General features: G+C 42.6%; 426 protein-coding genes, 22 tRNA genes, 1 other RNA gene and 15 pseudogenes (1 of these 464 only partly in view). 274 read left to right on the forward strand and 190 right to left on the reverse strand.

Annotated elements, in window-relative coordinates; all coding sequences use genetic code 11:
- The 4 genes from VXQ11_RS00240 to VXQ11_RS00255 form a co-directional block, all read left to right on the forward strand.
- Positions 1-136, forward strand: the end of a protein-coding gene (locus VXQ11_RS00240; RefSeq protein ID WP_416705335.1) for an efflux transporter outer membrane subunit. It extends 1214 nt beyond the left edge of the window; 136 of the gene's 1350 nt are visible here — the last part of the coding sequence; the start codon falls outside the window, past its left edge; its stop codon occupies positions 134-136.
- Positions 137-259: 123 nt separating this feature from the next.
- Positions 260-1321 (forward strand): HlyD family secretion protein, encoded by a 1062-nt coding sequence (locus tag VXQ11_RS00245; RefSeq protein ID WP_416705149.1) that lies wholly within the window; start codon positions 260-262, stop codon positions 1319-1321.
- Entirely contained in the window at positions 1318-4074 is a 2757-nt protein-coding gene (gene rbbA, locus VXQ11_RS00250; protein WP_416705150.1) for a ribosome-associated ATPase/putative transporter RbbA, read from the forward strand. Before VXQ11_RS00245 ends, rbbA begins: the two co-directional genes overlap by 4 nt.
- A gap of 1 nt (position 4075) precedes the next feature.
- A complete protein-coding gene (locus VXQ11_RS00255; RefSeq protein ID WP_064095703.1) occupies positions 4076-5203 on the forward strand; it encodes an ABC transporter permease in 1128 nt (375 codons plus the stop codon).
- A gap of 206 nt (positions 5204-5409) precedes the next feature.
- Here VXQ11_RS00255 and VXQ11_RS00260 read toward each other — a convergent pair.
- Both VXQ11_RS00260 and VXQ11_RS00265 read right to left on the reverse strand, forming a co-directional pair.
- Positions 5410-5485 (reverse strand) — tRNA-Arg (locus tag VXQ11_RS00260).
- A gap of 91 nt (positions 5486-5576) precedes the next feature.
- The gene (locus VXQ11_RS00265) at positions 5577-6929 is read right to left on the reverse strand and encodes an amino acid permease (protein ID WP_416705151.1); all 1353 of its coding nucleotides are present in this window, start codon (positions 6927-6929) and stop codon (positions 5577-5579) included.
- Between the two features lie 332 nt (positions 6930-7261).
- Here VXQ11_RS00265 and prpF point away from each other — a divergent pair, with 332 nt between their 5' ends.
- Entirely contained in the window at positions 7262-8452 is a 1191-nt protein-coding gene (gene prpF, locus VXQ11_RS00270; RefSeq protein WP_416705152.1) for a 2-methylaconitate cis-trans isomerase PrpF, read from the forward strand.
- 224 nt (positions 8453-8676) lie between these two features.
- Positions 8677-9585 carry a polyprenyl synthetase family protein gene (locus VXQ11_RS00275; RefSeq protein ID WP_416705153.1) on the forward strand — a complete coding sequence of 303 codons (909 nt, stop codon included), beginning with the start codon at positions 8677-8679 and terminating at the stop codon, positions 9583-9585.
- Between the two features lie 82 nt (positions 9586-9667).
- Here the strand turns inward: VXQ11_RS00275 and putP are convergent, their stop codons facing one another.
- From putP to VXQ11_RS00290, 3 genes are all read right to left on the reverse strand, one after another.
- Positions 9668-11158, reverse strand: a complete 1491-nt coding sequence (gene putP, locus VXQ11_RS00280; protein WP_416705154.1) for a sodium/proline symporter PutP — start codon at positions 11156-11158, stop codon at positions 9668-9670.
- Between the two features lie 213 nt (positions 11159-11371).
- Complete coding sequence (locus tag VXQ11_RS00285) at positions 11372-12226, reverse strand: SPFH domain-containing protein (RefSeq protein WP_416705155.1); 855 nt, start codon at positions 12224-12226, stop codon at positions 11372-11374.
- 12 nt (positions 12227-12238) lie between these two features.
- Positions 12239-12712, reverse strand: coding sequence for an NfeD family protein (locus VXQ11_RS00290; protein ID WP_064095698.1), 474 nt, complete (start codon positions 12710-12712; stop codon positions 12239-12241).
- Positions 12713-13086: 374 nt separating this feature from the next.
- On the opposite strand from VXQ11_RS00290, the gene VXQ11_RS00295 reads away from it, so the two are divergent.
- Entirely contained in the window at positions 13087-13149 is a 63-nt protein-coding gene (locus VXQ11_RS00295) for a hypothetical protein (protein WP_404793942.1), read from the forward strand.
- A gap of 1 nt (position 13150) precedes the next feature.
- Here the strand turns inward: VXQ11_RS00295 and VXQ11_RS00300 are convergent.
- Positions 13151-13732: pseudogene (locus VXQ11_RS00300) on the reverse strand (patatin-like phospholipase family protein); the annotation flags it as partial.
- A 63-nt stretch (positions 13733-13795) separates the two neighbouring features.
- Positions 13796-14425 (reverse strand): 1-acyl-sn-glycerol-3-phosphate acyltransferase, encoded by a 630-nt coding sequence (locus VXQ11_RS00305; RefSeq protein WP_416705156.1) that lies wholly within the window; start codon positions 14423-14425, stop codon positions 13796-13798.
- A 137-nt stretch (positions 14426-14562) separates the two neighbouring features.
- Here VXQ11_RS00305 and VXQ11_RS00310 point away from each other — a divergent pair, with 137 nt between their 5' ends.
- The 3 genes from VXQ11_RS00310 (at position 14563) to VXQ11_RS00320 (ending at position 18401) form a co-directional block, all read left to right on the forward strand.
- Positions 14563-15801, forward strand: coding sequence for an MFS transporter (locus VXQ11_RS00310; RefSeq protein WP_416705157.1), 1239 nt, complete (start codon positions 14563-14565; stop codon positions 15799-15801).
- 359 nt (positions 15802-16160) lie between these two features.
- Positions 16161-17423, forward strand: a complete 1263-nt coding sequence (locus VXQ11_RS00315; protein ID WP_416705158.1) for a DcaP family trimeric outer membrane transporter — start codon at positions 16161-16163, stop codon at positions 17421-17423.
- Between the two features lie 276 nt (positions 17424-17699).
- Positions 17700-18401 carry an HAD family hydrolase gene (locus tag VXQ11_RS00320; RefSeq protein WP_064101581.1) on the forward strand — a complete coding sequence of 234 codons (702 nt, stop codon included), beginning with the start codon at positions 17700-17702 and terminating at the stop codon, positions 18399-18401.
- Here the strand turns inward: VXQ11_RS00320 and VXQ11_RS00325 are convergent.
- Complete coding sequence (locus VXQ11_RS00325; protein ID WP_416705159.1) at positions 18398-19075, reverse strand: DUF421 domain-containing protein; 678 nt, start codon at positions 19073-19075, stop codon at positions 18398-18400. The two genes, VXQ11_RS00320 and VXQ11_RS00325, sit on opposite strands and share 4 nt — an antisense overlap.
- A gap of 482 nt (positions 19076-19557) precedes the next feature.
- Between VXQ11_RS00325 and VXQ11_RS00330 the strand changes: the two genes are divergently transcribed.
- From VXQ11_RS00330 to VXQ11_RS00355, 6 genes are all read left to right on the forward strand, one after another.
- Complete coding sequence (locus VXQ11_RS00330) at positions 19558-20244, forward strand: carbonic anhydrase (protein ID WP_416705336.1); 687 nt, start codon at positions 19558-19560, stop codon at positions 20242-20244.
- Positions 20245-20387: 143 nt separating this feature from the next.
- The gene (locus VXQ11_RS00335) at positions 20388-21431 is read left to right on the forward strand and encodes a molecular chaperone DnaJ (RefSeq protein WP_416705160.1); all 1044 of its coding nucleotides are present in this window, start codon (positions 20388-20390) and stop codon (positions 21429-21431) included.
- Between the two features lie 229 nt (positions 21432-21660).
- A complete protein-coding gene (locus VXQ11_RS00340) occupies positions 21661-22035 on the forward strand; it encodes an endonuclease domain-containing protein (RefSeq protein ID WP_064095689.1) in 375 nt (124 codons plus the stop codon).
- Between the two features lie 131 nt (positions 22036-22166).
- On the forward strand, positions 22167-22577 hold the full coding sequence (locus tag VXQ11_RS00345) for a DUF4062 domain-containing protein (RefSeq protein WP_416679840.1): 411 nt from the start codon (positions 22167-22169) through the stop codon (positions 22575-22577).
- Between the two features lie 5 nt (positions 22578-22582).
- Complete coding sequence (locus VXQ11_RS00350) at positions 22583-22891, forward strand: hypothetical protein (RefSeq protein WP_416705161.1); 309 nt, start codon at positions 22583-22585, stop codon at positions 22889-22891.
- 180 nt (positions 22892-23071) lie between these two features.
- The gene (locus VXQ11_RS00355) at positions 23072-23587 is read left to right on the forward strand and encodes a hypothetical protein (protein WP_416679841.1); all 516 of its coding nucleotides are present in this window, start codon (positions 23072-23074) and stop codon (positions 23585-23587) included.
- Between the two features lie 49 nt (positions 23588-23636).
- On the opposite strand, the gene VXQ11_RS00360 is transcribed toward VXQ11_RS00355, so the two are convergent.
- On the reverse strand, positions 23637-26531 hold the full coding sequence (locus VXQ11_RS00360) for a valine--tRNA ligase (RefSeq protein WP_416705162.1): 2895 nt from the start codon (positions 26529-26531) through the stop codon (positions 23637-23639).
- A gap of 176 nt (positions 26532-26707) precedes the next feature.
- Between VXQ11_RS00360 and VXQ11_RS00365 the strand changes: the two genes are divergently transcribed.
- The 3 genes from VXQ11_RS00365 to VXQ11_RS00375 all read left to right on the forward strand — a co-directional run bounded on the left by VXQ11_RS00365 (position 26708) and on the right by VXQ11_RS00375 (position 29705).
- Positions 26708-27379, forward strand: coding sequence for a hypothetical protein (locus VXQ11_RS00365; protein ID WP_064101576.1), 672 nt, complete (start codon positions 26708-26710; stop codon positions 27377-27379).
- 20 nt (positions 27380-27399) lie between these two features.
- Positions 27400-28206 carry an SDR family oxidoreductase gene (locus VXQ11_RS00370; RefSeq protein WP_064095686.1) on the forward strand — a complete coding sequence of 269 codons (807 nt, stop codon included), beginning with the start codon at positions 27400-27402 and terminating at the stop codon, positions 28204-28206.
- Positions 28207-28430: 224 nt separating this feature from the next.
- Positions 28431-29705, forward strand: a complete 1275-nt coding sequence (locus VXQ11_RS00375) for a glutaminase (RefSeq protein ID WP_191113038.1) — start codon at positions 28431-28433, stop codon at positions 29703-29705.
- 95 nt (positions 29706-29800) lie between these two features.
- On the opposite strand, the gene dhaK is transcribed toward VXQ11_RS00375, so the two are convergent.
- On the reverse strand, positions 29801-31531 hold the full coding sequence (gene dhaK / locus VXQ11_RS00380) for a dihydroxyacetone kinase subunit DhaK (protein ID WP_416705163.1): 1731 nt from the start codon (positions 31529-31531) through the stop codon (positions 29801-29803).
- Positions 31532-31815: 284 nt separating this feature from the next.
- Between dhaK and VXQ11_RS00385 the strand changes: the two genes are divergently transcribed.
- Complete coding sequence (locus tag VXQ11_RS00385) at positions 31816-32190, forward strand: endonuclease domain-containing protein (protein ID WP_416705164.1); 375 nt, start codon at positions 31816-31818, stop codon at positions 32188-32190.
- Positions 32191-32322: 132 nt separating this feature from the next.
- Here the strand turns inward: VXQ11_RS00385 and VXQ11_RS00390 are convergent, their stop codons facing one another.
- On the reverse strand, positions 32323-33327 hold the full coding sequence (locus tag VXQ11_RS00390) for a DUF2971 domain-containing protein (protein WP_416705165.1): 1005 nt from the start codon (positions 33325-33327) through the stop codon (positions 32323-32325).
- 239 nt (positions 33328-33566) lie between these two features.
- Positions 33567-37253: a methionine synthase gene (gene metH / locus VXQ11_RS00395; protein WP_416705166.1), complete on the reverse strand. Its 3687-nt coding sequence runs from the start codon at positions 37251-37253 to the stop codon at positions 33567-33569.
- A gap of 529 nt (positions 37254-37782) precedes the next feature.
- Here metH and VXQ11_RS00400 point away from each other — a divergent pair.
- Entirely contained in the window at positions 37783-39402 is a 1620-nt protein-coding gene (locus tag VXQ11_RS00400; RefSeq protein ID WP_416705167.1) for an inorganic phosphate transporter, read from the forward strand.
- A 323-nt stretch (positions 39403-39725) separates the two neighbouring features.
- Here VXQ11_RS00400 and VXQ11_RS00405 read toward each other — a convergent pair whose 3' ends face one another.
- Both VXQ11_RS00405 and VXQ11_RS00410 read right to left on the reverse strand, forming a co-directional pair.
- A complete protein-coding gene (locus VXQ11_RS00405) occupies positions 39726-41267 on the reverse strand; it encodes a hypothetical protein (protein ID WP_416705168.1) in 1542 nt (513 codons plus the stop codon).
- Between the two features lie 219 nt (positions 41268-41486).
- Positions 41487-42104, reverse strand: a complete 618-nt coding sequence (locus tag VXQ11_RS00410; protein ID WP_064095679.1) for a rhomboid family intramembrane serine protease — start codon at positions 42102-42104, stop codon at positions 41487-41489.
- Positions 42105-42262: 158 nt separating this feature from the next.
- Between VXQ11_RS00410 and nfuA the strand changes: the two genes are divergently transcribed.
- Positions 42263-42901, forward strand: a complete 639-nt coding sequence (nfuA, locus tag VXQ11_RS00415) for a Fe-S biogenesis protein NfuA (protein ID WP_044111637.1) — start codon at positions 42263-42265, stop codon at positions 42899-42901.
- A gap of 194 nt (positions 42902-43095) precedes the next feature.
- Positions 43096-45159 (forward strand): TonB-dependent receptor domain-containing protein, encoded by a 2064-nt coding sequence (locus VXQ11_RS00420; protein ID WP_416705169.1) that lies wholly within the window; start codon positions 43096-43098, stop codon positions 45157-45159.
- Between the two features lie 44 nt (positions 45160-45203).
- On the opposite strand, the gene VXQ11_RS00425 is transcribed toward VXQ11_RS00420, so the two are convergent.
- Together VXQ11_RS00425 and VXQ11_RS00430 are read right to left on the reverse strand one after the other, a co-directional pair.
- Positions 45204-46205 carry a hypothetical protein gene (locus tag VXQ11_RS00425; protein WP_416705170.1) on the reverse strand — a complete coding sequence of 334 codons (1002 nt, stop codon included), beginning with the start codon at positions 46203-46205 and terminating at the stop codon, positions 45204-45206.
- Between the two features lie 14 nt (positions 46206-46219).
- Positions 46220-47257 (reverse strand): alpha/beta fold hydrolase, encoded by a 1038-nt coding sequence (locus VXQ11_RS00430; RefSeq protein WP_416705171.1) that lies wholly within the window; start codon positions 47255-47257, stop codon positions 46220-46222.
- A 312-nt stretch (positions 47258-47569) separates the two neighbouring features.
- Here VXQ11_RS00430 and VXQ11_RS00435 point away from each other — a divergent pair, with 312 nt between their 5' ends.
- Positions 47570-48184: a carbonic anhydrase gene (locus tag VXQ11_RS00435; protein WP_064095675.1), complete on the forward strand. Its 615-nt coding sequence runs from the start codon at positions 47570-47572 to the stop codon at positions 48182-48184.
- A 35-nt stretch (positions 48185-48219) separates the two neighbouring features.
- On the opposite strand, the gene VXQ11_RS00440 is transcribed toward VXQ11_RS00435, so the two are convergent.
- Positions 48220-48849 carry an arylesterase gene (locus VXQ11_RS00440; RefSeq protein WP_191730436.1) on the reverse strand — a complete coding sequence of 210 codons (630 nt, stop codon included), beginning with the start codon at positions 48847-48849 and terminating at the stop codon, positions 48220-48222.
- Between the two features lie 11 nt (positions 48850-48860).
- Here VXQ11_RS00440 and VXQ11_RS00445 point away from each other — a divergent pair, with 11 nt between their 5' ends.
- Both VXQ11_RS00445 and VXQ11_RS00450 read left to right on the forward strand, forming a co-directional pair.
- Positions 48861-49586 (forward strand): ABC transporter ATP-binding protein, encoded by a 726-nt coding sequence (locus VXQ11_RS00445; RefSeq protein ID WP_416705172.1) that lies wholly within the window; start codon positions 48861-48863, stop codon positions 49584-49586.
- A gap of 1 nt (position 49587) precedes the next feature.
- Positions 49588-52077 (forward strand): ABC transporter permease, encoded by a 2490-nt coding sequence (locus VXQ11_RS00450; RefSeq protein WP_416705173.1) that lies wholly within the window; start codon positions 49588-49590, stop codon positions 52075-52077.
- Between the two features lie 34 nt (positions 52078-52111).
- Here the strand turns inward: VXQ11_RS00450 and VXQ11_RS00455 are convergent, their stop codons facing one another.
- Positions 52112-52930, reverse strand: a complete 819-nt coding sequence (locus tag VXQ11_RS00455) for a rhomboid family intramembrane serine protease (RefSeq protein ID WP_416705174.1) — start codon at positions 52928-52930, stop codon at positions 52112-52114.
- Between the two features lie 77 nt (positions 52931-53007).
- Between VXQ11_RS00455 and mtgA the strand changes: the two genes are divergently transcribed.
- The gene (gene mtgA, locus VXQ11_RS00460) at positions 53008-53682 is read left to right on the forward strand and encodes a monofunctional biosynthetic peptidoglycan transglycosylase (RefSeq protein WP_064095671.1); all 675 of its coding nucleotides are present in this window, start codon (positions 53008-53010) and stop codon (positions 53680-53682) included.
- Between the two features lie 111 nt (positions 53683-53793).
- Complete coding sequence (gene ppk1, locus VXQ11_RS00465) at positions 53794-55875, forward strand: polyphosphate kinase 1 (RefSeq protein WP_144725197.1); 2082 nt, start codon at positions 53794-53796, stop codon at positions 55873-55875.
- A 248-nt stretch (positions 55876-56123) separates the two neighbouring features.
- Here the strand turns inward: ppk1 and oxyR are convergent, their stop codons facing one another.
- The 4 genes from oxyR to rubA all read right to left on the reverse strand — a co-directional run bounded on the left by oxyR (position 56124) and on the right by rubA (position 59476).
- Positions 56124-57032, reverse strand: a complete 909-nt coding sequence (gene oxyR, locus VXQ11_RS00470) for a LysR family transcriptional regulator OxyR (RefSeq protein WP_064095669.1) — start codon at positions 57030-57032, stop codon at positions 56124-56126.
- 13 nt (positions 57033-57045) lie between these two features.
- Positions 57046-57984 carry an esterase EstB gene (gene estB / locus VXQ11_RS00475; RefSeq protein ID WP_064101494.1) on the reverse strand — a complete coding sequence of 313 codons (939 nt, stop codon included), beginning with the start codon at positions 57982-57984 and terminating at the stop codon, positions 57046-57048.
- 57 nt (positions 57985-58041) lie between these two features.
- Positions 58042-59220 (reverse strand): rubredoxin reductase RubB, encoded by a 1179-nt coding sequence (gene rubB / locus VXQ11_RS00480; protein WP_064095667.1) that lies wholly within the window; start codon positions 59218-59220, stop codon positions 58042-58044.
- A gap of 91 nt (positions 59221-59311) precedes the next feature.
- Complete coding sequence (gene rubA / locus VXQ11_RS00485; RefSeq protein WP_004279415.1) at positions 59312-59476, reverse strand: rubredoxin RubA; 165 nt, start codon at positions 59474-59476, stop codon at positions 59312-59314.
- Between the two features lie 487 nt (positions 59477-59963).
- On the opposite strand from rubA, the gene VXQ11_RS00490 reads away from it, so the two are divergent.
- On the forward strand, positions 59964-60506 hold the full coding sequence (locus VXQ11_RS00490; protein ID WP_064095666.1) for an adenine phosphoribosyltransferase: 543 nt from the start codon (positions 59964-59966) through the stop codon (positions 60504-60506).
- 40 nt (positions 60507-60546) lie between these two features.
- Here VXQ11_RS00490 and VXQ11_RS00495 read toward each other — a convergent pair whose 3' ends face one another.
- Positions 60547-61041, reverse strand: a complete 495-nt coding sequence (locus tag VXQ11_RS00495; RefSeq protein WP_064095665.1) for a YqiA/YcfP family alpha/beta fold hydrolase — start codon at positions 61039-61041, stop codon at positions 60547-60549.
- Between the two features lie 388 nt (positions 61042-61429).
- Between VXQ11_RS00495 and lysS the strand changes: the two genes are divergently transcribed.
- Together lysS and VXQ11_RS00505 are read left to right on the forward strand one after the other, a co-directional pair.
- Complete coding sequence (gene lysS / locus VXQ11_RS00500; protein ID WP_144725202.1) at positions 61430-62959, forward strand: lysine--tRNA ligase; 1530 nt, start codon at positions 61430-61432, stop codon at positions 62957-62959.
- A gap of 173 nt (positions 62960-63132) precedes the next feature.
- A pseudogene (locus tag VXQ11_RS00505) lies at positions 63133-64556 on the forward strand (capsule assembly Wzi family protein).
- Between the two features lie 345 nt (positions 64557-64901).
- On the opposite strand, the gene trpS reads toward VXQ11_RS00505, so the two are convergent.
- Complete coding sequence (trpS, locus tag VXQ11_RS00510) at positions 64902-65915, reverse strand: tryptophan--tRNA ligase (protein ID WP_064095663.1); 1014 nt, start codon at positions 65913-65915, stop codon at positions 64902-64904.
- A 189-nt stretch (positions 65916-66104) separates the two neighbouring features.
- Here trpS and VXQ11_RS00515 point away from each other — a divergent pair, with 189 nt between their 5' ends.
- On the forward strand, positions 66105-67031 hold the full coding sequence (locus VXQ11_RS00515) for a DUF808 domain-containing protein (RefSeq protein WP_064101493.1): 927 nt from the start codon (positions 66105-66107) through the stop codon (positions 67029-67031).
- Between the two features lie 48 nt (positions 67032-67079).
- Positions 67080-67985, forward strand: a complete 906-nt coding sequence (locus VXQ11_RS00520) for a neutral zinc metallopeptidase (protein ID WP_064101492.1) — start codon at positions 67080-67082, stop codon at positions 67983-67985.
- A gap of 38 nt (positions 67986-68023) precedes the next feature.
- On the opposite strand, the gene VXQ11_RS00525 is transcribed toward VXQ11_RS00520, so the two are convergent.
- On the reverse strand, positions 68024-68578 hold the full coding sequence (locus VXQ11_RS00525; RefSeq protein ID WP_416679857.1) for a hypothetical protein: 555 nt from the start codon (positions 68576-68578) through the stop codon (positions 68024-68026).
- Positions 68579-68794: 216 nt separating this feature from the next.
- On the opposite strand from VXQ11_RS00525, the gene VXQ11_RS00530 reads away from it, so the two are divergent.
- Both VXQ11_RS00530 and VXQ11_RS00535 read left to right on the forward strand, forming a co-directional pair.
- A complete protein-coding gene (locus VXQ11_RS00530; protein ID WP_064101490.1) occupies positions 68795-70294 on the forward strand; it encodes a cation:proton antiporter in 1500 nt (499 codons plus the stop codon).
- 148 nt (positions 70295-70442) lie between these two features.
- Positions 70443-70790, forward strand: a complete 348-nt coding sequence (locus VXQ11_RS00535) for an MGMT family protein (protein WP_416679858.1) — start codon at positions 70443-70445, stop codon at positions 70788-70790.
- A 55-nt stretch (positions 70791-70845) separates the two neighbouring features.
- On the opposite strand, the gene VXQ11_RS00540 is transcribed toward VXQ11_RS00535, so the two are convergent.
- Together VXQ11_RS00540 and VXQ11_RS00545 are read right to left on the reverse strand one after the other, a co-directional pair.
- Positions 70846-71286, reverse strand: a complete 441-nt coding sequence (locus tag VXQ11_RS00540) for a universal stress protein (RefSeq protein ID WP_064101489.1) — start codon at positions 71284-71286, stop codon at positions 70846-70848.
- Positions 71287-71528: 242 nt separating this feature from the next.
- Positions 71529-71933, reverse strand: a complete 405-nt coding sequence (locus VXQ11_RS00545) for a hypothetical protein (protein ID WP_416679859.1) — start codon at positions 71931-71933, stop codon at positions 71529-71531.
- A 174-nt stretch (positions 71934-72107) separates the two neighbouring features.
- Between VXQ11_RS00545 and VXQ11_RS00550 the strand changes: the two genes are divergently transcribed.
- Positions 72108-72184 (forward strand) — tRNA-Met (locus VXQ11_RS00550).
- Positions 72185-72406: 222 nt separating this feature from the next.
- Here VXQ11_RS00550 and VXQ11_RS00555 read toward each other — a convergent pair.
- The 3 genes from VXQ11_RS00555 to gltA form a co-directional block, all read right to left on the reverse strand.
- A complete protein-coding gene (locus VXQ11_RS00555; protein ID WP_416679860.1) occupies positions 72407-74032 on the reverse strand; it encodes an NAD+ synthase in 1626 nt (541 codons plus the stop codon).
- 370 nt (positions 74033-74402) lie between these two features.
- Positions 74403-74909 carry a hypothetical protein gene (locus VXQ11_RS00560; RefSeq protein WP_416705337.1) on the reverse strand — a complete coding sequence of 169 codons (507 nt, stop codon included), beginning with the start codon at positions 74907-74909 and terminating at the stop codon, positions 74403-74405.
- Between the two features lie 149 nt (positions 74910-75058).
- A complete protein-coding gene (gene gltA / locus VXQ11_RS00565) occupies positions 75059-76333 on the reverse strand; it encodes a citrate synthase (protein WP_064095640.1) in 1275 nt (424 codons plus the stop codon).
- A gap of 1006 nt (positions 76334-77339) precedes the next feature.
- On the opposite strand from gltA, the gene sdhC reads away from it, so the two are divergent.
- The 9 genes from sdhC (at position 77340) to sucD (ending at position 89377) form a co-directional block, all read left to right on the forward strand.
- Positions 77340-77738, forward strand: a complete 399-nt coding sequence (gene sdhC / locus VXQ11_RS00570) for a succinate dehydrogenase, cytochrome b556 subunit (protein WP_081406340.1) — start codon at positions 77340-77342, stop codon at positions 77736-77738.
- Entirely contained in the window at positions 77738-78103 is a 366-nt protein-coding gene (sdhD, locus tag VXQ11_RS00575; protein ID WP_064095638.1) for a succinate dehydrogenase, hydrophobic membrane anchor protein, read from the forward strand. The genes sdhC and sdhD overlap by 1 nt, the downstream gene beginning before the upstream one ends.
- Positions 78104-78115: 12 nt before the next feature.
- Complete coding sequence (locus tag VXQ11_RS00580; RefSeq protein WP_064095637.1) at positions 78116-80014, forward strand: FAD-binding protein; 1899 nt, start codon at positions 78116-78118, stop codon at positions 80012-80014.
- Between the two features lie 14 nt (positions 80015-80028).
- Positions 80029-80739: a succinate dehydrogenase iron-sulfur subunit gene (locus VXQ11_RS00585; RefSeq protein ID WP_064095636.1), complete on the forward strand. Its 711-nt coding sequence runs from the start codon at positions 80029-80031 to the stop codon at positions 80737-80739.
- An 852-nt stretch (positions 80740-81591) separates the two neighbouring features.
- Positions 81592-84414, forward strand: coding sequence for a 2-oxoglutarate dehydrogenase E1 component (locus tag VXQ11_RS00590; RefSeq protein WP_144724962.1), 2823 nt, complete (start codon positions 81592-81594; stop codon positions 84412-84414).
- An 18-nt stretch (positions 84415-84432) separates the two neighbouring features.
- Complete coding sequence (gene odhB / locus VXQ11_RS00595) at positions 84433-85647, forward strand: 2-oxoglutarate dehydrogenase complex dihydrolipoyllysine-residue succinyltransferase (RefSeq protein ID WP_416705175.1); 1215 nt, start codon at positions 84433-84435, stop codon at positions 85645-85647.
- A gap of 60 nt (positions 85648-85707) precedes the next feature.
- Positions 85708-87138 (forward strand): dihydrolipoyl dehydrogenase, encoded by a 1431-nt coding sequence (gene lpdA, locus VXQ11_RS00600; RefSeq protein WP_064095633.1) that lies wholly within the window; start codon positions 85708-85710, stop codon positions 87136-87138.
- A gap of 169 nt (positions 87139-87307) precedes the next feature.
- The gene (gene sucC / locus VXQ11_RS00605; protein WP_064095632.1) at positions 87308-88474 is read left to right on the forward strand and encodes an ADP-forming succinate--CoA ligase subunit beta; all 1167 of its coding nucleotides are present in this window, start codon (positions 87308-87310) and stop codon (positions 88472-88474) included.
- 12 nt (positions 88475-88486) lie between these two features.
- A complete protein-coding gene (gene sucD / locus VXQ11_RS00610; RefSeq protein ID WP_064095631.1) occupies positions 88487-89377 on the forward strand; it encodes a succinate--CoA ligase subunit alpha in 891 nt (296 codons plus the stop codon).
- A gap of 65 nt (positions 89378-89442) precedes the next feature.
- Here the strand turns inward: sucD and VXQ11_RS00615 are convergent, their stop codons facing one another.
- From VXQ11_RS00615 to VXQ11_RS00625, 3 genes are all read right to left on the reverse strand, one after another.
- A complete protein-coding gene (locus VXQ11_RS00615) occupies positions 89443-91149 on the reverse strand; it encodes a flotillin family protein (RefSeq protein WP_416705176.1) in 1707 nt (568 codons plus the stop codon).
- A gap of 37 nt (positions 91150-91186) precedes the next feature.
- Positions 91187-91822: a YqiJ family protein gene (locus VXQ11_RS00620; RefSeq protein WP_416705177.1), complete on the reverse strand. Its 636-nt coding sequence runs from the start codon at positions 91820-91822 to the stop codon at positions 91187-91189.
- Between the two features lie 313 nt (positions 91823-92135).
- Positions 92136-92678, reverse strand: a complete 543-nt coding sequence (locus tag VXQ11_RS00625; protein WP_416705178.1) for a hypothetical protein — start codon at positions 92676-92678, stop codon at positions 92136-92138.
- A gap of 323 nt (positions 92679-93001) precedes the next feature.
- Between VXQ11_RS00625 and cysD the strand changes: the two genes are divergently transcribed.
- The 5 genes from cysD to VXQ11_RS00650 all read left to right on the forward strand — a co-directional run bounded on the left by cysD (position 93002) and on the right by VXQ11_RS00650 (position 97319).
- Complete coding sequence (cysD, locus tag VXQ11_RS00630) at positions 93002-93916, forward strand: sulfate adenylyltransferase subunit CysD (RefSeq protein ID WP_064095628.1); 915 nt, start codon at positions 93002-93004, stop codon at positions 93914-93916.
- Between the two features lie 125 nt (positions 93917-94041).
- A complete protein-coding gene (gene cysN / locus VXQ11_RS00635) occupies positions 94042-95655 on the forward strand; it encodes a sulfate adenylyltransferase subunit CysN (protein ID WP_416705179.1) in 1614 nt (537 codons plus the stop codon).
- Between the two features lie 145 nt (positions 95656-95800).
- Positions 95801-96073, forward strand: a complete 273-nt coding sequence (locus tag VXQ11_RS00640) for a hypothetical protein (protein ID WP_416679868.1) — start codon at positions 95801-95803, stop codon at positions 96071-96073.
- A gap of 434 nt (positions 96074-96507) precedes the next feature.
- Complete coding sequence (locus tag VXQ11_RS00645) at positions 96508-97026, forward strand: PadR family transcriptional regulator (RefSeq protein ID WP_416679869.1); 519 nt, start codon at positions 96508-96510, stop codon at positions 97024-97026.
- A 32-nt stretch (positions 97027-97058) separates the two neighbouring features.
- Entirely contained in the window at positions 97059-97319 is a 261-nt protein-coding gene (locus VXQ11_RS00650; protein WP_416679870.1) for a DUF2798 domain-containing protein, read from the forward strand.
- An 18-nt stretch (positions 97320-97337) separates the two neighbouring features.
- On the opposite strand, the gene VXQ11_RS00655 is transcribed toward VXQ11_RS00650, so the two are convergent.
- Both VXQ11_RS00655 and VXQ11_RS00660 read right to left on the reverse strand, forming a co-directional pair.
- A complete protein-coding gene (locus VXQ11_RS00655) occupies positions 97338-97682 on the reverse strand; it encodes a thioredoxin family protein (protein ID WP_416705180.1) in 345 nt (114 codons plus the stop codon).
- A 23-nt stretch (positions 97683-97705) separates the two neighbouring features.
- Positions 97706-98149, reverse strand: a complete 444-nt coding sequence (locus tag VXQ11_RS00660; RefSeq protein WP_416705181.1) for an N-acetyltransferase — start codon at positions 98147-98149, stop codon at positions 97706-97708.
- 129 nt (positions 98150-98278) lie between these two features.
- Between VXQ11_RS00660 and VXQ11_RS00665 the strand changes: the two genes are divergently transcribed.
- The 3 genes from VXQ11_RS00665 to VXQ11_RS00675 all read left to right on the forward strand — a co-directional run bounded on the left by VXQ11_RS00665 (position 98279) and on the right by VXQ11_RS00675 (position 100758).
- On the forward strand, positions 98279-99271 hold the full coding sequence (locus VXQ11_RS00665) for an NAD(P)H-quinone oxidoreductase (RefSeq protein WP_416679873.1): 993 nt from the start codon (positions 98279-98281) through the stop codon (positions 99269-99271).
- A gap of 245 nt (positions 99272-99516) precedes the next feature.
- Positions 99517-99717, forward strand: a complete 201-nt coding sequence (locus VXQ11_RS00670) for a hypothetical protein (protein WP_064095620.1) — start codon at positions 99517-99519, stop codon at positions 99715-99717.
- A gap of 135 nt (positions 99718-99852) precedes the next feature.
- On the forward strand, positions 99853-100758 hold the full coding sequence (locus VXQ11_RS00675) for a helix-turn-helix transcriptional regulator (RefSeq protein ID WP_416705182.1): 906 nt from the start codon (positions 99853-99855) through the stop codon (positions 100756-100758).
- A 154-nt stretch (positions 100759-100912) separates the two neighbouring features.
- Here VXQ11_RS00675 and VXQ11_RS00680 read toward each other — a convergent pair.
- Positions 100913-100998, reverse strand: a tRNA-Leu gene (locus tag VXQ11_RS00680).
- 10 nt (positions 100999-101008) lie between these two features.
- Positions 101009-101082 (reverse strand) — tRNA-Cys (locus VXQ11_RS00685).
- 153 nt (positions 101083-101235) lie between these two features.
- Between VXQ11_RS00685 and folD the strand changes: the two genes are divergently transcribed.
- Together folD and VXQ11_RS00695 are read left to right on the forward strand one after the other, a co-directional pair.
- On the forward strand, positions 101236-102084 hold the full coding sequence (gene folD / locus VXQ11_RS00690) for a bifunctional methylenetetrahydrofolate dehydrogenase/methenyltetrahydrofolate cyclohydrolase FolD (protein WP_064095618.1): 849 nt from the start codon (positions 101236-101238) through the stop codon (positions 102082-102084).
- 137 nt (positions 102085-102221) lie between these two features.
- Positions 102222-102890 carry a class I SAM-dependent methyltransferase gene (locus VXQ11_RS00695; protein ID WP_416705183.1) on the forward strand — a complete coding sequence of 223 codons (669 nt, stop codon included), beginning with the start codon at positions 102222-102224 and terminating at the stop codon, positions 102888-102890.
- 61 nt (positions 102891-102951) lie between these two features.
- Here VXQ11_RS00695 and VXQ11_RS00700 read toward each other — a convergent pair whose 3' ends face one another.
- Together VXQ11_RS00700 and VXQ11_RS00705 are read right to left on the reverse strand one after the other, a co-directional pair.
- On the reverse strand, positions 102952-103374 hold the full coding sequence (locus VXQ11_RS00700; protein ID WP_064095616.1) for a hypothetical protein: 423 nt from the start codon (positions 103372-103374) through the stop codon (positions 102952-102954).
- 134 nt (positions 103375-103508) lie between these two features.
- Positions 103509-105338, reverse strand: coding sequence for a phosphoenolpyruvate carboxykinase (GTP) (locus VXQ11_RS00705; RefSeq protein WP_064095615.1), 1830 nt, complete (start codon positions 105336-105338; stop codon positions 103509-103511).
- A 414-nt stretch (positions 105339-105752) separates the two neighbouring features.
- Here VXQ11_RS00705 and VXQ11_RS00710 point away from each other — a divergent pair, with 414 nt between their 5' ends.
- The 4 genes from VXQ11_RS00710 (at position 105753) to groL (ending at position 109612) form a co-directional block, all read left to right on the forward strand.
- Entirely contained in the window at positions 105753-106691 is a 939-nt protein-coding gene (locus VXQ11_RS00710) for a diacylglycerol/lipid kinase family protein (protein WP_416705184.1), read from the forward strand.
- On the forward strand, positions 106672-107448 hold the full coding sequence (locus VXQ11_RS00715) for a metallophosphoesterase family protein (RefSeq protein ID WP_064101477.1): 777 nt from the start codon (positions 106672-106674) through the stop codon (positions 107446-107448). The genes VXQ11_RS00710 and VXQ11_RS00715 overlap by 20 nt, the downstream gene beginning before the upstream one ends.
- A 169-nt stretch (positions 107449-107617) precedes the next feature.
- A complete protein-coding gene (locus VXQ11_RS00720; RefSeq protein WP_064095612.1) occupies positions 107618-107908 on the forward strand; it encodes a co-chaperone GroES in 291 nt (96 codons plus the stop codon).
- 69 nt (positions 107909-107977) lie between these two features.
- Positions 107978-109612 carry a chaperonin GroEL gene (groL, locus tag VXQ11_RS00725; protein WP_064095611.1) on the forward strand — a complete coding sequence of 545 codons (1635 nt, stop codon included), beginning with the start codon at positions 107978-107980 and terminating at the stop codon, positions 109610-109612.
- A 399-nt stretch (positions 109613-110011) separates the two neighbouring features.
- On the opposite strand, the gene VXQ11_RS00730 is transcribed toward groL, so the two are convergent.
- Positions 110012-110386 carry a hypothetical protein gene (locus VXQ11_RS00730; protein ID WP_064095609.1) on the reverse strand — a complete coding sequence of 125 codons (375 nt, stop codon included), beginning with the start codon at positions 110384-110386 and terminating at the stop codon, positions 110012-110014.
- Positions 110387-110926: 540 nt separating this feature from the next.
- Between VXQ11_RS00730 and VXQ11_RS00735 the strand changes: the two genes are divergently transcribed.
- Positions 110927-112852, forward strand: coding sequence for a YadA C-terminal domain-containing protein (locus VXQ11_RS00735; protein ID WP_416705185.1), 1926 nt, complete (start codon positions 110927-110929; stop codon positions 112850-112852).
- A gap of 69 nt (positions 112853-112921) precedes the next feature.
- On the opposite strand, the gene VXQ11_RS00740 is transcribed toward VXQ11_RS00735, so the two are convergent.
- Positions 112922-113398 carry a copper resistance protein NlpE gene (locus VXQ11_RS00740; RefSeq protein WP_416705186.1) on the reverse strand — a complete coding sequence of 159 codons (477 nt, stop codon included), beginning with the start codon at positions 113396-113398 and terminating at the stop codon, positions 112922-112924.
- 234 nt (positions 113399-113632) lie between these two features.
- Here VXQ11_RS00740 and VXQ11_RS00745 point away from each other — a divergent pair, with 234 nt between their 5' ends.
- The gene (locus VXQ11_RS00745) at positions 113633-114787 is read left to right on the forward strand and encodes a helix-turn-helix transcriptional regulator (protein WP_416705187.1); all 1155 of its coding nucleotides are present in this window, start codon (positions 113633-113635) and stop codon (positions 114785-114787) included.
- Positions 114788-115175: 388 nt separating this feature from the next.
- The gene (locus tag VXQ11_RS00750) at positions 115176-115760 is read left to right on the forward strand and encodes a 1-acyl-sn-glycerol-3-phosphate acyltransferase (RefSeq protein WP_416679882.1); all 585 of its coding nucleotides are present in this window, start codon (positions 115176-115178) and stop codon (positions 115758-115760) included.
- Positions 115761-115827: 67 nt separating this feature from the next.
- Here the strand turns inward: VXQ11_RS00750 and VXQ11_RS00755 are convergent, their stop codons facing one another.
- The 3 genes from VXQ11_RS00755 to VXQ11_RS00765 form a co-directional block, all read right to left on the reverse strand.
- On the reverse strand, positions 115828-116154 hold the full coding sequence (locus tag VXQ11_RS00755; protein ID WP_416705188.1) for a hypothetical protein: 327 nt from the start codon (positions 116152-116154) through the stop codon (positions 115828-115830).
- Positions 116155-116286: 132 nt separating this feature from the next.
- The gene (locus VXQ11_RS00760) at positions 116287-117048 is read right to left on the reverse strand and encodes a 3-oxoacyl-ACP reductase (RefSeq protein ID WP_416705189.1); all 762 of its coding nucleotides are present in this window, start codon (positions 117046-117048) and stop codon (positions 116287-116289) included.
- A gap of 98 nt (positions 117049-117146) precedes the next feature.
- Positions 117147-117881 (reverse strand): sulfite exporter TauE/SafE family protein, encoded by a 735-nt coding sequence (locus tag VXQ11_RS00765; RefSeq protein ID WP_416705190.1) that lies wholly within the window; start codon positions 117879-117881, stop codon positions 117147-117149.
- A 237-nt stretch (positions 117882-118118) separates the two neighbouring features.
- Between VXQ11_RS00765 and VXQ11_RS00770 the strand changes: the two genes are divergently transcribed.
- Positions 118119-118337, forward strand: a complete 219-nt coding sequence (locus tag VXQ11_RS00770) for a hypothetical protein (protein WP_416705191.1) — start codon at positions 118119-118121, stop codon at positions 118335-118337.
- A gap of 75 nt (positions 118338-118412) precedes the next feature.
- On the opposite strand, the gene rsmD is transcribed toward VXQ11_RS00770, so the two are convergent.
- Entirely contained in the window at positions 118413-118982 is a 570-nt protein-coding gene (rsmD, locus tag VXQ11_RS00775; protein ID WP_416705192.1) for a 16S rRNA (guanine(966)-N(2))-methyltransferase RsmD, read from the reverse strand.
- A 2-nt stretch (positions 118983-118984) separates the two neighbouring features.
- Positions 118985-121036: a penicillin-binding protein 2 gene (mrdA, locus tag VXQ11_RS00780; protein WP_416679887.1), complete on the reverse strand. Its 2052-nt coding sequence runs from the start codon at positions 121034-121036 to the stop codon at positions 118985-118987.
- A gap of 236 nt (positions 121037-121272) precedes the next feature.
- On the opposite strand from mrdA, the gene VXQ11_RS00785 reads away from it, so the two are divergent.
- The 4 genes from VXQ11_RS00785 (at position 121273) to VXQ11_RS00800 (ending at position 124206) form a co-directional block, all read left to right on the forward strand.
- Positions 121273-121791, forward strand: a complete 519-nt coding sequence (locus VXQ11_RS00785; protein WP_416705193.1) for a hypothetical protein — start codon at positions 121273-121275, stop codon at positions 121789-121791.
- Positions 121792-121856: 65 nt separating this feature from the next.
- Positions 121857-123173 carry a hypothetical protein gene (locus tag VXQ11_RS00790; protein ID WP_416705194.1) on the forward strand — a complete coding sequence of 439 codons (1317 nt, stop codon included), beginning with the start codon at positions 121857-121859 and terminating at the stop codon, positions 123171-123173.
- A gap of 75 nt (positions 123174-123248) precedes the next feature.
- A complete protein-coding gene (gene adk / locus VXQ11_RS00795; RefSeq protein WP_064095597.1) occupies positions 123249-123908 on the forward strand; it encodes an adenylate kinase in 660 nt (219 codons plus the stop codon).
- A gap of 88 nt (positions 123909-123996) precedes the next feature.
- Positions 123997-124206, forward strand: a complete 210-nt coding sequence (locus tag VXQ11_RS00800; RefSeq protein ID WP_416679889.1) for a hypothetical protein — start codon at positions 123997-123999, stop codon at positions 124204-124206.
- Positions 124207-124241: 35 nt separating this feature from the next.
- Here the strand turns inward: VXQ11_RS00800 and nth are convergent, their stop codons facing one another.
- Positions 124242-124955 carry an endonuclease III gene (gene nth / locus VXQ11_RS00805; protein WP_416679890.1) on the reverse strand — a complete coding sequence of 238 codons (714 nt, stop codon included), beginning with the start codon at positions 124953-124955 and terminating at the stop codon, positions 124242-124244.
- A gap of 1 nt (position 124956) precedes the next feature.
- Positions 124957-125748, reverse strand: a complete 792-nt coding sequence (locus tag VXQ11_RS00810) for an RnfABCDGE type electron transport complex subunit B (RefSeq protein ID WP_416705195.1) — start codon at positions 125746-125748, stop codon at positions 124957-124959.
- Between the two features lie 349 nt (positions 125749-126097).
- Between VXQ11_RS00810 and gdhA the strand changes: the two genes are divergently transcribed.
- Positions 126098-127441: an NADP-specific glutamate dehydrogenase gene (gene gdhA / locus VXQ11_RS00815; protein ID WP_064101466.1), complete on the forward strand. Its 1344-nt coding sequence runs from the start codon at positions 126098-126100 to the stop codon at positions 127439-127441.
- Positions 127442-127509: 68 nt separating this feature from the next.
- On the opposite strand, the gene VXQ11_RS00820 is transcribed toward gdhA, so the two are convergent.
- From VXQ11_RS00820 to rlmH, 3 genes are all read right to left on the reverse strand, one after another.
- Entirely contained in the window at positions 127510-128292 is a 783-nt protein-coding gene (locus tag VXQ11_RS00820) for a DUF4377 domain-containing protein (RefSeq protein ID WP_416679892.1), read from the reverse strand.
- 135 nt (positions 128293-128427) lie between these two features.
- The gene (locus VXQ11_RS00825; RefSeq protein ID WP_416705196.1) at positions 128428-129204 is read right to left on the reverse strand and encodes a dioxygenase; all 777 of its coding nucleotides are present in this window, start codon (positions 129202-129204) and stop codon (positions 128428-128430) included.
- A 106-nt stretch (positions 129205-129310) separates the two neighbouring features.
- Positions 129311-129793 carry a 23S rRNA (pseudouridine(1915)-N(3))-methyltransferase RlmH gene (gene rlmH / locus VXQ11_RS00830; protein WP_416705197.1) on the reverse strand — a complete coding sequence of 161 codons (483 nt, stop codon included), beginning with the start codon at positions 129791-129793 and terminating at the stop codon, positions 129311-129313.
- Positions 129794-129960: 167 nt separating this feature from the next.
- Here rlmH and VXQ11_RS00835 point away from each other — a divergent pair, with 167 nt between their 5' ends.
- A complete protein-coding gene (locus tag VXQ11_RS00835; RefSeq protein WP_081406347.1) occupies positions 129961-130893 on the forward strand; it encodes a M28 family peptidase in 933 nt (310 codons plus the stop codon).
- A gap of 69 nt (positions 130894-130962) precedes the next feature.
- Here VXQ11_RS00835 and lon read toward each other — a convergent pair whose 3' ends face one another.
- Together lon and VXQ11_RS00845 are read right to left on the reverse strand one after the other, a co-directional pair.
- Complete coding sequence (lon, locus tag VXQ11_RS00840; protein WP_064095588.1) at positions 130963-133389, reverse strand: endopeptidase La; 2427 nt, start codon at positions 133387-133389, stop codon at positions 130963-130965.
- 147 nt (positions 133390-133536) lie between these two features.
- Positions 133537-134118 (reverse strand): 5-formyltetrahydrofolate cyclo-ligase, encoded by a 582-nt coding sequence (locus VXQ11_RS00845; protein ID WP_416679895.1) that lies wholly within the window; start codon positions 134116-134118, stop codon positions 133537-133539.
- A gap of 430 nt (positions 134119-134548) precedes the next feature.
- Between VXQ11_RS00845 and VXQ11_RS00850 the strand changes: the two are divergent.
- The 5 genes and pseudogenes from VXQ11_RS00850 (at position 134549) to VXQ11_RS00870 (ending at position 142114) form a co-directional block, all read left to right on the forward strand.
- Positions 134549-135031 (forward strand): annotated as a pseudogene (locus tag VXQ11_RS00850) (VOC family protein).
- Positions 135032-135815: 784 nt separating this feature from the next.
- A complete protein-coding gene (uca, locus tag VXQ11_RS00855; RefSeq protein WP_416705198.1) occupies positions 135816-139415 on the forward strand; it encodes an urea carboxylase in 3600 nt (1199 codons plus the stop codon).
- An 11-nt stretch (positions 139416-139426) separates the two neighbouring features.
- Positions 139427-140137, forward strand: a complete 711-nt coding sequence (locus VXQ11_RS00860) for a GntR family transcriptional regulator (protein WP_064095583.1) — start codon at positions 139427-139429, stop codon at positions 140135-140137.
- 217 nt (positions 140138-140354) lie between these two features.
- Complete coding sequence (locus VXQ11_RS00865; protein WP_416705338.1) at positions 140355-141635, forward strand: PQQ-dependent sugar dehydrogenase; 1281 nt, start codon at positions 140355-140357, stop codon at positions 141633-141635.
- A 317-nt stretch (positions 141636-141952) separates the two neighbouring features.
- Complete coding sequence (locus VXQ11_RS00870; protein ID WP_081406339.1) at positions 141953-142114, forward strand: YqaE/Pmp3 family membrane protein; 162 nt, start codon at positions 141953-141955, stop codon at positions 142112-142114.
- Positions 142115-142282: 168 nt separating this feature from the next.
- On the opposite strand, the gene ssrS is transcribed toward VXQ11_RS00870, so the two are convergent.
- From ssrS to VXQ11_RS00885, 3 genes are all read right to left on the reverse strand, one after another.
- A non-coding RNA gene (ssrS, locus tag VXQ11_RS00875) (6S RNA) lies at positions 142283-142466 on the reverse strand.
- A gap of 97 nt (positions 142467-142563) precedes the next feature.
- Positions 142564-142851, reverse strand: coding sequence for a cell division protein ZapA (locus tag VXQ11_RS00880; RefSeq protein WP_064101456.1), 288 nt, complete (start codon positions 142849-142851; stop codon positions 142564-142566).
- Complete coding sequence (locus VXQ11_RS00885) at positions 142848-143405, reverse strand: hypothetical protein (protein WP_064095580.1); 558 nt, start codon at positions 143403-143405, stop codon at positions 142848-142850. Before VXQ11_RS00885 ends, VXQ11_RS00880 begins: the two co-directional genes overlap by 4 nt.
- Before the next feature lie 64 nt (positions 143406-143469).
- Here VXQ11_RS00885 and VXQ11_RS00890 point away from each other — a divergent pair, with 64 nt between their 5' ends.
- From VXQ11_RS00890 to VXQ11_RS00935, 10 genes are all read left to right on the forward strand, one after another.
- The gene (locus VXQ11_RS00890) at positions 143470-144105 is read left to right on the forward strand and encodes a UPF0149 family protein (RefSeq protein WP_064095579.1); all 636 of its coding nucleotides are present in this window, start codon (positions 143470-143472) and stop codon (positions 144103-144105) included.
- 129 nt (positions 144106-144234) lie between these two features.
- Positions 144235-145569 (forward strand): Xaa-Pro aminopeptidase, encoded by a 1335-nt coding sequence (pepP, locus tag VXQ11_RS00895; RefSeq protein ID WP_416705199.1) that lies wholly within the window; start codon positions 144235-144237, stop codon positions 145567-145569.
- A gap of 291 nt (positions 145570-145860) precedes the next feature.
- Positions 145861-146100, forward strand: a complete 240-nt coding sequence (locus tag VXQ11_RS00900; protein ID WP_064095577.1) for a DUF378 domain-containing protein — start codon at positions 145861-145863, stop codon at positions 146098-146100.
- A gap of 258 nt (positions 146101-146358) precedes the next feature.
- Complete coding sequence (locus tag VXQ11_RS00905; protein ID WP_416705200.1) at positions 146359-146475, forward strand: hypothetical protein; 117 nt, start codon at positions 146359-146361, stop codon at positions 146473-146475.
- Positions 146476-146688: 213 nt separating this feature from the next.
- Complete coding sequence (locus tag VXQ11_RS00910) at positions 146689-146820, forward strand: hypothetical protein (protein ID WP_416705201.1); 132 nt, start codon at positions 146689-146691, stop codon at positions 146818-146820.
- A gap of 679 nt (positions 146821-147499) precedes the next feature.
- On the forward strand, positions 147500-147718 hold the full coding sequence (locus tag VXQ11_RS00915; protein ID WP_416679903.1) for a hypothetical protein: 219 nt from the start codon (positions 147500-147502) through the stop codon (positions 147716-147718).
- Between the two features lie 21 nt (positions 147719-147739).
- Positions 147740-148303: a hypothetical protein gene (locus VXQ11_RS00920; RefSeq protein ID WP_416679904.1), complete on the forward strand. Its 564-nt coding sequence runs from the start codon at positions 147740-147742 to the stop codon at positions 148301-148303.
- A gap of 293 nt (positions 148304-148596) precedes the next feature.
- A complete protein-coding gene (gene ubiH / locus VXQ11_RS00925; protein ID WP_416679905.1) occupies positions 148597-149805 on the forward strand; it encodes a 2-octaprenyl-6-methoxyphenyl hydroxylase in 1209 nt (402 codons plus the stop codon).
- On the forward strand, positions 149802-151049 hold the full coding sequence (locus VXQ11_RS00930; RefSeq protein ID WP_416705202.1) for an FAD-dependent monooxygenase: 1248 nt from the start codon (positions 149802-149804) through the stop codon (positions 151047-151049). The genes ubiH and VXQ11_RS00930 overlap by 4 nt, the downstream gene beginning before the upstream one ends.
- Before the next feature lie 174 nt (positions 151050-151223).
- Positions 151224-151478 (forward strand): hypothetical protein, encoded by a 255-nt coding sequence (locus tag VXQ11_RS00935; protein ID WP_004646359.1) that lies wholly within the window; start codon positions 151224-151226, stop codon positions 151476-151478.
- Between the two features lie 90 nt (positions 151479-151568).
- Here VXQ11_RS00935 and rsmI read toward each other — a convergent pair whose 3' ends face one another.
- Positions 151569-152411, reverse strand: a complete 843-nt coding sequence (gene rsmI, locus VXQ11_RS00940; RefSeq protein WP_064101450.1) for a 16S rRNA (cytidine(1402)-2'-O)-methyltransferase — start codon at positions 152409-152411, stop codon at positions 151569-151571.
- 10 nt (positions 152412-152421) lie between these two features.
- Here rsmI and VXQ11_RS00945 point away from each other — a divergent pair, with 10 nt between their 5' ends.
- From VXQ11_RS00945 to VXQ11_RS00960, 4 genes are all read left to right on the forward strand, one after another.
- On the forward strand, positions 152422-153381 hold the full coding sequence (locus tag VXQ11_RS00945) for a penicillin-binding protein activator (protein WP_416679909.1): 960 nt from the start codon (positions 152422-152424) through the stop codon (positions 153379-153381).
- An 11-nt stretch (positions 153382-153392) separates the two neighbouring features.
- On the forward strand, positions 153393-153809 hold the full coding sequence (locus tag VXQ11_RS00950; protein WP_416680035.1) for a YraN family protein: 417 nt from the start codon (positions 153393-153395) through the stop codon (positions 153807-153809).
- 131 nt (positions 153810-153940) lie between these two features.
- Entirely contained in the window at positions 153941-154627 is a 687-nt protein-coding gene (locus tag VXQ11_RS00955; protein WP_064095568.1) for a BON domain-containing protein, read from the forward strand.
- Positions 154617-155498, forward strand: coding sequence for an alpha/beta hydrolase (locus tag VXQ11_RS00960; protein ID WP_416705203.1), 882 nt, complete (start codon positions 154617-154619; stop codon positions 155496-155498). Before VXQ11_RS00955 ends, VXQ11_RS00960 begins: the two co-directional genes overlap by 11 nt.
- Before the next feature lie 107 nt (positions 155499-155605).
- Here VXQ11_RS00960 and nudC read toward each other — a convergent pair whose 3' ends face one another.
- The 3 genes from nudC to dnaQ form a co-directional block, all read right to left on the reverse strand.
- On the reverse strand, positions 155606-156382 hold the full coding sequence (nudC, locus tag VXQ11_RS00965) for an NAD(+) diphosphatase (RefSeq protein ID WP_416679911.1): 777 nt from the start codon (positions 156380-156382) through the stop codon (positions 155606-155608).
- A complete protein-coding gene (locus VXQ11_RS00970; RefSeq protein ID WP_416705204.1) occupies positions 156382-158028 on the reverse strand; it encodes a chemotaxis protein in 1647 nt (548 codons plus the stop codon). Before VXQ11_RS00970 ends, nudC begins: the two co-directional genes overlap by 1 nt.
- A gap of 125 nt (positions 158029-158153) precedes the next feature.
- Positions 158154-159539: a DNA polymerase III subunit epsilon gene (gene dnaQ, locus VXQ11_RS00975; protein WP_064095564.1), complete on the reverse strand. Its 1386-nt coding sequence runs from the start codon at positions 159537-159539 to the stop codon at positions 158154-158156.
- Positions 159540-159746: 207 nt separating this feature from the next.
- Between dnaQ and VXQ11_RS00980 the strand changes: the two genes are divergently transcribed.
- The 5 genes from VXQ11_RS00980 (at position 159747) to VXQ11_RS01000 (ending at position 168348) form a co-directional block, all read left to right on the forward strand.
- On the forward strand, positions 159747-163040 hold the full coding sequence (locus tag VXQ11_RS00980; RefSeq protein WP_416705205.1) for a LysM peptidoglycan-binding domain-containing protein: 3294 nt from the start codon (positions 159747-159749) through the stop codon (positions 163038-163040).
- Between the two features lie 10 nt (positions 163041-163050).
- Positions 163051-164892 carry an extracellular solute-binding protein gene (locus VXQ11_RS00985; RefSeq protein WP_416705206.1) on the forward strand — a complete coding sequence of 614 codons (1842 nt, stop codon included), beginning with the start codon at positions 163051-163053 and terminating at the stop codon, positions 164890-164892.
- 24 nt (positions 164893-164916) lie between these two features.
- Positions 164917-165963 carry a microcin C ABC transporter permease YejB gene (gene yejB, locus VXQ11_RS00990; RefSeq protein ID WP_416705207.1) on the forward strand — a complete coding sequence of 349 codons (1047 nt, stop codon included), beginning with the start codon at positions 164917-164919 and terminating at the stop codon, positions 165961-165963.
- Positions 165963-166973: an ABC transporter permease gene (locus tag VXQ11_RS00995; protein ID WP_416679918.1), complete on the forward strand. Its 1011-nt coding sequence runs from the start codon at positions 165963-165965 to the stop codon at positions 166971-166973. The genes yejB and VXQ11_RS00995 overlap by 1 nt, the downstream gene beginning before the upstream one ends.
- Positions 166974-167103: 130 nt before the next feature.
- Positions 167104-168348 carry an NADH:flavin oxidoreductase/NADH oxidase family protein gene (locus VXQ11_RS01000; protein ID WP_416705208.1) on the forward strand — a complete coding sequence of 415 codons (1245 nt, stop codon included), beginning with the start codon at positions 167104-167106 and terminating at the stop codon, positions 168346-168348.
- Between the two features lie 65 nt (positions 168349-168413).
- Here the strand turns inward: VXQ11_RS01000 and VXQ11_RS01005 are convergent, their stop codons facing one another.
- From VXQ11_RS01005 to pyrC, 13 genes are all read right to left on the reverse strand, one after another.
- On the reverse strand, positions 168414-169835 hold the full coding sequence (locus VXQ11_RS01005) for an iron-containing redox enzyme family protein (protein WP_416705209.1): 1422 nt from the start codon (positions 169833-169835) through the stop codon (positions 168414-168416).
- A gap of 307 nt (positions 169836-170142) precedes the next feature.
- Positions 170143-170218, reverse strand: a tRNA-Glu gene (locus tag VXQ11_RS01010).
- 46 nt (positions 170219-170264) lie between these two features.
- A tRNA-Glu gene (locus tag VXQ11_RS01015) sits at positions 170265-170340 on the reverse strand.
- Between the two features lie 24 nt (positions 170341-170364).
- Positions 170365-170440 (reverse strand) — tRNA-Glu (locus VXQ11_RS01020).
- A gap of 131 nt (positions 170441-170571) precedes the next feature.
- Positions 170572-171477 carry an alpha/beta hydrolase gene (locus VXQ11_RS01025; protein WP_416705210.1) on the reverse strand — a complete coding sequence of 302 codons (906 nt, stop codon included), beginning with the start codon at positions 171475-171477 and terminating at the stop codon, positions 170572-170574.
- Between the two features lie 231 nt (positions 171478-171708).
- Positions 171709-173121: an amino acid permease gene (locus tag VXQ11_RS01030; RefSeq protein ID WP_416705211.1), complete on the reverse strand. Its 1413-nt coding sequence runs from the start codon at positions 173119-173121 to the stop codon at positions 171709-171711.
- A gap of 114 nt (positions 173122-173235) precedes the next feature.
- Positions 173236-173311: transfer RNA gene (locus tag VXQ11_RS01035), tRNA-Glu, on the reverse strand.
- 212 nt (positions 173312-173523) lie between these two features.
- Positions 173524-174954, reverse strand: coding sequence for an amino acid permease (locus tag VXQ11_RS01040; protein ID WP_064095555.1), 1431 nt, complete (start codon positions 174952-174954; stop codon positions 173524-173526).
- 131 nt (positions 174955-175085) lie between these two features.
- Complete coding sequence (locus tag VXQ11_RS01045) at positions 175086-175244, reverse strand: hypothetical protein (RefSeq protein ID WP_416705212.1); 159 nt, start codon at positions 175242-175244, stop codon at positions 175086-175088.
- A gap of 81 nt (positions 175245-175325) precedes the next feature.
- A complete protein-coding gene (locus tag VXQ11_RS01050) occupies positions 175326-177821 on the reverse strand; it encodes a TonB-dependent receptor plug domain-containing protein (protein WP_416705213.1) in 2496 nt (831 codons plus the stop codon).
- A gap of 165 nt (positions 177822-177986) precedes the next feature.
- Positions 177987-178062: transfer RNA gene (locus tag VXQ11_RS01055), tRNA-Glu, on the reverse strand.
- Positions 178063-178082: 20 nt separating this feature from the next.
- Complete coding sequence (rnt, locus tag VXQ11_RS01060) at positions 178083-178742, reverse strand: ribonuclease T (protein WP_034438210.1); 660 nt, start codon at positions 178740-178742, stop codon at positions 178083-178085.
- Entirely contained in the window at positions 178727-179761 is a 1035-nt protein-coding gene (gene pyrC, locus VXQ11_RS01065; RefSeq protein WP_416705214.1) for a dihydroorotase, read from the reverse strand. The genes rnt and pyrC overlap by 16 nt, the downstream gene beginning before the upstream one ends.
- A 152-nt stretch (positions 179762-179913) precedes the next feature.
- Here pyrC and VXQ11_RS01070 point away from each other — a divergent pair, with 152 nt between their 5' ends.
- On the forward strand, positions 179914-181185 hold the full coding sequence (locus VXQ11_RS01070) for a GGDEF domain-containing protein (protein WP_416705215.1): 1272 nt from the start codon (positions 179914-179916) through the stop codon (positions 181183-181185).
- A 74-nt stretch (positions 181186-181259) separates the two neighbouring features.
- On the opposite strand, the gene argG is transcribed toward VXQ11_RS01070, so the two are convergent.
- Positions 181260-182600: an argininosuccinate synthase gene (argG, locus tag VXQ11_RS01075; RefSeq protein ID WP_064095551.1), complete on the reverse strand. Its 1341-nt coding sequence runs from the start codon at positions 182598-182600 to the stop codon at positions 181260-181262.
- A 247-nt stretch (positions 182601-182847) separates the two neighbouring features.
- Between argG and VXQ11_RS01080 the strand changes: the two genes are divergently transcribed.
- The 3 genes from VXQ11_RS01080 (at position 182848) to VXQ11_RS01090 (ending at position 185565) form a co-directional block, all read left to right on the forward strand.
- Positions 182848-183201: a hypothetical protein gene (locus tag VXQ11_RS01080; RefSeq protein ID WP_244782517.1), complete on the forward strand. Its 354-nt coding sequence runs from the start codon at positions 182848-182850 to the stop codon at positions 183199-183201.
- Between the two features lie 150 nt (positions 183202-183351).
- The gene (locus tag VXQ11_RS01085) at positions 183352-185388 is read left to right on the forward strand and encodes an FAD-dependent oxidoreductase (protein ID WP_416705216.1); all 2037 of its coding nucleotides are present in this window, start codon (positions 183352-183354) and stop codon (positions 185386-185388) included.
- A gap of 87 nt (positions 185389-185475) precedes the next feature.
- A tRNA-Ser gene (locus VXQ11_RS01090) sits at positions 185476-185565 on the forward strand.
- Between the two features lie 129 nt (positions 185566-185694).
- On the opposite strand, the gene VXQ11_RS01095 is transcribed toward VXQ11_RS01090, so the two are convergent.
- From VXQ11_RS01095 to VXQ11_RS01105, 3 genes are all read right to left on the reverse strand, one after another.
- Positions 185695-186666: a methyltransferase gene (locus VXQ11_RS01095; protein WP_416705217.1), complete on the reverse strand. Its 972-nt coding sequence runs from the start codon at positions 186664-186666 to the stop codon at positions 185695-185697.
- Between the two features lie 336 nt (positions 186667-187002).
- A complete protein-coding gene (locus tag VXQ11_RS01100; RefSeq protein ID WP_416705218.1) occupies positions 187003-187701 on the reverse strand; it encodes a pirin family protein in 699 nt (232 codons plus the stop codon).
- A gap of 180 nt (positions 187702-187881) precedes the next feature.
- Positions 187882-189096, reverse strand: coding sequence for a L,D-transpeptidase family protein (locus VXQ11_RS01105; protein ID WP_064095546.1), 1215 nt, complete (start codon positions 189094-189096; stop codon positions 187882-187884).
- A 204-nt stretch (positions 189097-189300) separates the two neighbouring features.
- Here VXQ11_RS01105 and hemE point away from each other — a divergent pair, with 204 nt between their 5' ends.
- The 5 genes from hemE (at position 189301) to VXQ11_RS01130 (ending at position 195361) form a co-directional block, all read left to right on the forward strand.
- Complete coding sequence (gene hemE / locus VXQ11_RS01110; protein ID WP_064095545.1) at positions 189301-190371, forward strand: uroporphyrinogen decarboxylase; 1071 nt, start codon at positions 189301-189303, stop codon at positions 190369-190371.
- Positions 190372-190381: 10 nt separating this feature from the next.
- Entirely contained in the window at positions 190382-191185 is an 804-nt protein-coding gene (locus VXQ11_RS01115; RefSeq protein WP_416679933.1) for a DUF817 family protein, read from the forward strand.
- Positions 191186-191328: 143 nt separating this feature from the next.
- Entirely contained in the window at positions 191329-191799 is a 471-nt protein-coding gene (locus VXQ11_RS01120) for a DUF3015 family protein (protein WP_064095543.1), read from the forward strand.
- A gap of 77 nt (positions 191800-191876) precedes the next feature.
- Complete coding sequence (locus VXQ11_RS01125; protein ID WP_064101425.1) at positions 191877-193763, forward strand: DUF4105 domain-containing protein; 1887 nt, start codon at positions 191877-191879, stop codon at positions 193761-193763.
- A 200-nt stretch (positions 193764-193963) separates the two neighbouring features.
- Complete coding sequence (locus tag VXQ11_RS01130; protein WP_416705219.1) at positions 193964-195361, forward strand: diguanylate cyclase; 1398 nt, start codon at positions 193964-193966, stop codon at positions 195359-195361.
- 11 nt (positions 195362-195372) lie between these two features.
- On the opposite strand, the gene VXQ11_RS01135 is transcribed toward VXQ11_RS01130, so the two are convergent.
- Positions 195373-195930: a DUF4385 domain-containing protein gene (locus tag VXQ11_RS01135; protein ID WP_416705220.1), complete on the reverse strand. Its 558-nt coding sequence runs from the start codon at positions 195928-195930 to the stop codon at positions 195373-195375.
- 183 nt (positions 195931-196113) lie between these two features.
- Here VXQ11_RS01135 and VXQ11_RS01140 point away from each other — a divergent pair, with 183 nt between their 5' ends.
- Entirely contained in the window at positions 196114-197142 is a 1029-nt protein-coding gene (locus VXQ11_RS01140; RefSeq protein WP_080591875.1) for a transposase, read from the forward strand.
- Positions 197143-197309: 167 nt separating this feature from the next.
- Here the strand turns inward: VXQ11_RS01140 and VXQ11_RS01145 are convergent, their stop codons facing one another.
- The 3 genes from VXQ11_RS01145 to VXQ11_RS01155 form a co-directional block, all read right to left on the reverse strand.
- Positions 197310-197669, reverse strand: a complete 360-nt coding sequence (locus tag VXQ11_RS01145) for a cupin domain-containing protein (RefSeq protein ID WP_064101422.1) — start codon at positions 197667-197669, stop codon at positions 197310-197312.
- 61 nt (positions 197670-197730) lie between these two features.
- Complete coding sequence (folE, locus tag VXQ11_RS01150; protein WP_171254931.1) at positions 197731-198279, reverse strand: GTP cyclohydrolase I FolE; 549 nt, start codon at positions 198277-198279, stop codon at positions 197731-197733.
- 93 nt (positions 198280-198372) lie between these two features.
- Positions 198373-199050, reverse strand: a complete 678-nt coding sequence (locus tag VXQ11_RS01155) for a Smr/MutS family protein (RefSeq protein WP_064095537.1) — start codon at positions 199048-199050, stop codon at positions 198373-198375.
- A 256-nt stretch (positions 199051-199306) separates the two neighbouring features.
- Between VXQ11_RS01155 and VXQ11_RS01160 the strand changes: the two genes are divergently transcribed.
- On the forward strand, positions 199307-199735 hold the full coding sequence (locus VXQ11_RS01160) for a GFA family protein (protein WP_064101421.1): 429 nt from the start codon (positions 199307-199309) through the stop codon (positions 199733-199735).
- Positions 199736-199802: 67 nt separating this feature from the next.
- The gene (locus tag VXQ11_RS01165; protein ID WP_064101420.1) at positions 199803-200051 is read left to right on the forward strand and encodes a hypothetical protein; all 249 of its coding nucleotides are present in this window, start codon (positions 199803-199805) and stop codon (positions 200049-200051) included.
- A 94-nt stretch (positions 200052-200145) separates the two neighbouring features.
- Here the strand turns inward: VXQ11_RS01165 and trpC are convergent, their stop codons facing one another.
- The 3 genes from trpC to VXQ11_RS01180 are packed head-to-tail and all read right to left on the reverse strand — an operon-like array spanning position 200146 to position 202613.
- Positions 200146-200952 carry an indole-3-glycerol phosphate synthase TrpC gene (trpC, locus tag VXQ11_RS01170; RefSeq protein ID WP_064101419.1) on the reverse strand — a complete coding sequence of 269 codons (807 nt, stop codon included), beginning with the start codon at positions 200950-200952 and terminating at the stop codon, positions 200146-200148.
- A gap of 20 nt (positions 200953-200972) precedes the next feature.
- The gene (gene trpD, locus VXQ11_RS01175) at positions 200973-202019 is read right to left on the reverse strand and encodes an anthranilate phosphoribosyltransferase (RefSeq protein ID WP_064095533.1); all 1047 of its coding nucleotides are present in this window, start codon (positions 202017-202019) and stop codon (positions 200973-200975) included.
- A gap of 9 nt (positions 202020-202028) precedes the next feature.
- A complete protein-coding gene (locus VXQ11_RS01180) occupies positions 202029-202613 on the reverse strand; it encodes an anthranilate synthase component II (RefSeq protein WP_064095532.1) in 585 nt (194 codons plus the stop codon).
- An 813-nt stretch (positions 202614-203426) separates the two neighbouring features.
- On the opposite strand from VXQ11_RS01180, the gene glnA reads away from it, so the two are divergent.
- From glnA to VXQ11_RS01210, 6 genes are all read left to right on the forward strand, one after another.
- Positions 203427-204842 (forward strand): type I glutamate--ammonia ligase, encoded by a 1416-nt coding sequence (glnA, locus tag VXQ11_RS01185; protein ID WP_171254921.1) that lies wholly within the window; start codon positions 203427-203429, stop codon positions 204840-204842.
- Between the two features lie 90 nt (positions 204843-204932).
- Positions 204933-205208: a hypothetical protein gene (locus VXQ11_RS01190; protein ID WP_416679937.1), complete on the forward strand. Its 276-nt coding sequence runs from the start codon at positions 204933-204935 to the stop codon at positions 205206-205208.
- Between the two features lie 2 nt (positions 205209-205210).
- Positions 205211-205717, forward strand: coding sequence for a chorismate--pyruvate lyase family protein (locus tag VXQ11_RS01195; protein ID WP_416679938.1), 507 nt, complete (start codon positions 205211-205213; stop codon positions 205715-205717).
- A gap of 5 nt (positions 205718-205722) precedes the next feature.
- Positions 205723-206604: a 4-hydroxybenzoate octaprenyltransferase gene (gene ubiA, locus VXQ11_RS01200; RefSeq protein WP_416705221.1), complete on the forward strand. Its 882-nt coding sequence runs from the start codon at positions 205723-205725 to the stop codon at positions 206602-206604.
- Positions 206605-206714: 110 nt separating this feature from the next.
- Positions 206715-207956 carry an alpha/beta hydrolase family protein gene (locus VXQ11_RS01205; RefSeq protein WP_416705222.1) on the forward strand — a complete coding sequence of 414 codons (1242 nt, stop codon included), beginning with the start codon at positions 206715-206717 and terminating at the stop codon, positions 207954-207956.
- A gap of 128 nt (positions 207957-208084) precedes the next feature.
- The gene (locus VXQ11_RS01210) at positions 208085-208348 is read left to right on the forward strand and encodes a hypothetical protein (protein WP_064095526.1); all 264 of its coding nucleotides are present in this window, start codon (positions 208085-208087) and stop codon (positions 208346-208348) included.
- 1 nt (position 208349) lies between these two features.
- Here VXQ11_RS01210 and VXQ11_RS01215 read toward each other — a convergent pair whose 3' ends face one another.
- The 7 genes from VXQ11_RS01215 to VXQ11_RS01245 form a co-directional block, all read right to left on the reverse strand.
- A complete protein-coding gene (locus tag VXQ11_RS01215; protein ID WP_064095525.1) occupies positions 208350-208793 on the reverse strand; it encodes a DUF2726 domain-containing protein in 444 nt (147 codons plus the stop codon).
- Between the two features lie 59 nt (positions 208794-208852).
- Positions 208853-208928: transfer RNA gene (locus VXQ11_RS01220), tRNA-Asn, on the reverse strand.
- A 6-nt stretch (positions 208929-208934) separates the two neighbouring features.
- Positions 208935-209010, reverse strand: a tRNA-Asn gene (locus VXQ11_RS01225).
- Positions 209011-209299: 289 nt separating this feature from the next.
- A tRNA-Asn gene (locus VXQ11_RS01230) sits at positions 209300-209375 on the reverse strand.
- A 6-nt stretch (positions 209376-209381) separates the two neighbouring features.
- Positions 209382-209457: transfer RNA gene (locus tag VXQ11_RS01235), tRNA-Asn, on the reverse strand.
- A 148-nt stretch (positions 209458-209605) separates the two neighbouring features.
- Positions 209606-210232, reverse strand: a complete 627-nt coding sequence (locus tag VXQ11_RS01240; protein ID WP_416705223.1) for a superoxide dismutase — start codon at positions 210230-210232, stop codon at positions 209606-209608.
- Positions 210233-210385: 153 nt separating this feature from the next.
- On the reverse strand, positions 210386-211144 hold the full coding sequence (locus tag VXQ11_RS01245) for a Nif3-like dinuclear metal center hexameric protein (RefSeq protein ID WP_416705224.1): 759 nt from the start codon (positions 211142-211144) through the stop codon (positions 210386-210388).
- A 170-nt stretch (positions 211145-211314) separates the two neighbouring features.
- On the opposite strand from VXQ11_RS01245, the gene VXQ11_RS01250 reads away from it, so the two are divergent.
- The 9 genes from VXQ11_RS01250 (at position 211315) to VXQ11_RS01290 (ending at position 219330) form a co-directional block, all read left to right on the forward strand.
- Complete coding sequence (locus VXQ11_RS01250) at positions 211315-212496, forward strand: S1C family serine protease (RefSeq protein ID WP_064095522.1); 1182 nt, start codon at positions 211315-211317, stop codon at positions 212494-212496.
- 135 nt (positions 212497-212631) lie between these two features.
- Positions 212632-212889: a hypothetical protein gene (locus tag VXQ11_RS01255; RefSeq protein ID WP_064095521.1), complete on the forward strand. Its 258-nt coding sequence runs from the start codon at positions 212632-212634 to the stop codon at positions 212887-212889.
- Between the two features lie 80 nt (positions 212890-212969).
- Positions 212970-213761: a pyrimidine utilization protein D gene (rutD, locus tag VXQ11_RS01260; protein ID WP_416679946.1), complete on the forward strand. Its 792-nt coding sequence runs from the start codon at positions 212970-212972 to the stop codon at positions 213759-213761.
- 349 nt (positions 213762-214110) lie between these two features.
- Positions 214111-215217 carry a pyrimidine utilization protein A gene (gene rutA, locus VXQ11_RS01265; RefSeq protein WP_144724757.1) on the forward strand — a complete coding sequence of 369 codons (1107 nt, stop codon included), beginning with the start codon at positions 214111-214113 and terminating at the stop codon, positions 215215-215217.
- Positions 215214-215975 (forward strand): pyrimidine utilization protein B, encoded by a 762-nt coding sequence (rutB, locus tag VXQ11_RS01270; protein WP_416705225.1) that lies wholly within the window; start codon positions 215214-215216, stop codon positions 215973-215975. Before rutA ends, rutB begins: the two co-directional genes overlap by 4 nt.
- A 31-nt stretch (positions 215976-216006) precedes the next feature.
- Positions 216007-216387 carry a pyrimidine utilization protein C gene (gene rutC / locus VXQ11_RS01275; RefSeq protein ID WP_064095517.1) on the forward strand — a complete coding sequence of 127 codons (381 nt, stop codon included), beginning with the start codon at positions 216007-216009 and terminating at the stop codon, positions 216385-216387.
- Positions 216388-216557: 170 nt separating this feature from the next.
- Positions 216558-217049 carry an NADH-dependent FMN reductase RutF gene (rutF, locus tag VXQ11_RS01280; protein ID WP_416680037.1) on the forward strand — a complete coding sequence of 164 codons (492 nt, stop codon included), beginning with the start codon at positions 216558-216560 and terminating at the stop codon, positions 217047-217049.
- A 33-nt stretch (positions 217050-217082) separates the two neighbouring features.
- Entirely contained in the window at positions 217083-218438 is a 1356-nt protein-coding gene (gene rutG / locus VXQ11_RS01285) for a pyrimidine utilization transport protein G (protein WP_416679948.1), read from the forward strand.
- Between the two features lie 16 nt (positions 218439-218454).
- Entirely contained in the window at positions 218455-219330 is an 876-nt protein-coding gene (locus tag VXQ11_RS01290) for an NAD(P)-dependent oxidoreductase (RefSeq protein WP_416705226.1), read from the forward strand.
- Positions 219331-219710: 380 nt separating this feature from the next.
- Here VXQ11_RS01290 and VXQ11_RS01295 read toward each other — a convergent pair whose 3' ends face one another.
- The 3 genes from VXQ11_RS01295 to lipA form a co-directional block, all read right to left on the reverse strand.
- A complete protein-coding gene (locus VXQ11_RS01295; protein ID WP_416705227.1) occupies positions 219711-220103 on the reverse strand; it encodes a carboxymuconolactone decarboxylase family protein in 393 nt (130 codons plus the stop codon).
- A 167-nt stretch (positions 220104-220270) separates the two neighbouring features.
- Positions 220271-222775: an acyl-CoA dehydrogenase gene (locus VXQ11_RS01300; RefSeq protein ID WP_416705228.1), complete on the reverse strand. Its 2505-nt coding sequence runs from the start codon at positions 222773-222775 to the stop codon at positions 220271-220273.
- Between the two features lie 356 nt (positions 222776-223131).
- Positions 223132-224145, reverse strand: a complete 1014-nt coding sequence (gene lipA / locus VXQ11_RS01305; RefSeq protein WP_416679953.1) for a lipoyl synthase — start codon at positions 224143-224145, stop codon at positions 223132-223134.
- Positions 224146-224358: 213 nt separating this feature from the next.
- On the opposite strand from lipA, the gene sthA reads away from it, so the two are divergent.
- Positions 224359-225774: a Si-specific NAD(P)(+) transhydrogenase gene (gene sthA, locus VXQ11_RS01310; RefSeq protein ID WP_064095510.1), complete on the forward strand. Its 1416-nt coding sequence runs from the start codon at positions 224359-224361 to the stop codon at positions 225772-225774.
- A 97-nt stretch (positions 225775-225871) separates the two neighbouring features.
- Here the strand turns inward: sthA and VXQ11_RS01315 are convergent, their stop codons facing one another.
- From VXQ11_RS01315 to VXQ11_RS01335, 5 genes are all read right to left on the reverse strand, one after another.
- Positions 225872-226201: a four-helix bundle copper-binding protein gene (locus VXQ11_RS01315; protein WP_064095509.1), complete on the reverse strand. Its 330-nt coding sequence runs from the start codon at positions 226199-226201 to the stop codon at positions 225872-225874.
- 278 nt (positions 226202-226479) lie between these two features.
- Complete coding sequence (locus tag VXQ11_RS01320) at positions 226480-227445, reverse strand: TauD/TfdA dioxygenase family protein (protein ID WP_064095508.1); 966 nt, start codon at positions 227443-227445, stop codon at positions 226480-226482.
- 177 nt (positions 227446-227622) lie between these two features.
- On the reverse strand, positions 227623-227757 hold the full coding sequence (locus VXQ11_RS01325; protein WP_289812007.1) for a hypothetical protein: 135 nt from the start codon (positions 227755-227757) through the stop codon (positions 227623-227625).
- Positions 227750-228964 carry an MFS transporter gene (locus tag VXQ11_RS01330; RefSeq protein ID WP_416705229.1) on the reverse strand — a complete coding sequence of 405 codons (1215 nt, stop codon included), beginning with the start codon at positions 228962-228964 and terminating at the stop codon, positions 227750-227752. Before VXQ11_RS01330 ends, VXQ11_RS01325 begins: the two co-directional genes overlap by 8 nt.
- A 155-nt stretch (positions 228965-229119) precedes the next feature.
- Positions 229120-230190, reverse strand: coding sequence for an OmpW/AlkL family protein (locus tag VXQ11_RS01335; RefSeq protein WP_416705230.1), 1071 nt, complete (start codon positions 230188-230190; stop codon positions 229120-229122).
- Between the two features lie 441 nt (positions 230191-230631).
- Between VXQ11_RS01335 and VXQ11_RS01340 the strand changes: the two genes are divergently transcribed.
- On the forward strand, positions 230632-230811 hold the full coding sequence (locus tag VXQ11_RS01340) for a hypothetical protein (RefSeq protein WP_064095505.1): 180 nt from the start codon (positions 230632-230634) through the stop codon (positions 230809-230811).
- Positions 230812-231102: 291 nt separating this feature from the next.
- On the opposite strand, the gene VXQ11_RS01345 is transcribed toward VXQ11_RS01340, so the two are convergent.
- Positions 231103-231891, reverse strand: coding sequence for a hypothetical protein (locus tag VXQ11_RS01345; protein ID WP_416679960.1), 789 nt, complete (start codon positions 231889-231891; stop codon positions 231103-231105).
- A gap of 364 nt (positions 231892-232255) precedes the next feature.
- On the opposite strand from VXQ11_RS01345, the gene uvrB reads away from it, so the two are divergent.
- From uvrB to VXQ11_RS01365, 4 genes are all read left to right on the forward strand, one after another.
- Positions 232256-234277, forward strand: coding sequence for an excinuclease ABC subunit UvrB (gene uvrB, locus VXQ11_RS01350; protein ID WP_416705231.1), 2022 nt, complete (start codon positions 232256-232258; stop codon positions 234275-234277).
- Between the two features lie 144 nt (positions 234278-234421).
- Positions 234422-235009: a lipocalin family protein gene (locus VXQ11_RS01355; protein ID WP_416705232.1), complete on the forward strand. Its 588-nt coding sequence runs from the start codon at positions 234422-234424 to the stop codon at positions 235007-235009.
- A 160-nt stretch (positions 235010-235169) separates the two neighbouring features.
- Complete coding sequence (rarD, locus tag VXQ11_RS01360; RefSeq protein ID WP_144724508.1) at positions 235170-236102, forward strand: EamA family transporter RarD; 933 nt, start codon at positions 235170-235172, stop codon at positions 236100-236102.
- 251 nt (positions 236103-236353) lie between these two features.
- Complete coding sequence (locus tag VXQ11_RS01365; protein ID WP_416705234.1) at positions 236354-237811, forward strand: glyceraldehyde-3-phosphate dehydrogenase; 1458 nt, start codon at positions 236354-236356, stop codon at positions 237809-237811.
- A gap of 52 nt (positions 237812-237863) precedes the next feature.
- Here the strand turns inward: VXQ11_RS01365 and VXQ11_RS01370 are convergent, their stop codons facing one another.
- A complete protein-coding gene (locus VXQ11_RS01370; protein ID WP_416705235.1) occupies positions 237864-238724 on the reverse strand; it encodes an SDR family oxidoreductase in 861 nt (286 codons plus the stop codon).
- A gap of 102 nt (positions 238725-238826) precedes the next feature.
- On the opposite strand from VXQ11_RS01370, the gene VXQ11_RS01375 reads away from it, so the two are divergent.
- From VXQ11_RS01375 to proB, 4 genes are all read left to right on the forward strand, one after another.
- Positions 238827-239201: a winged helix-turn-helix transcriptional regulator gene (locus tag VXQ11_RS01375; RefSeq protein WP_064095498.1), complete on the forward strand. Its 375-nt coding sequence runs from the start codon at positions 238827-238829 to the stop codon at positions 239199-239201.
- Positions 239202-239260: 59 nt separating this feature from the next.
- On the forward strand, positions 239261-239791 hold the full coding sequence (locus VXQ11_RS01380; protein WP_416705236.1) for a hypothetical protein: 531 nt from the start codon (positions 239261-239263) through the stop codon (positions 239789-239791).
- A 162-nt stretch (positions 239792-239953) separates the two neighbouring features.
- On the forward strand, positions 239954-241171 hold the full coding sequence (gene cgtA, locus VXQ11_RS01385; protein WP_064095497.1) for an Obg family GTPase CgtA: 1218 nt from the start codon (positions 239954-239956) through the stop codon (positions 241169-241171).
- Between the two features lie 27 nt (positions 241172-241198).
- The gene (gene proB / locus VXQ11_RS01390) at positions 241199-242332 is read left to right on the forward strand and encodes a glutamate 5-kinase (RefSeq protein ID WP_416705237.1); all 1134 of its coding nucleotides are present in this window, start codon (positions 241199-241201) and stop codon (positions 242330-242332) included.
- Positions 242333-242400: 68 nt separating this feature from the next.
- Here proB and VXQ11_RS01395 read toward each other — a convergent pair whose 3' ends face one another.
- Together VXQ11_RS01395 and VXQ11_RS01400 are read right to left on the reverse strand one after the other, a co-directional pair.
- Entirely contained in the window at positions 242401-242997 is a 597-nt protein-coding gene (locus tag VXQ11_RS01395) for a phosphatase PAP2 family protein (protein ID WP_416705238.1), read from the reverse strand.
- 164 nt (positions 242998-243161) lie between these two features.
- Positions 243162-243863 carry an SIMPL domain-containing protein gene (locus VXQ11_RS01400; protein ID WP_416705239.1) on the reverse strand — a complete coding sequence of 234 codons (702 nt, stop codon included), beginning with the start codon at positions 243861-243863 and terminating at the stop codon, positions 243162-243164.
- Positions 243864-244337: 474 nt separating this feature from the next.
- Between VXQ11_RS01400 and VXQ11_RS01405 the strand changes: the two genes are divergently transcribed.
- The 8 genes from VXQ11_RS01405 (at position 244338) to sohB (ending at position 255559) form a co-directional block, all read left to right on the forward strand.
- Positions 244338-245711, forward strand: a complete 1374-nt coding sequence (locus VXQ11_RS01405; protein WP_416705240.1) for a diaminobutyrate--2-oxoglutarate transaminase — start codon at positions 244338-244340, stop codon at positions 245709-245711.
- A gap of 3 nt (positions 245712-245714) precedes the next feature.
- Positions 245715-247247 carry a pyridoxal phosphate-dependent decarboxylase family protein gene (locus tag VXQ11_RS01410; RefSeq protein ID WP_416705241.1) on the forward strand — a complete coding sequence of 511 codons (1533 nt, stop codon included), beginning with the start codon at positions 245715-245717 and terminating at the stop codon, positions 247245-247247.
- A gap of 245 nt (positions 247248-247492) precedes the next feature.
- Positions 247493-248770 carry an MFS transporter gene (locus VXQ11_RS01415; RefSeq protein WP_416705242.1) on the forward strand — a complete coding sequence of 426 codons (1278 nt, stop codon included), beginning with the start codon at positions 247493-247495 and terminating at the stop codon, positions 248768-248770.
- A 461-nt stretch (positions 248771-249231) separates the two neighbouring features.
- Positions 249232-250263, forward strand: coding sequence for a substrate-binding domain-containing protein (locus VXQ11_RS01420; RefSeq protein ID WP_416705243.1), 1032 nt, complete (start codon positions 249232-249234; stop codon positions 250261-250263).
- A gap of 104 nt (positions 250264-250367) precedes the next feature.
- Positions 250368-251747 carry a phosphate ABC transporter permease subunit PstC gene (gene pstC, locus VXQ11_RS01425; protein WP_064095489.1) on the forward strand — a complete coding sequence of 460 codons (1380 nt, stop codon included), beginning with the start codon at positions 250368-250370 and terminating at the stop codon, positions 251745-251747.
- The gene (gene pstA / locus VXQ11_RS01430; protein WP_144724500.1) at positions 251747-253138 is read left to right on the forward strand and encodes a phosphate ABC transporter permease PstA; all 1392 of its coding nucleotides are present in this window, start codon (positions 251747-251749) and stop codon (positions 253136-253138) included. The genes pstC and pstA overlap by 1 nt, the downstream gene beginning before the upstream one ends.
- Before the next feature lie 14 nt (positions 253139-253152).
- Positions 253153-254064, forward strand: coding sequence for a phosphate ABC transporter ATP-binding protein PstB (pstB, locus tag VXQ11_RS01435; protein WP_064095487.1), 912 nt, complete (start codon positions 253153-253155; stop codon positions 254062-254064).
- 532 nt (positions 254065-254596) lie between these two features.
- On the forward strand, positions 254597-255559 hold the full coding sequence (gene sohB, locus VXQ11_RS01440; RefSeq protein ID WP_064095486.1) for a protease SohB: 963 nt from the start codon (positions 254597-254599) through the stop codon (positions 255557-255559).
- A 133-nt stretch (positions 255560-255692) separates the two neighbouring features.
- Here the strand turns inward: sohB and VXQ11_RS01445 are convergent, their stop codons facing one another.
- The 13 genes from VXQ11_RS01445 to VXQ11_RS01505 form a co-directional block, all read right to left on the reverse strand.
- Entirely contained in the window at positions 255693-256289 is a 597-nt protein-coding gene (locus VXQ11_RS01445) for a hypothetical protein (protein WP_416679979.1), read from the reverse strand.
- Positions 256290-256646: 357 nt separating this feature from the next.
- Positions 256647-257273, reverse strand: a complete 627-nt coding sequence (locus VXQ11_RS01450) for a DUF2238 domain-containing protein (protein ID WP_416679980.1) — start codon at positions 257271-257273, stop codon at positions 256647-256649.
- A gap of 88 nt (positions 257274-257361) precedes the next feature.
- Positions 257362-258750, reverse strand: a complete 1389-nt coding sequence (gene purB, locus VXQ11_RS01455) for an adenylosuccinate lyase (RefSeq protein ID WP_191730481.1) — start codon at positions 258748-258750, stop codon at positions 257362-257364.
- A 54-nt stretch (positions 258751-258804) separates the two neighbouring features.
- The gene (gene hflD, locus VXQ11_RS01460; protein WP_416705244.1) at positions 258805-259536 is read right to left on the reverse strand and encodes a high frequency lysogenization protein HflD; all 732 of its coding nucleotides are present in this window, start codon (positions 259534-259536) and stop codon (positions 258805-258807) included.
- A 7-nt stretch (positions 259537-259543) separates the two neighbouring features.
- Positions 259544-260683 (reverse strand): tRNA 2-thiouridine(34) synthase MnmA, encoded by a 1140-nt coding sequence (gene mnmA / locus VXQ11_RS01465; RefSeq protein WP_064095481.1) that lies wholly within the window; start codon positions 260681-260683, stop codon positions 259544-259546.
- A gap of 4 nt (positions 260684-260687) precedes the next feature.
- Positions 260688-261173 carry an NUDIX hydrolase gene (locus VXQ11_RS01470; protein WP_416705245.1) on the reverse strand — a complete coding sequence of 162 codons (486 nt, stop codon included), beginning with the start codon at positions 261171-261173 and terminating at the stop codon, positions 260688-260690.
- Between the two features lie 293 nt (positions 261174-261466).
- The gene (locus VXQ11_RS01475; protein WP_064095479.1) at positions 261467-262672 is read right to left on the reverse strand and encodes an alpha/beta hydrolase family protein; all 1206 of its coding nucleotides are present in this window, start codon (positions 262670-262672) and stop codon (positions 261467-261469) included.
- A 449-nt stretch (positions 262673-263121) separates the two neighbouring features.
- A complete protein-coding gene (gene hdeA / locus VXQ11_RS01480) occupies positions 263122-263430 on the reverse strand; it encodes an acid-activated periplasmic chaperone HdeA (RefSeq protein ID WP_064095478.1) in 309 nt (102 codons plus the stop codon).
- Positions 263431-263735: 305 nt separating this feature from the next.
- Positions 263736-264017, reverse strand: coding sequence for an antibiotic biosynthesis monooxygenase (locus VXQ11_RS01485; RefSeq protein ID WP_081406337.1), 282 nt, complete (start codon positions 264015-264017; stop codon positions 263736-263738).
- 51 nt (positions 264018-264068) lie between these two features.
- Positions 264069-264602, reverse strand: a complete 534-nt coding sequence (locus VXQ11_RS01490) for a gamma carbonic anhydrase family protein (RefSeq protein WP_064095477.1) — start codon at positions 264600-264602, stop codon at positions 264069-264071.
- Positions 264603-264707: 105 nt separating this feature from the next.
- Positions 264708-265856 (reverse strand): D-alanyl-D-alanine carboxypeptidase PBP5/6, encoded by a 1149-nt coding sequence (gene dacC / locus VXQ11_RS01495; protein ID WP_191730484.1) that lies wholly within the window; start codon positions 265854-265856, stop codon positions 264708-264710.
- A gap of 134 nt (positions 265857-265990) precedes the next feature.
- Entirely contained in the window at positions 265991-266365 is a 375-nt protein-coding gene (locus VXQ11_RS01500) for an MCR_0457 family protein (protein WP_064095475.1), read from the reverse strand.
- Between the two features lie 162 nt (positions 266366-266527).
- Complete coding sequence (locus VXQ11_RS01505; protein ID WP_064095474.1) at positions 266528-266899, reverse strand: MCR_0457 family protein; 372 nt, start codon at positions 266897-266899, stop codon at positions 266528-266530.
- Positions 266900-267011: 112 nt separating this feature from the next.
- Here VXQ11_RS01505 and surE point away from each other — a divergent pair, with 112 nt between their 5' ends.
- From surE to VXQ11_RS01520, 3 genes are all read left to right on the forward strand, one after another.
- Positions 267012-267800: a 5'/3'-nucleotidase SurE gene (gene surE, locus VXQ11_RS01510; RefSeq protein WP_064095473.1), complete on the forward strand. Its 789-nt coding sequence runs from the start codon at positions 267012-267014 to the stop codon at positions 267798-267800.
- Between the two features lie 94 nt (positions 267801-267894).
- Positions 267895-268725: a peptidoglycan DD-metalloendopeptidase family protein gene (locus VXQ11_RS01515; protein ID WP_416705246.1), complete on the forward strand. Its 831-nt coding sequence runs from the start codon at positions 267895-267897 to the stop codon at positions 268723-268725.
- A 91-nt stretch (positions 268726-268816) separates the two neighbouring features.
- Positions 268817-269746: a LysR family transcriptional regulator gene (locus VXQ11_RS01520; protein WP_416705247.1), complete on the forward strand. Its 930-nt coding sequence runs from the start codon at positions 268817-268819 to the stop codon at positions 269744-269746.
- 58 nt (positions 269747-269804) lie between these two features.
- Here the strand turns inward: VXQ11_RS01520 and VXQ11_RS01525 are convergent, their stop codons facing one another.
- A complete protein-coding gene (locus tag VXQ11_RS01525) occupies positions 269805-271016 on the reverse strand; it encodes an aspartate aminotransferase family protein (protein ID WP_064095470.1) in 1212 nt (403 codons plus the stop codon).
- A 160-nt stretch (positions 271017-271176) separates the two neighbouring features.
- Here VXQ11_RS01525 and grxD point away from each other — a divergent pair, with 160 nt between their 5' ends.
- On the forward strand, positions 271177-271518 hold the full coding sequence (grxD, locus tag VXQ11_RS01530; protein WP_064095469.1) for a Grx4 family monothiol glutaredoxin: 342 nt from the start codon (positions 271177-271179) through the stop codon (positions 271516-271518).
- An 89-nt stretch (positions 271519-271607) separates the two neighbouring features.
- On the opposite strand, the gene VXQ11_RS01535 is transcribed toward grxD, so the two are convergent.
- Complete coding sequence (locus VXQ11_RS01535; RefSeq protein WP_064095468.1) at positions 271608-274262, reverse strand: Lon protease family protein; 2655 nt, start codon at positions 274260-274262, stop codon at positions 271608-271610.
- A 197-nt stretch (positions 274263-274459) separates the two neighbouring features.
- Between VXQ11_RS01535 and VXQ11_RS01540 the strand changes: the two genes are divergently transcribed.
- The 4 genes from VXQ11_RS01540 (at position 274460) to rpmE (ending at position 278586) form a co-directional block, all read left to right on the forward strand.
- Positions 274460-276628, forward strand: coding sequence for an AmpG family muropeptide MFS transporter (locus VXQ11_RS01540; protein ID WP_416705248.1), 2169 nt, complete (start codon positions 274460-274462; stop codon positions 276626-276628).
- A gap of 1 nt (position 276629) precedes the next feature.
- Positions 276630-277031: a lactoylglutathione lyase gene (gloA, locus tag VXQ11_RS01545; protein ID WP_064095466.1), complete on the forward strand. Its 402-nt coding sequence runs from the start codon at positions 276630-276632 to the stop codon at positions 277029-277031.
- 142 nt (positions 277032-277173) lie between these two features.
- Positions 277174-278166, forward strand: coding sequence for a bile acid:sodium symporter family protein (locus VXQ11_RS01550; RefSeq protein ID WP_416705249.1), 993 nt, complete (start codon positions 277174-277176; stop codon positions 278164-278166).
- A 195-nt stretch (positions 278167-278361) separates the two neighbouring features.
- On the forward strand, positions 278362-278586 hold the full coding sequence (rpmE, locus tag VXQ11_RS01555) for a 50S ribosomal protein L31 (protein WP_081406336.1): 225 nt from the start codon (positions 278362-278364) through the stop codon (positions 278584-278586).
- Positions 278587-278685: 99 nt separating this feature from the next.
- Here rpmE and VXQ11_RS01560 read toward each other — a convergent pair whose 3' ends face one another.
- From VXQ11_RS01560 to epmB, 3 genes are read right to left on the reverse strand one after another with little or no spacing between them, the layout of a single operon-like run.
- Entirely contained in the window at positions 278686-280851 is a 2166-nt protein-coding gene (locus VXQ11_RS01560) for an EAL domain-containing protein (protein ID WP_416705250.1), read from the reverse strand.
- Positions 280833-282578, reverse strand: a complete 1746-nt coding sequence (locus VXQ11_RS01565) for a GTPase (protein WP_416705251.1) — start codon at positions 282576-282578, stop codon at positions 280833-280835. Before VXQ11_RS01565 ends, VXQ11_RS01560 begins: the two co-directional genes overlap by 19 nt.
- A 9-nt stretch (positions 282579-282587) precedes the next feature.
- Positions 282588-283610, reverse strand: a complete 1023-nt coding sequence (gene epmB, locus VXQ11_RS01570; RefSeq protein WP_416680001.1) for an EF-P beta-lysylation protein EpmB — start codon at positions 283608-283610, stop codon at positions 282588-282590.
- Positions 283611-283991: 381 nt separating this feature from the next.
- Here epmB and efp point away from each other — a divergent pair, with 381 nt between their 5' ends.
- The 7 genes from efp to VXQ11_RS01605 all read left to right on the forward strand — a co-directional run bounded on the left by efp (position 283992) and on the right by VXQ11_RS01605 (position 291556).
- Positions 283992-284561, forward strand: a complete 570-nt coding sequence (gene efp, locus VXQ11_RS01575) for an elongation factor P (RefSeq protein WP_064095461.1) — start codon at positions 283992-283994, stop codon at positions 284559-284561.
- A gap of 171 nt (positions 284562-284732) precedes the next feature.
- Positions 284733-286832 carry a carbon starvation CstA family protein gene (locus VXQ11_RS01580; RefSeq protein ID WP_064095460.1) on the forward strand — a complete coding sequence of 700 codons (2100 nt, stop codon included), beginning with the start codon at positions 284733-284735 and terminating at the stop codon, positions 286830-286832.
- A gap of 7 nt (positions 286833-286839) precedes the next feature.
- Positions 286840-287145, forward strand: coding sequence for a YbdD/YjiX family protein (locus VXQ11_RS01585; RefSeq protein ID WP_171254926.1), 306 nt, complete (start codon positions 286840-286842; stop codon positions 287143-287145).
- A 398-nt stretch (positions 287146-287543) separates the two neighbouring features.
- Positions 287544-288506, forward strand: coding sequence for an AAA family ATPase (locus VXQ11_RS01590; protein ID WP_171255250.1), 963 nt, complete (start codon positions 287544-287546; stop codon positions 288504-288506).
- Positions 288507-288518: 12 nt separating this feature from the next.
- Complete coding sequence (locus tag VXQ11_RS01595; protein WP_064095458.1) at positions 288519-289424, forward strand: DUF58 domain-containing protein; 906 nt, start codon at positions 288519-288521, stop codon at positions 289422-289424.
- 16 nt (positions 289425-289440) lie between these two features.
- The gene (locus tag VXQ11_RS01600; RefSeq protein ID WP_416705252.1) at positions 289441-291432 is read left to right on the forward strand and encodes a transglutaminaseTgpA domain-containing protein; all 1992 of its coding nucleotides are present in this window, start codon (positions 289441-289443) and stop codon (positions 291430-291432) included.
- A gap of 47 nt (positions 291433-291479) precedes the next feature.
- Positions 291480-291556: transfer RNA gene (locus VXQ11_RS01605), tRNA-Val, on the forward strand.
- 75 nt (positions 291557-291631) lie between these two features.
- Here the strand turns inward: VXQ11_RS01605 and VXQ11_RS01610 are convergent.
- The 3 genes from VXQ11_RS01610 to VXQ11_RS01620 form a co-directional block, all read right to left on the reverse strand.
- Positions 291632-291913: a hypothetical protein gene (locus VXQ11_RS01610; protein WP_416705253.1), complete on the reverse strand. Its 282-nt coding sequence runs from the start codon at positions 291911-291913 to the stop codon at positions 291632-291634.
- A gap of 939 nt (positions 291914-292852) precedes the next feature.
- The gene (locus tag VXQ11_RS01615) at positions 292853-293797 is read right to left on the reverse strand and encodes a sensor domain-containing diguanylate cyclase (protein WP_064095456.1); all 945 of its coding nucleotides are present in this window, start codon (positions 293795-293797) and stop codon (positions 292853-292855) included.
- A gap of 866 nt (positions 293798-294663) precedes the next feature.
- Positions 294664-294954: a hypothetical protein gene (locus tag VXQ11_RS01620; RefSeq protein WP_416705254.1), complete on the reverse strand. Its 291-nt coding sequence runs from the start codon at positions 294952-294954 to the stop codon at positions 294664-294666.
- 218 nt (positions 294955-295172) lie between these two features.
- Between VXQ11_RS01620 and VXQ11_RS01625 the strand changes: the two are divergent.
- The 9 genes and pseudogenes from VXQ11_RS01625 to VXQ11_RS01665 all read left to right on the forward strand — a co-directional run.
- A pseudogene (locus tag VXQ11_RS01625) lies at positions 295173-295310 on the forward strand (hypothetical protein); the annotation flags it as partial.
- A 146-nt stretch (positions 295311-295456) separates the two neighbouring features.
- Positions 295457-295837: a hypothetical protein gene (locus tag VXQ11_RS01630; RefSeq protein ID WP_416705255.1), complete on the forward strand. Its 381-nt coding sequence runs from the start codon at positions 295457-295459 to the stop codon at positions 295835-295837.
- Between the two features lie 886 nt (positions 295838-296723).
- Complete coding sequence (locus tag VXQ11_RS01635; protein WP_064095453.1) at positions 296724-296942, forward strand: hypothetical protein; 219 nt, start codon at positions 296724-296726, stop codon at positions 296940-296942.
- Positions 296943-298003: 1061 nt separating this feature from the next.
- The gene (locus tag VXQ11_RS01640) at positions 298004-298306 is read left to right on the forward strand and encodes an I78 family peptidase inhibitor (protein ID WP_064101747.1); all 303 of its coding nucleotides are present in this window, start codon (positions 298004-298006) and stop codon (positions 298304-298306) included.
- Between the two features lie 62 nt (positions 298307-298368).
- Complete coding sequence (locus VXQ11_RS01645; RefSeq protein ID WP_416705256.1) at positions 298369-298590, forward strand: hypothetical protein; 222 nt, start codon at positions 298369-298371, stop codon at positions 298588-298590.
- A 174-nt stretch (positions 298591-298764) separates the two neighbouring features.
- Positions 298765-298996: pseudogene (locus VXQ11_RS01650) on the forward strand (hypothetical protein); the annotation flags it as partial.
- Positions 298997-299814: 818 nt separating this feature from the next.
- Positions 299815-300156, forward strand: coding sequence for a hypothetical protein (locus VXQ11_RS01655; protein WP_416705257.1), 342 nt, complete (start codon positions 299815-299817; stop codon positions 300154-300156).
- Between the two features lie 123 nt (positions 300157-300279).
- Positions 300280-300630 carry a hypothetical protein gene (locus VXQ11_RS01660; RefSeq protein WP_416705258.1) on the forward strand — a complete coding sequence of 117 codons (351 nt, stop codon included), beginning with the start codon at positions 300280-300282 and terminating at the stop codon, positions 300628-300630.
- A gap of 164 nt (positions 300631-300794) precedes the next feature.
- A pseudogene (locus VXQ11_RS01665) lies at positions 300795-300860 on the forward strand (YHYH domain-containing protein); the annotation flags it as partial.
- 36 nt (positions 300861-300896) lie between these two features.
- On the opposite strand, the gene VXQ11_RS01670 reads toward VXQ11_RS01665, so the two are convergent.
- Positions 300897-301031, reverse strand: a complete 135-nt coding sequence (locus VXQ11_RS01670) for a hypothetical protein (RefSeq protein ID WP_263600655.1) — start codon at positions 301029-301031, stop codon at positions 300897-300899.
- 106 nt (positions 301032-301137) lie between these two features.
- Entirely contained in the window at positions 301138-301308 is a 171-nt protein-coding gene (locus VXQ11_RS01675) for a hypothetical protein (RefSeq protein ID WP_416705259.1), read from the reverse strand.
- A gap of 245 nt (positions 301309-301553) precedes the next feature.
- Between VXQ11_RS01675 and VXQ11_RS01680 the strand changes: the two genes are divergently transcribed.
- Complete coding sequence (locus VXQ11_RS01680) at positions 301554-301769, forward strand: hypothetical protein (protein WP_191731401.1); 216 nt, start codon at positions 301554-301556, stop codon at positions 301767-301769.
- Positions 301770-301844: 75 nt separating this feature from the next.
- A pseudogene (locus VXQ11_RS01685) lies at positions 301845-302262 on the forward strand (hypothetical protein); the annotation flags it as partial.
- Positions 302263-302740: 478 nt separating this feature from the next.
- Here VXQ11_RS01685 and ddlA read toward each other — a convergent pair.
- Positions 302741-303832: a D-alanine--D-alanine ligase gene (ddlA, locus tag VXQ11_RS01690; RefSeq protein ID WP_416705260.1), complete on the reverse strand. Its 1092-nt coding sequence runs from the start codon at positions 303830-303832 to the stop codon at positions 302741-302743.
- A 269-nt stretch (positions 303833-304101) separates the two neighbouring features.
- Between ddlA and VXQ11_RS01695 the strand changes: the two are divergent.
- The 4 genes and pseudogenes from VXQ11_RS01695 to VXQ11_RS01710 all read left to right on the forward strand — a co-directional run.
- Positions 304102-304686 (forward strand): annotated as a pseudogene (locus VXQ11_RS01695) (alpha/beta fold hydrolase); the annotation flags it as partial.
- A gap of 550 nt (positions 304687-305236) precedes the next feature.
- Complete coding sequence (locus tag VXQ11_RS01700; protein WP_005237341.1) at positions 305237-305452, forward strand: cold-shock protein; 216 nt, start codon at positions 305237-305239, stop codon at positions 305450-305452.
- 111 nt (positions 305453-305563) lie between these two features.
- Positions 305564-305791, forward strand: coding sequence for a hypothetical protein (locus VXQ11_RS01705; protein WP_005168316.1), 228 nt, complete (start codon positions 305564-305566; stop codon positions 305789-305791).
- A gap of 67 nt (positions 305792-305858) precedes the next feature.
- Positions 305859-306056, forward strand: coding sequence for a hypothetical protein (locus VXQ11_RS01710; RefSeq protein ID WP_064095820.1), 198 nt, complete (start codon positions 305859-305861; stop codon positions 306054-306056).
- 429 nt (positions 306057-306485) lie between these two features.
- On the opposite strand, the pseudogene VXQ11_RS01715 reads toward VXQ11_RS01710, so the two are convergent.
- Positions 306486-306629 (reverse strand): annotated as a pseudogene (locus VXQ11_RS01715) (IS982 family transposase); the annotation flags it as partial.
- 103 nt (positions 306630-306732) lie between these two features.
- Positions 306733-307056, reverse strand: a complete 324-nt coding sequence (locus tag VXQ11_RS01720) for a heme oxygenase (protein ID WP_416681807.1) — start codon at positions 307054-307056, stop codon at positions 306733-306735.
- 853 nt (positions 307057-307909) lie between these two features.
- Between VXQ11_RS01720 and VXQ11_RS01725 the strand changes: the two are divergent.
- From VXQ11_RS01725 to VXQ11_RS01735, 3 genes and pseudogenes are all read left to right on the forward strand, one after another.
- Positions 307910-308960: pseudogene (locus VXQ11_RS01725) on the forward strand (linear amide C-N hydrolase).
- 152 nt (positions 308961-309112) lie between these two features.
- Positions 309113-309361 (forward strand): annotated as a pseudogene (locus tag VXQ11_RS01730) (transposase); the annotation flags it as partial.
- A gap of 358 nt (positions 309362-309719) precedes the next feature.
- The gene (locus tag VXQ11_RS01735; protein ID WP_416705261.1) at positions 309720-311099 is read left to right on the forward strand and encodes a carboxylesterase/lipase family protein; all 1380 of its coding nucleotides are present in this window, start codon (positions 309720-309722) and stop codon (positions 311097-311099) included.
- A gap of 408 nt (positions 311100-311507) precedes the next feature.
- Here the strand turns inward: VXQ11_RS01735 and VXQ11_RS01740 are convergent, their stop codons facing one another.
- From VXQ11_RS01740 to VXQ11_RS01765, 6 genes are all read right to left on the reverse strand, one after another.
- Positions 311508-311789 carry a hypothetical protein gene (locus VXQ11_RS01740; protein WP_416705262.1) on the reverse strand — a complete coding sequence of 94 codons (282 nt, stop codon included), beginning with the start codon at positions 311787-311789 and terminating at the stop codon, positions 311508-311510.
- Entirely contained in the window at positions 311786-313345 is a 1560-nt protein-coding gene (locus tag VXQ11_RS01745) for a PepSY-associated TM helix domain-containing protein (RefSeq protein ID WP_416705263.1), read from the reverse strand. The genes VXQ11_RS01740 and VXQ11_RS01745 overlap by 4 nt, the downstream gene beginning before the upstream one ends.
- Before the next feature lie 3 nt (positions 313346-313348).
- Positions 313349-313627 (reverse strand): hypothetical protein, encoded by a 279-nt coding sequence (locus VXQ11_RS01750; RefSeq protein WP_416705264.1) that lies wholly within the window; start codon positions 313625-313627, stop codon positions 313349-313351.
- 43 nt (positions 313628-313670) lie between these two features.
- Positions 313671-314282 carry a hypothetical protein gene (locus tag VXQ11_RS01755; RefSeq protein WP_416705265.1) on the reverse strand — a complete coding sequence of 204 codons (612 nt, stop codon included), beginning with the start codon at positions 314280-314282 and terminating at the stop codon, positions 313671-313673.
- 71 nt (positions 314283-314353) lie between these two features.
- Positions 314354-316510: a TonB-dependent siderophore receptor gene (locus tag VXQ11_RS01760; protein ID WP_416705266.1), complete on the reverse strand. Its 2157-nt coding sequence runs from the start codon at positions 316508-316510 to the stop codon at positions 314354-314356.
- A gap of 507 nt (positions 316511-317017) precedes the next feature.
- Positions 317018-317440 (reverse strand): OsmC family protein, encoded by a 423-nt coding sequence (locus tag VXQ11_RS01765; RefSeq protein WP_064101759.1) that lies wholly within the window; start codon positions 317438-317440, stop codon positions 317018-317020.
- A 147-nt stretch (positions 317441-317587) separates the two neighbouring features.
- Here VXQ11_RS01765 and crp point away from each other — a divergent pair, with 147 nt between their 5' ends.
- From crp to clpB, 3 genes are all read left to right on the forward strand, one after another.
- Positions 317588-318295: a cAMP-activated global transcriptional regulator CRP gene (crp, locus tag VXQ11_RS01770; protein ID WP_064095825.1), complete on the forward strand. Its 708-nt coding sequence runs from the start codon at positions 317588-317590 to the stop codon at positions 318293-318295.
- Positions 318296-318471: 176 nt separating this feature from the next.
- Positions 318472-319521 (forward strand): NADP(H)-dependent aldo-keto reductase, encoded by a 1050-nt coding sequence (locus VXQ11_RS01775; protein ID WP_191730705.1) that lies wholly within the window; start codon positions 318472-318474, stop codon positions 319519-319521.
- Between the two features lie 234 nt (positions 319522-319755).
- Positions 319756-322335, forward strand: coding sequence for an ATP-dependent chaperone ClpB (gene clpB, locus VXQ11_RS01780; RefSeq protein WP_191730704.1), 2580 nt, complete (start codon positions 319756-319758; stop codon positions 322333-322335).
- A 99-nt stretch (positions 322336-322434) separates the two neighbouring features.
- On the opposite strand, the gene rlmKL is transcribed toward clpB, so the two are convergent.
- A complete protein-coding gene (gene rlmKL, locus VXQ11_RS01785; protein ID WP_416705267.1) occupies positions 322435-324639 on the reverse strand; it encodes a bifunctional 23S rRNA (guanine(2069)-N(7))-methyltransferase RlmK/23S rRNA (guanine(2445)-N(2))-methyltransferase RlmL in 2205 nt (734 codons plus the stop codon).
- Between the two features lie 231 nt (positions 324640-324870).
- On the opposite strand from rlmKL, the gene VXQ11_RS01790 reads away from it, so the two are divergent.
- From VXQ11_RS01790 to VXQ11_RS01805, 4 genes are all read left to right on the forward strand, one after another.
- Positions 324871-325215 carry a hypothetical protein gene (locus VXQ11_RS01790; protein WP_224216333.1) on the forward strand — a complete coding sequence of 115 codons (345 nt, stop codon included), beginning with the start codon at positions 324871-324873 and terminating at the stop codon, positions 325213-325215.
- A 222-nt stretch (positions 325216-325437) separates the two neighbouring features.
- Entirely contained in the window at positions 325438-326454 is a 1017-nt protein-coding gene (locus VXQ11_RS01795; protein WP_064101764.1) for an aspartate carbamoyltransferase catalytic subunit, read from the forward strand.
- 10 nt (positions 326455-326464) lie between these two features.
- A complete protein-coding gene (locus VXQ11_RS01800; protein ID WP_416705269.1) occupies positions 326465-327700 on the forward strand; it encodes an aspartate carbamoyltransferase in 1236 nt (411 codons plus the stop codon).
- Positions 327701-327881: 181 nt separating this feature from the next.
- Positions 327882-329381, forward strand: a complete 1500-nt coding sequence (locus VXQ11_RS01805; RefSeq protein WP_144724393.1) for an OmpA family protein — start codon at positions 327882-327884, stop codon at positions 329379-329381.
- 54 nt (positions 329382-329435) lie between these two features.
- Here VXQ11_RS01805 and VXQ11_RS01810 read toward each other — a convergent pair whose 3' ends face one another.
- The 8 genes from VXQ11_RS01810 to VXQ11_RS01845 all read right to left on the reverse strand — a co-directional run bounded on the left by VXQ11_RS01810 (position 329436) and on the right by VXQ11_RS01845 (position 338913).
- The gene (locus VXQ11_RS01810; RefSeq protein WP_064101767.1) at positions 329436-330848 is read right to left on the reverse strand and encodes a short-chain fatty acid transporter; all 1413 of its coding nucleotides are present in this window, start codon (positions 330846-330848) and stop codon (positions 329436-329438) included.
- A gap of 96 nt (positions 330849-330944) precedes the next feature.
- Positions 330945-331583, reverse strand: coding sequence for a CoA transferase subunit B (locus VXQ11_RS01815; protein WP_416705270.1), 639 nt, complete (start codon positions 331581-331583; stop codon positions 330945-330947).
- A 2-nt stretch (positions 331584-331585) separates the two neighbouring features.
- On the reverse strand, positions 331586-332290 hold the full coding sequence (locus tag VXQ11_RS01820; protein ID WP_064095834.1) for a CoA transferase subunit A: 705 nt from the start codon (positions 332288-332290) through the stop codon (positions 331586-331588).
- A gap of 93 nt (positions 332291-332383) precedes the next feature.
- Positions 332384-333286, reverse strand: coding sequence for a hydroxymethylglutaryl-CoA lyase (locus tag VXQ11_RS01825; protein WP_416705271.1), 903 nt, complete (start codon positions 333284-333286; stop codon positions 332384-332386).
- Positions 333283-335277: an acetyl/propionyl/methylcrotonyl-CoA carboxylase subunit alpha gene (locus VXQ11_RS01830; RefSeq protein ID WP_416705272.1), complete on the reverse strand. Its 1995-nt coding sequence runs from the start codon at positions 335275-335277 to the stop codon at positions 333283-333285. Before VXQ11_RS01830 ends, VXQ11_RS01825 begins: the two co-directional genes overlap by 4 nt.
- 19 nt (positions 335278-335296) lie before the next feature.
- Positions 335297-336091, reverse strand: coding sequence for an enoyl-CoA hydratase/isomerase family protein (locus VXQ11_RS01835; RefSeq protein ID WP_191730698.1), 795 nt, complete (start codon positions 336089-336091; stop codon positions 335297-335299).
- A gap of 12 nt (positions 336092-336103) precedes the next feature.
- Positions 336104-337705, reverse strand: coding sequence for a carboxyl transferase domain-containing protein (locus tag VXQ11_RS01840; protein ID WP_278356979.1), 1602 nt, complete (start codon positions 337703-337705; stop codon positions 336104-336106).
- 35 nt (positions 337706-337740) lie between these two features.
- On the reverse strand, positions 337741-338913 hold the full coding sequence (locus VXQ11_RS01845) for an isovaleryl-CoA dehydrogenase (RefSeq protein ID WP_064101772.1): 1173 nt from the start codon (positions 338911-338913) through the stop codon (positions 337741-337743).
- 147 nt (positions 338914-339060) lie between these two features.
- On the opposite strand from VXQ11_RS01845, the gene VXQ11_RS01850 reads away from it, so the two are divergent.
- The 5 genes from VXQ11_RS01850 (at position 339061) to VXQ11_RS01870 (ending at position 344106) form a co-directional block, all read left to right on the forward strand.
- Entirely contained in the window at positions 339061-339696 is a 636-nt protein-coding gene (locus VXQ11_RS01850; protein ID WP_064095839.1) for a TetR/AcrR family transcriptional regulator, read from the forward strand.
- Positions 339697-339793: 97 nt separating this feature from the next.
- On the forward strand, positions 339794-341482 hold the full coding sequence (locus VXQ11_RS01855; RefSeq protein ID WP_416705273.1) for an AMP-binding protein: 1689 nt from the start codon (positions 339794-339796) through the stop codon (positions 341480-341482).
- A gap of 242 nt (positions 341483-341724) precedes the next feature.
- Complete coding sequence (locus tag VXQ11_RS01860; RefSeq protein WP_416681834.1) at positions 341725-342393, forward strand: class I SAM-dependent methyltransferase; 669 nt, start codon at positions 341725-341727, stop codon at positions 342391-342393.
- A gap of 62 nt (positions 342394-342455) precedes the next feature.
- On the forward strand, positions 342456-343253 hold the full coding sequence (locus VXQ11_RS01865) for a thioesterase family protein (RefSeq protein WP_416681835.1): 798 nt from the start codon (positions 342456-342458) through the stop codon (positions 343251-343253).
- 82 nt (positions 343254-343335) lie between these two features.
- Complete coding sequence (locus tag VXQ11_RS01870) at positions 343336-344106, forward strand: Rossmann-like and DUF2520 domain-containing protein (RefSeq protein ID WP_416705274.1); 771 nt, start codon at positions 343336-343338, stop codon at positions 344104-344106.
- A gap of 98 nt (positions 344107-344204) precedes the next feature.
- Here the strand turns inward: VXQ11_RS01870 and trmB are convergent, their stop codons facing one another.
- Both trmB and VXQ11_RS01880 read right to left on the reverse strand, forming a co-directional pair.
- Positions 344205-344921, reverse strand: a complete 717-nt coding sequence (trmB, locus tag VXQ11_RS01875; protein WP_064095843.1) for a tRNA (guanosine(46)-N7)-methyltransferase TrmB — start codon at positions 344919-344921, stop codon at positions 344205-344207.
- A gap of 151 nt (positions 344922-345072) precedes the next feature.
- Positions 345073-346518, reverse strand: a complete 1446-nt coding sequence (locus tag VXQ11_RS01880) for a SulP family inorganic anion transporter (RefSeq protein WP_416681837.1) — start codon at positions 346516-346518, stop codon at positions 345073-345075.
- A gap of 217 nt (positions 346519-346735) precedes the next feature.
- Here VXQ11_RS01880 and VXQ11_RS01885 point away from each other — a divergent pair, with 217 nt between their 5' ends.
- Positions 346736-347347, forward strand: a complete 612-nt coding sequence (locus tag VXQ11_RS01885) for a glutathione binding-like protein (RefSeq protein ID WP_416705275.1) — start codon at positions 346736-346738, stop codon at positions 347345-347347.
- 55 nt (positions 347348-347402) lie between these two features.
- Here the strand turns inward: VXQ11_RS01885 and VXQ11_RS01890 are convergent, their stop codons facing one another.
- The 5 genes from VXQ11_RS01890 to VXQ11_RS01910 form a co-directional block, all read right to left on the reverse strand.
- Positions 347403-348185 carry a thiazole synthase gene (locus tag VXQ11_RS01890; RefSeq protein WP_064095846.1) on the reverse strand — a complete coding sequence of 261 codons (783 nt, stop codon included), beginning with the start codon at positions 348183-348185 and terminating at the stop codon, positions 347403-347405.
- A gap of 14 nt (positions 348186-348199) precedes the next feature.
- Positions 348200-348397, reverse strand: a complete 198-nt coding sequence (gene thiS / locus VXQ11_RS01895) for a sulfur carrier protein ThiS (RefSeq protein WP_064095847.1) — start codon at positions 348395-348397, stop codon at positions 348200-348202.
- A 35-nt stretch (positions 348398-348432) separates the two neighbouring features.
- Positions 348433-348798 carry a DUF423 domain-containing protein gene (locus VXQ11_RS01900; protein WP_064095848.1) on the reverse strand — a complete coding sequence of 122 codons (366 nt, stop codon included), beginning with the start codon at positions 348796-348798 and terminating at the stop codon, positions 348433-348435.
- Positions 348799-348917: 119 nt separating this feature from the next.
- Positions 348918-349787: an RNA polymerase sigma factor RpoH gene (gene rpoH, locus VXQ11_RS01905; RefSeq protein ID WP_064095849.1), complete on the reverse strand. Its 870-nt coding sequence runs from the start codon at positions 349785-349787 to the stop codon at positions 348918-348920.
- Positions 349788-349924: 137 nt separating this feature from the next.
- On the reverse strand, positions 349925-350158 hold the full coding sequence (locus tag VXQ11_RS01910; protein WP_064095850.1) for a sulfurtransferase TusA family protein: 234 nt from the start codon (positions 350156-350158) through the stop codon (positions 349925-349927).
- 383 nt (positions 350159-350541) lie between these two features.
- On the opposite strand from VXQ11_RS01910, the gene VXQ11_RS01915 reads away from it, so the two are divergent.
- Together VXQ11_RS01915 and rhlB are read left to right on the forward strand one after the other, a co-directional pair.
- Entirely contained in the window at positions 350542-350757 is a 216-nt protein-coding gene (locus tag VXQ11_RS01915; protein ID WP_004280099.1) for a cold-shock protein, read from the forward strand.
- Between the two features lie 101 nt (positions 350758-350858).
- Positions 350859-352010, forward strand: coding sequence for an ATP-dependent RNA helicase RhlB (gene rhlB / locus VXQ11_RS01920; RefSeq protein WP_064095851.1), 1152 nt, complete (start codon positions 350859-350861; stop codon positions 352008-352010).
- Between the two features lie 64 nt (positions 352011-352074).
- On the opposite strand, the gene VXQ11_RS01925 is transcribed toward rhlB, so the two are convergent.
- Entirely contained in the window at positions 352075-352455 is a 381-nt protein-coding gene (locus VXQ11_RS01925) for a hypothetical protein (protein WP_081406353.1), read from the reverse strand.
- 260 nt (positions 352456-352715) lie between these two features.
- On the opposite strand from VXQ11_RS01925, the gene VXQ11_RS01930 reads away from it, so the two are divergent.
- The 13 genes from VXQ11_RS01930 (at position 352716) to VXQ11_RS01990 (ending at position 365655) form a co-directional block, all read left to right on the forward strand.
- The gene (locus tag VXQ11_RS01930; protein ID WP_416705276.1) at positions 352716-353297 is read left to right on the forward strand and encodes a nitroreductase family protein; all 582 of its coding nucleotides are present in this window, start codon (positions 352716-352718) and stop codon (positions 353295-353297) included.
- A 33-nt stretch (positions 353298-353330) separates the two neighbouring features.
- The gene (locus VXQ11_RS01935) at positions 353331-354404 is read left to right on the forward strand and encodes an NAD(P)H-dependent glycerol-3-phosphate dehydrogenase (protein WP_416681846.1); all 1074 of its coding nucleotides are present in this window, start codon (positions 353331-353333) and stop codon (positions 354402-354404) included.
- A 76-nt stretch (positions 354405-354480) separates the two neighbouring features.
- Positions 354481-354936, forward strand: coding sequence for a phosphohistidine phosphatase SixA (gene sixA / locus VXQ11_RS01940; protein ID WP_416705277.1), 456 nt, complete (start codon positions 354481-354483; stop codon positions 354934-354936).
- A 29-nt stretch (positions 354937-354965) separates the two neighbouring features.
- The gene (gspL, locus tag VXQ11_RS01945) at positions 354966-356105 is read left to right on the forward strand and encodes a type II secretion system protein GspL (RefSeq protein ID WP_416705278.1); all 1140 of its coding nucleotides are present in this window, start codon (positions 354966-354968) and stop codon (positions 356103-356105) included.
- A complete protein-coding gene (gene gspM, locus VXQ11_RS01950) occupies positions 356105-356584 on the forward strand; it encodes a type II secretion system protein GspM (protein ID WP_416705279.1) in 480 nt (159 codons plus the stop codon). Before gspL ends, gspM begins: the two co-directional genes overlap by 1 nt.
- Before the next feature lie 90 nt (positions 356585-356674).
- Entirely contained in the window at positions 356675-357676 is a 1002-nt protein-coding gene (locus tag VXQ11_RS01955; RefSeq protein ID WP_064101777.1) for a quinone-dependent dihydroorotate dehydrogenase, read from the forward strand.
- 5 nt (positions 357677-357681) lie between these two features.
- The gene (locus VXQ11_RS01960; RefSeq protein ID WP_416705280.1) at positions 357682-358263 is read left to right on the forward strand and encodes a CvpA family protein; all 582 of its coding nucleotides are present in this window, start codon (positions 357682-357684) and stop codon (positions 358261-358263) included.
- A 24-nt stretch (positions 358264-358287) separates the two neighbouring features.
- On the forward strand, positions 358288-359823 hold the full coding sequence (gene purF, locus VXQ11_RS01965) for an amidophosphoribosyltransferase (protein ID WP_064095859.1): 1536 nt from the start codon (positions 358288-358290) through the stop codon (positions 359821-359823).
- A gap of 89 nt (positions 359824-359912) precedes the next feature.
- Positions 359913-361802 (forward strand): M48 family metalloprotease, encoded by a 1890-nt coding sequence (locus VXQ11_RS01970; protein ID WP_064095860.1) that lies wholly within the window; start codon positions 359913-359915, stop codon positions 361800-361802.
- Positions 361803-362001: 199 nt separating this feature from the next.
- Positions 362002-362643, forward strand: coding sequence for a hypothetical protein (locus tag VXQ11_RS01975; RefSeq protein WP_416705281.1), 642 nt, complete (start codon positions 362002-362004; stop codon positions 362641-362643).
- A gap of 22 nt (positions 362644-362665) precedes the next feature.
- The gene (locus VXQ11_RS01980; protein WP_064095862.1) at positions 362666-363631 is read left to right on the forward strand and encodes a 2-hydroxyacid dehydrogenase; all 966 of its coding nucleotides are present in this window, start codon (positions 362666-362668) and stop codon (positions 363629-363631) included.
- A gap of 115 nt (positions 363632-363746) precedes the next feature.
- Positions 363747-365189, forward strand: coding sequence for a M48 family metalloprotease (locus VXQ11_RS01985; RefSeq protein WP_416705282.1), 1443 nt, complete (start codon positions 363747-363749; stop codon positions 365187-365189).
- Positions 365190-365295: 106 nt separating this feature from the next.
- Positions 365296-365655 carry a hypothetical protein gene (locus VXQ11_RS01990; protein WP_064095863.1) on the forward strand — a complete coding sequence of 120 codons (360 nt, stop codon included), beginning with the start codon at positions 365296-365298 and terminating at the stop codon, positions 365653-365655.
- Between the two features lie 78 nt (positions 365656-365733).
- On the opposite strand, the gene VXQ11_RS01995 is transcribed toward VXQ11_RS01990, so the two are convergent.
- Positions 365734-366180, reverse strand: coding sequence for a GatB/YqeY domain-containing protein (locus tag VXQ11_RS01995; protein ID WP_064095864.1), 447 nt, complete (start codon positions 366178-366180; stop codon positions 365734-365736).
- A 33-nt stretch (positions 366181-366213) separates the two neighbouring features.
- Positions 366214-366429, reverse strand: coding sequence for a 30S ribosomal protein S21 (rpsU, locus tag VXQ11_RS02000; RefSeq protein ID WP_001136722.1), 216 nt, complete (start codon positions 366427-366429; stop codon positions 366214-366216).
- Positions 366430-366575: 146 nt separating this feature from the next.
- Between rpsU and tsaD the strand changes: the two genes are divergently transcribed.
- The 3 genes from tsaD (at position 366576) to VXQ11_RS02015 (ending at position 370308) form a co-directional block, all read left to right on the forward strand.
- Entirely contained in the window at positions 366576-367592 is a 1017-nt protein-coding gene (tsaD, locus tag VXQ11_RS02005; protein WP_064095865.1) for a tRNA (adenosine(37)-N6)-threonylcarbamoyltransferase complex transferase subunit TsaD, read from the forward strand.
- 211 nt (positions 367593-367803) lie between these two features.
- Positions 367804-368763: a diguanylate cyclase gene (locus VXQ11_RS02010; protein ID WP_416705283.1), complete on the forward strand. Its 960-nt coding sequence runs from the start codon at positions 367804-367806 to the stop codon at positions 368761-368763.
- Between the two features lie 498 nt (positions 368764-369261).
- The gene (locus tag VXQ11_RS02015; RefSeq protein ID WP_416705284.1) at positions 369262-370308 is read left to right on the forward strand and encodes a hypothetical protein; all 1047 of its coding nucleotides are present in this window, start codon (positions 369262-369264) and stop codon (positions 370306-370308) included.
- 96 nt (positions 370309-370404) lie between these two features.
- Here VXQ11_RS02015 and VXQ11_RS02020 read toward each other — a convergent pair whose 3' ends face one another.
- Complete coding sequence (locus VXQ11_RS02020) at positions 370405-370818, reverse strand: DUF6176 family protein (protein ID WP_416705285.1); 414 nt, start codon at positions 370816-370818, stop codon at positions 370405-370407.
- Positions 370808-371680: an ATP-binding protein gene (locus VXQ11_RS02025; protein WP_416681861.1), complete on the reverse strand. Its 873-nt coding sequence runs from the start codon at positions 371678-371680 to the stop codon at positions 370808-370810. Before VXQ11_RS02025 ends, VXQ11_RS02020 begins: the two co-directional genes overlap by 11 nt.
- Positions 371681-371869: 189 nt before the next feature.
- Here VXQ11_RS02025 and VXQ11_RS02030 point away from each other — a divergent pair, with 189 nt between their 5' ends.
- From VXQ11_RS02030 to VXQ11_RS02070, 9 genes are all read left to right on the forward strand, one after another.
- Positions 371870-373381, forward strand: a complete 1512-nt coding sequence (locus VXQ11_RS02030; protein WP_064101782.1) for a DUF3336 domain-containing protein — start codon at positions 371870-371872, stop codon at positions 373379-373381.
- Positions 373368-374189 (forward strand): protein kinase domain-containing protein, encoded by an 822-nt coding sequence (locus VXQ11_RS02035; protein WP_416681865.1) that lies wholly within the window; start codon positions 373368-373370, stop codon positions 374187-374189. The genes VXQ11_RS02030 and VXQ11_RS02035 overlap by 14 nt, the downstream gene beginning before the upstream one ends.
- 107 nt (positions 374190-374296) lie before the next feature.
- Positions 374297-374381 (forward strand) — tRNA-Leu (locus VXQ11_RS02040).
- A gap of 35 nt (positions 374382-374416) precedes the next feature.
- Positions 374417-374490: transfer RNA gene (locus VXQ11_RS02045), tRNA-Trp, on the forward strand.
- A gap of 39 nt (positions 374491-374529) precedes the next feature.
- Positions 374530-374614: transfer RNA gene (locus tag VXQ11_RS02050), tRNA-Leu, on the forward strand.
- 395 nt (positions 374615-375009) lie between these two features.
- A tRNA-Leu gene (locus VXQ11_RS02055) sits at positions 375010-375095 on the forward strand.
- Between the two features lie 386 nt (positions 375096-375481).
- Positions 375482-375566: transfer RNA gene (locus VXQ11_RS02060), tRNA-Leu, on the forward strand.
- Between the two features lie 35 nt (positions 375567-375601).
- Positions 375602-375675, forward strand: a tRNA-Trp gene (locus VXQ11_RS02065).
- A gap of 39 nt (positions 375676-375714) precedes the next feature.
- Positions 375715-375799, forward strand: a tRNA-Leu gene (locus tag VXQ11_RS02070).
- A 151-nt stretch (positions 375800-375950) separates the two neighbouring features.
- Here VXQ11_RS02070 and VXQ11_RS02075 read toward each other — a convergent pair.
- Positions 375951-376154 (reverse strand): hypothetical protein, encoded by a 204-nt coding sequence (locus VXQ11_RS02075; protein WP_004280022.1) that lies wholly within the window; start codon positions 376152-376154, stop codon positions 375951-375953.
- Between the two features lie 433 nt (positions 376155-376587).
- Between VXQ11_RS02075 and VXQ11_RS02080 the strand changes: the two genes are divergently transcribed.
- Both VXQ11_RS02080 and VXQ11_RS02085 read left to right on the forward strand, forming a co-directional pair.
- Complete coding sequence (locus VXQ11_RS02080; RefSeq protein ID WP_416682235.1) at positions 376588-376860, forward strand: hypothetical protein; 273 nt, start codon at positions 376588-376590, stop codon at positions 376858-376860.
- Positions 376861-377203: 343 nt separating this feature from the next.
- Positions 377204-377587: a VOC family protein gene (locus VXQ11_RS02085; protein WP_416682236.1), complete on the forward strand. Its 384-nt coding sequence runs from the start codon at positions 377204-377206 to the stop codon at positions 377585-377587.
- Between the two features lie 67 nt (positions 377588-377654).
- On the opposite strand, the pseudogene VXQ11_RS02090 reads toward VXQ11_RS02085, so the two are convergent.
- The 3 genes and pseudogenes from VXQ11_RS02090 to VXQ11_RS02100 form a co-directional block, all read right to left on the reverse strand.
- Positions 377655-378595: pseudogene (locus tag VXQ11_RS02090) on the reverse strand (IS5 family transposase).
- A 93-nt stretch (positions 378596-378688) separates the two neighbouring features.
- Complete coding sequence (gene gloB / locus VXQ11_RS02095) at positions 378689-379423, reverse strand: hydroxyacylglutathione hydrolase (protein WP_416682240.1); 735 nt, start codon at positions 379421-379423, stop codon at positions 378689-378691.
- A 125-nt stretch (positions 379424-379548) separates the two neighbouring features.
- Positions 379549-380136 (reverse strand): flavin reductase family protein, encoded by a 588-nt coding sequence (locus VXQ11_RS02100; RefSeq protein ID WP_416682242.1) that lies wholly within the window; start codon positions 380134-380136, stop codon positions 379549-379551.
- Between the two features lie 118 nt (positions 380137-380254).
- Here VXQ11_RS02100 and VXQ11_RS02105 point away from each other — a divergent pair, with 118 nt between their 5' ends.
- Complete coding sequence (locus tag VXQ11_RS02105) at positions 380255-381076, forward strand: PhzF family phenazine biosynthesis protein (protein ID WP_416682243.1); 822 nt, start codon at positions 380255-380257, stop codon at positions 381074-381076.
- A 135-nt stretch (positions 381077-381211) separates the two neighbouring features.
- Positions 381212-383983: a M16 family metallopeptidase gene (locus VXQ11_RS02110; protein WP_416705286.1), complete on the forward strand. Its 2772-nt coding sequence runs from the start codon at positions 381212-381214 to the stop codon at positions 383981-383983.
- 58 nt (positions 383984-384041) lie between these two features.
- Here VXQ11_RS02110 and VXQ11_RS02115 read toward each other — a convergent pair whose 3' ends face one another.
- The 3 genes and pseudogenes from VXQ11_RS02115 to VXQ11_RS02125 all read right to left on the reverse strand — a co-directional run bounded on the left by VXQ11_RS02115 (position 384042) and on the right by VXQ11_RS02125 (position 385893).
- Complete coding sequence (locus tag VXQ11_RS02115) at positions 384042-384308, reverse strand: hypothetical protein (protein WP_416682247.1); 267 nt, start codon at positions 384306-384308, stop codon at positions 384042-384044.
- A gap of 12 nt (positions 384309-384320) precedes the next feature.
- A pseudogene (locus tag VXQ11_RS02120) lies at positions 384321-385385 on the reverse strand (amidohydrolase family protein).
- A 118-nt stretch (positions 385386-385503) separates the two neighbouring features.
- On the reverse strand, positions 385504-385893 hold the full coding sequence (locus VXQ11_RS02125; RefSeq protein WP_064101958.1) for a DUF3144 domain-containing protein: 390 nt from the start codon (positions 385891-385893) through the stop codon (positions 385504-385506).
- A 110-nt stretch (positions 385894-386003) separates the two neighbouring features.
- Here VXQ11_RS02125 and VXQ11_RS02130 point away from each other — a divergent pair, with 110 nt between their 5' ends.
- A complete protein-coding gene (locus VXQ11_RS02130) occupies positions 386004-386636 on the forward strand; it encodes a hypothetical protein (RefSeq protein WP_064102159.1) in 633 nt (210 codons plus the stop codon).
- Between the two features lie 19 nt (positions 386637-386655).
- Here the strand turns inward: VXQ11_RS02130 and VXQ11_RS02135 are convergent, their stop codons facing one another.
- Positions 386656-388110 carry a CHAD domain-containing protein gene (locus tag VXQ11_RS02135; protein ID WP_416682250.1) on the reverse strand — a complete coding sequence of 485 codons (1455 nt, stop codon included), beginning with the start codon at positions 388108-388110 and terminating at the stop codon, positions 386656-386658.
- Between the two features lie 141 nt (positions 388111-388251).
- On the reverse strand, positions 388252-389709 hold the full coding sequence (locus VXQ11_RS02140; protein WP_416705287.1) for a CYTH domain-containing protein: 1458 nt from the start codon (positions 389707-389709) through the stop codon (positions 388252-388254).
- Between the two features lie 327 nt (positions 389710-390036).
- Between VXQ11_RS02140 and VXQ11_RS02145 the strand changes: the two genes are divergently transcribed.
- From VXQ11_RS02145 to VXQ11_RS02160, 4 genes are all read left to right on the forward strand, one after another.
- Entirely contained in the window at positions 390037-390420 is a 384-nt protein-coding gene (locus VXQ11_RS02145) for an Mpo1-like protein (protein ID WP_416705288.1), read from the forward strand.
- A gap of 563 nt (positions 390421-390983) precedes the next feature.
- A complete protein-coding gene (thiE, locus tag VXQ11_RS02150) occupies positions 390984-391604 on the forward strand; it encodes a thiamine phosphate synthase (RefSeq protein WP_064095883.1) in 621 nt (206 codons plus the stop codon).
- Between the two features lie 38 nt (positions 391605-391642).
- Positions 391643-392944: a glutamate-1-semialdehyde 2,1-aminomutase gene (hemL, locus tag VXQ11_RS02155; protein ID WP_064095884.1), complete on the forward strand. Its 1302-nt coding sequence runs from the start codon at positions 391643-391645 to the stop codon at positions 392942-392944.
- Between the two features lie 130 nt (positions 392945-393074).
- Entirely contained in the window at positions 393075-393491 is a 417-nt protein-coding gene (locus VXQ11_RS02160; protein WP_416705289.1) for a GlcG/HbpS family heme-binding protein, read from the forward strand.
- A 268-nt stretch (positions 393492-393759) separates the two neighbouring features.
- On the opposite strand, the gene VXQ11_RS02165 is transcribed toward VXQ11_RS02160, so the two are convergent.
- Positions 393760-394488, reverse strand: coding sequence for an N-acetyltransferase (locus VXQ11_RS02165; RefSeq protein ID WP_416682256.1), 729 nt, complete (start codon positions 394486-394488; stop codon positions 393760-393762).
- Positions 394489-394927: 439 nt separating this feature from the next.
- Positions 394928-395545 (reverse strand): trimeric intracellular cation channel family protein, encoded by a 618-nt coding sequence (locus tag VXQ11_RS02170; RefSeq protein ID WP_416682258.1) that lies wholly within the window; start codon positions 395543-395545, stop codon positions 394928-394930.
- Positions 395546-395706: 161 nt separating this feature from the next.
- On the opposite strand from VXQ11_RS02170, the gene VXQ11_RS02175 reads away from it, so the two are divergent.
- From VXQ11_RS02175 to VXQ11_RS02195, 5 genes are all read left to right on the forward strand, one after another.
- Positions 395707-396414, forward strand: coding sequence for a phosphopantetheine-binding protein (locus VXQ11_RS02175; RefSeq protein ID WP_416682260.1), 708 nt, complete (start codon positions 395707-395709; stop codon positions 396412-396414).
- A 134-nt stretch (positions 396415-396548) separates the two neighbouring features.
- Entirely contained in the window at positions 396549-397193 is a 645-nt protein-coding gene (locus VXQ11_RS02180) for an RluA family pseudouridine synthase (protein WP_416682261.1), read from the forward strand.
- 143 nt (positions 397194-397336) lie between these two features.
- Entirely contained in the window at positions 397337-400174 is a 2838-nt protein-coding gene (rapA, locus tag VXQ11_RS02185; protein ID WP_416705290.1) for an RNA polymerase-associated protein RapA, read from the forward strand.
- 141 nt (positions 400175-400315) lie between these two features.
- Positions 400316-400582 carry a PAAR domain-containing protein gene (locus VXQ11_RS02190; protein ID WP_416705291.1) on the forward strand — a complete coding sequence of 89 codons (267 nt, stop codon included), beginning with the start codon at positions 400316-400318 and terminating at the stop codon, positions 400580-400582.
- Between the two features lie 137 nt (positions 400583-400719).
- Positions 400720-401520 carry an alpha/beta fold hydrolase gene (locus VXQ11_RS02195; RefSeq protein WP_416682265.1) on the forward strand — a complete coding sequence of 267 codons (801 nt, stop codon included), beginning with the start codon at positions 400720-400722 and terminating at the stop codon, positions 401518-401520.
- A 60-nt stretch (positions 401521-401580) separates the two neighbouring features.
- Here VXQ11_RS02195 and fabR read toward each other — a convergent pair whose 3' ends face one another.
- A complete protein-coding gene (gene fabR / locus VXQ11_RS02200) occupies positions 401581-402261 on the reverse strand; it encodes an HTH-type transcriptional repressor FabR (RefSeq protein ID WP_144723920.1) in 681 nt (226 codons plus the stop codon).
- A gap of 150 nt (positions 402262-402411) precedes the next feature.
- Here fabR and VXQ11_RS02205 point away from each other — a divergent pair, with 150 nt between their 5' ends.
- Together VXQ11_RS02205 and VXQ11_RS02210 are read left to right on the forward strand one after the other, a co-directional pair.
- Positions 402412-403476, forward strand: coding sequence for a flavin reductase family protein (locus VXQ11_RS02205; RefSeq protein ID WP_416705339.1), 1065 nt, complete (start codon positions 402412-402414; stop codon positions 403474-403476).
- A gap of 14 nt (positions 403477-403490) precedes the next feature.
- Positions 403491-404585, forward strand: coding sequence for a fatty acid desaturase family protein (locus tag VXQ11_RS02210; protein ID WP_004279989.1), 1095 nt, complete (start codon positions 403491-403493; stop codon positions 404583-404585).
- Positions 404586-404778: 193 nt separating this feature from the next.
- On the opposite strand, the gene VXQ11_RS02215 is transcribed toward VXQ11_RS02210, so the two are convergent.
- Together VXQ11_RS02215 and VXQ11_RS02220 are read right to left on the reverse strand one after the other, a co-directional pair.
- Positions 404779-405432, reverse strand: coding sequence for an HAD-IB family hydrolase (locus tag VXQ11_RS02215; RefSeq protein ID WP_416705292.1), 654 nt, complete (start codon positions 405430-405432; stop codon positions 404779-404781).
- Positions 405399-406607, reverse strand: a complete 1209-nt coding sequence (locus VXQ11_RS02220) for a DUF1615 family protein (RefSeq protein ID WP_416705293.1) — start codon at positions 406605-406607, stop codon at positions 405399-405401. Before VXQ11_RS02220 ends, VXQ11_RS02215 begins: the two co-directional genes overlap by 34 nt.
- A gap of 80 nt (positions 406608-406687) precedes the next feature.
- Between VXQ11_RS02220 and VXQ11_RS02225 the strand changes: the two are divergent.
- Positions 406688-406753 (forward strand): annotated as a pseudogene (locus VXQ11_RS02225) (hypothetical protein); the annotation flags it as partial.
- 113 nt (positions 406754-406866) lie between these two features.
- Here VXQ11_RS02225 and VXQ11_RS02230 read toward each other — a convergent pair.
- The 14 genes from VXQ11_RS02230 to VXQ11_RS02295 form a co-directional block, all read right to left on the reverse strand.
- Positions 406867-407139 carry a pyocin activator PrtN family protein gene (locus tag VXQ11_RS02230; RefSeq protein ID WP_228145466.1) on the reverse strand — a complete coding sequence of 91 codons (273 nt, stop codon included), beginning with the start codon at positions 407137-407139 and terminating at the stop codon, positions 406867-406869.
- Positions 407140-407150: 11 nt separating this feature from the next.
- Entirely contained in the window at positions 407151-407516 is a 366-nt protein-coding gene (locus VXQ11_RS02235) for a hypothetical protein (protein ID WP_180086226.1), read from the reverse strand.
- Positions 407509-408015 (reverse strand): hypothetical protein, encoded by a 507-nt coding sequence (locus VXQ11_RS02240; protein WP_416705294.1) that lies wholly within the window; start codon positions 408013-408015, stop codon positions 407509-407511. The genes VXQ11_RS02235 and VXQ11_RS02240 overlap by 8 nt, the downstream gene beginning before the upstream one ends.
- Complete coding sequence (locus VXQ11_RS02245; RefSeq protein WP_416705295.1) at positions 408012-408344, reverse strand: hypothetical protein; 333 nt, start codon at positions 408342-408344, stop codon at positions 408012-408014. The genes VXQ11_RS02240 and VXQ11_RS02245 overlap by 4 nt, the downstream gene beginning before the upstream one ends.
- Positions 408344-408586 (reverse strand): hypothetical protein, encoded by a 243-nt coding sequence (locus VXQ11_RS02250; RefSeq protein ID WP_077670427.1) that lies wholly within the window; start codon positions 408584-408586, stop codon positions 408344-408346. The genes VXQ11_RS02245 and VXQ11_RS02250 overlap by 1 nt, the downstream gene beginning before the upstream one ends.
- Before the next feature lie 130 nt (positions 408587-408716).
- The gene (locus VXQ11_RS02255) at positions 408717-409841 is read right to left on the reverse strand and encodes a hypothetical protein (RefSeq protein ID WP_416705296.1); all 1125 of its coding nucleotides are present in this window, start codon (positions 409839-409841) and stop codon (positions 408717-408719) included.
- Positions 409838-410959, reverse strand: a complete 1122-nt coding sequence (locus VXQ11_RS02260) for an ATP-binding protein (RefSeq protein ID WP_416705297.1) — start codon at positions 410957-410959, stop codon at positions 409838-409840. The genes VXQ11_RS02255 and VXQ11_RS02260 overlap by 4 nt, the downstream gene beginning before the upstream one ends.
- Before the next feature lies 1 nt (position 410960).
- Positions 410961-411497 carry a hypothetical protein gene (locus VXQ11_RS02265; protein WP_416705298.1) on the reverse strand — a complete coding sequence of 179 codons (537 nt, stop codon included), beginning with the start codon at positions 411495-411497 and terminating at the stop codon, positions 410961-410963.
- Positions 411494-411928, reverse strand: coding sequence for a hypothetical protein (locus VXQ11_RS02270; RefSeq protein ID WP_416705299.1), 435 nt, complete (start codon positions 411926-411928; stop codon positions 411494-411496). The genes VXQ11_RS02265 and VXQ11_RS02270 overlap by 4 nt, the downstream gene beginning before the upstream one ends.
- Positions 411929-412136: 208 nt before the next feature.
- Positions 412137-412490: a hypothetical protein gene (locus VXQ11_RS02275; RefSeq protein ID WP_416705300.1), complete on the reverse strand. Its 354-nt coding sequence runs from the start codon at positions 412488-412490 to the stop codon at positions 412137-412139.
- A gap of 206 nt (positions 412491-412696) precedes the next feature.
- Complete coding sequence (locus VXQ11_RS02280) at positions 412697-413032, reverse strand: hypothetical protein (protein WP_416705340.1); 336 nt, start codon at positions 413030-413032, stop codon at positions 412697-412699.
- A gap of 283 nt (positions 413033-413315) precedes the next feature.
- Entirely contained in the window at positions 413316-414569 is a 1254-nt protein-coding gene (locus VXQ11_RS02285) for a hypothetical protein (protein WP_310076560.1), read from the reverse strand.
- Entirely contained in the window at positions 414562-415623 is a 1062-nt protein-coding gene (locus VXQ11_RS02290) for a nucleoid-associated protein (protein WP_416705301.1), read from the reverse strand. Before VXQ11_RS02290 ends, VXQ11_RS02285 begins: the two co-directional genes overlap by 8 nt.
- A gap of 71 nt (positions 415624-415694) precedes the next feature.
- Positions 415695-416393: a LexA family protein gene (locus tag VXQ11_RS02295; RefSeq protein WP_180072587.1), complete on the reverse strand. Its 699-nt coding sequence runs from the start codon at positions 416391-416393 to the stop codon at positions 415695-415697.
- Between the two features lie 116 nt (positions 416394-416509).
- On the opposite strand from VXQ11_RS02295, the gene VXQ11_RS02300 reads away from it, so the two are divergent.
- From VXQ11_RS02300 to VXQ11_RS02495, 40 genes are all read left to right on the forward strand, one after another.
- Entirely contained in the window at positions 416510-416764 is a 255-nt protein-coding gene (locus tag VXQ11_RS02300; RefSeq protein WP_416705302.1) for a hypothetical protein, read from the forward strand.
- A 56-nt stretch (positions 416765-416820) separates the two neighbouring features.
- The gene (locus tag VXQ11_RS02305; RefSeq protein ID WP_005171431.1) at positions 416821-417300 is read left to right on the forward strand and encodes a phage regulatory CII family protein; all 480 of its coding nucleotides are present in this window, start codon (positions 416821-416823) and stop codon (positions 417298-417300) included.
- Between the two features lie 48 nt (positions 417301-417348).
- On the forward strand, positions 417349-418323 hold the full coding sequence (locus VXQ11_RS02310) for a replication protein (protein ID WP_416705303.1): 975 nt from the start codon (positions 417349-417351) through the stop codon (positions 418321-418323).
- The gene (locus VXQ11_RS02315) at positions 418320-419063 is read left to right on the forward strand and encodes an ATP-binding protein (RefSeq protein ID WP_416705304.1); all 744 of its coding nucleotides are present in this window, start codon (positions 418320-418322) and stop codon (positions 419061-419063) included. The genes VXQ11_RS02310 and VXQ11_RS02315 overlap by 4 nt, the downstream gene beginning before the upstream one ends.
- Positions 419060-419311, forward strand: coding sequence for a hypothetical protein (locus VXQ11_RS02320; protein WP_370982027.1), 252 nt, complete (start codon positions 419060-419062; stop codon positions 419309-419311). Before VXQ11_RS02315 ends, VXQ11_RS02320 begins: the two co-directional genes overlap by 4 nt.
- 70 nt (positions 419312-419381) lie before the next feature.
- Positions 419382-419792: a DUF559 domain-containing protein gene (locus VXQ11_RS02325; RefSeq protein ID WP_416705305.1), complete on the forward strand. Its 411-nt coding sequence runs from the start codon at positions 419382-419384 to the stop codon at positions 419790-419792.
- A complete protein-coding gene (locus VXQ11_RS02330) occupies positions 419789-420229 on the forward strand; it encodes a hypothetical protein (RefSeq protein ID WP_159137893.1) in 441 nt (146 codons plus the stop codon). The genes VXQ11_RS02325 and VXQ11_RS02330 overlap by 4 nt, the downstream gene beginning before the upstream one ends.
- 165 nt (positions 420230-420394) lie before the next feature.
- Positions 420395-420631: a hypothetical protein gene (locus VXQ11_RS02335; RefSeq protein WP_004646432.1), complete on the forward strand. Its 237-nt coding sequence runs from the start codon at positions 420395-420397 to the stop codon at positions 420629-420631.
- A 1099-nt stretch (positions 420632-421730) separates the two neighbouring features.
- Positions 421731-421871 (forward strand): hypothetical protein, encoded by a 141-nt coding sequence (locus VXQ11_RS02340; protein WP_416705306.1) that lies wholly within the window; start codon positions 421731-421733, stop codon positions 421869-421871.
- Positions 421872-421876: 5 nt separating this feature from the next.
- The gene (locus tag VXQ11_RS02345; RefSeq protein WP_416705307.1) at positions 421877-422050 is read left to right on the forward strand and encodes a hypothetical protein; all 174 of its coding nucleotides are present in this window, start codon (positions 421877-421879) and stop codon (positions 422048-422050) included.
- On the forward strand, positions 422043-422480 hold the full coding sequence (locus VXQ11_RS02350) for a hypothetical protein (protein ID WP_416705308.1): 438 nt from the start codon (positions 422043-422045) through the stop codon (positions 422478-422480). The genes VXQ11_RS02345 and VXQ11_RS02350 overlap by 8 nt, the downstream gene beginning before the upstream one ends.
- Complete coding sequence (locus VXQ11_RS02355) at positions 422440-423081, forward strand: putative metallopeptidase (RefSeq protein ID WP_416705309.1); 642 nt, start codon at positions 422440-422442, stop codon at positions 423079-423081. Before VXQ11_RS02350 ends, VXQ11_RS02355 begins: the two co-directional genes overlap by 41 nt.
- 59 nt (positions 423082-423140) lie before the next feature.
- On the forward strand, positions 423141-423614 hold the full coding sequence (locus tag VXQ11_RS02360) for a DUF2280 domain-containing protein (RefSeq protein WP_005266700.1): 474 nt from the start codon (positions 423141-423143) through the stop codon (positions 423612-423614).
- A complete protein-coding gene (terL, locus tag VXQ11_RS02365; RefSeq protein ID WP_416705310.1) occupies positions 423592-425118 on the forward strand; it encodes a phage terminase large subunit in 1527 nt (508 codons plus the stop codon). Before VXQ11_RS02360 ends, terL begins: the two co-directional genes overlap by 23 nt.
- 80 nt (positions 425119-425198) lie before the next feature.
- The gene (locus tag VXQ11_RS02370) at positions 425199-426485 is read left to right on the forward strand and encodes a DUF1073 domain-containing protein (RefSeq protein WP_416705341.1); all 1287 of its coding nucleotides are present in this window, start codon (positions 425199-425201) and stop codon (positions 426483-426485) included.
- Positions 426460-427269, forward strand: coding sequence for a phage minor head protein (locus tag VXQ11_RS02375; protein ID WP_416705311.1), 810 nt, complete (start codon positions 426460-426462; stop codon positions 427267-427269). Before VXQ11_RS02370 ends, VXQ11_RS02375 begins: the two co-directional genes overlap by 26 nt.
- 50 nt (positions 427270-427319) lie before the next feature.
- Entirely contained in the window at positions 427320-428051 is a 732-nt protein-coding gene (locus VXQ11_RS02380; RefSeq protein ID WP_416705312.1) for an SLATT domain-containing protein, read from the forward strand.
- A 67-nt stretch (positions 428052-428118) separates the two neighbouring features.
- Positions 428119-428823, forward strand: coding sequence for a hypothetical protein (locus VXQ11_RS02385; RefSeq protein ID WP_416705313.1), 705 nt, complete (start codon positions 428119-428121; stop codon positions 428821-428823).
- Between the two features lie 3 nt (positions 428824-428826).
- Positions 428827-430017, forward strand: a complete 1191-nt coding sequence (locus VXQ11_RS02390; protein ID WP_416705314.1) for a DUF2213 domain-containing protein — start codon at positions 428827-428829, stop codon at positions 430015-430017.
- Positions 430018-430031: 14 nt separating this feature from the next.
- Entirely contained in the window at positions 430032-430502 is a 471-nt protein-coding gene (locus VXQ11_RS02395) for a hypothetical protein (RefSeq protein ID WP_416705315.1), read from the forward strand.
- A 6-nt stretch (positions 430503-430508) separates the two neighbouring features.
- Positions 430509-431504, forward strand: coding sequence for a DUF2184 domain-containing protein (locus VXQ11_RS02400; protein WP_100357077.1), 996 nt, complete (start codon positions 430509-430511; stop codon positions 431502-431504).
- Between the two features lie 13 nt (positions 431505-431517).
- Positions 431518-431904: a hypothetical protein gene (locus VXQ11_RS02405; RefSeq protein ID WP_416705316.1), complete on the forward strand. Its 387-nt coding sequence runs from the start codon at positions 431518-431520 to the stop codon at positions 431902-431904.
- Between the two features lie 8 nt (positions 431905-431912).
- Positions 431913-432296, forward strand: a complete 384-nt coding sequence (locus VXQ11_RS02410) for a DUF4054 domain-containing protein (RefSeq protein WP_416705317.1) — start codon at positions 431913-431915, stop codon at positions 432294-432296.
- A 9-nt stretch (positions 432297-432305) separates the two neighbouring features.
- The gene (locus VXQ11_RS02415) at positions 432306-432497 is read left to right on the forward strand and encodes a hypothetical protein (protein WP_416705318.1); all 192 of its coding nucleotides are present in this window, start codon (positions 432306-432308) and stop codon (positions 432495-432497) included.
- Between the two features lie 7 nt (positions 432498-432504).
- Entirely contained in the window at positions 432505-432987 is a 483-nt protein-coding gene (locus VXQ11_RS02420) for a hypothetical protein (protein ID WP_138742964.1), read from the forward strand.
- Positions 432980-433420 (forward strand): hypothetical protein, encoded by a 441-nt coding sequence (locus VXQ11_RS02425; RefSeq protein WP_416705319.1) that lies wholly within the window; start codon positions 432980-432982, stop codon positions 433418-433420. The genes VXQ11_RS02420 and VXQ11_RS02425 overlap by 8 nt, the downstream gene beginning before the upstream one ends.
- Positions 433421-433480: 60 nt before the next feature.
- Positions 433481-434239 (forward strand): hypothetical protein, encoded by a 759-nt coding sequence (locus VXQ11_RS02430; protein WP_034581961.1) that lies wholly within the window; start codon positions 433481-433483, stop codon positions 434237-434239.
- A gap of 6 nt (positions 434240-434245) precedes the next feature.
- The gene (locus VXQ11_RS02435) at positions 434246-434566 is read left to right on the forward strand and encodes a hypothetical protein (RefSeq protein WP_104498830.1); all 321 of its coding nucleotides are present in this window, start codon (positions 434246-434248) and stop codon (positions 434564-434566) included.
- A gap of 26 nt (positions 434567-434592) precedes the next feature.
- On the forward strand, positions 434593-434829 hold the full coding sequence (locus VXQ11_RS02440) for a hypothetical protein (protein WP_168387090.1): 237 nt from the start codon (positions 434593-434595) through the stop codon (positions 434827-434829).
- Positions 434830-434903: 74 nt separating this feature from the next.
- The gene (locus tag VXQ11_RS02445; protein WP_077670459.1) at positions 434904-435620 is read left to right on the forward strand and encodes a hypothetical protein; all 717 of its coding nucleotides are present in this window, start codon (positions 434904-434906) and stop codon (positions 435618-435620) included.
- A gap of 42 nt (positions 435621-435662) precedes the next feature.
- Entirely contained in the window at positions 435663-436433 is a 771-nt protein-coding gene (locus VXQ11_RS02450) for a hypothetical protein (protein WP_416705320.1), read from the forward strand.
- Between the two features lie 61 nt (positions 436434-436494).
- Complete coding sequence (locus tag VXQ11_RS02455; RefSeq protein WP_416705321.1) at positions 436495-439476, forward strand: phage tail protein; 2982 nt, start codon at positions 436495-436497, stop codon at positions 439474-439476.
- Between the two features lie 11 nt (positions 439477-439487).
- On the forward strand, positions 439488-440141 hold the full coding sequence (locus tag VXQ11_RS02460) for a DUF2460 domain-containing protein (RefSeq protein WP_416705322.1): 654 nt from the start codon (positions 439488-439490) through the stop codon (positions 440139-440141).
- Positions 440138-440995 (forward strand): DUF2163 domain-containing protein, encoded by an 858-nt coding sequence (locus VXQ11_RS02465; protein WP_416705323.1) that lies wholly within the window; start codon positions 440138-440140, stop codon positions 440993-440995. Before VXQ11_RS02460 ends, VXQ11_RS02465 begins: the two co-directional genes overlap by 4 nt.
- Before the next feature lie 60 nt (positions 440996-441055).
- A complete protein-coding gene (locus tag VXQ11_RS02470; RefSeq protein WP_416705324.1) occupies positions 441056-443335 on the forward strand; it encodes an SGNH/GDSL hydrolase family protein in 2280 nt (759 codons plus the stop codon).
- Positions 443336-443337: 2 nt separating this feature from the next.
- Positions 443338-443754, forward strand: coding sequence for an NlpC/P60 family protein (locus tag VXQ11_RS02475; RefSeq protein ID WP_416705325.1), 417 nt, complete (start codon positions 443338-443340; stop codon positions 443752-443754).
- 1 nt (position 443755) lies between these two features.
- Positions 443756-446245, forward strand: a complete 2490-nt coding sequence (locus tag VXQ11_RS02480; RefSeq protein WP_416705326.1) for a phage tail protein — start codon at positions 443756-443758, stop codon at positions 446243-446245.
- 59 nt (positions 446246-446304) lie between these two features.
- Entirely contained in the window at positions 446305-446568 is a 264-nt protein-coding gene (locus VXQ11_RS02485; protein ID WP_416705327.1) for a hypothetical protein, read from the forward strand.
- A complete protein-coding gene (locus VXQ11_RS02490; protein WP_416705328.1) occupies positions 446552-447106 on the forward strand; it encodes a glycoside hydrolase family protein in 555 nt (184 codons plus the stop codon). Before VXQ11_RS02485 ends, VXQ11_RS02490 begins: the two co-directional genes overlap by 17 nt.
- Positions 447107-447478, forward strand: a complete 372-nt coding sequence (locus VXQ11_RS02495; RefSeq protein ID WP_416705329.1) for a hypothetical protein — start codon at positions 447107-447109, stop codon at positions 447476-447478.
- A gap of 205 nt (positions 447479-447683) precedes the next feature.
- On the opposite strand, the gene VXQ11_RS02500 is transcribed toward VXQ11_RS02495, so the two are convergent.
- Entirely contained in the window at positions 447684-448262 is a 579-nt protein-coding gene (locus VXQ11_RS02500; RefSeq protein WP_035342380.1) for a hypothetical protein, read from the reverse strand.
- A gap of 46 nt (positions 448263-448308) precedes the next feature.
- A complete protein-coding gene (locus tag VXQ11_RS02505; protein ID WP_396470072.1) occupies positions 448309-449904 on the reverse strand; it encodes a tyrosine-type recombinase/integrase in 1596 nt (531 codons plus the stop codon).
- Between the two features lie 129 nt (positions 449905-450033).
- Here VXQ11_RS02505 and dusB point away from each other — a divergent pair, with 129 nt between their 5' ends.
- Both dusB and VXQ11_RS02515 read left to right on the forward strand, forming a co-directional pair.
- A complete protein-coding gene (dusB, locus tag VXQ11_RS02510) occupies positions 450034-451053 on the forward strand; it encodes a tRNA dihydrouridine synthase DusB (protein WP_416705342.1) in 1020 nt (339 codons plus the stop codon).
- A gap of 247 nt (positions 451054-451300) precedes the next feature.
- Positions 451301-451978: a hypothetical protein gene (locus tag VXQ11_RS02515; RefSeq protein WP_416705330.1), complete on the forward strand. Its 678-nt coding sequence runs from the start codon at positions 451301-451303 to the stop codon at positions 451976-451978.
- A 59-nt stretch (positions 451979-452037) separates the two neighbouring features.
- On the opposite strand, the gene VXQ11_RS02520 is transcribed toward VXQ11_RS02515, so the two are convergent.
- Complete coding sequence (locus VXQ11_RS02520) at positions 452038-453081, reverse strand: NAD(P)H-dependent flavin oxidoreductase (protein ID WP_064095949.1); 1044 nt, start codon at positions 453079-453081, stop codon at positions 452038-452040.
- A 207-nt stretch (positions 453082-453288) separates the two neighbouring features.
- Between VXQ11_RS02520 and VXQ11_RS02525 the strand changes: the two are divergent.
- The 3 genes and pseudogenes from VXQ11_RS02525 (at position 453289) to VXQ11_RS02535 (ending at position 455900) form a co-directional block, all read left to right on the forward strand.
- Positions 453289-454548: pseudogene (locus tag VXQ11_RS02525) on the forward strand (putative DNA modification/repair radical SAM protein).
- Positions 454548-455327, forward strand: coding sequence for a TIGR03915 family putative DNA repair protein (locus VXQ11_RS02530; protein WP_191730628.1), 780 nt, complete (start codon positions 454548-454550; stop codon positions 455325-455327). The pseudogene VXQ11_RS02525 and the gene VXQ11_RS02530 overlap by 1 nt, the downstream one beginning before the upstream one ends.
- A gap of 63 nt (positions 455328-455390) precedes the next feature.
- The gene (locus VXQ11_RS02535) at positions 455391-455900 is read left to right on the forward strand and encodes a hypothetical protein (RefSeq protein WP_416705331.1); all 510 of its coding nucleotides are present in this window, start codon (positions 455391-455393) and stop codon (positions 455898-455900) included.
- 52 nt (positions 455901-455952) lie between these two features.
- On the opposite strand, the gene VXQ11_RS02540 is transcribed toward VXQ11_RS02535, so the two are convergent.
- From VXQ11_RS02540 to metK, 3 genes are all read right to left on the reverse strand, one after another.
- Positions 455953-457164, reverse strand: a complete 1212-nt coding sequence (locus VXQ11_RS02540; RefSeq protein ID WP_416705332.1) for a YeeE/YedE family protein — start codon at positions 457162-457164, stop codon at positions 455953-455955.
- Between the two features lie 275 nt (positions 457165-457439).
- A complete protein-coding gene (locus tag VXQ11_RS02545; protein ID WP_144723927.1) occupies positions 457440-457784 on the reverse strand; it encodes a hypothetical protein in 345 nt (114 codons plus the stop codon).
- A 228-nt stretch (positions 457785-458012) separates the two neighbouring features.
- Positions 458013-459179: a methionine adenosyltransferase gene (gene metK / locus VXQ11_RS02550; RefSeq protein WP_005246700.1), complete on the reverse strand. Its 1167-nt coding sequence runs from the start codon at positions 459177-459179 to the stop codon at positions 458013-458015.
- Positions 459180-459648: 469 nt separating this feature from the next.
- Between metK and VXQ11_RS02555 the strand changes: the two genes are divergently transcribed.
- Positions 459649-460032: a prepilin-type N-terminal cleavage/methylation domain-containing protein gene (locus tag VXQ11_RS02555; RefSeq protein ID WP_416682280.1), complete on the forward strand. Its 384-nt coding sequence runs from the start codon at positions 459649-459651 to the stop codon at positions 460030-460032.
- Positions 460033-460178: the final 146 nt, after the last annotated feature.

Genomic DNA, 460178 nt, shown 5'->3' on the forward strand with positions numbered 1-460178 from the left:
CGATGTGCTAGATGCACAGCGAAGTTTGCTGACGGCAGAACAGCAGTGGATTGAAACCCAAAGTGCCTTAATGCAGTCTTATATTTCCCTGTATTTTGCACTGGGCGGTGATAGCAGACTGGTACAGCCAGGCTAAATTTATTTGTTGAATACACTTATTATAAATTGAACAAAATAAAAGAATTAATGTTTTGATTTTACTAAAAATTATAAAAAGGGTGAGTAACAGCCCGATTGAATATGTTGAGTAAGCAGATCTATGAATATAAAAAAAATATCCATTGTGGGAGCAGTCGTTGTCGCCATCTTGGTGGGCTACCTGATCTGGAAAAACATGAATCAGCCTGATACCGATGGGTTGGTCAGTGGGAATGGACGGATTGAGGCGACTGAAGTCAATATTTCCAGTAAGTTCGCTGGCCAGTTAGAAGAAATTCTGGTGCGGGAAGGAGATTTTGTCGAGCCAGGGCAGATTCTGGCGCGAATAAAAGTTTCTACCCTCGAAGCTCAACTGCGCGAAATCCAGGCCCAACAACGTCAGGCTGAAGATGGTATTGCGACCGCTGAAGCGCAACTGGCAATGCGTAAAAGTGAAAAATCAGCCGCCGAAGCGATGGTGCTGCAACGTGAAACAGAACTTATTGCAGCAAAAAACCGTCTGGCACGGACGGAAATTCTAGCCAAGGAAGGTGCATCTTCCAGGCAGCAGCTGGATGATGAGAGGGCAGATGCCAAGCGTGTAGCGGCAGTACTCAGCGCAGCCCAGGCGCAAGTGGACAGCGCTGAAGGAGCTATCGTGGCCGCACGCAGCCAGGTTTCGAGTGCACAATCTCAGGTCGATGCTATCAAAGCAACCATTGAACGGATCAATTTCGATATTGAGGATGCCCAGCTTAAGGCACCCTTGAAGGCGCGGGTGCAGTTCCTGGTCGCACAACCAGGCGAAATGATTGCTGCGGGAGGACGGGTCATGAACCTGATTGATCTGTCCGATGTCTATATGACGTTTTTCCTGCCGGAAACCGTGGCTGGCCGTATCGCAATCGGTACTGAAGTCCGGATTGTGCTGGATGTGGCCAAAAATCTGGTAATTCCTGCTCGGGTGTCTTTTGTTGCCGACACGGCCCAGTTCACTCCAAAAACCGTGGAGACTGAAAGTGAACGCCAGAAATTAATGTTCCGTGTCAAGGCAAAAATTGATCCTGAATTGCTGAGAAAACATATCCAGCAAGTCAAAACCGGTCTTCCAGGCGTGGCCTATATCAAACTTGATTCCAATCTGCCTTGGCCCGCGTTCTTAAGAAATCAGGTTAAATCATGATGCCGCAATTTGTTGCCGGAGCGGCAGTTGCCGAAATCCAGCAGATCAGTCTGAAATATGGCAAGACCCAAGCTTTACAGGACATTTCCCTGTCGCTTCCTGCGGGCTGCATGATTGGACTGATCGGACCGGATGGTGTGGGGAAATCCAGTTTGCTGGCCTTACTGGCCGGTGCCAAGGTCGTTCAGGCGGGCCGCCTGATCGTGCTTGGTGGAGATATTGCTGACCCGAAGCATCGCAGAAAAGTTTGTCCGCATATTGCCTACATGCCTCAAGGTCTGGGCAGCAATCTGTCCAAAAACCTATCTGTCGAGGAAAACCTGCAGTTCGTTGCGCGATTGTTTGGGCATAGTCGTACAGAAAGCCGTAAACGCATTGATGATCTGACTAAAAGTACAGGACTATATGAATTTCTTGATCGGCCGGCAGGAAAATTGTCCGGAGGCATGAAACAGAAACTTGGATTATGCTGCTCCCTGATTCATGATCCGGATTTTCTGATTCTGGATGAGCCCACCACGGGAGTCGATCCCTTGGCACGGGCACAGTTCTGGGAGCTGATTAACCGTATCCGTCAGGTTCGTCCCCAGATGAGTGTAATTGTCGCCACTGCCTACATGGATGAAGCCCAAGGCTTCGACTGGCTGGCGATGATGGATGAAGGCAAAATCCTGAAAACCGGAACTCCGCAAGAACTATTAACGCAGACAGAAAGTAACAGTCTGGAAGATGCTTATATCAAGCTATTACCGGAAGAAAAGAAACAGGGCTATACCCCTGTAGTGATTCCGCCTTTACCAGATTACGATTCAGATGGCTATGCGCTGGAAGCGAAGGATCTGACGGTCAGGTTTGGTGATTTTACCGCCGTAGATCATGTCAATTTCCAGATTCGGCAGGGTGAAATCTTCGGTTTTCTGGGATCGAATGGCTGTGGTAAAACCACCACCATGAAAGTACTGACCGGATTGCTCGAAGCTTCGGAAGGGCAAGCATGGCTATTTGGCCAGCCAGTGGAAGGCAGTAATATTGAGACCCGCCGCCGTGTTGGTTATATGTCACAGTCATTCTCTCTTTATAGTGAACTTACCATTACCCAGAACCTGGTACTTCACGCAAAATTGTTTCATGTGCCGGCTGAACAGATTGACACACGTGTACAGCAGATGCTGCAGCGTTTTGACTTGGCTGAAGTGAAAAACAAGCTACCTGATGACTTGCCGCTGGGTATTCGTCAGCGTCTGTCTCTTGCAGTGGCACTGGTACATAACCCGGAAATCCTGATTCTGGATGAACCGACTTCGGGGGTAGATCCGATTGCTCGTGACAATTTCTGGCGTTTTTTAATCTCCTTGTCTCGTAAGGACGGGGTCACCATCTTTATTTCAACGCATTTCATGAATGAGGCACAGCGCTGTGACCGGATTTCCCTGATGCATGCCGGCCGGGTTCTGGACAGCGCTGCACCCGCACAGTTGATCAAAAATAGGCAGGCTGCCACTCTGGAAGAAGCATTTATTGGCTACTTAATGGATGCTGGAGCAGCCAGCCAGACGCCGCCTGAACAGGAGCTAGAAGGCAGTATTTCCAATGACCAGACAGTGAAAGAAGAAACCAGGATATCCAGCCGATTTAGCCTGCAACGTATGCTCAGCTATGCTTGGCGTGAATCGCTGGAGCTGGCACGTGATCCGATACGTGCCACCATGGCGCTGGTCGGGTCGATTATCCTGCTGTTTGTGATGGGGTATGGAATCACCATGGACGTAGATAATCTGACCTTTGCTGTACTGGATCGTGACCAGAGTGGTCTTAGCCAGAATTACAGCATGAGCATTGCAGGTTCACGTTATTTTGTTGAAAAGCCACCGCTGCAAAATTATGAGGATCTGGATCAACGCATGCGAAGTGGCGATATCTCTTTGGCCATCGAGATTCCACCTGATTTTGCCCGGGATGTTAATCGCGGAAAAGAGGTTAAGATTGGCGCCTGGATTGATGGTGCCATGCCACAGCGTGCTGAAACAGTGAAGGGCTATGTACAGGGAATTCATACTCACTGGTTGATGCAGCAGGAACTAGAGCGAAGTGGATATAAAACCTCGAGTACCGTAAATATAGAAACCCGATTCCGCTACAATCCCGACATCAAGAGCCTGCCTGCAATCGCGCCGGCTGTATTTCCCATATTAATTTTATTGATCCCTGCCATGCTGACAGCACTGTCTGTGGTGCGGGAAAAAGAGCTCGGTTCAATTGTGAATCTGTATGTGACTCCGGTGACCCGCAGTGAATTTTTGATTGGCAAGCAAATTCCTTATGTAGTTCTGGCCATGCTGAACTATTTCCTGATGTGCCTGATCATTGTGGCGATATTCGATGTGCCGATCAAGGGCAGTTTCATGACGCTGACCCTGGCATCCTTCCTGTTTATTATTTTTTCTACCGGCTTGGGACTGCTGGCATCTTCATTGACCAAAAGCCAGATTGCCTCGATGTTTCTGGTGTTGATCGGTACGCTTATACCTGCGGTACAGTTCGCCGGTATTATCAATCCTGTTTCCTCTCTGGAAGGTTTTGGTCGCTGGTTTGGTGAAATCTATCCTACTACGCATATGGTGAATATCAGCCGCGGGGTATTTAACAAGGCATTGAGCTTCAATGCACTGCATCAGGATTTTTGGGTGATTCTGCTGTCAGTCCCTGTGATTATGGGTGCAGCAATTCTTGCCCTGAAGAAACAGGAGTCCTAGCATGGTCAGCCAGAAAATAAAGAATATCTATCTGCTCGGTTGCAAGGAACTGTGGAGTCTATGGCGTGATCCGGTCATGCTGATTCTGATTGTCTATACTTTTACCGTCGCCGTCTATACGGCTGCAACCGCTATGCCTGACAGTCTGAATATGGCACCCATCGCGATTGTGGATGAAGATCATTCAACCTTGTCGGAGCGAATAAGCTCGGCTTTTTATCCTCCCTACTTTCTGCCCCAGACGACTGAACTGAATCATATGGATGCCGGAATGGATGCCGGAGAATTTACCTTCGCCCTGAATATTCCGGTCAATTTTCAGGAAGATATACTGGCAGGAAGAGAGGCAACGATTCAGGTCAATGTTGATGCCACGCGGATGACTCAGGCCATGGTCGGGGCGGGTTATATTCAGCAGATTATACTGTCCGAAGTCAATGAATACGTTTTGCGTCACCGTGAAATAAGCACCCTGCCAGTAGAACTGGAAATGCGGGCACGTTTTAACCCTGTACTTGACCAGAAATGGTTTGGGAGTGTGATGCAAATCATCAATAACGTGGCAATGCTGTCCATTATTTTAACTGGTGCGGCTTTAATCCGTGAACGTGAACACGGTACGATAGAACATCTGATGGTCATGCCGGTCACCGTATTTGAAATTATGATGTCCAAAGTCTGGTCGATGAGCCTGGTGGTTTTGCTTGCAGCATTTTTAGGTTTGAAACTGGTGGTACAGATCATCTTGAAGGTACCGATAGAGGGGAATCTGTGGCTGTTCTTTTTCGGAGCATTATTAACCTTATTCGCGACTACTTCGATGGGTATTTATTTGGCGACCATGTCCAAGTCAATGCCGCAATTTGGCCTTTTGATGATGTTGACTCTGATCCCGATGCAAATGCTGTCTGGTGGAATGACGCCACGTGAAAGTATGCCTGAAGTACTGCAAAATGTGATGCTGATTGCTCCGACCACACACTTTGTCGAACTTGCTCAGGCCATTTTGTATAGAAATGCCGGGCTAAGTGTGGTCTGGCCTGCATTTCTCTGGCTCATTGGCATTGGCACGGTATTTTTCTATGTAGCATGGAAACGCTTTAAGGACACTATTCATACCATGGCTTAGCCATACATCGAATATGTCATATGTTGAAAAAGTATCTGTAGGGGGGTGGGCAAGCGGATATTGTATAGGGAGGGCAGACCAGTGGACTTGTCTTGCTAAATTATACTCTAAAGCAATAGCATTGGCTCTGAGCGTATTTGATAGAGCAGTGTCGGGGGAAGGCCATTCTATAAAAAAACGGGCCAATCTAAAAAAATGAAAATAAATGGTACGCCCTGCGGGACTCGAACCCACGTCGGTCGCTTAGGAGGCAACTGCTCTATCCAGTTAAGCTAAGGGCGCAAAAGAAGGCTAATGTACTGCAAAAAACACAAAAAAAAAAGTTATTGCCGAAGCAATAACTTTAAAAATCAGGAATAAGAAGATTTTTCCGTTATTTTTTTGAATGTAGCAGTTTAAATACGATATACATCACTACGATCCAGACAGGAATCATATAGACAGATTCCTGAAAACCTTGTGTCCACATGATGTACAGGATGGTGGCGATAAAGGCCAATACCAGTATATTGCTTGCAGGGGACCAGAGCGCCGGGAATTTGGTTACGATGCCCTGTTTGTTCATAGTCTGGATAAACTTGAGATGGGTCAGACTGATCATGGCCCAGTTGAGTACAAGTGCACCGACTACAATATAAATCAGGTGGCTTAAGGCATCTTCAGGTACGAAGTAATTAAGCACTACACAGCCAAAAATCAGTACAGCAGAGAATAATACGGCAGGAATCGGCGTACCTTGTTTATTCACTTTCATGAATACTTTAGGTGCGTTTCCTTGCTGAGCCAGACCATACAACATACGGCTGTTGGCATACATACCACTGTTATACACAGACAGCGCTGCAGTCAGGATAATAAAGTTAAGCAGATGTGCCGCCCAGTCGATACCCAGCTGGCTGAAAATCATCACGAACGGGCTTTTGTCCAGACCACCGAGCTCCAGCTGGTTCCAAGGCACCAAAGACAACAGAATGGTCAGGGCACCGACATAGAAAATAAGAATACGGAACACGACCTGATTAATGGCTTTCGGAATGGTTTTTTCCGGATTTTCAGCTTCTGCTGCAGCCATACCGATCAGTTCGATACCACCAAAGGCAAACATCAGGAAGGCCAGCATATAGAACAGACCTTCAAAACCATTCGGGAAGAAACCACCCGCGGTCCAGAGGTTGCTAAAAGAGGCACCTGAAGAAGCATCAGCTGTCAGGATCAGATACAAGCCAAAGACAATCATCGAGATAACCGCAGTTACTTTAATGATAGATAGCCAGAATTCCGATTCACCGTAGAATTTCACATTGCCGAGGTTGACCAGTGTAATCACGATAAAGAAAAACAGTACCGATGCCCAGGCTGGAATATGAGGCCACCAGTAGTTGATATATTTCGCAACAGCGGTGAGTTCGGTCATGGCCACCAGGATATACAAAATCCAGTAGTTCCAGCCCGCAAGGAAACCGGGGAATTTGCCCCAGTATTTATAAGCAAAATGGCTGAATGAACCTGCGACAGGTTCATGAACAATCATCTCACCCAATTGACGCATGATTAAAAATGCAATCAAGCCACCAATGGCATAGCCCAAAATAATGGAAGGACCCGCAGATTGGATCACCTGTGCGGAACCTAAGAATAAGCCTGTGCCAATTGCACCGCCCATGGCGATCAACTGAATATGACGGTTCTTTAAGCCACGCTGAAGTTGTGAAGACTCGTTATTCAAAGTGTTCAGCCCGACAATGGAAAATAAGTATGAAGATTGTAAAGGATGGAAGTTAAGAAACCTAGTACAAGCATTTGAATGAAATATTATTATGGTGTTTATAATAAAAAATTATAAAAAACGAATTCGAGAAACCATATATGAATCAATATATTAATTTTATTTTAATTATAACTGATGAGTTTTCTGTTTTTTTGCCCCGATACAAATGCCGGTTTTTTATACTTAGGTCGGAACACTGCACTCACTTGGCCTGAAACTGATTATACTCTTGGTACAAATATTCAATAAGCACTACCACAACAAAGACAATTCAAAGGATGAAATAAGTCATGAGTTCTGCAGTCCAAATCAAGATTCCTGCGACCTATATGCGTGGAGGAACCAGCAAAGGTATTTTCTTTAAGCTGGATGATCTGCCTGCACAAGCACAACAGGCTGGCCGGATTCGTGATCAGCTTTTGCTACGTGTGATTGGTAGCCCAGACCCTTATGGGAAGCAGATCGATGGCATGGGGGGCGCCAGTTCCAGTACCAGTAAAACGGTCATCCTGTCGAAAAGCCAGCATGCTGATCATGATGTCGATTATTTATTTGGTCAGGTGTCAATTGAGCGTCCTTATATCGACTGGAGCGGTAACTGTGGCAATCTGACTGCGGCAGTCGGGGCATTCGCCATTTCTAACGGGTTGGTCGATGCCGAACGTATTCCTGAAAACGGGTTGTGTAAGGTACGCATCTGGCAGGCCAATATTCAGAAAACCATTATTGCGCATGTGCCGATACAAAGTGGACAGGTACAGGAATTGGGTGATTTTGAACTAGATGGCGTCACCTTTCCTGCAGCCGAAGTGCAGATCGAGTTTCTGGACCCTGCCGATGATGAAGCAGAAGGCGGTTCCATGTTTCCGACAGGCAATCTGGTCGATACATTGGAAGTCCCCAATATTGGCAGTTTCGAAGTAACGATGATTAATGCCGGCATTCCAACCGTATTTTTGAATGCTGGAGATCTCGGCTATAAGGGCACCGAGCTTCAGGATCATATTAATAATGATGTAGCAGCCTTGACAAAATTTGAAACGATTCGTGCCTATGCTGCGAAGAAAATGGGGCTGATTCAGGATATTGCAGAAGCAGTTACCCGACAACACACCCCAAAAATTGCATTTATTGCCCCATCTAAAACTTATACTTCGTCCAGTGGCAAGACGGTCACCGAATCGGATACCGATATTCTGGTTCGTGCCTTGTCTATGGGTAAACTCCATCATGCCATGATGGGCACGGCTGCTGTGGCCATTGGTACGGCAGCTGCCATTCCCGGTACATTGGTAAACCGGGTCGCAGGCGGAGTAGAGCGTGAAGCGGTGCATTTCGGTCATCCTTCCGGGACGTTGAGAGTGGGTGCACAAGCAAGTTTTGAAAATGGTGAGTGGAAAGTGAAGAAAGCGATTATGAGCCGCAGTGCCCGTGTATTGATGGAAGGCTGGGTGCGCGTACCAGAAGATGTGCTCGTTTAAAAGCCGTGCATACTTTTAGACTGAATAAAACCACCGGTTCTACGGTGGTTTTTTATGGTTTAAAATCTCTGACTTGCTTATTTGATGTTGAATGGCAAATTTCAGCAGAACAATTCGATTTATGGCTGAAAATTCAAGGCATTTCTAGGTACAATGCCTGATCAGCGTACAGGCATTTATTCGCTTGTCATTTTATTCTTCTGGACTACGTATTCGAGGCGAATGTGTCATCTATCACTGACGTATCAACCCATGCACTCACACAAGCACAACACCGCATTCAACAGGATTTATTGACCGCTCTGGAAGCCTTTGCCATTCCGGAACCTTTAAGGTCGGCAGTCCATCATGCTGTGATGCTAGGTGGCAAGCGGGTACGTCCAGCGCTATGCTATGCCACCGCTGCATTAAAATCCAACCAGAATAGTGCTGCAGTGCGCCGTGCAGCGGTTGCGATCGAGTTTATTCACTGCTATTCACTGGCCCATGATGATCTGCCGTGTATGGACAATGATTTGTTGCGCCGTGGCCAGCCAACCTGTCATGTGGCTTATGGAGAAGATACCGCGCTTTTGGCAGGTGATATCCTGCAGTCTATGGCTTTCGAAATCTTGGGTAGCCGTCTGTTTGATCAGGGGCCAGCGGTAGAGCCTTCCATTGTATTGAAACAGATGCAGATTCTGGCGACAGCCTCTTCGAAAATGGTGAATGGTCAGGTTTTAGATTTACAGTCTGAAGGCAAAAAAATCGATCAGCAGGCACTGGAAACCATCCATCGCAATAAAACCGGTGCTTTGATTAGTGCTGCGATCATGATGGCGGCGGTGACAATCTTTGAAGGTACCGATCTGGCCATTCCTAAATTACGTGAGTTTGGACAGGCGATTGGTCTGGCCTTCCAGGTACAGGATGATATTCTGGATATTATTTCCGATACCGAAGTCTTGGGGAAAACTGCAGGTAAAGATGAACAGGTTGAAAAATCAACCTATCCGGCATTGATGGGTCTGGAGCAGGCCAAAGCCTATGCCCAGCAATTACACGATCAAGCCCTAACGGCGCTTGCCCATTTTGAAGGTCAGGCGGAAGAGTTGATGCAAATTACCCGGTTCCTGCTCATGCGAAAAAGCTGATTGGAACATATTTTTCTTCTCAGGTATAAGAACATTCCATAAAAAAGAGGACTTCAAGTCCTCTTTTTTAGTTGCTACAGAATTATTTGCTTTCGTTGTAAAGGCGTTCCGCTTCTTCAAAACGGTCAGTCACTTCTGCTGTTGGCGCTTTACCCATCAGGCTCACCACCACAATCGCCAGCATTGAACAGATAAAGCCAGGAACGATTTCATACAGTCCAGTGTCAGCAAACAGGTTCTTCCAGAAAATAACCACGACTGCACCCACGATCATTCCCACCAAGGCACCATTCAAGGTCATACGTTTCCAGAACAGTGACAGGATAATCAGCGGACCAAAGGCGGCACCAAAACCTGCCCATGCATAAGCCACCAGCCCCAGTACTTTGGATTCAGGATTACCCGCCATCCAGATCGCCAGCAAGGCAATCAGCAGTACCATCAAACGGCCAACCCAGACCAGTTCTTTTTGCGAGGCATTTTTTCGCAGGAAAGACTTATAGAAATCTTCAGTCAGGGTACTTGAGCAGACCAGTAGCTGACAGCTTAAAGTACTCATTACTGCGGCAAGAATGGCAGCAAGCACCACACCTGCAATCCATGGGTTAAACAGGATTTTGGTCAGTTCCATAAATACTGTTTCAGGATTGGCATTCACTGCAGCTGCCAGTTCTGGATGCTGCTGGAAATAGGCGATCCCGAAGAAGCCGGCTGCCACCGCACCAGCCAGACACAGTATCATCCAGGTCATACCAATGCGGCGTGCATTTGGAATCGACTTGACTGAATCTGCTGCCATGAAGCGCACCAGAATATGCGGCTGGCCGAAGTAACCCAGACCCCAAGCCAGTAAGGAAATAATTGCAACAAAGCTCAGATCACCCAGAATATTCATTGCTTGAGGACGAGCAGCTTCCAGTGCCAAAGTCACCTGGGACATATCTGAAAATGCCATCAAGGTCACGATTGGCGTCAGCAACAGGGCGAAAATCATCAGACCTGCCTGAATGGTATCGGTCCAGCTCACCGCCAGGAAGCCACCAATAAACACATAGCTGATGGTGGCAATGGCACTGATCCAAAGCGCGGTGCTGTAAGACAGGCCAAACATGCTTTCGAACAGGCGTGCACCTGCAACCATGCCGGAAGCACAGTAAATCGCAAAGAAAATCAGAATGACGAATGCAGAAACCACACGCAGGATTTTTTTCTGGTCATTGAAGCGATTCGAGAAATAATCCGGCAGGGTCAGGGCATTGTGCTGGACTTCGGTATGTACGCGTAAACGGCCAGCGACCAGCAGCCAGTTGAGCCAGGCACCAATAATCAGACCGATGGCAATCCACATTTCAGACAGGCCGGAAAGATAAATTGCACCGGGCAGACCCATCAGTAGCCAGCCACTCATGTCGGAAGCCCCTGCAGAAAGTGCAGTTACGAAACTCCCTAAACGTCGGCCCCCTAAGATGTAATCGGAAAAGTTGCTTGTTGCACGATAAGCGATCAGGCCAATCACCACCATGGCGACAATATAAAAAAGAAAGGTAATTAAGGTTGGATTTAGGGAGCTCATACGGTATCCATTTTTAAGTTGGACAGTAGATCGAAATAAGGACTGTGACAGATGCGAGAAACTTTAATCCGAAAGTCAGGCAACATCGAATCCAGGAGATTTCAAAAATAAACGCGAAATTTAACCATAAATTCACAATCTTTGCTGAGATTTTCTTATTTTCAAGAGAAATAGGCAACCAATTGGCTGCCTATTATGAAGCATTTATTAAATCTAGTTATGACGTCCCATCACACCACGAATGGTATTCAGCACATCAGCAGGCAGTACCACAGTCTTGGCATTTGGCGATTTGGCCATATCTTGCATGGCTTTAATATACTGTTCACCCAGTAAATAGGCGACCGGAATTTCATTATCACCAATGGCGGAAGTCACCATGTCAATTGCACGTTGTGAAGATTCAGCCAGTACCACTTGCGCTTCGGCATCACGACGAGAGGCTTCCAGACGGCCGTCCGCTTCCAGAATTGCGGCCTGTTTTTCACCGTCAGCTTTAGTCACTGTTGCACGACGCTGACGTTCAGCAGCGGCCTGTTCTTCCATCGCGGTCTGCATGGTGATAGAAGGTTTAATATCCTGAATTTCTACAGTTTTTAAGGTAATACCCCAGTCCGAGATGTCATCGGAAATACTGGATTTTAAGCGTGCCTTGATATGGTCACGTGAAGACAAGGCATCATCCAGATCCATTTCACCGACAATCGAACGCAGTGAGGTCTGTACCAGGTTCTGAATCGCCCAAGAATAGTTTTCAATCCCGTACACGGCTTTTTCCGGTGTGGTCAGGTTGATATAGGCCACGGCATTCATCAGCAGAACCGCGTTATCACGGGTAATCACTTCCTGTGAAGGAATATCCAGAACGATATCTTTGGTTGTGACTTTATAGGCAACTTCATCTACATAGGGAATGACAAAATTCAGGCCAGGATTTAGCGTGGTATGGTATTTGCCCAGACGCTGTACGATCCATTTGTAGCCTTGCGGCACAATCCGCACCCCTTTAAAAATGGTAATTGCCACAAAGGCCAGAAACGCGATAACAATGATAGAACCACCAGACATAGCTTATTCACCTTATTGATTTTGATAATGTGTGCTGTGAGGTTGTACGACCAGGTCGTTTCCAAGAATATCCACGACGCGAACACGGTCACCGACCTGAACTGGGTCCAGAGTTCGGCATTCCCATTCATCAGAGCCTAAAACTGGCATTGGAAAGCGTACCCGGATTTGCCCATGATCCAGATTGATCTGAATCACCATACCAATCTGGCCAATCGTCGCCTCACGCGACAGACCCGCTTTAGTCTTGTCGGTGGAAAGCGGTTTGATAAACTTGAACCAGAGCAGCGTACACAGTACAGAAAGTATGATCCAGGTCAGGATCTGGGTGGTCAGTCCCATCATCGGGAACATCCAGTACAGGACACCAACCATGACGGCACCAATCCCGAACCAAAGGGCAGCAAATGCGGGCAGCAGTAATTCTGACAGGATCAGAAGGATGCCTAATACAAACCAGTGCCAAGGTTCAAGAACTAATTCCATATCGTGACCTATATCGCTAAGTATTTAATTAATCATCATCTTTATATGATTGATCTTCAATGTAGCAGATGCGGCCGCAGATGAATATAAAAAAATCGTGCATCAAAATTTAGCCTGACGCGGCGGTTTAAGTGCTGCAGGAGACTGCTTGAAATCAGTAATTGCTTTTTCAATGGCACGAATTTTCAGCTGGGCTGCTTTTTCACCTTCCAGAATGGTCGCATTGCTGGCTTTCAGGTCTAAAGTACCGATATGGCCGACTTTGGGCTGGATCACCACATTGGCCTGACTCAGTTCCTCATGAATGCTTTGCTGTCCCATAATATTCAGGGTCTGATCCAGTACACCCCACATGTTCAGGGCTTTATTGCCATCTGGACGGGCAGAAATATCCACAGCAATCACAATATCAGCTCCCATATCTTTGGCGGTCTTGACCGGAATCGGACTGACCAGGCCGCCGTCGACATATTTGGTGCCGCCAATCACGGCAGGCACAAACACATTCGGAATACTGCAGGACGCGCGAACTGCCTGGCCGGCATTGCCTTTAATAAAATCTGCCTTGCGGCCATTGTCCAGACGAGTGGCAACAGCAGCAAAGCGAATCGGGAACTGCTCAATCGGTTTGTTCGCTACATTCTTGTTGACGAAATCCTGCAATTTTTGTCCGGCAATAATCCCTTGCCGATTCAAGGTTAAATCGCGGATATCCGACTCTTTAAAATTCAGGGCAATCTGCTGTAACTGATAAGGGGATTTGCCGCTGGCATACAGACTGCCGACAAAACTGCCGGCACTGGTACCGGTGACGATTTTCGGTTTAATGCCATGTGATTCGAGTACTTTAATCACACCAATATGGGCAAAACCTTTGGCACCGCCACCACCGAGAGCAAGTGCGACGACGGGTTCGCGGGCTTTGATAGGCGTGGTAGTGGTGGGTGTTTTAGTGGCTTTGTCACAGGCGGCAAGACTTAAACCAAGACAGCCAATCAAGGCATAATGGGCTAACTTCATTATAAAAACTGGTGATTAAATCAACAAAATTCAGGCTATCACATCAAAAAAAGCCGTATTTGCCTAGTCTTTTTTCAAAAGCTTTTGTAACGGCTTGGCTACCCACTGCGGATTTTTGGCCGAGAATTTTCCTTCATAATACTGATAAATCTTTTCCAGATCATATTCATAGTCACCGGTCAGATGGTATATACCCAAGATGTGAATGGTCTTGATGTCATAGTCAAAGGAAAACATCACAATCGGCAAATGCGCCGCTTTGGCAATATGATAAAAACCACTGCGGATTTTTTCAGGACCCTTGCGTGAGCCTTCTGGTGCCATACCGACCCAGATTTGAGGTGATTTTTCAATAATCTCGACAATCTGTCGGGTATGACCTTGTGGACTATCCCGCACGACTGGAACGACCCCAATCCATTCCAGAACCGGCTTGAGGGGAGTGCGAAATAGGCTATCTTTACCAAAAATCGTAATCTGAATACCGAGACCGAGCAGGGCGTTAAAACCGAGCCAGGCATCAATATTTGAAGTATGCGGAGAAATAATGGCCACAGCTTTGGGCAAATCGGGAAATTCTCCTTCCAGACGCCAGCCCTGAGCCAAGAAAAGTTGCCTGAAAAAAGTCCGGCTCAGTTTGCTGCCACGAGCCGGGACATGTGGCGGTAACCGGGGGAAACGTGTCTGGGTCATTACTTCTGTCTCTTCCTGAAACTAATTTTTCTTTATTTTTGATTATATTAGACTGTTGTAAAATCCGGATCATTGGCAAAATGTATGGCATCTTAAATGCCGTTAATGCATTTTCACCCTAAGGACTTGGCCTGCATATGCGGAATATCTATATCTTACTGTTTTCGCTGTATTGGGCACAGGGGCTTCCGGTCGGATTTATGACGCATGCCTTGCCGGTCATTCTGCGGGCTGAAGGGGTATCACTGGCGCATATCGGGGGCTTTGGCCTGCTGATGATACCGTGGTCGATCAAAATATTCTGGGCGCCTTTAGTTGATCGGCATGGATCGAGTGCCAAAGGTCATTACCGTAGCTGGATTATTCCCTTGCAATGGCTGTCAGTTACTGTCTTGATTGGACTTTCTTTTCTACCCATTCAGGCTTTGAACCAGCCGCTATATTTACTGCTGTTTTTTATCACGCTTTTGCTGATGAATGGTATTGGTGCGACGCAGGATATTGCCACCGATGCACTGGCGGTCAATATCCTGAAAAATGAACAGCAACATTGGGGAAATACCTTTCAGGTGATTGGTTCTCGTCTGGGATTCATTGTCGGAGGCGGGGCCATATTATGGCTGCTCGATCTGCTGCAATGGCAAAGTACCTTTCTGTTACTGGCTGCGCTGGTTTTTCTTAATACTTTACCCATTTTACTTTTTAGAGAACCTCAGCATTCAAAAATTATCACGCCAGCTGATAAAGGACCTGCACTCAGCAATATAAAAACCTATTTTCAATACTTCTGGTCAGATTTAACCTTGGCGAGGTGGCTTCTGGTTTTACTGACCTTTAAAATCGCCGATGGTTTATCCGGGCCTTTATTAAAACCGTTAATGGTAGATCTCGGACTGAGCTTTAGCCAGATTGGCCTTTATGTCACCATGCTTGGTGCATTTGCGGCACTGATTGGAGCAGGATTGGCTGGCTGGTGTCTGAAATACTGGTCGCGCAGCCGGAGTTTACTGATTTTCTCTGTCCTGAAAATCATGACTTTAATGGCTTATGCCTGGCTGGCTGGCCAGTATGAAATCCAAAATAAAGTAGAAAACTGGATCATTTATCTGATTAATGCTGCAGAAGATATGATCTCTGCCATGCTTTTGGTAGTCATGCTGACCTTGGTCATGCAATACAGTCGCAAGCATCTGGCGGGTACTGATTTTACCTTTCAGGTGGCGCTGATGGCCACAGTGAGTGGTGGGTTATATAGTCTGAGTGGGATATTCGGGGATTATTGGGGGTATGCACAGTATTTAACATATATTGTATGGATCAGTGTGTTTTTATTATGGCCTATCGTATTTTGGGGTAGAACACAGCAAGACTCCTGATCATTGCAACGCATCAATTAAAGCCGTATTAAAAACAATCAAATTATTTTAAAAGTGTCGTTAATACATATTTTAGCTAAAAGTATGAGATAAAAATGATTTCAAACTGAGTCTAAAATTGTTAAATTTCTGATGTTTTTATACGGCTTATTGTGTAGGTATAGTAAAAAATCATAAATCCAGTAAAATCATGTAACATGATAAGGATGGTTTTTAACTATGCATATTGTTCGTGAGTGATCTCGCGAGATAATAAAATAAGTCAATTTATAATTATAGATATTCCACACGCTTTAGATTTTAGTGGGAATCAGTGAGCTTTCAAAGCCAATGAACGTTTGTTCAATATGGAGAATTTAATGAATCAAGTTTTAACACGAAAGTTTTTAGCTAAGGGATTAGCAGTTGCCGTAACAACCTTGATGATGGGGACGGTTGCACATGCTGAAACACAAGAGCAAAAAGAAATTAAGCAGCTGCGTCAAGAAATTGAAGCACTAAAAGCATTAGTAACACAGCAGCAACAAGTTCAGCAAAATCAAGCCGTGCAGATTGAACAAGTTAAAGCAGCACCACAACCATCAGCAGCTGCACCGAAAGCACTAAGTACAAAATCAGATACTGAAGTGAAGCTATATGGTTTCGTTCGTGGTGATGCAAACTATATCATTGAAGGTTCAGCAGGAGACTTCTCTGACGTTGCTAAAACCAATGGTCAAACCAGAGACAAGTTAGTCGCAACCGCAAAAACAACACGATTGGGTTTAGATTTTAAAACCAGTGTTAACGGTGCAGAGGTTGGCGGTAAACTTGAAAGTGATTTTGCAGGTACTAACGATTCATTCCGTATACGTCAAGCATATTTAACCTATGAAAATTGGTTGATTGGTCAAACCCAATCTAACTTCTTGTCAAATCATGCACCGTTTATGATTGACTTCAGCACCAACGTCGGTGGTGGTACTACCCGTCTGCCAATGGTTCGTTATGGTTTTGATTTGACACCAGCAACGCAATTGTTCTTGGCGGCAGAAAAACCAAACTCAAGTGCTGAAGACATCAAATCAAGCGTACCAACATTGACCGCTAAATTGGCACACAACTTTGATGACAAAAAAGGTAATGCGTCTGCGCGTGCTTTAGTTGAAGTTTATAAAGATGAAGACGTCAATAAGCGTAAAGCAGGTTGGGGTCTAGCAGCAGGTACAACGTATCAAGTACTTGATCCTTTAAAAGCGACGCTGGATGTCAGCTATACCAAAGGTGTAAACGGTATTTTGTATGGTACCAATGCCAATGCTGCATTCGTAGATGATGAAGGTAACCGTAATATTGAGCAAAATGAAATTTGGGCGGTACAAACGGGCTTAACGTACAGTATTTTACCTAACTTAAAAACCTCACTTGGTTATGGTGCATTGTTTGCTGATAAAGACTCAGACTATGCAGACCTCAATGAGGCTGCAAACAAAGAGGTACAACAAGCATGGTTAAACCTGGTGTATTCACCAGTTAAACCGCTTGAGTTTGGTGTTGAGTATGTCAACGGTGAGCGTAAAACCTTTAATAATGAAAAATTCAAAGATAACCGTATTGGTTTAATGAGTAAATATAGCTTCTAATTGATGATGTGAAGCTAAATATAAAAAATCCCACCACTTGGTGGGATTTTTTATATCAATACCTTGGGAGAAGGTTATTTTGAATAAAGCATAGGGATTTTTGTACAGGCTTAGAATACAAATTCTAATCGAGAGTTTTATTTTCCTATCAAAAAGCGGTGCTTCAGCATCAATTTTTTATGCTTAAAACAACAAAACTTAGCAATTTTAGGTCTAATCTACCCAGTTTCGGGCTGTTACCATGACTGAAAGTTTCAACATTTTAATTTGAAAATTATGACGATCCAAGCCGTTTTATTTGACCTTGACAATACCTTGACCCACCGTGATCTGACTACACAGGCCTATAGCCGTTATCTGGCAGAATATTATGCTCCAGCATTGGCACAGGTCGATTCAGATAAAATTATCGAGATTGTAAGACGTATTGATAATGGCGGTTATCCTAAAAAGGAACTGCTGACGCATGGCAGTATTGGCGCTTCGGCTGCTTATGCCTTATTGCAGGAATTGTCTTGGTTAAATCCTCCGAGCATAGAGGAACTGGCCCAGTTCTGGTTTCGCCAGTTTGGTCGTTTCGCTGTAGAAATGCCACAAGCAATACAAGTATTAAAACAGCTGAAAGATCAGGGTTATCAGCTAGCCATTGTTTCCAATGGCGGACATGATACCCGTTTGAATACGATTCGGGGTTTGGGTATTGAAACTTATTTTGATGAAATTATCAGTTCAGGACTGGTAGGCTTTAACAAACCACAGCCGGAAATATTCCAGATCACCGCAGAACGTCTAGACGTGCAACCAGAACGATGCCTGTATATTGGAGATCATCCGGTCAATGATGTACAGGGAGCAAAAAATGCCGGCATGAATGCCTTATGGATGCAGGGCTTTCATGCCGATGCCGAACATATTCAGCATAAAATTCAGCATCTGCCGGAAATTTTTGCCCATTTGCAGTTATTAAATCGCGCTTAAGTTACTCTCAAACAGTCAAGTGTTTCGGACCATTGCGTAGAGTCGCAGCGCGGGCATTGCTGGTCGGCACTCGAAAGAGTTTGTACCTGTCCACAGTAAATACAGGCATATAACTGTTTGGCCTTGGCCTGTTTGACAATAGAACAGCTCTTAGGAAAAAGAGGAAGACCGGGCCTTACTTCATCATCGCTAAATAATAACACACTGAATTTACCGTCAGTTTCCAGTAAACCTGTACGGACCTGACCGAGATGCTCAACACCTTGCTGGCGCATTTCGGCAAAGAATTCATCATGCGACATTTTACCTTTTTTAATCTCTTCAACGACCAACAGTCCATCTTCTACAATATAAATGGGTTTACCTTCCAGTAAGTCTTCAAACCACTGATATTTCATCATGAGCCAGGTGGTCAGACGATACATGATAATAATGACCGACATCACCAGAACCGCCTGAATCAGGGGAATATCTTCGGTAAACATCGGGTCACCGGCAATCGAACCCAAGCTCAAAATGATAGCGACTTCGAAGATGGAAAGTTGCCGTACCCCGCGTTTTCCGGTCAGGCGCAGAAACAGGATAATCATCGTGTACATCAGGGCACAACGCAGCAAAATTTCTGCGGTAAACGCCCAGGTGGTGTCATGTATAAATATCGTGGCCCAGTCCATTTAGATTCTTGATCCTCATTTTGCTCTTTGGCTCGAGTCTAGCAATATCAGTATTTTATTTGCTGCTGTGATTGTGTAAGTTTATGAATAAAAATAGATTCTATTTAAAAAAGAAGCTTGAGCTTAATAATCCAGCTATTGAATATAATAAAAATAAGATAGATATTTCATGTAAAAAATGAATAAAAAATCAGCAGATTAAATTTGAAGAAGATCACATTCTTTTTTGGCTATTTTTAAATCTATAAAAGTATTATCCATTTGAAATTTATCAATATAAATTCAGAATAACTTATTTTGAATATCTAAGAGTGTTTAGAAATTTGTAAGCAAATCACTTCATTTCTATAAAAATCTGTAGTTTGTGGCCTGAAAAATAGAGTGATTACACTACTTTAATAAACTGTTTTTAAATTAGAAATTTGATTTTGATTTCCACCAAGGGATGTATTGTGAAAAAAATATTCACGCTTTTAACGGTTATGGGTTTAAGTACAGCAGTCTGGGCAGATGCGGAGTGGGATTATACTCAGCCTGAACAATGGTCAACTTTGAGCCAGAAATATTTGGCCTGTAACGGTCTGAACCAGTCACCAATCAATATTGAACGAACAGTGAAAGCAGAACTGGAACCGCTCAAATTCAGCTATAACACCATGATTCATGCGATCGAAAATAAAGGTCATACTGTTCAGGTGGATTTTGCGCAAGGTGGCGAATTGCAACTGGATGGCGATACCTTTGTACTGAAGCAGTTTCATTTACATAGTCCGAGTGAAAACCTGATTAAAGGCAAAAGCTATCCCCTGGAAATCCACTTTGTCCATGCCAATGCCAAAGGTGAGCTGGCTGTCGTGGGGATGATGTTTGAACAGGGACAGGAAAGCCAGATGCTCAAACATATGTGGAACCGCTTACCGAAAAAGCAGGGCGAGAAAGTGATTTTGAAAACCCCACAAGCGGTGAATCAGATGTTGCCTAAGAATCTGGATTATTATCGCTTTAGCGGCTCGCTGACCACACCGCCGTGTTCGGAAGGCGTACGCTGGCTAATTCTGAAAGATATTCAGCAGGCTTCTGCCAAGCAGATTTCGGAATTTGCCAAACTGATGGGACATCCCAATAACCGTCCGGTGCAGTCATTGAATGGTCGTGTAGTGCTGGAATAATCAATATGAGAGCGAAAAAGCAGACTTTGGTCTGCTTTTTTTAATTCTGATACAAATTTTGAAAGGGCACACTGAAAAGGACTTTGTGACGAAAGCTGAAAGATTTAAGATAGATATTATTTCTTCTTTGACCTTCTCCTGCCATGCTCTTTGACTTGAAAACCATGATTCAGCCGTTCACAGCGCTTTCGCCACAGCAGAAGAAGTTGGATCATCTGATTGATAAAATCGAGCAACAGAAACAGGAATTACACCAATGGCAACAGGCTGAAGAAGATCTGCAGCAATATACCCATAAAACCTTCATGCCGGTCTACCATGAATTGCATGGTGTACTGTTCAAGCAGCTGGAACAGCTCTGGAAGCACCTGCAGGAAACCACATTTTCCAAGGCAGAACTGGTGGTGCTGGATGAAAAGATTCAGTACCTTGCAAATTATCTAAAAGACTCTCAGGCCATGTCGGTGCAACAAGCCCATAAAGTGAATGAAATTTTCACTTATTATCAGCAACGTGCCGAACATGCCCAATTCAGAAAAAGCCAAAAGAAAATTAATGAACTGGAAACATTCTTTAAGAGTGAGAATGCCTCAGATCTTACAGATGCAGAAGTATTTGAAGAATGGGAATCCGATCATTTTCAGCAGGCACGTGAGCAAGCCAGATTAAAACGCCAGCAGGAAAAACAGGAGCAGGCTACAGCGATGGCAGAGCAGTCATTGAAAACCGTATATTTAAAAATTGCTGCCATCATTCACCCTGACCGTGAAGTGAATGATGTCAAAAAAATCAAGAAAACTGAATTATTGCAACGTGCTAATGAGGCTTATGCAGAGCAGGATCTGTTTACGTTACTGAAAATGCAACTGCAGATCGAACAAGATCAGGATATTTCACAAAAAGGTTTAAGTGCAGAGCAAATCAAGTTTTATCAACTGGCTTTGGATGCACAAAGCCGGAAATTACAAGATCAGATCGATGCATTGATCCATAGATTGGTCTGGTCATCGAAAACCAGAATTGCAGTAAAAAAGGCGAAAGGGAAAGTTCAAATTGCTGACCTGTATAAGCAGATTGACGAAGATACTTCAGCCATCAAACAGCAGATTAAAGTAGAAAAAGAACGCCTGATGTATATCAAAAAGGTGAGTGGCTTGGAGATGTTTTTAAGGCATGGGATGCTTTAACTTAATTAGAATTGCCTCTCCCTTGCGCAGCAGTGCTGCTCATCACTTGCGCTTCGTTTTAAAGCAGTGCTTTAAAACTTGCTCAGGAGAGGGGAAATCCATTACAGAATAACTTTAAGCTAGAATTTCAATATTGGAATTAAATAACAATAATTAAAGTCACAATGAAAGTTTCTTCTCCCTTTGGGATGAGAAGCACTGCTTCGCAAGGGGGAGAGGGAAAATAACAATGAAAATAGATCCTCAATTATTAGAATTCGCCAAATCAATGCGCCACACCGCCACCGATGCAGAACACTTCATGTGGCAACTGCTACGTGCCAAGCGTTTTATGAATCTTAAATTCCGTCGTCAGCATGTGATCAAACCCTATATCGTAGATTTCTACTGTCATGAAATTGGTTTAGTGATTGAGCTGGATGGTAGTCAGCATGGAACAGATGAGACAAAAGAATATGATGCTGAACGCACCAAGTTTTTAGAGGCTTTGGGTTTAACCGTTGTGCGGTATTGGAATCATGATGTGTTGAGAAGGATGGATGTCGTGTTGGAGGATTTGTGGCAGAGATGTTTTGAATTAAAAAGCAAAATCACCTCTCCCTAACCCTCTCCTGAGAGGAGAGGGAACTCCATTCTGGATTTCACATAGGCATGAAATCAGGTGACGGCTCCCTCTCCCTATGGGAGAGGGTTGGGGTGAGGGTTTATTAAAAAATGATTATGATTCAATCTTAGATGATTGAAGATAAAAGAAATATTAAGATGAGTTCAGCAAAAAAATATCAAGTTTTTATTAGTTCTATATATACAGATTTGCTTGATGAGCGTCAGGCAGCAGTTGAAGCCATCTTACAAGCTGGACATATACCCGCAGGGATGGAGCTATTTACGAGTTCTAATCAGAGTCAGTGGGACATAATCAAAAGATGGATTGATGAATCTGATATTTATATGCTGATTTTGGGTGGTAGATATGGATTTATTGAGACAAAAAGTGGAAAAAGTTACACACATTTAGAATATGAATATGCACTTTCGATAAAAAAGCCTTTGTTCGTTATTGTTATAAAAGATCAAGCATTAAACCAAAAAACTGTTGCACAAGTTGAAAATCAAAACCCTGAAAATTTAAGAAAAAAGTACTAAGTTCAATGTGTGAATTCTTTGTTGATACAAAGGACATTCAGTTAGCTGTTCATAAGTGTCTTGGTAAAATTATTTATGATAATGAATTAATAGGTTGGGTTCGGGGAAATCAGCAAAATGAAGGTTTAGCTGTGGAATTAGTTCATCTTAATGAAGAAAATCGAAAGCTTAGAGAAGAGAATGAAAATTTTAAGCGTAATCTGCAAGTACGCCTACCAAAATTAACTTTAGAATTGAATGATGGTAAGCCTTTAATTTTAAAATATCAAGAATATAAAGAGCTATATTATATAAACAGAGAGCCTATTGATTAGTCTGCTATTGATGATGATTTAAAAGAGTTTTTATCTACTGAAAGCATTGAAAAATATAATCATGATTTATCCGAAATAACGGATGAAAAGATACTTGAATTTAATAGATTGATAAATTTAAAGACCATACTAGAAAACGGTTTAAAAGAGATTAACTTTAGAGTTTCAAATGATGGTACGTTGAAAGCTAACCAAGTGTATATTTCAATAAAGTTTCCTGATTTTATTTACGTTGAAGAAAAAGGTGAAGAAAAAGAAAGACTGAAAATAATTGAAGATCTGAATAAAAAGAGCTTAGAAATTATACCAACGCCTTTATGGAACCCGCTTAGTCAAGCGAAAGCTGACCTTAAAAAGAAAAAATTAGATGCTGTTAATCCATATAAAGGTATTTATGGTTTATCAAATTCATTATTAGGTCATAACTCAGAAAATCTTGCTTCAATAATGAGAGTAGATCCTATGAGGGGAATAACTGTTCCTAAAATTCCTAATGCTCAAGGTGATTATGATTATTTAGATAATCAAGGAAGAATAATCATTAAGATGGGCAATTTATTACATACCTTAGGTCGTTCTTATAATGATTATTATTTATTTCCTTTAGAGAAAGGGAAAGGAAATATAATTATAAATTTACATTGTGAAGAATACGCAAATGAAGAGCTTATAGAAATTCCAATTATTGTCGAATAAAAAATAAATCCCCTCAATTGAGGGGATTTTTTTGAATCAAACTTCAGTATTAAAGCGCCGCAATCTGCTCCATATTTGCTTTAATCTTCACTAATTGGTCAGCAAATTCAGCAAGTTTCACTTTCTCGCCTTCAACCACAGCAGCAGGTGCTTTTGCCACAAAACCTTCGTTAGAAAGTTTGTTTGCAATTTGGTCATGCTGTTTTTGAACCTTGTCTAAGTCTTTTTGTAGACGACCCAATTCCGCTTTCGGGTCAATTAAACCCTTCATTGGAACAAATACAGACACATGACCCACTACAGATGAAGAAGACAATGGCGGTTGTTCAGCATCTGCAAGGAAAGTAATGCTTTCAACTTTTGCCAATGCTTTAAACAACGGTTCAATACGTGCAATTTGCGCTTTTTCTGCATCAGTGGTATTTTGAAGCAGAACAGGCAACAAGCGCGCATTCCCTAGACCCATCTCACCACGGATGTTACGTACCGCACCAATCAAACCTTGCAGCCATTGCATATCTGCTTCAGCTTGTTCGTTGATTAATGCTTGGTCAGCAACAGGGTACGGCGCCAACATAATGGTTTCGCCCATAATACCGAGTTTCGGCGCAAGTGTTTGCCAGATTTCTTCAGTCAAGTATGGCATTAACGGATGAGCCAAACGTAAAGATGCTTCCATCACCGAAAGAAGAACACGACGTACTTCAGCTTTACGCTCTTCAGATACATTTTCATCGTTCAGAACTGGTTTGGTTAATTCAACATACCAGTCACAGTATTCATTCCAAATGAACTCGTAAATCGCTTGTGCAGCCAGATCTAAACGGTAGGTTGCAAATGCTGTTTGCACCGCTTGTTCCGCTTTTTGCAAACGGCTTACAATCCATTGTTCAGGCAATTCCCAAAGGTCTTGACGTGCTTCTGAACCAATAGTTTGACCTTCGACATTCATCATCACGAAACGCGTTGCGTTCCAGATCTTGTTGGCAAAGTTACGGTAACCTTCAACACGTTTCATATCGAACTTAATGTCACGACCGGTGTTGGCAAGCGCACAGAAGGTGAAACGAACTGCGTCAGTACCGTAAGACTGAATCCCTTCAGGGAATTCTTTACGGGTTGATTTTTCAATCTTCGCTGCCTGTTTCGGGTTCATCAAACCGTAAGTACGTTTTTGTACTAAAGTTTCAAGATCCACACCGTCAATCAGGTCTAATGGGTCAAGTACGTTACCCTTCGATTTAGACATTTTCTGACCTTCGCCATCACGTACCAGACCATGAACGTACACAGTCTTGAACGGCACTTGTGGCGTACCATCTTCATTCTTCATGAAGTGCATGGTCAGCATGATCATGCGGGCAACCCAGAAGAAGATGATGTCAAAACCTGTCACCAGTACATCTGTCGGGTGGAAGGTATTCAAGAAGTAGTTGGCTTTGTCTTTTGCTTCGTCGCCAGTCCAGCCTAAAGTCGAGAATGTCCAGAGACCTGAAGAGAACCATGTGTCCAGTACATCTTCATCCTGATTCAACTCAATATCGGCAGGAATATTGTTTTTCGCACGAACTTCTGCCTCGTTACGACCTACGTAAACATTGCCTTCTGCATCATACCAGGCTGGAATACGGTGACCCCACCATAATTGACGCGAGATACACCAGTCCTGGATATTGTTCATCCATGCCATGTACATGTTGCTGTACTGCTCAGGCACGAACTTGATACGGCCATCCTGAACCGCTTCAATGGCAGGCTTCGCAAGCGGTGCAATTTTTACATACCATTGGTCAGTCAGTAATGGTTCAACAATCACACCTGAACGGTCACCGCGAGGTGGTTTTAATGTATAAGGTTGAATCTGGTCTAACCAGCCTTCAGCTTCAGCCTGTTCAACGATCTTCTTACGTGCTTCAAAGCGTTCTAAACCAATGTAATCTGCAGGCGCAGGAATGGTTTTAGAAATCTGTTCACCCGCTTTCGCGATGTATTCAAACTCAGCCAGTACTTCAGCATTTTTGTTGAAGATATTGATCAGTGGCAGGCCACAGCGTTTACCCACTTCATAGTCATTAAAGTCATGCGCAGGCGTGATTTTTACACAACCGGTACCGAATTCTTTATCGACGTATTCATCTTTAACGATTGGAACCGCACGACCAGTAATTGGCAGGATGATGTTTTTACCCACCAGATCCGTATAACGCTCATCATCAAGGGCAACCGCAACTGCAGTATCGCCTAACAATGTTTCAGGACGTGTTGTCGCCACAACGATATAATCTTTACCATCGTGTGTACGCACTGACTTGTCTTCAAAGAAATATTTGAAGTGCCATAACGAACTTTGTTCTTCTTTATCTGACTCTACTTCCAGATCAGAAAGCGCAGTTTGCAGTTTAGGATCCCAGTTCACCAGACGCTTGCCGCGGTAGATCAGGCCTTCTTCATGCAGTTTGACAAATACTTCTTTTACCGCATTTGACAAGCCGTCATCCATCGTGAAGCGTTCACGTGACCAGTCTACAGAAGAACCTAGGCGACGGATTTGACGGGTAATGTTACCGCCAGACTGTTCCTTCCATTCCCAGACTTTTTCGATGAATTTTTCACGACCCAAGTCATGACGGCTGATACCTTCAGCACCCAACTGACGCTCAACCACCATTTGCGTTGCGATACCGGCATGGTCCGTACCTGGCTGCCAAAGCGTATTTTTACCAGACATACGGTTATAACGGGTCAACGCATCCATGATGGCATTGTTGAAACCATGACCCATGTGCAGGCTGCCAGTGACGTTTGGCGGCGGAATCATGATACAGAATGATTCGCCTTTTTGAGACGGCTTGAAGTAACCGCGCTCTTCCCAGGTTTGGTACCATTTTTTCTCGATCTCGGTCGGATCGTAGGTTGTCGCGATATTTTGCGCTGAGTCAGTCATAGTCTAAACAGATCAAAAGTGAATGAAAAATTGCATCTATTGTAGCAAAAAAAATAGTACATGCGGCAGCTTAACCAAACGCAAACTTTAGCCAATTGGCATGTATAACAACTCAACGTATGATAGAACCATAAAAAACGCGACTCATCGCAGCATATCAAAAAAAGGATAATAAGATGAGCTATAACATTTCCCTCAAGCTTCGGCCCGAAACCCATCAGCGCTTTAAAGAGATCCATTCCAGATTAAATGCCGGCGAGCAAAACAGTCTCGCCAGACCCTTAGGTGAAAATCTGGCCGATATGGCCTGTGAAATTATTGACCAGATTTTTGGTGAGATTGTGCAACTTGCCAATTCGCCGAACAGTGAGTCTGAAAAAGTGATTCAGCAGATCATTCATACTACCCGTAAATATATGCCCTGGTCGGTCTCCTTATTTGACAATGAACGGCTCATGCCGATGGTGAATTACCTGCATCAAATGACGTATGAGCAGGCCGGTGATGCTTTTGTCCGTTTTCCGGTGGAAAAGATGCTGGTGATGGAGCTGCTCGGCTGTATGGACCAGATGAAAAATGGTAATCACCAGTATGTAACACCGGCCTTAAAAGCCTTTACCCAGGTCATTGATCAGGGCGTGACACATTTGATCCGTCAACCGAAAAAAATGTTGAAATTTAATGTGGTCGTCGATAAAACCTTGAATGGGGTGATTCATTTAACCACCCAGTTAGGCTATAAACGTTTTGATAAACTCAGTCACATCTATGATGCTGATACCATGAGTTATTATTTTGAACATTTACTGGCATTTCTGGAAGACGAAATGCCTCAGCGCATCCATTAAAACAAGGGAAACAGGATTTCATGGCGAAAGTTGAAGACTTAAAGGGAAAAGTGGTCTGGATTACCGGAGCATCTTCAGGAATTGGCAAGGCGATTGCCCAGCAATGTGCTGCACTGGGCGCACAGGTGGTATTGACTGCACGCCGGCATGAAGAGCTGGAAAAGGTACGTCAGCTTTTAAACAATCCTGAACAGCATATTTCTATCACGGCTGATATCACGGATGAAAGCCAGGTTCGTCATGCCTATGATCAGGTTTTGCAGCAAAAAGGCCGGATTGACTGGCTGATTAACAATGCCGGACTCAGCCAGCGTGCCCTGATTCAGGACACCACCATGCAGACTGAACGTGCCATTATGGAAGTGGATTATTTCTCACAGGTATTTTTGACTAAAACCGTACTGCCCACTTTTCTGGAACAAAAATCCGGACGTATTATCTTTATTTCCAGTGTGGCAGGTTTGCTTGGTACCCAGTATCGTGCATCCTATTCGGCGGCAAAAGCTGCAATTCACATGTGGGCCAACAGCTTGCGTGCGGAAGTCGCTGCGCAGGGCGTGCAGGTTTCGGTGGTTTTCCCGGGCTTTGTCAAAACCAATGTATCCCTGAACGCCTTAAACGGTGAAGGAAAACCGCAAGGACATCCAGATGAAGCGATTGAAAATGGTCTATCCGCAGAAGATTTTGCGGCTCAGACTGTACAGGCTTTGCAGAACGGCGAAGAATATATCGTGATTGGCGGCAAGAAAGAAAAACTGGGCGTACTGGTTTCACGTATTTCACCAAAAGTTCTGTACAAGATGATCCGTAAAACCAAAGTAAAATAAATCATCCAGAGTAAAAAAGGGCAGGAGCGCCCTTTTTTATGTCTCTTAAAACCTCAATAAAAATAACAATACTTAAAAATGCAATTCATTTCTGGAGGGATTGCACGTACAGGGAAAGCAGCCGATAACATGGATATGCAGAAAATTACCTTTTCACGCTGGTACTTAAGTCAAAAGCCGGTATGTTAATTAAAAATAACAGCCAACTGGAATAAGCTCAGTCGATGAAAACACCGGTGCCAGACTACCTCAAGCATGTTTTAACTTCCTGCCGTGACAATGATAAAGGTGCCCTGGCAGATTATATTCCTGAGCTGGCAGCAGTAGACCCGGATAAGTTTGCTTTGGCACTCTCGACCGTAGATGGCACGATCTATTCAACCGGTGATGACGAGGTTGAGTTTACCATGCAGTCCATGTCCAAGCCCTTTGCCTATGCTCTGGCTTTGCAGAAAGTCGGCTTGACCAAGGTCATGGAAAAAGTAGGCGTGGAGCCTTCAGGCGAGGCCTTTAACCAGATTTCACTGGAGAAGGATTCCAATATTCCGAAAAATCCGATGATCAATTCGGGTGCAATTACTACCCATTCCCTGATTCCCTATAAACGAACAGTATCCCGTGCGGAACAGTTACGCCGTTTTTTAAGTGGTCTGGCGGGGCGTGAGCTGAGTTTTGATACCGAAGTATATACCTCTGAACTGAAAACAGCATTTCGTAACAGATCTTTGGGTTATATGCTACGTACAGTGGGGGTACTGGAAGAAGATCCAGAAGCGATTGTAAATGGTTATATCAAACAGTGTTCAATTAAGGTGACGGTCAAAGACCTGGCGATGATCACCGCGGTACTTGCCAATGGCGGGATTCAGCCACAAACCGGTAAAAAATTGCTGGACCGTTCTGTGGTGCGGCAAGTCCTGAGTGTGATGCTCACTTGCGGGATGTATGATGCTGCCGGTGACTGGTTGACCACGGTGGGTATTCCGGCTAAAAGTGGGGTCGCAGGCGGTATTATCGGCGTGTTGCCGGGACAGGTGGGTATAGCTGTATTTTCTCCGCGCATTGATGAGCATGGACATAGTGCGCGCGGCGTCGAAATTTTTGAACGTATGTCCCGGGAAATGGGACTGCATTTGATGGAAGGAACGCCCTCGGCACAAACCATTTTGCAAAGCCGTTATCTCACTGGTAAGAGGGACCATGTGGTGGTGTACGAACTGCGTGGCGTATTACAGTTTACCGAATCGGAAATGCTGCTACGTATATTGCAAGATGAACCGGAAGGCAAAAAACGGATTGTACTAGATCTGACCAATTTGACCTTAATTCATAATGTCGGTGCCCGGATGTTATTTGAAGGCGTGGCCCGTTTGAAGCAGGATGGCCATCCAGTCGTGGTGGTTGACTCGGAAGGCATATTGAGTGAAGCACAGATGAAGGGCAATAAAAGGGTAGTGGTCAAAGAAAAACTGGACAAGTATCTAGAAAAGTTTCAATAAATATTTTTTTATCATCTTGATTGAAAGCAAGGTTTATCATCCTCGCCAGGAAATTTAAAAGCCCCGAGAATTCGAGGCTTTTTATTGGGTGTTATTTACTTAATATGCTCTGCAATATCGCTAAAGATAACACCTAAACCATATGCCCCGGCATCCGGATAGCCCAAGCTACGGTCACCCACAGTTCCGGCACGTCCCATACGTGCCACGATATCTTTGGTCGATTCCGCACCTTTTACCGCAGCCGCTGCACCCAACACAAAGTTTTCCTTAAATGTTTTATCGGTATTCGCAGCCCATGAATCTGCACAAGGAACCAAAGCATCAATCAGGGTTTTGTCACCCACTACCGCGCCACGACCAAATGAGCGTTCACCTGTGATTTGAATACCTCTTACCGCAGCTTGAAGCATCTCGGCAAAATCTGCCACAGTTAATGTGGTTTTGCCTTGAATGGCTTTACTCGCTGCACGAAACGCTGAACCCCAGATTGGACCCGACGCACCGCCACAATGCTCCATGATAATCATTGAACTGTTCAGCAAAAATTCATCCATGTACTGCGCTTGAATCAGGCCTTGCCATTCGCGTTTCAGCTGTTTAAAACCTTTAGCCACACTCATGCCAAAGTCACCATCACCTGCATGGGCATCCAGTTCGCAGAATGGCACTTCGTTTTTGATAATACAGGCAGCCATTACGTCAACGACATAACGCATATTTTCTATCGTGAACTGTTCATTTTGAATTTCAGCATGTTCAGGCTGAGTTTCGACTTCCGTATTTATTACATCTTCTGCTGCGGCATTTTTTGTTGCGAAGATTAAAGGCTGTGCTGCTGAACCATCCATTTTAAGAGCGGGCGTGTTGGCTTCCGCATCTAAGTAGCTTTTTAGCTCATCATCGACTGCCAGAAGAGACACCGATGCACCATTCATGTCGATACTGGTCATGTAGTTGCCGACAAAAGTGCGATAAATCTTGATGCCTTTGCGCGCCAGATGTTCGCAAACATCATTGTTAAACACATACAGTTCTTGCATTGGCGTTGAACCAAAGCCGTTAACTAGAACAGCAACTTCAGTCAGATCAGGACGATCGAGGAACAGGTCATCGATAATACGTTGTGCCAGTTCTTTAGATGGCAGGATTTTTTCACGGCGGATACCCGGTTCACCGTGGATGCCGACGCCGTATTCCATTTCATCATTCGCTAGGGTAAAGGTGGGTGTACCTTTGGCAGGAACAGTACATGAGCTATAGGCGAAACCAAGACTAATCACGTTATCCGCTGCTTTTTGAGCCACAGCTTTGACTTCCGCAAGCTCTAAACCTTTTGACGCTGCTGCACCTGCAATTTTATGCACGAAGATGGTACCAGCAACACCACGACGACCAACCGTATAGAGGCTGTCTTTAACGGCAATATCATCTGCCACTTTGACGTAATCTACTTTAATGCCATCTTCCGCAGCCAATGCAGCACCATTCTGGAAATTCATCATATCGCCAGAATAGTTTTTGATGATCATCAAAACGCCTTTGTCTGTTGCCACATGTTGCAGGGCTTTGTAGACCTGAATTTGAGAAGGTGATGCAAATACGTCACCGCATACGGCCGCGTCTAACATGCCTGTACCGACAAAGCCTGCATGTGCAGGCTCATGACCAGAACCACCGCCACTGATCAGTGCCACGTTATTGTGTTTTTGTTTACGTGAAATGATTTTGTGCGATTCGGTAAATTGCAGTTCTGGATGGGCAAGTACAAAGCCTTTGCACATTTCGACAACCAGGTTTTCAGGGTTGTTGATGAGTTTTTTCATTGTTGCACCAATGGGTTAAATGGGAGAGGTAAATTTTTGTTAAGTATGCGGAATTGTGGCTGGTTTGTCTGACTAAAATATGTAAAAACGGGTGGGGGTGGGGAAGAATGGACAGTAGACTAACTTTGATCTATAAAATCTATATAAATGAATCTCCCTAAATGCCTCTTTGAGAAAGAGGGACTTCACGCGAATTTGATGATGGTTTTTGGATTCGTGTTGTTCCTCCCTTTGCAAAAGGGAGGTTAGGGGGGATTTATAAAAACAAATTAGTAGAATAAAAAATGAAACCCTACAATAAAAATCTAAAACAAGCCTCGCGTGATTTACGCAATCATATGACCGAGGCAGAAAAACTATTATGGTCGCGAATTCGCAATAAGCAAATTTTAGATTTGCAGTTCTATCGACAAAAGCCGATTTTGAATTACATCGTGGATTTTTACTGTCCTGCTGCCAATTTGGTGATTGAGTGTGATGGCAGCCAGCACTTTACAAATGAAGGCTTAGAAGCGGATCGAGTTCGAGATGAGGCTTTGGTGCAGTTGGGTTTAAAGGTGTTTAGATTTGATAATGGGCAGGTGATGACGCGGTTGGATGATGTGGTGGAAGTGGTTTATCAATCTTGTTTGAATGAGCTTTCTAAAGAACTTCCCTAACTAAAGAATCCCCCTCCTTGCGAAGCGATGCTTCTCACCTTTGATAAAGGGAGACTTGCCATGAATTAAATCGCGGTTTTGGATTCGTGATGTTCCTCCCTTTTTTAAAGGGAGGTTAGGAGGGATTAATAATTATAAATCATCAATTTTTAAATATTCCTCATCTATCTGTTTTTTGGAGTAATGGACTGTATGTGTTAATAAATCATTTTTAGCAGTTTTATATTGTGCAAAGAAGATTGGATTAGCTAAAGTGCTTTTAGAGTGGCTTAAATCGATGTAACTTACTTCATAACAATCAGGTTCTCTACGAATAATCTCGGCTAATTTCTGCAAGTAAGGAGCAAAATGTTGATATTCTAATTTAAGTGTAGATGGATCAACTGCTAAATGTGCAATGTTAGATATTGAATATTTGTATCTTACATTTGTAAGAGATTTATCTTCAATTGGTTTAGCCTCAAACTTAAAAGAATTAGGCTTCAAGTACATCTGGAAATATTTGATTTTACGTCCTTGCAATGTTTCCATTACTTGTTCAATTTCTTCATTTGGAGTTTTCAATCCAAAATAAATTGCTTTGACTGCTCTATAATCATAAGAATTAATGCCTTGATTTTCTGTGATGATTCTTAATTCTTGTTCATATTCCCATCTCTTTGATTTATACCCCAGCATTTTTTTAACTAGATGGCCAGGATCGGCTTGGTTAAAAGCTTGAGAAAAATCTAAATTTTGAATTTTATCTGAATATTGAATATCAAAGAATCGATGTTGAGGATTTTGTTTTGCCAAGAGTTGATCTAAATCATATTCGATACAAAAGCCGTTATGACTATTGGAATAGTGAGCCCATAACAGTTCATCGTCATAACGTTTGCTCAAAGAAAAAATACCTAATTTGGTATCTTTCATATTAATGATGTTTTGAAAACTTTGTTCAATTAAGGCTAAATTATCTGAATGTTGATAAAAGATCTTTTTTAGATTTCCTATTTGTTGTTGATAATTATCAATTGAAATCAATCCTTCACAAGGATCGTTGAGTTGACTTGTGCTAGAAGCCCAAAAGGTATCATTTTTTAAAGACTTTAAATCTCTTTCAAAAGAACCACCACGATATTTATAAACTAGCATATTATTTATATTTTGAATGACTTACCTAAATATATCTTATGGTTATATAAATTAAAATCCCTCCCAACCTCCCTTTAAAAAAGGGAGGAGCTGTCACGTAATCAATTTGATCCGTGAAATCCCCCTCTTTGAAAAAGAGGGGTTAGGGGATATTAAAAGATTCAAACTAAAAATCCCCTCAACCGAGGGGATTTTTAGTTCCCCCTTTATCAAAGGGGGTTAGGGGGATTCAGTGATTTTTAAACCACAGAATCATCCAAATTCGGTGCTAACCAACGTTTCGCTTCATCCAAAGTCCAACCTTTACGCTTCGCATAATCTTCTAACTGATCGCCAGAGATTTTACCTACGTTAAAGTATTCGGTTTCAGGGTTTGCATAATAGAAACCGCTCACTGATGAAGGTGGCCACATTGCAAAGCTTGAAGTCAGGTAAGTACCCATCTTCTCTGTCGTACCTAACCAGTTGAACAATGGTGCTTTTTCAGAATGTTCAGGACAAGCAGGGTAGCCCGGTGCAGGACGAATACCCACATACTTCTCTTTGATCAACTCATCATTGGTTAATTGTTCATCTGCCTGGTAGCCCCAGAACTCTTTACGAATACGTTGATGCAAGTGCTCAGCAAAAGCTTCAGCAAAACGGTCACCCAAAGCTTGAACCATAATCGCGTTATAGTCATCGCCTTTGGCTTTGTATTCTTGCGAAAGTTCTTCCGCACCAAAAATTGAAACTGTAAAGCCACCCAGGTAATCCTGCGCCACATCTTTCGGTGCAATAAAGTCAGCCAGAGAGTAGTTCGCTTTACCGGTCACTTTGTCAGACTGCTGACGAAGGTGCTCGAAGCTATGCGTCACATTGCCATTTTCATCAGCAACAGCAACCGTATCTGCCGCCACACGATTCGCAGGATAAATGCTAAACGTCGCACGCGCATCGAAACGTTTATTCTCGATGATGTCTTTCAACATTGCTTGTGCTTGTTCATACAAATCACGTGCAGCTTCACCCACCACTTCATCTTCAAGGATTTTCGGGAATTTGCCCGCCAGGCTCCAAGAAATAAAGAATGGCGTCCAGTCAAAATATTCCACCAAGGTTTCTAAAGGATAGTTGGTGAATGTTTGTGAGCCAATGAAATTTGGTTTAACTGGTGCATTCTTGGCAAAGTCGATTTTGAAACCGTTTTCAACTGACTCAGCATAAGAAAGCTTCGCAGCTTTCGGCTGCTTATTGGCAAGACGGATACGGATTTTTTCATAATCCGCAGCATAGTCTGCTGCCAGTTTTGGTTTCATCTCGGCAGAAAGCAATTGCGTTGCCACACCCACCGCACGAGAAGCATCAGCCGTGTAGTACACGCCATCATTATGATACTGCGGTGAGATTTTCACAGCGGTGTGCGCTTTAGAGGTCGTCGCACCCCCAATCATCAGTGGAATGTTAAAGCCTTTACGCTGCATTTCTTTAGCAACAAAGACCATTTCATCCAATGACGGTGTGATCAGACCAGACAAACCGATGATATCGACTTTTTCATCAATTGCAGTTTGTAGAATTTTCTCACATGGCACCATCACGCCAAGGTCAACGATGTCATAGCCATTACAGCCTAATACCACGCCCACGATGTTTTTACCGATATCGTGTACATCGCCTTTCACCGTAGCCAAGAGGATTTTACCTTTGGCTTCAGCCTGGGTTTTTTCAGCTTCAATGAACGGGTTTAACCACGCGACGGCCTGTTTCATGACACGTGCCGATTTCACCACTTGTGGCAGGAACATTTTGCCGGCACCAAACAGGTCGCCGACCACGTTCATACCCGCCATGAGCGGACCTTCGATCACATCCAGCGGACGCGTCGATTTTAAACGGGCTTCTTCCGTATCCTGATCGATATAAGTGGTGATGCCTTTTACCAGTGCATACTCAAGACGTTTTTCAACGGACTCGGCTCGCCATTCAAGGTTTTCTTCCGCTTTTTGCTGACCGCCTTGACCCCGGTATTTTTCTGCAATGGTCAATAATTTTTCAGTTGCTTCCTGACCGCTTTCGCCCTGGTTGCGGTTCAAGACTACATCTTCAACGGCATCTTTAAGCTCTTTGTCGATGTCATCATAAATCGCCAGCTGGCCGGCGTTCACGATCCCCATGGTCAAGCCTTTCTGGATCGCGTGATACAGGAACACTGCATGGATCGCTTCACGTACAGGCTCGTTACCACGGAATGAGAATGATACGTTTGAAATACCGCCTGAAATCATCGCATTTGGCAGATTTTCTTTAATCCAGCCGGTTGCTTCAATGAAGTCCACGCCATAGTTGTTGTGTTCTTCAATACCCGTTGCCACCGCAAATACGTTCGGGTCAAAGATAATATCTTCAGAAGGAAAGCCCACTTCGTTCACAAGTACATCGTATGAACGCTTACAGATTGCTTTTTTACGTTCTGCTGTGTCGGCCTGACCATTTTCATCAAATGCCATCACGATCACCGCAGCACCGTACTGACGGCAAAGGCGTGCACGCTCTACAAACTCGTCATAACCTTCTTTTAAGGAAATCGAGTTCACAACGGCTTTACCTTGAACGCATTTCAAACCTGCTTCAATAATCTCCCATTTAGAAGAATCGAGCATGATTGGCACACGTGAAATATCAGGTTCAGATGCGATCAGGTTCAGAAAGTGCACCATCGCACCTTGTGAATCCAGCATGCCTTCATCCATGTTGATGTCGATGATCTGCGCACCGGCTTCCACCTGTTGACGTGCCACGTCCAACGCTTCTGTGAAGTTTTCTTCTTTAATTAAACGAAGGAATTTTTTAGAACCCGTGACGTTGGTACGTTCACCGACGTTCACGAATAATGAATCTTTGGTGATGTTAAATGGTTCTAAACCACTTAAACGACATGCAGGCTCAATTTCAGGGATCTGGCGAGGGGCAATACCTTCAACCGCCTGCGCAATCGCGCGGATATGATCTGGCGTAGTACCACAGCAACCACCGGTGATATTGATCAAGCCGCTTTCAGCAAATTCTTTAATGAATGCTGCCGTTTCTTCAGGGGTTTCATCATAACCACCAAACGCATTTGGCAAGCCTGCGTTAGGATGCGCAGAAACGAAGGTGTCGGCAACGTCAGACACGGTTTTTACGTGTGGACGCATCGCATCTGCACCAAGTGCACAGTTAAAGCCGATTGAAATCGGTTCTGCATGACGCATTGAGTTCCAGAATGCTTCTGCGGTTTGACCTGTCAATGTGCGACCTGAGGCATCGGTAATCGTACCTGAGATCATGATTGGCAATTCATAACCCAGTTCCTTGAACACTTCTTTTACTGCAAAGATGGCAGCTTTAGCATTGAGCGTATCGAATACAGTTTCAATCAGGATGATATCAACACCGCCTTCAATTAAGGCTTTGGTCGATTCGATATAATCAACTTTCAGGGCATCAAAGGTGATGTTACGGAACGCAGGATCATTCACATTCGGTGAAATAGATGTTGTACGTGATGTTGGCCCGATGACTCCGGCTACAAAACGCGGTTTTTCCGGCGTTGAATATTTGGCACAGGCTTCTTTTGCTAAACGTGCAGCTTCACGGTTAATTTCTGGAACCAGATCTTGCATATGATAGTCAGACATTGAAACGCGGGTGCCGTTAAAGGTATTGGTTTCAATAATGTCTGCGCCGGCTTCAAGGTATGCTTCGTGAATGCCTTGGATAATCTGCGGTTGGGTCAGGACTAAAAGGTCATTGTTGCCTTTGAGGTCATAGGCCCAATCGGCAAAACGTTCACCACGATAATCGGCTTCTTCCAGTTTATGGCGTTGGATCATGGTACCCATCGCACCATCGATAATTAAAATTCTTTTGGCAAGAAGTTCTTTTAAGGTGGTTAATGTCGACATTCAAACGCTCTCAGCAGTCTTTTAAAACGGCTGTAATCTTAGCAGATTAGTGAACCGATTTCTGCTGACATTGCTCAGAATGATGGATAAGTATGATATGAAAATTTGATAAGTCAGTAGATAAACATAAAATTCTGAAATCCGGACCAGAAAATATAGTTAACCTGGCTCTGATTTGACCGGTTTAGGGCAGGGGCAGAAACACAAAATTGAACTGAGGCATCTATTCATAAAAATGTCATATTCATTCCTTATGCTATGCAACTGAAACTTTATTCAGCCTGCTGACAGAAAGGGCTTCGATGGTTTTGGTAGCAAAATGTGTGTACTTTTTGCGCAGAAACAAGCTGGAATGCTATCTCAAGTGAATGATTTATAAAATCAAAATTTAGTTTTTAGTCGGAATTAAACAGGACGAATGACAGCAAGAAAATCCAAATAATTGCATCATATGACAACAGTTTGTCATATAATTGTCACAATTTAACTGAACAATATGAGGATCATTGAATCCTCTATTCCTGCTTGCATGAATCCTAATCCAACTCCCGTAGATTCAGCACACAAGTCGGCTTCGAAAAAGTCGACCAATGTTCATGTGCCAACACCGAAATTTTTTATGCCGGTGTTCTTGACTCTTATTATCACTACGCTGATTTATATCGGCTTCCAATTGTCTTCAGATTTAGCACATGTACCGGCCTTAAGCCTGTATTCAGTTATTTTGTTAGCAACTGCACTTTTTATCGCATTGAGCTTTGAATTCGTCAATGGCTTCCACGATACAGCCAATGCGGTTGCTACCGTTATTTATACCAATGCACTCTCAGCTCCCGTCGCAGTGATGTGGGCCGGCTTCTGTAATTTCCTTGGGGTTATGGTGGCCAGTGGCGCGGTTGCTTACGGTATTATTGCGTTATTGCCGGTTGAGCTGATTATGAATGTCGGCTCTGGTGCAGGCTTTGCCATGGTCTTTGCCATGCTGATTGCGGCCATTCTCTGGAACCTTGGAACCTGGTTCCTTGGTATTCCTGCATCCAGTTCGCATACCCTGATCGGTTCGATTCTGGGTGTTGGCATCATGAATTACATTCTGAATGCCGGCAGTGGCGCTTCAGGTATAGACCTGGAGCAGGTGATTAAAGTTGGTAAGGCGCTATTATTTTCGCCTCTCATCGGTTTTGCATTTGCAGCGGTGCTGTTCCTGCTGGTGAAAAAAATCTTCAAGCGTCAAATGGAACTGTTTCAGCCACCTGAAGGCAACAAGCCACCACCTCCATTGATTCGTGCCATGCTGATTTTTACCTGTACAGGTGTGAGTTTTGCACACGGTTCAAATGACGGTCAAAAAGGCATGGGTTTGATCATGCTGATTCTGATTGGGTGCGTACCTCTGGCGTACTCATTGAACAAGAATCTGGATGCCCAGCATATTCAATCTTTTGGCCAGTTGTCGGCACAAACAGCCGATGTGATCTATCCAAATCATCAGGATATTCCGGATGAGCAAGCCCGTGCTGTTATCACCAAGTATATCCAGACCAAGGAAATTACCCCTGAAGTCATTCCGGCACTGGCAAGTTTGACCGATCATCTGGGTGAGAAAGTAGCTAGCTATAGCAACATTAAAGATGTGCCTGAAGCTCAAGTTTCTGAATTCCGTAACGACATGTACCTGAGCACAACCGCTTTTAAACGTCTGGATAAAGCAGAAGCTTTACCTGCGATGTCTGCTGCGCAAGAAAAAACGGTGGATAAATACCGTGATAATCTTGACTCATTCCTGCAATATATTCCAACCTGGGTGAAAGTTGCAGTTGCGCTTGCACTGGGTCTAGGTACCATGGTGGGCTGGAAGCGTATTGTTGTGACCGTGGGTGAGCGTATTGGTAAAGAACATATGACCTATGGACAGGGCATGTCTGCCGAGCTTGTTGCGATGTCGACCATTGCTGCGGCAGATGGCTTCGGTATGCCAGTATCCACTACCCATGTACTGAACTCTGCAGTAGCCGGTACCATGGTGGCAAACAAGTCAGGACTGAATTTCCAGATGGTGAAAACCATTCTGTCTGCCTGGGTATTTACCTTGCCAGCAACGATCTGTCTGTCAGGTGGTTTGTATTGGATATTGTTAAAAGTGTTCTAAACATCGTTGATAAAAAAACGCTGCCTCGGCAGCGTTTTTTTATGGGTGATTTTTACCTCTCCCTTGCGCACTCAGAATATATTCTGAGGATGCTCATCTCCTAAGAGGAGAGGGGATTTTACATAATATATTCAAATATGGGTATTGACGCTAAATCTTGCTCTTTTACCTCATGGAAAAGTAGCTTGGAGGCAGATATCTAACAGTTACTAAAATTTATGATGGATACTCCCTCTCCCTTGGGGAGAGGGTTGGGGTGAGGGGCAGAATTTTAAATAAAAAGAATATCGACTCTAGGAAAAGGGTAAAGTGAAGGAAATAAATTACTTCTTCAACTTGCTCAATAATCCTTTTGGCAATTTCTCCGTCGCAAAACCAAACAGCGCAGCAAAAGGCAGTGCGGTACGCGCCAGATAAGCGACTCGCCACAAACCACCATGATTCGCACCATGCATCATTAACTCAAGCGGATGGTTCAGTTCCACTTCAGGATTGGCCACTGATTCCGGATTGCGAAGGTCATGAATCCATAATGCTGCCATCAATGCATTGGTAGTTTCAGGTGCGAAAGCTTCCACATCAAACAGGCTGGCGCCATTGAATGCGGCTTTTAATAGCGGATTTTTGGTAACAGAATGAGTGGTCGTAGAAGGTGCAATATTAATGCTGACCCGTTGACCTTGAGCACGCGCCAAGGTTGCACGCCATTGCTGAATACGTTTTGCCAGCGCATAGTTTGGACCTTGTTCAACCACCAGACAGTCACAAATGCCATATGCCTGATCGCCAGACTGAATCAGCTCATGACTATTTTTCTGGAAAAAGTGTTTACGGCTTAATGTCGCAACACTTTTAGAAATCAGGGTCTGTGCCTTGGAACGTTCTGCATATTTTTCTTTTGAGGCTTCGATCACTTCAGCTGGAACGGCATACACATCAGTCGGCGTACACATATACATCAGGCTGGTATTGGCTTTTTGCTGGCTAACATAGTGCATGATGGCATCCATCGCCATGGAAACGCGGACATGCTTTTCACCATCCAGATAGGCAATCGCAGCCAGATCCAGATCCGTCTCAAACTGTAATAGCCATGTGGCAATTTCAGGAATCTGGGTGAGCAAATTCGCGCCCAGTTTTTCTTTTAATATGTTCGGTGAAGTATCGGCAGGCAGCTCTTCAGTACAAGGTGCATACAAGGTGGCATTGCCTTGGCTGACGGTGTCAATAATCTTGCCCCAGACCCGGGTATTCGGTAAATCAATCGCCACAATATTGGCTTTCCATTTTGCCAGCCAGGTCAAGGGCCCCGCTTCAGATGCAGCACCAAACAGCACTGTGGTCCGATCTGACAGGTCAAACCATTCAGGATGCACGGCACATTCACGTAGGGCATTGGCATGGCTGATTTCCATGATGCCTTGAGTTTCCCAGCGTTCAATCTGCTCCAGTAAGGCATCACCTTGCAGCTTTTGCCCTTGGTAGGGCACATACCATTCTGGTGCTGATTTACTATGACCTGTCAGCTTGAAGGTATGTAACTGACCCGTGGGCAGGGAGAAGACCTCCTGCAGTAAATGCTTTTGACCGTCACGATAAAACTCAAACGTCTGATGGGCCTGTGCCAATCCATCCTCTGCAATTTTCAGGCTGGCTTCAGGAGAGCTCAGACCCTGCTCGACCAGCTGCTTAAAATGTACGGTGTAGAGTTTGCGCCAGTTTTTTTCTGATTGTGCCTGTGCAGAACTGTGAGGGGCGACATTGGCTAGCGCTGCCGCGATAATTGCGCGCCCTGCTTTCGAGCTACTGGGTTTTTGTTGTGGAGACTGAAGAGGAAATTGGAGACCGTCTGGTGTAGTGGACATGCAAAATATCTCGATAATGACAGTGATTAATATACAGATGTATACATTATCGCTGCAAAATTCACTTCAAGATTGGCATTAAGTGACATCCTGTCTTTCTAATATATTACGAGATGTTTCAACTGACCAAGAGAGCCGCAGCTCTCTTGTCGATTTTTAGTGAAAAACTCAGGCCCAACTTACAGGTAGTCCAGTTGTCTCAGGATTTAAAAATCCGCGTTAAAACGGAATCTGCATCAGTTTATTCAGGAAGTGCGGAATCAGGCGTGGCTCCAGAATAATCGTCATGATCACACCGTAGGCTGCTCCCCATAAATGCGCGCTGTGATTAATATTGCTATTGCCTTTTTTGCCTGACCAGATGCTATAGGCCACATACAGCACAGCAAAAATAATTGCAGGAACTGGAATGAAGAATACAAAAATCAGTTTCCATGGTTCAAACAGAATATAGGCAAACAGCACAGCCGACACTGCACCGGAAGCGCCTAGACTGGCCCAGCGCGCATCATTTTTATGCTTCAGGTAACTTGGCAGAATCGCAGCAACCAGAGCACCCAGATAGAACAGGATAAAACCCAGGTCGTACAGATATTGACGATAAAAGCTTTCAATTACACTGCCAAAAAAGAACAGGGTAATCATATTGAACAGCAGATGGGTTCCATCCGCATGAATAAACCCATGCGTAATAAAACGGTCATATTGTCCACGTTGCAGTGCCGGAGGCCAGAAAATCAGCCGGTTCATTACCGTCTCTTTGGAGAAAGCAATAAATGACACAATACAGGTGATCAGAATAATGGTAACAGTATGATTAAAAGGTAAATCAAGCATATAAATGATTCTAATGGTGCCTATTTGCTAATTATCATGCCATTAAAATTGAGCTAAAGTTGTACTTTTATAATAAATCCGACAATTTTAGTTGATTTTTAAAAATTACCCCGCATCTTCAGTTAAAATGGTCACTTGAGCTTGAGGAAATTATTGTTATGTCGACTGAGAACAGCAGCACTCCAGTTGTTGGTGAAATTCCCAACTTATTGATTACACCAACAGCACAAGAGTATTTAAAGGATTTACTGGATAAACAGAACACCCCGGGTATTGGTGTGCGTGTTTTTGTAGAGCATCCGGGTACTCCTCGCGCTGAATGTTGCATGGCCTATAGTGCACCTGATGAGGTTGTACCGACAGATTATAAGCAGGAATATCCTGATTTCCCTGCTTTTATCGACTCGCCATCTATTCCGTATTTACTTGATGCCGTAATTGACTACAACAAAGACCGTTTTGGTGGTCAGTTGACCTTCCGTGCGCCGAACTCTAAAGTGCCACGCGTGGGGCCAGATGCATCAGTAGAAGAGCGCATTACCTATGTCTTGCAGTCTGAAATTAACCCGGGTCTGGCGGGCCATGGTGGTAACTGTGCACTGGTTGAAGTCAAAGAAGACCCTGAAAAAGGTTTAACCGCTGTACTTAAATTTGGTGGTGGTTGCCAGGGTTGTTCAGCGATTGATATCACCTTGAAACAGGGCGTAGAAACCACACTAAAACAGCATATTCCTGAATTGATGAATGTCGTTGATGAAACGGATCATAGTCAATCTGAAGGTGCGTATATGAAATAAGCTGTTCTATATAACAGTTCATTTATAGCATTTAAAAAAAACCTCGAACTTTCGAGGTTTTTTTATATCTGGCTTAAAATTTAGTGAATATTAATGATAATAATTATCAATAGCAATTGCATTTAAGTGGAAAGCTGTTACACTTCGCAACCGAATAAACATGATCTCTTCATAAATATTGGGGCGCGCAAGGTATGAATAAGCCATTCTTAAAAACCACTTTGGCATTTGCTGTAACTTCAGTCATGACGGGTAATGCATTTGCAGTCGAAGCTGTTGTTCCACAAGCGGAAGCGACTAAACTGCAAACGATTGTGGTGACCGCAACAGGTTATGAGCAAGATTTGGCTAAAGCACCTGCTTCCATTACCGTGATTGATCGTGAAGAATTGGATAAACGTGAATATAATGACATTACTGATGTGCTGCGTAATACGCCTGGGGTCGTGGTTTCGGGTGCAGGTTCTGCACAGACCATCAGTATTCGAGGCATGAGTTCAAACTACACCTTGTTTCTGGTCGATGGTAAGCGTCAATATGGCAAGGATGTGAACCCGAACGGGGATGATGGCGGTTTTGAGAAAAATATTCTGCCACCGCTTGCCGCCATCGAACGTATTGAAATTATTCGTGGTCCAGCTTCTACACTGTATGGTACGGATGCCATGGGCGGGGTAGTCAATATCATTACCAAAAAAGTGTCTGATGAATGGTCTGGTCATGTCGAATTAGGAACCACAATTCAGGACAGTAGCCGTTCAGGTGATATTAAAAATGCTTCTGTATATCTTGCCGGTCCTTTAATTGCAGACAAGCTGGGCGTGCAGCTGTCAGTCAATAAGCAGGAACGTAATGAAGACCGTTATGTGGGCGGTTTTCGTGGCACAGAACGTGAAAGCTTAAATTCACGTCTGAGCTATGCCATTAATGATGATCATGATGTGCAGGTTGAAGCCAATTTTGTGCAGCAGGAATCCACGACTTCAGTCGGTAAAACGGTAGCAGCCATTCAAGGCGCTGCAGATTCGTTCTCGCGTAATTACCGTAATGTTTATTCAGTAACCCATAATGGGCGTTATAGCGATAACTTGGACAGTTCATCTTATATCCAGTATGAAAACTCAAAAAATCCGGATCGTGGCAATACGGAACTCGGCACCAAAGGGATTACCCTAGATACCTGGACAGCGAACAGTCAATGGAACTGGGCCTTAGGTGATCACATGCTGTCATTCGGTGGATATCTTAAAGATGAAAAACTGGTCGATAAAGCCACTAACCGGAATCCTAATGCACCTGAATTTAGTGAGTTAACACGATGGTCTGCTGCTGCATTCCTTGAAGATACCTGGAGCATGACAGATCGTTTCGATTTAACCGCCGGCCTGCGTTATGACCATGATGAAAACTATGGTGGCCATTTATCGCCACGACTGTATGGGGTGTACGCGGTAAATGATAACTTTGTAGTAAAAGGTGGTGTGGCCACAGGTTATAAACAGCCTGATATTCGTGCAGCCACAGAAGGGTTCTATAGCGTCACGGGTGGTGGCGGTTCACCCTTGCCAACAGGCCGTGGCATTATTCGTGCCAATCCGGACTTGAAACCTGAATCAAGTGTATCGACTGAATTAGGTTTTAACTGGAAAAATGATTATATCAATACATCGCTGACTGGCTTTATCACTAAATATAAAGACCGGATTACGGAAGTTCGTGCCTGCGAAACCGATACTGATGGCACCACAACAAACCGTAATAACTGGCAGAATTGGAAATGTTTCGAAGGGGATATTCCATTTTATTTTATTAGTGAACGGATTAATGTAGATGAAGCAGAAATTCGTGGTGTAGAAGCAACGGTAGAAGCCAGTCTGAATGATTACACGACATTGACTGCAAACTATACCTATACCGATTCAGAGTTTAAATCGGGTGCTTTTAAAGGCCAGCCACTGAACCAGATGCCAGAACACATGTTTAATATTGGTGTCGATTATGAGCTAAACGATGCATTAAATGTATGGAGCCGCTTGCACCACCGTTCTGAAACCTCTGCATACCTGAGCCGTACTTCTATGGCTCAGCCAAATTCAGGCTACCAATTTGTAGATGTCGGCTTTAACTATAAATTCAGTCCGAATTTGACCGGTAAATTTGGCGTCTATAACCTACTGGATGAAAAAGCTGAAGATATTGATGGGGATCAATTATTGGATGGCCGCCGTTACGGTATCAGCCTGAATGCAAAATTCTAAGCACACGAGAAAATAAAAAAGCCGCTATAAAGCGGCTTTTTTATTTAAATTTTAAGGATTTTTAAAGTATCTTCATGATAATAAAATTGTTCCAGATATTTTCGTGCGCGTTCACGTAAATGGCCTTGAGAAACCATCTGCCGGATTACCGGGCTGAGCAGTTGCTGCAATTCATTCTGAATGAGAGCTTCATCAATATTCAGATCACGTAATAACTGATCAAAAGTATGTTCCTGATTGCGGACATACCAGGTATGAATTCCGTCATGTAACTGCTGCTGCAGATAGTCGGTCTGGCGTATGTGATCCCAGATGTCATGACCTAAGCCGACCGTCTGATTCAGATCCTGTAGCTCAATATACTTCTTCAAGACAGATACAGGCATGACCTTGATTTTATGCCAGAGATTAGCCTGAAAATGATAGAGTTTTTCATCGTCAAAATGCTGGTTCAGCACATGCTCACTCATCTGGCTGAGCTTCAGAATGTTCTTTTGCAGATAACGCGCAATGGTGCTATCGAGGTTGGTATCGGTGACATTTTCCAGTACAGATTTACCCATTTTCATAAAGCGGGAAACCCCGGGCACGCTTTTGGCAATCATGGAGTTATCTAGATAATCCTGAATGGAGTGCTGGATCAATTGGGTAATCATGGCTGAAAATGCCGGATTATTGACTACGGTTTTAATCAGACGCTGACGATGACCACTTTTGCTGGCCACATACTGGGCGATTTTATCGACGGTCAGTACTGGAATCAGATCGGCAATCGTGGTGGTGTCATTGGCCGGATGCACCAGTGCAAAACGGATATGCTCGGCAATCTGTTCAATCAGAAAGCTACTGGTAGCTGTATCCAGAATCTGTTTCTGTAAAAGCTGATTGATTGCTTCACAGCTCCACAGCTCTTTTAGTGTCTGTTTACGCAACCACAAATAAAATGCATGAAACTCGCTTTGAATCGTTTCAGATTGAGAAAATGCCTGATCGAGAAAATCAAGTTGAGCATCGATCAACTGCTCAATCATCGGGTGTTTCTGCATAGCATCTCTGAAACTTAATATAAAGGAATGAGTTTATCAGCAAGCGGGTTTTTTAGGGTCTGTGTCTTGGCCAGAAAAGGCAAATAATGTTGTGCGACCTGTTTTTCTGCTTCCAGAATTGGCATATGCCCGACATTATTCAAAATCACCGGTTTTTCGGCACGTTTCAGCAGGGCATGCAGTTCTTTGACCACCTCAACATTAATGATCCGATCCTGTTTGCCCCATAAAATCAAGGTGGGTGCTTCAACTGTACGGGTCAGACGGGCAAAGGTTTCCGGCGTATAAATCCGGTTTAGCATCACCACCTGATCAATCGATTTGCTGGTTTGTTCAGCGCGTGAAATCAGCAGTTTTTCCTGTGCATGCCGCAACTGATAAGGAATTACTGGCGGGTTCTGCATCAGCTCTTTGGATACATCCTGCAGATCGCCGGGTTTGCTGACGATCAGATCTTTTAAGGCTTGTGGGTCTTTGGTGTAGGGAGTATTCCCCATTTTGTAAAGACCAGCACTATTAATAAGAAATAGACTCTGAGTATCGAAAGGATATTGTGAAGCATACACCGTAGCAATCGATCCACCCAGAGAGTGGCCGGCAATGTGTAAATTTTCGTCCACATTTAAGGTTTCAAGGAGCAAACGCAGTTGAGAGGTAACATTGGGCACAGAAACATCAAAATCGTCTGGTACTTTGGTATCGCCATTGCTCGGCAAGTCAGGAATGATGACATGATAATAAGGTGTCAGAAACTGGGCCACCCGATTCCAGTTGTCACGGGTGCCGGCCAGGCCATGAATCAGTAGAATTGACGGTTTGTTCTTGGACCCGCCCTCGCTATAGCTCCAGGTCACCTCTCCAATTTTGAGGGTCTTGGACTTGAGTCCGGCAAGGCTACGTTCCTGCAACAGATGTTGCTGCAATACTTGGGCAGACTTTTCACTTTTCTGGCCAAACAGATTTTGACCATGGGTCAGGCCTGGTAATGCCATGCTTAAGGCAACCAGGGTTGAACAGATCATTTTCGAGCGCAATCTTATTATTTTCTTCATTGGCTATTCCCCAAAATAAACCCACCAAGCAAAATGCTCAAAATACTTCCGTGTTATCGATTTGCAATTTATAGATGAATCAAATCGTAATCTTTCAACTTATTTTAAAACATTCCTTAATATTGTACATCTGTTAATGAATAGTCCGGGCAGAAAAATACCGAATGAAATGTGATGAATTTCACAGAAAAATACACAGAACAAGAAATCATCAAAAAGCTAAAAAATTTAAACGGGTAATTTTTTTGCAAGTGACATTCAAAAAATCTAGCAGTAAGATATTCCCACTAAAAACATCGATGGTAAAAAAGAATGCTCACAGCTCAGGAAGCTATAGATCGTCTTAAAAAGGGTAACCAGCGCTTTGTCAATGGTGAAACGCAGCATTTAAAATTATTATCGCATCAGCAACGCGCTGAAATGGCAGAAAGTCAGGAACCATTTGCTATTGTTTTAGGATGTTCGGATTCGCGTGTCCCGGCAGAAATGGTATTTGATCAGGGGCTGGGTGATCTGTTTGTGATTCGGGTAGCAGGCAATATTGTGGCACCCTCTCAAGTCGGCAGTGTTGAGTTCGCTGCAGACAGCTTTGGCTGTCCAGTGGTTATTGTATTAGGTCATACGCATTGTGGCGCAATTCATTCTACAATTGAAGCCTTGACCAATCCGGCAACACCGCCATCTGCAAATTTGATGTCGATTGTGAACCGGGTACGTCCATCAGTTGAAATTCTGATGCAAACTGAATTAAAAGATGATTTGGACAAACTGTCCATACATGCTATTCGATCGAATGTATTTGCTTCAGTGAACCAGCTTCGTCATGGTTCCGCCGTACTGGAAAACCTGATTGCCAAAGGTAAATTACTGGTCGTGGGAGCAGAATATTCACTTGAAACAGGTGAAGTTACATTCTTTGATTTCTAATTCAGATTTTAAGATTTGAATCCATTAAAGGCGCTTTATAAAGCGCCTTTAATGTATGGATAAGCATTGTTTAACAGGATGGTTTGTGCTTTAGCATTCGGATGAACCAAATCTTTTTGCATCAGGGTTTTGTTGCCGGCCACACCCTCCAGGAAGAAAGGCAATAATTTCACCTTATATTGCTGACTGACCACTTTATAATTATTTTCAAAAGCCTTGCTATATGCCTGACCGTAGTTAGGCGGCATTTTCATACCAAATACAATAACCTTGGCTTTGGCTTTCTGGCTCTGCTGAATCAGGCTGGCTAAATTTTTTTGAATCATTTGTGGCGGTTGTCCACGCAAGCCATCATTGCCACCTAACTCAATCACCACAAGGTCTGGACGATGCGTTTGTAGCAATTTTGGTAGTCTGGCCAGCGCTCCGCTGGTGGTTTCGCCACTGACACTTGCATTGACCACTTTATGCTGTTTCGGATACTGTTGCTCTAAACGCTTTTGTAACAAATTTACCCAGCCTTGCTGAGGCTGGATACCATATCCTGCACTTAAACTGTCACCTAAAATCATAATCGTCTTTGCTGAAACCCCAAGAGGTAACAGGCACAGACTGAGCAAAAACAAGTAAGGCAATAGCCGGGTTTTCTGATTAAGATTTTTCATATAGGACACGTATGATTCAAAGCAGCAACGATTCGACCATCATGCCACAGGCTATTATTTCTGCCCAGAAATTGACACAAAAGATACAACTTTCACAAAAACAGCTCACCATTTTTGAGGATCTTGACCTGGAAATTCGGGCTGGGGAACAGGTTGCGATTACGGGTCGTTCCGGTTCCGGAAAATCCACATTACTGGGTATTCTGGCAACACTGGATCAGGCCAGTTCAGGTCAGCTTATGGTCTGTGATGAATTGGTGTCAAGTCTGGATGAAGAACAGCGTGCACTGGTGCGTTTGAAAAATATCGGCTTTGTATTTCAGTCTTTTCAGCTGTTGCCACATCTGACTGCACTTGAAAATGTGATGCTGCCCCTGCGCCTGCAACCCGATTTTAAATATGCAGAAGCCGAGCAAAAAGCCTTGGCACTACTGCATAAAGTCGGGCTGGATCGACAGGCGCAGCAAACCCCGAAAGTGCTGTCGGGGGGAGAGCAGCAGCGTGTGGCGATCGCCCGGGCACTGGTCAGTGAACCAAAAATCATTTTTGCCGATGAACCCACGGGTAACCTCGACGGCGAAACTGCCAAAGAAATTGAACAACTGCTATTTCAACTAAATCGGGAACTGGGAACGACCTTGGTGCTGGTGACGCATGACCGAAAACTGGCACAGCAGTGCCAGCGGCATTTTGAGCTGTTGAATGGCGAGCTGATTGAACATCCGAGTGGGGGATGAAATGAATCCATTATTTCGTCCTTTACTGACACAAAGCTTTAAAACGACCGGGATTTATCTGCTGATTATTGCCTTAACACTGGCGATCAGTGCGACCACTGCGCTTAAATTTAGCAATGAGCAGATTCAAAATGCAGTCGCCTTGCAGGCAGCAGAAATGCTGGCTGCTGATCTGGTGCTTTCAGACAATGAACCTTTGCCTGAGCAGTGGCGTGATCAGGCCAGACAGCTGGACCTAAAGCAGTCAGAAGTTATTGTGTTTAGCAGCATGGCCTATACTGATGCAGAGTTTGTCATGGTCAATGTCAAAGCGATTGATCAGGCTTTTCCTTTGCGTGGTGAGCTGCGGGTGCAACCGGCCAAACGTTCAATTCAATCTGGTGAAATCTGGCTCAGTCAACGGGCCATGGATCTACTCAAGGTCAAACTGGGCGATCAGCTCCATATTGCTGATGCTGCGTTTAAAGTTACTGCAAAGATTGAACAGGACTCCAATCAGGAACTTGGATTTTCCGGCTTTTCGCCAACGGTGATTATTTCCCAAGCAGATGTAGCAAGAACCAATGCTATTCAGATGGGGAGCCGAATCGAATATCGCCTTCTCATGGCGGGCCGTCCGGACGATACCCAACAATTTGAAGCCTTATTCAAGCAGTACAAGTCAGCAAACGTCACGTCTGAAACGCCAGCGGAAGTACAGGGGCAGGAGTTTGAGGAGCAAAGCAGTCTCAAGTTGCGCAATGCCAGTGAGGGTAATACCCGTTTGATGAAGCCAATCGCCAATCTGGATACATTCCTGCAACTGGCGAATATTCTGACCATTTTATTATGCGGGATTGCCATAGCCTTAACCGCACAGCGTTATGTGCAGCAGAATCAGGATCATATTGCCCTGATGCGTTGTATCGGTGCCACAAAGCAGCAGATTCTGTCAGCTTATCTGGCTTTACTCGGGATGGTGCTGCTGATTGCCATGCTGATCGGTACTGTGCTCGGGATCGGTCTGGGTTATGGATTGTTACAGTTAATGTTGCAGCTGATTCCAAATTTGCAGATTGAATTTTCTGCCATTGCAATGTTGCTTGGACCATTGCCGGTCGCGATGCTGACCAGTGCGGTGGTGCTGCTCGGTTTTGTGATGCCTAGCTTATTACAACTGCTGAATACGCCGCCGATTCGGGTGATTCGCCAGCAGGAAAAATCAGTCCAGTCCATGCTGTGGATGCTGCTGACCGGAACGCTCAGCCTGATTATTTTTAGTGTGATTTTGACTGAAAACTTGCTGCTGACCGCCTGGGTGATTGGCGCGATTATTGTGTTATGTGCGGTGCTGTATGTGACGGTCTGGATGGTGTTAAAGCTGCTGCGGAATATGAAGCTAAATCTATCATCGTATGTCAGAACACCTTCACAGACCGCCTTGCAGATTACGGCTTTAGCTTTGGGTCTGAGCCTGATTACGGTGCTGGCAGTATTACGTACCGATCTGCTGGATCGTTGGCAGCAACAGTTGCCGGAAGGTACACCGAACCAGTTCGTTTACGGTTTACCGCCTTTTGAGATGCCAGCCCTGAAAGCCCAACTTGAGCAGAATGGCTGGAAAAGCACGCCACTCTATCCGAATATTCGCGGGCGTCTGGTCGCCAAAAATGATCAGCCTTTTGCCGATGAACTGCTTAAAAGCAGCAATACCTTAAAGCGTGAGCTGAATCTGACCCAGTCAAACCGCTATCCTCAGGATAATGTCATTGTTCAAGGTAAGGCAGAATTAAAACAGCCGGGTGAGGTTTCAGTCGAGGCCAATACGGCCGAAGAATTAGGTATTAAGATAGGAGATAAACTCAGTTTCAGTCTGCCCGAAGGCATACTGGAAGCTAAAGTCGTTAATCTACGAACCGTCGAGTGGGAAAGTTTTAGTCCGAACTTTTTCTTTATTTTTGCCCCCAATAGCATGGATGCCAATGCAGGCAGTTATCTGGGCAGTTTTTATGTGCCGGAGGCAGATAAAGGCAAACTGGTGTCGGTAATCCAACAATTTTCCAATACGGTTTTTATTGATGTCAGCCTGATTCTGGAAGAGATCAAACGCCTGGTGAATGTACTGGTGCAAATCGTGACGATTCTGGCGGTACTGGTCAGTATTTCCGGTTTTCTGGTGCTGATGGCCTGTTTGAACCTGTTAATGGATGAACGCAAACGTGAAGTGGCTTTGCTACGTTCATTTGGTAGTTCCAAGCAGAAACTGAAGACCATGATGAGTCTGGAAATTGGTTTTATCGGGCTGTTTGCCGGAATTGTTTCCTGCCTGTTTGCCGAAGTCATCAGTGCAATTGCCAGCTATAAAATGGATTTGATGATTCAGCCGCATTGGGAAATCTGGATTATCCTGCCGATCTTTATGACCGTTTTATGTATGTTAATTGGCCGTTATCGTCTGAGTTATCTGTCGGATATTCCGCCTTTACAAAGCTTGCGCGAGATGAATCAGTAAGATTCATCTCTTGGGCTTTTAAACCGGTTCTGATTTAAAGTTGTAACTGCTGCTGCATGAGTTCCAGCATTTCTTGCCAGAGTGGACGAATGGGTTCAAGCAAGACTAGGTTATATTGATAAAGCAGGACACACAGCCCAAAACCGATACACAAGGCTATCAGATTGAACAGGCGGCTACGCTGCATTTTTTGACCCATATACCATAACAGGGTAAGCAAAACACCCATCAGCATGCCGCCTATATGGGCGGCATTGTTGATTCCGCTGATCATAAAGCCCAATGCCAGGTTTAGACCCAGAACCATTACCAGGGTTTTTTTATCCAGAATAAAGCGTTGCTGGGGTAGCATCGGCAATAAGGCCAGCACTGTCAGTGAAGCCCCGAGTCCCATCACAGCACCAGATGCCCCGGCACTGACTGCAGGTAATAGATCTGGATTGGCGACACCACCTTCAATCAGGTTATAGCTGTTTTGAATATTTATATAACCACTGAGCAGACTACCCATCAGACCGGCGCAGAGATATAAGCCGATAAAATACATCCGGCCAAAAAGTTGTTCGGCCACACTACCAAAAATATACAAGGCCCACATATTCAACATCAGATGAATCAGGCCAAAATGAAAAAACATGCTGCTAAACAAGCGCATGGGTTCCGCTATATAAGTTAAAGGTGCATAATCTGCACCCCAGAGAATAGCATCTCGGGTACTCGGTTGGGTCACGTCCATGCCATGCATGACTTGCCAAACAAATAATCCCACATTGATCCCGATTAAAATGGCGGTAATCCACCAGAGATGCATTTCAAGTTTGCGATGTGCGACAGGGGGAGAGTATTCAGACATGCTATTTTTTTGCTGTGATTGTATATTTCGAATAAGCTTAACACGAAAAATTAAATTTTCAGGAGTAACGCACTGACATGAAAGCCTTTCTAATCCGCACGATGCTCGTCATCGTCAGTGTGATCCTGCTGGTTCAATTGTGGATCTTTGCCAGTCTGGCCTGGTGGCGCACCCATCCGGTAAACACCACCATGATGATGCGGATCGATTACTGGTCAGAACCTTCCAAACCGATTCAGCATCAGTGGCGGCCCTACGACGAGATCAGCCTGAATCTGAAACGTGCCATTGTCACTGCGGAAGATGGAAAATTTATTCATCACCATGGTTTTGACTGGGAGGGCATTCAACAGGCGCTGAATAAAAACCGAGATCAAGGCCGAGTCGTTGCAGGAGGTTCCACCATTTCCCAGCAACTGGCGAAAAACCTGTTCCTCGTCAATAAGCGTTCTTTTGTACGTAAAGGACAAGAAGCTGTCGCCACCTGGATGATGGAACGCATGTGGTCCAAACAGAGGATTCTGGAAGTATATATGAACTCGATCGAGTTCGGGGACAACATCTATGGAGTGGAAGCCGCGGCCAAACATTATTTTGGTAAAACCGCGCAAAGCCTGACCCAGGATCAGGCCATCTTTCTGGCTGCCATTCTCACCAATCCGAAATATTTTCAGGATCATCGTAACTCGTCTGCTTTAAATGCACGTAAGCGGATGATTAAGCGTTATATGCGTTATGCAGAATTACCTTAAGATATTATTTAGAGAGAAAGCCCAATTATTTGGGCTTTTTTTATGAAATTGTCATAAAATTGAAGCATACTTGGAACGATAAGCACAATTTTAAATCCACGTAGGTTTGATATGAATACGGCAGCCAGCAGCACTTCAGTACAGCCCGAATATACGTATAATGATCGTTATATCAATCGTGAACTGTCTATCCTGGACTTTCATTTACGCGTTCTGGAACAGGCTGTCGATCCTTTACATCCATTGCTCGAACGCATGAATTTCCTGTTGATTTTCTCGCGTAATCTGGACGAGTTTTTTGAAATTCGCGTTGCGGGTGTTTTAGAGCAGCTTGATCTGGGAAATGAAAGCCGCAGCCCGGATGGTCTCACACCCAAGCAGGTCATGGAGCAGATTTCTAAAACTGCGCATGCCGCGATTGAGCGTCAGTACCGTATTTTGAATGAAGAAATTTTGCCAAAACTGCGTGAGGAAGATATTTGTTTCCTGCGCCGTGGTGAGCTGACTCCAGCACAATCTGCCTGGGTTAAAAAATATTTTCAGGAGCAGGTGGCGCCGGTTCTCACGCCGATCAGTCTGGACCCTGCGCATCCATTCCCGCGGCTGGTGAATAAATCACTGAACTTTATTGTGACGCTGGAAGGCAAAGATGCCTTTGGTCGTCAGATTGATCTGGCCGTAGTGCCTGCACCGCGGTCATTGCCACGCGTGGTACGTTTGCCCGATGAACTGACCGATGGCAAAGAACATCATGTGATGCTGTCTGCCATTATTCATGAGCATGTCTCCGATCTGTTTCCGGGTATGACAGCGACAGGCTGTTATCAGTTCCGTGTTACCCGTAATGCTGACCTGGCCTTGAATGAAGATGTGGAAGATCTGGCCAAGGCACTTAAAGGTGAACTCAGTTCACGCCGGTTTGGTCGTGCGGTGCGTCTGGAAGTAACGGAAAACTGTCCACAGCATATTTATGAATATCTGCTGAATGAATTTGATCTGGATGAGGATCAGCTTTATAAAGTTGCTGGCCCGGTCAATCTGGCACGTTTGCTGTCTAATTTTAAGCGCCCACATTTACGCTATGACTCGCATACGCCGGTTATTCCCAAAGTACTGAAAAAATCTGAAAATATTTTTAGTGCAATGCAGAAACAGGATATCTTGCTGCATCATCCGTTTGAATCTTTTGCACCGGTCATTTCATTATTACGTGAAGCGGCACGTGATCCACAAGTGTTGGCGATCAAACAGACCTTATATCGTAGCGGACCGGATTCTGAAATTGTGCAGGTACTGGCTGAAGCTGCCCGTAATGGCAAAGAAGTCACGGCAGTGATTGAATTGCGCGCGCGTTTCGATGAGGAATCCAATATTGAAGTCGCCAATGTACTGCAGGAAGCGGGTGCGGTGGTGGTGTATGGCATTGTGGGCTACAAGACCCATGCCAAGATGATTCTGGTGGTACGCCGGGAAAATAATAAACTGGTGCGCTATGTGCATCTGGGTACCGGTAACTATCATGCCGGCAATGCGCGAATCTATACCGACTATGGGCTGTTAACTACGGACAAAGACCTGTGTGAAGATGTGCATCGGATTTTCCAGGAACTGACCGGTATGGGGAAAATGGCCAAGCTGAAAAAGCTGCTACATGCGCCGTTTACCTTGCATGCCCAGTTACTGAACTATATCGATAATGAAATTGCCTTTGCCCAGGCAGGTAAGCCGGCGCAGATCATCGTCAAAGTCAATGCCCTGACCGAAATGCAATTGATTAATAAACTTTATGAGGCCTCTCAGGCCGGGGTGCAGATTGACCTGATTATCCGTTCGATTTGCAGTTTGCGTCCGGGATTACCGGGCCTGTCTGAAAATATTCGGGTACGTTCAATTGTCGGGCGTTTCCTGGAGCATACCCGTGTGTATTATTTCAGCAATAATGGCAATGCACGGATTTACTGTTCAAGTGCCGACTGGATGGATCGTAACCTGTTTAACCGGGTCGAAGCCTGTTTCCCGATAGAAGATGAAGGCTTGAAAAAACGTATCTATCAGCAGGGTCTTTTTAATTACCTGAAAGATAACCAGCAAGCCTGGTTATTGCAAGGTGATGGAACCTGGGTGCGAGCACAGCCGCAAGAAGGTGAAAAGCCGCATAATGCACAACGTGTTTTACTAGAGCTGTTTAAATAGGTTTAAGTATTTCCAGAGGCTGAATCTTCAGCCTCTTTTTTATTCTGAAAAGAGGATTTAACTGTGCCGCAGAATAGGTGCAGTAAATGAAATGATCTGATATTTATTTTAGACTGCTGATCTTCTATCTCGGAATATTTTTACTCATGTTCAATCTGAGGCCTTGCTGGCTTTATTTGAGTTGGAGTATGAGTTTTAGGATATAAAAAAAAGGAGCACACTTGTTGCTCCTTTTTATCATACTGGGATTAAGCGCCGTCGTGACGGGTAATCTTCTGGAAAATCTGTAACAACACATCAAACTCGCTTTGTAGCGGAGTGCTTTTACGGGTTACCAATGCCAGGGTACGACTTGGGGCTGACTCGATGGCTTTTACCTGAATCTCAGGATTAGCTTTTACCATATTGGTATGGATCGCAATTTCAGGCAACAGGGTAAAACCAAGATTGGCTGAAACCATTTCGATTAAAGTCGGCAGTGAGCTGGCTTTTAGCCGATGATCATTTTTACGCTCACCAATCGGGCAGGCACTTAAAGCATGATCACGCAGGCAATGACCTTCTTCAAGTAACATCAGGCGAGACAGGTCCAGATCTGCCAGAGAATTGGCTTGTGCCGCATGCTGATCAGATTTTTGATAAACCAGATACAGATTCTCTTTGGCAATTTCAGCGACTTTCAGACCACGGGTGTCGAAAGGCAATGCCAGGGCGACCATATCCAGATTACCGTGTTCTAGCTTTTCTACAATCTTTTCACTTTGTGCTTCATGTAGATGTAACTGAATTTTTGGTAACTGTTTATGCACTTCGTCTAGCAGCTGGGACAACAGGAAAGGAGCGATCGTTGGAATGATTCCGAGATGTAAATCACCAGTTAAGGGTTCACTCATCTCACGACTTAAACGCATTAGATCCTGAGCATCGGCCAGTAGAACACGTGCGCGAGCAACCACTTGTTCACCAAGAGGCGTTAAACGAACATTCTGACGGTCGCGTTCAACAAGTACGCCACCGAGTAAACGCTCCAGCTCCATGATGCCGCCAGACAAGGTAGACTGGGTGACAAACGAGCGGCGAGCAGCTTCTGTAAAATGCAGCGTCTCTGACAGTGTTACGAGGTATGACAGCTGTCTTAGGGATGGTAATGCAGCCATAGTGTCCTAATGTTTATGATTTAAAATGATCAGCAAATAATTCGCTAAGATATGGAATAAAATGCGGTGGGATATCATGCCCCATTCCATCAATTAATTCAAATTTAGCCCCTGAAATTGCTTTCGCAACGGCCTTGCCATGGCTAGGAGGTAGCAATCGATCTCGAGAACCATGGATCACCAGGGTATCTTGTTTGATTTGCTTGTCCAGTTGCAGCAATGAGCCTGTACATAATATTGCTAAAAACTGCTGAAGTATACCGGCAGGATAGTAACTTCGCTTATATAATTTGCGTGCGGTCTGTACTGCCTCCAGATGATTGACATAACCTGGTGAGCCAATGATCTTAAACAGTTTCAAGCTATGGTCGACAATACCATCTTCATCTGTTGAAGATGGTTTGTCAATTAAACTAAAGAGCTGCTTGGGAAAGGGTGGTGGTAACAGCGGCTGGTTATTGCTGGTAAATAATAACCCCAGTTTTTTAACTTTGTCCGGATAGCGGGCTGCCAGAATCTGCGCAATCATACCGCCCATTGAGGCACCCAGCACATAGACCTGCCCCAACTGCATTTTTTCAATCAACAGACTGACATCTTCCGCCATATCATACAGATCATAAGGTGCACCCTGATTGCCCAGACCGAGAACAAAACGGCTCATCATTTTCAGGGTGTTCAGACGTGGGCCTTTATGATGGATTTTTGAAGACAGTCCAATATCACGATTATCAAAACGAACAATATGATAACCTTTATCAATCAGGGATTTACAAAAAAAATCCGGCCAGTATAGCATTTGCCCACCCAGCCCCATAATCAGCAAAATAGTAGGATGTTCCGGATTGCCGCCAACCTCGACATGTAGCTGGATCCCATTACCAAGATCGACCTTAGTTTCATGCATGAACGGGGTATAAGGGGAAAGATTAAGCTGTTCTAAGCTGTACATGGTCGCTGTCCTGATAAAAGGATATTTTGTTTAAAAAATATCCTTGCTATTAAACCTCTAAACTGCTGCAGGAATCAAGTCAGGAACCTGCTTGGTCAAGGCCAGACGCTGTTTGGCTGCAGTGGCACCCAAAAGTACGAAACCACGTAAGGTTCCATGGGTATCAATTGCTTTAGCCAGCATGCCATCGTCAAACTCTTCAGTTTCCCAGATGACATCAACATCGACGGGTGCAGGCAATACCGTTAAAGGTGCAGCAGGCGTTTTAACTGCCACAGGCATGGCAGGATAATGTACGGCAGTGTGTTCACCGTTCAAGGTTTTTGCCAGAGCGCGAGCTTGTTGCATGATTGGCATGACATAAGGCAGTAAGATCCCATTCACTTCGGCACAGTCACCTACAGCATAAATATCGGCCTGACTGGTTTCCAGTTGTGCTGTGGTTAAAACTCCGCGACTGGTATGGATGTCTGCCTGTTTCGCCAAAGAAATATTTGGCTGTAGACCTACGGCAGACAACACCACATCTGCGACCAGAGACTGGCCATTGGCCAGCGTGACCAGATAATCACCGTTATTGGCTCGAGAAACTTTTTCGACCGTGGTGCCCAAGACAAAGTGGATGCCGGTTTCTTCAAGATTTTTCTGGAATGCTGTGGCAACATATTCCGGCAATAAACGGCCAAGCGGCTGCGGTGCTAAATCAATGACGGTAACCTGATGATCGGTATTTTGCAGGTCGTTGGCAAATTCACAGCCAATCAGACCGGCACCTAAAATCACTACACGCTTATCTTCACGTGCTGCCAGATTATTACGGAAAGCTTTATAGTCATTTAAATTGTTGACGACATGAATATCATCGCTAGCGTCCCCGGCAATGGCCAGACGTACCGGATTTGCACCGACTGCCAAGACCAGTTTGCTATAAGGTTGCGTGCTTTCCTGACCATCTTTTTCAAGAATCAGCTGATGATCTTCCGGATGAATCGCTTTGACCCAGGTGTGCTGTTCAATGTGCATATTCAGCTGTGCTGACATTTTAGCTGCATCGCCCAGTGGAATCTGTTCAGGTGCTTTATTGCCGGCCAGAGCATTGGAAAGCGTCGGTTTGGCATAATTGACCGCATCATCGGCACAAATCATTAGCAGTTCATGCTCGGGATTCAGCTTGCGAAATTCACGTGCTACGGCATAACCCGCCATACCTGAACCAATAATGACGATAGGATGCATAGTTGTTTCCATATGGTAGAGCTCCATGCTGTATAAATGATAGAAAGGCATAAAAAAAGACCATATAGATATGGCCTTTAACTGGGCGTCATTAGACTTCGATCATCTCGAAATCGACTTTAGACACGCCACAATCTGGACAGGTCCAGTCATCCGGAATATCTTCCCACTTGGTTCCCGCTACGATTCCGTCTTGAGGCCAGCCTTCTGCCTCATCATAAATCCATCCGCATACGATGCATTGAAACTTTCTCATGTAACTCTCCAAAACTAAGCAATTCTAGGCGTCAGCTTAAAATCCATAAAATAGCAAGACTCTAAAAGAATATAACTTTTTAACAGTGAACATATTTGGCTAAATTTTTACGCAGTTCTGTTCAGAAAGTAAAGTGAATAAAAGCTTAATCAGCGAAATTAGCAGCAGAATAGAGCTCGCATTCCTTATTTATCAGAAAACTACTTTCATCTGCTTTACTGCTGTAGGCGGTTGAAGACACCAATCTGATTATGAATAAAAATTACAGTTTTCTGGTGTGACCGACCAAAGTCTTGCAGTAAAAATTCTCCTTTTCAGGTAATTTAAAATAGCTAAAGTCTGGATTAAATATTTTTTAAAATAAATGAATTAAATAAAATCAAATAGTTGTTATTAAGTAACGGGTTTTTATTATACAGCTTGGCTTGTCCACGTACCTCAAATAAGTTTAAAATTCTTATATTCCTTTTCTTTTTTAAGATCTCCCATGAGCAATTTGTCTACTTCTTTGTGGTCTCACATTCGTACGGTCCAAGATTTTCCAAAACCTGGAATTTGCTTCTATGATTTGACACCACTTTTCATGAGCAATATTGGTCCATTGACTGATGCCTTGATTGCTAGCATTCCTGCTGACAAATTGGCAGAAGTAGAAAGCTTTATTGCGGTTGAAGCACGTGGTTTTGTCTTGGCAAGTTTGTTAGCGCAACGTACAGGTAAAGGCTTATTGCTGGTTCGTAAAGCAGGGAAATTACCACCTCCAGTGGTCGGTGTTGGTTATAGCCTGGAATATGGGCTGGATCGGTTAGAAATGTCTGCGGAAGTTCAATCCCAAAAAGTAATTATTGTGGATGACGTTCTAGCAACTGGTGGAACTCTAAAAGCGGTTCATGAACTGGCTCAAAAATGCCAGCATGAAGTTCTAGGTGCAAGTATCTTCCTTGATCTTCCTGACCTGCATATGGAGTTGGGCATGGAGATCTGGTCAGTACTGGATGATAAATCCCAGCCTGAAGCTGCAGTAGCCTAAGCTTAAAGCATATAAAGAAGCCCCGGATATTGGGGCTTTTTTATTGTCGGATAAAATGATATTCGATTTCCTGAATCAGCTCGTTCACCTGTTCTGGGTGTTCCAGACGATGATGTCCGCCATCAATAGCATGAATCTGCATATAATCTTCCAGCTGAGCTTGTACAGCATGCATATCCAGAATTTCATCGCCTAATTCCAGATAAGCCATTTGCGGAATATCGTGCTGCAAATCACTGTCGCAAATTGCAGGATAGTCATCACGAAAATTGGGTTGCAGGCTGGGATTTGCAATGACGCATGGAATCTGATGGGCATGGGACATTTTCAATGCCCAATAGCCGCCCAGACTGTGTCCGACCAGAATATCCGGTTTGATGGTTTCAATCGTCTCGTGATAAAACTCGGCAACCGAACTATAGCTCAGATTTCGGTAATCGACATCGATACAGTATTTAGGGGCTATATCGATGGCATGGAACTTGGTGGATTCTTTCGAGGAATCTAAGCCATGTAAAAACAAAATCTTAGACATAGTTTATTACTCATTTTTATAAGACATGCCATATTGCTTATTTGTGGATGGGCATGCCTTCTTCAATCTGAACATCATTGTAGAACGTCTAGCTGTACAAGACAGTTAGCTATTGGTCTAAGCCGCCGTTTCACATTCCAATAATTTTATGTAAAACCTCTTTGCTTTGGACTTTAATCGTAGTTGAGAGCAGCCGAATGCTGCAAAAAATTGGGCAAAAGAAATTTAACAGGGTGGCAGATGGACGCAACTGAATTGCAAAAAGAAGGGGATAGTAGATATTTCCAAAGAAAAGCCGGTTCGTGGAAGGGTTTGCGCTACGATTTGGGAACGATTTCTGCTATTCTATGCAACTTCTATTTTTTAACTAATCTTATTCGAGGCAGAGATGACGCAAACTAACGCTCAATCGACTTCTGAACAAATCATTTCCGAAAACGATTTAATTGCACAGCGTCATGCCAAGTTAAAGCAAATCGAAGCTCAGGCACAAGAAACAGGTAAGAGCCCATGGCCGAATACCTTTAAGCGTGAGCATTATGCCCAGGATTTACAAGACCAGTTCGCTGATAAATCTAAAGAAGAAATTGAAGCAGGCGAAAAGGTCTACGTTAAAGTTGCCGGTCGTGTGATGTTGAACCGTGGTTCATTTATCGTGATCCAGGACATGACAGGTCGTATCCAGCTTTATGTTGCGCGTAAAGAACTCCCAGAAGATGTACTTGCTACCATTAAAGGTCTGGACCTAGGCGATATCATCGCAGTGGAAGGTTATATCGGTCGTTCCGGTAAAGGCGATCTGTATGTACATATCGAGCATTTTGAATTATTGACTAAATCATTGCGTCCGCTTCCAGACAAGTTCCATGGCCTGAACGATACTGAAGTGAAATATCGTAAACGCTACCTTGATCTAATCGTCAATGAAGAAACGCGTAAGACTTTTGAAATTCGTGCCAAAGTTGTGGCAGGTATCCGTGCCTTCCTGACTGAAAAACGCTATATGGAAGTTGAAACGCCAATGATGCATGTGATTCCAGGCGGTGCATCTGCACGTCCTTTCGAAACACATCATAATGCATTAGATATGCCATTGTTCTTGCGTATTGCGCCAGAGCTTTATTTAAAACGTTTGGTAGTTGGTGGTTTTGAACGTGTGTTTGAAATTAACCGTAACTTCCGTAACGAAGGTGTTTCTACCCGTCATAACCCTGAATTCACCATGATTGAATTCTATCAGGCTTATGCAGATTACAAAGACTTGATGGAATTGACCGAGCAAATGCTGGAGCGTCTGGCGATTGATATCTTGGGCACCACTGACGTGCCTTATGGTGATGAAGTGTATAGCTTCAAAGGTCCATTCAAGAAAATTTCAATGTTCGATGCGATTCTTGAAAATAACCCCCAATTTACTCCTGAAAATGTCAGTGACCGTGAGTTCCTGGCAAAATTCCTTCAGGAAGAATTGAAAGAGCAGGTGAAGCCAGGTTTTGGTCTGGGCAAACTGCAAACGATGGTATTTGAAGAAACCGTAGAAACCAAATTGCGTCAGCCGACGTTCATTACAGAATATCCAGCGGAAACCTCTCCATTGGCGCGCCGTAATGATCATAATCCGCACATTACTGACCGTTTTGAATTCTTCATCGGTGGCCGTGAACTGGCAAATGGCTTCTCGGAGTTAAATGATCCAATCGATCAGGCTGAACGTTTCCAGGCACAGGTTGCTGAAAAAGATGCTGGTGATGATGAAGCCATGCATTACGATGCAGACTTTGTCGAAGCACTGGAATACGGTCTTCCTCCAACAGCAGGTGAGGGCATCGGTATTGACCGTCTGGTGATGATTTTTGCCAATGCAGCAAGTATCCGTGATGTAATCCTGTTCCCGCATATGCGTCATAAAAATGCTTAAGTGCTGAATACAAAATAACCCACCATCGTGTGGGTTATTTTTTTATAGAAATTTTTGAAAAATGATTAAAAAATAAACAATTTAGTTATTGAAAATTAATATGAACATGACTAGGGTAGAATAAAAATAATAATGAAAAATTAGTTTATGTTATTTAAAAAAAATTATTAAAAATATTGCTGAGTACATTTACTTTTCCTGCTTTTGCTCAGGGCTTGGTTCTAAATGATGCAAATTTGCGTACTGACCTGAATTGGTTAAATCAGCAAGGGATTATTCAAATCAGTACCTCAACTTGGCCGCTGAGTGGGGATGAAATTCAACGAGCCTTATCAAATGCGCAGATCAGTAATACTGTACAGCAGCGTGTGATCGATTCGGTTCTCTCTAAACTAAAGGCAGATAATCAACAGCTAAAATTAGGTTTGTTTGCAGAAACGGATAAAAAAAATATTCTACAGGCTTTTGGGGATCAGCAAAAAGCACAATATCAGGCAGCTTTAGAGTTTAATGCTGGCAATGCGAATTGGGATGCCAAAATCAGGGTGAATGCTGAAAAAGATCCACAAATTGATAATGATCAGAATGTAAATCTTGAAGGCTCTTATCTAGCAGGGAAACTTTGGAATCAATGGCTGATTGGTGGTCAGATTCCAACTTACTGGGGCCCAGGCCATGATGGCAGCTTGATTCGTGGTGATGCTAGTCGTCCGGTCTATGGCTTTACAGTTCAACGTGCAGAACAAACAGCATTTGAAAATAAATGGTTTTCTTGGATTGGGGCGTGGCAGTATCAGGCTTTTGCAGGTCAACTCGATGACTATAACGCAGTTCCAGACGCCAAATTGATTGGTTTGCGTGTTACAGCACAGCCTTTACCTTATTTAGAGCTCGGTGCCTCGCGTGCGATTCAGTGGGGGGTGAGGGTCGACCTGAAAGTTTAAGTTCGCTATGGGATGCTTTTGTAGGCAGTAAAGATAATGGGGGTACAGGTGAACCTGACCCGTCTAACCAGATTGCCGGCTTCGATGTGCGGTTAAATTTATTTTCTCTTACCCAAATTCCGGTAGGTCTATATGCTCAATATGTGGGAGAGGACGAGGCTGGCGGCTTACCTGCAAAAAAAATGTATTTGGCTGGAATCGACTATTCTGCTAGTTTGAAAAATATGCCATACCAAGTTTATGCAGAATGGGCAGATACGCGGACTAATGGCAAGGTTCAAGGGATTTCTTATAATCATACGAATTATACAGATGGTTTTTATCAGCATGGTTATCCTCTGGCACATGCTCTGGGGGGAGATGCGCAGATGATTTCCGTGGGTGGGGATATTCGTATTGATTTTATGAACCGCTTATCAGGTCGTATACTTTTGGCTGAGGTGAATCAATCAGAACGTGCTGCTGTTAATAATGCTGCTTTTGCTTTTAATGATGAGATTAAAGCATTGGATTTGAACTGGTCGCATTATATCCGTCCCGACATGCCACTCAAATTCAATGTCTGGGTGAGTAATTCCGAGGTGAATGGCCAAGATGGGGGAGCCTCACTTGGAATCGAAATTCCTTTAGAGAAAGGGCTGTTTAAATACTAATTTTAGATACTGAAAAGTCCTGCGACTGAGTAGGCTTTTTTATTTTTATAGGTTTACTAAATTCAAGACAAAAAAAACGCAATGATTGGGGTTGTCATTGCGTAGAAAAAGGAACGTCTTTCAAACTACTTCATTAACTGTGGAGAGAGTTAAATCTGATTCCTTACTGAATATGATCATAATAGGATGCATTCTCATATGACTCATCAGTATTCATGTTAATACATGTTAAATAAGGTTAAAACTATGGAGATTATGTGGGGATATTTGCATTATTACTGCGCATTTTCAGCTTAAATAAAAAAGCTCTTCATCAGAAGAGCTTTTAAAAGCAATTTTTTATATTTAAAAATGGAATACGCCGAGACCAGATTTAACTTCATCCAGTGTTGCTTGGGTAATATCGCGACATTTATCAGTTCCGGTTTTCAGAATGTCCATGATGTAGTCTGGATCTTTAGCCAGTTCAATACGACGCTCACGAATTGGACCAATCAATTCTTTAAGAATGCCTTCCAGACGTTTTTTTACCGTACCATCACCTAAACCGCCACGACGATAATGGGCTTTGAGTTCTTCCAGCTCTTCTTTATTTGGATCAAAAGCATCTAGATAAGTAAATACTACATTGCCTTCTACCTGCCCCGGATCTTCAATGCGCAGATGATTCGGATCGGTATACATGGCGTTTACCGCTTTCTTGATATCTTTATCTGTCGCATCCAGCACAATGGTATTACCCAAAGATTTCGACATTTTTGCTTTACCATCGAAACCAGGTAGGCGCCCAACATTGGAAAGAAGTGCCTTACATTCTGGTAACAGGTCATGACCAATTTGACGGTTTAAACGACGTACAATTTCGTTGGTCTGTTCGATCATTGGAATCTGATCTTCACCCACAGGAACCACAGTGGCCTTGAAGGCTGTGATGTCAGCAGCCTGAGCCACTGGATAGCACAAGAAGCCAGCTGGAATATCACGTTCGAAACCACGCATCTGGATTTCAGACTTGATGGTCGGGTTACGCTCAAGACGTGAAACTGTCACGAAGTTGAGGTAAAGCATGGTCAATTCATTCAGTGCAGGAAGGCAAGACTGAACACAAATTGTGGTTTTAGTCGGGTCAATACCCACAGCCAGATAATCCGTTGCCACTTCAATAATGTTACGGCGTACCTTTTCAAAATTGTCCGCGTTATCGGTTAAGGCTTGAGCATCCGCAAGTAACAGGTGTTGATGATGGGAATCCTGCAGACCTACACGAGAGCGTAATGAACCTACAAAGTGGCCGAGGTGGAGTTGTCCGGTAGGACGGTCGCCCGTCAAGATCACTGGACGATTATCTTGATTACTCATTATCTATTCCAAAGGGTAGTCAGTACTACAGCTGTATTTTAACGAATGGCAACATTGTACGGCATTCTGTTTTTGATTGTCAGCCAGAAAAAAAGCTGTAGTAAAAAAATCTTATAAATTAAACAAGTGAATACAATATTTTTAAGAATTTTGATTAAAATAAGCTGAAATACGATAAGGATAATAAGTATGGCGAGCAGTTTATTACTATTATTAGATGATATTGCTACTGTTCTGGATGATGTCGCTGTCATGAGCAAAATGGCAGCAAAAAAAACAGCAGGCGTCCTCGGTGATGATCTGGCATTGAATGCCCAGCAAGTCAGTGGTGTACGCTCCGAGCGTGAACTGCCTGTCGTGTGGGGAGTCGCCAAAGGATCTTTTGTTAACAAGCTGATTCTTGTTCCTCTAGCCTTACTGATTAGTGTCGTCGCTCCATGGCTTATCAATCCTCTGCTGATGATTGGTGGCTTGTTTCTGTGTTATGAAGGTGTGGAAAAAGTACTGCATAGCCTGAAGCATAAAAAAGTTAAAACTGAAGAAGCAGCTGAAATCGAATTCAATACAATTGAAACCGATTTAGCCCAATTTGAAAAAGAAAAAATTAAAGGTGCAATCCGGACCGATTTTATTCTGTCGGCTGAAATTGTGGTGATTTCATTAGGCACAGTAGCAACAGCAGCTTTTGGTACTAAAGTCATGGTACTTTCACTGATTGCTATTGTAATGACCGTTGGTGTGTATGGATTTGTAGCCATGATTGTCAAAATTGATGATCTGGGACTGTATCTTACTGAGCAGGCATCGAGTTTCAAGCAGAGCATTGGACGTGGCTTGCTGGCTTTCGCTCCAAAATTAATGAAAACACTGACCATTGTGGGAACACTTGCCATGTTTTTGGTGGGCGGCGGGATTATTGCCCATACTATTCCGTGGTTTCATCATTTAACTGAAGATTCTGTTGATCATATACAGCATATTCCAAATGTTGGAAATATTATTGGTGCGGTTACTCCCACTTTAATTAATCTGGTCATTGGTTTTGTTGCGGGCCTCGTGGTATTGCTTGTAGTCGCAATGATCCAAAAGATCTGGCCTAAATCATCAAAAGCTTAAGATGCAGAAATATCTGGAAATTGAGCAGATTAAAAGAAGGAAAAGGCTATGCGTTGGAAAGGTCGTCGTGTCAGTAGCAATGTAGAAGACCGTCGCGGTGGCGGTGCCAAAGCTGGCGGAATCAGTATTATCGGGTTAATTGTCGCCTTTGTGGCCTGGAAGTTTTTTGGCGTTGATCCACAACAAACCTATCAAACTACCAAACAGGTAACTCAGGGTATCTCGGGTGCAACAGAAACCCGTGGCTTGGAAAATCCCACCCCGGAACAGCAGGAATCGATTGAGTTTGTCGGAACCGTATTGGCGGATACTGAAGATACCTGGAATCAGGTGTTCCAGCAGCAGTTAAACCAGCAGTATGTTCCTCCGAAACTGGTGCTGTTTAATGGCATCGTGAATTCGGGTTGTGGTACGGCTCAGGCGGCGATGGGACCTTTCTATTGTCCGGCAGACCAGAAAGTCTATATTGATACTGCATTCTTTAAAGATATGCGTACCCAGATGGGCATTAGCGGAGAACAGAATGCCACCGAACTCTCGCGCAATGATCAGGCTGGAGACTTTGCCTTGGCCTATGTTGTGGCCCATGAAGTGGGCCATCATATCCAGACGATTTTAGGTATTTCTTCCCAGGTACAACAGGCACGCCAGCAGGCAAGTGAAGTACAGAGTAACCAGCTTTCAGTACGTCAGGAATTACAGGCAGACTGTCTGGCCGGCGTCTGGGCCTACCATAATCATCAGCGGACCCAGTTTCTGGAACAGGGTGATGTGCAGGAAGCCATGGATGCTGCACATAAAATTGGTGATGACTATTTACAGAAACGTGCTCGCGGACAGGTGGTACCGGACAGCTTTACTCATGGCAGCAGCGCACAGCGAGTACATTGGTTTAATACAGGCTTGCAATCCGGTCAGATTGCGAATTGCGATACCTTTAATCAAAATATTTAGCTCATTTGCTTATAAAAAAGGAGCTTTAGGCTCCTTTTTTATTTGTATAGAAAACGTCGGAAATTTCTTAATATTTTGATACTGACAAATAACGCAGCCAAAGCAAACAGGGTAATTGCAAAGACCGTATATTTCAGGTTGCTGATGTCATTCTGATAAAACTGCTGAATATCCTGTTTGGAATATTTAAGAGTAGTTTCTTTGCCGCTCCCGCTGTCTCTAAACTGGATTTTTTCAATATAAAACAGGTTTCCTGCTTTAATGAGGTCAATGCTCTGAATTTGGCGGGTATGTGATTGATTATAATCATCGCTGCATAAAGTGCTGTAATGCTCGCAGTTGATTTTAGCCACATACCCATTTCCTGCTATCAGAATGAAAATAGCATTGTCCGGTCGCTGGTTATTAGATACCAGAACATACTGTTCGCTAGCGGTACTTTTCAGGGGAATGCTGGTTGCCTGCTGATAATGCTGTTCAGCTTGCAGAATTTCCTGAATTTTAGCGAAGCTGGTAAAACATAAGGACAAGGTGACCAGAAAAATCACACTTGCAAAACAGAGGCGGAAAATGGTTTTGACAGTTTGATGCATGGGAGAAAAATTCAAAATAGAAAGGTGAGGAAAGCAAAAGCCAAGTGCTGATCTGTATGTTAAATCATCATTCGGAAATACTGAAAAGAAACTTAACTCAATTCGATAAAAAGAGGATTAAACTTGTTTTGTCAGAATACGCTGCTATTCAAACCTCTATTTTAACAACGCCGCTCTGCGCATAGTGCTCCATCTCGCCCGATTTTAGGAAACCGAATGGGAAATTTCTTTTTTCTTCAGCTACTCACAGTCGTCTTTGCCTTGTCCATTGCCACAACCATGTTTAATAAGCGTGTGTTGGGCTTTCCACAAGCGATCGGTGTTCCGATTGTCTCGGCAATTTTTGTTTTTATTTTGCAGTGGGGTGCCAGTTTACTGCATGGCAATCCATTCTTTAGCATCAATATTGACAATATCGAGCAGGCTGTTCGTCATGTGGATTTTTATGATTTTCTGATCAATGGCGTAATCTGTTTTATTCTGACCTCATCTGCACTGAAGTTTAAGGTCTCGGATTTGCGTAACCACTGGCGGCCCATCAGTATTCTGGCGGGCCTGGCTTTGGTGTTTTGTGCGGTATTCTTTGGTGTGGCCTTATATGGTTATCAATTCCTGATTGGTAAGCATGTCGACCTGCTGGTTTTACTGTTGCTCGGTGCGGCTTTGGGTGCCACAGACCCGATCGGTATTAAGGGGGTATTGAGTTCGGTTCGCGCACCGCATCATCTGATTGTCAAGCTGGAAGGCGAATCACTATTTAATGATGCGATGTGTATTGCCCTATTTATGACCTTGCTCAATGTTCTGCAAGGTGAAAACTTTACAGTCTTAGGGGTGTTGCAAACCCTGCTTTATGAGATTGTGGTGGCAGTGCTGATCGGTCTGGGATTTGGTTTTGGGATCTTGCGGATTTTGCGCGGCAAACATGAAATGGAATCGCTTATTCTGACCACAGCCTTGCTGGCCTGCGGTTCATATCTGGTGGCATTACTGGCCCATGCTTCAGCGCCAATTGCTTGTGTAATTGGTGGCTTGATTGTTGGTAATAAATGGAAAGAAATCCTGGCTGATGCTGAAATCGGTGATGTTAATCATTTCTGGCATACCGTTGAAGGAATTATCAATTCATTCCTGTTTACACTGATTGGTCTGGAATTGTTTATTCTGGACTTGAGTACCAGCCTGGTTCTGGGCGGAATGGTGGCCTTTGTCATTCTGCATTTGGCCCGGTTTGCAGCCAACTATCTGGCCTTTGCCATGTTTCCAAAAGTCAGCAAGAAAAGCTATAACGGTAGCTTAACCATCCTGTCTTGGGGTGGGGTACGGGGCGGGATTTCCCTGGCACTCATTTTAGCTGTAGCCAATGTTCCACAACTAGAAGCCTATAGCAGTATTCTGGTGGGCTATACCTTTATTGTGGTGCTATTGTCCGGTGTGGTATGTGGCTTGGGCTTACCTGCGGTGATGAATGCCTTTTACTATAATCCCAATGAAGAAACTGAGGGCTTCAAAGGCTGGTATCAACGCATGTGCCACAAGCTGAACCGTAAGGGCTTTCGCTATATTGTCGGGGAAGATACCAAAGGAAATGAAACCATCACCGTCTTTCAGCCTGATATCATGATTGATCAAAAAGATGAAGATGGCGTCGCTACGGTGCATCATCCAGATAAGGTTCAGGAAGTCAAACGGTTAGAAAACCCGGACAACTTCTAAATATAAGATCAATGATATCAAAATACTATGGGGTTTTTTGTTTAGGCAAAGAATCGAACAAGCCTAAATCAGTATAAGCAGGCTTGATCATTCTCAGAGAGTTTTGTAAGGAGACAGGTATATTTTCATTTAAACGGGTTATTAAAACATGCCAGTGACCAAAACAACTTCAGCCAGTCAGGAAATGGCAGAAATGATTTTGGCTGTGGTGAATCAGATTCCGTATGCCAAAGTCGCTACTTATGGACAGATTGCCAGACTGGCAGGTTTGCCTAAACATGCACGCTTGGTCGGACGAGTATTAAGCCATTTAGAACCTGATAGCGATATTCCCTGGTATCGGGTGATCAATGCTCAGGCGAAAATCAGTCTGAAGCAACTGGATCAACATGGCCAAAATATCCAGCAGCAAAAACTCATGCAGGAAGGAGTTGTTCTAAGAGGTGAGCGTGTGGATTTAAAATGCTATCAGTGGAATGGTCAGGTTGAAGTATAAAACCTCCACTTTTTGAGAAGTGGAGGTTTGTATAAATGGGAATTTTAAAAATTATTTACTTGCGAATCACCATGACTGGAATGTCCGCCTGTCCAAGAATACTTTGCGCTACGCTACCAAGGAACAGTTTTTTGAAGCCAGTACGGCCATGGGAACCGATTACAATCAGATCAGCATTTAAATCTTTTGCGGCTGCCAGAATCTCACTGTGAATCACTTGACCTTCAAGCAGCTGTGTATCCACTTCAATACCTGACGCAGAGAATTTTGCTTTGGCTTCATCCAGGGTTTTTAAGATTGAAGTGCGGGCACGTTCAATCAGGTCGTTGGTCTGTGCCGCAGAGATATATTCTGCAGCGATATAAGGATCCAGTGCCAGCACCTGAACGACTGTTACTTTACTGTTGAATGCTTTGGCAATTTCTACTGCTTTATCTACTGCAGCATAAGATGTTTCTGAACCGTCGATGGGTACTAAAATATGTTCAAAAGGCATTAGAATTCTCCTGAGAGGAAGTAAGAGTTATAAAATTGTGACGCGTTGAACTGAAATACGAATAATTGTTTATACTTTGATCATAGCCTGTATTTTATAAAAATAAAACCAAGTAAATACATAGGTATAAGATCTAATAGATTGAAGAGTAAAGCATCTGCTAACAGTGCTTTAATCTGATTGTTGATGAAATCTAAGTGAATCATTTATATGTAAAAAAATAAGCTTGCCCAAAATTGCGGTCAGTCACATTGAATAGAGGCGGGGTCTAGTTTTATTTGCGGTGACAGCTGTTCATAGCGATTTAAAATGGTTTGGGTTTCATCTGCATAAATTTGCTGTTGCAGCTGCCGGATTTTATGTTCTGTCACATGCAAACGTGCACAATGTAAGGCGATCTGATTTTCTCGAGTCACTTCCAGTCGTTGATTTTGCTCATATTCCGGATAGCGTTTGATTTTTTGCTGTGCTCTGCTGAGTTGTGCCAAAGAGCGTTTCTGCTGCATGCTCATCAGTTGCTGCTGGTTAATCCACTGTGCGACATCACGTCTGACGCCATTGTAATCTACAAAAATTGGGGAAATGATCTGGCAGGCACTGAGACATGAAAGTCCGGTTGCTGAAATAAGTATTTTGATTTTATGCATTTGATGAATCCTATAAGCAATAGATAGTATTATGAATACGTGAATTACCTACTAAAAAAGCTTTATTGTTTATATTTTAAAAGTTTATTGGGTATTTGCATAAAGTCTGAACATTTGTGTTCTAAAATGCTTGACGATACACGCTTAAATTACGATAATGCGCACACAGTTTACGGCTATGTAGCTCAGTTGGTTAGAGCACCGCACTCATAATGCGGGGGTCACAAGTTCAAGTCTCGTCATAGCCACCATTTTTAAAGACCAAGCTCTCAGCTTGGTCTCTTTTTTTGTCGATAGAAAAGCCTGCAGAGAAAATCATAAATAATACTTGAAGTATCTACTAATTTTGCACAGGTTCTCAACCTATCAGTTTTATTTGATGTGAGATATGATCTTTAAACTTTAGTACAGCATAAAAAAATCGTCCCGGCACTCGCTGGAACGATTCTAATTTATATCATTGAAAACTGGATTTAGTTTCCTGCTTTCCAGCCATTGACGAGTGGGTAACGGCGTTCACGACCAAAAGACCGTGAGCTGATACGAGGACCTATTGCTCCTTGGCGGCGCTTGTATTCATTGGTATCAACCAGACGAATCACTTTCTTCACCACTTCAGCATCAAAGCCTTTGGCAATAATGTCATCCTGACTCATATCTTCTTCAATATAAGAATACAAGATCGCATCCAGAATGTCATAGGCAGGTAAAGAGTCTTGGTCGACCTGATCTGGGCGCAATTCTGCTGAAGGCGGACGTGTAATAACACGTTCTGGAATTACTGGCGTTTCTGAAATGCTGTTACGGTATTTCGCCAATTCGAACACAATAGTTTTATACACGTCCTTCAGAACAGCATAACCACCCACCATGTCGCCATACAGGGTGCAATAACCTACAGAAATTTCGGATTTATTGCCAGTTGCCAGCACCAGGTTACCAAATTTGTTGGACAGAGCCATCAATAAAGTACCACGCGAGCGTGCTTGCAGGTTTTCCTCGGTCGCATCGACTGGAGCATTACCAAAGAATGGGAACAGCACCTGCATAAAGCCGTTTACCACTGGATTGATTTCGGCAATACCGAAAGTCACGCCCATATTTTTGGCCTGAGCAGCTGCATCTTCCACACTGATTTGTGCGGTATAAGTATAAGGCATCATCACAGCCTGAACTTTATCTGCACCAAGTGCATCTACGGCAATTGCCAGAGTCAGGGCAGAGTCAATACCGCCAGACAGCCCTAGAATTACACCAGGAAAGCCGGAGCGCTGTACATAATCACGTGTTGCCATGACCAGGCTTTGATAAATCTCAGCCATGGTGTCTAAGGCAGGAGTGATGCTACCTGTCTTGAATTGAAGCTTTTCAGCATCATACTCGGCAATCGCCAGTTTTTCCTGAAAGCTTGGGGCCTGTACAGCTACCTCACCAGATTTGTTCAGCACAAAGCTGGTACCATCAAAGATCAAATCATCCTGTCCACAAACTTGGTTACAGTACACCAGATTGATATTCAGCTGCTTGACTAAGGCTGCCATAGTTTCAATACGATGCTGGGGCTTACCTACTTCATATGGAGAGGCATTGAGTACCAAAGCGGTGTCAACATTCAATTTAGCCAGTTGCTGAACGGTCGCTAAAGACCAGACATCTTCACAGATCAGTATGCCAAATTTGTGTCCGAGATACTCAAAAACCAGGTGCTGATGACCTTCGCCAAAATAGCGCTTTTCATCGAATACCCCATAATTTGGCAACACTTGCTTGTTATAGATCCCCAGCACTTCGCCATCTTTCATGACAGCAGCTGAGTTATAACGCTGACCATCTTCGGTTTGATTGACGAAACCAAAGACCATGACAATATCTTTTACTTCAGTCAGTTTTTCAAAAGCCGCCTTGGTACGTTTCACCAGACTTGGGCGAATTAATAAATCTTCTGCAGGGTAGCCCAGTGTTGAAAGCTCAGGAAAGATGATCAGATCCGCTTTATCTTCTTTGGCCTGACTAGCCAACTCAATCATTCTTTGCGCATTTGCATCCAGATTGCCGACATGTGGAGAGAATTGAGCAATTGCAATTTTAAAACTTTTCATCCAATTAAATCCTATTCCTATAGGTTAATACACTAAATTACTGATTTTTATTATTCTAATTATCCAGTTAAGTGCACTTCGATATTCATAAAATGCCAAATGGCTAAACTAAAAACTTTTTATCGCATGATTACTGAATCTTAATGTGCGAAGTAAAATAATCATACTGGCTTATTTTATCGAAATTTTATCGATAAGCTAGACTTGACTTAGCAAGAAGAGACTTCGAACGGGAAAGTAATGATATAAAATTACAAAATATGCTGATGTTTTATACATCTATACCTATGCAGAAGTAAAGACTTAAGCGGGAATAAGGGATTTTAAAATATGTGCTTTTGATTTTTCTTAAAATTAAAGTAATTAAATATCATCTGTTTATTTGGGGGTTCAAAATTATATTCGGAATTCTTTTTAAGAAAATATCTCTTGCAATATCACCTTGTTGTTCAATATTGTAGTGGGAAAATGATTTGTTGGGATTAAATTGATATTTGTAAGGATTATATTTCCTAAAGCTTAAAAAATAAGCACTTTGCAGGATTGCACCTTTTAAAACCACATTAATCTTCTGTTGGTATTGATAAATATGCGTCATCTCATGAATGAATAGTGCCTGATATGCCAAGCTTTCCTGTGAATAGTCTTCTCGATAATTTAAATTGCGTGCATGAATATAGCCGCTGGGTGCCATAATGACATGTCTGGATTGCCAGGGAAGGTAGGGGTGGTTCATGACTTTGACTGTTGAATAGTCAATCAGGTTGCCAAATACCTGCTGGCAGATGCTGATTTCACCAGGGGTTAGGCTGCGACATTTGAACTGTTCAAAACGGACAAGTTTCAGAATGAAAGGCAGAGCAGCATAAAACAACATCAAGTACAAATCCTGTTCGAATTTTAATCTATGAATTTGGTTTAGATTTATTCATTTTAAAAGATATTAAATAACCTAAGTGTAGGATTTTGTCAGTAATAAAAAACCACCCTAAAGGGTGGTTTTTCTGTCTTTCAACGTCGTTCGAATTAACGAGCGATATCGCGTTGAACTTCGCCAGTATAAAGCTGACGAGGACGACCGATCTTGTAAGGACCGCTGTGCATTTCTAGCCAGTGGCTGATCCAGCCAACAGTACGTGCAAGCGCAAAGATCACAGTAAACATTTCTGTCGGGATACCAATCGCTTTAAGAATGATACCTGAGTAGAAGTCTACGTTCGGGTAAAGGTTACGTTTGATGAAGTATTCGTCAGAAAGTGCGATACGTTCAAGTTCCATAGCCAAGGCAAGCTGTGGATCATTGATGCCAAGTGCACCAAGAACTTCGTCACAAGTTTCTTTCATTACTTTCGCACGTGGATCGAAGTTTTTGTAAACACGGTGACCGAAGCCCATCAGTTTAACTTCTTTGGTCTTCACTTTTTCCATGAAGCCAGCAACGTTTTCTACAGTGCCGATTTCGTCCAGCATCTTAAGAACAGCTTCGTTCGCACCGCCGTGAGCAGGGCCCCAAAGTGCAGAGATACCAGCAGCGATACATGCATACGGGTTCGCACCGGTAGAACCAGCTAAACGTACTGTAGATGTAGACGCATTTTGTTCATGGTCAGCATGCAGTGTGAAGATACGGTCCATTGCTTTTGCAAGAATTGGATCAACTTTGTAATCACGGTCTGCAGGAGTTGCGAACATCATGTGAAGGAAGTTTTCAGCATAGTTCAAGTCGTTACGTGGGTAAACGAAAGGTTGACCGATCGTGTACTTGTAGCTCCAAGCCGCCAGTGTTGGAATCTTCGCGATTAAACGAATCGCGGTGATTTCACGGTGGTTTACATCTTCAATGTCAAGGTTGTTGTGATAGAACGCAGATAACGCACCAACCACACCCACCATGATCGCCATAGGATGCGCATCACGACGGAAACCATTGTAGAAACGGCTAACTTGATCGTGAACCATCGTATGGTTACGTACTTTAGCGTCAAATTCTTCTTTTTGTTCAGCAGTTGGAAGTTCACCATTTAATAGTAAATAGCAAGTTTCCAGGTAATCTGCTTTAGTTGCTAACTGGTCGATTGGGTAGCCACGGTGTAAAAGTACACCTTTGTTACCGTCGATGAACGTGATTTTAGATTCGCACGCCGCTGTCGCCATAAAACCAGGATCAAAAGTAAAGTGACCTGCAGCCAACACATCTTTAACGTCGATTACATCTGGGCCCAATGTGCCGCTGTAAATTGGTAGTTCAATTTCTTTGCCATCAAGCTGTAAAACGGCTTTCTTGCCAGTTGCTTCAGACATTCAATAGATCTCCTGTCCTGGTGAATGTATATCCGGTTTGCCTATCAATTTTTTAATGCACAAAACGGACGGATCAAAAATTTGCTATAAGATTAGTGAGTACTGAAATTTTGTCAATTATACTTATGGATGAAAAATGACAGTCGCACAGCAATTTAGTCAGATCTGTTCAGTATAAAAAGTTCAGTAAAATCACAGCATCAAACCTCTATAATAAGTCAAATTAATGCCTAGGTGCAGAAAAAAATAGATTGTCTGGGGTATTTGTAAGCGTTTTTTTCTTATAAGAAATCGAGATAAAAGCTGTCAGAAGTTAAAGCCAATATGCTTAAAACTATATAAATCTCATAACTTACATGGTTTTTGTCATCCAAAACGTCACATTCGGAATTATAAATAAAAGCAATTAATTGGATTTTTAGTTCTGTTTAATTGATTAAAAAATAGCTTAATAAATGGCCAGTTTTATAGCAGAAGGGCGTGGTATAAAAATAAATAAATGATTTTTTGAATCCAAATAGCCTAAATCGATTGAAAAAACCATCGTAATGAATATTAAGTGGCTATTTAACAACGAGATATCTTCATGATTGATCTGCTTTTTATGGAGGGCAATTGGTCTGTAGAATATAGGCAATTGATTTTAATCTGATTTAAAAAGAGATTTAAATAATATTTGTGTTTGAACTGTGCGTCTTTAGTCTAAAACGAGCACATGAGTCTTTAGGTTGAAAGTAGATTAAATTAATCAAATTAATTTTTTAAAAACAACCATATAGATAAGATTAAGGAGGACTGGGAGGGTAGAGAGATTTAAATTGTTGGTGTTAATGATTCTTATTTAATGGCTTTTTCTCCAAAAAGCCAAATTCCGCCGTTTGTATTTTGATAGTTGACGTTTTATAATTCAGTGTCGTTTTGATTTTAGGTAATGAATTTGCCTAAAAATGCCAGCTTTCCTTCGAATTAATTCCAACAAACTCCGGATGGAGTTTTTACTTACAGGATGCCCGCTGTGAAAAGCAACAGACCTGTCAATTTGTCCATGGGTCAAGTTTTAGAAGTAAACTTAAAATCACCCGTGGCTATTGCATCAATTCTACACCGTCTTTCAGGTGTTATCGTATTTTTACTCGTACCGGTCCTTCTATGGCTCTTAGATAAGTCATTGTCTTCGCCTGAAGGTTTTGCGCAAGTTCAAGAAATCATGAGTGGTTTCATTGTTCGTTTCATTGTATGGGTATTTGTCGCCGGCTTGATTTTTCACTTCATCGCTGGTGTTAAGCATTTACTTGCTGACATGGGTGTTGCTGAAGAACTAGAAAGTGGCCGTGTTGCATCTACTATCGCATTAATCTTGTCTGCAATTGGTATTGTTGCAGCATTTGTATGGATCGTACTCTAATGAAAAGCGCTACTGGTTTAACAGGTTCAGGTTCTCGCGATTGGTTTCTCCAACGTATCAGTGCTGTAGTTCTAGCTGTTTATACCGTTGTTGTACTGGGTTGGATTCTCCTAAATGGCGGTTTCAACTTTGAACAATGGTACGGCTTTATGATGACAGTTCCAATGAAGATCATGTCTTTATTGGCGGTCTTATCTCTTGTTGCACACGCATGGATCGGCATGTGGCAGGTATTCACTGATTATGTGACTACTCGTCAAATGGGTCCTTCAGCTTCAGGTTTACGCCTTGTACTGACTTCAGCAGTGATCATTGCTGTACTTGCATATGCAATCTGGGCCATCCAGATTTTTTGGGCGAATTGATAGGAAACAATCATGGGCGCTATAAACCCTAAAGAAGATTACACAAATATTCCACACGAAACTTTCGATGCTGTCATCGTTGGTGGTGGTGGTTCAGGTATGCGTGCGTCTTACCAACTTGCTCAAGCTGGTTTGAAAGTTGCCGTTCTGACTAAAGTATTTCCAACCCGTTCACACACTGTTGCTGCGCAGGGTGGTATCGGTGCATCTCTTGGTAATATGCAAGAAGATAACTGGCACTACCACTTCTATGACACAGTTAAAGGTTCGGACTGGTTAGGTGACCAAGACGCGATCGAGTTCATGACTCGCGAAGCGCCACAAGTTGTATATGAACTTGAACACCTGGGTATGCCATTCGACCGTAATGCTGATGGCACAATTTACCAACGTCCGTTTGGTGGTCACTCAGCAAACTACGGTGAAAAAGCGGTTCCGCGTGCATGTGCTGCTGCCGACCGTACAGGTCACGCACTTCTTCACACGCTTTATCAAAGCAACGTGAAAATGGGTACTCAATTCTTCGTAGAATGGATCGCGCTTGATTTGATCCGTAATGAAGAAGGCGACGTACTTGGTGTGACTGCAATTGACCAGGAAACAGGTAAAATTGCAGTATTCCAGGCGAAAGCAACATTATTCGCTACAGGTGGTGCGGGTCGTGTGTACCGTGCTTCCACAAACGCTTATATCAACACTGGTGACGGTCTTGGTATGGCAGCTCGTGCAGGTATTCCATTACAAGATATGGAATTCTGGCAGTTCCACCCAACGGGTGTTGCGGGCGCAGGCGTATTGTTAACTGAAGGTTGTCGTGGTGAAGGTGCAATCCTTCGTAACAAAGACGGCGAACCGTTCATGGAACGTTATGCGCCTACTTTGAAAGATTTGGCACCGCGTGACTTCGTATCACGTTCTATGGACCAGGAAATCAAAGAAGGTCGTGGTTGTGGTCCTAAAGGCGATTACATCCTGCTTGATATGACGCATCTGGGTGCGGATACGATCATGAAACGTCTTCCATCTGTATTCGAGATTGGCAAGAAATTCGCGAACGTTGATATCACCAAAGAGCCAATTCCGGTAGTACCAACAATCCATTACCAAATGGGTGGTATTCCGACGAATATTCATGGCCAGGTTGTTGTTCCTGAAACTCGCGAAACTGAAGCGCTTGTTACTCATTACGACAAAGAAAATGACGTTTATTCAACCAATCAAGAAGGCCGTGACTTCACTAAACCAGTGAAAGGTTTTTATGCAATCGGTGAATGTTCATGTGTATCTGTACACGGTGCAAACCGTCTAGGTACAAACTCATTACTTGACCTGGTTGTATTTGGCAAGGCTGCTGGCCAGCACATCATTGATTACGTGACTAAACATCACGGTGATGAATACGAACCACTGCCTACCACTGTACTTCAACAAACTGTTGAGCGCGTTCGTAAACTTGACGAATCGACCTCAGGTGAGAATGCACAAGAAGTTGCTGATGCAATTCGTGACATCGTTCAAGATCACGCTGGTGTATTCCGTACATCTGCACTGCTTGAAGAAGGTGTAAAACAGATTCTTGCAATTGAACCGCGTGTACGCAACATTCACTTGAAAGACAAATCTAAAGTATTCAATACAGCACGTATTGAAGCACTTGAAGTTGAAAACCTGTATGAAGTTGCTAAAGCAACGCTTATTTCAGCTGCAGCGCGTAAAGAATGCCGTGGTGCGCATACGGTGGTAGACTTTGAAGAGTCTCCAGACCATCCTGCTTACCCATACGGTCGTCGTGATGATGAGTGGATGAAACATACTCTTTGGTTCTCTGCAGACAACCGTCTTGAGTACAAGCCAGTTCGTTACCGTCCATTGTCGGTTGATGCGATTCCACCTAAACCACGTACATTCTAATCAGGAGAATTCAGATGAGTAGAGGTACTCGTACATTTCATATCTACCGCTATGATCCTGATAAGGATAAAGCACCGTACATGCAAACTTTTAAGCTGGAACTGACTGATAAGCACCGTATGTTGCTTGATGCGCTTCTTGCATTGAAAGTACAGGACGAAACTTTAACGTTCCGTCGTTCATGTCGTGAAGGGATCTGTGGTTCTGATGGTGTGAACATCAATGGTAAAAACGGTTTGGCGTGTCTTTGGAACCTGAACGATTTACCAAATGAAATTACTGTTCGTCCATTGCCTGGTCTTCCAGTAATCAAAGATCTGGTAGTTGACATGAACCAGTTCTACGATCAGTACAACAAGATCCATCCGTTCTTGATCAACAATCAGCCTGCACCTCCTAAAGAGCGTTTACAGTCTCCGGAAGAGCGTGAGCATCTTGATGGTCTTTACGAATGTATTCTATGTGCATGCTGTTCAACTTCATGCCCATCATTCTGGTGGAACCCGGACAAGTTCTTGGGTCCTTCAGCATTGTTGAATGCTTACCGCTTCATCATTGACTCGCGTGATACTGGAACACAAGAGCGTTTGGCTCGTCTTGACGACCCGTTCTCATTGTTCCGTTGTAAAGGCATCATGAACTGTGTATCTGTATGTCCTAAAGGTTTGAACCCTACTAAAGCAATCGGTCACATCCGTAATATGCTTTTAGATATGGCTGGCTAATAGGCTGTTCCTCTAGTTTGAAAAAGGCACACCTCAGGGTGTGCTTTTTTATGCAAATTATTCAAGAAAAAATAATCAATCATAAGATAAAAATAAGAAGACCATACTTAATATGTATAGAGTTGATTCAGGCAATTCGGGAATAAGGAAGATGTTGAACATCATTAACGGCGGACACTGGATTATTTGGGGGTATTTATGACTTTTAGAGCTAAAAATGAGCTGAAAAATAACAAGATCGGTGTAAAACTGACCTGAAAAATAACAAGAACGATGTTATTATATAACGGAAATTTGAAAAGGGAGTGGATTGAGAAGTTTGCTCTCTTTTTATTTATCGGAAATGCTTAGAACTTAAGTCTACATTGAATCTATTTTTAGGATAAAGCACCATATATTAGAGTAAAATATCTGAACTGTATTTAGCCAATTTATAGAAGGTATGTGTCAAAAAAATCAATTGAAAAGTGGAGAACATGGTAGCATTCAGCCCATGTATATCTTTAAAAAAAGCACTTTTAGGTACATTTTTTAAACACTGTAGAATCTGGGACTGGTATATAAAGATAGAACTGAGTCGCTTTAGAAAAAACTTTTGTTCATGCTTATTTTTTTCTAAGTCGATTTGCAAAAAATTGCCCGGTTTCGATCGGGTATTCGATGAGTGATGATACCGCTGAGGGGTGTTATTGTTCATTATACATATCAAGATTTTCTTGGTGTGGTGATAACGCCTCATGGCTTATGCCTTATGGGGGACTAGTATCATATTACCAATTTGATGCTAATAATCCTGGGTTTTGCTTAAAAAGCATCCTGAAAATGTTTTTGCAATAGGAAATGGGTCCACAAATGCAAGAAGTTGCTGACGCTCTGCGTCTTGACACTGAACTTTCCGCTGATAGTGCAGCGTACATTGAAGAACTTTATGAGCAGTATCTGACTGCTCCAGATTCAGTGGGTGCTGACTGGAGAGCGTACTTCGATAAATTCCCAAAAGGTGATCAACCACACAGTAATGTACGTGAGCAATTCCTGCTGCTAGGTCGCAATTCAAGCCGGATTCAGCCTGTTGTTCAGTCAACAGTCAGCTCAGAACATGAACGTCGTCAAATTGGCGTGTTACAGTTGATTGCTGCGTACCGTAATCGTGGCCACCAGAAGGCAAAACTGGATCCATTAGGTTTGGCAAAGCGTGAAGTTGTACCTGACCTTGATCTGGCTGCGCACGGTTTGACTCAGTCTGACCTAGATACTGTATTCAATACTGGCAATCTAGCGATTGGTAAAGAAGAAGCGACCCTGGCAGAAATTGTCGAAGCCTTAGAATCTACCTACTGTCATACAGTAGGTTCTGAATACATGCACATCGTAGACACTAAAGAGAAACGTTGGATTCAACAACGTCTTGAAGGTGCGCGTGGTAAATTTAACTTCTCTGCAGATCAAAAGAAACATATCCTTGAGCGTTTGACTGCTGCGGAAGGTCTAGAAAAATATCTTGGTAATAAATTCGTTGGTGCTAAACGTTTCGGCGTTGAAGGCGGTGAAGCCTTCATCCCGATGGTCAACGAAATCATTCAGCGTGCAGGTTCTGTAAGTTGTAAAGAAGTTGTGATCGGTATGCCTCACCGCGGCCGTTTAAACCTTCTTGTTAACATCATGGGTAAAAACCCGGCTGACCTGTTTGGTGAGTTCGAAGGTAAGTCTATTCACAAGAAAGGTTCTGGTGACGTTAAGTATCACCAAGGCTTCTCTTCAAACGTCATGACTCCGGGTGGCGAAGTTCACCTGGCATTGGCGTTTAACCCTTCACATCTGGAAATCGTTGGACCTGTAGTCGAGGGTTCTGTACGCGCACGTCAAGTACGTCGTAAAGACATTGGTGGCGATGACGTATTGCCATTAATCGTACACGGTGATGCTGCATTTGCAGGTCAGGGCGTCAACCAGGAAACTTTCCAGATGTCACAAACTCGCGGTTATACCGTGGGTGGTACAGTTCACATCGTGATCAATAACCAGGTGGGTTTCACCACTTCTGATCCACGTGATGCGCGTTCTACAGAATACTGTACTGACATCGCAAAAATGATTCAGGCACCAATCTTCCATGTTAATGGTGATGATCCTGAAGCGGTGGTGTTCATTTCACAACTGGCACATGACTTCCGTCATACGTTCCGTAAAGATGTTGTGATTGACATGTTCTGCTACCGTCGCCGCGGTCATAACGAAGCAGATGAACCAGCTGCAACTCAGCCAATGATGTATCAGGTGATTAACAAGAAAGCGACTACACGTACGCTTTATGCGGATCAATTGGTACAGCAGGGTATTCTTGATCGTGCAAGTGCAGATCAGATGGTAGAAAACTACCGTTCAGATCTTGAAGCGGGTAATCACGTTGCCAATGCACTGGTCCTTGAGCCAAACAAAAAAATGTTTGTGGACTGGACGCCTTATCTGGGTCATGAATATACTGACGAATGGGATACAACCTTCCCAATTGAACGTCTGAAAGAGCTGGGCGTGAAAATGCGTGAGCTTCCTGAAGGCTTCGTGATGCAGCGTCAAGTTGCAAAAGTAATTGATGACCGTCTGAAAATGCAAACAGGCGAAATGCCATTGAACTGGGGTGCTGCTGAAACTCTGGCGTATGCATCTGTACTAGATGAAGGTTACTTGCTTCGTTTAACAGGTGAAGATGTAGGTCGTGGTACCTTCTCGCACCGTCATGCGAAACTGCATAATCAGGTAGATGGCTCAACTTATATTCCACTTTGTCACATCAAAGAAAACCAGCCGCGTACTGCAATCTATGATTCTTTATTGTCAGAAATGGCGGTATTGGCATTTGAATATGGGTATGCGACCACTCTTCCAAAGAGTTTGATCATCTGGGAAGCACAATTTGGTGACTTCGCAAACTGTGCACAGGTTGTAATCGATCAGTTCATCTCATCTGGTGAAACCAAATGGGAACGTGTGTGTGGTCTGACCATGCTTCTTCCTCATGGTTTCGAAGGTCAAGGTCCAGAGCATTCATCTGCACGTTTGGAACGTTTCTTGCAGTTATGTGCTGAAGACAACATGCAAGTGATCACACCGACTACACCTGCACAGATTTTCCATGCATTACGTCGTCAAGCGATTCGTCCAATTCGTAAACCGCTGATCGTTACTTCGCCGAAATCCTTACTTCGTCACAAGCTGGCTGTATCGAGCCTGGAAGAGCTGGCAAACGGCACATTCCAAACTGTGATCGATGAAGTAGATAACATCAACAAGTCAGAGGTAACCCGTCTGATTCTGTGTGGTGGTAAAGTGTATTACGATCTGATTGAAAAACGTCGTGAAAAAGAATTGAACAATACTGCTATTGTACGTATTGAACAATTATATCCATACCCAGAAAAACGCCTGGCAGAAGTTCTGGCTCAGTATCCAAACGTGAAAGATCTTGTTTGGGCACAAGAAGAACCGAAAAACCAAGGTGCTTGGTTGTTCATTGCACCGCGTCTTTATGATGATGTGATGAAAGCGGGTAAACAAGTACGTATTAGCTATGCCGGCCGTGAAGCTTCTGCTGCACCGGCATGTGGTTCACCATATTTGCATGCAAAACAACAAGCTCAGCTCATCAACGACGCGCTTGCGATCGATGCTGAATAATCCAGGAGATTCTAAGTAATGGCAACCGAAATTAAAGCACCGGTATTTCCAGAGTCAGTTGCGGACGGTACGATCGCAACGTGGCACAAACAACCAGGTGAAGCAGTATCACGTGATGAAGTGATCTGTGATATTGAGACTGATAAAGTTGTTTTAGAAGTTGTTGCTCCTGCAGATGGTACACTTTCATCTATCATTAAAGGTGAAGGTGATACTGTTCTTTCAGCTGAAGTGATTGCACAGTTTGAAGAAGGTGCTGTTTCCGGCGCTACACAAACTCAAGCAGTTCAATCTGAAGAAAAAGTTGAACAAGCTGCTGCACAAACTGAAGCGGGTAATGCACCGATCGTTGAACGTCAACAGGTACAGGATCAGGCTCCAGCCGTGCGTAAAGCATTGACTGAATCTGGTGTGGCTGCTGCTGATGTCGAAGGTACGGGCCGTGGTGGTCGCATCACTAAAGAAGATGTGGCAAATCATCAGGCGAAGCCGGCAGCACCTGCAGCGCAGCCATTAAGCGTTGCGGTGGGTGAGCGTATTGAGAAACGTGTGCCAATGACACGTCTTCGTAAGCGTGTAGCTGAACGTTTACTTGCAGCAACTCAAGAAACTGCAATGTTGACCACGTTCAACGAAGTGAACATGAAACCAATCATGGAAATGCGTGCTCAATACAAAGATGCATTCGAGAAGCGTCATGGTGCGCGTCTTGGCTTTATGTCATTCTTCGTTAAAGCAGCAACTGAAGCACTAAAACGCTATCCAGCGGTAAATGCTTCAATTGATGGCGATGATATTGTTTATCATGGTTACTATGACATCGGTGTTGCAGTTTCATCTGAACGTGGTCTTGTGGTTCCTGTACTTCGTGATACAGACCGCATGAACTATGCTGAAGTTGAAAACGGCATCCGTGCATATGCTGCGAAGGCACGTGACGGTAAGCTGGGCATCGAAGACATGACTGGTGGTACATTCACGATCACCAATGGTGGTACTTTTGGCTCATTGCTTTCTACACCAATTCTAAATACGCCACAAACTGCGATTCTGGGTATGCATAAAATCCAGGAACGTCCGATGGCTGTAAATGGTCAAGTAGAAATCTTGCCGATGATGTATCTTGCATTGTCTTATGACCACCGTTTAATCGATGGTAAAGAAGCAGTTGGTTTCCTTGTAACAATCAAAGAATTGTTAGAAGAGCCAGCACGTCTTATCCTTGATCTTTAATTTTTAAGAATATATTTATGGGCTTAGGGCAAAACTCTAGGCCCATTTTTGGAGATGAACATGTCTCAATTCGATTTAGTCGTAATTGGTGGTGGCCCGGGCGGCTACGAAGCAGCAATTCGTGCAGCTCAACTTGGTTACAAAGTTGCGTGTATCGAAAAACGTATTCATAAAGGCAAGCCAGCTTTGGGTGGTACTTGCTTAAACGTGGGTTGTATCCCGTCTAAAGCATTGCTTGATTCTTCACATCGTTATGAAGATACCGTTCAGCATTTAGATGACCATGGTATTACGACCGGTGAAGTTAAATTTGATCTTTCTAAAATGATGAGTCGTAAAGACAAAGTTGTAGATCAGTTGACTGGCGGTGTTGCCCAGTTGCTTAAAGGCAACGGGATTGAATGGTTGCAAGGTACAGGTAAATTGCTTGCGGGCAAAAAAGTTGAATTCACACCATTTGAAGGTGAAGTTCAAGTTTTAGAGCCTAAATACGTGATTCTTGCGACAGGTTCTGTACCAATTAACATTCCTTCAGCTCCTGTAGATCAAGACTTAATCGTTGATTCTACTGGCGCACTTGAATTCACTGAAGTGCCTAAGCGTTTAGGTGTGATTGGTGCGGGTGTAATCGGTCTTGAGCTAGGTTCAGTATGGCGTCGTCTTGGTGCAGAAGTTGTTGTATTTGAAGCAATGGACGCATTCTTGCCAATGGCTGATAAAGCATTGTCTAAAGAATACCAAAAAATCCTGACTAAACAGGGTATGGATATCCGTATCGGTGCGAAAGTTTCTGGCACTGAAATTAACGGTCGTGAAGTGACAGTTAAATATACCCAAGCTGGTGAAGATAAAACTGAAACTTTCGATAAATTGATCGTTTGTGTAGGTCGTCGTGCCTATGCTGAAGGTCTACTGGCTGAAGATTCAGGTATCAAGCTGACTGAACGTGGTCTGGTTGAAGTAAATGACTGGTGTGCAACTTCAGTTGAAGGTGTATACGCAATTGGTGATTTGGTACGTGGTCCAATGCTTGCGCATAAAGCCATGGAAGAAGGTGTGATGGCTGTTGAGCGTATTCACGGACATGCTGCGCAAGTAAACTATGACACCATTATTTCTGTGATCTACACACACCCAGAAGCGGCGTGGGTTGGTTTAACAGAGCAGCAGGCTGTAGAAAAAGGTCACGAAGTAAAAACTGGCCAATTCGGTTTTGCTGTCAATGGTCGTGCTTTGGCTGCGGGTGAAGGTGCTGGTTTCGTGAAGTTTGTTGCTGACGCGAAAACGGATCGTCTATTGGGTATGCATGTGATTGGACCTGCTGCGTCTGATATCATCCACCAAGGCATGATCGCACTTGAGTTTGTATCGTCAGTTGAAGACCTGCAGTTAATGACATTTGCTCATCCAACCTTCTCTGAAGTGGTGCATGAAGCAGCTCTTGCTGTTGATGGCCGTGCAATTCACGCGATTCAGCGTAAACGTAAGTAATGCAAAAAAAGAGCGACTTAGGTCGCTCTTTTGTATTTCATGGTTGTTTTTATTGGAACAATCATCTAAAAATAAAGATAACGATTTGAAGAAATGCTGGTGCTGCTTTGACGGACGTCTGGGTGCTGGTGAGTTATAACAAGCTAAAGAAGTAATAAAAGGTTATTCCATGAATTTACATGAGTATCAAGCAAAAGCGCTATTAAAAAAATATGGTATGCCTGTACAGGAGGGCATACTGGCCACTAATGCCGATGAAACGGTGCAAGCTTTTGAGCAGTTGGGTGGAAAGTTCGCAGTATTGAAAGCACAGGTACATGCCGGCGGTCGAGGTAAAGCAGGCGGTGTAAAAGTAGTAAAATCGGCTGCCGAGGCTGCTGAATATGCCAACCAGATAATTGGTTCACGCTTGGTCACTTATCAGACAGATGCCAATGGTCAGCCAGTCAATAGCATTTTAGTCTCGGAAGATGTTTATCCGGTTGAGCGCGAGCTGTACTTGGGTGCTGTAGTCGATCGCTCGACTCGCCGGATCACTTTTATGGCATCAACTGAAGGCGGTGTTGAGATTGAGAAGGTAGCTGAAGAAACCCCGGAAAAAATCATTAAAGTTGAAGTTGAACCTTTAGTCGGTTTGATGCCATTTCAGGCACGTGAAGTTGCTTTTGCACTGAAACTGAAAGATGGACAAATCAATCAATTTGTAAAAATCATGACAGCTGCCTATCAGGCATTTGTAGAGAATGATTTTGCACTTTTTGAAATCAATCCGCTATCTGTGCGTGAGAATGGTGACATTCTGTGTGTTGATGCCAAAATCGGAATTGATTCAAATGCGCTATACCGTTTGCCAGAAATCGCCGCTATGCGAGATAAGTCTCAGGAAAATGAGCGCGAACTAAAAGCCTCTGAATTTGATCTGAACTATGTGGCACTTGAGGGTAACATTGGCTGTATGGTTAATGGCGCGGGTCTTGCCATGGCAACCATGGATATTATCAAGCTCTATGGCGGTCAACCAGCCAACTTCCTGGATGTGGGTGGTGGTGCTACGAAAGAGCGTGTGATTGAAGCCTTCAAAATTATTCTTGCAGATAGCTCTGTACAGGGCGTATTAATCAATATTTTTGGTGGAATTGTACGTTGTGACATGATTGCTGAAGCAATTATTGCAGCGGTTCAGGAAGTAAATGTGACTGTTCCTGTGGTTGTTCGCCTTGAAGGCAACAATGCGGAATTGGGTGCAAAATTACTGGATGAATCAGGTTTGAAGTTGATTTCTGCACATGGTCTTGCTGATGCTGCAGAAAAAATTGTTGCTGCTGTAAAAGCTTAAGGAGTATCCATCATGAGCGTATTAGTTAATAAAGACACCAAAGTGTTGGTACAAGGTTTTACAGGTAAAAACGGCACATTCCATTCTGAACAGGCTTTGGCTTATGGCACTAAAGTTGTGGGCGGTGTCACTCCAGGAAAAGGCGGTCAAACCCATCTGGATTTACCCGTTTTTAATACCATGCGTGAAGCGGTGAAGGAAACTGGCGCAGATGCTTCGGTGATTTATGTTCCGGCACCTTTTGTACTGGATTCCATTATTGAAGCGGTTGATTCCGGCATTGAATTAATTGTGGTAATTACTGAAGGTGTACCAACCCTCGACATGCTGAAAGCCAAGCGTTATCTGGAAACCAATGGCAACGGTACACGTCTGATTGGACCAAACTGTCCGGGTATTATTACGCCGGGTGAATGTAAGATCGGGATTATGCCGGGACATATTCATCAACCAGGTAAAATCGGAATTATCTCGCGTTCAGGTACACTGACTTATGAGGCCGTGGCACAGACCACTAACCTAGGTTTAGGTCAGTCGACCTGTATCGGTATTGGTGGTGACCCGATTCCGGGCATGAACCAGATTGACTGCTTAAAACTGTTCCAGGAAGATCCGCAAACTGAAGCCATCATTATGATTGGTGAAATTGGTGGTACGGCAGAAGAAGAAGCAGCTGAATATATTCAATCGAATGTGACTAAGCCGGTTGTTGGTTATATTGCGGGCGTAACTGCGCCTAAAGGCAAACGTATGGGTCACGCAGGTGCGATTATTTCAGGTGGTAAGGGTACAGCTGAAGAAAAATTTGCAGCCTTTGAGCGTGCGGGTATGGCCTATACGCGTAGTCCTGCCGAACTTGGTTCAACCATGCTACAAGTGTTAAAAGATAAAGGTTTGGCTTGATATCTAAAGTAAACCTGTAATAAAAAAGCTCCCAAATGGGAGCTTTTTTATGTCTCAGTCTATTTTCAGGTTTTAGCTTTGAGGCTCTGGGTCATGCCGTTGATATCACCACCCTGAATACCCAGCTCACTCATCAAGCTATCAATTAAAGGTGCCTGACTGCGATAACGCAGGGCGCTATTGACCACCTGATCTGAAAGGGCAACATTGCCCCCTTCATGATGTGCATCTGCCTGACAAGAACCGGCATGACTGCCATGTAGTCCATTGACCTGAAGAATCTTGATGTCGTCAATGTTTTCCATTGGCTTGACACTTTCCCGGATAATTTCAGGCAAGTATTTCAACATGGCCAGACGAATCTGCATTTCAACCTGTTCAGGTGACAGAACATTATTGGCTTCATTGACCGCACGGGTACCTTCAGCATCGACCTGATACTGTTTCTCCATCGCTTGAGCTAGTAGGATTTTCGCATCTGCTTCACCCTTGGCTTTGAGACGAACCTTTTCGGCTTCAGCTTCAGCAGCAATGCGTACGGCTTCTGCATCGTCTGCTGCCGCCTGTTTGCCTGCCTCAGCCGCTACGGTAATCGCAATCGCATCCTTTTCAGCCTGTTCTTTGGCTGCGACCAGCTCAACCGCCTTTTGACGCTCTGCCTGCTGGATTTGCCGTACTGTGATGACTTCTTCTTCAGCTTTTACTGCTTGAGCACGGGCAAGGTCGGCTTGTGCTTTGGCTTCAGATTCGGCACGGGATTTTTCAGCAATGGCAATGGCACGATCCTGTTCAGCCAGTTCAATGGTTTTCTTTTGCTCGACCTGTGCTTTTTGAATCAGCTGGGCCTTTTGAATGTTTTCATTTTCAACATCACGGGCGGCCAAGATCCGTTTTAGTTCGACCTCGCGTTCAGCCGCAATTTGGGCTTCCTCTGCTTCGCGTTTTTTGCCAGCTTCCTGAGCAGCAATTTCAGCCAGCTGTTCAGCACGTCGAATGGCAATTTCACGTTCCTGTTGCAACTTGGCATATTCTTCTTCACGAATAATTTGCAGACGAGCCTGTTCAGCTTCCAGATTCTTGGTCTTAATTGCCAGATCTGTATCCTGTTCAATATGGTTACGCTTGCGACGACGATCCTCAATAGTTTCAGTAAGCTTGGTCAGGCCTTCTGCATCGAAAGCATTTTGTGGATTGAAATATTTAAATCCGGTCTGATCCAGACCAGTCAGTGAAACAGTTTCAAGCTCCAGACCATTTTTATGTAAATCTTCAGACACCACCTGCTGAACTTTCTGTACAAAATCCACCCGCTTTTCGTGCAATTCTTCCATGGCCATTTCTGCGGCTACTGCGCGCAGTGAATCGACAAACTTGCCTTCCACCAGATTTTTTAGTTCATTGGGTGACATGGTTTTTTGACCGAGTGTTTGTGCTGCGGTGGCAATTGAATCAGCGGTAGGTTTGACCCGTACATAGAATTCGGCCATGACATCGACACGCATCCGGTCACGGGTAATTAGTGCCTGATCATCTGCACGACGCACCTCAAGGCGCAAGGTATTCATGTTTACCGGAATAATTTCATGCAAGACTGGAAGCACAATGGCACCTCCGCCTAAAATCACTTTTTCTCCACCCCAGCCGGTACGTACAAAGGAAATTTCTTTGCTTGAACGACGGTATAAGCGTGCAATGATGAAACCGAAGGTCACCAGTGCTACAAAAATAATTCCCGCAATAATTAAAATATTATATAAATCAAATTTTAACATTGTTATAAAGTCTCAATTGAGTTTTGGCTAAATAAAATTAAAGTTCAATGGCTTGAAAGCCGTTTTTAGTTTTTTGGGTCAGAACCACATCTTGGCCTTGATTTAAGGTTTGATTACTTTCAGGTTCAACCAGCACATAATGGGTCTGCCCATACTGATCCTGAACTCTGGCCTGTGCCGGAGAATTCACTCTAGCGTTTCCCAAGATAATGGTCGCGGTACGTCCGATCAGTTCATCGCTATGAATGGCAGAAGTTTCATCTTGAGGCAGAAGCTTGCTGGCCGCCTTGGCAAGCAAGCGTACTACAGGCATACACAGAAACAGGCAGGCTGGAGAAATTAGCCAGACACTGAAAAGTTGGCTGGTCAGGCGTTCAAATATGCCCTGAATCAATAAACCACTCAAACCATAACTGGTCAGAAAAATAATCAGCCAGATAAATAAAGGCAGACGTCCCAAATATAACCAGTCAAATACTTTGCTGAAAACACCGGGAGGGTGATCCGGACTTATTTCCGGATGCAGGGGGTCGTCAGGTAAAAACTGTTCAAACATATGCTGTGATCCGCCACCGAGCAACAGCAGAATGCACTCAAGTGCAGCAAACATCAGCATTAGGCTTAAACTGATGCTAAATACGATATTGGATGGATGTGTAAACAGTTCCCACATTTTTTATCTCTATAATTATGTTTTTAGGAAAAGTATCTGAAATTTTTTATCAGGCTTACGATAGCAGTAATTGTAGTTTTTGTATGCAAAAAAATAACAAAAAACCTGATAAACAGGGATTGAATATATAGATTATTTAATAATCAGTGAACTATTAAAATTAATAATAAACTATAAGCGAATCAGATTCTTGATAGAGAAATGGAATAATTCCATAGAAATTATGGCAAGTAACGCCTGTTGTCTGTATGTTTCTGGGAAAAATATAAAGATACTTCAACCAGAGTATCTTTATATTTTCTGTTTAAATCTGCTAGAGCAGGGCGGTCTGAATTCGCACTTTCATATCGAGGGTCTGTTGCAGAATATACTGCTGCATCCATTTAACCTGTTCACCCATAGGATTGACCTTGACTGCGGTATTCAGGAAGTTCAGATCAGGCTGACTGAAAAGCTGTTGTTGCAGGGTTTGCTCCAGCATTTGACTACTACTCGTCAAAGGTAATGCCACCAGATAGAAGGCTTTAGGATAATTATAAAAGGCATATAGCAAGTTAAAGGCTTTTTGATCTCCTTTGAGATGGCTGACACCAATTTCGTAAGCTGCATTCTGGTTGCTATAGGTGATGCCCACTAGAAATTCCCAATGACCTTCATGTAAACGTAAAGCAAACTGCAATCCGATTTGGTCTGCGGTCAGTTCATGTTGCAGATAGATATTCAAGGGCTTGCCATCATCACTAAAAGGTTCTTGCAGAACTAAAATATGCTGCTGGTGCTGATAAATGTAGCCGGCAAGCTGAGCCTGTTCCAGGCGGTGTTTTACTGTGCTGAGATCAAAAGTGCTATAGGGCATAAATAACATATATGAAAGGGCAGAGTTGAGCTTACTCTAGTAATTTTTCAACTGTTTGAGAACCACTACTTTAGATTATTTTTCTATGATTTTATTGGTTTGTTGACAGAGTGCCCCTGGATAAATACTACAAAATATCCAAGCCTGCGTTATGCAAAACCTTGATTCATAAAAACTGATATTCATTATTGATGAATTTTTATATGAGCTTTTGATATATCAATATCATAAAACAAGCAATGGATAGGATAGGTAAATCACTATAATGAATATAAATTTTCAAAAGTGTCATAAGTACACGTTTTTCTAAGCTGGTGTTGTCCATGTCGTTAAATGAGGAAAGACTTACTCATCTCAAACAGCTCGAAGCTGAGAGTATTCATATCATCCGCGAAGTTGCTGCCGAGTTTGAAAATCCGGTCATGCTGTATTCAATCGGTAAAGATTCAGCAGTAATGCTGCATTTGGCACTGAAAGCGTTTTATCCTGCAAAACTTCCATTTCCATTGCTGCATGTAGATACAGGCTGGAAATTCAAAGACATGATCACGTTCCGTGACAACATGGCAAAAGAACATGGCTTTGATCTGATCGTGCATCAGAACAAGGAAGGCCGTGATGCGGGCGTAAATCCATTTGACTATGGTAGCTCAAAATATACCGACATCATGAAAACCCAAGGTCTGAAACAGGCGCTGGACAAATATCAGTTTGATGCAGCTTTCGGTGGGGCACGTCGTGATGAAGAAAAGTCACGCGCGAAGGAACGCGTGTATTCATTCCGTGATTCTAAACACCGTTGGGACCCGAAAAACCAGCGTCCAGAACTATGGAACCTTTACAACGGTAAAGTGAATAAAGGTGAAAGTATCCGTGTATTCCCCCTGTCTAACTGGACTGAACTCGACATCTGGCAATATATCTATCTTGAAAATATCAAACTTGTGCCATTGTATCTGGCGGCTGAACGCCCAGTGGTCGAGCGTAATGGCACGCTGATCATGGTGGATGATGAGCGTATGCGCCTGAATCCAGGCGAAGTACCACAAATGAAATCGGTTCGTTTCCGTACTCTAGGCTGTTACCCGCTTACGGGTGCTGTGGAATCTACAGCCAACACCTTGCCGGAAATTATCCAGGAAATGCTTTTAGCGACCACATCTGAACGTCAGGGCCGTATGATCGACCATGATGAAGCAGGTTCGATGGAAAAGAAAAAGCAGGAAGGTTATTTCTAGAGTCTCGTAATCTCCCCCTAACCCCTTCTTTAGAAAAGAGGGGGGAACTCCAGAAATTGATTGGAGGACTTAGGTGGATTTAAAGATTAGTAACCGATTTCAACGTATTTGTGGAGCTTTGAGCAATGTCTCATCAATCTGATTTAATCAGCCAAGATATCTTGGGTTATTTGAAACAACATGAAAATAAAGACTTATTGCGTTTCCTGACGTGCGGTAACGTAGATGATGGTAAATCAACTTTAATTGGTCGTTTGCTTTACGATTCAAAACTGATTTATGAAGATCAGCTGCAGGCAGTTACCCGTGACTCGAAAAAAGTCGGTACCACTGGCGATGCACCTGATCTGGCGCTTCTTGTAGATGGTTTACAGGCCGAACGTGAGCAGGGCATTACTATTGATGTGGCTTACCGTTATTTCTCGACTGAAAAACGTAAGTTCATTATTGCTGATACACCGGGACATGAGCAGTATACCCGCAATATGGCGACAGGTGCGTCGACTGCAGATCTTGCGATCATCCTGATTGATGCGCGTTATGGCGTGCAGACCCAAACCCGCCGTCACTCATTTATTGCGAGTCTTTTAGGAATTCATAATATCGTAGTGGCCGTGAACAAGATGGACCTGGTTGAATTTTCTGAAGCACGCTTCAATGAAATTCAGGCGGAGTACAACAAGTTCATTGAACAGTTGGGTGAACGTAAGCCTGAAAATATTATTTTCACGCCAATTTCTGCACTCAACGGTGATAACGTCGTTAACAAATCACCAAATACGCCGTGGTACCAAGGTCAAACCTTAATGGAGACTTTGGAGACTGTTGAAATTACGCGTAATACCAGCAAAGATGAATTCCGTTTTCCGGTTCAGTACGTGAACCGTCCGAACCTCGACTTCCGTGGTTTCTGCGGTACCATCGCACTGGGCGAAATAAAAGTTGGTGATGAGATTGTTGCGCTGCCATCTGGCAAGAAATCAACAGTCAAAGAAATCGTCACTTTTGATGGTAATCTGGATCACGCTGTTGCGGGGCAAGCCATTACTTTAACTTTGAATGATGAAATTGATATTTCACGTGGTAACGTTCTCGTTAAAGCGGGTGAGCAACCTTTAATTTCACGTTCTGCGCGAGCCTCAGTGGTTTGGATGAATGACCAGCCGCTAGTCATTGGCAAACTTTATAACGTGAAGTTTGGTACTCAGACCATTCCAGCAAAAGTTGCGAAAATTCACTACCGTACCAATGTCAACACATTGGAAAAAATGGAAGTTGAGCAACTGGAGTTGAATGCAATTGCTGATGTCACCATCGAATTTGATGCGCCAGTGGTTTTCGACCGTTATCAGGATAGCCGTTACACTGGCTCATTTATCTTTATTGACCGTCTAAGCAACGTGACTGTTGGTGCGGGGATGGTTGAGGCGGCAGTGGAATGGACTGCGCACAACGAGCCTGTAACGGCTGAAACGCGTGCTGCGCGTTTAGGTCAGAAACCTGCTGCGGTAACTGTGTCTGCTAAAGCGCTTGAAAATGCTCAAGCTCTTGAAAGCCTGCTGATCCAGCAAGGTGTGGTTGCGATTGCGAAAGCGGGTCTTTCAGCTGATCAAGTTACGCTGGTTCGTGAAACTGGTGTGGTTGTAGTAACTGATGCAACTGAGGGTACAGACGTTACTTTTGCTCAGGAATCTGCTGAAGAACTTGCTGAGAAAATTGTGGAACTGGTTCGTCTATAAGACTGGATTGGTTTTAGAGAAACCCGCTGTAAAGCGGGTTTTTTATTGCCTAAATTTTGTTTGCATGAAAATCATTCGATTAGTCAAAATGTGATCTTTTAATTTACTAGTCAATTAATACAATGCTCCCTAGATGGGGGTATTTATGAAAAAATTATTATTACTGGTTGGTTTGTGTGTAGCTTTTGGAGCTGAAGCCAAACAGAGTAGTCAAAGTGTTGAAGCAATCAAGCAGAAGATTATTAAACAGTCGATTGAGAGTTATCCGGGCAATTGTCCATGCCCTTACAATACTGCACGTAATGGCAGCCGTTGTGGGAAACGCAGTGCTTATAACCGCGCTGGTGGATATGCACCACTTTGTTATCCGGAAGATGTAAGTGAAAAGATGATAAAAGAATTTTTGAGTCGGAAATAATTAAGAATTAATCTGTTAAAAAAGAGAAATTGAAATGTTGTACTTTAATTTAAATGAGGTAAAGGGTGAACAAAATAATAATCAATCTTTTTACAAGAATGGGGTGGAAGAATATCACTCTCTATTGATGGATTATGCATATCAATTTGAAAGAAAATTAATTTATAACACTTTCTTCTTATCAAAAGCTTGAATGTTATAAATATGATATTAAACATGGTAAAAGAAAACTATTGAGGTTGAATGAATTAAGTGGAAGTTTATTTGAGTCCGAATCATCAAGTTTGACTTTTCTAAAAGAAATGAGAAATAAAATTATTCATGATGGTTTTCTAGATGCTTAAGTTGATCAAATAAAAGTTGAATTAGAACTAGAATTTTAATTAAATTCTCAATAAGATATATCTTAATTAAATTTAAGATATATCTTAACCATGCCTGTAAGTCCTCACTCTGTTATTTCAGAAGAACAAGAAAACTCTCCAAAACTTCGCAAACGTCTGTTTGAAGCAGGTGAAATGAAATTGCTGGTGCTGCATTTTATTGCCCAGGCACCCAGGTTTAGCTATGACATTATTAAAGAAGTGGCTGCTCTGGTCGGCGGAAACTACAAGCCGAGCACCGGCACGATCTGTCCAACCATTAGTTATTTGGAAGAGCAGCAATATACACAAGTGACTATGAGTGCTGATGAGCGCAAGCAATATCACATTACTGACGAAGGTCTTAAGCATCTGGAAAGCTATCAGGAAACCCTGCAAAAAGTTCTTCGCCGGTTTGAAACCCGTCGCCGGATTAAAGATGATGAGCGTTATATCGACATTAATACTGCGATGGAAAGTCTGAAAGCTGCATTGCGATACAAACTGTTTGATGATGAATTAAGCACTGAAGATATTCAAAAGATTGCAAAACAGATCGACCAAGCAGCAATAAACATCACACGTCTGTAATTCGATTCACGATTTAAAAATTAGGTAAAATGATGAAAAATATAGTTCCCAAATTTCATGCCAAACATCTGAACTGGCTCATGCCGCTGATCCTTTCCGGTATTATGAGTGGTGCAATTTCCTGCTTTAATCTGCTACTGAATAAAGGCTGGAGTGATCAGTTTATCTCAGTGTGGCTGCATGCCTGGAGCATGTCATGGCTGATGGCATTTCCACTGATTCTGGTGGTACTCCCACTGGTGCGTAAATTCCTGATGCAGTTTGTGCAGATGCCGAATCAATCTGCCAAATAGGGCATTGGTCTGCTTGCATCAGTTGGATGATTCGTCCATTACTTGAGACAGAATGGCTTTCATTTCAGTCAGATTTTTTACACCGGCAATACGGTGAATAATCTGGCCATTTTTAAAAATCAGGGTGGAAGGTAGGCCATAGACGTTATAGCGTAAAGTCAGAATTGGCGATTGATCGACATTGATCTTGCCGAACTTGATGGTTGGTTTGTACTCAGTATAATACCCTGCCAGTTGTTCAAATACAGGAAAGTTTTGAACACATGGCTTGCACCAGTCTGCATAGAAGCGGATCACCGCAAGGCCTTCATACCATTCAAAATCGCTATAATTATCTTCATTATAAAGGATGACTGCTGACATAAATTGCCCTTATATGTTCCGGATCAAGGCCTGCACCAACTCATAGCCAGTTCTGCATGGCCGGTATTCTGGTCAATCCCTTGACTGGTCATTTTAAAACCTTGTTTCTGGTAGAACTGAACTGCTGAGGTATTTTCAGCATACACATTTAAATGCAGTTGCTCACATTGCTGTTTCAGGAAATCCAGCAGACGTACACCATAACCTTTGCCCTGCTGGGCGGGATCAATGAAAAGTGCGGCCAATACCTGCTCTGATCTTAGCAGTGAGGCAAAACCCAGAACTGTATGATTTTCTTTGATTACATAATTTTCAGAAAGAGGCAGATATAGATCACGCATGGCAATCAGCTGTTGTTGCCAATATGTTGCGGGAATAAAGGCATGCGCCTGTAAGGAGGCATGTAGCCAGATGTCTAGAACTGGATTTATATCTTCTGTTTCAACTTTTTGAATAATAATAGTCATGGTCTGCTTGATATCAATTTATAAAATACCCCAAAGATTATACATAAGTCCATTAGCCTTCAATCCATAAGCGTTCTATGTTCAAATAAGTTTAAGAGAGATAAAACATCAATGTTAGGGAAACAATCCATGTCGCAACAAAACATGCAACACGTCATTATTACAGAACCGGGTGGGGTGGATAAACTCGCTTATGAAACAGTTGCTATTCCTGAACCCAAAGCTGACGAGGTGCTGGTCAAGGTTCATGCCTTTGGGATTAACCGTCCGGATATCTTGCAGCGTCAGGGTCTATACCCGATGCCAAAAGGCGTGACTCCTGTTCCAGGTCTGGAGGTGGCAGGTGAAGTGGTTGCGGTCGGAACTGGTGTAAGTCAGTTTAAAGTCGGTGACAAGGTTTGTGGCCTGACCAATGGTGGTGGCTATGCAGAATATTGCGTCGTACCTGAAAGCCAGACTTTAAATATTCTTGAAGGCGTGAGCTTTGTGCAGGCCGCCGCGATTCCTGAAACCTTCTTTACGGTGTGGGCAAATGTGTTCCAGATGGGTAAAGCCAAGGCAGGAGAAACGGTACTGGTGCATGGCGGAACCAGTGGGATTGGAACCACGGCACTCATGCTATGTAAATCCTTGGGGATTAAAACCTTTGCCACAGCAGGTAGTGACGAAAAAATCCAGGCGATTTCACATCTAACCACAGGAATCAATTACAAGACTCAGGACTTTGAGCAGGTCATTAATGAAGCAACGGATAAGGCAGGTGTAGATGTGATTCTGGATATGGTCGGTGCGCCATATTTAGAGCGTAATTTGAATTTGCTCCGCCGTGATGGCCGTCTGGTATATATCGCATTTTTAGGTGGTGCCAAGGCTAAGGAAGTGAAACTGGGTCAGATCATGATGAAACGTCTGACTATTACCGGTTCAACAATGCGTGCACGTAGCACGGCTGAAAAAGCTGAAATTGCACAAGGTTTGAAAACGCATGTGGCACCCTTATGGGCACAAGGCGAATGTCTGCCAATGATTTATCAGACCTTTAAGTTTGACCAGATTCAGGAGGCGCATGCAGCCATGGATACGGGTGAACATATTGGAAAAATTGTGGTGGAAATCATCTAATTATTCTTGTGATTAGAATACTAAAAACAATAAAAGCCAACTTGTGTTGGCTTTTATTTTGCATAAAAAATGACGACCAATTTAAATTAATTGATTGATATAGGGGTTTAAATTTTAAAAAATGGTAAAAATGTTAATTGTTCGACACAACCTGTCGAAACTGGGGAGTAAATTAACAATTAAAATTAACCTGACTAAATTGTTTGGTATTGAATGAAACTTCATATAACAAGAGGAAGTATATGATGAAAATAGTGTCAGCTCCCTATACGCGTGAACACGGCTTTCGGGCATTAAAGCGGTTGCATAAAGTCATTATTCTTAATCAGTTCATCCGTTCGGATTTACACAAGCTGTATCAGGCCATGCTGCATCTGGAACGCTATATGGAACGGCTTAACCGGAAAAGTTCTAAATCTGCTTTTAAGCGCCGTAAAAAAGCTTAAAAAGACTGTGCCTATTAGCCTTAAGTTGAAGTAATTAACTCTAATCTCATTTTTATTAAGCTGTATAATTTTCCTATAATTTAAAAATTCTAAGCAGAGTATGCATTGCGCTAAAAATAGCGAAAGAGGGGATTTATGAAGGGCAATGCGTCAACGCATGAGCGCCTTGCAGAACGTTTGGCCAGTATTTTAACCAAACTTAATATAGGGCATCAGTTAAATGTGCAGGAGTTGGCACGAGAATTTCAGGTGAGCACCCGAACGATTGAGCGTGATTTTGATCGCCTTAATTCTTATTTGCCGCTGATACAGGATGAAAATACAAAACGCTATTATCTTGAACCTTCCTATTTAGGACGTTTCAAATTACAGGATATCCAGAATTTTGCCCAATTGTCTGGGATCAGTGATCTGTACCCGACGCTGGACATGTCTTTTATACGTGAACTGCTGGATGAGCGGGCAAATCAGGTATTTTCGGCAAAAGGCTACTATTTTGAAGATGCCAAACAGTTCGCCGAACATTTCAAGCTGCTTGCAGGTGCGATCTATAAACGTCAGCAGATTGAGCTACTTTATTCAGATCAAGTGCGAATTATCCAGCCTTATCGCTTGATTCATCATCATGGTATCTGGTACTTGGCTGGTGTGATTCAGGGCGAGTTGAAAACCTATCGCCTAAGCCAGTTGCAGCAGGTAAAACTGGTCTTCGAGGCTGAAAGTTTTGAGCATGATTCTGAAGTACTGAAAATGCTGACAGATGAAGATAGCATCTGGTTTGGACGGCAAAAACAGCAGGTTTTGGTCAAGGTACAGCCTGCAGTCACAGTATTTTTTAAAGAGCGCCGTTTATTTCCGGAACAGCAGATTGAGCAGGAGCTGGAGTCTGGAGAATTATTGATTAGTTGCCAGATTCGTCATGAAATGCAGTTACTGCCTTTGGTGCGTTACTGGTTACCTTATGTGAAAATCATTGAACCAATTCATTTTCAGCAAAAACTGGAACAGGATCTGCAAGGATATTTACGCTCTGCTGGATGATATTTTAAATGAAAGCAGGGTGCTGCATAATAGGTAATGAAACTTAAACAGGAAATTTAGACTTACTCATTTTTTGGAATAACTAAATTAAAGGCATAAAAAAACCAGCTTTCGCTGGGTTCTTTTATTTGCACCATTTTCTATAGTAGAAGAATGGTGCCCGAGGCCAGACTCGAACTGGCACGCTTTGTGGGCGGGGGATTTTAAATCCCCTGTGTCTACCGATTTCACCACTCGGGCTTTAACAAGATGGAGGCGGAGGTCGGAATCGAACCGGCGTCCACGGAGTTGCAGTCCGCTGCATGACCACTCTGCCACCCCGCCGCGTCTTGTTGATGCGTATATTATCAAGCTCAGAAAAAAAAACAATAGTGTATTCATTCGTATGCGCATAAAAACAGCATCTGGCGGAAAATATTTAGCATTATCATGTAGAATGTGCAAAATTGATTCATATCAACACTTGGGAGAAATGCTGTGGCATTAGTTCTAGACGGTCGTGCATTGGCGAAGCAAATAGAAGCTGACTTGTTTACTCGCGTAGAAGCGCTGAAAGCAAAATCAGGTCGTACTCCAATTCTTGCGACGATTTTGGTAGGTGACGATGGTGCATCTGCTACTTATGTTCGCATGAAAGGCAATGCTTGCCGCCGTGTTGGTATGGATTCACTTAAAGTGGAACTTCCTAAGGAGACCACTACTGAAGAATTACTTGCTGAAATTGAAAAACTAAATGCAAACCCAGATGTACATGGTATTTTGCTCCAACACCCGGTTCCTGCGCAAATTGATGAGCGTGCATGTTTTGATGCAATTTCGCTTGAAAAAGACGTAGATGGTGTCACTTGTCTGGGCTACGGCCGTATGGCAATGGGTGAAGCAGCTTATGGTTCTGCAACGCCTGCAGGCATCATGACCATCCTGAAAGAAAACAACATTGAAATTGCTGGTAAACATGCGGTAGTGGTTGGTCGCTCTGCAATTTTGGGTAAACCAATGGCAGCAATGCTGCTTGAAGCCAATGCAACTGTGACCATTTGCCACTCACGTACTCAAGATCTTGCAAGCTTCGTGAAGCAAGCAGATATCATTGTTGGTGCGGTAGGTAAGGCTGAGCTGATTCAGAAAGACTGGATCAAACCCGGTGCAGTAGTTGTAGATGCCGGTTTCCATCCACGTGATGGCGGTGGTGTGGGGGATATCCAGTTACAAGGTATTGAAGAAATAGCTTCTGCTTACACGCCAGTTCCAGGTGGTGTAGGTCCTATGACCATTACCACCTTGATTCGTCAAACGGTTGAAGCTGCTGAAAAAGCGCTAGGTTAATTTTAAATCCTCCCTAACCCTCCTTTTTCAAAGGAGGGAACTCTGATCATTATTTTTGGATGGAGTTTCCCCTCTTTTTTAAAGAGGGGTTAGGGGAGATTATTTAAAGATATAAATACCAATTAAAAAGAAATCCAATGAGCTGTACTTTCCAATTCCCCAAAGCCCCCGAGCATTTACTTCAAGTCTTACATGAGGTAATCCCTGGTTGTGAGTTGCTGGCACAGCAATTGCCTGAAACGCCAATTTCACTTTGGCTGATTCCACCAGTATTTCCGGCAGATAAGCTGGATGATGAAGTGATTCGTCGCATCTGGAATGATACGCCGTACTGGATCTTCTGCTGGGCATCAGGCTTGGCAATGGCACAGTGGCTACTGGCAGAACCGCATCATGTCAAAGACAAAGTAGTTTTGGATTTTGGGGCTGGATCGGGTGTAGTTGCGATTGCAGCGAAAATGGCGGGCGCGAAACGTGTGATTTGTTGTGACATCGATCAGGTCAGTCTGGAGGCATGTCGCGCCAATGCTGAGCTGAATGATGTCGAGCTTGAATATCTGGATGATCTGTATAAGGCAGAGCAGGTAGACATTTTGCTGGCCGCTGATGTCCTGTATGACCAGTGCAACCGTTTCTTCTTGGACGAGTTTTTAAAATTTGCACCTGAGGTATGGGTTGCAGATAGTCGGGTCAAAAACTTTAGCCATCCCCAATACGAAAAACTGGAGGAACGCAGCGCAACGACCTGGCCAGATTTAGATGAGTCACCCGAGTTTCGTAATGTCAGTTTTTATAAAACACTTTAAAGTTAAAAAATAAAAGGGTTGTTAGCCCTTTTATTGCCTCATTTTAAATAAGTATCAGTGATTAAGAGCAAGTATAACGAATCACACGCATGATCGTCGGGCGGGCATCTAAGGCTTCGCGTGCACCGGGGTTATCGCTATTATATAAATCAGGTGTATTGCTTAAGCTGATTTGCGTACGGCTGTTCCCTAATTGTCGGCCATATTGTTCTTGTTCCGCAGTGGGATTGGGAATTTCATTTATGCTTAGAATCTGGATATTGTAAGTTTTAGAGTTGCCTAAAACCTGTCTGCAAGCGGCTTGCAGGCGGTTTCCATCTTGGCTTGGTCGCCCTGCGAGTGTATAGCTCAGGGTCGCAGCATTTTCTGAACGCTCCAGGACTTCATAACCTGTCTGGCCATTAAATTGTTGTGGTGCTGTCTGGCATGCGCTGATGAGTAGACTGCTGAGACCTAATCCTAAAAAAATTGTGGTTTTATTCATAGTTATATTCCCTGATGTATTGTCCCGAGTATGCCATAGTTTGCCAGATCTGTTGATCTGGCGAATTGTGATCAATTGTTTAGACACCTAATAAAAAAGGCCGCTTACGCGACCTTCTTAAATTAAATCAGCACTTAAGCAGATTTAACAGCTTCAAGTAATTCAGCTTGACGTTTTTTCAACGCTTCAGGTAAACGATCACCTAATTTGTTAAATAATTCAGTGTGGCTTTCAAGCTCTTTGATCCATTGATCTTTGTCTTGAGAAGTTACCAGGTCAAACTGTTCTTTAGAGAAATCAGTACCGTTCCAGTTCAACTGTTCGTAAGTTGGAACACGGCCAATTGGAGTCTCAACAGCAGTTGCACGACCTTCACAACGGTCAATGATCCACTCAAGAACACGCATGTTTTGACCGAAACCAGGCCATACGAAGTTGCCTTCAGCATCACGACGGAACCAGTTCACGTTGTAGATACCTGGAAGCTTGTTGCCTGCAGCAGCAGCTTTCTCGCCCACTTTCTCACCCATTTCTAACCAATGCGTGAAGTAGTCAGCCATGTTGTAGCCAGCAAATGGCAGCATCGCGAATGGGTCACGACGAACAACACCTTGTTGACCAACAGCAGCGGCAGTGGTTTCAGAACCCATGGTTGCAGCTTTATACACGCCATCAACCCAATCAATAGCTTCTGAAATTAGCGGCACTGTGTCTGCACGGCGACCACCGAAGATGAACGCAGAAATTGGAACACCCGCTGGATTTTCCCAATCAGCATCGATAGAAGGGCATTGACCAGCAGCAACGGTGAAACGAGCGTTTGGATGCGCTGCTTTTTCTTCGCCAGTGTGTGGTTGACCTTTCCAGTTCGTCAGGTTAGCAGGTGCTTCTTTAGTCAGACCTTCCCACCATACTTCGCCGTTGTCTGTTACAGCAACGTTGGTATAGATCACGTCTTTATGAAGAGTTGCCATGCAGTTCGGGTTGGTCTTGGTATTTGTGCCAGGCGCTACACCGAAGAAACCAGCTTCAGGGTTGATTGCGTATAGACGACCGTCTTCACCTGGTTTGATCCAGGCAATATCGTCACCTACAGTTTCAATCTTCCAGCCTTCGTAGCCTGCTGGTGGAATCAGCATTGCGAAGTTTGTTTTACCACAAGCAGATGGGAATGCAGCTGCGATGTAGTGTTTCTCGCCTTGTGGATTCGTCACGCCAAGGATCAGCATGTGTTCAGCTAACCAGCCTTGTTGACGACCCATATAAGATGCAATACGTAAAGCTAGGCATTTTTTACCAAGCAATGCATTACCGCCGTAACCAGAACCGTAAGACCAGATTTCACGCGTTTCTGGATAATGCACGATCCATTTTTCGGGGTTGCAAGGCCAGGCAACGTCTTTTTGACCTTCTTCTAAAGGTGCACCAACTGTGTGTACACATGGAACAAATTCGCCATCAGTACCCAAAACGTCATAAACAGCTTTACCCATACGAGCCATTTTAGACATGCTGACTGCTACATAAGGAGAGTCAGTCAGTTCGATACCGATATGTGCAATATGAGAACCTAAAGGACCCATAGAGAAAGGTACAACGTACAAAGTACGGCCTTTCATAGAACCGTCGAACAAACCGTTCAGGCGAGCACGCATTTCAGCAGGTGCTTCCCAGTTATTGGTCGCACCAGCGTCTTCTTTGTTTTCTGAACAGATATAAGTACGACCTTCAACACGAGCAACGTCAGAAGGATCAGAATTTGCAAGATAAGAACCCGGATGTTTTTCCTGGTTAAGTGCTTGCATTGTGCCGTTAGCGATCATCAAGTCGATATAACGTTGATATTCTTCTGCGCTACCGTCACACCATTCAATTTTTGCTGGTTTTGTCAATTTAGCAATTTCTTCCACCCACGCAATAAGCTTAGGGTGACGAACGAATTCTGGTGCGTTCACTTGGGTCATGGTGAGGCCTATCTCAAATGTGTACAAAATGTTGTACAAAGTACAATCTGGTCAATAAAATACTGGCCAGATGAAATATGAAAAAAAGTGGCTGTATTAAAGCATAAAATCGTAAAAAAAATAAGACCAAAGAAGCGTTGGATCTTATTTGGAATATTATGTTATTTTCAATTTAAATATAGAAAAAACAGTTAGATGCAAATAAATTCAAAGACTTAATATAATATTTATTAATTTTATGTATGGTATTTATTTTAATTATTTTATTTAAAATCAATAATATAAATAAAATGATTTAATCTTGTTTGTTATTGATTAAATAAATGGTCACTATTTGAATTTTACATAAAGCCACTATTAATTGTGTATGAATTGGACAAAATGCCAATAGGTCTACATTAATCTGAACAAAAAATGTCTAATCAATCTAAACCCTTATCGATTATTTATAACCATAATTCTGGTTTTCGTTTACTCGATCAGCAAGAAAATTATAAGCAATTGATGGAAATTTTTTCAACGCATGGTTATCAGATTAAAAGCTATGAAATCAATGATTCACAGCAATTTATAACAATTATGGCCGAAGTTTTGCTGCGCCATCAGCAGTCTGTCGAACCTGGGGTAGTGGTCGCAGCTGGTGGAGATGGAACATTGAACTCTGTCGCAAAACATTTGCTTGAAACGCAGATTCCGGTAGGTATTTTGCCCTTAGGTACTTTTAATTATGTAGCAAGGTTGCTGGGTATTCCTTTGGACTTGGTTGAAGCCGCACAAGTCATTGCCACAGGTCAGATTAAATCTATTCATGTCGCTCGTATTAATCAGGAAATTTATCTGAATAATGCCAGTTTGGGACTCTATCCTTTATTTATAAAAAAGCGTGAAGATTACAACCGGATCTTTGGGCGGCTACCTATACATGCCTATACCTCTGCGCTAGATGTGCTGATTCGCGATCGCAAAGAATTAAAACTCAAAATCTGGGTAGATCAAAAAAAATACCCGGTTAAAACTCCACTGATTTTTTTTGGTAATAATCCACTACAACTGGCCGAAATGAAAATGCGGATTGCTCAGGCTGCGGAACAGGGGAAGGTTGCCGGTGTCGTGGTCGCTAAAAGTGACAAAATGACGTTGTTTAAGCTGGTATATCAGCTCATCCGGGGCAAGATTGATGAAGCATCGGATGTGTATAGTTTTGCTGCGGATCAGGTACGGATTGAATCTAGACGTAACAAGCTGATGATTGCTATAGATGGAGAGACTGTAGAAATGACACCTCCTCTAAATATTTCAGTTTTAAAAAATGCTTTAAATGTAATGGTGCCGCATGATTCTACATCTTTCTGATCTGCATTTTGGTACAGAAAGACCGGAGTGTTTAAAAGCGATTCAACAATTTTGCCAGTCTCACCCATTGGAGGCGGTAGTGGTGAGTGGTGATCTGACGCAACGTGCGCGTTTTGGTCAGTTCTTTGACTGTAAGAAATTTCTGGATCAGCTCAATACACCTTATATGGTAATTCCAGGTAATCATGATATTCCGCTTTATCATTTGTGGAACCGGTTTTTCAATCCATTCACCCGCTACCAGATTTTTTTTGGCGAACTGGAGCCGGTGTTTGAAACAGAAAACTTTTACCTGATTGGCGTGAATTCAATCCGGCGCCGGTATCATACCAAAGGACATTTATCGCTTGAGCAGATTCAACGTATTGATATGAAGCTGGCCCAAGCACCGGTTTCCAAACTAAAAATCATTGTCAGCCATCAACCTTTTTATGTGCCTTCTCAAAACAAGCGCGGTTTCAAGGACAGCCCACTGATGGCTAAAATTGCGTTACAAGCCTGGGCGGAGCATGGCCTGTTTGGTGTGTTGCATGGACATCTGCATCAACCGGCGACTTATGATCTGAACCAGATATTTAAGCTAGGATTAGATCATCCGGTTTACGATGTACATGCGGGGACTTCTGCCTCAAATCGTCTGCATCAAAATGAACCTAATAGCTTTAACCTGATTGATGCCACAGGAAACATTTCTCAATATCTGTTCGATGAAATGGCACAATCTTTTGTGTTTAAAGCTGATCTGTCCAAGAAATAGACGAAAATTAAGAATTCTTTAAAAAAAACCAATTTTTTTTCATTTTTGCCCTTGAAGCGTTTTATTCCATCTCCATAAAAGTGACATCAAAAATTTTTGATGATGACCCATGGAATAATTAAGTCGTCATCAGTGACCTTAAAAAAGACTTAGTCTGATGGAGTTATTTATGAGCAACATTCGTCCATTACATGATCGCGTTGTTATTCGTCGTGTTGAAGAAGAAACTAAAACAGCGGGAGGGATTTTACTTCCTGGTTCGGCTGCTGAAAAACCTGCTCAAGGGGAAGTTATTGCAGTTGGTAATGGTCAAATCACCGACAATGGTGTACGTGCACTAGATGTAAAAGTTGGCGACAAAGTATTGTTCGGTACGTATGCAGGTACTACTGTAAAAGTAGACGGTGAAGAGCTTTTAATCATGAAAGAATCTGACATTTTAGCAGTATTAGAAGCTTAATCTACGCTAAAAAGTTTTATTCGTTCCAAATCAGATTTTGTAAAGATACAATAATATTCGGAGTCAAATATGTCAGCTAAAGACGTAAAATTTGGTGATTCAGCTCGTTCAAAAATGATTGCTGGTGTAAACACCCTTGCAGATGCAGTAAAAGTTACGCTTGGTCCTAAAGGCCGTAATGTTGTCATCGACCGTTCTTTTGGTTCGCCGCACATCACTAAAGATGGTGTTACTGTAGCCAAAGAAATTACTTTAAAAGACAAGTTCGAGAACATGGGTGCTCAACTTGTTCGCGAAGTATCTTCTAAGACCAATGACATCGCAGGTGACGGTACAACGACTGCGACTGTTCTTGCTCAAGCAATCTTGAACGAAGGTATCAAGTCAGTAACTGCGGGTATGAACCCAATGGACTTGAAACGCGGTATCGATATTGCAGTACGTTCTGTTGTTGAAAACATCAAGGCAACTGCAAAACCAGCATCAGACTCTAAAGCTATTGAACAAGTAGGTTCGATCTCTGCTAACTCTGATACGACTGTAGGCCAGCTGATTGCGCAAGCGATGGAAAAAGTAGGTAAAGAAGGCGTGATCACGGTTGAAGAAGGTTCAGGCTTCGAGGATTCGCTGGATGTAGTTGAAGGGATGCAGTTCGATCGCGGTTATATCTCTCCGTACTTTGCAAACAAACAAGATACTTTGACAGCAGAACTTGAAAATCCGTTCATTCTTCTTGTTGATAAGAAAATCGGTAATATCCGTGAACTGATCACTGTACTTGAAGCTGTTGCAAAAACTGGCAAACCGCTGCTGATCATTGCTGAAGATGTTGAAGGTGAGGCACTGGCTACACTTGTGGTAAACAACATGCGCGGCATCATCAAAGTATGTGCAGTGAAAGCGCCTGGTTTTGGGGATCGCCGTAAAGCGATGCTTCAAGATATCGCGATCTTGACTGGCGGTACTGTAATTTCTGAAGAAATCGGCATGCAGCTTGATCAAACAACACTTGATCACTTGGGTACTGCACATAAAGTAACTGTATCTAAAGAAAATACTGTAATTGTTGATGGCGCTGGTGATGCAACTCAGATTTCTGAGCGTGTACAGCAAATCCGTGCACAGATTGAAGAGTCGACTTCAGAATATGACAAAGAAAAACTTCAAGAGCGTGTAGCGAAACTTGCTGGCGGGGTTGCTGTCATCAAAATCGGTGCTGCAACTGAAGTTGCAATGAAAGAGAAGAAAGATCGCGTAGATGATGCGCTTCACGCGACTCGTGCTGCAGTTGAAGAAGGTGTTGTTGCTGGTGGTGGTGTTGCTCTGGTACGTGCAGCTAAAGCACTTGAAGGTGTAACAGGCGCGAACGATGACCAGAATGTAGGTATCAACATTCTTCGCCGCGCGATCGAAGCACCGCTTCGTCAAATTGTATCTAACGCGGGTGATGAGCCTTCTGTAGTGATCAACGCTGTTAAAAATGGCGAAGGTAACTTTGGTTACAACGCTGCAACTGGCGAATACGGTGACATGCTAGAGATGGGTATTCTTGACCCAGCGAAAGTAACTCGTTCTGCACTTGAGCACGCTGCATCTGTAGCTGGCCTCATGTTAACAACTGAATGCATGATCACTGATATTCCAGAAGACAAACCTGCGATGCCTGATATGGGTGGTATGGGTGGTATGGGCGGTATGATGTAATTCATCAGCTGATCATTTCATAAAAAAATCCCCGCAATTGCGGGGATTTTTTGATTAAAAAATATGGTTTCCTTTAATAAGTAAAATTAAGTGATTGATTGAAATTGTTTTTTGCTTATGAACCAGGTCACAGTTTTATAGACAAAAGTATATTTTTGTGGCTTTTTTATTGGTTTTTTATTGTAGATGGTTTATGATTTAATCAAATATTGATTTATTATTTTAAGTATGGAACAGAAAAAAAAGGCATGTTTAGGAACTTGTTATGATCCTATAGATTCAGTGGTCATTAAAAAAAATGAGCTGAAAAGATTATATGCAAAAATAAGAGAATATGAAGATTTGCTTGAGATCTACAGGAAGGAGAAGCAACATTATATGAAGCTTCTACATAATAAATTATCTTAGAATTTCATCTATCAATGAAGTAACCAGTTTCTTTTGAGAATTACTTAATCTTCTGAATTTCAATAGAAAATCTAAATCCATTGACTCTAATGAATTACTATTAGGTGTATTTATTTGATCAATGTCTCCAAAACGTAACCATTGATTAGATACATTTAACCATAAGGCTAATATGGCTAACTTATCCTGATTAGGAATTGCTTTACCTAATAACCAGTTATTGGCTGACTGTACACTGATAGGTTGACCATTGTAACGGTTGTTAAATTCATTCGCCAAGTAAGTGGGACTAATAGGATGCTTTGCTTCCAGCAAAGCTTTATTCAGTCGTTCAGCAAACAGCTTTTTTTCTTGTTGATTACTCATAATCCAAAATAAATCTTATACCTTTTTATATTTTATACTTTTTGTACAATTATTTGTTTATTAAATTGTAGCTTTAAAGTTAAATTAATCAAAAAACAAGAAATATGTTAAATAAAAAACAAATTTTCGATCTCTATCAAAGGCATCACCTCCTTTTTGTAGCGGCCTCCTAAGATGAAAAGAACTATTTAGATACGAAGGTAATTTATTAGTTTAACTTAATTATTGAAATTCCCACAAATCTATATCAACTTTCACTTTATATATATTTTTTTATGTATCATTTTTATTAATTAAGCAATTGAAATTATTAAATATTTATTTTTTATTAATATATCCGGTTAATTATTACTTTAAAATTAAATCAAATATTGATTGATATTATTGTTTCTTTTTGTTTATTATTGCTGCAGAACCGCTATGACAGCGGTTTGTAGTGGATGGCAGTCTCCAGAACAACCACACATTCAAATCAGTTTTGCTGGTTTACATCAATCCTAGGGTAGACCAGTCTTTTTATAAAAATTGAAGGAAATTTATATGAAATTTCAAAAAACATTATTAGCAGCAGCTTTAGCAGTTGCTTGTTTTGGTGCTCAAGCAGCTGTAGTTGAAAAAAAAGGGTTGGTTGATGCATTTAAATATCAAAATGCTGATAAACAAGGACTCATTAAAGTTAATGTGATTAGTGGTGAGCAATCCCTAATTAAATCGGGTTGGTATACGGAAGTTGTTAACCCCGATACTGGTCTTAAAGAGCTCAAAGCTTATGAAGGTGAAACTTCTGGGTTCACAACTTTAGTATCTGGTGGGCAGCTAGCAATTACCACTAAAGAATCAACAAAAACTCAAACAGAAACTACTATAGGTTTAATACCTGGTCAAACTGCAACTAACGTTGATCAAAATAATTATTGGGTATTTGATGACGCGAAAACAGAAACTACAACTACTATAACTACTGATGAGAGCAGCTACGAAGTTTCAGGTCAGCTTGTAAACTATGATGAGAATGGTCGCATTACAACTGAAGAATCTACAGTAGATTACTTCCAAGTATTGGCACCTCAAGAAACTAAAGTTACCGATACTAAAGCTTCTACGGTTAAGAAAGATGTTCAAATTGGTAATTTGACCGAGGAAGAAACAACAGCATTTGCAAAAAATGCCTTTGTATTGGATCGTTCTGCGACTCATGCAAATACCCAAGGTTTAGTCGCTACTATTAAAACTTCAGAACAGGTTAATACTGCTGTTGCTGGCGTAACAGGTAATGGTTTGGCAGTTCTTGATGTTCCAGTTGGCGCATTGGTTAATTTAGAAAAAGGCACAGTGTCCTCTACGCAAACAACTGGTCCTCTAACAAAATCTCCACGTACTGAGTTGTATGCTTATGACACAGTGGATGGTCAGCGCGTTGTTTCTTATGGTAGTGATTACTACACATTAGATGCTAAAAAGGAAATATTGACTACGTTTACTGGTGATTTAAGCACACTTAAGCAAGTTGGTGCGGGTACTGCAGAAGAGACTTCTGGCGGCACTGTGATTAAATCTGTAAATACAGGCTTGGTGTCTAACAAAAATGTAACTTATGGTGAATCTGTTACAACGACTACACAAGAGGGTAGTGTACTTGTTGCTAGTACAGATCCAATTTTAGCTAACAGCACAAGTGGTACTCGTTACGCAATTAACCCATCTGCAGAGACAGTTACAAGTAAAGATGTAGTGACTGGTATTATTGCTACTGATGCTGAAGGTAACAAAACTTATGGTTTACAAGCAACTAACGTTGTAGATAATGTAATAACTGCTCAAACCACGGTAACTGCTGAAAAAGTTGAAATTACTGGACTTGAAGGCTCTAAGACTACTATAAATGCTGAAGGTATTAGCACTACTGGCGTAATCAATGCTTCTGACTTCCAGATCGGTGGTGTAAGCATCGTTCAAAATATTCAGACTTCTGTAGGTGAAGCAACTCAGGAAGTTGTGGCACAAGTTGAAACTCAATTAGCTGCAAATCAAACATTTGTAACCGAAGCTGTAGCTGCAGTAGAGACCGGTTTGACAGCAGCGGCAACAGATCGTCAGGCGATTCGTGCTGCAGCTGTAGAAGGTGATGCAGCAACTTTAGCATCTGCAAATGCTTATACGGATAATGCAGTTGCAGGACTTAATAGCCGTGTTGGTCAATTGAACAGCCGTATTGATGATGTAGAGAAAACTTCTTATCGTGGTATCGCTATCGCATTAGCGACTCAACAACAAATTCCTAACATCGGTGCTGGTCAGTACGCAGTGTTTGGTGGTGTAGGTCACTATGAAGGTGAATCTGCTGCTGCTCTAGGTGTTGCAAGTGTTCTTGCTGATGGCCGTACTTCTCTAAGTGCTGCACTTGGTTTCGGTGGTAGCGAAGTTGGTGGTCGTGTAGGTGTTTCATATGTGTTTGGCGGTAAATAATTTAAGCTTAGCCTGATTGAAACTAAAAAATCCCCGCAATTGCGGGGATTTTTTTATATGTTTACAAAATTAAGATGCAGATTTTTTAACTAATTTATAATTTAAATTACTGTCAATTTTTTTACCTGATTCTACATCACGTGCTTCAATAAAATTTTCACCCACAAAAAACTTACGATTGTCAGCATGGTTATCTAGAGTAATGATTGACGGATCTTGAGGGTCAAAACTGAAACTTCCTTTAGTCTCAAACTCATTCTTTCCAGTTTTACCCAAATATTCTTCATTGAGCTCATAAGTTTTATCCGGATGCAGGTCTAATTCAACTTTAATTCCTTCACAGTCCGCACAAGGGAACACACCTTCGTATTCACCCGCCCAGTCTAGTGAGGTTTCTGCGCTATCAGCACGAGTCATGTTGGTATCTGCGGTGTTTTGTTCCATGGTTGCCGGGCTTGATTCAGCATTATTATTTGGCTTTGAACATGCGCTTAAGGCTACTGCAAGAGTGGCTGCTGTCGCTGCAATAAGTGGTAGTTTTTTCATTGTTCAGACCTTATTGATTTAGTTGCTACCACTTAGCTTAAAAGTAGTCTGTACAGATAACTAGGGCAATCCTGTTAATGTTTGATTCATTAGGTGAATGAGGCTGAAGTTACTCCTAGTTGAATAGAATTAAATAATTTTTATCAAAGTTCAAAGTAACTTTATGCTGTTTCGTTCTGGGATTCTGAACGCTATTATTAAGAAAATAATGATAATGATAAAGAGCAGAGGATAATGAAGTTAGAACGAGAAAATAATCTGATCGCAAAAATTTATGATGCTGCTTTATTGCCGAATCTATGGCTGGATGTAATCAAAGATATTGTGAACCATACTAAAAGCAAGAGCGCAATTTTTACCGGTCTGGATCAGCTTAATCCAGGTTATGATTTTGTGTATACGCATAATATCCCAAATGAAACTCTGGCCGCTTATCAAGATGACCGGATCAGAGTAGTTGATATGAAACTGCATATGCCATTATGGAATGGAAGCGAGATAGGAGAGGCATTAAGTCAAAGCTGTCAGCATTATGCCCAGCATCCGGGAACCGATCACTATGTATTCTATGAAAAATGTTTAAAACCGAGTGGTATTTGTCATCTGGCAGGAGTACTGCTGGATCGGGGGAATTATCGTTGGGCAGTATTGGGTATTCATCGTACACGTGAAGTGCAGCCTTTTGCACAGGTTGAGCTGGATTTTTTAAGGCGTATCAGTCTCCATTTACGTCGGGCTTTACAAATTCATCGGCAAATCAATATTATCCAGCAAGATAATTTAAGCTTGTATACAGTATTGGATAATTTCAAGACAGGAATTTTACTGCTGGACCAGAATTTGTGTTTAAGCTATTCCAATCCGGTTGCACAAAAGATGCTAGATCAAAGTTCATGTCTTGATTTAGATATGCATAATCGTCTGAAAGCCGCTCTTGGGCAGCAGACACGTCTCGATCACTTGCTGGAAAGTGCTTTACTCGAAGATGCGGCTATTCACACAGAAGCAGGCGGGGTTCTGGCGCTAAGTGATACTACGGACGCGCAACTCATGCTTACAGTGGTGCCCTTTAAGAAATTAAGGAATATGCAACATCTACAGTCTGCCCAACATCAGGTTGCATTATTTATGACCCATAAAAACCAGCATTATTCACTTTCAAAAGCTTATCTACAACAGTGCTATCAACTTTCTAAACGGGAATTTGATTTATGTGAGTTGTTGATTAATGGATATAAAATAGAAGACATTGCAGAGCAGTGTGGCATTACCCTTAGTTCGGTTCGAACTTATTTTAAAAATATCTATGAAAAAACCCACTGTTGTTCGCAAATCGAGCTGATGCATTTATTGATGGGCTGTACGAGTCATTTTGAACATGTTGATTAAAATAGTTAAATTTAACTTTAAAATTTAATCGAGTTTAGCCAAATTATTTGGCCTACTCTGAGTAGAATGAGTGCTTATTATCAACAGTGGAAAATAAGATTATTGTCATAATATTTGAGATACATTCTTGATTTTGCCAGCCTGTTGCAGGGCTTTCAAGGTCTGAATATTCCTTTATTTCGCTCCATTTTAGAGCTAAGAGCATAAAGCCGTTTTATGATTTATTGATCAGTAGGGATCAAATATTAGAACTATAAATTAATCTTTCATTTGAAAAATCTAATTATACAAATATAGATTAATTGGTTATTTATTGATCTTTTTACACTATCTATATTTGCTTAGGTTGTTAAAATTCGCGCAATTTTGAATAGAATTGGTGCGTGACGTGTTTGAGAAGTTAGCAGAACAAAGCCTGAATATGCTGGGTTGGGAAATTGACAATCACTGGCCATTAGATTTAGATCAATGTGTCATGATTGCTGCGCCACATACCAGTAATTGGGATGCACTTTATGCGCGTCTGGCTTTGAAAGCATTAGGGGTGAATGTTCGCTTAACCATTAAAGACAGTTATATGAAGTTTCCATTGGGGCCTTTTGTTCGGGCTATGGGTGGAATCGGCATTGATCGCCGACCTAAACAGCCGGGGGAGCCTCGTCCGAGTATGGTTCAGGTGATGTCGGAATTATTCAAGACCCATCCGAAACTGGTCATGCTGGTCACGCCAGAAGCGACCCGAGCCAAGCAGGAACAGTGGAAGACAGGTTTTTATCATGTCGCCATCAATGCCGGTGTGCCAATTGCATTGGCCTATATGGACTATGCCAAGAAAAAAACTGGTGTAGGAAAAATTGTTTATCCGACAGGGGATTATGAAAAGGATATGGCAGAAATCATGGCATTTTATGCAGATATTGAACCAAAATTCCCTGAATGCTTCAGTGTAGATCAGCGCTATTATCAGAGTTAAAATTAGGTTGGAAAAAAGCAGGAAAATATTTCCTGCTTTTTTTCGTCTAATCTTAAAATTGACAGGCTTAAGGTGCATTTTCAGAAGCGGGTAAAATTCCTCCCAGGTTTTGGCAGGCATCTTTATACAAAGCATATTGTTGTTCAATCACTTCATGTAGCGGCAGATCAAACAGCTTTTCACCCTGATGATACTGTTTGATATACGACTCGACTTTGGATTTGCTGCTGTACAACATCTGCTGATAATAATCAGTCATACTGCTATGTGGCATTTGTGCGGTATCTACCTTGGCACAGTGGAAATTTTGCAGTAATTGTTCGGATTTTTTCAAATCACTGGACATACAACCTGCCAGCAGCAAGGTACTGAGCAATGTCGTGATAAATTTCATGAAAGTAGGCAAAAGGTTTTATGAGAACGCACTATTGTAGAAGTAAAAACTGTTCCAAGAACCTTTTTAATCTACCAAATGGTTAAAAAATAGAATAATAAAATTTTAAAATCAATTGCATGCACTAACCGCCTAACCTTTGACCAGACCGCCATCTACAATCAGGTTCTGTCCTGTGACTGCACGTGAATAAGGTGACAGAAACATCAAGATTGCAGCGGCAAATTCTTCGGGAGTAATCACACGGCGTAAAGGGGTCGATTGAGCAATCAGGTCAAAGACAAAGTCAGGTGTGGCTTTACTGGCATCTGTGGTTTGTAACAGGCCACCAGAGAGCATATTTACATTAATGCCATATTGCCCCAAGTCTTGTGCCGTAGTTCGGGTGAAGGCCAACAATGCAGCTTTGGCAGCAGTATAGTCATGATAAGGAACCACCGGATTTTGCACGAGGTTTGTACCAATATTCACAATCCGGCCAAAGCCTGCCTGTTTCATATCATCCAGTGCAGCTTGGGTGGTATTTAAAGCTGCCTGTACTGCACCGCTGAACTGCTGTTGCAACATTTCCCAAGTGAGTGTTTCAACTTTAGGCCGTGCATCGCCATTAAATTCAAATTGAATCAACGCATTATTGACTATCGCATGAAGTGCTTCACCGAAATGATTTTTTGCCGCGGCAAATAAAGCGCATACCTGATCAGCTTGGGTAACATCTGCCTGATAAATAAATACCTGTGCAGGATATTGTTGGGCCAGCTGTTCAGCTTGCTGCCGACTGCTATGATAGTTGACGACCACGCGCGCTCCCTCAGCGAGTAAAGCTCGGGTAATGGCTAAACCCAAACCACGTGCGCCGCCAGTAACAAGAACGATCTGATCACGAATCTGCATAATGATGATCTGTATTGCAAAAGAATGGCCTTAACATAGCATTTATCTTGCTGGATTCAAGCTTTAGAGGGAAAACAGGGCGTGGCTTTTTCTTATACTTAAGTGAATTGAGATGCTAATAGAAAACAGCCAGTACTAAAAAGTAAACTTAAGATAATACGTTTAAATAGTAATTCTGAAATTTTATAAAATAATTTTGCGCCTAGAATCGCCGGAAGGCTCACAAAAACAATCAGCAAGGCCATATAGGGTAAATGGCTTTGATTAATCAGGCCTTGCCATAAATACGTACCCAGCGTGAAAAGCTGAATGGCAAAATTGAAATGCCGCAAAATATAGCGCTGCTGCGCTTTGGGTAATTGCTTTAGCATGACCCAGGCTGAAGGAATAGCGCCGCAAAAACCACCCAGTCCGCCTAAGATGCCACCCATGAAGCCTATACCACTATCCGCTAATTTTCCTGAATGCTGAATCATTTTGAGTTGAGGGTTAAGCAGCATCACCGGGCACCACAGCACCAGAAAAAATCCTAGAACCATTTTGAAGGTATCTGCTTGAATGATCTGCAACAGATAAGTACCAAGCGGTACACCGATCAGGCCGGCCATCAGATAAGGCAGTACCAACTGTCTGGATAAAAAGGGCTGCGTCTGTTCCTGACTCAGTGAAATCACATGACTCCAGACCGAGGCAAATACCAGCAGGGGCGCGGCCAGCTGCGGAGCTAATACCCAAACCCAGAAAGACATGGCAATCAGGGCAAAGGCAAAACCAGTCAGTCCCTGAACAAAACCTGCGACCATCGCACCAAAAATAAATAACAACCAGGTCATAAGGATCGGTACGAAATTAAAGTCAGTAGTATTAAAAAGATAACTGGAAAAACCAAGTGCTTGCTTAGTGGTATTTATGCAAATCTCAGTGCAAATTGATATAAACGCCAGGGAATTTAGCTCTTGTCTGCATCGGAAATCAAGGAATCCAAGCATAAAATAAAACAAGAATCCAACACGGAGTTTCTGAATTATCAATCAAATTTCCGGATACTGAAACCTGTACCGCAAGAGGTAATGAACATGAAAATAGTAATATTACTTTCTGTATTGGCAGTCTCATTAACCGGTTGTGTTGTAGATCCTCACGATGATTATCGCGGTCATAAAGATCGGGATAAACATCATGATCGACAATATGGTGATCGGGACTGGAATAACAACAAAGACCGTCCTAACTGGAATAATCCTAACAATAACGATCGGAATCCGCCTCCTCCACCTCCGGCTCGTTAACGGGTTTATTGCCCGAGTATTAATGTCTCACCACTTTTATTTGATCTAAAGGATTTCTTGTTCAAGGAATCCTTTTTAATTGTGCTCTTGCGAAGGTATTTTTTGATAAAGTCCCGCGCGAACCATGCCGGCTTTGGTATTTTTAATTAAACGCCATGAGGCGGGTAATTTAAGTGATTGCAGATCGCGGTCCGCTTCTACATAAATATAAGCATTATCCTTGATCAGATGATTTGCTTGTGCAGCCAAGGTTTCCCATAAATTCAGGCTATACGGCGGATCTAGAAAAACCAGATCAAATTGTGTTTGCAGCGTGGGCAAGACTTGTTGCGCCGTAGCCACTTTTAATTGGGCACGTGTCTTGGTGACTTTCAATAGTTCCAGATTCTGGGTTAAAAATTGTGCCTGAGTCCGATCAGGTTCAATCATCACCACTGAGGCAGCGCCACGAGATAATGCCTCAAAAGCCAATGCTCCTGAACCGGCACACATATCCAGAACCTGGGCATTTTGCACCTCCCACATCAGCCAGTTAAATAGAGTTTCCCGAACACGGTCAGGCGTCGGGCGCAAACCCTCAATACTGGCAAAAGGTAGTTGACGACGTTTCCAGTCACCACCAATAATTCGAAGCTGGTTTTTCATCTTTAATCTCGTTCTACTGGTGTCGGAGCATGAGGCGCTGCGGGAGATGCAGCAGTATTTGTAGAAGCCGGAGCAGCAGGAGCGGAATCGCTACTGGCTGGAGTTGCACTAGAGGCTGCATCCTGACTTAGCATACCTGCACCACTTGGTAATTCAGCTGGCTTGATTCCGGCTGTCATCAGGCCGCCACTTAATTGGTGTCCCTGTGGGCGTATTGGATTTTTATCTTTATGCAGTAACCAGTAATCGAAAATTGGTCGGGCCAGGGCGGTTGCCGCACTACCACCACGACCATTTTCTAGAATGACTGCGATCGCAATTTCGGGCTGTTCAGCAGGGGCAAAACCGACAAAAAGACCGTGATCCAGCTGACGGTCGGTCAACAGGGATTCATTATAGCGTTTGCCCTGAGCAATACTTTTAACCTGTGCTGTCCCAGTTTTACCTGCAATAGAGTATTGCAGGCCACTTTTGATGCCTCGACCTGTACCCGACTGAATGACATCTACCATCGCCTCACGCATCTTGATCCAGTCTTCTTCCTGACCGTTAAAATCGATCTTGCCATGAGTACCATTATGTACCTTGAATGGTTTGGCACCGCGACTTTCACGCAGCACATGAGGAATAACTTTATTACCATGGTTGGCGGTAATCGCGGTGGCCATAGCCAGCTGTAACGGTGTGGAGGTAAAAGCGCCCTGACCAATACTGACAGAAATGGTTTCACCACGTGACCATTTGGCATTACGGGTACGCATCTTCCATTCCGGGCTAGGATAAAGTCCGGAACTTTCACTTGGTAAGTCGACCCCAGTTTTTTCGCCAAAGCCAAACTGACGCATCCAGGTGTTCATTTTTTCAATGCCCATGCGGTAGGACATGACATAGAAATAGGTATCACAGGACACAATTTGTGCTTTATGCATATTTACTGAGCCATGCCCGGTTTTTTTATGGTCACGGAAGCGGTGACTGTCACCAGGCAAGGTGAAATAGCCTGGATCCGAAATAGCAGTATTCCAGTCCACCAGGCCATAATGTAGTCCGCCCAGACCAAACATCGGCTTGATGGTAGAGCCGGGTGGATAGGTACCCTGTACAGCCCGATTATAGAGAGGCTGATCGAGGTTATCACGTAGACCGCTGTAGTCCTTGGTACTGATTCCGGTTACAAACAGATTCGGATTAAAACTTGGGCTGGATACTAGCGCCAGAATTTCTCCGGTCTTGGGATTCATCGCTACAATTGCGCCACGACGCCCAGCCAGCTGTTCTGAAGCTACTACCTGTAAGCCGTAATCGAGTGACAGGAACAGGTCGTTACCGCGCACCGGATCCTTGCGGCCCAGATGACGTAGTACATTACCAAAGGCATCGGCCTCTACCGATTCATTTCCTGGTACACCATGCAGAAGCTCTTCATAGGATTTTTCCACCCCGATCTTTCCGATCAGGTTGGTTCCGGCGTACAGGTCCTTATCAATAGCCTTAAGTTCTTTGTCATTAATTCGACCTACATAACCAATCACATGCGCGAACAGATCACCATGCGGGTAGTAGCGGGTCATCTGGGTTTCAATATTCACGCCCGGAAACTGATATTTCACTTCACTAAAACGGGCAATATCATTTTCATTCAGATTGAGCTTGATCGAAACCCGTTCGGTCTTACGTGCTGTTTTAATACGGGTTTGAAAGCGTTCCAGGTCTTCTTCGGTCAGTTCCAGAATTGGTTTCAGGCGTTCGAGTGTCTGGTCAATGTCTTGTACATCGGCACGACTTAAAGTGGCAGTAAAGACTGGATAGTTGTCGGCCAACAATACGCCGTTACGGTCATAAATATAACCGCGTGCTGGGGGTAGGGGCTGCAAGCGAATCCGGTTCTCGTCCGAAGCCGTACTAAAGCTCTCAAAGTTGAACAGTTGCAAATAGGCATAGCGGCTGACCAGCAGCAGCATAAAGAAAATCACAATCCCCATGGAAATCAAGACTCGACTGCGATAGATGCGCTTTTCTTGTTGTGCATTTTTTAAAGGAAAGTGCTGCTTCATACGCGATCGACTTAAGACCTGAGAGTGATTGAAAAGAATCAAAGTGTAATATTCTAACGCAAGTACACTTGATTTGATAATGAAAAACTGACCTTGTCATCAGTTCTATAAGCTTTGACTTTGCAGACATTAAAATTGTAAAGTGCTGTATACAAGAGTTGTGATAATTCTGCTAGAGTAAAATCCAATAAAAATAGGACTATACCAAAACTATAATTAAGGAAGATGGTGAAGGAATGAACAAGGTTTACCCTTTTTTAGCGTTTGCATTTTGGGCGAATGGGGCATATGCACATGATCAAATCAATACTACTGCTGCTAAAATAGAACCTGAGCCGGCAAAAGCCTTTAATGTTGGCGTTGGTATTACCCAGGAATTGATACACTTAAATACTGAATGGGTTAATCCTTACGGGATTGCTTATGTGAAAGGTGGAGTTTTTCTGAATGATGACCATAAGATAGGAGCACAGGCAGGCTTTCGTTATCCGGCCTATCTCACTGGTAAAGACCATAATGGTTATTATGTCGGGGTTTATGCAGGACATATCGATAGCAGGCGGATTGACAATGAGTACAAGACCCGCTTAGGTGCCGGTATTGACTTGGCTTATGTTTTGCTTAGTTCTGAACGGATCAGCAGTTTTAGTGTAGGGATCGGTGTGGGGGAGAAACTCGAAGACCGAACTGGTTTTGTTGTGGCTGAAACAGAACCCCGGCTACAATTTTCCTATACTTTAAGTATCGGTTTATAGACAAAATATTCGACCTTATTAATATGTGTATTCTGTGAACAAAAAATTAAATATGGAAATTATGCATGCTTGAGTACGTCAACGAGTTGTGGCAAACCTTTGTAAATCGCCCAGATTTTTGGGCCGTGCTCAGCATTATTCCGGTGACTGCATTTGTAACCTGGGCTCACGTCTGGATGGCACTGAAAATGGTCTTTTATCCGATCAATTTTTGGGGTTTTCATTTAGGGCCCATTCCTATTGGCTGGCAGGGAATTGTGCCACGCAAAGCTGGACGTATTTCAGGCATTATTACCGATAATACACTGTCAAAACTAGGTTCCATCCGTGAGTTCTTACAGGCGATGGATCCTGATGACATGGCACGGATCATTGGGGAGCAGGTTGGCTTTGAGCTGGAACACCTGATTGATGAAGTCATGATGGATCGCAATGCGGTCCTTTGGGAAAACCTGCCTTTTGCCATCAAGCGCAGAATTTATGCACAAGCACAGAAACAAATGCCGGCAGTTTTGCGTGAATTAGTGACTGAGCTGACCATGAACGTCGAGTCACTTGTAGATATGCGTGAAATGGTGGTTAGCCAGATGGAGGGTGACCGCCGACTTATGGTGCGCATGTTCCTGAAAGTGGGTCAAAAAGAGATCAATTTCATCTGGCATATCAGTGCGCTCATCGGGATGTTCTTTGGTATTTTCCAGATGATTGTCTGGTTTGTGGTGCCTTGGCACTGGACCGTACCGTTCTGGGCGGCCATCTGGGGCTTTTTGACCAACTGGATCGCCATCTGGATGGTCTTCAACCCACTAGAACCACATCCGGTAAAATACCCGCAATTCTTTAGCCGTACCGCGGATCGCAAGTTTCCATGGATCAAACCGGTGATTCCTCGTATCGGCACCTATAACATACAAGGCGCATTTATGAAACGTCAGGATGAAGTCTCTGACGTCTTCGCAAGTGTAGTCACAGAAGACCTGATTACGTTAAAATCGATCATGACCGAGATGATGTATGGCGGCAGAAAAGACAAAACCCGCCGCATTATCAAACGTCATATTAATGAAATTATGGAAACACCCCTGGTCAGGACCTCTTTGCAGCTGTCTTTAGGACCAAAAGAGTATGCAAAACTCAAGACGGACTTGATCGATCGCTCGATTGAAATTACGATGGTACCTGTATGCGACCCAGCATTTAATGCGAGCCGTGCACAGAAAATCTATCAAATGTTTAGAGACCGCATACGTGAGTTGACTCCGAAGGAGTTTCAGAATCTTTTACGTCCTGCATTTCAGGAAGATGAATGGATTCTGATTTTATTGGGTGGGGTAACCGGTTTTGTCGCGGGTTTAATCCATTTGTTTGTGGCTTTCTTATAATGAGATGCCGGGGGACACAATCGGGTGATTGTGGTCGTGGCGTCATACATATTGTTTAAATGAGGATGTTTATATATGCGCATTATCTTACTCGGACCACCTGGAGCAGGTAAAGGTACACAAGCTCAGTTGATCTGTAAGCGCTACAATATCCCACAAATTTCAACCGGTGATATGCTCCGTGCTGCAATTCGTGAAGGAACTGAATTAGGTCTACAAGCTAAAAGTGTCATGGACAATGGCGGTTTGGTTTCTGATGAGTTGATCATTGGTCTGGTCAAGGAGCGTATTGCGCAACCTGACTGTGTAAACGGCTGCATCTTTGATGGTTTCCCGCGTACCATTCCTCAAGCAGAAGCCTTGGAAAAAGAAGGCATTGCAATTGATCACGTGATTGAAATTGATGTGCCAGATGAAGAAATCGTTCAACGTCTGTCAGGCCGTCGTCAGCATCCGGCGTCTGGTCGTGTTTATCACACCGTTTACAATCCGCCAAAAGTGGAAGGTAAAGATGATGAAACAGGTGAAGATCTGGTTCAGCGTCCTGATGACCAGGAAGAAACAATTCGTAAGCGTCTAGGTTCTTACCACACTGAAACTGAACAGCTGGTGGGTTTCTACCAAGGCCGTGCAGCATCTGGTGAAAATGCACCGACTTATGACAAGCTAAATGGCTTGCGTCCAATCGACGAAGTTCAAAAAGATCTTTTCGCGATTTTAGATCAATCAAAATAGTCCTTAACCGATTATTTTGACAATCGAAGAGCCCTAAGCCATATTAGGGCTCTTTTTTGTTGTGTATTTAAACAGGGTGCTTGCTGCTATGAAATTTGGCATATTGGTATTAATGGTTATATTTCTGGCAGTAGTGGTGGGTCTGTTCTATATCAGTTTTAAAATACTGAACAAAGTACGCCAGGAAGAACGGGCAGAAAATGCCGGAAAAGTACCGGCACGTCAGTTGCACCCCAAATTACAGGCAGAACTTCAACAGAAGCGCGAACAAGAGCAGGCTGAGCAAAATAATAAATAAATACTTTGAGGTGCTATAAGCGAAAAAAGCTGAACTTAAGTTTCAGCTTCAATATTTTTCACCGGAATTGCACGATCTGCACCAAACTCAAACCGGTCCGGCCAGTTACATACATCTGCAACTACACATTCATGGCATTTCGGTTTACGTGCAACACAGCAATAACGGCCGTGTAAAATCAGCCAGTGATGTGAATCAATAATAAATTCTTTTGGAATGACCTTCACTAAACGATGCTCGACCTCAAGCACATTTTTACCAACTGCCAGTCCAGTACGGTTACCGACCCGGAAAATATGTGTATCGACCGCCATGGTCGGCTGACCAAAGGCCGTATTCAGTACCACATTCGCCGTTTTACGGCCTACACCCGGCAGGGCTTCTAGGTCTGCACGATTGTCCGGTACGATGCTGTTGTGCTTCTGAATCAGCATCTCACAGGCTTTAATCACATTGACTGCTTTGGAGTTATATAAACCAATAGTCTTGATATATTCCTTCAAGCCGTCCACACCTAGTGCATAAATTGCTTCCGGTGTATTGGCGACTGGAAAGAGTTTGTCTGTGGCTTTGTTGACGCTGACATCGGTAGCTTGAGCAGAGAGCGTGACTGCGACCAGCAATTCAAAGGGATTAGCATAATTCAGCTCGGTTTTTGGATTGGGTCGCTGTTCACGCAGGCGTTCAAAAAAGGTCTGAATCTGCTTTTTGGTCATGTTTTTAACAGGCTTGGCCTTGGCAATTGTCATGTTATCCCTGTAAAGCCTGTAATTGCTGTGTCAGTTCTTTGAGCTGGGTACGTTTTCGGGCATCTTCACGAACTGAGAGTTGTTTTTCCAGTTTTTTAATTTGGGTACGTAGTTTTGCCAGTTCAATCATGGTCTTGGAATCAAGTGATACAGGTGCATTCTCTGGCTTGCTCGCGACTTCAATCACGGGAAGTTGCTCATTTAGAGCTGAGAAACGGGCAAACAGGGCAGTATCGATTTCTGCACGGAATACCGGTCCTTTACGGTCACTGCGGCGTTTTTCTTCACGCTGGATGTGCGCATAGTAACGTTTACGCAGATCATCCTGTTCTGCAATGCGCTGTGCTTCAGTCGGTAAGGGTTGTTGATCTTCAACCAGGTCGATGCAGTCTACTGGACAAGGCGGGATACAAAGCTCACAACCGGTACACAGGTCAGTAAGCACTGTATGCATCAGTTTACCTGAGCCAATAATTGCATCGACCGGGCAGGCACTAATACATTTGGTACAGCCAATACATTCATCTTCACGAATAACCGCTTTCATGCGCTGGGGACGACCATCGGCTTGAACTGGCCAGACGCTTTCTTCAGCCGGTAGTTTAGAGCGATTTAATAATACGGCCAGAGCATCGGCAACAGGCTGCCCGCCAGGTACACATTTGTTGGCATCTTCACCCTCAGCAATCGACTGGGCATAAGGTAAACATCCGTCACGGTGACCGCATAGACCACATTGGGTTTGAGGGAGTAAAGCATCAATCGATTGGACCAGAGAAATAGGCGAATTCATGTATAACCAGCATTACTCATGGCAAGCATGAGAGAGTAAGTGAAACAAAATATGTCGATTTATCAATTTTAACATGTTTTTTGGATGCTGAGTGGTGCACGAATTAAGGTCATTTTATGCCTTATTTTTAGGCATAAAATGACAATTAAGTATTGATTCAATTGGTATTTAATAACCCAGAAAAAATATTCATAATCAATATAAATATTTGTTATCAAATTAATTTTAAAGTATTTTCAAAAAAAGTATTGTAGATTGGTTACAAAAGATATTTAATATTTTGCGCCAAAATTTAACATTGATTGTAAATTTGACCAATTTTGATCCATTTTCTGCTGAGGATTAAGCGTTGAAATACAACACACTTAATGAGTTCCTAGATTACGTAAAATCACGTGATGCACATCAACCAGAATTTCTTCAAGCTGTAGAAGAAGTGATGACCAGTTTGTGGCCGTTCATTGAAAAGAATCCACAATACGCAGCACATGGTTTGCTAGAGCGTCTAGTAGAGCCAGAACGTGCGATCCAGTTCCGAGTTTCTTGGGTAGATGACCAAGGTCAAACTCAGGTAAACCGTGCGTTCCGCGTACAGTACAACTCAGCGATCGGTCCATTCAAAGGTGGTATGCGTTTCCACCCTTCAGTGAATCTTTCAATCCTAAAATTCTTAGGCTTTGAGCAAACATTTAAAAATGCTTTAACCACACTTCCTATGGGCGGTGGTAAAGGCGGTTCTGATTTTGACCCTAAAGGCAAATCAGAAGGCGAAATCATGCGTTTCTGCCAGGCTTTAATGATCGAGCTGTATCGTCACCTTGGTGCGAACACAGATATCCCTGCAGGTGATATTGGTGTAGGCGGTCGTGAAGTGGGCTACATGGCCGGCATGATGAAAAAATTAAGTAACGACACTGCATGTGTATTCACTGGTAAAGGCTTAACTTTCGGTGGTTCATTGGCACGTCCGGAAGCAACGGGTTACGGTACTGTGTATTTCGCTGAGGAAATGCTCAAGTCTCGTGGCGAAAGCTTCAAGGACAAAGTTGTTGCGATTTCAGGTTCTGGTAACGTTGCGCAATATGCTGCTGAAAAAGCAATGTACCTTGGTGCGAAAGTAGTTTCACTTTCGGATTCTGCGGGTACAGTTTACGTTAAAGACGGTTTCACTGAGGCGCTTCTTGCTGAAGTTATGGAACTTAAGAATGTAAAACGTGGCCGTATTTCAGAGTTTGCCTCTAAACATGGTTTCGAATATCTTGAAGGCCAACGTCCTTGGGGTATTAAGTGTGATATCGCACTGCCATGTGCAACGCAAAACGAACTGGATGCAGACGATGCTGCTGCGCTTCTTGCCAATGGCGTAATCTGTGTTGCTGAAGGTGCAAACATGCCTTCTACGCTTGAAGCGGTTGAGAAATTCGTTGAAGCGAAAATTCTTTATGCGCCAGGTAAAGCATCAAATGCAGGTGGTGTGGCAACTTCTGGTCTGGAAATGTCTCAAAATGCATTACGTTTGGGCTGGACTTTCGAAGAAGTTGACGAGCGTTTACACGCAATCATGAAAGAAATTCACCGCAACTGCGTAAAATTCGGTACTAAGGAAGACGGTACTGTGAACTATGTTGACGGTGCAAACATTGCGGGCTTCGTAAAAGTTGCTGATGCAATGCTTGCTCAAGGCGTATTCTAAGTCTGACTTAGTCTAAGCTGAAAAAAACCGAGGTATTTACCTCGGTTTTTTTATTTTCCTTTTTTGCTTTAGAGTGTGGCTTTTACCACTTCACGCTCTACTGCCATATCAAATACATAGGCGTATTTAGACTGGTCTGCAGCCGGATTCTTAATTTCATAACGCTTTACCCGGATAATCTGGCGCTCATCTGGTGAGTGCTGAAAGCCTTCAATCTGGTCATAGAATAAAGTCCAGTCTTTATCGACCTGAGTCTTTAAACCTTTATCATCATATTTAATTTCTTTCACCTGTAAACAGGTTTGTGGAGCTACCCCGGTACAGGTTTTGGTTTGTGGCGAAATTTCCAGGAAAATAGTTTCTGCCTGCCCTTGGTATTTGGTTTCTGGGGTCATTTTTCCAGTAAAAATATATTTTTTCCCATCGGCTGCAGTAATGCTTAATTTTGGCTGATTAGAATCATTGAGATCTAAGCTGTAAGGAATATCACGCTTTTGCAAAAGCTGGCTGACAAACCCTTCCTGCTCCATCAGTGCTGCATCACAGGCCATTTCGGTGCCTACGACTTCGCTGGTCGTGATGATATTGTTTTTGACTGACCAGGTCGTTGCGAGTCCATTACAGCCCGTGACGGCGCTCAGCCGGCCTTGAGCATCAAAATGGAGTACGATGGGTTGTTTTAGTCCATGATCCAGTTCCCAAGTATAAGCAGACAGGATTTGCGCTGGTGTTTTTAATGTAGTCGATGGAGTGGAAATAGCCGTATCTCCTGAAGTCGCAGGAAGATGAGAGGATTGACACGCAATTAAAGCTAAAGGGAGCAGAGCAAGTGCAAAAATTCTTGATTTCATCAGTGTAATTCTATGTGCTAAATTTCAACGTGATTATAATCAGGAGATTAGTAAAAAATATGGATACAAATCGTAGCTTTTGCTAACAAAATGTATCCAAATCAGGGGCTAAATTTAGAAGCTTGGTATTATCGGCTAGTCGAAGCGGTAAATATCCATTCCTAATGCACCCATGGTAAAGCTGCTATGCACGACACTGAAGCGGTTTCCCGTACCCATAGCAAAGAATAAGGGTGCAAAGTGCTCCAGGGTTGGATGATTACGTTTGATATGGGGTAATGTTTGCCAGTCCAGTACGGCATCAAAATCACTATGAACCAGTTTATTCACTACATAATTACGGAAAGTTGAGGCCCATTCCGGAACCTCATCGGTATTTCCCTGCCAAGACAGTTCCCGCAAATTATGAGTAATACTGCCTGATCCAATCAGAAATACCTGCTGATCACGTAAAGATGCCAGGGTTTGACCAATTCTGTAAATATCTTCAGCACTCATCGTGATTGGCAAAGAAATTTCAACGACTGGAATATCTGCTTCTGGATACATATGCAATAGAGGCATCCAGACACCATGATCTCGCGGGCGGGTACTATTGGCATGTGCAGAAAAACCGGCATTGGCCAATAAGCCTAGCACTTGCTCAGCCAGTTCGGGATTTCCAGGAGCCGGGTAGCGTAATTCATACAACTCAGGTGGAAAACCGCGGAAGTCATGCCAGGTTTCAGGACGGATGCTGGTATTCACCTCTAGCACTTCGCTTTCCCAGTGTGCCGACATGACAATAATCGCAGTTGGACGTGGCAGATTCAGGCTTAAGCGATGCAATGCTGGGCCTACCTGCTCGGGATTGAGTGCTAGCATGGGCGAGCCATGAGAAATAAATAAGCCCGGCAAGGTCTGTAAGTTCATAAGTCAAACCACATTAGTTGAATGTTTTAATCATGCAATAAAAACAGGGATAAAGGCAGGGGTAATAATTCAACAAAACGTTGCATATACAGAACGCATTATTAAATTATCCCGCTCGATGATAGGGATGGTTATGGTTGATGCTCATGGCACGATAGAGCTGTTCAATCAGCATGACACGTACCAGAGGATGCGGCAGGGTTAACTTCGACAAGGACCAGTGCCATGCCGCAGCTTTACGCACGGCTTCCGAGTGACCATCCGGCCCGCCGATCGCAAGTGCCACATCATTGCCTTCCAGCATCCAGCTTTTCATGGTTTCCGCCAGTTTTTCAGTACTAAATTCACGTCCACCCACTTCTAGCGCAATCAGGGTTTCATTCTGCTTCAGTGCATTTAAAATGCTATCACCCTCAATATTGCGGTATTTCAGAATATCTGCTTCAGAATCGTTTTTTCCGCGCTTGGCCATTGGCAGTTCAATAATCTGGGTCTGTACAAAAGGCTGAATACGTTTGAAATAATCTTCAAAACCAGTCAGTACCCAAGCTGGCATTTTTTGACCAATGGTCAGAATACGGATTTTCATACAGGCAGATCAATAATTGGATACCTCATTATAACGATCAAACAACATGAATTTGAACCAGGAAACAAATTGAAATTGAAAGGGGGGATTTAGTGTTGCTTTAATGTCCGTAGTTCAAGTATCCGCTTGATAAAGGAATGGAATAATAATAAATGCGGAACAGTGTCATGATAAAAGGATGTTGTACTGTGCTCCTGTTACTGCTTGGTCTCATGGGTTCAAGCCTATGTATGGCCAGCTCAAGCAAAAGTGCTCAAGTCCCCCATCTGGAATTGTTTTTTAGCCAGATTATGAATGTGGATGAATACCGGAATTATAAAAATATTAAGGAGCTGAATCGGGTGTCTGCCTGGATCAAAGGGCAGATGCAGCGTCTGGGTGTCCCATGTCAGTATCAGGTTTATGTGGTCAATAACTTGAGTTACCGGAATGTCGTCTGTCAAATCAATACTCAAGCCAAAACCAAGATGGTAATGGGAGCACATTATGATGTTTTCAGTGCCCGATATGGGGCTGACAATAATGCATCAGGTGTAGCGGGTCTGCTGGAAACGGCAAGACTACTTGCTTTGCAAAAATCCAGACTCAAGCATGATATTGAATTTGCTTTCTATACCTTGGAAGAGCCACCCTTTTTTAAGACAGAACACATGGGCAGTTATATACATGCCAAATCATTAAAAGTGCAAAAACAGAAAATTAAAGGCGTGGTGATTCTGGATTCGATTGGCTATTTTGATGAACATCAGGTACAGAGTTATCCAGTCGGATTAAAATGGATTTATCCACGACATGGCAACTTTATTGCATCAATTGGACATTTGGCCTCAACCGGCCTGACCGGCGATTATTGTGATGCTATGCAACGGCTTAACAGGTTGGATTGTCAGCGTTTTGTCAGTCCAAGTTTTGCTCAGGATATGAGTTTCTCGGGCTATCTGAATTATACCAAATTCAATTATTCAACTATGCTGATCACCGATACTGCGAATTATCGCAATCCTTATTACAACACCGAACTGGACACCTTAGACAAGCTGGACTTGAACAAGATGACGTATGTGATTGATGGGCTGGTTGCTATGGCGCTACAGCCATAATTGAGTTAAGTGGCTTTTTACCCAATAAAAAAACCCTGCCGGAGCAGGGTTTTTAGGAATCAGCAGGTCTTAATGACGTGCTGCTTTCGCTTCTTCTTTGGTTTTCACAATTGGCGGTTTAACCAATGCTTTTGGCAAGGAGGTCAATGCCAGCGGTAAAATCTCATCAATTGATTTTACTGCTTTGATCTCTAAACCTTCTTTGACATTTTCTGGGATTTCCGCCAGGTCACGTACGTTTTCCTGTGGAATGAATACCAGCTTGATGCCACCACGATGGGCTGCCAGAAGTTTCTCTTTCAAGCCACCGATACGTAGTGCACGACCGCCCAGACTGGTTTCACCTGTCATCGCGATATCCGGACGAATCGGAATACCGGTGAAGGCAGATACCAGTGCAGTGGTGAGTGCCAAACCTGCCGATGGACCATCTTTTGGTGTCGCACCTTCAGGTAAATGCACATGCACATCAGTTTCTTCAAAGCGAGAGGCTTCGATGCCGAGTTCATCTGCACGGGTACGCACAACAGTCATGGCAGTGGTAATCGATTCTTTCATGACATCGCCAAGAGAACCGGTAGTAATAAACTTACCTTTACCCGGAACTGCAGCAACCTCAATAGTCAGTAACTCACCACCGACAGAAGTCCAAGCCAGACCGTTCACACGACCGATTTGTGCTTCTTCTTCCGCCATACCATAGTCAAATTTGTGTGGACCCAGGTATTCTGGAAGATTAACTGCTGTTACATCTACCTCAAGATTTTTAGCTTTCTTGCTGACTGCTTCTTTTACCACTTTACGTGCAATTTTTGACACTTCACGTTCAAGATTACGAACCCCGGCTTCACGGGTGTAATGGCGCACGATATCACGAATGGCTTCTTCGTGAACTGTAAGCTCTTTAGAACGTAAGCCATTGTTCTTGATTGCTTTAGGAACCAGATAGCGCTCAGCAATATTCACTTTTTCTTCTTCGGTATAACCCGGAAGACGAATCACTTCCATACGGTCCAGCAGCGCCTCAGGAATGTTCATGCTGTTCGCAGTACAGATAAACATCACTTCTGACAGGTCAAGATCGAGATCAAGGTAATGATCACTGAACTTGCTGTTTTGCGATGGATCTAGTACTTCAAGCATCGCAGAAGCAGGATCACCACGGTAGTCTTGAGCCATCTTGTCGATTTCATCAAGCAGGAACAACGGGTTCTTCACACCTACTTTAATTAAAGACTGCACGATTTTACCTGGCATCGCACCAATATAGGTACGACGGTGACCACGAATCTCGGCTTCATCACGTACACCACCCAGTGCCATACGGACAAACTCACGACCGGTCGCCTTGGCAATGGATTCGCCCAGTGAAGTTTTACCGACACCTGGAGGACCAACCAGACATAGAATCGGACCGCGCAATTTTTTCACACGTGACTGGACAGCAAGATATTCCACAATACGATCTTTGACATCGTCCAGACCATAATGGTCTGCATCCAGAATTTCCTGCGCCTTGTTCAGGTTAATGCTGACTTTACTGGCCTTATTCCATGGCGTATCCAGAATGACTTCAAGATAGTTGCGTACTACAGCAGCTTCACTTGAAGCAGGCTGCATTGCTTTCAGCTTGCGGAACTCGTTTTCTGCTTTCTTGCGTACATGCTCAGGCAAATCTGCTTCAGCAAGACGTTTTTCAATTTCGGCGACATCATCTTCTGCACCGCCGTTCATATCAGAAAGCTCGCGCTGAATGACTTTCATTTTTTCATTCAGGAAGTATTCGCGCTGGTTCTTTTCCATCTGACGTTTAACAGAGTCATGCAAGGTTTGCTCGATCTGCTGTTCTTCAGACTGTTGCAATAGATAAGTCATTAACTCAGTTAAATGCGCTTCGAACTCGTCCTGTTCGAGGAACTTTTGTTTCACTTCAATATTCAATGGAACACGGGTTGCAACGAAGAACAATAACTGTAATAAGTCTTCAATTTTGTTGGCTGCAGTGATCAGTTCACGGGCATTACGTAACTTCGCTTCTGCATATTGAGCGAAAAGCGCACGTAATTCTTGCAAGCGCACAGCTTGCGTGTCTTTATCCATCGTAACTGTCATTGGGCTGAGTTCATGCTCTGCTGTCAGATACTCGTTTTCGTCAATGATCGTTTTCAGCTTGGCACGATGCAGTCCTTCAATCAGGACTTTAATACAGTTTTCATCATTTTCGTGATTCACAACTTGCACAATCTTCGCGACAGTACCGTATTGATATAAATTGTCGTGATCAATTTCTTCTGTAAGCGAATCTTTTTGTGCAACCACAAATACTAGATTGTCACTGTTACGAGCCACATCAACTGCATTGATCGATTTTTCACGACCGACAAACAGCGCAATTTGCATGTGCGGGTAAACCACCACATCACGCAGCGCCAAAAGGGGTAGTACACTTGGAACCTGCGGCTCTAAGGTTTCTGGATTCATGATAATTTCAGACATGGGCACTCCTAATGAGTGACAACGGTGTTGCCATGCTTTTAATAGTGATGGGTAATTTTAAAAATACAAGGGCAGTTGAGATTAAATTGTATGAAAAATGACTAATTATGTGATTTTGAAGTAGTTATCAAGAGCAAAATTGAAAAATTAACGTTTGAACTTGATAGAAACTGTCGGAGTGATTAAAGCATCTAGGGGCTGATCCCATTTTTCCCGTTTTAAAGGTTGGCTAACCAGTTGAAAATCATACGCAAGTCCCAGACGGAAAGGGCATCTAGGTGCAGAAGCTAGGGTGCGATCATAAAAACCGCCGCCCATACCAATCCGGGTGCCTGAAGTATCACAGGCCAATAATGGCATGAGCAACAGATCCAGTTTGGAAACATGGACACCACGCGTACTCATTGGCTCTCGCATACCCAGCCGATGGTGGGCAAAGCGCCTGTTATGGTATTGATGCGGGCTGATCCGGATCCAGACCAGATGCTGATTCATGTCGCAAATTGCAGGGAGATAAACCTGCTTGCCCAGCTGAAAGCAGCGTTCAATAATCGCCTGGGTCTGAATTTCCCCAAAAGCATGCAGATACAGCCCAATACGTCGGGCTTGAATAAATTGTGGGCTATGGATCAGACGGTTCAAGACTTTTTGTGCGGCCTGCCTTTGCTCAAATTTAGAGAGATGACGACGCGTTTTACGAAGGTATCTTCTTAATTCCTGAATGGTCATAGGGCGCAAAAGCATGTGCAACAAAAGTATGCTCTAGTCTAAGTGGGAATTCTGGAAAAGTAAAAAATAATTCTGAATTGTAATGTCCTATTGCATTTTATCTCCCGATATAAATCGTGCCAGGTTTAAAGTCTAATTAAAGAAATTTTATGACCTGTTTTTAAAAGGTCATGAGGTGAGTAGTTTACGCTCTTTGATTTTCATCGCTTTTTATGTAATTAACAGTGTGATAGCAAGCTGCAGCAGTGAATAATTAGAAAAATGTTGAAAAGTTTTAGATCAATAAACATACAGCTTCAGAATGGATTTATCCCGTTTTTGGTGAAATAGTATAGATACGGAATCATATGACGATTCTCGGCTGAGAAATGATACACATTGGACATTGGACTTAGGTAGGCACGTAAGACCTAACTCAATGGAGAACATGATGAATATTGTGAAGAACACTATCTGCCTCTGGTACGATAACGATGCTGAAACTGCTGCGCGATTTTATGCGGACACCTTTCCAGATTCCTCGATTGACGCGATCAACCTTGCTCCTGGAGATTATCCCTCTGGGAAAGAAGGTGATGTCATTACGGTCGAATTTACAGTAATGGGCGTTGCCTGCATCGGGTTGAACGGTGGTCCTGGTTTTCAGCATAATGAAACATTTTCATTTCAGGTGGCGACTGAAGACCAGGAGGAAACAGATCGCTACTAGAATGCCATTGTGGGCAATGGCGGTCAGGAAAGTGAGTGTGGCTGGTGCAAGGACAAGTGGGGCATTTCCTGGCAGATTACGCCAGCGGTCCTGATCAATGCCTGTAACAGTTCTGACCGTGCTGCAGCCAAACATGCATTTGAGGCCATGATGGGCATGAAGAAAATTGATGTTGCTGTGATTGAAGCCGCTTTTCGTGGTTGAGTGACAGAGATTATCCGCAATTTCAGTGAATACTACTGGGCAGCCTTATTTACTTCAATATTTGAAACCTCTCCTTTTATATTTCCTTTCGATCATCTCCTGTGTGCCTATATGCATCTTGGGTTAAACCCTTTTCATTCCGGCATGGAGTACCTCCAATTTTATTACTAGCCCAAGATATAAGCTGAATGGTTCCCTTAAAGGTTCATTAATAGATAGGCTTTTATATCAGTGTTGTACAAGTTGAAGGGATGCAGATCATGCAATATGAGTTCCAGAATAATTTTTGCACCGAATTGAAAACAGACTGAACCAAAAACAGTCATCTAATCAAATTTCCCTCTCATTGGGACATCTTAAATAATATTAAAATATTGAAATTAATATAAAAATAAAACTGGCATAAGTTCTGCATATTTGTATTCAAACTTGGATACAAGATTGGATACAGAATGCTTCCTCACAAAATGATCGACTGGACAGTCCTGAAATGGCGTGCGGCCGATCAGTAAAAACAGTTCTCACCGAAAAATCCCGCTCAACCCAATGCGCAATTCGAGCGCACTGGGTCTGCCTGTATTTTGGTTGCGACTGGCACATATCTGAAAGAAAAAATTGATGCATTCAGGAAAGCTGTATATGTGGATAGCGTGCATCTGCACCTGCATTACAGATCAGTGAACTTGGTAGGTAGCGGGTCTATGTCCATGAGCTGAATCAATAAAAAAATGAAACAGAGCCATTCAACAGATTCAAAAAATAGATAAAATAACTGGGGATTCATATGTTTAAGACTGTACTGATTGCAAACCGCGGCGAAATTTCTGTTCGCGCCATTCGCACATTAAAAAAAATGGGTGTAACCAGTGTCGCCGTTTATTCAGAAACAGATCGTTATGCGCAGCATGTACTTGATGCAGATGTTGCCGTATCTCTGCAAGGAACTAAACCTAGCGATACCTATTTGAGTATCGAAAAGCTGATTGCTGCAGCCAAAAATACCGGGGCCGAAGCAATTTTCCCGGGTTATGGTTTTCTGTCAGAAAGTGCTGATTTTGCCCGTGCCTGCGAAGAAAATGGCATTGCTTTCATGGGACCCACAGCTGCGCAGATTTTAGAGTTTGGTTTAAAACATCGTGCCCGTGAACTTGCTGCAGCTGCCAATGTACCCATGACTCCCGGTACAGGTCTGCTAAATAGTCTGGACGAAGCTTTGGCAGAAGCTGAAAAAATTGGTTATCCAATTATGCTGAAAAGCACAGCAGGCGGTGGCGGAATTGGCTTGACCCGTTGTGATGATGCAGAAGCACTTCGAGAGGCTTATGAAAGTGTAAAACGTCTGGGTGAGCAGTTCTTTAAAGATGCCGGGGTGTTTCTGGAACGCTTTGTGGATAAAGCCCGTCATGTCGAAGTTCAGATTTTTGGAGATGGACAGGGACAGGTAGTGGCTTTGGGTGAGCGTGACTGTTCATTACAGCGCCGTAATCAGAAGGTCGTAGAAGAAACACCAGCGGCTCATTTACCTGATGTAACCCGTCAAAAACTGCATCAGGCGGCAGTTGAACTGGGCAAATCGGTGAAATATCGCAGTGCCGGTACGGTTGAGTTTATTTACGATGCAGCACGTGACGAGTTTTATTTCCTTGAAGTGAATACCCGTTTGCAGGTGGAACATCCTGTCACTGAAATGGTGACCGGTTTAGACCTGATCGAATGCATGTTGAAAATCGCAGCAGGCGATACTTTGGATTGGAAGCATCTAAGCAGTATTCAGCCTCGGGGTGCAGCGATTGAAGTACGCATATATGCCGAAGATCCAGTCAAGAATTTCCAGCCGAGTCCAGGGATTTTGACCGATGTCTTTTTTCCGGAAAATGTCCGGGTTGATACCTGGGTGAGTACCGGAACTAAAATTTCCCAATACTTTGACCCGATGATTGCCAAGATTATTGTGCATGCTGAAGATCGTGATACTGCCATTCATACGCTTAAATCAGCTTTAGCTGAAACTCGCCTGAATGGTATTAGTACCAATCTGGATTATGTGCATACTGTTATTTCAGATCCACGTTTTGAACAGATGCAGATCTGGACACGCATGCTGGATGATTTCAAATATGTGCCGAATGTGATTGAGGTGATTCAGCCGGGTACACAAAGTTCGATTCAGGATTATCCGGGTCGTGTCGGGTATTGGGATATTGGTGTACCGCCTTCAGGCCCAATGGATGATTATGCCTTCCGGCTGGCCAATAAAATTGTTGGGAATGTCGAGGCCGCCGCCGGGTTTGAATTTACCCTGCAAGGTCCAATCCTCAAATTTCATGCAGAAAATATCATTGCTTTAACTGGCGCACCTTGTCCGGTAAGTCTGGATGATGAAGCAGTAAATTTCTGGCAGCCTATTCAGGTAAAAGCAGGCCAAACCCTAAAAATTGGACAGGTTGAATCTGGATGCCGGACCTACCTGGCTGTGCGAAATGGTCTGAATGTACCGGAATATCTGGGTAGCCGTTCTACCTTTGCTTTAGGTAATTTTGGTGGACATGCAGGCCGAGTGTTACGGGCTGGTGACATGATTAAGATGGTGAATCCTGAGCTGCCGGCCGATGGTCTACCTTTGGCGATTGCAGAACCTGAAGTTTTGGCAACAGATCTGATTCCAAGTTATGGCAAGGAATGGAAAATTGGTGTGCTCTATGGTCCGCATGGCGCTCCTGATTTCTTTAAAGCTGAATATATTGAGGAGTTTTTTGCATCAAGCTGGAAAGTGCATTTTAACTCGAACCGATTGGGTATCCGTTTAACCGGACCGACGCCAAGCTGGGCGCGTGAAAATGGCGGTGAAGCGGGTCTGCATCCATCCAATGTACATGACTGTGAATATGCCATTGGTGCAATCAACTTTACCGGTGACTTCCCCGTAATCCTTGCCAAAGATGGTCCGAGCCTGGGTGGCTTTGTCTGTCCGGTGACCATTGCCAAAGCTGAACTCTGGAAAATTGGTCAACTGAAAGCCGATGACACGATTAGCTTCTATCCAATTTCGGTAGAACAGGCCAATGCGCTGGAGCGGCAGCAAATTCAAACCCTCCAAAACTTTGCCAAGGCAGAGATGCCCTACGAGGCTGAAGTCGTGGCAGTTCAAGCAGAAAGTATTCTGGCATTGCGTGAAGCTACACCAGATGCACCAAAAGCTGTATATCGTCAGGCAGGTGACAGTTATATCTTGCTGGAATACGGTGATAACGTACTGGATTTGGCCCTACGCCTGCGCGTACACCGCTTGATGCAACTGATCCGTGAAGCTGATCTTGACGGTATCCTGGAATTATCACCTGGTGTGCGATCCTTGCAGATTAAATATGATGGTCTGCGTTTGAGCCAGCAGCAACTGATTCACTTCCTGCTTGGTCTTGAAGAACAGATGGGCGATTTGCGTGACATTAAAATCCCTTCAAGAATTATCCATTTACCCATGGCCTTTGAGGACTCGGCGACTCTGGGTGCTGTTGAGCGTTATCAGGAAAGCGTCTGTGCCACAGCCCCCTGGCTTCCGAATAATGTCGATTTTATTCAGCGGATTAATGGTTTAAGTCACCGCCAACAGGTCAAGGACATTATTTTTGATGCCAACTATCTGATTTTAGGGCTAGGTGATGTATATCTGACTGCACCTTGTGCAGTGCCTATTGATCCGCGCCACCGTTTACTGAGTTCCAAATATAATCCGGCCCGTACTTTTACCGCTGAAGGTACAGTCGGGATTGGTGGCATGTATATGTGTATTTATGGCATGGACTCACCGGGTGGCTATCAGTTGATTGGCCGTACCGTGCCGATCTGGAACAAGTTTAAAAAGAACAAGCAGTTTGGCGATCAGCAATGGTTCTTACGCTTTTTTGACCAGATTAAATATTATGAGGTTACTGAGGCTGAACTGGATCAGTTCCGTGCTGATTTCGCCCATGGTCTGGCAGAAATCAAAATTGAAGAATGCGAGTTTGACTTTGCAGCATATCAGGATTTCCTTGCTGCAGAACACGACAGCATTGCCGCCTTTAAAGCGCAGCAGCAGGCTGCTTTTAGTACCGAGGTAGAACGCTGGAAAGACGAGTTTGATGCACCTGTAGAAATAGAAGTGCTGCAGGATGATACCGATTACAGCCAGTATGTCCCTCTCAACGCCTCTATGACCGGCAATATCTGGAAGATTTTTGTAGAAGCCGGGCAGATTGTGAAAAAAGGCGACACGGTGGCCATCATTGAAGCCATGAAAATGGAGCTGCCGGTCTATGCTGATGATGATGGCATTGTCAAAGCGATTATCTGCCGTTCTGGTCAGACCGTGCATAGTGGTGAACCACTGGTTTATATGGAGTAATGGATTGAGCCATGACTATTGTCCGTAATCCAGCCACCACTAAAGCGACAGGAAAAAGCTCAGACAATCTGTCTGAGCTGGTTTTCCAGAAAATTAAAAATGATATTTTTGACTTTAAGCTGATGCCGGGAGAGCGGTTTACTGAATCGGAAATTGCTGAAAGCTATGCCGTCAGCCGTACACCTATTCGGCAAGCTTTATATCGTTTGCAGCAGGAAGGTTATGTCGAGGTGCAGTTTAGAAGTGGCTGGCAGGTCCGGCCACTGGACTTTAAAGCTTATGAAGAACTTTATGATCTACGGATTTTATTGGAAGGTTATGCAGTCGAGCAACTTTGTCAGAAGCCCAAAGACCAGTTGCAGGTTGCTCTGGCTATTTTGATTCAAACCTGGTGTATTCAACCAGAACAGTATGTCTATGATCTCAGGCGGTTATCTGTAGAAGATGAAGCATTTCATTGTCATTTGGTATTTGCAGCCGGCAATGCAGAAATGGCAAAAATACATAGTGAGATCAGCGAAAAAATTCGGATCATACGCCGGCTGGATTTTTCCAAAGATTATCGGATTGAGGCCACCTATGCTGAACATCAACAGATTTTAAAGGCGCTGCTTGCCCAAGATGCAGTCGCCTGTCTTTCTATATTAGAGGCTCATATTCGACTCAGTCGTAATGAGGTAAAAAAAATTACTCTGGAAATGTTGTCGTGTTGTCCTGGGTAAGTGAGTCAGAATAAATTTATGTTTACAGCAAGAAAAACATCAGACCTGACTCAAAGTTGATAACCAATTCATAACCAGAAAAAACAAGAATCAGCTAGTGGCATCACTTGTAGTTTCTTAAAGTTAAGTCGAGGATAATAATAACAAAGAGATCAAAATGCTTATTCAGCACATACGACTTTTAGTTGCTGGTACCGCCTGTGCATCTTTCCTGACTATGACAGGATGTATGATGCCTTCCAAATCGCCCATCACTGACAGTTATGGTTCTGATCCAGACTTACCTAAACCACAGTCAAGCTTGCTGCCTACGGTCAATATTGCGCCTGCCAAAGGCTGGCCTGTGGATGAAATGCCTATACCCGCGACAGGTTTAAAAGTTCAGGCATTTGCCAAAGGACTGCGACATCCGCGCTGGCTGTATGTATTGCCAAATGGTGATGTGCTGGTGGCTGAAACGGATGCACCATCCAAGCCCGATGATAGTAAAGGGATCAAAGGGAAAATCATGAAGTGGGTAATGCAGCGCGCCGGCTCATCGCATCCTAGAGCCAACCGCATCACGCTACTTCGGGACAGCAATGGAGATGGGGTGGCTGAACAAAAAACCGTATTCTTGCAAAATCTCAATTCTCCATTTGGTATGGCGCTGATTGGCAATACATTGTATGTAGCCAATACTGATGCCTTGATGCGCTTTCCTTATCAGAACGGGATGACTCAAATCACAGCAGCCGGCACCAAGGTGCTGGATTTACCGGCAGGCCGTTTAAACCATCACTGGACCAAAAATGTCATTGCCAATCCTGCAGGCAATAAACTTTATATCACAGTGGGTTCCAACAGTAATGTGGCTGAAAATGGCTTAGAGCAAGAGCAGGGCCGGGCACTCATTATGGAGTTTGATTTGGATAGTGCCCAAGCACGACCTTATGCAACCGGACTACGTAATCCGAATGGCATGGACTGGCAACCTCAGAGTGGTGCACTCTGGACGGTGGTAAATGAACGCGATGAGCTCGGCAATGATCTGGTTCCTGATTATTTGACCTCTGTCAAAGAGGGCGCTTTTTATGGCTGGCCTTATAGTTATTATGGTCAGCATGTTGATACACGGGTCAAACCGCAAAACCCTGCTTTAGTTGCGCGAGCAATTCCACCGGATTATGCATTAGGCAATCATACTGCCTCATTGGGCTTGGCTTTCTATAGGGCAGATCTGATGCCTCAATATCGTGATGGGGCGCTGATTGGTCAGCATGGCTCATGGAACCGCAAACCACATAGTGGCTATAAAGTGATTTTTGTTCCCTTTCAAAATGGCCAACCAATCGGACAGCCTCAGGATGTTTTGACCGGATTTCTCAGCGATCAAGGGAAAGCATATGGACGTCCTGTTGGTGTAGCAGTGGATTCCTCAGGAGCCATTTTAGTGGCAGATGATGTCGGAGACGTGATCTGGCGGGTATCACCCTTGAGTACAAGACCAAAAAAATAAATCTATAAATATAAATAGGCTAAGTGCCTTATTTGGATATAAGCCTGTTGCATAGCAAAAATTAAGCGAAAACTTTTTTTATTAAAACGTCAACACTCTGGCTGAAAAGATACAAGAGCTGAGTGGATGTAAGATAACTTTTTAAGCTTCTTTTAAGCTGGCTGAATTAGGCTTTCAAGATATTTTTAAACGTGATTTCGCATGTACAGAGATTCTGCTAATCACATTAAAAATATCTGAATATAAGTAGCAGTTCTAGCCATTCGTAAATACTGGACTTAAAAGCTCAAGACATTGCAAAAAGAGGATTTTAAAAAGTGAAATCAATTATCGCATTTATTTTTCCGTGGTCATTGTTTATGACTCTTCGTCGGCCAGTCGAATCCGTAGTATGTTTGCTACTTCAGATTTCGATTTTTGGCTGGATTCCTGCTGCAATCTGGGCCATATATATTTTATATCGGGATAAAATAGTTTAAGAGATTGTTTTTGAATAAAATAAAGTGAAAAGGACTTTTGAGGCATTTCATGCATACAAGATGACTGCGTTAATACAAGGGGGCGTGATCGAAATAAATGCTGAGATGAGAGAAGATTTAGAAAGGATTTTATATGGATTATAAATAATATATTTTTACTAAGAAAATAAGCACTCCGGAGATGCCGCTGCATGTGTCGTTACCCTGAACCCGATGAGTTCAAGGAGGATGTGACGTATACTTGCTGGGTTTCCCATGCGAAGATGGGCATACACTCTAAATATACAGACCACACCCATAAGTGTTAGTATCGGCAGGGGAATAGACCCGCTGGCGAACACCCCAGAGTTAAGTTAATTATAAACAATAATGCCGGTGTGGCAACTCCATGCTGTTCATGAACTGTAAACAGTTCATTCGAATGTCTGAAGTTTAAGCGGAATATGTGATTATTCAGTAAGTTCTTCAACTTCTTCTAAAATGGTTTGTAACAAACGTTCGCAATGTCCGTATTGTTGCAGGGACCGGTTCATGCTCAGAACTTCCTGCATCAACTCAAGTGCTACCATAATAATCAGTTTACTAGGTTCCATGCGTGGAGCTTTACGACGAAATTCATCATACTTTTCATTTAATAACTGTGCCGCACGCTGTAATTCTTCCTGCTTGTCAGGAGGCGAGGCTAAACGGAAACTATGCCCCAATACTCTGAGATCGATTGCAATTTGTTCACTCATGATGAAGCTTCCTCAATGACTTCAGTCGGATGGGCCAGTTGTTGAATTTCCTGTGCGTGATGATCCTGCGCAGTGCCAAGAATGGCCAGACGTTGAATAATTGCTTCAACCTTGGCTTTGGCATTTTCATTTTTTTGGGTTAAACGTTCAGCTTCCTGAGTCAAACGCTGGATTTCCTGCTGAGAATGACGCTGTTCAATCAGCATCTTTTCTTTAAGTACCCGCAGATCATTACGTTCAGCCAGAATTTCCTGAAAACGGTTTTTCAGATCGGTGCAGCTTTTTTCAAGTCTGCCATAACGGTCTGCCAGTGCAGTTGCATCATTATTAAGCAGTTGAAACTGGGCCCGAGAGTCCGTCAATTGTTCTGTCAGGTTTTCATTTTCTTGTTGTTTTTGCGCAATTACGCTGTTCTTTTGTTCAATTTGCAGTTGATGTTGCATTGATGAAGAGTCTTGCTCTTCGCGCAAGCTGGAATTTTCACTTTCAAGCCGTGCAAGTCGCGTTTTTAACACGCCGATCTGCACTTGTAGACGCTGTAATTCTTCTAACATATCGAGGTCGCACAGTGTTGCAAACAAAGGTAATATATAAGCAGTATAAAGATTGGATAAACGAATGCAAGACGATATTTCAGGTTGGACCGAATGGCACCGCAATTTTTCTTCAATTGAGGAGATTTCCAGCCCTAGCGAACTGCATGGTTTGCTGACGGGCATTGTTTGTGTCACTCAGGCCCCAAGCAGTGAAGAGTGGTTACAGATTTTAGAAACATTGGACGTATCTGAACTGGATGCCGAAGCATTAGAGCTTTTGACAGGCGAAGCTGAAGACATCTTCCATGCCTTGTCTGAAGATGAACTAGATTATTTACCTTTGCTGCCCGATGATGAACATACGCTTTCAGAACGTGTGCAGGCACTGGCGGACTGGTGTGCAGGTGTGGTCTTAGGTTTTGGACTGGCGTCCGGGCATATCCGCCAAGATGAAGTTGAACTGATTGAACATTTGCAGGATGTAGCCGCGGTAGAATTTGAAGATTCGGACGATGATGCCGAAGGTGAAGAAAGCTATCAGGAATTGTATGAATTTGTGCGCCTGATTCCGGTCAGTTTGTCTTTAGGGCGTAAAAAAGTAGGAGTTGAAGAAACGCCACTCCTGCAGCAATTTGGTCAAAAAAATCAGCCTAACGATGCCGCTCCTACAGAGCCGCAAAGCGTTGTCGAGATTTTCTCGCCTAAACGTCCAAGTTGATGAAATGCTGAAGTGAACTAAGCCATACTTGAAATCAGGCATATACTTTGCTGTTTACAGTAAAGTTGATGGTATGGTTTCAAGATCATATTCTAAATAAAAGTACTAATCGATAAGAAGTAAGGTGGAATGAAGAAATTGACACAGGCAGTTTTTGAGGAACGTCGCGCAATCCTCGCAGGGGAAATCGGTTTACGTAGTATTGCTATTATCGCGACTAGTCCGGTAGCCATGCGTAACCGTGATGCAGATTATAAATACCGCGCAGACAGTAGTTTCTTCTATTTAACCGGGTTTGCAGAACCTGAAGCTGTTGCTGTGATTGAAACCTTTGACACTGAAGAAGAAGGCTATAGCTACAGTTTGTTCTGCCGGGAACGTAACCGGGAAATGGAAATTTGGAACGGCTATCGTGCAGGTATTGATGGAGCTATTCAGGATTATGATGCAGATGAAGCCTATGCGATTGATCTGCTCGATGAAGAAATTCTGGAAAAACTGCAAAATAAGGATCGGTTATTCTATCGCATCGGGCAGCATGCAGAATTTGATGCGCGTGTCGCGAAATGGATTGCAACTGCAAGTGGTGAAAGCCGTCGTGGGACTTCTGCACCAGCGCAAGTCATTCAGCTGGATCGTATTGTCGATGAAATGCGTCTGCATAAAGATGCAAATGAAATTGAACTGATGCAGATTGCCTCCGATATTTCTGCTGATGCGCATACTCAAGCAATGCTGGCAGTACGGCCGGGCATGATGGAATATGCACTGGAAGCCGAGCTGAATTATGTTTTTGGCAAAAATGGCGGTGTTCCAGCTTACAACAGTATTGTCGGTGGCGGTGAAAATGCATGTATCCTGCATTATGTAGAAAATGACAAAGAACTCAAAGATGGCGATTTAGTCCTGATTGATGCTGCGGCTGAATATCAGTTCTATGCTTCAGACATTACCCGTACCTTTCCAGTGAATGGTAAATTTAGCCCGGAACAGAAAGCTTTATATAATGTAGTGCTGGATGCTCAAATTGCTGCAATTAATGCTGTGCAAATTGGTAACTCGTATAAAGAACCACATAATGTTGCAGTGCGCATCCTAGTGCAAGGTTTGCTCGATCTTGGCTTGATGCAGGGGAATATCGACGACATTATAGAAAAAGAAGCTTTCCGCCAGTTCTACATGCATGGGACCGGACACTGGCTCGGGATGGATGTACATGATGTCGGTGCTTATAAGGTTGATGGTGAATGGCGTGCATATGAAGAGGGCATGGTCGTAACAGTTGAGCCTGGTCTTTACATCGCGCCCGATGATGACACCGTAGATCCAAAATGGCGCGGTATTGGTATCCGGATTGAAGATGATGTTGTTGCTACCGAAAATGGTCCACTGGTTTTAACCGCGAAAGTGGTCAAAACGGTAGAAGAGATTGAAGCATTGATGGCAAAAGCTCAAGCTGCCTGATCTGAGAAAACTCAAAAAAGCCGGTCGAAAGATCGGCTTTTTTATGACACTTATATGCTGTGCAAAGTAGGCGTCTTAAAATATTTCGTAATGATCAACAAGCAATATAACTTACGTTTATATTGAACAAGTCAAATAAAACAAACCTAATTAAAATTTACAGCTTAAAAATTGACAGGAAGTCAACACAGAAAATCCGTTTTTAGCATCAAAGCTACATATTATATCTACTGATATTCTCATAATTTCTCTGATACTTAAATAAACTTAAATAAAAGCAGGAGAAGACTTATGAGATTAAATACGATTGACTGGATTGCTTATGCCTTGACAATTATTGGTGGCATCAATTGGGGTTTAATTGGTGCATTCGATTTTAATTTGGTTGCTGCGATCTTTGGTGATATGAGCGCCTTATCTCGAATTATTTATGTCTTGGTTGGTTTGTCGGCATTGTACCTGATCTATACAGGAACGAAGCTTGGCAAAACAGTACACCATACAGATCATCATACCAAGGTTGTGCGTTAAACAGCTAAAGCAGATCTAGATGATTTGCATGGCTATAAGGCCAATTTTGAATAATCTAAAATCCGGCTTTAATTATGATACCAGAATAAAAAACGGAGCTTAGGCTCCGTTTTTTATTACTATCTTGTTAGTTTTTTATTCCGTAAACAGAGATTTTCCTATACTTTTATAAGCATAAAATTCTTGAATGATCAGAAAATTAATAACGATAATTTATTGTTAAGTTGGGTACTTATGTAGGACCAAGGAGATATAAACGTGCAAAAGAAGAATAACGTGCAAAAGAAGAATAATGGTATTATCTTTGGCGGTAAGTCTACAGAACATGAAGTTTCACTTCAGTCAGCAAGAAATATTGTTGATACGATCGATTGAGAAAAATTTGATATTACTTTGATTGGGATTGATAAAAATGGGATTGGGCATCTGAATGAAAGTACCCATTTTTTATTAAATTCGGATAATCCGTCTTTAATCGCATTGCATCAATTCGGTAGAAATCTTGCCTTTATTCCGGATTAGAGTAAAAAGCAAGTCATTGAATTTAAAGAACAGGCTTTATTCCAGCTGGATGTTATTTTTCCAATTGTGTATGGAACGCTGGGCGAAGATGGCTCTATTCCTGACCAAAATGGGGAAATTTTAGTAAATGAAATAAATACCTTACCAGGATTTACCAACATCAGTATATATCCGAAGCTTTGGGAAGCAAGTGGATGACATACACTAATTTAATTACTCGTTTAATTGAGCTGGCTATTGAATATCATCAGAATCAGATAAAATTACAGCATTCAGTCTTCTAAATAGCTACTGGAAAAGCTGGTGTTATTTTAGTCTGAGTATTATCTGAAAATAAAAAACTGGTTTTAGAGAAATATCAATCATAAAAAAAAGAGTCTGTAACTATTGAATTTGTACCAATAGATATTGTCTTTTTTATCACAGTAAATGTGATAATTTACCTTTTTACTGATATGAGAAGATGGAAGGTACTTAAAAATTTTTATATTATTTTAATTGATATTTAAACTATAGTACTAACATTAATTTTATGGTTGTATGTTAAAAAAATAAAGTGAGGACATTAATATACAACTATAATAAAGATAGTTAATAAAATGATCAGTGCTCAGTCTTATCTTAAGAGCTCTTAATGAGTACATGCGCTGTTTAAGAAATCTATAGTAAATTCAAATATTAAGAAGAAATTATTCGCCATTTGGAATAGTTTGATTGTATTAAATATGGGAACTAGGTTTAAGTATAGTGTAATCACTTAATTACTAGCTTCGATATTTTGTATTTTAGGTGAAATGTTTTATCTGATACTTGATTAATATAAACAATGCCAGCTCCAAAAATGTTAAAATTTATAAGATTAAGGACGTACCTCAATATGAAAATACCAAAAATAATTCATCAAATTCATACAAAAGGAATAAATTTTCTATCTGAAGAAGATAGAACGGCAAGGGCTGTTCTTCTGAAAAATAATCCTGATTGGGAATACCGTTTTTATGATTATAATACCATGGTAGATTTTGTTAAAAATCATTATTCTTCCAGATATTTAAATGCGTTTCTTAAAATTAATCCATTATACGGCGCTGCATAAACTGATTATTTTCGATATTTATTGCTTTATAGCTTAGGTGGGGCATATTTTGATTTAAAAAGTTTTACCACCTGTAGTTTAAGTGACATTATTTTAGAAGATGATGAACTGCTAGTCTTTGAATGGCAAGGAGGAGCAGCTGAATATGAAGAGTTCGGAAAGCATAAACAGATTAAAAGAGGTAAAGAATACCAACAATGGAATATTATATCTTCGCCGGGAAACAAATATTTGGCTAATGTGGTTGAAAAAATAACGGAAAATTTAGAAAATTATACTTATATTAAATTTGGATATGGCTGGAGTGGTGTGCTGAATACCACAGGACCTATTCCCTATACCAATGCCATAGATGAAGTTACTGATAAGCATGGACTGCGTTGTCTGGGAAGTAGTTGTCAAAATGGAATTATTTATAGAGATAACACTTTACCTAGAAGATTGGATCGTAGTCACTATTCAAGACAAACCAAACCAATTATTAGCTCAGCGAGCTTGTTGGAAGAAATAGAAGCTGAAATTTTATTAATCCTTTTTAAAATCTTCAATTTTATAAAAAGATATCTTAGAAAAATGATCTATTAAAAATATAAAATTATTTAGGGTGAATTTTCATTCACTTTAATTTTTTCTACAGTTTTGAAAATGGATTCTAATCTTTTCTTTTAAATAAGAGCTAACCTGATTGACCGAGTATTTTTGGTAGTCATGCATTTCAGCCTTTGTCTGGTCTGCCAGACAGCAGAACATTGAGGTCAAAACAAGCTACAACAACAGCATGTATCACAATGTCAAAATCTCGAGTCATGATGTAATATAAAATCCATCATGATTATAAGTATCTATCTGCATAGATACGACATTGAAAGGATTACAGCATGCAACAAGAAGTCATCATTGTCGGTGGTGGGATGGTGGGCTTAAGCCTCGCATTAATGTTGGCGAAAACCAATATTGCAGTCAAACTTTTGGAAGCCATCAAATACCCAAATTATGATGATGAAAATCTTGCGCCATATCATTCCAGTTTTGATGCACGTAATAGCGCCTTGTCACGTCGTAGCGTACAAATCTATCAGGAGCTTGGACTTTGGAATGCCTTGCAAGAGCATGCTACCCCAATTCTGGAAGTGAATATTACCGAACAGGGCAGCTTTGGTAAGGCCCGACTGAAAGCCGAGCAGGAAAAAGTCGAAAGCTTTGGTCAGGTCATTGAAAATGCTTGGCTCGGTCGGGTGCTTCTCACTCAAGTCAAAAAAGAGCCATTGATTGAACTGATTGATGGTGTGCAGGTGAGCTCACTGACTCAAGATGCAGAGTTTGCTTATATCGAAGCGCATCGTGGCGAATCTCTACTGAAATTACAGTCCAAACTGGTTATTGCCGCCGATGGGCGGGATTCTTTCTGTCGTAAGGCTTTGGGTATTGGTGCATCAGAACATGATTATGATCAGGTCGCGATTGTGACCACAGTACAAACGTCGAAGCCACATGGTCATGTGGGTTTTGAGCGTTTCAGTCATTTAGGCCCTTTGGCACTGTTGCCCTTACCGGGTGAGTATCGCCGTTCAGTGGTCTGGCCTGTGAAAAAAGGTACTGAAGGAGAATGGTTGGGAGATGAAAATGACCAGCATTTTCTGGATGCCTTGCAGGACACGTATGGCGATCGTGCCGGAAAATTCCAGAAAACCGGAAAACGGTTCAGTTTTCCCTTATCTCAAGTGTTAGCTGAAAAGCAGGCTGTTGGTCGTGTAGTGCTCATGGGTAATGCAGCACATACGATTCATCCGGTCGCTGGACAGGGTTTTAACCTGTGTATGCGTGATGCGCATGTATTGGTGCGTTACCTGAAAGAGCAGCAGGCACAAGGCGCAGACTTGGGCGATGCTGCAATATTGCTAGACTATGAGAAATCCCGTCTCAGTGACCAGCAGCGTGTGATCAAGTTCTGTGATTCAGTGGTACGCGGTTTCAGTAACCAGAATCCGTTTTTAAGATTGATGCGTAATACAGGTTTAGTCGCCTTTGATACGATTCCAGGCATCAAGCCACTCGTTGCAAATTATGCCATGGGGTTAAAAGCATGAGCTTAAATCAAACTAACGAAATATTAGACGTTGTCATTATTGGTGGTGGGTTGGTAGGCGGGCTCACTGCGCTATTGCTGGCCCAAGGGGGCGTGCAGCCTACAGTTCTGGATGCAGCGCCAATTCTGGATGCAGATAAAACCTTAAGGGTGGCTAATCCGCGTGTCCTGGCTTTAAGTCAGGCAACCATTCACCTATTAAAAACGGTGGGTGTCTGGGAAAATTTAGCACGTCAGCAGCCTTATACCGGCATGCAGGTCTGGAATAAAAATGGCTATGGAGAAATTAATTTTGGCCAGTCTTCAGAAAAAACACTATCGGTAGAGCAGGCTTTAGGCTCGATGGTGGAACCAAGCATTTTGAATTTGGCCATTCAGCAAAAGATGCTGGAAGATGTTCAAGATTATAGAACACAGGTTAAAGTTAGTCGTATGGAACGTGGCGTCGGTGTGTGGATCATTCATCTGGCCGATGGCACTCAGCTTAAAACCAAGCTGGTGATCGGTGCCGATGGTGCCAATTCCTTTGTTCGTGAGCAAGCGTTCATCGACATTGATGTACTGGACTATAAACAGGCAGGCATCAGTTGTGCCATTAAAACTGCACAGCCTCATCAGCACATGGCACGTCAGATTTTTCTCGAAACTGGCCCTCTGGCTTTTTTACCTATGGCCAGCCTTAATCCAGAAGAGCAGGGACACTGGCAATCAATTGTCTGGACCTTGCCAGAGGATTATGCCGAGGAGTATGCAGCGCTCCCAGATGCTGAATTTACCCAGCTATTAACCCGTGAAAGCCAGCATATGCTGGGTGAAGTATTGCAGGCAACACCACGTGCCACTTTCCCTTTAAAAGCCCGTGCCGCTCAGCAATATGTTCAAGACGGTTTAGCCCTGATTGGCGATGCCGCACATGTGATTCATCCGCTGGCAGGTCAAGGGGTGAATATTGGCTGTCTGGATGCTGCAGTGCTCTGTGATGTTTTACTGCATGATCAGGCGCGTGGCGTATGGGCACATGAGCAGACCCTCAAACGCTATGAACATCGCCGTAAAGGTCAGAACGATGCCATGATGCATAGCATGTCTGCGATTGGCTGGATGGAAACCACTTCATTCTTCCCAATGGTTTGGGTACGTAATTTTGGTTTAAAACAGGTAGAAAATCAGCCAATATTAAAAGATGCATTTATGTCACAGGCCAACGGCCTGAGTTTACTCAAAGACACACGCTACGCAGCTTAAGGGAGAAATGTAAATTTTTTAAACAAACGCCAATAAAGAGTAACGTTTTTGTTTAAAAAAGATACGATTTTTTGAGTTTTGGTACTAGGCGAAGGTCAAAGAGATTGCTAAATTTCACTTAATTCGATACCTGACTTGGAATACCAAGCGAGGGCCATTTTTGGGGAGATGCAAATGACAGACATGAATGATTATGATGATGACGTTGAAGATTCAATTGTTGACGATGATGAAGCAAAAGCCGCTGAAAAAGGCGCGGTCGATAGCACAGAGGTCGTCAGTGATACCGATCTTGTAGAAGCTGAAACTTTGACCGTCACTGCAAAGCTGAAAAAGCGTCAAGCACTTGAAGACGAGATTGCGGCTTTCCTTGCTAGTGGTGGTCGTATTGTTGAAGTGCCGGCAGATGAATCAGTAGCCAAAGAATAAGTTATTGATTAACTTGTTTCTTATAAAAAACACCACATTAAATGTGGTGTTTTTTTGCAAACCAAAATGAGATAGAAATATCTAAAGCAATTAGTCGTTTGCCGAAGTCAGTTCTAAAGCACGTTGATAAGCGACTTTCTTTTTGATTCCGGTTAAATCTGCCGCCAGTTGTGAAGCAGCTTTGACCGAAAGGTCCTGTAATAGGCGATTCAATAATTTATCCAGCTTTTCCTGATCCAGATCTTTTTCTTCGGTGGCGCCGCCAATCACCAGAACAATTTCGCCTTTTTGCTGATTGTGATCATTGCTAATGAATTCGACTAGTTCACCCAAGGTCATTTTCTTGATAGTTTCAAAGGTCTTGGTAATCTCACGCGCAAAACCGACCGGGCGATCTGCTCCGAAAACGCTGGCCATATCTTTAACGGACTCCAGAATTCGATGCGGTGCTTCATAGAAAATTAAAGTCTGGGTTTCATCTTTCAGTTTTTCCAGATTCAGCAGGCGCTGACTTTGTCTGGATGGCAGAAAACCTTCAAAGCTGAAGCGGTCACTCGGCAAGCCAACAGCACTTAAGGCAGCAATAGCCGCACAAGCACCAGGTACAGGAATCACGCGAATATTATGCGCTTGTGCAGCACGGACAAATTTAAAGCCAGGGTCGCTAATCAGGGGAGTGCCAGCATCACTGATCAGGGCCATATCTTCGCCATTCAGCAGGCGTTGGATCAGCTGATCAATCTTGTTGCTTTCATTATGCTCATGACAGGCAGTCAGAGGTGTTTGAATATTAAAGTGTTTAAGTAATTGTGCTGAAGTTCGTGTATCCTCAGCAGCAATAAGACTCACCGACTTTAACACCTGAATTGCACGATAACTAATATCATCTAAGTGCCCGATTGGAGTCGCAACAACAAATAACTGAGCACTCATAGGTTTCTCCATGTGGAATAAATTGAATAATAAAAAATGGAAGATTAAAAATAAAATATTGGGCTTGTGTTTAGTCAGCTACATCAGCAGCGTACAAGCAGAAGTGCTGATCATTCTACCCGAATCCGGGCCTTTGGCGCGAGCTGCATCGAGTATCAAACAGGGTTTTCTCAGTGCCTATACTACTTCCGGGCAGAAAGTTCCATTAAAATGGGTCAATTCCAATCAGAAAAATATCTCCCAGCTACTGAAACAGCATGTCAATAAAAAGACCAAAATGGTGGTGGGTCCATTGGCACGTAGCGATGTGGAACAACTACTCAAGAGCAAACCTAAAGTACGTACCCTCAGCCTGAATGATGTAGCAGGGTCATCACCCCAAGTCTGGCAATTCAGCCTGTCCAAAAAAGAAGATGCCGCTGCCTTAAAAACCTTATTGCACAAAGATGGAATTCAACAGCTGCTGATTTTACGCCAGCCGGGCAGTGAAGCCGAGCATGAACTGTTGCTGATGTCATTGTTCAGTCAAAGTGATCTGAAATTTAAGATCGTGAACAAGGCGCCGATTTTTTTAATGCCACAACAAGGGCTGTTATACCTCGGCAATGCAGAAGGGCTGGCTGCCATACCTGAATTAAGCCATAAACGGATGTATACCGTGGCCAATGCGATCAGCGAGCAGCATAGACCCCCGAAAGGGATCAAGTTCTGTGATGTTCCGGTACTTTATCTGGCTGACTGGCCAGATGTTGTACAGGCCTATGCCAAAGAGCCGGTAGATATGTCCTATCAGCGGCTGATTGCCTTCGGGGGAGATGCCTGGCAGATTACCCAGCAGTACCTGTCACAACCACATTTACAGCATATTGAATTTCAGGGTAGAACTGGCCGGATTGAAATCACGGACCATAGTATTCAGCGTAGTCCACAATGTTTTCAGTATAGTGGCACAGGCGTCAAGCTACTATGAGCGAAAGAGGAATGCTACGACAGCAACTAGGTGCATGGGCAGAGCAGCAAGCGGCCCAATTGATGCAAAACCATGGATTTCAGTTCCTGACAGCCAATTATCACAGTCGCTATGGCGAGCTGGATCTGATTCTGGTACGTGATCAGGAGCTGGTCTTTGTGGAAGTCAAGGCACGTGCACAAACTGGATACGCACAAGCCATTGAATCGGTTTCCAGAGCGAAACAGGGCAAGATGCTCAAGACAGCCATGTGTTTTATTCAGAAAAATCCACAATTTGCACACTATTACTATCGTTTTGACGTGATTTGTTTTGATTTTAAACAGCAATTTGCAAAAACCCTACAGCATGACTTTTCGCAATACCCTTATGATCTGGAATGGATTGAAAATGCTTTTACTTTTGATCAAGAGTTTATTAACCTTTAAACAAAATAAGATCTAAAGATGCTTATATTTGCTTCAAGATCGTTGTAAAGTTCAAGCAGAATTGCCATGATCTGAGCTTGGAAAAGATGATTAGATTGAAAAGACGTAATAAAATGAAGGAGTCTTGCTGAGTGGTTAAGCGTATTGCAATAACAATGCTGTGTGTCGCAAGTTTATCAGGTTGTGCCAGTTTTATTTCCAGCGGCACAGGTACGGCTCCTGTCGGAACTGAAAGTGGGGCGCGTACCTTGGGGCAGGTATTTATTGATTCCTCGATTGTCCGTACTGCAAAAATTAATCTTTATAAACTGGACTCGCGCTTTAAGCAGGCCCGGGTCAATATTGAAAGTTTTCATGGCAATGTCCTGCTGACCGGTCAGGTGCCAGATGCCCATCTGAAACAATTGGCCGAAGACAATGTCAAATCCATGAGTGATGTGAAGGCAGTTCATAATTTTATTACTGTCGGTAATCAGATCAGCTATAGCACTATCATGCAGGATACTGCGGTGACTGCAAATACCCGCGGTTTAATTATGAAGGCGCCTGTAGTTGCAGATAGCAAGGTGCATGTTCATACTGAAGATGGCATATTGTATGTGATGGGACGTTTAAACAGTGCCGAGATTACTGACCTGAATCAGGTGTTACAGCAGGTAGGCAATGTTACTAAAATCGTGACCCTGATCGATAATGTTGAGCAATCCTCAAGTCTGGCCAGTCAGAATTTTGCTGCACCGGCATATGCACAGCCAGGTATTGAACAGACACCGGTTGCCATTGATCCTGATACGGTTGAACCGACCTATGAACCATAAGGTCGGCCAGTTTAAAACCCAAATCTCACAGCGTATTCTGCAGTTTCAGCAACATTATCAAGATTTCCGGTTATACGATTTTGGCAGTTATGCTTTAAATCGTTTAACCCCGAAACAGGGTTATATGGTCGAAACCCAATTGGCCTATGGTCTGAAATCCCGACAACGCTTTGACCTGTTTCGAAGTCATCAGCCTTTGCCCCATCGTCCCCTGATTGTGTTTGTACATGGCGGTGCATGGTTGCATGGCGATAAAAAGGATTACCAGTTTATTGGCGAGTCCTTTGCCAAAGAAGGTTATGATGTAGTGGTGATGAATTATCATCTGGCACCACAGCATATTTTCCCCACCTATATTCATGATCTGCATTTGTTGCTAAATCATTTGCAGCAGTCGGCTGAGCAGTTGAAGATCTGTGCTGAAAATCTGGTCTTGATGGGACATTCTGCCGGCGCATTCAATGTGATGTCTGCCTTGTATCATCCGCAATCTGCCACTATTGATCATAATCAAATCCGGGCGATTATTGGTCTGGCAGGGCCTTATCATTTTGATTATAAAAATGATCCGATCTGTGCAGGTGCATTTGATCAGGCAGTACCTTATCAGCAGGTCATGCCTTATTATTTTGTTAGAAATAGCTCAACCCGGCATTATCTGTTTATTGCCGAAAAAGACAAGATTGTCGGGCATTTCAATAGCCATGATTTGGTCCGCGTACTGAAAGAGAAGGGCAATCATAGCCATTTGATTCACATTCCGAAACTTGGCCATATTACGATCGTGGGTTCACTCTCCAGTTTGTTTAGCCGCTTTTTCCAGACCAAGTCTCAGGTGCTTTGGGCGCTCGAAGATGCATTTAAATCCTGAGCTGATAGCTGGATAACCCTGTAGCAACACATAAAAAAAAGAACCTAGGGCGATTATCCACTGGGTTCTTTTTTTAAGCCTTGAAAAATTTACTTTTAAGTACAGGCTTATAGCCAGGTTTTAGTGTCGTCTGCGACGGGCGTGCCTTGAGTCACATGCATTATCATGGCATGGGCAATACTACCTTTGAATGGAATTTCCGGCAGCTGATCGAATTTGAAGAATTGCGCATCACTAATTTCCTCTTCCTGCAGCTGTAGCTCACCGCCAGCATATTCTGCCTTGAAGGCAATCATCAGGTTGCTTGGGAAAGGCCAGGGCTGGCTGGCCAGATACTGAATATTCTTGAGCTTTAAACCGACTTCTTCCAGCGTTTCACGACGTACTGCATCTTCCAGGGTTTCACCCACTTCAACGAAACCGGCAATCAGTCCATGCATCTGGCTTTTGGTATTACGTGCATTTTTAGCCAGTAAAATCTCGTCTTTACCTCGGGTAATGATGGTAATAACGCAAGGCTGTACCCGTGGATATTGACGGTAGTTGCAGGATGGACAGACCATGGCATATTCAACAGCATGTGCTTCAGTGGCTGTGCCACAATGACTGCAAAATTTATGGTTACGACGCCATTCTAAAAGCTGTACCGCACGGCTGGCCTGTTCAAATTGCCGGGTATTCCAGAACTGTAACAGCTGACGGATGGGAAGCAGTTGCAAGCCTGGAGGAATTGGCTCATCGGGAAGGAGGTCACGGGCAATCACCTGATCACCCGTGTGGAGTAGCAAATCACTTGCTAAGGCTTCAACCCGTGGAAGTTGAAAGTGTTGATCGACCAGCAGTTGCTGTTGTTGAAAAATATAAGCAAGTGATAATTTGGACATTAGGCAACTATTTTGAGTTTCTCACTACTGTCCAATGCTACCTGAAACATGGTCTGTAATACAGGCTGTTTGTTCTTTAAGTTATCAATCATCATGTCGGCACTGGCCAGGGTGTCTAGAGCACGATGAATTTCTTCTGGACTTAATGCAATCGACAGATCAATACGGTTCTTGATAAATTCCGCAGTTGTGACGAAGGCAGTACGAACATGTTCTGCATTCAGGAATAGCATGGCGCCGCCAATCTCGTAAAACTGTACGGGTACAGCTTCAAGGGCAGCCAAGTCCTGGTCTTGCAGGTAATTGCTGAGAATCTGGCTGGAAAGCTCAATCAGGGCCTTGGTTTCTGTGAGTAAAGCAGCATGTGCTTCATCCAGACGGTCCAGGGAAATATTCATGTTATTGACGCGCAGCTGCAAACGGCTCGAAGTATGATGACGCTCCAGTACGCCAATCGAGTTCATGGCAGACAGAATGACATTCATTAACTGCTGGGCAAAACTGGCATCCTGCATCATCTCCGGCTGGCTCAGTGTAGCAGCCTGACGGGTCAGGTCATGATAGGCTTCATTCAGGTTCAACACCTTGAAGATATTGGCCAGATTATTCAGTTGAGCCTGTAATTCCTGGGTCTTTTCAGGTGTCATGCTGTGATAGTTGAACTCGATGTCATTACGAATTTGCGCCATTTCCGTGGTCACCAATTCGCTGATGGTATGCATGGTTTCAAAGTCTGGACCATATAGATGGCGACTGAAGACCTGTAATTGCATATCGGTCAGCAGGTCATCGCTCACATTCAGTTGGCTGCGGATAGACTGCGCAGTTTCATCTTCCTGACTGATACACAGGCTGAGCACATTGGCCAGATCAGCCAGCGAAGCCTTGAAACTGTCTGCCGAGCTAAAATACTGTGCCATGTTACGTTCAATGCCCACCAAGGTGCGTAGACGTGGCTCATTAATGATCAGATGCTCGATATTATTGAAGGCAACATAGACCAGATTCCAGTACTGCTTGCTGCCATCATGCTGTTCGGAAAGTCCAGCCAGATAGGCTCCTACCAGTTTGATGGCTTGCAGATCCAGTTCACTTTCTTCCTGAGTAATCAGCTTGTTCAGTGACAGCTTATACAGGCAGTGTACATATTCGGATTTTTCCAGACCTGGCGCTTGTGGCAATGCAAAGTCAGGAGTAATGCAATCCAGTAAGGATTCTACATGCTGGCCTTCAGTTGTCAGCGGTTTATCTAAAGCCAGTTCCAGGCGGTTCAGGGTATCTAGCAAAAATTGTGGAATTTTCACTTCACGCAGGCAGATGAATTCGATATAGCGTTTCAGCATGGTGGTGCCTTCACTCAAGGCAATGACATCCTGAGTATTAACCTGCGCTGGATTCCCCATGATCTTGCGCATCAGTTCTGCTGAATATTGAGCGATTTTTGCCAGACTGGACATGTCGATCAGAGCCAGAACCTGGGCGCATTGTTCAAACTGAGTTAATGCATCATCAATGCCAAAAGGTAAAGTCTGATCTTCTACCAAGGTGCTTACTGCTGATTCGACTAACTTGATCGAGTTATCAACCTCATTTTTTATTATCAGTAAGGCTGTTGGATCAAAATGTATAGAGGTTTGGTAAGACATGATCTGCACCTTTCCTGAAGTATTATCTATATATGAGCCCCGCTTCAAACTGCGGGACCTCTTTGTATTTACTATAACTGAAGAACGATAGTTTTAAACCTAAAGTATCCCCGGAAATGTAGATTTTATTTCGCGAAAAGGCAAGCAGTTCCATGTTTTTCTTCGAAATGTTTGACCCATTTCTCATGTTCCTGCAATTCCTGTTCTGATGGAAGAATCAGGGGTAAATCAATTTCAACCCTAGCCATCCCGGAGCGACTGTTCTGCTCTTCCGACTGAGACAGGGCATCAATATCAAAAGAGACCTGTCCACCGGTCATGGCCAGATAAACATCGGACAGGATTTCCGCATCGAGCAAGGCACCGTGGAAGGTACGGTCGCGTTGTGGAATCTCGTAACGGCGCACGAGTGCATCCAGTGAATTTTTCTGTCCAGGATGCTTGGACTTGGCCAGTGCCAGAGTGTCGGTGACTTCACAGACCTCGGAGAGTGCTTTAAAACCTGCGCGTTTGAATTCCATATCCAGGAAGTTCATATCGAAGGCCGCGTTATGCGCAATGATTTCCGCACCGTGCAAATAGTCAAACAGCACCTGGGAAATTTCTTCAAACAGCGGTTTGTCTTGCAGGAATTCGTCGGTAATACCGTGGACATTGACGGAATCACCGACCGGTTTTTTCGGATTGATATAAATATGAATCGAGCTGCCGGTAAGCTTCCGGTTAATCATCTCAAGGGCACCCACTTCAATGATCCGGTCACCATCCTGATAATAAAAACCGGTGGTTTCAGTATCCAGAATCAATTGACGTGGGCCATGCAGCTGTAACTTGGCTGGTGTAATGACAATTTGCGGGTGTAATTGAGCCGCGGCAGATGCGTCTGAAGATGAAGTATCTTCATGGATGTCCGCTGCTAAAACTTCAGTCTGTACAATTTCTTCAACAGTCACTTCGATGATGTCTTCGGACAGCTCTTCCAGTTCTTCTTCACTCTCGGCCAGATCCAGACCAAAAGGATCATCTAGCAGCCAGTCTGGTTCAGATTTTTTTTTATCTTCAGAAATTGAAGGGCTTTGCTTGGATTTTTTCAGGGTTTCATCGGCACCCAGATTGGCTAACTGATCGGCCATTTCATTACCTGGATGGCCAGCATGGCCTTTAACCCAGTGCCATTCAATTTCTCGTCCCTGACATACTGCATCCAGTTTTTGCCACAGGTCAGGATTTTTGACGTCTTTCCAGTTTTTCCTCTTCCAGCCATGAATCCATTCGGTAATACCTTGTTTGACATAGTTGGAGTCGGTATAGATCACCAGTTTGTCTTGCTTGTCACAAAACAGAATGCCCTCAATGGCAGCCGTCAGTTCCATGCGGTTGTTGGTGGTATGGTCTTCACCACCATATATTTTGTATTCTTGCTGTTCATTCACAATATATGCCCCCCAACCACCTAAACCCGGGTTGCCGCGGCAGGCGCCATCGACATAAAGTGTGATAGTGTGTGACATAAATTAAATCCGATCAAAATGGAACAAACTGGAAGGGTTATTGTATAGCGCAAATGCAGTCGATCAATCTATATGTTCCGGATTTTTTAATTTCTTGTAACATTTAACGTGAAATCGCGGTAAATTATTGCCTTGTGTCTTCGACATGCTTCACTACAATGGCATATCTAAAAAATAAATTTATATACGAGTTGTTTGGATTTCTTTATGTATAAACCAACCACAAACTTGTGGCAGCCGACATTACCGACTTTCTTGAAATTTTCTGTACTGGGAGCTGCACTTGCGTCTCTGGGACTGACGGGCTGTTCGTCTACACATAATGCGAACCAAACAGCAAAAAGCAAGCAGGTTGGATCTCAATATCTGGATGGCAGCAGTCTGGATGGACTGGAAGATTTACTTTCTGCAACAGATATGCGTGCAGTTGAGGGTGACCGTTTACAGATTCTGAAACATGGTGATGTCTGGAAGCGCATGACTGTAGGTTTCAAGATGAATTTAAGTGTCTGGAATCCACGGATTGATGCACAGCGCGGCTGGTTTATTTCGCGTCAGCCTTATCTGGACCGCTTAAGTGCCCGTGCATCACGCTATTTGTATTATACGGTAAAAGAAGCAGAACGCCGTGGCATGCCGACCGAGTTGGCGCTGTTACCGATTATTGAAAGTTCCTATGACCCGGCAGCGACCAGTAGTGCGGCAGCGGCAGGTTTATGGCAGTTTATTCCAAGTACCGGCCGTATTTATGGTTTAAAGCAGACCCCTTTATACGATGGTCGTCGTGATGTCGTGGAATCGACCCGTGCAGCCTATGAGTTTTTAGGCAGTCTGTATAATCAGTTTGGTTCTTGGGAATTGGCACTTGCTTCTTATAATGCCGGCCCAGGCCGTATCCAGCAGGCGATTAACCGCAACAAAGCTGCAGGTCTGCCTACCGATTATTGGTCATTGAAATTGCCACAAGAAACCATGAGCTATGTGCCACGTTTCCTGGCAGTTGCACAGATTATTAAAAATCCAGGCAGCTATGGGGTGAGCTTGCCACCGATTGCCAACCGTCCACATTTCCGTGAAGTTCCGGTCGGTGTGGCCAGTTTAAATGAAATTGCAGCCATCACTGGTCTAAGCCGTGCAGAACTGTATCAATTAAACCCGGGTCATCGTGGTGATCATATTGATCCTTCAAGTCCACGTCGTATTCTGATTCCTGCTGACCTAAGTCCTTCAGTGGATGAGAAGCTGAAAAAACTATCCGGCTCAGGCGGTTTATGGGCGAGTAACACGAGCAGCCTGCCTAGAAATACGACGACAGTGGTGCCCAGCAGAGCTGCACCGCCAGAATTAAATACGAAAACGATTACACCTTCTAAACAGACTCCGCCAGCAGTTGCTAGTAATCAGCCAGCAACGACCGTTGCCAAAACGACAACTCCGGCAAGAAATGTCACGACTGCACCCGTGGTAACAGCTGCTGTAAGTACGACGACCACAGCACATACTGTGACCCAGACCACGAAAAAGGTTTCGACACCTCAAGGCCCATCTGCCCTGGCGAGTTTTGCGGCACAAAGTGATTTGCCTATTCCAAGTGCACCACGTATTCCGGTGGCAGTGACACCTTCCGCACCAGTGAAACAGATTCAGGTTGAACCACCGATTTCAGCAGCTGAACGTCAGCAAATTCAACAGGTCGTAGCCGCACAGGATATGAACAAGACTGTGGATGAAATTCTGCAGCCTGTCGCAACACCGGCAGAACAGGCTCAGGTGGTTGAGGAGCTAAAAGCGTTGGCACCGGCAGGTACAGAAATTGTTGATCCTTATGACGGCAAAATCAAGCTGACTGCCATTCAAACCAGCCTGTCTGTGGCCGAGCAACAAGGCAAGGAACTGACCAAAGGCTTCTCTTATCCAAAAGAGGTTGCTGAAAATACCACCGCAAACTCTGTTGAAGCCAAGCTAAATCAGGGCAAAAATTTCGTCAAGACGGATTCTGAAGTGGTAGTGGTCGCTCCAAAAGGCAAACGCAGTACCTATAAGGTCGTAGCAGGCGATAATCTGGCTCTGATTGCAGCTAAAAATGGGGTGAACTGGCGTGATGTGGCGAAATGGAACCAGATTGATCCAAATTCTCCGCTATATGTGGGCACCACCATTTATCTGTATGATGCCAAACCTGTACAGGAAGCAAATGCAACCAAAGAAAAACCGGAAAACTATGTGGTTCAGGCCAATGATTCCCTGACCAGTGTAGCGAATCAGTTTGGTTTCAGTGTGAAACAACTGGCTGATTTCAATGGCTTGAGTACCAATAGCGGTCTGTTTGTTGGGCAAAAGCTGTCATTGAAAGATACAGGGCAATCCAAAGCCAAAGCTGAAGAGATTAAAAAAGCTGAAACTGCCAAGGTTCAGACCAAATCCTATACAGTGAAACGCGGTGAGTATCTGAAACTGATTGCCGATCGTTACGGGCTTTCAAATACTGAACTGGCATCTTTGACTTCAGGTCTGACTGCCGGTAGCAGTCTGATGGTGGGTCAGAAAATCCATGTCCCACTTCAGGAAGTTGAAGGGCTAACGGCATCTAGCCAGAAAACTGAACAGAAGTTTGAAAATGTCAAAGTCGATCAGACTGCGACTGAAAACTATCAGGTCAAACGCGGTGAAACCCTGTATAGCATTGCCAGTCAAAGCAAGCTGAGTGTCTCTGAACTGGCTGCACTGAATGGATTGTCTGCCAATAGTGGTTTACGTATAGGTCAGACCATCAAGATTCCAGCCGGCAGTCAAATCCCTGAAACCTATACGGTTCAATCGGGTGATACGTTGACTGGCATTGCCGCAAAATACAATCTGTCAATGGACCAGGTGGCGAGCCTGAATGGCATGTCACGTAATGCCGGCTTGCGTGTAGGACAGCGTCTGAAACTCAGTGGTGAAGTCGTAGAACCGGTACGTGAAGTGGTCGCGGAAACTGCGGCCAAGAATACAAAATCGGATTCGCATGTGGTGAAATCAGGTGAAACCTTAAGCTCTATTGCGCGTCAGTATCATTTACAACTGCAATATCTGGCAGATTTAAACGGCCTGAATACCAATAGTACAGTACGTATTGGTCAGCGTTTAAAAATTGAGGGTGACTTTCCGGCAGATAAAAAAGTTGAAGACGTGAAAGTGGCAGCTAAGCCTGTAGCTTCGAAGGCAACTGAATCCTATACGGTAAAATCCGGTGAATCCCTGAATGCAATTGCCAGCCGTTTAGGCATAAGCGTGACCGACCTGGCTCAGTTAAATAATCTGAGTCCACGCGCAGGATTGCGTGTCAGTCAAACGATCCAGATTCCAAAACTGGTAACGGATTATAAAGTCAAACGCGGTGATACCTTAATCGGTCTGGCTTCACGTTATGGTCTGAACAGCAATGAACTGGCGGAAATGAATGATCTCAAACCGAATACACAATTGCGTATTGGTGATGTGATTAAAGTGCCGAATTAATGAATGGATCATGAGATTCGCTCATTTATTTAAAACTTTCAGGTTGATCTGGCTAGCCCCGCTGCTCGTGAGTAGCAGTTGGGCAGCCTTTATTACCACCCCATATATCGCGTTATATAACCAGCCGAAATATGCCCAGGCCAAATCCCTGCCTTATGCCAATCCGCAAGCGCCCAAAGGCGGTACGCTGATTCTGGCAGCTGATGGCAGTTTCGATAATTTGAACAGCATGAATGGCAAGGGCAATGTCACTGAAGGGATCAACTATATTTTTGACAGTTTGCTGTCCAAGTCACTGGATGAGCCCGGTGTGTACTATCCCTTGCTGGCAGAAAAAGTCAGTTTTGACCCCAAGAAAACCGCCTTTATTATTTTTCATTTAAATCCGAAAGCACGGTTTAGCAATGGCCAGCCGGTAACTGCACAAGATGTCAAATACAGTTTTGAGTTGTTTCAGACCCAGTCCAATTTTGGCCTGCAGATGTATCTGGCTGATTTAAACCGGCTGGAAGTCCTGTCACCTTTACAGGTCAAAATGCATTTTAAATCCGGACATAATCCGGAAATGGCGATGATTGTCGCGCAGATGCCCATTTATTCTAAACAGGAATGGCAAAAACGTAATTTTAAAGAATTGACGTTGAAACCGATACTGGGTTCAGGGCCTTATGTCATTGAACACATAGATGCTGGACGTAGTATTAGCTACAAACGCAATCCCCGATACTGGGGCAAAGACTTGATGGTCAACCGCGGACGTTATAATTTTGACCGGATCAAGTATCGTTATTATCGTAGTCCTGAAATCAAGTTCGAAGCTTTCAAGTCGGGCCAATTTACTTTGCATGAGGAAAGACAGGTCAACCGCTGGGTGAAAGACTACCAGTTTCCCGCCGTTCGGCAAGGACAGGTGCAGCGTTACCGCTTTCAGCATCACAACCCGATTCCGACCCAGAGTCTGATATTCAATACCCGCCGCCAGCCTTTTGCCGATATCCATTTCCGCCAAGCCTTGAGTTTTGCCTATGACTTTGAATGGCTGAATAAAGCCATGTTCTATGGTGAATATCAGCGCCTGAACAGCTTTTTTTCCAATAGCGAGCTTGCATCTCATGGACGGCCAAGTGTTCAAGAACTGCACATTTTAAAACCCCATTTAAAGCAGCTTGATCCGGTTCAACGTCAGGCTGTACTGCAGGACTGGAAATATCCTCAGTCAGATGCCTCCGGTTTTAACCGGAACAATGTGTTAAAAGCCCGTCAATTGCTATTAAAGGCAGGCTATCGTTATCAACAGGGAAAGCTGATCAATGCTGCGGATCAACCGGTACAGATTGAATTCCTGTTGCATCAGGCGGAACAGCAGCGTGATCTGATGCCATATCTACGTCATTTAAAACGCTTGGGTATTCAGGCCAGTATTCGTATGGTAGAAACCGTGCAATATTATGAACGGCTGCGGAATTATCAGTTTGATATGATTGTCGATACCATGCCGCAATCCCTGACACCGGGGCAGGAGCAGAAACAGTTCTGGGGCAGTCAGGCCGCCACGCAGCCAGGTAATTATAATTATGCTGGCATTCGAAATCCGGCCATTGATGGAGTCATTCAGCAGGTAACTCAGGCTCAAAACCGTGAACAGCTGGTGAATAGTACCCGAGCATTAGACCGTTTACTGCGTGCAGGCTATTATCATATTCTGACTTATGGTACGGGCGAATACTGGTATGCTTACTGGAATATGTATCAGCAGCCGCAACGAAAACCTAAACTCTCTACCGGGATTGATTACTGGTGGGTCGATGCGGCAAAGGCCAGACATGTGGCTGATTATTTCAAACAGCATTAAGCTCCAAGCCTATCAGGGAGTGCCATGAGCACTTATATTCTCAAACGTCTGTTGCTGATGATTCCAACCTTGCTGATCATTTTGCTGATCAATTTCATGGTGATCCAGCTGGCACCCGGTGGTCCGGTGGAGCAGGCGATTTATCAGGCGCAACAGATTAATGGTTTGGCGCATACCGGATTGCAGTATCAGGGAAAGCAAGGCCTCACACCGGAGATGCTTGAGCAGATCAATATCCAGTACGGCTTTGACCAACCGCTGCATATCCGCTTTTGGGAAATGGTAACGCGTTATGCGCAGTTTGATCTGGGGCAGAGTTTTTTCAAAGACAAACCTGTGACTGAGCTCATCTGGGAAAAATTGCCAGTATCGCTTTCTTTAGGCCTGTGGAGTACTTTGCTGATTTATCTGGTCTCCATTCCTTTAGGTATCAGAAAAGCCCGAAAACATGGTAGTCTGTTTGATCAGACTACCTCTCTAGTGTTGGCCGTGGGCTATGCCATTCCAGCCTTTATTTTTGCCATTTTACTCATCGTATTTTTTGCTGGCGGGTCTTATCTGCACTGGTTTCCCTTGCAGGGCATTCGCTCTGAAAATTTTGCAGAACTCTCATTCTTTGCGAAAATTCAGGATTATTTCTGGCATATGGCCTTGCCGCTGTTGGCCATGGTGCTTGGTGGATTTGCCAGTTTAACTTATCTGGTGAAATTTTCTTTTGTGGAAGAGCTGAGCAAACAATATGTCCTGGCTGCGCGGGCCAAAGGTTTAACTGAACATGCAGTACTGTATCGGCATGTATTCCGGAATGCCATTTTAGTGCTTATCGCAGGTTTGCCCGAAGTTCTGATCGGGGTGTTTTTCTTGGGCAACCTGTTCATCGAGATTATCTTTAATCTGGATGGGTTAGGCGTTTTAGGTTTTGAGGCGATTATCCAGCGTGACTATCCGGTGATTTTTGGTACTTTGTTTATCTTTACCTTGCTCGGCCTGCTGCTGCGTTTACTCAGCGATTTGCTGTATCAACTGATTGATCCAAGGATTCATTTCAGTTCACGTCGAGGATCACCATAATGTCTTCCTTGATGCAAGCACGCTGGCAACGTTTTAAGCAGCATAAGCTGGGCTTTAGCTGCTTTATTATTTTCAGTGCTATTTTCATCATTTCCTTGGGTGCAGAACTGATTGCTAACGATAAGCCCTTACTGGTGAAATATGATCATGCTTTTTATCTGCCCATCCTGAAATCCTATCCGGAAACCACGTTTGGTGGAGTATTTGAGACAGAAGCAGAATATAAAGATCCGGCTGTGCAGCAACTGATTGCAGAAAAAGGCTGGGCGATCTGGCCCATCATTCCGTTTTCCTATCAAACGCCAAATTTTGAACTGGCTAAACCAGTGCCTTCGCCCCCGAGTGCGCAAAACTGGCTGGGAACAGATGACCAGGGCCGTGACGTTCTGGCACGGATTCTATATGGCTTAAGGATTTCATTACTGTTTGGTTTTGCTCTGACTTTATTGTCTGCAGCGTTGGGAATTTTAGCAGGGGCAATTCAGGGTTATTATGGTGGATGGATTGACCTGATCGGGCAACGCATACTCGAAGTCTGGAGCGGTTTGCCGATGCTGTTTATGGTGATGGTACTGGTCAGTCTGTTTACCCCGAGTATTTACTGGCTATTTCTGATCATGCTGTTATTTGGCTGGACCACACTGGTGAGTATGGTGCGCGCTGAGTTTTTGCGCGCCAGAAATCTGGAATATGTCTGGGCAGCAAAAAGTATCGGGGCCGGGGATGGACGGATCATGTTCAAACATATTCTCCCCAATGTGATAGGTTCTAGCCTGTCACAGTTACCTTTTATGCTAACCGCCAATATTACTGCACTGACAGCGCTGGATTTTTTAGGGTATGGTTTGCCACCCGATTCGGCATCCCTAGGGGAACTCTTGCTTCAGGCCAAAAACAACTTAAATGCGCCGTGGCTGGCATTGTCGGGATTCTTTAGTTTGGCGATTGTACTGAGTTTGCTGATCTATATGGGAGAAGCAGTACGGGATGCTTTTGATCCAAGAAACTAAATCACAAAAATCTTTAACTATGAAAAAATAAGCAGATAAAAATTGTGTAAATTTGACAAGACTGATTGTCAATTGTTCTGGCTTACGTTATAAACGAGTACAAAATAAAAGTAACGTATCAGGACAGATCATGACTCAATTGGCCGATTCCATTCAAATTCGCAATATCACTTTTAAAAACCGCATCATTAAAGGTGCCATGAGTGAAGCACTGGCCAATGATGCCGGCCAACCCAATCAGGCACATTTCAAGTTGTATGAAGCATGGGCCGAAGGTGGCTTGGGTTGTGCTATTACGGGTAATGTCATGGTGGATTATCGTGCCAAGAATGAACCGGGCGTCGTAGTGGTAGAAACAGAACGTGATCTGGCACAGCTCAAAGTCTGGGCTGACGTAGGCAAACAGCATGGCATGGTACAATTGGTCCAGTTGTCACATCCGGGCCGCCAGTGTCCTAAAGGTCTGAATAAAGAAACAGTTGCACCGTCCGCAGTACCCTTTAGTCCGGCATTGGCAATGAGCTTTGGAACCCCACGGGAACTGCGTGAAGATGAAATCCTGGATATTATCCAGCGCTTTGCCACTTCGGCTGCCATCTGTGAAAAAGCAGGATTTGAGGGGGTGCAGTTGCATGGGGCACATGGTTATCTGATTAGCCAGTTTCTGTCACCGCTGACCAATAAGCGTCAGGATCAATGGGGTGGTAGTATTGAGAATCGTACCCGTTTCTTGCTGCAAACCTATCAGGCTGTTCGTACTGCGACTTCGGAAAATTTTATTATTTCAGTCAAGCTGAATTCAGCTGATTTCCAGCGCGGTGGTATTAGCGAAGAAGATGTCATTTATGTCTTTAAGGCGATGGACGCTGCAGGCATCGACATCATTGAAGTGTCAGGTGGTAGCTATGAAGCACCTGCGATGGCCGGCGTGAAAGCAGACAAGCGCAAGGCCTCGACCATTGCCCGTGAAGCCTATTTCCTCGATTTTGCCGAAAAAATTCGTCAGGAAGTAAAGTGCCATATCATGGTCACTGGTGGATTCCGAACAGTTGAAGGCATGAATGCCGCGCTCGACAGTGGTGCTTGTGATTTTGTCGGGATTGCACGTCCCTTTGCGGTAGAACCTGACTTGGGCAATCGTCTGGTTGCAGGGCAGGATGTACGTTATGCAGTTGAGAAAATTAAAACCGGTATTCCAATGGTCGACAAGATGGCGATTATGGAAATCATCTGGTATGCCGCGCAGTTTAAGGAAATTGCCAAAGGCAAGCAGCCTAATCCGAAACTCTCACCACTAAAAGTCTTTTTGCAGTATCTGAAAGGCAATGTCAAAGCGGTGATCAAGGGACAATTAAACTCGCGAAAATCGGCTTAATCTTTATTAAAAAACCGGACACTGCAAATGTCCGGTTTTTTTAATTTCTGGCACTTAGGGGGGCTTTAGGAGTAATGCATCGCCTGGGTCTGAAAAGGAAATAATAACTGACTTAACTGACGAGTCGCCCATAAGCCTATTTCGGTATGATGCATATGCGGTGCAGTATAAGGAATCAGTAAATCAATTTTCTGTTCAGCACCCTCACAGCGCATGAAGCGGCTTTTTAACTGATTTAAGCGCTGCTGGTCCATACGGCTCATTGCAGGTTCAATTTTTGCTTGTGATGGGGCTGCACTACGTGAGGACAGGCGAGTTGCCAAGCCTGCACCCTGAATCCAGTCTTTAATAATCTGTTTTTCGGTCGCATTAAAGACCCCAAACATTTTACCTTCCGGATGATCGATCATTTTCCAGAAGCGACTTTGTTCTACTGGCGCATCTTTCACGATCCAGCCTTTTTCAATCATCACCTGCAAAAACTCGGCAATCTGGGCAGGATCGGATAACCAGTCATTGATGGTCTTGCCACTAAACTGGCATTTCTGATTATGAATATATTGACCAATCAGCGCTTTATTCTGAAAAATTTTTAAAGCCATCTGCTCAATGTCCAGTTCCCGGATGATTTGGGAAGAACTTTTACCAAGGTCATTTAGAACATAGCCTTTTTTAATCAGATCCAGATAAGCGTGTGGATCTTCAGCATGATTAAAATGCTGGATAAATGCTTGCAGGGATTTCTGCGCATGACCATTGTGAGCATTATCAATAGTAATGTGCACATTGAAATAATGCGGATCAATACCCAGTTCAGCCAGTTCATAATTGGTGATTAACAGATGCAGCGGTAACTGTTCATAACCGAGATTAAAGCCAATGACCAGAGGTAAATATTTGGCCGGGGCATAAGCCAGTGCCAACTGTACGGCAGCCTGTTCATAGTAACTGTCATCCAGATGCTCGGCATAACTGTTCAGCTCATAATGACTTAACACGTCCTGATACATGGTGACATGATTGGCACGCGGATGCCCTAAACCGAGTTCTTCTAGATAGATGTAAATCAAATCTTTCAGCTCGGGCTGATTGCAATTCGGTACGGTCGAATATAACCAGGCACCATCGACCAGTTTGACTGGTGCAACTTTTGCCAGGAATTCGAAAGCATGGGAAACCGTCGGAAAATATTCCCGGGCTTGGTGCTGTTTCCGGCGATTGACATAGGCCTGGAAAGTCGCACAAACCTGATGATGTTGTTCTAAAAGATGCTGTTCAACCTGTGCAGGCTGATCTAACCATCCGAGAGTATCAATATTTAAATTTTTAATCAGATCGCTCAAATAAGATTTGGCTTTTTCGGTTTTGGTATATGTCGAAATTTCAGTATCTTGAAAAAAGTCGACCCAATCCTTAAAGCTTTTAATTTGATAATTATGATTTTTATTTGGCGATAAAGGTAAACTTAGCTCTGTGCTGACGAACATAATCTGATCCTTGCAGATTTCTCTTGATTTACCTTAACGTGCCCTCTAAAAGCAGGGTGTTGAATTTTTGTTCTAATTTATTGGTGTATTGCTTTAAATGAAAATGAACGGATATTTCTGTGCATAGAAATGTAAAAAAATAAAAATTATAAAATTAAGAATGGGTTGGCATTCAGGAAAGTAACCGCAGAATTTGAACGAGCGGTAAAAATAGAATTGAGGTTTCTAAGTGGGTAAAAAAAAGCCCAGGTCGCAATGCCTGAGCTTTTTTGTGAGAAGATCATTTATAAGATAATCATCTCGAATATGGCGTCCCTACGGGGATTCGAACCCCGGTTACCGCCGTGAAAGGGCGATGTCCTAGGCCTCTAGACGATAGGGACAGTACAGAAGATAAATTTTAAAACCGCTACTTTTAGCTTGAAGTAATGGCGTCCCTACGGGGATTCGAACCCCGGTTACCGCCGTGAAAGGGCGATGTCCTAGGCCTCTAGACGATAGGGACTTAATAAAATGTACTTCTGAAAATTGGCGTCCCTACGGGGATTCGAACCCCGGTTACCGCCGTGAAAGGGCGATGTCCTAGGCCTCTAGACGATAGGGACGTTTCAGAGGTGGGCGTATAATAGGGTGAAAACAGGGGGGTGTCAAACGCATTTCCATAAAAAAAATGATTTTACGGATTGAGTGCGTAAATTTAAAACAATCTTGTTGAAATAGAGGAAAATTACCCGAATTAAGCTGGATTTTTAAGCAATTCCAGCATGGCAGTTAATACTTTCGGATGCTGTAAATAACCTTCAACGTCATGGGGGCGTTCCACAAGAGTACGAATTTCCTGATTGATAATGGCCGGTTGAAAGTTAAAAGGATTTTTTGTGAGCGGGAATGCAGTAAGAAAATCATCAGGTGAATAAAAATTTATCCAATCGCCTGAAATGGCAGCAGGTCGTATGATCGATTGCTGGAGATGAGCTTGGATGACCCGAAATGCCAGCGGTGATCCGAGGGTAATAAAACGTTTGATATTCAGTTCCGGGTGCTCAATCAAATAATTATAGGCAATCACGGTGCCAAGCGAATGTGCTACCACAATCTGTGGTTTGCTGCTATAAAGTTGATGACGAATGCGAAGGTGAACTTCCTGCATAAACTCTGGATTGGCCAAGTAAAGATAAGTTTCCTGTAAAAATTTTTGCAACAAACTGGCATGCAAGCGGGGAAAATAATTAAGGAGTATCACAAAATCGCGTAAAGCAATATCCTTGCTTAATGCTGTGATGAACCTCAGTTTCTGGTTGAACTTGAGTGCATCATCAAGGTTCAATTGTGGGACGTCACAAATTTGATCGCTACGCTGATCTACAGTTGGCGGGGGTTGCCGCTGAACTGGATGCAGGAAGGGAAAATGCGGCCACTGTTGGGGTGTTAATGTATTCCCAGTAAGCAGATTGCGCAAATGATGCTGAGAGAGTAGATCTCCATAAAAAGGGATGCGGATATGCCGTTTTAAATAAGTAAAACGAGCTTGCTGTTGCGGGTTTTTGCGTAGGCCTTTTTTAAGAAGGTGCAGCCAGTGTTGACGTAATGAAGTCGCCGTATACTGTTGCTTGTTCATGCCATGAATAAAAACAATTTTCATCGACGCCTCACTGAGACCGATTGACTGACTTACAGTATAAAAAATCTGCCTCACATGAAACGGCGTTTTTTGTGGCAATAATGTTTTAAATTTTTTTGATAAAACAAGCATTAACAGCCATATCCATATTTATGGAAAAAGGTGAAAACAAAGCAGTAAATTTGTAGATTTGAATTAAAGATATATTGACAAAAAGAGCAGCCGGAGCTGCTCTTTTATGTGCTTTAAGATTTAAGCTTTATTGTGATAGAACTTGTAGTAACTTGCATAACATAATGCAATAAATACCAGACAGCCTATAAAGCTGATCCGCATTGATGGATCAAAAACCATGCTAATACAGGTAATAAAACAGAACACAAAGCCCAGGATTGGCACAATTGGGAACAATGGTGCAGCGAAGCCCAGCTCTTTGGCAGTATGACCTTGTTTATACCACTGACGACGGAAGTTGAACTGGCTTAAGCAGATACTCATCCAGACCACCACCATGGTAAACGCCGCGACGCCCAGCAAGTTGGTAAAGATAGTCTCTGGCGCAAACTGTTCAGACAATAAACCTGGCAATGCACCCAGCATAGTTACCATGACTGCAATATACGGTACACCGCGAGCATTGAGTCTTGAGAATATTGCAGGCAACTGTTTGCTATATGACAATGACCACATCATACGTGAAGCAGCAAACAGGCCCGAGTTGGCAGCAGACAGCAATGCAGTGATAATCACAAAACGGATGATATCTTCAGCATAAGGAATACCAATATGCTGAAATACTGTTACGAATGGACTGCTACTTACGCCTTCCGCAGCTAAGCCCGCTTCCTGATGCGGAAGTAAAGCTGTTACCACAATAATCGTACCTACAAAGAAAATTAATAAGCGGAAAATCGCAGTATTAATCGCTTTAGGAACATTTTTGGCAGGGTTTTCAGTCTCACCCGCAGCCACACCAATCAACTCGGTGCCAGAGAAGGCGAAGTTCACAATCAGCATCGTCGCAAAAATCGGGAACAGACCTTCAGGGAACCAGCCCTGTGCAGTCAGATTGGTAAATAAAGGAGCGGCTTCATATCCCTGATAGCCCAAAACACCAAATATGGCCAATAGGCCTAAAAGAATAAAAGCAACAACCGTGACCACTTTGACCAGTGCCAGCCAGAATTCGGATTCGGCAAACCAGCGGGTTGAAATCATATTTAGACTAAATACGAATACACCAAAGATAATGGTCCATAACCACATGGAAATATCCGGGAACCATTCCTGCATCAGCAAGGCAGCTGCAGTAAATTCAGTTCCGAGAGTGACCGACCACGTCAGCCAGTATAACCAGGTGATGGTATAGCCTGTACCTGGTCCGATATAACGTTTGGCATAAGCGCCAAATGAACCAGATTCTGGCATGTGGACGGCAAGTTCGCCCAAACATAGCATCACCATGTACGCGATAATACCGCCCAGGAGATAAGCGAGAATGGCACCTACAGGCCCCGTTTGTGCAATGACTTCACCCGACCCTAAAAATAGGCCTGTTCCGATTGCGCCACCCAGCGAAATCATGACCAGATGTCGTGTACTCATAGCGCGTTTTAAAGGCGCAGAATTGCCCTGATGCGTAGCATCATTCGGAGATGAGTGCATAGGAAATAAGAAATACTTCAAAGGAATGAAGCGAGCTATTGTAGTGAAAAACTACAAATCTGCAATCGAATAATAGTAATTTCGAATAAGGTCTGATCGTATGAGATCAATAGATGGCGTCCCTACGGGGATTCGAACCCCGGTTACCGCCGTGAAAGGGCGATGTCCTAGGCCTCTAGACGATAGGGACGTTGCGAGGTGATGCGTATATTAAGGATTAAGCCGGGTTTTGTCAAAAGGGTTTTTGCTAAAATTCATTTAACAGTTTAAACATTAGGCAAAACAAAAACTTTATTTTATTAAGATATTATTTTCTGAACAGATTTGCAGATTATAAAAAATAAACCCAATCGAAATTGGGTTTATTAAAGAGAGAAAAAACGCTATACCGAAGTCTAAAAATTAAGCTTTATTATGATAGAGCCAGTAATAACTTGCATAACATGCCGCCATAAACAGTAGGCAGCCAATAAAGCCGGACAGCATTTCAGGATCAGCCGCCATACTTAATCCCGTTGCGGTACAGCATACAAAACCTAAAATTGGTACAAGTGGAAACCATGGGGTACGGAATTTAAGATCAGACAGCGCATGACCAGATTTGAGCCACTGGCGCCGGAAATTAAACTGGCTCCAGCAAATACTCATCCAGACTATGACCATAGTGAATGCGGCAACACCCATCAGGTTTTTAAAGATCACATCAGCACCGAACTGTTCAGACAGTAAGCCCGGTAAACCCCCAATCATGGTCACCCAAACTGCAATATAAGGCACACCTGATTTACTGACTTTGGCAAATATTCGGGGCAAATGATTTTTTGAAGAAAGTGCCCACATCATACGTGAAGCGGCATATAGGCCGGAGTTTGCAGTAGAAAGCAGGGCAGTGATAATTACAAAACGGATGAAGTCTTCTGCATAGGGAATACCCATCTGGGTAAATACCGAGACAAATGGACTGCTACTCAGGCCACCATGACCACCGACTTGCAGACCTGCATCAGTATAAGATAGTAGTGAACTGATAACGATAATGGTGCCGACAAAGAAAATAATCAGACGCCATACCGCAGCATGAATCGCCTTAGGTACATTTTTCTCGGGATTTTCAGTTTCACCTGCAGCGATTCCGATCATCTCGGTACCGTTAAAGGCAAAATTTACGATCAGAAGGGTGGTAAATAGGGGAATCAAGCCATTCGGCAACCAGCCATGCTCGGTCAGATTGCTAAACAGGGGAGCAGATTCATAACCTTGGAAAGGAATAAATCCAAAAATACACGCAAAACCCAGAATGATGAAAATCAATACAGTAGCGACTTTAATCATTGATAACCAGAATTCAGACTCGGCAAAGGTGCGGGTTGAACTCAGGTTGGACAACAGGACCCCGCCAGCAAAGATTAATGTCCATAACCAGATGGAAGTTTGCGGGAACCACTCCTGCATCAGAATGGCAGCGGCCGTAAATTCTGTACCCAAGGTCGCGGACCAACCCAACCAGTACATCCAGGACACCATATAGCCGGTACCCGGACCGATATAATTTGTGGCGAATGCACCAAAGGAGCCGGATACTGGCAAATGTACTGCCAGTTCACCCAGGCAGAGCATGACCATATAAGCGATCAGGCCACCAATAATATAGGCCAGTACGGCACCGAGCGGACCAGCTTGGGAAATCACTTCACCTGAGCCCATAAATAGCCCAGTACCAATCGCACCACCCAGAGAAAGCATGATCAGATGGCGTGTGCCCATGGCACGTTTTAACGACGGAGTTTGACCCTCAACAGACGAATGCTGTGAAGGTGGAGAGGGAGATTGCATAACTAAATCGAGAGAGGAGATTCAAAAGAGGTATTTTAGTTTTAATTATATGAAATATTATATAAATTGAAATTTCCCCATAAAGTTATTTTTTAATTTAAAAAATAAATCTTTGAAAAGATCTCTCAAAATTAGTGATCTGGAGTTTGATATTGCTCAGGCTGAGAGTTTTTATCTGGCGTTGTCACTGTCTCAGTCTCCGCAGTGTTGTTATCATCACGGTTGACGATATAGAGATATAGCGCGGATGGGGCTAAAATCAGTAAAACCAGTAAAATCTTTTTTAACATGACACAAAGGCACAATATGAAATCGCATTAATTATAGCCTAAGCAAATTAAAAAGAGCAGCAGCAGGTACCTATTCAGGCTCTAGAATTTAAAAGTGACATCTGCAATAAATTGGCGGCCAATTTGTGGATAGGCAACACCCGAATCCAGATAGAAATTATCACGATTCGTCACATTGTTAATCGTTAAACCTAAAATGGCTTTAAGGTCCTTATTTAAAGGAATATCATAGGTCGTCCGTACATCCCAGTAGAAGGTATTTTTGGTGGTGTATGGGGTATACATATCATATTGTTCATTATTTTTATCAGAATAACCTTTTGATATTTTCTTCATGGCATCCACTTTGCCTTGGTAACTGATGAAGTTATTAATGCTTAAAGGAATCCGGTCAAATTTAATATTCCAACCTAAACGTGTTGTCCAGGGAGTATTAAAGATTTCAGAGGGCTTATCTTCAGCATTGATCAATTTACCATCGTAGTAGATGATGGGTGTGCCGGTATAATACGCTGTGCTGTATGAGTCGAAGTTACGCTGGGTTTCAGTATAATCCGCATTTAGGCTGAATAAATGCTGTGTGCCAAATAACTTCAATGGGCTAATGTTAATCAGGCTTAAGGTATAAATATTAGATTCAGATTTGCCTTCATTATCATAAGTATAGCTAAAGCGATTGGTTGAAATGGCGGGATCTTTAACTGATTCTGTGCGGCGGATCTGGTCCTTATTTTTACGATTAACCCATTTTAGACCAATACGGCTATTTGCATATTCAGCATTGATTCCGAACATGGTTTCATCTGCATAAGGGATATCAAGTTGCGAACGATAAGTAAAAGAACCGGCATATGCTTTTTCTTTCCAGTCGGCTGATAGGTTGTCACGTGTTTGGCGAATGATCAATAAGCCTTTTTGATCTTGTAATTCATTATAAAAGGCATTTAAACCATAGTAGCGGTTCCAGCCAGTGGTAAAGGATAATTGTTCATTAGCAAAAGGTTTAAAAACAAATGAGCTACGTGGTGCAACATTATTATTTTTAGTTAAGCTGTCATAGTCTGCACGAAAGCCAAGTGTTGCTGTGAAGTATTTGTCCCATTGAATCTGATCCTGTAAAAATGCATGCCAACGGTCTTGCTGTACCTCAGTTTTACCTGCCAAATAAGAGGTGCGATTTTTTAGAAACTGTCCGTCTTGGCCATTTCCTTCATCACATGCATCATATTTATGACCAGTATTTGAATAACAGCTGAGATTGGCAATATTTCCAGTCGCACTAGAATAAATGCTTGTTGTGACAGGACGTTTCCAATGAGCATTATAGTGTCCATATCCTCCGCCCATTTTGAACGTATGGGTCGTATGCTGGGTTTGAATGGGTTCAAATAATGCCTTAAGACTATATTCCAGTTTTTCTTCCTGCTGCTGAGTGCTTCCGAAGCTACCTTCAATTTGCATACCCGAGGACTTCCAGTTTTTGGTTGATGATTTCAACCAGGAAATATTATCTGTCGCACTTTTACGGTTTGCAGTCTGCGTTTGATAATTGGCTTGTTGCTCAAGTTCAACTGAATTCAATTTATTTTTTAAGTTGATATAGAAACTTTGGCTGTCTGATGTATGTGAGCTTTGGGAGTTATGAGTGGATGAAAGAAAATAGTCACCACTCGATTCCATAAATTGTGTGCCAATCTTTAAAACCGTATTGTCACTGGGAGTATAGAAAAACTCTATACCTGCATTGTTTGAACCTCGTTTTTGTTCATAAGAATCTGGGTTATCAATACTTGTTTTTAAAGGAATATCTGCACGGCGATATGAACCAAATGCATTTAAACCCAAACTTTCAGCAAGTTTGCCATATGACGTTGCACTGATCCCTTGACGTGTAAAGAAAGGTTGTTTGCTTTCACTGGTTGAATTTTCAAATTCTTCAGCTGCTTCTTTACTAGGGAAATTGATGTCTGACCAATGATCAGAAGTATAGTCATAGCTCAGGCTGCCATGAATTTTACCAATTTCGGTTTGGGGAACACAGGTTTCTGCACTGACTACGCCACCTGTGAACTCACCAAATTCGGCACCCACATTGCTATCAAGTAGGGTGATTTTACACAGCAGATCGGCATTAATTGTCACCGTTTGTGAACTTCCCATTATTTCATTCAGGGTATTACTTTTTGCGTCACTACCTGGATTAATATTGTTATTAATGCTGAGGCCATTGATCAAAAACTTATTATCGTAGGGTAGGCTGCCATTAATACTGATATCCGTCGCGTTGAGTTCGCCTTGCTGCAATCCACTACGTGCGTTTGAATCAAATTGTACATTCGGATTAACTTTTAATAATTCGGTGATGGTCTTAGAGCCATTTGGTATTTGCTGTATGTCCTCTTTATTGTAAACCGTTTTCCCCACCTCATTTTCTGTTTTAGCTTGAATCACAATGGTGGAAAACTTAACAGAAGCTTGTGATTTGACTTGTTCTGATTGATCGGATTTTTCAGCAAAAACAGTTGAACTCAATGCAGTTAAAACCGCAATAGAAAGTGGGGAATAAGCAAAACGCATGAGAGAGCTTGATTATGAGAAAGATAATGTAAGTAATTATCATTAACTTTGGTGTGGTAATCAATGAAAATGAGAATTATTTTCATTAATAAAATAATGAATGTTCATGAATTAATCAGCTTGAGGTGCTGGTACAAGATATATAAAGGAAGAGAAGAAGATAGATGGCGTCCCTACGGGGATTCGAACCCCGGTTACCGCCGTGAAAGGGCGATGTCCTAGGCCTCTAGACGATAGGGACGTTTAGAAGATGGCGGTATCTTATTGATCCGCCACCAGAGTGTCAAGCAGGTGAGGTGCGAGTTTGTTTAAAATATAGCAAAACAGTTCAGCGGTCTTCTGCGTATCATATAATGCAGAGTGAGCCTCTTTGCCATCAAACTCGATTCCGGCCTGAATACAGGATTTTGCCAGTACGGTCTGACCAAACATCACCGCACTTAAAGTCACTGTATCGAAGACAGAAAAACTATGAAACGGGTTCTGGTTTTTGGTTCCGGTACGGGCAATCGCGGCCTGAAGAAAACCTAAATCGAAATGTGCATTGTGTCCGACTAAAACCGCATGGGTACAGTTTTGCTGGCGACGTACTTCATTCACAGATTTAAAAATACGCTTAAGCGCAGTTTTTTCATCTTCAGCCATGGCGATTCGCATCGGATTAGAGGGATCGATCCCAATAAACTCCAGCGAACGGCGGTCGAGGTTTGCCCCTTCGAAAGGATTGATATGTGCATGGTAGGCTTGACCTGGCACAAATTGACCATCTTCATTATAAACAATCGGAATGGCCGCAATTTCCAGCAATGCATCAGTCTGTGCATTAAAACCTGCAGTCTCGACATCGACAACTACAGGTAAGAATCCACGAAAACGTTGACCAATGATTGGGAGAGTTTCATTTGTCACACTTTTCTCCATTGAATGGTTTTACCCGCATACAGAGGGATAATCTGTTCACCATCCAGGTAGTTTAAACTTTCAGGAATCACTTGATCTTCTTTGATCAGGGTAATAGTGCTGGTATTACGTGGCAGACCATAGAAATCTGCGCCAAAGTGGCTGGCAAAACCTTCCAGGCGTTCAATTTTACCCACCTGATCAAATGCCTGAGCATACAGCTCAATGGCAGTCGGCGCACTATAACATCCTGCACAGCCACACGCATTTTCTTTTGCATTTTTTGAATGTGGCGCGCTGTCTGTTCCCAAGAAAAATTTAGGATTACCGCTGGTTGCGACTTCCAGCAAAGTTTGCTGATGCGTTTGACGCTTTAAAATTGGCAAGCAGTAGAAATGCGGCTTGATCCCACCGACCAGCATGTCATTTCGGTTAAACAATAAATGTTGCGGGGTAATGGTTGCAGCGACATTCCGGTCTTGCTCGAGCACAAAATTTGCAGCCTCACTGGTGGTAATGTGTTCGAGTACCAGTTTTAGCTTGGGAAACTGTCTGAGTAAGGGAGCCAGCACTTCATCCAGGAAGCGCTTTTCACGGTCAAAAATATCCACATGATTATGCGTTACTTCACCATGCAGTAATAAAGGCACCTGGTGTTCTTCAAGCTGTTCAATTACGCCGTAGACCTTGCTCATATCGCTCACACCGCTATCGGAGTTGGTGGTCGCACCTGCAGGATAGAGCTTGATGGCATTGACATGCTCAGATTCTTTAATCTTCTTAACTTCGCTTGCCGGGGTGTTGTCAGTGAAATACAGCACCATACGTGGGTCGAAATTTACCCCTTCAGGCACATGGGCCATAATGCGTTCACGATAGGCATTGGCTTCCTCCACGGTTTTAACGGGTGGCACCAGGTTTGGCATGCAAATGGCGCGAGAAAACTGTTTGGCTAAATCGGGAACGGTACGTTGAAGTGCTAAACCATCACGCAGGTGAACGTGCCAGTCATCTGGCTGGAGAATCGTAATCGTATTCAAGGCAAATTCAGTCGAACAAATAAAGTGAATGATAATCCATCTATAGCAAAAATGGTAACGAGAAAGCGCTACAAAATAAGGGATATCTATAATTTAATTTCAAAAAGTATGTTATTTTAGAATTACTAAAAAAATTACATAAATACTTGGCAATGGAATACAAGTACAGTCTAGCGAAATTACAAGATAATAAAGAAGACATAGAAAAATTGATCACACGGCAAAGTCAGCGTGTAGGTCCGGTCTTCCCTCAAAATCTGGAACAAGAATTCTGGACAAAAAATCTGGAACGTGCCCGTAAACATGTCGAAAAATATGTTTGGGGCGGAGTATTGGCTTATTTTATTTTTTTAGTGGTGATCATTCCTACAGATTACTGGATTATCAGCAAAGAACATTTCGTACATGATTTTGTGTTGTGCATGCTGGGTCTCATCAATGGCTGCATCGCATTAACCCTCTTTTATATGTTTTCCTGTTTACCCAAAATCAGGCGGTTTTTCCCGCAGGCATCAATGTTGCTGGTATTTTGGATGCTGGTTTCAATTTCGTGTATTACCATGTCGATTAAAACTCCAGCTTTACAGCATCAGTCGATGGCGATTGTCACCATTATTTATATACTGGGATATGTTCTGACCGGTATCAAGCCTGTACAGATGTTGGTGACAGGACTGGCTGCAGCAGCTACCACGATTATTGCTTTATCAATCATGTCCATAGAATTTAGCCCCTTGGTTTTTGGGCGTATTCTGATTGGGAGTTGCTTGCTGGGTTATGTGATTAGTCATATGATTTTTGCACGTGAACGTGTGATTTTTCTCTATAGCATTCGTGCCAGAATCAGTGAGCAAATCCAGCGTATTCATACCACCGAATTATTACATTTAAGCCAGTATGATGAACTGACCAAGATTTCGAACCGACGGACCTTTGATGAGACACTGGAGGTCCATTTCGAACGTGCTCGCCGTGAGGGAACGGCTTTGGCGATTCTGTTTATTGATGTAGATTTCTTTAAAAATTACAACGATTTTTATGGACATCAGAAAGGTGATGACGTTATTTCAAGCATTGCTAAAACAATCAAGAATGCGATCCGGCATATGGACTTTGTCGCACGTTATGGTGGAGAAGAGTTTGTGGTCCTCTTGCCTGAAACAGATGCGCATGGCGCTTATGCCGTGGCTTCAAATATCTTTAAGGCGATTGACCGTCTGGAAATTCCCCATGAAAAATCCTCAGTTGCGAAACATATCACTATTAGTCTAGGTATTACTGTCTATCGTGGTGAGGAAGATATTGATAAGGATGCATTGTTGGGAATCGCAGATCAGGCACTATATCGGGCCAAGCAGCTTGGACGCAATCAGATCTATTATCAGTCCATTCGATCAGTCAATTCAGATATCGCAAATGGTTAGAAATTCTAAATATCTATAAGCATCACTAATAAAAAACCGCGCTCAAGGCGCGGTTTTTTTGCTAAAGACAAAACTTAGTTTTTGTCTTTCAGCTGTGGCACTGCAGATGCTGTACCGACTGCGAGTAAACCCGTCTCTGTATAGATGCCCAGTTTCGCGCGAGTATCTGTAATATCCAGGTTACGCATGGTTAACTGGCCAATACGATCCATCGGCGAGAACATGGAATCACCTTTCTCCATAGTCAAACGCTCAGCTTCATAAGTGAGGTTAGGAGATTCAGTATTCATAATGGTGTAGTCATTACCGCGACGAAGTTCAAGCGTTACTGTACCGGTAACTGCTTTCGCAACCCAGCGCTGTGCAGTTTCACGCAGCATCAGCGCTTGAGAATCGAACCAGCGACCTTGGTAGAGCAAACGACCTAAACGTAGACCGTTAATACGGTATTGTTCGATGGTATCTTCGTTATGAATACCGGTCACAAGACGTTCATAAGCAATATGCAGAAGTGCCATACCCGGAGCTTCGTAGATACCACGAGATTTTGCTTCGATAATCCGGTTTTCAATCTGATCCGACATACCTAGACCATGACGGCCACCGATACGGTTCGCTTCAAGAATGAACTCAACTGGGTCTTCGATACGTTGGCCATTGATGGCCACAGGGAAGCCTTCTTCAAAAGTAATGGATACTTCTTCAGGTTTGATTTCTACTTCTTCTTTCCAGAACGCAACGCCCATGATTGGCTCAACGATTTTGATGCCTGCATCCAGGTATTCAAGATCTTTGGCTTCATGAGTCGCGCCAAGCATGTTCGAGTCAGTTGAATATGCTTTTTCTTTTGACATTTTATAGTCAAAACCGTTGTCGATCAGGAACTGTGACATTTCTGCACGGCCGCCTAATTCGTCAATAAACGTCTGGTCTAACCAAGGCTTATAGATTTTAAGATTTGGGTTAGTCAACAAGCCATAACGATAGAAACGCTCAATGTCGTTACCTTTATAAGTAGAGCCGTCACCCCAGATGTTGACGTCATCTTCTTTCATGGCAGTAACCAGCATGGTGCCTGTAACTGCACGACCAAGCGGGGTCGTATTGAAGTAAGGAACACCACCGGTAGAAATGTGGAACGCGCCACATTGAATTGCTGCAATACCTTCTAATGCAAGCTGTAAACGGCAGTCGATTAAACGTGCTTTTACTGCGCCATAAGCTTCAGCTTTTTTTGGAATCGCATCGTAATCGTCTTCGTCTGGCTGACCCAAGTTAGCTGTGTAAGCATAAGGTTCAGCGCCTTTTTGTTTCATCCACAAAAGAGCAGCAGAAGTATCTAGACCACCAGAGAAGGCAATACCAACTTTTTTACCTACTGGGACATTCTGCAAGATAGTTGCATTATCAGACATTGTTCATCCTAATGATATGAAATAGGCACGCCAGAATTGGTGGCCTGAAAAAATACATATTGCATCAATTGTATCATTAATTTATTTAGGTTTGCTTTAGAAAAGAAAAACTCGTTTTAAAATCTCTATTCAATAGACTTAAATAATCATAAATCGCACAATTTTGACCAGAATTCTGCTAAAAAATTAAAAATTCGCTATATTCAGCACATAAAGTTAAAAAATCAGATAAATGAGGAATAAAATCATGGCGTCTCCTATTCCACCATTACCTAATTTAAATCCCAAAACCAAGAATGAAACGCTGGCCCTGTTGCATGGGATTTATGCCGGTTTGCTGGTTTTTAGTACGATTGCTTTTTTATATCTGGAATATCAGCAATCCACGATTTCCATGCTGAGTCTTGGAATGATCCTACTACTTTTGTTGATACTGATTGTTTTAAATATACAAGCCTGTCTCAAGGTGAAGCAGGGGAATGGTTCAGGGCGGACATTATCCAGAGTGATGGCAATCCTCATGCTGTTCAGTTTTCCGATTGGGACAGTATTGGGTGCGATTGCATTATGGAAATCCAGTGCAAGGCAATGGCAGCAATAATTTAATTGCGAAGGTTCGATATAAATATGCCACCAATTGGTATTTGTGCCTGAGAATGCAGACCTGATAGTCATAAAAAGCCCCTAAAAATCAGTTAAAGTACCTTTATGAGATTTAAGCTATTAGCCAAATAAAAATCAGGGATATGTTATGACTACGACGCGCTATGCCAATATTTTAAAACCACTTCATCTGGGTTTCACCACCATTAAAAACCGGGTGGTAATGGGATCGATGCATACTGGTCTGGAAGATCGTTTTTATAATTATCCTAAACTGGCAGCTTATTTTGGCGAACGTGCAAAGGGTGGTGTGGGTCTGCTGATTACAGGTGGAATATCGCCAAACCGTCAAGGCTGGTTGTTGCCGGCGGGCGGTACCATGAATACCTTGGGCGATATTGCACCTCACCGCTTGGTGACGCATGCAGTTCATAAGCATGGCGCCAAAATTCTTTTACAGATTCTGCATGCCGGACGTTATGGCTATCAGCCTTTTGTGGTTTCGGCCAGCCCGATCAAATCACCAATTTCTCCTTTTAAACCGCGTGAAATGTCAGATAAACAGATCCTGAATACCATTCAGGATTATGTGAAAACTGCCAGTATTGCCAAAAAAGCCGGCTATGATGGCGTGGAAATCATGGGTTCTGAAGGCTATTTGCTGAATCAGTTTTTAAGTCGTCATGTCAATCAGCGTACTGACCGTTGGGGCGGCCCGATTGAAAACCGGATGCGTTTTGCCGTAGAAATTGTTAAAGCGATTCGCGCTGAAATTGGTGAGAAATTTATTATCTGTTTCCGTTTGTCGCTTCTCGATTTGGTGCATGATGGCAATACTATGCAGGAAGTGATTACCGTAGCTAAAGCATTGGAAAAGGCCGGAATTACTTTACTTAATACCGGTATTGGCTGGCATGAAGCGCGTATTCCGACTATTGTCACTTCTGTGCCGCGAGCAGCTTTTGTCGATTACACCGCTGAAGTCAAAAAACATGTTTCGGTGCCAGTGATTGCGTCTAACCGCATCAATATGCCAGACACTGCCGAAGCGATTCTGGCTTCCGGTCAGGCAGATATGGTACAGATGGCACGTCCACTTTTGGCAGATGCGTTCTGGGTCAATAAAACTGCAACCAATCGCGTTGATGAAATCAATACCTGTATTGCCTGTAATCAGGCCTGTCTGGATCATACCTTTAAAAACCAGCGGGCAACCTGTCTGGTCAATCCACGTGCCGGTTATGAAACCGAACTGGTCTATGTCAAAACCAAAAAACCAAAAAGTATTGCAGTGATTGGCGGAGGAGTTGCGGGTTTATCAGCAGCCACAGTCGCTGCCAGCCGTGGCCATGATGTGACGCTATTTGAAGCCAGTCACGAAGTAGGCGGGCAGTTTAACCTGGCTAAAGTGATTCCGGGGAAAGAGGAATTTCACGAAACAATTCGCTATTTTAAGGTGCAACTGGAAAAAACCGGAGTAGATGTACGTTTAAATACGCGGGTAAACCGCGAGCAGTTGGAGCGTGAAGGTTTTGATGAAGTGATTGTGGCTACAGGTGTCGTGCCACGTGCCTTGAATATCGAAGGCAGTCAGGCACCACAAGTCTTGTCTTATGCAGAAGTGTTACGTGGCGCACCTGTCGGTGATCGTGTTGCGGTCATTGGTGCTGGCGGGATCGGTTTTGATGTGTCCGAGTTTTTATTAAAGCCACCGCATCAAATACAGCCGCAACCTGTAGATGAATGGAAGCGAGAGTGGGGTGTTGATGCACATCCAGATTATGTGACTGAAGGTGGGTTACAGCGAGCTGAAATAGAACCTCCGGTACGGGAAATTTATCTGTTGCAGCGTAAAAAAACACCACTTGGTGCAGGACTGGGCAAGACTTCAGGCTGGGTACATCGTGCCCAGTTAAAAAAACATGCAGTACGTATGTTGCGCGGTGTGCAATATAAATCTGTTACCGATGAAGGTTTATGGATTGAGGTCGATGGTCATGCTCAATTATTACGTGTGGATAGCATTGTGGTATGTGCAGGCCAAGAATCGGTGAAGGATCTGATGCCGCTTAACGGGGAAAATACCTTGGCGCAGTATCATATTATTGGCGGTGCAAAACTGGCAGCTGAACTGGATGCCAAGCGTGCTATTCGTGAAGGAGCAGAATTGGCAGCAAAATTGTAGCGATTTGATGAAACTATATGCAGTTGATTGCATTCACTGTAATTTTCACTTGTCAGTCGGATAAAAGCTCCGTATTATTGCGCACATGGAAGCGTGGCAGAGCGGTTTAATGCACCGGTCTTGAAAACCGACGAGGGTGTGAGTCCTCCGTGAGTTCGAATCTCACCGCTTCCGCCAGATTTTAAAACCCCAGTCGAAAGATTGGGGTTTTTTATTACTTTAAAATTTTAATAGCATGCTGGAAAATAAACGGGGTTCGAAGAAAACCACCATTTAAAAAGTCAATAATTTATAAATAGATATTATTCAAGCACGTACTTCAATCTTGATCAGCGCTAAAGCAATTCTTTCTACATGTTGGTAAGCCGGCTGCTCTAGCTCTTCACCAAAGATATCCGGGTCAATTTCTTCATAGGACCAGATTATATTTTGATGCTGTTTCATCAAATCTTTAAGATGCTGCAAAAATAGATTGCCCTGCTCATTCACGGTCACACCTGTATAGAGAAATAAACGTCCGCCAGAATTCAGCCGTTGTAAACCTTCTTTTATAATCCTGAATGATAAATCACAGCCATCCAGCTTATTACCGCCATGCCGGTATTGACGTTGATCCGGATCAATCAAATACGGCGGATTAGCAAAAATTAGGTCAAAATTCCCCTCAAGATTAGAAAATAAATTACTTTGAACCGGATGAATATGGTTTAAGCCGGCAAAACTGATATTAATCTGGCTATAGAGCAAGGCTTTGGGATTCAGATCAGCAACCATAATTTCATTAACATCTGGAAAATGTCTGGCGAGGCTGATCGCAGCTGCTGAAGTGCCACAACATATTTCTACGGCCTGTTTAAAAGGACGAGGCTGAGTGGCTAGATATTGCTTAAGATGATAGACAAAGCGATAAGTATCCGGGCCAAAAAATACTGCATCCTGCTGAGTGGTGGGAAAAACAGAATGAATAAAGAGTTCATTATCAAGTGAAGAAACCCGAACCTGACTCAAGTATTGGCCTTGCTGTAGCTGTAGAAGTTGATGTTCTTGCAATAATTCAAACAGGACGGGATCAAGATCAGTTTTCTTGAAACCTAGATTCCAGCCAAAGATATCCTGAAGGGTTCTGTGCTTATAAATTTCATTCTTTTTTCGGTCCAGAATTCGCTGATGTGAAAGCGGGGTAATGGTTGTAAAGTGATAATCTTGTTCTTTTAAAAAGGCTAATAAATAAAGCAAAGCTTGTTGTTGGCTGTTTTGAATCTCTAAAATCTGGTTCATACCGATATGCTCTTCTATTTATTTAACCTAAATGAAAAGGCCAATTCACTTTATGCCTATAAAAGACAACATCAAACTAGTCATGAATGATCAACGCTATACAGCGTTTGATTTCCTGGAAATAGATCAGTTTATATTCACCTAAATAGTGCTGTGGTTAGGTAAAAATGTGATGAGAATTGGTTGGATTTGTATAGGTAGTAGGCATAATTTTCTTAGTGAGGAAACCTTATAATGATTCTGCGAACTTATATTTCTTATTCATTATTCTATGGATAAAAAAGGCTATTCATCAAAATGATCAATAGCCTTTGTAGAGGGAGCCTTATTAAAAGCTTAGTTTGGTACTTCAGGTAAGTCAAACCAGATGACTTGCGCATCTTCACTTGCTTTAATTTCGGAGTCTTCCAGAAAAGCAATTGCACCACCCGCCTTAACTGTATGTTCTGCAATCTCGACAGTACCAGAAACCACATGTACATAATTAATATGCTGGGTTGCTTTGACTTCCAGGCTCTGGCCTCGCTGAATTACCGCAGTTTTGACTTCGGCATTCTGACGAATATGCATCGGTGCATTGTCATTTGGACCACAAATCAAATGCCACTGGTTGGGTTGCTCATGGGGATCAAGACGAATTTGCTGATAATTCGGTTTGGCATTACGTTCATTGGGAATAATCCAGATCTGTAACAGATGGACCTGTTCATCACCCTGGTTCATTTCACTATGTCGTACACCTGTTCCGGCGCTCATGAGTTGCCATTCACCCGCAGAGATTCCGCCATGATTGCCCATGCTGTCCTGATGGGTAATGGTTCCTTTTAGCACGCAGGTCAGGATTTCCATATTGTCATGCGGATGTGTGCCAAAACCCTGATGACCATCGATCAGATCATCATTAATCACGCGTAAGGCACTGACTCCCATGTAGTTCGGGTTATACCAGTTACCAAATGAGAAGCTGTGTTTAGACTCCAGCCAGCCCATTTTTACATGACCACGATTTTCACTCGGATGTAGAAAAGCTTTCATGATTTAATCTCGATATTATTTTGAACTTGAGATCATCATACTGTCGTTTTAAAGCTGAAAAAATCTCAAATAGGCGACAGATCATTGCATTTTTGCAACGACACAGCTCAAAGCAAAAACTCAGGAATAAAAAAGCCCGCTCAAAAGCAGGCTATTCTATTTTAACCGGTAGAGAGGTCATTATTCTAGGAAACGGACCGTCACACCAGATTTCACTTTACGGCCTAAGTCATTGGCATCCCAGTTGGTTAGACGGATACAGCCATGCGATGCAGTTTTAGAAATTGCAGACGGGTTTGGCGTACCGTGAATACCAAAGGATTTTTTACTTAAACCAATCCAGATATTGCCGACCGGACCATTTGGACCAGGTGGTAAAGATAACGGTTTCTTGTTATTGCCCTGAACAAAGTTGCTTGGTGAGTAGCTATACCATGGGTTTGGAGCTACTCCAGTCACTTTATAAGTACCGGTAGGAGATGGAGTGTCCGAACTACCAATAGTGGCAGGGAAAGAGCCGATCATCTGGTTACGGTTATTAAATAAATATAACTGTTTGGCACCTTTATGCGCCACAATTAAATGGATGTCTTCAGGAACTTCGTTACGGATATTGGCAACAATCAGTTTTTCCCCGGCTTTTTTAAAGGTCGCTTTCGGATTTAACTTTTTCAAAAAGTCTTCATCCATATGGAACTTTTCGCCCAACATTTCAGATACACGGGTGTAATACAGGCCTTTCATTTTAGCCTGCAAGGCGTAATCATGCGGAATAGACTGGGCATATGGACCTTTCAGGTCATCCTCAGTGATGGTGTATTCAACAAAGGCAGGTTTAGAGCCCTGTTTTGCTACCAGCGCATCCCAGGTTTCTTTAGTCAGTGTGCCAGTAGGCTTGATGCCGTTCATTTGCTGGAAAGAAGCAATCGCTTTCAGCGTATTTTTACCGCTGGTACCATCAATTGCACCTGGAGAAGCATGTGCATTATTCAGCATGACATGAGCACGTGCATAGACAGGAAATTGACCTTTACCGATATTTTCATACCATTCCGCATTATTAAGACCGTCTAAGGTCCAGGAAGCTTTGGCTGCAGCCGAGCTGGCTGGAGTTTTACTGGTTGGAGCGGCGCCAATATCAGCAGTCTGGTCTTCAGTATTTTGTAGTACATTCAGAGCGTCAGAAGCTTTCTTCAGGTCTTGTTGTTCTTGGGCAGTAATTCTGGTTTCAGCTTGGGCTGCCGAAGCTTCAGTCGCCAAAGGATCAATCGGATCCTGTACTGAAACATCAGTTACTACTTGGGGGTTTAATGGTTGTTCAGCAGTAGACGCAGCGAAAACAGTACCTGCGAAAATGCAACCTAGACTCACAGCGAGCATTGTGCGAACGAACATGTAACTCAACCTTAAAATATTTCTTAACTATGTGAAAAAACACTATAAGTATTACAGAAAAAATGTGGAGATGCAGTAGTTGTTTTGTGTAATTGATCACATTTGATCACGACATATGATCGGTTTTAAAAGTCGGCAGAAGTTATTAAAACTGTAGCCTTTTTGCTATGATGTCGGCAATGTCAAAGAAAGATGGGAATGTGAATGACGACCTTAAAAAATGATCGTTTTCTGCGCGCACTGTTGCGTGAGCCTGTAGATGCTACACCCGTATGGATGATGCGTCAGGCTGGCCGTTATTTACCAGAATATCGTGAAACACGTGCCAAAGCTGGAGATTTCCTGTCTCTTTGCAAAAATACAGAATTTGCCTGTGAAGTGACCTTACAGCCTTTGCGCCGTTATGATCTGGATGCTGCGATTTTATTCTCAGATATCTTGACGGTTCCGGACGCTCTGGGATTGGGACTGTATTTTGAAGCCGGGGAGGGTCCTAAGTTTCATAAAACTGTACGTACCGAGCAGGATGTCGCAAACCTGCCTGCATTTAATGCCAAGTCCGATCTCGACTATGTGATGAATGCAGTTTCGACCATTCGTTCAGCCTTGGGTGGTCAGGTGCCTCTGATTGGTTTCTCGGGAAGCCCTTGGACTTTAGCGACATATATGGTCGAAGGCGGTTCAAGCAAAGATTTCCGGTTTACCAAACAGATGATGTATGCGCAGCCTGAAGTTTTGCATGCTTTACTGGACCGTCTGGCTGATGCAGTCACTGAGTATTTGAATGCGCAGATTGATGCGGGTGCGCAAGCGGTACAGATCTTTGATAGTTGGGGTGGGGCATTAGCACATCGTGAGTATATCGAGTTCTCGCTGAACTATATGCAGAAGATTGTCGCTGGCCTGCAACGTGAGAAAGACGGTCGCAAGATTCCGGTGATTCTGTTTACCAAAGGTGGTGGTCAGTGGCTGGAACCGATGGTTACCACAGGTGCAGATGCATTTGGACTGGACTGGACGACACCATTGAATGTTGCTCGTCAGACCATTGCTGGACGTGCAGCACTTCAGGGTAATCTGGATCCTGCCACTTTATATGGTTCATCAGAAACCATCATGAAAGCGACCAAAGCCATGCTGGACGATGCCTATGCCAATGGGGAAAAAACCGGTTATGTCGCCAATCTGGGGCATGGTATTACCCAATGGGTCGATCCGGCCAAGCCTAAGGTATTTATTGATACCGTACATGAGTACAGTGCTAAATATTTTTAGGATGTGAACTTTGATTGACCTACTTAAATCAGGGTTTGAATTTACCTATAAGGCAGCTTCGGCTGCCTTATTTGGGATTTTACTCCTGCTGGCTTTTGCGCTGACCGCTTCTATGGGCAGTGATCGTTTTTTTGGTTTTTACCGCTATGACTATTTACTGTTTTTTGCCCTGATCATTCAGGTATTGCTGCTCTATACCAAACTTGAATCCTGGGCTGAAGCTAAAGTCATTGCCCTGTTTCATCTCATGGCTATGGTCATGGAAATTTTTCTGACCCATCCAGCAATTGCATCCTGGCATTACCCTCAACCTGCAGTCTTTAAAATTATGACTGTGCCTTTATTTGCCGGTTTTATGTATTCTGCGGTTGGCAGTTTTTTTGCCCGTTCTTTGCGCTTATATCAGGTGTCATTCGAAAAGTTACCGCGTTTTAGTCATATGCTGGCTCTGGCAGTCTTGTCTTATATCAACTTTATGAGCAAGTTTTTTATTCCCGACTATCGGGTGATTTTATTTGTCTGGAGCGTGGTCATGTTCTGGAAAACCAAAATCCGCTTTCAGCTGAATCAGCATGCTTTTCAGTTGCCGATGCTACCAGTCCTGCTGATTCTGGCATTTGTTATCTGGATTGCCGAGAATATCAGCACCTTTTACCAGATCTGGCTCTATCCAAGCCAGGTAGAAAAATGGCATATGGTGGGATGGGGCAAACTCGGGTCCTGGTATCTGTTGTTATTGCTGAGTCTGGTGTTGGTATTGAAAATCTTGGGACAGCGTAATTCGCAAGGCAATTGGACGCTCAAAGCGCAGTAAAATTATTCAGGTTATGTTTATGTAAAGCATGTATTTTTTCGATTGCGCCAAACTTGACTTATCGCTACTCTGCTCAGTATGTAATTTAAATTACATAATTAGAGTAATAACAAAGATTGCATGAGAATAATCGGAGAATAAATATGTTGAAAAAAATTATGCTCGCTGTGGTTTTGGCAACGGGTTCTGGTATGGCGATGGCGGATAACGATGTCGGTTGTGGTATCGGTAGTCAGGTCTGGGCGGGCCAGTCAGGCATTATTCCTAAGCTACTTGCAGGTACGACTAACGTTCTGTTTACGAATCAGTGGCTCGGGATTACTTTTGGTACTCTAGGATGTAGTCAAGGTGGTACTGTAACTGCTCAAGTGGTGACCTTTACCAATGAAAATGCTGAAGCACTGGCACGTGATATGGCGGTTGGCGAAGGTGAAAGCTTGAATGTACTGGCAGAACTACTTAATATCAAGTCTGAAGATAAAGCACGTTTCTTTAGCGTTTCCAAGCAAAATTTTTCTGAAATCTATTCTGCGCACAACCAGAATACCTTACAGGTTTTAAACACCTTACAAACCGTGATGGCCAAAGATGAAGTCTTAAAAGCTTACATCTGATCCACACCATAAAAACCCTGCTGTTCTGGCAGGGTTTTCTTATGATTAAAAGAAATTGATGAGAATAAGTTAACTGAATGAAATATGCGTTCTTTGTGCTGGGCCTCACATTCAGCCCTTTAAGTTTTTCCAGTGAAATTAATTCAGACATCCAGCATTATCTGGTTCAGGCCGAAACACAGCATCTGGACCAAAGCACTACCTGGCAACGTCTGATGTATGCCAATCCCAAAGGTCATAGCGAAGTAAGCTACTCAGGATATTTTCTGGCAGAACAGGGAAAAACCGATTTAAAAAAGGAAATGCAACATAACATTCAGGCTTTATTTTTGAGTGCAGAACCGAATCAGTCCGTGCGCTGTAAGTTTCCGGCACGAAGCAGCTGGTTAATGCAGCAACTGGATATTTCTGAACAGCAATTGCCTGCGGTCAGCTGTCCGGATTTGGAGAAATGGCTAGGCGAAGTCAAGCCTTATCAGGCGACCCTGATTTATGCCACTGATTTTATGGGCAATCCCAGCTCCATGTTTGGCCATACCTTGTTACGTCTGGACCCTAAAGATCAGCAACAACTTAATCTGATTTCTTATGCCGTCAACTATGCTGCAACGGTTAATAGTAATGATAACTGGTCCTTTGCCTGGAAAGGACTAACCGGACAATATCCCGGTGAATATTCACTGATGCCGTATTACCGCAAGGTCAAAGAGTATGGTGACTTCGAAAGCCGGGATTTATGGGAATACGAATTAAATTTAAGTCCGCAAGAAACCAGATTTCTGGTACAGCATCTTTGGGAAATGCAAAATGTAAGTTTCCCTTATTATTTTATCAACGATAATTGCTCCTATCGTTTACTCGGGTTGTTTGATCTGGTTCGTCCCGAGTTAAATCTACAGAAACAGTTTAATTCGACTGCAATTCCGATTGAAACGCTGAAAGTCGTAGAACAGCAGGGCTTGGTTAAGCAGAAAGTTTATCGTCCGGCGCTTGAGACTCAATTGTTGGCTCAGTCCAGACAGCATGGCAAAGCGCTGGCAAAAAGTGCACATCAGTTAGCTTATGCAGAAGCAGACATAATGCCTTCAATCTTGCAAGATTATCCGGCAGAGGATCAGGCCAAAATTCTGGAAATGGCCTATGATCATTTATATCTGGATTTCCTCCGGCAGAAAGTCGATGAATCATTTTCCCAGCCACGTTTCCGCAAGCTATTGGGTTTAAGAAGTCAGCTAAATGTCGAGAAACAGCGTAAAGCGCCGGAACGTCCAAAAATAGATCCGGTACAAAGCCATCATGCACGCAATATCAGTATTCAGGCCGGACAGGTTCAGGGTGAATCTTTTGTCCAGCTTGGCCATCGGCAGGCCTATCACGATCTCGTCGACCCGCAAGGCGGTTTTCGAACCGGCACACAACTGCTGTTTCTAGATGGGGCTTTGCAATATCGTGACAGTGAACTCAAACTGGAGCATCTGGATCTATTGACTGTCAACTCCTATAACCCGGTCAATCCGTTTAATACACCATTATCTTGGGGTTTTAATCTGGGTTGGCAACAGGAAGCACTGGATGCGCATGGCCGATTTAGTGAAAATGCGCAACATGGCGTTACCAGCTTAAAATCTCAGGTTGGCTATAGCTGGGCAAATGCCAGCCGTGAACATCTATGTTATGCACAAATGCAAACTCAGCTACAGGCCGGCAAGGCACTCGATCAGGGCTGGCGCATAGGTGCTGGCCCCACCGTGGGTTGTCAGAATATCTGGAGCGATCAGATTAACAGTCTGGTACAGGTAGAGCTGCCGTATTGGGAGGATTCGCATCACTGGCACCTGAAATTGAATACCCAGCTCCAATATGCATTCAATCCACAACATGCGCTTCGGCTGTCTTGGACGTATCAGCAACAGCAATCCAAAGACTGGGATCAATGGAGCCTTGGCTTGATACGGTTTTTTTAAAATGGGTTAAAATAGATTTAAACTATTCATCAATCCTTGGTTCTCCATAAGGCTGTCTTTCCGTTTGCCCTTATCTTGTATAGAGAGTGGCTTGGTCTGATACAAATAATCTGATCAATATTTTAGGAAAAATACCTGATATTTGTTATATTTGTCACATAATGTGAGTGCAAATTTCAGAGTTTTGGGGAACAGGCAGTATGGATAATGAATGCATGGCAAGGTTGGCCGAGCAGTGGAAACAGATCTGTCAAAATTATTCATCAGATAATTTATTGCATGCCTTTCAGTTTATTCAAGACCATTCCCTGATTCTGGTTGAAGAGTTCTATAAAAACATGCTTATCGAAAAGGAATCTGCAGAATTCTTTTCCGATGACCTGATTCAGAAGCGCTTGCGTGACACCTTGAATGCCTGGCTACTTGAAAGCTTTAGTGTAGGAATTAATAAACGTTATGCTGATGCCGTACAAAAACAGGCATTGGTAGGACATGTGCATGCACGTGTCGGGATTCCATCTTGGTTGATCATGCGCGGTGTACGTGAAATTGAACGTAAAATGTTTGAACTGCTGGATGAGAATCCTGACCAGGGTATGTTGACCACCTGCAGTTATATTATCCAAATTATGGGCTTTGCCACAGAAATAATGTGCCGATCCTATGAAGCCAAAACAGCCCTGAACCAGGAAATCAAACACAGCTATCGTGTTTTTTCAGCAATGCAGGATGTGGCCGTACAAAAAGATAAACAGCGCAGCTCACTGCTGGACTGGGAAAATGAACTCATGTTCAAGGTCTTTTCCGAGCATGAGAAATTGAATCATCCGATGCTGTCCAAGTCGGAGTTCGGTTTATGGTTTGTCCATAAAGCCTCTTATGCTTTTACCGGTTCTGATCAGGTCGATTTAATCATTGAGCGGATTTATCAGGTTGATGAACTCAATCAAGATATTATGAACTGTACGGATAAGAATAATATGCTGGGGTTGATCCAGAAAATTCGGAATCTGAATCGTGAAATTCAGCTACTGGTAGATCAGTTATTCCAGGTAGCCGAGTATATTGAATCAGGCAATGACTCCTTGACTCAATTACTGAATCGTCGTTATTTGAATACGATTATTTCACGTGAAATCACTTTTTCTCGCAAGAATCATACCCCCTTGTCTTTGCTTGCCATTGATGCCGACTATTTCAAAAGTATCAATGACAAATTCGGGCATGCTGCAGGTGACTTGGCCTTGAAGTTTCTGGCCGAAGGCTTGCAAAAATACAGTCAGGGCAGTGATTATGTTTTCCGGATCGGCGGTGAAGAATTTTTGCTGTTACTGGTGGATACTGATGAAAAACGCGCCCTGAATATTGCAGAAAGTATTCGTAAATATATTGAAAATGGCATGATTAATTCGGTACAAGGCCATCAATTTAAATTTACTGTCAGTATTGGGTGTGCCCTCTATGATGGACATCCGGATTATCAGCGCTTCCTGAACGCAGCAGATTCTGCCTTGTATATGGCGAAGAATAACGGGCGTAACAGAGTCTATATGGCTCATCAGTCCGTAAAGCCGGCCGTACAGCCACTTTCAGTCTAAATTATATGCATTTATCCAGTTAGAGACTGCTGTTGTAAAAAATCCTGAAATTTCTGTTTTTGCTCAAGATATGCCGGATGGGTTTTGGCTTCATCCCATTTCTGTTTAAAAATTTCGGCAGCAGCGGCTTTAACCGGATCTTCCTGATGGCGTGGCAGCTCTGAACGGCCATGTGCGCCACTCAAGCCTTTTTTATCTTCTGGAACCGGACCATCGTATTTTTTGCCACCTTTATGGTTGGCATAACGACGCGCACGGGTAAAACCCATCTGTAAAAACTTGCGTGCCATGTCTGCCCCGATAAAATCTTCTTGTTTCAAATATTCTAGGAAAAGCTGGTAGATCTTGTCACTGCTGGCTTGGGCTTTGTCTGCATCGGCAAAGCGCCAGTGCGGCAGGATTTCCGATTTGTAAGGTTCAACCAGTAACACGCCTTGTTCACCACGGCCAATCCGGTACAGTTCTGGTCGTTTGCGGAAATTAATTTTTTTAAAGTCCAGGCTATAGTCAAAACTGTTTGAATAAATACGTGAAGTGCGTTTAAGAGGATCGGGCTGCTTCTTGCTCATGGTAACTTCCAGTATTTGCATACCTGAATCATGCAATTTTTTAACAGCAAGATCTGTATTTAAACATGACAGAAAATGTAGTTTAGCAATCCGCAATAGAGGATATGAAACGACTGATTTTCATTTTTAGGACTTACGCATTGACGGATTTAAAAAAGTCTCAAACTACTTTATAACGTATCTGTGATCAGACGAACTAAACATGCTTCTACAGCAACTTGTACATTACCCATTTATATGGGCTTTCTCATGACAGAACCAAACTCTATTAGCTGCACACAACTTGCCGAGACTTATAATATCTCGCATGACAGTGTAAATCGCTTTTTGGAGCGTGAAGACTACACAGCTCACGATCTATATCAAGAAGCAATTCAACACATTGATAATAATAAACTTATAGTCAGTATTGATGATACTGTTTTAGATAAGCCATATAGTCAACATATGGACTTAGTTAGCTATTTTTGGTCAGGTAAACACCACCGATCCGTCAAGGGTATTAATCTCATTACCTTGTATGCGACAGATCAACATGGCAAAAATATTCCAATTAATTTTCGAATTTATGATAAGTCAGAAAGTAAAACCAAGAATGATTACTTTATGGAGATGTTAAGTGAAGTACTCGATTGGGGTGCAAAGATTCAATTCATTACAGGTGATAGTTGGTATTCATCGACTGAAAATCTAAAAACCATAAGAAAACATGGTATTCGATTTATGTTTGGTGTCGACAGTAACCGTAAGGTTTCCCCTGAAAAAGGACAATGGTTTCAACTCCGTTTATTGCCGAATTTTCATCAGGGTCAAGTGGTCTGGCTCAAAGATGTTGGCTTTGTACAATTATTTAAGACTCAGTTAAAAGAACAGCAGAGATTTTATATTGTGCATCAAGATGAAGATGATTTATTGTCCTTTGATGGTTTTTATGAATTACATTCAAGTCATTGGAAAATAGAACAATATCATCGAGTAATTAAACAGGTTTGTCATATTGAAAAGTTTCAAGTAAGACGATCCAAGCTGATTTTGAATCATATTTTCTCAGCCTTGATGGCCTATGTTGAGATACAAAAGAACCAGTTTGAGCGGATCTTTGAAAATGTATATCGTTGGCAGAAGAAATTATTTAGACCAATTATCAAGAACTTTATTGATGAATTTATTCTCGATAAGAATCATCTGCTGCCACAGAAAATCTATAAATAATAGTGCGTAAGTCCTAATTTTTTATTTATAAAAGTAAAAGAGAGATTCAGATCATATACTGAGAAAGTTTTTAGCTAAACAAGCGTTATAGAAAGAATATTAAAACACCTAAGGAGTTTATTACGAAATTTCTTCACCGTTGAGGAAAATAAAGTGCGAAAAGCCTTTTAACATTCCACTACCACATAATACTTTTTAACAGCTTCAATCACTTCAAAAGTACCAATAAAACCAGGAGGAATAATGCCGGCTTCACCTGCCTTAATTTCAACAAATGACTGTTTTTGGGTATCATGTAAACGTACGATGCCTTCAATGACCTGAAAAAATTCCTGTTTATTCTCGGCAAATACAATATTCCAGGCACCGATTTCACATTGCCAGATGCCGCAGTCCATATGAGGATGCTGATAGGCACTCTGAGTCAGGCGTTGAGGATTGGCTTTGACCAGACGATCTGGTCGTGGATAATCGACACTTTCCTTAGCCTGACTTAAACCCTGACCCGCAATCCAGATAGATGACATTGGTAGCCTCGGTGTGATAAAAAAGCCCCAATATCAATTGAGGCTTCCATTTATGAATTTATTAGAAATTTTCTGGAACTGCACTTAAAAATTCACGACGTGTTTCTTTATCGGTTTTAAAATCCCCAATAAACGATACCGTACGAGTAGTTGATTCCTGCTTGCCTACACCACGCATCATCATACACATATGTGCAGAATCAATCATGACTGCAACACCGCGTGCTTTGGTGACTTCAGCCACTGCTTCTGCAATTTGCTGGGTCAGATTTTCTTGGATTTGCAAGCGGCGCGCAAACATTTCCGTAATGCGGGCAAATTTGGATAAACCTAAAACATGGCCTTCCGGTAAATAGGCGATATGCACGCGGCCATAAAATGGCAGTAAGTGATGTTCACAGAGCGAATAAAATTCGATGTTTTTGACCAGTACCATTTCACGGTTATCAGAAGGGAAGACCGCCTTGTTGGTTACTTCCTCAAGTGTCTGGCTATAACCCGATGTTAAATATGAAAATGCTTTCGCAGCGCGCACTGGCGTATCTTTGAGACCAGGGCGATTGAGATCTTCGCCAACGGCAGTAAGAATGTTTGCGTAGGATTGCTGCATAGTCATATGACGTATTCACTTAAACTGAGAATGAACAAGGACGGCATTGTAGCAGAAAACTTTTACAATGCCTTGTTTTGGAGCTAAAACCGTTTATTGTTTGAACTTTGGATTCTTTTCCGCACGTTTCAGCAGAACCAGTACCGCACCAGTACCGCCCTGTTTTTCAGGGGCACTGACAAAGGCCAAAACGTCACGATGCTGACGCAGCCAGCCGTTGACATAGGTTTTTAAAATCGCTTCTGGGCCTTTGCCATGTACGATCTTAATCACGTTTTGATTTTCATCTTTGGCGATCTGGATAATCTGCAGCACAGCTTGTCGCGCTTCTTCTACGGTACAGCCATGCAGATCCACAGCTTCAAACCAGCGCAAGTTACCGGCTTTTAAGTCTTCAAAAACTTTATGTTGCAAGGTGGCAATACGATAGCTCAAGTTGGCCTGACTACCGACTGGATTCAGCATGGCTTGAGTATCTGAAAGAACGGTTTCATCGGTGTGCATTGGCCCTTCGGCAGCGGCACGCTTTGCCAGAATTTGTGCATCCGGCTTTTTCTTGGCAGATTTTTCAATTTTGGCAGTATTGCCGGCATCGATTTTTTGTACACCTTGCATTTGTTTACGAAACAGGTCGAGGTCTTCAGCCTGTTCTTGCTCCGCTGTTTTCACGACAGGGGCAACAGGTTCAGCCTTAGGCTGACTAATTTGCTTTTTTAAATCTTTCAGTAAGTTGTACTGATCTTTAGAAAGCGAAGAATCATGTTTGCTCATAATCTGAAAATGGGGAGAGAAACGGAATTTAATAGAATTATAGTCTTAAATGGCTGAAAGGAGAAATGAAATGCGTTTATAACCACATAATATAAAAATTGGACTTTAAAATAGCGGCACATTTTTACAATCAAAAAACCGAATCCGCTGTAAATAAAAGATGTTTCGTGATTTTTCTGATTTGATCACTTAAAGAGTTGCTTCTATGGAATATCTCTTTTTTAAATATAAGATCATATAATCGCGAAAATAAAAAATGAATTATTCAGGCAGCTGTTTATGCGGCAATGTAAAATTTAGGGTTAATACAGACATTCATAGCATGTATCACTGTCATTGCAGTTTGTGTCGGAAACAGAGTGGTACGGCCGCCAATGCAGCCACTTTAATCAATCAGCAATATTTTGAATGGACGTCAGTCACGTCCTCAATATCCTGTTATCAAAAAGAGACTGGCTTTCGCTCCCATTTTTGTCAGCGCTGTGGCTCACCCGTTCCCAATCAAGTGGGCACAACTGCATTGATATGGATTCCTTTAGGGTTGTTAGATAATGCACCAAAGATTCAGCAAAAATTAAGTTTTTGCCTGAGCTCTAAAATTACTTGGGCAGACGAAATCAAGGTGAATCAAAGCTATACTGAACTGCCGGAGTTTGAAGAACTGCTATCTTATTTTGATCAGTAAAATGAAGTTTTCAGATATAGAAATGCATAAGTCCGATATATACTCTTAATAAAAAGGAAATGAGGATATGTGGCATCTTCAATATTTTTATAACTTGAGTATTGTCGGATTATTTTCGCTCATTTTATTCGATATCCAGTCAGTAAAATTATTCAGTCCAACATTGATTATTTTTATGTTCGCTGCAATGTTTGCAGGATTATATTTTAAGACCAAGGCTCAAAGTGCAGGGGCTCGTTTCGAGGCAGTACTTTGTCAATCTTCGCCTGTTTTATTTCCACTCTCTTTAGTTCTGCTTAAAACAATTGCAATGTAATTTGAGTTTATCTGCTGTGAAACTTTGCTGAATAAAATTAAAAAGCCCAATTCTGAGATTGGGCTTTTTTAATGCTTAGGTGAGCATTTACATTTTAAACCGCTTCAGGCTCACCAAACAGATCGCGGAAAGCATGATCCGGACGTGGCTGTTTCATGAAGCTTTCGCCGACCAAGAAGGCGTGAATATCATTTTCCTGCATCATGGCCACATCGGCAGGAGTTGCAATACCGCTTTCAGTCACTAGCAGGCGTGAAGGGTCCAGTAATTTTTTCAAACGTAATGATGTATTTAAATCGACATCAAAGGTTTTTAAATTACGGTTATTCACGCCGAGCAGACAACGATCAGAAAGCTTTAAAGCACGTGATAGTTCTTCTTCATCGTGAACTTCAACCAGTACATCCAGATGATGTTCAAATGCAGTTTTAGACATTTCTTCTAACTGCTGGTCAGACAGGCAAGCCACAATCAGCAAGATACAGTCTGCATGCAGGGCACGTGCTTCGATGACCCCATAAGGGTCGATCAGAAAGTCTTTGCGCAGTGCAGGCAGGTCACAATGTGAACGGGCAATCTGAATATTGTCATCATGACCCTGGAAAAAGTCTACATCGGTCAGCACCGATAAACAGGCTGCGCCTGCATCCTGATACTGTGCCGCAATTTCCGCAGGGTTGAAGTTCTCGCGAATAATCCCTTTGGATGGCGAAGCTTTTTTAATTTCAGCAATCACACCAAGACGTTTCGACATTAAAGACTGTGCAAAACCACGTACAGGTGATGCACCCTGAGCCAGTTCCTCCAGATCTTTATAGCTTTTCTGCTTTAAACGTAGGGCAAATTCTTCTTTTTTACGGTCAACAATCTTGCCTAAAATTGTGTTTGCGATATCCACCATGATCAAAATTCCTGACCGAATTAAGCTTCGTAATGTTTAATGGTTTTGGTAAATTCAGACAGCACACTCATTTTTTCAAGTGCCTGACCGCCGTAAATAATGTCATGTGCCAGCGCAACACCTTGCTTATAACTGCTGGTTAAACCGGAGACATAAATACCCGCGCCGGCATTCAGTGCGATCATGTTGGCGGCTTTATCGCCGATGTCTGATTTTTTCTTGCCCAGTGCATCTTTGATTAAAGCCAGACTTTGCGCAGAATCTTCCACAATCAGTCCGGTCAGGGTTTGCGATTCAATATCGACCGATTCAGGAATAATTTCCCATTCCGTGACTTCGCCATTTTTCAGTTCAGCGACATGAGTTGAAGAGGCAATACTGATTTCATCCAGACCATCACGTGAATGTACTACCATCACATGTTCAGCACCGAGCTGTTTCATGACTTCGGCAATAGGACGGCAGAGTTCATTGGAAAATACACCAATGACTAAACGATTTACTCCGGCCGGATTCGTAAGCGGACCAAGTAAGTTGAAAATGCTGCGAATCCCTAATTCTTTACGTGGGCCGATTGCATATTTCATGGCTTGATGATGATTGGGTGCAAACAGGAAGCCGACACCGACATCACGGATACAGCGCTCGGTCTGCTGCATATTCAGGTCCAGATTAATCCCGGCCTGTTCCAGTAAATCTGACGAACCTGATTTGGTCGAAACGCCACGGTTACCATGTTTGGCAATGGTTGCGCCCGCTGCTGCAATTACAAATGCCGAAGCAGTAGAGACATTAAACAGGTTCTGGCCATCACCGCCTGTACCGACTATATCGACCAGATAAGGAATGTCACTGACATCAATTTTGGTGGCAAGTTCACGCATGACACGTGCAGCTGCGGTAATCTCATCAATGCTTTCGCCTTTCAGACGTAAACCCATCAGCAGGGCACCAATCTGGGCATCGGTCGCTTCACCTGACATGATGGCACGCATCACGTCTTGCATTTGATCCTGAGTCAGGTGAATGTTTTTAGTAATATTGCTTAAAGCTTGTTGAATATTCATAAGGTGTTCTTAGGCATAAATTTCGAGAAAGTTTTTAAAGATTTGATGACCATGCTGGCTCAGAATCGATTCAGGATGGAACTGCACGCCTTCGACCGGCAATGTCTTATGTTTCACACCCATAATTTCTTCCATAGAGCCATCCGCTTCATTGGTCCAGCAGGTGACTTCCAGACATTCAGGCAAGGTAGCTTGATCAATCACCAGTGAATGATAGCGCGTTGCAGGAAATGGAGAAGGAAGATTGCTGAAAATCCCGGTATTACTGTGGTACATATCAGACAGACGGCCATGCATCACACGTTTGGCACGCACGATATCGCCGCCAAATGCCTGACCAATACTCTGGTGACCAAGACAAACGCCCAGTAAGGGAATTTTACCAGCAAAATGCTGAATTGCAGGAATAGAAATTCCTGCTTCACTTGGCGAGCACGGTCCAGGACCAATCACTAAATACTTGGGTTGCCATCGCTCTATATCTTCCAATGTCACGGCATCATTACGGACTACTTTTACTTCTTGATTCAGTTCGCCAAAATATTGGACGATGTTATAAGTAAAGGAGTCATAGTTGTCGACCATTAAAAGCATGAGCTTAACCTATTGAAATTAATGCACTTAACTGTGCTAAAGTTGTCCCGATCGTACTTTAATTCGCGCTTATTGCAAGCACTTGGGTAACACAACTAAATCATTGATTTCATTGTGTGAAAATAAAGCACGCTTCATCATAGCAAAAAATAGCCATATTCGGCGCAACAATTTCATCAAATTTGATGGCTTAAGAAGCCGATCTAAACAGAATGGAAATTATTGAATCATTATTTTAAGTAATAGACTTACCATTAGAAAGTTATAAGTATGATTAGTTTTAGAGTAGAACTTAAAAATTAAAAAGAAAGTTAAAAAAAGATTAAAATTTTTTGGTGAAAAAAACATCACTTGAATCAGACCGCGTGATATAAAATTTTATTTCAAAAGTATAGTTAAAGAAAATGCCTCAAAATAATCAGGTGATCCTAAGTCAATCCGGAAGTTTTCTTTACTGATATCTCATAAAAAATGCTTAATTCTTAGCTAAAACTAAATAAAAACTAAACAAAAGTTGAAAAAAGCAGCATATCCACTATAAAAAATTATGTTTCTAATACATTTTTATTCACCACTGCACTATTTAGGTGCGCTAAAAAATAAAGCTGAAATAAAATAAATGAAGAATGCTTGAATATAGTGCATTTAGTTTTGCAGCTAGTATAATAGCCGCAAAGTATTTTTATTAATTCATGAATTCTTATAAAGAATTCAAGATTTTATCTATACTTTTAAAAGTTGGTATGGTAATTGCTTAATAACTATCAACTGCTAACACGCACTTCACGGGTGCAACAAAAACATCGGAGCAAAATGAGCATGGCGAACAAGGTCCTTCAACTCATACAAGAAAGTGGCGCAAAATGGGTCGATTTTCGCTTTACTGATACCAAGGGTAAAGAGCAACACGTTACTTATCCAGCAGACAGTATTGATGAAGATACATTTGAAGACGGCAAAATGTTTGACGGTTCTTCAATTGCAGGTTGGAAAGGCATCGAAGCATCGGACATGATTTTACGTCCGGACGCGGAAACTGGTTTTATCGACCCGTTCTTTGCAGAGCCAACAGTTGTTGTAACTTGTGACGTAATCGAGCCATCTACTGGTCAAGGTTATGATCGTGATCCACGTTCGATTGCGCGCCGTGCAGAAGAATATTTGAAATCTACTGGTATCGGTGATACAGCATTCTTTGGCCCAGAACCAGAATTCTTCGTATTTGACGAAGTAAAATGGGAAATCGACATGTCTGGCGCGCGCCATACATTGATCGCTGAAGAAGCTGCATGGTCAACCAACAAAGACTATGAAGGCGGCAACTCTGGTCACCGTCCACGCGTAAAAGGCGGTTACTTCCCAGTTCCTCCTGTAGATTCTTCACATGACATGCGTGCTGATATGTGTGCGCGTATCGAAGACATTATGGGGCCAGGTCGTGTAGAAGTGCATCACCACGAAGTTGCTTCTTGCCAGTTAGAAATTGGTGTGAGCTTCAATACCATGGTGCGTAAAGCAGATGAAGTTCAGCAGTTCAAATATGCAGTTTGGAACGTTGCGCATCAATATGCAAAAACTGCAACCTTTATGCCTAAACCAATGGTGGGTGATAACGGTTCTGGTATGCACGTGCATATGTCGATCTCTAAAGACGGCAAAAACCTGTTTGCTGGTGATGAATATGCAGGCCTTTCAGAAATGGCGTTGTACTTCATCGGTGGTGTAATTAAACATGCCCGTTCTTTGAATGCGATCACTAACCCTTCTACAAACTCGTACAAGCGTTTAGTACCGCACTTCGAAGCACCGATTATGCTTGCTTACTCAGCACGTAACCGTTCTGCGTCTATCCGTATTCCTTATGTGTCTAGCCCGAAAGGCAAGCGTATTGAAGCACGTTTCCCAGATCCAATGATGAACCCATACTTAGGTTTCGCAGCATTGCTAATGGCGGGTATCGACGGTATTCAAAACAAGATTCACCCAGGTGAGGCTGCTGACAAGAACTTGTACGATCTTCCACCGGAAGAAGAAGCAAAAATCCCTACAGTGGCGCACAGCCTGGATATGGCTCTTGATGCGCTTAAAGCGGACCAAGATTACCTGCTTAAAGGTGGTGTGTTCACCAAAGAAATGCTTGACGCATACATCGAGCTTAAAACTGAAGAAGTTCGTCGTCTGAACACGACTACTCATCCAGTTGAATTTGAAATGTACTACAGCTTGTAATTCTTTCCGAATTAAAGCGAAGAAAACCCGCGCATGTCGCGGGTTTTTTTGTATCATCTATTTATAATTTTAAATGATTGATAGGCTTAAATGGCACAGCGTAAAAAGCACACCAGCTTTTATCCATGGATTGATCCAAAAGATCATGACAAAGGTTTTAAGTTGAACTTCTCCGAAGTAACTTATCTTGAAGTGGGGCGGACACCTGAAGGGTACAAGCAGGCTCAATTTATGGGGCTGAAAAATCCAGAAATGGCGCTAGATTATGCTTATCCCGATTCATTTTATTTGAGTGCTGAAGGTTTTATTTTAATTAAGACTCCGCAAGGTAAATATGAAATCATTGCAAAAACAGATAACTGTTAACAATGAATAGTCGTTCTAGAAAACAAAATCCGCGTGTGTTGCTGTCAGCTCTGCCGGCTGAGTTAAAACCGTGGCTGTATGCATCAGGTTCACTCACGCAACAACTAACCGATTTGGCTCAGGGACAGTTTCATGTCGAGCCAATTCAAGAGCATTTTCAGCGTTTAAGCTTTGCCAATGCCAAATGGATGCAGATGTCACCTCAGCATACTTCCTGGGTGCGTGAAAGTTATCTCTATGGTTCGGAACAATCTCCTTGGGTGAAAGCCAAAAGTATTTTTCCAATTTTAAGCCTGCAAAAAAAAGCCCGAATTTTTCAGCATATTGGCACCAAACCTATTGGCTGGTTTCTGTTTCAACGTACCAATCCACTCTGCCAGCGTCGGGTGGTACTTTTAGATGAAGGCTGGACCCGTCAGAGCTGCTATACTTGGCACGGCTGTAAATTTATTGTACAAGAAACATTTTTACCGGCATTTGAACACTTTATACAAAATTCACAGGCTTGATTTTTATGGCAACCGCACAAGCAATCACCTGGCGTGAGCGTCTTAGCGCCTATTATTATCTTTGTCGTTTTGATAAACCGATTGGCACTGAACTGGTCTTTTGGCCCACCATGTGGGCGCTGTGGATTGCTGCTCAGGGCATGCCACGCATTGAAATTTTAATTCCCATGATTTTGGGGGTGATTTTTATGCGGGCAGCAGGTTGTGCCATTAATGATTTTGCTGACCGTAAAGTCGATGCACATGTAGAGCGTACTAAAAACCGTCCGTTAGCGACCGGAGTTATCAGTGCCAAAGAAGCCGTGATGGTATTTCTGGTTTTGGTGGCTGCCAGTGCCTGCCTGCTTCTTTTCCTGCCGATTGAAACCTTTTACTGGTCATTCGGGGCTTTGTTTTTAGCGTTTATTTATCCTTTTATGAAGCGCTATACCCATTTACCTCAAGTCTTTTTGGGTGCAGCATTTTCCTGGTCGATTCCGATGGCCTATACTGCAGTCGGGCAAACGCCTGATTTAACCTGCTGGCTTCTATATTTTGGTAATCTGGCTTGGACCGTAGCCTATGATACCCAATATGCAATTGCAGATCGTGAGTATGATTTGAAAATTGGGGTAAAATCGACAGCGATCTTATTTGGGCGGCACGATATTCAGATCATTAGTGCATTGCAGGTGAGCAGTATTTTATTGATAGGTGCTGCATTATGGCTAGAAAATTTACTGGTTCCATTTGGTCTGGCTGCACTAATTGTTGTTGCTCTTGATTTTATTTACCAATGGTTTAAAACTCGAGATAAAAATCCACAGCTGTGTTTCTGGGCGTTTAGGCATAACCGCTGGATTGGATTCATAATCTTTGCTGGAATTTTTCTGGCTCTTTGGTACTAACCGTCTATCGGCTAATAACAAAAGCGTCCTATAAGGATGCTTTTTTTTATGCTTAATTTTGAGTGATCTCGATAAAAAGAGATAGGGAATAACAATAAAAGGATAGAAATATGCAGAACAGTTATAAGAAATTGATGTTGGGCGTACTGTGTTCTTCGGTACTGTTTTTATCTGCGTGTGGAGATGATGATAAAGATGATTTCTTTGTTGCACAGCCCAAGGTTTTTCTAAGTGAGCAAGCATATACCCAAGATGTGATGTCTCAAGCCTCAAGTATCAGGGTAATGCGTTATAACATGCCTAACGTACAAGAAAAAACTGCAGAAGCTACCGCGTTGGTGATCTATCCTAAAACCCCGCAACCAAGAGATGGTTGGCGGGTTGTTGTATGGGAGCATGGCACGGTGGGTAGTGGAGATAGTTGCGCACCGAGTCGAAATAGCTTTAATCCACGTTTTAAGGCTATGGCAGAAAGTTTACTTGCGAAAGGCTATGTCATTGTCGCACCTGATTATGAGGGGCTAGGTACAGAGGGTATTCATCCTTATTTGCATTTAAAAAGTGCGGCGCAGTCTGCAATTTATGCAGTGAAAGGGTTTAAGCAGCAACAAGGAAATAAGTTTAATGGGGCCTGGGTTTCTGTGGGACAATCCCAAGGAGGGCATGCTTCGCTTGCGACTGCAGAGTTTGCAGGGAATGATCCAAATTATAAAGCAGCAGTTGCAGCAGCACCTGCATCTAGTCTGGGCTATATTATTGGTACAGTTGCACCGCAAGCTTTAAATAAATTGATTTTAGGTGAAGGAGCAGGTGCCGTTCAACCAGGAACTGCGAAAGCTGTTTATTCAGAACTTCTTGCCTATGCAGCTTATGTTGGTGTTGGAATAAAAGCCTATGAGCCAAATTTTGCTTATCAAGCTATCTTTGAAAGCACATCTGAGCTGGTTGCAGAACGTGCTGAAGGTACGACTGGTGAAAATGGTCTGTGTTTAGAAGATTTAATCACAGCTTTTAGTACGGATATGGATCAATGGTTACAGCAAAATCCTGGGAAAACAGTGGTGGACTATCCAGGGCTGACTGATAATTTTGATCAAAATTTATCTGTGAAAAATTTCTTAAGGGATAATCAGCCTGCTACCAAAAAAATAAATGTACCGGTAATGATTATTCAGGGTAAAGAAGATAGGGTAGTACCTTATGATGTTACAGATGCCTTGCAAAAGAATTTGGTGGCTTTGGGTACGGATGTGACTTTCCTAGGAGTTGATGGTGCATCACATACTCAAGCAATCGTTTTAAGGAATAGAGAGCTTGTAGAATTCATTGAAGAAAATATGCCAGCGAAGTAAAAATAAAAGCGAAGATATTAAAAGGAGCTACGGCTCCTTTTTTATTCTCGCATTTTCAAAATTTGAGCAAGAGCTTTAATTTGTTATAGTAGGGGCGAAAGTTAAATGATTGTAAAAATAGGTTTGTTATGTCTGAGCAGTCACAGCCCCGCAGTGTCAAAAAACTTTTGATTTTCGGTACACTTGCCCTCTGTATTCCGGTATTTTTAATTAGTATGGCATTTCTCGCAGTAAATAGTGATGCTAAAAATCAGGAAAAATACAAGCAGCAGCAGGCAGATATGATTGCACGTATTGAAGCACGAGAGGCTGCTGAAAGGCTCAAAGCAGAGCAGGAAACTTTAGCAAATTCAACTCAAGCTGCATCTGAAAGTACAGTAACCGTTCCTTAACTTATCTTAAATCCCTTTGCAGTTGTCTAATAGTTGGAATCTGGGTATATCGAATCACGGTATATCCTGCTGCAATCAGCATGGCATCACGTTCAGCATCTTCCTGTTCTTTGCCAATATGACTCGGATCATCTAATTCAATAATCGCCACCACATTATATTCGCGATCCAGTACCACGAAGTCTGTAACTTTACGATTGAACTGATTGCGCATTTTGATCTGGTCATGCGTAATCAAGGCGCTAAACGCAACTTGGGCCAGAATATGATGATGAGGAAAGGCATCTTTTAGACGGGTAAACATCCTGCTTTCAAAAGCAGTAATCACACGTTTTGGATAGAATTTCTTTTGACGGGTAAACAGATGTGGGAAGAGCAGACAAACTAATGCAAAGGTTGCCAGGCAACCAATCACAAAAAATATAAACTGACTCAAATCAAACATAGATCACAGATAGAGAAAATAAAAAAACCCACTTCGCAATGAGTGGGTTTTTAGAATCCTGGCTCTCCCACCTGGGCTCGAACCAGGGACCTGCGGATTAACAGTCCGTCGCTCTACCGACTGAGCTATGGGAGAATAGATTGGCTCTCCAACCTGGGCTCGAACCAGGGACCTGCGGATTAACAGTCCGTCGCTCTACCGACTGAGCTATTGGAGAATCTGACAGCGATTATAGAGAGATTTGAAAAGGGGTCAAGGCACTTTTAGAAAAAAGCAGCATAAATTGAATCAAGTGTTTTAAAAATAGTCGAAAAGGTTTGTAGTTCAAACTGTTATGTTTATGTAAAGCGGTCCTAACCACAAAATCGCGATCAGCCTTAATTTTTATAAGCGAGCTGGAACATAAGCGATGAGTGGTTGATCGCCTATATAAATCAATATGATCTCAATTTTAAAAACACAGGTATAAAAAAACCCACTTCGCAATGAGTGGGTTTTTAGAATCCTGGCTCTCCCACCTGGGCTCGAACCAGGGACCTGCGGATTAACAGTCCGTCGCTCTACCGACTGAGCTATGGGAGAATAGATTGGCTCTCCAACCTGGGCTCGAACCAGGGACCTGCGGATTAACAGTCCGTCGCTCTACCGACTGAGCTATTGGAGAATCTGATCGGCATTTTAGGGAGGAATCGGCAGGTCGTCAATCAATTAATGTAAAGAAATGAATTGTTTGCTTTATAAATATTCATTTAGAGCCTAAAAATAAAAAAATCACCCAAAATGGGTGATTTTTTTAGCAAAGAAATAAAGAATTATTTCTCAACACCTGCAGGCTGACCTGCATATTTCGCATTTGCATAATCCCAGTTCACCAGGCTTTCCAGGAAAGTAGAGATGTACTTAGGACGAGCATTGCGGTAGTCGATATAGTAAGCGTGTTCCCAAACGTCAATCGTCAATACTGCGATTTTACCATGTGCCATTGGCGTATCAGCATTTGAAGTTTTCATGATTGAAAGCTGGCCGTTTACTTCGTCAGCCACTAACCAAGCCCAACCTGAACCAAATTGGGTAGTTGCAGCAGTAGCAAATTCTTCAGCAAATTTTTCGTAAGAACCAAAAGCTTCGTCAATTTTTGCAGCCAGAGTACCAGTTGCTTTACCGCCGCCATTTTTAGCCATACAGTTCCAGTAGAACGTGTGGTTCCAAACTTGAGCCGCGTTATTAAACACACCTGCTTTAGAAGCATCACCAGCAGTTGCTGTAATAATTTCTTCTAGAGTTTTGCCTTCAAGCTCAGTACCAGCGATCAGGTTATTCAGGTTAACCACATAAGTGTTGTGGTGTTTGTCATGATGGTATTCTAAAGTTTCTTTGCTGATGTGTGGAGCAAGATCTTCGTAGCCGTAAGGTAATGCTGGTAAAGTAATGGTTGTCATGTTCTCAATTCCTTGCATTTTGCTGGGTTTTAACAATAAGTGGCGTTATTGTAATAGATAATCGGGCCGAAATGGGCATCGTGTATAAATAACAATACAGAATAAAGCCTGAAAATATATGAATAAAGCCACTGATCATAACCGTCAGTCGAATTAAATCGGATTGTTTAATTCAAAATAATCATACTCAATATTAAACTGTTCTGAAATAGCCTTGGCCAAGCGTTGCACACCGTATTTTTCAGTCGCATGATGGCCACAGGCATAATAGTGCACATTCAGTTCCTGAGCTTCATAAAAGGTCCGTTCAGACACTTCGCCCGAAATATAGGCATCACAGTCTTGTAGGGCGGCTTTTTGAATATAATCCTGCGCGCCACCTGTACAGAAACCAACTTTTTGAATCAAGGATTTTTCTGCAGGCAAATGTAGTGCGTCAAAGCCGAGTCTTTCTGATACATAGGCTTTGAAGCCTTCTGGAGTCAAGGACTGTTTTAAATAGCCAATATTGCCAATTGGATGCCGTTCGGTTGGATCGAGCTGTTCCATATTTTCCAGTTCAAGCAGATCTGCAATTGCGGCATTATTTCCTAAAACAGGGTGACTATCTAAAGGAAGATGATATCCGACTAAAGAAATATCATTTTTAATCAGCATCTTAATGCGTTTTCCACGCATCCCGGTAATTGGGTAAGCTTCACCTTTCCAGAAATATCCATGATGAACCAGCAGCAAGTCTGCGCCTTGTTCAATTGCAGCTTCAATGGCACTCTGGGAAGCAGTCACAGCACAGAGGATTTTATTTACCTCGGGTCTGCCTTCAATTTGCAAGCCATTTGGTGCATAGTCCTTAAATTCACGCGTTACCAAGGTCTGGTCACACCAGTGAATAATATCGTTCAAATTCGCCATAAAAGTCCTGTTAGTTTAAAAGCTTGCCCATAGTTAGCTATGGGTTTGATTGTAACTAAAGCTGCACAAATCTCTGTGGATTTTTTTGTGTTTAGTTAGGTATTTAGCATTACAATAGAATATAAATTACTTAGTCATCAACGAATTAAAATATTTTAGAGGATAATAACGTGCGCCGCACCTTTACATGGTTACCTTGGGTGTTACTGATTTTAGTCATTATCGGTTTTCTGGGGTGGCAACAACTCCAAAAACCAAAGGCACCAGTTGCGCCAGATGGCGTCAAAATGCCTGCTGAAAAAGTAGAGCCGTTGATTGATATTTCGCGCACAGGAGGCGTTGTCTCCTATAATGCTGCGGTTAAAGTGGCAGCACCGGCTGTGGTGAATATTTTTACCACTCAAAAAGTCAAGCAGCAGGCTCATCCTTTGCTGAGTGATCCGGTATTTCGTGAATTCTTTGGCGATCAGTTACCTGACCAGTATGGACAAAGCCCAAATGAAAACAGCTTGGGTTCAGGGGTGATTGTGCGTCCGGACGGTTATATCCTGACCAATAATCATGTGATCGCGCAGGCCGACCAGATTGTAGTGGCTTTGCAGGATGGTCGTCGTGCTGAAGCCAAGGTCGTCGGGACTGACCCGGATACAGACCTTGCCGTGATCAAGATCGAGCTGGATAAATTACCTGTCTTGCCTTTCAAACTCAGTGGTAATGAAGTCGGGGACGTTGTCCTCGCCATTGGTAACCCGTTCGGTGTAGGGCAAACTGTCACTCAGGGCATTATTTCTGCTACAGGCCGTTCTGATCTGGGTATCAATACCTATGAAGATTTTATCCAGACCGATGCCGCCATTAACCCGGGTAACTCGGGTGGTGCACTGATTGATGTCGCCGGTAACTTAATTGGGGTGAATACCGCAATCTTCTCGCAGTCTGGTGGTTCGCTAGGGATCGGTTTTGCCATTCCGGCCAAAATCTGTCAGCAGGTATTGAATGCCATTCTGGAAGATGGCCGTGTCGTTCGTGGCTGGTTGGGGATTAGCTTGTTACCTGCCGAACGCGATGATGTGCTGCAACCTAAAGAAAAAGGTGTCACCGTCGCTGAGGTGCTACCAGATGGACCTGCTGCTAAGGCTGGAATCAAGCGTGGTGATAAAATTATCAAGGTGAATGAGGAAGAGATCAGCTCAGCCTCACATTTGATTAATTTTGTCGCCTTGCAAAAGCCGAACAGTACTATCCAGATTGAAATCGAGCGTGCAGGTAAACCGATGACGCTTGAAGTGGTAGTAACTGAACGTAAGGCACAAAATAGTGCTTCGCAATATATTCCTTTGCCAGGTCAGTAAATTTAAATAAAAAATCCCTCTTGTTGAGGGATTTTTTTTTGGTTATCTTTTTATATTTAGATTACAAAACAAGAATATTTTATGTGATTTAAATCATTTAATTTCATTGAATAAAATTAAAAAGAGTACACAACAATGAGTTTTATGACTGCTGATCAAGCCAAAATATTATCTGATGTCGCAAATATAAATATTGAGATGTTCAAGCCACGTTTAGCGCAATTGATTGAAGATAATGCCAGACAGGGTAATACAGCGGTACTGACAGTTTTTCCCAAGCATCTGCCACTGGAAGAAATCCACCATCTTTCAGCGGAGTTGACAGAGCTGGGCTATAACGTACGCTTTGAGGTAGAGGAGTTCTATTACAGGTTCAATGTGTACTGGCTATAATTTTACCAATTGTTCAAAAATAGTCTTATTCAGGCATATATCTTGCTGTATTTATCTCATAGTTCAAATATGAGAGTTTTATGTCTTTGTTTATTCACTCTGCAGCACAGGCACATGCGCCTTATGTAGTGCTTTCCTCCGGCTTGGGCGGACATGCCAGCTTCTGGAATCCTCAAATTAAAGCCTTACAGCAAAATTTTCATGTAGTGACCTATGATCAGGAAGGTTGTCATTCGGATTCTGAACTCTTGCCAACGCCTTATTCCGTAGATCGTATGGCCCGGCAGATCCTGGATTTATTGATCAATGAGGATATTTGCGAATTTCATTTTATTGGACATGCGTTGGGTGGGCATATTGGCATGCAGCTCGCAACCTATCAGGCGGAGAAAAAATTTAGGTTGCTGAGTCTGACCATGTTGAATGCCTGGGGCGAACTAGACTCACATACCCAAAAATGTTTTCAGGCAAGGACTTCTTTATTGCTGAATAGCGGGGCAGAAGCCTATGTTCGGGCCCAAGCTTTATTTTTATATCCACCACACTGGATCTCAACACATATTGACCCATTAACCGAAGCAGAAAATAAGCAGCTCCTTGACTTTCCACCGATTCAAAATGTCTTGGCACGTATACAGGCAGTACAAGCTTTTCAAGTAGAAGAAGTGCATCAGCAGGCACTCAAACATGTTCCTGTACATCTGATTGCCAATCGGGATGATTTTCTGGTGCCATATCAACGTTCACAACAACTGCAGCAGTTATTGCCACATAGCCGGTTTAACCTGCTCGAAACGGGAGCACATGCTTCTACGGTGACTGAAACTGCCCTGATCAACCAAAACATACTGCATTTTTTAAAATCAGCCTGATATTTTCAGCCAATAAATCTGTTTATTTAAGTCAGACCTTGGGTCTGACTTTTTATTTTTTCTAATGAATCGTTTCTATGGTATGAGCAGGAATTTTACTGCGAATTTATACAGGTTCTGCACACGCATGAATTTTTATAAATGCACTTGAATGAAACATAGTGAGCGAAATTGATTCATGGTTAAAAATAGTTATTTTACTAAAAATTCAAAAAAATAAATATTAAGTTATTGAAATAGAATGAATAAATATAGTTGGCACACGGTTTGCAATGTTTATATTGTAAATAAGACTCCCGTAGTGGATTCAAGATTTTGAATAAGTGTTAAAAAATAATGAGGTGTGAAAATGAAAATAGGTGTCTTCTGTCCAATTGGGAACAACGGCTGGTTACTCTCTGAAAATGCACCACAATATATGCCGACTTTTGAGTTAAACAAACAAATTGTGCAGCGCGCTGAACACTATGGTTTCGATTTCGCACTTTCCATGATCAAGTTGCGTGGCTTTGGTGGCAAGACTGAATTCTGGGAACATAACCTGGAAACTTTCACCCTGATGGCCGGCCTTGCTGCTGTTACCAGCAAAATTCAAATTTATGCAACAGCTGCAACTCTAGTCATGCCACCTGCAATTGTAGCGCGCATGGCATCTACCATTGACTCGATTTCTAATGGCCGATTTGGGCTAAATGTAGTGACTGGCTGGCAGCCGCCTGAATACACCCAGATGGGCATGTGGCCAGGCAATGAGTATTTTGGCAAACGCTATGAATATCTGTCTGAATATGTACAAATTTTGCGTGAGCTTTGGGCAAACGGAAAATCCGACTTTAAAGGTGAGCATTTCCAGATGGAAGACTGCCGTGTTAGTCCGCGCCCACAAGCCGATATGAAAATCATCTGTGCAGGTCAGTCTGATGCCGGTCTGGAATTTTCTGCGCAATATGCCGACTACAACTTTGTTTTTGGTAAAGGGCTGAATACTCCAACGGCTTATGCAGAAATTAATGATCGCTTAAAAGAAAAAACCGACCTAACTGGCCGTGATGTGCAGACGTATGTGCTGTTTATGGTGATTGCGGCAGAAACTGACGAAGAAGCTCAAGCGAAATGGCAGCATTATAACGATGGTGCCGACATGGAAGCGATTAACTGGTTGATGAATCAGGGCGGGAAAGACACGACTTCCGGTACAGATACCAATATCCGTCAAATGGCGTCTAGTGTATCTCCTGTAAATATCAATATGGGGACTCTGGTAGGTTCTTATAAAAATGTGGCACGAATGTTGGATGAAATTGGCGAAATCAAGGGTACAGAAGGTGTGCTGCTGACTTTTGATGATTTTATTCAAGGGGTCGAAGATTTTGGTCAGAAAATCCAGCCATTGATGAAATGTCGTGACCATATTGTGATTGAGGGTGAAGCACCTGTACTGGAGAAAAGCGCATGAGTGAATCAGTGGTAATGGCCGGTTTTACAGAAAAACTGGGTACCGGGAAAATGCTTAAAGCTGAACCTGAAGCGATCTGCCTTGCACCAGAACAGACTGCCCTGATTGTGATTGATATGCAGAATGCTTATACCTCGCAGGGTGGCTATCTGGATCTGGCGGGTTTTGATGTCTCAAAGACCAAACCCGTGGTCGAAAACATCAAGAAAGCAGTCGATGCAGCGCATGCGGCCGGTATTCAGGTCATCTATTTTAAAAATGGCTGGGATGCAGAATATAAGGAAGCAGGTGGTACGGATTCTCCGAATTTCCATAAATCCAATGCTTTAAAGACCATGCGCAAATGTCCCGAATTACAGGGGCAATTACTGGCCAAAGGGGGCTGGGACTTTGAACTGATTGATGAGTTACAGCCACTGCCACAAGATCTGGTCATTGAAAAACCTCGCTATAGCGGTTTCTTTAATACCGCACTGGACAGCATGTTGCGTGTCCGTGGTATCCGTAACCTGGTTTTTGTCGGAATTGCCACCAATGTCTGCGTGGAGTCGACGCTGCGTGATGGTTTCTTTCTGGAATATTTCGGCGTGGCGCTGGCGGATGCCTGCCATCAGGCCGGTCCAGTCGAAGCCCACGAAGCCAGCCTGTACAACATCAAGACCTTCTTTGGCTGGGTGTCGGATACCTCAAATTTTGTCGATACCTTTCAAAAAGAAAGTGAATCACTTAAAGAAACTGGATTAGCTCAAAGCGCTTAAGAAGTTAAATATCAAGATTAAGGAAAACAGTATGCCTAAAGAAGTCATTATTCCAGCAGGAACTTCAAAACCATTAGCACCGTTTGTACCGGCAACCAAGGCAGACAATATTGTCTATGTGTCAGGCACGCTGGCTTTTGATGAAAATAATAACGTTGTGCATGTCGGTGATGCGGCAGCCCAGACCCGTCATATTTTGGAAACCATCAAACGTGTCATTGAAGAAGCCGGTGGCAGCATGGATGACGTGACTTTCAATCATGTATTTGTCAAAGACTGGGCAGATTATGCGGCGATTAATGCCGTTTATGCAGAGTATTTCCCGGGAGATAAACCGGCACGCTATTGCGTACAGACTGGCTTGGTAAAACCGGATGCACTGGTCGAAATTGCTTCGATTGCCCATGTATAAGCCGAACCACCTGATTCAATTTCATCTATATCAGCCCTAAGTCTGTCACTGAAAACTGACTTGGGGCGAAGGAGAACAGCATGAATGCCAAATTGTCTAAAATCATTACAGAAGCAGTTGCAGATAACAGTGCACTAAATAAGGTGGTAAAGACTGAAAACGCAGCTGAAATGTTTACCCAGGTCGATCAGCAGATTTTCCGTCAGGGTATGTCCAATCTGGGTGCGGCAGTGAATGTGATTACTACACAAGGTCGTTCAGGCATGGCTGGATTTACCGCATCCGCCGTGTGTAGTGTGACTGATACGCCGCCGACTTTGCTGGTCTGTCTGAACCGTTCAGCATCAGTTTATGAAACTTTTAAAAATAATCAGGTGTTGTGTGTGAATACCCTAGCTTCACATCAGCAGCATCTATCCAATCTGTTTGGTGGAAAAACACCTATGGCAGAGCGTTTCAGTCAGGGGAACTGGAAAACGTTGCTGACCCAGTCACCTGTACTTGAGGATGCCTTGGTCAGTTTTGACTGTGAGGTGGTGCAGCAAGTATCTGTAGGCAGTCATGACGTGCTGTTCTGTGAAGTGAAAGCCATGGGCCAGCGTCAAGGCAATGCGCTGATGTACTTTAACCGTTCTTACTGTGAGCCACACAAAATGTGCTAAATCAATTCAGTCCTAATCAAGGAGGGGAAGCCCATGCAAGAAAAAGAATCGTGGTTTCCAAAATTTAAGCCTTACCAAGGCAATATCGATACAACACCAGTTCAGACAGACGAATATCTGCCCGCTGGGAAAAGTATTATTCTCGGGTTACAGCATGTGTTTGCGATGTTTGGGGCAACCGTGCTAGCGCCACTTTTAATGGGCTTTGATCCCAATCTCACAATTTTTATTACCGGGATTGGCACCATTTTATTTTTCCTGATCACTGGCGGCCGATTGCCGAGTTATCTGGGGTCGAGTTTTGCATTTATTGGTGCCGTGGTAGCGGTTACCGGCTATTCAGGAGTAGGCGCGAATCCCAATATTGCGCTCGCACTTGGCGGAACCATTGCCTGCGGTATTGTTTATGCCTTGATTGGTTTGCTGGTCATGAAAACTGGTACAGCCTGGATTGAAAAGCTGATGCCCCCCGTGGTCACGGGCGTCATCGTGATGATTATCGGTTTGCATCTCGCACCGGTCGCGATCAAAAGTGTATCTGCCAACCAGTTTGATTCCTGGATGGCGTTAATCACCATTCTCTGTATCAGTGTGATTGCCGTGTTTACCCGCGGAATGGTACGCCGTCTGCTGCTGTTACTCGGCTTATTGTCCTCCTATCTGCTTTATTTTCTTTTCACCAATATTATGGGCTTCGGACCTGCGATTGATTTCAGTAAAGTCAGCGAAGCGGCATGGTTTGGTCTGCCGACTTTCCAGAGTCCCGTCTTTGAAATGAATGCCATGCTGATGATTGCACCGGTGGCCATTATTCTGGTTGCGGAAAATCTGGGACACTTTAAAGCGGTATCTGCAATGACTGGTAAAAATCTGTCGCCGTATATGGGACGCGGTTTCTTTGCAGATGGTGTTTGTACTTCCTTATCCGCTTCTGTGGGAGGTACGGGAATGACCACCTATGCTGAAAATATCGGTGTTATGGCAGTGACCAAAGTGTATACAACCACTGTGTTTGTCTTTGCCGGGATATTCGCTATCTTGCTCGGGCTTTCACCGAAATTTGGTGCGGTGATCAGTACGATTCCTGTGGCCTTGCTTGGCGGTGCCTCGATTGTAGTATTCGGTCTGATTACGGTTGCAGGTGCCAAAATCTGGATAGATAACCGTATTGACTTTACCAAGAACAGCACAATGATTATTGGCGCAGTGTGTCTGATTATGGGTACAGGTAATTATAGCTTGCAGATTGGTAGCTTTGATTTAGGTGGGATTGGCACTGCGACTCTGGCTGCGATTTTACTCAATCTGTTCCTGAATCGTGGGGAAGATAAAGAATCGCCTGTATCTGCATCAACCGCAACGGACATTGAAGTGAAACCGGTTGCTTAAATATAAGGAGTATCTTTTGAGTCATACAATTGCATTTTTAGGACTCGGCGCAATGGGCTGGCATATGGCTTCCCATTTGCCAAAACTCGGACACCCGGTTTGGGTCTGGAACCGGTCTGAACAGAAAGCTGTAGAGCATGCCACACTTTTCGCCACTCAGGCTGTCAGTATTGAGCAGGCGGTTCAAGCCGACTTTATCTTTTCCTGCTTACCCACCAGTCAGGATGTCGAAAATCTAATCGCTGCACATCCACCCAAGCCAGGTGCAATCTGGATTGACTGTACTAGCGGTGTACCAGAATTGGCCCAAAAACTGGCACAACGATTGGAGCAGCAGGGAAGTTATTATCTGGATGCTCCAGTTTCCGGTCAGACCATTGGCGCAGAAAAAGGTACTTTAACCGTGATGGTAGGGGGCAATGCGCATGCATTTGAACAAGCTAAACCGGTAATTGATGCTTTTGCCGGCTTGATTGAATATGTCGGTGAAAGTGGTTCTGGTTTTGCAGTAAAAGCAGTAAATAATACGTTGATGGCTACCCATTTATGGGCACTGGCTGAAGGGTTGACTGTACTGAAAGGGCAGGGTGTAGATTTGGGTAGTGCGTTGAATTGTATTAATCATTCCAGTGGTAAAAGCAGTATGTCGGAAAATATCATGGCGCAGCGTGTCTTAAATCGTGAATTCAGCAAAACTTTTGCGCTGGATTTATTGCAGAAAGATATCGGTATTGCTTTAGAGCTGGTACAGCAACAGCAACTGGATTTGTCAGTCATGTCTTTAGTTCAAGAGCAGTTTCAGCAGATTGCCAAGCCTCAGGCCAGTCAGCTGGATTTTTCCGCTGCGGTACAAGGGTTGGAACAACGTACGCAAATTGAATTAAGGGGTTAAAGTCTTTCTTATAAATTGCTATTCATAGAGAACCTATTAATTTTGAATTAAATTCATAACGACAGATTTACTATCAAAAATATGAAAAGCCGAGAATTTAACAACTCTCGGCTTTCTTATTGATCATTACTTTAAATAGCCTAAGCAATTTCAAATTTAACTGATATTTGAGCAATTTAAACAAATAGATTTCTTTTATAAATCAGAAAAAGATTGTCCATTCATATTTAATGTTCCTTCTCCCTTAGGGGTGAGGAGTATGCTCCGCAAGAGGATGAAAGATTTTTTTATAAAGAACCTCTCCTATGAGGAGCGGGAATTTCATAAATAATTTTTAATCATTAAGAATTATTTATGAAAGAGCTCTAATACACTTATATTCATTTCTCTAGATTCGCTTCATATTCCTGAATCACTTCAAGTGCAGCACGAAAAGCTTCCTGGGTTGTCGGTGCGCCGCAGTAAGGCAGACTATGCAGCAGCACTTCCTGAATTTCCTCAACCGTTGCACCGTTATTTAGGGCACCTCGCACATGGCCTTTCAGTTCAGTGGGACTTTTTTGCGCGGTTAGGAAGGCAATGGTAATTAAAGAACGATATTTACGTGGTAATACACCTTCACGTTGCCAGGTCGAACCCCAGGCATGTTCATTAATCCAGTCTTGTAGAGGCTGGGTAAAAGGCATGGTATTTTCCTGAGCACGCTGCACAAAGCTTTCCCCCATTACTTCGGTACGGACTTTCAAGCCATTTTCATAATCTTGTTGTGACATGCTTTATCCTCAATTTTATTATTGCTTTAGCTTAACGCTTTTAAGCTAAAATACTATCGTGCCATAGTCGTAAAAAAGTGGCTGAAAAGCCACTTGTAAAGCTTCCAGAGTAAAGCAATAAAATGACTTCACTCTGGAATTTATGACATCTTAAATCTAAGTTTTATTTAAGGTGATACCGAGTGTGAAGGATCAGTTTGCACTGAAGTATCCGTTCCTTTGGCATCTTCCTTGATGAGATACGGATTCTCAAGCTCTAATACCTCATTCAAGTGCAGATCGAATACATCGGTCAACATGCTGTCATAACGGCGCGCATTATAGTGCAGCAGTTTTTCTGCTTCCTGATCATTAATAAAGCCTTGTTGATGTGCATCGGCTACATGCTCAGCAAAACTAAGTCCTTTAAATTGTCCTTTATTTTCAGCTTTTTTAAAGCGATCCCAGAGCTTTTCAATCTCTAGGAGCAGATTGAAAGTTGATTCCATACGGCCAGTGACATCATTTTCATTGATATTATAGTAGACATGTTTTTTGAGTGACTGCCGGAAAGCATTGTCTTCCATCATACTGTTCGCTACCTGTTGTTTCAGATAGTCTGATGGTTTCTGTACCGGACGGCCAAATGGGAAACATAACAGTTTGACCATACCTGCTGCTGCACCTGATGGAAAGTTGGCAAACAGGTCAAAAAATGCTTCTTGCGCTGTATACAGAGACTTTTCTACCGCAAGCTGTGCATGTAAACGCTCATCTTCAGTTTTTTTACTATGCTCAAAAAACTTGAGAATTGCCGATGCAATAAACAGGTGAGCATGAATGTCGGCCAGACGACCTGAAAGCATTTCCTTACGTTTGATATCACCCGCGAGTAATCCTAGGCACATATCCGCGGTCAGGGCAAAGTTGGCACTCAGCCGGTTAATCACTTTGTAATAAGGATGGGTAAAGTCAACCGCACTTTGCGGTGCAGCACTGGAGCCACCTGTAAAGGCATAGGCAAAGGAGCGGGCAGTCCGGTTAAAGGTGTATCCCAAATGTTTAAAAAGCAGGTCATCGAAAGGGTTTAGAGCGGCAGCCCGATCTTCAGCCTGTAAAAGCTGTAATTCTTCATAAAGATAAGGATGGCAACGCATTGAACCCTGACCGAAAATCATCAGGGAACGACTAAGAATATTGGCACCTTCAACGGTAATGGAGACTGGAATTGCCTGATAGTAAGGCGCCAGAAAGTTGCGCGGACCCATCTGAATGGCGCGGCCACCGACCACATCCATACCGTGATTGACCACTTTACGCATACCTTCTGTCGCATAATATTTGGCAATCGCCGTCATTACGGCAGGTTTGCCGCCCTGATTCAAACCACAGGTGACCAGATAACGGAAGGCTTCCAGCATATAGGTATCACTGGCGATTTCACTATTGGCTTCCTGTACCCCCTCAAATTTACCGACTGAAATTTTGAATTGCTGACGGATACGAGAGAAAGCACCCACATTTAAATAAGTCATTTCTGCTGTAGACGTAGACAGCGCTGGTAGGGAAATGCCACGACCAACTGCCAAACATTCCATCAGCATGCGCCATCCTTTACCGGCATTTTTGACGCCACCAATAATCCAGTCCAGTGGAATAAAGACATCTTTACCTTCAACTGTACCATTCATGAATGGTGGTCCCGGGTTATGCCGTGGTCCCACTATTACGCCTTCATGACTGGCAGGGAGCAGGGCACAGGTAATGCCGTATTCAGTCTGTTCACCCAGGAGATGATCAGGGTCATACATTTTAAAGGCCAGGCCTACGACTGTCGCGATTGGGGCTAACGTAATCCAGCGTTTGGAAAAATTCATTCTCAAGCCCAGAACTTCCTGACCTTCAAACTGACCATAGCAGACTACACCGGTATCAGGAATCGCACCGGCATCCGAACCGGCTTCTGGACTGGTCAAACCGAAACAGGGAATTTCTTCACCGCGCGCCAGACCTGGCAAATAACGGTTTTTCTGTTCTTCAGTACCGTAATGCAGCAATAACTCACCCGGACCGAGAGAGTTCGGCACCATGCAGCTTACGGCGGTGGTGAGCGAGCGTGAGGAAATCTTGCTCATCACCCGGCTTTGGGCAAATGAACTGAAGGCGCGACCGCCGTATCCTTTGGGAATAATCAGACCCAGAAAACCATGGTCTTTGATGTATTGCCAGATGTGATCAGGCAGCGCTTTTTGCTCATGAATTTCCCATTCATCCAGCATGCTGCACAAGGTTTCAACTTCATTGTCCAGAAAGGCTTGCTCTTCTAGCGACAGCTTTGGATAAGGATAGCTGTTAAAGGTTTCCCAATTCGGTGCACCCATGAACAGCTCTTTTTCCCACCAGCTGGTCCCGGAATCCAGTGCTTCGCGTTCTGTTGGACTAATGCTCGGCATAGCATTGGCCAGTGTTTTATAGGCCGGTTTGGAAATGAATGACATGCGCAAAGGTTCGATCATCACTACAAGGCTAATCAGGATGAGCGGAATACCGAGAATAAGTGACCACGGGCTAATAAAGGCACACACTACTGACATAATAATTAGCGTGATTGCACCCACACTACGCGAGAGCTGAAAATAGAACACAGCCCATAAACTGAGTAATAGCAGTAGTACAGCAAATATAAATAGCATTGTTATATTTCTCCAGATTTATACCAAGCTGGCTTTGCCAAGATCCCTCATGGATATTTCGTTATTACAATTCATTCATTCTTGTCACTTGAGATTTGGATAGCTTCAGCAGTGCACGTGTGAGAATGATCTTTTTCAAGTATTAAAACGAATAAGTTAAGTTGTTTATCTGTTTTTGAGATTGTTTGAAAAATGCTCATTCTTCAAGTGAGAACGCGCAAAGAAATGTGAAGATAAGTAATGACTTAATCTTTGTCTAATAGAGAAAAATCAGCTTAACGCTGAGTTAAATTTTAATTATAGATATTAAAAAGCCCTCTACTTGAGAGGGCTTTTATTTCATCTATTTAAACCGATTAAGCTTCAATTGTCTGAACTGCAATTTTCTTGGCAGGGTCAACCTTACGACGCACTGCTGGTACAGGTTCGCCATAGTATTGACGGTCGGCAAAATAGCTTGAACGAACCATTGGCGCTGCCCAGATATTGCGGAAGCCCAGTTTTTGACCATGTTTAGTATAACGTTCGAATTCTTCAGGTGTCACGAAGCGGTCAATCGCTGCATGTTCCTTGGAAGGCTGCAAATACTGACCAATGGTTACATAGTCCACGCCATGCGCATGCAGATCATCAAGCAGGGCAAGCACTTCTTCTTCGGTTTCACCAATTCCTACCATTAATCCACATTTGGTTGGAATGTCTGGGCAGTATTCCTTAAACATTTTCAGCAGGTTTAAAGAGTGCTGATAGTCAGAACCTGGACGCATGGCTTTATACAGACGTGGCACTGTTTCGATATTGTGGTTAAACACATCTGGTGGACACTCAGTCATGATGCGTAGCGCAATATCCATACGGCCACGGAAGTCTGGCACCAGAATTTCTAGTAGAGTATTCGGGCTTAAGGCACGTGCTTCTTTAATACAATCTACAAAATGCTGAGCACCACCATCCAGCAGATCATCACGGTCTACGGAAGTAATTACTGCATATTTCAAACCCAGGTTGGCAATGGTTTCAGCCATATGACGCGGTTCATCTGCATCGAGTGCATTTGGACGGCCATGTGCTACATCACAGAACGGACAGCGACGGGTACAGATGTCCCCCATAATCATAAAGGTAGCAGTACCGCCACCAAAACATTCAGGCAGGTTTGGACACGCGGCTTCTTCGCACACCGTGTGTAATTTTTGCTGACGTAATGTGGTTTTAATGCGTTGAACTTCTTCCGGTGCCGCCATTTTTACTCGGATCCAGTCCGGTTTGCGTGGCGTTTCAACCGTAGGAACAACTTTTACAGGAATGCGGGCAACTTTTTCCGCACCGCGAAGTTTGACGCCCTGTTCAGGTTTACGGTTTTCAGACATATTCAACTTTTCCACTGTTTTTGAAGGGGGAGATACTCAAAGATAGCCGAGTTATTATAACGGACTTAGCTACAAATGGGGCAAAAAGGACTATTCATTTAATAAATGTTCTTATCAAGTAATATATGTGAGTTAAATACACCAAATCAACAGGATTTACGTCATAATAAGCAGGTAGATTAAAGTAAATTTTTTAATTTTGAGGAGCGTTGAATGCCACGTAAAAAAGAGGTCGTTAGTGGGACTTTCGTTAAATATGATGCGGTAGTTCTAGGTTCGGGCCCTGCGGGCGAAGGCGCGGCAATGAAACTTGCCAAATCAGGTAAGCGTGTTGCAATCGTTGATATGCGTGAACAGCTAGGTGGTAACTGTACCCACGTTGGTACGATTCCAAGTAAAGCATTGCGTCAGACGGTATCGAGCATCATCCGTTATCAACGTGATCCAATGTTTCAAAAAGTAGGTGAATGGAAACAGTTCACCATGAAGCAGGTGCTTCGTAATGCACATAAAGTGATTCAACAGCAGGTTGAAACACACTCGCGTTTTTACGATCGTAATAAAATTGATATTTTCCATGGCCGTGCCTACATTCAGGATGAAAATACCATTTTTGTATTTACCCCGGATGGCATCAAGGAAACGATTCAGTTTAAACAGTTGGTGATCGCGACCGGTTCTCGTCCTTACCGTCCTGAAATTCTAGATTTTAATCACCCGCGTGTATTTGATTCAGACAAAATTCTGGATCTGGATTATACAATCCAAAAAATCATTATTTATGGTGCAGGTGTCATTGGTTGCGAATATGCATCGATCTTTATTGGTCTGGGCCATAAAGTTGACCTGATCAATACACAGCCGAAACTGCTCAGCTACCTGGATGATGAAATTTCTGATGCATTGTCTTATCACTTGCGTGAACAGGGTGTTTTGATCCGTCATAACGAACAGATTGATTATCTTGAAACGTCTGATGAATATGTAGTTCTGCATACTCAGAGTGGCAAGAAAATTAAAGCAGATGCAATTTTGTGGTGTAACGGCCGCTCAGGCAATACCGATGGTTTGGGTCTGGAAAATGTCGGCCTGAAACCGAACAGTCGTGGTCAATTGACTGTAAATGATCAATATCAGACTGACGTTGAAAATATCTATGCTGCTGGTGATGTGATTGGCTGGCCATCTCTGGCTTCTGCTGCCTATGACCAAGGTCGTTGCGCGGGTGCAAACATGAGTGGTGAGAAAGACGTTGCTCCGGTCACTGATATTCCAACCGGGATTTATACCATTCCTGAAATTTCTTCGATTGGTAAGAATGAACAGCAGCTGACTGAAGAGAAAATTCCATATGAAGTCGGTCAGGCATCGTTCCGTCACCTGGCCCGTGCACAGATTACCGGTGATACTGTGGGCGAATTGAAGATTCTGTTCCATCGTGAAACGCTGGAAGTTTTGGGTGTTCATTGTTTCGGTAATAATGCATCTGAGATTATCCACATTGGTCAGGCAGTCATGAACAGCCCGAACAATACCATCAAGTACTTTGTAGAAACTACCTTTAACTATCCGACTATGGCGGAAGCTTATCGTGTGGCAACGCTGAATGGTATGAACCGTTTATTCTAATTTGACTCATTCAAGTTAGCCAAAAACCCGCAAGATCAATCTTGCGGGTTTTTCTTTTTTAATCTTTATAGCTACTTTTGACCAGTCACCGTGAGGGCTAGGCAGCCATTTTTCGACATTCTTCAGCACAACGGCGGCATGCTTCGGCACATTGCTGACAATGTTCATGTTGGTGCTGACCACATTCTTCTGCGCAGTAGTCACATGCTTTTGCACAAAGTTCACATATCTCATGCATGAAAGGAGACTGCTTTTGTTCCATACGGGCACACAGCTGACAAATATCTGCACAATCCAGACAGCGCTGGATACATTCCCGCATCATCTCTAGCTCTTTTTCTTTAAGACAGGCGCTGGCACAGTTGGCACATGCGAGAGAACAGCTCATACAGGTCTGAACACAATCTGAAAATTGAAGCTGATTCATTGTTGTTTCCTCTTTCCAGGGGTTTATTGCTGATTTTCTAATACGCTAAGCAGAAAAAGGAAAATACACCAGACAGATTAAGTGAGAAAAAGTAAACCGCTACTTTGTTTTGTTAAAGATCGACTGGATCAAAGCTAATATTCAAAGTTAATTTTTTGCTTGAAAATAAAAAACCATTGAGGTGGTCAAAGTCTCAATGGTGGAAGATCGACATGATGAATTGTAATTATTGAAGGTTTAAGCTAGTTCTACCTTTCTCGTTATTCTCGTTTTTATTATTAAAATGGACGGCTACCTGCCAGACTGATACGTTTCAATAAACGGCGCTGATCAGCCGGGAAAGGACGACGGGAGTGCAGAGTCACCTGATTGTCCCAGAACACGATATCGCCCACTTCCCAATGATGTTCATAAGCGAACTCAGGTTTTGAAATATGCTCACGCAATGTTGCAATCAGTTCGCTGCCAGCCTGATCATCATAATTGACCAGTTCAACTTCGGTATGCGTATTCAGCCAAAGTGCTTTACGACCGGATTCGGGATGAGTGCGCACCAGTGGATGTGGATAGGCATGACTTAATATGGGCTGATCTTTAAAGCGATACAGCGGGCTATTGCCATAACCTTGATCCTCAACCTGATCTCTAGTTTTTTGACGGCGCACGAATGGGTTGTAAGTAATCAGTTGTAGCTGATCAATTTGTGCTTTGGTTTCTTTATCGAGTGCATCATAGGCTTTAATGGTATTGATCCAGCTGGTCTGACCGCCGTCCTGAGGCAGTTCAATTGCATACAGAAGGGAACCAAAAGAAGGTAGGGGTGTCCATTGATGATCGGCATGTGGAGTCAGTTCACCATGCCCGGTGTAATCTCCCTGACCAACAGCATTGGACACCGGAACGACATCGGGTGGAACACCGCTATCTGACTGCGCAGCCAGTACCGGTGTATCTGCACCTGGGCGGAAAATGGAACCGAAATAAGTTGAAAACGCCAAGTATTGTAAATCATCCAGACTTTGCTGCTTAAAGATCAAAATCAGGTGCTCGGCCAGCGCCTGTTTTAATTTCAGAATGGTTTCAGATGACTGTGCTTTACGGGCATCCAGACCATAGACCACTGCACCTAAGGCCTGATCTGTTTGCGGTACAATCTTGATTTCAGTCGGATGTTGAAATTGATCTTGCTGATGCCAGCGTGGAGCATCATGAATGGCTTGTGAAAGTTGGGTTAAGCTGGTCATTATCGAGTCTCAGAATTTTTTAATAATCAGAATCTAAGAAAATTCCGGACTGAAATAAAATCAAAAGAAGTGATAAGTTTATGAAGAAGCTTATATTTTTATTATTTTGCTGATTTTACAGCATTTAACTTATTGTGCGATGGATTGCGTATTTTTTGCTGAGGATATTCCAGCAGTTTAGTGTGCGCAGAAAGCCTGATTAAAATATTCAAACAGCTCAGGGGTCTGGAACCAGAGCATAATCGACAGAGCCAGTAAAAGCAGGAGAACTAAAGTAATCGAAATTTTGAGTTTCAGTAGAGAATCAGTCATGGACGATTTGCTCCTCATTGACCCAGAAATGCACCAGTACCCCAAAAATGCTGAGGACAATAGACAGCATCCACACCGCATTATAATTGCCACTCAAATCATGGTTGACTCCACCCAGCCAGCCACCGAAAAATGAGCCAACCTGATGGGTAAAGAACACAATGCCACTGAGCATGGTCAGATATTTCACCCCGAACATATTCGCGACAATGCCATTGGTCAGCGGAACGGTCGATAACCAGAGTAATCCCATGATGACACCAAAGGCATAAACTGTCCATGTACTCAGAGGCAGCATGAGAAAGGCAATAATCGCGATCCCGCGCAAACCATAAAGACCCATCAGCAGATGCGGCTTGGAATATTTCCCACCCAACCAGCCGGCAGTATAGGTGCCTACCACATTAAACAAACCGACCAGCGCCAGAAAAATTGTACCTGTTGTGGCATTAAAACCATGATCAATCAGATAGCCAGGCAGGTGGATGCCAATAAATACCACCTGGAAACCACAGACAAAAAAGCCCAGAGCCAGAAACCAGAACGGTTTATGATTTTTCACTACGACCAGAATTTGTTTAAAACTCAATGAGACTATATTTGGGGTAGAGGCTGCGTTGGGATTAACATACATCGGTGCTTTTAGCATCCAGGCCAATGGCACAATCAGTGCAATCAGAATGGCACTAACCACCAATGCTGCTGACCAGCCGACATTCTGTAAGAGTAAAAGGGTTGAAGGCAGCATGATAAACTGGCCAAAAGATCCGGCTGCACTGGCAATTCCCATGGCCAGACTACGCTTTTCTGGCGGTGCTGCACGCCCCACTGCAGACAATAACACCGGAAATGACGTAGCTGACAGGGCGAGACCCAGAATTAACCCTACACTCAGATTGAGTAGTAGCCCGGTCGAGCTGACTGCCATCAGGAGCAGGCCAATTGCATATAAAGCTCCACCTACAGCAACGACAATCTTGCTACCATATTTATCGGCAAATGCCCCGGTAATGGGCTGAACTGCACCCCAGATCAGGTTTTGCATGGCAATCGCCAGACTAAAAACATGATGACCCCAGCCAAATTCTTCACTCATCGGCACCAGATACAGGCCGAATGCATGTCGTACGCCCAGCGACAATGCCAAGATAATGGCGGAGCCAATGAGCATAAAAACCAGAGCTTTGGAAAACTGACCGTCAGCCATACATCATTCATGCCTATAAAAGTTGATAGGTATAGTATTCGATTCAGGCAAGAGAGGCGATTAAATAAAAATTGATCAAAAGATAAATTTTTTTTATCAATATGATTCGCAAAAAAAACGGCCGGAGCCGTTTTCTTAAAAAGTAAAAAATTAACTTAGAAGCGCATTCCAAATCCGGCATAGGCCAGAATCGGATTAATTTCAATATCGGCTTTTGAATTAATCAAGGTCTGTCCGGTATTTTCATTAATTACAGTAATTTTAGATTCATTCTGCAAATGGGCATAAGACACTGAACCCACCGCAAACCACTTATCATTGAAATCATAAGTAAAGCCAACAGTAGCTATGGGGACAAAAGCATCGGTAGCTTCAAGATCCACTTTCATTCTACCCGTGCTATCCTTCATTTCCAGGGAAGCACCAGCATTCTGATTAATAATATTCTGGATCATGTGGCCTGCAGCAACTAGATCAGATTCAATACCTTGATCTATTTCAAGTTCATTGAAATAAGCATACATAAATCCTACCCCAACATAAGGACGGAATTTATTTACCCCAGTTTTACCAAAATGATACTGGAGTTCAAAAGCCGGGGTCCAGGCACGTGCTTCTGCAGCTTTGCTGGACTGCGCTAGATCTGTAATTTTGATGTCATTGGCAAGATTTAAATTACCTGCAATCCCACCCAAAGGCGTTGCCACAGCAGCAAATGGTGCATAGATTGTACCTTTTCCCTTGATATCTACCTTGGGGGGAATACCCGCCTTCATTTCAAAAGAAATATTATCGGTAAAATAATAGTTGGTCAGGAGGCCTAGGGTGGTGACATCATCTGCTTCAAGACCCGTTCCTGGATTATCCCATTCTGAAAGACCGTATACATAGGAATCTCCAGAAAGGCCACTAGATACCTTACCGCCAAAGGCACCAATTAACCTTACTAATCCTTCGACGACACGATTTGGTTTGCGGTCAGGATCAAGGTTGTCTATGACGGTTTCCGCCTGTATATCTCCCACTTTGGATTGATAGCCTTCATTAATTGCAGTATTGACACGAACAGGCTGTGCTTTACCTTGCGGCATTACATGCAATGCACCAACGGATACAGAAAAGCGTTTAAAGCCATCTCCATCCTGCAAGCTAAAATAAGGGGAATCTGCATGAGCGACCATAGGTAAAGTCGCCAAGCCTGCCATACACGCCAGCATTTTTTTCATTGATTTGGAACTCCATGTCCAGTGTATTTATTCGTTTTTCTAGTTCATTAATTATGTGAATTAAATTTAAAAATTCAGTTATAGAACAATAGGCTAAAAGTTAATCAATAGTTAATCTTGGTAACGGCTGTATGCTTTATGTGTATCGTAGTTGCTTTTTTAAAGAAAAGTGCTTTGAAAAATGAGGAGTTTGCTGCTTAATTTTAATGTAAATATAAAGAAAGTTTAGCTTGGAATTAACTCAACTATCGATCAGACTAATTTCTGATTATCTACATGATAATTTAAGTAAATTTTAGGCTGGACATGGTTCATGCAAATGTCTGTCTGAGCACATTTATTATTTTAAAAAATACGTCGAGATGAATTTATCTAAGATCCTGCTACCCAGTGGGTTGAGTTTTTTTGTACAATAGTTATATATATTATTGAGTGAATCATATGAGCACCCAAACGACTCCCAAAAAAAAGCCCTTGGTCAATTTACCTTTCCCTATTAAACAAGCAGAGCAAAATGCTGCTGAAGAAGTTCTGGAAGATTTAAGACCAAGACCACAGCGCTATGCTGACCGTACCTGGATGCCGCCACGTGGTACTCGCCGCTCAATGGGCAAACGCTAATTGATCAGACTCAAAAAGCTATGATAAATCATGGCTTTTTTTGTAGAAATTTTTAGGGAGTTGGCGATCAATATTTCATTTTTGCAGCTTCCTGAGCATGAAAAAGTAAAAAAACCGGATGATCCAAATCTATTTCAATTTTATTTTTAATAAAGCAAACGAAATATTTAAGCTTTCTAGATACCAAACAAAACAAAATCCAGACCTGATCTATTTCATATTCAATATTTGAGTAGCCAAAAAAAAGCCAATTCAGACATTGGCTTTTTTAAAAAGGAGTACTGTGGCCACTTAACGAATACTTTTACGTGCTTTATTTTCCGGTTTGGGTGGAGCAATTTCTCGCTCACCTTGCCAGACATCAATAAAATCTTTCTCGTTAATATTATAAAGTTCCAGTAGCGCTAAAATCACGCCTCCAAACAACATGGCACCTTCTTTCTGGCTTTGAAAATCGACCAGCTTGGTATTCAGGTTATGCAGGATATCTTCAATTTCAAAAACACGTTCCCGTCCATTGCTGTCGGTCGGGTAGATCTGAGTATTTAAAATAATCCTTGCCAGACTTTTTTCATTTTCAGTCAAAGGCAGTTCTTCAATCAGCTCATCACTGGCCGGAGTTAAAATGACCGAATCACGGAAAATGGTATGCAAGAAATTTGCGGTTAATTTGGGCAAGGGTTTTTCGACAAAAGGACGGAAAGATTGCGGGAAAATGACATTGCGCGAGATGCCTTTGAACATCGGTGCAATTTCCTCGACCTTATAACCTGCGATCCCGCAGCCTATGGAAGTAATAAAATATTTGTTTTTAGGATGGTTTTTGGTGTAAATCTTAAAGTCATCAATATAGTGCTGGATTTGTGAGAGCGGCATTTGTTGCAAATGCTCGTTCATGGTGGGAATGGCATAGCTTTGACCCGCCCAGCCACGACCGACGCCCATGACTGCGCCAAAATGCTCAAGTGCCGTTCTAGCTGCACCACCACCATGCTGGCCAGCCAGGTTGCTGCCAAATACAAAAACGGTATTTTCTGGAAGGGATTTAACAATACTTTCATCGTGATAGTGGTAAGTCATAATTGTCTATTCTAGGCCATCCTGATCTTCATGTTGCCCGTGAAATGAAGAGGGGTCAAGGCATTATTCTGCAGCGCTATCCAAACAGATAGGACAATATTCCACCCATGATCCAAAACAGCATACCGAGTAAACCTAAATAAAGTTGTTGTCTGAAAATGCATGGTCTGTACTATATTTATTCGCTTTGTAACTGTATATTTTTTGATGATTTTTCAAACCAGATGGCGATTAAAGTGCTAACAAATAATGAATAGTAATATTGTTTTATTTTACCAAACAGAAACCTAAGCAGGGATTGAGTAATTCCAATTTACCCTCATAATAAATCAAATCTATATCCGCAGCGAAGTCAGCGAAAGCTATGAGTGATAAAAAGCCCTTTGAATTAGTGACCAGTTATCAACCAGCAGGCGATCAGCCACAGGCCATTGAAAAACTTGTCAAAGGCATTGAACAGGGTTTTCATGATCAGCTTTTACTGGGGGTTACCGGGTCTGGTAAAACCTATACCATGGCCAATGTCATTGCACAGACCCAGCGTCCGACCATCGTCATGGCGCATAACAAAACTTTGGCTGCGCAGCTCTATGGCGAATTTAAAGCATTTTTCCCCAATAACGCTGTTGAGTATTTTGTCAGTTATTATGATTATTACCAGCCGGAAGCCTATGTGCCATCTTCAGATACTTTTATCGAGAAAGATGCTGCAATTAATGACCATATTGACCAGATGCGCCTTTCTGCAACCCGTTCACTCCTAGAGCGACGTGATGCGATTATTGTCGCATCGGTATCTGCGATTTATGGTTTGGGTGATCCGAATGCCTATATGAGCATGTTGCTGCATGTGGTGGAAGGCGACCGCATTGGCCGTGATGATATTATTCGCCGTTTGGTCGAAATGCAGTATTCGCGTAACGAACTGGAATTCCTGCGCGGTACTTATCGTATTCGTGGCGAAATTATTGATATTTTTCCGGCTGAATCCGATCAGGATGCGATCCGGATTGAACTGTTTGATGATGAAGTTGACTCCATTCGCTGGTTTGATCCGCTGACCGGGAAAATGGTTCGTAAAGTGCCTCGCGTAACCATTTATCCTAAAAGCCATTATGTTACGCCGAAAGACAATTTGTCCCGTGCCATCGAAACCATTCGGGAAGAACTTAAAGAGCGTCTGGTGTTCTTCCGGGAAAATGACAAACTGCTGGAAGCCCAGCGCATCGAGCAGCGCACACGCTATGATCTGGAAATGATGCAGCAACTGGGTTATACCAACGGCATTGAAAACTATTCACGCCATTTATCTGGCCGTCCTGCGGGTGAAGCGCCACCGACCTTGTTCGATTATATTCCTGATGATGCCTTGCTGATTATTGATGAGTCACATGTGACGGTGCCGCAGATTGGCGCCATGTATAAGGGCGATCGTTCGCGTAAAGAAAATCTGGTCAATTACGGATTCCGTTTGCCGAGTGCGCTGGATAACCGGCCGATGAAATTTGAAGAATGGGAACGTATTGTGCCGACGACTGTTTATGTTAGCGCAACGCCCGCACGTTACGAGCTGGAAAAATCCCAGCAGATTGTCGAGCAGGTGGTACGTCCAACCGGTCTGATCGATCCGGAAATTGAAATCCGTCCAGTTTTGACACAGGTCGATGATGTGCTTTCAGAAATTAATCTGCGTAAAGACATTAATGAGCGGGTGTTGGTTACAACCTTGACCAAGCGCATGGCTGAAGATTTGACTTCTTATTTGAAAGAATATGGGATTAAGGTCGCTTATTTACACTCGGATATCGATACTGTTGAACGGGTAAAAATCATTCATGAGCTGCGTACTGGGGTTCATGACGTGCTGGTCGGAATTAACCTGTTGCGTGAAGGCCTTGATATGCCGGAAGTATCATTAGTGGCGATTCTGGATGCAGATAAAGAAGGATTTTTGCGTTCTGAGCGCTCTCTCATTCAGACCATTGGCCGCGCTGCGCGTAACCTGAAAGGTAAGGCGATTCTGTATGCTGATCGTATTACTGATTCGATGCAGAAAGCGATTGATGAAACGGACCGTCGTCGTGCCAAGCAGATTCAGTTTAATGAAGAGCATGGTATTACGCCACGTAGTGCAGTGCGTCAGGTGATCAAGGAAATTGATACGGGTGAAATATTGAATGATGAATCCATTAAATTACACGTATCAGATCAGGCACGTGCCATCAGTGCGGATGAGCGGCATATCATGGCAGATCCGAAACTTTTTGCGAAACATATTAACAAACTGGAAAAAGAGATGCTGAAAGCTTCCAAAGAGCTGCAGTTTGAGCAGGCTGCACGTATGCGGGATGAAATTTTACGCTTGAAAGCCCAGATGTTTGATTGATTATTGTTGCATTAAATCTTATTTAAATGACGTAAAATCAATCACAAAGCAAACACAATGTAACAAATTAAGGGCTGTGATAAAGCTATTGTAGGAACAGAATTTTTTAAATAAATATTTTGTGAACATGCAATAGGTATCTTTATGACAACTCAAAAATCTTCACGTACCGGATTAAAGCTGGCAAAAATTGCGGTGGGTAGCGCGGTTCTTCTCGGTTTGGGCGCCGCTACTATGGCTTATGCGAAAGACGAGCCATTACCGACCATTGAGAAAGTTGAACTGGACCGTTATTTGGGGACATGGTACGAAGTAGCACGCAAGCCTCTATATTTTCAAAATAAGTGTGATCGTGATGTCACAGCAACTTATACTTTAAATGAAAATGGCAATATTGTGGTGGATAACCGCTGCATTAAAAAAGATGGTGGACAAACCCAATCACTGGGTGAGGCATTTGCGCAGAATCCACCACAGAATACCAAGTTAAAAGTCAGTTTCTTGCCAGACTTTATTCGCTGGATTCCGGTCGCCCGTGGTGATTACTGGGTTTTAAAACTGGATGAGAACTATCAGACTGTTCTGGTGGGCGAGCCTAAACGTAAATACATGTGGATACTTTCCCGTAATCCCCAACTGGATAAAAACGTAGTGAATGAATATTTGCAATATGCACAGTCGGTGGGCTATGACCTGAGTGATGTGATTTATACCAAGCAAACTCAAAGATAAGTTTAGCGTTTTTATGTAAACCATGCTTAGGCATGGTTTTTTATGCTGTGTGAAAACATAATATCTAATTTTAAATGGAGACCTTTTTATATAAGTGAATTATCAAGCTTTCTATAATGCTAGTCGCTATAATGCAGACGAATCAAAGTAGAGTTTGACTATGTATAAAGGCATTGCGTTATCTGTATTGGCCTCCGTGGTTTTTGGAGTGCTCTATATATTTACGCCCTTTTTACAGCCTTTAGACAGTGAACAGACCTTTGCTTGGCGTATGCTGGCGACCTTGCCATTTCTGACTGCATTTATGTGGTGGTCAGGGGACCTGAAACATATCAGCAGTATCTTTAAGCGGGTATTACGACAGCCTTCATTTTTGATCTGGTTGCTGATTAGTTCGCTGTTATGTACCACACAATTGTGGTTGTTTTTATGGGGGCCTATCAATGGGCGTGGTCTCGAAGTCTCGCTCGGCTATTTTCTCCTGCCTCTGGTAATGGTGTTATTCGGCTGTGTGCTCTACAAAGAAAAATTATCATCTTTCCAGATGGTCGCTGTTGCATTGGCAGTATTGGGAGTAGGGCATGAAATCTGGCGAATTGGTTCAATCGCATGGGAAACAGTCTATGTTGCTTTAGCTTACCCAATTTATTTCTTTATGCGGCGTAAATTTGCTACCGATCACCTGGGTGGATTCTGGTGGGATTTATTTCTGATTTTGCCTGTTGCGTTTTATCTTGGCTTTATTTATAGCGACTCTTTGCCATTAATATTCAGTCATTATCACTTGATATTGGCAGTGCTTGGATTAGGCTTTTTAAGTGCGCTCGGTTTAGGCAGTTATATCTTGGCCAGTCGATATTTGCCTTTTGTGATTTTTGGGCTATTGAGCTATCTGGAACCGGTATTGCTGGCTTTTGCTTCAATGGCACTTGGTGAGCGCGTGGAATCAGGTGAATGGTTGACTTATATCCCAATCTGGTTGGCTGTCTTTGTGCTGGTGGTGGAAGGAATCTTGCATTTACTTAGACAACGTAAACAGCAATTGGCCCTTAAGAAAAATCTGGAAAACTATAAAGATCGACTTCAATCTTAAAATTAAGAAGAGATCGCATGAATAAACAACATTTAACAAATTTATGCTTGTGATTAAAAAACAGCTATCTTTAAAATTTTTGGATGCAAAATCATTCAGCTAATTACAATTATTTTTAAAATTTATAGTGAATATACGTTAAAAACTGCCCGTCATAATGAGCTTTTGATTCAAACTTGCCGCCAATTCCATTACAATTGTCGGGTTTAGAAATTTATGCCTAGATTTACAATTAATTAGAGGACGTATCTGTGAGCAAAGACACTATCGTTGCCCTACATGCAGAGCACCAAGGTCGCTGGAAAAACCGTGAAGAACTTGCGGAACGTATGATTGCCCTTGTGGGTCAGTTATATCGTGAAAAAAATATTGTAGCTACAGTTTATGGTCGCTCTTTAATTAACCGTTCTGTGATTCAGATTCTGAAAGCACATCGCCGTACTCGCGTGCTAGACGTTGAACTTTCTGTTGTAGACACTTTCCCAATCCTTGAAGCATTGGCGAAAATTGACAACATCGGTACTGCTGAAGTCGATCTAGGCAAACTTGCTGTTGAGTTCAAAGCAAAAGGTGGGGATGTTAACGCATTCGTTGCTGACGCTGTGAAATCTCTTGAAGGCAATCCAACTTCTGTTGAAGGTAGAGATGTTGTTCTTTACGGTTTCGGTCGTATTGGTCGTATCCTTGCACGTTTGATGATCAGCCAGTCAGGTCTGGGCCGTGGCTTGAACCTGAAAGCAATTGTCGTTCGTAAATCGTCTGATGGTGATCTGGAAAAACGTGCGTCTTTATTGCGTCGTGATTCAATCCACGGTCCATTCGCGGGTACGATTTCTGTTGATGAAGAAAACGAAGCAATTATTGCTAATGGTCAGTTCATCAAAGTGATCTATGCATCAAGCCCATCTGAAGTAGATTACACTGCATACGGTATCGAAAATGCACTTGTTATCGACAATACAGGTAAATGGCGTGATGTGGAAGGCCTTGCTCAGCACCTGAAATGTCCAGGCGCTGCCCGTGTTATTCTGACTGCACCGGGTAAAGGTGACATGAAGAACGTGGTATTTGGTGTGAACCAGGCTGACATTCTGGATGAAGACAAAATCATCTCTGCAGCAAGCTGTACTACAAATGCGATCACTCCAACATTAAAAGTGTTAAACGACAAATACACAGTGATTAATGGTCATGTTGAAACAGTTCACTCGTTCACAAACGACCAGAACCTGATCGATAACTATCATAAAGCTGACCGTCGTGGCCGTGCTGCTACACTGAACATGGTCATTACTGAAACTGGTGCAGCGAAAGCAGTTGCTAAGGCGCTTCCAGCTCTTCAAGGTAAACTGACAGGTAACTCTGTACGTGTACCTACACCAAACGTATCATTGGCGATTCTTAACCTTACCTTGGGTCAGGATGTTGATCGTGATGAAGTGAACGAATACATTCGTCAGATTTCAATCGGATCTAGCCTGCAAGGTCAAATCGGCTATACCAACTCGACTGAAGTGGTATCTTCTGACTTTATCGGTTCACGTACTGCAGGTGTATTTGACGCGCAAGCGACTATCACTTCAGGTAACCGTTTAACTTGCTACGTTTGGTACGATAATGAAGTAGGTTATAGCTGCCAGGTATTACGTATTGCTGAACAGATGGGCGGTGTAAGCTATCCTAAAATTCCTGCTGAAACTAATGCATAATTAGTTTTTAGCTAAAAAAAGAGTCTCATTTGAGGCTCTTTTTTATACGGGATCAAAAAGAGGTAAGTGAAGATTTAACTGTCGTTTCAATTGGGGTGGTAGGACGCTTCAGTAAATTTTCTAAATCTTTACTCTCACTGAAAAATGCACCACGAATTGCTTCAACATCTGCCTCCACCATGGTCTCAGCTAAGCTTTCAGGTAGTCCTGCCTGTAGAAGCATTTGTTTGTAGTCTTCAGCACTCAAGTTCTTATAAATGACAGTTTTCGAGCTAATTTCAGAAATCGTTTTAGCCAAAGTGTCGAAGGTAAATGCTTTAGAACTCGCCAATTCATACGTTTTATTGTCATGATCTGAACCTAGCAGGACATTTGCTGCAACTTCTGCATAATCCTCACGTGGAGCAGCGCTGATAAGGGCATCCTGAGCCGCACCATAGAAAATACCTGAGTCAATCGTGTGTTGAATATTGGCCAGGTAGTTCTCGATATACCAGTTGTTTCTTAATAAGGTATATCTTAAGCCACTATCATGAATAAATTGTTCTGTTTCACGATGTTCCTGTGCAAGACTAAGCCGGGAGGTATCTGCACGCAATAAACTGGTGTAGGCAATATAGGGAACTTTAGCCGCAACAGCAGCATCGATTACCGCTTTGTGCTGCGGTGTCCGTCGACCAATTTCACTGGCAGAGATTAAAAGTAATTTATCGATCCCCTGGAGGGCAGGCTGAAGAGATTCGATTTGATCATAATCAAAATGGCGAACTTCGATTCCTTGCTTTTGAAATGATTCAGCTTTTTCTACATTACGCACCAAGGCAACAATATTATTTGCAGATGTTTGAGGAAGTAGGTGTTGAATAACCAGGTGACCGAGATGACCCGTTGCGCCAGTAATTGCAATTTTCATTTTTTATTCTCGCTTTTTTTGATGAATAAATATTAATCTGATAACTTACTCAATTTAAGCCCATATTAAAAAGTAAGCTTATTACTAGAAAGGAAGATTTTTATGTCTGCTTATGAAACCAGTAAATTATTGGGGCAAGTTTTATCCACTGATTGTCCTTCTCGAGAAATATTAGAGCATATCGCTAATAAGTGGTCTGTTTTAGTTTTGCGCTGTCTCAGTGAAGGAGTGCATCGTTTTAGCGAGTTGAAACAGCGCATCGAAGGGGTGAGTGAAAAGATGCTCTCCCAGACTTTAAAAATGCTGGAGCAGGATGGTTTTATTTTAAGAACAGTTTATCCGGTCGTGCCGCCGAAAGTAGAATATCAGTTGACGATTACCGGTTCACAAGCAGCTGAAAAAATTATGTACTTAATTGGCTGGATTGAGAAAAGTCTGCCAGATATTGTGGAGAATAAAGCGCGCGTAGCAAAATAGGCTGAATTGCTTCTGGGGTGAGCAAGGACAGGAATAAGTCAGAAAATCTGGTTGCTACTTTGTTTGCAGTGTACGCGATCATTTTAGTTTTATGCATTGCGATTTATGCAATCTTTAAACTTTTAAAAGTTGATATTACTTTAGCAACCAATCTCTTGCTTTGGTCTGCAGCGATCTTTGCACCTGTTGCAGTATTGATGACATATAACAGTTGGCGAGAGCAGAAAGGGAGTGAGGTTGTAGCGATCTTAGCTAAAGATATAACCACTGACATATTGGAATTAAGAGCACTTAATAATGAAATATTTAGCGGTTTTTGTGTAAGCAATATCAGCTTCGAAAAGAGTCAGAAAAATGTTAATGAATTTCATGATTTAAGAATACAAATCAAGAAATCTATTATTCTTTTAAATGATAATTTGTATGAAATCACTACAAGTTTTAATCAGCAGACACAAGAACGTAATGTTGAGTATGGGGATATTTTACACAAGAATTCTAATAAATATGCTAGAGAAACGATTAGAAAATCTCAGATAGGATTTGAGCCTATACTAATGCAACTTATTAATTACACCTTATATAAGTAAGAATTATATGATTTTTAATTTTCAAAACAAGGAAATCAGGCTTGTTGAATAAAATTCAGAGCAAGGTGAACGATCTTCATTGATTGTGTCATAAATATAGTCGAGAAATTCTTTAAAATATGGCAGAATATGGGGTTTTAAAGTTTTTAGAGGATTGGCAATATGCGCTTTGTTGATGAAGCAGTCATTACCGTAGAGGCTGGCGACGGTGGCAATGGCGTAGCCAGTTTTCGCCGTGAAAAATTCGTACCATTTGGTGGTCCAGATGGTGGTGATGGTGGTCGTGGCGGCAGCATTTATATTCAGGCTGACGACGACACCAGTACGCTAGTTGATTATCGTTATACACGTAAATTCCGTGCAGAACGAGCAAAAAATGGCCGTGGGGCGAACTGTGCTGGTCGTGGCGGTGAAGATACCGTATTAAAAGTTCCGGTAGGAACAACAATTGTAGATGTAGAGTCTGGTGACATTATTGGCGACTTGATCGAAGATGGTCAACGCGTGAAAGTTGCGGCAGGCGGTGAGGGTGGTTTAGGTAATACCCACTTTAAATCATCGACCAACCGTTCACCACGTAAGTGTACGCATGGTCAAAAAGGTGAATTCCGTGAAATCCGTCTAGAGCTTAAAGTTCTGGCAGATGTCGGCTTGCTGGGTATGCCAAATGCGGGTAAATCAACCTTTATCCGTGCAGTCTCGGCTGCAAAACCAAAAGTGGCAGATTATCCATTTACCACCATGGTGCCAAACCTGGGTGTGGTCGATGCCGACAGTCACCGTTCATTCGTGATGGCAGACATTCCAGGTCTGATCGAAGGTGCATCTGAAGGTGCAGGTCTTGGGATTCGCTTCCTGAAGCACTTGGCGCGTACCCGTATCTTGTTACACATCGTTGACGTACAACCGATTGATGGTTCAGATCCGGCACATAATGCCAAAGCAATTATGAAAGAGCTGAAAAACTTCTCCCCAACGCTTTCAAAACTGCCGATCGTATTGGTGCTGAACAAAGTCGATCAGTTGGCTGAGGAAACACGTGAAGAATGGTGTACTCATATTCTTGAAGAATTGCAGTGGGAAGGTCCGGTTTTTGAAACTTCTGGCTTAACGGCTGAAGGCACCAAGGACGTAGTTTACTACCTGATGGATCAGATCGAAGAGCAGCGTGAACGCGAAACTGAAGATCCAGAATATGCAGCAGAAATGAAAGCATTCCGTGATCAGCTTGAAGCTGAAACACGTGAACAAACCATCGCTGCAAAAGAAGCGTATCGTGAGATGCGTCGTCAGCAACGTCTTGCCGGTATTCTGGGCGATGACGAAGATGATGAAGATGGCGATGATGATAGTGATGTGGAAGTGTACTACGTACGCTAATCTCTGAGAGAAGAGTCTGAGGACAAGATGATAGAAGTGGTAGATGGGCAACGTCAGCTCAAGGGTTGTAAACGAATCGTTGTTAAAATCGGATCATCTTTACTCACAGCAAACGGACAAGGTCTAGATTTAGATGCCATCTCGCACTGGGCGGGACAAATCGCAAATCTACACAATGCAGGACACGAGATTATTCTGGTGTCTTCCGGTGCTGTGGCTGAAGGTATGGTGCGAATGAAACTTGAGAATCGACCCACCGATCTACCCAGTCTTCAGGCTTGTGCTGCCATCGGTCAGATGGGCCTGATTCATACTTGGTCAAGCGTACTTGAGAAACACCAGATTCAAACTGCTCAAGTACTATTGACTCATGATGATCTGGCAGATCGTCGTCGCTATCTCAACTCATGTGATGCCTTGCAGCACCTGATTGAATGGCGTGTGATTCCGGTGATCAATGAGAATGACACGGTTTCTACTGACGAAATCCGTTTTGGTGATAACGACACGCTTGCTGCCATGGTGGCTGGTCAGGTACATGCAGATCTTCTGATTATCTTAACGGATCAGGAAGGAATGTTTGACTCAGACCCGCGGTCTAATCCCGATGCCAAACTGTTCCATACCGTACGTGCGATGGACGAAAGCCTGTTTGATATGGCCGGTGGAGGCGGGAAATTTGGTCGTGGCGGCATGCTGACCAAAGTTCGTGCTGCACGTCTGGCTGCAAAGTCTGGCTGTCCGACCTTAATTGCAAGTGGTGATAGTGATGGTGTTCTATCACGTCTAATGTCTGGCGAATTATTAGGTACCTTGTTTGTAACTGACAAAGATCGTATGACAGCGCATCAGCAATGGTTAGCTGCTCACTTGCAAACTGCAGGTCGTTTAGTGATTGATGATGGTGCAGTAAAAGCCATTAAAGACAATCATCGCAGCTTGTTGCCTGTAGGGGTGAAAGCGGTTGAGGGTCATTTCGAACGCGGTGATGTGGTTGAATGTGTCGATACACAAGGTCACCGGATTGCGGTCGGTCGTGTCAATTTCAGTTCGCGTTCAGCAGATATCGTTCGTGGTCTGGCATCAGATAAAGTACATCAGGTGTTAGGTGAGGCACGTTCTTTAGAGATGATTCATCGCAATCATATGGCAATCTACTAAGTTATTCGGATTTAAGTTAAGAGATACACAAAATCCCGCCTTCGAGCGGGATTTTTTATCATTGAAATTTATTTAATCCAACCCATCCGAATCAATGGCGCAAACAGCGACAGATGAATATTTAAAATAAAGCGCATGAGTTTATCCTGATATTTCAACCACAATGGTAATCCAGCTAAATTTACTGTTATTGCCATCAGGAACGCACCCAGCATATCAATCGGAAAATGCACACCGACATAAACACGCGACCACGCTACCAGCCAAGCGGTCCAGATTAGAATTCGTCCCAAGTCTCGCTGCGGTGAAAAATAATAGGCGAAGGCAATCCCGCTAAAAATACTCATATGGTTGCTGGGAAAAGAACCAGTCGGTGCATGTTCAAGCAGGGTGCGACCAACATCCATCACAAACGGGCGTGGGGTATTGAGTACCGTAGACAACACTTCACTCATCAATAAGGTAATAGCTGTAAAGATGAAGGCTTTAATAATCCCTGTTTTTACTTCGTAACTACCACGGAACCAGGCAATAGCAAAAATTAGCAAAAAAAGATAAACCAGATCATGCGCAATCAGGGAGGCATAGTTGATCATCCAGATCGAGGCTTGATCAGGTACATTGAGAAGATGAAACAGGGAAAGGTTTAGTTGAGCAGGAGACATGAGTAGAAAGGGCTGGTGCAAATGTCCGTTACTGTAAACCGGTCAAACCTCAATTCCTACCCGAGTTTGTATGAATTTGTAGCTTCGCTTTTTAAAGAATATTCACATGATAAAAAACCACCCAAAAGGGTGGTTCTTAAAAATCCGAATAATATAAAGAAGTCTTATTTAAACTGAATCGAGCCATTGGCACTGACAGTCATTTGCGATTCACCTGCCGCAACGGCCTGCTCTGGAATCATATCAGACGAAGCTGATTTCATCATGGCCATGCGCGGTACGGGCTGTGGTGCATAGTTATTGGTATTGATGTTCAAGTTTACCAGTTGATAACCCGGTTTGTTCCAAGTCTGGGTGAGTGCTTGGGCGCGTTGCTGGAAGTTTTTAGTCGCTTCAATCATCAGTTCACTTTCAACTTTTTTGCGCTTTTCATCTGATACCTTGAAATTAATTGACTCGGTCTGGAAATTTTGCTGCAATTCTGCAATGAGCTGCGAAGCCGCTTTAAAATCTTTTGATTCTAGACGAATCTGGGCACGACCACGCCACTCTTTTAATTTACGGTTATCATTGTCATAAATAGGGTAAGTACTTTGTGTACCCGTCTCGATTTTCACAGTAGGATATTTGCGTGCTGTAGCAATCGCCTGACTCATGAGCTGGTTGATTTGGGTGGCCAGTTCAGCCGGCTGTTTGTTGGATTTTTCAATATAAAGTACGGCATGCATTTCATCATTTGAAATTTCACGACTGGCCTCTGCTGAAAGATTAACAACATTATAATTCATGGATTCGGCAGGAGCTGCAAATGCGCCTGTGGCGAGGGTACTGGCAAGGATAAAACTGCTAAGTGCTAAGAGACGCATGAAATTGTCCTGTTATTCTTAAAATTGGCCATCTAAGCCGTTAGGGAAATATTAAATCTCAATTGTGATCTTTTTACGAAATATTTGTGGTAAGAGTGTTAATTTTTCTTTCATTTTAACTTATTATTTAATCTATATTTATTGTTAATAATTAATTGTTTAATAATAAATTTTAAAATTTATTTTCTGAATATTAGCTGTGCTACAAAAAAGCATAAAAGAACAGGCTTTCCTTTCTGCTATCAGGCTGTAAGATGATGATTCAGGGGATGGATTGGCACGATGTTTTTTTTCGATAAAGATTAGGACAAAATGTGACTGAAAGTTATTTATTTTCCTGAAAAATTCGGTATCATCCGCCTCCTAGTTATTCGAATACAAAACTGCTAGCTAGAACCTTATAAAGCGCCGAGTCAAAGGACCAAACGTCACCAGACTTATTTCTTTCACCCATATCAGAGATGGTAATTCGATATGAGCGTTACTTCTGTAAACCCTGCCACCAATTCCACAAACGAATACTACTTGACTCGCCAAAGTCAGATGGAATCGAATGTGCGTAGTTATCCACGTAAATTACCGTTAGCGATAGCGAAAGCACAAGGTTGCTGGGTTACCGATGTTGAAGGTACTGAGTACCTTGATTGTTTAGCTGGGGCAGGGACGTTGGCATTAGGCCATAATCATCCTGCAGTCATTCAAAGTATCCAGGATACGATTGCAAGCGGTTTACCATTGCATACCCTGGATCTTACTACTCCTTTAAAAGATGCTTTTACTGAAGCACTTCTTTCTTATCTTCCAGGTGGCCAAGAAGAGTACTGCTTGCAGTTCTGTGGTCCATCCGGTGCAGATGCAACTGAAGCCGCGATTAAACTGGCGAAAACCTTTACCGGTCGTAGCTCTGTGATCAGCTTCTCTGGCGGTTATCATGGTATGACTCACGGTGCATTGGCAATGACAGGTAACCTGTCTGCGAAAAATGCAGTGAACGGTTTAATGCCAGGCGTGCAATTTATGCCGTATCCGCATGAATACCGTTGCCCATTGGGTCTTGGCGGTGAAGCTGGTGTAGATGCCCTGACTTACTACTTTGAAAACTTCATTGAGGATGTCGAAAGCGGCGTGACCAAACCTGCAGCTGTAATCCTCGAAGCGATTCAGGGTGAAGGCGGTGTGGTGACTGCGCCAGTAAAATGGTTACAAAAAATCCGTGAAGTGACTGAAAAGCACAACATCGTTTTGATTCTTGATGAAGTACAGGCAGGCTTTGCGCGTTCAGGCAAGATGTTTGCATTCGAACATGCCGGCATTGAGCCTGATGTTGTAGTGATGTCTAAAGCCGTGGGTGGTAGCCTGCCGCTTGCGGTTCTAGGTATTAAACGCAAGTTTGATGCATGGCAGCCTGCCGGTCATACCGGTACTTTCCGTGGCAACCAGTTGGCTATGGGTACGGGTCTTGCGACAATCAATACGATTAAAGAGCAGAACCTGGCGCAAAATGCACAAGAGCGCGGTGATTATCTACAGTCTGCATTAAAAGAGTTAGCCAATGAATTCCCATGTATTGGCAACGTGCGTGGCCGTGGTCTGATGATCGGGGTTGAGATTGTTGACGAGCGTAAATCAGCGGATCATATGGGCTCTTTGCCTGCTGATGGTCAATTGGCCGCAGCAATTCAGACCGCTTGTTTCAACAACAAACTGTTACTTGAAAAAGGTGGCCGTAACGGTACGGTAATCCGTTTACTTTGCCCACTGATCATCACTCAAACAGAATGTGAAGAAGTTATTGTCCGCTTCAAGAGAGCGGTTGCTGAAGCTCTGATAGCAGTTCGAGGCGTATAATTCATGGTAGATTTTGCAGAACATCGTAAAGCGTTACTCTGCAATGATGCTGCATCCATTGCTGACTATGAGTCAGCAATGGAACAGGCGACCAAAGCGGTTGCAGCATGGTTGCAAGACGACAAAATGTACCCAGGCGGTAGCATTAAGGAATTGCGTAGCGCAATTTCTTTCAAGCCTTCTCAAGAAGGTATGGGCCTCCAGAAGTCTTTAGAGCGTATGGTTGAGCTATTCCTCAACAAAAGCCTGAAAGTACATCATCCGCATTCTCTAGCGCATTTGCACTGTCCTACCATGGTGGCAAGCCAGATTGCAGAAGTGCTGATTAATGCAACTAACCAGTCAATGGACTCTTGGGATCAAAGCCCAGCGGGTTCTTTGATGGAAGTTCAGTTAATCGACTGGTTGCGTCAAAAAGTGGGTTATGGTTCAGGTCAGGCAGGGGTATTTACTTCTGGTGGTACACAATCGAACCTGATGGGTGTATTGCTGGCACGTGATGCCTGCATCGCAAAAAACTGGAAAGACGAAAACGGCAATCCGTGGTCTGTTCAGCGTGATGGTATTCCTGCGGATGCAATGCGTAATGTCAAGGTCATCTGTTCTGAAAATGCCCATTTCTCTGTGCAAAAGAACATGGCCATGATGGGCATGGGCTTCCAGTCTGTTGTAACTGTTCCTGTGAATGAAAATGCACAGATGGATGTTGATGCTCTGGAAAAAACCATGGCTCACCTTCAGTCTGAAGGCAAGATCGTGGCTTGCGTAGTTGCAACTGCAGGTACAACGGATGCTGGCGCAATTGATCCGTTGAAAGAAATTCGTGACATCACCAATAAATATGGCGCGTGGATGCATATCGATGCGGCATGGGGTGGTGCACTGATCCTGTCGAATGAATATCGTTCAATGCTAGATGGTATTGAATTATCTGACTCGATCACGCTTGATTTTCATAAGCATTATTTCCAAACCATTTCTTGTGGCGCGTTCCTGCTGAAAGATGAAGCGAATTACCGTTTCATGCATTATGAAGCAGAGTACCTAAACTCTGCTTATGATGAAGAGCATGGCGTTCCTAACCTGGTATCGAAGTCACTACAAACAACTCGTCGTTTTGACGCGTTGAAATTGTGGATGACTGTTGAAGCACTTGGTGAAGAGCTTTATGGTTCTATGATTGATCATGGCGTAAAATTGACGCGTGAAGTGGCAGACTATATCAAGGCAACTGATGGTCTGGAACTTCTGGTCGAGCCACAATTTGCATCGGTACTGTTCCGTGTAGTTCCAGCAGCTTATCCAGCAGAATTTTTGGATGCCCTGAACCAGAATGTGGCAGACGAATTGTTTGCCCGTGGTGAAGCCAATATTGGGGTTACAAAAGTCGGTCAGGTTCAGTCTCTGAAAATGACCACTTTAAGCCCGGTTGCAACGCTTGATAATGTAAAAAATCTGTTGGCTTTGGTGCTTGTAGAAGCGGATCGAATCAAGGATTCAATCGCTGATGGCACTTATACGCCACCCATTGCATAAGTGATTGTGGTGTGAAAAAAGGAGATCGAAAGATCTCCTTTTTTTTATAATTAAATTTTAGTTTTAGAGGCCAGGATCAAACTAGCCTCAATATATAAATATACCTTTTAAGTCTTTGCTGCGTGTTTTTCAAAATAATAAGCTATTCAAAATAAAATGGAAAACTCGGGAATATGGAGCAAAATATACAAGAAAAATCACTCATCAAAACGGTGATTGATCAAAGAATTTCTAAGTATTAGTGGATGGTCATTGCACTTTGTTTTCTGATTACATTATTTGATGGTTTTGACACCCAAGCTGTTGCATTTACTGCACCCGCCTTGCTAGTACACTTTGACTTAGAAACAGGTGCATTAGCACCGATTTTAACTGCAGGTATCGTCGGAATGACGATAGGTGCAATGCTCTTAGGACTAGTAGGGGATAAATTAGGACGTCGAAAAACATTAATCATATGTACGGCCATTTTTTCTCTAGCAACTATATTTATTGCGTATGTGACGAGTGTTGATCAAATATTAGTATTGAGATTTATTGCTGGATTGGGGATGGGTGGAGCGACACCTGTGTTGCTTGCATTGGCTGCCGAATATTCTCCGCAACGTTTCAAAGGCACAGTTACTACAGGCGTTTTGTTAGCCTTGCCAGCAGGGGCAATGTTAGGTGGCTTACTGGCTGCCAAGATTTTGCCAGTGCTAGGTTGGCAAGGGATCTATTTGATTGGCGGTGGATTCCCGTTGCTATTGCTGTTTGTCATGTATTTCTTGTTGCCTGAATCTTTGGAATATTTAGCGCAAAACAATAAAAGTTCCTCTTTGAGATCAATTCAAAAAATTCTCAATAAAATTTCTCCGGGGATTGGCGAGATTAAAGTCAAAGACCTACTTCAGCCAAATAAGACACAACAACAAAAAGCCAAGTTGGCGATCTTGTTTCAAAATAATTTGGCTCGTACTACCATTGGCGTATGGGGTACTTATTTCTTTAACTGGATTGCGTGGTTTATGTTGTTATCGTGGTTGCCGACTGTATTGAAACAGGCAGGATTGGCACCGGAAAATGCGCCTTATGCATCCGTTACAGTAAATGCTGCCTTTATCTTATTTGCCTTGCCATTAGCTTATTGGCTACCTAAAGTAAATACAGCTAAAATTCTCACTTTTATGCTAATTACAGGATTGGTGATCGTCGCTGGTTTAGGTTTATTTATTGAAAGTAATCAGTGGGGCTATATCTTCGCTTTGATTGCATTGGCAGGATTTGGAATTGGCGGTCAGCAGTTGGCTTTGAATTACCTGGTGGTCGCTGCATATCCAACTCAAGTTCGAGCAACTGCCACAGGGTGGGCAATTGAAATGGGCCGTATGGGTGCAATTTTAGGATCAGCCATTGGCGGAATTGTACTCACGCAATATGGTGTTTCAGGTTATTTTTATGCGCTTGGCGTACCTCTATTATTGGCTCTCTGCTGTGTCTTCCTGATTAAATATCGCATTCCAAAGGTTCAGGTAGATGCATAATATTTTTGTATAAAATTAGATTGAAATTCTGTATTTAAATAAAAAGGAGATCGAAATGATCTCCTTTTTTTATGGGCTTTAAAAAAACAAAAAAGGTCATTTCCCAGATCAAAATTCACCACAAAAATCCAGAAGGTCTGAATCCCGTTTAGCCTGTTATTTATTTGTCATAGGCTTATGTAAAACTGAGGAGCAGGATTTATCTTGGGTTCGGGTTTATAAAAAATGTTACATGTCATCGGTCTAAATTTTTTATTGAACTGAATGATATAAAGAACTTAATCATTGAAATCCATAAAAATTTAATCAAGAAAAAACCGCTAGATTAAAAATCACTAAATCGTAATAAAGCTGTAACTTATCTGTCATATTCTAAAATCAAAATGCAGGTATCGAAAGAAGTACAAAACTGAATAAAAAGTGGTGTACTCCAAATTTGCATAAATGAGAGAGATACTAGAATGCGCTTTACAAATATAGCTTTAGCATTAGCAGTAACCGGGGCAACTGCTGTAACGACTGCACACGCAGCTCGTGACACTATTCAAATTGCAGGTTCTTCAACTGTACTTCCATATGCCAGTATCGTTGCGGAAGAATTCGGTAATACTTTTCCACAGTTTAAAACACCAGTCGTGGGTTCTGGCGGTTCTTCAGGTGGCTTAAAGCAGTTCTGTAATGGTGTAGGGGACAACACCATCGATATCGCAAACTCTTCTCGTCAAATCAAAAGTACTGAACTGGCAGAATGTAAAAAGAATGGCGTTAATCAGGTATTAGAAATCAAAATCGGTTACGACGGTATTGTATTTGCTTCAAATGCCAACAAAGCTGCTTATAAGCTGCGTCCACAACATGTCTTCGCTGCACTTGCTGCAGAGCTTCCGTCCAATGGAAAAATGGTTGCTAACCCTTATACACGTTGGAACCAGATTGATAAAAATCTGCCGAATGAACCGATCACACTGGTAATCCCGGCTTCGAATCATGGTACGCGCGAAGTCTTCCAGGAGAAAATGGTGGATGCAGGTTGTGAAACGTACGCTGCAATTAAGTCTCTAGACAAAGATGCCAAGAAAAAAGCCTGTTCTACATTCCGTAAAGATGGCCGTGTAGTTGAGATTGCCGGTGACTATACCGAAACATTGGCACGTTTGAAAACTTCTCCAAGTGCGGTGGGTGTGTTTGGCTTAGGTTTCTATGACCAGAACCGTGACCGTCTGCGTGTTGCGACGGTGAACAATGTAGCACCTTCTGAAAAGACCATTCTAAATGGTGCTTATCCGGTATCTCGCCCACTGTTCTTCTACGTTAAAGGTGAACACTTAAAATCAATCAAAGGCTTACCGCAGTTTACTGAATACTTCCTGAACAAAAAAGTGTCTGGCAAAGGCTCTAAGCTGGAAAAAGCAGGTCTGATTTCAATGTCTGATAAAGAACGTGCAGCAGTTCTGGCAAATTTCAAGGCGGGTAAAGTGGTTGTAGTGAAGTAATCACTGATTTTGAAAATGCTGGTGGTAGGGTCAACCTGCCATCGGCTTTTTGCGATAAACAAGTTTTTTCAAACCATTAAAATTGAAAAAACAGTGGAGAATACATGAATCTGCTACTTATAGGTGTGTTATTGGCCATCATGGCCATAGCCTATCAAATCGGATTAAGTAAAAGCCGTAACTTAGCAGGTAAGGGAAGCAATTCTGCAAACTTACACTCGCGTCCCGGATATTATGGTGCCCTGGTTGCACTATGGTGTGGTATCCCTGCGTTTTTAATTTTGATTGTTTGGAACATGGTTGAGCCAAGTTTTCTGGAGCAGGTGGTACTTAAGCATTTGCCAGAAAATGTTTCGGCCAGTCTGGATCCGGCAAGTCTGAGTGTTGTCATCGATCGTGTTCAGGCACTAGCTTCAGGTTTTGGGGTGAGTGATACCCCTGCAGCTTATGAGGTCGCAGCGGCAGAACAGCTGGCTAAATTTTCAACCATCGGTACCTTTGCCAAACTGGCAGTAGTGATTTCGGCAGCGCTGGCTGGTCTGGTCTGGGCCAAGAAACATATTAGCCAGGAATTTCGTGCGCGTAACCAGGTCGAGAAAATGATTAATATCGGCCTGGCATTGTGTTCTGGTGTGGCAATTCTGACCACCCTCGGGATTGTGATGTCGATGTTTGGCGAGGCGATGCGCTTCTTCAGCTTTGTCAGCCCACTGGATTTCTTCTTTGGTACCGAATGGAACCCGGGGTTTAGTACTTCGGGTAGCGCCGAGGGCAGTTATGGCTTATTGCCACTGCTATGGGGCACGCTCATGGTCAGCGGAATCGCACTTCTGGTTGCGGTTCCAGTAGGTCTGATGATTGCGATCTATCTGGCAGAGTATGCCTCACCGAGATTCCGCTCTTGGGCAAAACCAACCATTGAAGTGTTGGCGGGTATTCCTACGATTGTCTATGGTGTCTTTGCCTTAATGATTATCGGTCCATTCCTTAAAAGCATGGGTGCTCTGGTTGGACTCGAAATTAATGCCACCAGTGCGCTGACAGCCGGTCTGGTCATGGGCATCATGATCATTCCATTTGTATCTTCTCTGTCAGATGACATCATTACCCAAGTACCGCGTGCTTTACGTGATGGTTCTTTGGGTTTGGGTGCCACCAAATCTGAAACGATCCGTCAGGTGGTTTTACCTGCAGCCTTGCCCGGTATTATTGGTGCGTTCCTGTTGGCAGCGTCACGTGCGATTGGTGAGACCATGATTGTGGTCCTGGCAGCCGGTAACAGTCCGCAGCTGCATGCCAATCCGCTTGAAGCCGTATCTACGGTTACGATTACCATCGTCAATCAGCTAACTGGTGATACTGATTTTGCTAGTCCGCAAGCACTGGTGGCCTTTGCACTAGGATTGACGCTATTCGTCATTACCTTAGGTTTGAACATTGTTGCACTGATCATCGTGCGTAAATATCGTGAGCAATACGACTAATGAGTACTTCAAATACAACGCCTGTGGATCAGCGTATTGATCCATCCGTCGCTGCCGAGCTGCGTGAAAAGCGTAAGAAGACCATTCAAAGCTCTTTGGCACGACGTCATCGTAAAGAAAAAACCTTCCGTCTATTTGGTTTCTCTGCGGTACTTGCAGGTTTGTTCTTTGTGGTATTGCTGTTCGGTAGCATTTTGTCCAAAGGTCTTCCTGCATTCTGGCAAAGCAGTATGAATTTGCCGATCTATTTCGATCCTGCCATTGTGAATATTGGCCCGAAACCAAAGCCTCTTGCAGGAGAATCTCCGGCGCAGTTTGAAGATCGCTTTATTGCATGGCAGACCGAAGTGGGCATGGTGGATTGGGATGCCCTGATTATCAACGGCATGATTGCCAAAGACCGCAAGCTGGAAAGTCAACGTGATGAACTGGGTTCTATATATACTAGCTCGGAAGCTTACCGTTTGCGTGACATGGTTATGAAAGATCCAGCTCTGGTCGGTCAAAGCAAAGAAGTGAAAATTCTGGCTGATGCCAATGTCGATGTCTGGCTAGCGGGAAATATTGACCGTGATCTTCCTGATGAACAGCAGCAACTAAGTCCTGAAGTACGTCAGGTGGCGGATGAAATGAAAGCCGCTGGTGTAATCGAGAATAGTTTCAATACCAATATTTTTACTAGCCCGGATTCGCGCAGTTCGCCGGCAACTTCCGGACTGGCAGGTGCCTTCATGGGCTCGCTGTTCATGATGATGATCGTGATCTTTATCTCGATTCCAATCGGGGTAGCCTCTGCGATCTATCTGGAAGAATTTGCACCGAAAAACTGGATTACCGATGTCGTAGAAGTCAATATCAACAATCTGGCAGCCGTTCCCTCAATTGTCTTCGGTCTGTTGGGTGCAGCAATTTTCATTGGCTGGATGCATTTGCCACTCTCAGCACCATTGGTGGGTGGTCTGGTTCTGAGTCTGATGACCTTGCCGACCGTGATTATTACCACACGTGCATCACTTAAAGCTGTTCCACCTTCGATTCGTCAGGCAGCTTTAGGACTCGGCGCTTCCCGTATTCAGACAGTATTCCATCATGTGTTGCCATTGGCTTTGCCGGGTATTTTAACGGGCGCAATCATCGGAGTTGCACAAGCTTTGGGTGAAACAGCACCATTATTATTGATCGGAATGAGTGCTTTTGTTGCCAGCGTTCCAGCTACTCCATTTGATCAGTCAACGGCTTTACCGGTGCAGATTTTCTTATGGCAAGGCAATGAATTGCGTAACTTCTTTGAAGGTCGTACTGCAGCGGCAATTATTGTACTTCTGGCCATGATGATCAGCTTGAACAGTCTGGCTATCTGGCTACGTAAGAAATTTGAAGTCCGTTGGTAATAGGGGGCAGAATCATGAACACAACTATTATTCAAAATTCCTTAGAAAAGGATCAATCCGTGAATTCACAACAGACACAATTTAGCTCGGATGAGGCGACCCAAAAGCCGACAACTCCGTTTGTTTCCCAGTTCGATACGCAAAGCAGCAAAAAAGATGTAAAGGCGACGAATGTGAAACTTAGTACTTCCGATGTGCATGTGTACTATGGTGAAGCGGAAGCGATTAAGGGTATTGATCTGAACATTTATGAAAATGAAGTGATTGCTTTTATTGGGCCCTCCGGCTGTGGTAAATCAACCTTCCTGCGTACCTTAAACCGCATGAATGACACTATCGACAGTTGTCGGGTGAGCGGTAAGGTCATGCTGGACAATCAGGATATTTATGATCCAAATCTGGATGTGGTTTTGTTGCGTGCTCAAGTCGGTATGGTGTTCCAGAAGCCGAACCCGTTCCCGAAATCAATTTTTGATAACGTAGCATATGGCCCGAAACTGCACGGTTTAGCACGTGACAAGTATGATCTTGAGGAAATTGTGGAAGGCAGCCTACGTAAAGCCGGCTTGTGGGAAGAAGTGAAAGACCGTTTGAATCAGCCGGGAACAGGTTTGTCAGGTGGTCAGCAGCAGCGTCTATGTATCGCACGTACAATTGCAGTATCACCTGAAGTGATCCTGATGGATGAACCATGTTCAGCTCTTGATCCTATTGCAACCGCTAAAGTGGAAGAGCTGATTTCTGAGCTGTCTACGCAATATACCATCGCGATTGTAACTCACTCCATGCAACAGGCTGCACGGGTTTCTGACCGCACTGCGTATTTCCATCTGGGTGATCTGATTGAAGTCAACTCGACCGAAAAAGTCTTTACCCAGCCAGATCATCAGTTGACTGAAGCCTATATTACAGGGCGTTTTGGTTAATTATTACTTTCTGAAAAAAGAGCTATATAGCTCTTTTTTTATCTCTGGACAGAATGAATGTATATAGAATAAAGGAATAGGGTCATTAAATTTTGGAAAAATAAAGAGAATCTAGTTTTTTCCAAAATTCCTTTAGCATACTAAATTTTAGAAAATGGCAGAGCTACCAAAAAATAAATATGGAAAAGGCTGTACAGTCTATGGAAATGATAAAAAAGATGTCAGTCTTTCTGATGTTGCTGATTACGTTGAGTGTAATCGTGGGTGGTTTATAGCATCAACTGTAAAAGGATGATCTGCTTGCTGTGTGGGATAAGTCTGAATCTCTATTATAAATAAGACAAAGCAGCACAAAGCTTTATATGCGAATTCTGCCCTGTTAGTGGGTATTATTGCCAAGACGGACTATCAGTAGGAAATAGGTTTTTTGTAATACTAATCAATTAAGCAACAATATTGTATTGAAAAAAACATAAATTGACCTAATCTAAAATAAGAAGCCCGAACTAATTAAATAGAGAACTGATTTTTTATGTTATTTCATACTCCAAAACTGTCCGCTGAAATCCGTATTAGTCATCTCAATGCGCGTATCAATGAACAAAGAAAAAAAATAGCGCAAACTACTGGCTCTAAACTGGAACTTTTACAGTTGTCACAACAACTGTCAAAAGAGGCGCGTGCGCGTAAGAAAACCAATCAGAAAATCTATGTACTCGATTTTAAAGGTGATATGGCTGCTTCCGCAGTAGAAGGTTTGCGTGAAGAAATCACTTTGATTCTCGCCACTGCCAAAGCAGGCCGTGACCGTGTTGTGGTGCGTCTGGAAAGTCCAGGCGGTATGGTGCATGGTTATGGACTTGCTGCAGCGCAACTGGTGCGTTTACGTGAAGCAGGTTTTCATCTGACCATCTGTGTCGATAAAGTAGCCGCTAGTGGTGGCTATATGATGGCATGTATCGCTAATGAAATTATTTCGGCGCCTTTTGCAATTGTGGGTTCAATTGGAGTGGTTGCTCAGGTACCAAATTTTAACCGTCTGTTGAAAGATAACAAAATTGACTTTGAACTCTATACCGCAGGTGAGTACAAACGTACTGTGACTATGTTCGGTGAAAATACCGAAGAGGGTAAAGCCAAGTTTGAGGAAGAATTGCAGCAAACCCATGCTTTATTCAAACATTTTGTTGAGAAGTATCGCCCGCAGCTCAATATTGAAAAAGTAGCAACCGGTGAGCATTGGTATGGTCGGGATGCGCTGGATCTTAATCTTGTTGATACCCTGCAAACCTCGGATGAATACTTGCTTAATGTGTTAACTCAGCATGATATTTATTTACTGCAGACTCGCAAGAAACCAACTTTGGGTGAAAAATTGGGCCTGCAAGCAGCGCAAATTGCTGATTCACTTGTGCCGACTGTCATGAATAAAGTCATGGAAAGCTTAAGCAAAGCAAATGCAAACTTGGTACAAATGCGTGATCCAAAACTGTAATCATTGGTTATAAAAGTTAGTGAATAAAAAAAGCTCACAGAATGTGAGCTTTTTTTATCTATACAATAAATGTCCTGCATTGAAGATGTAATCACAGGATATTGATTCAAGATTGGACCATCTGTTCGCTGGGTTATTTGGACAGATGGAAGCGGGATTTAAGAGCTTCCCATTTTGCTTGACGTCTTGCTTTGTGTTCAGCCTTTTTTTGTTCTTTTAGGGTTACATTGGCGATACGCTGCGATTCATGCCAAGCTTCAACGCTCGCTTCAATTTCTGATTGCACATCATCAAAACTCCAGCGATAAATGGTTGCACCGGTTTTGTCAAATAAAGCATCAATAAAATCTTCAGATTCTTCATAAGCATCAATGAGCAAGCCTGTACTTTCTTCAGGTAAGGCTTGGCTGATTTTTGTCAATACAGCCATATCGTCCTGCTCATGATTAATGTCATAAGACTCACCGAGTAATGCACCCGCGGTAAAGCCTAGAACAATCCCGAGTGGGCCGCCTAATATTCCAATTAAGGCACCAAGCAGGCCTCCGCCTACCAAGCCGCTATCCTGCCTAGGATCTAATTGTTCCTCAATTTTGAAATTTCCATTTTCTTGACGTTTGAGAAGGGTAATTTCGTTAATATTTTGGATAGGTGAATTTTTTAATTTATTAAAACCTTCAAAGGCTTTTGAGGGTTCATTCCATGTGATCAGAATAATATTGTGAGCCATTTCTTATTACCTAGTTTTAATTATTCGATATCGAAGATCATACAATCTCAGGTCTATTAAATGGGTTAATTTTTGTTGATATTAAGGTGTGTTTAGTTATATATGATCATGGATAGTCAAATAAGGAAAATGATGTCCTGGTTTTACTTTTATCTTGCTCAGAATTAAATTGAATTAATAATAAAGTTAAAATTTTATTTTAACTTTCCATTAATAGAGCATTTTATTATTGGGGAGTCTCCTATAAACATTTTTATACTAAAAATTAATATCAACTTTAAGTCAAATTTAATTGTGGAAAATAAAATTCTATATAAATGATTTTTTTAATAAAATTAGAAGATAGTGTCAGGAAGACTATTTATTGGACTGTATTAACATGATGCTACCTGTGATTATGGCACCAATGGTTGCAAGTAACATATCTTTATGTGCATCCCAGATATCGCCTTGCTGTCCATTATAGTTTTCCGCATCTTCTGCAGACAGACGAATAGCAATGAACCATTCAAGCCATTCATAAATCAGGCTGCCGGCCATCACAAATTGAATAACCAAAAGAAAAATCGTGAGCGGTTTCTGTTTTGGAATCCAGACTTGAAACAAACGATAAAAAACAGGATAAAGTAATAATCCGTAGGCCAAGTGAACAAAACGGTCAAACATATTGCGTGACCAATGCATTGTTTCATTCAGATTAAAACCAAAAATTTGCTCAATCCACTGGTTATATGGCACATAAGAATACAGATAATGGGCTGCCACCACATGGATCAGCAGAAAAAGAATATAAAGATTAAAACTGAGAAAATTTATTCCGATCTTATATAAGCAGAGGAGTAGCATCAGCACCATAAAAACTGTGCCCGCTTGATGGAGCAAATATGACTCTATTTCTAAAGGTTGAATGCTGGCCACTATAACTGCGATTGCCAGAATCGCTAAACTGACAAAATGCTTGCTACTTAATTGATGATCTATCATCGGCGTCTTATGCAATTATTTTAAACTGATCATAATTATAAATAAAAAAGCGAAGCCGGAGCTTCGCTTTTAGTCTTAATCGTCTGAATTAAATTTTAGCGATCAAGTCCTTAATTTGTTTTGCCTGATCTGCAGCATTACCTGTGTAAGTAGCAGGAGTCATTTCTGCTAAACGCGCCCGCTCAGCAGCAGGAACAGCTTCCAACTCGTTACCATTTACGAAATCAACCATCATGTCGCGAGTCATGGCTTGACCACGAGTAAGTGCTTTTAGTTTTTCGTACGGTTTTTCAACGTTGTAACGACGCATTACAGTTTGAATTGGTTCAGCCAATACTTCTTGTGCATTGTCCAGGTCTTCATTGATCCGCGCAGCGTTCAACTCAAGTTTGCCAATACCTTTTAAGCACGCTTCAAACGCGATTAAGCTCTGCGCAAAACCAACACCCATGTTGCGAAGCACAGTAGAGTCAGTCAGGTCACGCTGCCAGCGAGAAACTGGAAGTTTTTCACCTAAGTGGGCAAGTACAGCATTGGCAAGCCCTAAGTTACCTTCAGAGTTTTCGAAGTCAATCGGGTTCACTTTATGTGGCATGGTTGAAGAACCGACTTCGCCATCTTTCAGCTTTTGCTTGAAGAAACCAAGCGAAATATAACCCCAAACATCACGGTTAAAATCGATCAAGATTGTGTTGAAACGACGAAGCGCATCAAACAGTTCTGCCATGTAGTCATGTGGCTCGATCTGAGTGGTGTACGGGTTGAAGTCTAGACCCAAAGACTCTACAAATGCTTGTGAATGCGCAGGCCAGTTGATGTCTGGGTAAGCAGAGTAGTGCGCATTGTAGTTACCGACTGCACCATTGATTTTGCCCAGTAGCTCAACATTTTTGAACTGTTTGATTTGGCGTGCAAGACGGTAAGCCACGTTCGCCATTTCTTTACCCAAAGTCGTCGGGCTTGCAGTTTGACCATGAGTACGAGACAACATTGGCTGGTCTGCATGTTTTTCAGAAAGCGCAACGATTGAATCAATGATTTGCTGCATAGATGCAACCAGTACATCACGACCACTTTTCAGCATCAAGGCATGTGACAGGTTGTTAATATCTTCAGACGTACATGCAAAGTGAATGAATTCACCGGCATTTTTAAGTTCTTCGATACCAGCGATTTTTTCTTTCAGGAAATATTCAACCGCTTTAACGTCGTGGTTGGTGGTGCGTTCGATCTCTTTGATGCGATTGGCATCATCTTCAGAAAAATCGCTCACAATCGCATCAAGCGCTGCATTAGTTTCGCCTGAAAACGCCGGAACTTCAGTAATTTCCGGATGGTTTGCAAGCGCTTGTAACCAACGCACTTCAACAGTCACACGAGCATGGATTAAACCAAACTCAGAAAGAAAGGGACGTAGAGCATCACATTTGCTCGCGTAACGTCCATCTAATGGAGAAAGTGCAGTTAAAGCGTTCATATCGATTCCTTAGATTTTGGAATTAAACGTAAAACGAAACACGTGCAGCATCAGTTAAACCACCTGAAACTGTAAACGCGCTAGATTCTGAATATCTTGTAGCAACTTGCGTTTGCCAAATACCATGCCCCAAGAGCTGCCACCGAGCTGACGCCACAGATGTGCCATTTGCAAGCCGGTAAATAAGGACGTACGAATGCGGTTGGTATGTCCGGCATCTTTAAAGGCTTCGGCATTACCACGTACCATAATTCGCGGATTAATCTGACCGGCCGTATCGACATAGGTTTGAGCTAGATTGGCAATGATGCTGGGGTGCAGGTAATTATTATCAAAGAAAGAAAGCTGTCTGAGAATTTTCTGTTGGGACTGTTCAATAATTTCAACAAATTTGGGATTGCTATAGACCTTCTTTTCTAACTGAAGAAGTGCCATTGCATAGGTCATTGGAAGTTTTGTACTGGAAAGTTTTGGAATTCTGGATTTGGGGGAAGTGTTGAAGGGCTGAATAAGGCTGCTTTCTAATGTTTTTAAACCTAAGGAAACATCGGCCAACTGGTTAAAAAAGTCTAATGTCTGGGCGTTCTGATTGCTGCCGGGGCGGATATTAAGACTGGCTTTAATTAACTGTTCAAAATAGAAGTTACCACTTTCACCAATGCTTTGCTGACCTGTCACCGCTGTCATATGGGTTAGCTGGGTGGCCTGAAACACACCCGCTAATGCCAAAGCACGATTTTGACGAGTATTCAACGTTATGGCTGGTTGAAATGGTAACTCCGTCATGCCGAATTCATCCTTTTATAAAATCAGGTTTAGGCGCATTGGTATGATGAATCACACCACCCCCTAAACAAACTTCACCTGAATAGAACACCACGCTTTGACCTGGGGTCACCGCACGTTGAGGTTCATCAAACTCAACACGAACACCATTCGGCGCTTCTGAATCTTGATACACAGTACATGCCTGATCAGTCTGACGGTAACGGGTTTTGGCTGTGCAACGGAAACCTGTTTCAGGAATATCCTGCTCACCTGCCACCCAGTCAATTGCCTCACTCCAAAGTGTAGTACTTTGCATGAGAGGATGTTCATGGCCTTGGCCGACCACCAGACGATTGCCTTCGATATCTTTATGCAATACGAACCAGGCGCCTTCAGCAGCTCCTTTCATACCGCCAATACCAATGCCACCGCGTTGACCGAGCGTATAGTACATTAAGCCGTGATGATCACCAACCTCTTTACCGTCTTCCAGTACGATTTTTCCGGGTTGAGCGGGTAAATATTGCTTCAAGAAGTCATTAAAACGACGTTCACCAATAAAACAGATCCCAGTCGAGTCTTTTTTCTTGGCCGTAACCAGATCTAATTCTTCTGCAATTTTACGGACTTGTGGCTTTTCAATTTCGCCAACAGGGAACAGAGTCTTATTAATTTCACGACCATGGACAGCATGCAGGAAGTAAGTCTGGTCTTTGTTATTGTCCACACCACGCAGTAAAGGTGCATATTCTTCACCACGTGAGTTGGTCATGGTTTCACCACGACGACAATAGTGACCTGTCGCAATAAAGTCTGCACCCAGGTTCACTGCATGATCGAGAAAGGCACGAAATTTAATTTCTTTATTACATAAAATGTCTGGGTTAGGCGTACGTCCGGCTGCATATTCTGCCAGGAAATGCTCGAAGACGCGATCCCAGTATTCCATCGCGAAATTGGCAGTATGCAGTTTAATCCCGATCTTGTCGCAAACGGCTTGTGCATCGGCAAGATCTTCCATTGCCGTACAGTATTCTGTGCCGTCATCTTCTTCCCAATTTTTCATGAAAAGACCTTCAACCTGATAACCCTGTTGAAGTAGGAGTGCTGCAGACACAGATGAATCTACACCACCAGACATACCGACGATGACACGTTGTTGCATAGGATTAAGCATCCAAATTTGAAATTAAGGGAGAATTGTGGTGCTCGTAAATGAGCGATAAAGGATATTTTTGACCTGAAAGTGCATCTTGCACGGCTTTAATTACCAGTGGGCTACGTGCGCGAGCAGACTCAACCAGTTCATCAAGCGTCATCCACACTGGACCGACAATGCCTGCATCTAAAGTGGCATTCGGATCATAGGCGATGGAATTGGCCAAGAAACAGAAACGGTAATAGGTGCGGTCAGGGAACATCGGTGGAGTATAGGTATATATACCCAACAAGTGTTTTACTTCCACGGTATGACCTGTTTCTTCCATAGTTTCACGAATGGCAGCTTCAATAATGCTTTCACCACATTCGACATGACCTGCTGGCTGATTAAAAACTGTGTGCATCACACCTTCAGCATGTTCTTCTACAAACAGGAACTTTCCGTCTTTTTCAACAACAGTTGCGACAGTGACGTGAGCAGTCCAAGCGGTCATAAGGCAGCACCATGGAAAAGGATGTACTATTGTATAAAATTTTGGGGTGTGTGGCTATGTGAAGGGCAGGATTTCTTTGATTCTGTAAATAATCGAGATTTTAAAAAGGAATCGAGCGGTATAAATAAAGGAAAAACATTAAAATTCTCGCTATTAAATAAGGTTATAGGCTGACACCTGGCTGAAATATGCGAAAATGTGTTTGTAAAAAAGCCCCTTTGAAAAAGGAGCTTTAATATATTTTCAATCGCATCTATGCATTGAGCTCTGACTAGACGGCTCAATACTTTATATTATTTTAGATTACAGTTACTTTGAAATTTCCCTTGGTCCACAGAATTAATAAAGTTGCCAATCAGGGTGGGACTCTGTCTTAGGGAATCACGATGATCTCCACCTTTAACTTCATGGAATTCGATAGGTTTTTTCATTTTACAAATTTGCTGAAAGTAAGCATAAGTTCCACGAGGATCGACCAGTTGATCTTTATCACCTTGTACCAGCATCACAGGTACGGTAGGGATCATATTTTCAATTGACTGTTTTTTTAGATAGGTAATCAAAGGTGTCAGATTGGCATCGGGCTTGAAAACTGTTTTGGGCGCTTGCTTTAAGTCATCTTGCAATTCTGACAAACAACGACTACGTGCAAAAGTAAGAATTTTATTCATCTCGGGGCTAACGAGATTCGTAGGGTTAAGCGTTGGATCTGCTGCTTCAGCACCTAAAAGAACAATAGGAAAAAACGAAGCAACACTCGATGAAATCTGTGGATGAGTTTTTACATATTCAGCAATTCCCTGATATTGATACCCTCCTGGCGCAAGAGCAATTGCTCCCCGAAGCTTGAATTCTGGTGCATATTTTTGCCCATGTGCGGCTACCATAATAGTGGCAGCACCACCTTGGCTATGTCCCATGACATACCAGTCTTTACTAAACTGATAGGGCTTTAAAAAATGGGCCGCTCTTACAGCATCCACTACAGTGTGCAACTGGCTCTGGGCATTCATATAGGGATGTAAGGTTGGCGTACCTAAACCTTGATAGTCGGGTGCGACTACTGCATAACCACGCGCAAGCCAGGCATTTAGGGCCGTTGCGGCAATTTGCTGGTAGACATGTACTGGCCCGCCCACATAATCTTCAGAGGGTGCACAGGTATCAGCCACCCCAGTTGTACCATGAGCCCAGGCTAGTACAGGCCAGCCCCCTTTGGGTGCCTTGCCTTTAGGCAATAAAATGAATCCAGAGGTGACGATAGGCTCGGCATTTACTCCACGACTGCGATAATTAATTAAAAACCGTTGTGAAGCATTGGTAAAGAGATCGGGAGTTTGCTCTTTTATAGACAGCAGTGTACCTGGTGTTTTTGCTGCAATATCAGAAAACAGGGTTTTATCCTGATTGGCTGGAGCGGGAGAAGCGAACACATATGCGGAACCCAAGCATATGCAGCTGACTATGGTTTTTGAAATCAGATTTTTTATTTTCAACATGGAAGTATTCTCCACTCTTACTTATATAATTTAAAATATTCTAAATCTTTAGGATGATCTAGGTGAAAATATAGACAATTTCACAATAAGTTTAAACAGTTAAATATTTATTTTTGTAAGATTTAGGCCCCTGAAATGAAGTGTCTTATATTTAATAATTTATGTAAATGAATGGATTAGATTTAATGAATTAATTATCTTTAAAGTAATAAAATGAGGGGCTGTAAATAAAATTTTTATTAATTTAAATTTATATTTTATAAAACTATAAAAGATCTAGGAGGGATTGTATTTAATAAAGGGTTAAGAATATGCTTCATGGTTTAAATCACTGGATTTAATTAACCTAAAATGATTGGTGAAAAAAATATAATGATCAATCGTAAAGAGCTAAAAAACAGTAATTAGTTTTAATTACTGTTTTTTATATAAAAAGACAGATGAAGGGCTTATTTTATTTTAGCCCATTCTTTAGCCAAACGTTGTCTAAAGCTTTGTTTTTTATCTTTCTTACACTCTTGAACCATAATAGGTGTAACCTTTTCAATACCTTGTGTATCAATAATCTGATTTTCTACACCTTTATTATTCATATTTAAAGCTATAGTTACGCCAACAGCAGTTGGTTGGTACTTAGCATCCAATACAAGAAAGTCCTCACATGTCCATTGGTTTACCGGTTTTTTTGCGGAAGCAGAATTTACAAAAAATGGAGATAATGCTACGCAAGATAAAATGATAATAGATAATTTTTTCATTTTAATTAATCTCTTATGACGGTTATGAAATTATCTGAGATTATAATATTTAATTATAATCTTATTTGGTGAAATTAACTGATACTTGATAGGATGTATATTAATAATGTGTATCTAATTTTATATAAAATTAATTTAATCATAGTAAGTATTTAATAGATATAATATTAATATTAATTTATTAAATTGTTTGAAAATTAATATTACAATTTTGAGAAATGGTATATTTCAAGTAAATTTTAAGAATTTGATTTTGGATGATGCCGAGATTAATTCTAATATACTTGAAATAACGGTTTCACGCATTACTTCCCCTGATTTCTTATACTTAAATATTCTTGTGAATTGAGATAGTTAAAGCCGGCATTTTCCCACTGTGTTTTGCTTGGCCATTGAGCATAACCCATATAATCACCGGTCTTTTTGTTTTTGTGGAGGCGATAGCCTAAAGAACCTAGAACCAGATGAATCCCTTCTGTACGTGTTTTCCATGCTTGCACGAAAGCTTCATCTGTCGCTGGTTTAATTTTGAAACAATAGACCGCAATAAATATTTTAATTCTCCAGTCATGCTTGTTTTTAAACAAGCATTAAACTAATAGGATTAAAATAATATATTGAGATATAAATATTTTTATTTATCCAAGATAGTTTCGGGAAACTTTTACATAATTTTGTGCTGAATAGGGCAAGAATGCTATTTCTTTTTCAGTTAAAGGTCTTAATTTTTTTGCAGGACTCCCCACATAGAGCCAGCCGCTTTCCAAAACTTTATTCGGTGGTACTAAAGTTCCTGCACCAATCATGACATCATCCGGAATTACCACATTATCCAGAATAATACTATTAATCCCGATCAGAACACGGTTGCCAATGGTACAGCCATGCAGCGTTACGTGATGACCAATTGTCACATTTTCCCCAATAACCAGGGGTGAACCTTCCGGTTGGTCGGCTTTCTTATGGCTAACATGCAGCATGGCATGATCCTGTATATTAGAATTTCTGCCAATATGGATATGGTTAACATCTCCACGAATCACGGCAAAAGGCCAGACTGAGACGTTTTCAGCCAAAATTACATCACCCACGACTACGGCCATGGGATCAATATAACAGGAATCTGCCACTTGCGGAGTGGTATTCAGATAAGAACGAATATTTTGGCTCATGTCAGTACTACCCTGAAAATTTATGATCATTATAAAATAAAAAAGCATACATTCCAGGAATGTATGCTTTGGCTTTAGTCTGAAACAGTATTTATAAATTAATACTTAGAACAGGTTGCTAAAGAATTGCTTGATATGATCCAGCATACGTGCAAAGAAGCCTGCTTCTTCAACTGCCTGTAGTGCAACCAGTGGTTTTTCAGCAATTACTTTGCCATCTAGAGTGGCTACATATTTACCTACTATCTGACCTGGCTGTAAAGGTGCAGTCAGTTTAGGCTGTACCACCAGTTGGGTTTTTATTGCGTTGGCCTGACCTTTTGGCATGGTCACATTAAAGTTCTCAGCCAGGCCAATCTGGACTTCATCTTCTTTGCCGAACCAGACTTTGGCTTTGGCGAGTACCTGTTTGGCAGGCTGAACATTTTTGGTTTCGAAGTTGGCATAACCCCAGGCAAGCAGCTCACGTGTCTGAGTCGCACGTTCCTGCATAGTTGGTGCACCAAAAATTACTGAAATTAATCGGGTAGGGCCACGTTTTGAAGAAGTTGTCAAACAATAACCAGCTTCATTGGTATGACCGGTTTTTAAACCATCTACACTTGGGTCAGTATATAGCAGTGCATTACGATTACCTTGCTTAATCCCATTAAAAGTAAATTCTTTTTCCGCATAAATCGGATAATACTTTGAACTGTCTTTGATGATGTGCTGTGCCAATGTAGCCATATCTTTGGCAGTCGAATAATGTCCTTCAGCAGGCATACCGGTTGAATTGATAAAGCTGGTATTGGTCATGCCAATACGTTTGGCTTCCTGATTCATCATATGTGCAAAGGTACCCTCGTTCCCTGCAATATGTTCGGCCATTGCTTTAGAGGCATCATTACCAGACTGGATAATAATTCCGCGCAGCATTTCCAGCGCAGTTGCCGTACCGTTTAAAGGTACATACATACATGATTCCGCACTGCTACCGCGGCACCATGCAGATTCATTCATACGGACCTGTTCGTCTTCAGTCAGCTCACCGCTCAATAGTTTCTGCTCGATGATGTAACTGGTCATCATCTTGGTCATGGAAGCAGGGGCTAATTTTTCATTTTCATTTTTAGATGCGAGAATTTGCCCTGTTTCGAAGTCCATCAGCACATAAGATTTATTATTCAATTCTGGTGGTGCAGATAAGACAGTTGCTGCAAAGCTGAAACTAGGAATTAATAATAATGCAGCAAGGGCAGTTTTTTGGGTCATTTCTAGTGGGTTCCAATATCTTGATGTAAGCACGAAGAGCCTAGCATTTTAGGACAAAGCTAGGCTGACTTCTATGGGAAACCCAGTCTAATTTCAAAAGTATTGTAAGTAATCGGTACAAATATCGCTTAATTTTAATATGTGGTTAATTCGTCACAAATCACCTGATTTTTTTGTTTCCCAGCTTTTTTGGCATCCGCTTGTGCTTCAGCCAGAATATTGCGGAAATCTTTCTGTTTTGCCATCTGATTTAAGCGTTCCACCGGATTGCTTTGACCCGGCATATATTCTGTCACCAGCTTATTATAGCCTTGATTGAATTGTGACTTGTCTTTAACCACGCTTGGGCAGATTTCTGAAAGAACATAAATTGCAGCCAGTTCCTCTTTGGTCACTTTCTGGGTTGGAGTAACATTAATATTTTCATCGGCTGCGAAGGCGGAAGTTCCGAAAAAAGTTGCTGCGGAAACTGTACAGAAGGCCAAAGCCTGAAATAATGGACTTTTCATTAAAAAACTCAAAAAAAAGATTTAGAACAATAATTTGCCTAGCTTAAACTTATTTTTGCAATTGAAAAGTGGGGAAATGTAGCGAAGCTGTAGAAATGTGAAGAAATCTGTAAGCAAAATAAGATGATGTGCACATCATCTTATTTCTCAAAAGTAAATTACTTAGCCTTGGTAGTCCAGGACCTCTTCACATACCGTTTTTTGCTCGTCCTTTGCAGTTTGTTTGGCACCCTGACGCGCTTCTTCAAGCAAGGATTTATATTCGCTGTCAGCCTGCAACTTGGTATAGCTCATGCCTTTATCTGAATATTCTGCAAGATAAGACTGGATCAATTGTTGAATCGTACTGTCCAATTTTGCATTTTGACCAATCACGGCCGGGCAAACTTCGGTCATGACCTGTGCTGCGGCAATATCTTCTTTGACGATGGTATCGTTTTCTTCAACAGTCAGATCGGTCGCTAGGACAGAAGGGGAAATGAATACTGTCAGGCTTAAAGTTAAAGCACCAAATAAAGGGAATTTTTTAATCATCTTGAGCCACATATTATAAAGATGGATGTCGAGCCATAAATATATATAATTCCTGTACTAATACAATGAATTGTCCTAACTAGTCATTTTTTAAAGTAACGAGATTTTTTCAGTGAATATTTTAGTTTCAAATGATGACGGTGTATTGGCACCCGGTATTCAGGCTTTGGCAAAAGCTTTAAAACCTCTGGGGCGGGTAGTTATTGTGGCACCCGAAAGTGAACGCAGCGGATTTTCCAGTGCTTTAACTCTGGATCGCCCTCTACGCCCCATCCAGATTTCCCCAGATGTCTGGGCTGTCAATGGCACACCGGCAGATTGTGTCTACTTGGCAATGAACGGCCTGTTTGATTTTGAGTTTGACCTGGTGGTCAGTGGAATTAATAGCGGTGCGAATCTGGGCGATGATGTATTGTACTCTGGTACGGTCGGTGCAGCTTTTGAAGGCCGTTTAAGTAAAAACCCTGCGATTGCCGTATCATTGAGTGGGCCGAATGTACGCAGCTATCAATATACGCAGGATTATCAGCTGGCCGCCGAATGGGTACATGATTTTATTGCTCGCGGTTTGCCTGTTTTGCCTGAGCGTCATATTTTTAATATTAATATTCCAGATGTGGCTGAATTACAGGGCGAAAAGGTCACTTATCAAAGTCGTCGCCGTCAGTCTAAACCGGTGATGAATCATGTGGATCCGCGCGGTCGCCAAGTGTACTGGATTGGACTCTCCGGAGAAGCAGTCGCAGAACCTAAACCAGGATATAGCGAGATTGATTCAGACTTCTCTGCAGTAGCCAATGGCTATGTCAGTATTACCCCCATCCAGATGGATGCCACCAATTATGAGAGTTTGCGGAATTTGCAAACACAATTAGCAGAAAATGCATCCTTAGTGTTATAACTTTGTGAAAAACTCGCGATTACAAGTATATTGCCGTAAAACTTTGCTAATCTTAACGAAATTTTGCAACCGTATAGCATTAGAGAGGAAGATAATGTTCTTGGTGTTACCGAAATGTGTCGTAGCTTCACCTGCCGCCCTGATTAAAACCCTGGTTTTATCGACTGTTGTTATTTCTACAGGAATAATTACCGGTTGTGCCACCAAACCTCAGGTGAATAATGCGACACGCTATGCAACGGCTCCTGATTTCTATACGGTGCGTTCAGGAGATACATTGAGTGGTATTGCAGCACGTTATGGGTTGAACTATATCAGTGTTGCCGAGATGAATGACATCAGTGCACCTTACCGGATTTATGTGGGACAGTCGATTCGTCTGAAAAATAATACTGCACGCCGTAGTACTAGTACACAGGCAGTGACACAGGCAGCGCCAATCCAGCGCCAAACAATTGCAGTGCCTGCACCAGCACCAGTCGCGCCCGCAACGACAGTACAGACGACACCACGTGTCAGTACAGCTACGCCGGTAACACCTGTATCTACCGCAGCAGGCCTGCGTTGGGTAAAACCGTCTAATGGGGCGATTCTACAACCGTATAATCTGGCGTCTAATATCAAGGGCATTCGCTATGCTGGCAATGTCGGTGATCCGGTATTTGCAGCAGCAGACGGGCAGGTGGTTTATGCTGCAGACGGCCTGAAAGAGTATGGTAATCTGGTTTTGATCAAGCATGTCAATGGCTATATCACAGCTTATGCACATAATAGTAAAATGAATGTGAAAAGCGGTCAAAATGTAACTGCAGGTCAAAAAATTGCAGAAATGGGATCGACAGGGACCACCCGGAACATGCTTGAGTTTCAGGTGCGCTTAGACGGCAAACCTATTAATCCAGCTACAGTGCTGCCAAACAATTAAAAAAATAATGCAAACTGAAAATTTCACCGTATAATACAATAAGTTGCTTTTATCAAATGATGGAGCGCCTCATAAGTTTAGAGGGAAATTTATGTTAGATCAGCTTCGAGCAATGGGTGTCTTTGCTTGTGTTGTGGAGAAAAACTCGTTTAGCGGTGCTGCCCGTGAATTAGGAATTACGACCAGCGCCGTTAGTCAACAGATTCGCTCATTAGAACAAGATATGGAAGTCATACTTTTAAATCGTTCGACGAGAAAATTAAGTCTGACCGAAGCGGGACAAGCTTTTTTTCATAGCTGTCAAGAAATGTTATCTGCTGCTGAACGTGGTAAAGTCCGGATCAATGAGTTACGTGATGATCTTGTGGGTGAACTGCGCATTGTATCTTTACCAGAACTGTGTGCAAATCATGTGATTCCTGCACTTTCTCACTGGATATCCGCACATCGTAGCCTGGCAGTACATCTGGAAACAAACAATCATGAGGTTGATTTGTTAGAAGGACGTATTGATATCGCCCTGAGATTCGAACAAAAAATCGATGAGCATAACCTTGAGGTTGTGCCATTGATGCAGATTGAGCAGATTCTGGTGGCTGCACCAAGTTATATTAATCAGAGTACGATTATTTCACGACCTGAGGATCTGCAAAATCATGACGTGATGCCTTTAACGCATATCAAAAACCACCAGTATTTCCATTTTCAGCATGTCAATACCGCGGAAAAAGCAGAGTTTGAATTGAAATCCCGTTTCAGTACCAATAATGGTCTGGTCGCAAAAGCAATGTGCTTGCAGGGGAATGGTATTGCTAAAATTCTATATCTTGATGCTAAGAAAGACTTGCTGAATGGTACCTTGGTTGAAGTTTTGCCTGAATGGAGACTTCCTCAGATTACCCTTTATGCAGTCATGCCGAAACGTGAACAACAACCTACAAAAATTCTTCGTTGCCTTGAAACCTTGAAACAATATTTTGGCCAGATTTCTGGTGGACGTATGTTACAAAATGCCTCATAGAATGCAGAATAATAAAAAAGCCGCTTTAAAGCGGCTTTTTTAATTTCAGGCTGGTGTATTAAGCCAAATAAGCTTTAATCATTGTGACCAGACGTTCAATCAGCTGATCCGCCTGTTCTTGGGTAATGTTCAGGGTAGGCAACAGGCGAACGACATTGCCTGCGGTGACATTGATAATCATCTTGTATTCATCGCGTGCAATATTAACTAGGTCTCCACAGTCTTTAGGCAATTCAATCCCGATCATCAGACCAAAACCGCGTACAGTTACTTGGTGATCTGCAAGCTGGCTACGCAATTGCTCAACAATATAGGCACCTTTTTCAGCAGCATTGGCCACGATATTTTCTTTTTGCATGATGTCGATAATGGTATAGACCACACGCGAACCCAGTGCTGTACCGCTATAAGTTGAACCGTGATTTCCTGCAGTTAGTACACCAACACCACGACCTTGGGTCATGACTGCACCAATCGGGAAACCGTTACCTAAGCCTTTAGCAGTGGTAAGTACATCCGGAACAATATTGGTATGCTGATAAGCAAAGTATTTACCGGTACGACCATTACCGGTTTGAACTTCGTCCAGCATCATTAGCCAGTTGTGCTGGTTACAGATGTGACGAATCTCTTCCAGATAGCTGAAACCTTGAGGTGCGGTATTAACACCGCCTTCGCCCTGAATCGGTTCAATCAAAATGGCTACGATATCCGGATGGTTGATTGCAGCTTCTTCAATCGCTTCGATATCACCAAAAGGTACACGAATAAAACCTTCAACTAGCGGACCAAAGCCATCCTGAACTTTTTTATTACCTGTGGCAGACAGGGTGGCTAGAGTACGGCCATGGAAAGAACGATCCGCTACAATAATTTTTGGAGAAGCGATACCTTGCATATGACCAAATTTACGCGCAATCTTGATTGCACCTTCATTGGATTCTGCACCGCTGTTCGAGAAAAATATTTCTTCCATCCCCGCTACTTCAGCCAGTTTTTGTGCAGCGGCGGTTTGCCAAGGCACTTCAAACAGGTTACTGGTATGAATTAGGGTCGCTGCCTGGTCGGCAATCGCTTCGGCAAGCACAGGATGCGCATGACCTAAACCACATACTGCAATTCCGGTTAAGGCATCAAAATACTCTGTACCATCTTCAGTATAAAGATATGCACCCCGTCCTCGGACAAAGCTGATCGGTTGACGGCCAAAAACGGGCATCAAGTGAGACGGTTGATCAGGTTGTACCGGTGCGAGGGTAATATTATTCATGACTAACTCTTAACTGTTAGGTGGAAAGAAAAACTTATATAAGCAAAAACTCGCTCAGATTTAAAGGGCAATTGTAAATAAAATTGGAAATATTGCTTTAGACATACTGTTTTGCTTGGATTTGGGTATAATGCGAGACAGATGAGTTGAGGATTTATCAATGACTGAACAAGCACGCGATACCGAAGCGTTAATTCGTGACCAAATTGCAAAACATGCAGTACTTCTTTACATGAAAGGCACACCGCAATTTCCACAATGTGGTTTTTCTGCTCGTGCAGTAGAAGCACTCAGTCAGATTGGTCGTCCGTTTGCTTATGTAAACATTCTGGAAAACCCGGACATTCGTGCGATGTTACCGCAAATCGCCAACTGGCCGACGTTTCCACAGCTTTGGATCAATGGTGAATTGATCGGTGGTAGTGATATCATGCTCGACATGTTCCAGAAAGGTGAGTTAAAGCCTTTAGTTGAACAGTACAGCCCGGCACCTGAAGCTTAATTTAGATTTAAATTAAGTCCAAGAAATAAAAAAAGCGCTTCATATCAGAAGCGCTTTTTTTATGAGTGAGAAATGCAAGCAGAACAGAATCAGTCTTCTGGCTGTTCCTTAGTCTTTTCAAGTTCTTTTGATTCAGCGGCCAAGGTAGCAGCGAGAACCTCTGAATCGGCCTGGACCTCTTGTACAGGTGCTTTATCTTTTTGCTTTTTTTTCTTCTTTTTTTTCTTTTTCTTTGGTACTTCAACCAGTTCGGCACCATCTTCAATCGCTTGCCAATAATCCAGCTGTGCCATCACTGCGGCATAGATTGAATTTTTGCTATAACGTCCTTTTTTATCCAGCGTACCCACAGGTCGAGCCATCAGGATTTCTAATGCCTGATCAATGGTATCAATTGCATGAATATGGAACTGACCTTCTTCCACGGCAAGGGTGACATCTTTACGCAGCATCAGATGCTGCATATTTTGTCGAGGAATAATTACACCTTGTTTACCGGTCAGGCCTTGTAACTTGCAGGCATCGAAGAAACCTTCAATTTTGGCATTCACGCCACCTACTGGCTGTACTTGACCTAGTTGGTTCATAGACCCGGTAATGGCCCAGGACTGATCAATTGGTAACTGGCTGATGGCTGAAAGTAGAGCTGAAAGTTCTGCCACTGTGGCACTGTCACCATCAACCTGACCATAACTTTGCTCGAAGGCCAATGCGGCAGAGAAGTGCAAGGTCTGTTCACGACCGAAATGTGCTTTCAGGAAAGACGCCATCAGTAACACACCTTTGGCATGCAGAGATCCACCGAGTTCTACACTGCGTTCGATATCCAGAATATCACCGCCACCCTGATACACCGAAGCCGTCAGACGTGAAGGCAGACCAAATTCAACATCAGCATAATGAATCACCGACAGGGCATTAATCTGTCCCAGACGATGGCCACGGGTTTCAATCAGTTGGGTACCACGGGTCAGATCCTGCCAGTAAAGTTCACGTAAATAGCCGAGACGATATTTGCGGTGATCCAGTGCGGTATTGATGTGTTTTTCTGAAACCATCTTGTCACCTGCCTTGAAAGCATGATGATGTGCTTCACGGATCAGATCACCCAGTGTCAGGGCATGTAATGACAATGAACTTTGATCTTCGGCTTGACGGCTGGAATCTGTAAGCAATGCGGCCAGAGCAGAACGGTCAAAAGGCAATAATTTATCGGATTGCACATAGTCGGCAATCAGTTGCATATAGGCCTGCTCGTTGTCGTCATTACGTTGTAATGTATCGGTAAAGTCAGCACGGATTTTAAAGATGCTGCCCAGTTCAGGTTCAAGCTCTAAAATTTCATAATAAATTTCAGGCTCCGCCAGCAAGATCACCTTGATATTTAAAGGAATCGATGCAGGTTCGATCGAAATACTGCCGGTCAGCGTGATCATATGTTCAAGTGAAGACAGTTTTAAATGCCCGGATTTAAGCGCGCGTTTCAAACCTTGCCATGCATAAGGTTGTTCCAGCAGTTGTTCTGCTTCCAGCATCAGGAAGCCGCCATTGGCCTTATGTAAACTGCCTGGACGAATCAGGGTAAAATCAGTCGTGATCGTGCCATTTTGGGTCAGCTGTTCTACATGACCCAGCAAGTTGTAATGGGTTGGAAAATCTTCAAAGATCACCGGCGCACCACTGTTCGGCTTATGTGTGATAATCACATTGGCCTGATAACGTGCCGGAACGCGACTGAACAGTGCCGGAGTGAAATCGTCTTCTTCCTGTTCCAGCACAATTTCGACATTGTTAATAATATCTTCAGCATAATATTTCAGGTAGTTTTCCAGACCTTCCACATGTTTGAATTTTGCCAGAATCTGTTCTACTCGTGGCAGAACCACCTGCTTGGCAATATCACGATTTAGCACCTGTACGCGATCGCGTGCATCATCTTCCAGATCACCCAGATGTAGCCCTAGACGTTCCAGCTTTTTATCCATATAGCGCATGTTGGAAGCGAGTTCGGCACGATCTTTGTTGCTTAATGCGTTTAGATCTTCCTGAGACATTTCCTGCAATTTGTCATCGATCAAATGCACAGGTACAAAACAGTGCTCATCGTGTCGCGAGATCAGCTTCAGATCCAGTTCTGCACCTTCTTTGGTGAGTTCAATCAGTGCCTGTTGTTGTTCATCCCCGGTTTCCTGGCGAATCATTTCAATGCGGTTGTGATAGCTTTCAGCAGTAAAACGGCGCTCAAGCTGTTTCAGGATGGTTTGCCAGCTTTGATTTAACATCGCCTGAAATTTTGGTGCCTGCCCAGGAGGCAGTTCCAGTGCAAGCGGCTGACGCTGGTTCTGAAAGTTATTGACGTAGACCCAGTCGTTAGGAGTATCCATGGTTTTGGCATGCTGCTGTAGCAAACGCTTCACCATAGTGCGTTTACCGAGACCTGCTGTACCGACGGCAAAAATGTTATAACCGGAATAAGGCAGGGCAATCCCGGCCTCGACTGAAGCACGTGCACGATCTTGGCCCAGAAAATTATTCAGGGGCTTGATCCTTTTGGTAGACGCAGGAATTTTTTCTAGATTAGGAATATGCGTCAGTTGTATTGATTTTAAGCGGGTATGCTCAAGGGTGTTTTGAATTTCACTTTGTTCAAATGCCGAGATGAGTAAATCTGAGCGGATATTTTCTGGTGTTGTCGTATTGTTGCTGGCGATAGAAGAATTAATTTGATCGAGTCTCTGGGTCACTGTTGAAAATCCAAAACGAAATATTACGTTGATGAGAGTTAAGGTATACAGATTTACTTGAAAAATTCAAGCCAACATGTCGCTTTTCCCAGAAAATAAAAACCGGAAATGTGATAAATATATAAATCTTGTTGAAAGATACGCTATTACAGGATTGAATAGCAGCAATTGGTTTTTCTGCGGAAAATAATAAAGCAATGACAACACAAACGACGGGTTGGAAATCCGCATTTACAGCATTTTTAGATCGACGTGCCTTGATTATGCTGTTCTTGGGATTTTCGGCTGGTGTGCCGATTCTTCTGATTTTTTCCAGTCTGTCTTTATGGTTAGGTGAGGCCGGAATCAGCAAAAGTGCTGTAACTTTCTTTAGCTGGGCGGCATTGGGCTACTCTTTTAAATTTGTCTGGGCTCCGCTCATTGATGAACTGCCAGTGCCCTTTTTGACCAAGGCCCTGGGACGCCGTCGTGCCTGGTTGCTGATCGCCCAGATTCTGATTGTCTGTGCCATTCTGATTATGGCATTTTCTGATCCTGCGCTAGGAACGACCCATTTACAGCAAATGGCACTGGGGGCAGTGCTGCTCGGCTTTTCCGCAGCAACGCAGGATATTGTGATTGATGCTTACCGGATCGAGCTGGCAGAAACCCAGATGCAGACTGTGCTGGCTGCCACCTATAATGCCGGTTACCGGATCGGGATGATTGTTGCAGGTGCCGGGGCATTATTTTTGGCTGCCTATCTGGGTACGGCGAAAGGCAACTATATTTATGATGCCTGGAAATGGACCTATATGGCGATGGCTGCGGTCATGATGGTGGGTATTGTCACCACACTGTCCATCCGGGAACCACAGGTTAACCGGGTACGCAAGCACTATGTACGCAGTGACTATTTTCGTCTGGTCGCAGTGTTTTTTGTTGCGGTCATCAGTTTTGTACTGAGCTATGTCTATTCGGGCAATCTGGTGGCCAGCGTCACGGAACAGTTTGCCATTCAAGATACCTTTGCCTTGTTCTGTTTTGAAGCTTTACGTTTTATTGGCTCGGGTGCAGTAGCCTTTGCCGTTGGCACCAGCCTGGTAAAAATGGGTGCAGTCAACAAGCAGATGGCCTATGAAACCTGGGTTGATCCGGTTGCCGATTTCTTTAAACGGTATGGTTTGAAGCTGGCTTTGGTGCTGTTATTGCTGATTGGTTTTTATCGGGTTTCCGATATTATTGCCGGGGTGATTTCCAATGTCTTTTATCAGGACCTGAATTTCAGTAAAGAGCAAATTGCTGAGGCGGTCAAAGTTTATGGCGTTATTTTCTCTTTGATCGGCGGATTTCTGGGTGGGTTGCTGGCCCAGAAAATGAATATCATGAAACTGATGTTTGTCGGTGCTCTACTGGCCTGTTTGACCAATCTCATTTTTATTGGGCTGGTCAAGTCAGGTGAACAACTGGCCGCTGTTGAAGTTAGGGTGGCTAATCAGGTTTATCAGGCAGATACAGATGAAGTTGGTTACTGGAAGCTGGAGCTACCGAGTGCCGTGCTGGCGCAAAGCAAGCAGTTACAAGTATCGGCTGCTTATCTGGATGGAGATGTTACTGATCAGGCCCCGGTACAAGTCAGTATGCCGTATTTAACTGAAAAACCGGGCAGCACCCAGTTACAGATCCTGCCGATTACGAGTGATAATACGCTTACAGCTGCTGAACAGGACAAGACCATTGTGGTGCGTGGCCAGTATGTCGGTAAAGCACTGCCAGAAAATCAAAAGATCGTGTTGCAGATTAACGACCAGAATATTGATGCGAAACTGGAAAGTGAGGGCATATTTACTGCCGCGATTCCAGCACAGCAACTGATCCAGTCACCCGCACATATTATCAGTGCAGTCTTGATGCAAGATGGTCAGGCACTGCAACAAACAACCCATGTTTATCAGGTCAATGAACAGTTGACCCATACCCCGAATCTGGATATTGATATCCAACCTTTAGCAGTGGTAGATAACAACAGTTCAGATACAGTCGAGGTCAGTGGTAAGGTAATTAAACCTTATAGCGACAAGTGGCTTTATTTTGCCATTATTGTCGATAACCTGGCCGCCGGGCTTGCAGGTGCTGCATTTATTGCGTTCTTATCGAGCTTGACCAGTGTCTCATTTACCGCCGTTCAATATGCGATTTTTAGCTCTCTCATGACCCTGACGCCTAAGATTTTAGGCGGATATTCGGGTACTATAGTCACCCATATCGGTTATCCGAACTTCTTCCTAATGACTACTCTAATCGGGATCCCCATTCTGATTCTGGTAGTCTGGGTTGCAAAATTGCTCGGTGAACACCAACAACAATCTGTACAAAAGGATGATTAATATGCGCATGCTGCATACCATGTTACGTGTAGGCAATTTAGAACAGTCTCTCAAGTTCTATACTGAAGTACTTGGCATGACTCTGCTTCGTAAGCGTGATTACGAAGAAGGTCGTTTTACCCTGGCTTTTGTCGGTTATGGCGATGAAGAAAATCATACCGTGCTAGAGCTGACGCATAACTGGGATACAGACCATTATGAGCTGGGCAATGGCTATGGTCATATTGCGATAGCAGTTGATGATGCTTACAAGGCATGTGAAGAAATTAAAGCGCGTGGCGGTAACGTCGTGCGTGAAGCCGGTCCGATGAAAGGTGGCGTGACTGTGATTGCATTTGTAGAAGATCCAGACGGTTATAAAATCGAGCTGATCCAGCAGGATCAGGATGCACGTAACAACTAAGCGTGGTGTAGTGAAATATATTCATGTATAGATGAATATATTACATCAAGCTGAATGCGTAGTATCAGCCCGGCATCTGTTAAGATAGCCGGGCATTTTTATATCAAACAATAAAATCTAAAATTTGAGGGATTAAAGGGATATGCTTAAATTCTTGGCATTGGATCGTTTTACGATACTGTTATTTGTGATGGTCTTGCTGGCCAGTGTATTGCCCGTTTCAGGGCAGGCGGCTGGAGTCTTTGGCTGGGTAACAACGGGAGCCATTGCCATCCTGTTTTTTTTGCATGGTGCCAAATTATCTCGCGAGGCAGTTGTAGAAGGCATTATGCACTGGAGATTACATACTTTAGTGTTTGCACTGACTTTCGTCATGTTTCCAATCTTAGGACTTTTGGCCAAGCCAATTTTATTGCCGATGCTCGGGCAGGAGCTGTATTGGGGCTTCCTGTTTATGTGTTTCTTGCCCTCTACGGTGCAGTCTTCTATCGCCTTTACCTCAGTGGCACATGGTAACGTTGCCGGGGCTGTGTGTAGTGCCTCTTTTTCCAATCTTATTGGAATGTTTATTACTCCGGTCCTGGTGGCATTTTTTATTCTTGGTCAATCTGAACATGATTTTGACCCGACCACCTCGATTATCCAGATTACATTGCTACTACTGGTGCCGTTTGTTCTTGGGCAGGTGTTGCGTCCCTGGATTTATCCTTACATGATGAAGGTGCCACAAATCGTCAAGATTTTCGATCAAGGCTCGATTCTTTTGGTGGTTTATGGGGCTTTCAGCAGTGCTGTAGTGGCCGGACTCTGGAATGAGGTTAGCCTGGGTACCCTGTTATTGCTATTACTGGCCTGCTCGGTATTGCTTACCATTGTAATGCTGTTATCACTTTATATTCCGCGCTGGCTGGGCTTTAGCCGCGCTGACCAGAAAACGGCATTCTTTTGTGGTTCTAAAAAAACCCTGGCCAGTGGAGTGCCGATGGCGCAAATTTTATTTATTGGTCAGCCATTAGGTATGATTGTTTTGCCGATCATGATTTTCCATCAGATTCAGCTGATGGTGTGCGGAATTATTGCTAATCTGTGGGCCAAAGAAGATGAATCAGAGTTAGCAGCAGAAATAGAAGAATAATTCGCATATTGCATTCGTTTCACGTATAATAATGCCCACTTGTTGTGCTTAGCTCTGACGGTATCCGTCTCGGTGGGCCAAAAGAATGGTCTGTTGTGGTGTTGATCTGCATGAACATTGTTTCTGCTTCCTCAGTTGAGAGTGATCAATAGCGATGACAGCTAAACCTTCTTGAACCTAATGGAGTAATCGACGATGCGCGCCGATATTCACCCAAAATATGATACTTTAGTTGCTACTTGTTCATGTGGTAACGTAATCGAAACTCGTTCAGCTCTTGGTAAAGAAACTCTTTATCTAGACGTATGTTCAGCTTGCCACCCATTCTATACTGGTAAGCAAAAGAATGTTGACACTGGCGGTCGTATCGACAAGTTCAAACAACGTTTTGCTGGTATGTCACGTTCTGTTAAACGTTAATACCCAAAATGAAAAAAACGGGCTTGAAGCCCGTTTTTTTGTGCCTGAAATTCAGAAAACTATAAGCTTATTTTCTGAATTTCAGCTGTGTAGAAGTTGTTAATGCTCTTGTACATCTATTAAATGATCCAGTTTTTTCTGGAAATAATTACCCTCAATAAAGCGGGCATCTACATTCCAGGCATTGGCAAACAAGGTCATGTCATTTAGTTCACGAATCACAATATTAACTGGCTTAATATCATTATAGCCGGTGATTTTTTCTTGCAATTGCTCAATACCGGTGTCACTGTTGAGCATCTGGGTCAATTCGGTGTGCAAGGACAGGGCATTGATATCGAACTCGCGCAATAAAGTCTCGCTGTACATAGAATGACCAAAGTCACGCAGTGAAATTCGTGCACCATGCTCGCGTAAATTTCTCAGGTATTTCTGGGCATCCTGCTGGTTCATCAAGATATCTTCTTCAGAAAACTGTAGGGTGAGCGGATGCTGCTGCTTACTGCGGATGATCGTAATCAGTTTGGAAATAAATTCAGGGAAAGTACGGTCTTTAAACAGTACAGCACGGTTTAAGTTCACGATTAAACGGGCATCTGGATACTGAACAATAAAGTTATGTAGCTGCTTACTGGATTCTACCAGAATCCAGCGGTCCAGTTTAATGGACAGCTCATCATCTTCACGAAGTTCTACAAGATTGGAAATATCCTGCCATTTATTTTCAAAGATAAAGCCGCTGGTCACTTCATACGTGTACAGATCAGTATCTTCTTTATCATAAAGCTGTTGATATTTCAGATGAATTTCACCACGTTCCAGACATTCACTTAAAGTTTTTAAAATAGAAGGTGTGGTGCTCGGAAGAGAGGTGACTGCTGGACTGATCGTCGCAACTGTTGGGCTGGCAACTGGTTTGTCAGCAACACTGAAGTCTATACTCGGCATATTTAAAGAGCTTGGACTGCTCGATGAAGATGGAATGTCGAGTTTAAATTCAGACGCCACTTCTGCTTGAGGTAATGGAGTAGAGAATGCTTGTGCAATCAATGTATTGCAATGTATTTCATCCTGCAATCCCTGTTCAAGCATGACATAGCCCAAGCGTAAATTCAGAGGGAATGACTTTTGTCCTACTGTAATAAGTTGTGGCTTGCTTAAGGCATTTAAACTGATCAGTTTGGATTCAAGAATTGCTTTAGAATCTGCCTGGAACAGACCAACAATGACGTCATATTCGAGTTTAAATAGTGGAAGTCGGGTCTGCTCCATGAGGAACTCTTTGACTGTATTAAAGTACCCACTAAAAGTAGTCCAGTCGGATTGCAGAAGTTCTGGGTCATAAGCACCGAAGGAGAAAGTGACCAAGGCATTAGCAGGTGCAGACTGCTTGTTCAGTTCGCGCTTAAGTAACTGGAAAGTGCTTGGTTTTCCTGCAGTCTTCTCGGTAGTAACGGCTTGCGACTGGGTATCAATGCTAATTTGCACTGCATCTTCTTCAGAGGTTGAGGGCAAGAATTCCAGTTTTAAAGGACCCGATGCTGATACCTGGGGATTAAGGGATTGGATTTCGACCCGACCTAAATCAAACTGACCTTGAGAAATCTTTTTGAAACGTGTTTTGAAATCATTTAAGTCTGAAGGCTGAAGAAGATCCAGAAGTGGTAACCCAATAATTTCATCTTCATTTTGCAGGCCAAACAGTTTCAGGTAGTCTGCATTGGCTTGAATATGAATCCCTTCCTGAATGGTTGCGACAGCCCGGTTGCTGTCATCTACTAAAGATTGTGCCTGAATCTGTGCCGTTTCCAGTTCATTCATTAAATATTGCTGGGTCTGCGATAAACGGCTGAATGACAATGCTCGAACCAGTCCCACATAAAAGCGTTCCAGGTAATCGAAATTGAGAATGTCATAGATCCCTTTATGGATATATTGTGCATATTGTTCAGCGCGGTAATCATCTGGTTTAAGCAAAATCATCGGCAGATTGGGTTGCTGCGAAAGACGCACCAGACTTAAGGCCTGTTCATATTTAAGGTCATATGCACGGCCAAAAATAATCAGATCCCAGTTGAAATTTAACTGCTTTTCAAAAGATTTCAGGTCATCTAGCAGAACAGCATTGACCTGATAATCATTATTCGTCAGAAGATCACAGATTTGGTTATATCTAATTTGATTATCATCAATAATGAGTAAACGTGTTTCAGTACGTTTTAACTTTTTAGACAATAATGGATTTCTCACTTCAATGCTTCCCATAAATCATGATTTCTGCTTTCATTCATATGCTGATCGATAAAGTTTTCGATCCTTTCTTCTTCCTGATCATTGAGTAATTCATAATCGAAACGGATGAAACTTTGTGTAATCAGTTGTGCTTTGGTCAGATAGATTTTGACTTCTTCCTGACCGAGACGTAAATGAATGGTTTGTTTTTCCCTAAACATCTGTGAGCCAGAAACAATAAGACTAGTCGAAACCTCATCTAGTTGCGTCATTTTCACCAGGAGTGCCGGTTGATAATTGACATGATGGCGTTCGGTACGGGTATAGGCAGCACAAGGGAAGAGCTCTTGTGCCAGAATTTCCAGGCCAATTTCCAGGCTCTTATCTGTTGACTGCTTGATCCAGCGAATCACACCGCCACGCCACTGGCTCTGGGTTTTTTCCTGAACCAGGATGAATTCACCGGTTTTCAGGTTGGCAGGGGTAACGTCGGTCCATTTAATCCGGTAACCATTGACACTAATATCCAGAACTTCAGCACTATGGATCTGTTTGGTTTCACGATCGAGCGCCTTAATACTGCTAAAACCACTTGGAATGGAATTTTCCAACGAACTGACAAAACTACTTTCGCTCTGGAAATTGTAATTGGCACCAAGTTCGAGTGTTTCGTTAAAATTTTTGCCTTTAGACAGGTAAAAATGCGCTACCGTTAAGCCAAAGCAGATGTTGATCTGGGCTGAATACTCATAACGTTCATGACGGCGCTCGACATTATTGGAAAGCAGATTATAGATATGAAAATGCAGAGCAGGGGTCAGAAACAGTTTTTCATTACGTGACAGATACTGGGCATTTTTGCTTTGGGTGCCGGTTAAATGATCCATCAGATTTTGGGTGGAAATATAGAAGCTTGGCTGAAATTGGGCTTCCTGATGGGAATTAAAGATCGGCGGATGGTCTTTGCTGGCATCAACCACATAACGGGATAATGTGGTTTCCTTTGGCAGGATCTGTACCAGTTTGGCCCAGTCAAAACTACACAAATACAGCCCTTGGATTTCTGCAGGCCGGATTTGATGAGTATTGAAAATATCCAGTAAAATCAGTTGTGAATAGGCATGTGCAATATTCTGGATCTCATGCTGGGTGCCCAATACCTGATTGATATTGGTTTGATAGAAATTATTATCTATGGCATATTCAAGCAGTTGGTGAGCGGCCAGCCATTGTCCCAGTCCTGGCGTGCTATAAAGCATATGCTGTTGATATAACAGAAGTGTAAGTTGCTGCAGTGCATAATAAATCGAGACCATCCGGGCAGTTTGAATGCTTTTCTTTTTACCCAGAGAGAACAGCGAAAACTTCTGATGCGTCAGCTGATGATTGCAGCGCTTAACGATATCGATATAAATTTTGGCAAAATGACTGCGCAGCAGCATGGCCAGCTCAATAATCTGGTCATTACGATCCGATGTGATCAGTCCTTGGTTAACGAAATGCTTTTCCAGGCTGGTCAGAACATTTTCAAGAGTTGGATGTAAAATCTGAATCAGGTCAAAGCGCTGGGTTTCTGTACATTTCAGCTCAGAAACTTCCAATAGGGCATTAAACAGGGATTTGGATGAATTCCCCAGTTGTAGAATTGAAATTCCTGCAACCCATTCCTGTAGAGCTTTGGCAGTGGTTGGGCAAAAGCTCAACTGCTCTCGTTTTAGTTCAGTCGGTGTCTGAAAAATGTCTGAAGTATGCGTGCTCATCTTTATTATTTAACTCAAAAATGTTGAAACCCCAAAAAGCGGTGTCTTATTCTTCTCGCCCGCTATTTCTCGAACCAGTTTAGGAACCAGATACCCCGGTAGGCTCGCTAAAACTTCTGTATAAATCTCATTAATATGGTCAGATGCCAAATCAAAATGATGGGCACCTTTTACTTTATCAAGTACATGTAAATAATAAGGCATGACCCCAGCATCGAACAAGCGATAGCTTAAATCTACTAAAACCTGAGCAGAATTATTAACCCCATTTAATAAAACCGCCTGATTCAATACAGTAATCTGGTGTTGAACCAGCTGGTTTAAACGCGTGCAAGTGAAGTCGTCCAACTCCGATGCATGGTTTGAGTGTACCACCAGAATAATACGTAGCCTACTGTTTTTTAACATGCTAAGTAACTCTTCGTCGACTCGGTTGGGGATCACAATAGGAACTCGTGAATGTATTCTTAAGAATTTGAGATGTGGTACTGATTCCAGTCGTTCAATCCAGGTTTTTAATTTTCGGTTCGATAAGGTCAGTGGGTCACCACCACTCAAAATCACTTCATTAATATCGGGTTGGCTTTCCAGATATTGCTTGATATTTATCCAGTCTTCATTTTTAGGCAGATTTTCCTGATAGGGAAAATGCCGGCGGAAACAATAACGGCAATGGACAGCACAGGCACCAGTCAGTGTCAGCAGGAAACGGGATTTATATTTGTGCAGTACGCCAGGTTGCTGATTGGCCTGTTCTTCGCCCAAGGGATCAGTGACAAATCCCGGATGCTCTTCCAGTTCCAGATGATGGGGCAGCACTTGTAAAAGCAGGGGGTCTAAAGGGTTTCCGGCTTGCATTTTGCTCACAAAAGCACGTGGTACGCGTAATTTAAACTGCTTGGAAGCCAAGATGGCACCTGAGAGCAGTTGCTCCGGTGCAAGCTGCAGTACTTCAAGCAGTTCGTGTGGATCAGTGATCAGGTCGCTGAGTTGTGATTGCCAGTTTTGTTCTTGATATAGATAGTTCGTCATGCTGGAAGATTAACAATATTAAGTGGGAGGACACATCCTGATGGACACAGTTTAACAGTTTGTAAGAAAGCAGAATGACTCGCTGTGCTCTAATATGGGGTGCGATTCAGATATGCTGATCTTCATGATAAGCTGATGACAGTCTAACGTTGAGCAAGACATGAATAAACAAAGGATTTTCATGTCTGATTGTAACTTAGACAGCCTGAGCAGGTAAAAGCGGATTTTTTCATTGCGGCAAGACGTATTGCTCATTTAGAATACGCAACATCAAATGAATGTGCATGTGGCAAATCATGTTCGTGTCAGACTTGCTAAATGACATCGCAACAGCCCATAGCATCTATAGATTAAAGTTAGTAAGTTTGGAGTGCGCCAGTCATGGCCTATTATTCTACGAATGATTTCAAGTCAGGCCTTAAGGTTATGCTTGATGGCAACCCATGTTCAATCATGGAAAATGAATACGTAAAACCAGGTAAAGGCCAAGCTTTTAACCGCGTAAAATTACGTAACCTTAAATCAGGCAAAGTGTTAGAAAAAACATTTAAGTCTGGTGACTCACTAGAAGCTGCTGATATCGTTGAAGTAGAAATGGAATACTTGTACAACGATGGCGAAATGTGGAACTTCATGGATCCTGTTACCTTTGAACAGATCGCAGCTGATAAAACAGCAATGAGCGATGCTGCAAAATGGTTAAAAGACGATTCTAACGAAAAATGTACCATCATGTTGTGGAATGGCGTGCCTCTTAGTGTGAGCCCACCAAACTTCGTGGTATTGAAAATCGTTGAAACTGATCCAGGTGTTCGTGGTGATACTTCTGGCGGTGGTGGTAAGCCGGCGAAACTTGAAACAGGTGCTGTAGTACGTGTTCCATTATTCGTACAGCAAGAAGAAAGCGTTCGTGTAGATACCCGTACTGGTGACTATTTAGAACGTGCATAATGGTTTGAAAATAGACTATTATCGAGAGGGATGATTTAAATCATCCCTTTTTTTATGCCAAAGTCTTAGAGGAAAAGCAAAAGAACAGGCGTAAAGTCGCAAGGGAAAACAGCAGTACCTCGAACAACAACAATCACGCTGATTTGTATGCATCACAATATGAGGGATTGAATGGAAACTTTACAAAAGAAGTCCACGCTGACTTCGAAAATGATTTGGCTTTTGGTAGCCATTGTGGGTGCAGTCTCCTTTGGAGTGCTGGCACTGAGTCGGGGTGAGCATGTCAATGCAGTCTGGCTGGTACTTGCCGCCGCCTGCGTCTATAGCATTGCTTACCGTTTTTACAGTTTATTTATTGCCAATAAAGTATTTGAGCTGGATGAACGCCGTTTAACGCCTGCGCATCGTCTGGCCGATGGTCTGGACTATGTGCCGACCAATAAAAGCGTTCTGTTTGGCCATCACTTTGCAGCAATTGCCGGTGCAGGTCCTTTAGTCGGTCCAATCCTGGCAGCGCAGATGGGTTATCTGCCGGGCACGATCTGGCTACTGGTCGGCGTGGTGCTTGCCGGTGCAGTCCAGGATTTCCTGGTGCTGTTTATTTCCACCCGTCGTGACGGTCGATCACTCGGTGAAATGGCCAAGCAGGAACTGGGTACTTTTGCCGGGATTGTGGTCATGCTCGGTGCCTTAGGTGTGATGATTATCATTCTAGCGGTACTGGCACTGGTAGTGGTAAAAGCGCTGACCAACAGTCCTTGGGGTGTATTCAGTATCGCAGCGACCATTCCGATTGCGATCTTTATGGGCATCTACATGCGTTTTATCCGACCAGGTAAAATTGCTGAAGTCTCGATTATTGGTTTTGTCCTGATGATGCTGGGCATTATCTACGGCGAAAACATCGCACAACATCCATATTGGGGCCCATTCTTTACGCTTTCTGGAACTGAGTTGACGTGGGCGCTGATCATTTATGGATTCATTGCATCGGTACTGCCAGTCTGGCTATTGCTTGCCCCACGTGATTATCTGTCGACCTTCCTGAAAATTGGCGTGATTGCAGGTCTGGCCGTGGGTATCCTGTTTGCCATGCCTGAAATGAAACTGCCAGCGATTACCAAATTCGTTGATGGTACTGGTCCTGTATTTGCAGGTTCTATGTTCCCATTCCTGTTTATTACCATTGCCTGTGGTGCGATTTCCGGTTTCCATGCTTTGGTATCTTCGGGGACGACACCGAAACTGGTCAACAATGAACGCGATATCCGCATGATCGGTTACGGCGGTATGTTGATGGAATCTTTTGTGGCGATCATGGCCTTGATCTGTGCTGCAATTCTGGATCCAGGAATTTACTTTGCCATTAACTCGCCAGCCGCATTACTCGGTACTACAGCGGAAAGTGCAGCAGAAGCAGTACGAACCCTTGGTTTTGTGGTAACGCCTGAAGCCTTGACCTTACTGGCACAAGAAGTCGGTGAAAACTCGATTTTGTCACGTACTGGTGGTGCGCCTACCTTTGCAATTGGTATGGCACATATCATCACTGAAATTTTCAACAGTCGTGAAATGATGGCATTCTGGTATCACTTTGCGATTCTGTTTGAAGCATTGTTTATCCTGACTGCTGTAGATGCTGGTACCCGTGCCTGTCGTTTCATGGTTCAGGATACCGTGGGTATCGTGATTCCTGCGGTGAAACAGTCGCATAACTTCTTCGGAAACCTGTTGGGTACTGCGGTTGCAGTTGCAGGCTGGGGATTCTTCGTCTATCAGGGTGTAGTCGATCCACTGGGCGGGATTAACAGCTTATGGCCACTGTTTGGTATCGGTAACCAGATTCTGGCTGCGATGGCACTCATTCTCGGTACCGTCATTCTGTTCAAGATGAAAAAACAGAAATATGTCTGGGTGACAATTATTCCGACAGTGTTCCTGTTCATTACTTCCATGACAGCAGGCTGGCAGAAGATTTTCCACGAAAATCCAAAGATCGGTTTCCTTGCGCAAGCTGACCGTTTCAACACGGCAATTGCCAATAATGAAATCCTGGCGCCAGCGAAAACCATGGCTGAAATGCAGACGGTAGCGATGTCGAACCAGATCAATGCTGCACTTTGTGCTTTCTTCATGATTGTGGCCTTTGTGATGTTGTTCGCTGCGATTGGTGTGATTCGCCGTGCCTTGGCAAGTCCTGTACCGACCGTGCATGAGGCAGAAGCGATTTATCGTGATCCAGAAGAGATTCAGCCAGCGAAAGGTCATTAAGGAGAATATTATGAATCTGAAGTTTGCCAAAAGCGGGAAAACGATGATTTATAAAATCATCAAGATGACCGTGATGTCGCAGAAGGATTTGATCCTGAATCCGAAAAACTGGTCACGGATTGCGACCTTGTGGCAACGTTTGCAGCAAAGTTTCCGTTTGATGGTCGGTGTGCCAGATTATCAGACCTATGTGGAGCATATGCGCAAGCATCACCCGGATCTGGAACCGATGGATCCTAAGACTTTCTATCGCCACTGTGTAGATTCGCGTTATCCATCCGCGGGTGGTGGTATGAAGAAATGTCCATGTTAATGGTTAAGTAACAGCAAGCGCCTTTCGGGGCGCTTTTTTTTCTCTAAAAGAATAGGCCACCTAATAACCCTGATTGCATGAGTTGAGCTATTTCCAAAAAAATTATAAAAATCAAAAAAATGATCTGGGTGTATATACCTTTTAAGTATGAATTTTTATGTATAAGTCTTTTCAAGAGACGGCAAAGTCCTATAAGTATTTTGATATTTGATCAAAAAATATCTCTGTCTGTAGCAGTCATTTTTATTTTCTAGATCTCATTTCTGTATGTTCTTTCTATTCCGGTATTTTCTAGTGAGTGTATTTATTCAGTTACATAGACAGATGATTGATCTTTTGGGAAAATTTAAATTTCAGTGTATGTTAATCCTAGACCATGTTTTATTAAGGAATTTACTGTGATCTGGGGCATGAAACAAAAGGAAAATAACGACATTGCATACATCAATACAGGGCTTGAACAAAAGATTGCAAGTTATTCACCCAAGATCCAGCATTTTTTTGAAGAAGTTAATGCCATTGTGCTGGACAAGCAGGCTCAGACCAAACTGGCACTCTGTTGCCTGATTGCGGGTGGACATGTCCTGTTTGAAGATTTACCCGGGCTGGGAAAAACCACATTAGCCAGCAGTCTGGCACATCTGGCAGGATTGAAGTTCCAACGGATCCAGTTTACCAATGACATGCTGGCCAGTGATGTGATCGGCATTAATATGTTTAATCAGAAAGAACACCGGTTTGAGTTTAAACAAGGGCCGATTTTTACCCAGATTTTACTGGCAGATGAAATTAACCGTTGCAGTCCCAAAACCCAGAGTGCCTTACTTGAAGCCATGGAAGAAGGCTATGCCACCATTGATGGCGTGCGCTATGCCTTGCCCAAACCCTTCTGGGTGCTTGCAACACAAAACCCGCTGTTTCAAAGTGGTACTTATGCTTTACCTGAATCCCAGCTTGACCGTTTTCTGATGCGTTTATCCTTGGGTTATCCATCGCGCCATGCAGAAAAACTTTTATTACAGCAGGAATCCCGTTTTGCCCTGATTGCGAGCCTGACCCATATTTTCACTGAAGATGAGATACTGGAACTACAAAGCCTGACGCATCAGGTATTTATCAGTGAAGCCATTCAGGAATATCTGCTCGATCTGGCAGAAGAAACCCGTAAAAAACGACATGGACTTTCCACACGTGGCTTATTGGCCCTGAAGCGTGCAGCACAAGCACATGCCCTGATTCAGCAACGTGCCTTTGTCACGCCCGATGATGTACAGGCCGTATTTGTTGCGGTGACTTCACATCGTCTGGGTTTAAGTGAGGCAGAAGCCTTTAATGTCATGCAACAGGTTGCGGTCAGCTAAAGGAGTTTTCTCTTGGATAGAACCTGGCAAAAATGGCTGGCCAAACGCTTTCAATTTTCACAGCAGAAACAGCTCTCACAGAAAGATGTTCTGGTATTTATTTATCGGCAGGGTTATCTGTATCTTGTTTTGATCTTGATCACCTTTGTGGCCGGAGTGAATTATGCCAATAACCTGATTTTAGGTTTTTGTTTTTTAATCAGTGCCGTGCTGTGTGTTAGTTTCTATCTGACTTTCAAACAATTGCATGACCTGAAAATTGAATTAATTGCAGATGATATTGGTCAGGTAGGGAATAGCCTGAATCTACATTTTTATTTTCAACAGCAGCAGCTTCGTCCGCGATATGTATATATCAAGGCAGGAGATCAGATAGCAAAATTTTATCTGAATGCAGCAAAGCAGCAATTTATCCTGCCATTTTACACAGAGCAACGTGGCAAGTTTGATTACCCGATCATTCAGATTTATTCGGTTTATCCCTTTGGTCTGGTTCGAGCCTGGACCTATCTTTATCATCAGCATTCTGCCTGGATTGCTCCTAAGGCTGAAGCTTTTACGGCTGAAAATAAATATTACTTTAACCGCTTTGAACCGGATATGGATGAATTTCGTGAATTACGCAATTATCAGTCTGGGGATTCCTTGCAGGCTGTCTCCTGGAAGCAGTTTGCACGTGGACAAGGCTTATATGTCAAAGTCTTTGAACAATATCAGGATGAACACAGTATCGAGATTCATTATGAGCATATGCCAAGCCAGTCACATGAAGAAAAACTTGAATTTGTAATGGGTCTGGTCGAGCAGTGCGAGCAGCAGCAATGTGCCTATAGCCTGCATTTGCCACAGGCCGAGTTGCCACAGGGAGCAGGGGAAGAACAACTACGGAAAGCCAAACAATTGTTGGCGCAGGCCTAAAGTGGATAAAGAAACGATGAATGCAAAAATCTGTACCTCGATTGTACTGACTCTGGGGCTGATTCTCATCGCCCAAATGGCATTTATTCCTGTGCTACTCAGTATAATTTTTGCCATCAGTATTCTGTGTATCTGGATTTATCAGAAGCGTCAGCAGCCATTTCCAAAAATTGGTACTTTTCTGCTGACGTCGTTGGCACTGGGCAGTATTTATTTGAATTATCAAAGTTTTATTGGCGTAGATGCAGGAGTGGCTGTTTTATCTACATTTTTATTTGCCAAATCACTGGAGAGCAAAAATAAACGAGACCTGATTATCCTGTTTAATTTTGCCCTTTTTGTCGCTGCAAGTTCATTCTTATACAGTCAGTCATTTGGGATGGCAATCGTGATTGTACTGTGTTTAATCAGCTGTCTGATTGGCCTGTACCGGATTCAGACCAGCGAATTTGAACAGGAACAGACCACTCTGGGCACAGCATTGCAACAGGATGCCAAACATGTGGGCCAGTTTGTCTTCTACGCCGTTCCATTTTTCATACTGTTATTTATTTTCTTCCCGCGCTTGCCTCCGCTTTGGTATATTCCTATTCCAGAAAACAAAGGTGTAACAGGCATTAGCGACAGCATGTCGCCCGGTGATATTGCCGAATTGTCCCAATCCAGTGCCCTTGCTTTCCGGATTATCGGTGATGTCAGCAAGCTCCCATCACGTTCAGATTTGTATTGGCGAGCCCTGGTACTAGATGAATATGATGGGCAGCGCTGGACCAGCAATTTCAGCAATCAACAGCCTTTAATGCAACCATCGATGGATACATCTGCAGTGTCTACAGGCTGGAGTTATCAATATCTGGCTGCAGATCCTTCGGTGTTCTGGATCATGGGGCTGGAAAAATCCATACCTGTGGAACGCCGTTATTATAACCGTCAGGACTGGAGCATTGTACCGCGACGGCTTACGCAACGCGTTGAACCGATTTCATTACAATGGGTCGGTACAAAATACGAGCCTCAAACACTGCCAAGCCAATATATCGAGCGAATGAATACTCAAGTGCAGCGTAGCCTAGACCCTCGAGCCCAGAAATTGGCATTACATCTATATGAACAAAGTGCTAAAGAGCCACGTCGTTATGTGCAACAAGTCTTGAACTGGTATCAGCAGAATAATTTTGTTTATACTTTAAAACCGGGTCAATTGGGACAAAACCGGATTGATGAATTCCTATTTAATTCCCGTCAGGGGTTTTGTGAACACTATGCATCGAGTTTCGTAATGTTGATGCGTTATGTTGGAATTCCTGCACGGGTGGTCACAGGTTATCAAGGGGGAGAGTTGGCCCCGGATCGGATGAGTTGGGAGGTCCGACAAATGGATGCCCATGCCTGGACAGAGGTCTGGATTGATCAGAAATGGCAGCGCTTTGATCCAACCGCTATGATTGCTCCACAGCGTATAGACAACGGAATGCAAAATCTAATGTCTCAAGATGAACGTGTATCGGCAAATAATTCAACCTGGGCATCACAGAATAATCAGTGGATGACCAAAATACGTGTTTGGAGCGATTATGCCAGCTACCAATGGCAAAGTAAGGTGGTGGGTTATAATGCAGAATCACAACAGGGCTGGTTAGCGAAATTGGGCCTAGATTCAATCTATTCCAGCGTCGTTATACTAATATCTGGTATCAGTATACTAATATTCCTCTACATCTTGAGAATTTATTTGAAGGCAAGACAAGCTCAAGCTCCATATGATCGTATGATTCAACAGTTGAATCAATCTTTAGCTGACGATTTCAAAAAACAGCCAGCTGAAACCTTTCATCAGTGGATGTTACGTTTATCCCAGCAGGTTCAGGTTGAAAACCAGACTGCCTTTATTCAAGCCATAAAGGTTTTTGAAAAAAATCTGTATTCAGGAATAACAATGACGGAGCAAGAAATGAAAAAATTCAAGGATTTGCTTAAAACTTGCGCGGATGTTTTAAAAACTAAATGAAAAGGCTTGTCTTCATGAGAAAAAATTTATAATATGCCAAGCATTCTAGGTGTATAGCTCAGTTGGTTAGAGCGCTACGTTGACATCGTAGAGGTCAGCAGTTCGAGTCTGCTTATACCTACCAAGATTCTAAACATTAAGTTATAAGGGTTTTAAGCAAAAACAGTAGCTTAAAGCCATTTTTTATATTTCATAGTCACTAATTCTTCCTAGCACGCCCACGCTTAGCCACTGGCTTAGCAGTCAAAATCAAATTTGCCTGCTCTGGGTCGTAAAGACATTTGCCTCGAGTGCCTTTGTTAATCTCTGCACAGCGATCACGTACAGCATCTACACTAATGCCATAGTGCTGAGCCAATTCAGCTGCTGATACCAGTTTTGGGCTTACATCCTTAATCGATATGATCTTTGCACCGCCAATCTCAGATCCTATAAATAATTGAGGTGCTTCATTTTGTACAGTAATTTGAAAAATATCCATTTAAGACACCTCCTTTAAGCTCTGTACGACTCCAGATCGGTCATGCTTCGCAATATAGCTTGAAAGCATATGGGTAAATTGCATTGGCATTTTCATTATCAACTGGAACGGTTGTTATGCCTAATTTATAGGAAATAGATAGCCTAAAATTACCTTGAAATTCTTCTACTACCCAAAAGAAACATCGGCTTGTTGTTAGTTCGGTGCCAGATTAAAAGCCTTGTCCTTGTGCAGCTCATCAATGATGAAGTTGGGTACTGCAATTGTGCTCATTTCAATCATTAAGCTGCCCCTTTATAAATATTTTTATGTTTAAAGTTTGCTTCAACTAAAGCGCGTGATAAATGAAGGTAAACAGAATTACCCACCATTCATGTTTGCTCTGTTTTGGTTATACGGCAGTTCAAATCATAAAAAAACTCTTGCTGAGATACTGGTTGAACAACATCAGCAGTCTGTCTGAGTAGATCTGATCGATGCTGATTTTAGACCGTACCAACATGGTGACAAATTCCCGAGTGAGCTGAAAGAGCCAAGAGATTTTTTGATCTCTCTATATTTGTCACTATAGATTTCGGGTCATCTTCCGACGAAGTTCTATAACAGCTCGTATAGAGAAAGGGTACTAATAGAATTTGGAGAATTTTTCTTTTCATCATGTCTGCTTCTCGTAATGAGCAGATGGGATTATAGGTATTATTTTTTTAAAGTAAACAAATAATTAGATTATAAAATATAAAGATATAAAGTGTTTTAAAAAGCAATAATTATGAAGTTTTGAGATGGGAAAATCATAAGTTTTTTGACCAGAGATAAAAATATTTGGGCAAAATCGCGTATCAGATTGTGTGAAGTGCATGTGACTATTTCAATTGCATATCTTCAGATTGTAGATAGGACCTTAACAGATACAAAGAATACATCGTGCAAGTAGTTTAATTAATGGCTACTTGATTTGACCATAACTTTATTCTGATACATCTTTGCATCTGCTTCTTTGATAGCTTCAGCTAACCCAAAGGTTGGATTACGCATTGCAAGACCAATTGCAGCACTAATTCCAACTTTTGCAAAAGTATTTTGAATTCTTGATGCAAGCTTTTTAGCATGCTCTAAGTTAGTTTCAATAGTCATCACAGCAAACTCATCACCCCCTAAGCGAGCGATAATATCATTACTACGTACCGTATTTTTGAGAGCTAAAGCCATTCTTTGAATGAGCTCATCACCTGCAGCATGACCCAGAGTATCATTTGTGATCTTAAGATCATTAAGGTCTATCATAAGAATAGCAGTAGGATGCCCATAGCGCTTACAGCGCTCTTCCTCTTTGATAATCAGCTCATCCCAGGCACGACGGTTGAAAAGTCCAGTCATTGGGTCGGACATTGCTTCCATTTCAAAACGCTCAGCTTTACGTATGTACTCAGCAGCTTTTATATCGGCTTGAATCGTATAACTGAGTACCTTTGCTATCAGCTCGAATAATGGAGCATCTTCAACAAGAATTTTAGGTTGAGGTTCGGGATCAATTGCACATAAAGTACCAAAAAGAGAGCCATCTTCTTTATACAGAGGTTGGCCGATATAGGCTTTAATTGGGACTAGGTGATTTATAGGTGCGTCTGCGTAAACTTGAATATCTGGTGAATAGGGAGCAATACGGGGCGCATTGCTTTGCACCATGTGTGAGCAGAATGAGTCTGCCCAATGAAATACTTGTCCAGGCTTAACGTTATAACCATTATCTTCACTTAGTAACACGATCCAGTCATCACCCTCTGTACGAGTAATCATCCATAATTTAAAGCCAAATCGTTGAGATAAGAATTTTAAAATGGCTTGGCCAGCTTCTTCAAAGTTCTTAAAGTTAATATTATTCATGAAGTGAACCTACTGCAATAGTAAGAATATATATGTGAAATACACAACATATGAATAATTCTTATAAAAGGGAGTCAAAATAGGTATTATATAGAAATGTGTGAAATTTATACCAAAAATAATGCTTAAAGAAATTTATTTTTATAATGAAATTTAAAATTAGCCAGCGAAGAAGAATACCAAGATGTAGTTTTCTTATTACTTATGAAAAAATGCAATCACTGCCATTATGGCTGCGATATTCATGAGTATTAGAAATATATAAAAAGTCATAATGAAGAGAAGCTACCAAAAAAATTTTCAAAATTATAGGTCTAAAGAAACATTCAATATGTATCGTTATTATTAACAACGAAAGGAAATTGTAAAGTCGAGAGGAAAATTATCTTACCCTTTATATTATAATAAAATTTATATTAATTTAGTGATTTATCTAAATCATTCAAAAGTTTATCTTCATTATACGCATTGGGGGACAATCTTATAAGAACTGATAGATAGTTTCCTTTAAATTTTTTGGGATAAGCTTCACATATAAGAAAAAATATAAAGTTTATTGTTATTTAACTTTAAATTATATAGAGAATCTTATAAAAGAAAACTCGTACATATCGGATTGTTTAAGATAAAATTAGAAAAAATAAGAGATTAAAATCATGTCATCGCTTCTAATAATTATAGGATTTATATTATGCTTTACAGGGATAATTTTTGGACCACATATTTTACATAAAAAGGTCAAGAATTATATGGATGCACAAGCTGCAGGCTTCTTATGTATGTTACCAGGTGTATTTCTATTTTGTCTTGGATCTTATTTAAGATAAAACCCACTGCTAGGGTGGGTTAGGTGTCTCAATTCTAATTTAAAAAACTTCGTAATTACATACTTCTATTCTTGAAATAAAATCGAGAGGCATGGTTAGTCTCTCAGCTGTAATAGTTTCAAAATGAACCCAAATAGCAGCATCTCTATTCTCAAAACTAATACTTACAAGTTTAACCAAGTCGTAAGGTTCAACATTATGGGTCAAGATAATATTATAGAGGTGATCTGAGCGGACGTACGAAATAAGCGTTTGATGGATAGTTACTTGCTCTTTACTGCTTAACTCACTGTAATTACTTAATTCTGATAAATCATTTTGAATATTCACTTCAATCCTTAACAATCTTAAATTTTCTGTAGCAAACGGCGATTTTATCAATTTAGACAACGCTGAATATGTTGGCTTTTGTTAATTCCCTCTAACTCTTATTCTCGCTCGATAAACATGCGTGTGCCAGTCAACTACCTGAGCTACCAATATACATTGGTCGTCTAACTCATTAATTTGGCTTGAGTTCTATATTTAGAGCCTGAAGATATCTTTAGATGACCTTAAAAGCCTATGATGGCACTTGGAAACAATATGAAAAATTGATGACGCTAGCGATTGACTCTGCAATAGATGAAGCAGCCAAAGCCATTAAAAAGCATAAGAAAAATACCTATAAAGAATTCGAAGCATAATGCTAGTAATATTTTTCTGATTCAAGTATGATTTTTCTATAATGGTCGTATTACGGCTTGATCAAAAATTTAAAGAATTTCAATACCTGCAAACTTTTAGTTTGTGGGTGTTTTTTTATGTATTTAATAACAAATGGATTTGAATTATGAAGGGTATTATTGCTATTGGATTATTAGGGTTATCTAGCTTTGCGTTTGCTTATCAAAATCCGACCAAAGAAGGTGAGTGTTTCTTTGTGGATGGGGCGAAACAATCTTATGCTTGTATGATTCTCTCAGGCGGAGATGTGGGGGCGTCATACATCGATTTACAATTTAATAAGCAAGAATACCTTATCGAACAGTCTGTAGCTTGTGGTGGGAAATGCGTGCCTCATCTTGGAACTATTCCTGAAGATGTGCGTGAAGCCAAAAAATATTTTCGAAACTATAAAACTAAAAATATTATTGCTAACCAAGCCAAAGGTGACTGGACCTGTTATAAGCAGAATAAAGGAAAATTAGATGTATGTTATATCTCTAATTAATAATTGATTGTTTGTGTCTATATATAAGATCGATCACAGATTGAGCTTTTTTGTTATTTTGTTTAAACAAATGGGTGTCATACTAAGGCTTAAGTTTAAATCAAGAAGAATCCTTATGACCAGCCAAAGGGTTGTGATTTTAGGCGGAGTATTATTAGCACTTATATTCTTGTTGTGTTTCCACATGTATAGTCTTTCAAAGCAAGAAAGATTAGAGAGTCTGGAAAAACTGTCTGAAAAGTTTAAAATACCCAATAGCTAATTTTTATAAGAATAAAATAAAAGCTCGTCGAAAGATGGGCTTTTTTGTTGTCCATAAAAAGAAAATCTATTCCTGCTCGAGTACTGACCAGTGGAACAAGTCTTCGAGTAAACTTACCTTCTTGGGATCTAGATCAGGGTTTGGCATCCCGCCCTACAAAGGATTGAAAGCAATTAAAGCAGACTGTGCATGTTAGGTGGGTGTGATTGTGAGTAGCGTCTATCCCCGCGAAGAGGGATTTTTAAATATTAATCATAGATTAAAACTATACAACAATATGATTTAATTATTATTGTTGGTATGTTTTGCCACTGGAAAATATATGATTAGTGTAGAAAATAACCGGTAGAAACTGCTGTAGTTTCTTCGTGACCCTCAATGGTCCTTAGTTTATAAGCCCACTTCACCTTTCCATGAGTGGGCATTTTTTATCAGGAAAAACATGCTCCAATTCATATACTGTTTATTCGGCCTAGACGGTGTGACTGAGAACAGGAATGGCAAGAAAGAATACCGGGATTGCTTGAAGGAAATAGATGCTATTTGAAAGTATAAAATTATTCTTACATTAGGTGTTTTGCTTCTCAGTTATAATTGTATTTTTGGTAATCACTGGTGACCAAAATGACTAATAGCATAACCCTAACATACGAAGAATTGTTTATTAAGCTTCATCAGGCTATTGCTAAGCGAAAGGAAAATCCAATTCTTTTGAAAGTACCTTTACATACTATTGATAAGGATGATATTTTAGAATTGGGTGAATATTTCCGCAAACATGCTTTTAATTTTGAAACTTATTTAGAGGGCGAGAACACCTTTGTGATTGCCGTGGAATATTAGGCTGATACAGTTTTTACTAGCCTCACATTTTCTGTATATATGAGCCTATTATGGCAAACAAAATCCCTTGCATTTTAGATGTACAGGGATTTTTCTTTTCTTATTGGTGGTGAAAATGGACACAATAGAAGCAAAACATAACATTGAGAAGTACGAAACAGAAATCACTAATATGGCAAGCACTATCATACGGATTAATGTCATGCGATGAAATGAGCATGGTGGATCGGAAAATTGCCCAATCAAAAGAATGATCAAAAAGCTTTGAGAAATATGCTTAATGCGTGATGCAAAGCGAATGGCTATGATTAGGAAGCTGCCATGTATTCGTTGCGGTCACCCTCATAACTAGGCGGCTCTTTCGGCTCTTCTTATTGAGTACTAGAGGTATAATATTGATTAATAGGATTTAAATTTCTACAATTTACTCAATATTAAATAAAATATTTTCTTTATCATATTTTGCAGAATATGCTACTACCGACTCAGAATAATTTTTCTTATCCTTATCCGTATAATTAATACTTATTGAGTCTTTCGTATCAGAATAATGTATTTCATATTGGTACGAAGCATTTGGCTTCAAGTCACCTATAAAATCTATTCTTTTTGAATGTGTGTATTTGAAATTAACGTTATAAACCGGCTTATCAGTTTTATTGTTTACGCTGATAATTCCGTGATCTTAAAAATTGATTAGATTATAGGGGGGTGCTTCAGGCTGAAACCTAAATGCTGGTACAACTTAACTTAGGTGTGGTTCAATGTAATTCTAAAGGAAAGAATGTCGGAATGTTTGAAGGAAATTAAATAATTAGCAATTCGTCTAAAGAGGTTAAATAATTCTATTTGGACAGATAACTTATTTGTTAGGATGTTTGTTCATAAAAAGAACAAAAAAGATAGCTGAATGGACATGTACCTGCTTAATTTGGGAGAGTTAAGTAGGTTTTTTTTAAATTTCAATATTTAAAGAAGTGTATTAACATTGTTGATATGGCTAGGCTTGCCCAAGCCGACCTAGGTATCATCCTGCTTTTATATGTTAAAGATAGAAGCTTATGAAAATTATTTATAATTTGTCACTTATTCTTGCTGCAGTAGCCTTGACTGCTTGTGCCGGTACTCCCGAAACTGAAGTGGTTCACAAACCAGAAATGATGAAGAAATGCGTGCCTGAAAGTGCAGCAAAATTAGCACGTACGACATTATCGAGTGAAGCTGATATCAAATCAAAAACAAATGCTGAGGTTGTAAGACTTGTTGCACCTGGTCAGCCTATAACTAAAGATTATCATCCAGGACGAGTCACGGTTATTGCTGATCCACAAACTCAAACAATCTTGAAGGCATTCTGTGGTTAAAAACTGAAAAGAGCAATAATGTATAGGACCTCCTTCGGGAGGTTTTTTAATGAGCGCAAGTTATGGATTCAAAACGCTATAAAGGCTTAACTGCTAAAGGTCCAGTTAAAAATAAACCTTGTAATAGGCCACTACCTAAAGCTGGTAGAAAATACTCAGAAGTCTTCAATCGATTGAAAGAGGGCCTTAATCGAATGGAAATCAAATATGAAGAGTATTTTCATTTCAAAAGTGCCAAACACTGGTATTTTAATCTGTATGTTATTGAATATCAGTATTTATAGAAATTGCTGGCGGTCCATGGTCCGGCGGAGGTAAAGGCAAGTTAGCTACAGAAGCATGGCGTATTGATCGTTATGAACATGCGGAAGAAATAGGTTATCGCTATCAGTGCTTTGAAGTTAATGACATCAACATGGGCCGTGCGATTAAGTGGCTAAGAGATTTAAAGGCATCGTATAGAACAGTTTAGACTATTCCTACCGACAGGTCTGATTGATCAGGCCGAGGAAGATGAAGCTATTCGCTTGGCACCTGCACCAGAGATTAAAGAAGGGGGGCGTTAAAAACTGCCTTGCGTGGGGCGGTCAGCTGCATAATCCAGATCACGATCATATTGTCGAGCTGCTTCTCGACAATGAAGAGTTCCTTGGATTCACTTGGACTTCATCTGCCGCCGTAGCGAAAAAAATGTATGGTGCTGCGACACTTCAACAAGTTGCAGCGTATCAAGTTGAGCAGAGAGTTCAACTCAATGCGCCCTTTGCTGATGGCTGATACAGCTTCAGACCTCGTGATTAGAGTGGAGAATGCAAAGTTCTTCGTTTAGAACGAACTAAAAGTCTCCTGAAATAACCCTTCCATTAATTCATAACTAATTAGGGCAATATGAAATTTCAGGGCAGACTTTATTTGATGTAGGTAAAGAAACAGATCCAACACATCGCTAGTATAGTTATATTGTGACGATTCCGGCAGCGTAATTCCCTCTACAGGCACAAGAACTCCACCGCGCAATAGCGTCTTTTTTTTGTGCTTGAATTATATATTCAGCCCTTCATTAGCGAGAAAATGAATAAGAAATTGAGTATGAAAAAATTATTATGATTGATTATATGCCTAGCATTTTATATGGTAGGACAGATATTTAATTAAATCTTTTTTTAGAATGGCTTTTTTATATAAACCACAATATTTTTACCTTTTTAATCAATTGATATCTAATTATTTTTTATTGAAAATTTGATTTCTATAATATATAAATGCGTAAAATTTGAAGGATTCACCATGGTAACTAAAGTAGAATTTATGGTGATTGTACTAATGGTAATTACCTTAATATATGTAATTTGTAAAATAGGGCAACGTTGTATTTGGATTCTCTGATAGCTTTTAATTCAGTGTTTAAAAAATAACCTCCTTCGGGAGGTTTTTAATAAAGTGACTTTTCAGTTTCAAAATAATTAAAAAATTAATGTAAAGTTCTAGCCCATCTACGGGAGGGAATTATGAAAAATCTAGGGATTTGGATATTCATATTAGTACTGGCAGGATGCAGCAAACAAAAGTTTAAAGACCTTGAAGCAGATCCTGAGGTATTAAATGAAAAACAGCTGAGAGAATCAAGAGAACAGGTTAGAACCTTTATTCCGAATGCAGATTCATCTAAATTTCGCAATCAAGTGGGAGATTGTGGGGAAGTTAGCTATAAGAATAAAGACAATAAATATATTCCTTACCAGCGTTTTATTGTTCTTGAGAAGAATTTAGTACTTATAGAAAATCAAACGGAACAGAAGCAGTTTGAACTGTCTTGGAAAAGTGCTTGTATGGCAAGTTGGAACAAGTGATTATTAAGCTCCTCACTTGATGGCATCTTTTGTCACTTAAATATAAGTGAAGGTTTTTTCGTTATTTTAAATAACTAATATATATATACGGTTTCGTATTTTTTGATTATAAGGCTAACTTTAATGAAATATTTAGTGGGTAGCTTCCTTTTAGCTTTAGCACTAACAGGATGTAACTCTTACCCTGCTCATGAATCTGCTTTATCGGCATCTAATGTTAACACCGTGGTAGAAACGCAAGTTATAAACTTTGTTGGACCCATGGATTTGACCATTCAACTTAAGTCATCTGATAATTTTGAAACAGCAGAGATGATGGATAACTCTGGTAAAGTCCATCGTTTAAAACAAACTGTGGCAGCTAGTGGTGTACGTTTAGCAAATGATAAGGGTGTGTCTATTCACTTTAAGCGTGGCGAAGGTGTGGTGGAATTGGTTAAAGGCAAGCCGATTAGTATTACTGAATACAAATAAATGTGATGCATGGATGTAATTTTTAACCACCCTCTGAGGTGGTTTTTAATGATTGAAATTTGTACAAAAAAGGCTAAAACTCAGTATTCGTACCATAAAAGGAGCAAGTATGAAAAAAGTTATATTGTTGAGTCTATTGCTTCGCAACTACAACTTTTTCTCATGGTGGACGAGCTGATAAGGAGGGTTGTCACAAGGAAACTAAGACTGGCGAAAGCCATTGCCATTGATACCGGATAACTTAAAAAACGAGCTAACTCCAAACATTATTTTTTTACCATTCGATAAAATTTTTGTAACTGCTGTATTATTAACTGTTTAGTTTGTTTAACATATGTATGTTGGATAGTTGGAGAATTCAGCGTGCCTACTAAAGCGGAAGCCATCGTGATTGCGCTCATGATATTTTCCTTGATACTCATTATTTATGAAATGGGACAAGGATTAAATTGGAAGTACTAAAATATCTCCAAGTGTTGAAACAAGCCCTCATTTGAGGGCTTCAGTCTATTTATCAGAAGAATCAGATTTTTGTCCTTGTCCATCTCCATATTCTAAAGCAATTTGTTGCGCTTCGGCCGCGGCGGTAGCCTCTAGAGGTACGGATTCATCTGCGATAGCTATTGTTCCAGTAAATCCGAACAAAGTTAGTAATAGAACTTGCGAAAACTTTTTCATTTGAATTTCCTCTACGTTTCTAAGACTTAATTTCAGTGTAGAGGTGAGACTAAGCCAGCCGTGTATTGGCTATGTCCCTATATGTAAGATGATCAAGCTTTTAGTTATGGCGCTACAGGCTTATGTAAGCGCAATTATCAGATGATTCTTTTTGTTGACTTGATTAACGAAAAGTTAAGAACTCTTGCTTGAAAATATATATCCTCGGATATAAATTAACCGCAAATGATAATAAGAGCTAGGCTATGGTTGATTACAATAAAATCCAACAAGAAATAGAAAATATGAAATCTGGTGCTATTAAGTGGATTGGTAGTAATTTCGAACTAAATGACATGCAGGAAATTTATCATCTATTGTTAAATTTAGAGAGCGAGGGCGTTATTGATATTATTGCTGTAGGTCATGAATCTTATACGGGGCATCGACTCGTACACAAAGTTAAAGTTGAAAAAAATTAGAATTCATATTGAGAGTCTTTCATTAAAAGAAAACCCTCTTCAGGTGGTTTTTTAATACCCGGAACCCAATCATGAATGACTTTTTTCCTGGCAACAAATCGAAGCATCAAAATTAATGGCATTGAAGTGCGCTAGATCCAGATGAAAGATTTTGATACTTGGGTAATGCATGCTGAAGTATTGAACAGCTTCATTAAAGACCAAAATCATTCAGATGAGATTTTGACAGGGCTATTTAAAGCTCGTGATGTGCAGGTCATTTCAACTATGTCATGCATCACTGATCTGGATAGTGAATCACTGGGGTAGAGCTAGCTGCTGATGAGCAAGCTTTTAAAGAGCTGCTTAAGGCATTGCATCTGATCAATCAGGCTTGTTTTAAATATGAAAAGCCAAAGCATGGATTGAAAAGAAAGATGACTCTACCTGGTTTGATTCATTTCAGTTTCTGGTAGCAATGGGCCATCAGCACAGTGAAATCATGGCAATGACTTAAGGCGCATTTCAGAACTACGTTAAAGCAGCAAACAAAATGTATTAGCTTAAAACTTTTTTCGGCAATTTACCCTGCTGCAACAATGAACTAGGTTAATTGATGACAGGCTTAAAAAAACATCACACGACTCAAGGTTTGTTATTTGCGACACATAGAATGTCATTGAACGAAACATAAATTGTCATAAAAAAATTCTCAGTAAAGGACAAGTTTTTTATAACACCGACTTTTTTAGAAAATTAATATTTTTTAGATTTTGATAGGTTGTAATTTTTAAAAGGATTATCAAAAGAGTTAAATAATTAAAATACCTGATTGTAATTGTGGAACATTACTCAAAGAATAGGTAGAAAACATAAAAAATCAATAAAGAGCCGTTCCAGTGTGCTGAACCCTGAAAAGACTCAAGTTAAACAGATGATTTATAGAAAATAAAATAAAGCATTTCATATAACATGTATTATGTTGATTTTAGCTAAAATACTGTATTTTGAATTTTTTCCTGTTCTCGATGATGCTCTATAGCCAATTCGATTAAACAAGTGATCAAGTCTGAATAGCTCAATCCACTTTCTTCCCATAACTTAGGGAACATACTTATATTCGTGAAACCCGGTAAAGTGTTTATTTCATTAATAAATACAGTTTCATCTTTTGTTAAAAAAACATCAATTCTTGCTAGTCCTGTACATTCCAGAATTTCATATGCACTGATAGCTATATCTTGAATTTTTTTACTTAATTCAGTTGATATATTGGCTGGTATTGTTACCTTTGCGCCTTTTTCATTAATGTATTTTGTTTCATAAGAATAGAAACTATCTGATAACTCGATCTCACCACAGACACTAGCGATAGGTTTGTAATTTCCAATAACAGCACATTCTATTTCTCTACCATTAATACCTTTTTCAATTAATACCTTATGATCATAGTTGAATGCTGTATCCAGAGCTATTTCAAACTCTTCTACAGTATTTACTTTACTAACACCAACTGATGATCCTTGATTAGCAGGCTTCACGAATAATGGTAAACCTAACTTGGAGCAAGCAACTTCAAAATCTATATTTATTCTATTTCGTTTGGTTAATTTTATATATGGTGTAACGTTTAATCCTGCATCTCGTAATAATCTCTTTGATACATCTTTATCCATACATATAGCAGAACTTAATACTTGAGAGCCTACAAATGGCAAATTTACCATTTTTAATAGCCCTTGCAATGAACCATCTTCTCCAAGTGTTCCATGAACAATAGGAAAAATTACATCTAACTGTGATATAGCTTTATTTTGAAATTCAATAACTTGTTTTTCACTTTTTCCAGGAATAAAAGCTAAATTTCTTCCAGATGGATGTAAGGCTATAAGGTTTGGATCATCTGAGTTTAATAGAAATTGAGTACTTTCATTAAGATGCCAAATTCCATCTTTATCTATTCCTATCAGTGTCACATCAAATTTTTCTTTATCTATAGCATCAACAATATTTCTTGCAGATTGAAGGGATACTTCATGTTCTGTTGATTTCCCCCCAAATATAATTCCTACATTTTTTTTCATTTTTTTCCCATAAAAAGATTTATCAATAACAACATACCACTGCAATAACTTAGTGTCATTGATATGATTTTGATATATAAACCTCACTTATTTGGCATAAAATCTTTTATGCGAAGATAAGGTGTAAGCTCTAAATAGAAATATCCAAAAAGAACATTTCTATTTGAGAATAACAATCTTGTGATGGATCTTGAACCTAAAAAATCATTTATTGAAAAATGACATCGGTTGAATCGTCTTACGCTCATAATGACATTGGTTGAGAAAAATTTCCAAATTCTGATTTATATGCAGTAGGCTCTTCTGCCGGAACAGGATTATTAATACGGTACTTAGGTGAAGAGGCTGAAAAAACACCAATTAAGGCTGCATTTGCCCTTTGTCCAGGTTATAACACTGAACTAGGATTTAAAAATGTTCATCCTGTTTATAGTAAAATCATGACTAAGAAACTCATACGAAAATTTGTTTTGCCCCATCAAGAAATATGGCAGAAAATACCGCAATGGGAGGAAATCTTGCATGTCAAAACTTTAGCCGAATTTGAGAAAACATACTTTAAAATGGCTGGATTTTCTGAGTATGAAAGCTATGTCAAAGCCTCTAACCCAATTTATGTTTTTGAAAATATTAAAATCCCCCTAATGATTTTAAATGCAGAAGATGATCCTGTTTGTCATATTAAAAATTTGGAACCTTATAAACAAGCCATTATGAAGATGCCAAATATCCTTGTAGTGACTACAAGAAGGGGGAACCATTGTGGTTTTTATGAGGGAATGTTTAAAACGACTTCTTGGGCAACACGTTTAATGTCCAAATTTTTACTTAGTCAAGAAAAAGCCCAAAATTAGCTTGGGTTACATATAAGACGTTTTATGTTAAATAAAGACATTTATTATTTCTTCAAAAATTAAAAAACCGCCTAATAGGCGGTTTTTTAATCAAATATTGCTAATTGGCAATATTTAAAGCGGTAAAATTTGGTGGTTGATATATGATTTGCATATGGGAAAAAATCATCATTCCCGAAATTAAAAACATTAATATTGTTATTACAGAACTATATAATCGCATTCATTACTTATCAAACTTGCTAGACCAGCATATTACATTATATTGTTATATTTACAATATATATTTGATTTTATTTTATTTTTTATAAAAATATGGGTTTTTTATTAGAAAAATAAATATATATATTAAAAAACTTGATTATTTATATTTTTAGTGTATAGTTAACTTAACTAGAAAAAGTCTTGTTTCGGTAGATCTTCTTTAAGTATCGCAGTTTTAGTCATAATCCTTCGTTTTTTCAGATTTTAAGTCGCTTCTTTATTATTTTCAAAGTTATACTCAGTCAATAAAATGACTCAAAATTATTAAAAATTAGTAGGATATATTATGTCAAACTCAAATGTTGTTAAAGGTACTGTAAAGTGGTTCAACGAAACTAAAGGTTTTGGTTTCATTCAACAAGAATCAGGTCCAGACGTTTTTGCTCATTTTAGCGAAATCGCAAGTTCAGGTTTCAAAACTTTAATGGAAGGCCAAATGGTTGAATTCAGCGTAGCCCAAGGTCAAAAAGGACCGAATGCTGTAAATATTGTTGCTATCTAAGCAGTAGCAAGCAGTAATAAAAAGCACTCATGAGTGCTTTTTTTATAATTTAAAATTAAATTTTAAAGTTATTTCCAAAATTGGAAAATTTTCAGAAAAACAGGATTCAAGTTGTTAAAAATAAATTATTTAATTGCAAAAGCTAAAAATGGTACCGAAATTATTGTTTCATTAACTCCTCTAAATAAAATGCAAAGTACACGTCAGGGGTTAAAAACAATCGAAGTGGGTAAAAGAGTTCTTCTTTCATCGGGGATGGAGGTTGATTTAAATTTAGATGGCCGTACATTTTATACTTCTTTAAATCAGTTGTTTAAACTAGATCATAGAGTTGTTTAGATAAAAGAACTAAAAATCATATATTTATTTAAATGGTTTCTACTATAATTTTATGGAAGGTATATACATGCTTAAACAGAGTATTAATGTTAAAGATCAGTTTGGGGTTAAACACACTATTCAAGCGACTGTGGATCATCAGTTTGCCAGTACTCGCTCTCATTCGAATATAAAACATATCACTGTTGATGGGGAAAATATTCGACCTAGTTTTGAAATGTTTTTTCAGAGTACTGTAAGTGGGAAAATTTTCAAAATTGCATAGATAGTACGAAGTTTAAGCTAGTATATTTTTCAAGTGTACTTTAAAAGTTAAGGCTAGCTTAGCCTCATTAAAAGGACTAATTTTGTATTATGCAAAATTAGTCCTTTTGATTTAAACCGGGATATTAAATCGTATACATAACCATTTCAAAAATAATTGTTTATGATTAAAATTTGGTGCAGCTACAGCATCTACTACTAGCCAGGATTTATTGAAATTTAATGTCAAATTTAATGGTTGATGCGCTTTAAATTCACCGATTTTATGGTCATGGAGTTCAAAGAAAAACCCCTTCAACCTTTCAAATTGAGTACTATTCTGAAAATTTGGAGATTCTTTTAAAAAGTTATAAATTTGTTCTATAGTTAATAAAGAGACTGTGTGGAACATTGTAACCTTTCATATGTTTTGTATGGTTTGATTATGACATATATAGACGTATTTAGTTTTTTTCTTTTGTGCCGTTCGGATTCTTAAAGAATGACAACTTTGTTTGAGAAATTTCCAATAAGTTGCTTCATATTTAAGAAAGAAATCATTAATTACGCAAAATAATTCGATACTATCGAATATCAGGACTAGAGCTTTAGGTTTGGTGTGCTCACTCAACTGATGGCTCTAGTCCTCCTGTTTTTCAAGTTAATTTCTTATCCGCGATTCGGGTTACTTAAAATAATTAAATTTTAGTCGCAGTGGAAGCTACCTGCGAGATGACTAACTTAGAGCTTATCACTGGATTATTTTCAGCAGTAGGGCCACCATTTGTAGGGCGATGATGTGCTTGTTTAAAGGCATCAGACTGACGCCATACCTCAAACTGTTCTTGTGACTGCCAATACATATTGACACTCATTTCATCATGATCCTCTTGTTCTGAGACTAAAACTTCAACTTTTTCAAAACCATCAAAGCTTTGAAGTGGGCCTTCTTTGGTAAACATTGGGGCCATTTTTTTGCCCATGCCTTTTTTTACGCAAATGCGATTAGTCACAACAATCATGAATTACTCCTCATTAGTAAATAATAGAGAGTTTAAAATATTTTTAAAATATACACCGTTGTTGACAAGTATAAATATTTAAATGCTAATGCAATCGATAAGTATTATTATTTAAATATTAAATGATATGCTTTCAAAATTGATTAAGATCACAAGAGTGGATTTATAAAGTCTGCATAAAATCTCTGATGAGCTGTGCATTTGGCATAGGTATTCAGGGTAGCGTGTAGAAATCCCTGCAAAGAGAATGCTCGAGATCAGGATATTGCCGATGATTTCAGCATCCGAAAATTGCGGGGCAGTGTTTCAGCAACTAGCTTGTGATGGATCATATGGGCATACTTGAAGCATTATAGCCATTCCTGATTAAATTCCGTAGCCTTCCGTTCAATACTAAGAAAATTGTCCATTCGCCATCTATTGAAGTGGCAGGAATAGTTGCTGCAGTTCAGGGCACTGAGTGCCACTTCCTGCCTTTAAATAGAGAAAAGTCGAATAAAGTGTATCACCTGATTGGCATCGATGCCATATGTTGCCACTGACTAAGCGTTCATTGACAACGGCACACACCTTTGGCTAAATTTTTGCAAACATGTGGAAGTGATCATGGAGCGAGACATACTCGGTTAGTGATTCTTTAGACTGGAAAGGCCGCTAGTGCTGTTTGCGAGTCGTATCCTGTCGTTCGACGACAATTCGGGCCTCATCTTGGCGCGACTGATGGCGGAACGCAAAGCAGCCGGCAAGCTCAGGAGCGGGCTTGACATGATCATCTCCGCTGTTGCCGATATATGTGTACTAGTTAGAGGAAATCTCAATGCGCCGAGCTTCACTCAAACGATTAGCTGCATGTATGTTGACATGCTGTGCTGCATTCGGAAGCGTTATTCCTACCGCAAATGCTTGTTCTCGCTTCGTTTATCTAGGTCAAGACAGTAATATTTTTACAGCCCGATCGATGGACTGGGATCAACCAATCTCAACCGATCTCTATATTTTTCCTCGGGGGTATGGAGCGGAATGGCGAATTGGGGCCGAATTCCATTCGCTGGACATCGAAATATGGATCAGTAGTGGCGGCTACCTACGATAATTCGACCAGTGACGGGGCAAACGAAGCGGGTCTGGTTGCGAATGTACTTTGGCTGGATGAGGCAAAGTATCCTGCCTTTAATGTTAAGGGTGCGCCTGGATTGACGATTGCAGCTTGGGCGCAGTATGCCCTTGACAACTTTGCAACTGTCGCTGAAGCGGTGGCCGCTTTTGAGAAGCAGCCGTTTACGATCGTGACCAATGCGATGCCTGGCACCCAATTCAAAGCGACTGTTCACCTGTCATTGTCTGACTCAAGCGGCGATAGCGCCATCATCGAGTATATCAACGGCAAGCAAGTTATCCACCATGGTCGCCAGTATCAGGTAATGACCAATTCTCCTACATACGACGAGCAACTTGCTCTGGCATCTTACTGGTCAGAAGTCGGTGGAACGGCAATGTTGCCTGGGACAAGCCGGGCCGCCGACCGTTTCGCTCGCGCTTCTTACTACGTGAAGGCAATTCCACCGAATGCCAAGCCGGAACAGCTTCGCTCCAGTGTCTTTGGCATCATCCGTAATATTTCTGTACCGTTCGGCCTCTCAACTCCGGGCAAATCGGAAATTGCGACCACCCGTTGGCGCACAGTGTTCGATCATAAGCAGCGCCTCTATTTCTTTGATTCCGCAATGTCACCGAATATCTTCTGGACCGATCTCAACCAGATTGACTTCTCGAAGGAAACTGGAAAGGTGATGAAGCTTGAGCTTGGAGTCGACCAGGAAAACATATTCTCAGGAAACGCAACCAAGCACTACCGTGTGGCCAAACCATTTAAATTTGCCCCAGCGAAGGGATTACAGAAATAATATAAGGTGCCTTTATAGTGTCCGTGGATGGAGTTAACCACAGAACTCAGATGCACCTCCGCCAGCAGCGCATAGCCAATACAATGCGCTGCTGGCCTGCCACCACTCTCCTAGGCAAATATCTTCTTTTCTTTTGCCTGAAATAGAACCTTATGAGTGGGCAACAAGATACCCCATAATTTAAAGATGAAGCTGTAAAATTGATCAGTGAACATGGATATTCTGTCACTGGTGCCGCAGAACGTTTAGGTGTATCCCAGCACAGCATTTATAAATGGTTAAAGGCCGTACTGCCTTTACGTAATAAACCTGATGCACATGAACTGCTTGAAGCAAAGAAAGAAATCCTACGCCTTAAAAGTCAGCTCAAACAAACTGAAGAGGAACGAGGCATCTTAAAGTAAAAGCACAGCTTTTACGCTGCTTTGCCAGCCTTCCTGAGTAAAGTATCAGTTGATCCTTGAATACAGAGCCATCAATTTAAGATTAAAACGATGTATCGGGTTATTTCAAGTAGCTATTTTTAGATAATTTACTGAAGGCTCATTATCTTTAACAAAAAAAATCTCTTTGGCTTTTAGCCTTATTGTATTGTTTTATCCTACTGAACCTAAATTAGGCGGGGCAGAATCCAGGAGGAATACGAATGGAATTTTTACAGTGCAATGCACCGGCCCCCGTTGTCGATACTGAGGCGGGTAAGGTACAGGGTTACTGCACCGATGAGGGCATCAGCGTTTATAAAGGAATTCCCTATGTGTGGCTAACCCTTTTACCCCTGAACGACGGTTTCAGAGCCCCCAACCCATGCAGCCCTGGCAAGGGATAAAAGCGACCGTATCTGACTGGCCCGTGCCACAGCCGGGAAGAAGTCCTACGCAACGGCTGGTGGGTCGCGCTGGCGACTTAACTCTCAATATATGGCGGCCTGATCATACTGAAGGAAAGTTACCCGTCATGGTCTGGATCCCTGGAGGGGCCTGGATCAGGGAAGATGCCACGGAGTCTGTATATGACGGAAGCGTGTTTGCTAAAAAAGGGGTAATGGTCGTTACGGTAAACTATAGGGTGGGTGTGGATGGGTTTATGCATTTTGCTCAACGTCCTGACAACCGTGGTATCGCAGACCAGATCGCAGCACTTAAATGGGTTCAGCATAATATCGCGAACTTCGGAGGTGACCCAGACAGGGTGACGCTCTTTGGACAATCTGCGGGTGCAGGCAGTGTTGCCATCATTTTAGGCAATCCAGAGACCAAAGGACTTTACCAGCAAGCGATTATTCAGAGCCCTCCGATGCAGTGGCTTAGCCCAGCCGATGCAACCCGAATCACCCGGCAATTTGCCGACAATCTTGAGATTCCTGCCGATCCCGAAGCTGTGGCTAAAGTACCTGTTGACGATCTGGTTCAGAATGTCCTGAAAGTTGGGGAGCAGATCAAAGACCCTGCCCAATGGGGAAGGCTTTCTCTTGGAGGTACGGCATTTTTGCCGGTTGCAGACTCTAAAATTATCGTTAGAAGCCCAATGAACGATCTGGCGATGAATGACAGCAACCGAATCCCTGTTATTGTGGGGAGTACCGACAGTGAGTACAGGTTATATTTGATGCCCGATAGCGGATTAAAAAAAATCACGACTCATGATGTGAACATGGTTATTCATGCGCTGGGTCTCCCTGCAGATGCAGATGCATTTCAGGCTTATACAACAAACAGTATCAGCGCGGAGAACCCGGGGGACGTTTATGCCCAGATCATGTCGGACTACACGTTCAGGATGCCAGCACTGCATATAGCGCAAATTATGAGCCATCGTCAAAACACGTGGTTTTATCACTTTTCCTGGCGATCTCCAGCTTACAATGGCCTTCTGGGTGCTGCGCATTTTGTAGACGTGCCGTTTACGTTCGGAACGCTTCACACAAAAGAAGCGGAGAATTTCGTCGGTATTAATCCACCGCAGTCTTTGTCTGAGAGTATGAATGATGCCTGGGTCGGATTTGCTAAATATGGCAACCCGGGGTGGCCCAAATATTCAGACAAAGATAAAAAGACAATGTTTTTTGACACAAAAAGCCATCTGGGAACCCTGGGTGATCAACAAATCACGGCCCTATGGGAAAATTTCAGGTTCTGATGACCACTCGCTGATACATAAGCTTAAGCTATTTTAATGATATTGCACCACGATTATTATATGGTGAACAATATCAGAAATGAATTGGGCTAGGTTATGTTTATCCTCCATGAATTAATATAATTCTTGATCATTAGATATTATGTTAAGTGAATTTATGAAAATAATGACTACATTTTTAAAATTAAGTATGGGTATGGTTTTTATCTACCCATATTTTTACTAAGATTGCGTAATTTACAGTTAAAGTTAAGCCTTTATTATTTTAAAGGCCTATAAAAATTGATCTGATTTAAGTATTTTATAATCTTAAGATATTTTTATGATTTAATTTGTAGAAGCAGAATAGATTCATCCTTGATGATCAATAAATATTGTTTTTGCTAGTTTATAGCTAAGATCTGGATTCTATAATCTTCCTATCAAATTATTTATTTTTAAAATAAAAATAAAAAGTACAGGGCTTAGCAATACCCATAAAGCCACAAAGCTAATACTGGAGCTAAACTGGGTACGTAATAAAAACATCGAGAGGAGTAAAAAACTACCAGCAGCGAATTTAGCATGGGTAGGGAAGTTCGTTAAAAAAGCATATCGAGATTTTCGGATTTTTACGATCTGCTTTTCACTCAACGCATAAAAACCAAAACAGCTTAGCCATAAAAGCCCCATAATTGCGATCCATATCATATGGAAGACTCCTGCTGCGCAGATTTTAGTTTGGCCTGAATTTTATGCATCGCCTTTTGCTGAATGGGCGTAATTTTCTGGTGTAAAAATAGGGCGAGAAGTGCCAAGGTCCACAACATCAGATCAATACGCAGAAACGGCCAATAAGTCGCAAAAGAATCAACATATTGCTGGGAAACTAAATAATAAATATCAATAAGGGGAAGTATAAAGGCAGCACAAATCAGAAGTTTGAGCTGAATTTTCCATAAATATTGCTGTGGTATTAAACATGCTAGGATAAAACTGCCAAGCCAGATACTGAAAAAGCTATAAATCTCATAATTTGGCGCACCTGCAGGAATACTGATAAAACGATTCGCAAAGAGATAGCCCAGCATGGCAAGCGGCAAGCCAATAATTATGGTGATATTCAAACGGTTCACTAAATAGTGTCCGAGATGAAACCGCGCTGATTTTTTCTGCATCTGGCGTTTCAGACTCCACAGCAGCAGTCCGGATGCAATCATTGCGCAGCCTAATATGCCAGAGAAAAACAATCCTAAACGTAAAACAGGTTCAGCAAAACGTGCCATATGTAAACCATACATGCTGGCATTTAGTGTGGCAATTGCACTTTCATTTCGGGTATTTTCAAGCAATTTTCCGGTAGCAGCATTTAAGATGAGCTGTGCCTGATTTCGGGTAATGGAATGATCTTTGAGTTGCATCAAAGTTATTTGTGCCAGCTGGGTGTTGGGGTACTTGACCGTGATATTGTCAAATTCTGCCTGTCCCCAATGTTGCTGCGCCGTGGTGATGAAATGTTGAATTGGCAGCATCTCGGTTTTCACCGGAACTGCAGAGTTGGCCAACACATTGACTGTGCGAATTTCTTCAAAATACTGAAAGGGATTGTCCGGATACAGCTTTTTCATGCCGGAAGGCAACACAATATAAAAGAAAATCGCCAGCCCGGTAAATGTCATGGTCAAAAAGAACGGCAGGGCAATCACTGAACTGACATTATGAAAATCCAGATAGGAGCGTTGCCCCTTAAATGCTCTTAAGGTAAAAAAGTCTGTCAGGATTTTTTTATGGGTAATAATTCCTGAAATCAGAGTCAGTAACATGATAAAGGCAGCGATCGTCACAATGAGGCGACCTATCGTGTAGGGCATACCATAGAGCTGGAAATGAAAATTATAGAAAAAATCTCCCCCTTGTGTGGCTGAGAGGTTTAATTCTTTGCCTGTTGAGGCATCCAGGGTTTTAACTTCATAGCCGCCATCTGCTTTTTGCCAGTAGACTTTGTTGACAGGTGAGTCTTGATTGGCGACTCCGATATACCAGTTTTGGGCGTCCGGTGCATGCTGCTGTAAATAGCTGTAAGCAGATTTTAAGGCAGTTTCCTGATTGACTTGTATCGAGGCAAATTCAGGCTGCATCCATATACTGATCTCATGTCGGTAATAGGTGACGGTGCCTGTTAAAAAAATGGCGAAGAGTAACCAGCCAAAGCTTAAACCTAACCATGAATGTAACCATGCCATGGATTGACGGACAGATTTATGCATGGTTTAACCTATGAAGCGGGAGAAGAGAAATAAAATAAGTAAAGGAATCAGGCTATAGATAGAAAGCTTTTTTAAGCTTTGGATACAGAAGATTCCAATCACAAAACAGACATAAAAAATCAGGGCAGTAAAGGCGGCCAAATAGACAGACTCAGCTTTAGGCAAATAAGCTTGTAAAAAGTAAGCCAAATCGAGTGCGATTAAATAACTGCACAAGTAGCCAACACCAAAGGTCATGCCTAAGCGATAGAGAATGGCAAGTGGCTGCACTACAGACATCATATTTGGCCTTGAATAAATCTATACTGATGAAAATCTAAAAAATTTAATGAACAAAACTTAAAGTCGTTACCAGATACTGTTTTTTATAGGCCTGCTGATTCAACTTTCCTGCCCTGTCTGCTTCTTTGCCGACTTCAATGACATATTGACCTTTCAATGGCGTAGCAATGGTAATTTGGCCTTGGCTGTTGGTAGTGTACTTCTTTAGCCAGAATTGCGGGGAAAAGACCGTGACTTCAACATCTGCAGCAGCTTTACCCTGATACAGTACCGTAAATGTATTGCTGTTGATTTGGGTCGGGACAATATCCAGTTCTGACTCTGCTTTCAAGTTTTGTCTGCCGGATTTGGCATGATAGCTCAGCAATGATTCTCCATAGATCAATTCATGACTGAGTTGGACATCTGTCTGGCCTTGGGTTGCATAGAGCAAATGATCCTGTTGCATTTGAGGACTAAAGGTCTTTCTAGACTGAACGGCCTTTGCCTGATTGAAAGACTTCAGGGTACCTTGCTGTGTTTCTTTAAGCTGTTCACTATATTCACCAAAGAAAGCATGAGTCTGCATATCTGTACCACGTTCCAGCCAAAGCATATGCGCCTGAGTTGAAAGTGTCATAGCCAGTCCAATGGTCAAAGCGATCATTTTTTTCATTTTTTTTACCTGTTTTTGTGTATCTATCAATGATTTAGCCCTCAACATGTCGTCAAGGCTCAGTGTAGAAATTAATATTTAAATTTCACAGCAACGCTGTAATTCGCTGGTGCACCATAAAAACCTTGCTGATTCGGGAAATTGAACAGATATTTTTCATTGGTCAGGTTATTACCATTGGCTTGCAAGGTCATATGTTCATTCAGCTCATAGCTGGCCATTAAGTTCACGAGTGCATAGGCATTCTGCTCAATGATTCCAGCTTTCTGGGTAATCACTCCATTGGCGGTTGCTTCAGGCACCTCCAGATAGGTCCGGTCCTGCCATTGCACCCCAAGGCCCAGTTTCAGTTTTGGAATTTGCGGCACCTGATAGGTGGTCAAAAGATTAAAAGATTGGGTGGGATTGAAAGTACGCGCATCGCCGCCATTGATTAGATCTTTCAGGTTAAATTGGGTATAACCAAAGCTTAAGTTTAAATGGTCGCTCAGTTGTCCCGCCAAGCCGAACTCATAGCCTTGGGAACGCAGGTCACTGACCTGAGTCTTGCGTAAAGTCGGAATACCATCAGAATCACGAAGTGGATAATTACTTTGCTCTGTTCTGAACACAGCCATGGTGGCGGTAAGTTTGTCATCTAGCCAAGAACTTTTCACTCCGACTTCATAGCTTTCACCTTCGATCGGTTTGTTAATGCTGCCATCCATTGCTTTGGTGGTTTGCGGACGGAAAATGGAGGTATAACTCAGATAACCTGTATATTCAGGATTAAAGTTATAGGTTAGACCGGCATAGGGTAAAACTTTATCTTCATCATAAATGGTGTCGGTCCCATAACTGCTACCACTGCTCTCAGCCTGAACATAATTGGCACCTAAAAGAAGTTTAAGATCATCATTCAGATGTAGTCGGGTTGCAGCATAAAGACTTTGGTTCTTCTGCCGTATATGCATTTCACCACTGGTTTTCGACATATCCCAGGTTGGTTCTTCTGGTGTAAAGCTGGCTAAATCTGTGGTCAGCGGATGGGCAAAGCTGCCAGCATAACCCAATTCACCTAGACTATTCTTAGCCCAGACATAGCCCAATGAAGCTTCATGGCGTTGACCCCAAAGCGGATAGGTGCCGCTAAAACTCAGGCTGGCTTGTTGTTCTTTATTGTCATCAATATACATGCCGGGATATAGGGTGATGCCTGACGTGCCATTTGCACCAGGTTTTCCGGACAGAAACAAGAGTTTTGAATCGCGTTGTGTGCGTTTTTCATCATAAGTCAGTTTGGCTGTCCAGTCGCCTGCCAGTTTTTGTTCAAGCTCGGCAAAGTAACTTTTAATATTGCTGTTCCAATAAGTCCAGTCTGGACTGTAATTATAACTTCGTGAATAACTGAGCTGCTCACCTTCGGTATTGATCAGCGGATTAGAACCCCAATTGACACCATTCGGCTTATGATTGGTTTCGGTATAGCCAGCAGTCAATAGGGTTGTGTCTGTTACATCTACTTCAAGAACAGCCCCTATGCCGTTCTTTTCCAGTTCATAACGATCCAGATAACTGTCGCCAGTCTGTTGATACCCAAATACACGGCCTCTGACTTTTCCATCCTGGGTGAGAGGAGAAGATACATCTGCTTCATAGCGCTGCATATTCCATGAGCCATAACTGGCATTAAAGGCTGCTTGAAGATCGAATGTCGGGCGTTTGCGAATCATGTTAATGGTTGCACCGGGATCACCAATTCCATTATTTAAGGCATTCGCGCCTTTGACCACCTCTACACGGTCAAACAAAAAACTGTCTGGATTGTCATTATTATAATTATAGCCTTCGAGTGGAATGCCAACGCCATCGACTAAGACATTTGAAATCTCGAAACCTCGGGCAAGGTAGGAGGTCCGTTCCGTTTCCTGATTGCTGACGATAATGCCAGGGGTATTGCGCAGTACATCCCGTGTATTATCCAAGGCAAAGTCATCCAGCTGCTGGCGGGTGACAACATTGACTGTTTGCGGCGTTTCCTTGAGTGGAATATTCAGTTTTGAGGCGGTTGACGAATTTTGGATGATATAGGCTTTGCTCTGTTCAGAGGTAAGCTCACTCTGTTCTGATTCAGCTGTAACGGTAATCGTCGGTAATTGCTGAGTATCATCGGCAAAACTTTGCTGTGTAATTAAAATCGAAAAACTGAGTAAAGATAGCTGAAATGATGAAGGAACGGTATAAGACATTTTAGTTAATGTAAATGATAATAATTATCAGTAATGTTATTATTTAATGATTTTTAAAGCAATCTCAACATAATAGGAAATCCAAATTAAAAATGAGTTAATGATAGGGAAGTTGACAAATAAAACTTTGATGTCGGGAGTAGGGCAATAAAATATCACTATTAAAAAGGATGTTATTACCTTAATTTTTTGCTCCTGAACCCATTTTTTAGTCACTGGCCAATTACATTTCAGATCCTGAATCTGGATGTGAACAGAATTTTAAGGCGTTTAAATATATTTATGCTTTAAATGAATTTTCTACATATTTTGAAGTTTTTAAAACCACTTTCATTTCTAATTCAGGTAAAGGCATGCAGTTTTTAGATTTAATTTAGAAGGATGGTAATGATTTTTCAGTTTAATAGGTATGAGACAAAGAACAAAGAGAGAAGTTCTGATTGACATTTTTTCGATATATAAAAAAAAGCAGCTTTTCAAGGCCGCTTTTTTTACAAAGTTTAAACTTTATTCAGCTTCGATAATTTCGTAGTCATGGGTGATTTCTACACCGCCATCAGACAGCATTTTGCTGGCAGAGCAATACTTTTCAGCAGAAAGTTCTACCGCTTTTGCCACCTGTTTGTCTTTAATCGCCTTGCCGGTAACCACAAAATGCAAGTGAATCTTCGTGAAAACTGCCGGGATTGTATCTGCACGTTCAGCCTTTAATTCGCAGCGTACATCGGTAATATCCTGACGAGCCTTCTTTAAAATGGTAACAATATCAAAAGATGCACAACCGCCCAGACCCGTTAAAAGCAGTTCCATAGGACGAGGACCACGGTTTTCACCACCGTATTCAGCTGAACCATCCATGATAAGGCTATGACCACTTTGAGTTTTTGCTTCAAAAGCAACATTCTCTAACCAATGAACGCTTGTTTGCATTGCAACTACCTAAAAAAAGCTATAAATTTGTCAAGTAACTGTACACTAACATAAATTGGGTTGATACGGAATTTCAATCCCACTGTGTGACAAGTTCACATTAGGTCTTGTGCGATCTATAAATTATCCATAATCGGAACTGTTAGCATGACTTCAAACTTTTCACAATTAAGCACTGATGCGCTTTCTCCGGGGCAATTACCAGAATCCGTGAAAGCACTTTTAAAACGTGCATATATTAATCGGTATCCAAAACGTACTACGATCATTGATGCAGGATCAGAATCTAAATCTTTGTATTTAATTCTGAAGGGGTCTGTATCTATCATCCTTCGTGAAGATGATGATCGTGAAATTGTCGTAGCATATTTAAATGCGGGTGACTTCTTTGGGGAAATGGGCTTATTCGAGGTAAATCCACAACGCACTGCGGAAGTTCGTACCCGTGATGTGTGTGAAATTGCTGAAATTACCTATGAAAATTTTCACGAAATCAGCAAGCAATATCCTGATCTGAGCTATGCGGTATTTGCTCAGCTGGTACGTCGTTTGAAAAATACCACACGTAAAGTGACTGATCTGGCATTTATTGACGTTTCAGGCCGAATTGCACGTTGCCTGATTGACCTGTCTTCACAGCCGGAAGCAATGATCTTGCCAAATGGCCGTCAGATTCGTATTACCCGTCAGGAAATTGGCCGTATTGTTGGCTGTTCCCGTGAAATGGTGGGTCGCGTACTGAAAACGCTTGAAGAACAGGGCATGATCGAAACGGATGGTAAAGCTATCCTGATCTTTGATGTTTCTCTAGAAGAAACGTCCGAAGCAGTAGCCGATGGTGCCATAGACGAATAATCCAGATGTTAAAAAGCAAATCTCAGGATTTGCTTTTTTATTAGAGTTCCTTTACCCAATACATAAAAATTTAGAACAAGCTTCTCAGAAAAGATGATTTAAGTCCCCCTTATAATTCCGATAGGCTATAGCCGACTTAATCTCAATTCACTGAATAAAATTCACAGGAAGGTTTTATGCAATTCAAACCATTGGCGGATACTGGCATTCTTTTGCCAGAAATTTGTTTGGGCACCATGACCTTTGGTGAGCAGAACACGCAAGAACAGGCTTTTCAGCAACTGGATTATGCGCTGGATCAGGGACTGTATTTCTGGGATACCGCGGAAATGTATCCGGTGCCGCCAAAACCTGAAACGCAGGGTGCAACCGAGCGTATTATTGGTCACTGGATCGCTGCCCGCGGTGGCCGTGACAAACTTTTTTTAGCTTCAAAAATTGCCGGACCATCACAAGGTGGTAGCCATATCCGGGATGGTAAAACCCGTTTCGTTGCCGATGAAATTTCAGCAGCCATTGACCAGTCATTGTCACGTCTGCAAACGGATTATATTGACCTGTATCAGTTACACTGGCCACAACGCCCAACCAATTTCTTTGGCAAGCTGGGTTATGGCAATGCTGAAGCGGCAGAAGACTGTGCCGTGACAGATCTTGAAGAAACCCTAACCGCCTTGCAGGATGAAATTAAAAAAGGCCGCATCCGTTATATTGGTCTGTCCAATGAAACCCCGTGGGGCACGATGAAATTTCTGCACCTTGCAGAGAAATTAGGGTTGTCCAAATTCGTCAGTGTACAAAACCCATATAACCTGCTGAACCGTACTTATGAAATTGGCATGTCAGAAATTGCCCGATATGAAAACGTAGGTTTATTGGCGTATTCGCCTTTGGCATTTGGTTATTTGACTGGTAAATTCCGGCATGGTGCTCGTCCTGCCAATGCGCGCGTTACCTTGTTCTCACGTTTTAGCCGCTATAGCAATCCGCAAAGTGAATGGGCAACCGAGCAATATGCCGAGCTGGCAGAACAGCATGGCTTAAGTCTTACCCAACTGGCTTTGGCCTTTATCAAGCAGCAGTTCTTTGTAACCAGTACCATTATTGGCGCCACTAATCTGGAGCAGCTGAAAGAAAATATTCAGGCATTTGAAGTTGATCTGTCAGAAGAAGTCCTCAAAGGTATTGAAGATATTCACCGTCAGCAGCCGAACCCTGCACCGTAAATAAAATACCCTCCTTGTGAGGGTATTTTTTAATTTAAGCTTGAACTGGAATTTAAATAAAATAATTTAAATTATTACGCTTGAAATTAACTAGAACTATACCAATATTATTACTGATATATGTCCAATAATATAATTTAAATTTTTGAAAAATATATATAAAAGAATTGAATTTTTTCTCGCATGCCCCCATATATTTTTCAAATAGAATATTTGTGCTGAGGAATAACAAGAATGCGTTTTGAAAAATTTACCAACCGCCTGCAGCAAACCCTTTCAGATGCCCAATCGTTGGCAATGAGCAGGGATCATGCTTCTATTGATGGAATTCATATCTTGGCGACCTTGATGGAGGAAACTTCCAATGTCAGCTTGTTGCAACAGGCCGGAGCAAACCTGCGGGAATTGCAAACCAAACTGGAAACAGCGCTAAGTAATGCAGCCACACTAAGCAATCCATCTGCAGATATTAATCTCAGCCCTGAAGCGGCAAAAGTTTTACATCTGGCAGACAGTTATGCCCAAAAAGCCGGAGATGAATTCCTTTCAACGGACTGGGTGCTACTGGCACTTGCAGAAACAGGAAATACCAAAAATTTATTAAGCAGTGCTGGAGTAAAGGCAGAAACTTTACGTCAGATTATCAATCAATTTCGAGGTGATGAAAAAGTCATGAGCAATAATCATGAAGATCAGCGTGATTCACTAAATAAGTACACCATCGATTTAACAGAACGTGCTTTGGCAGGCAAGCTTGACCCTGTGATTGGACGTGATGATGAAATCCGTCGTACCATTCAGGTCTTGTCACGCCGTACTAAAAACAACCCGGTACTGATTGGTGAGCCGGGCGTGGGTAAAACAGCAATTGTCGAAGGTCTGGCACAGCGTATTATCAATGGTGAAGTACCTGAAGGGCTCAAAGGCAAGCGTGTTTTGTCATTAGACCTCGGCTCTTTGCTGGCCGGTGCCAAATACCGCGGCGAGTTTGAGGAACGCTTAAAAGCTGTACTCAAAGATATTGCCAAACACGAAGGTGAAATCATCCTGTTTATCGATGAATTGCATACATTGGTAGGCGCAGGTAAAAGTGATGGTGCGATGGATGCCGGCAACATGCTGAAACCTGCATTGGCACGTGGCGAATTGCGCTGTGTGGGTGCGACAACCCTGGATGAATACCGTCAATATATTGAAAAAGATGCTGCACTTGAGCGTCGTTTCCAAAAAGTGCTGGTAGATGAACCGAGTGTCGAAGACACGATTGCGATTCTACGTGGCCTGAAAGACCGTTATGCAACGCATCATGGTGTACAAATTCTGGATTCTGCGATTATTGCAGCGGCAAAAATGTCACACCGTTATATTACCGATCGCCAGTTGCCCGATAAAGCCATTGACCTGATTGATGAAGCTGCATCCCGTATCAAAATGGAGCTAGATTCCAAACCTGAAGCGCTAGATAAACTGGAGCGCCGTCTGATCCAGCTGAAAATGCAGCTTGAAGCAGTGAAAAAAGATGAGGATAGCGGTGCCAAAGGCGAGATTAAGCATCTGACCCAACAGATTGAAACGGTCGAGAAAGAGTATCAGGATCTGGAAGAAATCTGGCGTGCAGATAAAGCCTTGGTGGCTGGCAACAAGGATATCCAGGTTAAACTGGATCAGGCACGTATAGCCCTAGATAAAGCACAGCGTGAAGGTGATCTGGCAGAGGCAGCACGCTATCAGTATGGCGTGATTCCCGAATTGCAAAAGCAGCTAGAGCGCATTGAAGCAGCGGAGGAAAGCGAGTCACCAAAACTGTTGCGTGACAAGGTGACCGAGAATGAAATTGCGGAAGTCGTCAGTGCGGCCACCGGTATTCCTGTCGCGAAAATGCTACAGGGTGAACGTGACAAACTGCTGCATATGGAAGAATTCCTGCATAAACGTGTGGTGGGTCAGGATGAAGCCGTGGTAGCCGTATCCAATGCCGTGCGCCGTTCACGTGCAGGCTTGTCTGATCCTAATCGCCCAAGCGGGTCATTCCTGTTCCTTGGACCGACCGGTGTAGGTAAAACAGAACTAACCAAAGCCTTGGCAAACTTCCTGTTTGACAGTGACGATGCAATGATCCGGATCGACATGTCCGAGTTTATGGAAAAACACTCGGTAAGCCGTCTGGTTGGTGCACCTCCGGGTTATGTGGGCTATGAAGAAGGCGGGGTACTGACTGAAGCTGTGCGCCGTAAACCGTATAGCGTGCTCTTGTTCGATGAAGTCGAAAAAGCACATCCGGATGTATTTAACATCTTGCTGCAAGTGCTGGATGATGGTCGTTTAACTGATTCCCAAGGCCGTGTAGTAGATTTTAAAAATACCGTGATTGTCATGACTTCGAATCTGGGATCTCAGGACGTTCGCGAGTTAGGTGAAGGCGCAACACGCGATGAAGTTAGGACAGTGGTGATGAATGCGGTATCTGAACATTTCCGTCCAGAATTTATTAACCGTATTGATGAAATTGTCGTATTCCACGCACTGGAAAAAGACCAGATTCGCGGTATTGCCGATATTCAGCTGGACCGTTTACGTCAACGCCTGGCCGAACGGGATATGCGCCTGTCGGTAGATGATACTGCCTTTGAGCAATTGATTGAGGTCGGGTTTGATCCGCTGTATGGTGCACGTCCGCTAAAACGCGCGATTCAGCAACGTATTGAAAATGGACTGGCTCAGAAAATTCTTGCGGGAGAATTCCAGCCGGGCGATACGATTCTGGTGAGAGCGGAACATGGTGAGCTGGTTTTTGAAAAAATGAAACTCAGCTAAGTTTCAATCCAGTTTATTATATGTTCCATGAAAAAACCCAGTTCAATTGAACTGGGTTTTTTATTTGTGACTGGATATTAGTCGCAAGTCTATAAGGCGTTAAACTTGCGGATGACGGATTTTCCAGGCACGGTGAATTTTTTGATTCCGCTTAAAGTCAGGACCAATGGTTTCCTGGGTAATTTCTTCAACATCAAAGAACGCCAGAATTTCTTCATCCATCTCAAAACCACGATAGTTATTCGAAAAATACAGGGTACCATCGCTGGTTAAACGGTTCATGGCACGTTTCAGCAGGGATAAATGGTCACGCTGGACATCGAAGGTACCGTAGAATTTCTTCGAGTTCGAAAACGTTGGCGGATCAATAAAGATCAGGTCATATTGCTCATGGCCTTCTTTCAGCCATTCGAAACAGTCAGAGGCAAAGAACTGGTGCTGTTCATCCGCATGATCCACGGTTAAACCGTTCAGGACAAAGTTTTCTTTTGACCAGTTCAAATAAGTATTCGACAAATCGACGCTAGTCGTGCTCGCAGCACCGCCCAAAGCAGCATGTAAACTTGCCGTTGAGGTATAGCTGTACAGGTTCAGGAAGTGTTTGCCTTTTGCTTCACGTGCAATACGTAAACGCATTTGACGGTGATCCAGGAATAGACCGGTATCCAGATAATCGGTCAGGTTGACCAGAATCTTGGCCTTGCCTTCCTGTACGATAAAACGCTTGGATGCTGTACTTTGTTTGGTGTACTGGTTTTTACCTTCCTGACGCGCACGGGTCTTGATAAAGATCGCATCACGGCCCAAACCCGTCACGGCGCGAATTGCCTGTAGGGCCAGGTTGAAACGTTTCTTGGCTTTTTCCGGATCAATAGTTTTAGGTGGCGCATATTCTTGTACATGCAAACGCTCGCCATACAAATCTACTGCGACGTTAAAATCAGGTAAATCTGCATCATAGAGACGTAAACAATGGATCTGTTCCTTGACTGCCCATTTTTTTAGAGCTTGCATGTTTTTGGTTAGACGGTTGGCAAACTCCATCGCACCTTCAATCGGCTCAAACTGCTGAGGCTGCCAGCTTTCTAGGAATGGACGTACCACCGCGGCCGGTTTAACCGTACCGAAGCGGATATAAATCGGCAATTTACCATTCATCAAACGCAGGATTTGCGGATCATTGAATGCCAGCACGTCGGCCTGTTCCACTTGTGAGGCAATCACAGCCGCTTTTTGATTCGGGAAATTCTTTTGCAGTAAAGCTGATAAACCAAGGTATAAAGAACGGTTTTGGGCTTTATCACCGAGACGTTCACCATAAGGCGGGTTGGTCACGAAGAATACTTTCTTGCCTTCTGCATGAAAATCAGGCCAGTCATTTAAAGTCCGTTCTTCAATCATGATATTGTCGAGTACGGATTCAAAACCCGCCGCTATAATATTTTGTCTGGTGGCTTTAACCGCTTCCCAGTCCGCATCGAAGGCATAGAATTGTGGTAATGGATTTTCCATTGCCGCTTGATGGCGCTCAGCAGCTTCTGCCTTGATACTCATCCAGAGTTCATGGTCATGACCATTCCAGCCATTAAAACCGAAACGACGGACCAGGCCAGGCGCACGGTCGGTCAGGATCATCAGTGATTCAATAATGAACGTTCCTGAACCACACATTGGATCAGCCACAATATCCGGATTTAACGCTTTTAAACCACCTTTTTGCAGAATCGCAGCGGCCAGGTTTTCCTTGATCGGGGCGTCAGTCATGAACCGGCGGTAACCGCGTTTATGCAAAGAGTCGCCAGACAGGTCCAGGCAGTAAGTATGTTCTTTCTTGCCTGCCAGAATATACATGGTGATTTCAGGCTGTTTGGTATCAATGCTTGGACGTTTGCCTACCGCTTCCATAAAGGAATCCACGACACCATCTTTGGCACGTAAAGTTGCAAACTGGGTATTGACCTTGATATCACGCTCGACATGCAAACGAATCGCAAAGGTACTTTGTGGTGCAAAAATCAGCGACCAGTCAAAGCTGAGAGCTCCTTCATAGAGTTCTTCTGCCACATCACGGGCATCATGAGAAAATTCAATTTCATGCGTGTGGATCGGCATCAAGACACGTGAAGCCAGACGTGACCACATGCAGATACGATAAGCATTTTCCAGGGTGCCTTTAAAGGTTAGACGGCCCGGAAAACGCTCAATATTCTGAACACCTAAGCCTTGAATTTCTTCTTCTAATAAGGTTTCCAGCCCATCGGCACAGGTGACCCAATAATTGCTTAAACGTGGAGAGGTATTCATATAATAGAGAGACCAAAAAAAGATAAATAAAAACTGCGCTAAGTTTACCGTATTTTTATATTGAAAGCTTTTTAAATTCTCTGAAAGGCCTGAGCTGCTTTAGAGAAAAAGCGTATTTGTATTATAAATTGAAAAACTGGTACGTATTTTGCTCTATCCACTGTAAATCAGGCAGTCAGTCGATGGGGAGCGATGGCTGCCTGATTTTTCAATTTTATAATGAGGGTAAAGATGTTAGAGAATCAGTTACGCAACCATGACGCTTTTTCAGTGGCCACTTTAATTTATGCGCGTTTACGACGTGTTTCCGGTCGGGTAATTGATGCACTTTTTTTGGCAGAGAATCTGGACTATGCCCGGCATGTGATTCAGCTGGCAGAGCAGACCCAGGACCCAGAGTTGAGTCATCTGATCCAGCGCCTGAGAATGGTACTGGAGATTTCGGAAACAGGACAAGGTTCTGAAGTAGAATCCGCGAACCTAAGCCAGCAGAATGAGCTGATCTCGGTCGAACCGGATGAAGATGATATCTATCGTGCACAAGTGTCACATCGTTATATTGGTGCATTACGCTAGACAGGAGAGGGTGTGAATGCTCCAGACTGAAGCACCCATTTTTTAATATTTAAAATCAGCAGGATGTAAATCGGGTTAAATTATCTTGTTGAAAAAATAAAGATGAATCTGATTTTCTGTTTTTATTGTTCAGATGCTTTTTGTACAAGTAGCAACGTGCCCAACTATAAAAATTCGCCAATCTCTGTATAATATGTTGACTTAACGCATAAGGAATCTCTCATGCACTTGGCGGCATTGCATACACCGAGCCAGATTCAACTCAATAAAGAAGGTAATCTAAAACACTTCTTGACCATCGAAGGTCTTTCTAAAGAAACCCTGACAAAAATATTGGACACTGCACAGTCCTTTTTTAATGACCAAAATCAGCTGATCACCAATAATTTGCTGGAAGGCAAAACGGTGATGAACCTGTTCTTCGAAAATTCTACCCGTACCCGAACCACCTTTGAAGCCGCTGCCAAGCGCCTTTCTGCCAATGTTCTCAATATCGATATTGCCCGCTCGAGTACCTCTAAAGGTGAAACCCTGCGTGACACTTTATGGAATCTGGAAGCCATGGCAGCCGATATTTTCGTGGTACGTCATTCATCTTCTGGAGCGGCACATTTTATTGCCAAAGATGTCTGCCCAGACGTCGCCATTATTAACGCCGGTGATGGCCGTCATGCGCATCCAACGCAAGCCATGCTGGACATGCTGACCATTCGCCGTGAAACCAATAAAAAATTCGAAGAAATGTCGATCGCTATTATTGGCGATATCAAGCATTCGCGTGTGGCACGTTCAGATGTGGCAGCCTTGCAAACTTTGGGCTGTCAAGATATTCGAGTGATTGCACCCAATACTTTGTTGCCATTAGGCTTTGAAGAATATGGCGATGGTGTTCGTCTGTTTAACAAGATGGAAGAGGGCATTCAAGACTGCGACGTGATTATTACGCTACGTATTCAAAACGAGCGGATTGATTCTCCAGCACTTGCCTCGCAAGCCGAGTTTTACAAAATGTATGGTCTGAACAAAGAACGTCTCGCGATGGCCAAGCCTGATTGTATCGTGATGCATCCGGGACCAATGAACCGTGGGGTAGAAATTGATTCCAGCATTGCAGATGGCTCACAGTCGGTGATTCTGCATCAGGTGACCAATGGTATTGCAGTGCGTATGGCAGTACTGGCACTGGCGATGCAGGGTCAGTTACAGGAACAGGGTTTGATTGAAGCGATTGCGGTATAAGGAATAAGTCATGTCTATTGTAAAAATTGAAAATGTCCGTGTTCTCGACCCAATTGCAAAAACAGATTCGATCGAAACGGTTTATCTCGAAAATGGTAAGCGTGTAGAGGCATCCTCAGACGTTGCCGAGACCCTTGATGGTCAAGGTAAATGGCTGATGCCTACCATGGTTGACCTGTGTGCACGTTTACGTGAACCGGGTCAACAGCAACACGGTACGCTTAAGTCTGAAGGGAAAGCGGCTCGTGAAAATGGTATTTTGCACGTATTTACCCCACCAGATTCAAAACCGATTGTTCAAGACAATGGTGCGCTGATTCACGGCTTGGTTGAAAAAGCCATGCTGGATGGTGGTATCTATCTTCAAGTGATTGGTGCGCAAACCCAAGGCCTAAATGGTCAACAGCCGGCAAATATGGCGGGTCTGAAAAAAGGCGGTTGTACTGCCGTTTCCAATGCCAGCGCGCCGTTTGCCAATGATGATGTAGTCCTGCGTACACTTGAATATGCCGCAGGTTTAGACCTGACAGTGGTATTCTATGCAGAAGAACCACAAATTGCCAAAGATGGCTGCGTACATGAAGGTTTTATTGCTTCACGTCAGGGCTTGCCGATGATTCCGGCACTGGCTGAAACCGTGGCAATCGCCAAATACTTGCTCATGATTGAAGCCACCCATGTACGTGCACACTTCGGTCTGTTGTCTTGTGGTGCATCTGTCGAATTGATCCGTATTGCAAAGGAAAAAGGTTTGCCGGTGACCTGTGATGTAGCGATGCACCAGCTGCATCTGACCGATCATTTGATTGACGGTTTTAACTCTCTTGCACATGTGCGTCCGCCGCTTCGTTCAGAACAGGATAAAGAATTGCTGCGTCAGGGAGTAAAATCCGGTGTGATTGATGCCATCTGCACTCATCATGAACCGCTGAGCAGTTCTGCGAAAATGGCGCCATTTGCGGAAACGCAACCAGGATTCACTGCTTTTGATACCTATGTGCCTTTTGGTCTGCAACTGATTCGTGAGGGGTTGTTAACTCCACTGGAATGGGTAGAAAAAGTAACCTTGGCTCCGGCTCGTGTTGCACAAATGGCAGATCGCTGGGTAAATGAATCAGGTTGGGTGCTACTAGATCCGGAACTGGAATGGACCCAGGATAAAGAAAGCATCGTGTCACAAGGTAAGAATACACCGTTAATCAATCAAAAAGTACTGGGTAAAGTGATTCAAACTTATGTTGCTTAAGTAAGACAAACTTTATAAAAGTCAGCTTCGGCTGGCTTTTTTTTATTTTTTAAATTGTATTGGCAAAGTGCCACACTAACAAAAATAGTGAAACTTTATGATATTCATACAATTATTTACATTTTCAAAAAATAGGGCTCGTTACACTGCTTAAATATTAAACATTAGAAAAATCAAAAGAATGGTGACGATTATGAATATAGACTTTATGGAACGCTTAAAAAGTGATGTTACGGCCATTGTGCTTCAAGGTGAAACAGAGCATTTATTTGCCAAAGATCAAGCTTTGGCGCAGTTCTATCCCGTATTTTTAAGTATATTACGTGCTCGTCCCGCCTGGATCGAGATTCTTGGTCAGCAACTCAATCCAAAGATTCATGAATTATTCAATGCAAATCCGGCATTAAAGCAGCAGTTTCTGGATCAACTTGATCAGAGTGCACCACAAGAAGAAATAGAACAGACCCTGAATCGGTCAATTGTACCGACCATGAATTTCTTACAGACTGAAGCAGGGGCTTCAAGTCAGGAAGCCATTAGCCATTTGCTTGAAACTCATGCCGATTCGATTCAGCGCGCCTTGCCTGTTTGGGCTGGACCCATTCTGGCAGCGCTTGGTGTTTCCCCATTGGCCGGACACAGTTTAAATCAAGAACCTGTGCTTGAAGCGGAACCCATTATTGTGGTTCAGGAAGAGAGAAAAACAAGCTTTTTATGGCCCGTTATCATTTTTCTGATTCTGGCGGCTTTAACCCTGTTTTTTATTCGTAGCTGTATGCATGATGATGATCCACAAGCCGGTCAGGACGGGCAGGTTGCCAGTGAAGCTGTAGCCGCCCAACCTGCTTCTTTGCAATTGAGTACGGGTAGCAATGGTGAAATTATAAGTTGCCAGATAGGGTTGAATAATCCGCAATATATGGAAATTCTGCAAAACGAGATTAAACAGATTTTTAATTATAATATTGGTTGCGGTACGTTGAGTAGTGATGCCTATCATTCAGAATTCACCGATCAGGATACTATTCCAACTGTTTTGAGAGCAATCCAGGGAATGCCAAATGTATCACTGGACTGGGTGGGCAATCAGGTTTTGGTGCGTGCAGCAACCAATGCTGAAGCTGAGCGTCTGGCAGCACAAATTCGTAGTCTGGCAAAAAATGTTACGGTAGTGACTCAACAGCCTCTAAATAACAGTGAGATAATCAGTAGTGCCAACAGTGAAGCAGAACAGGCGCTGGCTAGCATTAAGGAGGACGATGTTAAAGCATTGGATGTAGCGACTGCACTCAATTTACAGATTATCAATTTTGATACCGCCTCTACCGAAGTTCCAGAGGTCAATAAATTGGTGCTGGATCAGGCTGCTGCATTATTGCAACGTGCGCCACAAGTTATCCTGAAAGTTAAAGGACATGCTGATGCTCAAGGCAGCGAAGCAGAGAATAAGGCGCTGTCTGTGCAACGTGCCCAAGCGGTGACCGACTACCTCGTTCAACAAGGCGTCGATCCTGCACAGTTACAGGCAGTTGGCATGGGAGCGGATCAGCCAGTTGAACCTAATGCCACACCTGCCGGGCAGTTCCAGAACCGTCGCGTGACCTTTGAAGTCGTCAATACTGAAACGGGAGTGGTACGTGAAGTAGATGATGAAGGTGTGGTGGAGAAGACAGCAAATTAAGAGAACGGCCTAAATAAAAAAGGACGAATTTTTGTCCTTTTTTATTATCTTAAATTAAGAAAATACTGGCGGGCTATAGGTCATGGTTCTTCCCAGGAACCAGAGCAGGAACAGTACCAAAGGCAGATGGAAAATCAGCTGGGTAACCGTAAATCCAATCACATCTTTGGCTTTTAATTTCAGGATACCGAGCATCGGCAGCATAAAGAAAGGGTTAATCAGATTAGGCAAGGCTTCTGCCGCATTATAAATCTGCACCGACCAGCCCAGATGCACTTTCAGGTCATGTGCTGCCTGCATCACATAGGGTGCTTCGATAATCCATTTGCCTCCACCGGATGGAATAAAGAAGCCCAGAATTGCTGAATAAAGTCCCATCACGATGGCAAAGGTTTCCTGAGAAGCAATGGAAACGAAAAATTCGGCAATATAATGTGACAATGACAGATCGGCCGGGTTTAGTGCATTGGTCATCATAAAGGCAATACTGCCATACAACGGAAACTGGATCAGTACTCCTGAAATAGCCGGAACAGCCTTGGAGACTGCATTCAGGAAATTTCGTGGTGTACCGTGCAAGGCCACGCCCAAAATCAGAAAGATAAAGTTATAGGTATTTAAGCTGGAAATGGCCAGAATCGGATTACTTTTGGAAAATTCGTTAAACATCCAGACTGCGCCCAGAATCACGATCAAAATGCTTAAAATGGGTGAATTTTCCAGCCAATCCCCCGGTCTTTTTTCGGCAGATACTTCCGGTTTTTCTTCTTCAATCTGAATCGGGAAGTGTTCAATGGTTTTAATGTCAGAGCCTTTAGGTGCTGACCAGTAAGCAATTGCGATTGAAGCTACAATCAGTACCGCCGTCATGATCATGGATTGCGGCAGGAAAATAGTCTCGGTAAATGGAATCACGCCCGTCAGGTTATAAATCGGTTCAGGCAGACTGCTTTTATTGGCCTGTAACTGTGCAGCTGAAGAACTGATGCCCAGTGCCCAGGTCGCACCCATCCCGATAATCGCGGCAGCCGCAGCAGCGCGGTAATCCATGTTAAGCTCTTTACGCTGTGCCAGTGCAATCACTAGAAGTGCAGTCAGTACAGTACTCATGGCCCAGTTAATCAGGGAAATTAACAGGCTGACCGTGGCGACCAGGACAATCGCACCACGACCGGAATGCGGCAAGCGTGCCATTTTCTGGATCAGCAGCTGGACAGGCTTGGATACGGAAACCACATAACCGACCACGATCAGCATGCACATCTGCAAGGTAAAGGGAATCAAGCTCCAGAAGCCGTCTCCAAAGGAAATCGCGACATCCTGTGCCGGTGCACCAATTCCGATGGCGGCAATCGCCACAATGATGACACCGAGTAGGGCAAAAATATAAGAATCCGGAAACCATTTTTCAGACCAGTCGCTGACGCGCATGGCGAAGCGCTGCAAAATATTTTGTTGAGTTTGCATGATTAAAATCCATTTATTCTGCAATTATTATTTTGAAATGAAGCAGCTATATATAAAAAAGCCCTTAAGAAATTTTATTCTTAAGAGCTGGCTAGATCAGGCAGCGTTACGTAGTAGCGCTACCCCAGTGACTTTTTGAATCTCTTCAAAACTTACCTCTGGTGCCAGTTCAACCAGTCGAATTCCATCAGGAGTAACATCCAGTACACCGAGGTCGGTAATAATCCGGTTCACCACAGCTTGGCCGGTAAGGGGCAGGCTACATTGCGGTACAATCTTCGGTGTACCATCTTTGGCGCAGTGTTCCATCAAGACCACGACCTTTTGTACACCCGCGACCAGATCCATGGCACCACCCATGCCTTTGACCTTTTTGCCCGGAATCATCCAGTTGGCCAGATCACCAGTTTCAGACACTTCCATTGCACCCAGAATGGCGATATTGACATGACCGCCACGGATCATGGCAAAGGAATCGGCACTTGAGAAAAATGAAGCACCTTTACGCGCTGTGACCGTCTGTTTACCGGCATTGATCAGGTCGGCATCGACTGTCTCCTCGGTTGGAAATTCGCCAATCCCCAGCAAACCATTTTCCGACTGCAGCCAGACATTGATATTTTCCGGAATATAATTCGCGACTAGCGTCGGCAGGCCAATTCCTAAATTGACATAGAAACCATCTTCAAGCTCTTGTGCTGCGCGCTGCGCCATTTGATTACGTGTCCAAGCCATGATCAAGCCTCCGCCTTTAAAGTCATCTGTTCAATGCGTTTTTCCGGTTGGGTATTCAGTACAATCCGGTTCACATAAATGCCGGGTAGATGGATTTCATCCGGCTCCAGCACGCCAATTTCGACAATTTCTTCAACTTCAGCAATGGTGACTTTACCCGCCATGGCACAGACCGGATTAAAGTTTTGGGCGGTTTTACGGAAAATCAGGTTGCCAGCTTTATCTGCCTTATAGGCTTTGACTAGCGCCACATCGGCAGTTAAAGATTCTTCCAGAATGTAAGACTTGCCATTAAATTCACGGACATCCTTACCTTCAGCGATCACGGTTCCGACACCCGTCGCCGTATAAAAAGCCGGAATACCGGCACCGCCAGCACGTAATTTTTCTGCCAGTGTACCCTGTGGGGTCAGTTCAACTTCCAGTTCGCCATTTAAATATTGACGTTCAAACTCTTTATTTTCACCGACATAAGATGAAATCATTTTTTTAATCTGTTTGGTTTCCAGCAGAAGTCCGAGACCGAAGCCGTCTACGCCGGCATTGTTGGAAATACAGGTGAGTTGTTTAGCACCTGTTTCTTTTAAAGCTACGATCAAAGCTTCTGGAATACCGCATAAACCAAAACCACCAACGGCCAGGGTATGACCATCTTGCACCACATCCTTTAAGGCGGATTGAGCGCTGTCATAAACCTTGTTTGACATCTTGTCACCTCTATTATTGTTGTAGCAGACTTCAATCTGCTGCTTATATCCTTATGGTTTGCTTAAGATCATTTTGCTCAAGCAAGCTTATTTTCAAGCACAGGCTTTTTGCCAATAGGCATTGGCATAATTGGATGGATTATTGCGCTGCAAGACTTCACTGATATTACGGCTGGCCTGCATCAGGGCGTCTAGCTGAATACCGGTTTCAAAGCCCATATTCGAGAGCAGGTAATACAGGTCCTCAGTTGAAACATTGCCTGAAGCGCCTTTGGCATAAGGGCAGCCACCTAAGCCTGCAATGGATGAATCAAATACGCGAATGCCTTGTAATAGCGACTGGTAGATATTGGCGATGGCCATGCCATAAGTATTATGGAAATGTCCCGCCAGAACTTTAGTATCAAGTTCAGCCAGACAAGCCTCCCAGACATTTTTCACCCGATCCGGTGTTGCTGTACCAATGGTTTCACCCAATGACACTTCGTAGCAGCCCATCTCCAGCAAACGCTGGGTGACTTTGACCACCTGTTTCGGATCAATGGCACCTTCATAAGGACAGTCCACCATGCAGGAGACATAGCCGCGCACCTTAATGTCATTGGCTTTGGCGGCTGCCATGACATCGGCAAACTTCTCGAAGCTTTCATCAATCGAGCAATTGATGTTTTTGCGGGTAAAGCTTTCAGAAGCAGCGGTAAATACCGCTACTTCCTTGCAATCCACAACCAGTGCCGATTCAAAACCTTTCAGATTTGGGGTCAGCAGACTGAACTGAATATTTGGATCTTGAGGTAGGCTGGCAAAGAGCACATCACTGTCTGCCATTTGCGGTACCCATTTGGCTGAAACGCAGGAACCAACTTCGATGGACTGCAGACCGGTTTTCATCAGGTCCACAATCAGGTTTTTCCGGTCATCCAATGTCAAAGGTGTTTTTTCATTTTGCAGGCCATCGCGTGGCCCGACTTCTACGATTTTGACAAAATCCGTCATGCCACTTCCTCCGCCAGTGGCTGGAATTCGACCAGTTCATCACCAGCTTTAACCTGATCACCCTTCTGGAAATATGAACTTGCGATGATGCCGTCATGCGGTGCACGAATTGAATATTCGATCTTCATGGCTTCCAGCGTCATCAGCACATCATCTTTTTTGACTTTGTCATTGGCTGCCACGAGCACCTGGGTAATGACACCTGGCATTGGCGCGATCAGATTATTTTCCGTGCCTTGTTCATCCTGATTATTAAAATCAGACTTCAGGTAATTGAACTTATAGCTTTGACCATTCTGGAACAGGGTAATGCCTTGCTCAGTCTGGCTAAAAGCCAGTTTTTGCTGTTTACCCGCCAGTTGCAACGCTAAAGTATGGGCATCGACGAGCTGACCTTGAATCTCAATCTGCTGACCGTTATAGCTGGCAACAAAACCTTGCTCTTGGGCAGTAAACTGAATTTTCAGGTTAATGCCATTGCGTTGTAATTGCACTGTATGGCTATTTTTCTGGTTCAGGCGCCAGAATGCTTTTTGCTGCCACACCGGATTGCTTGGAACGGGGTTCTGTGCCTGACGTGACAGTAGCTCAATCAGTGCAGCACTAATCACCAGTTCGGCACTGATATCCGCAGAAGGTTTGAGCAGAAATTCTTCTTCACGCTGAATCAGGCCAGTATCTAAATGTGCATTTTTAAAAGATTCGCACAGCACCAGGCGATCTAGAAAAGCAATATTGTTACCCAGACCATCGACATGGAACTGACCCAGCGCATGGTGCATCTGGGTTAGGGCTGCTTCACGGTTTTTGCCCCAGACAATCAGTTTGGCAATCATCGGATCATAATAGGTGCTGATTTCATCACCTTCGACAATACCGCTATCGACACGGACACAGTCACTTTGCTCTGGATAATGCAGGTAGCTGATCTGACCAATCGCAGGAATAAAGCCTTTTTCCGGTTCTTCGGCATAGACACGAGCTTCGAGTGCATGTCCATGAATCTGCAATTCATGCTGCTGTTTCGGTAAAGGTTCACCAAAGGCCACGCGCAGTTGCCATTCCACCAGATCCTGTCCGGTAATCATTTCCGTCACTGGATGTTCAACCTGAAGACGGGTGTTCATTTCCATGAAGTAAGCTGTGCCGTCTTGCTCCACGATAAACTCGACTGTACCGGCACCGACATAATTTACTGCACGCGCAGCATCGATTGCCGCCTGACGCATCGCCTCCAGTTTGTCTTCCGGCATTTTCGGTGCAGGCGCTTCTTCCAGCACTTTCTGGTGGCGACGTTGTACCGAACAATCACGCTCAAACAGATGTACATAGTTGCCGTGAGTATCACCAAACACCTGAACTTCAATATGACGTGGTTGAATCACATAACGTTCAATCAGTACATCTTCATTACCAAAACTAGAGCGTGCTTCACTCTTACATGAAGCAAGCGAGCTAAGAAAATCTTCGCTGCGTTCCACTAGACGCATGCCTTTACCACCACCGCCAGCACTGGCCTTGATCAGCACCGGATAGCCAATACTGTCGGCCTGTTGTTTCAGGAAGTCGGCATCCTGATTGGTACCATGATAACCGGGGGTTAAAGGCACACCGGCTTTTTCCATCAGGGCTTTAGATGTGGCTTTCAGACCCATTGCCAGAATGGCATCGACTGGTGGGCCAATAAACACAATATTGTTGTCCTGACAGGCCAGGGCGAATTGGTCATTTTCAGACAAGAAACCATAACCTGGGTGAATTGCCTGAGCGCCTGTGGTTTTTGCTGCCTGAATAATACGGTCAATCTGTAAATAACTCTGTGCTGCTGGCGACTCACCAATATAGATCGCTTCATCTGCCAGTTTGACGTGTTGTGATTGTGCATCGGCATCGGAGTAGACGGCAACGGTGGCAATACCTAATTTCTTCGCTGTACGAATCACACGGCAGGCAATTTCACCACGGTTGGCAATTAAAATCTTTTCAAACATTGTAGGATCCTTCTTGTTGTTATGCCGTGGTCTTGATCCAGGCCGGGCTTTGTTTGTTCAAAAATGCATTCAGTCCATTTTTAGCCTCATCTCCCTGGCGAATATGGGCAATATGCTGTGCTGTTTTAAGCAGTAAATCTTCGGTCAAAACCTGTTGGTCAACCAGTTGAATCAACTGTTTGGATGCGCTCTGTGCAGTAGGACCACCCAGTAAAAGTGCTTCCACAATTTCATCAATTTTGCTGTCGAGCTGTTCCGGTGGAGTGACTTCATGCGCAAGACCAATGCTTTTGGCCTGTTCAGCAGTAATCCGCTCGGCGGTCAGGAAATAACGTGAGGCCTGACGAGCCCCAATCGCACGAATTACATAAGGGCTGATGGTCGAAGGTGCCAGACCTAAACGTACTTCCGACGTCGCAAACTTGGCATCGGTACTGGCCACGCAAATATCACAGGCCGAAGCCAGCCCCATGCCACCACCAAAAGCAATACCATGTACCCGGGCAATGGTCGGCTGTTTCAAGGTCGCCAGACTTTGCAGCATTTTCGCTAACTTCAAGGCGTCGGCTTCATTGTCTGCTTGAGAAGCCTGACCGGCCTGTTTCATCCAGTTCAGGTCAGCACCGGCCGAGAAGCTTTTGCCACGACCCGCCAGAATCACTACACGCACATCATCACGGCTGTTTAAAGACTGGAAGCAGGCATGCAGTTCTTGAATGACTTGAGTATTAAAGGCATTGTGCAGTTCGGCACGGTTAATCCAGACTGTCGCGACCTGATTCTGCTGTTCGAGCTGTAAAAATTGATAATCCATTTTTGATACCTCTTACATGCGGAACACGCCGAATTTGGTTGGTTGGATTGGCGCATTTAGGGCTGCAGCCAGACTCAAGGCTAGTACTTCACGCGATTGTGCTGGATCAATCACACCGTCATCCCATAACCGCGAAGACGCATAATAAGGATGGCCTTGGCGTTCGTATTGATCACGGATTGGCTGTTTAAACTGGTCTTCTTCTTCTGCTGACCAGCTGCCACCTTTCTGTTCAATCTGGTCACGTTTTAAGGTCGACAAGACGCTAGATGCCTGTTCACCACCCATCACCGAAATACGCGAGTTTGGCCAGGTCCACATAAAGCGCGGCGAGTAGGCGCGGCCACACATACCGTAGTTGCCAGCACCAAAAGAACCGCCAATCACTAGAGTCAGTTTCGGAACATTGGCATTGGCGACGGCCATCACCAGCTTGGCACCATTTTTGGCAATGCCTTCATTTTCATACTGGCGACCGACCATAAAGCCGGTAATATTTTGCAGGAAAATCAGTGGAATATTGCGCTGGGTACACAGTTCAATAAAATGTGCGCCTTTTTGGGCAGACTCGGAAAATAAAATCCCGTTATTGGCAATAATCCCGACCGGCATGCCATAGAGCTTGGCAAAACCGGTCACCAGAGTAGTGCCGAAACGTGCTTTGAATTCATCAAAACGTGAGCCATCGACAATACGCGCTATCACTTCACGGATATCAAAAGGCTTGCGCGCGTCACTCGGCACAATGCCGTACAGTTCCGAACTGTCAAACAGCGGCGCTTCGATTTCATCTGTGGTCTTGTTTGGCTTTTTGTTCAGGTTGGCCACGATGTTGCGGGCAATCGCAAGCGCATGTTCATCATTTTCTGCCAGATGATCAGCCACGCCAGACAAACGGGTATGCACATCACCACCACCGAGATCCTCACTGGACACCACTTCACCAGTAGCTGCCTTAACCAGAGGAGGGCCGCCGAGGAAGATCGTGCCCTGATTGCGGACAATAATGGTTTCATCTGACATGGCAGGAACATAAGCACCGCCTGCAGTACAGCTACCCATCACCACTGCAATCTGGGCGATACCTTGGCTTGACATACGTGCCTGATTGTAGAAAATACGGCCGAAGTGATCGCGGTCTGGAAATACTTCATCCTGTAAAGGTAAGTATGCACCGCCTGAATCCACCAGATAAATACAGGTCAGATGGTTCTGTTCGGCAATTTCCTGGGCACGTAAATGCTTTTTCACTGTTAATGGATAATAAGTACCGCCTTTCACCGTAGCATCATTGGCGATGATCATGCAGGTCACACCGTTGACCTGACCAACACCAGCGACCACACCTGCGGCAGGAACATCATCCTGATACACCTGATAGGCAGCCAGTTGACCAATTTCCAGAAAAGCGGTTCCTGGATCAATCAGGTGATTAATCCGTTCACGTGGTAACAGCTTGCCGCGATCTAAATGTTTTTGGCGGGCAGTTTCGCCGCCACCCAAAGCAATTTTTTCAACTTTCTGTTTTAGGTCATCCACCAGTTGCAGCATGGCAGTCTGGTTGGTTTTAAACTCTTCACTACGTATATTGATTTTGCTCGATAACTGATTCATGACGAACATCCTTGTTTTATTCTAAGTGTTAAGATTTAGGCTGTTTCGTTGAAAAGTTCACGGCCAATCAGCATGCGGCGGATTTCTGAAGTACCGGCGCCAATTTCATACAGTTTGGCATCGCGCCATAAACGGCCTGCAGCAAACTCGTTGATATAACCGTTACCACCTAAAGTCTGAATGGTTTCACCCGCCATCCAGGTCGCTTTTTCAGCAGCATATAAAATGGCACTGGCAGCATCTTTACGCAGGCTACGGCTATGTTCGGCCTTGTCACATTCGGCGCCGACCGCATAAACCAGTGCCTTACATGCCAGCCAGGTCGAATACATGTCGGCAATTTTGCCCTGCATTAACTGGAATTCACCCAGTGCCTGACCAAACTGTTTACGGTCATGAATATACGGAATCACGGTGTCCATGCAGGCATCCATAATCCCCAGCGGGCCAGCACTCAATACGGCACGCTCGTAATCCAGCCCGCTCATCAAGACTTTGGTGCCATTGCCGACGCCGCCCATGACGTTTTCTTTCGGAACTTCAACATTGTCAAAAAATAGAGGATAAGTATTGGAACCGCGCATACCCAGTTTGTCCAAATGCGTGCCGTGGCTGAAACCTGACATATTTTTCTCTACCAGAAAGGCAGTCATGCCTTTGGCACCGGCCTGCAAATCAGTTTTTGCATAGACCACCAGGACATCGGCATCGCCACCATTGGTGATCCACATTTTTGAACCATTCAGCAGGTAGTGATCGCCTTTGTCTTCCGCTTTGAGCTTCATGCTCACCACATCCGAGCCTGCATTCGGTTCAGACATTGCCAAGGCACCGACATATTCACCTGAAATCAGTTTAGGCAGATAACGCTGTTTCTGTTCTTCCGTACCATTTCGCTTAATTTGGTTCACACATAGGTTAGAATGTGCGCCATAGGACAAACCAATGGATGCTGAAGCACGGGAAATTTCCTGCATGGCAATGATATGGGCCAGATAACCGAAATTTGAACCGCCATATTCCTCACTGACCGTTAAACCGAGCAGGCCCATCTCGCCAAATTTTTTCCAGAGTTGAGCCGGAAACTCATTGTCACGGTCGACCTGTTGGGCAATCGGGGCAATTTCCTTGGCGCAAAATGCGGCCACTGAATCACGAAGCGCAATCAGAGTTTCATCTAAACCGAAATCCAAGCTTTGTAAATTCATTCTTCATCCATCCTGAGGTTATATTTGTTGTGTCCAAAAAAGCATTTTTGTTGTGCTTGAGGTTTAACATACAACGAAAAAATAAAAAAGTGAATCTATATTCACAAAATGATTTACAATTCATTTTATCTTGTTGAGATTAATTTTATGAGTTATAAAAGATCATCATTGATGCAGGAACGGATGGAACAAAATCGTCTGTCGATTTTGCAATCTGCTCGTGAACTGATTACTGAAGGGGGCTTTAAAGAGGCGTCGATACAGGCGATTGCAGAACGCGCAGGCGTATCTACAGGGCTGGTCTATCGGTATTTCGAGAATAAAAGCCAGATTTTAATTGAGGTTTTGTCGGCGGCAATTCAGCATGAAGTCGGAATTTTAGTCCATATTGCTGAATCGGATTTATCGGCAAGACTGAAATTGCAAAAATCTGTTACAACTTTTGTGAAGCGTGCCATGAATAGCCCTCAATTGGCATATTCACTGATGTTCGAGCCGGTTGATCCGGAAATGGAACATGAGCGTTTTCGCAGTAAGCAGCTGCTCAAGCAGAGCATTAAGGAGATTCTGGCCGAAGGAAAGGTCAATGGAGAATTCGAATTTGAAGATTTGAATACCGCAGCACTAGGTGTGGTTGGCGCCATGACCTTTGTGGTAATCGAACCTTTGAATCCGTCCCGCAATGTGATGTTTGATCAGAAATATAAGGATCACTTTGTCAAACAGATTGCCGATTTTTGTGTTAACGCAGTACGTCGACAGGAGGGAAATCCAGCAGCATAAGCACACAAAAACAGGCACACAGACAAGGTCGTCGTGGTCATAAAACAATTAGTAAAGTTGAAAATCAGAATTACAAAGAATCAAGGAGATCGATTCAATGACACAAGTACGGTTAAGCTATGCCTATGGAACCAGCAGCCAGCCTTTATTGGGCATGACGATTGGTGAAAAATTTGATCAGGCTTGTGAGCAGTATGCACAAAGTGATGCAGTGGTTAGTCTGCACCAGAACATACGTCTCAGTTACCGGCAGCTACAGGAACAGGTCAATGCCTTTGCTTGTCAGCTGCTGAAACTGGGTATGCAAAAAGGAGATCGTCTGGCGATCTGGTCGCCGAACTGTGTGGAATGGACCATTACCCAGTTTGCAGCCTTCAAGGCAGGTATTATTCTGGTTAACCTGAATCCCGCTTATAAAAGCAATGAACTGGAATATGTGCTGAACAAGGTGTCCTGTAAGGGACTGGTCATTGCATCGCAGTTTAAAACCACGGACTATCAGGAAATCCTGACCAAAATTGCGCCTGAATTAAAACAGGCTGAAAATAAATTACTGAATGCAGAGCGTCTCCCACATTTAAAGCATGTCATTAAAATTGATGAGCAGCAGCATACTGGCATTCATCGTTTTCAGGATTTAATGCCTACACCAAGTGCTCAAGAGCTGGAACAGCTGCAACAGATCTCCACTGATTTGCAGTTCGATGAAACCATTAATATCCAGTTTACGTCAGGCACTACAGGGAATCCTAAGGGTACAATGCTGACCCATAACAATATTTTAAATAATGGTTACTTTGTCGGTGAGGCGATTCACTTAACTCCAGAAGACCGTGTCTGTATTTCTGTTCCGCTATTTCACTGCTTTGGCATGGTAATGGGCAATCTGGCCTGTATTACCCATGGTTCAGCCATGATTTATCCGTCTGCCGTATTTAATCCGCTGGAAACTCTAAAAGCCATTCAGCAGGAAAAATGTACGGCAGCTTATGGCGTACCGACCATGTTTATTGCTGTGCTGGAACATGAGCAGTTTGACGAGTTTGATCTATCCAGCCTACGTACCGGTATTATGGCGGGTAGCCCATGTCCGCAGGAAATTATGCAGCGTGTAATTGAACGCATGCATATGTCCGAAATTACCATTTGTTATGGCATGACTGAAACAGCACCAGTAAGTGCACAAAGTTCTACAGAAGACAGTGTTGAACGTCGTGTCAGTACAGTTGGCCGTGTCCATCCACATCTGGAAGTGAAAATTGTCGATGAAAATGGTAAGGTGGTGCCGCGCGGTCAATTGGGTGAACTGTGTGTGCGTGGTTATTCCGTGATGCTCGGTTATTGGGAAGATCAGGACAAGACTCAGGAAGTGATTGATGCAGCACGCTGGATGCATACCGGTGATATTGCTGAAATGGATGATGAAGGTTTTGTCAAAATCAAGGGTCGTATCAAGGATGTGGTCATTCGTGGCGGTGAAAACCTGTTCCCGAAAGAAATTGAAGATTTCCTTTACACCCATCCAGCGGTGTCAGATGTGCAGGTGATTGGCGTGCCAGACCATAAATATGGTGAAGAGCTTTGTGCCTGCATTATCCTGCATGAAAATGACCCATGTACCGAAGAAGCCATCCGTCAATATTGTGCTGAGCATATTTCTCACAATAAAGTGCCACGTTATGTGCGTTTTTTCCATGAATTCCCGATGACAGCTTCAGGTAAGGCACAGAAGTTCAAGTTGCGTGAATTTATGCGTGAAGAATTAAATTTAAAAGAGATTGCTTAAATTAATTAAAGCTAAGTTTAAATGGTAATTGATCAAATGACCTGGCGGCATGGATGCCGCCGTTTCATTGTATGGCAAGGATGCCATATCAATGAAACAGAGGGGTTTGGTTACTTTGCCCAGTCAAAGTAACGAAGAACCTGCACAATGGAAGAAGAATCCATCTTGCAAATTGAGGTCATGTATTTAGCAATTTCTTTAAATAGATAAAAATCTATTTCTATATAAATCAGAGTAAACAGATGGCAAAAAACTTTCACAGTGAAGTCGTGGTCGCCAGTTATGACGATCACATCCGTAAACTGATTCCCGGTTATGAACTGGTGCATCAGCAGATTGAAGCAATTCTCAGCATTGAACTCCCGGAAACCGCCCATATTTTGGTAGTGGGTTGCGGGACGGGTTATGAACTGTCCTATTTATTGCAGCGTTATCCAGACTGGATCTTTACTGCAATTGATCCATCAGCAGCCATGCTGGAACAGGCTAGTAAAAATCTGAATTCCATAGATCAACAAAGGGTACAACTTATCCAAAGCACAATCCAAGATTTGAATCAGCCAGATACGTTTGATGCTGCGTTGGCCATTCTGGTGGCACATTTCATTCCAAATTCCGAAAAAAACGGATTTTTTCAGGCTATCCATCAGTGTCTTAAAACCAATGGTCTTGCATTGACCTATGATCTGATGCAACCCGAAGATCAGCAAGACATCAAAATTATGCAGAAGCTGGCACAACAGACAGGGTTAAGCGTGGTGCAAAGTAACAAGATGATTGAACGCTTGGAGCAGGATTTTCACTTGTTATCTGCGCAAAATTTTACAGCACTTTTAACCAAAGTCGGATTTAAACAGTGCAAAATTTATTGTCAAATCATGAATTATCATGGCTTTTTGCTCAGAAAATAAAGATTAAAGAACTTTTTGTAAACTCTAAAGTTTAAGTGAATATTCAGGGAAGTATTAAAACAATGTCGGCATATTACAGTTTTATTCAGCGCGAACAGCATGCAGATGGCAGTACTACGGCTTATTACCGTTCTAATATTCATGCACAAGGTGCATGGAATCCGCATGAGCAGCACATGGCGCCAGCCACCGGTATTCTATGCGTCGAACTGGAACAGTTTCAGCCACGTGAAGACATGCGCATCGGTCGGGTCGGCCTGGATATTTTTGGCCTGATTGCCTTTGGTGAATTTTCAATTACTACGCGTATGATCCGTCCAGGTAAAACCATCGAACTGGTTGAAGCTGAAATGTGTGCCAATGGTAAAACCTGTATCGTGGCACGTGCCTGGAGAATGCTAACTTCAGATACCAAGGCCATTGCCGGAGTGGAAGACTTTCCGATTGAAAGTCCAGAATATTTACCGGTTTGGGAGGGTATGCGTTGCTGGCCGGGCGGTTATATCCAGAGTATTGAAACCCGTGCGCATGCTGACCATTGTGCAGGCAAGGGCATTGTTTGGCTGAGAAATTCGCTGGACATGGTAGAAGGCCAACCGACGACAGACTTTAGCCGTTTACTTGGTATGGTCGATACGGCCAATGGCATCGTGCCACGTCAGGACCCGAATTCCGGTTGGGGATTTCCGAATCTGGACCTGCAGATTCATATGCACCGTCTGCCGCAGGGTAAATGGCTGGGGCTGGAAGTGGTGCAGCAATATGGTGAAGATGGTATTGGTTTAACCAGCGGGATTCTGCATGATGTTCATGGACCTTTTGGTCGAAGTGAACAGATTCTGACCCTGCGAAAGCTCTAAAGTCTATTCGAAACATCAAGGCCAATTGCCTCAATCTTTATTTATTGGCATGCTGTGCGCAATGAGTCAGGAATAGCACAAGATGCGGATCAGTATGATTGGGGCAGGGCGAGTGGCATATCATCTTGCCCTTGTATTGTCAGCACAACATGAAATTGTACAGATCTACAGCCGGACTCTGGATAAAGCACAGCAACTGGCTGATCAATTTAAAGCGCAAGCCATCGCTCAACCTGAAAATCTGAATCACGATATAGACTTGATGATCATTGCCGTGAGTGATCAATCAATTGCTGAGGTCATCAGACAAGTCTATTTTTACTTGCAAGATGTGCTGATTGTCCATACTTCAGGCAGTTCTCACCTGAATGTTCTAGCAGATGTACATGCAAAGTCTGGCGTCTTTTATCCATTGCAAACCTTTAGTCTGGAACGTGAAATTGACTGGGAAAATACGCCTTTATTTATTGAAGCGTCTGAGCCAGAAGATCAAGAAATCTTAACTCATTTAGCAAATAGCCTAAGCAATCGTGTTTATACTTATAGTTCTAGTCAACGTCTCAGTTTGCATCTTGCAGCGGTATTTGCCTGTAATTTTGCCAATTATTGTTATGACATGGCCAAGCAGGTGGTTGATGTACAACAGGTCGATTTCAGTTTGCTGTATCCCTTGATGCTGGAAACCGCCAGTAAAGCCACTCAGAATGATCCTAAACAAATGCAGACTGGTCCAGCGATGCGTGGTGATCAGAATATCTTGAATATGCATCAGCAGATGTTGGCCAATATGCAACGAGAAGATTTGCAAAATGTCTATCAGCTGTTGAGCCAGCAGATACTCAGGCGTCATTAGGAATGAAGAATCTGATGATTTATCTGCGGAGCAGGGTTCAAAGCCAAATTTTTCCCATAAAAAAGCGCTGATTAATCAGCGCTTTTTTGAATCTTGGATTAAGAAATTTTCTTGAAGATAAAATCATTAATCTTGTGACCGGCTTCAATGCCGCGACGTTCAAACTTGGTTTGTGGACGCCATTCCGGACGAGGGTAGCTGTTGCCTTTGCCCGCCAGATTTTCCAGTCGTGGACGTTCTTCCAATACTTCAATCATCCATTCAGCATACGGCTCCCAGTCCGTTGCAGCATGGAAAGTTCCGCCAAGCTCCAGCTTTTGCTCCACCAGTGGCATACGCTCATGTGAAACAAAGCGGCGTTTAAAATGACGCTTTTTCTGCCATGGATCAGGGAAGTATAACTGAACTGCATTAATACTATTATCTGGCATTTCACGTAATACCTGAATTGCATCAGCATCTAGCACACGTAAATTAGTCAAGCCTTCAACACCTGCTTCATACACGCACTGGGCAATACCCGGTACATGGACTTCAATTCCGACAAAGTTTCGCTCAGGATTGGCTTTGGCCATCAATACCAGTGAACGGCCCATACCAAAACCGATTTCTACAGTCAAAGGACGTTGAGGATGTTCAAAGTGCTGACGCAAATCACCGACTGGATATTCCAAAATTAAGTGACCATATTGTTCAAGCGCAGTACGTTGGGAGGTGTTTAGCGGCATTGAGCGGCGCATAAACGTCACGATTTCACGGTGCTCGCTTAAGTTTTCCAGCTCCACGACTTGCTGGTCTAATTGATCGTTCGACATAACTTTGGCAAATCTAAAAATTCAGAATGCGGTATTTTAAGTCCTGAGCCGAGCAAGTCAAACTTTTCTCGGTATTTCTCCATAAAAATCGGCAAGATCTTCCAGATAAAGTAAAAGAGCCAATCGAGGCTCTTTTATTAATCATCGTTCATCAGCTACTAAAACGGTCAATCAGTGTACTGCTGGCTTCATTTAAACCGATTACCCTTACATCTATACCTTGGGCTTTAAACTTCTGAATCACGTTATTCAGCATATTGACCGAAGTCACGTCCCAGACATGCGCATGGGTCAGATCCAGTTCCACATGCTCAAGCTTTTCTTTAAAATCAAAGAACTGATAGAATTTTTCTGTACTGCTAAAGAAAATTTGTCCAGAAATAACATAGCTACGTGAATTGGCTGCATTTAAATGCGTATAGACATGTACGGTTCTTTCCAGTTTATTAATAAAGAACAGGGCAGAGAGCAATACGCCGACAAATACACCAAGCGCCAGATTATGAGTGGCAAGCACGACAATAATCACGGCAATCATCACGGTATTGAATTCTAGCGGATGTTTGCTGAATTGCTTGATTGCTCCCCATTGAAAGGTGGTAAATGCCACCATAATCATGATCGCAACCAGTGCTGCCATTGGGATATAAGCCAGCCAGTCTTTCAAAAAAACCACGAGACAGAGCAGAAACACACCAGCGACCAGAGTCGATAAACGGGTACGTGCCCCTGAAGACACATTGATAATTGACTGGCCGATCATGGCACACCCGGCCATCCCACCCATAAAGCCGCTGACAATATTGGCCATACCCTGACCACGACATTCTTGATGACGGTCACCTTCAGTTCTGGTCACTTCATCAATGACCGTAGTGGTCATCATGCTTTCCAGCAAACCGACAGTTGCCAAGGTAAAGGAATAAGGCAGGATAATTTGCAAGGTTTCCAGATTGAGTGGAATTTCTGGAATCAGGAATACCGGCAAGGTATCCGGGAATTGTCCCAGATCACTCACGGTACGCATATCTGCACCCAACAACAGCGCCAGCCCACTTAAGACGATAATACAGATCAAAGGTGAGGGAATGGCTTTACCAATTTTAGGGAGATAAGGAAACAGATAAATAATTGCCAGACCAATCGCAATAAACAGATAACCGGTGCTCTCCATCTGCTTAATTTCCGGGATTTGTGCCACAAATATCAGGATCGCCAAGGCATTCAAAAATCCGTATACCACCGCCTGCGATACAAAACGCATTAATTTAGCGACTTTAAAATAACCGGCAATGACCTGAATGATGCCGGTCAGAATTGTGGCAGCCAGCAGATATTGCAGACCATGTTCTTTTACCAAGGTAATCATCAAAAGCGCCATTGCGCCTGTAGCTGCGGAAATCATGGCAGGACGGCCGCCAAAAAAAGCAATGGATACCGCTATACAGAAAGAGGCATATAAACCGACTTGCGGATCGACACCGGCAATGGCAGAGAAGGCGATTGATTCAGGAATCAGAGCAAGTCCCACCACCAGACCTGCCAGTACATCTGTGCGGATATTGGAAAACCATTCTTCTTTTTTCAGGCTAATCACGGAATATCATCTATATTTTGAAAACCTGTGTATGTTAAACAGATAGAGATAAAAATCTACACAAGATTGACTTGCAAAAGCCCGGAATATCCTGAATATTGAATGAGTAACTGTCCTCAAATGACAGTTAGGCTTTTTTGCAATTTACAGGTTTGATCACTTGAAAGTTTGTTAGAAGCGATTTAAAACATTGAGAAGTGTATAACAAGGATCAGAAATGAAGCTTTACTATTCGCCAGGGGCATGCTCACTGGCAGCTCATATTATTTTAAATGAAATTAATGTCGATTTTGATTTGGAACGTGTTGATTTAAAAACACATAAAACAGAAAAAGGTACGGATTATTACGAAGTTAATCCTAAAGGTTATGTACCAGCGTTAGAAATTAACCCTGGTCTGATCCTGACAGAAAATGTTGCAATTCTACCGTTTCTTGCTCAACACGATCCAAAACAAGATCTGATTCCACCATCGGGCATGGGACGTGCCAAAGTGCTGGAATGGTTAGGTTATCTGAATTCGGAATTGCATGATGCCTATGCGGTGTTCTTTGGTGACAAGTTATCTGAGGATGAAAAGAAAAAAGCCTATGCAGAAATTGACCGTCTATTGAGTTATATCGATAAAACCATTGGTGAATCAGACAACGATTATCTGGTCGATGATAACTTTGGTCCTGCGGATGCTTATCTGTTTGTCTTGACCAACTGGTCGAACCAGATTGAGCATGATCTGAGTCCATATAAAAATATTATTCATATCCGTAATAAAGTGGCTGAACGCCAGTCTGTACAGATTGCCATGCGTGATGAAGGTCTGATTCCTTAATTACTGGAAAAAAATAAAGGACTCAATCGAGTCCTTTATTTTTGTTTATGAAAATTTATTTAAAGAAATAGCCGGTTTCCGGCGAGCTGGCATTGGCCATACGTTTACGTGGCATACGGCCTGCAAGAAAAGCTTCTCGGCCTGCTTCAACGGCTTTTTTCATCGCAGATGCCATCAATACCGGATTTTGTGCAGCTGCAATCGCTGTATTCATGAGTACACCATCACAACCCAGTTCCATTGCAATCGCGGCATCACTTGCTGTACCGACACCGGCATCGACCAGAACCGGCACTTTGGCATTTTCCTTGATGATTGACAGGGTGTGTGGATTTAGAATACCAAGACCTGAACCAATCAGGCTACCCAGTGGCATAATCGCGACACAGCCCATGCTTTCTAGCTCTTGCGCCACGATCGGATCATCCGAGGTATAAACCATGATCTCAAAACCATCGTCAATCAAGGTGCGAGCAGCTTTTAGTGTTTCGGTCACGTTTGGATAAAGTGTTTTTTCATCACCCAATACTTCCAGTTTGACCAGATTATGGCCATCGAGCAGCTCACGCGCCAGCATACAGGTGCGGACGGCACTATTGGCATCGAAGCAACCTGCAGTATTCGGCAAAATGGTATATTTTTCCGGAGAAATCACTGATAGCAGATTCGGCTGGTCAGGATCTTGGCCAATATTGACCCGGCGAATAGCGACAGTGACAATCTCTGCACCACTGGTTTCAATGGCCTGCTGGGTTTCATTTAAATCTTTGTATTTGCCTGTGCCTACCAAAAGGCGTGACTGGAATTGGCGTGAACCAATCTGTAATAAATCTTGCATAATTGTCCCGAGTATTAGCCGCCACCGACTGCGTGAATAATTTCGATTTTGTCTGTATCGCAAATCGGCGTATCGCCCAATCTGCTTTTAGGAATAATCATTTCGTTGATTTCAACTGCAAAACGCTTACCCTCAAGCGCCATACTCTGAATCAGTTCCAGCAGATTCTTGCAGTGAGTTTCCTGTTGTTCGCCATTGATGTAAATCACCATTCTAGCAACCCTCCATGATTAAGTGTTGTTCAGATTTATCTGGCGTATTTTAAAGCATTCCAGGCCAGAATTAACCATCCGGCAATCATTAAAGCACCGCCAATAGGTGTAATCACCCCTAAACCGCGGGGTAATCCTAAGGCCATGATATACAGTGAGCCAGAAAACAGTAAAATACCAACCTGAATCAGTCCGAAGCTCCACTGAATCGGTAGTGCAGGAATGACTTTCGCGAGCAGAGAAAGAATCAGTAGTCCTAAGGCATGATAGAAAAAATAATCTGTTGCCGTTTGCCACCAGCCGAGCTGTACCTCAGTTGCACGTGCTTTTAAACCATGTGCACCAAAAGCACCGAGCATGACTGCCAGGGCCAGATTGAGTGCTGAAATCGCAATCCACATTTGAATTGATCTTCCTGATAAAGTTTGCACTTAACCTTAGCATAAATTCAAAATGCGGACATAAAAAAGCCTTCCTGAAGGAAGGCTTTTTAAAAATAAATCAGTAACAGAATTTGGTGTTAATTGGATGACATTGCTACTTTAATTTTTTCCATGGCATTTTTTTCCAGCTGACGAATACGTTCCGCAGAAACATTATATTCGGCTGCAAGCTCATGCAGGGTCGATTTCTCGTCGTCTAACCAACGGCGTTGCAGAATATTCCGTGAACGGTCATCCAGCTGGTCCATGGCTTCGTGCAGGGCAGAAGTACTTTGTTCTTCATAGTCTTCATTTTCAATCAGACGAGCCGGATCATAGCGGTTGTCTTCAAGATACAACGCTGGTGCTACATGGGTGGAACCTTCATCGTCGTCATCACTTGATGCATCAAAAGCAGCATCATATGCTGTCAGACGGCCTTCCATTTCCAGTACTTGTTCTGGAGTAACATTTAAGTCATTCGCAATTGACTGGGCTTCTTCGAGCGTCAACTTTTTCGATGATTTTTTCAGGCTACGCAGATTAAAAAACAGTTTGCGCTGTGCTTTAGTAGTGGCGATTTTTACAATACGCCAGTTACGGATCACGTATTCATGAATTTCTGCCTTGATCCAGTGCACGGCAAATGATACTAGACGTACGCCCATATTCGGGTCAAAACGTTTCACAGCTTTCATTAGACCCAGGTTACCTTCCTGGATCAGGTCGCCTTGTGGCAAACCGTAACCTGCGTAACTACGTGCGATATGCACCACAAAACGCAAGTGCGACATGACCAGCATTTTCGCTGCGTCTAAATCTTGGTCATAGTAATAGCGTTCAGCCAACTCTTTTTCTTGTTCGGCTGTTAAAATCGGAATCTGATTGACAGTGCTGATATAAGCACCGAGGTTGACACCTGGCGCCGATAATGACAGGGGCATCAACTGATTGCGGCTGTCACTCATGTGTTCTCCTTGAAGTGCGGGGATAACCCTAAACTAGGTTTTATCTTAATCCAATCTCTCCTCAAATAATGGATATTTGGGTAGAGAAATGTAAATAAGTATACAGAAGCAGAGACCAACAGTTTAATTGAAAATTTTTAAGATTCAATCAAGTAGTGAAACTCTGTATCAGAAATTTTTTTGAATTCAAGCTTGAGCTGATGCAACTGGCAATAACGGCTGATATCAATCTGACTATGCGGATCAGATGATTTGAGCAGGAATGTTGTATGCTTTCCAGCCTTTAATGCCCGCTTTAACATTAATAATGGCATCGGGCACGGTTTTCCCATGGCATCTATAAGGTTGAAATGCGCTGAATCTTCAAACATTAGGGTTTTATTTCGTCAACAGAAAAGGCTATAAATAGTAGCAAATTTGATGCCAGAACCAAACTAATTAAAATACAAAGAATAGGTAAATGAATTTATAAAGTCTTTTGACAATTTTCATTAAAAAAATAACTAAATCAAACAGAACATGCTAAAAAAAATCTATTAATTGTGATAAACCCATGTTAAGCTCGTTGCGTATTTGGGACTTTGAATAAACAAAGTGATTGTTTTTCACCCTATTACATAAATGGATGTAACCGGGATTTTGTTGATAGTTTTACAGAATGATTACAAGCTTAAAAATAATATTTTCAAACTTGTTTGCTCTGCTGTTTGCAACACCGGGTGGTCCTTTTTTTAGTTTCAATGAGGATTAACTTATGACAGCTGCTCGCGAACAAGGTGTAGTTAAGTGGTTTAACGATACTAAAGGCTTCGGCTTTATTCAACGTAACGGCGGTGATGACGTATTTGTTCATTTCCGTGCTATCCAAGGTGACGGCCACCGTTCACTTCGTGACGGCCAACGTGTTGAATTCAGTGTTGTTAAAGGTCAAAAAGGCTTTCAAGCTGAAGAAGTTCAACCATTAGACTAATCTTCGGATTAAGCTAAAAAGAAAACGCTCCAATATAATTTGGGGCGTTTTTTGTTTATACTACTTCTATCTTAGTGATTACCCAATTAGAGCACCGCTTTATGTCATCTGGTTTTGAAACCTTAAATTTACATCCCGATTTAAAAAAAGCGATTGATGCTTTAGGCTTTACCCACATGACGCCTATCCAGCAGAAGGTTTTAAAATTCACGCTGGCAGGACATGATGCAATTGGCCGTGCACAGACAGGTACAGGTAAAACTGCGGCCTTTTTAATTAGTATCATGAACGATCTGTTAAATAATCCGATTCAGGAACAACGTTATCGTGGTGAGCCGCGTGCCCTGATTCTGGCACCGACCCGTGAACTGGCATTGCAGATCGAAAGCGATGCACAGCACCTGGCGAAATATGCGGGTTTACATGTAGTGACCTTGCTGGGTGGTGTGGATTTTGACAAGCAAAAAAATCAACTGAATAAAGCGCCTGTTGATATCTTGGTCGCAACTCCAGGTCGTTTGATCGACTTTATTGAGCAAAAAGAAGTCTGGCTTGATCAAATTGAATTTTTAGTCATTGATGAAGCAGACCGTCTACTGGATATGGGTTTCATTCCATCGGTTAAACGGATTGTACGTTTCTCGCCACGTAAAGAGCAGCGTCAGACTTTAATGTTCTCTGCAACATTTAGCTATGATGTGTTAAATCTTGCGCAGCAATGGCTGTTTGAGCCGGTCACGGTTGAAATTGAGCCAGAAAAGAAAACCAATGCTGATGTCGAGCAACGGGTTTATATGGTGGCAAAATCAGATAAATATAAACTATTGCAAGAAATTCTGCGTGATGAACCGATTGAGAAAGTCATGATTTTCGCCAACCGTCGGGATCAGGTACGTAAACTTTATGATCATTTAAAACGGGATGGTTATAAGGTGGTGATGTTGTCTGGTGAAATCGCGCAAGATAAACGCACGAAAATGTTAGATCAATTTAAAAATGGTCAGCATAATATTATGATTGCGACGGATGTGGCAGGACGTGGTATCCATGTAGATAACGTATCTCATGTGGTGAACTTTACTTTGCCAGAACAGTCAGATGATTATGTACATCGTATTGGTCGTACAGGCCGTGCCGGTGCGCAAGGTGTAAGTATCAGTTTCTTGTCTGAAGATGATGCGTTTTATCTTCCGGAAATTGAAAAAGCCATTGGGCAAAAATTGCCTTTGACCCGTCTGGAAGGTTACTGTTAATTAATCCAAGCCATTAAAAACCGCTCTCAGAGCGGTTTTTTTATTACATGCTTCACAGGAAAGTCTATTTGGCCTGACAGCGGAATGTGAGCACGGTTTGATAGTCATCATTCTGGTTTAAACCGGTGTTGGTGCCTGCGATATTCCCGAGTACGGTAGCTGCTGCCTGAATCATTTGTCCTGTTTGCTCATCGACCACACCTTTTAAGGCGCCATTATAAGCTGTCTGTTCATCTATAATAATTGGAGTTGATCTGGAGCCACAGGCTTTATTGGCTGCAGTAATCGCATTGTTTTTCGAGGTCAGTTGATTTTTACCTAATCCGGTCACCTCATACTGGTTATTTTCCTTTTGAACGGCCAAGGCAGTCGGATTTGATGCACAGGCAGTAAGCAGTAATGCGGAAATAGCCAATCCGCTGAAAGTGATTGTTTTTTTCATCATGAGATCTCGAGTAAATAGGATGCTAATCATTTCAACATAGCAACCAGCTCAGATTTTGTAGCTGTTGTATAGGTTTGGCAATTTTTAGTATATATCTATGTGGTTTAGGTGAAATATCGAGCAGTACACGATTGAGAAATGATGTAGCTGCATTTTTGAAGACGTTGCAAGCTTGTGTAATTGCTTTGAAGTTTCTAGCGTATTTTTCTTTGAATATGCTAATCTTGAGTATGGTTTTTTAAGTATAGATCTACAGGGTAATGACAGAATCTGCGATTGATATCGTTCATCAAAATATTCACCAACGGCAATCGATTGGTCATCTGCTGGCACCGGCACCCAATGCAGAACAGCTGGAAAAAGCCTTTCAGGCAGCATTAACTGCACCCGATCATCATCGACTCAAGTCTACCACATTTGTCGTGATTCCTGATGATCAACGTGAAGCCTTTGGAGAATTGCTGTCGCAGGCGCTCATCGATTTGGGTGAAACTGAAACAGCGCAGATTGAGCGGGTCAAGAATCATCCGTTTCGCGCTCCTTTGTTGGTGCTTGCTTTAACCCGATTGCAGGATCATCCTAAAGTTCCCTATTTTGAACAAATTCTCAGTTCGGGCGCAGCCATTCAGAATTTTCTGCTATCACTTCAGGTTCAGGGTTTCTCAACCATGTGGCGTAGCGGCGCTGTAGTCGAGTCTGGTCTGTTTAAGCAGGCATTGGGAATTTCAAAAGATGATCTGGTATCGGGTATTATTTATATTGGTACTGCAGCAAAAGCCATTCCCCCGCGTGCAGAGATTCAAACCGGTGATTTTGTAAGTTACTGGAATCAGAACAACTAGTTTGTACGGCATAACAGGATATTAAAACATAAGATGTCAGAATTAAATTTTTCAGAACTGGTAGAACCGGTTGCAGTTGATCATAAGACAGCTTTAAGAGTAACGGTATTGGGCGGGGGGAGTTTTGGTACGGCAATGGCCAATACTGCAGTGCGTAACGGCTGTAATACCATGATCTGGATTCGTGATGAAGCAGCCGCGGCGGATATTAATGCGACCCATATCAATAAACGCTATTTGCCAGATTTTCAGTTGGAAAAAGATCTGCTGGCGGTTTCAGATCTGGAACAGGCAGTACGCAATCGCGATATTATTTTAGTGGCGATTCCAAGTCATTCTTTCCGGGAAGTCCTGCAGCAAATTAAACCTTTTATTACCTCACAGGCAGTAATCTCCCTGACCAAAGGGATTGAAGCACTGACCTTCAGCTTTATGAGCGATATTATTCGTGAAGAATTGCCGGAGGTGCCTTATGGGGTGTTATCAGGACCTAATCTGGCAAAAGAAATCGTAGCGGGTCAGCCGGCAGGAACCGTGATTGCCAGTCATTCTGAACTGGTGCGCTATGCAGTACAGCAAGCCTTGCATAGTGCATTGTTCCGTGTGTTTGCCAGTGATGATGTGCATGGGGTGGAACTTGGCGGCGCATTAAAAAATATCTATGCAGTAGCGATGGGTATGGCAGCAGCGTATAACGTGGGTGAAAATACCAAGAGTATGATCCTGACCCGTGCTTTGGCTGAAATGAGCCGTTTTGCGGTAAGACTCGGTGCCAATCCGCTGACATTCCTTGGACTTTCCGGTGTGGGTGATTTATTTGCAACGTGTAACAGCCCGCTTAGTCGTAATTATCAGGTGGGTTATGCGCTTGGCAAAGGCAAGACTCTGGAGCAGGCAACAACTGAATTAGGCCAAACTGCCGAGGGAATCAATACTATTGTACAAGTCAAGGCGCGTTCTGAAGATCTGGGTGTGTACATGCCTATTACTTCTGCCTTGTATGATGTGATTTTCGAAGGTGCACCGCCGCTCAATATTGCCTTGTCTCTGATGAAAAACGGTCATCGCAGTGATGTCGAATTTGTCTTGCCACACCATCAAGTCTGATCTATAACACAAGGACTGTCTGCGAAATGTCATATCCGCTGTATATCATGCAGGCATACGAATATAAGGAAATGAAATGCAACTGACTTTAGTTAGACATGGCGAGGCGGCCCCACCGGTAAATGGTAATGACACTAAACGTCCGCTGACGGAGCGTGGTCATCAACAGGCTGAGCAAACTGCACAATTCTTAAAAGAGCAGATTAGGCCCGATGTATTTGTGGTCAGTCCTTTATTGCGTGCTCAGGAAACTCTGGCACATTTGCAGCAGTATTTTAAAGATGTGCCGGTAGTGATCTGCAATACAATTAAACCCGATGATGATGCCAAAGTTGCAGTAGAATGGCTGTCGCAACTTCCGTATGAGTCGATTGTAGTGGTATGCCATATGAACATTGTGGCCCATATGTCGTCCATTCTGCTGGCTGAATCTTTTCATCCCTATGCCTTGGCAGAGGCGCGTATGTATGATCAGGCAGTGATTGCACCTGGTTTATCCACACAGATAAAAAGCTTTATTCCTACCCTATAAAAATTAATTAGAACGGCAGAACAAAATCAATGTTGTATTTATGGATGCCAGAAGCCAATGGAGTTTGGCAATGGTCAACTGGGGAATTCTGGAATGCTGCTGCCACACTTGAGCAGCTGATTCAGGATATACAGGCTCATCATGGTGAGGACGCGGTGGTGTTTTTTCCGAGCCGTCATGTACAAATTTTGCAGCAGACCTTGCCCAAGAGCCAATATAAGAAAATGGGCAATGATGGCATTAAATATTTGCTTGAAGAATATGTGGTGCTGCCGGTAGATGCCATGAAAGTGCTGCATCATTTTCAGCAGCCGGATCAAATTACTATTATGGGCATTGCAAATTCTACTCTGGAGACTCTGCAGCACTCTCTCAGCCTGATTCCAGTCAAGCTGGCAGCGCTATTGCCGGATTTTTTAGTGTTGCCGGCTCCTGAAACCAATCAGCGTGTAATTGCGCAAATCGGTGGGCGTCTGCTGGTGCGCGAATCAGAATATATGGGTCAGTCGCTGGATGATCTGAGCCTTTATCTGGATTATCAGCCTAAGGATATCCGCTATAAGGTCAGCAACCTGAATCAGGAGCAGTTGCGCAGTCTTGAAGCCCTGGTTACGCAGGAGCAACTGGAGTCTTTTCAATATAGCATTCCAGTGTTGAAGAAACCGAAACAGCATCCTTTTAATGTGTTACCTAAAGCAAAATCCGATGGCACTATTTCTGGTTACTGGAAAGCCTGCGCTGCGGTTTTTCTGGGTATTTTGGTATTGCAGTTTAGTTATGATGCGGTACGCTGGTATCAATATAAAAAAGTGGCAAATCAGACGGCTGCACAGGCTATTGATCAGTTTAAATACTGGTTTGGGCAAAATTATCCGGTTACTGAGCAGAATATCAAAAGTCAGTTTGAAGCGCAGTTGCGTCAAAGTCAGATTGCAGACACGCATGCATTGCAGCTTATTAGTCGGGTAGGGCCGGTCTTGATGCAAAATCAGATTGTGGCACAACGGGTAAATTATGATACTTCTGTGCTGAGTATGGAGCTTAAGGCCAGTTCATCAGAAAGATTGAATGCACTGACCGAGCAATTGGGCCAGCAAGGCTTAAAGGTGGAGCTGGGGAATATTCAGGCCGGTGGAGCTGACGCGATCGGAATAGTGAGGATCCAATAATGAAAGCGATTGAAACACTACAACATCGTATGGATCAGTCTTTTGAAAGACTGAGTGATTATCTGGACAGCCTTTCGGCACGTGAACGGATCTTGGTGATATTTACCACTATTTTTGTAATAGTGGCTGCGGTCAGTTCTGCACTCTGGTACATGCATCAGGCGGCTAACAACCAGCAGAAGCGTTTGAATCAGCTGAAGGATACTATTGTCTGGATGCAAAGTAATGCAGTGACCATGAAACCGGCTGGAGACATACAACTGGAAGCTGCGGAGAAAGTACAACGGGTCGCACGGCAACAAGGGCTGTCTGTGGCTTCCCAGCAAATAGAAGAAAAAATTCAATTGGCGGTCATGCATGAAAATTATGCAGTACTGGCAAACTTCCTGACCCAACTGGCACAAATGGGGCTAAGTATCGAGAAAATGGAACTAAATAATGAAGCAGGACAGATTAAATTAACAGCGACCATACAGTAAACGGTAAAAATAAAGATTTGCAAAGCATGGTTTTTTTGTCTGCCTATGCCTATAATATGCCGACTTAAAAAGCAGTAGACTTTTCTGGATATGTTGTATTCTCTAGCCCGCCCTTTGTTGTTTTCTTTAGCACCAGAGCGTGCACATGAGCTGACATTATCACTATTGAAATCATCCCATAAGATGGGCTTGATGCGTCAAAATGTTGCTGCGAAACCTGTGACCTGTATGGGAATCGAATTTCCCAATCCGGTGGGTCTTGCAGCAGGTTTAGACAAAAATGGTGCCTATATTGATGCCCTTGCCAGCCAAGGTTTTGGTTTTATTGAAATTGGTACCATTACCCCGCGACCGCAAGCCGGTAATCCTCATCCACGTCTGTTTCGTTTACCACAGGCCAAAGCCATTATTAACCGTATGGGCTTTAACAATGATGGTGTAGATCAGCTGGTCGAAAATGTCAAAGTGGCCAAATTTAAAGGCATTCTCGGTATTAATATCGGTAAAAATGCTGACACTCCGGTAGAAAAAGCAGTAGATGATTACCTTATCTGTTTAGAAAAAGTCTATAATTATGCTTCTTATATTACCGTCAACATTTCTTCTCCCAATACCAAAAATCTGCGCAGCCTGCAAAGCGGTGACGCACTCACCGAACTGCTGGAAACATTGAAGAACCGTCAGCTTGAATTGGCTCAGGAATACCAGCATTATGTACCTTTGGTACTCAAAGTGGCGCCTGATCTGGATAACAGCGATATTGCCTTTATTGCCAAGCAGTTATTGCGGTTCAAGATTGATGGCCTGATCGTGACCAATACCACGCTGTCACGTGAAGGCGTAGAGGGTTTGGAGCATGCAGAGGAAGCGGGCGGTTTGTCTGGCGCGCCAGTATTTGAGAAAAGTACCGCATGTCTGGCTGCATTTGCTGCGGTATTAAAAGGACAAATCCCATTGATTGGTGTGGGTGGTATTCTTTCGGGTGCAGATGCTGCTGCCAAGAAACACGCAGGTGCCAGCCTTGTACAAATTTATAGTGGCCTCATCTATACTGGCCCTAAACTTGTAAAAGATTGTGTAGACGCACTTTAAATCCTATGAATGCCATTGATATCTTTCTACTGATTATCTTGCTCATTGGAGGGCTCAACGGTTTGCTTCAAGGATTTATTAAAGCCTTTGCGAACTTAGTGGGATGGATCTTTGCCCTGATTATTGCGGCAAAATATTCAACACTACTTGCGCCGTCTATGGTTGCTCTGAGTACAGATCCAGTCGTACAAAAGATTGCGGCCTTTGCTTTTATCGTCCTGCTGATTGTAGTTCTGACCTGGATCGTTACTGCACTGTTGAACCGTATTTTAAAGAGTCTCAAGCTGGGTCCCCTCAACCGTCTTGCAGGTGGTGTCTTTGGTAGCCTGAAAGGTCTGCTGATTGTCCTGATTACCATGCAGGGTATCGGCCCTTGGGTAGAAAGCTCACCGCACTGGAAACAGTCCAAGTTTATTCAAGCCTTATTGCCTTATGCGCCTTGGGCGACTCAAATGTCGAAAGAAGCCGCGAATGGCGCACTACAACATATCAAGTCTGAAGGGGCATCGAAACCTTCAGCTTCATCATCTGAAACATCGTCCAAGTCTGGAGCTGCAGATGAGTCTACAAATAATCCTTTTTATTAATCCTAGCTTGTCTGCGAGGTTGCTATGTGTGGAGTAGTTGGTATAGCTGGTAAATCACCCGTTAACCAAATGTTGTTTGATGCATTAACGATGTTACAACATCGTGGACAAGATGCAGCTGGGATCGTGACATGTGATGAAGGACGTTTATTCCTGCGAAAAGACAATGGTATGGTGCGTGATGTATTCCACACCCGTCATATGCGTGCCTTGAAAGGAAATTACGGTATTGGTCATGTGCGTTATCCAACAGCCGGTTCATCGAGTAGTGCAGAAGCACAGCCGTTTTATGTGAACTCGCCGTACGGGATTACCTTGGCACATAATGGTAACCTGACCAATGCCGAAGAAATTCATGATGACCTGTTCAAAACTGACTTGCGTCATATGAACACCGATTCTGATTCAGAAGTGCTATTAAACGTGTTTGCGCATGAATTGCAAAAACACGGCAAACTGGTACCGACGTCGGAAGATATTTTCCATGCGGTGACGCGTGTGCATGAGCGTTGCAAAGGTGCTTATGGTGTGGTGGCGATGATTACCGGTCAGGGTCTGGTGGGCTTCCGTGATCCAAACGGTATTCGTCCATTGATCTACGGTTCACGTGAAACGGAACAGGGCATGGAGTATATTATTGCTTCTGAGTCTGTTGCGATTACTGCGCTGGGCTTTAAGGTTGAGCGTGATATTCTGCCAGGTGAAGCAGTATTTATTGATTTAGAAGGTAACTTCTTTACCAAGCAATGTGCCGTAAATGCTGAATATCGTCCTTGTATTTTTGAATATGTTTATTTTGCCCGTCCGGATGCCATTATTGATGGTATCTCAGTGTATAAAGCACGTTTAAAAATGGGTGAGAAACTGGCGCAAAAAATTCTGCGTGAGTGGGGCGATGAGCATGATATTGATGTGGTGATTCCGATTCCGGATACTTCACGTACTTCAGCGCTCGAACTTGCCAATATGCTGGGGGTAAAATTCCGTGAAGGTTTCATGAAAAACCGTTACATCGGTCGTACCTTCATTATGCCTGGACAGCAGCTGCGTAAAAAATCGGTACGCCAGAAACTCAACCCGGTTGAGCTTGAGTTTAAAGGTAAGAATGTACTGTTGGTAGATGATTCTATTGTACGTGGTACAACCTGTAATGAAATTATCCAGATGGCTCGTGATTCTGGTGCGAAGAAAGTATTCTTTGCTTCTGCAGCCCCAATGGTTAAATATCCGAACGTTTACGGTATTGATATGCCGGCGAAATCAGAGCTGATTGCATCAGAACGTAGTGTGGAAGAAATCCGAGAAATTATTGGTGCTGACCGTCTGATTTTCCAGGATCTGGAAGATTTGAAAGATGCAGTAAGAACTAACAAAGTGCCGGATGTTAAGGATTTTGACTGTTCAGTCTTTGACGGGATCTATGTGTCGGGTGGTATTGATGCGCAATATCTGGATGATCTGCAACAAAAACGTAGTGACAGTGCCATGAAAGAAAGCAATTATATTGATGTCAATATTGATGCAGCCTCAGTGGATTTGACTGGCGTACGCGAAGTTTAAACACTTAAAATCATCATGAAAAAGCGGGAATTTCCCGCTTTTTTGTTTTATGATGAACCCATTGAAAATCATCATTTTAGGGTTCTGCATTGCGAAACGTAGGATACGATTTTATAAAAAACAAAAATATAGTACTACCTGTAAGTTTTTGCCTGATTGCAATTCTGTTGACTATTTTTATTATTAATACCGTTGTTGGCCTATTTATTTTTTATGCTGATCCTAACCAGTCGATTTTCTGGCATACGCTGAGTCCTTATCTGATTGCTGTCCTGTTATGTGTCATGATGACCTCGGTCATCTATGAATTTTATATTTTTCGCAATGGCGGTTATTCATTGGCGAAGCAGATGAGTGCGCGCCGTCTCAGTCCGATGGACAGTATTCCCGAAGAAAGTACTGCACTGCACATTAACCAGCAACTGGCAGAGACTTTTCGGATTGAAATTCCCGCGGTATATGTATTACCTGATGAAGTTGGTGTCAATGCGTTAACAGCAGGTTTTATCCCACGTGATACTGCTATTATCCTGACCTGGGGGGCAATACAAACACTGGATAAAGTTGAGCTGTATGGGTTGCTTAGTCACGAATTCAATAAAATCCTGTCTGGTGAGACTGCGGAAAATACCCGCCTGAAAATTCTGTATAGCAGTTTAACCACTTTTAGTCAGTGGGGCAGTAAAATTGCTAAATCCGGTTTTAATCGAACCGGTACGCTACGGGAAAGCAAGTTTGAAACCCTGTATGTGGCAGTTGGGGCGGTGATCTGGTTGATTGGTAGTCTGGGTGTGTTGATTTCCCGTTTTATTAAATATATTTCCCTGGGTGGCCGGACTTATAAGAATGACCAGAAGACCCGGCGCTTGCTACAAAATGATGCCAATATCCAGACTTTGCTCAGAATTCATGTGCATCATTCCGGTTCGCAGATTTATAGTGAATATGCCGAATCGATTTCGCATATGTGTTTTGCCAACTCTTTGAGTCCGCAAAACTGGCTCAACATTCATCCCAATATCAATCAGCGCATTTATGAATTAAATCCTGCCCTGATTCAGGATTTACAGCTTGAAAACCTGAAAAAACTGAAGAATCAGCCTTTATTCAGTTTGTTTCGCTCTCTGGAAGAGGTGGTACCTGAAACTACAGTGAGCTGGAGTTCACCCCAACCTTTGCCATTGCTGCGGCTGTCTCCGATCAGTTTTGCGATTAAAGATGCAATCAAGCCATTGAATCCGGAACTTCGGCTCAAGATGCCACGTCCGGAGCTGATTGAACGTGCATTACAGACGGCGACAGGTTCCCGGGAAGTGATGGTCGCAATTTTAATGATTCGTCAATATCGTGAATTTATTCCCACTGAGGCTGAGGTCAGTCGTGCCATTGTAGATTCGTTGCTTAACCTGGATGGGCGGGTACATATTTCGATTTTCCAGCAAGCCTGTAAGAATATTGGTGGCATGCCGACGACTGTTGCACGCCAGTTTCTGATGAAGCTGGCACGGATTATTCAGGAAGATGGTGAAATTGGTCTGCTGGATGCCTTGTTGTTGGAATGTGTGAAATATGAGTTAAATTTGCTCCCTGCACATATTCCTACTGCTCTCGATGAGGTCAAGCCGCAAATCGTTCGTTTGATCGATGCCTTGCTACATGTGCAGCAGATTAATAGCGGTAATCAACTTGAGGTGCGGGAGCGGATTCTAAACCGGATCTTGACCACTCGTGAACTGGATTTATACAATGAAATTTCAGATGAGCCGATTGATCTTGCTGAAATCCTGAATGATATTGCGGGGCTTTTATTACGCGATCGTCTCAGTATTTTAGGCATTGCAGAAGCCTGCTTATGGAGCGACCGTATCGTAACTCAGGATGAGCTGGATGTGATGGAACTGTTGTACTGGCGCCTAGGTTTCGAAGGTGGGGAAGTTATTCAGCAAATGTTAAAGAAAAACAGTTTAACCATTATGTAAAAAACAAGATGAGCACACGGTTCGAATCTGAATTTGTTATTACAGTGATGGTTTAATTGTATATTGAAAATTCAATATTGAGTGTACTGATAAACTTTGTACGAGAATTTATCAGGATAAAAAGAAAAACTGAAAAAGTTCGGCAAAGTGGGGACAATACGGCTAAAATGTTCAGCCTGAAATTGGTGATGATGAAAAGATGATTGGGCATCAGCGTGACATACTGGCAACATTAGGAATCGATCTCTGGATTCCTAGGGACAGCGCATGTCAGCCGCATCAGGTCTCGATCTGGCGTGATCAGGCTGAACCTGAATTTCACACCGAGATTGTCTTGTCTCAGCCTCATCCGGTCGAGGCGCTGGTGGAGTTACCGATTCCTGAACCAGAGTCGCTCGACACGTTTAAGATTGATACCTCGCCTACATTACCTGAAGTTTTAACTGTTCAGGAACCTCGTGAAAGTGTACAAATTCCGCCATTCAGTTTACAGGCTTTAAGTTTGGCACATTGCAGTGTTGTGATTGATGCAACTGAAATGACTGAAGCTACCCTAAATTTATGGGCAAATATCCAGCGCGCAGTTTCGGGTGATTTTTATGAGCTGAACTGGCCATTTCCTTGGGCTAATGTCCAGGATGGACGTGGTGTGGAATCCTATATTCAAGGATTTCTGGATGGGATGAGTACAGAGAAACATATTATTTTCCTCGGAACGGTAGCGCATATTTCAAATATCAAAGCAATCCAGTTAGCGTCCCTGCAAGAGATGCTGGATCAGCCGATTTTAAAAAAACGTTTATGGCAGTTTATGCAAAATAGGTCTGCCCGTCTGGAATAATTCTGCTGTGGAATAAAAATAGATGAAACAAAAAGTGGTTGTATTTAGTCAAATTGATGCTGATATTCAAAACAGGCTCGAACAAAATTATCAGGTGAGCTATATACAACCGAAGCTGGGTGATGTGAATCAACAGCTTTTGCAGCAGGTTCGGGATACCGATGGCATGATTGGTGCAGGGCGTTTGCTGAATTGCGATAATCTGGCCAGTGCTACCCGATTGAAAATTATCTCCAGTGTCAGTGTTGGTTATGACAACTATGATCTGGATTATTTAAATGAAAGAAAAATCTATCTGAGTCATACACCGCATGTGCTGACCGAAACTACAGCTGATCTTGCTTTTACTTTACTGATGTCAGCGGCACGCAAAGTGGCTTATCTGGATCAATGGACCAAGCAGGGGCAATGGCAGCGTACTGTGGGTGAAGCACAATTTGGTGTGGATATTTTTGGAAAAACCCTGGGAATTATTGGTCTGGGCCATATTGGGGCTGCGATCGCACGCCGTGGTTTTTACGGTTTTAATATGAATGTGCTCTACTATAATCGCAGGGAAAAACCGGAAATTGCGCAAGGCTTCAATGCACAATATTGCCAGCTCGATGAGCTGTTACAGCGTGCTGACTTTGTGGTCGTTGCAGTAGATTTGAATGCTGATTCCAAGGCGCTGATTGCAGCAGCGGAATTTGCAAAAATGCAACCGCATACAGTATTGGTTAATATTTCACGTGGCCCGGTTGTTGATGAACAGGCATTAATTGAAGCTTTAAAAGCCAAGCAGATTTTTGCTGCAGGTCTGGATGTCTATCAGAAAGAACCGCTAAAAGAATCAGAATTATTCCATTTGGATAATGTCGTTACCTTACCGCATGTGGGTTCGGCTACCGCCGCCACCCGTAAAAAAATGGCAGAACTGGCTTATCAGAACTTGGTTGATGCCTTGGAGGGGCGAGTACCTCGTTATGTAGTCAATCCGGAATTTTAAAATGCCATTAAATGTAGTTTAAACGATATTAAAAAATAACATTTTCTTGCGTCTCTGCGCATAGTTCGATGCTATATTCAAAACAAATTAGGTTGGCAGGATTAGAGATTTTTCATTGAAACGATTGATGCTGGCATGTAGCTTAAGTCTGTGTATGGTGACAGGGCATGGCTCTACCCATGATTTTAATCAAGCAAATGTACAATTTTCTGTGCCCGATATTGGCACAGGCGTGGGCTTGCTCGATCAGCAAAAAGAAAAAATGATCGGTGAGAAAGTTTATCGTGAAGTGCATAAGAAAATGCCTGTCTTGCAAAATCCATGGCTGGAAGATCAACTTTTATCAGTATTTTCACATATTCTGAGTCAGACCCAGTTACAACAGCCTATCGGTTTGCTGGTAATCAATGATCCGCAAATTAATGCCTTTGCTGTGCCGGGCGGGCTCTTTGCACTGAATGCAGGTCTGATAAATTCCGCCCGAAATATGGATGAAGTGGCAGGGGTGATGGCGCATGAAATTGCACATGTCACACAACGTCATTACAGTCGCTCCCAAGATGCCTTTAAGGGACAAGGTTTATTGGCGCTAGCGGGAATTTTGGTGGGTGCTTTGGTGGCTTCTCAAGCAGATGGTGATGTGGGGGCGGCGGTTATGATGGGGTCGCAGGCAGCCCTTCTGGATAAACAGCTCACCTATAGTCGTAATCAGGAGCGTGAAGCAGACCGGATCGGGATGCAGTATATGTACCGTTCCGGCTATAACCCACATAGCATGGCAGACTTCTTTGAGGTTATGCATCGCTCTAGCAGTCGGTTAAGCTTTCTGCCAGATTTCTGGTTCACGCATCCACTCACCACTGAACGGATGAGCGAGGCACGTTTACGTGCCAACCAGCTTCCCGCAGTGAAACGCAATCTCAATGATCAAGACTTTGAGGTTATCAAGTGGTATAGCAGGGTATTGTCCCGTCAGACGGATGCAGAGCAGCTGGTGTTGATGGACCAGCGAAATAATTTTGCGGGTCAGCTTGCCTTGACAGCTTATCAAATACAGCAGGGTGATTTTCAAGCCGCACAGATTTCGCTGGATCGGGCAAAAAAGCATAACCAGATGCATCCTTTGCAGGTTCTGTTGCAAACTGATATTTATTTAGCCCAAAATCAGCTTGATCAGGCTTTGAGAAGTGTGGCTTCAGCAGCGCGAATCATGCCGGAAAATCGCGCACTTAATTATAAATATGCAGAAGTTCTGATTCGTGCCCAGCAACCCGATCAGGCAAAAGCTTTAGTGCAGCGATTTCTAAATGCCAATTCACGCGATGTCAATGGCTGGCGACTGATGCAAGTGGCTGCCAATGCAGAGCCAGATTCAGCGATCAAGGCTGCCAATGTACTCCGCTATCGTGCAGAAGTAGAGTACTGGTCAGGATATGAAGAAACCGCGATCAAATCATTATTGCATGCCCAGCGTAGCGTGAAGAATAATCAGTCCTTGTCCTCAACCATTCGTCAGCGTCTGAAACAGATGCAACAGGAGCATCAATATAAAATTTAACCATGAGCTGGATTTCAAATTTTTGTATCGGAATGATATAGCATGGTTGTCTTGAATCAAGCTACAATCTTTTTTGAAGATAGTATGTATCAGTTTGAAGCATTGTATGAAAAGAATATTATTAGGCGTATGTCTACTGGGCTGGAATTATGGGGTTTTTGCTGCAAGTGCAGTTGAATATGTAGCAGCAGTAGAACAAATTAATGCCGATTATAAAAAAGAATCACGGCAATTTTTAAGCAGTTTGAATCCGCAGCAGCAAGGATTTAGTCCTGAGCAAAATGCAAAATTTTGTGGGATTGTAGGGCGCTATGTCGATCGCCTGTATCAGGCTGCTGACCAGAATCGTACTTATCTGGATCGTCAGTTTCAAAATATGACTAAACAGGATGTAATTAGAGAAGTGAAGTTATCTAAAGAGATGCAACTACTTAAGCGTTATCATGTAGATTGTAATTTGCAATAAAAAATAAGAACATGCTAAGAACTGTCCAGGAAAAGGGCAGTTCAACGCAAAAAATAGATTTAAATTTAAAATGGGAAATTAAGCAAGTTTTGCTTTAATTTTGGCAGAAACTTGTGCAGGATCGGCGCGCCCGGCTATGAGCGGACGCAGAGAATTCATCACCTTACCCATATCTTTCATGCTAGTAGCTTGTTGCGCTTCAATCGTTTGCGCAATCAGGGAATCAAGTTCTTCCTCAGTCATAGCTTCTGGTAGAAATTGAGAGAGAACCTCAACTTCGGCTTGTTCCTTACTAGCTAAATCTTCTCGACCAGCACCTTCAAAGGCTTTGATCGATTCTTTACGTTGTTTAATTTGCTTTTCAATGACCGCAAGAACCTGAGCGTCGTCAAGTTCTTTGCGCTCATCGACTTCGATTTGCTTAATTGCTGCCTGTAGACTACGAATGACCGTCAACTTCGGCATATCCTTGGCACGCATGGTGGCTTTCAATACGTCAGTAATCTGGTTTTTTAAAGTAGTCATTATTTATTCCAAGCAGTCAATCACAAATTAATCTTAGTAAAGGCGAGTAGTACGTACTGATTCACGCGCCAATTTCTTTTGGTAGCGTTTAACAGCAGCAGCTTTTTTGCGCTTACGTTCTTGAGTTGGTTTTTCGTAGAATTCGCGCTTACGTACGTCAGCTAGAACGCCCGCTTTTTCGCATGAACGTTTGAAACGACGGATAGCTACGTCTACTGGTTCGCCTTCTTTCAATTTAACTTGTGGCATGAAGAATCCTCATTAAGTTATGGATAAGATCAGGGCCGAATTGCCCCAGATCACAAGTGAAGGTCAGTATTTTACTCATTTACATCTCATACCACAAGCCTATAATAGTTGCTGCAATAGATTTGATACAGGTTATAGGCAGTTTAATGATCGTTTTAGGCTTGGAAACGTCGTGTGATGAAACAGGGCTTGCACTTTATGACAGCGAGTTGGGGTTACGCGGACAGGTGCTTTATAGTCAAATTAAACTGCATGCAGAATATGGCGGTGTGGTTCCAGAATTGGCATCACGTGATCATGTACGTAAATTAATCCCCCTTATTAATGAGCTGCTCGAACAAAGTGGCGTGAAAAAATCAGAAATTGATGCTGTCGCTTATACGCGTGGTCCAGGTCTGATGGGTGCGCTAATGACAGGTGCACTGTTTGGTCGTACTTTGGCCTTTGCACTGAATAAACCGGCGATTGGTGTGCATCATATGGAAGGTCATATGCTGGCACCTTTGTTGTCAGAAACTCCGCCGGAATTTCCATTTGTGGCACTTCTGGTTTCTGGCGGTCACTCACAGCTTATGGCAGCGTATGGTATTGGTCAGTATGAATTGCTGGGTGAATCGATTGATGATGCTGCCGGTGAAGCCTTTGATAAAGTCGCAAAAATGATGGGTCTGCCATATCCGGGCGGTCCGAATATATCCAAACTGGCGGAGCAGGGTGATCCGAATGCATTTGCATTCCCGCGACCAATGCTGCATCAAGGTCTGGAATTTTCATTTAGCGGTTTAAAAACGGCTGTTTCTGTACAAATGAAGAAACTGGGTGATGAAAACCGCGATGCTGACATTGCAGCCAGTTTCCAGGAAGCAATTGTTGATACTTTGGTAAAAAAGTCGGTGAAAGCACTGAAGCAAACGGGGCTTAAACGTCTGGTGATTGCCGGTGGTGTCAGTGCCAATAAACGTTTACGTGAGCGTTTAGAAGCAGATTTAGCCAAGATCCGTGCATCTGTTTATTATGCAGAACCGGCTTTATGTACCGACAACGGTGCCATGATTGCCTTTGCCGGTTATCAACGTTTAAAAGCAGGCCAGCAAGATGGTTTGGCCGTGACCACAACACCACGCTGGCCGATGACGGAATTGACTAATCCGACAGAGGCATAGATTTCAGCCAAAAAAAGGAAGAGGTTTGGGCCTCTTTCTTTTTAATGTAACTTTTTAAATGAGAACTTAATAGAAACGAGATGCTGTGAATATCTGTATTTATTTATAACTTTATTTAAAACTCAAATATTCTATTGAAACTTGAAAATCGTTTAATAGCTTCGGTTTAAATCATGCAGCTTTTATAAGTTTGCAGCAGAGATTGCTTCGGATGGAAAATATCAAATTTAAAAGTTTTCAGGATGCGGGACAGGCGGTATTGCAGTTTCTGCATAAGCATTTTGGCTTTGATTTATGGATGATCACCCGGGTAGAAGGTCTGGACTGGATCGTCCTGCAAACGGAAGACTATGGCTATGGCGTACAACCTCGACAAGTTTTTCAGTGGGCAGATTCCTTCTGCTTTCATATGGTGGCAGGTAAAGCGCCTAGAATTGCACCCCGTTCAGAAGTAATTCCTTTATATGCCACAGCGCCGATTAATCAGCAGGTCTGTATAAAATCTTATATTGGCCAGCCACTCGTTAAAGAAGATGGCAGTCTGTTCGGAACACTTTGTGCGATCGATCCTGAAATCAAATCAGAAGCTATTGTTCAAGATATGCAACTGGTCGAGTTGTTAGGGCAATTGCTCAGTTCGATTTTGCAGGCAGAGTTACGCCAGATTGAGCAGGTGCGACAGCGTGAATTACTCCAGGAAGAAGCCAGTAAAGATGAATTGACTGGATTGTATAATCGCCGTGCCTGGGATAAATTTCTGCGAGCAGAGGAAGAACGTTGCAAGCAATATGGTCATCCTGCTGCTGTATTATTTATTGACCTGAATGATCTGAAAAAAGTGAATGATAGTTTGGGGCATGAAGAAGGTGACAGGCTGATTCAGAATGCAGCTCAAGTGTTACGAGATAATGTGCGCATCAATGACATTGTCGCCCGTTTGGGTGGAGATGAATTTGTGATGCTCAGTGTGGAAAATGATAAAACGGGTGCTGAAACGTTGCTCGACCGTTTAATTGCTGCTTTTGCAGAAGCAAATATTGGCGCAGCAATTGGTCTGGCAATGCGTCATCCGAGTCAGGGTCTATTTGCAGCACTCGCACAAGCGGATCAGAACATGTTTGAATATAAACGCTGGAAAAAAGCCAGTGAAGCTGTGGCCTATCTTAAATAATTGATGCTTTGAATTTTCTGTAAATAAGCAAGAATTTTATAATATCGGAAGGGTCACTTTCTATGGTCTAAAATCATCCTATCTTTCAATATTCTTCTTTGGACGCAGGTATAAAAAATAAGAAGAAATAAGCCTGATTCAGTGTAAAAAGAAAGATTAATACATCATTAACTTAATGATTACAAAATTAATAAGCTTTGTTGCAAAGTAAATTGATCTGATTGAAAGCACTATAAATTGGCTGTAAAGCAGTTGTAGTGAGGAGTTGTGATTAAAAAAGAGCCTCATTTCTTGTGGTCATTATTGTTTGAAATATACATTAAAATTACAGAACAAAAATTTACTTTGCTTAAAGTTAAAGCGCTATCAAGGGAAAAAGCTGGTTGCCAGGAAGAAATATCACCGGCAAGCAGAGCGTTCGAGCTGTTTGGTTTCGAGGTAGCTAATCTTTAGAAATAACCAGATAAAAATGCAAAGAAATTTCAGGGAATAAATTTTATGAAAAAGCAGATTTCTCTCTTTGGTGTGGCTCTTGTATCGGGTTTACTGAGTGCGTGTGGCGGAGGTGGTGGAAGTGGCTCAGATAATCCTACAGTCACTACCCCTCCAAATGTTCCGAAGGAAAGCATTTCTCCTGAGCTTTCAGAAGAGTTTGTCCCTTTTGAAGATCAGGATATTGTGGATAAAATTCGCGATAAAATTTCTGGAGATTCCAGTAATGATACAGACTACAACGTTGCTCTAGGTCATATGATTGGTGAAGTATTTGCAGATTATCCTTATGGGCGTACTGCACGTATCATCAAGATTTATAATCTGGGCATCAATAGTATTAAACACCCAAATCTGATCTGCTCAGAAGTAAATACCAATGGTGCAGTCAAGACTCTTAAATTAAAAACGGATAGAGAGAACTGTATTATTCTGGACAAGACTTATCGTAAAGGCTCCACCATTACTCAGACAGTGAATGGTGACACGACGACTTTAAGCTTTAGCAATGTCCGTTATGGTTCAAATGTGGATTTTAATCTCAAGGACGACTACCTGATTTCTGGCACAATTGTACATCGAAAGACCAAAAATAACATGGGGCAATCCGAATCTTATCAAATCGATCAGTTGGAATTTCAGCGTATAGCCGAGACCGGTCAGGCGGGTACTTCTGGAACCGCGTTTGATACAAAGAGCAAAGAATATCTGCAGGTGCGTAATTATAATTACAGCCTGGTCGATGATTATGGCAGTGGCAGTAATGGGAATCGTACCTTAACCAGTCGCGGTACGATTATCGGTCAGCCTGATCTGGCAGATTATCGTTACAGTTTTGATTTTAATACCAGCACACCATTCAAAATGGATGAAACCGTATTAAATAACTATAAGCATTTGCCAAAAGAGGGCGTGCTTAGAATTACCGACAGTTATAATCAGATAATTGAGGTCAAACAAAACCAGCCTGAATCGTTAAAGGCTACTGTTTATTTCAATGGCAGTGAAATTGATGACTTGCTGTGGTCTACCATTATTGGTAATAAACAATAATTCGAGAGGTCAAAAAAGCCCTGTATTGCCGGGGCTTTTTTATTTTTGATGGGATATCTATATTACAAAAAATCTTTAAATAGCCGTGCTAATAAATCAGGTAGCTGTAGCATCCAATAATAATTCAGCGGGATAAACAGCCTGCCATGATGCTTTAAACTGTTTGTGCACTTGGTCAATCGGAAAAGTACTGAATTTCGCAATGTTTTTCGCTTTTTGAAGGTTGTCGGCGCGCATATATGCAATCAAATAGTCCTGACCATGAAGTTGCAGATAAAACCAGGACTCGACATGAACCTGTTCAGCCTTAAGCGTTTCAATTACTTCGTCTTGACGTGCTTTTAAAGTACGCTGCCAGTCATGAACTTGCTGCATGTGTAAGGGCTTAAGTTGAATGAGAACTGCGCCGACATCCATAATTTTAATTTTCTTTTGAGTATCATTATTATATAAATGATTTATATGAAAAAAGCGACCTGAACCGGTCGCTTTTAAGCTTTTAAGAGGCATTGAGTTGGGTTGAACCAATCCAGTGCTTGGAAAACTGATAGGCAGCACGTCCTGAACGTTGACCGCGTGCCTGACACCAGCGTAGGGCTTCAGCACGGGTTTCTGGCGTGAGTTCCATGCCTGCCTTTTTCAGATAATGTTCTACAATTTCTAAATACAGATTCTGATCCATTGGATAAAAAGAGAGCCATAAGCCAAAGCGGTCAGACAGCGAAATTTTTTCTTCAATCGCTTCTTGCGGATGCAATTCGGTATATTGCGGAACATCAACCCGGGTAACGGGCGTATTTTCATGCATGAATTCGGGTAATAAATGACGACGATTACTGGTCGCATAAATCACAAAATTGCTGGAACCGGATTGTAAAGAACCATCCAGAACACTTTTTAAACTGCGATAATTTTCGTCTTCGGCATTAAAAGCCAGATCGTCACAATAAACAATAAACTTCTCTGGACGTCCGGCAATGAGTTGCTGGATTTGCGGTAAATCAGACAAATCATCCCGTTCAATTTCAATCAGGCGCAAGCCTTGCTCTGCATATTCAGTCAACAGGGCGCGAACAATAGAAGATTTACCCGTACCACGAGAACCCGTCAGCAAGACATCATTGGCAGGTAGGCCTTTTAAGAACTGCAAAGTATTCTGGATAACTTTTTCTTTTTGTCGCTCAATACCTTTTAAATCGACCAGTTCTATCTGTCTGAGCTGATGAATGGGTTTGAGCTCACCATTTTGCCACTTATAGGCAAGCGCAGAAAAATCAGGATTTTTTTTCAGTTCGGGCAGGCTTTGCTGTAGCTGCTGCAGCACAGTTGAAAGGGTATTTAAAATATGGTCAGGTAACTCAATTTTTGCCATGATCTAAGCATACAGATTTAAAATTATGTCTAAGATAGTATCACTGCAAAATACACAGTCAAAGCCGGAAAAGTATGATAATTTGCTTAAAGTAGAGAATCTTCGTTATTGTAGAGGATAGAAAGTTTGGACAAATTTTCTGGCTCTGGGTACGAGCTGTATCAAGAATAAATATAGGGAACAAGGCAGATGCTGTTTAAAGATTTTACTCAGGACATTAATCCACATCAGGCCTATCGTATTAAAAAGCTCAAGCAGCAGCTGCAACAGGCTGAGTCCTATGAAGAATGGAAATATATTGCCCTGAAAATAGATGAAGAATCAGGTGCGCAGGAATGGAAATTTGATAACAGCTCCCCGTATTTTGATGCAGAAGTAATTGCACATCGTCTGGGTAAATTAAGACGCTATCGACAACAAAAGCGTACCCGTGACCTGATGTATATTTTGCGTGAAGGCCTAAGTTACGATATTGCCAACATTGCCCATCCTCTGTTGTTCACTGAAGCTTACGTTGGTACCAAAAAAATTATTGAAGATTATGTCGAAGAAGTCAGCCAGAGCTTAGCCTATATTGCTTCAATAGACTGTACTTGCCTAAGTATTGAAGAAAAATTAGAGTATTTTCAGCATTGTCAGCGTGCTTATGGACAACCGGCCTTGATGTTTTCTGGTGGTTCAACTTTAGGTCTGTTTCATACGGGCGTATGCAAGGCCTTAATGGAGCAGGATTTATTACCAAAAGTCATGTCGGGTTCTAGTGCGGGCGCCATTATGACAGCCATGTTAGGAGTGTCCAAACCGTCACAATATGTCGATATACTAAAGGGACATAATTTCTTTCATGAGGCTTTTCATTTCCGCACAATGAGCGAATTGCTGAAAGGCAATGGTGGCCTGGCCGATGTAAAATATCTGAAAAAATTTCTGATCGAAAATCTGGGTGATCTGACCTTTGAAGAGGCTTTGAAAAACTCAGGCCTACATATTAATATTGCAGTTGCGCCTTATGATGGGGCACAGGACGCACGTATCATGAATGCCTATACATCTCCGGATGTGCTGGTCTGGAGTGCGGTGCTGGCCTCTTGTGCAGTGCCAATTCTGTTTCCACCTGTGCGTTTGACCAGCAAGCGTTATGACGGTCAATATACCCCTTATATGGGATCAACCCGTTGGGTGGATGGCAGTGTGCGCAGTGATTTTCCGCAGGAGAAAATGGCACGCCTGTATAATATCAATTATACCATTGCCAGTCAGACCAACCCGCATATCGTGCCATTTATGCAGGATGATATTTCACGTTTCCGTAAAGGTACCTTGAGCTGGCCGCAACGGATTGTTCGCCGGCAGGGCGCGGTGATTACCAAAGGTATGATGGATTTCGCCCGGGAACATGCGGGAAGTTTGCCTCCTGTACGCCGTCTTTTGGATCATGGCTATGGTGTGGTGGATCAGCGTTATTATGGTGATGTGAATATTGTCGGTAAATATAGCCTGCGCCACTATAGCTATATGTTGCAGAATCCAAGGCCGTATCTGTTTAAAATTTTACAGCGTGAAGGGGAGCGGGCTACATGGCCGAAAATTTCCCTCATCGAAACTCAGGAACGCGTGGGGAAAACTATTCAGCATTGTCTGGAACTGTTAAATTATCAGCATGCACCTGATCCAAAACCTGAATACATTGCCACGACTTAATTTAGATCATCTTGATACTTCTAATTTTGAACTGCGAACTAAAGCCCGCAGCTTGGGCTTTGGGCGGCGTTTGTATTATGCTGAAAAGCAGGCGCTCTGGCTAAAAACCCAAATACCGAATATCTCTGATAGCTTAAAATTATCAACGCAGGCTGAAATGGGCTGGCAGCGTGAGCTGGATTTTTATCAGGTTTATGCCCGATCAAGTGAGCTAAATTTCTTCCTGCCCCATCAAATTATTCAACAACCTTTCAAGATCGGTCATGACCACTTTGAGCATGCTTTGATTCTGGTGGATGCACGGGCGCATTTTCAAGTCATGCCGCATCAGCAATCCATTACACAAATTCGACAGCATTTGCTGCAAGCTGTAGAGCCTTTAGTCTGCTTGCAGGAGCTGGGCTATATACATGCGGATTTAAAGCAGGAGCACTTTGTAAATGATCAGGGCAGGGTATGCCTACTTGATTTTGAACATGTGCAGTCAATCTATCAGAATGATACCTATGAGCTGAATGCAACACCACGTTATATGGCGCCAGAACTTTTTCAAGGTCAGGCCAAGAGCCTGCAAAGTGAAGTTTATGCTTTAGGCGTGATTTTTTATGAATGGTTAAGCGGGCAGCGTTTACAGGCGACTGATTATCTGGATTGGGCGCTGTTGCATTGTCAGCGTCTAAAGATTGGGTTACCGGAAAGTTTACAGGTCTTTCAAGGCTTATTAGAAGATATGCTATGCAAGCAACAACCGCATCGACTGACAGATTTCAAAGCGGTTAGATCCTACTTAATGACTGAAATTGAATGAGAAAAATACAATAAGACCGGGATTGTTTCTTATTTAATCAAACGGGTGCTTTTTTATGATAAACGGCTTGTCAGCTGGAAATGATCTCTATAATATACACAGCCATCGGGGACGTGGCGAAATTGGTAGACGCACTGGATTTAGGTTCCAGCGCCGCGAGGTGTGAGAGTTCGAGTCTCTCCGTCCCCACCAATCGATATTCGGGTAACTGGATATTGAATTGAAGTAGAGGATTGGTGTAATGGTAGCATGACGGTCTCCAAAACCGTTCGTCAAGGTTCGAATCCTTGATCCTCTGCCAAAGTTTGAAAGAAATCCAACACTAAGTTGGTACCCTGATGGGGACGTGGCGAAATTGGTAGACGCACTGGATTTAGGTTCCAGCGCCGCGAGGTGTGAGAGTTCGAGTCTCTCCGTCCCCACCATCATATTAAAGCAAGGCTAATGCCTTGCTTTTTTATTGCCTGAAATTTAAGTCTAATTTTTAGTGTGATATTTGCTGTGATAAGTAATGAACTTTAATGCATTCCAGGTTTTACTTCTTAAGTGAATGATTATTATCAGGGCATGACTGTAAAAATTCTAATATCAAAAATGATAAGCTGCGCGATCCCACTGCTTTTAAATTTCAATGGAGTGATCTTTCATTCGTTATACCCATCATTTTTATATAGAAGGGGATAAATTTAATAATAGGAATATAAGTAGGATGATATTTGCTCAATTGAAAGTTAACTGCTTAATTTTTGATATAAAAGCATTTGGATTCTTACAGAACTACTTGTGAATCAGGTCTAATCGCTATAATATACACAGCCATGGGGATATGGCGGAATTGGTAGACGCACTGTGTTCAGGTCGCAGCGCCTTCTGGGCGTGAGAGTTCGAGTCTCTCTATCCCCACCAAATATGAAAAACAAGGTATCTACCTTGTTTTTTTTTGCCTGCAATTTGCTAAGCCCAGTTTTATTTATTCTGTTTTCTGTTTTGGTTCCATATGCTGCTACAGATCTAATTTACAATCAAAGAGGCAGTTTCAGCGTTCTGTTTAATAATGTTAATTAATATCAGAAATTCATTTGAGTTTTTATTAGGGATAGAGGAATTAAATAAAAACTTTTGAAGAAATAACGGACTTGTAGCTTGACCTTAAAAAGAGGCAAATTTCCGACATCAGTTTTATAAAAAAATAAAAAATAAGCTTAACTGTTTATTTTATAGCGGAATAGACTGTTATTGCTTGTAAAATCGCTTGTCAATGACGGTCTATCTCTATAATATACACAGCCATCGGGGACGTGGCGAAATTGGTAGACGCACTGGATTTAGGTTCCAGCGCCGCGAGGTGTGAGAGTTCGAGTCTCTCCGTCCCCACCAATCGATATTTGGGTAACTGGATATTGGATTGAAGTAGAGGATTGGTGTAATGGTAGCATGACGGTCTCCAAAACCGTTCGTCAAGGTTCGAATCCTTGATCCTCTGCCAAAGTTTGAAAGAAATCCAACACTAAGTTGGTACCCTGATGGGGACGTGGCGAAATTGGTAGACGCACTGGATTTAGGTTCCAGCGCCGCGAGGTGTGAGAGTTCGAGTCTCTCCGTCCCCACCATCATATCAAAGCAAGGTATTAGCCTTGCTTTTTTATTGCTTTAGATTTCTCAAAAAAGAAAAGCCCATCGAAATGGGCTGAATAACTAGAGAATAGTGCTACTGAATCAGTGGAGAAATTAATTTATTTTTCTACTCCTAAATAGAAGCAGTCAGGCTTTCAAGTGGTCTTCAAATTCCTCACCTAGTTGTAAGGCCAAGGCATTGCCTGCCAGATCACAGGTCACTAGGCCATATTCTTTCTTGAAACTGAAACTGAAACCACGATCATCCGCCAGCGTACGTACCGAATATCCCAATTTTTCTAACCATAGTCGAAATGCAATCAAATTTTTAGCTTTAACCACTTTTTTCACGAGATCACTCCTTCATCATTGTTAAATCTTAAATAAGGGTGAAAAATAATGTTTTAAAGGGCATTTAACCTTATTTAAATTAATTTAAATGAATTTGTATATATAGTGAACATTGCCTGAGTAAGAAAAAATCAATTTAAGCTTTAAGTAAATGATTTTTATAATATTGAAGATGTTGTAACTAAATATTAAGTTTTTAAATAAGATAGAAATATATAATTAATTTTATAATTCAATGGTTTATATCTTAGATGATCTGTTTTTTAAATTTTTCCTATAAGGTCAAAATAAAAAATTAGCCATAAAATGAAAATATTTCTTCTCATTAATTCAATCCATTCAAAAATACTGGTTGATGATTTTCTGCCCTTTAGTCCGGTTTTACATGTTTTATACTGGCATAAATATAATTCTTAGGCTGAGTTCCCGCACCATGACTGAAGTAACCATTGAACAGTATGTAAAACAGCAAATTGAATTGATGCAGCAGCAAGGAATTGATCCGGTTGCTGTAATGTTGGGACATGAAGACTGGTTGAATTTTAGTGTTCAGTCGAAAGTGGCCTATACGCCTTTTGGGAGTGCCCGTCGTTATCAACCTGCTTTAGGTGGTTTGCTGCTGGTACGTATTGATGAAATGCAGGCGGTGCGTGTGGTTAATCAAGAGGAACTGGATACCTATGCACAAAGCAACCAGATTCTTTAATTTTACTTATTGGTACATAAGCTCTCAGTTCCGGTAAATAGAACTCAAGCACTAAGTTTCTGCTCTCGCATAGCATCATTAGGGGCGACATAACCAATGTTACTCTTAAAATTTGGCGACTTTATTGGTATGTCATTATGTAAAGGGGGATATTTTTATTTTGGAGCAACCATATATTTCTACTAGTGGCTTATAAATTTAATTTAAGAGAATCACCAGTACATTGAATGAAATAATTTATTTTCATTTTTAACAAGTCGCCAACAGCATAGAGGATTTTAATAACTTAAATTTAGTAAACGATGTAATTAACTACATCCTTTGCAAGATTGTGAGAACTCATATGGAAATTTCACATTTAGATCATTTGGTTTTGACTGTTGCCGATATAGGTAAAGCGTGTAATTTTTATAGTCAGGTTCTTAATTTTGAGGTTGTTTCTTTCGGAAATGATCGCAAAGCATTAAAGTTTGGACAGCAAAAAATAAACTTACATCAGGCTGGAAATGAATTTGAGCCTAAAGCGAGGCATCCCACAAAAGGATCTGCTGACTTATGCTTTATCGCGAAAACCCCATTAGCTATGGTTATTGTGCATTTAAATGATCTTAATATTCATATTGAAGAGGGGCCGGTTCAACGTACAGGTGCTATTGGAAATATCATGTCTATATATATTAGAGATCCTGATGATAATTTAATAGAAATAGCTAACTACCTTGACTAGTTTTTATTTAAGAATGGCTTTGTTGCATAAACATTCAAAAGCTGAGTTTTCCCCAATCCATTCAAATTTAAGTGACAACTTGGGTGTGAGGTCTACCTAATTCCGTAAATCTATTCAGAACTGCCACACGCGCATGAACTTCATTGACCTGACTTTGAAAATGTCTTGCCGTCAGCTTATCTCCTAATAATTTGATGCAATGCATCTTGGTTTCCACCAAACTGCGACGGTGATAGCCCGACCATTTTTTCCATAGGGTTCTGCCTAAATGCTTAACCGTTTGAAGTAACTCATTTCGTTCTATTGAACTGATTTTAGAATCTTTCCAGGGCTTGGCATTCTTCCTGGGTGGAATTACTGCATGTGCTTGACGATCTGAAATCACTTGTCTGCAGCACTTCGTGTCGTACGCCCCATCGGTATAGACAGAATCTATTCGCTCATTTGGTGGGATTTGATCCAGTAAATCACCTAGTACTTGTGAATCACTGACATTATTTGTCGTAAGCTGAACGGCACGTATTTGCAGTGTTTCAGCATCTATACCAATATGCAGTTTACGCCATTGCCGACGGTATTCAGGCTGATGTTTCTTACGCTTCCATTCACCTTCACCTAAAAATTTTAAACCCGTAGAGTCGACGAGTAGGTGTAACCCATCACGACTTTTCTGATAGCTTATCGCAATATCAATATGCTTTTGTCGTCTACAGAGGGTGGAGTACGAATATCACTGATATTCGGGGCTGCTCAGCCACAGAGTTTAATCAGGCTTTGAGCAAAGCCAGTGACCATACGTAAAGAAAGACGGAATAGAGATTTGATCATTAAACAGCATTGAATCGCTGTATCGGAATAAGTTTGATTTCGTCCGTGCTTGCCTTGTGGTTGTGCATACCATTGGGTCTTAGGATCAAACCAGATTGAAATATTTCCTCGCTTGATTAAAGCTTGGTTATACGAGGACCAATTGGTTGTACGGTAAGTTTTAGGTGCAGGCTTCTTCATCTGGAAATTATATTGCTAAAGAAGCCCTCAAGAATAGCTTTGTGCAACAAAGCCGTATTGATCTAAAGATTAATTTTTAACTTTGGATTGAATTTAAAATTCATCCTTTAAGGTTCTTAAATGCTGAAATTCCTTCACGCTCTCTGCACGAAGAAAAGGATTGGTTTGCAATTCAATTTCAATACTGCTTGGTAGCGTACACTGGCCTAGCATACGTAAACGCTCGATCTGCTCGAAGCGTTCCAGAATTTCAGGATTATCTGGTTCGACGTGTTTGGCAAACTGTGCATTCGACAAGGTGTATTCATGAGTGCAATACACCTGCGTGCGCGGCGGCAAGGCAGCCAGACGAGACAGTGAATGATACATCTGTTCAAACGTTCCTTCAAAAACCCGGCCACAACCCATAGCAAATAAAGTATCGCCGCAGAACAGTACATCAATTGCATCAATAAAATAGACAATATGGCCGAGTGTATGCCCAGGTACAGCAATCACCTGAATATCTATTCCATGAAAATTAAACTGTTCTTCATGCTCAAGTGGATGGGTGATAAACGGAATTTTGCTTAGTTCTGCCCGTGGGCCATACACAGGCAGATTTTTCCCCTGGATTAACCCCGGCACACCGCCAATATGGTCTTTATGCCAGTGCGTCAGCCAGATTTGACTTATGATCAAATCGTGCTCGGCACAATAGGCGTGTACCAAGTCTGCTTCAGTTGGGTCAATCACGGCCACCTGATGTGACACGGTATGTTCAAGTAACCAGATATAATTTTGCAGTGAATTCTGGACATCAATACAGTGAATTTTAAAAGGCATCATAGCGCATCACATCAAATCAAAATTAGGAATAAAGTAGCATAATTTCAGGTATTCTGGAGTTGCTAGATAGTATCTGTTAAACCAGAATGACTTCCATGTATGCTGAATAGAAAGATATAGAAAAATCAAGATTCAGGAGCATCAATGCTCACCGCATTACCAATAGTATAAAAATGCCCACCGGCTACATGATGAATACTTTTCCATTCTTCATCCACTTCATGATAATGCCAGTGGCCGTCGCGGAAGACCCGATCATCGGCATAGGCTGCAATCACCTTGCCAATAAACAGGTCATGCATTTGCTGGTTATGCGGCTCGGGAATCAGTTCGCAAAGTATCCAGGCCGCACAGCCTTGTACTACAGGAATATCTGCATCAGGAAAATGAAATAGTTCTACTCCGGATTGTGCCAGTTTGTCCGGCACATCATACAGGCTCTGTGTGCCCAGATAATAGACCATATTCAGCTGTTTCAGTGTCGGAATTTGCAGAGCAAAATAACCTGAATTTTCAATAATATTTCGGGTTTTGGTGCTTTTGTCCAGCACCACGGTCACTTTGGCAGGACTGAATTCCAGTGCACATGCCCAGGCCGCTGCCATGACATCTGTATCCTGCTGGTCTTGAGCAGATACCAGTACAGTAGGGCCATGGGTAATCAGACGATAAGCTTTTTCTAAGGGAACACTTTGAAGATGGGAGTTTGTCATGCAGCACCATTTGCTCTATTTATTTAATAGGCTAGATTAATGAGATCATTAACATATTCAAGTTTATTCTTGCAAAAAAGCTTTTAAACTAGAGATCGTGAATTCAGGAATTCAAAAAATGAAAATGTACCAAGTCGATGCGTTTACTACAGAATTGTTTAAAGGCAATCCAGCCGCCGTAATTGTACTGGAGGATTGGCTCGAAGATGAGCTGATGCAAAATATCGCACTGGAAAATAATCTGTCTGAAACAGCTTTTGTTAAAGTGATGGATAACGAGAATTATGCCATTCGCTGGTTTACCCCAACCAGGGAAGTGGATTTTTGTGGTCATGCGACATTGGCCAGCAGTTTTGTATTATTCAATCAGTTTGGTACAGGGAAAAAGATTCATTTTCATGTGAAAGATTTAGGCATTTTTGTGGTCAGTCAGGATGCAGATGGCAAGATCAGAATGAATTTTCCAATCCGTCGTGCAGAGCCAGTTGCTGAATATCCTGAAGCTTTAAGACATGCTTTGAGCAAACCGTTTAAACAGGTTTATCTGAATGCACAGGGCTATATTGTTGAATATGGATCGGTACAGGATGTGCTGGAGGAAACGCCTGATTTTGAACTGCTTAAACAGTTGAATGGTAAGCGTACAGCCATTACTGCTCAAAATACCTGTTTAGATGTCGCAATTACTTCACAAGATACGCAATACGACTGTATTTCACGTTATTTTGCACCGAGTAATGGCATCAATGAAGATCCGGTAACCGGTTCGATTCACACCGGAATTGCCCCGCTGTGGGCCGAAAAACTGGGTAAAAATGAACTGGTCGCCTATCAGGCATCAGCACGTGGTGGCGTACTGTATTGTGCCTTGCAAGATCAGGAGCGTATTGAAATTTCAGGTTATGGAAAATTATATATGCAGGCAGAAATTTATATTTAATGACATAGATATACATGTCGTCAGGTGAGGCGGCATGTTATTTTGATGGTTCGGCTTGGAATAGGCTATTTGGTAAAAGAATCATTTCCCAAGATGAGCATGAATAAAAATTTACCTTTATAATTTGGATGAATAATGTTGCTACGTTATAAAAATTTAAGTCTGGCTATCATATTGTCTGGCTGTAGTGTGCTGAGTTTTGCACAACCTATGTTAGTGAAAAGTGAACAAAATGTTGAAGAATATCGACTAGATAACGGACTACGTATTATTCTGGCTCCGAATGATAAAGAAAATAAGATTTTTATGAATACGGTCTATCTGACCGGTTCCCTGAACGATCCTCAAGGTAAGGGCGGACTGGCCCATCTGCTGGAACATTTGGCCTTTAAAGGTACAGAAAATGTCAAAGGGGATGAGTTCCAGCGCCGACTGGATCAATACACCTTGATGACCAATGCCAGTACCGACTATTACTCGACCAAATATACCAATGTGATCCGTCCTGAAAAAACAGCATTAAGTGAAGTCATTTTTCTGGAAGCCGAACGCATGGACAAGCTGGTGCTTCAGGAAAAATATGTACCGACTGAAATTGATATTGTAAAACGTGAGCGTGAAATCCGGCTGGACCAGCCATTTTCGGTATTGATCGATCAGGTATTTAAATCGGCCTATGGTAATCAGTATTTAGGCCGTTTGCCGATTGGTGATCTGAATGAACTGCAATCTATCAATATGCAGGAATTAAACCGTTTTTACCGTCAATGGTATGCACCGAATAATGCCTTTATGGTGATTTCGGGCAAGTTTGACAAGGCAGAGGTATTAAAACAGCTGGATACGCATTTCAGTCCGATTCAGTCCCGAAATGTACCGGCGCAAGTGAAAGTGCCGGCGCTTAAACCCGAGCAGATCAAACAGCGTGAATTTACCGTGCGAAAAGGTAGTGATCTGGCAAGGTTTAATATTTATTTAAACCAATCAGAAGAAAACATTAAAACGGCTTTGGCTGTTTCGCCAACGCTCTATACTTTGCAGCCAAGTGGGCATCTCTATCAGAGTATGGTGGAAACTGGGAAGTCAACAGCGGTGCAATCCAGTACCTGGCTTGATAAAGACTTCAATCTGGTGTTTATGGGGGCAATCTATGCCCCGAATCATCAGCCACAGGATATTGAACAGGGGCTGATTCAGGGAGTAGAAAAGAACCAGCCTTTTACTCAGGCAGAACTGGATCGGGCTAAAAATCTGACCCGGAATCAGGCAGATAATATTAAAAGTAGTGCGACTGCTTTGGGTTCACGTTTAAGTGATTATGCTGTGACGTATTCGGGTGACTGGAGCAAGTATTTTAAAGATCTGAATGCAATTCAAAGCCTGAGTGTGAATCAGGTCAATCAGGACTTTAAGAACTTCTTTAAACCTGAATACCGTATTTCTGGCAATATCTTACCTACACCGGAAGATCAGAAGAAAGCACAAGAACTTGCACAAACAGAAGCACCGGCAAAAACCCTGGATCAGCAGGTGCAAGCAGAAGAGCCACTGAAAGATGTCAGTGTCTATCAGGCTGAAGTAAAAAAATATATACAGCAGTCCAAACAGTATTTGCATAGTAAAGACAAACAGATTCAGCGTGGCAAGTTAAAAAATGGCATTAAATATGCGCTGTTTCCGACCACTACACGCGATGATAAAGTCTATGCCACAATTTCTCTAGATTTTGGTACTGCACAAAGCCTGATGAATAAAGGCGAGATTCTGGATCTGACGGCTTACTTATTGTTACGCGCATCAAAAGACCAGAGTCTGCAGCAGATTGCCGATAAAATTATTGAGGTAGGTGGTTCTGCGACTGCCAGTGCATCCAGTAATGGCCTGACCTTGCAAATCAGCGCTAAAAAAGAAAAGTTTGAAGAGTTTTTCCAGTATGTGGTTGATGTGCTGAAAACCCCTACATTTGAGCAAAGCCAGTTTGACTTGATCAAGGGGCAAATTTTATCCAGCCTAGATCGTCCTTATACCGAACCAGATACGGTGTCGAGCTTGACGATGGCCCGAACGATCGAGATCTATCAGCCTGGCGATCTGCGTTTCCATTTCGAGCCGGAACTGGCCAAAAAACAGTATCAGAAAGCGACTCGCGAACAGGTTGTGGCACTGTATCAGCAGTTTTTAAAAACCCAGCATGCGCAAATTGCGGTTACAGGCGAATTTAATCCGAAATCGATGCAAAATGTACTGAAAAACAGTTTTTCAGACTGGAAAGCTACACAGCCTTATGAGCGTCTGAAATCGGAATATCGAAGCTATCCAGCCCAGAAAATTCATGCGTTGTCTGAGCAGCGTGAATTCGGGAGTTATGAGGCATTCATGAGCATGCCGGTCGGCGCAGATCATGCCGATGCACCTGCATTACAGGTACTTCGTTATATTCTGGGTGATTCACAGTTATCGTCACGACTGGCACAAGAGCTACGTGAGAAAAATGCACTAGTCTATGGTTTTAGTGCGGATGTGCAACTCGATGAATGGGCAGATGTGGGCGCCATGATGATTAGTGCCAATTATACGGCTGGAAAATCCGCACAGGTTTCCCAAGCAGTGCATAAGGTACTCAATGAACTGCTGACACGTGGCGTGACTGAACAGGAAGTCGAAGCGGCAAAAGCCAGTATCTTAAAACAGCGTTTAACTGCACTTGAAGATGATCGTCGTATTCATACTATGCTTATCCCACAGCTGGAAAAAGACCGTAATCTGGTTTACCGGGAAAAACGTGATCAGGCGATTGCTAAACTGAATAAAGCTGATATTGATGCCATGATTAAAAAATACATCAAGCCGGACCAGCTGGTTGAAGTGATGGCCGATCAATATGGGAAGGAAGTTAAAACATCATAGTGTTAATCAAAAAATCCCCTCAAGTGAGGGGATTTTTTATTTATTTGAGCTTTATGTTCTAGATTGCTCTATGGCTAAAAACAATCCCTTCAGTTATGCTTGCAAGGATAGATAGGGGCAGACTCCAATCAGATGCAATAAGAAGAAAAATCAATATTCCACCACCAATCAAAGCTGAACAGAAAGCAATATCTCGATCAAAAGAATGATGGATCACCATTTGATAATAATAAGACGTTATCCAGCTTGAAATAATATTGAGTAAAATACAAAGTCCTTTGCCTGAAGGCGTATTTAGACTGGGATCTGTTATCCAACTTAACATGTCCTCATTCACTCAAAGTCGATAAAAACGTTTAGCATTTTCATAAAAGATCGGCTTTAACGCGTTTTCATCATAGTCCTGAACAATATCGCTAAAGGCATCAATAATGTTGGTGAGTGAGCTGCTGACACTGTCCATTGGGAAGTTGGATGCAAACATCACGCGCCCAGACCCAAAGCAGTATAAAGCATGCTGGATCAGGGGTGCGGCACATTCGACTAATTCCTGTTTAGTTGCCAGCCGTTTTTGCGTGTGAAAATCATGTCCCAAGACTGGCATAAACAGACCAGACATTTTGGTCGATACATTTTTGCATTCGGCCAGTTCTGCCAACTGATATTTCCAGTCTGCAAATATCTGGGTGTGATCTTGTTTGGTCTTACCTGTAGCTTTGCCCACCTTGCCAAATAAACCTGCGGGCGTACCAAGATGATCTAGCACGATGGGCGTTTCAGGAAAGGCTTTGGCTAGCGCAGTAACATCTGAAATCTGGGTAGAGTACACTCAGGCATCAAAGCTTAAATCTTGCGTGGCCAGTTCTTCAAAGCCCTTCAGGAAATCTGTGTTGCGATATAGATGCGGTTCATCGGTCCAGGCATGAATCCCTTTATCTGGATGTACCGCAGCCATTTTACGGATGCCGCAAAATTTGGGAGAAGCTTCGCGATGCAATTCAATTAACTGTTTGAAATTTTTCTGCCGTGGATCTGCCGTGGCGACGATTCCACCTAACCGGATATTATACTGATCAAAAGGAAGTCCAGCGATGAAACGGGTTTCATCCACCACGCCTGTGCCTTTATGGTCATGCCAGCTGGCTTCAACATGCACAACTTGCTCTACTTCATAATGTCCTGCATCTCTCTTGTAATTTGCAGGCAGGTAGGGTGCAGTCAGGTGCTGGGTCAGGCCAATGGTCTCAATGACATCTTTGGGTTTTAACAGTCGAACCATCTTGTCCAGCAATCTAGGATGTTTGTCAAACAGCTTGACCGCGAGTGCTGCTGCATGTGGGGTGTTGTACGGATCCCATTGGTGAATATGCGGGTCAATGATCGGGAAGGGAAGTTGCTGCATGCTATACCTTGTTTTAGTTTATTTATTATTCAATTTATATGGTGCTTAAATCACTTTAAAGTCAATATGATAAATTACAGCAAATAAAAAAAGCCCCGTAGGGCTTTTCGTATTTTAATCAATGATCATGCTTGTGCTTGTTAGCATGAAACTCTTCATTGTGACGGAAACGTAAATAGTTTTCGAACTGTTCACAGTATTCATCATAGTTATCTTCCAGCATCATTTGAAATTGCTGCAAGATATAAGACATGACCTGATCTTTGGCATCACGCATCTCGTTGCCATCTTTAAAATTATTTGCGGCCACCCAGGTATTGAAACGGGCAGTACCAAATAACATCGCTGCACTGACTTGACCGCGCTTATCGCTTGGTTTTTCCTGTGAGCCTTTTTCTACGCGACAAAACTCGTTGGCTTGTTGAATAAATTCATCAGCACGTTCAAAGAATGCCGCATTTAACGCTTCTTCTTCGGTTACATCGGTTGCTTCAATCTTTTGAACCATGAATTTGTTCCTAACACTAAAATCTCAATCGCTAATTATAGGCAAAGCCTTGCAGAAACTAAACCTTTGCCTTAATCTAAAAATAGCCTAAGCATATAAAAGTGAATGCCATGCAGGATGCGATTGCGGTACAAAGTTTAAAAAGTGATATTGCCTTATTGCGCCAGAATATCTGGCCACCGGCAAATCTGGCCAATGTTGAAGGCTTGCCGATTTATTATGGCAGCCAGTCACAGGTAGATGAATACTATAGTCAGTGGCTCGGTCTGATTGAAAGGGCACAGGATCTGTTTCAGCCTTTTATGGAAGATGAAATCTTGGATGCGATCCATTTGCCGAGCCATTTAAACCTGCCGCTATTTTACTTTCATGTTGACCGGATCCGGATCAATAAAACCCGTGCCAAAGAATCCAAAACTTTTCGTGGGGTCACCAGCCTGATCGAAAAATGCGGCCAGTTCGAACCCGAGCAGGTTACTGCCATGCGGCAGTGGCTGGATAGTGACGATACCGCAGCATTAGTGGCACACCGTGAATTTGTTGATCTGCGCACTTATGTGTTTCAGCATGGCCAGAGTGAATATACGCGCACCCGTTTTTACGTCAATGGGATTGTACTGAGTGTCGAGCCACATTTTGAGCTGATCGATGCACGCGATAAGCCACGCAAGCAGCGTAGTGACAGTTATAACGATCCTCTGGCAGACAACCATATCTGGAAAGTATTCGGCAAATATCGGTAGAGCAGTGACCGAGCCCGTCTTACCAGAAGGGCTTGGTATTTTCGGCAAACTGCTGTAAACGTTCTGCTGCTTCGCTCGACAAACGCTGTTGCTCCGCGCTTATCCAGCCCAGCACAAACCAGGCCTTGCCCTGTTGTTTGACGTAAGGTCTGAATAGCTCTTGGGCTACAAATACGTCATTATAATGCCCCAGACTTTCCTGTAAGGGCTTTAAGGCTTTCAAATAAGCTTTCACCTCTTTTTCGGGAAATAAGCTTTGCAGGAATTCTACATTATAGCGTAAGCGTTTGACCCGTTTGCGTGTCCGATGCCGGGATTCAATATCCAGTTCCTGATAGTTCTTGGCATCCTCACAGATTTGCTGATGCAGCTTGCTCAGACCTTTACGTAATATCTTATGAGAAGACCGGGTCTTGTCCTGCATTTCCTCCAGGCTAAAACAGAGCAGTTGCAGCATTAATGTTACGGTAGCAGGACTTCTGAACAACGCACTAATATCAGGCGGTTTTTGTGAGTGTGGCGGCAATTTCAATAGGGGGGAACCTGCTTTTTCCAGTTGTGGAATCAGACTTTCTGTCAGAGCATCTCGATCTCGGGTAGAACCGAGCTGCTGGAAAATATCCCGCAGCTGTTCCTGCCATTCAGGCTGCACATGCTCGGTCACGGACTGGAAAATTTTAAATGCGCTGCGCAAACGCCGAATCGCGACACGTGCCTGATGCACATGATCACTATTATAAGTCTCGGCTGCAATTGCAGTAGCATTGGGGAAAAGATGAGCCAGGCAATTGGCAACAATCTTTTGCAAAATCGTGCTGATTTGGTCTTTCTGTTCAAGCACTAAGGGAAGTTGATACTGAACCGGAAGATTCTCTTCCTCCTGTAACAAGGTATAGCCGCGTTCCGATTTGCTCCGGGTATCTAGCCATAAAGCATAACGTTGTACCCAAGGCTGAATGAAATCAATTAATTCACTCAATTGACCGGATTTAAGCTCAAATTCAACCTCATAAATATCAATGGTTTGATTATTGTGGCGAATTTCACCGACATCAAAAGCAATTTCAATCTGGCTGTCCAGATGGCTTTCGGTGAGTACATATCGCGCGACATCTGTTTCAAATTGCAGAATGAGGGGCGTCTCCAAATCACCAAGCGCCTGTTTTAGGATTTTTTTGGCCGGTTTATGTTTGCGGTATAACTGAAAGTCACAATGTTCAGGAGGGCTTTTTAACTCATGTTCAAGTTCAAAACGTTCAAAGTGGTGTTCAGTCGCTGCTTTCAGTGTCTGAATCCATTGCTGGTCTTCCAGACGTTGTCGGAGTGCAATCTGATGTTGTTGTAATTGCTGTGTCTCAGTGTCAAAGTATCTGGCACACAAGCGATGCCGAGTCGGCTGAAGTTTCTGAATGTCCTGCTCAAATTGTACCCGGGACTGGGGTGGGATCTGAAATTTGAGTTCTATTTCTGCCATCGGGTTATTCCTCCGCGATGTTGGGTTTACAGATTAATATAGCCCAAAGATTAGCAAGGTTGTGATGTGCTTCTGCAACAAAAAAAGCACACTACAGAAGGTGTGCTTAAGCTATTTCTCGTGAAATTTATTTCAATATAATTATTTTAAAAATTTACGGCTCACCAGGAACTGTTCGGTCGCTTCAAGCAGTTTCTGGGCATAAACCTCCTGTTTGGCAGTCAACCACCCCAGAACAAACCAGTCACTCGCTTCCAGCTCAGTTTGCTGAATATAGACCGCCGAAGATGCCAAGGTTTGATATTCATCGGCTGCCAGTTGTGCATCATTCAGTGCTTTGCTGTATTTTTGCAAATTTTTGACGTCATAGATTGTGGTTAAAATCGGAAAGCTGAATTTAAGCTCCTGAATCCGGCCAGCCAATTGATCCAGACTATCAAAATCCGTGATGTCCGTCTGGTTCATCTGTTCCTGTAAAGCCTTATATTGCTGTTGCAAGGTGGTTTGTGCCGCAGTTTTTAAATCCGGAGAAGCATGCTCATTTTCACTTAAACTGAACATCAGCAATTCCAGATAATGATGCACATTCTGGGTGGACTTGACCAGATTGCCCAGTTTCTCCTGAGCATAAAGAATATCTTTAGTCAGGTTTTCTGTGGTAGTGGGATTTTGCAGGAAGCCCGCCAGGCTATTTTGCATATGCTGTAAATGTTGCAGGTGCTCAAATTGCTGCTTAAAAGCCGCCAGCTGATGTGCCCATTTGTCGGAAAGCTGAGGATGCCAGTCTTTGAACAGCAGCAGGGTCAGATGCAGCTGATCCAGTGCCAGTTGTGCCTGATCAATATGTTCCTGCTCTGCAATCTGATCCGCGATTGCCGCAATATTTGGTAATAAATGCTGCATCTGCTGTGCAATCAGACTGCACATGGTTTTACTGGCACTGTCTTTTTTACTGATCTGGAATTCTTTGCTGAGAGTCGCAGGACTAACCCGCTGTGAAGCAGCCAATAAATTACCTATTTCGGCCTTGCTGCGGACATCGAGCCAGAGCTGGTATTTCTTGACCCATTCAAAACTAAAAGCCAGCAGATGCTGAATGGAACCATTCTTTAGCTCGAACTCGACTTCATGTACCTGTTGCTCGGCATGCTGTGTGCGAATCTGTCCAATATCCAGACTAACTTCAACCTGCGTGTCTTCATATTCAATCACCCTTAAAGTACGGGAAATGTCAGTTTCGAACTGTAGCTGCAGATCATCAAACTGGTCGCCAAGCGCATTGCTGAGAATTGCCCAAGCTTCGGGATATTCATTGTAAATATCTAGATTCAATTCTGGAGGTGTAGCGAGTTCTCCTAAGTTATGATTATGTTCAAAACGCTCGATATGGCTTTTGCCGACCGCTTTCAACGTTTGCACCCAACATGTGCCTTCCAGACGTTGACGCAGTGCTACTCCGTGCCGGGCCAGTTGGCGGTCGGCAGTATCATAATATTTCGCTTGAAGCTGGATCTGTTGAGACTTTTTCGGATCAAGTGCCTTGAGCAGCGCAGTGCGTCGTGCCGCAGGAATCTGGAACTTGAGTTCAACTTCAACCATGAGAATCATCCTATCTGTTCAGTATAAGCATGCACTGAATCTTCACTTGAATAAGGTTATGAAAAGGCGGACAGCAGCCGTACTTATAGTTTTGATGTGCGCGTAGCAGATTGTAACCAAAATCAAAATACATGTAAGACTTGACCTGAACATAAAAATTTTGAACAGAAGTTTTAAGATTCATTTTTATTGGTTCGTATGGGCCTCAAATGATAGTGATCAGGGTGTCCCGAGGACATTCGAAAAGCAGAGAAGTACAGATTTAAAAAACTGTTATTTGGCTAAAATATACGCTAAGGTAAAACAAAAACGTCAGGATGATGAGCAATGAATGTACAAGTACAACCAGAAAGAAATAACGTGGTCGCGGTTCAGCCACAGATGCCGATTAAAAATTATCATGAATTTTATCGCTTCTATTTGACCGAGCATCGACATATTGTCAGTCGCCGTCTGCATGTGGCAGGCAGTAGCATTGGACTATACTGTTTTGCCAAAGCCATTCGCCAAGGCAAGCCTAGATATTTTGCCTATGGGCTGCTGTCTGGTTATGCCTGTGCCTGGGTTGGTCATTTTATTTTTGAGCGCAATAAACCGGCCAGTTTTAAACAACCGCTATATAGTTTTATCTCGGACTGGAGGATGTTTGCAGATGTTCTACGTGGCAATATCAGTCTGCTTGACCAAAAACACGATAAGATTTCCAGTTGAGCGAAAAATACGTTCATCGGAATGTGTGCGTTTAAAGCATGAAATTTCGATAAAAGACTTGCAAGTCTAGATTTATTATTCTAATAATTGTGTTATTGCTGATCCAGCTTTTTGATCAAACGTTATATTTTAATGAATACATCAGTTTTCCAAGCCTGGAGCGACCTTCTCCAGGCTTTTTTTATATTTCTTTAATAATGATTAAGTTTCAATAACTTAATTAAAATTTTGACTAAATGGTTATAGGCGAAAAATGTTCGAACTTGAACCGAAAGTAAAAGAACCCATCTGGCTTTGAGACATCTCTTCCTTATAAAAGAATACTTAAAAATGCAAGAGAGAATGTGAGCAACACAAATAATTATTTTTTATTTCTAAGCTTATTTAAGTTACTTTCTGCCGATCGGGCTACCTCTCAAGATATAGGGACATTTGAAATTTAACGGATCAAGTGTTCTAAATACCTGCAAATTTGTTGCTGTTCAGGCTCGAAAATAGCAGGACTGCGGAAATCAAACCCAGTTATGCCTATAATAGAGCCATCCTAGCAAGTGGCGAGCAAGATGCGCGGTTTATATTTAATTACCAATGATGATCCCTTAGAGCTTTTGTTGGCAAAGTTAGAAGGTGCCATGGCCAATGGTGGTGTTGCGGTCTTGCAATATCGTCGTAAAAAAGTGGCGAAAGAAGATCAAATTTACGAAATCGAGTATATGAAAGCCATGTGTGCTGAATATGGTGTACCTTTCGTAATTAATGATGATCTTGAAATGGCGGTTAAATACGGCGTGGGTGTGCATTTGGGCCAGGATGATGGTTCTATTGTCGATGCTGTAGCACGTTTGCCTAAAGGCGTGTTGATTGGCCGTAGTTGTAATAACTCACTTGAGCTGGCTGAACAGGCCATTGCTGATGGTGCAAATTATGTGGCATTCGGCGCAATCTATGCTACTGACAGTAAGCCAGAAGCCGGTAATATTGGTCTGGAAACCTTAAAACTGGCCAAAGAGAAATTAAATGTACCTTTATGTGCCATCGGCGGTTTAACGGTTGAAAATTCTAAAGAAGTCATTGAGTCAGGTGCGGATTATTGCGCGGTGATTAGTGATATATTGGGACTACCGATGAATGCCATTCCTGAACGTTTAGATGAATGGTCTGCGCTTTTTCAAGCTACAGCATAAAATTTTTTGATTGATTTAATTTTGAGTCGAGTGCCTTCATGAGCTTATCTCCAAAGCAAGAACAACTGTTCAAACAAGCCAATAAACACATCCCGGGTGGTGTCAATTCACCTGTACGTGCATTTAATGGAGTCGGTGGTACACCGGTCTTTATCGAAAAAGCCCAAGGTGCCTATCTCTATGATGTAGATGGCAAGCGTTATGTGGACTATGTAGGTTCATGGGGGCCGATGATTCTGGGCCATGCGCATCCAGCGATTATTAAAGCCGTTCAGGATGCTGCAGTAGACGGTTTGAGCTTTGGTGCGCCCACAGTTCATGAAACCACGCTAGCAGACATTATCTGCGAGATCATGCCATCGATCGAGCTGGTTCGTATGACCAACTCAGGTACAGAAGCGACCATGACCGCGATCCGTCTGGCACGTGGCTATACTGGCCGTGACAAAATTGTAAAATTTGAAGGGTGTTATCACGGTCACTCCGATTCATTATTGGTAAAGGCCGGTTCAGGCTTGTTGACCAGTGGAGAAGGGGAAGCGACATCTGCAGGGGTTCCGGCGGATTTTGCCAAACACACCTTAACCCTTCCATATAATGACATCGCCACTTTAAAAGAATGCTTTGCCAAATTTGGTTCAGAAATTGCCGGCGTGATTGTTGAGCCAGTCGCAGGCAACATGAACCTGGTGAAACCAATTGACGGTTTCCTGCAAGCGATTCGTGATGTCTGTGATGAACATGGTTCAGTGTTTATTATTGATGAAGTGATGACAGGTTTTCGTGTTGGGCTGGGTGGCGCACAGGCTCATTATGGTGTGACTCCGGATTTAACCACACTGGGTAAAATTATTGGTGCAGGTCTGCCAGTGGGCGCTTTCGGTGGCAAGCGTGAAGTGATGGAATGTATTGCACCACTGGGTAAAGTATACCAAGCAGGTACGTTGTCGGGTAATCCGCTGGCGATGCGTGCCGGGATTGAGATGTTTAAACATCTGCGTGAACCAGGTTTCTACGAGAAACTGTCTGCTCAACTTGAGAAGCTGCTGGTTGGCTTGCAAGCTGCTGCGGATGAAGCAGGCATTCCATTCAAGACACAACAGGTTGGTGGCATGTTTGGTCTGTACTTTACCGACCAGGAAGACATCACCAGCTTTGATTCGATGTTGAAATGTGATGTCGATGCTTTCCGTAAATTCTTCCATGGTATGCTCGATCGTGGCGTAAACCTTGCGCCTTCAGCATTTGAAGCCGGCTTTATGTCAGCAGCACATTCTGATGAAGATATCGAATTTACCATTCAGGCCGCAAAAGAAACTTTTGCTGAGATGAAAGGATAAATTTTAATTTTTTAAATCCTCCCTAACCCTCCTTTTAAAAAGGAGGGAACCTCAACTGAATAAATAAAGTTCCCCTCTTTACTAAAGAGGGGTTAGGGGAGATTACATTTAAAATTCGAGACTATTTTTCATGAAAACCAAACATTATTTGACTTTAAGTGATGCGGAATTTTTATTAGATGCAGCGCACCAATATGCGATGCAGAATAGCTTTAATGTCAGCATTACTGTAGTGGATGAGACCGGTAATTTGCTGGTAATGAAGCGTATGGATGGCGCAGCACCAATGACTGCAAATCTGGCGATTGAAAAAGCCAAATGCTCTGCCATGAGTCGCCGTCCATCCAAGCTGTTTGAAGATATTATCAAAGGCGGACAGATGGGTTTTCTGACCATGGAGACTTTCTCGGGGATGCTAGAAGGCGGTGAACCAATTCTGTACCAAGGGCAGTTGGTCGGTGCGATGGGCGTGTCAGGTGTAAAGTCATTTCAGGATGCAGAAATTGCGCAGGTAGCGATTGAGAGGTTTTTGGCGAAGTTTTCCTAATTTTTAATAAACCTTTACCAGTTAAATAAAATAAATTAATTTTGATTGGTATATAGATAAGAATGGAACGCAAAAAAAGATATTAAAAAACCTAAGTCAGTAGGCTTGGGTTTTTAATATAAATTAAGGGTTTGACTTACATTGGATGAAAAAATAGAGTTTTGTATTTCTTGTATGATGTTTTTTAGAAAATTTTAAAATAGATTGTTAAATAATCATTTAATTCCAGTCAGGATAAAAGTATTCAAATAAAGAACCTTTTATTATTTTACCAATCTTTAGTCACTTCTTCCGGATAACCTCGTTTAAAATGATGTCTCCATGGATAAGCTGTCGATCCATCTTCTAGTTTTATGCGTGATGTTGAACCCAGATTCTTCGCTGGACTCCCAACATAAATTGAATCTTTTTCAGTGATACCTTTTACACAACTGTGAGCACCTATTAAGCAACCTTCAGATATTATGGCACCTGGTAAAATAACACTCATCGTGCATATAGATACAAAGTCTTCAACAGTTACTCCCATCTGTATCTCACTTGGTGGGTAGGGATCATTTGTTAAAACCACGTAGGGGAAGATCCAGACAAAATTTCCAATTTTACTATGTTGTCCAATATGCACATTGCTATGAAAACGGACATAATCACCAATTTCACAATGTCCCTGTAAATCACACAAAGTTCCTATTTGCAGGTTCTTACCAGCTAAAACTTTTTCTCTGACAGTTACTCTGTGACCTGTTATGAGTCCATCACCAAATACAGACCCTTCATAAAATATACTATGGGATCTAATGTGTGAATTTTTACCTAAGACTAGTTTTTGACCTTCTGATAAGTGATTATCCACTCCTAATTCACAAAAGGCACCGATAAAAGAATCATCACCAATTTCAACATTGTCATAAATTATAGTATTGGCACCTATCGTAATGTTCTTACCCAAAATAGCTTTCTCTGAAATAATGGCTGTTGGATGTATTGAATTATTCATAATTAATAAAATCTCAACTAATAAGCAGCACATATTAAAAAACTAAATTTGCGAATTGAGTAATTAACAAAAATGATCGCTATAATTCTTATATTTCATACTCAATATTTTCTAGTTTTTGACTTCCTTTAACATAGTAGGTATTTAAGGGTAAATAATCATCTACTTTTACATATCTACAAAACTCTATTTTCATTTAATAGAAAAAAATTTTATGCGAAATTAATTTAAAAAAAAGGAATACTAATAACCATGAGATTATTACCACACAGTCTATGCTTTCTGCCTGTGCGCTTGCCAATAATGCCATCAAAACCAGCCGGTTATTCGAGTAAGAGACTTATCGGCTTAAGCAGTATGCGGGTTAGGGTAGATTGTTTAACTTAAATAACTCACCTGTAATAAAAATCAGGAGAGTGCACTTTAGAATTTCTAGAAACTATTTTGGCTTTAACTTTATTTTTGGTAAATTTAAACCGTAATACAATGAAAATAAACGGATTAAAGTGCAGGTAATTATAGCAATCCAAATACTATAAGTAGATGAAATAACACCACTTGAACCTAAAACTTCAATTGCAGCACCTATCATCGCAGCACTTGCATAGATTTCTTTCGTAAATATAATCGGTGTACGTCTGCATAAAATATCCCGCAGGCATCCTCCACCCACCGCACTTATGCAGCCCATGATAATTGAAAGTTGTACGCTACCGGTATGAGCATAAGTCTTATTTGCCCCAAAGGCTGCAAAAAATCCCAATCCCAAGGCATCAAATAATAAAGACGCTTTATCTAAAGAATAAACTATATTTTGAAATAAAATACTGAGTAGGAATGCCAGAAATATTGCAATGAAATATTCTTCATTAATGAGGCCTGAGGGAGGTGTGGCGGAAAGGCATAAATCTCGAAGAACGCCTCCACCAATTGCAGTAATAGCAGTTAAAGAGAATATCCCAAAAATATCATATTTTTTTTGTATACCTAGCATTGCTCCACTTAAGGCAAAAACAAAAGTTCCAGCTAAATCAATATAGTGAAGTAAAATATCCATAGGCTTTAAGATTTACTATATGTCGGTAATTGACGGTTTTTTTATGTGGCTAGCGTTTTTAGAATATTTTTGATCTTATAGTGTTAATCAGAAATTTATTAATTTATATAATTTAGGCTAGCATACAGCAATGTTGTACGAAGCTAAATAGAAGTTCTCTCATGCTATACCCAATGCCCAAAAAAATCCAACTTGCGCCATCTCAAGCCAAATGGCAGCTATCATCGACACAATCGGTGCTGGTACTGGTGGGACTGCAAAATATAAGGATGATGTCAGGCATAGAGAGCAGTGATCTTATGGCTAACCTGATCCAGACCAGCAATAAAGCCAAAGCACTGGACATTCCTGTTGTCGATCTCTATGGCGATGACCTGATACAGGGCATGCAGCAACTCGGCGAATATGCCTCAACTCATTCGCAGCTGATTTTTGCCGGGCAAGTGACGCCGATGCTGAAACAGATATTACCGCATCTGCAAAGCGTGACTGAGCAAATATGTATTATCGATGATGCCATGTTGATGTCCAGTCAGGAGCAGCATATCCAGTGGATCGAGAATATCTCGGCACAAGGCTTGCATCACATGAACAGCTATAGCCTGACGCGATTATGGAACTTGAGTGCGCCGTCAGAATATATATTGTCCAGCAAAGGCATCATGCTAGCAGTGGCTGAACAGCTAGATATGGATGCACTGGATATTGATCCCCATGTCGACCTCAGACAGTATGGACTGGATTCGGTTGCAGTGGTCAGTCTGGTTGGTATATGGCGTGCCAATGGTGCAAATATCCGTTATGAAGATGTACTACAGTATCCATCTTTGCATGCGTTGGTAGGCTTCATTCTACAATCCTCCGCTTGATGGACTATGATTGAGCATTTTTATGCGCTAAATCGGAAATTTCATCACCATTTACACAAATGCGCATTGTAATTATTGGCTAAGCTTTCTATCATTGCCGCCTTGTTTTTTCGCGATCAGCCTGGGATTGAACTTTGAGTAATTTTCTAACCGAACATCTGATACATCGTGATGACGATTTCATGGTCATCCACAAACCTGCAGGTTTACTCACAGTTCCCGGTAAAACAGAAGATTTACAAGATTGCCTGATCAATCGTCTGATCAAACTAGAACCTAAAACTTTACTGATCCATCGGCTGGACCGCGACACTTCCGGTATTTTAATCTTTGGTCTGAGCAAGTGGGGACAAAAAACCATTTCCCGCCAGTTTCAGGAACGCCAGACCGATAAAACCTATCAGGCAGTCGTGGCAGGTACATTAGCAGGCGAAGGTACTGTTGAGGTGCCCGTTGTGTATGATCCAAGCCGTCCGCCTTTACATATCGCAGATCCCGCACATCATAAACCGGCCATTACACATTGGCAGGCAGTTGAACATTTTGAAATTCAGGGGCAACCCGTGACCCGGGTGAAACTGACGCCAGTTACCGGTCGTTCGCATCAGTTACGTGTGCATATGCAATATCTCGGACATCCGATTATTGGCGATACTTTATATGCATCGCCTGAACATCAACAGCTTAGCTCACGTCTATGTTTACATGCTGAACGTTTGAGTTTTTATCATCCTCAAACAGAGCAGCTGGTCGAATTTTATTGTCCGGCGCCATTCTAGGAAATACTTATTTATTCGACGTGAATTATGCTCACTTTTTAGTGAGCTTTATGTCAAAATACATTGCTTGAAGGTGTGGAATTTTGCTCCAATGACGTTCCGTGATTGAGCCTAATATTCATAATCTTGTACTTAAGATAAAGGTGGAAAAATTGCAGCAATTTGCTATTGGTCAACGTTGGTTATCAGATACTGAAACAGAACTCGGTTTAGGCGTTCTTATTGATGTTGATGAGCGGTCGGTCAGCATTTTATTCCCAAAAAGCGATGAAACCCGCGTCTATGCACGCAGCAATGCCCCCTTATCTCGTATCATATTTAATGTGAATGATGAATTACAGGATCAGGAAGGTGTTACCTGGACTGTTGAATCAGTAGAAGACCGTAACGGCGTGGTGCGTTATCAGGTAGTACGCACTCTTGAAGATGGCACAGAAGAACGTAAGGCACTGAATGAAACCCGTCTTGGTGCGACTATCCAGCTGTCTAGGCCTTTAGATCGTTTATTGGCTAGTCAGATTGATTATAAAGAATGGTATGACCTGCGTATTGAAGCATTGCTGATGCAGGCCAATATGCAGAGCAGTCCGCTGCGTGGTTTGGTCGGTTCGCGTGTCGGCCTGATTCCCCACCAACTCTATATTGCCCATGAAGTCGGTCAGCGTTTTGCACCCCGTGTATTGCTGGCAGATGAAGTGGGTCTGGGTAAAACCATTGAAGCTGGCCTGATCATCCATCAACAACTCAAAACCGGCCGGTCTGAACGTATCCTGATCTTGGTGCCAGATTCACTGCAGTACCAGTGGATGATTGAGATGCGCCGTCGTTTCAATCTTGAATTCTCGCTGTTTGATTTGACCCGTACTGCTTCGATCAAAGAACATGATCCTGATCTGAATCCGTTCCTGACCGAACAAAAGATTATTGCTTCTGTCGATTTGATGGTTGACCATGAAGATCTTCGGGAGCAGGCACTTGAAGCCGGTTTTGATTTGCTGGTAGTTGATGAAGCGCATCATTTGATGTGGAGTGAAGAAGAAGGCGGCAACGACCGTTATGATCTGGTCGAAGAGCTGGCTGAACATACGCCAGGTGTATTGTTATTGACAGCGACACCTGAACAGCTCGGTGTGGAAAGTCATTTTGCACGCCTGCGTTTGCTCGATCCGCAACGTTTTAACTCGCTGGATCGTTTCCTAGATGAAGAAGCGCAATATCAGCATACGGCTAAAATTGCAGAAGTGTTAATGTCAGACATGCCGCTAGAAGCTGAGCATTTCGCTGCGATTGAGACCTTATTAGGACATCCGATTGAGGATCTTCCCGAGCAGCGTTTCCGTGCGATTCATGAGCTTTTAGACCGTCATGGAACAGGCCGTATTCTGTTCCGTAATACGCGTGAAGCAATTCAAGGCTTCCCGGGACGTGACTGTCAGCCCGCACCATTGCCGGCACCAGAACACTGGTCAAAAGACGGCAAACTGCGTGAGCAAATGTGGCCTGAAGAAGCCCAGCTGGATGGCGCGTGGATGGAAACTGATCCACGCGTGATGTGGTTGATGGAAAAGCTGCGTACAGACCTGAAACACAAGAAAGTATTACTGATTGCCCGAAGCGGTCCAGTGGTTGAAGCGCTGGAAAATGTGTTGCGTTTACATGCAGGTATTCGTACTGCGATGTTCCATGAAGGTATGAGTCTGCTGGAACGTGACCAAGCGGCGGCTTATTTCGCTGAAGATTCGTATGGCGCACAGATTCTCCTGTGTTCGGAAATTGGTTCAGAAGGGCGTAACTTCCAGTTTGCTTCTGATCTGATTCTGTTTGACTTGCCCGCAAATCCGGATGTGCTGGAACAGCGTATTGGCCGTCTGGACCGTATTGGCCAGGAAAACCGTATCCAGATTCATGTGCCTTATCTGGTGGGTACGGCGCAAGAGCGTATGTTCCGCTGGTATAACGAAGCCTTGAATATTTTCAGCAATATTTCACCAACTGCACAAACTCTGCAAGAAAACTTTATTGTTGCCTTGAAAGACTGTCTGCTTGCAGACAAAGGTCAGGAATTTGAAGACCTGCTGGAAGAGGTCAGCGTGCAGCGTGAAGCTTTGGAAGCAGAATTGCAGCAAGGCCGTGACCGTTTACTAGAGTACAATTCATGCCGTCCAGTGGTAGCACAGGAAATTGTCAACGCGCTTGAAGATTATGATGATAATACCACTTTGCCAATGTTCATGAAGCGCTTCATGGCATCGACCAATATCGACTTTGATGAACAAAGCAATGGTACCGTGATCATCAAGCCTACCGATCAGATGCAGGTTCAAGGTTTGACTCTGGACGAGGAAGGCATGACAGCCACCTTCTATCGTGATCAGGCACAAATCCGTGAAGATGCGCAATACCTGACACTGGAACATCCATTTACTGAAAGCGTGATGGAAATGATCAATACCCAAGGCTTTGGTAGTACCAATGTAGCAGTACTAAAATCTGCGGCGTTGCCACAAGGTTCGGTATTGCTAGAAGTCTGGTTCAAGGTCGATGTGGTTGCACCGAAAGCATTGAACTTGCCATCTAGCCTGCCGCAACAGTTAATCCGTGTCTTGCTCAGTGAAAAAGGTCAGGATCTCTCCCAGAAGATTGCACCAGAAATCCTGAAGCCTTATCTACATCATTTGGATGGCAATAGCTGTCGTCAGGTGGTGAAAGCACGTCGTGATGTGATTGAAGCGCGTTATCAGCAGGCACTTGAACTGGCACGCAGTGCTTTGCCAGGCTTCAAGCAGCAAGCCAAAGAAGTGTATGGCAATAAATGGCAATATGAAATTGATCGCCTGACCTATCTGAAACAGTTCAACCCAAGTATCCGTGAAGATGAAATTGCACGTTTACAGAAATTGCAGAAAGAAGGTTTAAGCTTACTGGATGGTCTATCGGTTACGCCTGAAGCCATTCAAGTGATGGTTGTGGTTAAGCCTTAAGCTTTAAATCATTAAAAAATGCAGCTTTCGGGCTGCTTTTTTATGGCCAATACCTATTTATTGTCTTTTGATCAGGAAATGCTGGCCTGTTATTTTTCTCCTGTTTAAAATTGGCCTACTGACTGATAAGAATTATAAAATATGTCAAAAGCACTGATTACTCTTGGCACAAAGACCAGTCATGGCGGCATGGTGACTGAATGTGAACCCTCTTTTTTGATTCATGGTGTTGCCGTACATTTAAATGGCATGAAGCATTATTGTCCCAAATGTCTAACTACCGTTAGCGCGATCGCTAGTGAATTGTCTGTTACTGTTCAAGGACGAGCCGTTGTCATTGCAGGAGATAAGACCAGTTGCGGGGCGATTTTTCTACCCATGCAGCATTTGACTGTATCGCAGAAATAAGTCTGTTATTTTTCTAGAGATAGCGAGAAGTGACTTTGAGGTCATGCGTTGAGCATTTTTGTACTGCCAAATTAATACGCAGCGCATTAAGCTTGGCTTACGATTTCAGGATGAATACGCACTGCGTTTAAAAAATAATGAAGCAAGCCCTACATTTTACTCATGCCAATGGCATCCCTGCTGCAACTTACCAGAAGTTTCTGGACTATTTTCAGCAAGACTATGAAGTCAAAGCGATTCCATTTATCGGCATGAATCCGCAATATCCGATTACGCGAGACTGGCGTTATCTGGTCGATGAAGTCATTGCAGATATCGAGCAGCAGTTTTCTCAGCAACAGGTGATTGGTCTAGGGCATTCCTTTGGTGGTCTGGTAACCCTGATGGCAGCGTATCGACGTCCAGAACTGTTTTCCAAACTGGTCATCATGGATCCACCGTTTGTGATTGGAAAAAACAGCGCCATATTTGAACTGATTAAAAAGCTGAATCTGAAAAGTATCGATCGTTATACACCCGCAGGAATTACACTAAAACGCAAGGATCATTGGCCATCGAAACAGGTCGCGATTGAAGCTTTGCGATCTAACCGTCTGTTTAAAAATTTCGATGAGCAGTGTTTTGCTGATTATATCGAGAGCGGTATTCAGCCAGAATCTGAACGCGGTGGGGTGACGTTAACCATTCCCAAACAGGTAGAAGCTGAAATTTTCCGGACTGTACCCGCATGGTGGTGGAGAACGCCACGCCGAGCGCCTGAAGTGCCGATGCATCTGATTACTGCCGAGCAGAGCCAGTTTTATCAGCAGGGTTTGCCACAAGGGATGCACAAGATTTACCAGATTGATTATTCAGTGGTCGAAGGTGGACATATGTTCCCTCTTGAGCATCCAGAAGCTACTGCAAAGGTAGTCAAAGCCCAACTTGCACTTTTATGATCGGCACAAAAAAAGAGACATTGATTACGTCTCTTTTATATCCTTTTACGCCATGAAAAATTAACGTAACTGAGAGTCTTCCAGATGGCGTGCACCTTCAAGAATCATCCGAATCATGATCATAGTCTGTTCGGCAATTTCTTTGCGGTCTTCAGCGGGTATATCAATCACATTGGCACCCATGTTGAACACCAGCTGTGTAATCGCTTTGGCGGCAATGTCAGCATGTAGCAGCTTTTTATTATTCAGACGTTCCAGACGGATCAGGTCATCTTGCAGTTCTTGCTGGAAATAATTCAATTGACGCTCTACCGCCTGTTTATAAGACTTGGAGCCGGTATAACCTTCACGCAATAACAGGCTTAGATTGCCTTCATCGGCATCGAGCTGGGCAATAAAAATTTCTACAGAACTACGGATGATGCTGTTCTGGCGGGAAGCTTGCAGTCGTGCCTCATTCAAAATCTGACGCAATACAATCCCCGCACGATCTATCAGCTCAATGGCCAGTTCATCAATATCTTTAAAATGACGATAGAAACTGTTTGGGGCAATACCGGCTTCACGTGCTACTTCACGCAAACTTAAAGAAGCGATGCTCTTTTGTGGTCCAATCAGATTCAAGGCAGCCTGAAATAGCTCTTCCTTGGTAATGGTAGCCTTGCGACCGACACTCCGTACGATAATCGGCTCATCAATGCTTTTCGATTGTAGTAAAGATGCATCACTGCTTATTTTCATTGAAGGCTCGTTCATCGATAGGTTCATGCATGACATTTTATTATAACCGAGCTAGTCAAGCTTGTGAAACGATTAGAAACAATACGATTGTATATACAAATATATATACATGTGTATAATAATTAAAACCCCAAGGTGATGTCACAAACGATGCATGTACTGCAAAAACTTAAAATGCCATTGAATACACTGTCTGATAGTGTGATTGATCAGCATGCAATTAATTTCTGGATTCAGAAACTCAATCCTGTGTGGTCGTTGAATCAGCCATTAGGCAAGATCGTGCATATAGAAAATGCAGCACAGGATATGCTGAGTCTGAAAATTCAGGTGAATCGCTTATTTAAGTTTGGTGAAGCAGGGCAGCATCATCCGGTTTATGTGGTGGTAAACGGTATCCGTTATGAACGTAGCTATAGTTTGACCCGTGTAGATGCGCAACATGTTTTATTGACCGTGAAAAAAGTCAATGCCGGTAAAGTCAGTACTTGGTTGGCAGAACAGGCACAAGTAGGTGATGTGATCGAATTTGGTCAGCCTTATGGTGATATGACGTTGCCTGCGCAGACGAGTCCATTGATTCTGCTTGCTGCAGGGAGTGGTATTACTCCAATGCTCAGTATGCTGGAAAGCTTGAGCAAAAAAGGTGAACTATCTGCACCGGTCACTCTCTGGTACTGGGTTAAAAAAGATCAAGATGCCGCATTTAAAGTACGGTTTGAAGAACTTGCTCAGAAACATGCAAATTTCTCATTTCATGTGTATGCCACTCAAGAACAGCCACCTGCTGCGCGTCTGGATGAAACCTATCTGACCGATCTGCAAAATCTGGAAAATAGCATTGTATATTGCTGTGGTCCTTCAGGTTTTGTATCTAAAGCAGAACAGCTTTTTACTCAGGCAAAACAGTTTAAAGGTGAAGCCTTCAGCATGAGTTTGGCGGATCTATCGGATACCGGCTTTATTAATGTTACCCTGACCCAGTCGAAAAAAACGGTCAGCATTCCAAAAGGCCAGTCCATTCTGGTGAGCCTGGAACAGCAAAATATTAAACCGACCCATGGTTGTCGTATGGGCATTTGTAATAAATGTGCCTGCAATAAAGTAGAGGGTTCGACCAAGAATCTGGTCAACGGTTCGCAAAATACCGAGCCCGGCAACCTGCTCAAAATTTGTATTAACTCAGCGCAGACTGACCTTGTCATCGACTTATAAGCGAGTTTTATCCTATGAATATGCCAGTAAAATTACAGTATTTTAAAAATCCTAAAAACCGTGAATTAACCCAGTTTGAACTTGATGAACTTGCACGTGAACTCGATGCGATTAAGCAAGAAGTGCTAGATGACCTGGGTGAAAAAGACGCCAAATATATTCGCCGTGTCTATTCAACTATTCGTTATTCGTCGATTGCCGGTCGCGCCTTGTTATTTGCAGGCTGGTTCCCGCCAGCATGGCTATTGGGTACAGGTCTCTTGGGCTTTGCCAAAATTATGGAAAATATGGAACTGGGTCATAATGTCATGCATGGTCAGTATGACTGGATGAATGATCCTAAACTCAATGGTCAGACCTATGAATGGGATATCGTAGGGACTTCAGACAACTGGCGTCAAACCCATAACTTTAAGCATCATACCTATACCAATATTAAGGGTATGGATGATGATATCGGTTATGGCCTATTACGCCTGTTCCCCGAACAGCGCTGGAAACCGGGCTATTTATTGCAACCGATTTATGCAGTGCCATTCTGTTTATTGTTCCAGTGGGGCGTTGCAATTCAGAATCTTGAATTGGGTAAATACTTCAAAGGCCGTAAAAGCAAAGAGCAGACCAAAGAAGAATGGCGTCCAATGCAGAATAAAATCGGTAAGCAGTTGTTTAAAGATTATGTATTCTTCCCACTCATTGCCGGTCCTGCGGCTTTACCGGTTTTAACCGGCAATATGGTGGCCAATGGTCTGCGTAATATCTGGACCTTTAGTATTATTTTCTGTGGCCACTTTACCAAAGATGTAGAAGTATTCCCGAAATCAGTACTGCAAAATGAAAGTCGTGGTCATTGGTATATGCGCCAGATTCGTGGTTCATCCAACCTGACCGGTTCTGAGGCTTTCCATATTTTAACCGGCCATTTAAGTCATCAGATTGAACATCATCTGTATCCTGATGTGCCTGCACGTCGCTATCGCCAAATGGCACCGAAAGTTCAGGCTGTTTGTGAAAAATATGGTTTGAACTATAACAATGCCAGCTTGGTAAAACAGTACGGCAGTGTGATCAAACGTATTGTGAAATATGCATTTCCGTTTAAGAAATAATTTTTCTTAAAGCTAAAAAACCACTTCATTTGAAGTGGTTTTTTTATTTAGGAGGCTAATACTTACAGGAAGTAAAAGCCCTGATTGCGAAGCTATTTAAGATGATTTCAAGGCATAAAGTAAAAAAGTTAATCTGCCATTTATAGCGTTGTCTAAAGGCATTTAGTTGGTTAACCCTATAGAATGGAAAGGACTAATATGGCATCGAATGAGCTGAAATATTAATTTTTGGAAGCTGTTGATCTTGACCCTCAAAATAGCTTTGCTGCGCCAGACTGAGCATTTCTATATCTTCCTTGCTATTCCCATAAGCATAAATTTCAGCATAATTATCCAGATTATATTTTTCTAGAATTCTAATTTTCTTTTGTGTGTTACTACAGTCAGGAGTTTGATAAAACCCTGTCAATTTCCCTGCTTTGATTTCAACTTCGCTACAGATTAAATCGATATTTAAATAGCTGCAGACCGGTTTTAAATATAAATCCAGAGATGCGGAAACTAGCACCACTTCATGGCCTAATTCTTGATGTTGCCTAAGCTGTTCTAATAATTTCGGATTTAACTTGAATATTAGTTGTTGCGCATAATCCTGAGCTAATTGCAGAATTTCCCCTGCATCACTGTTTTTAAACATGCTGGCATACAATTTGGGTCGCATGCGATGTGCCGGATAGAAATTTAAATAATAGGCCTGAATCCATGGCAAAATTTGCATGCCGCGTTTCACAATATGCCGTTTTCTTAAGGCATGGAAAATGAACCCGGTAAAGCTATCATGCAGATACAGGGTTCCATCAAAATCAAATAAGGCTAGAGTTTTAGATTCTTGATTTTGCGCATGCATGTTTGATATCGACCATCGACGCGGGTAGCAAACCAGTTAGTATTATAATCACGACTTAATTTTGGTCCGGAAATGACCACTTCCGGCATAATGGCATAGATTGGATCTTTACCCGTCTTTTCCTGATAGAGCTTGCTAACGCCACGATAAGTCATGGTGTCTTCAAAATCTTTCTCTTTTTCCTTTTTTAAATCGGCACGGATTTGACGTTCAGTAATAATAAAATTATTTTTGGCAAAGACACTGATCAACTCGCGCTCGGACTGGCTCTTTTGCGAGCGGGATGCTCCATCTTTCGTATATAGCAATAAATCGCCATCCAGATCGAGTTCGGCCTCAGTTAAATCATTCAGCATGCTCTGAAAAGCTGCATTTCGACTGGAATACATGCCCGAGTTATAGTCCGCAAAACGGTAAATCGGCTTGTCATAATCCGCCGGATACATCATCAGGCGATGAATCCCATAATACAGACCGCCATATTGACTGTAGAGATCGGTACGCAGCTCTGCAATATTGCCGCCTTGGCGTTTATGCTCTTTGGCATAGCTGATATGCACTTGCATTGAACCCAATGTAGTAATCGGATTCATTTTCTCAGCAATATTCTGCCCGACCAGTTTGGCAGCACCAGTGAGTGCGCTGACATGATAATGCTTCGACATATAGTCAAATATTTCACGATATAGCTCATCCAGTTCCCGTTCAGTTTTGACCCGGCGCATCTGACTCAGGAAGTTGTCTTCAGGACTTGGATGATTTTTAAGAACTTCCTGAAAATATCCAGCAACTGTTCCACCAATTGCATCACCAAGTTTGTCTTTGAATTTTTCATCAAGACGGCCTTGAACTTCCTTAACCGCTTTTTCACCCAAACCCGGAACAGTAGGATCTGCAACAAAGTTAGATTCCTGATCAACTACTGCCACAATGGTGCAGACATTTTCCTTGGTTTGAGGAATGCCAAGCTGTTCAGTAATATCGTAAATATCTTGTGCCCAAGCTTCACGTTGATTGACACGGCTTGGAATAGCTTTGCGAATATGTTCAACTTCAAGTGTTGGTTCATCATCTTTTGACCACCATGAACCGTTGCCACAGCCAGCAAGACTTAAAGAAAGTGCGAGCACAGACAATGACTGAAGAGAAAAACAAGAGGTAAAAGTTTTATTCATGGTGCGGTAAATTAACTGAAAAGATGAGTGAATAAGACAGATGCAGTATACTATGCTCACCAAAAAAGTGATGAATTTATATGTATATTGGTCCTTATCAACTGTCAAACAATTTGATTGTCGCTCCCATGGCAGGTGGGATAGATTAATCACATATACATTATAAAAATTATTATTTATTAGTATCTTATTGAATAGCCGCATGGTGCAAGGTGCAAAATAGGTGCAACCATGCGGCAATTAATCAATAATTTAGCAATCAATGGTTCATTGCTACCCAGTCTTTCTTAGACTCTTTTTGTATTGCCTCAAGCCAGAATGCTACATCACTTAGATGAACATAAAAAGGTGAGTTACGTCCATCGGACTTGAATGCAGGAAATGGAAGAGTGCATTTATTTGCGCGCTTATTTGCCTGTTCAATTGTAAGATGAGGCAAGTAATCAGGCAAGAGCTCTTCAAGTTTGATTACAGGTTTACGATACTTCATGAGTAACATAAAACTGATATCAACCGGATCATCAATTTTCATAGCTGCTCCCATTATGAAATCTCCTTCAAACTTTGTTTTACTGATTCCGGTAACCCGAAAAAATCATTTAGAGTTTTGTCAAATTCACCGCTTGCAATGAATTGATCCATGCAGTTTTCAGGCTTCTGGTTCTTTGCGATGTAGCTGCTCAATTTGTGATAAATCTGATCAACATTAGAATTATCCACGCCCACTAAAATACATTCACCTTCTTGCCAAGATCGGTAGCCAAAGCTAACAGCAGGCGAATTCTCTACGATATTCAAAAATGATAAATACTGTTGAGGCGTGAGAATTAGATCGAACGGCTTCTCTTTGTACAACTCATCAATGATGTAGTTCGCCACCTGGATGTTTGTTTGTTGAATTTCAGTCATTGGCTTGTTCCTCCACATCAGCTTTTCGATACTCGCTGCCCAGAATTTCAATAGCTACTGGCGCAGCCTTGAGTGATGTTTCGAACTTAAAATATTCGCCCTTTTTCCAAGACAAACCATAACCAGAACTCCAAGGCAAAACATCTTCAGCCAGAATGATCTTATTCAGCTCATCATAGGTCATGGACTTTGGCTTCATGGCATCATATTCAGCCTTGTGCTCCTTGGCAGTAGCGCGAGGTAAAACAGCTAAATAACCACTTTTGTGCTTTGATGTTTTCCATTTTGTTTTGTCAATTTCAGCCTTTGGGTCTGCCGACATATTGAAGAAACGAAGACCATTTTGAATGCTGTCATGTGTTTGATGCATTTCAAAACCATAGTGCTTACAAAGCTTTGTGACTTGCTCATAAAAAGCATCACGCTTATCCATAAAAGCATCAATTTTCGCCAAGGTTTCAGCATCTTCAATTTTGTAAAAACAGGTTTGTTTAGTCATTGGTCTGGCTCCTGTGCTTTAACTTCACCACTCAACTTTTCATAAATTGACTGAAGCAAGTTATTAGCGGCTCTTTCTGTATTGCTCAAACCATTATCAAAATAGCAATCAATATCATGAAGTATTGAATTGACATCCAATTGAGCCGGCACCGCTTGGGCTTTGGCTTGCCATGCGCTCCATGCCATATTTATAGACTCAGTACATTCGCCTAGATCATTTTCATAACTTTGAGTTTGTTCATCAAAATATGTTTGCTCGTGACGTTCAACATCAAAGTTTTGCTCACAAAAATTTTGAAACGCTTCTCTTTCTTTCTGAAAATCCATCACGCCACCTTCACATCTAAATAATCAGGGTTATCCAGGTGTTCTTCATATTCATCGAATAGCACCTGGCATGCTGCATTACCTGTTAAATCTTTCTTTAAAAGCACATAACTCAGTGTCTTGCGTGTGCCTTTACCCGAAAACGTCGAACTGCCATCTGCAAGTTCATTTTTGATATAACCCAATTTTTCTAGCCAAAGCTTAAAGCCAACTTCATGCTTCTTTTTAATTCTGAAGATCATCTGTACCCCCAGGTGTTCGCAAAATTTCGAAGGCAATCATCAATACCGAATAGGTTGATGTTGCGGTAAGTTCTAACCCGACCTTTGTGCTGCACAAGCAGCACGCGGGTCATAGAAGAGTAGGAATAACTCATGAAGCCTCCCCAGTTTCAGCAGCTTGAATCAAGGCATCTTTGCGCTGTGCATACAAGCTAAGTAGTTCCTGATGATCAGCTGGAAGTAATTTAGCTGCAGGTATCGCTGGTGCTAGTCGTTCTAAAGTTTCTACTGAATCCATGTCATAGATCCGATTGATCAGAACCTGTTTTTTCTTCTTGTAGAAGAGATCAATAGGGGCACTACCATGTTCAGCACTTTCCACTGATGCTTGTTTGCGTGCGGCATTTTCAATTTGATCAAACATACTTGGTTGCTGAACTTCAATGACTTCATCTGCGATTGGTTCAGGTTCAACCTTCGGCGTGTATTGCTCTGGATCCAGCTCAAGCAATTTATCTTCCGCAAGCTTGCACAAGTGCTGTTGATCTTTTTGATCTAAGTGTCCATTGGCCAGAAATACGTGACGGAATGAAAGAACGTCATCCTCCTTAGTAAACTGATCAATTTGTGCAGTGAACTTTTTAACAAGCTTTACCCGGTCGGTTTCAACTGAATCCGCTTCAATTTCTGTAACTGGAGTTTCAGTATTAATAGTGGCTTCTTGCTCTATGGCTTCAATAGGCTGAATCACCTCTGGCTCAGGCTGTTTTTCAATATCTGGTACAGCATCACTTGGGCCAGCTGGAATGCTAGCCTGTTCAGTCTCATTCTTAGCTTTGGTTGAGCGTCTCTTTTTAGGTTTGCCTGTATTGTCTATAGTTGGAGGATAGACAATCATTCGACCAAATAGTTCACCCATTGCCACTAATTGTAATTCGGCATTTTCTTTATCCGCCTGAGCAAAACCATTGTCGACAGCTTTGAAATACTCCATGCACTGTTTGCTGTATTTAATCTGTGAGATATGGTCAGGATGAATAATAAAGATTTCCTGATCTTCCACGACATCATCAAGAGTCAAAGGCTTGGTAAATGTAATACCAGCCAGCTCCATTGTTTCAACCTTGATGCAGAACTCATAGCCTGGCATAGCGAAAATCGTAGCCGGGAATTGAGACAGATCATCAAAATCCATTAACTCACCAGCTGCACGACACATGATATTTCGGCCAGCCATCATTGCCTCAAAAGCTTCTTTGCTATTTATAATTTTCATGCTGTCATTGCTCCCTTCGCCAATTGTTCTATGTCATTTTTTACAGCTTCAAATTTGGAAGCTTCTATCTGGTTGAGAGCATCAAGCCCCAAGTGTTCACACACTGTTTTTGCATCAAGCCCACAGGTATCGATAAAGTCCTGTAGATCGGCAAGCTGCTCATCAGAAATGCCATTAAACTCTGGTGGATCTGTCCATGCATTGCGCTGTCTATCGAATATGCACTTCATTTCCAGAGCACGACGAACCAGCTCGGCACGCATATTCTTGTAATACAGATGAGTGTCTTCAAGGGACTGAGTGAGCTGATTTAGATCACTCGCATACTGGGCCTCACCACAGCTTTGTACCCAGTTTTCTAGATCTTCTTGAGCCTTGATTGCGGCCAATTGATCTGGTGTCAGGGTATTGATATGGTCCTTAGCCTGTTTGATAAGATCGGCCAGAAATGTAGGGCTGGTCTTTAGATCCGGCACCCATACCTCACCAGTTTCACCACCTAAACCACCTGCATTTTTGGCATGGTGAGTGGGGCATGGTCTAAAGCTAATTACCCGGGCATTTTTACCTTCACCAGTAGTGACTGTGGTCAAATAGCCCATGATGTCAGCAATGCGATATAGCTCATTACGGTTTTTACCACCCAGATCAGGGCGATAAATTACCTGGTCACCGCTTTGATCTTCAGAAGCATGGGCAATAAACACCACATCTTTTCCTGAAGCGATCAGCGTATTCACGTACTGCTTAAAGATGTTGTTGGCCAAGCCCTGGGCTTTAAGCTTTAACGATCCATCTTTTTGCTTGTTGGTCGCATTGAGCATTAAATGTGTTTTGATGCTTTCAAGCATTGCACCGACGGTATCGATCACAATGGTGTTATATGGTTCAAGATCAGCCATTGTGAGGTTTGCAACATCAGACCACTGGTGAGCCTGAACTACAGCACCGCGACGAAGTTCACCAGTACGGTGAGAACCTTTGTCAAAGTCGAATGAAATAGCTTTATCACCAGTAAAGCCGATAGAGGTTTTACCCAAGCCCGGATCGGCATACAGATAAACAATAATTGCCTGAACTAGCAGCGCTTGATTCGCTGGAATAATATTAATCGCCATCTCAACGTACTCCTGCAGAACGGTTATTACGTTTAAAGTTTTTATAGTCTTCAGATGCAAAGAAGCCCGTACTTTCTAAAGCTTGATGACGCTTGTTCTTGCGCATAGCAACACGCGCATTTTCCAATCCATCTAAAATCCATTGCGGAGTAAGAGATTTATCCATCTTCTTCAATGAGCCATCAGCCTGAATGGAGTAGATCTGCGTATTACAGAAGTAGTCAGCAATAGTTCCAGAGCTTTTAACGCGTAGGGCAAAATAGCTCGCCCGAGTTTTACCCACTCGATAGATTTCAAGTCCTTCAAAGGTCTTGATGTATTCAGAGAAGTAGCGATGAGTTGAGTTGAACTCAATCGGCATTGGTATTACAGGTAGCTCATCTGCTTTGAATTGCAGGAAACCGGTGTAAAGATCTACAAAATTAATTTGAGTTCGATCATTAAGAGGAGACCAGTCGTCAGAGCCGCATTCACACCAGTAGACTGATTGACCATTCAAAAGCGCCTCAAAGATTTGATCAGCAGAATTTAAAATCATGACTGCACCTCCACTAGGCGATGCTTCATGATGTAGCTAGTGATCATTGAATTGATTTCGCGGTGATCCTGATGATCAGTGAAGTCTTTATATGGATTACCATTGGCATCAAATACATTGATTTCACCCAGCTCTGTTACTTCGACTGCAGTGAACTCTGAACCAGGTACGCCGTAGCTATCTGGATAAGCCTGAACTTCAAATGAAGAGATATTTAAACGGAATCCATCCAGATTAAGAATTGCTTCACCACGGCTTTGGTCATGCATTTTTAGTGAAATAATGCCGTATTCAGACTGAATGTTTTGCGCTGGAGCAGGTTGTCCAACGCTTAAATCCGCATGAAAAGCGACTGCTAAAGCGCTTACTGTTAAAGCAGCAGTAAACAGAGTTACCTTAAAGCTATTGTGTGGCGTTAGTTTTGTGTTCATAATTGATCTCGCTGTAAGTAAAGCACTCAAGACTTCGAATCCTTTGAGTGCTTTTTTAATGTCTACGAGATATAATTTAGTATTTACTAAATATTAAGTCAATAGTATTTACTAAATTTATTTAGTGAAAATTAAGCATTTGCTAAATATTATGATTTAATAGACAAAAGAAAACCCACACAAGGTGGGTTGTCCTAGAGCAATAATCTTATTTTTTGTATTCAGTAATACTGATAGGTTTGTCTTTCATAAACTCTACAATACCTTCACCAGCTTTGAAGTGAATTGAAACGCCGTCATCATTGGCCAAACGCATACCACTTCCTGAAATAGCTCGTTTAAGGTGATAAACCTTGCCAGAATTATCTGTCATTTCTGCGGTTTCAAAATTATCTGAAGATTTCAATTCGACTGTAAGATCCATTGGACCAGTAAAATTAATTACCTGAGTTTCAGTTGCAGTATTGCTCACAACTTTTTCTTGCACTACTTCGTTTTTTGGATTTGAAGTACAGCCAGTAATCGCTAATCCTAACAATGCTGCGCCTAACAGATATTTCATTGAGACTTACCTTTCTATTTATGAATCATAGGTATCATTATACTAATTGTTATAATGTAACATTTAAAGACAAGGTTGCACTTACCTTACATAAAGAAAAACCCGCGGATAGCGGGTTAGTGATGCTTTACTTTGTTATTACAGACCCGGTCATGAGAGGTCTTAAGTCCAATATAAAGATTTAATATTTCAGAAGTAAGAAAGCTTTAGCACTGAATAGCATCTTTCTCTTTGTAGTGATCCAAAACTAAATCCATATCAGCCAGAAGTGCGACTTCAGAGTATTCACCTGGTGAGAGTTTTAACAAGTTGGACATATAGTTCTTTTCATACTCACGTGGGTAGTCTCTGCATAAAATTTTAATCCGCACATCTTGTGTGGTGAACTCTGAGTCTAACTTTTCTAGGTATTTACTAAGAATATTATCTGAGTTCTCAAAAGCTGTAGTGGTAGCAATTGGATCTACATCTTCATCTGGTTGCTTCTGGCAGCCGGTAAAAGTCAAAGATAAGAGTAGGGTGGTAAGTGTGATGTATTTCATAGTTATAGGTTTATTGTTATTGGAGTTTGAATTATAAGCAAGTTTAGACAAAAGAAAAACTATATAAAATAGGATAAAACCAAGAAAAATAAAGAGGTAGAACACATGTCATCATTTTTAATAATTACAGGATTTATATTATGTTTTGTGGGGATTATTTTCGGACCACATATCTTGCATAAAAAGGTCAAAATTATATGGATGCACAAGCTGCCGGCTTCTCATGTATGTTGCCAGGTGTATTTTTATTTTATTTTGGGTCTTATTTAAGATAAATCTACCTTTAAGTAGATTTATTTTTAGTATCTAAACAATAATAATTATTTAATTTTGGAATATCAATTGTTAAGCAAGTGTTATCTATGTGGATATAAAAATAGGTAATAAACATTATAGTAATAGATAAATAAATACTTCTTTTTACTAGCTTTATGTTGCTTTTTTGTTTTAAAAACCTAGTATTCATTACAGAAAAGTTTTTATTAATTTCTGCTTTATCTTTAAATAAAGGGTCTTTTATAAACTCTTTTTCTTGAGCATCAATTTCATGTTTAATATTATCAAGTGTATCGTTCTGATTTTCACACATAATATAAACTGCAATTGTGAAAAACAATGCTCCGAGTAGTATTATAGAGTTTGTAATAAATGAAAAGCTATCACCTGTTTTCAAGTTGCTAGCAACCACAATTAAGGATGCAGGAATAGCAATAATTTGCATTTGTATGTCGGAAAATGATTTATTTATACGTGTAATAGACTCAGTACGAAATTTCTCAACCTCCTTTTTTATTTTTTCAAAAGTAAACTGAGAAATATATACATCATAATTATTTTTAACTACATCATATATAGAGTCAAAGTCTATACAAATCTGATTAAAAGATATTTCTTTATCCATATAATATGAATTTAAACTATCGGTTATAATATTTTTAATAGCTTCTTTGTGAATGTTTGAATTAATGTAATTTATCTCAAATGCATACAAGTTTTTTAGATTAGTGGTAGGGTTTTCAGTCAAGTTATTTATAACAGAAAGTTTTTTAGAGCCTAGGTAGTAAATGGTTTCTTCGTTTTTTGCATTTTTATTAGAATGATCTGCTTGAGTTTTAAGTAAATTATATAGGGATACACTTTTTAAATAGTTTTTTATAATTAATGACGAAATTGAATCTTCGATTTTATGTATATCTGTTGGGTTATAAGTATAATCAATATCTTCAAAATAAATTATTTCATTTGGTACTTCTATCCGTAAATCAGGATATGACTCTAGCATTTCTTTTAAAGAAAAGTTATAAAAAGGAGGTAAGCAGATATCTATCTGCCCATCTTCCTCATCATAATTTGGATAAAATCGATCCGTCTCACCTATATGATCTTTAAGGTCGGTTAGTATCAATCGGGCGCGCGCGCTATCAGACCGCGCAATGCGGCCTGAATATGTTCGACGGTTTGACAGTTGCTTATCTTGCGTCAATTTAATGAGGTCAAGAAGTAGATCAATACCTGCCTTCGAAATAGAATTATTCATCTGAATTTTGTAAAGGTATTTGCATAGTTCTCGGTTTGTAACCATCCATTTCCTTAATAATATGCGCTGGAATAGACTTGATCAAAAGCCCATGCTCACTTAGAACTACTTTATCATTAATATCATCATACGAAAAGCTAACTCGAATATCCCCTAATGAAAATGATAATTTTTGCAGTATTTTGAACGATCGTTGACTAGGCTTAAATGAAGAATCAATTGTAATATCATTTTCTTTAATATAATTTGTAAAATCCTCAGGGGTGTCAGAATTTACTTTTCTAGCAATTGTTTCTAGATCTACTTCTAAATCTAACTTGTTTTGTGTATCGAAATAACTATATAAGCTAGATCTAACACTATCACGTAGTACAGGCTCATACCCTTTGTCATCCATATACTTTGTTATAGTGCTAATAACCTCTTTAGTGTTTTTATTGCTGCTGTGATAACCCAAACACCCTAATGCATTTCTAAAATACTCAGTTACATCATTATCTTTCTGTTTACTTCCCTTCATAAAGGAAAGACAATTTTTTTTCTCCTCTTCAGTTAAACTTATATTATTTTTCCAATCTTCAATATTGATTCGAGCCGATTCATGTAATTTTTTTATATTTAAATATTTTCTTTTTTCTAATGCGAGGGCTTCGGTTAATCCGTAGCCTTCATCATTTTTAAGCATCGCGACTAGCATCCACTCTTTACCTGAATGGGTGTAATTCAAAACCAGTACAAATCCACCAGTGCCAAAAATACTAGTGGCTAATTCATCTTTAATTAAATCACAAACTGATTTTGAAAAATCTATGAAATCACTATCTGATGGAGAATAAAAACTTTCTAATTTATTATGGAATTTATGTTCTTCATCAATATACCCCCAAATTGGATTTTGTTGGCGATAAGAGTCAATTATTTCTTCGCAAAATTTTAAAACAACTGGGTCTTCGGATGATAGTAAAGTTGTTGCGAATTCTACTTTTACAGTATCAGATCCACGCTTTTCAGATTTTTTTTCTAACTGATGGAAAATTACATTTGATATTTCCATAATACCCCCTGATTTTTAAAAATACTTTAATTAAACATCTCAATAAATCCCAAGCCGCATATAGCGGCTTTTTAATTCTTTCTAACTCTTGGTCTTGCGCGATAAACATAGCGAACGCAGTCAACTACCTGGCCAACGAAAAGGCATTGATCATCTAATTCAATAATATTTGGCTTGAACTCTGGATTTAGAGCCTGAAGGTATCTTTTACCGTTTGTCTCGATAACCAGTTTTTTGAAAGTAGCATCATCACCGCGACGGACCACGATAATGTCACCAGACTGCATATCCCCATAATAAGCATCTGGATCTACAACGATGTAGTCGCCTTCCATAAAGTCAGGGAAGTTACTCAGGCCTTGGACTTTAAGAAAGAAGCAGTTTGAGCACTCATCTTCTGGCAAGGGCAGCCATTCAGTTACTTCGCTCATATCAACTGCTGCAACATTGGTAAAGCTACCAGCCTGAACCCAAGATAGAACAGGGGCCATGCGTGCTTTAACTCTCGGGACGTTCGCTAGGCTTTCACCCCCAAATAAATTTTTAGGAGGTTGTTGATCTAAGGTTCCAGTTTCCCACCCGACCTTTTTCTCTAAATTTCGAGCTGCGCGCTCACCAAAACTCCCATGACCTTTCACAAGTTGAGATATATGGCTTGGATTCAGGTCGTAATGCTCGCAAAAAGCAGCATCCGAAGAGAAACCTTCAGATTTAATCTTGGCATCAATAGCCTGGCGTAAATTAGCGCGTCTTAAAGAAATTATGTCCATAGCGGTATTTCATATAGTTTTTAGTAAAAAGTAAATTCGCAAACACTAAATCTTTATTGACTTATTAAGTGATAAAAATTAGTATTTACTAAATATTACTAATTAGGAGATTTAAGATGTCTTCTGCTCACACAGCTGAACTAAAAAGTTTTCTCAATCGATTAACCCCAATCGAAAGAAAAGCATTCGCAAAGCGCTGCCAAACCTCAATTGGGTACTTGCATCAAATCATGTACGGCAATAGCAAATGCAGTGCTTTATTAGCAATAAAAATCGATAAGGAAAGTGATGGTGCTGTTAAGTGCGACTTACTGTGCCCAGAGGCTGATTTTAACTACATCAGAAATCAAGCCTTATCGCTAACTGCTTAAACCAATTATCAGTCAGTAATCATTTTAAATAAACGTGAATAAAAACAGGGATTCACATGATTTTAAAGAAAGAAACAAGAATAGCGATTCACCAAATGATTAATCAGTCTGAAGGATTCGATCCAAAGGATATTGCACAGGTTACTGGTGATGCTCACAAGACGATTTGCAACTATGGCAATCCAAATATGGAAAACCATGATCCAAGTCTTAAGAAGTTTGAAGCAATCATGCTTTTAACCCAAAACCCAGTAGTTCTGAAGGTTTGGGCGCACATGCTTGGTTTTGTGCTTATGCCAGCAGGCGGGGAAGGAACACATCGTCAAATGACTATCGTAGAAGCATTACTTCAAATGAATTCCGAGACTGGCAAAGCCAATCAAAAGGTTTATGAGGTTTTGGAAGATGGAATGGTAACTCCGCAAGAGTATGCGGAAGCCAGTGAAATTCTTAATCGCATTATTGAGAACGCTAAAGCAGCGGATATGGCTTTAAGCAAGCAAATGCATAAATTCACACAAAAAGAAAAAGCCTGACGGTCGAGGTCAGGCTTTATCAATTCAAAACTTTAGAGGGCATTGAATATGAAATCAAATTTAGCACACAAGCAGGGGGTAGACAACGATATTTCGTTACACCCATCCACTGCTAAAAAATTAGAGCGACAAGCCATGTCGAAAAAAGATGATGGGTATTCACCCTTGCCTAATTTCATCTGTGACGAAGGTTATCTAGCTGTATTAAGTGGGGATGCTGTCAAGTGCATCGTTCTACTTAATCGTCACATCAAAGGATTTCACTTGGATCAAAAGTCAATCGGTGAAACCTTGGTAATGAAGATCACTGGAATTAAGGACAAGCGAACTGTACGTAAATGTATGGCTGATTTAGCTAAATACCAATTGATCAGCATCACTAAAACACTGGGCAAAAGTAGCTCTTATACACTCACCTTAGATGATCGTATTTCTATTGAAGCAGTAGCATCAAATGTAACTACATCTAATGCGGTTACATCAAATGTAGTTACATCTCATGTCACCACACCAGTAACATCAAATGCTACTACACCAGTAACATCAAATGTCACCACCACTAGTGACATCAAATGTCACTCTGTAAAAGAAATAGATTTAAAAGAAAATATTAAAGAAAACTTTAAAGAGAAAAACGCGCAAGAAAATTCAGATGCTCAAGTGTGGAATCCAAATCTTGAAACACTGAGTTCGATTCTCAAAACCACCAAACACTCACACCGTGTTTCTGAAATTCTTGGTCTGGAAGATTTTCAATTCCATCTTGGAAACTTCAACACACACCATGAGAAAAACTTTCAACTGACTGACAACCAAAAACACCGAAAGTTTGCACAGTGGATTATTCAAGAGTTTGAAAGAGTCTTGGAAAAAGCTGAACGCAAAAACAACCATCCATCTGGTTACACACGTTCTGAAAAACAAAATTCTAATCTTGACGTGAATACAGCCTGGGCAGACCAAGCATCGCAATATCACGCACCAGTTGATTCACCAGTCCATATTCCGGAGGACTTTGTATGAACGCAATGTCGATGCTGACTCAGGGATTAAAACAAACACAAGCGATCTGCTCGAAACACAAAACCGCCATGGTACAAGCAGGCCCTTTTCAGAAGTGCCCACAATGCGCCGTAGAGTTTCATGAAGAGCAACTCGCACAAGCACAGGCTGAAATTGATCGTACCGTACGTGAAAAACACTTTGCTGGAGCAATGCTTCCAGAGCGTCATGCAACATCAGGTTTTAAGAATTACCTGGTCAAACATGCCGGACACCAGAACGCTTTAAACCATGTTGTTTCATTCGCCAAGAACATGATCAATGGCCACAAGAATAATTTTGTGATGGTAGGGCCTACAGGCACCGGTAAAACCCATCTGAGTTGCGCTACGGCTCGAACATTGCTCAACAAGGGCAAGTATGCGCGTTACATCACAAGCGAGGATATGGCACAGCGAATCATGAATGCGTGGGAGCAGCCGGACGCTACAGAGAAATCTGTGATTTATGACTTCACCCAGTATGACCTGTTGATCCTGGATGAATATGGATTGCATGACCGTGATAAACGCCGCGAGTTGGTTCACAAAGTTCTGTATGCACGCTATGACCGTATGAAGCCAACCATGTTGATTTCGAATCTCACATTGGCTGAACTGCAAAAAGATCTAGGTGATCGGCTTTGGTCTCGTTTCCAGCAGGGCGGCCTAACCTTGGTGGAATGCAATTGGGCAGATCAGCGTGTAGGGGGTGCAGCATGAACACACCCACCATCCAACGCTTTGAAGAAATCAAAGACATCTTGGTGTATGTAGCCTTCTCAAAACATGAGGTGACTTCGGCAGAGCTTGAAGAACATGTGTGTGATAAAACGCGAGCAGCTTTGAATCAAAAATTGCGAGGCTTAGTTCAGGCAGGCTACTTAAAATTTAGATGTAACCATAGCACTAGACTCTATGTGGCAACAGAAAAGACTAAGCAATTATTTGGAGCTAATGTGGCGGCATGAAGGATCTAAACAAAGCGCTGATGTTTATTTTTATGGCCATTGGCGCCGTTGTATTGAAGGTTTGGGGTGAATGACAAGCTACTCAATCGCTGAATACAAAAAAATGGTTAAAGCCACCAGACCGAAAGGGCGCTCCAAACGCCCTAAGGTGAAAGGCGAAAAAGTACAAAGCGAAGGTGAAGTAAAACTGGCCACTGCGTTAAGAGCTTTAAAAATAGATTTTGAGCAGGAATTTAAGTTTCACCCAGAGCGTAAGTGGAAAGCAGATTTTCATTTAGTGGGTAAAAAAATACTGGTAGAGGTTGAAGGTGGGATCTGGAGTGGAGGAAGGCATACCAGAGGCAAGGGGTATATCGGGGACATGGAAAAATATAACGCAGCAACAATGCTTGGTTATCAAGTAATACGGTTTAGTACAGATCAAGTGAAGTCAGGTTTAGCGATTCAACAGATAGAGAAGATGGTAGGGGATTTAGGATGAATGCAGCGGCGAAAATTGAAGTGATGGATTGGACGAAATTTACAATTGAAGAGTGGCTGAAGCAATATGGGGCTTATGTTCAGACCTGCCGTATGAAGTCAGGGAATGAACCAGATTCGCTTGGGGTGAATCAGATCTATTGGCTGATCTGTGAAAATAACAAAGGGTTGGCACCGCGTAAGGATCAGTTGGTTTGTAAGATTAATGATTTTGAGGCTGAACAGGTCCGGAAGTTGATTGTATCTGTCAACAAATCAGAAGCTATTTGTTCTTCAGCAAAAGTAGCTGTGAGCATTTTTATTGATAAATGTGTTCGTGGGATGTCATTGCGTCAACTCGCTGATGAGCGTCGTCTTGGAAAATCTTCTATCGATAGTATGGTGTATTGCGGAAAGTTTTATTTAGCAGGACATGACAAACGTTTGCGTATTGATTAACCACTTGCTTGTCCGGACAGGATATGGCATATTTCTGTTATAGTGATCGAAGTGTAAGTAAGTCGCACTACTGATAGAAGGCTCATCGAAAGGTGGGCTTTTTTTGACATTGTTTGTTCATGAAAATAAGCGATAATGCCTTTTTGTTTTTGGGCTCTAATTGAAATGGCGATTTTAACTGTTAAAAAACTAGAAGATACTCTCGGTAAATTAGTGGCTGAAGGCGAAAAGCCTGAAAAGATTTTATTAGGCTATAAAGCGTATGGCGAGCTAATGAATGATCGTAGCTTTTTTGAGGAAGTGGCTGGCTCGGCAATGGATCCAAACAAGCGAAAATATAAAAATATTAAAATTAAGGTCACTCAAGACGAATACCAGTTTAACGTGAAATGTCAAAAATAAGCTTAAGCATCAAGGAAAGCTCGCCAAATGGTGGGCTTTTTTAATGCATAGAATTTATTATCTGAAAAGAAAATTAACTTAAGCTCAACATTTGAAAACATTTTCTTAATATTCTCTATACTTTCTAATCAAAGCTTCGGTGCTATATTGTTTTTGCGATAAGAAGAAGATGCAATACGAAGAAAGTGACTACAGCACTGGCCCACTTATTTGACGAGTAAGTGGGCTTTTTATTGCCTGTAAAAAGGCGACCTCAGCCTACTGGAGTGCTGACCAGTGGAACATGCCATCGAGTAAACTTCCTTCGGGAATCCAGACTAGGGAGTAGCGCCCCGACCTAAAGAGGATTGAAAGCAAGTAAAGCAGACCGTGCATGTTAGGTGTGTGTGATTGTGAGTAGCGTCTGGCCCCGCGAAGAGGGCTGTCTTACCAAGATTTTAATAAGCCTTGTATATAATATTATTATGTATATAATTCGGGCCAGATTCTATGGCTGTAGTTTCTATTAAGTTTCTGCCTCCTTTCCCTATAAAGGAGGTATTTTTTTGTCTGGAGAAAAGTATGCTCCAATTTATATTCTGCTTATTTGGTTTACATGGTGTGACCGAGATCGATTACACGGTTGATGATGAAGAAATCAAGGTGTGTCGGAATTGCTTGAAAGAAGTTGAATAAGCGCCAAAAGTGTTGTCATGTGTTATTTTGTGTTATTTAATCAATAACTTAGATTATTCCTGGTACTTGTTTCCTTAGGTTTGGTGGGTTATAAAAGATCAATAACTCAACTTTATGGATGACTTTAAATGTCAATCAATATATCAATTCAGGTAAATCAAGATTCAGACCCATTCTTACAATTCATTAGCGGCTTAGTGAACACTCTAACTGTATTGGCGCATCAGTTTATTTTACTTGCAGAAAAGTATCGATTTTATGACTTTCCATCTGTCAATCAAGCTACTGGACGCGCTGTTATTAAGTAATTTCTCAAAATCGCCGAACGTATTACGGCAAACAAAGCCCCTCGCATTCTAGATGTTGAGGGGTTTTTCTTTTCTTATTGGTGGTGAATGTGTGGCAATTCTTACTTGGTTTTATCGTGGCGTGGGTTATTTGCAGTTGGTATACGCATATCTACGTGGCAAATGAGTGTGAGCGCTTAGGCGGCTTTTTTGTTGGTGAAAAAACTTATAAATGCACTGAAGTGAAGAAGCTCGATGAAGAAGAACAGGACTGGTGACACTTATGACAGACAAAGTACAAGCTAAACAAGACTTAGAATTTTGCAGTGCTGAGCTGTCTAAGTATCAGAACCTCAGTCGTGTAGGCTTAAGACACAGCGAATTAGTCGCAATTGATAATGTGATGATTCGACTTAAAGAGCGCATTAAGAATTTGCGTGTGGCTTTGTATGGATGAGAAGTCCTATAAACTTTTTACTCAAAAAATCCCACCTAAAAAGAAATCACGCACCAAGCCTTTGCCTAAGGCTAAAGAAAAATATCTAGAAGCTGAGGAAACCCTATTTCAAGAATTGGAAGAACACCTGATTGGCTATGAGCGCAAATTTCAATTTGAACATACTAAAAACTGGCGATTCGATTTTCATATTGTAAAGCTGAGGCTTCTTATTGAAATCGCTGGAAGTCCATGGTCTGTTGGCCGTGGTGGAAGGAAGATCGCAAACGCATTTAATAAATATGATTTAGCTGAAGATATGGGTTACAGAATTGAGCGTCTTGAGCCACATCAAATTGAATCAGGGTATGCGATTCGATGGATTCAAGGTCAATTAAAGAGATTAGAAGATGGAACAGTTCAGACCATTCCCACCGACGGAGCTGATTGATCAGGCTGAGGAAGAGGAAGCCATTCGCTTGGCACCTGCGCCAGAGCTTAAAGAATGGGTCATGAATAACTGGCTTACTTTAGGTGGTGAATTACATAACCCGGATCATGACCATATTGCCGAGCTACTGCATGACAATGAAGAATTCCTTGCATTCGCCTGGGCTTCATCTGCCGCCGTAGCGAAAAAACGTATGGTGTTGGGTCAATGTGAAAAGGTCATGTTTAACCAGGGTGGCTGGAAGAAAGTACGTCAGGAACAACAGATGCGGGATTGGTTCGGCTTTGTGCCTCAATACTTGATTACTGTGGATGCTGCTTTCTGTGAGCAAGCCTCAGATCGTGAGTTTTGTCGCCTGATTGAGCATGAGCTTTATCACATCGGTGTAGAACGTGATGAAGATGGTGAAATCATTTATAGCGATATGACCGGACTGCCTAAGCATTACCTGGCTGGCCATGATGTTGAAGTGTTCTTTGGTGAAACAAAACGATGGGGTGCTGATGAGTCTGTTAAAAGACTTCTAGAAATTGCCAAGAATGCGCCGTTTGTATCTGAAAAAAGTATGGCTGCGTGTTGTGGTAACTGTGTGATTGGTTAGAGCTGAAAGGCTCTTTTTTTTGTCTATCTTGCATGACGTAGCATGACAAAGGGGTAATTATGGCGGCACTAAAAGAGCCTGTAAAAATCTTTATAGTTCAGTCTCTTGCTTGCTTTGAAACACCTCAACAAGTAGCAGATGCTGTCATGCAAAGATTTAACATCGAAATTGATCGTCGGCAGTGTGAAAATTACGACCCGACCAAGTATGCAGGCCGCAATCTCAGTAAGAAATTAAAGGATCTGTTTGATAAGACACGTGAGGATTTTCGAAAGAACATTTTTGATATCCCGATTGCTAACCAGGCATTTCGGCTGAAAGAAATTCAGAAAATGTATGAGGATGCTGGAAAGAACAAAGTATCCAAACAGAATCTGTTGAAATTGGCTTATCAGGAAACGGACGCACGTACAACCAAGCAGGAAATAACTGGTCCAGATGGTGGTCCATTGCAGAACGAAAATACAACCTATGTAACTGCCTCAAAAGAATTGGTAAGGCAGGTGATGGATGAACTCGAAAGTAAATACTAGCTTGCTGGAAATGCAGATCGAGCAGGAGCGGTGCGAGAAAGAACATTTATTCTTTACGCGCCGTTTTTTTCTGCCACGAATGGGCTTCAAGTTCTCGGTCAATTGGCACCATGAATACATTGCCTGGGCAATTGATGAAGTCATTGCCGGTCGAATTGAAAACCTAGTTATTAACGTTCCACCTGGTTCAGGTAAGACTGAATTACTGACTAATCTGATTGCACGTGGTATCGCCCGAAACCAGCGTTCACGATTCTTATATTTGTCATTCTCGCAGTCACTTGTAGAGGATGTGTCATCCACGGCGCGAAACATCGTGAAATCGGTCGATTTTCAGGGCTTATGGCCAGTTAAGATCTCGACCAGTACCGATGCTAAGGCAAGCTGGAAAACGACTGTAGATGGCTATGAAGCGGGGCATGTTTATTCCGCTTCGATGGGTGGTCAGGTCACAGGTCGCCGTGCAGGTACTTTGGCAGATGCTGGATTTACCGGTGCGATTATCCTGGACGATCCGCTCAAGCCTGAGGATGCATTCAGTAAGACGGCACGTAACAAAGCAAATCGTAAGATTCTGAACACGGTCAACTCACGTAAGGCCAAGTCCTCCACACCAATTATTCTGATCATGCAGCGTTTACACGTTGAGGATCCGACTAACTTTGTGATGACGGGTAACGTCCCGGGCAATTGGCATCAGATTTCGATACCGGCCCTGATTGATGATGAATACATCAATGCCTTGCCAGAGCATATTCGGAAGAAAGTGCCGCAAGATGTGGAGCGTGATGAAAAAGGCCGTCAAAGCTACTGGCCATTAAAAGAGTCATTGCTGTCGTTACTGCAGCTAGAGAAAGGTGGCCAAGACAAAGACGGCGCTACAGTGTCTCGCTATACATTCAGCAGTCAGTACCAGCAGGCACCAAAAAAACTTGGCGGGGATCTTGTTAAGGCTGAATGGTTTGATCGTTATCTTGAATTACCGGTATTGAAATGGCGTGCGATCTGGGCAGATACAGCACAGAAGATTAAAGAACATAACGACTACTCAGTGTTCTTATGTGCAGGCCTTGGGTATGACAACCGGCTGTACATTATTGACGTGCGCCGTGGTAAATGGGAAGCACCTGAGCTGATTAAGGAAGCCAAGGCTTTCATCAATAAGCACAAGGAAAGCAATACCAAGATTGGCAAGCTTCGGTACATGGCCATCGAGGACAAAGCATCAGGCACGATGCTGATTCAGAACATCTCTCGTGAAACTACATTGCCCATCAAGGCGATTCAGCGTGATACAGACAAACTGACCCGAACCATGGACGTAGTGTTCTATGTCGAGGATCGTCGTGTTGTTCTGCCTGTAAGTGCGCCATGGTTGCTGAACTACATTGAAGAAATTGAGGGCTTAAAAGCTGATTTCACCCATGAGCATGATGACCAATGGGATCCAACGATTGATGCGATTAGTGATTCTCTTGCGAAAAAGCCGACTGTATTTGATTAGAGGTATTTATGGCTAAAGATAAAAAGTCGGATACAGGCGGTAAAATTAAAACGCTTGTAGCTGATGCAGTAAAACAGGCAATGAATGCCATTGGTGATGCTGGCGCATATACAAACTTGGTATCGAATATTGGTACCGAGCGTGACAAGGCTTCGCATGGTAAGTTCGTACGGAAAGACATTGACGATGATCAGCTTGAAGCGGTGTACCAGAACTGGCTCGCACGCCGTATTGTCAATCGTCCTGCTTCAGACATGCTTCGTGCTGGTTGGTTCTATGAAGGCATTCAAGGCGATGATTTAAAACGCCTTGAAGAAGCGTGTAAGGCATTTCATTTAAATCAGGTGCTTTTATCAGGCTTAATCCTTTCGCGCCTCTACGGCGTTGTATATATCCTGCTTGGAACTGCTGACGGTGCTGCCTTAGATCAACCTTTAGATATTTCTAAACTCGGTCAAGGGCGTTTGGAGTTCTTTACGGTCGTGAAAAAGAAATATATCACGGCGGATAAAAACAGTTATTTACCGCCGTCGGCATGTTGTGGACTACTGAAACAGCCTGAATTTTACGAGATGAAAATGGGGAATGAGGCGAAAAAGCGCATTCACCATACTCGCTTGATTCGTATTGCTCATGCCGATGTAGTGAATGAAGAGCCACAAAGCATCTTGCAAGAAGTCTATGAGGATCTGCTTGACCATGCCAGTGTGAAGCGCGGATCTGCCAGCCTGATTCATGAATCGAAGATTGATGTGATTCAAACGCCTAACCTGGTCGATAAGATCAAAGAGGACATGAAAGGCGTGATGGAGCGATTTATGTCCGTGGGCTTTATGAAGAGCATTAATGGCATGATCGTGTTAGATGCTGAGGAAAAGTACGATTCAAAAACGTATAACTTCGCAGGCTTGCCTGACATGATGCGTGAATTCTCGGTACAGACGGCGGGTGCGGCAGATATTCCCTATACGATTCTATTTGGACAATCACCTGCGGGCATGAATGCAACCGGTGAGCATGACACTCGTAATTATTACGACTCGATTGCCACTAAGCAGGAATGGGACCTCAAGCCGATCTTGATGAAGTTTCTCGCCGTGATCTGTCAGTCTACATTTGGGCGTCAAATACCTGAGCTGAATGTCGTATTTAATCCGCTTTGGCAATTGGATGCGAAAGTCCGTGCAGAGGTGGAAAAAGCCAATGCTGAGCGTGATGAAAAGTATCTCAATATGGGCATCATTACTGAGCCACAGATCGCACGTCAGCTTAATATCGACGGCGTTTACTCTGTGATTGGTGAAGATCACATTAAATTGCTGGAAACTATGGTGACAGCCAATGACGACGATCATACAGATCCTTAAGCCTCAGCTTCAGCAGATCAAGAAACGCAAAAAAGGTCGTAAGGCAAAGCCCAAGGCAGTCAAGGTCAATCGCCGTGTTGAGCTGTTCTATACACGTCAGCTTTTGGAAATATCCAAATATTGCCAGGAACAAACCAAGGATTTTGTTTTACCTACGGTGGGGCAAAATATTGGTGATAGCTGGGTGACGGATCTATTCATGGCGTTACGTGAAAAGATGGTGAAGTACACCATGGAAGTGTCGGTATCTTTGGCCACTAAGGTGGTCATGGATACCAGCAAGGAAGTGAATAAGCAGATTGCCAGTCATACCAAGACCATTCTTGGTGTGGACCTTACGCCGTTTTTCCGTGGTGCTGATATCCAGGATGAAATCGATAATCAGATTGCTGCAAACGTATCTTTGATTAAATCAATTCCAAGTCAGTACACCGACAAGCTTGAAGCCTTGGTGATGAATGCCTTGCAAACAGGGCAGACCAACGAGCAACTGGCACAGGAAATTAAAAAGCTCGGTCATAGTACGGACTTTCGTGCACGCTTAATTGCTTCTGATCAGATGGGCAAGATCAACGGTGCTATCAATAAGAAGCGTCAGGAATCCATGGGTGTTGAAACTTATGTATGGCAGTCAGCAAAAGATGAGCGTGTGCGACCAGATCATGAGAAAAAACATGGTGAAACATTCCGATGGGATGATCCACCAAGCGGAGGTCATCCAGGTCAACCAGTGCGATGCCGATGCACGGCGTTGCCAAACTATGAGGATATTTTGATTGATTAATTTAAGGCTTTAATTATATGATTAATAATTAATTTTATTTATTAATTAAAATGCAAAACATAAATCCAAATAATTCTTCAACTAATCAATTTACTCCTTATCAAGATATTGCAAAAAAATATTTGAGAACAATGAGTATTACCACTGACGCTAGATTTAAAGCTGCGAAGAGACTGAAGCATATAAACGATATATGCTTTATAACCACTACGATTGCATCATTAGGGTTGATATTAATCCCTTTGTTGGATCTTGCAGAGATAAATAAGATCTTTTCAAGTGTAACGCTTACGATTATTCAAGTATTTCTTGCTGTTTGCGTATTAGTGTACTCAACTGCAATAGCTACGGCTAACTTTCAGGTTCGTAGTAAAGAATTTTTGCAATGTGGTGATAGGATTAAAAAAATCATAGATGAATTGAAGGTTCATTTGGTGGATGTCCAGCAGAAAAATGAAAAGCCAAGTCTTGAAAAATACATGGATGAATATCGGAAAGTATTAGATGGTTTTGAAAATCATGATGATGTTGATTATAAGCAAGCCTTTTATGATTATGAGATCAAGAGAATTAGTGAATTATCTGAAGAAGAGCAAAAAAAGAGTATTCATCCAAAAAAACCTAAAACATTTTGGATATATATTCCTTCTTGCTTAATTGTAATTCTAGAAATTTCAATTATAAGTTGTATGCTGGGATCATATTTTTATCATGAGAGTACGGATAAGGAGAATCTTCCTGTGACTGTAAATATTGTTGGTAAAATGACTACATTGAAATAATTATCAAATTAATAGCTATTGCAACCCACTTCGGTGGGTTTTTTATTGCCCACAGAAAGGTGATGTCATGCGTAAAAAGAAATTTTCCAAGGAGCGTTTTTATCGCCGTTTGGAAGCTCAAAACAAAAACAAAGGTTATGCGCACGTAGGATTTGATACGGCGCATCCACAAGGGGATTACTCAGTCATCATCAATCTTGATGCATGGAAGGATGTAATGAAACAGGCTGGTGAAGCTTTTGGCCGATGGTGTGCTCAATTGAATGAATCGTTGAAACCCGTAACTGAATATCTGGCAACAGATGAAGGTAAAGCAGCTTTATCGAAGGCACTTTCTAAAAAGAAAGAAAAGCCTGAGCAGGTGAGTGATTGGGACGTGATGCAAAGCGGTTACCCAGACTGCCAAATTTATCCTGATTTCAGTAGCAACATGGAAACAGATCTATTGCGCAAACCACTTTATTCAAAACGGCGTGGACGTGGTGGCTATGTGGAGCATGAAGCCTTGGGGTTTGATGAATCGTTCCAACAATTACAGAGTGCCGAATCAGCGGAAAACTTAAGAGCCGATGGGCTCTTTTTTAATACCCAAAATTCAGTAAAACAGCCTGAGCCTAAACCTGAATTTGTGCCACCTCCACCATTGGAAAAAATTGGAGCATCTGAGCCAAATAATGACTCAGGATTGTTTGGATTGTGCTTTTTACACATGGCGGCAATCGTAGCTTGTGCACTTCTTTTATGCGGAATCTTACAAAAGCTGAGTCATTAACTCATGAAACTCATTTACCAACTCAAAATTGGTGACTTTGCACCAAGCGAAAGTACACGCTCATTTACTCAGGAAGGGTATCTGAAATGCATCAATGTACGCTTGGCTAAAGCACCTCAAGTCCGTCAGTACTACGCTTATGAATTTCCAAATTTAGAAGGCTATTCAGCGGATCAGGTCATCAACGTCTATGTGGCAGCTGAGGACTTATTTAAGCCAGAAGTCATTAAAGGATTCGACGGCGTAGACACAACGGACTATCACCCACCTAAGAATGAGATCAATGCTTCCAACTGGAAGGAATACCACATTGGCGAATGCTTCAACGTACGCCAAGAGGGTGATTTCTTGGTCGGTGATCTAATCATTAAAGATCAAAACAGTATCGGTTTAATCCAAAACAATGAGCGCGTCGAGATCTCATTGGGCTATGCGGCTGATCTTATCCTTGAACAAGGCACGGCGCCAGATGGTACGCCGTATCAAGCCAAATTTATCAATTTTAAAGGCAATCACGTGGCGCTGGTGAAATACGGTCGCTGTGGCGGTGATTGTCGCGTCGGTGACCATAAACCAAACCCAAAGGGGAAAAAGATGGAAATTAAAGTAAACGGTATTCGCTTTGAGATTGGTGACAACCAAGCGCTAGCTGATGCTGTAAAGCAACAAGAAGACCAGCTTGAAAACTTAAAAGCAGCAAAACTCAAAGTCGGTGATAAACAATTTGCTATCGGTGATGAATTGCCAGCTGTACAAGCAGTGGTTGATACCTTGCAGACTGAAAATGCAGAACTGAAGCAAAAAGTCGGTGATCTTGAGAAAGACCAAATCACACCTGAAAAACTTGATCAGGTCGTGGCTGAACGTGCGTCAGTGATTGCGGACGCCGTTGCATTGGTACCAAGTATCAAAACTGAAGGCTGTTCATGTGAGCAAATCAAACGTGATGTGATTGCAGCCAAAGCAGGTGACACATTGGTGACCGCTGTACTGGGTGGTGTCGCTGTCGGTGATGCTAAACCTGAGCAGATCGACACGGTCTTCCGTGCACTGTCAGCAGTGAAGTCGACCACACCAGGCAATGCCGTCGGTGATGCATTACATCAACAGCAACAGCAACAACAGCAAAACAATAATCAGGACCCTAAAGAAAATAAGGGTTATGACAAGTCTGCTGCATACAAAACAATTTAAGGGGAACTTGAATCATGGTTCAGCAATTAAATGCGGTAGTCGGTCAACGTGGCCGTTTAACTGCCAAAGAAGTTGTACTGTCATTACCGCTTTCAGGTCTGACTTTAGTCAATGACGGTGATGTGGTTGTCCGCACGACTGATGGCAAATCTGTAACGGCTGTGGCAGGTGCTACACCTACACGTTTTGGTGTGGTGGTACGCCACGGCGTTGGTAAGACAGGCAAAACGGCGGCTGGTAAAGAAGCCTATAAAGCGGCTGATATGTTGCCTGTGATGTTTGAAGGTGCAATTTGGGTCAAGCCTACAGCGCCAATCACTGACATTACTGCTGCGGTATACGTAAAAACTGCAAACGGTACCACAGCAGTGCCGTTGGGTTCTTTGTCGAGCTCAGCAACTGACGGAACAGTATTACCAGGTGCAGCATGGGAAACCGTGACAGGTGCCGATGGTTTAGCCCTTCTTAATCTTCGTGGAGCTTAATAACACATGAGCAAATTAGCAAAAATGAAAGCGCGTTTAACGCCGATTTCACATGCCATTCAGGCACAAGTTGGCGATGCGTTCAACATGGATGCATTGGCACAGCTCTTCGTAAAGATCGAAGAACAAAACGAAATTACACCACAGCTTGCACAGGTCCTTGACTACGCCAAGTTCATCCCAGTGACCAATGTAAATGCGGTTTATGGTGGTGGTGAAATCCTGTCTCGTAAAAAAGGTGTGGGTATTGGTGAAGACTATGCTGGTACCGGTGATGATATTCCACTTGCAGAAGTTGAATACGACACCGTGAGCCTGCCGGTGAAAGTGGGTGTGATTGGCTACCAATATTCAGTCGTTGAATTGGCGACTGCACAGCAAATGAACCTCACGCTTGAAGCGGATAAAGTTCAGGCTGCAAACTTGGCGGCTGAAAAGCACATGTCGAATGTGGCTTGGTACGGTTACACCAAAGCGAATGCCAGTGGACAGCTTGAAAAAGTGAATGGCTTCTTAAACCAAACAGGTGTGACCATCGTGACAGGTCAGCATGATTGGGCTACGGCGACCATTGAAGAGGTTTTATCCGACTTCAATAACTCATTGGCTGATTCGTCAGATTTGTTTGATGGTGATTCTTCAATTGAGCCTGACACTTACTTAATGGCATCAGCGCAGTACACTCACTTATCGACACGTGTCGTGCCAGATTCAGGTGGTAAAACATTTCTGAAGTACATTGAAGAAAACAATATCTTCTCAACTCAAGGCAAACCATTAGCCATCCGTGGATCTGGCCGTGGTAATGGTAAGGGTACCGCAAGTGCTGACCGTTCGATCATCTATCGCCGTGATCCATCATGTATCCAGTTCAAAGGCAACAGCGTTGAGTTCTTGACGGCGCAACCGAAAGGCCTGGATGTACTTGTGCCAGGCCACTACAAATACCAAGGTGTTTGGCTGAAGCGTGTTGATTCACTTCGTTACCTTGACCATGCATAAGGATTAAAACCTCATGGCTAAATATTCATACACATACAGCGGCTCTAATGCCGCTTTTGTTTTTGCAGGCCTGGTGACTTTACCTAAAGGTATCGCCGTAGTAGTTGAAGCCAATCACCACAAAGCACTTCAAAAGAATAAGTTTGCCAAGCATCTAATTGATGCAGGTGAACTGGCTGTCGAAGAAGTTGCAGAAGTGGGTGATTCAAAACCTGCTTCGGGTCGTGGTAAAGGTGCTCAATCAGGTAAAACTGATGAAGGTAAAGGCAAGGATGAATCCAAAACTGCTGAGCTCACGATTGATGATGTGCGTAAAGCGCTGACTGATCTTGAAATCACCTTTGCTGAAGATGAAACCCTTGAGCAGCTGCAAGAAAAACTTGCTCAAGCCACTGAATAAGGTGAGCTATGGACCCACAAGCTTTTAAGTTGAAGTTTAAGTACGACACGGCGCTGATGAATCTACCCGATGCAGAAATTGCAGACGCATTAGAGGAAGCGGATCTCGTTGTGAAGTCACTTGAATTTGGTGATCTGAAAGAACGTGCTGTGGGTCTATATGCAGCACATATTCTCAAGGTTGCACTCAAATCAAAGTCAGGTAACAGCTTTTCAGATGCGTCGAGTATGACCATTGCAGGTCAGAGCGTGAGCTTTTCGCGTTCTGGTACCGATGCGTTTTACAACCAAAGCATTTATGGTCAGCGTTACTTGGCATTAAAAAATTCAATTCCAATTGGCAATGATGGTACCAATCTCAATCGTTTGGGTGTTGGTGCTTTCGTTGTTTAGGAGCAAGGCATGTCATTTAAGTATAAAGCGCCTGAAAATTTTAAAGCGACTTCGCTTGAAATTGCAGGTACCACATACAAGGTTAAAGACGGTGTGATCGAGTCGGATAACGACATTGCACACATCTTGGCACCACATGGTTTTACACGTGCGGTACCTGAAACCAAAGCAGAACCTAAAAAGGAAACTGCTGCAAAGTAGGTGATGTATGAGTGATTACCGTGTTGATGCTGATGTTGATTTTAACGAGGTCAATGAACGTGTACGTGCTGAAATACGGCGCACGGTAAATGCACTCACACTTAAACTTCAGCGCACCATTCAAGAAGACATGCTGACAGGTCAGCGTTTGAATGTGCAGTCTGGGCGTTTAAGAGGATCCGTTTCATCTAAAGTGGAAGAGGATAAGGACTGGATCGAGGGCACAGTCGGTGCAGGTGGTGCTTTGGTACCGTATGCCTTTGCGCATGAATTTGGGCTTAAAGGTGCGATGGCCATTAAGGCGCATCTTCGGATGATCAAGAAAGTCTTTGGTCAGCCGATCACACCACGTCAAATCATGATTAAAGCCCATTCACGTAAAGTGGATATGAAAGAGCGCCGTTTTATGCGTGATTCATTGGATGAAGTGGCGAAGATTGTGCCGAAGAATATTGATGCTGCAATTGAAAGGGGATTAAGCAGTGAATAGTGAAGCCATTTACCAGGCATTGTTTAATCGCTTGTCAGGCATCGAGGGGATTAAAACCACAAGTCGCCGTTTAAAGCATTTCAATCATGTTGCACCTGAAGAGCGTCCAGCATTATTCGTGACGCAAGGTAATCAAACTGAAGTGCCTGTGAAAGGCTTGGATGCCAAAGTTGAACTTGAAGCGGAAGTGTATATCTACATTCATGAAGATGATCCAACGATACCGCCGTCGGTACAGCTGAATCAGATGATTGATCAAGTACGTGCCAAACTTGTACCGGACAATCCTGATATATGTGAATACCAAACCTTAGGGGGATTGGTCGAGCATTGCTGGATCGAGGGTACGATCGAAGTTTTTGAAGCAGTTGAAAACATGCTCGATGACCAAGGGATTGCCATTATTCCGATTCGAATCCTCACCACCACCTAAAGCAATTCATAAACTCCATGACCGCCAATACGGCGGTTTTCTCATTTTTAAGAGGTCGATATGGCTCAATATTTATTTGGTGCCGGTAAAATCTTTGCCACACCATTACAGGATGTGCACGGTAATCCAATCACCAATGGCACACCCGTTGAAGTGGGCGTACTGCAGTCAACGTCAGTTGATATCAGCTATGACTTAAAAGAACTCTATGGCCGTGGTCAGTTCGCCGTGGATGCCGCACGCGGTAAAGGTTCGATTAAGTGTAAAGCAACCATGGGTCGCATCAACGGCGCATTGCTGAATTCTATTTTCTTTGGTGGCGTGGTCACTGAAGGTGGTATTACTGCAGTCGCACAAACCATCAATGGTGAAGTCGTTGCAGCCTCAGTAACACCAGTCGTTCCGAACAGCGGCACATTCGTGAAAGATTTAGGCGTGACTGATGCAAAAGCGATTCCATTAAAGCGTGTAGCGAGTGCACCAGTTGCAGGTCAGTACAGTGTGTCTGAAGCAGGTGTTTATACCTTCGCAACTGCTGATGTAGGTAAAACGGTATTTATCAGCTTTAAATACACAGCGACGGTGGCAGGTGCCAAGTCAGGTGTCGTAAGCAACTTGGATATGGGCTATACACCTGAATTCAGTGTTGATCTATTCCGTGACTACAAGGGCAAGTTCTTTGGCATGGAGTTCTTCCGCTGTGTTAGCAATAAATTGGCATTCAGTTCAAAACAGGATGATTACGATCTACCTGAGTTTGAATTCCAGCCAATGGCCGATGATTTAGGCCGTGTCTTCAAATGGACTACTTCGGAGTAATACCAGATGCAATTTAACCAGGTCGAAAACCCACGTGGTAACCCGCTTAAAATTAATGGCCAGATTTGGATTTTTGCGCCGTTGTCCTTAGGTGCTGCTGAAAAGCTGATGCCAAAGCTTAAAACTTTTGATCCAAGTGACTTTGCTTTAGTGGCAGATGTTGCACATAGCTCATTGAAGCGTAACTATCCTGAAATTACCCGTGAATACATTGCTGATGAACTGCTTGATATTGGCCACGTGAACGCCGTATTTGAGACGGTCATGGGGGCTTCTGGTCTGGTTTATACAGGTGAAGACGAGCAGGCAACTGATTCGGGGGAATAGACTGGGAGGAGCTGTACACGCATTTGGTGCTAACTCTAGGCAAGGATTACGACTATGTGCGTAATGAATTGGATTTCCCAAGAGTCAAAGCATTGAATGCGTATCACAAGCAGTGTCCTCCCAGCCATGTTGGCATTCAGCGTCTGTGTCGGATCCTTGAGGCATTTATGGGGATTGATGACAGTACAGGTTCAGATGATCCGCAAACCGATGATGAAGATGATTTGTTTGCGGATCTGCAGAACTTTCCTCAGGGTGGTTAAGGCTGCCCTGATTGATTTATATACTTGAGTTGGTTAAAGTTTGTGTGACTTATATAACAATCAACTGAGTTTTTATGAAAAATATTTTAATGGCAGGGGTAATTAGTCTTTTTTTAGTTGGATGTAGCAATCCAAAATCAGCTCAAATTCCTACAGATCCTGAAAAATGGGAAGAGCTAAAACCACAAATTGAAAAACTAAATGAAGAAGATAAAAAATTGCTTACTCAGTTCTTGATGCGTAAGGGAATGGGTGCAGCTTTTGGTGGAGATGGTATCGAACCTGGAACCACAGTTGGTGATGCTATTAAAGAACAACAAAAATGGCTTGAAGACAAAGATGCTAAGGAAAAAGCTCAGGCTGAATTAAAAGCAAAGATTGAAGCTGAAAATGCAGCTGTCAAAAAACAAATGGATGGAATTCTTACAGCAGCAATTGTTTCCAAGTCTGGGCATGCTCGTTATGAATATATTGATAAAATTACTGATATCGAATTCCAACTAGCTTTTGAAAATCATAGTGATAAAGATATTGCAGGATTTAAAGGGATAATATCTTTTAAAGATATGTTTGGTGACCCTATTAAAAATTTAACTCTTTCATACGATGATGGTGTTAAAGCGAAATCAATTGCCAAGTATGAAGGAAGTACGGACTATAACGAATTCATGGCAGAAGATACCAAGCTATTGAATACGGATTTAGATAAAATTAAATTTGAGTTTAAACCATCAGTTATAATGTTCACAGATGGAACTAAAATTGAATTAAAGCATTCAGAGCAAGATTAATTTCTATTTTTTAATTTACAAATTTTATTATCTGGAATAACCATGAAAAAAGTATTAGGGATAAGTTTCATTGCCTGTGCATTAACGGCTTGTGGTGGCGGTAGTGATGGTGATTCATACCATGGTGTAGACGATGGGGGAAAGGATCCAGTAGTTAATGCTGAAACTTTAGGGGTGTATACAGGTACTACAAACCAAGGTCAGGATGTAGTTGGATTGGTTGATAAAAATAAAAAGTTTTGGTTTTTATATACACCACCCTATAGAAGTGGTGTAACCGGATTTATTACTGGTAATTTTACGGTTTCAGGAAATACTGTGAAAGCAACTAATGGTAAAGATTTCTATTTTGGTGGCTCTACTATATATGACACAACCCTAAATGGAACAGTGGATGCTAAGAAAAGTTTAAATGGGACGATATCTTATTCGTCATCTAGCCAAGTTTCTTTTAATACGGTTTATGATGCCCAGGCAAATAATACGAATGCGGATCTTTCTACTATTGCGGGAACCTATAGCGGTACATCGGCTATTGTGCAAGGCATTGAAGGTGCAGGTTTAACAATCTCAAATACTGGAGCTGTTTCGGGAACTGGTCAAAGTGGTTGTAATTATTCTGGTAGTGCTGTTGCTGTACCTGATGCGCCTTATTATTCAATCAATTTAGTTTTTGGTGGTTCACCTTGCTATTTAGTTAGACAAGAAGTTAAAGGTGTAGCTTATTATGATTTAGCAAACAAGACATTGTATGCAGTAGCTGAAACAAGCAGTCGACAGAATGCTGTTTTATATTTGGGTGTTAAACGCTAAGCATATCCATCAATTTCAAACCGCCTCACGGCGGTTTTTTTATGCCTGAGAGAAAGGAATTATGAGCAACAATCGAGTGGAAGTGCACGTTGGTGCGAAGACTTCCGAACTTAAGAAAGGCATGAATGATGCTGAAAAGATCGTTAGCGACGGTGCCAAACGGATTGAGGATACAGGGAATAAAGTAAAATTTAAGCTGGATTTCTCAAGCATTAAAACTGGTTTGGATGACATATCCAAGAATATCAACAATAGGTTTGAGGATATTGGCAAATCAATTTCAGGAAATCTGACTAAAAGTTTTGCCGCGATCGGTGTTGGTATAGCGGCTTCTGTTGGGACAGCAGTTATTGGATTGGCGTCATTAACGTCTGAAGTTGGTCGAGCATCTAAAGAATTGGAAATTCAAGCACGCTTGGCTAATACAACCACAAAAGAATTCCAAGAGTGGGCATTTGCCTCTAAATCAGTCATGGTTGAACAGGACAAACTATCTGACATCATGAAAGATGTGAATGATAAGTTTGGTGACTTCATGCAAACTGGTGGTGGAGAAATGGCTGATTTCTTCGAAAAAATTGCACCAAAAGTGGGGGTGACTGCCAAAGAGTTCCAAGGTCTTACTGGTCCACAAATTCTTGAAAAGTATTATCAAACGTTAGAGAAAGCGAACGTATCCCAAGCTGAGATGACTTTTTACATGGAGTCAATCGCTAATGATGCAACACTATTGGCACCATTGCTTGAGAATAACGCTGAGAAGTTGAAACAATATTCAAATCAAGCGCATGAGCTTGGCTTGATTATGGATCAGGATGCAATTGCGAAGACTAAGGAATTCAATAATGCGTTAAGTACAATTCAGCAAACTATAGACGGCGTATTCACAAGACTGGCTGCTCAAGCAGCACCAGCACTAACAAATCTAGCAAATGATTTCCTTGGTTTTGCATCAAGATCCAGAGAGGGTATTGATAGTGCAGTCACGGCGATAATCACAACATTCGAAAGCCTTCTTGATATTGTTCAAAGTCTATTTAGTACGATCAGTGGGATTTGGAGTGATTTAACAGCTGATATTGGTGATGGAGCGATTCAACAAGTAGGGTTTATGGATCTAGTCGCTGGTGCGATGAATGGATTCGCAGCTGTGGCAGTTGGTCTGAAAGTTAGTATTGAAATTGCTTTTGCTGCTATTCGTGCGGTCGTTGCTACAGTGTGCCAAGCAATTAATATTTCAATGAACACTGTAATGAATGTATTTGGAGGATTCCGAGATACGATTCAATACGGTCTTGATGTCTTGTCCATCAAGTTTCAGACCTTTGGCAATGTTGTCAGCAATGTTTTGAACTTTAACTTCTCAGCTGCCAAAGCATCATGGGAAAGTGGTTTATCACAATTAGGTTCAATTACTGATCGCTATACAGGTCAGATGCAGTCACGTCTAAACAACCTAAAAACAAGTTGGAATGCTGGTGTAAGCAACACAGCTAATGCTTGGGGTACAGCAGGTTCAGCTATTGTCAATTCTGCAACAACAGGTGGGCAAAGACTTCAAAATCTGTTCTTAAAAAATCCTACTGTAGTTGGTTCTGCACCACCGCCTACACCATCACCGACATTTAACCCGGGTAAAGGTATTGGCACAGGGGTCAAAGACTCTAAAGGAAGTTCGGCAAAAGCTAAATCTGATGCTGATGAAAAAGCAAAGGAAAGAGCTGCTGAGCAAGCTGCTAAAGCACTTGCTGATATCCGATACAAGTTTGCGACAGAGGAAGAAAAGATTGCTCTAGATCTTAAGAAAGCTTTGTCTGATATCGAGAAATCAAAAGTCACAGATGCTGAGAAAGTAAAATTTAGAATTGTCGCTGAAAAAGAGGCAAGCGATAAAACAATTGCTTTGCGTGTTAAGGAATTTGAGGATATTAAAAAACTCAAAGAGCAACTCATTGAAAATGATCTACTCATTGCGCAGCGTTCCTATGAAATAGATAAAGCTAATATCCAAGCTGAATTTGATGCTAAAAAGATTTCAAATGTTCAAAAAGCACGGCTTGAAAAAGAGTTAGAAGACAAATTGCGTGAAATTAAACGCAGAGGGCTTGAGGATCGACTTGCACTTGAAAACCAAATGTCTGGTATCTCAGGGAAACAAGGCAATCAGAATCAGATTATGAACAATATTTCTGATTTGGATACTGATCAAAAGGTTTCCGATACTAAGCAAGTAGGAGTTCTTTCAGATGCTCAAATGAAAGACTTTGAAGATAAGTTTGGTGGTTTGACGTCACGTATGTCTGGACTATGGGACAAAGGCATTCAGTCTATGATGAATGGTACCTTGACGTGGAAAAACGCCATGAATGCCATTTTCACAGAACTGGCTGGGGCATTCATTCAAAGCATGATCAGTGAACCATTAAAGAAATACGTAGCCAGCCTAGCTACTCGTATGGCCATTAAGCTAGGTTTTATCAAAACTGAAACTGCTGCTGAAGTTGCAGGTCAAACTGCCCAAACTGGTGCTGTCGTGGCTGGTGAGAGTATGAAGACAGCGGCAACAGCTACCGGTGTGTTTACACGTCTGGGCATCAAACTGATGGGTACCATTAAGTCAATCATGATGTCTGCGTGGGAAGCCATGGCCGCAGCCTGGGCAGCTTTATCAGCTATTCCTATCGTTGGTCCTGCATTGGGTGTGGCAGCAGGTATTGCTGCTTTTGCCGGTGTATCTGCAATCGTGGGTAAAGTAGCATCTGCTCGAGGAGGTTACGATATTCCTGCTGGCGTAAATCCAATGACTCAATTGCATGAAGAGGAAATGGTCTTGCCTAAACAGCATGCTAATACGATTCGTGCGTTAGGGAAGTCATTGACATCTGATGGCGGATTCAGCACGCCTCAAGCTCCTAGTCAGCAAACAACGAATCATTTCACTGTTCAAGCTTTTGATTCGCGTGATGTTAAACGTTTCTTTGAAAAGCATGGTCGTGAATTAGCGAGTGGATTGAAAGGCCATCGTCGTAATTTCGGTACCTAAGGAGGTTATTTGTGTCAGACGTATTATTTCCTGAATTGCCAGGTCTTGAATGGGAGTTATCAAAGACTCCCATTTTTAATACCAAAATTATGACTTCAGCGAACGGTAGGGAGCTTCGAGCAAGTTACCAGGCCGTTCCAAAATATGGAATATCAATGTCATTTGCTTTTTTACGTGAATCAAAAGGAAAGAATGAACTACAGCAGCTCGAAAGTTTCTTTTTAGAGCGCCGTGGTGCTTTTGATTCCTTTCTTTTCAAAATGCCTGAGGATTGCGATTACACGTGTTCTTATAGTGGTGATGGTAGTACGACAAGTTTCCAGTTGTATAAGCAGATGCATACATCCGTGATTCCTTTGGCTCATACAAAGGCTGAGACAACTTTTCAAGTTGATCCAACGTTTTGGAATGAAAACGACAATCAGCAATTTTGGAGTGATAACGACGATGATCTGTTCTGGGATGACACAACAGCTCAAGTCACCAAGTCAGGCATGGTCACGCTTTCAAAACCATTGGAACAGGGCATTAAATTTGAAGTAAAGGGTACGTATTACTACCGTTGCCGATTTGCCGATGATGAACAGCAATACACCAATTTCATGAGCAAATTATGGAAAGCCAACAAGGTCGATATGATCGGTTCATTAGGAAATAAAGTATGAGAGCAGCTTCTCCAAGATTAATTGCATTGCTTGATGCTGATCAGTTTGTGATGGCAGATCTCTATACCATTACAACGGTACAGGGCGATGTTTTTCGATACACGAATTATGACTTTGACCTGGTGGTTGCAGGTCAGGTTTATAGCTCAGAAGGTCCAATCATCAGCCGTGATGGAATCAGTCTTTCACTCGGCATTGAAGTCGATAATTTATCGATCAATATTGATTGCATTGACGATAATAAATGGAACGGCATCAACGTTGTTCAGGCATTCCATAATGGCCAATTAGATGGTGCTCGATTTAAGTTGGAGCGCATATTTATGGACATGAATACACCAACGGATACCAGTGCCGGGGCCATCAAGCTTTTTGAAGGTCGAATCATTGAGCCTGACTTAGATCGTAATTCAATTCAAGCCAGTGTCGCGTCAGATCTGGACGAATTGAACGTGCAAATGCCAAGAAACCTATATCAGCCAAGCTGTACCAATACGTTATTTGACAGTGCATGCGGTCTATTGCGTCAAAACTTTATGGTGCAAACAACGATTGAATCGGGCAGTACTGCAGCACGAATTTTATGCCAGGTGAATCAGCCTCAAGGTTGGTTTACTCAGGGTGTAATTGAGTTCTTGGACGGTGGCAATGCTGGTCTGAAACGGACCATTCGCATGCATGAATCGGGTGCTTTGTTATTGACTTTGCCATTGCTGGAAGCACCGCAGGCGGGACAGCGCATTAAAGTTTATCCGGGATGTGATAAGCGATTAGAAACCTGTCAAAACCGTTTTAACAATTTTGCTCGTTTCCGTGGTGCACCATTTATACCTGTACCTGAAACAGCCGTTTAACTAAATTTGTATTAATCCATACCCAGCCATTGAGCTGGGTTTTTTTATGGGGTAGAGATTATGCCAATTCCATCACCAGCCGATTTTCGCAATAAATCGAAAAAGCATTCTGAAGTGCGTGAAATGCTTGCTGAAATGGCAGGAAGTGTTGCTTCGTCAGAATATTTGAATCAGCTAAGCTCACTTACTAAAAACAGTACTGTTCTTTATCCATTTTCTACTTTAAAGCGAAATAATATTGAACAAAGCAATGTTTCCGCATCACATGAAAGCTACTTAAAACCATATATTCTAAGCATATCTGTCAATGGTGCAGATCCATCAAAGTATTATCGTATCCAACAGATTAGTAATCCAAATCATGCCACATTAGCAAATCGTTGGGTTTTTGAGGTTTTAAATCGAACTAGTTTTGACACTGCTGAAACGTCTGAGAAAACAATTTCAGTAGTATTTCCGATTGTGAAAAATACGGGGATTCAAACTTTCAGTGTTGTTGATGGTGATGTCACTATCATTGTGACAGTTGACACAAACAAACTACCAAATAGTGATTTTTATTCTTTCACATCTGACAATAGCTCATACACTTATATTATTGACCCAAGCTGCTATATTTTCTCAGCCGTTAAAAAATCAGATATAGATAATTATAGTTCACTTACTAAAAATAGCACTGTACTTTATCCGTTTTCGTCATTGAAGCGAAATAATATTGAGCAAAGTAATGTCACTGAAATGCATGAAAACTATTTAAAGCCATACATTTTAAATGTAAGCGTCACTGGTGCAGATCCATCAAAGTATTATCGTATCCAACAGATTAGCAATCCAAATCACGCCACTACGCCTAATCGCTGGGTTATAGGCATACTTAATCGCGATAGATTTGATACGCAAGAAACATTCGAAAGGGATATTCGTGTTGTATTTCCGATTGTACCGAACACTGGGATTAAAACCTTCATAGTCCGAGATGGCGATCTAGTATTTTCGATTACAGTTGATACCAATAAAACTCCGACGGGCGATCTATATTCTGAGCTACCTAACAACAGCTCTTATACATATATTATTGACCCGAGTCTTTACTCCTATCCTTCTGTATCTACTCAACAAGTTAATGAAACCGTAGAGCAGGCCGTAGAGAAAATTGCAGAGAGTCTAAAAGAGCCACAGCAACTATCTAATTTATTAAGAGATCTGCGCAACCCAATTCAGTCGGTTCAAATAAAACTGATAGGTGATTCGATTACATACGGAATGGGGGCAACTGGTAACGGCGGCGGCACAGGCGCTGGGGAGAGCGCTACTCACGGTCCAGCAACAACTAAATCATGGGCTAACTTGCTCCGTAATTATCTCGGAACCGCATTTTGTACAAGCGCCCGTATCGGTGATGATACGATTGCCTTAGATGGTGAGGCTTACTACCTTGCTGACGGAAAAAGTGTTATTGCTTCAGAGTTGCATAACTACACTTTCAAAAGTAACAGTGGCAAAGTTTATTCGTTAGAAGAAATGGATGCTTTGGTCGGAATTTTGGCATCATCGCCCGAGGGTAGTTTTGTTGACCTACATAGTCCGCTAAATACTGCAGACATACCAAACGAAATGGAATTCGATTTCAATGGAACTGAGTTCACAATTAATCATGCGAAGTTTAGTCACGGAAGCCCTACAGAGTCGATGATTGATGTTTATGTAGATGATGTACTGCATACAAGTTTTAGTGTATATAACGAATCCGCAGCCTTTGGTTTTTCCACTCTTATTTCAGGGTTGGCTGAAGGTTCAAAAAAAATCCGAATTTCAAATAATGTGCAGAACAAGTTTGTATACCTGAGAATTGTTTCAATAACAGCATCGCGTAAGGTTACAGTGATCAATAAAGCGATTTCGGGGACGAATACAAACACATGGATTGTAGGGAATTTAATTTCAGAGCGCGTCAGTATTGCTGACAATTATGTGTTCATGATGTTGGGTACGAATGACAGACATAACACAAAAAAGATAGGTTCCTTCAAGGAGCAGTATTTAACATTAATTGATCAAATTGAACTTGCGTCCCCTAAAGGGCAATTGATTATTATGTCCCCACCTGCTGTAACGCAAAGTGAAGATCCTTCAACTGGGCGTTTATTTAGGATCGCGGACTTGAGTTATGCGCTTGGCGGTATATCAAAACTCAAGAACCTGTCACACATCAACCTCTTTGAGGAAACATCGAAACTAAAGGCCAAGGGTATGCTTTTTTTAAGTGACACCCTGCATCCAAACGATGATGGATATGAGGTAATTGCGGACCATATTATTAATCAAATTCTGAGTGCCTAAATATGAAAAACGTTGAAGCCGTTGCGGAAGCTATGACATGGCTCGGCACACCCTACCATCATCAAGGTCGTGTCAAAGGTGTTGGAGTTGATTGTGCAACGTTGCTTTGTGAGGTCTATGAAGCAGTCGGGCTAATTGACCATTACGATCCAGGCCCATACCCACCTGATTGGCACATGCATCAGATGGGTCAGCGATATCTTGAACACATTCAGAAATTTTGTGAGCAGGTAAACGATCCTCAGCCTGGTGATATTGTTCTCTATCATTTTGGCAAGTGCATCAGTCATGCTGCAATTGTCATTGAGTGGCCTACGATCATCCACTCATATATCCATCAGGGGGTCATCCTCCAAGATGGAACCAAAGGAAGTTTAGCCCGGCGAATTGCCGGGTTTTATCGTTTAAGAGGATTATAAAATGGGCGGTGTTTTTGGTGGTGGTACGGTCAGCACATCTGACAAACGTATCAATTCAATGCGCATTCAGCAATCTGCATATGGTCTTTGTCAGCCACTGGTTTATGGCAAAAACCGTGTTGCGGCCAATATGTTTTGGTACGGAGATTTTACAGCCACCGCCCATACGACAACTACAAAACAAGGTGGTAAAGGGGGTGGTGTAAAAACCAAAAACACCACTTATACGTATAGTGCATCTTTCATGCTTGGACTTTGTGAAAACAAAATCAAAGACATTGGGATTATCTGGCGTGACAAAGAACAGATTGTTCCTAAAACGGAAGGTGGTATTCAACTTAAACCCATTGATCAGCTAGGGTTTGAATTATTTGATGGTGATCATAATCCTGTTTGGGGCTATCTCCCATCAAAGCATCCTGACCAGGCATTGCACTATCCATTTCTCGGTTATGTAGCATGTGCCAATTATGATCTGGGTGGCAGTGCGAGTTTATCAAATCACAATTTTGAAGTGATCAGCCATATTACGTTCTCAGATACGATTCATGATGCCAATCCTGCAGATGTAATTGAAGACTTCATTACCAATCCACGATATGGCGCATCACCCAGTCTGCAAATGGCAGATTTATCTGAATTTCGGACTTACTGTACAGCAACCAATTTGTTGATCAGTCCTGCTTTGACAGAACAGCGTGAAGCATTCGAAATCATCAATGAAATTGTTGAAGCGGTGAATTGTGCCGTGGTACCTAGTCCAGACGGTTTGAAGATCCGGTCTTATGGTGACAGTGTCGTCAGTGGAAATGGGGTAACGTTCGTACCTGATCTGGAGCCGGTTTATCACCTTACTGATGACGATTTTCTAGGTGAAGATCAGCCAGTTCGGGTACGTCGCAGCCGAGATACAGATGCATACAATCATTGCCAGATTGAATATGTAAACCGCTTTAATCAATACAATACTGAAACGGTGGAAGCTAAAGACCAGGCAAATATTGAAATGTTTGGTTTGCGTACACAAGATCCGGTCAAGCATGATTTTTTCTGTGAACCTAAAATTGCCCGCCATGCAGTGCAGTTGCTATTGCAGCGAAAACTTTATGTCCGTAATGAATATGAGTTCGAATTAGGCTGGAAGTACTGCCGTTTAGAGCCGATGGACATTGTGACGATCACAGATGAATCACTAGGCTTAAATCAGTTTCCAGTTCGGATCACCCGGGTTGAAGAAGATGAAGACGGAATGCTCTCGATTACGGCTGAAGAACTGGCTGTTGGATCTCGCTCTGCAGTTGAATATGATCTTCAATCATCGAATGGGTATCAAGGTGGAAATGAAGAACCAGGAAACGTGAATGCACCGAATATTTTTGAACCACCATTAGATTTGACAGGGGTTAAGAATCAAATTTGGGTAGCGGTATCAGGTGGAATTAATTGGGGCGGCTGTAATGTCTGGGTCAGCCTGGATAATACAACTTATGAAATGGTTGGTACGATCTATGGGTCTGCTCGATATGGTGCCCTGGTTTCAGCGATTGATGCAGATGATACCGAGATGCAGATCCAGTTGAATACATCCAGCCAGATGTTCAGTGGTACGGTTGAAGATGCTGAAGTTGATGCAACTCTATGTAGAGTCGGTGACGAATATATTAACTATGTTGAGGCCACATTGAATGGATCTGGGCTGTATACATTGAGTGACCTGATTCGTGGACGTTTTGATGATGCAGGGCCGCATAATTCAGGTGAATCATTTGTTCGTATTGATCGTGCTATTTTTAGCCATGATTACAATGAAAATATGGTTGGAAAGCAGATTTATCTGAAGTTCACCAGCTTCAATGGATTGCAGCAAAAAGAACAGACTCTGGATGAGGTAGCAGCTTATAGTCACACCATTACTGGCAGCCGTCCATCTGGCGTAAAAGGTCTATCCCTTCAGTCAGCCTTTGAAGGTACAAGCTTTAAGGTTCAATGGCAAAGTGCAGCTGGTGCCACAGGGTATATCGTTCAAATCATGTCAGGTGGTGTATTGCTACGTGAAGTTGAAACGACAAATACTGATTACAGTTACAGTATGGATGAAGCCAAGATTGACGGTGTTCAGCGTGCTTATACAGTTCGTGTTGCAAGTAAGAACGGCTCGATTGTCAGCACTTATGCTGAGCTGAATATCAGTAATCCGGTGCCACCACAATTGTTGAATGTGTACACCTCTGCCACTGCAGATTCGATCACAGTGACTTGGATTCCAAGTGAAGTACCGGATCTGAAAGATTACCAGGTATGGATCAGTACCAATGCTAATTTTGATCCTGATTCAACAGAAGCACGTTGGACCGGTATTGAAAATGCTTGCACGATTACTGGCTTGCAATCAACGACCACATATTATGTGCGTGTTGCTGCGCGGGACGTGTGGAAGCCGACCTCGTGGAATTATTCATCACGAATCACACAGGCAACTGCTGATAGTTAAAGTTTTCAACCATAAAGCACCTTCGGGTGCTTTTTTATTGCCGATTTTAAGGGGGCGCAATGTCGAACGCGACACAAATAGCAGATGCTTCGGGACCGGTAGCAACCACCGCAGGCACTGGAATCACAATTATTTCCTGGCTTGCTACTTGGGACTGGGGTTTTTTAATTGGTGTTTTGATAGGTTTGGCTGGTCTTGTGATTAGTTTTGCAAACTACTTATCAAACAAGCAATTTCAAAAACGTAAAGATCAACGTGAGCAAGAAGAACATGAACTGAAAATTGCTAAATTGCGAGGGCAATGGGATGCAAAACAAGACTAAATATTATGTGATTGGATCATCATTGATTCTAGCTATGGGGGTTGGTGGTCAAAAGATGATTACTGGTCCTAGTGATGAGCAGGTACAGGCCACAGCGCAAAAAGAAGGCTACACACCTAAGCCGGTTATTCCAGTCAAAGGCGACGTGCCAACCATTGGCCACGGTACGACCGTTTATCCAAATGGTGTGCGCGTCAAATTGTCAGATCCGGCGATTGATCGCAAAACTGCACTTCAATATCTCAAACTGCACATGGATAAAGATGCACAACGGTTCAATAAAACCATTCTAAATACTCCAATTTCACAGCCTGAATATGATCTGTATCTGGATTTCACTTATCAGTACGGCACTGGTGCCTGGTCTGGATCTTCAATGCTTCGCCATTTGAAAGCGCGTGAATATATCCAGGCGTGTAAATCACTTTTGAAATGGAAGTATGTAGCCAAACGTGACTGTTCAATCCGTTCTAACAATTGTTATGGCGTGTGGACTCGACAAGTTGAGCGCTATAACAAATGCATGGGAGTGAACTAGATGCCACTACTACTTTGGAAATACAAATACTGGATCGCAATTGCGGTCTTTTTTGTTTTATGGCTCGGGCAAATTGTCTATACCAACCACTTAAGCGGGAAGCTACGTAAAGCCAGTGAGCAATGCACAGCCAAAATTCAAGAAATTGAACAGAAGCATCTCAAGGCTCTAACTGAAAAACAAAATCAAATTAACCAGATGAGTGCGGATTATGAAGCAACAAGATCAGAACAGCGTGTGCAGGTCGAAACAGTTACACGTGAAGTGCAAAAGATCATTGATCGTCCTGTGTATCTCAACCATTGCTTTGATGATGACGGCCTGCAGCAACTCAACTCACTTATCGCCAGTGGTGCCAGCAAACCTCCTTGAGCCATGTCCTGATTTACAAAAGTTAGAATCAGGGCAGGGTAAGATTGCTTTAGTCTGGGCTATTGATGTAGTTGCCAAATATAACGACTGTAAGGCCCGTCATGGCGCTATTGTGAAGGCCCTCAAGTGAGGGCTGCACAGCTCATTCAATTACGACAAATGTAAATGTGGGGATATGTGTGGGGGTTATTTAAGTGCGGGTTGTTCACTTGGATCTTAATATCCTTTCAAGGGTTTCTATTATTTCTGTTGTCTCCCTAAATGCTTTATTCGCTGAATACTCCTCATCAACCCAATGTGATTCTGCGCCATTCACATGATCTTCGTATCTAATTGCCGGGTGGTTTGCTAAAAGAAAATGTTTAAATGAATTAAGTTTCGATAAATTACTTATTTGCAGATTGTCCTTAAAATCTTTCAGTTCAAGCGGGCTATTCAGTTCACTCGTAAGAAATCTAAGGGTTTTAAGGCTTATTAATATTTTATTTAAATCTCTTAGTATGTGCTCGGCAAGATCAATATGGTAAGGATCATCATCTTTTTTATTATGTAATTCATACAAATACAAAGAAGTTTTATGCTCTTGGATGGTAAAATATTTAATGCACTCATTAATTTCACCTATGCAGTCTTTAATTTCTTGCTGAAGCCTGGAGTAAAGCTCAATCGAATAATTCTTCTTTTGAAGTTTGTGCGAATAAAAAGCCAATGCTCCGACAAAGATAAGATTAAGTACCGCAGCGAGCGCTTGTATTGATCCATTGTAGCTCTGCAAAAAATCCATCATTCCTTCCACTCGTCCACAATATCAGCCCAATCCTGCATCATCTTTATTTTCCAAGATGCTTATCATCAATCACATATTGTCCAAAACTATCTATCCAGCCTTGAATAGATGTCTCCCATACATAAGTACGGGTTTTAAGTTTCTTCACTATAGTCAGATCCTTGATACCAAAATGTGTACTTCCTTCCGGTAACTCATCCCAGTCTACTTTTCCATTCTCAGTAAACCAGTCTTCCCAAGCTAATTGGATATCATGAGCTACAAAACGTTTATTTGAATTATCCCAGGCGAATGGATTATTGCTATTTAACTTATTTACATGCAGGCGTTTAAAGTATTTATTGTTTTGGTGAATCTCAATGAATACATCCAGGTGCTTTTTAATGAAATCAAATTCAACATTAATTTCACTTTCATCTTCAAAGGCATCATCTTTATCCACCAATGCCATGTAGCGCTGTTTTTTACTCCATTCTTTGTAATAACTATTATAGTTATCTTCCGCAACACGGATCGCTTCCTCAAACTCTAATCGGGTACCGCGTTTTTTAAGATTCACATATCGCTTAAGGGTATTCCATGATTCATGAAGAGTGATAGTCTGCAGCTGAGGAATGGTAAAGCCATCTTCTGCATAACGGGTCGCAGCTTCATGGCGTAAATCATGGAAGCGCAAATCGCTAATACCACACGCATTACATGCCCGGGTAAAGTAAGTCGACACGGTACGCGTATTCACTGGAATTAAAAGATTCTTGTCATATCCCAAGGCAAGCATTCGATCTCGGACTTCTGGTTTCATAAACTCATCAATCATATTGATGGCTCTTGGTTCCATGTGAGCATACTTATGATTACCCAAGGATCCATTCGGATTCTTAGCATCTCTGACTAACCACTGACAATTCAGATCATCGTAATCATCCAGGCGCAATGAACACAGCTCATCTTCACGGCGGGCAGTGTAGAGGGCAAACCACATGATCAGATGCATCGGCGTTGAATTCTTGACACGTTTCCAGCTTTTATAAAAATAGTTGGTCAGCATCTGAAGTTCTTCAGCTGTTGGTAAGCGGTCACGCTGTTTTGAACGGGTGACGATCCGCGACTTCTGAAGGCCAATCATGGCTTTTTCAAATTCGATTAGTACCGTTTCTAAAGGTTCGCCCCATACAAATTCTGCATGAACGATAACAGCCTTGATATGGCTTAAATCCTTTAGGATGGTGGCAGGTGCAACACCATCAGTTCCTTTAACTGGATCGCCTTTTCTTCGCATAATTGCATAATCAGAAAAGTCTTGTCGTGTTAAAGAATAGATATTCTTCTCAGAAATATCTAAACTAGCGATGTGCTGTAGTGCTCCAGTTTTTGTTCTGGCAAAGCTGTCCGCTTCTTCCAAATACTGATAAATGAACTCCCTGAGCGTTTTGTGCTTTATTTGCACCGCCGGATTCAACATTTTTTCAGGGTGCAATTCGATTTCTGCTTCCGTGCGTTTGATCCAGTCCTCAGCTAATGACTTTTTGCTGAAGGTCTTGGATTGTTTAAATTCAGGGTAGCCTTGACGTTGTACACGGACTTGAGCTCTATACCGGGTTGTGCCGTCTTTTGTTTGTCGCTTAGTGACTGTTCCCATGAATTTGCACCATTAAAATATTGGGGTGCAAGTAGGGTGCAATCAAAGGACACTAAAAGTCAATACGAAGCGACTAAACGAAGTTAAACGAGGTTAAAGATTTTGAGCAAAAACAATGTAATTGAAGAATTGTTTGGAAGATCAATAGATAGGAAGCTTTGGGTGGCCCCCATGGCAGGTGTAACCGACCGCCCGTTTAGAACCTTGTGCAAATATTTTGGCGCAGGTCATGCGGTGAGTGAAATGATGACGTCCGACAAAACTTTGCGAATGAGTAAAAAAAGCTTATATCGTGCCAATTTTGATGGGGAACTGGCACCGATTTCGGCGCAGATTGCTGGTTCAGACCCGCATGATCTGGCTGAAGCGGCACGTTATCAGGTGGCCAATGGCGCACAAATTGTTGATATTAATATGGGCTGTCCAGCCAAAAAGGTCTGTAACCGACTTGCTGGTTCAGCTTTGTTGCAGGATGAAGATTTGGTTGCGCGTATTTTAGATGCAGTTGTTGCTGCAGTTGACGTGCCGGTAACCTTAAAAACCCGTCTTGGTTATTTGAATGGACAGGAAAATATTATGCGGGTCGCGAAACGCGCGGAAGAAGCGGGAATTGCAGCATTGGCTTTGCATGGCCGTACCCGTGAAGACATGTATTTGAATACCGCGCGTTACACACTTATTAAAGATGTAAAGGAAATGTTGAATATTCCTGTGATTGCTAACGGTGATATCGACAGTCCTGAAAAAGCCCAATATGTGCTGGATTATACCGGTGCAGATGCAATTATGATTGGACGTGCAGCACAAGGCCGGCCCTGGATTTTTCGTGAAATTGCACATTATCTAAAAACTGGTCAACATCTGCATGCACCGAGTATTGCAGAAGTCAAAGAAGTTTTATTGGGACATCTGACAGAATTATACGAGTTCTATGGCGAATATTCCGGCTGCCGAATTTCCCGTAAACATATTGCCTGGTACACCAAAGGACTGCGATCTAGTAACGAGTTTCGTCAAAGCATGTATCAGGTAGAAAATACCGCTGACCAGTATCGTGTGGTAGAAGATTATTTTAATACCCTGCTAGAACATGGCCTTACAATGAATGATGTACAGGTTGAAGCGGTGAATTTACTGCAGACCCAATAAAGTCAGGACAACTGACAGATTTAGGTAATATTTTTTGTGTTAAATACCAACCTTTTTTATCTTGAGCAGACAAATTTTAGCACTCTGTTTACACTTGAGTGCATCTAATACATACCAGTACATTTTGTTCACTTAAACTGGACAGGATTTGGACATTGCTTACTCAGGCTTCCTCTAAGATAGATTCATCCATATATAACCCAGATGTGAACTTTCTGGCTTGTAGTCATGATTGAGGGAGATCTATATGACAAATACCAATCGTCCAGTTACAGAATTTAGTCATAAAACGTCAACGGAATTGCCACAAGAACGTAGTGAAGGTCTGAATGTCAATCCTGCTGACACTAATGCACGCCCGGATTTGAATACCCCCGTAAAAGATAATCCTCATGTTCCTGACATGAATGAAGGTAAGGATAATCTGGCTGCGACCAGCGCTGGTACTTTAGGTGGTGCGGCTGTGGGAGCAGTTGCAGGTCTGGTAGGTGGTCCTCCAGGTGCAGTGGTAGGTGGTATTATCGGTGGAATTGTAGGCGGAATTGCAGGTAATGATATTGCTACGCCAGATCATCAAAAACAGACCGATAACTATCAGCATCCTGAAAATCACCCAGAAGTCGATAACTATCGACATCCGGATCATCTGATTGCAGAAGATAAATACTGGAGAGATGAGTATCAAAACCGCCCGTATTTCAGTGAAATGCGGACCACTTATATCGATCTGGATTATGATCGCGACTATCGCGATGCCTACCGAGTCGGTTATGAAAACCGCTCAATGTATGATCGTGATACAGATTTTGATCGTGCCGAACCTGAACTGCGTACCAAGTGGGAAAAACTGAAAGGTGAATCACGCCTAAATTGGGAAGAAGCGAAATTCGCGGTTAAAGATGCCTGGCATCGTGTTACACGCTAGTAATCTGGCTGAATTAAAAAACCTCTCTATATAGAGAGGTTTTTTTATGATTTCAATGATTAAGGGTGCGACATTTCCAGTACGAGCTGGTTAATCAGATCGGAGGCTTCCATTTCACGAATCTGTGCTACATTTGAACCCGCCCAGAATGCACCATAACCTTTATCTCCATGTTTGGCAGCAGCAGCATTTAGCTGTTTAGCAAGATCATAAGTATATGGATAGGCTGGCACGTCCAAACGGTCTGGGGTATCGACTTCCATATGCCAGTGATTGATGATGCCGCGTGCAGGACGACCGGAAATGCTGGCACTGACTTGAGTGAGTGGCTTGGAAAGTAGAGCTTTACGATAGTCCTCATTGGCATTGGAAGATTTGCATTGTACAAATGCAGTTCCGAGTTGTACTGCCTCTGCACCGAAATCCAGCATCAGTCTGGCCTGTTGACCATCCATAATTCCGCCTGCCGCTACAACGGGCAAGGACGAATGCTGTCTAATCAGCTTGACCAGATTCGAGGTTTTAACTGAGGCATCAAATTTGGTTGAGAAAACTCCCCGGTGTCCGCCAGCCTCAATACCCTGTGCGACAATAATATCGATTCCCGCTGCTTCAATAGCCTTGGCTTCGGCAAAGTTGGTGGCAGATACCATAGTCAGAATTCCGGCCTTTTTGAGGGCTTGAATCTGATGTGGATGCGGAATACCAAAATGAAAGCTGACCGCTCGCGGTTTGGTTTCCAGTATCAGATTCAGGAAGTCATCATTGTCTTTAAAACTCGGATAAATGCATTCCAAATGATCCGGTGCCTGAGCGCCATATTCGGCAAATTTATCTTTAAATTGTGCAATCCATGCCTGTGCTACAGCTTCATCTACAGACACACTGTCATGACAGAAAAAATTGACCTGAAAAGGGCAATCAGTCAGTTCCTGGGTCTTTAAAATCTGTTGTCGGGCAGCCTCGATACTGCTGGCTCCCAGACCCAGTGAACCCAAGCCGCCCTGATTGGACACTTCGGCAGCAAGCTCAGGTGTAGAGACACCTGCCATCGGTGCCAAGAAAATAGGATGTTTAATTCCAAGATTTTCTAATAAAGACATAGATTTGCTCCTTGTTATGCTTTTACTTTGCCTTTGAGCACCAAATTAAGCAAATCATATTGGTTATTTTATTTTGAAATACTGCAGCATGGGTTACGTGCCATTTACATTTGTTACGACACACTATGTCGCAATTGGGACGGGTTGTTTATAGGTCTGGAAAGTAAGACTTTATAATAGCTTTTTGGTCAAATATCCTCTGAGCCCATGTCTGATCGTATCCGTGAAAAACTGCGAATTTTAGCCGATGCTGCCAAGTATGATGTGTCGTGCTCATCCAGCGGTAGCAACCGTAAAAATAAAGACAAGGGTGTGGGCAATACAGGGAATGGCATCTGTCATAGCTATACCGAAGATGGCCGCTGTGTTTCCTTGCTGAAAATTCTGTTCTCTAATGTCTGTATTTTTGACTGTTCCTATTGTGTTTCGCGCCGTTCCAATGACGTTCAGCGTGCAGCATTTACCGTGCAGGAAGTCGTCGATCTGACCATGAACTTTTATCGGCGTAACTATATTGAGGGGCTGTTTCTCAGTTCAGGGATTTTTAAATCAGCCGATCACACCATGGAGCGGATGCTGCAAGTCGTCAAAAAACTTAGACTCGAAGAAAACTTTAATGGCTATATCCATCTAAAAACTATTCCGGGTGCATCACAGGAAATCATTACCGAAGCCGGACTGTATGTCGACCGTATGAGTATTAATTTGGAAATGCCGACGGAAGCGGGACTGCAAAAATTTGCGCCTGAGAAAACCCATGCTGAAGTACAAAAAGACTTGGGCATTGTGCGTGACCGGTTGATCCAGCTCAAAGATGAACGCAAGCTGATAAAGTCCGTTCCAAAATTTGTACCTGCCGGACAAACTACACAAATGGTGGTGGGTGCGCATAGTGAAACCGATCAGGACATTATTTTGATGGCTGACCGGCATTACAAGGAATTCAAGCTGAAAAGGGTGTATTTCTCTGGTTATATCCCGATTAATCCTGAAGAGAAAACCTTACCCGCCATCGGTTCAGCACCGCCATTATTAAGAGAAAACCGTCTGTATCAATCCGACTGGCTAATGCGTTTTTATGGCTTTGCTGCTGATGAAATTGTCGATGAGCAGCATCCGAATCTGGAGCTGGAGATTGATCCCAAACTCAGTTGGGCCTTGCGTCATCCTGAAGCCTTTCCAGTCGATATTAACCGTGCCGACTATAAAATGATTTTGCGTGTACCTGGGATTGGCGTGCGTTCTGCCCAGAAAATTGTACAGGCACGCCGTTTTGGATAGATCCATATTGACCAGCTAAAGCGTATGGGTGTGGCTTATAACCGGGCGCAGCATTTTATCCGCTGTGCGGATACACCGAAATTCAGGAAAGATCAGCACGCCCATCAGATCCGCCAGCAAATTTTGATGTCAGGGCAATCCAAGTATCAGCAGCAACTTTCACCTCAATTAGGATTGGGTTTTTAGTGGCAAGTTACTGTTTTGATGGCAGCATGACTGGTCTGCTCAGTTGTGTATTTCGTGCTTTCGAGTTTAAAGAATTTAATGTGATAGTGACGGCCAATCCTCAAGCACAAACAGGTTTATTTGATGAATTTATCCATGTGGCCTCTAATGATCAACATGGGCAGCGGGTGTGGCAGGGATTAAAGCAGAAAGTATCTTCCAGCAGTTTGCGTGCTTTTTACTATACCTTTCTGTCAGAGCAGGAAGCAGCGTTTCAGAGTCTTTTTGATTTTGCAGTTTATGTCTTTCAAAACCAGCGTCCAGTCGATAAAGATTATGGTCATGCTGCGGTAATCGGCATGTCGCAATGGGCCAAGCAAGTGGGTCGGGAAAAGCATCGCATGGAGGCTTTTGTACGCTTTAAAAAAGCCAAAGATGGCTTGTTTCTGAGTCTGGTCAGACCGGACTTTAATGTCTTGCCGATTATTTCCCGACATTTTCAGGAGCGTTATCAGGATCAAAGCTGGCTGATTTATGATGAGCAGCGTAATTACGGTATTTATTATGATTTAAGGCAGATGCATCAGGTCGAGATGAACGCGGAAATAATCGATCCGCAAATCCGGATTGGTCATAGTCAGTCATTCAGTATTGAACTGGATGATCAAGAACTGCTATATGATCAGCTCTGGAAAGATTATTTCAATAGTGTGAATATTCAGGCGCGCAAGAACATGAAATTGCATATTCAATATGTGCCAAAGCGCTACTGGCGTTATATGAATGAGAAATTACTTTAAACAGTATATCAGGCCGCTTTCAGGCATAATAAGCATTGGTATATTTAAATTGAGTGTATAAACATGAAGGTATGGCTAACGTCATTAGCGCTGCTCACTGGATTAACTGCATGTTCGGAACAACCACAAAAACCGGTCGTAGATCCAGTCAAATATCAGGTTCAGACTGCACAGGAACTGCAGCAACGTTTTGATGCCCTCAATGTCCAGTTAGCCCAGGACTTTCAGAAATTTAAGAAAGTCGAAAGTATTGCTTTCGCACACCAGTTTCCTTTAGATGTCAATAATCTGCAAAGCTTGAACCAGCATCTCGTTAGCAGTACCGCATTAAAACCCAGTAAAATCGCCTATTGCGATATGATGAATAGTTATTTTGCCGATATGTACCGCTTGGGACATTACAGTCTAGAACTGGTTAATGACATCCGGTTGCCCAATGCCAAGAATGAAAATTTAAAAGCCAATTTCTCCGACGCCGATCATTTTTATACCTTTATTCTGGACCGTTATACGACTTATCGTCAGGTTCAGCAGACCATGGGTTATGGCTGTAATTTAAAAGCTGCGCTGTAAATCCTGAAGACAAAAAAAGCCCATCATCAAGATGGGCTTTTGATTTTAAGCATTAACAACCGGTCAGTTTTTCAGGCTGCGGTTTTTCATCCGGGAAGAAAATCGGACGAAGTTTTACCCCAAGGCCATTACCGATAAAGGCAAATACCAGCCACAACCAACCATGCAAACTACCTGACGCAATTCCACTGAAATATGCACCGATATTACAACCATAAGCTAAGCGTGCGCCGTAGCCCAGCATTATGCCCCCTAAAACAGCAGCAATCAGTGAACGTTTTGGAATATTGAAATTCGGCGCAAATTTACCTGCCAAACTCGCCGCCAACAAAGCACCCAGCATGATACCGAAGTTCATCATGGAAGTAATGTCATACCAGAGTGAGTTGGCCAGCGCTTTTGCATTACCAGCCTGTTGCCAATAATCCCAGGATGCAACGTCTATACCTACAAGACTTGCACCTTTGGCACCCCACACAGCCAGTGCAGAGGTCACGCCCCAAGGACGACCTGCCAATGCCAGAGTCGCAAAGTTGAGTAAGGTCAGGATAATACCACCCCAAATCAGAGGCCATGGACCACGGATAAAGCGCTTCCAGCCTTGGTGTTTACTACTGGGCTCAATTTCGAGACTACCGTGACGTTTCTTTTCGAAATAAACTGTTGCTGCAGCAATAATGGCAAAAATGATAAAGCTCAACAGTAATCCAGGGATCACCCCTAAACTTTCTACTAGAGAAATCGGTTCAAGATGCGGAAGGGCAAACCACCAGTCAAGATGCGAGGTCGCAATCACTGACCCAATACAGAAAAACAAGAGCGTCACCAGCATGCGTGCGCTACCACCACCTACGGTATACAGGGTACCGGATGCACAGCCGCCACCAAGTTGCATGCCGATACCGAAAATAAAGGCACCAATCATGACTGACATGGAAACGGGGTTAACATTGCCTTTAACTGGGTTACCAAATAACTCACCCGCACCTAAGGCGGGGAAGAACAGCAAGACGGCCAGAGCCAGCATAATCATCTGCGCGCGTAAACCACGACCGCGACGATCCTTGATAAAGACACGCCAGCTTGAGGTAAAGCCAAAAGATGCATGGTACAGGGTCATGCCCAGTGCACCACCAATCAAGAATAACAGGGCTTGATTTAAGCCAACGATTTGATAGGCACCGATTGTACCTATGATAAGCAAGATAAAAGCTGCCCAAACCGAAATATTCGACCGTTGGGAAGCAGCAACAATGACTGACATGGGAGTGAAAATCTTAAAAATAATAAATAAAGGCTGGTATTCTACTGAATTTCAACTTTAATGCAGCCTGTTTTAGGGCATTAATCATTATTAAGTCATTCTAATTGTTGATAAGGTCTATCAGCTTATCTGATCTTATTGGGCGGTTTAGATATAATGCAGATTTTATCTGGTAATAAAACCACTTTAAATTTATAGATATTAATAACCAGAACTATCATGGATAAAAAAGCCTGCAATTTGCAGGCTTTTCAATATCAGACTGAATCCTAAAATTAGTTCTCAGCTTTTTCACGTACATCTTGAGCGCCTTCTTCAACTGCTGCAGCGGTAGAGGCAGTGGCTTTTCGAGCTGCTTCAGCAGTGGCATCCGCGGCACGGGAAGCTGCAGCAGCTGCATCATCAGCAGCTTTGGCAGTCTCTTCTGCTGCTTTATCTAGGGCCTGTTCAGTTTTAACTTCAGCTTCACGTGTATCATTTTTGATATCATGACCAGCTTGATCTGCGGCATTTTCTAGATGTTCACCTGTGGTGGCACCTGTTTCAGGTGCTTTTTCTTTATTACAGCCTACCAGGGCAACAGTTGTAACTAAACCTAAAGCAATAAGTAGTTTTTTCATCGGGTAATATCCTTTTGTTGTTGTAGAGCTGGAATTTAATCTATCAACTATTTATTTGAATTTATGCTAGAAAATAGATCAAAAATTGTTTGTCAAATGTAACTTTTATAGATTTGAGAAAGGTTAGGAGCTACTTGAGGTTTTGATGATAAGTAAGTCGAAGTTTCATTGAATCGATATTAAAGCATAAAAAAAGCCCGCATAAAGCGGGCTTTTCTCAGGAATAAATTACAGGCCGGCAGAGGCTTTAAGCGCTTCCACTTTGTCTGTTTTTTCCCAGGTAAAGGCTGTATCCGAACCTTCACGACCAAAGTGACCATAAGCAGCAGTTTGCTTGTACATAGGCTGGATCAGGTCAAGCATACGGGTAATACCATATGGGCGTAGGTCGAAGTGTTCACGCACCAATGCAATAATCAATTCTTCAGATACTTTTGCAGTATTGAAAGTATTGATTGAAATTGAAGTTGGCTCGGCAACACCGATCGCATAAGACACCTGAATTTCACACTTGTCCGCCAGGCCAGCAGCCACGATGTTTTTCGCAACATAACGACCTGCATAAGCAGCAGAGCGGTCAACTTTAGATGGGTCTTTACCGGAGAAAGCACCACCACCATGACGCGCCATACCGCCGTAGGTGTCTACGATAATTTTACGGCCAGTCAAACCACAGTCACCCACAGGACCACCGATCACGAACATACCAGTCGGGTTGATATGGAATTTGGTGTCGGCATGGAACATGTCAGCAGGAATGATTTTTTTCACGATTTCTTCAATCACAGCTTCTTTCAGGTTCGCTTGAGTGATTTCAGGATCATGTTGAGTCGAAAGGACTACGGCATCTAAACGTACTGGCACACCATTTTCATAAGCAAAAGTTACCTGACTTTTGGCATCCGGGCGCAACCATGGCAACGTACCATCACGACGTAATTCAGCCTGTTTTTCCATAAGACGATGTGCATATGAAATCGGGGCAGGCATCAGTACATCAGTTTCACGGCTTGCATAACCGAACATCAGTCCTTGGTCACCGGCACCCTGATCTTCAGGTTTTTGGCGGTCGACACCCTGAGCAATTTCAGGTGACTGTTTGCCAATCATGTTGATTACAGCACAGGTTGAGCCATCAAAACCCAGATCAGAATGGTGATAACCAATTCCGTTCACGGTATGACGTACAATTGCCTCAAAATCAACATTTGCCGTAGTGGTGATTTCACCGGCAAGTACAACCGCACCTGTTTTTACAAGCGTTTCACAAGCAACCCGTGCATATGGGTCTTCTTTTAAGATTGCATCCAAAATAGCGTCACTGATTTGGTCAGCCATTTTATCTGGATGGCCTTCGCTTACAGATTCCGAAGTAAATACAGCGTACTCGCGCATAGTCCTATCACAGTTAATTTTAAAGACCCGATATGTTACATCGAGTTGCGCTCTAGGACTAGCTTAACGCAACAAAATTGGACGAAATTGTTTCAAAATATTGTGTTTTTAATTGATTAATAGAATTAAAAAAATTGATATGCCTATTAAATCAGCAGTATTCGTGAGAGAACATACATTAATAATATTTAACACCCCAAACTGACAAAAAATTAAATTATTAGATTTCAAATTGAATTTAAAAAAATAAACGTGCAAAGAATATAAAGCTAAAAATTCAAACCTTGTTTTAAGCAAGTGATCATTACATCAATAAAGCAAAGCAAGCGGGTATGCCGTGCGACTAGCTGTCTTGTGGGTGTCCGGGTATATCTTCATATTAGCCTCAGTCTTCAATATTTGTCACTTAGGAATAGCTACATCTTTTTGTATGGACTGTTGGAGCAAGACTACACGGAGATCAGAGATGATGTATCAAAAGGCATTTACCCTGATTGAGGGGCTGATTGTAACGATAATTGTTGCGATTTTAGCCACGATGGCTTTTATGAGCTATCAAGGCTATATCGTACGTTCTCAATTGGCTGATGTGTTTCAGCAGGCTAGGGTATATCGAAGCCATTTTATTGCCTCGGATCAACAGTGTGATGCCGGACGGCAGATTGGTGGTGGTAGCCAATATATCGAAAAAGTGATCATTAACGCTGCCTGCCGGATTGAATTTAAGATGCGGCAACAAGGTGTAGATGCCGCGATTCGCGGGAAATCAATTGCCTTTGATGTTTATAGTGGGAAATGTTATTCAACCAATATTCAGCAGCGCTATTTGCCGAACGATTGTCAGGGTCAATAATCAAAGTCCATCCATATTAAAAATTTAGCCTAAGCTAATTAGATTTTTATATGGATTTATAAATATTTTCTCTGCACACGACAAAAAAATCATCCCCACCCGATTTTCATAGGTTTAGGGGTTAAAAAGCTAACTAACTGTCGAAA

Source organism: Acinetobacter sp. 197, from assembly GCF_048148385.1.
Classification (GTDB): domain Bacteria; phylum Pseudomonadota; class Gammaproteobacteria; order Pseudomonadales; family Moraxellaceae; genus Acinetobacter; species Acinetobacter pecorum.

What these genes read in the sequence shown, in the direction of transcription:
- rsmD (WP_416705192.1), bottom strand. Translation starts at nt 118,982, where the DNA reads ATGAAAAACCAGCTTCGAATTATTGGTGGTGACTGGAAACGTCGTCAA.
- clpB (WP_191730704.1), top strand. Translation starts at nt 319,756, where the DNA reads ATGCGTTTTGAAAAATTTACCAACCGCCTGCAGCAAACCCTTTCAGAT.
- VXQ11_RS00330 (WP_416705336.1), top strand. Translation starts at nt 19,558, where the DNA reads ATGGGTTTAAGTACAGCAGTCTGGGCAGATGCGGAGTGGGATTATACT.
- VXQ11_RS01740 (WP_416705262.1), bottom strand. Translation starts at nt 311,789, where the DNA reads ATGATATGGATCGCAATTATGGGGCTTTTATGGCTAAGCTGTTTTGGT.
- VXQ11_RS01030 (WP_416705211.1), bottom strand. Translation starts at nt 173,121, where the DNA reads ATGCACTCATCTCCGAATGATGCTACGCATCAGGGCAATTCTGCGCCT.
- dhaK (WP_416705163.1), bottom strand. Translation starts at nt 31,531, where the DNA reads ATGAAAAAACTCATCAACAACCCTGAAAACCTGGTTGTCGAAATGTGC.
- VXQ11_RS00450 (WP_416705173.1), top strand. Translation starts at nt 49,588, where the DNA reads ATGAATCCATTATTTCGTCCTTTACTGACACAAAGCTTTAAAACGACC.
- rbbA (WP_416705150.1), top strand. Translation starts at nt 1,318, where the DNA reads ATGATGCCGCAATTTGTTGCCGGAGCGGCAGTTGCCGAAATCCAGCAG.
- VXQ11_RS00715 (WP_064101477.1), top strand. Translation starts at nt 106,672, where the DNA reads ATGATTCTACATCTTTCTGATCTGCATTTTGGTACAGAAAGACCGGAG.
- VXQ11_RS00285 (WP_416705155.1), bottom strand. Translation starts at nt 12,226, where the DNA reads ATGTCTGGTGGTTCTATCATTGTTATCGCGTTTCTGGCCTTTGTGGCA.
- VXQ11_RS02370 (WP_416705341.1), top strand. Translation starts at nt 425,199, where the DNA reads ATGAATGCCATTGGTGATGCTGGCGCATATACAAACTTGGTATCGAAT.
- VXQ11_RS02230 (WP_228145466.1), bottom strand. Translation starts at nt 407,139, where the DNA reads ATGAAAATTGATGATCCGGTTGATATCAGTTTTATGTTACTCATGAAG.
- lysS (WP_144725202.1), top strand. Translation starts at nt 61,430, where the DNA reads ATGACGCAAACTAACGCTCAATCGACTTCTGAACAAATCATTTCCGAA.
- VXQ11_RS02375 (WP_416705311.1), top strand. Translation starts at nt 426,460, where the DNA reads ATGACGACGATCATACAGATCCTTAAGCCTCAGCTTCAGCAGATCAAG.
- VXQ11_RS01340 (WP_064095505.1), top strand. Translation starts at nt 230,632, where the DNA reads ATGAGCACCCAAACGACTCCCAAAAAAAAGCCCTTGGTCAATTTACCT.
- VXQ11_RS02190 (WP_416705291.1), top strand. Translation starts at nt 400,316, where the DNA reads ATGTCAAAAGCACTGATTACTCTTGGCACAAAGACCAGTCATGGCGGC.
- VXQ11_RS00435 (WP_064095675.1), top strand. Translation starts at nt 47,570, where the DNA reads ATGCTCACAGCTCAGGAAGCTATAGATCGTCTTAAAAAGGGTAACCAG.
- gspM (WP_416705279.1), top strand. Translation starts at nt 356,105, where the DNA reads ATGAAAGCGATTGAAACACTACAACATCGTATGGATCAGTCTTTTGAA.
- dacC (WP_191730484.1), bottom strand. Translation starts at nt 265,856, where the DNA reads ATGACCCAAAAAACTGCCCTTGCTGCATTATTATTAATTCCTAGTTTC.
- VXQ11_RS01215 (WP_064095525.1), bottom strand. Translation starts at nt 208,793, where the DNA reads ATGTTTGATTTGAGTCAGTTTATATTTTTTGTGATTGGTTGCCTGGCA.
- prpF (WP_416705152.1), top strand. Translation starts at nt 7,262, where the DNA reads ATGAGTTCTGCAGTCCAAATCAAGATTCCTGCGACCTATATGCGTGGA.
- VXQ11_RS01990 (WP_064095863.1), top strand. Translation starts at nt 365,296, where the DNA reads ATGAAAAGAATATTATTAGGCGTATGTCTACTGGGCTGGAATTATGGG.
- VXQ11_RS00740 (WP_416705186.1), bottom strand. Translation starts at nt 113,398, where the DNA reads ATGAAAAAACTACCACTTATTGCAGCGACAGCAGCCACTCTTGCAGTA.
- mtgA (WP_064095671.1), top strand. Translation starts at nt 53,008, where the DNA reads ATGAAAGCCTTTCTAATCCGCACGATGCTCGTCATCGTCAGTGTGATC.
- VXQ11_RS00730 (WP_064095609.1), bottom strand. Translation starts at nt 110,386, where the DNA reads ATGAGTAATCAACAAGAAAAAAAGCTGTTTGCTGAACGACTGAATAAA.
- lpdA (WP_064095633.1), top strand. Translation starts at nt 85,708, where the DNA reads ATGTCTCAATTCGATTTAGTCGTAATTGGTGGTGGCCCGGGCGGCTAC.
- VXQ11_RS00820 (WP_416679892.1), bottom strand. Translation starts at nt 128,292, where the DNA reads ATGAAATCAAGAATTTTTGCACTTGCTCTGCTCCCTTTAGCTTTAATT.
- VXQ11_RS00425 (WP_416705170.1), bottom strand. Translation starts at nt 46,205, where the DNA reads ATGCAGAAACACCCGATGATTGAGCAGTTGATCGATGCTCAACTTGAT.
- VXQ11_RS00660 (WP_416705181.1), bottom strand. Translation starts at nt 98,149, where the DNA reads ATGACTATTATTATTCAAAAAGTTGAAACAGAAGATATAAATCCAGTT.
- VXQ11_RS00405 (WP_416705168.1), bottom strand. Translation starts at nt 41,267, where the DNA reads ATGTCCACTACACCAGACGGTCTCCAATTTCCTCTTCAGTCTCCACAA.
- VXQ11_RS01525 (WP_064095470.1), bottom strand. Translation starts at nt 271,016, where the DNA reads ATGAATAATATTACCCTCGCACCGGTACAACCTGATCAACCGTCTCAC.
- nudC (WP_416679911.1), bottom strand. Translation starts at nt 156,382, where the DNA reads ATGTCCAAATTATCACTTGCTTATATTTTTCAACAACAGCAACTGCTG.
- VXQ11_RS01120 (WP_064095543.1), top strand. Translation starts at nt 191,329, where the DNA reads ATGTTGAAAAAAATTATGCTCGCTGTGGTTTTGGCAACGGGTTCTGGT.
- VXQ11_RS01845 (WP_064101772.1), bottom strand. Translation starts at nt 338,913, where the DNA reads ATGAATTTACAAAGCTTGGATTTCGGTTTAGATGAAACTCTGATTGCG.
- VXQ11_RS02080 (WP_416682235.1), top strand. Translation starts at nt 376,588, where the DNA reads ATGACTGAAGTAACCATTGAACAGTATGTAAAACAGCAAATTGAATTG.
- VXQ11_RS02085 (WP_416682236.1), top strand. Translation starts at nt 377,204, where the DNA reads ATGGAAATTTCACATTTAGATCATTTGGTTTTGACTGTTGCCGATATA.
- VXQ11_RS00340 (WP_064095689.1), top strand. Translation starts at nt 21,661, where the DNA reads ATGAAAATAGATCCTCAATTATTAGAATTCGCCAAATCAATGCGCCAC.
- VXQ11_RS02305 (WP_005171431.1), top strand. Translation starts at nt 416,821, where the DNA reads ATGATTTTAAAGAAAGAAACAAGAATAGCGATTCACCAAATGATTAAT.
- VXQ11_RS00390 (WP_416705165.1), bottom strand. Translation starts at nt 33,327, where the DNA reads ATGCTAGTTTATAAATATCGTGGTGGTTCTTTTGAAAGAGATTTAAAG.
- VXQ11_RS01500 (WP_064095475.1), bottom strand. Translation starts at nt 266,365, where the DNA reads ATGAAAAGTCCATTATTTCAGGCTTTGGCCTTCTGTACAGTTTCCGCA.
- VXQ11_RS01070 (WP_416705215.1), top strand. Translation starts at nt 179,914, where the DNA reads ATGGAATACAAGTACAGTCTAGCGAAATTACAAGATAATAAAGAAGAC.
- VXQ11_RS00930 (WP_416705202.1), top strand. Translation starts at nt 149,802, where the DNA reads ATGAGCTTAAATCAAACTAACGAAATATTAGACGTTGTCATTATTGGT.
- VXQ11_RS02410 (WP_416705317.1), top strand. Translation starts at nt 431,913, where the DNA reads ATGGACCCACAAGCTTTTAAGTTGAAGTTTAAGTACGACACGGCGCTG.
- VXQ11_RS02105 (WP_416682243.1), top strand. Translation starts at nt 380,255, where the DNA reads ATGAAAATGTACCAAGTCGATGCGTTTACTACAGAATTGTTTAAAGGC.
- VXQ11_RS01355 (WP_416705232.1), top strand. Translation starts at nt 234,422, where the DNA reads ATGACAACTCAAAAATCTTCACGTACCGGATTAAAGCTGGCAAAAATT.
- estB (WP_064101494.1), bottom strand. Translation starts at nt 57,984, where the DNA reads ATGTACAGCTTAGAACAGCTTAATCTTTCCCCTTATACCCCGTTCATG.
- VXQ11_RS00520 (WP_064101492.1), top strand. Translation starts at nt 67,080, where the DNA reads ATGCGTTGGAAAGGTCGTCGTGTCAGTAGCAATGTAGAAGACCGTCGC.
- VXQ11_RS02405 (WP_416705316.1), top strand. Translation starts at nt 431,518, where the DNA reads ATGGCTAAATATTCATACACATACAGCGGCTCTAATGCCGCTTTTGTT.
- VXQ11_RS00760 (WP_416705189.1), bottom strand. Translation starts at nt 117,048, where the DNA reads ATGCAGATTCGTGATCAGATCGTTCTTGTTACTGGCGGCGCACGTGGT.
- VXQ11_RS01885 (WP_416705275.1), top strand. Translation starts at nt 346,736, where the DNA reads ATGAAGCTTTACTATTCGCCAGGGGCATGCTCACTGGCAGCTCATATT.
- VXQ11_RS00800 (WP_416679889.1), top strand. Translation starts at nt 123,997, where the DNA reads ATGAAATTTGGCATATTGGTATTAATGGTTATATTTCTGGCAGTAGTG.
- VXQ11_RS02165 (WP_416682256.1), bottom strand. Translation starts at nt 394,488, where the DNA reads ATGAATAATTCAATACATCCAACAGCCATTATTTCAGAGAAAGCTATT.
- VXQ11_RS01755 (WP_416705265.1), bottom strand. Translation starts at nt 314,282, where the DNA reads ATGAAAAAAATGATCGCTTTGACCATTGGACTGGCTATGACACTTTCA.
- gloA (WP_064095466.1), top strand. Translation starts at nt 276,630, where the DNA reads ATGCGCATGCTGCATACCATGTTACGTGTAGGCAATTTAGAACAGTCT.
- oxyR (WP_064095669.1), bottom strand. Translation starts at nt 57,032, where the DNA reads ATGGCTGCATTACCATCCCTAAGACAGCTGTCATACCTCGTAACACTG.
- VXQ11_RS02495 (WP_416705329.1), top strand. Translation starts at nt 447,107, where the DNA reads ATGCCACTACTACTTTGGAAATACAAATACTGGATCGCAATTGCGGTC.
- terL (WP_416705310.1), top strand. Translation starts at nt 423,592, where the DNA reads ATGAACTCGAAAGTAAATACTAGCTTGCTGGAAATGCAGATCGAGCAG.
- VXQ11_RS01135 (WP_416705220.1), bottom strand. Translation starts at nt 195,930, where the DNA reads ATGAGCAAGAAGCAGCCCGATCCTCTTAAACGCACTTCACGTATTTAT.
- VXQ11_RS01910 (WP_064095850.1), bottom strand. Translation starts at nt 350,158, where the DNA reads ATGTTTGAAGATTCAGCGCATTTCAACCTTATAGATGCCATGGGAAAA.
- VXQ11_RS01470 (WP_416705245.1), bottom strand. Translation starts at nt 261,173, where the DNA reads ATGACCGCTTGGACTGCTCACGTCACTGTCGCAACTGTTGTTGAAAAA.
- VXQ11_RS00625 (WP_416705178.1), bottom strand. Translation starts at nt 92,678, where the DNA reads ATGCCCTATAGCACTTTTGATCTCAGCACAGTAAAACACCGCCTGGAA.
- groL (WP_064095611.1), top strand. Translation starts at nt 107,978, where the DNA reads ATGTCAGCTAAAGACGTAAAATTTGGTGATTCAGCTCGTTCAAAAATG.
- VXQ11_RS01805 (WP_144724393.1), top strand. Translation starts at nt 327,882, where the DNA reads ATGGTGACGATTATGAATATAGACTTTATGGAACGCTTAAAAAGTGAT.
- VXQ11_RS01670 (WP_263600655.1), bottom strand. Translation starts at nt 301,031, where the DNA reads ATGAGCGCAATCACGATGGCTTCCGCTTTAGTAGGCACGCTGAATTCT.
- hdeA (WP_064095478.1), bottom strand. Translation starts at nt 263,430, where the DNA reads ATGAAAAAATTATCTATTATCATTTTATCTTGCGTAGCATTATCTCCA.
- VXQ11_RS01860 (WP_416681834.1), top strand. Translation starts at nt 341,725, where the DNA reads ATGGCAAAAAACTTTCACAGTGAAGTCGTGGTCGCCAGTTATGACGAT.
- VXQ11_RS00825 (WP_416705196.1), bottom strand. Translation starts at nt 129,204, where the DNA reads ATGAACTTACAGACCTTGCCGGGCTTATTTATTTCTCATGGCTCGCCC.
- VXQ11_RS02480 (WP_416705326.1), top strand. Translation starts at nt 443,756, where the DNA reads ATGGGCGGTGTTTTTGGTGGTGGTACGGTCAGCACATCTGACAAACGT.
- rsmI (WP_064101450.1), bottom strand. Translation starts at nt 152,411, where the DNA reads ATGAGTGCTCAGTTATTTGTTGTTGCGACTCCAATCGGGCACTTAGAT.
- VXQ11_RS02020 (WP_416705285.1), bottom strand. Translation starts at nt 370,818, where the DNA reads ATGCCTCTTAAAAGCTTAAAAGCGACCGGTTCAGGTCGCTTTTTTCAT.
- VXQ11_RS01505 (WP_064095474.1), bottom strand. Translation starts at nt 266,899, where the DNA reads ATGATTAAAAAATTCCCTTTATTTGGTGCTTTAACTTTAAGCCTGACA.
- VXQ11_RS00615 (WP_416705176.1), bottom strand. Translation starts at nt 91,149, where the DNA reads ATGTTAAAATTTGATTTATATAATATTTTAATTATTGCGGGAATTATT.
- VXQ11_RS01345 (WP_416679960.1), bottom strand. Translation starts at nt 231,891, where the DNA reads ATGACTTACCACTATCACGATGAAAGTATTGTTAAATCCCTTCCAGAA.
- VXQ11_RS01445 (WP_416679979.1), bottom strand. Translation starts at nt 256,289, where the DNA reads ATGGCTCACAATATTATTCTGATCACATGGAATGAACCCTCAAAAGCC.
- VXQ11_RS00310 (WP_416705157.1), top strand. Translation starts at nt 14,563, where the DNA reads ATGCGGAATATCTATATCTTACTGTTTTCGCTGTATTGGGCACAGGGG.
- sixA (WP_416705277.1), top strand. Translation starts at nt 354,481, where the DNA reads ATGCAACTGACTTTAGTTAGACATGGCGAGGCGGCCCCACCGGTAAAT.
- mnmA (WP_064095481.1), bottom strand. Translation starts at nt 260,683, where the DNA reads ATGCAACAACGTGTCATCGTCGGTATGTCTGGTGGTGTAGATTCATCT.
- VXQ11_RS02385 (WP_416705313.1), top strand. Translation starts at nt 428,119, where the DNA reads ATGCGTAAAAAGAAATTTTCCAAGGAGCGTTTTTATCGCCGTTTGGAA.
- VXQ11_RS00445 (WP_416705172.1), top strand. Translation starts at nt 48,861, where the DNA reads ATGATTCAAAGCAGCAACGATTCGACCATCATGCCACAGGCTATTATT.
- VXQ11_RS02245 (WP_416705295.1), bottom strand. Translation starts at nt 408,344, where the DNA reads ATGGATTTTCAGAAAGAAAGAGAAGCGTTTCAAAATTTTTGTGAGCAA.
- VXQ11_RS01765 (WP_064101759.1), bottom strand. Translation starts at nt 317,440, where the DNA reads ATGCAAACAAGCGTTCATTGGTTAGAGAATGTTGCTTTTGAAGCAAAA.
- VXQ11_RS02455 (WP_416705321.1), top strand. Translation starts at nt 436,495, where the DNA reads ATGAGCAACAATCGAGTGGAAGTGCACGTTGGTGCGAAGACTTCCGAA.
- hemE (WP_064095545.1), top strand. Translation starts at nt 189,301, where the DNA reads ATGACGACCTTAAAAAATGATCGTTTTCTGCGCGCACTGTTGCGTGAG.
- trpD (WP_064095533.1), bottom strand. Translation starts at nt 202,019, where the DNA reads ATGAATATTCAACAAGCTTTAAGCAATATTACTAAAAACATTCACCTG.
- VXQ11_RS01995 (WP_064095864.1), bottom strand. Translation starts at nt 366,180, where the DNA reads ATGACTACTTTAAAAAACCAGATTACTGACGTATTGAAAGCCACCATG.
- trmB (WP_064095843.1), bottom strand. Translation starts at nt 344,921, where the DNA reads ATGTCGAACGATCAATTAGACCAGCAAGTCGTGGAGCTGGAAAACTTA.
- VXQ11_RS00650 (WP_416679870.1), top strand. Translation starts at nt 97,059, where the DNA reads ATGAAAAATATAGTTCCCAAATTTCATGCCAAACATCTGAACTGGCTC.
- VXQ11_RS00345 (WP_416679840.1), top strand. Translation starts at nt 22,167, where the DNA reads ATGATTGAAGATAAAAGAAATATTAAGATGAGTTCAGCAAAAAAATAT.
- mrdA (WP_416679887.1), bottom strand. Translation starts at nt 121,036, where the DNA reads ATGAAGCAGCACTTTCCTTTAAAAAATGCACAACAAGAAAAGCGCATC.
- VXQ11_RS00785 (WP_416705193.1), top strand. Translation starts at nt 121,273, where the DNA reads ATGAACAAGGTTTACCCTTTTTTAGCGTTTGCATTTTGGGCGAATGGG.
- VXQ11_RS01870 (WP_416705274.1), top strand. Translation starts at nt 343,336, where the DNA reads ATGCGGATCAGTATGATTGGGGCAGGGCGAGTGGCATATCATCTTGCC.
- VXQ11_RS00860 (WP_064095583.1), top strand. Translation starts at nt 139,427, where the DNA reads ATGACTATTGTCCGTAATCCAGCCACCACTAAAGCGACAGGAAAAAGC.
- VXQ11_RS02030 (WP_064101782.1), top strand. Translation starts at nt 371,870, where the DNA reads ATGCTGTTTAAAGATTTTACTCAGGACATTAATCCACATCAGGCCTAT.
- VXQ11_RS00370 (WP_064095686.1), top strand. Translation starts at nt 27,400, where the DNA reads ATGGCGAAAGTTGAAGACTTAAAGGGAAAAGTGGTCTGGATTACCGGA.
- VXQ11_RS01855 (WP_416705273.1), top strand. Translation starts at nt 339,794, where the DNA reads ATGACACAAGTACGGTTAAGCTATGCCTATGGAACCAGCAGCCAGCCT.
- VXQ11_RS00670 (WP_064095620.1), top strand. Translation starts at nt 99,517, where the DNA reads ATGAAAATAGTGTCAGCTCCCTATACGCGTGAACACGGCTTTCGGGCA.
- VXQ11_RS01025 (WP_416705210.1), bottom strand. Translation starts at nt 171,477, where the DNA reads ATGAAAATTGTTTTTATTCATGGCATGAACAAGCAACAGTATACGGCG.
- VXQ11_RS01790 (WP_224216333.1), top strand. Translation starts at nt 324,871, where the DNA reads ATGTTAGAGAATCAGTTACGCAACCATGACGCTTTTTCAGTGGCCACT.
- VXQ11_RS00845 (WP_416679895.1), bottom strand. Translation starts at nt 134,118, where the DNA reads ATGACCATTCAGGAATTAAGAAGATACCTTCGTAAAACGCGTCGTCAT.
- gloB (WP_416682240.1), bottom strand. Translation starts at nt 379,423, where the DNA reads ATGATGCCTTTTAAAATTCACTGTATTGATGTCCAGAATTCACTGCAA.
- VXQ11_RS01565 (WP_416705251.1), bottom strand. Translation starts at nt 282,578, where the DNA reads ATGAGCACGCATACTTCAGACATTTTTCAGACACCGACTGAACTAAAA.
- VXQ11_RS01825 (WP_416705271.1), bottom strand. Translation starts at nt 333,286, where the DNA reads ATGACGGATTTTGTCAAAATCGTAGAAGTCGGGCCACGCGATGGCCTG.
- VXQ11_RS00935 (WP_004646359.1), top strand. Translation starts at nt 151,224, where the DNA reads ATGACAGACATGAATGATTATGATGATGACGTTGAAGATTCAATTGTT.
- VXQ11_RS02010 (WP_416705283.1), top strand. Translation starts at nt 367,804, where the DNA reads ATGGAAAATATCAAATTTAAAAGTTTTCAGGATGCGGGACAGGCGGTA.
- VXQ11_RS02450 (WP_416705320.1), top strand. Translation starts at nt 435,663, where the DNA reads ATGAAAAAAGTATTAGGGATAAGTTTCATTGCCTGTGCATTAACGGCT.
- VXQ11_RS01680 (WP_191731401.1), top strand. Translation starts at nt 301,554, where the DNA reads ATGGTTGATTACAATAAAATCCAACAAGAAATAGAAAATATGAAATCT.
- VXQ11_RS00835 (WP_081406347.1), top strand. Translation starts at nt 129,961, where the DNA reads ATGATAAAAGGATGTTGTACTGTGCTCCTGTTACTGCTTGGTCTCATG.
- VXQ11_RS02395 (WP_416705315.1), top strand. Translation starts at nt 430,032, where the DNA reads ATGGTTCAGCAATTAAATGCGGTAGTCGGTCAACGTGGCCGTTTAACT.
- VXQ11_RS01245 (WP_416705224.1), bottom strand. Translation starts at nt 211,144, where the DNA reads ATGGCGAATTTGAACGATATTATTCACTGGTGTGACCAGACCTTGGTA.
- cysD (WP_064095628.1), top strand. Translation starts at nt 93,002, where the DNA reads ATGTCGTTAAATGAGGAAAGACTTACTCATCTCAAACAGCTCGAAGCT.
- VXQ11_RS01155 (WP_064095537.1), bottom strand. Translation starts at nt 199,050, where the DNA reads ATGAGCAAACATGATTCTTCGCTTTCTAAAGATCAGTACAACTTACTG.
- VXQ11_RS02260 (WP_416705297.1), bottom strand. Translation starts at nt 410,959, where the DNA reads ATGGCGATTAATATTATTCCAGCGAATCAAGCGCTGCTAGTTCAGGCA.
- VXQ11_RS01815 (WP_416705270.1), bottom strand. Translation starts at nt 331,583, where the DNA reads ATGGCTTGGACACGTAATCAAATGGCGCAGCGCGCAGCACAAGAGCTT.
- VXQ11_RS00245 (WP_416705149.1), top strand. Translation starts at nt 260, where the DNA reads ATGAATATAAAAAAAATATCCATTGTGGGAGCAGTCGTTGTCGCCATC.
- sthA (WP_064095510.1), top strand. Translation starts at nt 224,359, where the DNA reads ATGCCACGTAAAAAAGAGGTCGTTAGTGGGACTTTCGTTAAATATGAT.
- VXQ11_RS00960 (WP_416705203.1), top strand. Translation starts at nt 154,617, where the DNA reads ATGAACCATAAGGTCGGCCAGTTTAAAACCCAAATCTCACAGCGTATT.
- pstC (WP_064095489.1), top strand. Translation starts at nt 250,368, where the DNA reads ATGAATCTGCTACTTATAGGTGTGTTATTGGCCATCATGGCCATAGCC.
- VXQ11_RS01165 (WP_064101420.1), top strand. Translation starts at nt 199,803, where the DNA reads ATGTGGCATCTTCAATATTTTTATAACTTGAGTATTGTCGGATTATTT.
- VXQ11_RS00430 (WP_416705171.1), bottom strand. Translation starts at nt 47,257, where the DNA reads ATGAAGAAAATAATAAGATTGCGCTCGAAAATGATCTGTTCAACCCTG.
- VXQ11_RS00305 (WP_416705156.1), bottom strand. Translation starts at nt 14,425, where the DNA reads ATGACCCAGACACGTTTCCCCCGGTTACCGCCACATGTCCCGGCTCGT.
- VXQ11_RS01600 (WP_416705252.1), top strand. Translation starts at nt 289,441, where the DNA reads ATGAATGCAAAAATCTGTACCTCGATTGTACTGACTCTGGGGCTGATT.
- VXQ11_RS00290 (WP_064095698.1), bottom strand. Translation starts at nt 12,712, where the DNA reads ATGGAATTAGTTCTTGAACCTTGGCACTGGTTTGTATTAGGCATCCTT.
- VXQ11_RS00880 (WP_064101456.1), bottom strand. Translation starts at nt 142,851, where the DNA reads ATGAGTGAACAAATTGCAATCGATCTCAGAGTATTGGGGCATAGTTTC.
- VXQ11_RS00440 (WP_191730436.1), bottom strand. Translation starts at nt 48,849, where the DNA reads ATGAAAAATCTTAATCAGAAAACCCGGCTATTGCCTTACTTGTTTTTG.
- VXQ11_RS00695 (WP_416705183.1), top strand. Translation starts at nt 102,222, where the DNA reads ATGAGCTGTACTTTCCAATTCCCCAAAGCCCCCGAGCATTTACTTCAA.
- VXQ11_RS02445 (WP_077670459.1), top strand. Translation starts at nt 434,904, where the DNA reads ATGAAAAATATTTTAATGGCAGGGGTAATTAGTCTTTTTTTAGTTGGA.
- VXQ11_RS01795 (WP_064101764.1), top strand. Translation starts at nt 325,438, where the DNA reads ATGCACTTGGCGGCATTGCATACACCGAGCCAGATTCAACTCAATAAA.
- VXQ11_RS01045 (WP_416705212.1), bottom strand. Translation starts at nt 175,244, where the DNA reads ATGTTAAAAAAGATTTTACTGGTTTTACTGATTTTAGCCCCATCCGCG.
- VXQ11_RS01635 (WP_064095453.1), top strand. Translation starts at nt 296,724, where the DNA reads ATGACTAATAGCATAACCCTAACATACGAAGAATTGTTTATTAAGCTT.
- VXQ11_RS02325 (WP_416705305.1), top strand. Translation starts at nt 419,382, where the DNA reads ATGACAAGCTACTCAATCGCTGAATACAAAAAAATGGTTAAAGCCACC.
- VXQ11_RS02465 (WP_416705323.1), top strand. Translation starts at nt 440,138, where the DNA reads ATGAGAGCAGCTTCTCCAAGATTAATTGCATTGCTTGATGCTGATCAG.
- VXQ11_RS00545 (WP_416679859.1), bottom strand. Translation starts at nt 71,933, where the DNA reads ATGCATAAAATCAAAATACTTATTTCAGCAACCGGACTTTCATGTCTC.
- VXQ11_RS01515 (WP_416705246.1), top strand. Translation starts at nt 267,895, where the DNA reads ATGTTCTTGGTGTTACCGAAATGTGTCGTAGCTTCACCTGCCGCCCTG.
- VXQ11_RS01925 (WP_081406353.1), bottom strand. Translation starts at nt 352,455, where the DNA reads ATGATGAAAAAAACAATCACTTTCAGCGGATTGGCTATTTCCGCATTA.
- VXQ11_RS01900 (WP_064095848.1), bottom strand. Translation starts at nt 348,798, where the DNA reads ATGTGGATTGCGATTTCAGCACTCAATCTGGCCCTGGCAGTCATGCTC.
- VXQ11_RS00890 (WP_064095579.1), top strand. Translation starts at nt 143,470, where the DNA reads ATGCAAGACGATATTTCAGGTTGGACCGAATGGCACCGCAATTTTTCT.
- VXQ11_RS00350 (WP_416705161.1), top strand. Translation starts at nt 22,583, where the DNA reads ATGTGTGAATTCTTTGTTGATACAAAGGACATTCAGTTAGCTGTTCAT.
- VXQ11_RS02380 (WP_416705312.1), top strand. Translation starts at nt 427,320, where the DNA reads ATGCAAAACATAAATCCAAATAATTCTTCAACTAATCAATTTACTCCT.
- VXQ11_RS00980 (WP_416705205.1), top strand. Translation starts at nt 159,747, where the DNA reads ATGTATAAACCAACCACAAACTTGTGGCAGCCGACATTACCGACTTTC.
- VXQ11_RS02290 (WP_416705301.1), bottom strand. Translation starts at nt 415,623, where the DNA reads ATGGAAATATCAAATGTAATTTTCCATCAGTTAGAAAAAAAATCTGAA.
- VXQ11_RS00360 (WP_416705162.1), bottom strand. Translation starts at nt 26,531, where the DNA reads ATGACTGACTCAGCGCAAAATATCGCGACAACCTACGATCCGACCGAG.
- uca (WP_416705198.1), top strand. Translation starts at nt 135,816, where the DNA reads ATGTTTAAGACTGTACTGATTGCAAACCGCGGCGAAATTTCTGTTCGC.
- VXQ11_RS02100 (WP_416682242.1), bottom strand. Translation starts at nt 380,136, where the DNA reads ATGACAAACTCCCATCTTCAAAGTGTTCCCTTAGAAAAAGCTTATCGT.
- VXQ11_RS01865 (WP_416681835.1), top strand. Translation starts at nt 342,456, where the DNA reads ATGTCGGCATATTACAGTTTTATTCAGCGCGAACAGCATGCAGATGGC.
- VXQ11_RS02170 (WP_416682258.1), bottom strand. Translation starts at nt 395,545, where the DNA reads ATGGATATTTTACTTCACTATATTGATTTAGCTGGAACTTTTGTTTTT.
- grxD (WP_064095469.1), top strand. Translation starts at nt 271,177, where the DNA reads ATGACTGAACAAGCACGCGATACCGAAGCGTTAATTCGTGACCAAATT.
- VXQ11_RS00455 (WP_416705174.1), bottom strand. Translation starts at nt 52,930, where the DNA reads ATGTCTGAATACTCTCCCCCTGTCGCACATCGCAAACTTGAAATGCAT.
- VXQ11_RS00665 (WP_416679873.1), top strand. Translation starts at nt 98,279, where the DNA reads ATGTCGCAACAAAACATGCAACACGTCATTATTACAGAACCGGGTGGG.
- VXQ11_RS01975 (WP_416705281.1), top strand. Translation starts at nt 362,002, where the DNA reads ATGATTGGGCATCAGCGTGACATACTGGCAACATTAGGAATCGATCTC.
- VXQ11_RS01205 (WP_416705222.1), top strand. Translation starts at nt 206,715, where the DNA reads ATGCAGAACAGTTATAAGAAATTGATGTTGGGCGTACTGTGTTCTTCG.
- VXQ11_RS01520 (WP_416705247.1), top strand. Translation starts at nt 268,817, where the DNA reads ATGTTAGATCAGCTTCGAGCAATGGGTGTCTTTGCTTGTGTTGTGGAG.
- VXQ11_RS02345 (WP_416705307.1), top strand. Translation starts at nt 421,877, where the DNA reads ATGACAGACAAAGTACAAGCTAAACAAGACTTAGAATTTTGCAGTGCT.
- VXQ11_RS01915 (WP_004280099.1), top strand. Translation starts at nt 350,542, where the DNA reads ATGACAGCTGCTCGCGAACAAGGTGTAGTTAAGTGGTTTAACGATACT.
- rutF (WP_416680037.1), top strand. Translation starts at nt 216,558, where the DNA reads ATGTTTACCCAGGTCGATCAGCAGATTTTCCGTCAGGGTATGTCCAAT.
- VXQ11_RS01105 (WP_064095546.1), bottom strand. Translation starts at nt 189,096, where the DNA reads ATGTTCGTTCGCACAATGCTCGCTGTGAGTCTAGGTTGCATTTTCGCA.
- VXQ11_RS01080 (WP_244782517.1), top strand. Translation starts at nt 182,848, where the DNA reads ATGGCGTCTCCTATTCCACCATTACCTAATTTAAATCCCAAAACCAAG.
- VXQ11_RS02470 (WP_416705324.1), top strand. Translation starts at nt 441,056, where the DNA reads ATGCCAATTCCATCACCAGCCGATTTTCGCAATAAATCGAAAAAGCAT.
- VXQ11_RS00885 (WP_064095580.1), bottom strand. Translation starts at nt 143,405, where the DNA reads ATGTTAGAAGAATTACAGCGTCTACAAGTGCAGATCGGCGTGTTAAAA.
- rlmKL (WP_416705267.1), bottom strand. Translation starts at nt 324,639, where the DNA reads ATGAATACCTCTCCACGTTTAAGCAATTATTGGGTCACCTGTGCCGAT.
- VXQ11_RS01560 (WP_416705250.1), bottom strand. Translation starts at nt 280,851, where the DNA reads ATGGGAAGCATTGAAGTGAGAAATCCATTATTGTCTAAAAAGTTAAAA.
- rarD (WP_144724508.1), top strand. Translation starts at nt 235,170, where the DNA reads ATGTATAAAGGCATTGCGTTATCTGTATTGGCCTCCGTGGTTTTTGGA.
- VXQ11_RS02110 (WP_416705286.1), top strand. Translation starts at nt 381,212, where the DNA reads ATGTTGCTACGTTATAAAAATTTAAGTCTGGCTATCATATTGTCTGGC.
- sucC (WP_064095632.1), top strand. Translation starts at nt 87,308, where the DNA reads ATGAATTTACATGAGTATCAAGCAAAAGCGCTATTAAAAAAATATGGT.
- VXQ11_RS00375 (WP_191113038.1), top strand. Translation starts at nt 28,431, where the DNA reads ATGAAAACACCGGTGCCAGACTACCTCAAGCATGTTTTAACTTCCTGC.
- VXQ11_RS02335 (WP_004646432.1), top strand. Translation starts at nt 420,395, where the DNA reads ATGGCGATTTTAACTGTTAAAAAACTAGAAGATACTCTCGGTAAATTA.
- thiS (WP_064095847.1), bottom strand. Translation starts at nt 348,397, where the DNA reads ATGGTGATTTACATCAATGGCGAACAACAGGAAACTCACTGCAAGAAT.
- VXQ11_RS02280 (WP_416705340.1), bottom strand. Translation starts at nt 413,032, where the DNA reads ATGAAATACATCACACTTACCACCCTACTCTTATCTTTGACTTTTACC.
- yejB (WP_416705207.1), top strand. Translation starts at nt 164,917, where the DNA reads ATGAGCACTTATATTCTCAAACGTCTGTTGCTGATGATTCCAACCTTG.
- cgtA (WP_064095497.1), top strand. Translation starts at nt 239,954, where the DNA reads ATGCGCTTTGTTGATGAAGCAGTCATTACCGTAGAGGCTGGCGACGGT.
- VXQ11_RS02175 (WP_416682260.1), top strand. Translation starts at nt 395,707, where the DNA reads ATGCTATACCCAATGCCCAAAAAAATCCAACTTGCGCCATCTCAAGCC.
- VXQ11_RS02435 (WP_104498830.1), top strand. Translation starts at nt 434,246, where the DNA reads ATGCAATTTAACCAGGTCGAAAACCCACGTGGTAACCCGCTTAAAATT.
- VXQ11_RS01130 (WP_416705219.1), top strand. Translation starts at nt 193,964, where the DNA reads ATGGATAATGAATGCATGGCAAGGTTGGCCGAGCAGTGGAAACAGATC.
- VXQ11_RS02330 (WP_159137893.1), top strand. Translation starts at nt 419,789, where the DNA reads ATGAATGCAGCGGCGAAAATTGAAGTGATGGATTGGACGAAATTTACA.
- VXQ11_RS00410 (WP_064095679.1), bottom strand. Translation starts at nt 42,104, where the DNA reads ATGCTTGATTTACCTTTTAATCATACTGTTACCATTATTCTGATCACC.
- VXQ11_RS01040 (WP_064095555.1), bottom strand. Translation starts at nt 174,954, where the DNA reads ATGCAATCTCCCTCTCCACCTTCACAGCATTCGTCTGTTGAGGGTCAA.
- VXQ11_RS02540 (WP_416705332.1), bottom strand. Translation starts at nt 457,164, where the DNA reads ATGTCAGTCATTGTTGCTGCTTCCCAACGGTCGAATATTTCGGTTTGG.
- pstB (WP_064095487.1), top strand. Translation starts at nt 253,153, where the DNA reads ATGAACACAACTATTATTCAAAATTCCTTAGAAAAGGATCAATCCGTG.
- VXQ11_RS02520 (WP_064095949.1), bottom strand. Translation starts at nt 453,081, where the DNA reads ATGTCTTTATTAGAAAATCTTGGAATTAAACATCCTATTTTCTTGGCA.
- VXQ11_RS01655 (WP_416705257.1), top strand. Translation starts at nt 299,815, where the DNA reads ATGAAAAATCTAGGGATTTGGATATTCATATTAGTACTGGCAGGATGC.
- VXQ11_RS02475 (WP_416705325.1), top strand. Translation starts at nt 443,338, where the DNA reads ATGAAAAACGTTGAAGCCGTTGCGGAAGCTATGACATGGCTCGGCACA.
- VXQ11_RS01930 (WP_416705276.1), top strand. Translation starts at nt 352,716, where the DNA reads ATGACAGAATCTGCGATTGATATCGTTCATCAAAATATTCACCAACGG.
- VXQ11_RS01100 (WP_416705218.1), bottom strand. Translation starts at nt 187,701, where the DNA reads ATGAAAGCTTTTCTACATCCGAGTGAAAATCGTGGTCATGTAAAAATG.
- VXQ11_RS02125 (WP_064101958.1), bottom strand. Translation starts at nt 385,893, where the DNA reads ATGGTTCAAAAGATTGAAGCAACCGATGTAACCGAAGAAGAAGCGTTA.
- VXQ11_RS02310 (WP_416705303.1), top strand. Translation starts at nt 417,349, where the DNA reads ATGAAATCAAATTTAGCACACAAGCAGGGGGTAGACAACGATATTTCG.
- VXQ11_RS02265 (WP_416705298.1), bottom strand. Translation starts at nt 411,497, where the DNA reads ATGATTTTAAATTCTGCTGATCAAATCTTTGAGGCGCTTTTGAATGGT.
- uvrB (WP_416705231.1), top strand. Translation starts at nt 232,256, where the DNA reads ATGAGTGATAAAAAGCCCTTTGAATTAGTGACCAGTTATCAACCAGCA.
- pstA (WP_144724500.1), top strand. Translation starts at nt 251,747, where the DNA reads ATGAGTACTTCAAATACAACGCCTGTGGATCAGCGTATTGATCCATCC.
- VXQ11_RS00495 (WP_064095665.1), bottom strand. Translation starts at nt 61,041, where the DNA reads ATGTCTAAGATTTTGTTTTTACATGGCTTAGATTCCTCGAAAGAATCC.
- VXQ11_RS00705 (WP_064095615.1), bottom strand. Translation starts at nt 105,338, where the DNA reads ATGACCCAAGTGAACGCACCAGAATTCGTTCGTCACCCTAAGCTTATT.
- VXQ11_RS02235 (WP_180086226.1), bottom strand. Translation starts at nt 407,516, where the DNA reads ATGACTGAAATTCAACAAACAAACATCCAGGTGGCGAACTACATCATT.
- gspL (WP_416705278.1), top strand. Translation starts at nt 354,966, where the DNA reads ATGTTGTATTTATGGATGCCAGAAGCCAATGGAGTTTGGCAATGGTCA.
- ppk1 (WP_144725197.1), top strand. Translation starts at nt 53,794, where the DNA reads ATGAATACGGCAGCCAGCAGCACTTCAGTACAGCCCGAATATACGTAT.
- VXQ11_RS01005 (WP_416705209.1), bottom strand. Translation starts at nt 169,835, where the DNA reads ATGTTCGTCAGCACAGAGCTAAGTTTACCTTTATCGCCAAATAAAAAT.
- VXQ11_RS01095 (WP_416705217.1), bottom strand. Translation starts at nt 186,666, where the DNA reads ATGAACCAGATTTTAGAGATTCAAAACAGCCAACAACAAGCTTTGCTT.
- purB (WP_191730481.1), bottom strand. Translation starts at nt 258,750, where the DNA reads ATGAACGCTTTAACTGCACTTTCTCCATTAGATGGACGTTACGCGAGC.
- VXQ11_RS02240 (WP_416705294.1), bottom strand. Translation starts at nt 408,015, where the DNA reads ATGACTAAACAAACCTGTTTTTACAAAATTGAAGATGCTGAAACCTTG.
- argG (WP_064095551.1), bottom strand. Translation starts at nt 182,600, where the DNA reads ATGTCTGATAATGCAACTATCTTGCAGAATGTCCCAGTAGGTAAAAAA.
- VXQ11_RS02140 (WP_416705287.1), bottom strand. Translation starts at nt 389,709, where the DNA reads ATGGTTGAAGTTGAACTCAAGTTCCAGATTCCTGCGGCACGACGCACT.
- VXQ11_RS00555 (WP_416679860.1), bottom strand. Translation starts at nt 74,032, where the DNA reads ATGAAAAGTTTTAAAATTGCAATTGCTCAATTCTCTCCACATGTCGGC.
- VXQ11_RS00490 (WP_064095666.1), top strand. Translation starts at nt 59,964, where the DNA reads ATGAGCAATTTGTCTACTTCTTTGTGGTCTCACATTCGTACGGTCCAA.
- VXQ11_RS00315 (WP_416705158.1), top strand. Translation starts at nt 16,161, where the DNA reads ATGAATCAAGTTTTAACACGAAAGTTTTTAGCTAAGGGATTAGCAGTT.
- VXQ11_RS01450 (WP_416679980.1), bottom strand. Translation starts at nt 257,273, where the DNA reads ATGATAGATCATCAATTAAGTAGCAAGCATTTTGTCAGTTTAGCGATT.
- VXQ11_RS01550 (WP_416705249.1), top strand. Translation starts at nt 277,174, where the DNA reads ATGCTTAAATTCTTGGCATTGGATCGTTTTACGATACTGTTATTTGTG.
- VXQ11_RS02415 (WP_416705318.1), top strand. Translation starts at nt 432,306, where the DNA reads ATGTCATTTAAGTATAAAGCGCCTGAAAATTTTAAAGCGACTTCGCTT.
- VXQ11_RS00735 (WP_416705185.1), top strand. Translation starts at nt 110,927, where the DNA reads ATGAAATTTCAAAAAACATTATTAGCAGCAGCTTTAGCAGTTGCTTGT.
- crp (WP_064095825.1), top strand. Translation starts at nt 317,588, where the DNA reads ATGACTTCAAACTTTTCACAATTAAGCACTGATGCGCTTTCTCCGGGG.
- dnaQ (WP_064095564.1), bottom strand. Translation starts at nt 159,539, where the DNA reads ATGTCACACACTATCACACTTTATGTCGATGGCGCCTGCCGCGGCAAC.
- VXQ11_RS01675 (WP_416705259.1), bottom strand. Translation starts at nt 301,308, where the DNA reads ATGAAAAAGTTTTCGCAAGTTCTATTACTAACTTTGTTCGGATTTACT.
- sucD (WP_064095631.1), top strand. Translation starts at nt 88,487, where the DNA reads ATGAGCGTATTAGTTAATAAAGACACCAAAGTGTTGGTACAAGGTTTT.
- VXQ11_RS01630 (WP_416705255.1), top strand. Translation starts at nt 295,457, where the DNA reads ATGAAGGGTATTATTGCTATTGGATTATTAGGGTTATCTAGCTTTGCG.
- efp (WP_064095461.1), top strand. Translation starts at nt 283,992, where the DNA reads ATGGCCTATTATTCTACGAATGATTTCAAGTCAGGCCTTAAGGTTATG.
- VXQ11_RS02535 (WP_416705331.1), top strand. Translation starts at nt 455,391, where the DNA reads ATGAAGGTATGGCTAACGTCATTAGCGCTGCTCACTGGATTAACTGCA.
- VXQ11_RS01835 (WP_191730698.1), bottom strand. Translation starts at nt 336,091, where the DNA reads ATGGATTATCAATTTTTACAGCTCGAACAGCAGAATCAGGTCGCGACA.
- VXQ11_RS01410 (WP_416705241.1), top strand. Translation starts at nt 245,715, where the DNA reads ATGGTAGATTTTGCAGAACATCGTAAAGCGTTACTCTGCAATGATGCT.
- VXQ11_RS02420 (WP_138742964.1), top strand. Translation starts at nt 432,505, where the DNA reads ATGAGTGATTACCGTGTTGATGCTGATGTTGATTTTAACGAGGTCAAT.
- hflD (WP_416705244.1), bottom strand. Translation starts at nt 259,536, where the DNA reads ATGACGGAGTTACCATTTCAACCAGCCATAACGTTGAATACTCGTCAA.
- VXQ11_RS00710 (WP_416705184.1), top strand. Translation starts at nt 105,753, where the DNA reads ATGTCTAATCAATCTAAACCCTTATCGATTATTTATAACCATAATTCT.
- ddlA (WP_416705260.1), bottom strand. Translation starts at nt 303,832, where the DNA reads ATGAAAAAAAATGTAGGAATTATATTTGGGGGGAAATCAACAGAACAT.
- rhlB (WP_064095851.1), top strand. Translation starts at nt 350,859, where the DNA reads ATGTCATCTGGTTTTGAAACCTTAAATTTACATCCCGATTTAAAAAAA.
- VXQ11_RS01610 (WP_416705253.1), bottom strand. Translation starts at nt 291,913, where the DNA reads ATGGATATTTTTCAAATTACTGTACAAAATGAAGCACCTCAATTATTT.
- VXQ11_RS01820 (WP_064095834.1), bottom strand. Translation starts at nt 332,290, where the DNA reads ATGTCAAACAAGGTTTATGACAGCGCTCAATCCGCCTTAAAGGATGTG.
- VXQ11_RS01415 (WP_416705242.1), top strand. Translation starts at nt 247,493, where the DNA reads ATGGTCATTGCACTTTGTTTTCTGATTACATTATTTGATGGTTTTGAC.
- VXQ11_RS02025 (WP_416681861.1), bottom strand. Translation starts at nt 371,680, where the DNA reads ATGGCAAAAATTGAGTTACCTGACCATATTTTAAATACCCTTTCAACT.
- VXQ11_RS00320 (WP_064101581.1), top strand. Translation starts at nt 17,700, where the DNA reads ATGACGATCCAAGCCGTTTTATTTGACCTTGACAATACCTTGACCCAC.
- VXQ11_RS01295 (WP_416705227.1), bottom strand. Translation starts at nt 220,103, where the DNA reads ATGTCACAACAAGATTATGAAAATGGCTTGAAAGTCCGTACCGAAGTA.
- VXQ11_RS01720 (WP_416681807.1), bottom strand. Translation starts at nt 307,056, where the DNA reads ATGATTGTTGTGACTAATCGCATTTGCGTAAAAAAAGGCATGGGCAAA.
- VXQ11_RS01745 (WP_416705263.1), bottom strand. Translation starts at nt 313,345, where the DNA reads ATGCATAAATCTGTCCGTCAATCCATGGCATGGTTACATTCATGGTTA.
- VXQ11_RS02515 (WP_416705330.1), top strand. Translation starts at nt 451,301, where the DNA reads ATGACAAATACCAATCGTCCAGTTACAGAATTTAGTCATAAAACGTCA.
- VXQ11_RS01490 (WP_064095477.1), bottom strand. Translation starts at nt 264,602, where the DNA reads ATGAGCCAAAATATTCGTTCTTATCTGAATACCACTCCGCAAGTGGCA.
- rubA (WP_004279415.1), bottom strand. Translation starts at nt 59,476, where the DNA reads ATGAGAAAGTTTCAATGCATCGTATGCGGATGGATTTATGATGAGGCA.
- glnA (WP_171254921.1), top strand. Translation starts at nt 203,427, where the DNA reads ATGAGCATGGCGAACAAGGTCCTTCAACTCATACAAGAAAGTGGCGCA.
- VXQ11_RS00950 (WP_416680035.1), top strand. Translation starts at nt 153,393, where the DNA reads ATGCTACGACAGCAACTAGGTGCATGGGCAGAGCAGCAAGCGGCCCAA.
- VXQ11_RS01370 (WP_416705235.1), bottom strand. Translation starts at nt 238,724, where the DNA reads ATGAAAATTGCAATTACTGGCGCAACGGGTCATCTCGGTCACCTGGTT.
- rpmE (WP_081406336.1), top strand. Translation starts at nt 278,362, where the DNA reads ATGCGCGCCGATATTCACCCAAAATATGATACTTTAGTTGCTACTTGT.
- VXQ11_RS01325 (WP_289812007.1), bottom strand. Translation starts at nt 227,757, where the DNA reads ATGACTGATTCTCTACTGAAACTCAAAATTTCGATTACTTTAGTTCTC.
- VXQ11_RS01615 (WP_064095456.1), bottom strand. Translation starts at nt 293,797, where the DNA reads ATGAATAATATTAACTTTAAGAACTTTGAAGAAGCTGGCCAAGCCATT.
- VXQ11_RS02350 (WP_416705308.1), top strand. Translation starts at nt 422,043, where the DNA reads ATGGATGAGAAGTCCTATAAACTTTTTACTCAAAAAATCCCACCTAAA.
- VXQ11_RS01810 (WP_064101767.1), bottom strand. Translation starts at nt 330,848, where the DNA reads ATGCAAACTCAACAAAATATTTTGCAGCGCTTCGCCATGCGCGTCAGC.
- lipA (WP_416679953.1), bottom strand. Translation starts at nt 224,145, where the DNA reads ATGTCTGAAAACCGTAAACCTGAACAGGGCGTCAAACTTCGCGGTGCG.
- VXQ11_RS01645 (WP_416705256.1), top strand. Translation starts at nt 298,369, where the DNA reads ATGGATTCAAAACGCTATAAAGGCTTAACTGCTAAAGGTCCAGTTAAA.
- VXQ11_RS02320 (WP_370982027.1), top strand. Translation starts at nt 419,060, where the DNA reads ATGAACACACCCACCATCCAACGCTTTGAAGAAATCAAAGACATCTTG.
- VXQ11_RS00720 (WP_064095612.1), top strand. Translation starts at nt 107,618, where the DNA reads ATGAGCAACATTCGTCCATTACATGATCGCGTTGTTATTCGTCGTGTT.
- cysN (WP_416705179.1), top strand. Translation starts at nt 94,042, where the DNA reads ATGTCTCATCAATCTGATTTAATCAGCCAAGATATCTTGGGTTATTTG.
- rutD (WP_416679946.1), top strand. Translation starts at nt 212,970, where the DNA reads ATGTCTTTGTTTATTCACTCTGCAGCACAGGCACATGCGCCTTATGTA.
- VXQ11_RS01315 (WP_064095509.1), bottom strand. Translation starts at nt 226,201, where the DNA reads ATGAATCAGCTTCAATTTTCAGATTGTGTTCAGACCTGTATGAGCTGT.
- VXQ11_RS02315 (WP_416705304.1), top strand. Translation starts at nt 418,320, where the DNA reads ATGAACGCAATGTCGATGCTGACTCAGGGATTAAAACAAACACAAGCG.
- VXQ11_RS02285 (WP_310076560.1), bottom strand. Translation starts at nt 414,569, where the DNA reads ATGAATAATTCTATTTCGAAGGCAGGTATTGATCTACTTCTTGACCTC.
- VXQ11_RS02490 (WP_416705328.1), top strand. Translation starts at nt 446,552, where the DNA reads ATGCAAAACAAGACTAAATATTATGTGATTGGATCATCATTGATTCTA.
- VXQ11_RS02295 (WP_180072587.1), bottom strand. Translation starts at nt 416,393, where the DNA reads ATGGACATAATTTCTTTAAGACGCGCTAATTTACGCCAGGCTATTGAT.
- VXQ11_RS02545 (WP_144723927.1), bottom strand. Translation starts at nt 457,784, where the DNA reads ATGAAAAAACTACTTATTGCTTTAGGTTTAGTTACAACTGTTGCCCTG.
- VXQ11_RS02250 (WP_077670427.1), bottom strand. Translation starts at nt 408,586, where the DNA reads ATGATCTTCAGAATTAAAAAGAAGCATGAAGTTGGCTTTAAGCTTTGG.
- rutA (WP_144724757.1), top strand. Translation starts at nt 214,111, where the DNA reads ATGAAAATAGGTGTCTTCTGTCCAATTGGGAACAACGGCTGGTTACTC.
- VXQ11_RS00535 (WP_416679858.1), top strand. Translation starts at nt 70,443, where the DNA reads ATGCCAGTGACCAAAACAACTTCAGCCAGTCAGGAAATGGCAGAAATG.
- VXQ11_RS02360 (WP_005266700.1), top strand. Translation starts at nt 423,141, where the DNA reads ATGGCGGCACTAAAAGAGCCTGTAAAAATCTTTATAGTTCAGTCTCTT.
- rutC (WP_064095517.1), top strand. Translation starts at nt 216,007, where the DNA reads ATGCCTAAAGAAGTCATTATTCCAGCAGGAACTTCAAAACCATTAGCA.
- VXQ11_RS00995 (WP_416679918.1), top strand. Translation starts at nt 165,963, where the DNA reads ATGTCTTCCTTGATGCAAGCACGCTGGCAACGTTTTAAGCAGCATAAG.
- VXQ11_RS01580 (WP_064095460.1), top strand. Translation starts at nt 284,733, where the DNA reads ATGGAAACTTTACAAAAGAAGTCCACGCTGACTTCGAAAATGATTTGG.
- sohB (WP_064095486.1), top strand. Translation starts at nt 254,597, where the DNA reads ATGTTATTTCATACTCCAAAACTGTCCGCTGAAATCCGTATTAGTCAT.
- folE (WP_171254931.1), bottom strand. Translation starts at nt 198,279, where the DNA reads ATGCAGCAATCCTACGCAAACATTCTTACTGCCGTTGGCGAAGATCTC.
- ubiH (WP_416679905.1), top strand. Translation starts at nt 148,597, where the DNA reads ATGCAACAAGAAGTCATCATTGTCGGTGGTGGGATGGTGGGCTTAAGC.
- VXQ11_RS01640 (WP_064101747.1), top strand. Translation starts at nt 298,004, where the DNA reads ATGAAAATTATTTATAATTTGTCACTTATTCTTGCTGCAGTAGCCTTG.
- hemL (WP_064095884.1), top strand. Translation starts at nt 391,643, where the DNA reads ATGAGCTTATCTCCAAAGCAAGAACAACTGTTCAAACAAGCCAATAAA.
- VXQ11_RS01330 (WP_416705229.1), bottom strand. Translation starts at nt 228,964, where the DNA reads ATGGCTGACGGTCAGTTTTCCAAAGCTCTGGTTTTTATGCTCATTGGC.
- VXQ11_RS01935 (WP_416681846.1), top strand. Translation starts at nt 353,331, where the DNA reads ATGTCAGAATTAAATTTTTCAGAACTGGTAGAACCGGTTGCAGTTGAT.
- VXQ11_RS00790 (WP_416705194.1), top strand. Translation starts at nt 121,857, where the DNA reads ATGCTTGAGTACGTCAACGAGTTGTGGCAAACCTTTGTAAATCGCCCA.
- VXQ11_RS00675 (WP_416705182.1), top strand. Translation starts at nt 99,853, where the DNA reads ATGAAGGGCAATGCGTCAACGCATGAGCGCCTTGCAGAACGTTTGGCC.
- VXQ11_RS01000 (WP_416705208.1), top strand. Translation starts at nt 167,104, where the DNA reads ATGACTCAATTGGCCGATTCCATTCAAATTCGCAATATCACTTTTAAA.
- rutG (WP_416679948.1), top strand. Translation starts at nt 217,083, where the DNA reads ATGCAAGAAAAAGAATCGTGGTTTCCAAAATTTAAGCCTTACCAAGGC.
- VXQ11_RS00755 (WP_416705188.1), bottom strand. Translation starts at nt 116,154, where the DNA reads ATGAAATTTATCACGACATTGCTCAGTACCTTGCTGCTGGCAGGTTGT.
- VXQ11_RS01960 (WP_416705280.1), top strand. Translation starts at nt 357,682, where the DNA reads ATGAATGCCATTGATATCTTTCTACTGATTATCTTGCTCATTGGAGGG.
- VXQ11_RS01890 (WP_064095846.1), bottom strand. Translation starts at nt 348,185, where the DNA reads ATGCAAGATTTATTACAGATTGGTTCACGCCAATTCCAGTCACGCCTT.
- VXQ11_RS01800 (WP_416705269.1), top strand. Translation starts at nt 326,465, where the DNA reads ATGTCTATTGTAAAAATTGAAAATGTCCGTGTTCTCGACCCAATTGCA.
- VXQ11_RS01955 (WP_064101777.1), top strand. Translation starts at nt 356,675, where the DNA reads ATGTTGTATTCTCTAGCCCGCCCTTTGTTGTTTTCTTTAGCACCAGAG.
- VXQ11_RS02115 (WP_416682247.1), bottom strand. Translation starts at nt 384,308, where the DNA reads ATGTTAAGTTGGATAACAGATCCCAGTCTAAATACGCCTTCAGGCAAA.
- VXQ11_RS02255 (WP_416705296.1), bottom strand. Translation starts at nt 409,841, where the DNA reads ATGAAAATTATAAATAGCAAAGAAGCTTTTGAGGCAATGATGGCTGGC.
- purF (WP_064095859.1), top strand. Translation starts at nt 358,288, where the DNA reads ATGTGTGGAGTAGTTGGTATAGCTGGTAAATCACCCGTTAACCAAATG.
- VXQ11_RS00770 (WP_416705191.1), top strand. Translation starts at nt 118,119, where the DNA reads ATGAACATGAAAATAGTAATATTACTTTCTGTATTGGCAGTCTCATTA.
- VXQ11_RS00530 (WP_064101490.1), top strand. Translation starts at nt 68,795, where the DNA reads ATGGGAAATTTCTTTTTTCTTCAGCTACTCACAGTCGTCTTTGCCTTG.
- VXQ11_RS00645 (WP_416679869.1), top strand. Translation starts at nt 96,508, where the DNA reads ATGCCTGTAAGTCCTCACTCTGTTATTTCAGAAGAACAAGAAAACTCT.
- nfuA (WP_044111637.1), top strand. Translation starts at nt 42,263, where the DNA reads ATGTCGACTGAGAACAGCAGCACTCCAGTTGTTGGTGAAATTCCCAAC.
- epmB (WP_416680001.1), bottom strand. Translation starts at nt 283,610, where the DNA reads ATGACGAACTATCTATATCAAGAACAAAACTGGCAATCACAACTCAGC.
- VXQ11_RS00985 (WP_416705206.1), top strand. Translation starts at nt 163,051, where the DNA reads ATGAGATTCGCTCATTTATTTAAAACTTTCAGGTTGATCTGGCTAGCC.
- VXQ11_RS01210 (WP_064095526.1), top strand. Translation starts at nt 208,085, where the DNA reads ATGTCTGAGCAGTCACAGCCCCGCAGTGTCAAAAAACTTTTGATTTTC.
- VXQ11_RS00900 (WP_064095577.1), top strand. Translation starts at nt 145,861, where the DNA reads ATGAGATTAAATACGATTGACTGGATTGCTTATGCCTTGACAATTATT.
- tsaD (WP_064095865.1), top strand. Translation starts at nt 366,576, where the DNA reads ATGATCGTTTTAGGCTTGGAAACGTCGTGTGATGAAACAGGGCTTGCA.
- VXQ11_RS01700 (WP_005237341.1), top strand. Translation starts at nt 305,237, where the DNA reads ATGTCAAACTCAAATGTTGTTAAAGGTACTGTAAAGTGGTTCAACGAA.
- VXQ11_RS00810 (WP_416705195.1), bottom strand. Translation starts at nt 125,748, where the DNA reads ATGAATTCGCCTATTTCTCTGGTCCAATCGATTGATGCTTTACTCCCT.
- VXQ11_RS01980 (WP_064095862.1), top strand. Translation starts at nt 362,666, where the DNA reads ATGAAACAAAAAGTGGTTGTATTTAGTCAAATTGATGCTGATATTCAA.
- VXQ11_RS01335 (WP_416705230.1), bottom strand. Translation starts at nt 230,190, where the DNA reads ATGAAAAAAATGCTGGCGTGTATGGCAGGCTTGGCGACTTTACCTATG.
- VXQ11_RS00590 (WP_144724962.1), top strand. Translation starts at nt 81,592, where the DNA reads ATGCAAGAAGTTGCTGACGCTCTGCGTCTTGACACTGAACTTTCCGCT.
- rpsU (WP_001136722.1), bottom strand. Translation starts at nt 366,429, where the DNA reads ATGCCACAAGTTAAATTGAAAGAAGGCGAACCAGTAGACGTAGCTATC.
- VXQ11_RS02215 (WP_416705292.1), bottom strand. Translation starts at nt 405,432, where the DNA reads ATGCATGCGCAAAATCAAGAATCTAAAACTCTAGCCTTATTTGATTTT.
- VXQ11_RS01395 (WP_416705238.1), bottom strand. Translation starts at nt 242,997, where the DNA reads ATGTCTCCTGCTCAACTAAACCTTTCCCTGTTTCATCTTCTCAATGTA.
- lon (WP_064095588.1), bottom strand. Translation starts at nt 133,389, where the DNA reads ATGTCTGAAATTATCATGAATCCAGAAACCTTAGAGCCGCAGGTTCCA.
- ubiA (WP_416705221.1), top strand. Translation starts at nt 205,723, where the DNA reads ATGGCAACCGCACAAGCAATCACCTGGCGTGAGCGTCTTAGCGCCTAT.
- VXQ11_RS02505 (WP_396470072.1), bottom strand. Translation starts at nt 449,904, where the DNA reads ATGGGAACAGTCACTAAGCGACAAACAAAAGACGGCACAACCCGGTAT.
- rnt (WP_034438210.1), bottom strand. Translation starts at nt 178,742, where the DNA reads ATGGAGAAAAGTGTGACAAATGAAACTCTCCCAATCATTGGTCAACGT.
- VXQ11_RS02300 (WP_416705302.1), top strand. Translation starts at nt 416,510, where the DNA reads ATGTCTTCTGCTCACACAGCTGAACTAAAAAGTTTTCTCAATCGATTA.
- VXQ11_RS02205 (WP_416705339.1), top strand. Translation starts at nt 402,412, where the DNA reads ATGCATGTACTGCAAAAACTTAAAATGCCATTGAATACACTGTCTGAT.
- fabR (WP_144723920.1), bottom strand. Translation starts at nt 402,261, where the DNA reads ATGAAAATAAGCAGTGATGCATCTTTACTACAATCGAAAAGCATTGAT.
- VXQ11_RS01195 (WP_416679938.1), top strand. Translation starts at nt 205,211, where the DNA reads ATGAATAGTCGTTCTAGAAAACAAAATCCGCGTGTGTTGCTGTCAGCT.
- VXQ11_RS00745 (WP_416705187.1), top strand. Translation starts at nt 113,633, where the DNA reads ATGAAGTTAGAACGAGAAAATAATCTGATCGCAAAAATTTATGATGCT.
- VXQ11_RS02210 (WP_004279989.1), top strand. Translation starts at nt 403,491, where the DNA reads ATGAATATGCCAGTAAAATTACAGTATTTTAAAAATCCTAAAAACCGT.
- VXQ11_RS00515 (WP_064101493.1), top strand. Translation starts at nt 66,105, where the DNA reads ATGGCGAGCAGTTTATTACTATTATTAGATGATATTGCTACTGTTCTG.
- VXQ11_RS01760 (WP_416705266.1), bottom strand. Translation starts at nt 316,510, where the DNA reads ATGTCTTATACCGTTCCTTCATCATTTCAGCTATCTTTACTCAGTTTT.
- VXQ11_RS01850 (WP_064095839.1), top strand. Translation starts at nt 339,061, where the DNA reads ATGAGTTATAAAAGATCATCATTGATGCAGGAACGGATGGAACAAAAT.
- VXQ11_RS02135 (WP_416682250.1), bottom strand. Translation starts at nt 388,110, where the DNA reads ATGGCAGAAATAGAACTCAAATTTCAGATCCCACCCCAGTCCCGGGTA.
- trpC (WP_064101419.1), bottom strand. Translation starts at nt 200,952, where the DNA reads ATGGTGGATATCGCAAACACAATTTTAGGCAAGATTGTTGACCGTAAA.
- VXQ11_RS01160 (WP_064101421.1), top strand. Translation starts at nt 199,307, where the DNA reads ATGAATTATTCAGGCAGCTGTTTATGCGGCAATGTAAAATTTAGGGTT.
- VXQ11_RS01540 (WP_416705248.1), top strand. Translation starts at nt 274,460, where the DNA reads ATGACAACACAAACGACGGGTTGGAAATCCGCATTTACAGCATTTTTA.
- sdhC (WP_081406340.1), top strand. Translation starts at nt 77,340, where the DNA reads ATGCCCGCTGTGAAAAGCAACAGACCTGTCAATTTGTCCATGGGTCAA.
- VXQ11_RS00325 (WP_416705159.1), bottom strand. Translation starts at nt 19,075, where the DNA reads ATGGACTGGGCCACGATATTTATACATGACACCACCTGGGCGTTTACC.
- VXQ11_RS01775 (WP_191730705.1), top strand. Translation starts at nt 318,472, where the DNA reads ATGCAATTCAAACCATTGGCGGATACTGGCATTCTTTTGCCAGAAATT.
- VXQ11_RS02400 (WP_100357077.1), top strand. Translation starts at nt 430,509, where the DNA reads ATGAGCAAATTAGCAAAAATGAAAGCGCGTTTAACGCCGATTTCACAT.
- VXQ11_RS02220 (WP_416705293.1), bottom strand. Translation starts at nt 406,607, where the DNA reads ATGAATAAAACTTTTACCTCTTGTTTTTCTCTTCAGTCATTGTCTGTG.
- metK (WP_005246700.1), bottom strand. Translation starts at nt 459,179, where the DNA reads ATGCGCGAGTACGCTGTATTTACTTCGGAATCTGTAAGCGAAGGCCAT.
- VXQ11_RS00540 (WP_064101489.1), bottom strand. Translation starts at nt 71,286, where the DNA reads ATGCCTTTTGAACATATTTTAGTACCCATCGACGGTTCAGAAACATCT.
- proB (WP_416705237.1), top strand. Translation starts at nt 241,199, where the DNA reads ATGATAGAAGTGGTAGATGGGCAACGTCAGCTCAAGGGTTGTAAACGA.
- VXQ11_RS00865 (WP_416705338.1), top strand. Translation starts at nt 140,355, where the DNA reads ATGACAGGATGTATGATGCCTTCCAAATCGCCCATCACTGACAGTTAT.
- VXQ11_RS02195 (WP_416682265.1), top strand. Translation starts at nt 400,720, where the DNA reads ATGAAGCAAGCCCTACATTTTACTCATGCCAATGGCATCCCTGCTGCA.
- odhB (WP_416705175.1), top strand. Translation starts at nt 84,433, where the DNA reads ATGGCAACCGAAATTAAAGCACCGGTATTTCCAGAGTCAGTTGCGGAC.
- VXQ11_RS01830 (WP_416705272.1), bottom strand. Translation starts at nt 335,277, where the DNA reads ATGTTTGAAAAGATTTTAATTGCCAACCGTGGTGAAATTGCCTGCCGT.
- VXQ11_RS01240 (WP_416705223.1), bottom strand. Translation starts at nt 210,232, where the DNA reads ATGACAACCATTACTTTACCAGCATTACCTTACGGCTACGAAGATCTT.
- VXQ11_RS01475 (WP_064095479.1), bottom strand. Translation starts at nt 262,672, where the DNA reads ATGTTGAAAATAAAAAATCTGATTTCAAAAACCATAGTCAGCTGCATA.
- rutB (WP_416705225.1), top strand. Translation starts at nt 215,214, where the DNA reads ATGAGTGAATCAGTGGTAATGGCCGGTTTTACAGAAAAACTGGGTACC.
- VXQ11_RS02015 (WP_416705284.1), top strand. Translation starts at nt 369,262, where the DNA reads ATGAAAAAGCAGATTTCTCTCTTTGGTGTGGCTCTTGTATCGGGTTTA.
- VXQ11_RS00335 (WP_416705160.1), top strand. Translation starts at nt 20,388, where the DNA reads ATGCTCTTTGACTTGAAAACCATGATTCAGCCGTTCACAGCGCTTTCG.
- VXQ11_RS02145 (WP_416705288.1), top strand. Translation starts at nt 390,037, where the DNA reads ATGAATGTACAAGTACAACCAGAAAGAAATAACGTGGTCGCGGTTCAG.
- VXQ11_RS00400 (WP_416705167.1), top strand. Translation starts at nt 37,783, where the DNA reads ATGAATCCTAATCCAACTCCCGTAGATTCAGCACACAAGTCGGCTTCG.
- VXQ11_RS00255 (WP_064095703.1), top strand. Translation starts at nt 4,076, where the DNA reads ATGGTCAGCCAGAAAATAAAGAATATCTATCTGCTCGGTTGCAAGGAA.
- VXQ11_RS02390 (WP_416705314.1), top strand. Translation starts at nt 428,827, where the DNA reads ATGAAACTCATTTACCAACTCAAAATTGGTGACTTTGCACCAAGCGAA.
- VXQ11_RS00620 (WP_416705177.1), bottom strand. Translation starts at nt 91,822, where the DNA reads ATGTGGGAACTGTTTACACATCCATCCAATATCGTATTTAGCATCAGT.
- VXQ11_RS01190 (WP_416679937.1), top strand. Translation starts at nt 204,933, where the DNA reads ATGGCACAGCGTAAAAAGCACACCAGCTTTTATCCATGGATTGATCCA.
- VXQ11_RS00970 (WP_416705204.1), bottom strand. Translation starts at nt 158,028, where the DNA reads ATGTCTTACCAAACCTCTATACATTTTGATCCAACAGCCTTACTGATA.
- VXQ11_RS00365 (WP_064101576.1), top strand. Translation starts at nt 26,708, where the DNA reads ATGAGCTATAACATTTCCCTCAAGCTTCGGCCCGAAACCCATCAGCGC.
- VXQ11_RS02485 (WP_416705327.1), top strand. Translation starts at nt 446,305, where the DNA reads ATGTCGAACGCGACACAAATAGCAGATGCTTCGGGACCGGTAGCAACC.
- VXQ11_RS01660 (WP_416705258.1), top strand. Translation starts at nt 300,280, where the DNA reads ATGAAATATTTAGTGGGTAGCTTCCTTTTAGCTTTAGCACTAACAGGA.
- VXQ11_RS00915 (WP_416679903.1), top strand. Translation starts at nt 147,500, where the DNA reads ATGAAAATACCAAAAATAATTCATCAAATTCATACAAAAGGAATAAAT.
- VXQ11_RS02430 (WP_034581961.1), top strand. Translation starts at nt 433,481, where the DNA reads ATGGCTCAATATTTATTTGGTGCCGGTAAAATCTTTGCCACACCATTA.
- VXQ11_RS02555 (WP_416682280.1), top strand. Translation starts at nt 459,649, where the DNA reads ATGTATCAAAAGGCATTTACCCTGATTGAGGGGCTGATTGTAACGATA.
- rubB (WP_064095667.1), bottom strand. Translation starts at nt 59,220, where the DNA reads ATGCATCCTATCGTCATTATTGGTTCAGGTATGGCGGGTTATGCCGTA.
- thiE (WP_064095883.1), top strand. Translation starts at nt 390,984, where the DNA reads ATGCGCGGTTTATATTTAATTACCAATGATGATCCCTTAGAGCTTTTG.
- trpS (WP_064095663.1), bottom strand. Translation starts at nt 65,915, where the DNA reads ATGAGTAATCAAGATAATCGTCCAGTGATCTTGACGGGCGACCGTCCT.
- VXQ11_RS01400 (WP_416705239.1), bottom strand. Translation starts at nt 243,863, where the DNA reads ATGCGTCTCTTAGCACTTAGCAGTTTTATCCTTGCCAGTACCCTCGCC.
- sdhD (WP_064095638.1), top strand. Translation starts at nt 77,738, where the DNA reads ATGAAAAGCGCTACTGGTTTAACAGGTTCAGGTTCTCGCGATTGGTTT.
- VXQ11_RS01840 (WP_278356979.1), bottom strand. Translation starts at nt 337,705, where the DNA reads ATGAATCAGTTATCGAGCAAAATCAATATACGTAGTGAAGAGTTTAAA.
- pepP (WP_416705199.1), top strand. Translation starts at nt 144,235, where the DNA reads ATGAAGAAATTGACACAGGCAGTTTTTGAGGAACGTCGCGCAATCCTC.
- VXQ11_RS01710 (WP_064095820.1), top strand. Translation starts at nt 305,859, where the DNA reads ATGCTTAAACAGAGTATTAATGTTAAAGATCAGTTTGGGGTTAAACAC.
- VXQ11_RS02275 (WP_416705300.1), bottom strand. Translation starts at nt 412,490, where the DNA reads ATGAAATATCTGTTAGGCGCAGCATTGTTAGGATTAGCGATTACTGGC.
- VXQ11_RS01405 (WP_416705240.1), top strand. Translation starts at nt 244,338, where the DNA reads ATGAGCGTTACTTCTGTAAACCCTGCCACCAATTCCACAAACGAATAC.
- VXQ11_RS01125 (WP_064101425.1), top strand. Translation starts at nt 191,877, where the DNA reads ATGAAATATGCGTTCTTTGTGCTGGGCCTCACATTCAGCCCTTTAAGT.
- VXQ11_RS00585 (WP_064095636.1), top strand. Translation starts at nt 80,029, where the DNA reads ATGAGTAGAGGTACTCGTACATTTCATATCTACCGCTATGATCCTGAT.
- metH (WP_416705166.1), bottom strand. Translation starts at nt 37,253, where the DNA reads ATGTCGACATTAACCACCTTAAAAGAACTTCTTGCCAAAAGAATTTTA.
- VXQ11_RS01145 (WP_064101422.1), bottom strand. Translation starts at nt 197,669, where the DNA reads ATGTCATCTATCTGGATTGCGGGTCAGGGTTTAAGTCAGGCTAAGGAA.
- VXQ11_RS00525 (WP_416679857.1), bottom strand. Translation starts at nt 68,578, where the DNA reads ATGCATCAAACTGTCAAAACCATTTTCCGCCTCTGTTTTGCAAGTGTG.
- VXQ11_RS02160 (WP_416705289.1), top strand. Translation starts at nt 393,075, where the DNA reads ATGAAAACCAAACATTATTTGACTTTAAGTGATGCGGAATTTTTATTA.
- VXQ11_RS00655 (WP_416705180.1), bottom strand. Translation starts at nt 97,682, where the DNA reads ATGTCAGCAGTCATCCTTTATAATGAAGATAATTATAGCGATTTTGAA.
- VXQ11_RS01255 (WP_064095521.1), top strand. Translation starts at nt 212,632, where the DNA reads ATGAGTTTTATGACTGCTGATCAAGCCAAAATATTATCTGATGTCGCA.
- VXQ11_RS02500 (WP_035342380.1), bottom strand. Translation starts at nt 448,262, where the DNA reads ATGGATTTTTTGCAGAGCTACAATGGATCAATACAAGCGCTCGCTGCG.
- VXQ11_RS01320 (WP_064095508.1), bottom strand. Translation starts at nt 227,445, where the DNA reads ATGACCAGCTTAACCCAACTTTCACAAGCCATTCATGATGCTCCACGC.
- VXQ11_RS02130 (WP_064102159.1), top strand. Translation starts at nt 386,004, where the DNA reads ATGCAGGATGCGATTGCGGTACAAAGTTTAAAAAGTGATATTGCCTTA.
- VXQ11_RS01085 (WP_416705216.1), top strand. Translation starts at nt 183,352, where the DNA reads ATGACTACGACGCGCTATGCCAATATTTTAAAACCACTTCATCTGGGT.
- rlmH (WP_416705197.1), bottom strand. Translation starts at nt 129,793, where the DNA reads ATGAAAATCCGTATTCTGACCATTGGTCAAAAAATGCCAGCTTGGGTA.
- VXQ11_RS01420 (WP_416705243.1), top strand. Translation starts at nt 249,232, where the DNA reads ATGCGCTTTACAAATATAGCTTTAGCATTAGCAGTAACCGGGGCAACT.
- VXQ11_RS02270 (WP_416705299.1), bottom strand. Translation starts at nt 411,928, where the DNA reads ATGAACACAAAACTAACGCCACACAATAGCTTTAAGGTAACTCTGTTT.
- gltA (WP_064095640.1), bottom strand. Translation starts at nt 76,333, where the DNA reads ATGTCTGAAGCAACTGGCAAGAAAGCCGTTTTACAGCTTGATGGCAAA.
- VXQ11_RS00560 (WP_416705337.1), bottom strand. Translation starts at nt 74,909, where the DNA reads ATGTTGTTTTATGCTGCTCTGCCTTTCATTCTGAAACTTGTCCGTTTT.
- rpoH (WP_064095849.1), bottom strand. Translation starts at nt 349,787, where the DNA reads ATGAGTGACAGCCGCAATCAGTTGATGCCCCTGTCATTATCGGCGCCA.
- VXQ11_RS01375 (WP_064095498.1), top strand. Translation starts at nt 238,827, where the DNA reads ATGTCTGCTTATGAAACCAGTAAATTATTGGGGCAAGTTTTATCCACT.
- VXQ11_RS01300 (WP_416705228.1), bottom strand. Translation starts at nt 222,775, where the DNA reads ATGCTATTTATATTTGCTGTACTACTGCTATTACTCAGTTTATGGGCT.
- VXQ11_RS01180 (WP_064095532.1), bottom strand. Translation starts at nt 202,613, where the DNA reads ATGCTTTTAATGGTCGACAACTATGACTCCTTTACTTATAACATCGTC.
- VXQ11_RS00765 (WP_416705190.1), bottom strand. Translation starts at nt 117,881, where the DNA reads ATGACCTGGTTGTTATTTATTTTTGGTGCGATGGTCGCAGGTTTTGTT.
- VXQ11_RS00640 (WP_416679868.1), top strand. Translation starts at nt 95,801, where the DNA reads ATGAAAAAATTATTATTACTGGTTGGTTTGTGTGTAGCTTTTGGAGCT.
- VXQ11_RS00385 (WP_416705164.1), top strand. Translation starts at nt 31,816, where the DNA reads ATGAAACCCTACAATAAAAATCTAAAACAAGCCTCGCGTGATTTACGC.
- VXQ11_RS00420 (WP_416705169.1), top strand. Translation starts at nt 43,096, where the DNA reads ATGAATAAGCCATTCTTAAAAACCACTTTGGCATTTGCTGTAACTTCA.
- VXQ11_RS01050 (WP_416705213.1), bottom strand. Translation starts at nt 177,821, where the DNA reads ATGCGTTTTGCTTATTCCCCACTTTCTATTGCGGTTTTAACTGCATTG.
- VXQ11_RS00945 (WP_416679909.1), top strand. Translation starts at nt 152,422, where the DNA reads ATGTGGAATAAATTGAATAATAAAAAATGGAAGATTAAAAATAAAATA.
- adk (WP_064095597.1), top strand. Translation starts at nt 123,249, where the DNA reads ATGCGCATTATCTTACTCGGACCACCTGGAGCAGGTAAAGGTACACAA.
- VXQ11_RS00580 (WP_064095637.1), top strand. Translation starts at nt 78,116, where the DNA reads ATGGGCGCTATAAACCCTAAAGAAGATTACACAAATATTCCACACGAA.
- VXQ11_RS00700 (WP_064095616.1), bottom strand. Translation starts at nt 103,374, where the DNA reads ATGAATAAAACCACAATTTTTTTAGGATTAGGTCTCAGCAGTCTACTC.
- VXQ11_RS02355 (WP_416705309.1), top strand. Translation starts at nt 422,440, where the DNA reads ATGGAACAGTTCAGACCATTCCCACCGACGGAGCTGATTGATCAGGCT.
- nth (WP_416679890.1), bottom strand. Translation starts at nt 124,955, where the DNA reads ATGACAATTGCCAAGGCCAAGCCTGTTAAAAACATGACCAAAAAGCAG.
- putP (WP_416705154.1), bottom strand. Translation starts at nt 11,158, where the DNA reads ATGAGCTCCCTAAATCCAACCTTAATTACCTTTCTTTTTTATATTGTC.
- VXQ11_RS01750 (WP_416705264.1), bottom strand. Translation starts at nt 313,627, where the DNA reads ATGATGTCTGTAGTGCAGCCACTTGCCATTCTCTATCGCTTAGGCATG.